Genomic DNA, 372,062 nt, shown 5'->3' with positions numbered 1-372,062 from the left:
TGGGTCTGCTCGATGGCCGCGAGCAGCTTGACGTCCTCTTGCTGCCTTGCCGAGGGTTCACGACGTTGCCAGTCGTAATATCCGCTGCGGCTGACGTGCAAGGCCCGGCATAACCGAGCGACCCGGAACTGCTGCTGATGAGCCTGCACAAAGGCGTACCTCACGGCAGTTCCCGCGCAAAGTACGCTGCCGCTTTTTTTAGGATATCGCGCTCTTCGGTGACCTCGGCCAACTGACGCTTGAGGCGCTGAATCTCGGTCTGCTCGTCGGTGCGAGCCTTGCCTTTACCGGGAAATGAGACGTCTGGGCCGTGTGTAGCCAGCTCTTTCTTCCATCGGTAAATAATCGACCGCTTCAGGCCCAGCATCAGCGATAGTTGCGTGCCGCTGACCTTGCCTTCCTCCAGTTGTCTGACCGCCTCGATCTTGAACTCTCGACTGTGATACTGGCGTTTGGCTTCAAGCGGCTTGCCTTCGGGTTTGGATTTATCCATGGGACACCTCCTTCAAGTATTGTCTACTTCTTCGGGTGTCCGGAAAACCCGGGTTAGCTCAGTCTGACACCTTTTCTTACTGAATCTGGTTGTGAGCCCTGCTACTAAGAGTGTGGCCAATAAACTTGCAACCCAGATACGAGAGACTGGTGGTGATGTTTATAGATATAATCCTGCAACTGGTGAATTAACGAAGTTCTAATATGAAAAAGCCATATGTTCAGGTGTCAATAAAGACAAGGGCAGAGACTATTGGGTGGGATGTCGGTAGTCGGTTTTTCGAGTCATTAAGTTTGAATAATGGAGTTCTTTCGCCAGAATTTGTTTCGAAATCCTGGGGAAGGACAACAACGCCTTTTGAGGGTAAGCCTCAAGCGGGAACGCTTTGGGCGGAAAAGGCGGAAATGCGCTCCAATGGAGGTTACTCAGAATTCTTCCTTGATTTTGTTTGGAAAAGGAAGAGAGCAGTTAAAAGTTCTGGATACGTACAGCATACGAAGAGAAATATCCGAAATCAGATTGTGCCCGGTGGTCCGTACCTGACCTCAGCCTTTAGCGAAAAGGTTGACTGGTATCAGCTCTTCAAAGTCTGGTGCGAAATCTTTCCGCCTCAGTTGGGCATGCTGCATTACTTCACCGAGCCTGAGCTTGCTCCGCATCAAGTGAACGATAGTTTCCAGATTGGCTCGTTCAATGCGGCACTGAACCCGAATATACCTAATGCCGGCTGGGCAATGTTCTATGGCAATGAATTCGCTGAGAAAGTCGATGCCGATCGAATCGCCAGGGCCGGTTTCCTAATCGAAAAGATCGGTGACGGATATTTGGTGAGAGTCACAGAAGAAATTCAAGAAATTGTTCGTGATTTTCCGCTGTTCGCACAGCGACGAACTGAGCTCAAAAGTCTATTCGCGGAAGGCTTCTTCGTAAATTAATACAGCAAATAAAAAAGGTGTCAGACTGCATTTTTCAAACAAAAAATATAGTCTGACACCTTTTTTATTTGTGGCGCAAAATTATCGAAAAATCCCAGTCATCTAGAAAAAGCGCGAATAATGGGTTGGGGGTGTGCGCATGAATTGTTTTTCTGAGTCTAGTTCCGAGCTTGGTCATTTTGTCTATTTTAATGAGTATGAAGAAGAAAGATTTGAGGAATTTGTTGGTGTTGTTTTGAAAAAACTAAACGCAGAGGAAATAATGCGTGAGCAAGGTCCTTACTCAATTCTAGTTGCTATTGAATATGCAGGGCATAGGCTTGTTTTGACAAGCGGCTCATTCGAAGGATGCTACATATCTATAGATAAAAGTGAGGCATGGTTAGCGAAAAAAATTATAGAGTTATTCTGACTTAACTAGTTGGTTCAAATGCGATAGGTGCTGCTGGAGACGTTGCTGGTACGGGTGCTCAAAAAAAGGTGTCCAAAAAAGATACCGTCTTGCCCGTCAAGAGATTAGGCGTAATCCGGGCGATAGGGTGAACGCGTTTTGAGCACGCCGAAGCACAGGTGAGCGTGATAAGAAAAGGTGTCAGACTACATTTTCCAAAGCTGAAAATGTAGTCTGACACTTTTTTGCGTGGTTTTGGCCAATGCTGCCAACTATGATGGCTTCTATAGCAAGGCTGGGTCAATAATAAGAGATATTGCTGGTGGGTACTTGTTCGATAATGGAAACAAGAGGACGGCAGTAGAGATTGTTGAGCAATTGATTGTTAGAAACGGCGTTGATGGTCCGGCAAAACAAGTCATATGGAATGTGGTGGACAAAGTGGCTACTGGTGAGCTGATTGATGTCAAAAATATTGCAAGAGCATTGAGAGGATTGGATTAATGTCCACTTTTATCCTGGCTGGAAAATATGCGGAACGATTTGGATTTTCTAGTGTCGAAGCTATTTCTTTGGAAGATTTTTTTCAAATCTTGATGTTGATATCAAAAAAAAATAAAGGGTTCTTTTTGCTGAAAGTCGACGGGGGCGGAGCGGAAATATCTATACGGTGGTGTTGAATGTTTCTGCGGTGGGGGTCATTTTGAGAAAGGATGTGGAATGCATTGAAGAGGGGGTAATGTACATTTTCTCAGAGCTGGAGGAGAAGGGGATATATCCATAATAAAAACGGTGCTAGCCTCTGAGACCTCCCCAAAATAAGGTGTCAGTCTGACACCTTTATCAAAACGAAAATTAAGAAACTCCATGCTCGGCCGTTATCAACTAGAAGAACCATAGCCAGGTTCTTGGCCGATTGGGATGCAAAGACCCTGGACAGGCCTGGTCTGCCACGACGCAACCCATGCGAAGCAGTGACGGCCAACGCACTTCATGGAGCAATAAATGCGGAAAAAACTCCCAATACTGCGGATCATCCGCCAGACGCTGGACTATCTGGGCGACCACGGCGGGCCATTGATCGGAGCATCGCCGCTATTGATCCTGATTCTGCTGGGGGGTGTGGTTTTGGGCATGCACCTGAACCACATGGCATATGTCGAGCAAAGCAAGCTGCTGGAGCTTGCCGGCTGGGTGGTGAGTACCGCCGCGCCAGTCCTGGCGGCGGTGGCTTGGCATCGGTGCATCCTTCTGGGCGAAACTCCTGCGCCTCGTCTTGTGGCAGGCAAGCCCGAACGCATGTATTTCATCGTACTGTTGGTGAGTGCCGCGTTAGCGTTCGCGGTTGCGCTTCTGGGCTACATCGTGATGCTGTTTTCCGAGGGATCAGCCGGCCCGCATTGGCTTGGCATGGTGTTGGTGCTGTTGTTGATATTGTCGCCATGCTTTTTCCTGGGGTATTTCTTTCTGGCGTTGCCGCACGCAGCCTTGACCGGCAGGATGGACATGTCGCGGATTGCGGGGCTGGTGAAGGGCAACCGGTTACGCCTGTTCGCGGTGGCCATGTTGCCCGTGCCGCTGTTGCTGCTGTTGGAGGCTGTTCGGATCTTTCTGCTGCAGGTGCCGCGGGCGCCGGGCATCTCGTTTTATCTGTATACGGCCATATCGACCTTTGCTTTCACTTTGGTTTCCGTGACGTCGATGTCTGTCAGCTATCGGACGCTGGCGTTGACGTCAACGGAAGAGCGCGCAGACTCCCCGCTCGTATCGTGATCGGTCGGCAATAGTGCCATGCCAGGCCACCTGGTAAGGCGTGAGACTACATTTTCCTCAGCTGAAACGGTGGTCTCCGCTTGATGCATATGTCGAAATTTATCTTGTGCCGAGGTTTTTGAAGTGTCGAATTTGGTGTTTCGAATATTGGTTCCCGTGTTAGTGCTATCTGGCGGACTCTCAGGTTGCTCAGCAACCAATCCTAATATTCTCAAGAGCTACGACGTGACCCAAGCTTCACGTGTCCGTGTTTTTGTCTACACCGCCGATCGAATTCGTCTGGACTTTGATCGTACCTGCTACACCAGTCCTGGCCTGTTGGGGCATGGGCAAGGGTTGGAGACCATTCAGCGGGGCCATTACCAGGGTAGTCGCAGTATTGGCATGCCTCCCACTTCAAAGCATGGCGACGCTGTCTTCGATGAATTCATCATAAAGGCCGGCATCCCCTTAACCATATATGGCCAGGTCGGCGGTACGTATCATTCGCCGGCAGTCTCCATTTATATGCGCGAAACGCGTGATGCAGGCTATTTCACCCCGAGAGCCGGCGCCGACTACGAGATATATGTGCGGGATCGCAAAGTGGTCGTCGAAGATCTGGGCGCAACTGGCACAGGCAAGGTTGGTCGAGTCGTTGAACTCACCCCCACGAAGGCTTGCGCTGCCAATGGAAGTTAAGGGGAATAGCCAAGACCCGGAGTCTGCCCGGCTTCAAAGAATGGAACATTGAGGAAGGCCATTCTTCGCCGTTAGTAGCTGGCAGAGGAAAGCCGGTCTGGCCCCGATCGGCATTGAGATGCGGACGAATCAAGACGCCGGTTGCATCTTCCACATTGAACGTTCACTCGGCTCTTTGGGCCGGCTGCCGGGCTTGCCCCCAAAGCCTGGGATGTTTGCGTTTCACAAGTCTTTGCGCACAGGCGCCTGCTGACGATTTCTTGCTTAGGCGGATGGATAGTTAGTGTTTCCCTTTCAACGGCCCCGTAGTCGTGATTTTTGCGCTTCCTGCGCCATCGTCTGCGAATTTTTCGTCAATTCCGTTCAACAATAGTCCTTTGTTGCGAATTTACAAAATGAAGTTTATTGTGATTTATTGTTGTTTAAGGCAAAATAGCCAAACAAATAGTTTCAATGTGAAACGCAAATCGCGACATGGCGAAGCTCCTCCGTAAGGCACCGGGCGACGGGTTTTCTGCCCTGGCGCATGGTTGCGGGGGGGCCTGCGCCAGGACTTTGGCCGCCTTTTACGAGTTGATATATGAAGAAGTTGCTTTGTATCGTTCTTATTTTCCTGAGCGGTTGCGCAGTCAAGCAGCCGCCGCCCAAGTACCAATTGGATAAACAGGCCAATCAAGCCTTCATCCAGTCCGGTAAATCGGTGGAAATTTTCTATCACGATGACAACTTCGTGGTCATGGATCTAGGCGGATCCCAAGCGGCCGGTTTGCTCGGCATTCTCGGCCCGGTAGGTCTCTTGGTCGGCCTTTCGGCACACGCGGCACACAAACTGGATTTCAGGGCGCGCACCGAACGGCGCTCCGAGGAGTTTTCCAAACTGGTCGGCGAGAACATTTCCGATCAGAGCATCAACCAGGCGTTCGCACGCCAGATTGGCGACTTGCTAGCCAAGGACGGCCGGGAAGTAAAGGTCACGAAGGTGACGCGTCCCTCGGGCAGTGACGACCTGGCGGCGAGTGTGTCCGAGGACCTGGTGCCCACCGAAGGGCATATGCAACTGCTCTTGCGATTGACCACGGGATACGCCGCTGCCTCCGCGACGGATAGCTACAAGCCCATGACCGTCATTGAATACGCGCTGAAAGACGAGCATGGCAAGCCGCTCATGGCACGATCCTTTAACCGCTTTTATGGCGACTCCGACAAGACCTTCCTTACCTTTGCAAGCTTGATTGAAGACTACAAGGGCGCGCATGGTGAGCTGGGCGCGAGGCTGAGCTATTGGAGCGAGCCGGTCTACACGGAGATCTTCCGTTTTCCAGATCAAGTCGCCGCGAAATAAGTAACGCTCGACGGTTCAACTTCCCGGTGCGCCGGCGATCACAGTCGCTGGCGCACCGGGCACAGGCTGGAGGGCCTATCCATGCAGAAGTTTTTTTTCGTGCGCAGCAGATACTGCGGCGTGGGTGCAGCGATCCTGACCTTGGCCATGTTGGTTGGATGTACGACGGCCGGGCAGAGTTCGGCGCGATACTCGGTCGCCGCGCTGGATCCGGCAAAAGGCGTCGTCGTCGGGACGGTATTCGAACGCGCGGTGTTCGTACCATATGGCGCCTATTTCTATCTGCAATCCTCCGACGGCAAGCGCATCATGCTTGAGAGCGGAGGGGGCGGCGGAAAGCCCGCCATCGTCAACAATCCGCCCAAAGTGCCTAAAGGGGTGGGAAGCACCTTCGCATTGCAGCTTGCGCCAGGGAAGTATCAGATTACCCGTTGGGCGCTGGATTACGGCCGTCGGATCAAGGTATCGGAGGGCTTCGCGCAGGCGATTGAATTCGAGGTCATTCCAGGGCAGATCGCGTATTTGGGACGGTTGGACGCCAGCCGTTTTCTGGAAGTTGCGTCCATACACGACAACTACGCGGAAGACCTTCCTTACTTGAAAACCAGGCACCCCAGCCTGGAATCGGTGGAAATCGTCAATCGATCGCTGCGCGTGCAAGGGTGGTGGCTGCCCGACCCCACCGGCAAAGCCATTCTTGAACGTACGGGCGGCGGGACTTGCGATCAATGCTAGCGCCTTGCGGCATGGCAAGGCGGGGCAGCGTCGCTACGTCATCCATCGCAAAAACGTAAGCATGGATGGCGAGATTGATGTGGTAGCGCACCGTTCCATCCCGCTGTTTCAAATCAAGAAAAAGCAAACACCAGTTCATAAAAACTCCGGTTAGAGAACCTCTCCCAAAAATAAAATCTGAAAGCGCGACGACTGGCCGGCAGGATGCCGCTAGCGGGCCTGGCGCTTTTCGGGTTTTTGAGATTTGGGGGATCATGAGGTTCGCTAAAAAAATAACTTACGTCCTGAAGCGCGCTGTTTTCCGGGTTTCTCCAGCTCTTTTGAGAATGTCAGGCGCCGATTTCCGGCTGCGGGTGCCCAGCCGGACGTTCATGGAGCAAGAGGTCTTTGCCTACATCAATGACCACTTCCGGCGTGCTGCGGCGGCGCCGGCGGCCAGGTGCCTTTTCATTGGCCTGGACAAGCACAACTGGCATTACGACCGGCTGCTGGATCTGGACTTCTATTCGATCGACCTGAATCCGCGCAACGCCGCCTACGGCCCGCCCAACAGGCATGTGGTGGGCTCGGCGACTGAGTTGTCCTCGTACTATCCGCCGCATAGCTTTGACGTGGTGTTCGCCAACGGACTGATCGGCTTCGGCCTGGATACGGAAGAAGCATTCAATCAGTTGATGTTTGAATGCCATCATGTGCTGGCCGACGATGGGATGCTGGTGCTTGGCTATAACGATAAGCCCGATCGCCTGAGCTTCAAGGTCGAGCAGGCCAAGGGATTTCAAGTCTTCAAGATATTCGAGCCCGGAATAGCGGGGATGACGGGCTCGCGCCACATCGTGGCGGACGGGTTCCAGCATTGTTATGTGTTCTTGAGACCGCGGCGCCTTGGACTGGCGCAGCAGGGCCTGGCTTGGTAGGGGCATCGCAAAGCGCGTAGTTGCGTCAGATCGGCCCGCCATTTCAAAAACGTAATCCCGCTATCCGCTTTCTGTCCGCATCGCTTTCCTAGAATTTGATCGTGCAGTCCCCTCCACGATACATAGGAAACAAGCATGCAGATCATCCGCAAAGCCGCATTCATCCTGGCACTGTCGGCCGCCGCTACCGGCGCGGCGCTGGCGCAGTCCGCGCCGCCGCCAGCTGGTTTGGCCAATCCTTATGGCCCCTCGTTGACGCGCGCCGAAGTGCTGGCCGACCTGGCGCTCTGGAAGCGCGCGGGGGTGGACCGGTTCTGGCGCGGCGAAGAGACGCCGGACATCTATAGCCCGGAGTACAAGGCGGCATTCACCGAATACTTCCGCCTGCGTTCGGGGCCGGAGTACCAGGCTGAAGTACAACGCCAGAACGCGTCGCGGCGATAGCCGTCCGCGGGGCAGGAGCGCCCGGCGTGGCCGAATCCTCCGTGATCAATCCCCCCGAGTCCAGCCCCAGGTTGCAGCTTGCCGACCTGGAGCTGGACTTGTTGCGTTGCCGCGCCTACCGCGACCGGCAGTTCCTGCCGCTCACGCCCAAGGAATTCGGCTTGCTGGCTTTTCTGATGCAGCGGCCTGGGGTCGTATGCGTGGGATGGGAGCTGGCCGAGCAGGTCTGGAAAATGAAGCTGCATATCCACGACAAGCGCAATTTCAAGTCGCATGCGGTTGCGGTCGCCATGCGCAGGCTGCGCAAGAAAGTGGACGCAGGCCCGGGGCCCAAGCTGCTGCATACGATACGGGGCGGCAGCTATATGCTGGCGGCGGGTCCTTTGTGATCGGCACAAGCCTTCATGCGCGGCGGGCAACTGCGCGGTGTCAAAAAAACGCGCGCCGGAAAGGCGCGCGGCGATCATCTGGCCTTCCCTTCGCGGAGGAGGGCGCGATCAAGGGACTCCCTGCATACAGCGTCTTGTGAAAGCTTGCGCTAGAACCGGTGGCGGATGCCCATGTTCACTTCGGTCGCCTTGACGTTGTCCAGGAACGCCCAGTTGGTGGTGTAGGACGCTACCGCATACAGATCGGTCCGCTTGGACAGGTTGTAGTTGTAGCCCAGGCTGTAGGTGTTGCTGGTGGCATCGCCGCCCGTGAGCTGCTTGTTGTTGGCGTCGGCGCGCTGCCACGATGCGAACGCGCCGCCGGATCTGCCGACCGGGGCGGCCAGCGCCAGCATGTAGGCGTTGGAGCGGAAGCCCTTGACGAATGCGTAGGACGGCGTGCCGGTGAAGCCGCCGATGCTGCCGCCATTGGGGAAGCCTTTGCCCGCGAACCAGCCGTCGCTCATGCGGTTGTAGGCCAGGGCGACCTTGACGACCTCGAAGTCGTAGGAGCCGCCGACAATGTAGGAGCGCGGCGTGGCGTCGGTCTGGCTTGGGCTCAGCTTGTTCGAGGCATTGAGCTGGTCATAGGTGGCAAAGCCCATCACGGGGCCGTTGTCGTAGCGCAGGCCGGCCGTGATGGCGCGGGTGTTGTCGGCGGTGGCGAAGCCGGTCTGGGCCAGGCGGCGGTCGTCGGCATTGAAGGCATAGCCGACGGCGCCCTTGAAGCCCCCCATCGACGGGGTTTCATAGACGACCAGGTTGTCGTAGCGCACGAAGTAGGCCGAGCTGAAGCCCAGGCCCGCGCCGGTGTTCAACTGATTGAAGCCGCCGCCGAACGACGAGCCGAACATGCCGGTGAAGTAGCGTGCGGCGACGTTATATTGCCGGCCCAGGCGGACTTCGCCCCAGTCGGCGCTGCCCAGGCCCACGGTGGCTTCGCGGCCGAACAGGCGGCCGCTTTGCAGCGAGTTGCCGTTGCGGCTGTCGTAGCCGGACTCCAGCTGGAAGAGCGCATACAGGCCGTCGCCCAGGTCTTCCTTGCCGCGCAGGCCCCAGCGCGAACCCGCTGTGGTGCCGGTGGTGGATCCGATGCGGCTGCTGTCGACGCGGGTGCGGCTGCCGGTGGCGGGATCGGTGTAGGCGCCATCGACGTTGGCGTAGCCGATGCCGGTGTCGATAAGGCCATAGAGCGTGACGGAAGAGGGCTGCGCATAGGCGGCGCCAGACAGTGCCGTGGCGGCCGCCGCGGCGTATAGCTTTTTCATGGGGACTCCGTGAGCGGGGAAGATCGATATGCGTCATACCGACCGGAAGCCACGGAAACCATGTCTTCTGGCGGATTGGCAGGGCCAGTGTGCAGGCCGTCGCCCGACAATCCGCAGTCATTGGAATTACAAATCCGATCGTCCCGGCGTCACGGTTCTGTCATGTCCGCATGGGTCGTACCCCGCCTGCCTTATCCCTCCAATCCCCCCAGATCCGGAGGCCGGTTCTCGATGATGGCCTCCATGCTGAAGAACCCGGTCACTGTGGAAAGCTCGAAATCCGTGATCAGCTTCTGGTAGAAGCGGTCGTACCCGGCCATGCCGCGGCAGACCACCTTGATCAGGTAATCCCAGTCCCCGCCGATGCGATAGAACTCCGTGACTTCGGGCAGGCGTTCCACATGTTGGCGAAAGCCGTCAGCCCAGGCCTTGGCGTGATGGCTGGTGCGGATCATCACGAAGACCGTCAGGTCCAGTCCCAGTTCGACCAGATTGACCTCGGCCCGGGTGCCGCGAATGATGCCGCAGGCGTTCAAGCGCTGCAGCCTGCGCCAGCAGGCGTTTTGCGACAGGCCGACGCGATCGGCCAGCTCGCGTTGCGACAGCGCGCCGTCCTTTTGCAGGCAGGAGATGATATTCAGATCAAATTTATCTATTTTTTCCATTTAAAAGATCAAATGACCCAATTTATGAGGTTTTTGGCAAAATTTAGGTGAGGTTTCAAATTTCTTTCCATCGTATGATATTTCGGTGTGCCCAGGAACATAGCCGACATGAATACGCCTACCAAAACGACCTCCGCCAAGATCACGCCGTTGCAGCAATTCCAAGAAAGCCTCAAGACGGACGACGTCGCCACGGCGCTGGCCGACGGGCTGATTGGCAAGGATGCAGTGGTCGATGGCCCCTATGGCGTCAAGCCGCTGGTGTACGCCGACTACGTGGCGTCCGGCCGGGCGTTGATGCAGGTCGAGCGTTTCATTCTTGAGCAGGTGCTGCCGTACTACGCCAACTCGCATACCGAGGCTTCCTACTGCGGCGGCTTCATTACCCGCTTGCGCCGCGAGGCGCGCGCGGCGATTGCGCGGTGCTGCGGCGCGAGCGATGAGCATGCCGTGATTTTTGCGGGGTCTGGCGCGACGGCGGGGATCAACCGGCTGGTGCATCTGTTCGGCGTGCGCGAGGCCATCGCCGCGGGCCGCAAGGTGCGCATCATCATCGGCCCCTACGAACACCATTCCAACATCCTGCCGTGGCGCGAATGCGGCGCTGAAGTCGTCGAGCTGGCGGAAAGCCCGGAAGGCGGCCCCGAGCTGGCCCAGCTGGACGCGGCGCTGCAAGCCGGGAAGGGCGCGCTGGTCGTCTGCGCGCTGTCGGCGGCTTCGAACGTGACGGGCATCGTGGCGGACGTGGCGGCAGTGACCCGGCGCGTCAAGGCCGCGGGCGCCAAGATGCTGTGGGACTACGCAGGCGGCGCGCCCTATCTGCCGATCCGGATGACGCCCGCCGCCGACGCGGCGATCGACGCGATTGTTTTTTCGCCGCACAAATTCATCGGCGGCCCGGGCGCGTCTGGGGTGCTGATCGTGCGCCGCGACGCGGTGCTGGACACCAAGCCCACCTGGCCCGGCGGCGGCACGGTGCGCTTCGTTTCGCCCGCGGGCCACGACTACAGCGGCAGCCTGGAAGCGCGCGAGGAAGCGGGCACGCCCAATGTGGTGGGCGATATCCGCGCCGCGCTGGTGCTGCTGGTGAAGGAAGCCCTGGGCGCCGCCTTCATGCGCCAGCGCAATCAACACTTCGTGGAGCGTGCGCTGGCCAGATGGCAAGGCGTCGCGCAGCTGGAGCTGCTGGGTTCGCTGACGGCGGCGCGCCTGCCGATTTTCTCGTTCCGGGTGCGCAATGGACGCGGCGGCTTCGTGCACCAGCAACTGGTGACGCGCATGCTGAGCGACCGCTTCGGCATCCAGGCGCGCGGCGGTTGCGCCTGCGCGGGACCCTACGTGCATCGCCTGCTGGATATCGACGCTGAAGAATCGCAGCAGATGCGCCAGGCCATCCTGGACGGCCGCGAGATGGAAAAGCCGGGCTTCATCCGGCTGAACTTCAGCGTGCTGCTGCCAGACGAGAAGGCCGATTTCATCCTGGATTCGGTGCTGGCGCTGGCCGCGGATGCGACCGAGTTCGAGCACCGCTACGGCTTCGATCCAAGCCGGGCCATCTTCTTCCCGCACAGCGCTGAGAAGCAGGCCGCCTGAGCCGCGCGCCCGCCGGCTGGCGGGCCGCTCAATCCTTCATCTGCAGGCCGCAGGTTCTGATCCATGCGGCCTTTTTGTCGGCCAGTTCCTCGGACGCGTCGCTCAGCGCGCGCGCCATCTTCGCCGGAAACTCGACCCCCTTGCGGCGGCAGGCCTCGAAGTCGTCGACCAGGGCGTAGCGCGCATCCAGCAGGTCCAGCCGGCCCTGGCACAGCTCGCGATTCAATTGCAGATCGTTGGATGCTTCGCGCGTGCGCTGCACGTCCTGCGCGCGGTCGATGCGCGCCTGCTCTGCCTGGACCTGCGCAACGCAGTCTTGCGCGACGGCGGGGGCGCTGGCGGCGCAGAGGAGCAGGACGGCGAGGGAGCGTCGGTCAAGAGCGGCCATGCGGGGATACCTTGGGAATGCGACTGAATGGGCAGCATCATAACTGCCGCGAGCATCAGTGCGCCGGATGGGCAGATCCGTCCGAACCCGCTGCCGCCAGATGCTTCCAGATCGCCTCGGCCACTGTCTGCGGCGCAATGCTGGCCATGTCGCCCTTTACGGCGGCTTCAATCGGATGCAGCCAGGGCACATACCGCAACGCAGGAGTGGCGCCGAACAGACCTATGGTCGGTATTCCGTGGGCCGCCGCAATGTGCATGCCCATGCTGTCGTTGGAAACAAACACCGAACAGCGCGCGATCAGCGCCTGGCTATCGCATATGTCCGTGGCCTGTTGCGTTGCGTCCAACAAAACAATGGACTCGGGCAGCAAGCTGCGAATTTCTTGGGCGATCTCCTGGACATCGCTGCCGCCCACCAATGCAAAACGCAGTCCGCTATCTTGCGCATGCAAGATGCGCGCGACCTCCGCAAAAGCTCTGCCGCTATAGCGTTTGCAGGGTATCGATCCATTCAAGCCGAAGCCAACCGTCCGCGATTGCGCTTGGCAGAACTGGATGGCCTTGCTGCTCGCCGAATCCGTACAGAATAGCGACGGATAACGTGGCTCATACTGATAGCCAGCCTTGGCATACAGCAACGGCAGCCATGTATAGATGTCGGGGTGCGGGGTTCCTTTGCGGCGTACCCAGAGACGATGCGTGAGCAGTGCCGCGAGATGCGGATGATGCATGCGTACGAAACCGATGCGCCGTGGAATTCCTGCCAAGCGGGCCGCCAGCGCAATGTGAGTACGGAAGGTAAAGAGAAACAGGCTGTCGTAGGCGCGATCCGCCAGGACCTGCTTCACCCGTGTGATTCGTTCCCAGCCTTGCAGCCGGTTTTCCGATCGCAGCGAGATGACTTCCCCTACATAGGGCTGAGCGCGGAACAGTTCTTGCGCGGACTCATTTTGAGTCATGAGCAATGAGACCGTCCCTCCGGTTTGTTCGGCCAATGCCCGGGCAAAAACCATGCTGAGCACTCCGTCGCCGATGCCGCCGGAAATATAAATCGCACAATTTCGCGCAGTGCTGCACGAGACGGAGGGGGCGGTCGACATGGCATCCAATAGATACGCTCACTGCCCTTTGAAAAGGAACTGAATTTCGGATCCATTAGTCTGGCGGAGGTATGTTTCCTGCGTGTGTAGTTTTTTGTATTGAATATATGGAAAGAGTGTTGTGCGATGGCCCTGGATCAGGTGATGGCAGGTGGGGGTGCAGCGGGCGCATGACGCATCCCATGCCTCTTAAGTTCTACTCCAATTTATCCCCTGGTTACTGGTCGAAAACCCAGTTTACGGTTGCCTGAAACTCGCCTACTGTTCTTTACATATCAACGACTTGCAACGCCGCCTGGCGCGCTCGCGAGACAGTCGGAGATAGAAATTTCTGTTTTATCAACAAGTTACGTTGGAGATGAAAGAGAATGACCGATACCCTCATCAAGGTCGACCTGGCCCAATCCCCCTACGAGAACGCACAGATCCACAATCGCTGGCATCCGGACATTCCGATGGCCGTGTGGGTCAAGCCCGGGGATGACTTCGTGCTGGAAACCTATGACTGGACCGGCGGCGCAATCAAGAACGACGACAGCGCCGACGACGTCCGCGACGTGGACCTGTCCACGGTGCACTTTCTCTCGGGGCCGGTGGGTGTGGAAGGGGCCGAGCCTGGCGACTTGCTGGTGGTGGACCTGCTGGACATCGGCGCCAAGCCGGACAGCCTGTGGGGGTTCAACGGCTTCTTCAGCCGCAATAACGGCGGCGGCTTCCTGACCGAGCATTTTCCGCACGCGCAGAAATCCATCTGGGATTTCCATGGCATGTTCACGTCGTCCCGCCATATCCCGGGCGTGAACTTCGCCGGGTTGATCCATCCCGGGCTGATCGGCTGCCTGCCGGACAAGAAGCTTCTGGATACCTGGAACCGGCGCGAGCAGGCGCTGATCGACACCAATCCCAACCGCGTGCCGCCGCTGGCCAATCCGCCCGCGCCGAAGACGGCGCACATGGGCGCCATGCAGGGAGCGGAGCGCGACAAGGCGGCGGGCGAAGGCGCGCGCACGGTGCCGCCGCGCGAGCACGGCGGCAACTGCGACATCAAGGACCTTTCGCGCGGCGCGCGCGTGTTCTTTCCGGTCTATGTGAAGGGCGGCGGCCTGTCGGTGGGCGACCTGCATTTTTCGCAGGGCGACGGCGAGATCACGTTCTGCGGCGCCATTGAAATGGCGGGCTGGGTGCACATGCGCGTGTCGCTGATCAAGGGCGGCATGGACAAGTACGCGATCAAGAATCCGATCTTCAAGCCCAGCCCGATCACGCCGGCCTACAAGGACTTCCTGATCTTCGAAGGCATTTCGGTGGACGAATCCGGCAAGCAGCACTACCTGGACGTGAACGTCGCGTACCGGCAGGCCTGCCTGAACGCCATCGAGTACCTGAAGAAGTTCGGCTATTCGGGCGCCCAGGCGTATTCGTTGCTGGGCTGCGCGCCGGTGCAGGGGCATATCAGCGGGGTGGTGGACATCCCTAACTCCTGCGCCACGCTGTGGCTGCCGACGGAGATTTTCGACTTCGACATCCAACCGTCGGCGTCCGGCCCCGTCAAGCACATCCAGGGCGGCGTGGACATGCCGCTGTCGCGCGACCGCTAGGAGCCATCCCATGCCCATGTATGACTATGCCTGCGGCGATTGCGGCGAGTTCGCGGCGCTGGTGCCTCTGGCCCAGTGGCGTGATCCCGCGGCCTGCCCGCAATGCGGCGCGATGTGCGGCCGCATCCTGGGCGGAGCGCCGGCGATCTCGGCGCTATCGTCCGCGGTGAACCGGGCGCGCGCGGTCAATGAACGCAGCGCCCACGAGCCGCGCAGTTCGCGTTCCGGCCACGGCATGAATTGCGGATGCTGCTCCGGCGGCAAGACGGCGGGCAAGACGCGCACCACGCCCGATGGGGCGAAGTCGTTCGCGGGCGCAAGGCCCTGGATGATCAGCCACTGAGGACGCGCCGATGGCGCATAAAACAAGGCCCCGCTCGAGCGGGGCCTTGTTCTTGCGAGGCGCGAGCAACGGGTTCAGGCCTCCAGTGGCGCCACCGCGGCGCCCTGGATCTTGTGGCGGGCCAGGGCTTCGGCGACGAAGCCCGATTTCTTCATGGCCTCGACGAAGGCGGCCAGGTAAGCGCTGGCCTTGTCGCCGCGGCTCTTGGGCACGCCCATGGCCTGCCGGATCAGCATGAAGTGGCCGTCCAGCAGGCGCAGGCCGCCCAGGCGCTGCGCGTCGGCTTCAAGCTGCTGCTTCACGCCTGCGGCGACTTCCATGTTTTCCTGCATGAAGGTGTCGACGACGGCGGGCGAGGTCGGCGCGCGGAAGATCTCCGCCTGCTTGAGTTCCCGCGTGAGGTGCAGGTCGTAGGCGCTGCCCTTGCCGACCACCACGCGCTGGCCCTTGCGGTCCACCTGGTCCATGCTGGCGATGGGCGAGTCCTGGCGCACCAGGTACGCGCCTTCGATGACCACGTAGGGCGCGGTGAATGCGATCTGCGCGCCGCGCAGCGGATCGATGGCGAAGAAGCCCACGTCGGCCTCTTCTGCGGCCACGGCATTGACGGATTCGCCGGCCGACTTGAAGACCACCAGTTCCAGCTGCACGTCCAGGCGCCGCGCCAGTTCAGTTGCCAGGTCGACCGAGACGCCGCCGGCCTGGCCGGTGACGGGATCGGCGTGGGCGAGGATGGGATTGCCCAGGTTGATGGACGCGCGCAACGCGCCGGTGGGGGCGAAGGCGGAAAGCAGCTCGTGGTCGGTCTTCATGGTTTCCTTGGGCGTAGGGGCGCGCGCTGGCGCGCACGATGCGGCAAGCATAGCCGCAAGCGCGCGCGTTGCGCGATGCCTTATTGTGCGCGGCGCAGTACGTAGTGCGGGGCCAGCGGACCTGTAGGTCGGGTGCCGTCGCGATACAGCATGGTCACCTGGTTTTCGCCCACGAAGTAGCGCTGGCTGTCGCCGGACGCGTCCAGGCGGATGGTGCTGCCGTCGGACTCCCAGCTGAATGTGCCGGTTACCACCTCGGGCTGCGGCTGGCGGTCCAGGTACTGGGTCTGTCTTTCGTAGCGGCCATCCTGTTCCAAGGTCAGGCGGGTTCGGATGCCCGGGCAGTCGGCGCAGGGCAGGGTGCCTTCGTAGCTGCCGGCCCAGTCCAGCGAATCGCGGGCGGTGTGGCTGTCGACGGGGGCGGAACCGCCGGCGCCGGGCCGGGAGGGCGCGCAGCCGGCGAGCAGGGCTAGCGTCAGGGCGCAGGTCAGGGTGGTTTTCATCATGGCGAGCTCCTGTTTGGCAAACCGGTCACGATACGGACAGTAACGGGGCGGTGCTGAAACGGGATGTAAAGCGCGGGGGCCGGCAGCGGCCGTGCATGCGCTACGCTACCTTATTTTCCAGGCGCACCGGCCCGGGCCTTCCCTCTTGAACAGGACGATTCCGATGAAAGGCGAACACCGTTACAACGTCACCGTCGACTGGACCGGCAACACCGGCTCCGGCACGTCCAGCTACGCGGCCTATTCCCGCGACCACGTGATCCGTGCGGCGGGCAAGCCCGACGTGCCGGGTTCGTCCGACCCGGCTTTTCGCGGCGATCCCGCGCGCTGGAATCCCGAAGACATGCTGGTGGCGTCGCTGTCCGCCTGCCACAAGCTCTGGTACCTGCACTTCTGCGCGGTCGAAGGGGTGACGGTGGAGGCCTACCGCGACGAGGCCGAAGGCGTCATGGTCGAGGACCGCGAGCGTGGCGGCTTCTTCAGCGCCGTCACCTTGCGCCCCGAAGTGACCATCCGCGCTGGCGACGACGCTGCGCTGGCGGCCGAACTGCACGAGCGCGCGCATCATTTCTGCTTCATCGCCAATTCGGTCAACTTCCCGGTGCGTTGCGAGCCGCGCATCGTGCAAGCTGCCTGAGGACCATCGCCATGCTGACCATTTGGGGACGCCGCAGTTCATTCAATGTGCAGAAGGTGCTGTGGCTGGCGGGAGAGCTGGGCCTGGAGTACGAACATGTGCTGGCTGGCGGCGAGCACGGGCTGCTGGACACGGCCGAGTTCCGCGCCATGAATCCGCACGGCAAGGTGCCGCTGCTGCGCGATGGCGCGACGACGGTCTGGGAGTCCCATGCCATCCTGCGCTATCTGGCCGCGCGCGACGGCGCCGGTCGATTCTGGGTGGACGACCCCGCGCAGCGGGCCGGCGCCGACGGCTGGATGGACTGGGCCCAGACCGCCTTGCAGCCAGCCTTTCTGATGGGCGTGTTCTGGGGCTGTTACCGCACCCCCGAGGCGCAGCGCGACACGGCGGCCATCGAGCGCTCCATCGCCGCCACGCATGCCTGCCTGCGGCAACTGGACCGCGCGCTGGCGGACCGTCCGTATCTGGGCGGCGAAACCCTGGGCCTGGCCGACATTCCGGCGGGCACCACGCTCTACCGCTACTTCGAACTGGACATCCCGCATCCGTCCATGCCCCATCTGCAGGCCTGGTACGAGCGCCTGCAGGCCCGTCCAGCCTATCGCGAACATGTGATGGTGCCGTTCGGGGAGCTGCGCGGGCGGCTGGCTTTCTAGCCGGATTTACAAATTTTCCGGCGGGCGATGTCACGTCATGGCAGGCTGTCTCGTCCTACGGGTAATGGCGCCGCATCCTGCGGCGCATGCCTACCTTGCCGGAGACCCGCCATGAGCACCGCCCGCCTGAACGCCTACACCGCCTCGCCCAAGGCCATGAAAGCCATGATCGCCCTGAACGACTTCGTCGAAAGCTGCGGCCTGGAACACAGCCTGCTCGAACTGGTGAAGATGCGCGCTTCGCAGATCAATGGTTGCGCCTACTGCCTGCACATGCATTCCACCGATGCCCGTAAACAGGGCGAAACCGAAATGCGCCTGTACCTGCTGGATGCCTGGCGCGAATCTTCGCTGTACAGCGAGCGTGAGCGCGCCGCGCTGGCGTGGACGGAGTCGTTGACCAGACTTGCAGATACTCGCGCGCCGGACGCGGACTACGCCGAAATGGCAAGGCATTTCAACGAGGAAGAGCAGGTCAACCTGACCGTCGCCATCAACATGATCAATAGCTGGAACCGCATCGCAGTCGGGTTCCGCTCGCAGCATCCCAAGCACTGAGGCCAGGCCGTATGAGCGCGTCCGCCATTCCCGATGCCGTTGCCGACTTCGAGCCCCATCGCAGGCATTTGCAGGGCCTGGCCTACCGCATGTTGGGGTCATGGGCGGAGGCCGAGGACATCGTGCAGGACGCGTGGCTGCGCTGGCGCGACGCGGACCGCGGCCGGGTCGAGACGCCTCGCGCCTTCCTGTCGCGGACGGTCACGCGGCTGTGCCTGGACCAGTTGAAATCGGCGCGCGCGCGGCGCGAGGAGTACGTGGGGCCATGGCTGCCCGAACCCTTGCCCGACGCGGGCAGCTATGAGGCGGCGGGTGCGGGGGAGATTGCGCACGATCTGTCGGTGGCGCTGATGCTGGCGCTGGAGCGCCTGTCCGCATTGGAACGGGCCGCTTTCCTGCTGCACGACGTGTTCGACATGCCGTTCGCGGAGATCGCGGCGACGCTGGGCCGGAACGAGGCAGCCTGCCGCCAGTTGGCCGCGCGGGCGCGCAGCCGCGTGCGCGACGCGCGTCCGCGGTTCGCAGTGACGGAGCAGGAAGGCGCGCGCATCGCCGATGCCTTCTGGCAGGCATCGCGCGCGGGCGATGTGGATGCCCTGCGCAGCCTGTTGGCGCATGACGCCGTGCTGCATGCGGACGGCGGCGGCAAAAAGCTGGCCGTGTTCAGGCCCATTCTGGGCAGCGACAAGATCGCGCGTTTTTTTGCCGGTCTGGCGAAAAAGCCCAGCGGCCAGTTCCTGGACGCCGTGGTGACGCAATTGAACGGCATGCCGGGGGTGCTGGCGACCGAACTGGACGGTTTGCCCCGGTCGACCACGCTGGAGGTGCGCGACGGCAGGATCGCCGCCATCTACATCGTGCGCAACCCTGATAAGCTGCGCCATGTCGCGGCGCTGCCGCCGCAGCCAACCGCGCCCCAGGATGATTCCGCAACTCACTGACTATCCGCAGGACCTGCCCGTACTGGGGCTGGAAGGCTTGCGGCTGCGTCCATTGCGGGAAGCAGACGCGGCCGATTGGCACGCATATCTGCGAGACGAGGCGGTCACGCGCCATACCAGCTGGCAGTTGGACGGACCGGATACGCTGGTGCGCCTGATCCGCGGTTATGGTCAGCCAGCGGTATCGCACAGCCTGCGCCTGGCCATCGTCACGCTGGACGGCGTCTTGGCGGGCACCATAGGCTTGAACGAGATCGCTGCGTCCGCGCGGCGCGCGGAGATCGCCTATGACGTCGCGCCGCCGTACTGGCGGCGTGGCATCGCCACGCGCGCCTGTGTGTCCGTGACCGAGTGGGCCTTGCGTGAGCTGGGCTTCGCACGCATCCAGGCTACCGTGCTGGATACCAACGTGGCGTCGGCCGGCGTGCTGGAACGCTGCGGATTTCAGCGCGAAGGACTGATGCGCCGCTACCGCCTGGTGCGCGGCGACCCTCGCGACTTCTGGATGTACGCGCGGGTCGCTGCCGCGCAGGACTGACGCCCAACCAATTTGAGAAAACCATGACCTCCGCTTTGATCGTGATAGACGTGCAGCGCGCGCTGTTCGAGACGAATCCCGCGCCAGCCGATGCCGAGGCCGAGGCCGTGCTGGCCCGCATCAATGCGCTGGCCGGGCGTGCGGCGGACATTGCCTTCGCCGCCGCGGCTGCCCGGTGACCGCCATGGATCCTGAACTGCTGTCCTTGCTGGTCACGCGCACCATGCCCTTTGGCAAGTACCAGGGACGCCTGATCGCGGATTTGCCCGGGCCCTACCTGGCCTGGTTCGCGCGCAAGGGCTTTCCGCCGGGTGAATTGGGGCGTCTGCTGGCCCTGATGCACGAGCTGGACCACAACGGCTTGTCTTCCTTGCTGGTGCCGCTGCGCCAGTCCGCGCCGAAGAAGTAGGGCGCGGCCCGCCAGAGAAACCCCGGGAAACAACTGTGGCGGATTGTGTAGCGTCTTGGCACGCCGCGCGCCAGCGGCCGGGGATACCATAGTGCGGCATGTCCAGGGGCCCCGGAGCGCGCCCTGGACGTCAGTCCATTGAAGAGAGGTCGTCATGAAGAAACTCCACATTTCCGCCTTCCTGCTTGCCGCCTTGTGCGCGGCCGGCGCCGTACAGGCGCAGAATGCGGCGCCCGTCACGCAGGAATACCAGTACCCCAGCGTGCGCTCCAAGGACGGCAGCCTGTCGCCGCCTTCCACGTTGCGCATGACGGTCACGCCCGAAGCCGGCTCCGCGCCCGCGGTCATCCGCGACACGCCGGAAAGCCAGGCCCAGTACGTGCGCTGCCGCGAAGTGTCGGACCGCGCCGCCGTGTCGAACGCGCAGATGCAGGCCGGCGTGGCGCAGTGCCTGAAAGAGCTGGAGCAGCGTCGCCAGCAATAAGGCGCGCGCCGCCGCCCAACGGGCGGCTTTCCGTTCTGGTCAAACGGTAATAATATTCAATCTCATCAACAGCGCTGCCCGCCGCGACGGAGCCGCCATCTTGACCGCCGCCCATCCCGAACCTGATTGGACCGTATCGGCCGCCACGCCCGCTATTTCGCTGGCGGGCGGCACGCTGCGCTTTGGCCGCGACGAGCGCGTGCAGGAGCGCCTGGAGCCGGGCCTGAAGCTGGTGCTCGTGCTGGACGGGGACCTGCGCTATAGCGTGCGCGGCGCCGCGTCCACCCGCGTGAGCGGGCCCGCGCTGCACCTGAGCGTGTGCCAGGACGCCATGGGCATGGAGCACGAGTTTGGCGCCCATCAGTCCTTGCGCTTCGTGTCCTTGCGCACGGGACTGGACCATCTGCGCGATGCCTTTGCCATGGACCCGGCCCAATTGGCGGGCCTGCTGCGCGCGCCGCGGGCCGTTGGCGCATACGCCGAGGCCAATATGCGGGCGGACCGCAAGCTGGAGGCCCTGGGCCACCAGATGCTGGCCTGCCCGGTGCAGGGCGCGCTCAGGCGCATGTACCTCTCGGCCAAGGCGCTGGAACTGACCGCGCTTGCCTTGGGCGCGCTGCAGCCGGCGGAGCAGGGCGCTCCCGTGCGCGGCCTGACGCGTGCCGACGTGGAACGCCTGCATCACGCGCGCGACCTGGTTGCGGCGAACCTGCAGGACCCGCCCTCGCTGCCCGAACTGGCGCGACGCGTGGGCGTGAACGTCAACAAGCTCACCACCGGCTTTCGCAAGCTGTTCGGCCAGAGCGTCTACGCCTACGTGCGCGAGCGGCGCATGGAGCAGGCCCAGGCGCTGCTGGCCGAAGGCGCCTATACCGTGTCCGAGGCGGCCTACGCCTGCGGCTATACCGATTCGCACTTCACCAAGGCGTTCCTGCGCCGCTACGGCGTGCTGCCCAGCAGTGTCGCGCCGGGCCGCTAAGGCGTCGAAACTTCCGCAATCGCCAGCAAGACTTCCGCAATCGCCAACGCGCGGCCGCTGTCGTTCCTAGAATTACTTGAGAATTATTCTCAATAAAATTCTAAGAGGACAGGCAGTGCGAAAACAGGTGAAAACGGGGGCGCCGCGCAGGAACGCGGCGCGGGCGCGGCATTGGCCGCTGTGGCTGGCGGTGGCGGCGGGGCCGGCGCTGGCGCAGGAGGCCGCGTCGCTGCCGGCGGTGACGGTCAGCGGCGAGGGCGTGGCGCAGGACATGGCGACCCTCGGCAAACTGCCGCTGACGCTGCGCGAGATTCCGCAGTCGGTGACGGTGATCGGGCAGGAGCGGATGCGCGAGCAGAACCTGCAAAGCCTGGATGAGGTGATGCAGCACGCCACCGGCATCACGGTGCAGCCCTATCAGCTGCTGACCACCGCGTACTACGCGCGCGGCTTCAAAGTAGATTCGTTCGAGCAGGACGGCGTGCCCGTGCTGATGGGCAACATGGCGGCATCGCCGCAGGACATGGCGGTGTACGAACGCGTGGAGATCCTGCGCGGCGCCAACGGCCTGATGCATGGCGCGGGCAATCCCGCCGCCACGGTGAACCTGGTGCGCAAGCGGCCGCAACGCGAGTTCTCGTTCAACGGCTCCCTCAGCGCCGGCAGCTGGGATCGCTACCGTGCGGAGGCCGACCTGGGCGGCCCCTTGAACGACAGCGGCGGCGTGCGCGGCCGCATCGTCGGCGCCGTGGAAGACCGTGGTTATTTCTATGACGTCGCGGATCAGCAATCGGCGCTGCTCTACGCGATAGGCGAGGTGGACCTGGGGCCGGACACGGTGCTGTCCGCCGGCCTGCAGACCCAACGCATCCGCTCCACCACCAACATGGCCGGCGTGCCGCGCTACAAGGACGGCGGCGATATCGGCCTGAAGCGCTCGACCTACCTGGACGTGGCCTGGGACCGCTTCAACTGGGATACGACGCGTGTGTTCGCGGACCTGGAGCATCGCTTCGGCCAAGGCTGGAGCGCCAAGATCAGCGCCAATTACCTGACCGCGGACAGCAACCTGAAGTACGCCGGCGCCTATGGCGCGATAGACCGCCAGACCGGGTTGGGTTCCTCCTTGATGGGCGCGGCCTACAAGTTCGACAACACCCAGGCCAGCGTGGACGCCTATGTCGGCGGCCCGGTGCAACTGTTCGGCCGGCGCCATGAACTGCTGCTGGGCGGCAATGCCCAACGCACCACGTCCGAGCAGTACAGCGCGGACCTGACGCCCTATCCGAACGTGCCGGTCAATGTCTTCGACTGGGATCCGCACAGCGTGCCCGAGCCTGGCGTGGGGCCGTACACCTCGCCCGGGGAGACCCGGCTCAAGCAGCAGGGCGTCTACGGCATGGGCCGCTTTTCGCTGGCCGATCCGGTGACGCTGGTGCTGGGCGGACGCATGAGCTGGTGGAACCAGAGCGCGCCCCGCGCGCGCCAGCGCATCGATCCGGAGTTCACGCCCTATGGCGGGCTGATCGTCGACCTCGACCGCCAATGGTCGCTGTATGGCAGCTATGCGCAGGTCTTCCAGCCGCAGGGCGAGCTGACGCGCGACGGCCAGCCGCTGGATCCCATTACCGGCACCAACTACGAGGCCGGCGTCAAAGGCGAACTGGCGGACGGCGCCTTGAACCTGTCGCTGGCCGTGTTCCAGATACAGCAGAAAAACCGCGCGCAGGAGGACCCGGCATGGCCATGCGTGGGCCGCAACTGCTACTACATCTCGGGTGGGGAAGTGCGCAGCCGTGGGATCGAGGCTGAAGCCTCCGGCAGCATCACGCCCTACTGGACGGTGGCCGCGGGCTACACCTTCAACACCAGCAAGTACCTGACGGATTCGGAATCCGGCGGACAGCCGTTCGCGCGCTTCACGCCCAAGCACATCTTCCGCCTGTGGACCAACTATGCCTTGCCCGGCATGGAGCGGCGGCTGAGCGTGGGCGGCGGGCTGCAGGTGCAGTCGGGCTATTCCACGGTGTCCGGTCCCGTCACGCTGCGCCAGGGCGGCTATGCGCTGGTGGACCTGCGCATGGCCTATCGCGTGGACAAGCACGTGACCGCGGCGCTCAACGTCAACAACCTGTTCGACCGCGGCTATTACCAGAGCCTGTCGGGCACGGCCTGGAACAACCGCTACGGCGAGCCCCGCAACGTCATGCTGACCCTGCGCGCCGAATACTGATGACCCGCGGCGGACGCCCACCGCGCGCGTCCGCCGGCAACCAGAAGGAGAGATCGATGAGTGCACCCGATACCGGGCCGGTGTTCGACTGGCTGGACCACTTCGTGGCGCTGGGGTGCGACGGCGCCATGCGCGACGTGGGCCGTCTGCGCCGCCTCGCGCCGCAGGACGAATGGCTGGTCGGCATCAAGGCCGTGGCCAGCGACGCCGACGTGCATGGCGATGTGTGGGAGCGCCACCCGGCCGGCGATGAAATGCTCTGCGTGCTGGAAGGGCGCGTGGTGGTCACGCTGATGGCGGAGGACGGCGTCCAGACCGACATGCTGCTGGATACCCGGCGCAGCGCCATCGTGCCGCGCGGCGTGTGGCACAGGCTGCACGTGGCCTGTCCCGGCAAGATCCTGTTCGTGACGCCGGGGCAGGGCAGCGAACACCGTCGCGCGGATGCGCCGCAATCCCGCAGCCCCTTGTTGAAGGAAATCTGAAGTGAACCGTATTGCAGACGCACGCATGTTCGTGATGATAGGCGCCTTGTATTTTTCCCAAGGCATACCGCTGGGCGTGGCCATGGAGGCTTTGCCCACGCTGCTGCGCCGCGACGGCGCGGACCTGCACGCGCTGGCCTGGCTGCCGCTGGTCGGCCTGCCTTGGGTGCTGAAGTTCCTGTGGGCGCCCGTGGTCGACAACCGCTGGACCCGCGCCATGGGCCGGCGGCGCAGCTGGATCCTGCCGATGCAGGCCGTGGTGCTGGCCTGCCTGCTGGCGCTGTCCTTGCTCGGCATCGATGCCGCGGGGGCGGCGTGGGTGGTCGCTTTGATGGCGCTGGCTTCGTTGGCCAGTGCGACGCAGGATATCGCCACCGACGGCCTGACGGCGGAGCGCTTCCAGGGGCAGGATCTGGCGCGCGCCAATGCCGTGCAGGTGGGCGGCACCATGGTGGGCTTCTTCTTCGGCGGACCGGGTTGCCTGGTACTGGCCGGCCATATCGGACAGACCGGGGCGTTGCTGACCCTGGCGGCCGTGGTGGCGTTCAGCCTGCTGCTGGCGGCCGCCTGGCGTGAAACCGAACTGGCCATGCCCGCGGCCAGGCGCCGCGCCACGCTGGGCGCCTTCGTGCGCCGCCCCGGCGCCTGGGCCCTGGCCGCGGCCGCCTTCCTGTCGGCCATGACGGCGGTGGCGGGCTATGGCCTGTCCAAGCTGTTCCTGGTGGATGCGGGCTGGGCGGTCGAGGCCGTGGGGCGCGTCGGCATGGCGGGGGGCGTGGTGACGGTGCTGCTGGGTTGCGGCGGTGGCGCATGGCTGATCGGCCGGCTGGGCGCGCGCGCGGTGCTGGCGCTGGGCCTGGCTGCCTCGGGCGCGGCCGCGCTGGCCTGGATGGCGCAGGCCCAGGGCTGGATGCCGTCGCAGGCGGGCAGCGCCCTGGGCGCGCAGGCGCTGGGCGCGTTCGGCGCGGGCGCCGCGTCCGTGGCCCTGATGACGCTGGCCATGCGCTTTGCCAGCCGCGGCGAGCAGGCCGGCACCGACATGACGGCGGTGCAGAGCGCGCGCGACCTGGGCGAGATCCTGACCTCGTCCCTCATGACCGGGCTGGCGGCCCAGGTCGGCTACGCGGGGGGCTTTGCCAGCGGCTTGCTGGTGGCGGCCGCGACGCTGGCGTTCACGGCCAGGGCGCTGGCGCGCGCGGGCTGATATGGCGATTCTGGCGGTTGCGGCTACACTTATGCGCCGTTTTGCTTTCAGCCCCAGAATTCCCCATGATTTCCACCGCATGCGGCGTCGACTTCGGCACGTCCAATTCCACCGTGGGCTGGAGCCGCCCCGATCAGCGCGCGCTCCTCGCCCTGGAAGACGGCAAGACCACCTTGCCCTCGGCCATTTTCTTCCATGACGAAGACGCCGAAGTCAGCTATGGCCGGGCCGCCATCTCCGACTACCTGGCGGGCTACGACGGGCGCCTGATGCGCTCGATGAAGAGCCTGCTGGGCAGCTCGCTGATCGACGGCTCGACGGAAGTGCAGGGCCGTTCGATTCCGTTCCGCGTCCTGCTCACGCGCTTCATCGCCGAACTCAAGCGCCGCGCGGAAACCGCAGCGGGGCGCGGCTTCACGCGCGCCGTGCTGGGCCGGCCGGTGTTCTTCGTGGATGACAATCCGGCCGCCGACCAGACCGCCCAGGACACGCTGGGCGAGATCGCGCGCAGCGTCGGCTTCACCGATATCGAGTTCCAGTTCGAGCCGCTGGCCGCCGCATTCGATTATGAATCGCAGATCGACCGCGAAGAACTGGTGCTGGTCATCGACATCGGCGGCGGTACTTCCGATTTCTCGCTGATCCGCCTGGGGCCCGGCCGCGCCACCAAGGCCGACCGCCGCGAAGACATCCTGGCCTACGGCGGCGTGCACATCGGCGGGGTGGACTTCGACAAGCAGCTCAGCCTGGCGCACGTGATGCCCATGCTGGGCCTGGGCAGCCAGCTGCGCAGCGGCAAGGATGTGCCCTCCACGCAATATGGCAACCTGGCCTGCTGGCACACCATCAACCAGGCCTATACGCGCAAGGCCGCCGAACATTTCGCCTACATCCGCGCCGAGGCTGGCGACCGCGAGAAGATCGACCTGCTGCTGAACCTGGTCAAGCAGCGCGCCGGCCACTGGGTGGCGGTGCAGGTCGAAGAGGCCAAGATCGCACTGTCGGAGACGCCCGCCGCGCGCATCGACCTGTCGCGCATCGCGCCGGAGCTGGGCGTGGACGTGACGCGCCCCTCGTTTGACGCCTGCGTGGGCCGCCTGATCGAAAAGGTCGAGACCACGGTGGGCGCGTTGCTGCGCGACGCCGGCGTATCGACCGCGGACGTGGATACGGTGTTCTTCACCGGCGGTTCCAGCCGCGTGCCGCGTTTGCGCGAATCGGTGTCAGCCCTGGTGCCGGGCGCGCGCAGCGTCGAAGGCGACCTGTTCGGCAGCATCGGCGCCGGCCTGGCGCTGGACGCCCGCCGCAAGTTCGGCTGAGCCGCTCAGGCGGCCAGCATCGAGGGTACGCGGGCCGCCAGCGCGTCGATGGCGGCGCGCGTCTTGGACGGCAGGTAGCGCGCTTGCGGCCAGACGGCGTGCACCTCTTGCGCGGCCAGGCGATCGCCGTGCATCAGCACGTCCAGCTCGCCGGTGCGCACATAGTGCGTCAGCATCCAGCAGGGCAGCCAGGCGAGCCCCGCGCCGGCGATGGCGGCGTCCGCGATGGCTTGCAGGTCGTCCAGGCGCAGGCACGGACGCGGGCGCAGCTGCAGTACCTGGCCGTCGGGCCCATGCAGCGCCCAGGCCTTGTCCACGCCGTTGCGCGTGTAGACGATGGCGGCATGCCGCTGCATCTCATCCACGGTGACCGGGCGGCCATGTGCCTGGATGTATGCGGGAGAAGCCCCGATGCCCATGGTCTGCATGCCCAGCCGCCGCGCGGCCAGGCTGGCGCTGTCGGGCAGCTCGCCCACGCGGATGCCCAGGTCGTAGCCTTCCTCGATCAGATCGACCACCCGGTCGTTGAATGAAACCTCCACCTGCAGTTGCGGATGCTGCTGTGCCAGTTCGCGCAGCACGGGCGCGACGCAATGGCGGCCGAACACCAACGGCGCGCTGACGCGCAAGCGACCCTGGGGCTCGCGCCGGCCGCTGTCCAGCTCGGCCTCGGCGGTCTGCAGTTCGGCCAGCGCGCGCACGCAACGGTCGTAATAGGCCTGGCCATCGTCGGTCAGGCTTTGCTGGCGGGTGGTGCGGTGGAACAGCCTGGCGCCCAGCCGCGCCTCCAGCCGCGCGATGGACTTGCCCACCGCGGAGCGCGTGAGGTTCAGGCGTTGCGCCGCGAGCGCGAAGCTGCCTGCTTCCACGGCCTGAACGAAGACTTCGATGCCGCTCAGCCGGTCATAGGTGATCGCTGTAGCCATCATGGACTCCCTGCATTTATTGGTTCCTAGTAGGATTCGATGAAATGAAAAACATTCGCCACCAGGGAAATTGGTTCCCATATATCTTATCGGTACTTGACCGTCACGGATAGCCGCCAATGGCGGGCGGCGGTCTTTTTTGCCGCCGGGCCGCCCCAAGGCAAAAAAAGCCCCCTTGAGGGCAGCAAGCCGAAGGCGCAGCGTGGGGGCCTTTTTTGAATCGATAGGAGAAACAACATGCAGGCATACACCGTCACCAGCGGCAAGGACATCGCTTCGCTGGAGCGCGTCACGCGCCAGCCTCGCAGCCTGGGGCCGTTGGAGCTGCGCGTGCGCATCAAGGCCGTGTCGCTGAACTACCGCGACCTGATGGTGGCGCGCGGCGAGTATCTGAAGGGTTCGGGCGATCCGGTCATACCCGCCTCCGACGCCGCGGGCGAGGTGATCGAGGTGGGTGCGGGCGTGAGCCGGTTCAAGGTCGGCGACCGCGTCATGGGCGCATTCATGCCGGACTGGATCGATGGCGAGCCCACGCCTGCCACGGTGGCGCTGGCGCCGGGCGCCGCCACCGACGGCCTGCTGTCCACCGAGAGCGTGTTTGCCGAGCACGCCCTGGTCGCAACGCCGGCATCCTTGAGCGACGAGCAGGCCTCGACCCTGCCTTGCGCCGCCGTCACCGCATGGAACGCGCTGTTCGTCGCCGGACGCGCCAAGGCGGGCCAGACGGCTTTGTTCCTGGGCACGGGCGGGGTTTCCATCTGGGGCCTGCAACTGGCCAAGGCAGCCGGCATGCGCACCATCATCACCTCGTCCAGCGCGGACAAGCTGGCCCGCGCGCGCGAGCTGGGCGCGGACCTTACGATCAACTACCGTGAAACGCCGCAATGGCAGGACGAAGTGCTGCGCCTGACCGGCGGCGAGGGCGCCCACGTGGTGGTGGAAGTCGGCGGCGAAGGCACGCTCGAACGTTCCGTCGCGGCCGCGCGCATGGGCGGCACCATTGCGGTCATCGGCGGCGTCAGCGGCTTCGCGGCCGTGCCGGTCGCGCCCCTGGCGTTGATCGCGGGCGTCAAGCGGCTGGAAGGCATCTTCGTCGGCAGCCGCAAGATGCTCGAGGACGTGGCGCGTTTCGTCGACGTGGCGCGCATCGCGCCGGTCATCGACCGCGTCTACTCGTTTGCCGAAGCGCGCGAGGCGTTCGAGCACCTGGCGTCGGGCCGGCACTTCGGCAAGCTCGTCATCCGCGTCGCGGAGTAGGCGTCATCGGGGAAGGCGGGCGGCGATGGTAAGCTCGTGCTGCCCGCGCGGACTGGCCATCATCCGCGCGTCCCTTGAGGTATCCGACCCGCCATGACCCGCAAGCCCGATTCCCATCTCGAAGAAAAACTCCTCGCCAGCGAGGCGCCATACAACGGCGCCTTCCTGAAGATCCGGCGCGACACGGTCAGCCTGCCCAACGGCAACACGGCCACGCGCGAGTACGTGGTGCATCCGGGCGCGGTGGTGGTGATCCCGCTGCTGGACGATGGCCGGGTCCTGCTGGAGCGTCAGTTCCGTTATCCCATCGGACGCGTGATGACCGAGTTCCCGGCCGGCAAGCTGGATCCGGGCGAGGATCCGCTGGCCTGCGGCAAGCGCGAGCTGCTGGAGGAAACCGGCTATACCGCGGATCAGTGGGCGCATGCGGGAGCGCTGCACCTGGCCATCGCGTATTCCACCGAGATCATCCATATCTACTTCGCCCGCGGCCTGCGCGCCGGGCCTCGCCAATTGGACCAGGACGAATTCCTGGATGTGATCAGCGCGGATCCCGCCGAGCTGATCGAGGCTTGCGCCAAGGGCGAGGTCACCGACGCCAAGACGCTGACCTGCGTGCTGTGGATGCAGAACGTGCTGTCCGGCGCCTGGCAGCTGGACTGGCAGGACAACGCGGGCTGAAGCCCGGTCCGGAATCTGTCCAGACATGTCCGCATTTCCCGTTCTGGTGCAGCCCGCCGGCCTGCGCTTTGACGCGCCGGCCGATACCTCCGTGCTGCTGGCGGCGCAGGCGGCCGGCATCAAGCTGCCCAGCTCGTGCCGTAACGGCACATGCCGCGCCTGCATGTGCCTGCTGCTGGAAGGCGAGATCTCGTACCGCATCGAGTGGCCGGGGCTGTCGCGCGACGAGAAGGAAGAAGGCTGGATCCTGCCCTGCGTGGCGCAGGCCGAGTCCGCCCTGGAAATCCAGGCGCCCCTGGCCGCGCCGATCGAGGCCGCGCCCGTTGCGCCACTGCGCCCGCTTACCGGGGCGCGGCGCTAGCGCCTGCAATCAGCGCCGCGGCGGCCATGGCGACGCCCATTCCCAGCGCCATGCCGGCCGCCATTCCGCCGAATGGCGCGACGCTCGCGGCCAGCGCCGCCGCCATGCCCCATTGAGCCCCTGCCAGCATGCCCAGCCCCATCGCCAGCGCGCAGGCCAGCCGCGCTGCCATGCGCGGCGCGCCCGGCAGCGGCAATAGCGCGGCAATCAGCATGGCTGCGCTGCTGGCGGGCATCAGGGCCGCATGGCGCCAGGCTTGGTCCAGCAGCCCGCCGGACGCCCCGCACAGGCTGGCCAGCAGCGCCGCCGGCGTGCGCAGTGTGTCTGCCCACAGCCCCGCGGCCATGGCTGCGGTGCAGGCCAGCCACAGGACGGCGGCGTCGGAGGCCACGCGGACTGCATCGCCGGGCTTGCGCCTAGCCGCAGGCGTGGCAGGCGTGCGGCCGCGCGTCGTCGTAGCGGTCATGATGGCGTACCCAGTCGCCCAGGTTGAAGTGCGGGCCGTTCTCGTTGCGGCCCAGGGGCGCCAATTCCAGGTAGTTGTAGGCCCCGGCCAGCCTTTCCACGCCGCGCGAGAAGCTTGAATAGGTATGAAAGATCTCGCCGTCCGGGTCGCGGAAGAACGCGCTGGCGCCGGAGTTTTCCTCCATGCTGCCGTCGGCCTTGGGCACGGAGGCCAGCAGGTCGAAATTGAAGTCGCAGCCTTCGGACGAGTACCAGGGGAACTGCCAGCCCATGCGGCGCTTGAAGGCCTCCAGCTTGGCGTAGGGGGCTCGCGACACGGCGACCACCGTCACGTCATGCTGGCGCAGGTGCATGAGCGCGCTGTCCATGTGGTCGGCCAGGAACGAGCAGCCCACGCAGCCTTCCTCCCAGTCCGGGCCGAACATGAAGTGGTAGACGATGAGCTGGCTCCTGCCCTGGAACAGCGCGGCCAGGTCCACGGAGCCGGCCGCGCCCTGGAAGCGATAGGGCTTGTCCACTTTGACCCAGGGCAGGGCCATGCGCTCGCGGGCCAGCGCGTCCTGGGCACGAGTCAGTTCTTTTTCGCGGCGCAGCAGCGCCTCGCGCGCGATGTCCCATTGCGCTCGGGATACGACGGGGTGATCGGTCTGCATCGTGTGTCTCCTTGGAACGGGCCGGCAGGCCCGGGTAGGGCGAACGGCGGGGATTCAGGCCGGCTTCGCCAGATGGGCCGCCAGCCGTTCCAGCGCGCCCAGCCAGCCATGCTGGTGGCTGTCGCGGGTGGCCTGGTCGACGAACGGGGTTTGCAGGAAGGCAAGCTCGGTGCCGCCGCCGGCAGGGGTGAATTCCAGGGTGATCAGCGAGACTTCCGCGGGCGTATCGCGCCAGGCCCAGGTAAACACCAGGCGGCGCTGCGGTTCGACTTCGCGGTAGTGGCCGCTGGCGTGGTGCTCCAGCCCGTCCTCGGTGGCGAATCCCACCTGATAGGCGCCGCCCACGCGCACGTCGGTTTCCGCCCGCAGCACCTTGCGGGTTTCGGCGGGACCGAACCAGCGCATCAGCGCTTGCGGGTCCGTCCAGGCGCGCCAGACGCGTTCGACGGGGGCGTCGAAGCGGCGTTTGAGGCGGAGTTCGATGGGGGCTGTTTCGCCTCGGGTGCTTCGTTTTTCCATGGATGGACCTCTTCCTCGTGGTACAGGTAGCGCGCCAGCGAATCCAGCTGCCCGTTCCAGAACTTCTCGTAGCGGGCCAGCCAGTCGGATGCCGCCCGCATGGGTTCGGGCGATAGCGTGCAGTTCACGACGCGGCCGTCCTTGGCGCGGGCGATCAGGCCGGCGTCTTCCAGCACGCGCAGATGCTTCATGAAAGCGGGCAGGGACATGGCGTGCGGCCGGGCCAGCTCGCTGACCGAGGCCGCGCCTTGTTCCAGGTCGGCCAGCACCCGGCGTCGCGTGCCGTCTGCCAGGGCCGAAAAGATGCTGTCCAGCGTGTCGTCTTTAAACTTAACCATAGGGTTAAGTATTAAGCCGAAGCCGCGGGACTGTCAAGCAACAAAGCTGGCGCGAAAGGAATCAGGCGTGCTGGTGCATGGCCGACCGGTGCTTGGTGTCGCGCATGGTGGCGTACACCAGCAGCGACAGGAAGATGATGCCGGCGAGGTAGTAGTAGAACCACTCCTCGTGTCCCTGCTGTTTGAAGAACAGGGCAATGGCCGGCGCCGTGCCGCCGAAGATCGACACCGTCACGGCGTAGGGCACGGCCACGCCGGTGGCGCGGATGTTGGTGGGGAAGAGTTCCGCCTTCACCACCGCGTTGATGGAGGTGTAGCCGGCCGTGAACACCCAGGCGCCGCAGATCAGCAGGAAGGCCATGAAGGGCGAATGCGTATGCGACAGCGTCATCAGGATGGGCACCGTGAGCGCCGCGCCTGCCACGCCGAAGAACACCAGCAGCGGCTTGCGCCCGATCTTGTCGGACAGCGCGCCATACACCGGCTGCAGGATCAGCGCGAAGATCAGCGACCCGGCGATGATGTAGGTCGTGACGATGTCGGAGAAGCCCGAGGTCTGCCGCACGAAGGTCTGCATGTAGGTGGTGAAGGTATAGAACGCCGCGGTGCCGCCCGCGGTCAGGCCCACCACGATCGCGACCTCGCGCGGATATTTCAGCAGGCCGCGCAGCGAACTGGTCTGCGGCTTGGGTGCTTTCTGCGCCTCCTTGTAGGAATCCGTCTCGGGCATGTCGCGCCGCATCAGGGCCGTGATGATGGCCAGCATGGCGCCGATCACGAAGGGGATGCGCCAGCCCCATTCCACCAACTGCTCGTGGGTCAGGAACACGTTCTGCAACAGCAGCAGCACCAGGATGGCGCAGAGCTGGCCGCCGATCAGCGTGACGTACTGGAAGCTGGAATAGAAGCCGCGATGCTCGGGGTCCGCGATCTCGGTCAGGTAGGTGGCGCTGGCGCCATACTCGCCGCCCAGGCTCAGCCCCTCGATCACGCGCGCCAGGGCCAGCAGCGCGGGCGCGGCCAGGCCGATGGTGGCATAGGTGGGCGTGACCGCGATGATCAGCGAGCCCACGCACATCATCCCCACCGACACCATCAGCGACAGGCGCCGCCCATGGCGGTCGGCCAGATGGCCGAACAGCCAGCCGCCGAGCGGGCGCACGATGAAGCCGGCCGCGAACAGCGTGGCCGCGTTCAATTGCTGGACGACGGGGTCGTGCGAGGGAAAGAAAGCGGGGGCGAAGTACAGGGCGAAAGCGGTATAGGCGTAGAAGTCATACCATTCCACCAGATTGCCCATGGAGCCGATGAAGATCGCCTTGATGCGGCGCTTCGCGTCGGGGATGTCGAGATACGCTTGTGTCATATCCATCCTTCGGGTGCGTTTGTCGGGGGACGCCGGACACGCGATCGCGGGTGGGCCGCGAATGGAACATGCATTGCGTTATGTTGCGCCTGCGCGCGCGGAAATGCACGCGTATCAATACCGCTTCTTGTTCAGCTTTTTGTCAGGTCTGGCCGCGCCGGCTCACTTGCCGCGTGGCTTGATGACTTCGCAAGGCGCGGCGCCGTCCGCCGCCTGGGCCTCGTCGCCCAGCAGCGCCTGCGTGCCGCAGACCGAGCCGAACATGCCTTTGCTGTTGTGGCCGATACCGGCCACTTCGAAGGCGCGCCGGTGCAGCGTCACGGGTTTGGCGCCGCGGGAGGCCAGCACGTGTTCGTATTGTGCGTAGCCTGTGCCGCGGGCCAGCCGGGTCGCGCCCTGGGCTTCCGCGCCGCAGGTCTTGTCCAGCAGGCGGTCTTCGGGATTGTTGTCGGCGCCGCCCAGCAGATAGGTGACGTCGCGCGCGGCGTAGCGCACAAAGAGCTTGGATTCGTCGGTCTCGCGCGAGTACGCGGGCAGCTTGTCCGGGCCGTACTTGTACTGGTTGTAGGTGGGGCAGATGCCGCGCTCGTAGGGCGCATAGCCCTTGCCGTCGGCGCGGGGGCGCTCGTTGCTCAGGTACAGGTAGGACGAAGGATTGGCGACGACGTAGCGCAGCGCCAGCCCGTCGCGCCGCAGCGGGCCGTCGATGTTGTTCAGCACCGCGTAGCGTTGTACCAACTGCCCGCCGGCCGAGTGGCCGGCCAGCACGATGCCGGCCAGCGAGGCCAGGCGCTTGCGGTCGTCCAGGCTGCGCAGCAGGTCGTCCAGCACCTGGAACGAGCTGACGGGCGCGGGGCGTCCCGCGGCCTGCACGCTGTCTTCCCCGTCTTCCCAGCTGGCCTTGCGCCAGGCCGCCATGCCGCCGAAACCCGAATCGATGGAGCCCGAGAAGCGCGGCGCCAGGATCAGGGTGTCGCGGGCCCGCTCGGGGTTGTGCGCCAGCAGCGCGGCGACAGATTCGTAATAGCGGTCGGCGTCGCGCTTGACGCCGTGGATCACGACCACGACCTGCTTGATGTTGCGCAGGTCGTCCTTGGCCAGGTCGCGGTTGGCGTAGACCGGCATCTTGTAGCGGTGGCCGGGCTTGCCCAGTTCCACGGACTGCCAGCGCAAGGGCGCCGTGCGCTTGGGCGCGGGCGCGGTTTCGCTGTAGTCGTAAGGGTCGGGCAGGGGCGTCTGCGCGCGCGCGGCCAGCGGCGCGAGCGCCGCCAGGGCGAACAGCGCGGCCAGGCCGCGCATGCGGTCCGGCCGCGCTACAAGCAAGGGGAGGATGGGTGCGCGGCGCATGGCGCGGCGGAAATTCAGCAGCTCTCTTGGCCCAGCAACTGCTTGAGCGCGGGCAGGTCCAGGATGCGGACCTCGCGCTGGTTGATCTTGATGAGGCCGTCGCGCGCAAAGCGCGAGAACAGCCGGCTGACCGTTTCCAGGGTCAGGCCGAGGTAGTTGCCGATTTCCTCGCGGCTCATGCGCAGCACGAATTCGGTGGAGGAATAGCCCAGCGAAGCGTAGCGCTGCGACAAGTTCAGCAGGAACGCGGCCAGGCGCTGCTCGGAGCGCATGGAGCCCAGCGATGCCAGCATCTGGTGCGAGCGGTTGATTTCGCGGCTCATCAGGCGGCGGAATTGCTGCTGCAGCGAGGGCAGGTGGGCCGCGACCCGGTCGATGTCGGCCAGGCGGATGACGCAGACCTCGGAATCTTCCAGCGCCACGGCGGTCGAGACGTGCTTGCCGTCCAGCATGCCGTCCATGCCGACGATTTCGCCGGGCAGATGAAAGCCGGTGACCTGGATCTGGCCGGTCGCGTCTTCCAGCTGCGTCTTGAGGCTGCCGAAGCGCACGCTGTAGACCGCGTCCAGCGGGTGATTCAGCGAATAGAGCGGCTTGCCTTTTTCAAGGCGCACGCGTTCCCTGACCAGTTCGTCCAGCTTTTCCACTTCCGCGGCTGCCATGCCCACGGGCACGCATACATGCCCCAGCATGCATGTGGAGCAATGGGCGGCATCAGGGGCAACGGGGACCCGTTTTTGCATACGATGACCTCTATAGTGCCCATTGCGCGGACGGATGCCGGCATGGGTATAAAGCTTAAGACAAGCTGTATTGTAGTCCGTTGTTACTACGGGCGTCTTACGGGGCGTCCGATAGGGGGCGCGCAAGGCGGTAAGCGACCCAGTCGTCGGCGGCTATATCGACCGCCGCGCCGCGCAGGGCCGGGTCTATCGGGTAGTACTGGCAGCGCAGTTCCGGGGCTTGCGCGGGCGGTTCCAGGCGCGCCACGACCTCGCGCCGCACGAAGCAGCAGGGCTTGCCGGATTCGTACTCCTCGATCTCGTCCATCAGCGCCACCAGGGCGGGCTCCACCTGGAAAACGTCGCCGCGCACGCGCCGGCCGTCGTCCACCGGGATCAGGCCGGGCCAGTCGCCGAAGTCCACCAGGCGGCCCGGCACGCTGGCCGGACCGACATGGCGGGCCGCCGGCAGGCCGCGCCGGGCGGCGGCTTGAGCCAGGTCATTGATTTCGCCCGCGCGTAGGGTGCCGTAGACAAAAACGTATATGCTCATAGGTCAGGTTGTTGCTGCACGTCGAAAAAACCATGGCGCGGGCAGGGTGTTGAAATTCTCGCATCTGGCCGCATATTCAGGATATCGAGCCAGCCGGCACGTATCGGTCAGGCTCCCCAACAAGCCAAACGACCATTATGCGATTCGACAAACTGACTACCAAGTTCCAGCAAGCCCTGGCCGACGCTCAGAGTCTGGCCGCCCGCAACGACCATCCCTACATCGAGCCCATCCACGTGCTCTCCGCCTTGCTGTCGGATTCCGACAGCGGCGCGGGCAGCCTGCTGGCGCGCGCCGGCGTGGCCGTCAACCGGGTGCAGTCGGCCATCGACAGCGCCCTGAAGTCCCTGCCGCAGGTGCAGGGCGACGACAACGTCCAGGTCGGCCGCGACCTGCAGGCGGTGCTGACCCGCACCGACAAGGAAGCCGCGCGCCGTGGCGACACCTATATTGCCAGCGAACTGTTCCTGCTGGCGCTGGCGGACGACAAGGGCGACGCCGGCCGCATCCTGCGCGACGCGGGCCTGCAGAAAAAGGCCCTGGAGGCCGCGATCGACGCCGTGCGCGGCGGCGAGAACGTCTCCGGCGCGGAAGGCGAATCCAACCGCGAAGCCCTGTCCAAGTACACCATGGACCTGACCGAGCGCGCCCGCCAAGGCAAGCTCGACCCGGTGATCGGCCGCGACGACGAAATCCGCCGCACCATCCAGATCCTGCAGCGCCGCACCAAGAACAACCCCGTGCTGATCGGCGAACCCGGCGTGGGCAAGACCGCCATCGTCGAAGGCCTGGCGCAGCGCATCGTCAATGACGAAGTTCCCGAAACGCTGCGCGGCAAGCGTGTGCTGTCGCTGGATCTGGCCGCGCTGCTGGCCGGCGCGAAGTTCCGCGGCGAATTCGAAGAACGCCTGAAGGCCGTGCTGAAAGAGCTGTCGCTGGACGACGGCAGCAACATCGTCTTCATCGACGAACTCCACACCATGGTGGGCGCGGGCAAGGCCGAAGGCGCGATGGACGCGGGCAACATGCTCAAGCCCGCGCTGGCGCGCGGCGAGCTGCACTGCATCGGCGCGACCACGCTGGACGAATACCGCAAGTACATCGAGAAGGACGCGGCGCTGGAGCGTCGCTTCCAGAAGGTGCTGGTCGACGAGCCCGACGTGGAATCCACCATCGCCATCCTGCGCGGTCTGCAGGAGCGCTATGAAATCCACCACGGCGTCGAGATCACCGACCCGGCCATCGTGGCCGCGGCCGAGCTCTCGCACCGCTACATCACCGACCGCTTCCTGCCTGACAAGGCCATCGACCTGATCGACGAGGCCGGCGCGCGCATCCGCATGGAAATCGATTCCAAGCCGGAAGTGATGGACAAGCTGGACCGCCGCATCATCCAGCTCAAGATCGAGCGCGAAGCCGTCAAGAAGGAATCCGACGACGCTTCCAAGCGCCGCCTGGGCGTGATCGAGGACGAACTCGAAAAGCTGCAACGCGAGTACAACGACTTCGAGGAAATCTGGAAGGCCGAGAAAGCGGCGGTGCAGGGCACGCAGGCCATCAAGGAAGAAATCGACAGCGTGCGCGCCGAAATGGCGGAACTGCAGCGCAAGGGCCAGTTCGACAAGCTGGCCGAGCTGCAGTACGGCAAGCTGCCGGACCTGGAAGCGCGCCTGAAGGCGGCCGAAGTGGGCGCCGCGGAAGCGGCCGAGGAAGCCGAGGGCGGCGAAGGGCGTCCGCGCCTGTTGCGCACCCGCGTCGGCGCCGAGGAAATCGCCGAGGTCGTGTCGCGCGCCACCGGCATTCCGGTGTCCAAGATGATGCAGGGCGAACGCGAGAAGCTGCTGCACATGGAGGAATACCTGCATAAGCGCGTGGTGGGCCAGGACGAGGCCGTACGCCTGGTGTCCGACGCCATCCGGCGTTCGCGCGCCGGCCTGGCGGACCCGTCGCGCCCCTACGGCTCCTTCCTGTTCCTGGGCCCCACGGGCGTGGGCAAGACCGAGCTGACGCGTGCGCTGGCCGAGTTCCTGTTCGATTCCGAAGAGCACATGATCCGCATCGACATGAGCGAATTCATGGAGAAGCACTCGGTGGCCCGCCTGATCGGCGCGCCGCCGGGATACGTGGGCTACGAAGAAGGCGGCTACCTGACCGAAGCCGTGCGCCGCAAGCCGTACAGCGTGGTGCTGCTGGATGAAGTCGAAAAGGCCCATCCGGACGTCTTCAACGTGTTGCTGCAGGTGCTGGACGACGGCCGCCTGACCGACGGCCAGGGCCGCACGGTGGACTTCCGCAACACGGTGATCGTGATGACGTCCAACCTGGGTTCGCACCATATCCAGAGCCTGGCCGGCAAGCCTTACGAAGTGGTCAAGGAAGTGGTGTGGGACGAGCTCAAGCAGACCCTGCGCCCCGAATTCCTGAACCGTATCGACGAAGTGGTCGTGTTCCATGGCCTGGAAGCGCAGCACATCGAGTCGATCGCCCGCATCCAGCTGCGCCGCCTGGGCGAGCGCCTGGAAAAGCAGGAGATGCGCCTCGAAGTGAGCGAACCCGCGTTGGCGGAACTGGCCCGCTCCGGCTTCGATCCGGTGTTCGGCGCGCGCCCCTTGAAGCGCGCGATCCAGCAGCAGATCGAAAACCCGGTGGCGCGCCTGATCCTGGAAGGCCGCTTCGGCCCGCGCGACGTGGTGCCGGTGGACTGGCAGGACGGGCAGTTCGTCTTTACGCGGACCTTGCAGTAAACGGGTCCGGCGCGGCGAGATCCCGGCCGCGCATGAAAACAACCCCCGGAAGCTGGACTGACATCCAGTTTCCGGGGGTTTTTACATGCGTCTTCAGCTTGCGTCGGCGTAGTCCTTGCGTTGCGCCGCCATCTGCCTGCCCAGCGTCTGCAGCGCCCGCAGCACCACGGCCATGCCGCGGCGGGTGTCCTCATCGCGCATCAGGCCGATGAGGCCGGTCAGGCTCGGAGGACGCGCTTCCTGCAATGTGCGCGTGTGGGCATCGCGCAGCGTATTGGCGGCGGTCCAGGCGGCGCTGCTGGCCTGTTCCGACAGCAGCGCCAGCTTTTCCACCATGGACTGATCCAGCAGATCCACCAGATCGGACGCCAGCGACAGCAGGTCGGCGATATTGTCCAGCCGTCCCGCTTCGGCCAGCAGGCCCAGCCTGTCGGCCAGCGCGCGTGCGCCCGGCCCGCCGCCCAGGAACGGAGCGGCCGCGTCGGCGGCCTGCGTGGCGCTTGCTTCGTGCGGCGCGTTCATAGCATTCCCCTTGCGACGGCCCAGTACAGGCCGCGGTTGAACCCGTGGCGCAGCAGGCCGCCGAGTTTGGTGGGCGGCGTGGGCAGCACGTCATGGGTGTAGTCGTACCAGAGCGGCATGCCGGCGTTCAGCCCCATCTGGGCCACCGCCTGCACCCGGCCGTCATAGGCGCTGCACGGTTGGCCCAGCCGGATCTCGCCGGCGATGTTGTTGGCGATGACCGGCGCCTGGTTATGGCAGGAGCCGCCCGCCTTGCTGACCGGCAGGTCGACGGTGTCGCCGATGACGTAGACATTCTGCAGCCCGTAGACCTGCAGCGTCTCGTGGTCGGTCGGCAGCCAGCCTTCGTTGTTTTCGGCTTGCGACACGCCGGACTCCAGCACGACATCCACCGCGCGTATCGGCGGCGTGGCCATGAGGATGTCGAAGGGCTGTTCGCCGCCTTCCTCCGAGTAGGCGATGCGCCGGTCGGGATCGACCCGCGACAAGGTGAAGCCGCGTTGAAACTGTATGCCCTTCTGCTCGAAGATGGCGGGTAGCACTTCGCAGGTTGGCCGCTGCAGGAACAGGCAATTGCGAAGCAGCTGCGAGGTGGTGGGGTAGGTGTAGATGATCTCCACCTTGTCGCGCACGCCGCGCCGCCGCAGGTAGTCGTCCAGCATCAGCGTGGTTTCGATCGGCGCGATGCCGCACTGGTGCGGGACGTTGGGCGTCTTGGGGAAGGTGACGCTGATGAATACCCGCCCGCGCTCGATGCGCGACAGGCGGTCCGCCAACTGCCTGGCGGGCGCGTATTGGTAGAAGTGGTCTCCGGCCTCCTTCAGGCCTTCGATGCGTTCGGGCGAGGGTACGCAGCCGGTGGCGATGACCAGATAGTCATAGCCGTAGCGCTTGCCGCCCTGCGTGGCGACCTCTTGGCGGTCGAAGTGGAACCGCGTGACCTTGTCGACGCGGAATTCGATCTCGGGGCGAAGCAGGGAACGTTCCGGCCGTTTCAGTTCCTCTTGGAAGAAGAGGTTGAAGGCCACGTACATGAACGCCGGTTTGTAGTAGTGATCCGGCGTGTCCGACAGCAGCGTGATGGAGACTTCACCGCGGCTGATTTCGGGGTACAGCTTTCCGGCGAGCTGATTGGCGAGCATGGTGCCGCCTACGCCGCCGCCTACGACAACAATACGCTTGTTCATAAACCACCTCTTATGGAGAGATTCTGAGGGCAAGTGCAATGCGTCTGTGTGTGTAACAACTGTTGTCGGCGGCGTCAACCTTTCAATCGATTTTCAGATTCGAATCGGCCGCGTAGACGCGTCCCGCGTCCACGCGCAGCGGTTGCGGATCGAGCGCCGCGCCCTGGCAGGGGCCTTCGATGCACAGCCCGTCCTCGAAGCGGAACAGGGCCGAATGATGCGCGCACATCAATACCTGGGCTTCGTAGGTCAGGACCGCGCCGTCGGCCGCGTTGAGCGTCACCGAGAAGTGGGGGCAGCGGTTGACGTAGCCCCAGACCGTCTGGCCCCGCCGCAGCAAGACCACCGGCTGCGCGCCCATCTCCGCCGTCAGCGAGCCGCCATCCGGAATGTCTTCGACCCGGCACAGCGCCGCCCCGGCGGCGTGCTCAAGCGCGGGGCAGCACGAAGTCATAACGTCCCTCGTGGAAGTCCGACCCGAAGCCGTAGCGCTTGCCCAGCGCGGAATCCGCAGCTTGCGGGCGGTATTGCAGCACCAGCGAGGGCTTCACGCCGAACACCGCGTCCGACGCGAGATACGGATCGCCGGCGTTGAACAGATGGGTTACCAGCCGCTGGTGCCCAGGCGCATCGATCATGAAGTGCAGATGCGCCGGCCGGAAGATGTGCCGGCCGGTCGCCGCCATCATGCGGCCGACGGGACCGTCGCCCGGGATCGGATAGGACACCGGCAGGATGGTGCGGATCGCGAAACTGCCGTCTTCGCCGCTGCGGTAGCGGCCGCGCAGATTGCCCTGCGGCTGGTCCAGGTCCTGGCCCGAATACATGCCGTTGGCGGCCGTCTGCCACACGTCGAGCACGGCGCCGGCCAGCGGCCGGCCTTCGGTGTCGCGCACATGACCATGCACCAGCGCGGGCTCGCCTGGCGTCTGCGCCATGTCCTCGCCCGCCGCGCGCTCGGGCATGCCGGCCATGTAGAAGGGGCCGAACACCGTGCTCTCGGTGGCCTGGCCCGGCTTGCGGTGGTTGATGGCGTCCACCAGCATCGATACGCCCAGCGTGTCGGACAGCAGGATGAATTCCTGCCGCACCGCGCCGTCACAGATCTGGCCGGTCTCGGTCAGGAACCGGATCGCGGCCATCCATTCGGCCTCGGTGGGCTCGACGTCGGCAACGAAGGCGTGCAGATGCCGCACCAGGGACTGCATCAGCTGACGCAGCCTGGGATCCGGCGTCTGGGCAAAGGCGGCGGCGACCGTGTCGGTCAGGGCGGTTTCGGCGTTCGGCATGGCAGGGTTCATGGCGGCTCCTCAGCGCTTGAAATGCGGCGGCACGGCGGCGTCCACATTGACCCACACGGACCTTGCCTCAGTGTAGTCATGCATGGCCTCGAAGCCCATTTCGCGTCCGTAGCCGGACTGGCCCACGCCGCCGAACGGACTGCCGGGATTGACCCGCTTGTAGCAGTTGATCCAGCACATGCCGGCGTGGATGGCGCCTGCCATTTTGTGGGCGCGGGCCAGGTCGCGCGTCCACAGGCCGCTGCCCAGGCCATAATCGGTGGCGTTGGCGATGGCCAGCGCTTCCTCGTCGCTGCCAAAGCGCAGCACGGTGACGAAAGGGCCGAAGACTTCTTCCTGCGCGACGCGGTCCTGGGGCTGGGCTTCGACGATGGTGGGCGCGACGTAGTAGCCGCGGGCCAGTTCGCCGCCGGGCGCCTGGCCGCCGGCCAGCAGGCGCGCGCCCTGTTCGGCGGCAATGCCCACGTAGGACAGGACCTTGTCGCGATGCTGCGCCGAGGTCAGCGGACCCATTTCGGTATCGGGCGAACGCGGGTCGCCCAGGCGGATGGAATTCGCCAGCGCCGTGAAGCGCTCCAGAAAGGCATCGGCGATCTTGTCGTGCAGCATCAGGCGCGAACCTGCGATGCAGGCCTGGCCCTGGTTGTGGAAGATGGCCCAGGCCGCGCCGTTGATGGCGGCGTCGAGGTTGGCGTCGTCGAACACGATATTGGCGCCCTTGCCGCCGAGTTCCAGCTGTACCCGCTTGAGGTTGCCCTGGGACGCCTGCACGATGCGGCGGCCGGTGGCAGTCGACCCCGTGAAGGCGATCTTGCCCACGCCGGGATGCTCGGCCAGGCGTTGGCCTGCGGTGTGGCCGTAGCCGGGGACCATGTTGACCACGCCTTCGGGAAAGCCCGCCTGGGCCATCAGTTCTGCGATGCGCAGGGTCGACAGCGGGGTGAGTTCGGACGGCTTGAGCACCACCGTATTGCCAGCGGCCAGCGCCGGGCCCAGCTTCCAGCTGGTGAACATCAGCGGGAAGTTCCACGGCACGATCTGGCCGACCACGCCGATGGGCGCGCGCTGCACGTAGTTGAGGAAGCCCGCTTCCACCGGAATGACGCTGCCTTGCAGTTTGTCGGCCATGCCTCCGAAGTAACGGAAGCAGCCGGCGGTGCGCGGCACGTCCAGGCCGCGCGTGTCGCGTATCGGATGGCCGGTGTCCAGCGTTTCCAGCTGCGCCAGTTCTTCCGCGTTGGCTTCGATCAGGTCGGCCAGCTTGAGCAGCAGGCGCCCGCGTTCGGCCGCCGCCATGCGCGACCAGGCGGGAAAGGCGCGTTGCGCGGCCGCGACCGCGCGGTCCACGTCTTCGGCTTCGGCCGCGGCGATGGCAGTGATGAGGGTTCCGTCGTGCGGGTTGAGCACGTCTATCGTGCCGCCGGCGGCTGCGTCCACGAAACGGCCGTCGATAAAGAGTTTGTTCTGCATGGCTCTGGATACGTGATGGGTGGAAGGAGGCGGATTCAGAACTCGACGGGGTAGGGCGCGAGTTCGCCGCTTTCGTAGCGCTGGGGCAGATCGGGGGTGGCGTTCTCCCAGACCAGCAGCATCGAGCGCTTGGTCGAATAACCCTGATGGCGGATGTCGGCGGGCATGGCGCAGATGTCTCCTGCGCGCATGGTGACGCGGGCGCGTGGCGCGCCGGTGTCCTTGTCGCCGATGTCCCAGACGATTTCGTCGGACAGTTGCAGGAACCATTCGACGCGGTCATTGCCATGGAACACCGGCAGGATGAACTCCTCGGTGGTGGGGCAGAACAGGCTGGCGCCGCAGACGGAGGTGACAGAGGGGTTCCAGGTCACGTCCGAGCGCGACAGGTACTTGAACAGGCTGAACGCGTGCAGCGCACCCTCGTAGCCCGGTTCGGCCTGGATCTGCGGCTCATCCTGGGTCACGTCGGCGAAGGCGCGGTTGACCGGCAGGTCGTCGCGCAGCGGCGAGTCTTCCGGCAGGCCGGGCATGCGGCGCGTGGCGATGCGCGAACGCTCGATGGCGGCGATGTTGTCGCCGTGCTTGCGGCCGAAGGCGGAGCCGGTTTCCTCGGGCGCGGCGAACGGATCGAAGCCTTCGTTGGTCCAGTCGTGCAGCATGGCCTTGAAGGTGGCCATGATGAGCGGCGTGTCGAAGGTTTCCGTGTAGTCCACGCCCGCGGCCTTCATGACGCCGTTGAACGAGCCGGCGTAGACGTCCACCTTGCCGTAGTGGTTGCGCGTGCCGAACACGTGGTCGAAGTTGACCCAGCCGTAGAAGAAGCCCCAGGCCACGTCGCGCATCAGCGCGCGCAGGAAAGCGTCGGCCGCGATGGCGTGGGTGCGCGTCTGGCCCTTGGAAGGCCAGTGCACCTTGACGAAGTATTCGTCACGGGTGAAGGTGAACGCGCCGAGATCGAAGCGCTTGTAGCCGGTGACGGCGTCGGCGGGCCCAGCCACGACTTTGCCGGCGGCGAAGGAAGAGGCGGGAGCGGGGGTGTCCAGCATGGCCATATCGGTACTCCAGAAAAGGAAAAAGGGGGGCGGCTTACTGCAGGCAGATGTCCGCCCACTTCTCGACGGACAATTCGCCGGCGCGGGTCTGGATCAGCAGCACGCCCGGATACGGTGCGGTGAAGCGGTAGGCGCAGCCGGCGGGCAATAGGCATTGGTGTCCGCGGCCCAGCAGCACGCGGCCCATGGGCTTGCCGGCGGGTGCCGTCCCCGCCAGCACCGTGCCGTCAGCGGCGGGGGGCGGCTGGTCCAGCGCCAGGAATTCGACCTGGGCCTGGCCGTCCATCAGGATCGCGAACTCGTCGTGGCTGCAGGCGTACCAAGGCGATACGCCTTCGGCGCGCAGCGTTTCGATGACGTATTCCAGGTTCTTGCCGACGACGACCTTTTCGTAGGGCGCCGAGTTCGCGGCCACCTCGAAAATGTTGGAAAAGACGTAATGGCGCGGCGAGCCTTGCGTGATCTCGATCGAGCCCTTGCGGTAATCCTTGAGCGAGCCGAAGACGGTGGTCGGTGTTGCGGTGTTCATGGTGCCTCCTGTGTCGGGTACTGCTGCCCGCGCGGCGGAAAGGGCGCGGACGGGGGAAAGGGGCGGGCGTCTCAGTCCACCTTGAGATTGATCTTGCGGATGACGCCGGTCCATTTGGCGGCGTCCTCGCGCAAGCGCAGCGCAGTGGCGTCGGGCGATTCGGGCTGCGGATCGAGGTCGTTGCCTTGCAGCTTCTGCTTCACCTCCGGAAGCGCCAGGGCGCGCGCCACCTCCGTATTCATGCGTTGCACGATGGCGGCCGGCGTGCCTTTGGGCGCGAACAGCATTTCGCGGAAGGTGGCGTCGTAGCCGGCCACGCCGGCCTGCTGCATGGTCGGCACGTCCGGCGCCTGGACCGAGCGCGCGCTGCCCGACACCGCCAGCCCGTAGAGCTTGCCGGCCGCAACGTAGGGCGCGACCACCGGCGAGGCCAGATAACCGCAGGGCACCTGGCCGGCCAGCACGTCCTGCGTGGCGGGCGACGGCCCCTTGTAGGGGACATGCAGGATGTCCAGGCCGGCGCCCGACAGATAGAGCTCCATCGCCAGATGGCCAGGCACGCCCTGGCCGCCGGAGGCATAGCTGAGGGCGCCGGGCGTCTTCTTGGCTTGCGCGTCCAGCTGCGCCAGCGTGCGCAGGCCCGAGGCGGCCGAGCACACCAGCATCTGGTTGAAGTTCGCCAGCGCGACCACCGGCGTCAGGTCGTCGGCCTTGAAATTCAGCTTGCGGTAGATGGCGGGGTTGATGGTGACGACGGTGTCGGGCGCTTCGAGGAAGGTGTAGCCGTCGGCAGGCGCACGGACCACCGCTTCGGCGCCGATGTTGCCGCCCGCGCCGGGGCGGTTCTCGACGATGACCGGCTGCTTGAGCGACTGCCCCACGGCGTCGGCCACGATGCGCGCGGCGGTGTCGCCCGGCGATCCCGCGGGGAAGGCGACCACGATGCGGATGGCGCGCGTGGGCCACTCCTCCTGCGCCTGGACGTGCGACGCCGTGCTGGCGGCCATACAGGCTGCCAGCGCAAGTAATTGCGATTTCATGCTGTCTCCTGAGTTTATTTTTTCAGGCGCCCTGGTCCGGGCGCGCTGCGCTACCACCTGCCGATATGGATGCCGACCGAGTCCTCCTTGCGTGTCCATCCCGTCATGGCGGCGTGGCTGACGGTGGGGTGGATCCTGCGGTTGCGCAGCCAGTCGAACAGCATGGCCTGGTAGCGTTCCCGCACGGACGCGTGCGCGGGATCCGCGCCCAGGTCGTCGTACTCGTCCGGGTCGGCGCGCAAATCGAACAGCTGCGGACGCAGGCCTTCGAAATGGACGTACTTCCAATCGTGGTCGCGCACCATGATGGTGTGGCAGCCGTCGGCGGGACGGCCCAGCGGTTCGCGCACGAAGTCGCGGAACGCGTAGTTGTTTTCCGAGAACACGGCGCGGCGCCAGTCGGAGGGTTCCTCGCCGCGCAGCAGCGGCAGCAGGGAACGGCCTTCGAGGATGTGGTCGGGGATCTCGGCGCCCAGCGCGTCCAGGATGGTGGGCACCAGGTCGATCGCTTCCACCAGCCGCGATTCCACCGCGCCGCGGCGCGCGCCGTCGCCGGGCAGGCGCACGATCAGCGGCACCTTGGCCACGCAATCGTGAAACAGTTCCTTCTCGCCCAGGTAGTGGTCGCCCAGGTAGTCGCCATGGTCGCTGCAGAAGATGACCATGGTGTCCTGGTCGCGGCCGCTGCGCCGCAGGTAGTCGAATAGCACGCCCAATTGGTCGTCGACCTGCTTGATGAGGCCCATGTAGGTGGGTATCACGGTCTCGCGCACCTGGTCGCAGGAAAAGTTCCTGCTGACCTCGGCCTGGCGAAAGCCCTGCAGCACGGGATGCGCGTTTTCGAGTTCGCGCGCCGCGCGTTTGGCGGGTTGCATGTCGTCGGCCGAGTACATGGCGTGGTACGGCGCGGGTGCGACATAGGGCCAGTGCGGCTTGATGTAGGACAGATGCAGCACCCAGGGCTGCTCGCCGCTTTGCTCCATGAATTCGATCGCGCGCCGCGTCATGTAGGGCGTTTCGGAGTCGGCTTGCGCGACGCGCGCCGGCAGGCCGGCATAGCGCATGTTCCAGCCGGACAGGATCTCGCCGTTGGCGCCCAGCGCCGAGTTGGCGTGGTCGTGCCAGGGATTGGCGCCGTCGTAGCCTTGCTTGCGCAGGTATTGCGTGTAGTGGTGCGATTCGTCGCTGAAGCCCGGCGGCCAGATGCCGTCGTCGCGGTCGTAGGGCTCGAAGCCGCCTTGCGCGGCCAGCAGGCCGCTGGCGCTTGCCGGATCTATGCCCAGGCGCCGCATGCCGGACCTGTCGGCCTCCACGTGGGTCTTGCCCGCCACCGCCACGCGCACGCCCAGGGGGCGCAGGTAGTCGCCCAGCGTCATTTCGCTGACAGGCATGGGGACGAAGTTCCACACCGCACCGTGGCTGGTGACATAGCGGCCGGTGTAATAGGACATGCGCGACGGCCCGCAGACCGGGCCCTGCACGAAGGCATTGTCGAAACGCATGCCTTCGGCGGCCAGACGATCGATATTGGGGGTGCGCAGGCGCGGGTGCCCATAGCAGGACAGGTAGTCCCAGCGCAGTTGGTCGCACATGATCCAGAGCACATTGCGTACAGCCTGTCCGCTCATTCCCGCCTCTCTTCCCGTTCCGCCAGCCACCGCGGCTTGCGTTAGACGCCACGATATTTCGCGGGGGGTGGGCGGCTCAAGCAGGTTTTGCTAGAGTTTCACTGAGTGAAATTTCCAGTTGTGCTGAAAGAGGGGGCGCAATGAGCCGTTGGACGCCGAAGGTAAAGACTATAGACGCGCTGGAGCGCGGCCTGATCGTGCTGGACGAGGTGCGCGCCACGCAGGGCGCAAGCCTGCAGGAGCTGCATGTGCGCACCGGCTACGCCAAGGCCACGCTGCTGCGCATCCTGGCGACGCTGCAACTGCGCGGACTGATCTGGCGGCGGATCGCGGACGACTATTTTTGCCCCGCCAGCTCGCTCAACGAGCCTAGCCGGCGCGCGCGCGTGCTGGATCTGCTGGGCCAGTGCGCGGCGCCGGAGCTGGACCGGCTGCAGGCGCAGGTGCTGTGGCCGTCGGACCTGACGGTGCGCCGCGGCACCGCCATGATCGTGCGCGAAACCAACCGCAGCCAGTCGTACTTCACCATCCGCCGCGACAACATCGGCTTCCAGATCAACATGCTGCGCTCCGCAGTGGGGCGCGCGTATCTGGCGTTCTGCGCCGACAAAGAGCGCGATTCGATCCTGGCCGCGCTGCGCCGCAGCCGCCGCGAGGGCGACGCGCTGGCCCACGATTGCGCCGCCGTGGAGAAAATGCTGGAGCAGACACGCCGCCAAGGCTACGGCCTGCGCGAGCAGCGCTTTGGCGGCGACTACGACAAGACCCGCAAGGACCAGAACGACAGGCTGGAGGCCATCGCCCTGCCTATCCTGGCCGCGCCGGGGCGGCTCTACGGCTGCGTCAACATCGTGTGGATCCAGGGCGTACGCACGGCCGAGCAGATGGTGGAGCAGTGCCTGGAGCCGCTGTGCCGCACGGCGCGGGCCATCTCCGCCGGGATGAACCGGCGCGATTGAAGCCGTTCAGGCTTTGGCGGCCTTCGCCTCTGCGCGCGCCTGCGCGATGATGGCGCGGGCGGTCCAGCGCGCTACGTCCGTGAGTTCGGCCAGCTCCAGTTTCCAGATGTCCTTCAACACCAGGAACACCTCCGTCCCATAGACCAGCGACAAGGCCTGGGCCACGCGGTCCAGCTGGGCCGGGGTCAGCTCGGGCGCCAGCGGCGCGATGGCGCGCCTGAGGATGTCGACGCGATGGCCGCGCACCAGCCGCGGTTCGGTTGCGGCGCGTCCGGCGCTGGCTTCGGCGTGCTGCTGCAGCGACACCATGATGGCGGCGCGCAGCGGCGCTTCGTGCGCTGCCAGCCGGGGGTAGGCGAAGCGCAGCAGTTCGTCGATGCGGTCGGCGGCGTCGGGCGCGGCAGAGTCCCAGGCCAGGATGGGCCCGAGGCTCTCGTCCACCACGGCTGCGATCAGCGCGCTCTGGCTGGGAAAGTAGCGATAGGCGGTGGCGCGCGATACCTGCGCGTGTTCGGCCAGTTCGGCCACCGACGGCGTGATGCCCTGGGCCATCAGCCGCTGCGCCGCATCCAGCAGGATCTTGCGCATGCGCGCGCGCGGCCCGTGCGGCGGTTCGCCGCTGGCGGCGGCTTGCGGACTGGCCGGCGCGATCAGGCGCGCCGTGCCGGCCGCGGAGGGGGCGGGAGTTTGACGTGAGACAGGTGTCTCAGTATGATTCTTTCGTCTCATTTCTAGATTCTACAGGCCTCGCGGCCTCACATATCGAGGCGCGCACCGAGTGTAGCCGCCCGCGGAGGAGTCATGACGCATACGAATCGGCGGGTCTACGTGGCCGCCACCTATGACACCAAGGGCCAAGAGGCTGAGTACGTGATGGACCTGCTGCGCCGGGACGGACTGGATCCGGTGTCGGTGGACGTGTCCACTTCCGGCGCCGCCAGCGCGGCACAGGTGCAGGCCAGCGAGGTGGCCGCCAGCCATCCGGGCGGCGCCGGCGCGGTCTTCACCGGCGACCGTGGCACGGCCATCGCGGCCATGGCGCTGGCGTTCGAACGCTACGCGGCCGGCAACGCCGGGATAGGCGCGCTGCTGGGCCTGGGCGGCTCGGGCGGCACCGCGCTGATCACGCCCGCCATGCGCGCGCTGCCGATCGGCACGCCCAAGCTGATGGTGTCGACGATGGCCTCGGGCAATGTCGCGCCCTATGTCGGGCCCTCGGACATTGCCATGATGTATTCCGTGACCGACGTCGCGGGCCTGAACCGCATTTCCCGCCGGGTGCTGGCCAATGCCGCCGGCGCGATCGGCGGCGCCTTCAAACAGGCGGCGAGCGCCACGGCCGATGACGGCCGGCCCGCCGTGGGCATCACCATGTTCGGCGTCACCACCGCCTGCGTGCAGCAGGTGACGCCGCTGCTGGAGTCCCGCTACGACTGCCTGGTGTTCCATGCCACCGGCACGGGCGGGCAGTCGATGGAAAAGCTGCTGGACAGCCATCTGCTGGGCGGCGTGCTGGACCTGACCACCACCGAAGTCTGCGACTTCCTGTTTGGCGGCGTGCTGGCCTGCACCGAAGACCGCTTCGGCGCAGTGGCCCGCACCGGGCTGCCTTACGTGGGCTCCTGCGGCGCGCTGGACATGGTGAATTTCGGCGCCATGGACACCGTTCCGGAACGCTACCGCGGCCGCAAGTTCTATCCGCACAATCCGCAGGTGACGCTGATGCGCACCACCGTGGAAGAAAACACCCGCCAGGGCGAATGGATCGCCGCCAGGCTGAATCAATGCCAGGGCCCGGTGCGCTTCCTGATCCCGGAGGGCGGCGTCTCTGCGCTGGACGCGCCGGGACAGGCGTTCTGGGATCCGGAAGCCGACGCCGCGCTGTACGCGGCGCTGGAGGCGAATCTGGTGCAGACCGCCGACCGCCGCCTGGTGCGCGTGCCGTGCCATATCAACGACCCGCTCTTCGCCCAGACCGCGGTCGACCAATTTCTTGAAATCGCTACACACTGAGGACCGCCGCCATGCCGCGCTTTGACCGCAACGAACTCCTGGACAAGTATCGCGCCATGGTGCGCTCGCGCACGCCCATCGTCGGCGGCGGCGCGGGCACCGGCTTGTCGGCCAAGTGCGAGGAAGCGGGCGGCATCGACCTGATCGTGATCTATAACTCGGGCCGCTACCGCATGGCGGGGCGCGGGTCGCTGGCGGGGCTTCTGGCTTATGGCAACGCCAACGAGATCGTGGTGGACATGGGGCGCGAAGTCCTGCCGGTGGTGAAGAAGACGCCGGTGCTGGCCGGCGTCAATGGCACCGATCCGTTCTGCGATTTCGACGTGTTCCTGGACGACCTCAAGCGCCAGGGCTTTGCCGGCGTGCAGAACTTTCCCACCGTGGGCCTCATCGACGGCACCTTCCGCGCCAACCTGGAAGAGACCGGCATGGGCTACGCGCTGGAAGTGGACATGATCCGCCTGGCCCACAAGAAGGGCATGCTGACCACGCCCTACGTGTTCAACGAGGACGACGCCGTCGCCATGACGAAGGCCGGCGCCGACATCATCGTGGCCCATATGGGCCTGACGACCGGCGGCTCGATCGGCGCCGAGACCGCGCAGACGCTGGACGGTTGCGTGGCGGCCATCGACCGCATCGCCGCTGCCGCGCTGGCGGTGCGCCCGGATATCATCGTGCTGTGCCACGGCGGTCCCATCGCCACGCCCGAAGACGCGGCCTACGTGCTGCGCGCGTGCAAGCATTGCCATGGCTTCTATGGCGCCAGCTCGATGGAGCGGCTGCCCACTGAACAGGCACTGACCGCGGCAACGCGCGAATTCAAGAGCCTGACGTTCTGATTCCGTCGCTTCCGACGTTTTCTCCATCCCTGGGCCGCGCGCCCGCAGGAGTCCGCATGCCGCATACCGTACACGTCAGCGCCATCATCCACGCGCCGCTTCAGAAAGTCTGGGCCAGTTTCCGCGACTTCAACGGCCTGGCCGCCTGGCATCCCGGCATCGCCGAAAGCCGCCTGGAAGAGGGCGGCCGCCATGACGCCGTAGGCAGCGTGCGGCACCTGTCGCTCAAGCCTTCCGGTTTCGTCCGCGAGCAGTTGCTGATGCTGGACGATCCGGGCACGGCGCTGCGCTACTCCATCATCGAGACCGACCTGCCCATGCGCGACTACATCGCCGGCGTGTCCCTGCATGCCGTCACCGAGGGCGGCCACACGCTGGTGGAGTGGTGGGCGGATTTCCGCGTCGAGGGCGCGGAGCTGAGCGACGTGGCCAACGCCGTGGGCCGCAACGTGTTCGCGGCGGGGCTGGCGGCGCTGGATGAGAAGCTGCGCGGAGCCTGATCGCGCCGAGCCTGTCTTTCAGGCTTTCAAAGCCTTGGCTGGCATGCGCTTGCAGCCGGCCGGCAGCGGCGCGCTGCGCAGGTAGTCGTGGATGGCGCGAATCAGCGCCTGCGCGGCGGGGCTCAAGGGGTATTCCTTGTGCCGGATGATGCAGACCGTGCGCACGACCGTGGGTCGCGCCAGCAGTGCGTAGGCCAGTCCCGGCTCCATTACCCGCTGCGCGGCCAGCGCAGGCAGTAGCGCCACGCCCAGGCCGGCCTGGACCAGCGCCGCCTGCGAGGTGGTGCTGGACGCTTCGTAGAATGGCGCGCCGGCTTCTATCGGCAGGTCGGCGCGGGCGCGCAACAGCGCCATGATGCCGGTCTCGTCCACCACCCCCACCAGTTTGCGGCCGGCCAGGTCCGACCAGCGCATCGTGCCGTCGCGCGCGGGGCGCAGGCTGGCGTCGTCTTCCCGGTACAACACGCCGAAACGATCTTCCAGCAGGGCGTCGAACTGCAGGCCGGGCGCGTCGGCCCAGCGGCTGGTCAGGCCGAAGTCGACCTCGCGCGTGGCGACCTTGCGCTGGATGCGGCCGGAGTTGTCGTCGCTGAGATACAGGCGCACCGCCGGGTAGCGGGCGGAAAACGCCGCGGCGGCGGGCGCGATGATCTGCGTGATGGCAGACGGCGCTGCCGCCACCCCGACCCGACCGCGCTCCAGCGCGCCATAGCGCTGCACGTCGTCTATCACCCCATCGAAATCCGCCAGCAGCCGCATGACGCGCGGCAGGAATTCCTCGCCGGCCGCCGTCAGCAGCACGCGCCGGCTGGTGCGCGCGAACAGTTGCGTGGCGAGCGCGTCTTCCAGCTGCCGCACCAGGCTGGTCACCGACGACTGCGTCTGGAAGAGGCGCTTGGCCGCGTGCGTGAAGCTGGATTCCTGGGCCACCGCGACGAAGGCGGTCAGGTGCTTCAGGGTGACGTGCTTGGGCAGACGATTCATTTCAAATAGCGATAGATGGATCAATAAAAACAATTTTCCCAGATTGATCGGGCCGACGATACTAGACCATTTCGGCGTCCGCTGGCCTGGCGTATCCGCCGGCGACACCCTCAAGGCGGGAGCACCATGCGGCAGGAACCTCTGGATCTGATCATTGAAGGCGGCTGGGTCATCGACGGCCTGGGCGGCCCACGTCGGCGCGCCGACGTGGGCGTGGCGGGCGAGCGCATCGCCGCCATCGGCGACCTGTCGGGCAGGACTGCCACGCGCCGGGTGGACGCGCGCGGCAAGATCGTGGCCCCCGGCTTCATCGATGTGCATGGCCACGACGACCTGATGTTCGTGGAGCGGCCCGGCCTGGAATGGAAGACCACCCAGGGCATCACCTCGGTGGTGGTGGGCAATTGCGGCGTGAGCGGCGCCCCGGCGCCCTTGCCGGGCAATACGGCCGCGGCGCTGGCCCTGCTGGGGGAGACGCCGCTGTTCGCCGACATGCAGGCCTATTTCGGCGAGTTGCGCGCGCAGCAACCCATGATCAATGTGGCGGCCCTGGTGGGGCACGCCAACCTGCGACTGGCCGCCATGCGCGACCCCGCGGCCCAGCCTACGGCCGAAGAGCAGGACAGCATGCAGCGCATGCTGGACGAAGCCCTGGCCGCGGGCGCGGTGGGCTTCAGCACGGGCCTGGCCTACCAGCCTGGCGGCGCGGCGCGTCCCGCTGAACTGGAGGGGTTTGCGCGGGTGGCGGCGGCGCGCGGCGCCATGCATACCAGCCATATCCGCAACGAAGGCGACGAGGTCGAGGCGGCCGTCGACGAGGTGCTCTCGGTTGGTCGTAACACGGGTTGCGCCACCGTGCTGTCGCACCACAAATGCATGATGCCGCAGAACTGGGGCAAGAGCCGCGCCACGCTGGCCAACATCGACCGCGCGCGTGGCGAGGGCGTCGAGGTGGCGCTGGACATCTACCCGTACCCCGGCAGCTCCACCATCCTGATTCCAGAGCGCGCCGAGACCATCGAGGACATACGCATCACCTGGTCCACGCCCCATCCCGAATGCGGCGGCCAGTTTCTCAGCGACATTGCGGCGCGCTGGGGCTGCGACAAGACCACCGCGGCGCAGCGGCTGTGTCCCGCGGGCGCGATCTACTTCGCCATGGACGAGGCCGAGGTCCAGCGCATCTTCCAGCACGAATGCTGCATGGTGGGCTCGGACGGCCTGCCCAACGACGCGCATCCGCATCCCCGGCTGTGGGGCAGCTTTACGCGCGTGCTGGGCCGATACGTGCGCGAGGCCGAGCTGATGACGCTGGAGACTGCGGTCGCCAAGATGACTTCCCTGCCGGCCCGCGTGTTCGGCCTGGCCGGGCGCGGCCAGCTGAGCGAGGGCGCCTGGGCCGACATCGTCGTGTTCGACGCCGACACGGTCGAGGACCGCGCCACCTGGGAGGCGCCGACGCTGGCTTCCGCGGGCGTGGAGCACGTGCTGGTCAACGGCCAGCAGGTCTTCCCGGCCGAAGCCGGCATGGCCCGCCCCGGGATGGCCCGCCCCGGCAAGATCCTGCGCCGTGAAGCAATGGCGCAAGCCGCCGCCGGCGCGGCCACATAAGAATTCCAACCATCCGTACAGGAGACATACCCATGATGCGCAAGACTTGCGTAGCCCTGGCGCTGGCCGCCATGCTGCCCGCCGCCCACGCGGCTTTTCCCGACCATCCCATCACGCTGATCGTGCCGTTCCCTGCGGGCGGCCCGACCGATATCGTGGGCCGGCTTGCGGCCGCCAAGGCGGGCGAGATCCTGGGCCAGCAGATCGTCGTGGAGAACCGCACGGGCGCGTCCGGCACCATAGGCATGACCGCCACCGCACGGGCCAAGCCGGACGGCTACACCGTGGGCCTGGCCACCGTCAGCACGCACGGCACCGCGCCGCACCTGTTCCCCAAGCTGGCTTACGATCCGGTGAAGGATTTCACGCCCGTCAGCAACCTGGTCACCAGCCCCAACATCCTCAGCGTGAATCCGCAGTTTCCAGCCAAGACGCTGGCCGAGTTCGTCGAGCACGTGCGCGCCAATCCCAGCAAGGACGGCTATGCCAATGCCGGCGCGGGCGGCGTGAACGACCTGGGCATGATCTGGTTCCTGCAGATCATCGGCGGCAAGATGAACAGCATTTCCTATCGCGGTTCGGCGCCCGCGCTGACCGATACGGTGGGCGGCGTGGTGCCGGTGATCTTCGACAATTTCCCGTCGTCGCTGCCCTATCTGAAGAGCAATCACCTGCGCGCCCTGGCCATCACCGGCGCCCAGCGCAACCCGCGTCTGCCGGACGTGCCGACGTTCGCGGAGCAGGGCTACAAGGATTACGACGTGACGGCCTGGTACGGCGTGGTGGGACCTGCCGGCATGCCTGACGACGTGCGCGACAAGCTGGCCGACGCCTTCGCCCGCGCCGTGCGCGATCCGGCGACCGCGGCCAAGATGGAAGAGACGGGCGCGTTCCCGCTGGGCAATACTCCGGCCGAGTTCGGCCAGCAGATCCGCGCCGAGCGCGACCGCTGGAAGACAGTGATCGAGAAGGCCGATATCAAGCTGCAGTAAACGCAGCTCAGTACACGTCGCGGCGGTAGCGGCCGTCGCGCTGCATGGCCTGCAGGCGCGCGGCGCCCAGTATGTCCTGCAGGGCGGCGTCCACGCCGCCGGCCATGCCTTGCAGGCTGCCGCAGACGTAGATCGCGGCGCCGGCATCGGCCCAGGCGCGCACGGCCTGGGCCTCATCGCGCAGATGGTGCTGCACGTAGCGGCGGTCGGCCTGGTCGCGCGAGAACACCGCGTCCACGCGTTCCAGCGTGCCGTCGGCGCGCCACGCGTCGATCTCTTCCCGGCAGAACCAGTCATGCGCCGCATTGCGTTCGCCGAACACCAGCCAGTTGCGACGGCGGCCCGCGGCGCGGCGCGCCTTGATCAGCGCGCGCAGGCCGGCCAGGCCGGTGCCGTTGCCCACCAGCAGCAGCGGACGGTCGTCGGCAGGGGCGTGGAAATTGCGGTTGACGCGCACGCGCAGGTCGATCGCGTCGCCGGGCTGGGCGATGTGGGTGAGCCAGCCGCTGCCCAGGCCCAGCGCGCCATCGGCGCCGCGCATCTGGCGCACCAGCAACTGGATCGAACCGTCTTCCGGCAGCGATGCGATCGAGTATTCGCGATGCGCGAGCAAGGGGCCGCCGGCTTCGCGCCGCGGGCCGATCTCGGCGATGTCGCCGGCCTGCCAGCCGCGCACGCCATCGGCTGGCGGCGTCAGCGTCAGCAGGTAGCAGGGGCCGCCCTGGCTATGTGGATTGAGCTGCTCGCGCGCGGCCAGGCGCCAGGATTCGTACACCGGCGCCTGCCAGTCGGGCAGGTCGCTGCGTCCGGCCAGCAGGCCCAGGTGGTGTTGCCAATGGCGCAGGGCGGCGGGGTCGCCGTTGTCGACTTCCACCAGGTCGAACAGCGGCGTCGCGCCCTGCGCGTGCAGCCAGTCGTCCAGGCGATGGCCGAAGCCGCAGAACTGGGCGTATTCGCTGTCGCCCAGCGCCAGCACCGCGTAATGCGCGCCGGCCAGCGCCGGGGCCGTCTGCTGCATCTGTTCGGCGAAGGCCGCGGCGGCATCGGGCGGATCGCCTTCGCCATAGGTGCTGACCACGAACAGCATGCGGCGATACGCCGCAAGACGCTTGGCATCCAACTGTTCCAGCGAGGCCACGCGCACGGCGAGGCCGCCCGCGCGCAGGGATTCGGCGGTCTGCGCCGCCAGCGATTCGGCATAGCCGGTCTGCGTGGCATAGGCGACCAGCAAGGTGTCTTCAGGGACGGGCGCCTGCAGGGCCTGCAAGGCCTGCTCCTGCTGCGCCTGATGGCGCTTGGCGCGGCGGCGGGCCCAGACGCACAGAAGCAGCCAGGCGCCCACCACGCATGCTGCCGCGATCAACCGGGTTGCTGGCATGTCGTCAGGCTATGGCGGCAAGCGCCTGGAATGCGGGCGTGGCGACGACGCGCCAGGCGTCGCGCTCGCGCAGGATGAACAAGGCCGCCAGATCGTGGCGGCGCGCATAGGCCAGGCCCTCGTCTTCGCCCAGCACGGTCAGGGCGGTGGCGAGCGCGTCGGCCTGCATGCATCCGGAATGCAGCACGGTGACCGAGGCCAGATTGTTGCGCACCGGCAGTCCGGTGCGCGGATCGATGGTGTGGGCGTAGCGCTCGTCGCCGTTGCCCGCGTGGCGGCGGTAATCGCCCGAGGTGGCGATGCTGCGGTCGGATAGCGGCAGGGCCAGCGCATGGTCGTCGCTCGCGTCCGGCACTTCGATCGCGACGCGCCAGGGCTGGCCGTCGGGCCGTTTGCCGCGCGCGCGCAATTCGCCGCCCACTTCGACCAGGTATTGGGTGATGCCCAGGGCATCGAGCGCCATCGCGGCGCGGTCCACGCCGTAACCCTTGGCGATGGAGGAAAGATCCAGATAGGCGCCGCCCGGCTGCAGCGCAGCGTGGCGTTCGGTGTCGAGCCGCACGCGGCGCCAGCCGCAGCGCGCGCGCGCCGCCTCGATGGCGGCAGGCGCGGGCGGCTCGAAGGCGCGCTGGTGCGGTCCGAATCCCCAGGCGTTCACCAGCGGTCCTACCGTGGGGTCATACGCGCCGCCAGTGTCCCCGGCCAGCGCCAGCGCGTGGCTCAGCACATGGAAGAATTCCGCCGGCAATTCCTGCCAGCCGGCCGCGGCCTGGTTGTAGCGCGTGATGTCGGAATCCGCCTCCCAGGTGCTCATCTGGGCGACCACTTCGTCCAGTGCCGCCTGGATGGCATGGCGCGCCGCGGCTTCCGTGCGTCCGGCCGGCAGCGCCATGCGCGCCGACCAGGTGGTTCCCATGGTGGCGCCGGCCAACGCCGCGGGCGCCGCCGGCATTGCCGGCATGGCGCCATAGGCGACGCGCACGGCAGCGGCCGGCGCGCCGCGCTGGGCGTAGGAAGGAGAGTTGGCCATGCGCCTGCGGCGGCTTAGGGCTGCAGCACTTCGACCGTGCCCGCGTAGGACAGGCGGCGCTTCTTGGCTTGCGGCACGCTGACCTTGGCGTCTTCCATGCCGGCCTCGATCCAGTACAGGCCGGGCTGCGGCCACTTCACGGAGAACTTGCCGTCCTTGTCCGTCTTCAGCTGGATTTCGCCGACCTTGTCGCGATAGCGGCTGCCGCCGGGCACCACGTTGACTTCCAGTTCGGCGGCGGGCTTGCCGTCCAGCAGCATCTGGAAGGTGGCGGGCTCGTCGGTGAACAGGTCGTTCGGGTGGGTCACGGGCGCCAGTTCCAGGCCGCGGCCGACCGGCTTGACGGCCGAAGGCTTGCCGGCGGTCACGAAGGTTTCGACGCGGCCCAGGCTTTGCGAGACTTCCAGTTCATCGGCCTTGGCCGGAACGGCCTGCGCTAGGCCTTCGGGCTTGCCGAAGTAGCGCTTGTTCTTGCCGTCTTCCTTCCAGCGCGCGAACACGCCGTCGTTGACCACGGCCACGCGGTAGGTACCGGCCTGCTTCAGTTGCAGGTCGAAGGTGCTGCGCAGCTTGCCCTTGTTGATGTTCTCGGCTTCGGCGGCGCTGCCGTCCGGGGCAGTCACGGCCAGGCCGTCCAGGCGCAGCGGGGCGTGGTTGAAATAGAACTTGTCGTTGCCGACGGCGGCGTCGACGGTGACCCAGCTGTCGGTGCCCGACAGCACCGTCGAGGACGGCACCATCCAGACGTCATGCGCCTGGGAGGCGAAGGGCAGGCACAGCGCCAGGGCGGCGGCCAGTTTGGCGGCGGATTTCATCGTTGCGCTCCTAGGGGATCTCAAGGTTTCAGGTCGAGCGCGATGGCGCCCAGTTCGTGTTCGCCGCGCGCGGTCAATTGCTCGGCTTTTTGCGGCGGCCATTGGAAGGGAATGCGCAGCAGCTCGCGGCCGCCGACTTCGCGTGCGGCTTCGACCACCACGGCGTACTGGCCGGGCTTCAGGCCCGACAGCGGCTTGCTGGCCGCGTCAAAGCTCAGCGCATGCTTGCCCACGGGCTTGGTCGCGCCGCTGACGCCGTCCACCGGGAACTGCTGGTTGCGGCCGCTGCGGCGCCACCATTGGCGCATGTCCTTGAGCCATTCCGTGCCTTCGTTGTTCTTCTTGGCCACGTCGTACCAGACGGCCAGGTCGCTCGCGACGCTCTGATCCGGGTTTTCGATCCAGATCGCGACGTAGGGGCGGTGGTACTCCGCCACGTCCAGGCGCGGGATCTCGATGGACAGGCCGATGTCGGCCGCTTGGGCCGTTCGGGCGATCAGGCCGGCCAGCAGGGCCGACAGCAACAGCTTGCGCATGGAAATCTCCAGGGGCGGATCGTTGGAATCAATGTATGAAAAGTAGGGCCAGCACCACCGGGATCACCACGCCCAGGCCGACCATGGGCCAGGTCGCGCTGCGGTTGCCGGCGTGCATCTTGAGCAGCACCAGTCCGGTCAGCGAAAAGACCAGACAGGCGACGGCGAAGATGTCCAGGAACCAGCTCCAGGCCAGGCCGGTGTTGCGCCCCTTGTGCAGGTCGTTCAGGTACGAGATCCAGCCGCGGTCGGTGCGTTCGTATTCCACGTCGCCGCTGGCCAGGTCGATGGACAGCCAGGCGTCGCCGCCGGCGCGCGGCAGCGACAGGTAGACCTCGTCGGCCGACCACTCGGCCGGTTTGCCGGCGGCGGAGGCATCCAGCGTCTGGTCCAGCCATTGCGCGACGGGCGCGGGCAGCGGCGCCTTTTTTTGGGCTGGCGGGGGGGACAGTTGCTGCAGCACGGCGTCCGGCATGCGGGCCTCGCGGCTGGTCACGACCGCCCGGGACTCGATATGCGAGGCATTGTTCAGGGTCAGGCCCGTCACCGCGAACAACAGCATGCCCAGCAGGCACAGCGCCGAGCTGATCCAATGCCATTGGTGCAGCGTCTTGAGCCAATAGGCCCGGCGGCGGGGAGTGGGTTGACTGTCCATGGGGTATAGGGTGAAAGCCCGCGGATTCTAACATTTAATGAGAATGACTCTTATAAATGCCTCCGTGGTCCGCCCAAGGAAATTTCAATTGGTTTCGGGGCAAGCGTCGGCAGAAAAGGGCGCGTCGTGGCGCCTGCCTGCCAGCGGCGATAAGATAGGCCACCCGTTACAAACACCGGAGGTCGTCATGCTTGAACAGCAAGTCGTGGATCAGATCGGTCGTCATTGGGGTTGGGTGGCGTTGCGCGGCGTCGTCGCCATCCTGTTCGGGCTCATGGCCTTGCTCATGCCTGCCATCACCTTGTCCGCGCTGGTGCTGGTGTGGGGCGCTTTCGCGCTGGTGGACGGCGTGCTGGCCCTGGTCGCCGGCGTGCGCATCCGCGACAACGGCAAACCCTTGTGGGCGCTCATCATCGTGGGCCTGCTGGGGATCGCGGCCGGCATCGTCACCTTCCTCTATCCAGGCCTGACCGCGCTCGTCCTGCTCTACATCATTGCGATCTGGGCGCTGGTGTCCGGCATATTCCAGGTTGTCGCAGCCATCCGTTTCCGCAAGGACATCCGCAACGAGTGGTTGCTCGGCCTCTCGGGCCTGGTGTCCATCCTGTTCGGCGGCATGCTGATCATGCAGCCGGGCGCGGGCGCGCTGGCGCTGGTCTGGGTCATCGGCGCCTACGCCGTGTTTTTCGGCATACTGCTGCTGGTCTTTTCCTTCCGCCTCAAACAGCACAAGGCGTCCTGAAATCCGATGTCCGCATACCAAACCCTGATTCCCCTGAATTTCCTGGCCGTGGGCCTGGGCGCCATGTTCGGCGCCTGGACCCGCTGGCTGGTCAGCATGTGGCTCAACGTGGAGTCCTGGCCCTGGGGCACCTTCGCGGTGAACCTGGCCGGCGGGTACCTGGTCGGATTGGTCCTGGCGCTGGTGGCCGGGCATCCCGAATGGCCGGCCTGGGTGCGGTTGGGCGCGATCACGGGTTTCATGGGAGGCTTGACCACGTTCTCGACCTTTTCGGCCGAGACGGTGGCGATGCTGGAGCGCGGCGCCTACGCCAGCGCGCTGGGCTATGCCGGGTTCAGCCTGATCGGGTCGCTGCTGCTGACGGCGGCCGGGCTGGCCACTGCCAGCCTGCTGCGCTAAGGCCTGCGGGCGGCGTTCAGGCTGCTGCCGGATTCAGCACGCGGGCGGCCTGCAGGCCGCTGCGCACCGCGCCTTCGAGCACGCCAGGGTAGCCCGTGTCGGTCCAGTCGCCGGCCAGCGCCAGCGTCGGCCAGGGCGTGGAATTCAATGGCCGGGTCAGGCCCGGCACCGCCGCGAAGGTGGCGCGTTTCTCGATGAACAGTTCCGCGGCCGTCACTTCCGGCATGGCCGGCAGGCGCGCGGGATGGCGCGCCGCCTGTTCGGCCACCTGGTCGATCAGCGCTTCGATGACCTGCCGGCGGTTGCGTTCCGCGATGCCGGTGGCCGCGCTGGTCACCACGGCCAGTTCGCCGGCCTTGGTGTCGCCGGCCAGCTGCGCGCGGTCGAACAGCCATTGGCCGTAGTGGTCGCGGGCGGATTCCTCGCGCAGCATCATCATGGGTTCGGGCAGGCGCCAGGGATCCTGCAGCCGCAGGTTCAGCGTGGCGATGGGCATGTACTCGAATGCCTTGAGCGCATCCAGCAGCCCGGTGGCGCCCGCTTCCCGCAGCGGGGCGTCGAGCAGCCGTGCGGCAAAGGCGGGCGGCACCGCCAGCACGGCCGCGTCGAACCGTTCCTGGTTGATGTCGATGCCTTCAGCGGACGGGCGGAGCTGGCGCACGGTGCTGCCGTAGCGCATGGTCACCTGGCGCGCGGCGGCGTCGGGCCAGAGCGCGGACAGGTCGGTGCAGGGCAGCAGCATGTCGCTGTTTTCGCGGCTGCCGGTCAGGCTGTCGCGCAGCACGCGCGCGAACAGCGCGGCGCTGGCCGTGGCGGTTGGCGTGTTCAGCGCGGCCAGGCATAGCGGTTCCCAGACCTGGCGGATCAGTGCATCCGATTGCGCGTGGTAGTGCAGCAGGTGCAGGACGGTCCATTCGCGCGGCGGCGTCCAGGCCATGGTCTTCAGGCCGCGCATCAGGCGCAGCGTCGCCAGGCGGTCCTTCCAGGCCAGGCCGCGCGCGCGCACGATCGCCGCCGCCATGTGCAATGGGGCCGGCAGCCGCGGCGCGGCCAGGCGGAAGCGGCCGTCCAGGCTGGCCAGCTGCAGCGGCCGGCGCATCAGCAAGGCGTCCGGGTTGCGGCCGACGCGGCGCATCAGCGCCAGCGTGTGCTTGTAGGCGCCCGACAGTAGGTGCTGGCCGTTGTCCAGCGGCGCGTCGAAATCGGTGTGGAAGACGCGCCGGGCGCGGCCGCCCGGCGTATGGCCGGCTTCGAAGACGGTGACTTTGGCGCCGGCTTCGCGCAGGGCGACGCTGGCTGCCAGGCCAGCCCAGCCAGCGCCGATGACCGCGGCCTTCACCGCGCCAACCGGCGGACCAGTCCGCGTCCGCCGCCCACCCAGGTCTTCCAGGCGAGCCACAGCTTGCGCAAAGGGGTGAGCGAGATGCGCTGATGCAGCACCTGCCAGTTGTCGCGCTCGATCTCGTCGAGCAGCGCGTGGTAGATGGCCGCCATCATCAGGCCCGGGCGCTGCGCGCGGCGGTCCGCCTCGGGCAGGTTGCTCATGGCCTCGCGGTACAGTCCGCGGGCGCGCTCGGCCTGGAACTTCATCAGCGCGCTGAAGCGGTCGGAGTACTCGCCGTTCAGGATGTCCGAGGCCTTGACCTCGAATTGCTGCATGTCGTTGACCGGCAGGTAGATGCGGCCGCGCCGGGCGTCGTCGCCCACGTCGCGGATGATGTTGGTCATCTGGAACGCCAGGCCCAGCTTTTCCGCGTAGACCAGGGTCTTGGGGTCGGAGTAGCCGAAGACGCCGGCCGACAGTTCGCCCACCACGCCGGCGGCGTGCCAGCAGTATTTGCGCAGGCCCGGCCAGTCCAGGTAACGGGTCTGGTCCAGATCCATTTCCATGCCGTCGATGACGGCCAGCAGGCGTTCGCGCGTGATCGAACAGCTTTGCAGGTGCGGCTGCAGCGCGCGCGTCACCGGGTGGTCCGGATTGCCGTTGTACATCTGGTCGACCTGCGTGCGCCACCAGGCCAGCTTGACGCGGGCCAGCGACGGGTCGGTGCATTCGTCGACCACGTCGTCCACTTCGCGGCAATACGCATACAGCGCCGTGATGGCGCGCCGCCGCTCGGGCGGCAGGAAGAGGAACGAGTAGTAGAAGCTGGAACCGCTCTTGGCGGCTTTCTCCTGGCAATATTCGTCAGGGGTCATATCAGGTAATTGCGCGCCACAACATGATGGCCCAATCTTTGGCGCCCAATTCGGGGCGATTCATGAATACATCGTAGCCGCCCGCCTCGATACGCTCCAGCACGCGCAGCCCGCCTTGCACCACCAGACGCAGCTCCAGGCCCATGCGGCCCGGCAGGCGGCGCGCCAGCGGAGCGCCGAAGTGTAGCAGTGCGCGGGCGCGTTCGACTTCGAAGGCCATCAGGTCGCGCCAGGCGGGCGTCAACCGGCAGGCGGCCAGGTCCTCGTCCGTCACGCCGTGGCGGCGCAGGTCTTCCTGCGGCAGGTAGACGCGCTGCTTGTGCCAGTCCACCCGTACATCCTGCCAGAAATTCACCAGCTGCAGGCCGGTGCAGATGGCGTCGGCCTCGGTCACGTTATGCGGATTGGTGGCTTCGAACAGGTGCAGCATCAGCCTGCCCACAGGGTTGGCGGAGCGGGTGCAGTAGTCCGCCAGCGTGGCGTAGTCTTCGTAGCGCTTGACGCTGATGTCTTGTTCGAAGGCGGACAAAAGGTCGTAGAACGGCGTGATGGGCAACTGGTGGCGCGCGATGGTGGCCGCGAGCGGCACGAAGATGCCGGCCAGTTCGGGCGAGCCGGGTTCGGGCGTGGCGCCTGGTTCGGCGCCGATGCGGTGCAGCTCGGCGCGGAACGCGGCCAGCTGGCTCAGCCGTTCCGCGTCGGTGGCGCTGCCTTCGTCGGCGATATCGTCCGCTGCGCGGGCGAAACGGTAGATATCGGTCACGGCGCCGCGCAGCCTGCGCGGCAGCAGCAGCGAGGCGACGGGAAAGTTCTCGTAGTGATCGATGGGCATATTTGGAATTGCGGATCTGGCCTGGGGGCCTGGACCGATCCATTTTAGAGTAGTCGCATTCCGGCGGCACGGCGCCATGCCGTGCGGGACGCGGATCAGTTAGACTTAAGCGCCACAGGATCCCACACCATGCCGCGTCCCATATCCGCCACCGTCTCCGTTTCCGCGCTTGCGCACAATCTTGCGGCCGTGCGCCGCCACCTGGACCAGACGGCCGCCGCGGCTTCCGGCCTGCCGCCCTCGATCTGGGCAGTGATCAAGGCCAATGCCTATGGACACGGCATCGAGCAGGCCGTGGCCGGCTTCTCCAAGGCCCAAGGCCTGGCGATGCTGGACCTGGACGAAGCGGTGCGCTGCCGCGAGGCGGGCTGGGGCGGCCCCATCCTGCTGCTGGAAGGCTTTTTCGAACCCTCCGACCTGGACATCGTCGACCGCTACCACCTGAGCACCACGGTGCACAACCGCGAGCAACTGGACATGCTGGCCCGCGCGCGCTTCTCGCGCCGCGTCGACATCATGCTCAAACTGAACAGCGGCATGAACCGCCTGGGCTTCAGCCCCGCCGCCTACGCCGCGGCGCATGAGCGCGCCATGCTGCTGCAACAGCAGGGCGTGCTGGGCTCGGTGGGCAAGATGACCCATTTCGCCTGCGCCGACGGCCCCCAGGGCGTGAACGAGCAACTGGCGGTATTCAATTCGGTGACGCATAAGATGCCGGGCGCCATCAGCGTCTGCAATTCGGCTGCCACGCTGCGCTTCGCGGAGATCGCGGTTGCCTCGGAAACCCAGGCGCACTGGGTGCGCCCGGGCATCTGCCTGTACGGCGCGTCGCCGTTCGCGGACGCCGAAGCATCTTCCTTCGGTCTGAAACCGGCCATGTCGCTGCGATCGGAAATCATTGCCGTGCAGGATTTGAAAGCCGGCGATTCGGTGGGCTATGGCGCCATCTTCCGCGCCGACCGCTCCATGCGCATCGGCATCGTGGCCTGCGGCTATGCCGACGGCTATCCGCGTCACGCCACCACCGGCACGCCGGTGGTGGTGGCCGGCATCCGCACCCAATTGGTGGGCCGTGTTTCCATGGACATGCTGATCGTCGATCTGGGGCCCGTCCCCGCCGCCGGCGTCGGCTCCCCCGTGTCGCTCTGGGGCGAGGAAGGCCCCTCCGTGGACGAGGTGGCCCTGGCCGCCGGGACCATCGGCTACGAGCTGCTGTGCGCCCTGGCGCCGCGCGTTCCGGTCACCCGGGACGTCTGAAAAGGGCCGGTCCCTTGCGGCCGGGCAGGCTGTCCGGCAGGCAAGAATTGCTACGCAATTTACAAGACAGGTGGCGCCGGATGGTGTCTACTTGGAAGACCGGGCGCCCAAGCGCCCGTTTTTTACCAAGAAAACAGAAGCGAGGTTTCAACCCATGAAGGACAAATGCGTGCTCGTCACGGGCGCCACCAAAGGCATAGGCTGGGCGCTTACTCAGCGGCTGTCCGACATGGGCTGTCATGTGGTGGGCATCGCGCGCAACACCACCGACGTGGACTTCCCGGGCTACCTCTATGCCTGTGACCTGGCGGACGCCGGCCGCACCGAAGAGGTGCTGCGCGAGATCCGCGAGAAATTCCCGGTCGACGCCGTGGTCAACAACGTCGGTATCGTCTCGCCCCAGCCGCTGGGCGAGATCGATCTGGCCACGCTGTACAACGTGCTCGACCTGAACGTGCGGGTGGCGGTGCAAGTCACCCAGGCCTTCATCGAATCCATGAAGGTGCGCCGCGCTGGGCGCATCGTCAACGTGGTCAGCCGCGCCATCCACGGCGGCCTGGAGCGCACCGCCTATTCGGCCGCCAAGAGCGCGCTGGTCGGCTGCACGCGCACCTGGGCGCTGGAACTGGCCGAATACGGCGTCACCGCCAACGCGGTGGCCCCCGGCCCGATCGAAACCGAGATGTTCCGCGCCACGCGGCCTGCCGGCAGCGACGCCGAAAAGCGCGCGCTGGCCTCCGTGCCCATGAAGCGTTTGGGCACGCCCGCCGAAGTGGCGGCCGCGATTGCATTCCTGCTGTCGGACGACGCCGGCTTCATCACCGGCCAGGTGCTGGGCGTGGATGGCGGCGGCAGCCTGGGCGGCCGTTCCTGACGTTTTCAGGCTTGTTTTCGGCCTTTCACTGCGCTGCGGAACGCCGCGCCCAGGGCCGTCAGCGCATCGCGCGCGCGGCCATCCCTGACCCTGGTGTGCAGTAAGACCGGCAGTTGCGGCAGGGCAGGCAGTCCCATCCTCGGGCCCGCGTCGACCGCGCCGAAGGGCAGCATGCGCGGAGACAGCGCCGCAACGCCGAGTCCCGCCATCACGGCGGACGCGACCGCCATTACGCCGCCGCCCACAAAAACTTCCGTCCACGGTATGCCCGATTCGTCGAGCAGTTGTTCGGCGATGGCGCGCACGCCGCAAGGTTGCGCCATGGTGGCCAGGGGCAGCGGTTCGCCTGCCCGGTGCTGCCAGTCGGGCGCCGCGTACCAACCGAATTTTTCCTTGGTCAGGACCTGGCCGTCATCGCGTCCCGCATGCAGGCGCACGATCACCGTATCGAGTTCGCGCCGGTCGTAGCTCTGGAGCAAATCGCCGGATGAGGCAATCCGGATTTCGATCAGCAACTGGGGATCCGCCGCGTTCATGCGCGCGATCAGCGCCGGCAGTTCCGGTCCCGCCACGTGTTCGCTGATGCCGACGGCAAGGCGCTGCCTGTCCTCGGCAGCCGCGGACAGCGCACGGTCATGCGCCGCCAGCAGTTCGCGCGCCTGTCCAAGAAAGGCGGCGCCCCTGGCCGAAAGCTCCACATACCGCGGCGTGCGTTCGATCAGGCGGAAACCGAGCCGGTCCTCGAGCCGCTTGAGTTTCAGGCTGATGGCGGCCTGCGTCGTCTGCAGGACTTCGGCGGCGCGCGTGAAGCTGCCCAGTTCGGCAATGCGGACAAAGGCCCTGACCGCGGCGATATCCAGTGGGCGTTCAGTCATTTCAGATGCTTATCATTGAAATATAGAGCCATAGCTTATCAGAATGGCTAACATGGAACGGCACAACAACGGAGAACCACCATGCCGCTAGTCCATGTCTCATTGCGCGCTGGCAAGCCGCAAGCCTATCGCCAGGCCATCTTCGACAACATCTATCTGGCCATGCGCGAAACGTTCAATGTTCCCGAAGACGACCAATTCATGACCATGACCGAGCATGAGGCGTCGAACTTCCGCTATAGCCCGACCTACATGGACGTGGCGCGCAGCGACGACCTCGTCTACATCCAGATCACGGCGAACAACACGCGCAGCCTGGAACAGAAGAAGGCGCTGTTCCAGCGGATCGCGCAGCGCCTGGGCGATGATCCCGGCCTGCGGCCCGAGGACGTGTTCGTGAACCTGGTGGAGGTGGCGAAAGAGAACTGGTCTTTCGGTTACGGTCTCGCGCAATACGCCTGAGACCGGGAGGCGGCTGCGGCGCTACGCGCCCAGCGCGCCAGCTTCCACCCGCAGCGCGTCCAGAAAGCGCTGCAGCGCCGGCGCCGCTTCAACCTGCGCGCGCTGCACCACGCCTACCGGCGGCAGGTTCCAGTCGGGGCGGAATCTCAGGATGGCCAGCACGCCCAGCGCGGCATAGTGCTGCGCCACCGCGCGCGGCATGGCCGAAAGCAGGTCGCTGCTGCGCAACAGCACCTCGTTGGCCAGCAGCGATACCGATTCGGCCATGGGCGCGCGCAGCGTCAGTCCCTGTTCGGCGAAGTAGGAGTCGATGCGCTGGCGCAGTGGCGCCTGGGGCGGCGGCAGGATCCAGTCCTGCCGCGCCAGCGCAGCGGCGGTGATACGGGTGGACTTGGCCAGCGGATGGCCGACGCGCGCCACCACGCAGATGGGCTCTTCGTACAGGACCTCGGTACGGAACACGGGCTGTGTCGCGTCCAGCATCAGGCGGCCCAGTACGCAATCGAGTTCGCCGCGCGCCAGGCCGGCCAGCAGCGCGTCGTGCGCGCCTTCCTGCAGCATGACGGTGACGCCGGCATGGTCGGCGCGCAGGCGCTGCAGGGCGCGCGGCACCAGCACGGGCAGGGCCACCTGCTGCACGCCGACGCGGATGCGGCCGCTGGCGCCGGCGGCCAGCGCGGCGATTTCATTGCGCGCGCCGGACAGGTCGGACCAGAGCACATCCGCCTTGCGCGCCAGCGCATGGCCGAAGCCCGTGGGCACGATGCCGCGGCGCGTGCGCTGGAACAGCGGCACGCCGAACATGTCTTCCAGTTCCAGCAGCTGCTTGCTGGCCGCGGGCTGCGTCATGCCGAGCTCGGCCGCGGCCTTGTGCACGCTGCCCAGGGCATAGAGGGCGCGCAGCAGGTCCAGGTGGCGCATGCGCAGGCGTCCGCCAATGTGGTGCAGTTCGGGAATGCGGGGCGTGGCAGGCATTTTTTGCAATTCCTGTTGGTTATCACAGCATTCTAATAATTGATTAGATTGTATGCACCCCATCCCTATACTGGATCGCAGTTCAACCGACCTGTGCAAAAGGGGAAAACATGAAGATCACGATGCTGGGAACCGGAGCCGCGCTGCCCGATCCCGACCGGGGCCAGTCCGCCATCCTGCTGACCCTGGATGACGATACCCACTACCTGTTTGACTGCGGCGAGGGCGCCACGCGCCAGATGGTGCGCGCCAACGTCGATCCGGCCAAGGTCGGCTTCGTGTTCCTGACGCACCTGCACCACGACCACATCTGCGACTATCCCTACTTCGTCATCTCCAGCTGGATGCTGAACAAGACCGGCGCGCCGCTGGTGCTGGGGCCGAAGGGCACCCGCCATTTCGTCGACCACCTGTTCGAGAACGGCGCCTACCACACCGACTACCAGGCGCGCAGCGCCTATCCGGTGCGCCAGGCCAATCTGGAAGCCATGCGGCCCGAGGTGCGGGAAGTCAGCCCCGGGCCGGTGTTCGACGACGGCAGGGTGCGCATTTCGGTCGATTGGGTGGAGCACATTCCGCGCGACGTCTGCGAATGCTTCGGCGTGCGGGTGGAGGCCGAAGGCAAGGTCATCGCGTTCAGCGGCGACACCGCGCCCTGTGAAGCCATGGTGCGCCTGGCACAGGACGCAGACCTGTTGATCCATGAATGCACCTTTCCAGAATCATTCATCGCGCACCGCGCCAAGACCGGCGTGGGCACCTATGCGCACACCAGCCCCACGGACCTTGGCATCATCGCCAGCCGCGCCGGCGTCAAGAGCCTGGTGGCGACGCACTTCGGCCATTTCGATTCGACCAGTCCGGTGATCAAGCGCGCCGCGGCCAAGCATCTGCCGGTGGAACTGATGGGACCGCACTTGATGGACGAGATCGTGGCCGACATCCGCAAGAACTATTCGGGCCCGCTGCGGCTGGCCCATGACCTGATGCGCATCGACTTGTAGCATCCGCGAGGAAAACCTGCCGGCCGCCGGGCCGGCGCGCGCGGGCACGGCCCGCCGGCCAGGGAGAACACCATGACGTACCGGACTTGCGCCGTATCCGTTTTGCTTGCCTGGGGCCTGGCGGCATCGCCGCTGGCCGCCCGGGCGCAGTATCCCGATCATCCCATCCGCGTCGTCCTGCCGTACGCGCCGGGCGCGGCGGGCGACGTGGCCATGCGCCAGATCCAGCCCCTGCTGGAAAAGCGTCTGGGCCAGCCTCTCGTCGTCGATTACAAGACGGGCGCCGGCGGCAACATCGGCGCGCTGGAGGTGGCGCGCGCCAAGCCCGACGGCTACACGCTGGTGCTGGGCGCGACCAACAACTTCGTCATCAACCAGTTCCTGTACCGCAAGCTGGGCTTCGATCCGCTGGCCGACCTGGAGCCGGTGGGCAAGCTGGCGGACGTGCCGGCCTTCGTCTACGTCAGCGCGCAAGTGCCGGCGCAGGACTACGCGCAGTTCGCGCAGTATGCGCGCGCGCAGGCCGGCAAACTGAACTACGGATCGCCGGGCATGGGTACTACGCCGCATCTTTCCGGCTACCGCCTGTCGCATGCCATGGGTGCGGGCATGACGCACATCGCCTACCGCGGTTCCTCGCCGGGGGTGCAGGCCTTGCTGGCCAACGAGATCCAGATGTACATCGGCGGCTACAGCATCGCCGCGGCCTACATGCCGCAGGGCAAGGTGCGGGCCTTGGCGGTGGCGGCTCCCGAGCGCTTTGCCGGCCTGCCCGACGTGCCTACCGCGGCCGAGGCTGGCATGCCGGACGTGGTGCAGGGCAACTGGTGGGGCTTTGCCGCGCCCAAGGGCACGCCGCCCGAGCGCGTGGCGCGCTTTGCCGACGTCCTGCACGAGGTGCTGGCCTTGCCGGAGGTGCGCCAGGCGTTCCTGGCGGGCGGCTTCGTACCGGGACAGGACACGCCCGCGTCGTTCGCCTCGGCCTGGCGCCGCGAAGCGCCGCAATGGCAGGCGGTGGTGCGCGAATCCGGCGTGGTGCTGGACAACTGAGGAGCGGGACATGAAGTACACGCGCCGCGGTTCAGGCCGCCCGCTGTTCCTGCTGCATGGTTTCTGTTCATCGTCCGCGATCTGGAGCGGCCTGTGGGGCGCGCTGGCCGATGAGCATGACGTGATCGCCGTGGATTGGCCGGGCTTCGGACGCGGCGCGCAAGCGGCTCCCTTGCAGGGTTTGCCGGCCTACGCGGACGCGCTCGTCGCGCTGGCGGATGAACTGGGCATCGCCAGCTTCGACGTATTGGGGCATTCGTTCAGCGGCTTCGTTGCGCAGCAGCTGCTGTGCGCGGTTCCGGGGCGCGTCGGCCGTGCCGTGCTGTACGGCGCGGGCTTGAGGGTAGATGGCGCCGCGCGCTTTGAGCCCATGGACCAGACCTTGGCGCGCCTGCGCGCGGACGGCCCGCGGGCCACCGCCAGGCGCGTGCTGGGCGCCTGGTTCCGGCAGGGGGAGCAGGCGCCGGCCTACGTGGGCTGCCTGGAAGACGGCATGACCATGAGCGCGGCCGGCGCGGCCTCGATGATCGCGGCGGTTGCGGGCGTGGACTACACGCAGGCGCTGGCGGCGGTGCGCGCGCCGGTGCTGGTCATATCGGGCGAGCTTGAACGCAGCCATCCGCTGCCCTCGGCGCTGGCCTTGCGCGCCGCCTTGACCCACGGCAGCCTGTGCGTGCTGCCGGACTGCGGGCATGCCGCGCACCTGGAGCGCCCGCTATTGTTCAATACTGCCGTGCGCGAGTTCCTGGCGGGCCGGGACGGTGCGCCCCGGCCTGCGGGTCAGTAGGGACCCTTGGCCGCCACGGGGGCGGCCGCGTTCTTGAATTGGCCCGCCAGCTGTTCGGCCGCGCGCGCCAGCAGGGTTGCGTCCACGCCCACGGCGACGAAGGTCGCGCCCAGCGACAGATAGTGCTTGGCGCGGTCCACGCCGCTATGCAGGATGCCGGCGGCCTTGCCGCTGCGCACGATGCGCAGGATGGCGTCGTCGATCGCCTTGACCACTTCCGGATGCTCCGGCTGGCCCAGGTAGCCCATGCTGGCCGAGAGGTCGGCCGGGCCGATGAAGGCGCCGTCCACGCCGTCCACCGCGAGGATCTCTTCCAGCGCGTCCACGCCGCGCGGCGTTTCGATCTGCACCAGCACGCACATCTCGTCATTGGCGCGGCGCAGGTAGTCGGGGATGCGGTTCCAGCGCGACGAACGGGCCAGCGCGCTGCCCACGCCGCGCACGCCTTGCGGCGGATAGCGCACCGCGGCCACGGCGGCCGCGGCTTCTTCCGCGGATTGCACCATGGGCACCAGCAGCGTCTGCGCGCCGGTGTCCAGGATCTGCTTGATCTGCACCGCGTCGTTCCAGGCCGGCCGCACCACCGGAGCGACCGGATAGGCGGCCATGGATTGCAGCTGTTGCAGCGTGGTCTGCAAGGTGTTGGGCGCGTGCTCGCCGTCGATCAGCAGCCAGTCGAAGCCCGCGCCGGCGATGATTTCGGTGGAGTAGGCGCTGGCCAGGCCCGCCCACAGGCCGATCTGGGGCTTGCCGCTGCGCAGGGCCTGCTTGAAGGTGTTGGTCAATATGTCCATGGATGGTGGCGTGGTCAGATGAAATGGCAGTTGACGGAACCCAGCACGCCGTAATCGACGTTGAAGGTATCGCCAGGGCGGGCCAGCACCGGCCGGGTGAAGGAGCCCGACAGGATGATCTCTCCCGCTTCCAGCGCCACGTCGTGGGCGGCCAGCTTGTTCGCCAGCCATACTACGCCATTGGCGGGATGGTTCAAGACGCCCGCGGCCACGCCGGTTTCCTCGATCACGGCGTTGCGCGACAGGATGGCGCCGATCCAGCGCAGGTCCAGCTCGCCGATCTTCACCGGCCGTCCGCCCATCACCACGCCGGCGTTGGCGGCGTTGTCGGCGATGGTGTCGAACACCTTGCGCGGGCGCTTGCTGTCGGGGTCGATGCTGTGCGAGCGCGCGTCGATGATTTCCAGCGCCGGGACCACGTAGTCGACCGCGTCATAGACCTGGAACAGTGTGACGTCGGGGCCTTGCAGGCGCTTGCCCAGCACGAAGGCGAGTTCGACTTCCAGCCGCGGCAGGATGAAGCGGCCCGCGGGTATGTCCGCGCCGTCATTGAAGAACATGTCGTCCAGCAGCATGCCGAAGTCGGGTTCGTCGATCTGCGAGGCCTGTTGCATGGCGCGCGAGGTCAGGCCGATCTTGTGGCCGCGCTTGATGCGGCCTTCGGCCAGCTTGATGTCCATCCAGGCGCGCTGGATGGCATAGGCGTCGGCAATGGTGATGTCGGGGTACTCGAGCGAAATCTGGCGGATCTGCTGGCGGGTGCGTTCGGCTTCGTGCAGGCGCGCGGCGATGGCGCGCACGGTATCTTTATCTAGCATCGGAGTTCCAGGTGTCATGGAGTTGGAGTGGAATCAATTGGGGAAGGGGACGAGCGTGTTGACCAGCCGTCCCACGCCTTCGATCTCGGTCACGACTTCGTCGCCGGGCTGCACGTTGACGATGCCGTCGGGCGTGCCGGTCAGGATCAGGTCGCCGGGCGAGAGCGTCATGAAGCTGCTGAAGTACTCGATCAGCGCGGGCACGTCGAACACCATGTCGCGGGTATTGCCGCGCTGCGTCTCCACGCCGTTGACGGTGGTGCGCAGGTTGAGGTTCATGGGGTCGGGCACGTCGTCGCGGTCCACCAGCCAGGGGCCTAGCGGTGTGCAGGTGTCGCGGCTTTTCACGCGCAGATTGGGGCGGTACCAGTTTTCCAGGTAGTCGCGCAGCGCATAGTCGTTGGCCACGGTGTAGCCGGCCACGCAGTCATAGGCCTGGGCGCGGCTGACCTTGCTGGCGGTCTTGCCTATCACCACCGCCAGTTCGCATTCGTAGTGCATGAAGGCGACGTCGGCGGGGCGCAAGGTCTGGGCGCGGTGCCCGACAAAGGTGTTGGCGGCCTTGAGGAAGCCCAGCGGCTCGTCCGGGGCCTTGAACGCCAGTTCCTTGGCGTGGTCGGCATAGTTGATGGCCAGCGTGAAGGTGGTGCGCGGCTCGAAGGGCGGCAGCCATTGCACCGCGTCTTCGGCATACACGCGTCCGTCGGCCAGGCGGACCTGGCCGGGGCCGGCTTCGGTGGCGGCATGGATGACGCCGTCCAGGGAAATACGGGCATGTTTCATGGCGGGCTCCTGGGCTATCGGGCGGCGGCCAGCGCATTGCCCAGCGTGCCAACCCGGGAAATGCTGATCTCGTAGCGCTGTCCGGCGCGCGCGCGCGGCGCGCCGTGAGGCGTGCCGGCCAGCAGGATGTCGCCCGCTTCCAGCGTCATGAACTGGGTCACGTCGGCGATCAGCCGCGCTACGGGACGGATCAGCTCGGCGGTGCTGGCGCGCTGCGCCACCTGGCCGTCGATGCGCACTTCGATGTCCAGGGCGTCCACGTCGCCGACCGCGGCCACGGGGGCGAGATCCTGGCCGATGGGGCAGAAGCCGTCGCGGCATTTTTGCTTGAGCGCGGGGCGGAAGTAGCTGGCGTGCGGCACGGACAGGTCCGCCACCACGCGGTACCCCGCCACATAGTCCAGCGCCTCGGCTTCGCTCACGCGGGTCGCACGGCGGGCGAACACCACGCCCAGGCAGGCGCCCACTTCGACCTCGTCCACGTCGGCGGGCAGGGCGATCACGTCGCCATTGCGGGCATAGGTATTGGCCGGCTTGATGTAGAGCACGGGCGCCTTGGGCGCGGCCTTGTAGGGGGGCGCGTCCACGGCCTCGCCCAGCGCGGCCAGCGCCTGGCGCGTGTTCAGCGCCGCGCCCACCACGGTCCGCGGCCACGGCGTCGCGGCCGCGGCTGCGCGCGCGGCCAGGTGTTCGCGGTAGTTGTTGAGCTTGTAGTTCAGCACCGGGTCGGCTTCCTCGACCTGCATCGAGATGCCGAGCGGGCGCGCCGCCATCTGCGGCGCGAGCGCGGCGGTCAGCGCCTGGAACACCCGCTCGCCCAGGGCGGCTTTCTGTTCGGCATTGCGGCCGTGGCCGATGCGCAGCACCACGTGGACGAAGGCGTTGTCGGGATGGCCGTCGACGACCAGGCAGTCATCCACGCGCAGCGCGCGGGTGCGCGCGCCGGCCAGCGGGAACAGGCTGCCGTCGCCCACGGCGGCGTCCTGCACGGTCCGCATCAGCGCCTGCGTATCCAGGGCCAGATTGCCGGAGTATTCGATCCAGATATGGGGCATGGCCTTGCTCCGCATGATGTAATTATCATGTTAACTAGTTTAATGAAAAACTGCGATGGCAACAATCGGCCATAGGGTTGCCGGGGCCTGTTCCGCCTGGGGGTTTCCCGACGTTGACAGCGCGTTCCGGCAAGCATAACGTTAACTTGTTAATTAAATTTGCGCCGGACGGTCCGGCGCGGACAGGACGAGGAGCCGCGCGTGAGCATCAAGCACTGGATCAACGGCAAGCAGGTCGACAGCCGCGACCGCTTCATCACCAGCAACCCGGCCACGGGCGAACCCATCGCCGAGGTGGCCGCGGGCGGGCAGGCCGAGATCGACGCGGCCGTCGCGGCAGCCGCCGAGGCCTTCCCCAAATGGGCCAACACGCCTGCCAAGGAACGCGCCCGCCTGATGCGCAGGCTGGGCGAACTGATAGACCAGAACGTGCCGCAGCTGGCCGAACTGGAAACCCGCGACACCGGGCTGCCGATCTCGCAGACCCGCAAGCAGCTGATCCCGCGCGCCTCGGAGAATTTCAATTTCTTCGCCGAGGTCTGCACGCGCATGAACGGCCACACCTATCCGGTGGACGACCAGATGCTGAACTACACGCTGTACCAGCCGGTGGGCGTGTGCGCGCTGGTGTCGCCCTGGAACGTGCCGTTCATGACCGCCACCTGGAAGACGGCGCCTTGCCTGGCGCTGGGCAATACGGCGGTGCTGAAGATGTCCGAGCTTTCGCCGCTGACGGCGGACCAGCTCGGGATGCTGGCGCTGGAGGCCGGCATTCCGGCCGGCGTGCTGAACGTGGTGCAGGGCTACGGCGCCACCGCTGGCGATGCACTGGTGCGGCATCCCGGCGTGCGCGCAATCTCGTTCACCGGCGGCACCGTGACCGGCAAGAAGATCCTGGCCAGCGCTGGCGGCGTCAAGAAGTATTCGATGGAACTGGGCGGCAAGTCGCCCGTGCTGATCTTCGACGACGCGGACGTGGAGCGCGCGCTGGACGCGGCGCTCTTCACCATCTTTTCGCTCAACGGCGAACGCTGCACCGCGGGTTCGCGCATCTTCATCCAGCAATCCATCTACGACGATTTCGTGCGCAGGTTTGCCGAACGCGCGCAGCGCCTGGCCGTGGGCGACCCCACCGATGACAATACCCACGTGGGCGCGATGATCACGCGCCAGCACTGGGAAAAGGTCACGGGCTACATCCGCCTGGCCGAGCAGGAAGGCGCGCGCATACTCGCGGGCGGCGCGGACCGGCCCGCAGGCTTGCCGGCCCATCTGGCGGGCGGCAATTTTGTCAGCCCGACGGTGCTGGCGGATGTCGACAACCGCATGCGTTGCGCGCAGGAAGAGATCTTCGGACCGGTCGCCTGCCTGCTGCCGTTCAAGGACGAGGCAGAGGGCCTGGCGCTGGCCAATGACGTGAAGTACGGTCTCGCGTCCTACATCTGGACCCGCGACATTGGGCGGGCGCACCGACTGGCCCGCGGCATCGAGGCGGGCATGGTATTCATCAACAGCCAGAATGTGCGCGACCTGCGCCAGCCCTTCGGCGGCACCAAGGAATCGGGCACGGGACGCGAAGGCGGCGAATACAGTTACGAGGTCTTTGCCGAGATCAAGAACGTGTGCGTGTCCATGGGCAGCCACCACATCCCCAGATGGGGCGTCTGAATCCGGCCCCGACCACAAGAACGAGGAGACTAGCATCATGGGCAAGCTCGCGCTGGCGGCCAAGGTAACGCATGTGCCGTCCATGTATCTTTCGGAACTGCCTGGCAAGCACCAGGGTTGCAGGGAGGCGGCGATCCAGGGACATCGCATCATCGGCCAGCGTTGCCGCGACCTGGATGTGGACAGCATCGTGGTGCTGGACGTGCACTGGCTGGTCAACGGCGGCTATCACGTGAACTGCAACAGCGGCTTCAAGGGCCGCTACACCAGCAACGAGCTGCCGCATTTCATCAAGGACATGGATTACGCCTACCGCGGCAATCCGCAACTGGGGCGCCGCATCGCTGAATGCGCCAACGCCGCGGGCGTGGGCACGCGTTCGCATGAAATCGACAGCCTGGAACTGGAGTACGGCACACTGGTGCCGATGCGCTACATGAATGGTGACGGGCGCTTCAACGTGGTGTCGGTAGCCGCCTGGTGCGCCTGGCACTCGCTGGACGAAAGCCGCCGCTTCGGCGCGGCGTTGCGCCAGGCCATCGAGGCCAGCGACAGCCGCGTGGCGGTGCTGGCCAGCGGTTCGCTGTCGCATCGCTTCAACGACAACGGCAGCCCCGAGGCCGCCATGCACCAGATCAGCCGCGAGTTCTTCCGGCAGGTGGACTTGCGGGTGGTGGAGTTGTGGCGCCAGGGCGACTGGAAGGCCTTCTGCGCCATGCTGCCCGAATACGCGGACCTGTGCGTGGGCGAGGGCGGCATGCACGATACCGCGATGCTGCTGGGCCTGTTGGGCTGGGACGGCTACGACCAGCCGGTGGAGATCGTGACGGATTACTTCGCCAGTTCCGGCACGGGGCAGATCAACGCGATCTTCCCGGTGCCGGCCTGATCATTCTTCTTCGGAGGCGCGCGCGTCGGCGGGCTCGCGCTTGATCAGTTCGACCATGGTGTCGACGTCGCGATACAGGCGGTCCAGCAATTCCTTGCCGATCCGGGCCTCGATTTCCTGGTACTTCGCGTCCACTTGCGGACGCATGCGGTCGATCAGCTTGTTGCTCTTGGGCGTCAGCGAAATTTCCTGGCGCCGCTGATCGGCGCTGGAGCGCGTGCGCTTGATCAGGCCCTGTTCCTGCATGCCCGCCAGCATGCGCGTGAGGCTGGGACTGAGAATCTGGCAGGTGCGGGCGATCTGGTTGGGTTCCATGGAGCCCACTTCGCTCAGCGTGCGCAGCACCCGCCATTGTTGTTCGGTGACGCCCGCGGCGTGCAGGATGGGGCGGAAGTGCGCCATCAGCGTTTCACGCGCGTAGAGCAGCAGATGGGGGAGATTGCGGTGGTGGAAGCTCGGACTCATGGCGGCTATGTTAGCAAGAAGCCGGGCCGCGCCGCAGCGAAATCGGACGCGCGCGCCCATCGGTCCGCGCCGGGCGCGGCGCCGATGGGTTGCGGTGATCAGGCGGGGTTCTGCTGGGCCAGTTCCTGCAGGTCGTCGGGCAGGGTCAGGTCGGGGGCGGCCTGCTGCAATTCGCGCAGCGCCTGTACGGCCTCTTCCTGCTGTTCCTCGCGCACCAGCGCCCGGATGTGGGTCACGCGGGCTTCGATGTCTTGATCGCTGAGGGCGGGTGTTTCCGGCGCGGCGGGCTCGGCGGCTGGTTGTTCCGCGGGCGAGGTTTCCTGAGCGACGGGGGCGGCTTCCTGGGCAGGAGCGGCTTGCGGCGCCGTTTCTTGCGGCGGCGCGGCCACGCGTTCGGTGACGGGCGCGGACTGTTCGGCGGGCGCTTGCGCAGGCGTGGACAGCAGCGCGGGCGCGCGTTCCGAGCTTGTCCCTATTTCGTGGGGGGTGATGACAGGCGTGTTCTGCTCGGGAAAGTCCTGGGCTTCGCGCATCTCGGTCCAGGCGAACAGGCCGAAGACCATGGCCGCGCAAGCGGCAGCGCCCCAGGCGGGGTGCCAGCTATGGCCGGGATGCCAACGGCGGCGCACTGCCGCGTCCAATTCGGGATTGGCGCCGGGACCGTGCCTGCGATACAAGGCGCGCAGATCCCGTTCATCGTCTTCGTCGAAAGGGGGGCGGTAGGTAATGCTCATGCGCGTACTCCTCGCACATGCGCCTGGTGGCAAGGCGCATCCGCGTCTGACCTCTGCGCACGCCGCGCCGGTGGTCCGGCGGTCTCGTCGTAGCTCGGGTCCTGTTCCGGTTTAGGCGGCTTCCTGGAAAGCCGCGGGTGATTGCGCCGCGATTCCCGCCGCCGCGCCCCGAGGGCGTCTGGCTGCAGGTATGCCGCCCTGGGCCGGGCGGTTCGTCAATGCGCTGCACCTGATGATTATGCGCGATTTGGAGAAATCCGCCAGAGAATTTCTTGAGTTTGCATCATGTAACTTCAGCACGTCCCTGTTTTTGAAAGCAGAATGACAGATACCGCCCCATCATGGGGCGTGCGAGGACGAAAGCGCGCGTGTGCGCGCGCATGCCGCCCTGGCTTGCCGGTACACTTTCGCGCATGGCCAAATCCCGAACCGTATATGTGTGCTCCGATTGCGGCGGCACCACCCCCAAGTGGCAGGGCAAATGCCCACATTGCAACGCCTGGAACACGCTGGAAGAAACCGTGGAATCGTCGGCGCCGGCCGCCGCCTCCCACCGTTATGCGCCGCTGGCGGCCGCCAGCCCCGTGCGCAGCCTGTCTGAAATCGAGGCCCGCGAAACGCCGCGCCAGCCTACCGGGCTGGAAGAATTCGACCGTGTGCTGGGCGGCGGCCTGGTGGCCGGCGCCGTGGTGCTGATCGGCGGCGACCCGGGCATAGGCAAGTCCACCTTGCTGCTGCAGGCGCTGGCCTCGCTGTCCGAAGTCACCAACGTGCTTTACGTGACGGGCGAGGAATCCGCCGAGCAGGTGGCGCTGCGCGCGCGCCGGCTGGGCCTGCAGACGGGCAACGTCAACCTGCTGGCCGAGATCCGGCTGGAGTCGATCCAGGCGGCGGTGTCGGAGCAGAAGCCCACTGTGGCGGTGATCGACTCGATCCAGACCCTGTACAGCGGCGAACTGACCGCGGCGCCGGGGTCGGTGTCGCAGGTGCGCGAATGCGCGGCGCAGCTCACGCGCCTGGCCAAGCAGACGGGCATCGCCATCGTCATGATCGGCCACGTCACCAAGGACGGCGCGCTGGCCGGGCCGCGGGTGCTGGAGCACATCGTGGACACCGTGCTGTATTTCGAGGGCGACACGCATTCCTCGTTCCGCCTGGTGCGCGCCTTCAAGAACCGCTTCGGCGCGGTCAATGAACTGGGTGTCTTCGCCATGACGGACCGCGGGCTGCGCGGCGTGGCCAACCCTTCCGCGCTGTTCCTGTCGCAGCATGAACAGCAGGTCGCGGGATCCTGCGTGATGGCCACGCAGGAAGGCACGCGCCCGCTGCTGGTGGAGATCCAGGCGCTGGTGGATAGTTCGCACGCGCCCAACCCGCGCCGGCTCACGGTCGGCCTGGAGGGCAACCGCCTGGCGATGCTGCTGGCGGTGCTGCACCGGCACGCCGGCGTGTCCACCTTTGACCAGGACGTGTTCGTCAACGCGGTGGGCGGCGTGCGCATCACGGAACCTGCGGCCGACCTGCCGGTGCTGCTGGCCATCATGTCCTCGCTGCGCGACAAGCCGCTGCCGCGCGGCCTGATCGCTTTCGGCGAGGTCGGCCTGGCGGGCGAGATCCGGCCCGCGCCGCGCGGACAGGAACGCTTGCGCGAAGCGGCCAAGCTGGGCTTTTCGATTGCGCTGATCCCCAAGGCCAACGCGCCGCGCCAGCCCATCGAAGGACTGGAGATCTGGGCGGTGGACCGGCTGGACGCCGCGCTGGACAAGCTGCGCTGACGCCGAGAGCGGCGGCCTGCGGCGGTTTCATATCGACATTCTGATTGCCCGGCCTGCACTGGCCGGGCCTGCTGGAGCAAGAAGTGAGTCTGTTAGTTATCGCCGCGTGCCTGGCTGCGGGCGGCCTGATCGGTTTCATGGGCGGCGTGCTGGGCATCGGGGGCGGCCTGATCGCGATTCCCGCGCTGGTGCTGTTGATGGGCATGTCGCAGCAGTTGGCGCAGGGCACGGCGCTCATCATGGTCCTGCCCACCATCATGATGGCGGTGCGCAAGTACAACCAGCAGACCCGCATCGACAAGCGCGTGGCGTTGGCGGGAGCGGCCGGGGCCGTGGTGTTCACCTGGGTCGGCGCGCAACTGGCGCTGGGCATAGATTCCGGCATCCTGCGCCGCAGCTTCGCCGTGTTCCTGTTCTTCATTGCGCTGTTCTATGTGTGGCAGACCTGGCGCGCCTCGCGTCCCGTTGCGGCGCGCAAGCCGGCGGCCAAGGGCGATGCCCCGGTCTTCACGCCGCGCCGCGCCAGCGTGCTGGGCATTTTGTGCGGCACGCTGGGCGGCTTCTTCGGCGTGGGCGGCGCGGTGCTGGCCGTGCCCATCATCACGTCCGTGTTCAGGTTGCCGCAGACCACGGCGCAGGCGCTGGCGCTGAGCATGGTGATTCCGGGATCTTTCATCGCGTTGATCACCTACTCCTGGGCGGGGCAGGCCGATTGGCTGGTCGGCGCGCCGCTGGCGATAGGCAGCCTGCTGTTCGTGCCGGTGGGCGTGAAGCTTGCGTACCGTCTGCCTGAACGCAAGCTGAGAGCCTGCTTCGCATTGATGCTATTCGCCACCGTGGCGCTGCTGGCGTTCGAGAGCTGAACCGTCCGCGCCATATTTCGAAGCGTTAGCGACCGAAATTTTCTGGTTCCGCGCTGAACCTTCTGGATGGGGCCGGTTCAAACGGGAACGGGTAAAGCGGCGATGTTGCCGCCCCGTGTCGAAAAAAGGACTTCGGTCCTTTTACATTCAGGAGTTCATGAAATGACGACTCACTCCCGTATTGCTGCGTTCCTATCCACCTCGGCCCTGTGCCTCGGTCTGGCTGCCGCGCCTTCGGCGTTTGCAGCGGGCGCCGATGCCACGTCCAAGACGGGTGAAACCAAGACCCAGGCGCAGCACAAGCATCACAAGTCCGACAAGACCTCCGCCAAACCGGCGGCGGCCAAATCGGGCGGGGCCGCGAAGACGGACCATTCCGGCGCAGCGGCGCCAGCGAAGTAAGCACTGAGGGCCTGAGCGCCCGGTAGTTCCTTTGCGCAAACGACTTCCGATTCCCGCGGGGGCCGGAAAGTCGAAAGCCTCTCGGTATGGGCGCCGAGAGGCTTTTTCATTTGGCGCGCCGCGGCTGCGGCGCAGGGCGGGCCTTACTCCGCAGGAGTGATCACGCGGCCGGTCTCGAAGAACGCCTGCAGGTTTTCCAGCATCAGGTTCTCCATGGCCACGCGGGTTTCCAGCGTGGCGCTGCCGATGTGCGGCAGCAGCACTGCGCGATCGGTCTTGAGCAACGCTTCGGGCACCTTGGGCTCGTGCTCGAACACGTCGAGCGCGGCGCAGCCCAGCTTGCCGGCTTCCAGCGCGGCGACCAGCGCGGTCTCGTCGATGACGGGGCCGCGCGCGATGTTGACGATGATGCCCGTGGGGCCCAGCGCTTCCAGCACTTCGCGGTTGACCAGATGGCGCGTGCTCGGACCGCCGACGGTGGCCACGATGAGGAAGTCGGCCCACTTGGCCAGGTCGGTGAGCGAGGCTTCGTAGCCGTATTCCACGTCATCGCGCTTGCGGCGGTTGTGGTAGCGCACGTCCATGTCGAAGCCCATGCCGCGGCGGGCGATGGCCTCGCCGATGCGGCCCAGGCCGACGATGCCCAGCTTCTTGCCGCTGACGCGCTGGCCCAGCGGGATGCCGCCATGCACCTGGCCCCACTGGCCCGCGCGCACGAAGCGTTCGCCCTGGCCCATGTGGCGCGCGCCCGCGATCAGGAGGCCCCAGGCCAGATCGGCGACGCAGTCGGTCAGCACGTCGGGGGTATTGCTGACCTGCACGCCGCGCTGCCTGGCGGCCTGGACGTCGATGGTCTCGTAGCCCACGCCCCAGCTGCAGATGGCCTTCAGGTCGGGCAGGGCGTTGATGAGTTCGGCGTTGGCGCCGTAGGTGGCGGACGTGACGACGGCGGTGACGCCCTTGCCATGCTCGGCCAGCGCCGCCTTGCGGTCCGGGTACTTCCATAGTTCGACGACGTCGTAGCGGTCCGCGAGCGTCTTGTTGGCGTAGGGGGAACCGGCCAGCGAGCCGACCTGGATGATGCGATGCTTGGTGGTCATGTTGTCGTACAGGTGGGTGGCAAAACGTTGATGCTACTTGATCCGGCCTTGATGCAGGCTGACAGGATGCCCGCCAGGGGCATCCCGGGTCCCGATCGCGACCTTACTCGAGCTGGATGTTGGCTTTCTGGATGACGTCCTTCCAGCGCTTGACCTCGGCCTGCTGGAATGCCGTGAACTGCTGCGGCGTGTTGGCCACGACCTCGAAGCCCAGGCCTTGCAGGGTCTTCTCGGTCTGGGGATCGCGCAGCGCGGTCTGCAAGGCCTTGGACAGTTGCTGGACGATGGGCGCGGGCGTGCCCTTGGGCACGGCAAAGCCTTGCCAGGAGTACACCACCATGTCCTTGATGCCGGCCTCGGCCAGCGTGGGCACGTCCGGCAGGTCGGCGGCGCGGGCGTCGCCCGTGATGGCCAGCGCCTTGAGCTTGCCGGCCTTGATGTGGGTCTGGACCGCGCCCAGGTTCTGGAATGACACGTTGACCTGCCCGCCGATCAGGTCGGCGATGGCCGCGCCGCCGCCGCGGTAGGGGACGTCCACGCCCGTGCTCTGGGTGCGCTGGCGGAACAGCACGGCGGACAGGTGGTCCGACGAACCCGTGCCCGACGAGGCATAGGACACCTTGCCCGGATTCTTCTTCGCGTATTCGACCAGCTCGGCGACGGTGCTGGCCGGAAACGTCGGCGCTGCCACCAGCACGTTGGGATTGCGCACCGCCTGCGTCAGGTATTCGAAGTCCTTGCTGGGGTTGTACGACAGGTTCTTGTAGAGCGCCTCGTTGATGGCGAAGGTGCCGATGGAGCCGACCATCATGGTGTACCCGTCAGGCGTGGAGCGGGCCAGCGCCTGCGCGCCGATGGCGCTGTTGGCGCCGGGCTTGTTTTCGACCACGAAGGTCTGCCCCAGGATTTTCGTCAGCCCCGGCGTGACCGAGCGCGCGGTAATGTCGGAAGAACCGCCCGGCACGAAAGGCACTATCATCGTCACGGGTTTGTCGGGATAGCCGGCGGCCTGCGCCGCGGGCATCCCGGGCAGCACGGCGCCTGCGGCGACGGCGGCTGCGACGGCCGCGGCGCTCATCAGTTTGTTCATGGTGTCTCCTGGTTCGCGTGCTGATGAAGAGCCCGCCGCCCACGCGTTGCGGACGGACCCGGATCGGCTTGGGGTCAGTCGACCTTGGCGCCGGATTTCTTCACGACCTCCGCCCATTTGGCGGATTCCTGCGCCATGAACTGTTTGAACTGGGCCGGCGTGTTGCCGGAGGGCGTGGCGCCTTGCGCCTGCAACTGCGTGCGCACGGATTCCTGCTTGAGGGCCGCGGCCACGTCGCGCTGGATCTTGTCGACCACCGCCTGCGGCGTGCCGGCGGGCGCCAGCAGGCCGAACCAGCTGGACGCGTCATAGCCCTGCACGCCGGCCTCGGCCATGGTGGGGACGTCGGGCAAGGCGGGTGAACGCTGGGCGCTGGTGACGGCCAGCGGGCGCAGCTTGCCGCTCTTGAGAAACCCCATGGAGGACGGCAGGTTGTCGAAGATCAGATCGGCGGAACCGGCCATCACATCGGTCAGCGCGGGGCTGCTTCCCTTGTACGGCACGTGGGTCATGCGCGTACCCGTCATGTTCTGGAAGAGCTCTCCCGACAGATGCGTGGAGGTGCCGTTGCCGGTGGACGCCATGTTGACGCTGCCCGGATTGGCCTTCAGGTACTTGATCAGGTCGGCCACCGTGCGGATGCCGTGCTTGTCGGCAAACGCGGGGTTGAGTTCCAGGATGTTGGGTACGGGGATCACCAGCGTCACCGGCACGAAGTCCTTGACCGGGTCGTAAGGCAGCTTGGCATAGACCGACTGGTTGATCGCATGGGTGCTGACGGTGCCCATCAGCAGCGTGTAGCCGTCCGGCGCGGCCCGGGCGGCTTCGGCCGTGCCGACGTTGCCGCCTGCGCCTGCCTTGTTGTCCACCACCACGGCCTTGTTCCAGGTCTTGCCGAGTTCGGCGGCGACGATGCGGGCCGCGATGTCGGTGGTGCCGCCGGCCGGGAAGGGCACGATGATCTTGACGTCCCGTTCCGGGTAGTCTGCCCGCGCCGGCGCGGCCGGCGACAGGAAGGCGGCCGCCGTCAGGGCGGCGCTGCAAAGAACGGCCAAGGCGGACCGGCCTCGCGCAGGGGCTGCATGCATGGAATTCGTCTCCTCGGTGTGCGCGTGGCCGCGCATCGTTTCTGGGGGTATTCCGCCCCTGGCATGGCCCGAGGCTTTGACGCCGCATGGCACCCCGCGGCGCCCTGCGTTTTGCTGCCGGACTACTTGTAAAACAAATATATGTATTGAGCTTGTGCTTGTCAACCAAGTATACTTTTTCGAACCCCCACACCCGATAGCAGGATCAGCCAGGAGCCCCGTCCATGAAAACCTCCCCGGTCACCGCGCAGGATTTGCAGCGTTCGGTCATCGCCGTGCCGCCGCTGGCACGCCACGACGATCTTTCCCTGAACGAGGCGGCCAACAAGGCCTTGCTCGGCCATCTGGAAGCGGGCGGCGTGCGCAACGTGATGTATGGCGGCAACGCCAACTTCTACAACGTGGGCGTGGGCGAGTACGCGCGCATCGTCGACATGCTGGCCGGACTGGCGGGCGCGGACACGTGGATCCTGCCTTCCGTGGGGCCCGACTACGGCAAGATGATGGACCAGGCGGCGATCCTGCGTACGCGTGCGTTTCCCACGGCCATGTTGCTGCCCATGTCCTTTCCCTACACGGACGCGGGCCTGGCCGAAGGCGTGCGCCGCTTCACGGACGCGCTGGGCAAGCCCGCGGTGATCTACATCAAGTCGTCCGGCTACCTGGCGCCGGAAAGCGCCGCGCGCCTGATCGAAGAGGGCCGCATCGTGGCCTTCAAGTACGCCGTCGTGCGCGATGATCCGTCGCAGGACGCCTACCTGTCATCGCTGCTGCAGGCGGTGGATGCGCGCTGGATCGTCAGCGGCATCGGCGAACGTCCGGCCATCGTGCACTACCGCGATTTCGGCCTGAAGAGCTTCACCTCCGGCTCGGTCTGCGTGGCGCCGCGCGGTTCGATGCGCCTGTTGCATCTGCTGCGCGACGGCCGCTATGACGAAGCCGAGGCTGTGCGCCAGCAGTACCTGGGCCTGGAAGACTGCCGCGACAGCATCAGTCCCATCCGCGTGCTGCACGATGCCGTGACGCTGTCGGGCGTGGCGGACATGGGGCCGATGCTGCCCCTGCTGACCGGCATCTCCGCCGCCGAGCGCGAGCGGGTGGCGCCGGTGGCGCGCGCCCTGGCGGCCTGGGACCGGGAGGCGGCTGCTGCGTGAGCGCACTGGCGCCGCGCATTGACGGTACGATGAGCGCTGTCCCGCCATCGCGGACAGCGCCATAGCATCGAGGAGGTTTCGTGGCCCGACCCAAAGCAACACCCGCGCCAGCGCCGCAGGCGCCCGCCGAACACGATGCCGCGGGCGCGCTGGTGCTCGAACGCGGGCACCGGGTGCGGCTGGCGGATCAGCTGTACGGCCAGATCTTCGAGCAGATCGTCTCCGGCGGGTTGAACGTGGGCGACAAGCTGCCTTCCGAGAACGAAATATCCGAACGCTTCGGCGTCTCGCGTCCGGTGGTGCGCGAAGCGCTGCTGCGGCTGCGCGCCGACGGCCTGATCACCGCGCACCAGGGGCTGGGCACCTTTGTCAGCCATGCGCCCGCGCCGCGCCTGAAGACCTTCAACGACGTGCAGAACGTCAGCGCCTACCTGCGGGCCCAGGAGGTCCGGGTGGCGCTGGAGGGCGACGCCGCGCGCCTGGCGGCGCTGCGCCGCACCGACGAGCAGCTCAGGAAGATCGCCGATGCGCATGCGGCCTTCGCCGACAGCCTGGCGCGCGGCCAGGTGTCGGCCGAGGCCGACCTGGCCTTCCATGCCAGCATCGCCGAAGCCAGCGGCAACGACTTCTATCTGGGCGTGCTGGAAAGCATCCACGAATCCATCAGCGGCTTCATGCGGCTGACCTTGAACCTGACCCGCACCGGTTCGCGCCAGCGTGCGCAGCGCGTGGTGGACGAGCATGCCGCGATCCTGGACGCCATCCGCGAACAGGACAGCGAGCGCGCCCGCGTGGCCATGCAGTTCCATCTGGGCCAGGCCCGTCACCGGCTGGTGGACCGCGAGCGCGATTGATCCCTTCCGTCCGCCCGCTGCGATCAAACCAAAACTACAGGAGACCAGAGTGCAAGGGAATATCGCGGCGGAAGTGCCGGTGGAGCAGGTCCGCGAGCAGATCCTGCAGGTGCTGATGGCCTGGGGCATGGCGCAGGACCTGGCGCACATTACCGCGGGCCTGATGGCGCGCACCGACCTGCTGGGCATCGACTCGCACGGCATCTCCATGCTGCCGGCATACGAGGACAAGCTGCGCGCCGGCGCCCTGCGGCTGGACGCCAGGCCGCGGATCCTGCGCGACGGCGGCGCCAGCGCGCTGATCGACGGCATGGGCGGCCTGGGCTATCCGGTGGCGGCGCAGGCCATGAACCTGGCGGTGGACAAGGCTTTGGAGCACGGCGTGGGCGCCGTGTCGGTCTGTAATTCGCATCACTTCGGCGCGGCCGGCGTCTATGCGCGCATCGCGGTCGAGCGCGGCGTGGTCGGGCTGGTGACCAGCAGCGCCAACGGCGTCATCATGGTGCCCACGCGCGGCGCCATGCCCATGCTGGGCACCAATCCCATCGCCTTTGGCGCGCCGGCCGCCTACAACGAACCCTTTGTGCTGGACATGGCGACCACCACCGTCGCCGCCAACAAGGTCAAGGTCTACGACTTCCTGGATCAGCCCTTGCCGCCAGGCTGGGCGGTGGACGGGCAGGGCGGCGCGGTTACCGATGCGGCGGCCGCCATGCAATTCATCTTCACGCATCCCGAGGGCGGCCTGACCCCGCTGGGCGGCACTGCCGCCATGAGCAGCCACAAGGGCTACGGCCTGGCGATGATGGCGCAGATCCTGGGCGGCACGCTCAGCGGCAGCGCCTTCGCCGCGCGCCGCGCCCCGACCCGCCGGCCGGGCGAACCCGACGATGTGGGCCATTTCTTCCTGGCCTTGAACCCCGACGCCTTCCGCGCGGCGGGCTCGTTCGAGTCCGACATGGACGACATGATCGACGCCATGCACGACACGCCGCCCGCCAACCCGGACGAGCCGGTGCTGGTGGCTGGCGAGCCCGAAGCCGCCGAGCGCGCGCGCCGGCTGCGCGCAGGCATACCCATTTCCGCCGCGCTGGCCGAACGCCTGCGCGCCATCTGCGAGCGCGCCGGCACGCCTTATCTGCTGGACCCGGCGTGATTCCGTTTTCCCTATAAACCCTTGCCCAAGAGCACAGGAACAGAGACATGAGCCATTCAACCAAGCGCAAGAAACCCGAAGAACTGCGCAGCCACCGCTGGTATGGCGTGCGCGACCTGCGCTCGTTCGGCCACCGTTCGCGCACCGCGCAGATGGGCTATCACCGCTCGGACTACGCCGGCAAGCCGGTGATCGCCATCATCAACACCTGGAGCGACATCAACCCCTGCCACAGCCACTTCAAGCAGCGCGTGGAAGAGGTCAAGCGCGGCATCTGGCAGGCGGGCGGCTTCCCGGTGGAAATGCCCGCCATGAGCCTGTCGGAACCCTTCCAGAAGCCGACCACCATGCTCTACCGCAACCTGCTGGCGATGGAGACCGAAGAGCTTCTGCGCTCCTATCCCGCTGACGGCTGTGTGCTGATGGGCGGCTGCGACAAGACCACGCCCGCGCTGCTGATGGGCGCGGTGTCCATGGACTTGCCCACCATCTTCATGCCGGCCGGCCCCATGCTCCGCGGCAACTGGAACGGCAACACGCTGGGCTCGGGCTCGGACACCTGGAAATACTGGGCCGAGCTGCGCGCCGGCAACATTACCGAGGAAGACTGGCAGGGCGTGGAGGACGGCATCGCCCGTTCGCCCGGCCACTGCATGACGATGGGCACCGCGTCCACCATGACGGGCGCGGTCGAGGCGCTGGGCCTGTGCCTGTCGGGCGCTTCGTCGATCCCCGCGCCGGATTCGCGTCACGCGCAGATGGCCAGCCTGACCGGCAAGCGCATCGTGGAGATGGTGTGGGAAGACCTGAAGCCGTCGGACCTGCTGACCGCCGCGTCGTTCGACAATGCCGTGCGCACGGTGCTGGCGCTGTCCGGCTCAACCAATTCCGTGGTGCACCTGATCGCCATGGCGCGGCGCAGCGGCTTCGGGCTGGACCTGGACCGCTTCGACCATCTGGCGCGCACCACGCCGGTGCTGGCCAATCTGCGGCCGGCCGGCAAGTACCTGATGGAAGACTTCTATTACGCCGGCGGCCTGCGCGCCATGCTGGTGCAGCTGGGCGACCTGCTGGACACGACGCAGCGCACCGTGGACGGCCGCACGCTGGGCGAGAACATCGCGGGCGCGCGGATCTTCAATGAAGACGTGATCCGGCCGCGTGCGCAGGCGCTGATCGAGCGCGACGGGCTGGCGGTGCTGCGCGGCAACCTGGCGCCCGACGGCGCGGTGATCAAGCCGCCCGCGATGGAGGCGCATCTGCAGGTGCACACGGGCCGCGCGGTGGTCTTCAAGGACTACAACGACATGGCGGCGCGCATCGACGACCCCGACCTGGACGTGGATGCCGACAGCGTCATCGTGCTGCAGAACGCGGGGCCGCAGGGCGCGCCCGGCATGCCCGAATGGGGGCAGTTGCCGATTCCGCAAAAGCTCCTGAAGCAGGGCGTGCGCGACATGGTGCGCATTTCGGATGCGCGCATGAGCGGCACCAGCTATGGCGCCTGTGTGCTGCACGTGGCGCCCGAGGCCTATGTGGGCGGCCCGTTGGCGCTGGTGCAGGACGGCGACCGCATCACGCTGGACGTGCCGGCGCGGCGCCTGGAACTGCTGGTGTCCGACGAGGAGCTTGCCGCGCGCCGCGCCGCCTGGCAGGCGCCGCCGCCGCGTTTCGAGCGCGGCTATGGCGTGCTGTACCTCAAGCATATCGGCCAGGCCGACACGGGCTGCGATTTTGATTTTCTTCAGACCGAAACGCGCGCTCCGGCCGCGGGCGAGCCTGAAATCCACTGACCCGGACACCGGGCGCACATACTAAAAAAACCATAGAGGAGACAACCATGCAACAGAAGAAACCGGCGGCGCGCGCGCGCCTGGCCATCCTGGCGGCGGCGGGGACACTGGCCATGCTGCCCGGCATGCTGATGGCGCAGGGCGCGGCCTGGCCCGCCAAGCAACTCAAGCTGGTGGTGCCGTTCCCCGCGGGCGGCAGCACCGATTCGGTGGGGCGCCTGCTGGCGGCCGAACTGTCCAAGGAGCTGGGCCAGACCGTGGTGGTGGAGAACAAGGGCGGCGCCAATGGCAATATCGGCTCCGACATGGTGGCCAAGGCCGAGCCCGACGGCTATACCCTGCTGCTGTCCGGCGTGGGGTCCAACGCCATCAGCTACGCGATCTACCAGAACATGCCATACCGCAACAGCGACTTCGCGCATATCTCGCTGCTGGCAACCGGCCCCAATGTGCTGGTGGCCAACAACGACTTCCCGGGCAAGACTTTCGCGGACTTCATCAAGCTGGCGCGGGAGAATCCGGGCAAGTACACGCATGCGAGTTCGGGCAGCGGCTCCTCCGGCCACCTGGCCATGGAGATGCTGAAACAGGACGCCAAGATCGACCTGGTGCACGTGCCCTACAAGGGCGGCGCCGCCGCCATCACCGACACCATCGGAGGCCGTGTCTCGGTATTGTTCCTGAACCAGGACGCGTTGCTGCCGCAGGTCACGTCGGGCAAGCTGCGCGCACTGGCCGTGGCCAGCGCCAAGCGCAATCCCGCCTATCCCGATACGCCGACGGTGGCGGAATCAGGCTATCCGGGTTTTTCGGCCGAGTCCTGGTTTGGCTTGTCGGCGCCAGCGAAGACGCCGCCCGCCGTGATCCAGCGCCTGAACCAGGCGACGGTGAAGGCGCTATCCTCGCCCGAGATCCGGCAGAAGCTGGAGAGCGTGGGGTTCGTGGTGGTGGCCGACGACCCGAAATCGTTCTCGGCGTTCGTGGATAACGAGATCACGAAATGGGGCAAGGCCGCCAAGGCCTCGGGCGCGAAAATGGATTGAATGCGTGGATTGAATGCGCGGCCGGGCTTGCTGGCCCGGCCTGACCTGTTTTTCTTGATGAAGTGAAAAGTGCAATGAACTCACCCCTACCCAACCGTTTCCGCCAACGCATCCTGGCGCGCGAACGGCTCATCGGATTCTGGATGTGCATGTCCAGCCACATCACGGCCGAGCTCGTGGGCCTGGCCGATTTCGACTGGCTGCTGCTGGACGGCGAGCACTCGCCCAACGAGGTGCCGATGTTCCTGCAGCAGCTGCAGGCCTTGCAGGGCAGCGCCAGCGCCGCTGTCGGGCGGCCGTCGTGGAACGATCCGGTGGAGATCAAGCGGCTGCTGGATATCGGCTTCTACAACCTGCTGATTCCGTTCATCGAATCCGAAGAGGACGCGCGCCGGGCCGTGGCCGCCACGCGCTACCCGCCGCAGGGCATGCGCGGCGTGGCGGGCGCCCAGCGCAGCAACCGCTATGGCACGGTGCCGGACTACCTGCACACCATCAACGACAACATCTGCGTGCTGCTGCAGATAGAAAGCCGCCCGGGCATCGCCGCGGTGGACGAGATCGCTTCGGTAGAAGGCGTGGACGGCGTGTTCATCGGGCCGTCCGACCTGGCCGCGGCGCTGGGACATATCGGCAATCCCGGCCATCCCGAAGTCCAGGAGGCCATCCGCCATCTGTACCAGCGGGTGTCCGCCCAAGGCAAGGCCGTGGGCATTCTTGCGCCGGTGCATGCGGATGCGCGGCGCTACCTGGACATGGGCATGCACTTCGTGGCGGTGGGCACCGACCTGGGCGTGTTCAAGCAGGCAACTTTCGCCTTGCGCGAGGCGTTCCCGACCTGATGGCGCTCAGGCGTCTTCCAGCGCCAGCAGTTCGCCTATCGTCTGGCGCCGGCGGATCAGCCGCGCCGCGCCGTTGTCCAGCAGCACTTCGGGCGCCAGCGGGCGGCTGTTGTAGTTCGAGGACATGGACGAGCCGTAGGCGCCCGCGTCGTGGAACACCAGGAAGTCGCCGATGCGCGGCTGCGGCAGCAACTGATCCGACACGACGCCGCCGGCGTCCTGGGTGAACACGTCGCCCGATTCGCACAGCGGGCCGGCCACGGCGATGCGGGTCTCCGCCGCGCCCTGCGGCTTGCCGCCATCGGGCGCATGCACCGAAATGCGGTGATAGCTGCCGTACATGGCCGGGCGCATCAGGTCGTTGAAGCCGGCATCGACCAGCGCGAAGTCGCGCTCCGGGCGGCGGTTGATCGAATGCACTTCCGACACCAGCGCGCCGGCCTCGGCGACCAGGAAGCGGCCCGGCTCGATCTCCAGGCGGATCTCGTGGCCCAGGCGTTCGGCGATGCGGCGGCGCGCCGCGTCCCATTGCTCGAAGTAGTGGTCGCAGTCGATACGGGCATCGCCTTCGCGGTACGGGATGGACAGGCCGCCGCCCGCCGAAATGGCTTCGATGTCATGGTCCAGCGAGGCGACCACGTCGACCATGGCGTCGCACACGCTGGACAGGTGGGCGTAGTCCACGCCCGAGCCGATATGCATGTGGATGCCGACCAGCTTCAGGCCGTGGCGGCGCACGATGGCCATGGCTTCGGCCACATCGCCGATCCAGATGCCGTGCTTGCTCTGCGGGCCGCCGGTATTGGTCTTGTTGCTGTGGCCGTGGCCGAAACCCGGGTTGATGCGCAGCCAGACGCGATGGCCGGGCGAGGCCTGGCCCACGCGGGCCAGCATGTCCAGGGAACCGGCGTTGACGGTGATGCCGTGCTTGAGCACCGCGGCCAGCGTGGCGTGGTCGATCAGGTCCGCGGTGAAGACGATGCCTTCCGGCTCGCCCTGGGGCTGGAAGCCGGCAGCCAGGCTGCGCTCGATCTCGCCCAGCGAGACGGCGTCCACCACGGCGCCTTCGGCGCGCATCAGGCGCAGGATGTGCAGGTTGGAGCAGGCCTTCTGCGCATAGCGGATGGTGTCGAAGCGGCGCAGTTGCGCAATGCGTTCACGGATGACGGCGGCGTCGTACACCCAGAGCGGCGTGCCGTGCTCGGCGGCGAGTTGGGTGAGTTGGCGCGGATCGAAGGCCATGGCGGGCGAAACCTTGTTGGTGGAAGTGAAAACAAGGCGGCATGATGCCCGGCTTCGGTCATCCAGTAAAATGCTTAAAATTCCTTGATCGATTCATTTTTGATATGGGTAGGCGATGCTGACGCACCGGCAAATCGAAGTCTTCCGTGCGGTCATGATCGCCGGCAGCGTGACCAAGGCGGCCGAGCTGCTGGGCTCTTCCCAGCCGACCGTCAGCCGCGAGCTGGCGCGCATGGAGCAGGGCATAGGCTTCACGCTGTTCGACCGGGTGGCAGGGCGGCTGCGGCCCACCATGCCGGGCCTGGCGCTGTTCGACGAGGTCCGCCAGTCCTACGCCGGCCTGGAACGGGTCGCTTCGGCCGCGGCCCGCCTGCGGGCCTACAAGGGCGGGCAACTGTCGGTGATCGCGCTGCCGGTCTTTTCCCATTCGATCCTGCCGGACGCGTTCCGGCGTTTCCATGAGCGCCATCCCGGGGTGAGCCTGGCGCTGGAAACCCAGGAATCGCCCTTCCTGGAGGAATGGCTGAGCGCCCAGCGCTACGACCTGGGCCTGACCGAGCACGACGCGGCGCCGGCCGGCACGCGCGTGGAGCTGCTGCTGGAAGTGGACGAAGTCTGCGTGCTGCCCGACGCCCACGAACTCCTGGGCAGGCAGCGCATCGAGCTGGCCGATTTCGAAGGCCATGCGTTCGTCAGCCTGTCCTCCAGCGATCCCTATCGTATCCAGATCGACGAAGCCTTTGCCGAAGCCGGCGTGCTGCGGCGGTCCATCGTCGAGACGACGACTGCCGTGTCTGTGTGTACTTTCGTGCGCCAGGGCCTGGGCCTGGCCATCGTGAACCCGCTGACTGCGCTGGATTTTGCCGGCCGGGGCCTGCATATCCGCCCCTTGGCGCGCTCGTTTCCGTTCCGGGTCAGCGTGGTGTTTCCGGAGCACCGGCCGGGCAATCCGCTGGTGGATGCATTGATGGCGTCGTTGCGCGAGGCGGCGCAGGCGGCCCGGAGCCGCCTGGCGTCTGGCCTGGATCAGGAAATGCCGCGCAGTCGTCGCTCTGCCGCCAGCCGGTAGGCCTGCAAGCGCGCCTTCAGCAGCGGGTCGCCCGCGAACGCGATGCCGGCAGGCAGGATGGAAGGGTCGAATACCAGGGTGCGCTGTGCGTCCTGATCTGGCGCAAGGCGTTCCAGCATCAGATATCCCAGGAGCATCGAGCCGCCATGTCCTGACCAGCCCGTGGACGGGTCGTCCGTCGTGCCTCGTTCCGGCTCCGGGGTAAACGCCAGTTCCAGCGCCACCGGGCCCGCCGCCATTGCATGGCGCAAGGCCTCGTCCATACAGTTCCGACCGGTCAGGGCCTTGTGAGCGCCATCGGCGTTCCTGCCCCGGATCGTCAACCTGCCAGTTCGCGTCCCGCCATCCGCGGCGGTCAGGCGGTAGGAATGAAGCATGTGATAGCTGCGGGAGGCGTAGCCCGTGGGCAGGGCGTCTTGCTGCAGTTGGCCGAAGCGTTGCGCCGGCGCATTGGCCGCCAGATGGGCTTGCAACGCCTCGGGGGCGGTGTGCTGCCTGTTCAGGGCCTGTATGAATGCAAGAAACGTCTGCGGGTCTTGCGCGGGAAAACCTTCGATCGAGTGGCCTACGAGCACCAACTGCGAATCCTGTCCGATACGCACGGCCAGGCCGCGCGGTTCGGCTTGCGGACTGTCCTGGCGAATCCGCGGGTCGGGGCCGGAGTCCGAGAATCGGGCGAGGAGCGGCTGCTCAGCGTCGTTGAACATGGGCGAAGCGCAGAATTGCGCTGCCCGGGGCACGCCAAGGAATCTGCCTTCCACAAGCAGTCCGCGCGCGTGATTGACGCGGCAGCCTGGCGGGACGTCCGCGCCCGCATGGAGCGCGTCAATCAGCTTTGCGGCGATGGAATCCGGCATGGGAGCCTCCTTTTTTCTAATGGATGTTCTGGCTGGTCGGCATTACCCGAGGCCGGATTTGAGCGCGATGTGCTTGTATTCGATGAAGTCCTCCAGCGCGGCCACGCCATTCAGGCGTCCCAGCCCGGATTGCTTGAAGCCGCCTTCCTCGGTGCTGTCGTAGACTTTGGCCCAGTCGTTGATCCATACCGAACCTGCGTCGATGGCTTGCGCGACACGCAGCGACCGCTCGACGTCGCGGGTCCAGACGCTGGCGGCCAGGCCGTATTCGCTGTCGTTGGCCAGGCGTATGGCTTCGGCCTCGTCGGCAAAGCGCTGGATCGTCAACACCGGGCCGAAAGTTTCTTGCTGGACGATGGCCAGGCTGTTTTCGGTCACCTCCAGGAGCGTGGGGCGGTAGAAGGCGCCGCCGACCAGCGGGCCTGTGTCCACCGGCCCGCCGCGCTCGACTGCGGTGGCGCCCGCCGCGATCGCAAGGACGACGGCATGGTCGACGCGTTCGACGCTGGCGCGGTCGATCAGCGGCCCCATGTCGCTGTCCGGATCGGCAGCCGGGCCGACCTTGACCTTGCGCAGCCGGCAGGCCAGTCCGTCGCGAACCTCGGCGTAGATGCCGTCCTGGACCAGCAAGCGGGAGCCGGTCATGCAGAACTGGCCGCTGAAGACAGTCAAGGCCTTTTCAAGCACGGGCAGCGCCGCGTCCACGTCCGCGTCATCGAACAGGATCATGGGAGTCTTGCCGCCGAGTTCCATGCCGAAGCGCTTCAAGTGCCTGGCGCCGGCGGCGCTGATCGCGCGGCCCGTGCGGGTGGAGCCGGTGAAGCTGATGACGGGAACCTCGGGCGAGTCCACCAGATAGGCGGAGCCATCGGGTCCGCTTTCGAAGAACAGATTGATCACGCCGTCCGGAAGGTCCTCCGCCTCGGCCATGATCTCGGCCATGAAGCTGGCTGTTTGCGCCACCTGGCCGGGCAGCTTGACGACCGCCGTGCAGCCGGCCGCCAGCGCCGGCGCCAGCGACCGTATCGTCAGCACGGCCGGTGAATTCCAGGGCGCGATCACCGCCGCTACGCCCATGGGTTGGCGCAGGACCATGGAAATGCTGCCGGGCCTGGGCGTCAGCGCCCGGCCGCTTTCGAGCAGGGCGGCGGCGGCCGCGTAGCGCAGCTTGCTTGGAATCATGTCGAGCTCGAAACCCGCTTCGCCCTTGATCTTGCCGTTTTCGAGGGAGAGGATGTCCAGCAGCCGGTCGCGGTTGCGCTCGAATGCCCGCGCCAACTGCTCCAGCACGCGGGCGCGCAGTTCGTGGTCATGGGCCCAAGGCGTCGTGCGGAAGGCGCGTACGGCTGCCGTGACGGCCGACTTTGCCGCCGCCAAGCCGTTGTCGGGGTAGTGGCCGATGATGTTGTAGGTGGCAGGGTCGATCGATTCCCTCAGGGCGCCTTCGGAGCGCTGGACGCCGCCGATCCAGTTGTAGGCCTTGCGGGTCCAGGCGGTGTTTGCGGCATCTTTCATGATCTGGCCTCCGTGTTCCTGATCCAGTGGCTGACGCGTTCGGCCAGCATGACTACGGTGGGATTGGTGGCGACGGAGGGGACGTCCGGGAAACAGGATGCGTCCGCGACTCGCAGTCTGGCGATGCCGCGCACGCGTCCCTGATAGTCCGTTACCGCGCCAGGATCGCCGTCGCCGCCCATGGGGGCGGTCGAGGTGGGGTGGTGATAGATGTCCAACGCTGTCGGCAGGGCCGCTTCCAGCGCCGCAGCGTCCGCTGCGGCGGGGCCCGGCACGAGCTCCTGAGCGATGATCTCGGACAGCGGGCCCTGGCTCGCGATCCGGCGGATCAATTGAATGCCTTCGACCATCAGTTTCCGATCGCGCGCAGTCCCCAGGATGTTGAGGTCGATGAGCGGCGCAGTGCGGGGATCGCGGTCTTGCAGCTTGAGGCTGCCGATGGAGCTGGGACGAGTCAGCGCCAGGGCCAGCATGAAGATTGCGCCGGTGGGCGAGTCGGCGGGGTCGCCATAATGCACTGCGCTGACATGCAGGTCGCCGTCGCCGGGCCCGGCCCGGGATGACCGGGTCCACAGGATGGCGCCAACCGGCGGGATGGGCAGCCCCAGCCGGTCGGGATGCGCGGCCCAGACCGTGAAGTAGAAGGGATGCTCCTGCAGTCGCAGGCCGACCGGAAGATCGGCGACCACGGGGATGTCCAGGGCCTTGAGGTCCGCCGCCGGCCCGATGCCGGAGCGAAGCAGGATGGCCGCCGATCCATACGTCCCAGCCGCGAGTACGACTTCGCCAGCTGCGATCCGCTCGCCATCGGCCAGGATCACGGCCTGCGCCCGGCCATTTTCAATCTCGACGCGGTCCGCCAGCGTCTCGCTGTAGATCGTCAGGTTGGGGCGGGCGCGCACGACGTCCGACAGGTAGGTCATACCCGTGTTCAGCCGTTGGCCCATGCGGTTGTTCATCGGGTAGGGACCGACGCCGAAAGGCGCGTCGCTGTTGAAGTCCTGCACGCGGGCATGGCCCGCCATCTGGGCCGAAACCAGGAACGCGCGCTGCATGTCGGAGATTTCGTCGTCCTGCAACTGGTGCACCGGCTCCGGGCCGGTGCGGCCATGGCATTGGTCCGCGCCCGAGGCGGTCCATTCACTGCCGCGGAAGAATGGCAGCGCGTCGGCGATGGACCAATGCGGCAGTCCTGCTCGGGTCCAGCGCTCGAAGTCGGCTGCGGGCGCGCGCATCCAGACGCCGGCATTCACGGCCGAGGAGCCGCCCAGCACCTTGCCCCGCGGAACCGGGAAGGACTTTCCGCCCCAGCCTGGCTGGGACACGTATCCCCAGTCGTGTTTGGCGTCGCCGCCGATGATGTTCTGGGCGCGGACGGCGTCCGGGTAGGCGTGGGGCGGATAGGCCTGGCCGGCCTCGAGCAGCAGTACCCGGCGGGCGGGATCCTCGCTCAGGCGGCTGGCCAGCACGGCGCCCGCCGAACCGCCTCCCACCACGATGATGTCGAAGGCAGCGTGCTGAAAGTCTGAATTTTCTGACGCCGAAGGGTGGCGTAGTCCTGTATTCATTGTGGTCTCCTCTAAAAATTCCAGCCTTGTGTCAGGATCGGAGGTTCAAGCGCATCGACGGCTGATCGAATCAGCTGTAGCCAGCGTTCAGCCCGGCATCCCATTGGGATGCATCATTCATCGGTACCGCCTCCGACAGAAGACGGGTGGCGGTCTTTAGAGTCGCGAACATATGTCCGGAACCTTTTCGATCGAATCGTTCAGTGGAATGGTGGCCTTCGCGGCCACGGTAGAGTCCGGCAGTTTCGCTGCGGCCGGGCGCAAGCTGGGCCTGTCCGCGTCCGCGGCGGGCAAGGCGGTTGAAAGGCTGGAGCTCAAGCTGGGCGTACGGCTGCTGCATCGCAGTACGCGCTCTCTGGGGCCGACCGGTGAAGGCGAGGTTCTGTACCGCTATGTCAGCAAGATCCTGAAGGATCTCCAGGAGGCGGAGCGCGAGTTGCAGCTGGTGCAGAACGCGCCCCGCGGCCGGCTCAAGATCAGTGTTCCCACGGTGATGGGCCGCAGGATCGTGTTGCCGGCGCTCAGCGACTTCCACGCGCGCTTTCCCGAGGTGATGGTCGACATCAACCTGGACGACCTGATCGTCGACGTGATCGAGGACGGATACGACCTCGTATTGCGCCTGGGCGAACTGGAGGATTCAGGGCTGCAGGCCCGCAACATCGGCCCGCACGCGTTCACGACTTGCGCCTCACCCGCTTATCTGGCCCAGCGCGGCACGCCGCGCACGCCTGCGGATCTCAGTGAGCATTGCTGTATCTACTATCGGTTTCCAACGACTGGCAGGACGGAAACCTGGGCTTTCAAGGGAGAGCCGTCGGGCAGGGTATTCAAACCCTCCAGCATATTGAATGATGGCGAGGCCCTGGCGTCCGCGGCGATCGGCGGCTTGGGGATCGTGCAGGCGCCCAGCTACCTGGTAAAGGAAGACGTGGCGGCGGGGCGGCTGCGGCCGGTACTCGAGGATTACACGGAAAACCGGGGCAGCGTTTCGCTGCTATGGCCGCCCCGATCGGCGGAGGTTGCCCGGGTGCGCGCGTTCATCGATTTCTTCGCCGAGCGGATCGCGGCGCAGTTATAGCCGCGGCGGGCGCAAGGGGCAAAGGGGAGTATATGGACGCCGCAAAATAGAGCCTTTGCGGCGGCCCGAAACGCAAAAAAGGATGCCCATGGGCATCCTTTTTCATTTGCCGTATTCGTGACGCCCTGAAAACAGGGCGGCAGAATGGCTTAGGCCAGCGCCTTGATGGCGGCAGCCAGGCGGCTCTTGTGGCGAGCGGCCTTGTTCTTGTGGATGATGTTCTTGTCGGCCACGCGATCGATCACGCTGGAGGCCTTCTGGAACACTTCGCCAGCCGCAGCCTTGTCGCCAGCGGCGATGGATTGGCGAACGCGCTTGATGGCGGTGCGCAGCATCGAGCGCAGGCTGGAATTGTGCTTGTTGCGCTCAACGGATTGGCGAGCGCGCTTGCGGGCTTGGGCGGTATTGGCCATGTTGCTATATAAGTTGAATTCGGCAAAGTCGAACATTGTAGCAAGTCCCTACGGGAATGCAAGCTTTTAATGTTTGATCAGCCGATGGAGCGCCCGTCAACCGGGCGGGGGGCGCTGCGGGAGGAATTCCCTGGGCTGGAGAGCCCTTGCGGATGGTCCTCATGCGTTTGAGGAAAACCCGTGGCGCCTACTGGATAAAAACACCGTGCTTAGTATACAACGAAGCCGCTCCGGCGGCACGGGGCGAATGCCGGCGTTGTCAGGTGGCGACGCTGATGGAGACGAACCAGGGCGTGAAACGGCGGACGTGGATGGGCATGATGTCGCGCAGCGTATCGAGCGCTGCGTCGGTGTCGTCCAGCGGGAAGTGGCCGGATACCGGCAGGCCGCCAGCGGCCATGGACACGCGCAGCGTGCCGCTGCGGTAGGGGCGCAGGGCGGCGATCACTTCGGCCAGGGGGCGGCCGCGGGCTTCGACCCAGCCGGCTTCCCAGGCGGCTTCGGCCATGAGTTCGGCGCGCGGGGTGTCCATGCGGGCCGCGTCGAACCGGGCGCCGGTGCCGGCGCGGACGGTGCCGTGGGCCCCGGACATGGTTTCGACCTCGACCTCATGCTCATGCACCACTACCAGGGTGCGCTGGGCTTGCTGGCGCACCATGTAACGGGTGCCCAGCGCGCGGACCGTGCCTTCTGCCGTCTGGACCAGGAAAGGGCGGCGCGCGTCAGGAGCCACCGACACCGTCACGGCGCCGTCCAGCAGACGGACCTGGCGATAAGCGGGAGTGAAGTCCAGGTTGACGCGGCTGCGCGCGTCCAGCAGCAGTTGGCTGCCGTCGGACAGCACGTAGCGGCGACGCTCGCCCGTGGCCGTGGCGGCATCCGCCGCGACATTGCCCAGGGGATAGAAGGCATTGCCCACGTAGGCGGCGCAGGCGCCGGTACCGGCGAGCGCCAGCGCGCCGGCCAGAAAACGGCGGCGAGGGGGCGCAATGGCGGGGCCGGGAGGGGCCGCGAGATGCGGGATGGCCGGGCCGGTGGTCGCGTAGCCGGCGGGATAGGCGTCGCCAAGCCGGCCGAACGTCGATCCTTCCAGCGAGCCGGTCAGCTGCTGCCAGGCGTTCTCGTGGGCTGGGTCGGCAGCGCGCCACGCCAGGAAGTCGTTATAGTCCTGGGCGGTCGCCTTGCCGGAGCGCAATAACAGCAGCCAATTGATTACCTGGTCCGCCATGGGTTGTCCTTGGGCGTACTTCACTTCATGTCCCCGCAGTGCTTCAAGGGGGATCCTTTCGATGGCAATTTGTAAATAATAAAGGTTTTTTACCAAAGATTACCGGCTGATTGTCAATTCTTGACGAATCTAATGCAAAAAAAGCCGGTACTAGACCGGCTTTTGACGTGTATATAGGCAGATTGTCCGAACTTAGCGCGCCGGACGTCGGCCGAAGTCCCTAGGGCGGAAGCCAAACAGTAACAACATTCCGAAGTAGACCGCGCCGCTGGCCGCCAGCACCCCAGCCAGCCAGGCCACCCGCTGACCGGAGTGGGCCTGCAGGGCGATCCAGTCGATGCGTCCGTCCGCATACCAGAGCAAGGCCGCCAGCGCCGCCAAGGCGGGCAAAAGGCGCAGCGCGAACGCCGCCCAGCCGGGGCCGGGCTGGTAGACGCCGCGGCGGCGCAGGCCGATCAGCAGCGCCAGCGCATTCAGGCAGGCGCCCAGGCCGATTGCCAGGGCCAGCCCGGCATGCGCCATCAGAGGCACCAGCACCAGGTTCATCAACTGCGTCATGATCAGCACCCCGATGGCGATCTTCACCGGCGTGCGGATGTCCTGCTTGGCGTAGAAGCCGGGCGCCAGGATCTTCACTGCCAGCAGACCGATCAGTCCGGCAGAATAGGAAATGACCGCCAGCCGGGTCTGGCTTACGTCCTGGGCGGCGAAGGCGCCGTAGTGGAACAGGGTGGCGACCAGGCCGTCGGACAGCAGCGCCATGCCCACCGCCGCCGGCAGGCCCAGCAGCAGCACCAGGCGCAGGCCCCAGTCCAGCAGTCCGCTGTAACCGCCGTGGTCGTCGCGGGCATGGGCGGCGGACAGGCTGGGCAGCAGCACCGTGCCCAGCGCCACGCCCAGCAGCGCCGTGGGGAATTCCATCAGGCGATCGGCGAATGACAGCCAGGTAACGCTGCCCGGCGTGAGCCAGGTGGCGATGTTGGTGTTGATCAAGAGCGAGATCTGCGCGACCGAGACGCCCAGGGTGGCGGGCGCCATCTGCTTGAGGATGCGCTGCACCGTGGGGTCGCCCCAGGCCTCGCGGAACCGCAGGGTGAAGCGTGGCGTCAGGCCGAGCCGGGCCAGGGCGATCCATTGCACAGCCAGTTGCGCAACGCCGCCGATCATGACGCCGATGGCCAGCGCGTAGACCGGCACGTCCATGCGCGGCGCGAGCCAGATGCAGGCCGCGATCATCGCCAGGTTGAGCAGCACCGGCGTGAAAGCCGGCACGGCAAAGCGCCGCCAGGTATTGAGCACGCCCGAGGCGAACGCGATCAGCGACATGCAGAAGATATAGGGGAACATCACCCGCGTCATCCATACCGCGGCGCCGAATTCGGTGTCGCGGGCGGCTCCGCGCAGGCCGCTGGCCATGGCCGATACCACCCAGGGCGCGGCGACGATGCCGATGAGGGTGATGAGCATCAGCGCCGCGGTCAGCAGCAGCGCCACGCGGTCCAGCAGGGTGCGGACTTCGGCTTCGGAACGGTTGTTGCGCGCGGCGCCCAGGATGGGCACGAAGGCCTGGGCGAAGGCTCCTTCGGCGAACAGGCGGCGCAGCAGGTTGGGAATGCGGAAAGCGACCCAGAAGGCGTCGGTGATGGGGCCGGCGCCGAAAGCGCGGGCCACCAGGATGTCGCGGATCAGGCCGGAAATGCGGGACAGCAGGGTGAAGCTGCTGACCGTGGCCGCCGAACGAAACAGGCTCATGGAAGACTACGTAAAAAGGGGGCCGGCAGGCCCCATAACCAACATTGCCCCTTGAATGGGGCAACACTTCGCCCTACGTTTTTTCTCTACGCCGGAGCGCCTTTTTCCCTTGGGCCGCCCCAAGGGAAAAAGAGCCCCCTCGGGGGGCAGAGAGCCCGCGCAGCGGGCGAAGCGTGGGGGCATTATTTCGGCGGCATGCGGATGGCGCCGTCGAGGCGGATGGTTTCGCCATTGAGCATGTCGTTGGTGATGATGCTGTGGACCAGCTTGGCGTAGTCTTCCGGGCGGCCCAGGCGGGCGGGGAAGGGAATGCTGGCGGCCAGCGAGTCCTGCACTTCCTGCGGCATGCCGAAGATCATGGGCGTGCCGAAGATGCCCGGGGCAATGGTCATGCAGCGGATGCCGGTCTTGGACAGGTCGCGCGCGATGGGCAGGGTCATGCCGGCCACGCCGGCCTTGGAGGCGGCGTAGGCGGCCTGGCCGATCTGGCCGTCGAAGGCCGCGACGGAGGCGGTGTTGATCATCACGCCGCGTTCGCCGGTGGGTTCGGGCGCGTTGGCGCTCATGGCCTCGGCGGCCAGGCGCATCATGTTGAAGCTGCCGATCAGGTTGATCGACACGACCTTCTGGAACAGTTCCAGCGGATGCGCGCCATTCTTGCCCACGATCTTGGCGGCGGGCGCGACGCCGGCGCAGTTCACCAGGCCAAAGAGCGAGCCCAGCTCGAGCGCGGCGGCTACGGCGTTCTTGCCGTCGGCTTCCTGGGTCACGTCGCAGTGGACGTAGCGCTGGCCCAGTTCCTTGGCCAGGGCCGAGCCCGGCTCGTCCTGCACGTCGGCGATGACGACCTTGGCGCCGTTTTCGACCAGCATGCGCACCGTGCCGGCGCCCAGTCCGGACGCGCCGCCCGTGACGATGAATACCTTGTTCGCGATTTCCATGTGTCTACCACCAGTAGTTCTAGGGATGAAAGCGGCGCGGCAGGCGCCGGATATGACTAGGCCTTCGGGGCCGGCCGGACGCGTTGCGTTCCGGTGCCAGCGCCGAAGGCCTGTGAGCCATCGAGGCGCCGATCAGCCTTGGACGGCTTCGAACAGGCGCGCCTTGATTTCTTCGACCGCGCCGACGCCGGAGATCTTGCGGTACTTCGGCGCGTCGGCGGGATTCTGCTGCGCCCAGGACGAGTAGTAGTCGACCAGGGGGCGGGTCTGGTCGCGGTACACGGCCAGGCGGTTGCGCACGGTTTCCTCGCGGTCGTCGTCGCGCTGGATCAGCTCTTCGCCGGTGACGTCGTCACGGCCTTCGACCTTGGGCGGGTTGAAGCGCACGTGGTAGCTGCGGCCGCTGGGCTGGTGCACGCGGCGGCCGCTCATGCGTTCGATGATGTCTTCTTCGGGGACTTCGATTTCCACCACGTAGTCCAGCTTGACGCCGGCGCTCTTGAGCGCGTCCGCCTGCGGGATGGTGCGGGGGAAACCGTCGAACAGGTAGCCGTTGGCGCAGTCGGGCTGCTTCAGACGGTCCTGTACCAGGCCGATGATGATCTCGTCGGAAACCAGACCGCCGGCATCCATGACCTTTTTGGCTTCAATGCCCAACGGCGTGCCCGCTTTGACCGCGGCGCGCAGCATGTCGCCGGTGGAAATCTGGGGAATGCCGAAGTGTTGGGTGAGAAACGCGGCCTGGGTGCCTTTGCCGGCGCCGGGAGGTCCGAGCAAGATGAGACGCATGAGTGCTCCTGAAGGGGTGTATTTTTTGTGATCCGGGGAATTATGCCGCAATGCAGCAGCCGATGCGGAGCCGCGCCATAGGAAATAACCCTTATATCTGCTTGCTGTAGACCAGTCGGACGCGTTCCAGATCTGCCGGGGTATCTACGCCTGCGGCAGGAGGGTTGGACGCCCGATGGACGACGATGACGTGGCCGTGTTCCATGGCGCGCAGCTGCTCCAGAGATTCGAAACGTTCCAGCGCGCCCTGCGGCAGGGACGGATAGCGGCGCAGGAACGACACCCGATACGCGTACAGGCCGATGTGGTGCCAGGCCGGCAGGCCGTCGGCCAGCACGCGTTCGCCCGAGGCCAGCGCATCGCGGGCCCAGGGGATCGGGGCGCGTGAAAAATACAGCGCGCGGTCGTTCGCGGCGCAGACCAGCTTCACCACGTTGGGGTTGAACAGGGCCTCGGCGTTGGCCAGGGGACAGGCGCAGGTCGCGATGTCGGCCTCGGGGCTGGCTTGCAGCTTGGCCGCGACCGCGTCGATGAGTTCGGGTTCGATCAGGGGCTCGTCGCCCTGCACATTGACCACGATGGCGTCGTCAGGCAGGCCCAGTTGCTCCACGGCTTCGGCCAGGCGGTCGGTGCCCGTCGGGTGGTCGGCGCGGGTCATCAGCGCCTGCAGCCCGTGCGCCTGCGCCGCCTGTTGCACGCGGACGTCGTCCGTGGCCACATAGACGCGGGAAGCGCCGGACAGCGCCGCGCGTTCGGCGGTGCGCACGACCATGGGCTTGCCGGCGATGTCGGCCAGCGGCTTGTCGGGCAACCGGGTCGAGGCGGTGCGCGCCGGGATCAGGGCGATGAAGCTCATGCTCGGCGGTTCAGTGGGAAGCGGGGGCGTCGTCCAGCGCGCGGGCTTCCGATTCCAGCATGACGGGGATGCCGTCGCGCACAGGGAAGGCCAGGCGGTCGGCGCGGCAAACCAGTTCGGCTTGCTGCCGGTCGTGTTCGAGGCGGCCCTTGCACAGCGGGCAGACGAGGATGTCGAGTAGGCGGGATTCCATGACCGGAATTCTAAAGCAGTTTGCCGGGGGCCGGGCCGCGCGGCGCTGCCAGGCGGACGGTTTGCTAGGTCCGGACTGGCTGGCGCAGCGCCTGCGCCAGCCAGTCGAACAGTTGCGGATCGGAGAAGCCGGCGCGCACGGGCACTTCCCACAGCCGCGGATCGTCCAGGGCGGCGCATTTGATCGCGTCCTTGGAGGTGATCAGGATGGCCTCGGCTGTCAGCGCCTGGAAGGGCGACTCGGCGTAATCGTGATGATCGGGCAGGGCGAGCGCGGTTTCCAGCTGGATGCCGGCGCCGCGCAGGGTGGTGAAAAAGCGTTCCGGATTGCCGATGCCGGCCGCCGCCGCGATGCGCGGCTGGCCGGCAAAGGCGGCCAGGGGGCGCGCGCCGCGGCCCGAGACCTGGCGCGTATCGCCCGGTTCCAGCCACATGCGGACTTGCCGCGGCCGGACGCTGCCCCCGGTTTGGGGCTGGCCGTCGGGGGTGCCGATGTTCGTCACGACCACGTCGACCTCCCGGAGCCGTTCGGCGGGCTCGCGCAGGGGGCCCGCCGGCAGCAGGCGGCCATTGCCCACGCCGCGCTCGTCCTGCACCACGATTTCGATGTCGCGCGCCAGCGCCAGATGCTGCAGGCCGTCGTCCGACACGATCACGTCCACCTTGGGGTGCGCCTGCAGCAGGGCCTGGGCCGCCAGGGCGCGCTTCGGGTGCACGGAAACCGGCGCCCCGGTGGCGCGGGCGATCAGCGCGGGTTCATCGCCAAAGCGGGCGGCTTCGAGTTGGCCCAGCCCGACGCGGGCGTGCGGCCCGACCTTGACGCCGTAGCCGCGGCTGACGACCCCGGGGGTGTAGCCGCGGGCCCGCAACGCCTCGACGGTGGCGATGACCATGGGGGTCTTGCCCGTGCCGCCGACGTAGACATTGCCGATCACCACGACGGGAACGGGGGCGCGGTACGAGCGGCGGGTGCCGTCCAGGTAGCGCTGGCGCTTGCGCGCCACTTCCCAGGCGGTCAGCCTGGACAGCGGCAGCAGCAGATTGGAGAGCCAGCCGCCGTGCTGCCATTGGCGCGCCAGCAGCGTCGAGGCGCGCTTGGCGGTCACCGGGTGGTCTGCGCGGCGAAGTTGACGCGGCCGATGCCAGCCAGCCGGGCGGCTTCCATGATGTTGATCACGGACTGGTGGGTGGCCTGGGCGTCGGCGTTGATGACGACCAGCGGTTCGGTCTTGCCGGCGGCGGCCTGGCGCAAGGCCTCGGCGATTTCGGGCGGCGTGGAGACGTCGATGAGCGTGCCGTTGAGCGCGTAGCGCCCGTCCTGGCTGACGGCGACTTCCAGCGCCGGAGGCGTGTCCTGTTCCATCGAGGCCTGGGGCAGCGTCACCTTCAGCTGGGTGAAGCGCGCGAAGGAGGTGGTTGCCGCCAGGAAGATCAGGATGACCAGCAGCACGTCGATGAGCGGAATCAGGTTGATATCCAGCTCATCGCGCTCGCCGCGGGGGCCGCGGAAATTCATGAACGGCCCTCGCGCATGGCGGATCCGGGGGAGACGGCGCGGACCAAGCGCGACGCGGTCTGTTCCATGGCGCTGAGGTAGCCGTCCACACGGCCGCGCAGATAGCGGTGCGCGATCATGGCGGGAATGGCGATGAGGATGCCGAAGCCGGTGTTGTACAGCGCCATCGAGATGCCGCGCGCCAGTTGCGCGGGATCGCCGCCGCCGGGGGTGTAGGAGCCGAAGATCTCGATCATGCCGACCACGGTGCCGAACAGGCCCATCAGGGGCGCGACCACGGCGATGGTGCCGATGGCGGAGATGTAGCGGCTGAGGTCGTGGGCGACGGCGCGGCCGGTATCCTCGACCACGTTGCGCAGTTCCTCGCGCGGCAGGTGGCGGTGACGCATTACCTCGGCCAGGATCCGGCCCAGCGGCGAGTTGCGCTCCAGGCGGTTGATCGCGTCGGGAGTGTCCTGGCGGTTGCGCAGCATTTCAGCCACTTGGTCGCTCAGGCCGCGCGGCATGACCAGGCCGCGGCGCAGGGAGAGGAAGCGCTCGAAGATCAGCGCCAGGCCCAGGACGGATGTCGCCAGCAGGGGCCATATCGGCCAGCCGGCCTCGCGCAGTATGGAAAGCAAAGCGTTCAACTCCCGGGGGACCGGTGCGCAAAGCGGCGCGAACCGGCATCTGATCAAGCCGAAACTGTAACGGTGCGGCGGGGGTGTGGCAAGTCGGTACGACCCCCAATCTATCCACAGATCTTGTGGATAATTCTGTGCAAAACTTCCCGGAAGTGCTTGTGGGCACAGGGCTTGCACTTGTTTGCTTCAATTTCGAGCAGCTTTGTTTTCAATAAAGTTATATAAAAATCAATGATTTAGTTCGAATTTGCTGGCTTTCGGGCCGGTTGGGGAAAATCTGCTGGGACGCGGTATGATTGCGGCCCGCTACGCGGCTCCTGTGGACAGGTACGCATCGGAAAGCCCCATGACAATTGAATCTACAGTCACAAACAACGTATTTGCGCGGGATATCCTGACGGTTGCCCAGCTGAATCAAGCTGTGGGGCAGTTGTTGGAGCGCAGCATCCCGGCGCTATGGGTGCGTGGAGAGATTTCCAACTTCACGGCGGCGGCTTCCGGGCATTGGTACTTCACGCTCAAGGACAGCCGGGCCTCCGTGCGGGCAGTCATGTTCAGAAGCCGCGCCAGTGCGGTGGGTTTCACGCCGCGGGCCGGTGATCAGGTCGAAATCCGGGCCCGCGTGTCCCTCTACGAGCCGCGCGGCGACTATCAGCTGCAGGCTGACGCCATGCGGAGGGCAGGACTAGGCAATCTGTACGAGGCGTTTCTGCGCCTGAAGGAGCAACTGGCTTCCGAAGGCCTGTTCGATCCCGCCGCCAAGCGCGAACCCGTGCGCCTGCCGCGGGCGATCGGCGTGGTGACGTCCCTGCATGCCGCGGCGTTGCGGGACGTGCTGTCGGCGCTGGCGCGCCGCGCACCCCAGGTGCCCGTGTTCATCTACCCCGCGCCGGTCCAGGGGGCGGACGCCGCCGGGCGGCTGGCCGCCCAGGTGCGCATGGCCAACCAGCGCGCCGAGGTCGATACGCTGCTGCTGGTGCGCGGCGGGGGCAGCATCGAGGATCTTTGGAGCTTCAACGACGAAGCCTTGGCCCGCGAGGTTGCGGCCAGCGCAATCCCCGTCATCAGCGGGGTGGGGCACGAGACGGATTTCACCATCGTCGATTTCGTGGCCGACGTGCGCGCGCCGACGCCGACCGCAGCCGCCGAACTGGCCTGCGTGCCGCGTTCGGAATTGCTGGGCCGGGTCATGCAGGCGGCAGAGGCCATGACGCGCGGTCAGCAGCGCCGCCTGGAACGCGCTGCCCAGCGGCTGGACCGCGCCGCCGCGCAACTGGTGTCTCCGGCCCAACGGCTCGAACATCAGCGGGAGCGCCTGAACAGCCTGCGTTTCCGCCTGGCCACCGCCTGGTCCGGTCCCCAGGAGCGCCGCGCCGCGCGCGTCAATCTGCTGACGCAGCGTCTGGCGCATCGCGTACCCGACACGGGCCGCGCGGCCGACCGGCTGGCCGGCGCGGCGCGGCAGCTCGGCCAGGCGCATGCGCGGCTGCTGGTGCAGCGGCGCAACCGGCTGGCCGCCGCCACGGCGCAATTGCGCGCGCTGGATCCGGGCAACACACTGGCCCGCGGCTACGCCATCGCGCGCGACGAACAGGGCCGCATCGTGCGGGACGGGACCGCGCTGACGGCGGGGCAGGCGCTGGACCTGAGCTTCGCGCAGGGCGGAGCCGAAGTCGCGGTCACGCGCAGCCGCGAGACGCGCGAGGCTTCCTGAAAGAGGGCGGTCGCGCGCGCTTGGGGCTGCTGTCATGAACACATGCTTCCAGTCATAAGCAGATGCGTCCCTTAACCCCGCGCGGGCGGGGGGTTAACGAGGTATCCTCAGTAGTTGCCGATACAATTGAACGGCTTGATCGTGCACTCAACAGAAGGAACCTCACATGGCACATACTCTTCCCCCCCTGCCTTACGAACTGGACGCGCTGGCTCCGCACATCTCCAAGGAAACGCTGGAGTTCCACTACGGCAAGCATCACCAGACCTACGTCACGAACCTGAACAACCTGATCCCGGGCACGGAATTCGAAACGCTGTCGCTGGAAGACATCGTCAAGAAGTCCTCGGGTGGCATTTTCAACAACGCCGCCCAGATCTGGAACCACACGTTCTACTGGAACAGCCTGGCTCCCAAGGCCGGCGGTGCGCCGACCGGCAAGCTGGCTGACGCCATCAACGCCAAGTGGGGCAGCTTCGACGCTTTCAAGGAAGCCTTCAACAAGTCGGCCGCCGGCAACTTCGGTTCGGGCTGGACCTGGCTGGTCAAGAAGGCCGACGGCTCGGTCGACATCGTCAACACCAGCAACGCCGCCACCCCGCTGACCACGGCCGACAAGCCGCTGCTCACCTGTGATGTGTGGGAACACGCCTACTACATCGACTACCGCAACGCCCGTCCCAAGTACCTGGAAAACTTCTGGGCGCTGGTGAACTGGGAATTCGCGGCCAAGAACTTCGCCTGATAGGCAAAGCCAGGCCCGCCGCGGCGTCAGCGTCGCGGCTCCTGCTGATCAACCCCTCGCGCAAGCGTGGGGTTTTCTTTTTTGTTCAGGAAAAATTCAGCCTGCGAAATCCCTGTCGATTGTCGAATTCATTGCGGGGAAATGAAGAACAAACCGGCTTTTCTTCCGGGTAATCCCTAGGTTTGCCAGCCACTATCGTTGGCCCCGGTCGGCGACTGAACCACGGGGTCCACGGCCGCGGCATGCCCGCCATAAACCGTGGTACTTACAGGGAAGGGAAGCATGTTGCGGTTATTTTCGGGTTTGCGCATCGGCGCGCGCCTGTCGGGCGCGTTTTTGCTGGTGGCGGTGATAGGCGGTGCGATTGGCGGCTTCGGGGTCTGGGGCTTGGCGCGCATCAATGAAATGAACGACCGGCTTTACGACACCGAGCTGCGCGGCATCTCGGACGTCAAGGAAGCCAACATCAATCTGATCTATGCGGGCCGCGCCCGCAACGGCTACCTGGCCGCGTCCACCGACCAGGAACGCCAGGCCTTGCGCAAGCAGTTCGACGACGCCGTCGCCAACATGGACGCGCTGCGTGAAAAGGCTGCGGCCAACTTCTATTCCGAAGAAGGCAAGCGCGCGCTGGCGCAGTTCACCGAGACCGAGCAGGTCTGGAAGCGCGAGTCCGCGGCCTTCTTCGCCGCCGCCCAGGCGCGGCCGCTGACCCAGGCCGATCCGCGCGTTGCCGAAATCGAGGCGCGCGTGATCGCTTCGTCGCAGAAGCTGGATGACCTCATGACGACCTTGGCGAAGACCAAGGAAAACGCCGCCGCCCAGACCGTGCAGAGCGGCACGGATCTGTATGAAACGTTGCGCGCCGTCATGGTCGCCCTGGCCGTGATCGGCGTGGCGGTCGGCATGTTGCTGGGCTGGCTGGTGACACGCGGCATCGTGCGTCCGCTGGAACAGGCCGTGACGGCGGCGCGCCAGGTTGCGGCCGGCGACCTGACGACCGACATCCAGGTCGCCACGCGCGACGAAACCGGCGACCTGATGGGCGCGCTCAAGACCATGAACGAAAGCCTGGCGCGCATCGTCAAGGACGTGCGCGACGGCTGTGAGAGCATCGCCTCGGCGTCCTCGCAGATCGCGCAGGGCAACGCAGACCTGTCGCAACGCACCGAGGAACAGGCCTCGTCGCTGGAGGAAACCGCGGCGTCGATGGAGCAGCTGACCAGCACCGTGCAGCAGAACGCCAACAACGCCAGCGAAGCCGACCGGCTGGTCAACCAGGCTTCCAGCGTGGCCGTGCGCGGCGGCGAAGTGGTGGAGGGCGTGGTCCAGACCATGAGCGCGATCTCCGACAGCTCGCGCCGCATTGCCGACATCACGGGCGTGATCGACGGCATCGCCTTCCAGACCAACATCCTGGCGCTCAACGCAGCCGTGGAAGCGGCGCGCGCCGGCGAGCAGGGCCGCGGCTTCGCCGTGGTGGCGGGCGAGGTGCGCACGCTGGCGCAGCGCTCCGCAGTGGCCGCGAAGGAGATCAAGGCCTTGATCGACGAGTCGGTCACGCGCGTCGAGGGCGGCACGCGCCAGGTCGACGAAGCCGGCCGCACCATGCGCGAAGTGGTGGACAGCGTGCGCCAGGTCGCCACGCTGGTGCGCGAAATCGCCAGCGCTTCGGAAGAGCAGTCCGCCGGCATCGGCCAGGTCAACCAGGCCGTGGCGCAGATGGACACCGTGACGCAGCAGAACGCCGCGCTGGTGGAAGAGGCGGCTGCGGCGGCGGCCAGCATGCAGGAACAGGCCACGCGCCTGGCGCAGGAAGTGCGCCGCTTCAAGGTCGAAGCCGGCAGCGGATCGGCCCGTGAAGCCCAGGTCCGTCTGGTGCAGGCGGTGCCTGCGGCGCCGCGCAAGCCGGCCGCGCCGGTGGCGCGTCCCGCGCTGGCGCAGGCCTCTGACGACGACTGGTCGACGTTCTGATCCTGCGCTGTGGGCTGGCGGTCAGGTGGGAGTGGTAAGGTTAGCCACTTTCAACCGCGCCGGCTTCTGCCCATGAACCTGCCCGACCCTCTACGCCGGCTGCTGGCCGGCCCGCGCCGATGGGCGCATCGCAAGGTGCGCCAGATCAACCGCCTGTCGCGCAAGAGCGTGCAGATGGGGCTGTTGCTGGGGGGCGCCGGCCTGGTGGCGCTGATGTCGCTGGGCTTTGCCTATCTGGCCGACAAGGCGCTGGAATGGAACCGCGAGTGGGTCGCCTACAACGGCTGGCTGGCCTTGCTGGTCCTGCCGCTGAGCCTGGCGGCCTTGCGCTGGCTGACTTTGCGCTTCGCGCCCAATGCGTCCGGCAGCGGCATTCCCCAGGTCATCGGCGCCTTGTCGCTGCCGCCGGGCGCCAGCCAGAACAGCCTGGTGGCGCTGGGGCAGACTCTCTGGAAAATTCCTCTTGCGTTCGGCGGCATGCTGGCCGGCGCCTCGATCGGCCGCGAAGGGCCGTCCGTGCAGGTGGGCGCGGCCTTGATGCTGGCCTGGGGCGACTTCTGGAAACGTCGCGGCGTGCAGCTGCGCGGCTTTCACGCCAACGAACTGATTGCCGCCGGCGCCGCGGGCGGCCTGGCGGCCGCCTTCAACGCGCCGTTGGCCGGCGTCATCTTCGCCATCGAGGAGCTTGGGCGCGGCACGGTGCTGCGCTGGCAGCGGCTGGTGTTGATCGGCGTGCTGGCCTCGGGCTTCCTGGTCGTGGCCGTGGTCGGCAACAATCCCTATTTCGGCGTGTTCGGCGGCGCGCCGCTGACGCATGGCATGGTGATGTGGGTGGCCATCTGCGCGGCGCTCAATGGCGCATTGGGCGGCATATTCGCCCGCCTGCTCGGCAAGGGGGCTGCTGGCAGCGCGCCACAGTCCTGGCGCGCCTGGATCCGCGCCCATCCAATCTGGACCGCCTTCATCATGGGCCTGATCCTGGCCATGATCGGGCTGGCTACCGCCGGCAGCGTCTACGGCACGGGATATGGCGTGGCCGCGGACCTGCTGTCGGGCAAGGACACTGCACCCGCGAGCTTCGGGCTGGCCAAGCTGGCCGCGACGGTCGCCTCCTATTGGGCGGGCATACCGGGCGGCATCTTCACGCCGGCCCTGACCACCGGTGCCGGCATCGGCCATCACATCTGGCAACTGGCGGGAGAGGGTGTCGACCATCGCGTGCTGGTGCTGATCTCGATGGCCGCGTTCCTGGCCGCCGCGACCCAGGCGCCGCTGACCGCCAGCGTGGTGGTGATGGAAATGACGGGCAGCCAGCCTATGCTGTTCTGGCTGCTGGTCGGCTCTCTGCTGGCTTCCGGCGTGTCGCGCCAATTCTGCCCGCAACCCTTCTACCACCTGGCTGCGGGGCGTTTCCGCCGGCAAGCCATCGTCGATGCCGGACGCGCCGCCAAGCCGCCGGCGTGAGTCCATAAGCCGCGCCCGCGCCCGCGCCCCGGCGCGGTGCACGGGGCGCGCACAGGCAGGGTGAACAGCCATTGGACACTGTCCGTGCAGCGGACATCCCGCAGGCGCACCAACTTGGCGCGAAAGCGCTGCGTTAAGATCGCCCGATCCGGATTTTTTCTCACTGACTTCGAGCCTCCCATGACCGTGCATGCTTTTATTTGTGATGCGATCCGCACCCCCTTCGGCCGCTACGGCGGCGCCCTGGCTTCCGTGCGCCCCGACGATCTCGCTGCCGTAGCCATCAAGGCGCTGGTGGCGCGCAATCCTGGCGTGCGCTGGGAAGAACTGGACGACGCCATCATGGGCTGCGCCAACCAGGCGGGCGAAGACAATCGCAACGTGGCCCGCATGGCCACGCTGCTGGCCGGCCTGCCGATCGAAGTGCCCGGCGCCACGGTCAACCGCCTGTGCGGTTCGGGCCTGGACGCCATCGGCGGCGCTGCCCGCGCCATCCGCGCTGGCGAAGCCGGCCTGATGCTGGCCGGCGGCGTGGAAAGCATGAGCCGCGCGCCCTTTGTCATGGGCAAGGCCGACAGCGCGTTCTCGCGCAATGCCGCGATTTACGACACTACCATCGGCTGGCGCTTCATCAACAAGCTGATGAAGGCGCAATACGGCGTGGACTCGATGCCCGAAACGGCCGAGAACGTCGCCGACGATTTCAAGATCAACCGCGAAGACCAGGATCTGTTCGCGCTGGCCAGCCAGCAGAAGACCGCGCGCGCGCAGAAGGAAGGTTTCTTCGACACCGAGATCGTGCCGGTGTCGATCGCCCAGAAAAAGGGCGACCCGATCATCGTCAGCAAGGACGAGCACCCGCGTGAAACCACGCTGGAAGCGCTGGCCAAGCTGAAGGGCGTGGTCCGCGAAGGCGGCACCGTCACCGCCGGCAACGCCTCGGGCGTCAACGACGGCGCGGCTGCGCTGCTGCTGGCCGACGAAAAGGGCGCCGCCCGCCATGGCCTGACCCCGCGCGCCCGCGTGGTCGGCATGGCCACGGCCGGCGTCGCGCCGCGCATCATGGGCATCGGCCCGGCGCCCGCCACGCTGAAGGTGCTGGCCCAGACCGGCCTTACGCTTGCGCAGATGGACGTCATCGAACTGAACGAGGCGTTTGCCGCCCAGGGCCTGGCCGTGCTGCGCCAGTTGGGCATCGCCGACAACGACCCGCGCGTGAACCCCAACGGCGGCGCGATCGCCCTGGGCCATCCGCTGGGCGCCAGCGGCGCACGCTTGGCCACCACCGCGATCAATCAGTTGCACCGCACCGGCGGCCGTTACGCGCTGTGCACCATGTGCATCGGCGTGGGCCAGGGCATCGCGCTGATCATCGAACGCGTGTAATCGGGCTGGCGCGCAGCGGCTTGCTGCGCGCAGGAACGAAAAGGGAGCCTGCAGGCTCCCTTTTCATATCCGCCGGCGGGCTCGCCTCAGGGCAGGCCGTCCAGCTTCTTGCCGGCCTTGATGCCGTGCTGTTCGAACCAGCCCTGGGCCATTTCCAGCGCGTAGCGCACCGGCTTCTTGGCGCAGTGCGGGTCTTCGGTCTGCGGCGCCATGTCTTCAATGTTGACGATCGTGCCATCGTCGGCGATAAAGGCAATCGAGAGCGGAAGGATGGTGTTGCGCATCCAGAAGCACTGCACGTCGGGCTGTTCGAAGACGAACAGCATGCCGTCGTTGGCGGGCAGCTCTTTGCGGAACATCAGGCCGTCGCGGCGGGTCGCTTCCGTGTTCGCGACTTCTGCGCGGATAATATGGATGCCGGCCGAAAGCTGGGTGGTGGGCAGCGGGGCTTGCGGTCCGGTTTGCTGTGCGCTGGCCGCCAGAGGCAGGGCCATGGCGATGGCTGCCAGGGCTTTGGGCAGGAAGTTTCTGAAGAACGCTGTCTTGAACAACGTGAGGCTGACAGGATTTAAAACGGCGTTCTTGGGCATGACCTGGCGCAATGAATGAAAAATAACAAGGCGGGGCTCGAAAGCCCCGCCTGAATAATGGCGCAACCTTACCGTTGCGCTTTAAGGGTAACTCAGGCAGCTGTGATATTAAGCGCCTGTTTGCCTTTGGGCCCCTGGATAATCTCGAAGGCCACTTTCTGGCCTTCCTTCAGGGTTTTAAAACCATTCATCTGGATGGACGAAAAATGGGCGAACAGATCTTCACCGCCGTCGTCGGGCGTAATGAAGCCGAACCCCTTTGCATCGTTGAACCATTTGACGGTGCCCGTCGATTTGGGATTGTCCCCTTGGACGGCGGTTGCGGTCGTATCAGACATGCGGACTGCCTCATTGAATCGTATGTTGACGAAGGGCATCGCGGCCTAGACCCCTGTCCCCCCTCCGGCTTCCTGGCAGATTTTCGGTGCTTTGAAAACCCCAGAATGCGTGGATAATGCGCCGCTTTTCTTTGCGGCGTCAAGTATGGAAACTACGCATTTCTACGTGTAATTTTCCGTAAGTTACACGCTAGCCGTCCCCCGTTTAAATAGAATAGCGGCCCTATGAGTTCTACCTTGGATACCCAGCATGATTTGGCCGTCGAGAAGGCTCCGGCGCGCGCCGCGCCGCCTCCGATGTACCAGGTCCTGCTGCTGAACGACGACTACACCCCGATGGAGTTCGTCGTGAAAGTACTGCAAAAGTTCTTCAATAAGAATCACGAAGAGGCTACGAGGATCATGTTGCAGGTGCATCACGAAGGGCGTGGTGTATGCGGGGTTTATCCCCGGGACCTCGCCGCCACGCGCATCGCGCAAGTGGCCCAATACGCACGGGCGCGCCAGCACCCCCTGCAATGCGTGATGGAACCCGTCTGAACCCCAGAATCAATGCGCCGCCTGTCATGGCGGCGTTGTGTTGTCCGGTTATTTTGTTTTGACAAGCAGTATCCGCGTACCCGAGAAGCGCGCGGAATGATCAGGTCGGCAGCTCCGCCGCTTAGGAGCGGTGCGTCTGCATTTGAGTAAGCGGGAGATTTACCGTGAGTGGAAAGATAAGCAAGGCCTGGCTGGCGACAGCCGGGGTCGTTGTATTGGCCGGCGCCATCGGCGTGGGCTGGTGGATGGGCAAGGAACGTCAGCCCGCCAATCCGGCGCCAGCCGTCGTGTCGCAGCCTGCTGCCCCGGCGGGTGGCGGAGATGCCAAGCCGGCATTGCCCGCCAGCGCGGTGGTCGGCGCGGCCGACCCGTTTGCCGCGCTTTCCTGCCAGCCGCGCCAGTACAACGATACGCTGGCGCTGGCCGTGACCTTCACGCAGCCGGTGGATGCCAAGTCCGACCTGGACAGCTTTCTGCAGGTGACGGACACGGGTTCGGCCTCCGACAAGGACAGCGAATCGGCCGCCAGCAACGGTGACCAGCCCGCCTCGGTCCGGCCGGGCGACTCGGCGCCCAAGGGCAAGATCCTGAAGGGCAACTGGGTGGTGGGCGACAACCCCCGCATGGTTTATTTCCCCTACGTGCAACCGCAGCGTTCCTACGCGATCTCCGTGCGTGCCGGGCTGCCCGGCGCGGGCGGCATCAAGCTGGCAGAAGCGTCGAATTGCGAGGTGAACACGCAGGCCATGCCGCCGTCGTTCTATTTCGCCAGCCGCGGCGTGGTGCTGCCGGCCGGCCAGAATGGCGGCCTGCCCGTGGCCACGGTGAACGTGTCCGAAGTGGACGTGCAGTTCCTGCGCGTATCGCCTGAGCGCGTGCCTGAACTGTTCGACACCGTGCTGGGCATCGGCCGCAGCACCGGCTCCGGCGAAGAAGAAGACAGCAGCGACGAAGATGACAACTGGCGCTATTCCGACAACCGCAGCCTGAAGGGCTCGGTCAGCAACTGGGACCTGGACCGCCTGAACTCGCTGACGACCAGCGTCTATCAAGGCCGCTTCGTCACCGACGACAAGCCCAACCGCCGCCATGTCACGTTCCTGCCGGTCGAAGGCATCAAGGAATTGCAGGAGCCCGGCATCTACATCGCGGTGATGAGCCAGCCCGGCCGTTTCCGCTACGAATACCAGGTGACGTATTTCTACGTCAGCGACATCGGCCTGCATGCGCGCCGCTACAGCGACCGCATCGAAGCCTATTCGGTATCCCTGAAGAGCGGCACCGCCATCTCGGGCGCCGTGTTCGAGCTGGTGGACGGCGCCGGCAAGTCGCTGGCCAAGGCCGCGGCCGATGGCCAGGGCCATGTCCGCTTTGACGGCAGCTTCGCCAATGCGCGCGTCATCCGCGCCTCGCGCGACAAGGAAATGACGGTGCTGGCCCTGGGCGAACCTGCCCTGGACCTGTCTGAATTCGACACGGGCGGCCATGTTTCCCGCCCCAACAACCTGTTCGTCTACGCTGGCCGCAATCTGTACCGCCCCGGCGAAACCTTCAACGTCTCGGTCCTGCCGCGCGATCTGGACGGCCGCATGCTGGCGCCGTCGCCCCTGACCGCGACCATCAAGCGCCCCGACGGCCGCACGGTGCTGAGCACCCTGTGGCAGCCCCAGAAGGATCTGCCCGGCTATATCGAGCGCAGCATCGACCTGCCGCTGGATGCGCAGACCGGCACGTGGCTGCTGGAACTGCGCGTGGATCCCGCGTCGCGCGCGCCGGACGCGTCCTGGAAGTTCCAGGTCGAGGAATTCCTGCCTGAACGCATGAAGATGGCGCTGACCTCCGACCAGGAGGTGCTGTCGCCGGAGGAAACGCTGACTGTCGACGTGCAGGGCGACTATCTCTACGGCGCGCCCGCCGCTGGCAACCGCCTGCTGTCCAGCTTCCAGGTCAAGCGCGACCGTTTTGCGCTGCCCCAGCAATGGCCTGGCTTCATCTTCGGCGACGTTGCCGACGATGCCCGCCGCCATTTCGAAGAGCTGCCCGAAACGGCCCTGGACGACAAGGGCCGCGGCCAGCTCGAGGTCGATCCGCGCACCGGCGGCACGCGTTCGCCGATGAAGGTGCGGGTGTCGGCCAGCCTGCTGGAATCCGGCGGCCGTCCGGTGGTGCGCTCGATCGAGCGCAGCGTCTGGCCCGCCGACCGCCTGATCGCCGTGCGTCCGCAATTCGACGGCGACGTAGCCCGCGAAGGCGCGCCTGCCGGGTTTGAAGTGCTGCGCGTGGATTCGCAGGGCAAGATTGCGCCGCTGGCGCAGGCGCAGATGCGCCTGTACCGCGAAGATCGCCAGTACTACTGGCGTTTCGACGACCAGCGCGGCTGGAACAGCGGCTACACCGAAACCGAGGAATTGCTGGATTCGCGCGAGATCGCGCTGAACGACCGCTCCCAGCTGACCGTGCCCGTGAAGTGGGGCCGCTACCGCCTGGAAATCGCCGATCCCGAAACCGGCCAGACCCTGCGCTACCGCTTCTACGCGGGCTGGAACGCGCAGGACTCCGACGCCATGGGCAATCGTCCCGACCGCGTGCAGATGAAGCTTGAAGGCGTGCCGGCCAAGCCGGGCGACACGGTCAAGCTGACCCTGACGCCGCCGCATGACGGCCAGGCGCTCATCACCGTGGAAGGCGACCGCATGCTGTGGTCTACCTGGGTGGCCGTGAAAGCGACGGGCACGCAGGTCGAGATTCCGGTCGACAAGAGCTGGAAGCGCCACGACCTGTACATCGCCGCCGCCGTGTTCCGTCCCGGCAGCGAAGGCGACCGCGTGACGCCGGCGCGCGCGCTGGGCCTGACCTTCCTGCCCATCGCCAGCGCTGACCGCAAGCTGGACGTGAAACTGACGGCGCCGCCCAAGGCGGTGCCAGAGACCAAGGCGACCGTGCGCGTCAAGGTGGACGGCGCCCAGGGCAAGCAGGCCACCGTGACCCTGTCGGCGGTCGATGTGGGCATCCTCAACATCAACCAGTACAAGACCCCCGATCCGCTGGACTACTTCTTCGGCAAGCACCGCTACGCGCCCGAATTGCTGGACATGTACGGCAAGCTGATCGAGAAAATGGACGGCACGAAGGGCAAGCTGAAGTGGGGCGGCGACGCCGCCATGCGCGGCGACAGCAAGAGCCTGCCCAAGAAGGTCAAGCTGGTGGACCTGTTCTCCGGTCCGGTCAAGCTGAACGAGCAGGGCGAGGCGGACATCCCGCTGGACCTGCCTGATTTCAACGGCACGCTGCGCCTGATGGCCGTGGCCTTCACGCCCGACAACTACGGCAGCACCGACACCGAAATGGTGGTGGCGGCGCCCATCGTGGCCGAGCTGAACACGCCGCGCTTCATCACCCCGGGCGACCAGGCCGCGATTGCGCTGGACGTGACCAACCTGAGCGGCGCCGAGCAGAAGGTGACGGTCAAGCTGGAAGCGCTGGACCCGCTGGCCATCGTCGACGGCGTCAAGACCGTGACTCTGAAGGACAAGCAGCGCACCACGCTGCGCTTCACCGCCACCACCACCGGTTCGTACGGCCTGGGCCTGATGCGCCTGACCGTCGACGGGCAGGGCGGCGGCAAGCCCTTGCGCATCGTGCGCGAATCGGTGCTGCAGGTGCAACCGGCCTACGCGGCCGAGCGCCAGGTGCGCCGCCTGCGCCTGAATCCGGGCGAAGCCAACGCGCCGCAGGCGTCGTGGGTGGCGTCCTACTACCCGGACTCGACCACGGTCAGCATGACGGTATCGAACCGTCCGCCGATCAACGTCAATCGCCTGGTCGAAGGGCTGCTCAACTATCCCTACGGCTGCACCGAGCAGACCATCAGCGCGACCCTGCCGTGGGTCATGCTGGATGAGGCCGCGGCCAAGCAGTTCGGCCTCAAGCCGCGCACCAAGGCCGAGCGCGACGCCAAGGTGGCCGGCGCGATCGGCCGCCTGGCGGGCATGCGCAACGCCGTCGGTTCGTACAACCTGTGGAGCAGCTCTTCCTCGCGCGATGTGTGGCTGACGGCCTACGCCGTCGGCTTCATGCAGGACGCCCGCGACAACGGCTTCGAAGTGCCCGAGGCATCGCTGGACCGTTCGCGCCAGTGGCTGCTGGAGCAGGTGCAGCAGAGTTCGGGCGCGTTCGGCACCTGGTCGGCCAACCTGAAGCGCGGCGTCGAATCCGGTCGCTACGACTCCAGCGACGCCAACATCCTGCGTGAGGACCATCGTCGCTTCGCCGGCCTGGCCACTGCCGCATTGGCGCTGGCGCGCGACAAGAAGGCGCCGCTGTCCACGGTGCGTCAGCTGTACGACAACTACCAGGAGCGCGCGCGCTCGCCGTTGCCGCTGATCCAGCTGGCGGCCGCGTTCAAGCTCATGGGCGACGAAGGGCGCATGAAGAGCGCGCTCGACCAGGCCGTGGCGCGCGAGTACGGTCTCAACAATCGTCGCAACTCCGGCTATTACGACGAATGGCTGGGCGACTACGGCAGCGGCGTGCGCGACTATGCGCTGGCCTTTGCGATCGCGGACAAGTACGAGCTGCGCCACGAGCGCCTGGACAACCTGCTGACGCAGCTGGCCAGCCGTCTGGGCAACCGTTCGTACCTGTCGACGCAGGAACAGATGTCGCTGTTGCTGGCGGCCCGCGCTATGGGCGGCGACAAGGCTACGCCCTGGTCCGCCACGTTGACCGTCAATGGTTCCACCAAGGCGCTCGCTGGCGGCACCAGCGACCAGACCGTGTCGCTGTCGGCGGCCGACCTGGCCGGCGTGCAGTTGCTGAACACCGGCAACCAGTCCCTGTTCGTCGAATACGACATCCAGGGCAGTCCGACCACCACGCCTGCGCCGCGCAATGACGTGATCCAGCTCAAGCGCGGCTGGTACCGTCCGGACGGCCGCCCGTGGGATGGCGGCAGCCTGCAGACCGGCGACATGCTGGTGGTGTGGGTGCAGGCCAGCGCCAACCAGAACATTCCGGATGGCTTGCTGGTGGACCGCGTGCCGGCGGGTTTTGAAGTCGAAAACCTGAACCTGTCGCAAAGCCCCGAGATGCAGGAATGGACGATCGGCGGACGCCGCGTGGCCGAAGCCATGTCCGATCCCAACATCAAGCACCGCGAGTTCCGCGACGACCGCTATGTGGCCGCGGTGTCGCTGGGTCGCGGCAAGGTGGACGTGTTCTATCTGGTGCGCGTGGTGACGCCGGGCCGCTATGCGGTGCCGTCGACGGTGGCCGAAGACATGTACCGGCCTGAAATCCGGGGCGTAGGCGAGCAATGGAGCACGGTAGAGATCCGCGACCGCGGCGCCAAGCGTCCTTGAACCCCGCCGCCACCCCGGTGGCGGGCGCCTCGCGCGCCCGCCGCTGGCGGCGGCGAGGAATCTTCGCGGCCAGCGCGTTGTTTGCGCTGGCCGCGTTGTTATTCACGCTCGACCGCCTCTATCCCTTGCCGCCCGTGGATTCGGGCGGCGCCGCCGTCGTCGTGGCCGCCGATGGTACGCCGCTGCGCAACTATCCCAGCCGCGACGGCATCTGGCGCTATCCGGTCAAGCCCGACCAGGTGTCCGAGCGCTATCTGGAAACGTTGCTGACCTACGAGGACCGCTGGTTCTACTGGCACCCGGGCGTCAACCCGGTGGCGATGGCGCGCGCCGGCTGGCAGTGGGCCACCAACCGCCGCATCGTGTCGGGCGGGTCCACCCTGACCATGCAGGTCGCGCGGCTGATCGATCCGGAACTGGCCGGCAAGCCCTCGCGCTCGATGTCGGCGAAGCTGCGGCAGGCCTGGCGCGCCATCCAGCTGGAAATGCACTACAGCAAGGACGAGATCCTGTCGCTGTATCTGACCCACGCACCCATGGGCGGCATCGTCGAGGGCGTGGAGATGGGCTCGCGCCTGTGGCTGGGCAAGCCCGCCCGCGATCTGAGCCCGGCCGAAGCGGCGATGCTGACCGCCTTGCCGCAGGCGCCATCGCGGCTGCGGCCGGATCGTCACCCCGAGGCCGCGCAGGCCGCGCGCGACAAGGTGCTGGACCGCATGGTCGAACTGGGCCGCTGGACCCCGGCCGAGGTGGCCGACGCCAAGATCGAGAACGTGGTTGCGCCGCCGCTGCGGGCGCGCTGGCTGGCGCCCCTGGCCGCGCAGCGGTTGCTGCAGGAGGCGGGCAGCCAGCGCAAGGCGGGCCGGCGTCCTGGCGAGCGGCCCGCGGTGGTCACGTCCACCCTGGACGCGGACATGCAGGCGGCGGTGGAGCGCATGCTGCAGGATCGGGTGGACGGCCTGCCGCCTAAAGTGTCGATGGCCGTGTTGGTGATGGACAACGATACGCTGGAGGTCAAGGCCTATGCCGGCTCCGCCGATTTCTCCGACGAAAGCCGGGCAGCCCACGTGGACATGGTGCGCGGCGTGCGTTCGCCGGGCTCCACGCTCAAGCCTTTTCTGTATGCGCAGGCGCTCGACGAAGGCCTGATCCATTCCGAAAGCCTGCTGATCGACGCGCCGATGTCGTTTGGCGGCTACGCGCCGGGCAACTTCCAGGCCGCGTTCGCCGGCCCGATCAGCGTCGCCCAGGCTCTGCAGCGTTCGCTCAACGTGCCGGCGGTGGATCTGCTGGACCGCGTCGGGCCCAGCAGTTTCGCCTCGGTCATGCTGGCCGGCGGGGTACGGTTACGTTTGCCCGCGGGCGCGGAACCGAATTTGAGCTTGATTTTGGGCGGGGGCGGCACCACATTGGAAGAACTGGTGGGCGCTTACCGGGCCTTGGCCCGCGGCGGCGTCTCAGGGCGGCCCCGGCTGCGGCCGGAGCAGCCGCGGGTCGAGTCCCGTATGATGAGCCCTGGGGCGGCCTGGATCGTCCGTGACATTCTGGAGAGCGGCGGCCATCCCGACCGGCCGTTCTACCAGTCGGGCAGTCCGGCGCGGCAGCTGGCCTGGAAAACCGGGACGAGTTTCGGATTCCGGGACGCCTGGGCCGTTGGAGTGACCGACAGGTGGACGATGGGCGTTTGGGTCGGCCGTCCGGACGGTACGCCCAACCCCGGATTTTTCGGGGCCAACGTGGCGGCGCCGCTACTGCAGGATATCGTGGCGGCCTTGCCCGAAGGCGCTCAGCAGGTCCGCGTCAGGCCCGAAACGGTGCAGGCCGCGGTGACATGCTGGCCCCTGGGTTACAAGCTCGGCAGCGTGCCGTCCGGCGAATGTCCGGAGCAGCGCGCGGCCTGGGTGCTGAATGAAACGGCGCCGCCGTCCTTTGCCGGCTACGCCGACGCCTCGCGCGGACCGTTGCGTCTGGGCGGCGTGGCCAGCGGCTCGGTGCTGCGGCCCGTGCCGGGCGGGCGCGAAGTGGCGCTGGATGTGGATGTGCAGGGAACTGAAGGCGAAGTATGGTGGATGCTGGACGGGCGCGTGGTTGGCCATGGCGCGTCGGGCCATCCGTTTAAATTAGTGTTGGCCATGGACGGCCGGTATACGCTTACCGTCATGGATGCGCAAGGCCGCCACGACAGAGTGGTTTTTGAAATCTCTGGCGTTACGCCATGATCGGCATAGAATATGAATCGTGTATTTGCCCGCTTCGATGCGTTACGGAGGAAGCGTGATTTCTCAAGAGCTTGAAGTCAGCCTGCATATGGCTTTCGTCGAGGCCCGTTCGGCCCGGCATGAATTTATTACCGTCGAGCATCTGCTGCTCGCGTTGCTCGACAACGCTTCGGCCGTTGAAGTGCTGCGCGCCTGCGCCGCGAACCTGGACGACCTGCGCCGCAATCTGCGCCAGTTCGTCTCGGAGAACACCCCGGTGATCCCGAGCGGCGCCGAGGTCGACACGCAGCCCACGCTGGGATTCCAGCGCGTGATCCAGCGCGCCATCATGCACGTATCCGCGGGAGGCACCGGCAAGAAGCCGGTTACCGGCGCCAATGTGCTCGTGGCCATTTTCGGCGAAAAGGATTCGCACGCTGTGTACTACCTGCAACAGCAGGGCGTGACGCGGCTGGACGTCGTCAATTTTCTGTCGCATGGCATTACCAAACAGCCCCAGGTGGAGTCCGCCGCCGTGCAGAAAGAGCAGCAGACCAATGGTGAAGAGCAGGGCGAATCGCGTCAGTCGCCGCTGGACCAGTACGCCACCGACCTGAACGCCGCCGCGCTGGCGGGTCGCATCGATCCCCTCATCGGGCGCGAGCACGAAGTCGAACGCGTGATCCAGGTGCTGTGCCGCCGCCGCAAGAACAACCCGCTGCTGGTCGGCGAGGCCGGCGTGGGCAAGACCGCGATCGCCGAAGGCCTGGCCTGGCGCATCACGCGCGGCGAAGTGCCCGAGATCCTGCAGGCCGCCCAGGTCTTTTCGCTGGACATGGGCGCCTTGCTGGCGGGCACCAAGTACCGGGGCGATTTCGAGCAGCGCCTGAAGGGCGTGCTCAAGCAGATCCGCGGCAACCCCGACGCCATCCTGTTCATCGACGAAATCCATACGCTGATCGGCGCCGGTTCGGCTTCGGGCGGCACGCTGGACGCGTCCAACCTCTTGAAGCCCGCCTTGTCTTCCGGGCAGCTCAAGTGCATCGGCGCGACCACCTACACCGAATACCGCGGCGTCTTTGAAAAAGACCACGCGCTGTCGCGCCGCTTCCAGAAGATCGACGTGGCCGAGCCCAGCGTCGAACAGACCGTGCAGATCCTGCGCGGCCTGAAGAGCCGCTTCGAAGAGCATCACAGCGTGCGCTACTCGTCCGCCGCCCTGTCGGCCGCGGCCGAACTGTCGGCGCGTTTCATCAATGACCGCCATCTGCCGGACAAGGCCATCGACGTGATCGACGAGGCCGGCGCCGCGCAGCGCCTGTTGCCGCGTTCGCGCCAAAAGAAGGTGATCGGCAAGGTGGACATCGAGAACATCGTGTCCAAGATCGCGCGCATCCCGCCGCAGTCCGTCTCCAACGACGACCGCAGCAAGCTCGCGACGCTGGACCGCGACCTGAAGACCGTGGTCTTCGGCCAGGACAACGCCATCGAAGCCCTGTCCGCCGCCATCAAGATGGCGCGCTCGGGCCTGGGCAAGCCGGAAAAGCCGATCGGCGCCTTCCTGTTCTCCGGCCCCACCGGCGTGGGCAAGACCGAGGTCGCGCGCCAGTTGGCGTTCACGCTGGGCGTGGAGCTGCTGCGTTTCGACATGTCCGAATACATGGAGCGGCATGCGGTGTCGCGCCTGATCGGCGCGCCTCCGGGCTACGTCGGTTTCGACCAGGGCGGCCTGCTGACCGAGGCCATCACCAAGCAGCCGCACTGCGTGCTGCTGCTCGATGAAATCGAAAAGGCGCACCCGGATGTGTTCAACATCCTGCTGCAGGTCATGGACCACGGCACGCTGACCGACAACAACGGCCGCAAGGCGGACTTCCGCAACGTCATCCTCATCATGACGACCAACGCGGGCGCTGAAACCTTGAACCGTCCGTCGATCGGCTTCGCGAATTCGCGCGTGGTGGGCGACGAAATGGCGGAAATCCGCCGCATGTTCACGCCCGAGTTCCGCAACCGCCTGGACGCGATCATCCCGTTCGCGCCGCTGGACCGCGAAATCATCCTGCGCGTGGTGGACAAGTTCCTCATGCAGCTGGAAGACCAACTGCACGAGCGTCGCGTGGAAGCCATCTTCACCACGGGGCTGCGCGAGCATCTCGCCAAGGAAGGGTTCGATCCGCTCATGGGCGCACGCCCCATGCAGCGTCTCATCCAGGACACCATCCGCCGCGCGCTGGCCGACGAGCTGCTGTTCGGCAAGCTGGTCGATGGCGGCACGGTTACGGTCGACCTGGACGAGGAGGGCAAAGTCAAGCTGGACTTCGACGACAACGGCAAGCCGCCCTCGTCGGATGCGCCTGACAAGCAGGAAGTCGAACTGGTCGATTAAGGCTCTCAATGACCGCGGACCGCCAGCCGCTGATCGAGTGCGAACACTGCGCGAGCATCTATCGCCGGCATCAGCTTGAACCTGGAGAGACCGCCAATTGCGCCCGCTGCGGCGCCACTCTGTGGCGTTACAGCGGGCTTACTTTGTCCAATTGGCTGGCGCTCGCCATTTCCGCCCTGATCGTGTTCGGGGTGGCCAATGCCTATCCCGTCGCTTCCATGTCCGTGCAGGGCATGGTGCAGCAGGCATCCTTGCTGGACGCTATTGCCATCACCTGGCGCCAGGACCATTGGGTCGTCGCCATCATGACCGGCATGGCCGGCTTTGCGCTGCCGATGCTGCAGCTGTCGGTGTTGCTGTGGGTGTTGGGGCCGCTGTCGCGCGGCCGGGAACCCCTGGGCTTTCGTACTGCGATGCGTTTGTTGGGCATTCTGCGGCCCTGGTGCATGGTTCCGGTGTTCCTCCTGGGCGTGCTGGTGGCGGTGGTGAAGCTGGCGGGCATGGCCGCCGTGACTCCGGGTATCGGGTTGGCGGCATTCGGCATCCTGACCATCCTGTTGACGATGCTGGGGCGGCTGTCGCCGCATGTGCTGTGGCGCTACGCCGAGAGCGTGGGCGTGGTGCCGGTGCATATCCCCCAGGCTGCGCCGGACACGGTTCTGACCGGATGCCATGTCTGTGGGCAGGTGCAGGCGTTGCCCCGCGCGGCCGATCCGGAAGAGCACCACCACTGTGTGCGTTGCGACGCCCTGGTGCATTTCCGCAAGCCCGATCATCTGGCGCGCACCTGGGCGCTGTTGCTGGCGGCCGTGGTGTTCTACATCCCCGCCAACGTGCTACCAGTGATGCAGGTCAGGTCGGTGCTGGGGGACAGCGCCCACACCATTCTGGGAGGCGTGGTCGAGCTCTGGGAAATGGGTTCCTGGGATATCGCGCTGATCGTCTTCATTGCCAGCGTGGCGGTGCCCTTGACCAAGCTGCTGGCGCTCATGCTGTTGCTGTTGACGGAACAATGGCGCAGCACCACCAACCTGCGTCCGCGCACGCGCCTGTATCAAATGGTCGAGTTCATCGGCCAATGGTCGATGCTGGATGTTTTTGTCGTTATATTGCTGGCGGCGTTGGCGGATTTCCAGGGCTTGATGGAAATCAGCGCCGGCGCGGGTGCGGCGGCGTTCGGGCTGACAGTGATCCTGACCATGTTGTCGGCCATGAGTTTCGACCTGCGCCGCAGTTGGGATCTGGAAGGACAAAGTGAAATAGAATCGCCGCCAGTGGGAGGCGGGCGCCAGCCGGCGTCTCTCGCCGGCAAGGAAATGGGCTAGGAAGCGCCGCGGCTTCCGTCCACGAACAAGGAAGAGTAGATGTCCGAGCAAGCACCCGGATCCGGTGAAGAGAAGTTTGCGTCACCCGCGATCTCGCGCAAGAAGAAGAGCCGGATTTCATGGATCTGGCTGGTGCCGATCGTGGCGGCCCTGATGGGCTTGTCGCTGGTCGTGCGAACCTGGATGCAGGCGGGGCCCGACATCTCCATTTCGTTCAATACCGCAGAAGGGCTGGAAGTCGGCAAGACCCAGCTGCGCTACAAGGACGTCAACATCGGCACCGTGAAGTCGATCGGCTTCAACGAAGACCGCACCAAGGTGGTGGTGCAGGCCGAACTGTCCAAGGATGTTTCCGATCTGGCGCGCGAAGGCACCAACTTCTGGGTGGTGCGCCCGCGTCTGGACGTGAGCGGCGTGTCCGGCCTGGGCACGCTGTTGTCGGGCGCCTATATCGGCGTGGACGCGGCCGAAGGCAAGGACGGTTCCAAGAAGGCCACCAAACTGCATTTCGAAGGGCTGGAAGTGCCGCCCGCGGTCACGCATGACCGCGCCGGCAAGCGCTTCAAGCTCAAGGCTTCCGACCTGGGTTCCCTGGATATCGGTTCTCCCGTGTACTTCCGCCGCATCAACGTGGGCCGCGTGATCGGCTACGCGCTTGATGAAACCGGCAAGGCCGTGAACGTCGAGGTGTTCGTGGACGCGCCCAACGACAAGTTCGTGACCCAGGGCACGCGCTTCTGGAATGCCAGCGGCGTCGACTTCAGCGTCAATGCGGACGGCCTCAAGGTGCGCACGCAATCGCTGGTGTCGATGGCGGTGGGCGGCGTGGCCTTCGAGCCGGTCATCAGCGCGCGCGATGCCGGCAAGCAGGCGCAGGCCGACGCGCAATTTGACTTGTACGCGACCGAGGCCGCAGCCAAGGCCAATCCGGACGGCGAGGCCTTCCCGATCCGCATGCGCTTTGACCAGTCGATCCGCGGCCTGACGGTGGGCGCGCCGATCGACTTCAGCGGCATCACGCTGGGCAACGTCACGCAGATCAACATGGACTTCGATCCGGTCGCCAAGCGTTTCTACTCGATGGTGGATGCAACCCTGTATCCGGAACGCCTGGGCCGCGTGTTCGACGAAGTGCGCGATCGCGCCACTAAGGACGGCGACGTTGCCGGCAACCGCTTGTTGGGCGGCATGATCAAGCACGGCCTGCGCGCGCAGCTGCGCACCGCCAACCTGCTGACCGGCCAGCTGTACGTGGCGCTGGACGACTTCCCGAACGCCAAGCCGGTTGAATTCAAACCCTCGGATCCGGCGCTGATCCCGACGGTGCCAGGCAACCTGGATCAGTTGCAGCAGCAGATCAGCAACATCGTCGCCAAGATCGAGAAGATTCCGTTCGACAAGATCGGCGAGGACCTGCGCACCACCTTGGCCAGCACCTCCAAGCTGATGAACCGCCTGGACAAGCAGGTCGCGCCTGAAGCGCAGAACATGCTCAAGCAGGCCAAGGAGTCCATGGCGCAGGTCAACGCGCTGCTGGCATCCGATGCTTCCTTGCCGGTCAATACGGAAAAGGCGATGCAAGAGCTGGGCCGCGCGGCCCGTTCGCTGCGCGCCCTGGCCGATTTCCTGCAAGCCAATCCCGAGGCCTTGTTGCGCGGCCGCGGCCCAGACCCGATCCCCGGCGCCGGTCCTGTCAGGAACTGAATCCCATGATGAATAGACGCCCGTCCCCCCACGCCCGCCAGGCGGCCCCGAGTTCCGAGCAGCCCCGATGCGCGGGCAGGCTGACGCCCCGTCTGCGCCCGGTCCTGTCCTTGCTGGCCTTGTCGGCGGCGCTGGCCGGCTGCGGGGCGTCCTCGCCCGTGCACTATCACACCTTGCAGTCGCCGGCGGCCCAGGCTCCGGGCGGTGCGGTGGCGCCGGCCAGCTTCCTGATCGAGGTGCAACCGGTCAATATCTCGACGCAGGCGGATCAGCCCCAGCTGATGGTGCGCACCGGCGAAGGCAGTCTGTCCGCGTTGTATTCCGAGCGTTGGAGCTCACCGCTGGGCGACGAGTTGCGGGGCGCGCTGTCGGACGCGCTGAAGCGGGAACTGGGCGCGCTGGATGTACAACTGGTCAAGCCAGGCCCCGGCGCTGCGGTCTGGCGGGTGCAGACCGACGTACAGCGTTTCGAGCTGGAGCCGGGCCGCATGGCCCAGCTGGATGCGACCTGGCGCGTGCGGCCGGTCAACATGAAGGGTTCCGGCCTGCTGTGCCGCAGCGTGGTGACGGAACCGGTGGCGGAAGAGGGCGTGCCCGCCATGATCGCTGCCCAGCAGCGCGCAGTGGTCAGTCTGGCCGGCGCCATGGCCTCGGCCATACGGGGGCAGACCCCGGCGGGATCGGCCTCGGTGCAGATGCTGGGCTGCGCGGCGCTCAAGGATTGATAGCCCTGGGCCAAAATTCCGCCTGATCTCAAATGGTTAACCTAGGGTTAACCATAGTGCAAACCAAGTTGCAACCTGTCTAGCATACGGTCCTACCCATGCCGGGTCCCGTCGGGGCTCGGTACTACCTTTGCCATGCGACAGGAAGCAATCTCTTATGGCCAGCACGACCCTAGGCGTTAAAGTCGACGACGCGCTCCGCGACCGGCTGAAGGCCGCCGCGCAAAAGCTCAACTGCACGCCGCACTGGCTGCACAAGCAAGCGATCCTTTCCTACCTGGACAAGATCGAGCGCGGCCACCTGCCCGCCGAGATGTCGCACCTGGGCATGGACGCGGGCGGCGAGGATGAGGCGGGCGAAGGCCATTCCGCGCCGACGCCGCCGTTCTACGAATTCGGTCAGGACGTGCAGCCGCAGTCGGTGCTGCGCGCGGCCATTACCGCCGCCTACCGCCGCCCCGAGCCCGAGTGCGTGCCGCTGCTGCTGGGCCAGGCCCGCATGCCCAATCTGGAAAAGATCCACGCCATGGCCGCCGACCTGGTCCGGAAGCTGCGCGGCAAGCGCAGCGGCGGCGGGGTGGAAGGGCTGATCCAGGAGTTCTCGCTGTCCAGCCAGGAAGGCGTGGCGCTGATGTGCCTGGCCGAAGCGCTGCTGCGCATTCCCGACCGCGCCACGCGCGACGCGCTGATCCGCGACAAGGTGGCCCGCGGCGACTGGAAGTCGCACATGGGCGGCTCGCAATCCCTGTTCGTCAACGCCGCCACCTGGGGGCTGATGATCACCGGCAAGCTGGTGGCCGTGAGCAGCGAGCAGTCGCTGTCCAAGGCGCTGACCCGCCTGATCGGCAAGGGTGGCGAACCTTTGGTGCGCAAGGGCGTGAACATGGCCATGCGCATGATGGGCGAACAGTTCGTGTCGGGCCAGACCATTTCCGAAGCCCTGGCCAACAACCGCAAGATGGAAGCACGGGGCTTCCGCTATTCCTACGACATGCTGGGCGAGGCCGCGACCACGGCCGAGGACGCCGACCGCTATTACGCCTCGTACGAGCAGGCCATCCACGCCATCGGCAAGGCCGCGGCCGGCCGCGGCATCTATGAGGGACCGGGCATCTCGATCAAGCTGTCGGCGCTGCATCCGCGTTATTCGCGCGCCCAGCGCGAACGCGTCATGGCCGAGCTGCTGCCGCGCGTGAAGGCGCTGACCGTGCTGGCGCGCAGCTACGACATCGGCCTGAACATCGACGCCGAGGAAGCCGACCGCCTGGAAATTTCGCTGGATTTGCTGGAAGCGCTCTGTTTCGAGCCCGAGCTGGACGGCTGGAACGGCATCGGCTTCGTCATCCAGGCGTACCAGAAGCGGGCTCCCTTCGTGATCGACTACGTGATCGACCTGGCCCGCCGCAGCCGCCATCGCGTGATGGTGCGCCTGGTCAAGGGCGCGTACTGGGACAGCGAGATCAAGCGCGCCCAGGTCGACGGCCTGGAAGGCTATCCGGTCTATACCCGCAAGGTCTACACGGACGTGGCCTACCTGGCCTGCGCCCGCAAGCTGCTGGGCGCGCCGGAAGCGGTGTTCCCGCAGTTTGCCACGCACAATGCCTACACCCTGTCCGCGATCTACCAGCTGGCGGGCCAGAACTACTACCCGGGCCAGTACGAATTCCAATGCCTGCACGGCATGGGCGAGCCGCTGTACGACGAAGTCGTGGGCGCGCTGTCGCAGGGCAAGCTCAACCGTCCGTGCCGCATCTACGCGCCGGTCGGCACGCATGAAACGCTGCTGGCCTACCTGGTGCGCCGCCTGCTGGAAAACGGCGCCAACACCTCGTTCGTGAACCTGATCGGCGACGACAGCATTCCGGTCGAGCAACTGGTGGCCGACCCGGTGGAAGCCGCTGCGCGCATCACGCCGCTGGGCGCGCCGCACGAGAAGATTCCGCTGCCGCGCGAACTTTATGGCGACCCGCAGGAGGGCGCCCGCGCCAACTCGGCGGGCCTGGACCTGAGCAACGAACATCGGCTGGGTTCGCTGTCCGCGGCCCTGCTGGCCAGCGCCGCCATGCCGTGGCGCGCCGGCCCCATGCTGGGCGAGGGCGACGGCGCCTGGGACGCCTCGCGCGCCATGGAAGTCCGCAACCCCGCCAATCTGCGCGACGTGGTGGGCCACGTGGTCGAAGCGCAGGCAGACGAGGCCGAGGCCGCGCTGCGCGCCGCCGCCAATGCCGCTCCCATCTGGCAATCCACGCCGGTGGCCGAACGCGCGCAGTGCCTGCGCCGCGCCGCGCAACTGCTGGAAGAGCAGATGCAGACCCTGCTGGGCCTGATCGTGCGCGAAGCCGGCAAGTCGCTGCCCAACGCCATCGCCGAGGTGCGCGAGGCCGTGGACTTCCTGCGCTATTACGCGGACCAGGCCGAAACGGAATTCAGCAACGACACGCATCGTCCGTTGGGCACGGTGCTGTGCATCAGCCCCTGGAACTTCCCGCTGGCCATCTTCACCGGCCAGGTCGCGGCCGCGCTGGCCGCCGGCAACACGGTGGTGGCCAAGCCCGCCGAACAGACGCCGCTGATCGCCGCGCAAGCCGTGGCCATCCTGCGCGCGGCCGGCGTGCCTGCCGGCGCCGTACAGCTGCTGCCGGGCCGCGGCGAAACCGTGGGCGCGCAACTGGTCGCAAGCCCTGGCGTGCGCGGAGTGATGTTCACCGGCTCCACCGACGTGGCGCGCATCATCGCGCGCACGCTGGCGGATCGCCTGGATGACGCCGGCCACACCATTCCGCTGATCGCCGAGACGGGCGGCCAGAACGCCATGGTGGTGGATTCCTCGGCCCTGTCCGAACAGGTCGTGTTCGACGTGCTGACCTCCGCCTTCGACTCGGCGGGCCAGCGCTGTTCGGCGCTGCGCGTGCTGTGCGTGCAGGAAGACAATGCCGACCACGTGCTGACCATGCTGCGCGGCGCGATGCGCGAACTGAGCGTGGGCAACCCCGACCGCCTGTCGGTGGACGTGGGCCCGGTGATCGATACGGAAGCGCGCAACGGCATCCAGCGGCACATCGAAACGATGCGCACGGCGGGCCATCGCGTGGACCAGGTGGAACTCAACGGCGAATGCCGCCACGGCACCTTCGTGCCGCCGACCATCATCGAAATCGACAACGTCAGCGAGCTGACGCGCGAAGTGTTCGGGCCCGTGCTGCACGTGGTGCGCTACCAGCGCGACGAACTGGACGCCTTGCTGGATGCCATCAACGGCACCGGCTACGGCCTGACTTTCGGCGTGCATACCCGCATCGACGAGACCATCGCGCACGTGACCGGCCAGGTCCATGCGGGCAACGTCTACGTCAACCGCAATATCGTGGGCGCGGTGGTGGGCGTGCAGCCCTTCGGCGGCGAAGGCTTGTCCGGTACCGGCCCCAAGGCCGGCGGTCCGCTCTACATGTATCGCCTGCTGGGCACGCGTCCGGCGGGCCTGCCGCCGGCGCTGGACGCGGCGGCGGCGCTGCCGCAGCGCATTGCGCTGCCGGGGCCGACCGGCGAGACCAATACCTATGTGGTCGAGCCGCGCGGCGCCGTGTATTGCGTGGCCGCCACCGAGGCCGGGGCGCGGGCGCAGTGGTCCGTCGCCAAGCTGACCGGCAACCACGCCTGGTTCGCGGACACGCCCGCGGCGCAGGCGCTGCTGGCCTCGCTGGACGCCGGCCAGCAGGAGCAGGCGGGCATCCTGGCCGACGGCGAGGTCGACCAGGCGGACTACCAGGCCGTGCTGTTCGAGGGTGATGGCGACGCGCTGCAGGCGCTGAACCAGCGCATCGCGCAGCGTCCGGGCGCCATCCTGTCGGTCCATGGGCTGACCCCCGACGCGATCGCGGCGGGCGCCGGCTACGTGCCGGAGCGCCTGTTGGCGGAGCGCTCCGTCAGCGTCAATACGGCGGCGGCGGGCGGCAACGCCAGTCTCATGACCATAGGTTGAGCCTGGTATAGGACAACCCTTGGGTATCCAAGGGTTATCTCCAATATCGGCAGAGGTTGCACTGGCACGAAAATTCGGTCGCACCTCAAATCCGGAAGTCGCAACCCGGCTTCCGGATTTTGCAGAACATGCACACGCAAGCTTCCGCCATATCGGACTTGCTAGTAGTGAAAAACCAAAAGCCTGGTTAAAAGCTCAGGTATAACAAGGTCTTAAGTCCGACACTCGGAGGATACCCATGAAGTTCCGCACCACTTTGAAGCTTCTCGCCGCCAGCATCGCCGCCGCCGGCATGGCCGCCTCCGCGCAGGCTGCCGACGTCAAGTTCGGTTTTGCCGCGCCGCTCACCGGTCCGCAATCGCACTATGGCGAGGACATGCAGAACGGCCTGAACCTGGCCCTGGAAGAAGCCAACAAGAAGGGCATCAAGGTCGACGGCGAAACCGCCAAGTTCGTGCTGGTGTCGCGCGATGACCAGGCCGATCCGCGCGTCGGCGTGCAGGTTGCCCAGCAGCTGGTCGACCAGGACGTGGTCGGCATCCTGGGCCACTTCAACTCGGGTACGACCATCCCCGCTTCGCGCGTCTACCATGAAGCCGGTCTGCCCCAGATCGCCATGGCGACCTCGCCGGAGTACACCAAGCAAGGCTACGAAACCACCTTCCGCATGATGACCAGCGACACCCAGCAGGGCGCCGCGGTCGGCAAGTTCATGGTGGAAAGCCTGAAGGCCAAGAAGGTCGCCATCATCGACGACCGCACCGCCTACGGCCAGGGCCTGGCCGACGAGGTCGAGAAGGCGGTCAAGGCCGCTGGCGGCCAGGTCGTGCGCCGCGAGTACACCACCGACAAGGCCAACGACTTCACCGCCATCCTGACCAACATCAAGGGTTCGGCGCCCGACGCCATCTTCTACGGCGGCCTGGACGCGCAATCCGGTCCGATGAAGCGCCAACTGGCTACCCTGGGCCTGAAGGCGCCGCTGGTTTCGGGCGAAATGACGCGCAGCGACACCTTCATCAAGCTGGCCGGCGACGCCGCCGACGGCACCTACGCCTCGCTGGCCGGCGTGCCGCTGGACAAGATGGCCGCGGGCAAGGACTTCGAGCAGCGCTACCAGGCCCGCTTCAAGAAGGCCCCCGGCGTCTATGCTCCCTACGCCTATGACGGCGCCTGGAACATGATCGCCGCCATCGAGCAGGCCGGCTCGGCCAAGCCCGAGAAGTACCTGCCGGCCCTGGCCAAGCTGAACCGCAAGGGCGCCACCAGCGAGCACATTTCCTACGACGCCAAAGGCGACCTGAAGGAAATCTCGGTCACCATCTACGAAGTCAAGAACGGCAAGTGGGAGATGGTTGAGACGATGGTCAGCCAAGCCAACTAAGGCGGCTGGACCGGGGCGGGGAGGCGGCTGAGCGCCGCGTCCCGCCCGTATTGCAGCGTGCGCGCCGTCAGGCGCGTGCCACGCGCGGCGCCGTGGCAGGCCCGAGGGCCGTCACCGCAAGGTCCGCGCGATTTTTCCAGGCTTATTCAGCGGCCCCTATGGATATCTTCATTCAACAACTGATTAACGGCGTCACGCTAGGCAGCGTGTACGCCCTGGTCGCCCTGGGCTACACCATGGTGTACGGCATCATCGGGCTGATCAACTTCGCCCATGGCGACGTCGTCATGATCGGCGCGATGGCGGCGACCACCATCGCCATCTCGCTGGTAGGCGGCGATCCTTCCACGTCCGCCTTCGTGGTGCTGGGCGTCGGCCTGCTGGTGTCCGTGCCGCTGTGCATGGCCGTGGGCTGGACCGCCGAGCGCGTGGCCTACCGGCCGTTGCGGCGCGCGCCGCGCCTGGCTGCCCTGATCACAGCCATCGGCGTGTCCATCATCCTGCAGAACGTGGCGATGATGGGCTGGGGCCGCAACTACCTGAACTTCCCGCAGGTGCTGTCGCCGCAGGTATTCGAGATTGCTGGCGCGCGCATGAGCTCGCTGCAGATTGCCATCGTGGTGATCGCGGCGCTGATCATGGGCGGACTGCTGGCCGTGGTGCACAAGACCCGTCTGGGCACGGCGATGCGCGCCACCGCGCAGAACCGCGAAGTCGCGGGGCTGATGGGCGTGAACATCAACACGGTCATTTCGGCGGCGTTCCTGATCGGCTCGGCGCTGGCCGCGGTGGCCGGCATGATGGTCGCCACCTACTACGGCGTGTCGCAATACACCATGGGCTTCATGCTGGGCCTGAAGGCCTTCACGGCCGCGGTGCTGGGCGGCATCGGCAACCTGGTCGGCGCCATGGCGGGCGGCCTGTTGCTGGGCATCATCGAATCGCTGGGCGCCGGGTACATCGGCGACCTGACCGGGGGCTTCCTCGGCAGCCACTATCAGGACGTGTTCGCGTTCTTCGTGCTGGTGCTGGTGCTGATCTTCCGTCCGTCCGGCCTGCTGGGCGAGCGTGTGGGAGACCGGGCATGAACGCAACCCTGAAAAGCAGCGGGTTCTCCACCCGCAACCTGATCGGCATCGCGCTGATCGGCGTGGTGCTGGCGGTGCTGCCCTTCGTGATCGGCATGGCTGGCCAGAGCTGGGTCCGCATCCTGAACTTCGCGCTGCTGTACGTGATGCTGTCGCTGGGCCTGAACATCGTGGTGGGCTTCGCGGGCCTGCTGGACCTGGGCTACATCGCGTTCTACGCGGTGGGCGCCTACACCTGGGCGTTGCTGGCATCGCCGCATTTCGGCCTGCACCTGCCGTTCTGGGCGATCCTGCCGATCGCGCTGGCGGTGGCCTGCCTGTTCGGCGTGCTGCTGGGCGCGCCCACGCTCAAGCTTCGAGGGGACTATCTGGCCATCGTGACGCTGGGCTTCGGCGAGATCATCCGCATCTTCCTGAACAACCTGAACGCGCCGGTCAACATCACCAACGGACCGCAGGGCATCAACCGCATCGACACCTTCAAGGTCGGCGAGTTCGCCTTCGGCCGCACGGAAAGCCTGCTGGGCCTGCGCGTGACGGGACCCGAAAAGTATTACTACCTGCTGCTCGCGGTGACGCTGATCATCATCGTGGTCTGCGTGCGCCTGCAGAATTCGCGCATCGGCCGCGCCTGGGAAGCGATCCGCGAAGACGAGATCGCGGCCAAGGCCATGGGCATCAATACCCGCAACATCAAGCTGCTGGCGTTCGCGATGGGCGCGTCCTTCGGCGGCGTGGCGGGCGCCTTGTTCGCCTCGATGCAGGGCTTCGTCAGCCCCGAGAGCTTTTCGCTGATGGAATCCATCTCGATCCTGTGCATGGTGGTGCTGGGCGGCATGGGCCACATCCCGGGCGTGATCCTGGGCGCGTTGATCCTGGCCGCGCTGCCCGAGTTCCTGCGCGCGGTGGTCGAACCGGTGCAGCACATGCTGTTCGGCGCCGTGGTGCTGGACCCCGAGGGCATACGCATGCTGCTGTTCGGCCTGGCCATGGTGTGCGTGATGCTGTTCCGTCCGGCCGGCCTGTGGCCGTCGGCGGTGCGCAAGCGTGAACTTGCAACCAAGACCCAGGGAGGCGGAGCATGAGCAAACTGCTGCAAGCCCAGGGACTGGGCAAGCGCTTCGGCGGCCTGCAGGCGCTGTCGGACGTCAGCTTCGACATCGAGCAAGGCGAGATCTACGGCCTGATCGGCCCGAACGGCGCGGGCAAGACCACGCTGTTCAATGTGCTCACCGGCCTGTACATCCCGGAAGAGGGCAGCTGCACGTTCAACGGCGAGTCCATGTCCGGCAAGAAGCCGCATGAAGTCGCCTATGCGGGCCTGGCGCGCACCTTCCAGAACATCCGCCTGTTCGCCAACCTGAGCGCGATCGAGAACGTGATGATCGGCCGCCACATGCGCACCAAGTCGGGCGTATTGGGCGCCGTGTTGCGCACGCGCGGCACGCGGGCCGAAGAGGCCGCCACCGAAGCGCGGGCGCAGGAACTGCTGGACTACGTAGGCATCGGCCATCGCGCCAACGACGTGGCGCGTTCGTTGCCCTACGGCGACCAGCGGCGCCTGGAGATCGCGCGGGCGCTGGCCACCGATCCCAAGCTGCTGGCGCTGGACGAACCGGCGGCCGGCATGAACGCATCGGAAACCGTGGTGCTGCGCAAATTGGTCGAGAAGATCCGCGCCGACGGCATCACCGTGCTGCTGATCGAGCACGACATGAAGCTCGTCATGGGCCTGTGCGACCGCGTGCTGGTGCTCGAATACGGCAAGGTGCTGGCCATGGGCAAACCCGCCCAGGTGCAGCGCGATCCCAAGGTCATTGAAGCGTATCTGGGCGCAGGCGCCGCGCAGGATCCGCAGATTCATCAGGAGCGCCCGGCATGACGGCAGCATCCCAACCCTTACTGGAATTGCGGGGCCTGCAGGTCTCTTATGGCGGCATCCGCGCGGTGCGCGGCATCGACCTGCGCGTGGACCAGGGCGAACTGGTTTGCCTGATCGGCGCCAATGGCGCCGGCAAGAGCACGACGCTGCGCGCCATCTGCGGACTGGTGCCGCTGGCGGGCGGTGAAGTGGTCTACGGCGGCCAGTCCGTCGGCGGCCAGAAGTCGCATGAGCTGGTGCGCCGCGGTCTGGTGATGGTGCCGGAAGGGCGCGGCATCTTCGGCCAGCTCACGATCGAGGAAAACCTGGCGATGGGGGCCTATATCCGTCGCGATGCGGCCCAGATCCGCCAGGACACCGACCGCGTCTTCACGCTGTTCCCGCGCCTGGCGGAGCGCCGCAAGCAGGCGGCCGGCACGCTGTCCGGGGGCGAGCAGCAGATGGTGGCGATGGGCCGCGCGATGATCGCGCGCCCCAAGCTGCTGTTGCTGGACGAGCCTTCGATGGGCTTGGCGCCGCTGATGGTGGAGAAGGTCTTCGAGGTGGTACGCACCATCGCCAGCGAAGGCGTCACCATCCTGCTGATCGAGCAGAATGCGCGCCTGGCGCTGGAAAACAGCCATCGCGGCTACGTGATGGAATCGGGCGAGATCATCCTGTCTGGTCCGGCCGGCGACATGCTGCACGATCCCAAGGTGCGGGCGGCCTATCTGGGCGAGTCCGAGTAGGGCGCGGCCGGGATCTTGGGGCGGGCGCGGCAGGGCTTCGAGCTTGCCGACGCCAGCGTTCTTGAGCCGCGGAGGCTGCCCTGCGTCATTCCGATGCTCGCCCCGGCGGGGCTGCGCTTCGGATGACTCCGGGGTCCTCGGCTGGCAGTCGCTTAATGCGCTGGCTTTGGACCCCGTTCATGGGCAGACATCGTGAGCCGGTGGCCGGACGGAGGGATCCGAAGCGCAGCCCCACAGGGGCGAGCATCGGAATCCCGCAGTCCGGACGCCGGCGGCTCAAGAGCTCAGCCTCATAAAACCGAAATGGCAGGGCTTCGAGCTTGCGGATGTCAGGGTTCTTTAGCCGCCGAGGCTGCCCTGCGCCATTCCGATGCTCGCCCCAATGGGGCTGCGCTTCGGATGACTCCGGGGTCCTCGGCTGGCAGTCGCTTAATGCGCTGGCTTTGGACCCCGTTCATGGGCAGACATCGTGAGCCGGTGACCGGACGGAGGGATCCGAAGCGCAGCCCCACCGGGGCGAGCATCGGAATTCCGCAGTCCGGACGCCGGCGACTCAAGAACCCCAGCCGTACAAAACCGAACGTCAGCAATTCAGCCAAAAACGTCCTAAGCCGGCGCGCGTTCACGGTCCACGGCCGCGACCACGCCCGCATCGATCAGCGCTTCGATTTCCTTGGCGTCGTAGCCGAACTCTCCCAGAATCGCGATGCTGTCCTCGCCCAGCCGCGGCGCCGCGCGGTGGTATTGCGCGGGCGTGGCCGACAGCTTCACCGGCATGCCTACCGTGCGCACCGTGCCCGCGACCGGGTGCTCCTGTTCCACCACCATGCCGCGCGCCAGCGTCTGCGGATGCGATAGCGCCTGGGCGATGGAGTGCACAGGGCCCGCAGGCACGCCGGCCGTGTCGAATACGTCCAGCCACTCCTCCGCGCTGCGCGTCTTGAGGATGGCGGACATATCCTCTACCAGTTGATCGCGGTTCTGCATGCGGTCGCGATTGCGGGCGTAGCGGGCATCCTCGGCCCATTCCGGCTTGCCCAGCGCCTGGGTGATGCGCTGCCAGTTCTTCTCGTTGGCGCCGCCGATGATGATCCAGTCGGTCGCGGTGGGGAAGGCCTGGTAGGGCGCGCTCAGCACGTGCGCCGAACCCGTGGGGCCGGGGGACACGCCGCTGCCGAAGTAGATGGCGGCGTGCCAGTACAGCTGCTGCAGGCTGGCTTCCAGCAAGGACGTTTCCACGATCTGGCCTTCGCCCGTGCGCTGCTTGTGCTGGTAGGCCGCCAGCACGCCGAAAGCCGCCAGCAAGCCGGCGTTGATGTCCGCGACGGAGTTGCCGGTGCGCAGCGGCGGCCCGCCCGGTTCCCCGGTGATCGCCATCAGGCCGGAGAAGCCCTGCGCCACCAGGTCGAAGCCGCCCTTGTCGGCATAGGGGCCGGTGGTGCCGTAGCCCGACACCGCGCAATAGATCAGGCCCGGGTTTTCCTGGCGCAGCCGGTCGTAGCCCAGGCCCAGCTTTTCCATCGTGCCCTTGCGGAAGTTCTCGGTCACCACGTCGGCGTCGCGGATCATGCGCAGCAGGACCTTCTTGCCCTCCGGATGCTTCAAGTCCAGCGCGATGGCGCGCTTGTTGCGGTTGAGCATGAGATAGGGCGCCGAGATGCCGTTGATCTGCGGGTCCCGGTACTGGCGCGAATCGTCGCCGCCGTCGATCTTCTCGACCTTGATGACGTCGGCGCCCATGTCGGCCAGCATCATGCCGCAGGTCGGGCCGGCCATGATCTGCGACAGCTCGATCACGCGCATGCCGGAAAGGGCGCCGGCGGGGCGCTGGGTATCGTTATGCATGAGTCCTCCTTGCATGGGGTTCAGCGGGCGTTGAATTGCGGCTTGGCTTTGGCCAGGAAGGCCTGGTAGCCCGTGCGGAAATCCTCGGTGTCGAAGCAGTCGAAGGCTTCGTCGCGGTCGGCGTCGGTCAGGGCTTTGCCCTGCACCAGATTGCGGATGAACTTCTTGTGCCAGCGCGCGACCAGCGGCGCGCCGTCGGCGATGCGGCGGGCGGCGGCCTGGGCTTCGGAGGCGACCTGATCGTCGGGCGCCACGCGCGTGACCACGCCCAGGCGCAGCGCTTCCTGCGCGTCGAAGATGGTGCCTTCCAGCAGCACCTGCAGCGCGGCGGTCGGGCCCACCAGGCGCACCAGCGGCGCCAGTTCCGAGTACGACATCACCAGCCCCAGGTTCTTGATGGGCACGCCGAAGCGCGAACTCTGGCCGCAGATGCGGATGTCGGCCAGGCTGGCGATCTCCAGCCCGCCGCCCACGCAGATGCCGTGTATCTGCGCTACCACCGGATGGCGGCAGTTGCCGATGGCTTCTATGGTCCGGCGCATCACGGCGCCGTACTCGATGGCCTGGCGCTTGTTGCTGCGCGCGGTCTCGAATTCGCTGATGTCATTGCCCGGGGAGAAGGCCTTTTCGCCCGCGCCGCGCAGCAGCACGCAGCGCACGCTGTCGTCGGCGTCCAGCTCCAGGAAGGCGTCGCCCAGCAGCCGCCAGCTGTCTATGGTGAAGGCGTTGAGCTTTTCCGGGCGGTTCAGCACCACGGTCGCGATGTCGCCGTCGCGCTGGCACAGGATGGGGGAGGTGTCGGAAGTGGGGGTAGCGCTCATGGTGTTCCTTTGCGTGGGCGGGGCGCACCCCCGCCGGGTTGCTGCGGGCTTACTGCTTGGTCAGGCCCAGGCTGGCGGTGAGCTTGCCGTACTTGCTCCATTCGTCCTGGACGTAGCTGGCGAAGGCCGCGGGGGTGGCCGGACCGCCGCCCAGTTCCATGCCCTGGTCGGCCAGCTTGGCCTTGATCTCGGGATCGGCCAGCGTCTGGCTGAGCGCTTGGTCGAGCTTGTCCAGCACCGGCTTGGGCAGCTTGGCCGGGGCCAGCACCGCATACCACTGCACGATGTCCAGACCCTTGATGCCGGACTCGGCCAGCGTCGGCACGTCGGGCAGGCGCTTGCTGCGTTCGGTGCTGGTCACAGCCAGCGGCCGCAACTTGCCGGCCTGGATCTGGTTGATGGCGCCGGGCAGGGTGTCGAAGTTCATGTCCACGCTGCCGCCCAGCAGGTCGGTCATGGCCTGGCCGCTGCCCTTGTACGGCACGTGCTCCATGCTGACGCCCGCGATCTGAGAGAAGCGCGCGGCGCTCAGGTGTTGCGGGCTGCCCATGCCGGAGGAGGCGTAGGTCAGCTGCTTGGGTTTGGCGCGGGCGTCGTCCACCAGGTTCTGCACGCTGGCGTAGCTGTGCTTGGCCGGATTGACCACCAGCACGTTGGGCACCGACCCGATGTAGCGCACCGGCGTGAAGTCTTTGATCGGGTCGACGCTGGACTGCACCACATAGGGCGCGGCGACGGTGGACTGCATATTGGCCAGCAGCAGCGTGTAGCCGTCCGGATCGGCCTTGGCCACGAAGTCGGCCGCGATCAGGCCGGAAGCGCCGGGCTTGTTCTCGACCACGACCTGCTGGCCCAGCAGCGCCGACAGGCGCGCGGACAGGATGCGCGCCGATACGTCGGTGCCGCCGCCGGGCACGAAACCGACGATCAGGCGTACCGGCCGTTCCGGCCATTTGGATGCGTCCTGCGCCAGGGCGGGACTGGCGGCGGCCAGGCCGGCGGTCAACGCCAGGGCGCCGGCCCAGGCGCGAGCGTGCTTGTGCATGTGGGTCTCCTTTGGTGGTTGTCAGCCTGCCCGCGTGTTGCTTGATCTATGATTGGGTCAGGTTGGTATGCCTTTGGTGTTTGGTATACCAGATACAAAAATAGTCGAAATAGCGAGTGGCAACAACTCATGGCTAACCCTGAAGTTATGGACCAGTCCGTCCCCGATTTGGCCATTCATCACCCCACCCTGCCGGCCGTGGTGGCGGAAAAATTGCGGCAGCTCATCATCGACGGCACCTTCAAGCCGGGCACCTGGCTGAACGAGCGGGACCTGTGCGACCAGTTGAAGATTTCACGCACGCCGCTGCGCGAGGCCTATCGCATGCTGGCTTCCGACGGCCTGGTGACTCTGCAGCCCAAGCGCGGCGCGATGGTGATCGAGTTGTCGGCCGACGATGTCGAGAACATCTTCGATGTGCTGTCGGTGCTGGAGGGGCTGGCGGTGCGCAGCGCCGCCGAGCGCGCCACGGACGCGGAACTGGCGCATATCGCACAATTGCACGCGCAGATGCTGCAAGGGTATGAACAGCGCGACATCCGCGCGTATTTCGCGGCCAGCATGGGCACGCATATCGCCATCAACCGGGCGGCCCACAACCCGGCGCTGACGCATTCGTATGACCGCTTGAACCTGCAGGTGCAGGCGTTGCGCTACAAGTCGAACTTCGATATCGACGAATGGACGGCGGCGGTGGCCGACCACGAGGCCTTCGTGCAGGCGCTGATGCAGCGCGACGGCGAGCTTGCGGAGTCGCTCATCCGCAGGCATGTGGGCAGCAAGAAGACCTACAACCTGCGCGGGCGCGGGGCCCAAGGCTTGAAGTGACCTGTCATCGCGCGGACGGCGCGGGCCCAGGGCTCGGCCGTCCGCCCGCTGGCGCGCTCAGGCCGGCTGCGCCACCACGCGCTTCCTGCCTATCATCAGCGCAATGACGGCGGCGATCAGGCCCGTCATGCCAGAGATGACGAAGGCCATCAGATAGCTGCCCTGGGCTTCGCGCACGGCGCCCGCCATCCAGGCGGCGCTGGCGGCGCCCAGTTGGTGGCCGGCGACGATCCAGCCGAACACGATGGACGCGTCGCGCTCGCCGAAGGCTTCGGTCGTCAGGCGCAGCGTGGGCGGCACCGTGGCGATCCAGTCCAGGCCGAAGAAGATGGCGAAGATCGACAGGCTGTAGAACGAGAAGTCGGAATAGGGCAGGTAGATCAGCGACAGTCCGCGCAGGCCGTAGTAGACGAACAGCAGCTTGCGTGGGTCGTAGCGGTCGGTGAGCCAGCCGGACGCCGTGGTGCCGATCAGGTCGAAGATGCCCATCAACGCCAGGAGGCCCGCGGCCTGCACCTCGGGCATGCCGTGGTCGCCGCAAAGCGCGATCAGGTGCGTGCCGATCAGGCCGTTGGTGGTGAATCCGCACACGAAGAAGGTCGCGAACAGGAACCAGAAGGTGCGGGTGCGCGAGGCCCGCGCCAGTGCGCCGAAGGTGGCGGCCAGCATGCCGGTGCGCGGCGCGGCGGGCGCGGGCGGCGCATGCGGATCGCTGCCGAAGGGGACCAGCCCGACGCTGGCAGGGCGGTCCGGCACCAGCCACCAGGCCAGCGGCACCAGGGCCGCCGCCGCCGCCGCCACGGTCCACACCACGCGCGTCCAGTCGCCCGACGAGGCCAGCGCGGCCAGCACCGGCAGGAACACCAGCGTGCCGGTGGCGGAACTGGCGGTCAGCAGGCCCATCATCACGCCGCGGTGCTTGGTGAACCAGCGGTTGACAACGGTGGCGCCCAGCACCACGGCGACCGCGCCGGACCCCAGGCCCGAGAACACCCCCCAGGTCAGCAGCAGATGCCAGGACTGGGTCATGAAGGCGCTGGCCGCGCTGGACGCAGCCATCAGCATCAGCGCGCCGATCAGCACGCGCCGCAAGCCAAAGCGCTCCATCGCGGCGGCCGCGAACGGTCCCACCATGCCATACAGGAAGATGCCGACCGCGGCGGCCAGCGAGATGGTGCTGCGGCTCCAGCCAAAGGTTTCTTCCAGAGGCACCAGCAACACGCTGGGCGAGGAACGCAGGCCGGCGGATACCAGCAGGGACAGGAAAATCACCGCGACGACGACAAAAGCGTACTTCTGGCCGGCGCGCCGGAAAGGGACGGGAGGGTGGGCTATACTCATGTTACTGACCGGTACGTATTGGGGTTTGCGAATAGTACGTACCGGTCAGTAACATCGTCAAGCGATTTTTAGTCGATCCGTCATCCGGAAAGGAGCCCATCCATGGCCAGTAAAACCTCGAGCGCCGATCGGCCCGCATCCAAGCCGCCGCTGGCGGCCGAGCGCATCCGCAAGACCGCGCGCGAAATGTTCTACCGGGACGGCATCCGGGCGGTGGGCGTGGACGCCATCGTCAGCGAAGCGGGCGTGACCAAACCCAGCCTGTACCGCAGCTTTTCGTCCAAGGACGAACTGGCGGCGGCCTATCTGCGCGACTATGACGCTGAATTCTGGGCGCGTTTCGACGCGGCCTGCGCGGCGCATCCGGGCGATCCCCGGGCCCAGATCCTGGCCTACCTGACCGGCCTGGGCGTGCGCGCGGTGCAGAGCGGCTACCGGGGCTGCGGACTGACGAACGCGGCGGTGGAATACCCCGAGGCCGGTCATCCCGCCCGCGCCGTGGCGGTGGAACACAAGGCCGAGCTGCGGCGGCGCCTGGCCGCCATGGCGGCGGAAATGGGGGCGGCCGATCCCGACGCGCTGGGCGATGGCCTGTTGCTGTTGTTCGAAGGGGCCTTCGTCTCCAGCCAGCTATTTGGCGAAGGCGGGCCAGCCGGCCGGGTCGCGCAGATGGCGGACATGCTGATCCAGGCGCATCTCGCACAGCCCTGACGGGCGCTTTCGGAAGGGGCAGCACAAGAAAGGTGCAGGCAGCAGTGCACATGTGCACCATTTTTGGTGTTTGTACCCATTGCGCAACGCACAAAAAAATGGTTAAGAAATTTATTGCGGCGCAGCAAGCACAGGTCTAAGATGGACTCGTGTTGTTCCACATCGCTTTCTCAAGGAGAGAACCATGAGCGATACCGCGCTGAAGAATGCCCGCATGTCGGATGAGCTGGAACGTACCCTGATCCATGACGCGATCATCGCGGAAAGCCTGTCCGGCCACGCGTCCGGCTCGCGCTGGCTGCGCCTGAAAGTGCGCCTGGCCGCCTTCGGCGGCGCCGTGGGCGAGGTGTTGCACGACATGGACGCCGGCCGCCGCCAGCACCCCGTGGTCTCCGCCTACCACTGAGCCCGACAGCGGGTACGAGAAAAACGCCAGCATCGCTGGCGTTTTTTTATGCCTGCCGATCCCCGGGGTTCAGACCAGCATGTCCGCCACCAGATAGCCATCCAGCAGCAGGATGCCGACCGTGGCCGCAACCGCGGCCCAGCCCCAGGCGCCGCGCAACACGTACTTGCCCATCAGGCTCTTGCGGCAAGCCAGCAGCACCAGCGGCCCCAGCGCGAAGGGCAGGGCCAGGCTCAGGATGACCTGGCTCAGCACCAGCAGGCCGTCCGGATCCTGGCCGCCGGTGAAGGCCAGCAGGCCGACCGCCGCGGCGCCCGCCACCAGCCGCGTCGCCAGTGCGCGGCGGCGGTCCGACCAGCCGCTGCCCACCTGGAAGCCTTGGGACAGGATGCGTCCGGCCAGCACGCCAGTGATGGTGGAGCTTTGGCCCGCGGCATACAGCGCCACGGCGAACACGATGGCCGCGCCGATGCCCAGGGTCTGGCCGATCACGGCATGCGCGTCGTCCAGGCTGGACACGATGATGCCCGAGCCCGACAGCGAGGCGGCGGCGACGATCATGATGGCGGCGTTGATCAGCATGGCCAGGCCCAGCGACACGACGGTGTCGTTGCGCGCCACGCGCATGGCCAGGTCGCGGGCGCTGGGCGGCAATTGCTGCGCACGCTGCGCGAGCGATCCGGAATGCAGGTACAGGTTGTGCGGCATCAGGGTCGCGCCAAGTATCCCCAGCGCGATCAGGAAGCCCTGCGGGTCGCGCAGCGCGCGGCCGGTCTGCGTGACGCCGTGCGCCACTTCCGTCCAGGTCGGGTTGGCCTTGAACAGCAGGAACACGAAGGACATGGCGACCACCGACAGCAGCAGGGCAATGAAGCGCTCGTGCTTGTCGGCGTTGCCGCGCGTCAGCGCCAGCACGGCAAACGTGCCGACGCCGGTCACCGCAACGCCCGCGATCAGCGGCAGCCCGAAGAGCAGGCGCAGCGCGATTGCGCCGCCGATGAGTTCGGCCAGGGCAGTCGCCAGGATCGCCGCCTCGCCGGCCAGCCAGGCGGCCTTGGCCAGGCGCGGCGACAGGTGGCGGGCCGTCAGCGTGGCCAGGTCCTGCCCCGTTGCCAGCGCCAGGCGCGACACCAGGATCTGGAAGCCCAGCGCCAGCAGCGCCGAGGTGATGACGACCAGCAGCAACCCGTAGCCGAAGCCGCTGCCGCCCGCGATGTCGGTGGCCCAGTTGCCCGGATCGATATAGCCCACGGCCACCAGGATGCCGGGGCCGGCGATGCGGCGCAGGCCCGCCGATACTTGGACGTCCTGCGCCAGCGCGGTCCTGCCGCCGGATATCGCGTAGATGAATTGGCCCATGCTCGCTCCTGAGAATGATTCTCATCATCCTCTTGGGGGACGGCATCGTCAAATTGATTTTTGGCAAGCAGGGGATAGGGCGGCCCAATGGCGCCATCCTTCTCGGACGGGCCATGGGCTGCACCGGGGATCAGGACTTGAGCTTGGCGTCCATGGAGATCTTGGCGTTCAGCACCTTGGACACGGGGCATCCTTTTTCCGCCTTGCGGGCCGCGTCCTCGAAGGCCTGGGCGCTGGCGCCGGGAATGACGGCTTCCACCGTCAGATGGACAGCGGTGATGGCAAAGCCGTCATCCACCTTGTCCAGCGTGACTTCGGCCTTGGTGTCCAGGCTTTGCGCGACCATGCCTGCTTCGGACAGGATGTTGGACAGGGCCATGGTGAAGCAGCCGGCGTGAGCCGCGCCCAGCAATTCCTCGGGATTGGTGCCCGGGGTGTCGCCGAAGCGGGTGTTGAAGCCGTAGGCCTGTTCCTTGAGCGCGCCGCTCTGCGTGGAGATCGTGCCCTTGCCGGTCTTCAGGTCGCCCGACCAGTGGGCGGTTGCGGTTTTCTTCATGCGTGACTCCTGTAGAAGGACCGCGCCCGTCGCGCGCGCGGCCGGTGTGGGAGGGCGCGGGCCGCCCGCTGGGGGCGGGGCGCGCTGCCTGGAATGGCATGAACGATGATAAGGCGGCTGCGGGCGCCAGGCGCGGAAAGCGTCTGCGCGCAACGGCAAGCCTATGTAACCGCAGACCGGCTTTCTTGATGCGCGTCGCAAGGCGGTACGCGGCCATCAGGCAAAATACAGGCATCTGCTCACACCTCGCCGAGAACTGCTGTCATGTCTTACAAGCTCGTCCGCTACGCCTGCGCCATTGCGCTGGCCGTTCCCGCCTTGTCCGCCCAGGCTGAAATCGTCATCGGCGTGGACGTGTCCACCACCGGTCCGGCCGCCGCCATCGGCATCCAGACCAATAACGCGATCCGCTTGTGGCCGGCCACGCTGGGCGGCGAGCCAGCCCGCTACGTGGTGCTGGACGACGGCACCGACGTCAGCCGCGCGGTGAAGAACATGCGCAAGCTGACCTCGGAAGACAAGGTCGACGCCATCGTCGGCCCCAACACCACGGCCGCCGCGCTGGCCGGCCTGGACGTGCTGGCCGAAACCGGCACGCCCATGATTGCGCTGGCCGCCTCCAGCGTCATCGTCGAGCCGCTGTCCGATCCGAAGCGCGCCTGGGCCTTCAAGATGCCGCAGAACGATTCGTTGATGGCCACCGCGCTGGTCGCGGACATGAAGAAGAAGGGTCTGAAGAACGTGGCTTTCATCGGCTTCGCGGATTCCTACGGCGACAGCTGGTGGAAGGAGTTCACCGCCGCTGCCGGGACCGACCTGAAGATCGTGGCGCAGGAGCGCTTCCAGCGCACCGACGCGTCGGTGGTCGGACAAGTCCTGAAGGTCATCGCCGCCAAGCCGGACGCCGTGCTGATCGCCGGCGCCGGCACCCCGTCTGCCTTGCCGCAGAAGACGCTGCTGGAACGTGGCTACACCGGCGCCATCTACCAGACGCACGGCATAGGCACGTTGGAATTCCTGCAGGTCGGCGGCGCGGACGTGGAGGGAACCCTGTTCCCCACCGGCCCTGGCGTGGTGGCGCGCGAGCTGCCCGACGACAACCCGGTCAAGAAGGTGGCGGTGGCCTTTGCCGACAAGTACGAAGCGCGCTACGGCGCCAACACGCTGACCCAGTTCGCGGGCGACGCCTATGGCGCCTGGATGCTGCTGGACTCGGCGGTGGCGCGGGCGCTCAAGACCGGGGCCAAGCCCGGCACGCCGGAATTCCGCGCGGCGCTGCGGGATGCCCTGGAAAACACGCGCGACCTGGTCGTGCCCAATGGCGTGCTCAACATCACCAAGGACAACCACCAGGGTTTCGACGAGCGCGCCCGCGTCATGGGCATCGTCCGGAACGGCCGTTTTTCCTACGCGGAATAAGTGGGGACATATAAGTCTACGATTCGTAACTTGTCCTGACGCCCATAGGGCGGCGAAGCAAAAAGCAGGCTGCGGCCTGCTTTTTTTCGGGCATATGATTCGTGTCGAAATCATTTAATAGCGTATTATTTTTAGTGAATCCATATACCTCGAAATAAATACAGGAGAAACTGCCATGAGCCTGATCCGATCCAGACGTATGCTGGCCGCCTTGAGCCTGGGGGTGCTGGCGGCATGTTCCGACTCGGGATCCGACAAGGCTGCTCCGGCAGCGAATGCGCCCGCCGCGGCGTCCACCCTGGAAGCCGCCAAGGCCGCCGGCAAGATACGCATCGGCTACGCCAACGAAGCGCCGTTCGCCTTCATGGACAGCAAGGAAGCCAAGGTCACGGGCGAATCCGTGGAGATCGCCCGGGTGGTGCTCAAACGCATGGGCATCAACGAAGTGGAGGGCGTCCTGACCGAGTTCGGCTCGCTCATTCCGGGCCTGCAGGCCAAGCGCTTCGACATCATCGCCGCGGGCATGTACGTCACGCCCGAACGCTGCCAGCAGGTGGCGTTCTCGGACCCCACTTATGGGGTGGGCCAGTCCTTCCTGGTCAAGCAAGGCAATCCCAAGAATCTGCACAGCTATGAAGACGTGATGAAGAATCCCGACGCCAAGCTCGGCGTGGTGGTCGGCGCGATCGAAGCGGAGTACGCCTCCAAGATCAAGGTGCCGCCCGCCCAGGTGGTGGTGTTCCCGGATGCGGTCAGCGCGCTGTCCGGCGTGCAGGCGGGCCGCGCCGACGCCTATGCGGCCACGGCGCTCACGGTCAACGACCTGATGGGCAAGACCAGCGCGGCCAGCGGCCTGGAGAAGGCCGATCCGTTCAAGGATCCCGTCATCGACGGCAAGGACGTGCGCGGCTACGGCGCCTATGCCTTCCGCAGCGACGACAAGGCCTTTGCCGACGCCTTCAACGCTGAGCTGGCAAAGTTCATCGGCACCGAAGAACACCAGAAACTCGTGGCGCCTTTTGGCTTCACAGCAGAGGAACTGCCCAAGGGGGTCACGGCCGCCAAGCTGTGCGCCGGCCAGTAAGGGGGCGCGCATGCGGCTGATATCCGAGCATTTCGCCGAGCTGGCGCCACCGCTCCTGCAGGGGCTGGCGGTGACCCTGGAGATCATGGCAGGCGCCGTGGTGCTGGCCGTGCCGCTGGCACTGACCGCGGGCATCGGGCGCCTGTCGTCCGTGCGCCCGCTGCGCTGGATCGCGGCGGTCTACGTCGAGGTGTTTCGCGGCACTTCGGCCCTGGTGCAGCTCTTCTGGTTCTACTTCGTGCTGCCGCTGTTCGGCGTGCAACTGCCGGCCATGCTGGTGGGCATCGTGGTGCTGGCGCTGAACGCCGGCGCCTATGGCGCGGAAGTGGTGCGCGGCGCGATCCGCGCGGTGCCGCCGGGCCAGCGCGAAGCCGGCATCGCGCTGAACCTGACGCGCGGCCAGATCATGCGCCGCATCGTGGTGCCGCAGGCCGTGCCGGCCATGCTGCCGCCTGCGGGCAACCTGTTGATCGAGCTGTTGAAGAACACCGCGCTGGTGTCCCTCATCACCATCACGGACCTGACCTTCCGCGGCCAGCTGCTGCGCAGCGAGACCCTGCGCACCACCGAGATCTTCACCCTGATGCTGCTGATGTACTTCGCCGTGGCGCTGCTGATCACGGCCGGCGTGCGTCTGCTGGAACGCAAGGTGCGCGTGCGATGAAGCCGGTATTCGATTGGTCCTTCGCCCTGGAGATCCTGCCCACGCTGGGCTCCGCGCTGGTCATCACGATCGAGGCCACGCTGCTGGGCATGCTGGTGGCTGTGACGCTGGGCCTGGTGTTGGCCTTGCTGCGGCGTTCGCGGCTGCGCATCGTGTCCCTGCCCACCGCCTTCGTGATCGAGTTCGTGCGCAGCACGCCTCTGCTGGTGCAGATGTACTTCTTGTTCTACGTGCTGCCGCTGACCGGCGTGCGGATGTCGCCGCTGGCCACCGGCATCACCGCGCTGGGCCTGCACTACGCGACCTATTGCGCCGAGGTCTACCGCGCCGGCATCGAAGCCGTGCCGCGCGGCCAATGGGAGGCCGCCACCGCGCTGAACATGTCGCGCTGGCGCACGGCCGTGGGCGTGGTGCTGCCGCAGGCGATTCCGCCTGTGGTGCCGGCGCTGGGCAATTACCTGGTGGCCATGTTCAAGGACACGCCGCTGCTGTCGGCGATCACCGTGGTGGAACTGCTGCAGCAGAGCAAGATGATCGGCTCTGCCACCTTCCGCTACACCGAGCCCCTGACCCTGGTGGGCCTGCTGTTCCTGGCGTTGAGCCTGGTGGCGGCCTGGGGCGTGCGCGGCCTGGAGGCCCGCCTGCAACGATATGGAGGAAAGCGATGAGCGCGAGCGTAAGCATCAAGAACCTGCGCAAGCAGTACGGAGAACTGGAGGTGCTGCGCGGCATCAACCTGGAGATACCGGCCGGCCAGACCGTGGCAGTGATCGGCCCCTCCGGCTCGGGCAAATCGACCTTGCTGCGCGTGCTGATGACGCTGGACCAGCCCACCAGCGGCGACATCGAGATCGACGGCGTGCCCATGTGGACCGACGCGCAGGGCCGCCCCGCCGGCCTCAATTCAGAGCATCTGCGCAAGGTGCGCGGCAAGATCGGCATGGTGTTCCAGCACTTCAACCTGTTCCCGCACATGACGGCGCTGGCCAATGCCATGGAGGCCCCGGTGCACGTGCTGGGCATGTCGCGCGACCAGGCGCGCGAGCGCGCCGTGGAATACCTGGAGATGGTCGGGCTGGGCGACAAGCTCGATGTCTATCCCGCGCAGTTGTCGGGCGGGCAGAAGCAGCGCGTGGGCATAGCGCGCGCGCTGGCCATGTGCCCCGACATCATGCTGTTCGACGAGGTGACCTCCGCGCTGGACCCGGAGCTGGTGGGCGGCATCCTGCAGATCCTGCGCGACCTGTCGGCCCGGCGCAGCATGACGATGATCATCGTCACCCACCAGATGAAGTTCGCAGAACGCAGCTCGGACCGGACCCTGTTCTTCGACGAGGGCAACATCGTCGAGGACGCCGAATCGGCGGTGCTGTTCAGCCAGCCCAAGGAAGCGCGCACGCGCCAGTTCCTGGATTCGGTGATCGAAGGGCAGTAGCGCGGCGCTTGCGTGCCAGCCTTGACCCCGCCCGGGGCTGCGGTATTCAGGTTCCCGGGCGGGTCGGGGCGCTATGCTGTCGCATCCCACGCCCCGGAGGCTCCAGCATGTCCCTGCTTTTCAGTCCCACGTCCATCGGCCAGCTGGAGCTGGCCAACCGCATCGTCATCGCGCCCATGTGCGAGTACTCGGCTGAGGAAGGCCTGGCGACCGACTGGCACATGATCCACCTGGGGCATCTGGCCTTGTCCGGCGCGGCGCTGCTGTTCGTGGAAGCCACCGCCGTGGAGCCCGACGGCCGCATCACCCCGGGAGACCTGGGCCTGTGGTCCGATGAAACCGAGGCGGCCATCGGCCGCGTCGTTGCAGCCATCCGCCGCTATGCGCCCATCAAGCTGGGCATACAGCTGGGCCACGCGGGCCGCAAGGCGTCCAGCGAAGCGCCCTGGAACGGCGGCCAACTGGTGCCGCCCGAGGCCGGCGGCTGGCAGGGCTGGGCGCCTTCGGCCGTGCCGCACAACGCGTCGGAACCGCCGCCCCACGCGCTGGACACGGCGGGTCTGGCCCGCGTGCGCGACGCCTTCGTGGCCAGCGCCAGGCGCGCCGTGCGGCTGGGCTTCGACGCGATCGAACTGCACGCCGCGCACGGCTATCTGCTGCATCAGTTCCTGTCGCCGCTGTCCAACCGACGCGACGACGCCTACGGCGGTTCGCTCGAGAACCGCATGCGCTTTCCGCTGGAAGTCTTCCAGGCGCTGCGCGAGGCCATTCCGCCGTCGGTGACGCTAGGTGTGCGCGTGTCGGCCACCGACTGGGTCGAAGGCGGCTGGGACCTGGAACAGACCTTGGTCCTGGCGCAAGCCTTGAAGGAACGCGGCTGTGAATTCATAGATGTGTCCAGCGGCGGCGTCTCGTCCCAGCAGAAGATACCCGTGGGGCCGAACTACCAGGTGCCGTTCGCCGACGAAATCAAGCGCAAGGTGGGCATGCCGACCATCACGGTGGGCCTGATCACCGAGGCGCAGCAGGCCGAAGACATCCTGCAGAACGGCCAGTCCGACATGGTCGCGCTGGCGCGCGGCATGTTGTACGACCCGCGCTGGCCGTGGCACGCCGCGGCGCAACTGGGCGGCCAGGTCAGCGCGCCGCGCCAGTACTGGCGTTCGCAGCCGCGTGACCAGAAGGCGCTGTTTGGCGATACGCGCTTCGGACAACGCTAGGCGCAACCGGCAGGCTGGCAGCCTGCCGGACTCTGTTTATTGAGGCCGCCTGCCTTCGTAGGCGTTTTGCAGCAGCGCCCGCAAGGCCTCGCGTTCCAGCGGCCGCGGATTGGGGTAGGGCGTCTGCATGGCGATGTCGCAGGCGCGGTCCAGGTCTTCCTGGCGCATGCCGATGTCGCGCAAAGCCGTGGGCGCGCCCAGCGTGCTGGCCAGATCGAACACGCCTGCCGCCGCAGCCGGCGCGCCCAGCGCTGCGGCGATGCGCTCCATGGCCCGCGGCGCGGCCGCGGCGTTGTAGGCCAAGGCTTGCGGCAGCACCACGGTGTGGACTTCCGCGTGCGGCAGGTTGAAGCTGCCGCCCAGCGTGTGGCAGAGCTTGTGATGCAGCGCCATGCCCACGCTGCCCAGCACCGTGCCGCACAGCCAGGCGCCGTAGAGCGCGTCGCTGCGCGCCTGCAGCAGTTCCGCGCCTTGGGAGCCTGCGTGGATGGCGGGCAGCGCCTGCGCCAGCGCGCGTATGCCTTCCTGCGCCATCAGGTCCATGATCGGATTGCCGTCGCGCGCGTACAGGCCTTCCGCCGCATGGGCAATGGCGTTGATGCCGCTGGTCACGCTCATCGACACCGGCAGCGACAGGCTCAGTTCTGGGTCGTACACCACGCTGCGCGGCAGCACCCGGTCATCCTTGCCGGTCTTCTTCAGGCCGCTCTCGGTGAGACCGTAGATCGGCGTCATCTCCGAGCCCGCATAGGTCGTGGGAACGGCAATGACCGGCAGGCCCGAGTCCAGCGCGATGGCCTTGCCCAGCCCGATGGTGGAGCCGCCGCCCACGGCCACCGCGCAATCGGCGCCCAGCTCGCGCGCCGCTTCCCGCGCCTGGCGCGCGATTTCCATCGGCACGTGCATCACGGCCTGGTCGAAGATCCCGGCAACCCGCGCTTCGCCCAGCAGCGCCGCGACCCGTTCGGCCTGCGCGCGCTGCGGCGGCGTGCAGAGCACCAGCGCGCGCTGCAGCCCCAGCGCATCGAGTTCGGCCGCCAGGCCGCCCAGGCTGCCCGGCCCGAAGACCACGCGCTGGGCGCGGCTGGCGTAGATGAAGGATTGCATGGCGTTCCCCGTCTGCATGTCGGTCATTGTGCAACGATTCCGCGGCTCTTGATGAGCTCGCCCCAGCGCTGGGACTCGGCCTGCACCAGCCGGTTCATGTCATCGCGGCCGCCGGCCACCACTTCGAATCCCGATTCGGTGATGCGTCCGGCCACGGCCGGGTCGCGCAGCGCGGCGATGGTGGCGTCGGCCAGCTTGTCCAGCGTCGCCGCCGGCGTCCTTGCGGGCGCCACCATGCCCACCCAGGAATAGATCTCGAAGCCCGGATAGCTCTCGGCGATGGCGGGCACGTCCGGCAGGGCCGCGACCCGCTTGGGCGCCGTCACCGCCAGCGCACGCAGCTTGCCGCTCTGGATGTGGGGCAGCACCAGCGGCAGGCTGGCGATGATGGACTCCACGTGTCCGCCCATCAGGTCCGATACCGCCGGGCCGCCGCCGCGGTAGGGCGTGTGGATGCCGCTGGTGCCGGCAGCCTGGTGGAACATTTCGGCCGCCAGATGGTTGGAGCTGCCCGCGCCGACCGAGGCGTAGGACACGCTGCCCTTCTTGCCGGCCGCGACGTAGTCCGCCAGCGTCTGGTACGGACCGCTGGCCGTCACCGCCAGCACCATGGGCGAGCGCACCATGTACGACACGCCCGTCAGGTCGCGCGCCGTGTCATAAGACAGCTTGGGGTAGATGTGCTGCTCGGTGGCGTAGGAATCGAACACCATTTCCACCGTGTAGCCGTCGGGCGCGGACTTGGCCACCAGCGCCGTGCCTATGGTGCCGCCGGCGCCGCCGCGGTTGTCGATGACCACCGTCTGGCCCAGCTTGTCCTGCAGCGCCTGCTGCACCTGGCGCGCCACCCGGTCCACGGTGCCGCCCGCAGCAAAGGGCACCACCACCGTTACCGGCTTGCTGGGATAGGAATCCGCCAGCGCGGGCAGGGCGGCAGCCCAGGCGCCTGCGGCGAGGGCGGCGCTGGCCAGCAGGGCGCGGGGCGAGCGGCGGGGGGCGTTGATCGGGGGCATGCGGGTCTCCTGGGCTTATCGTCGTTGTGTCCGGCCGTCTATCTTTGTCTAAATTGCCAAAGTGCGTCCATGCGCAGTATCGTAATTGCCAAATCTCCCAGGAAAGCTGGCGTGCCACGCCAAAGCCTTTTGCGCCACACGCACAAATGAAAACCGTCAAATTCGCGGAAAGCCTCTCCATCTTCGTCGACGTCGCCCGCGCCCAGAGCTTTTCCGAGGTGGCGCGCCGCCGGGGCATGGTGGCCTCGTCCGTGGCGCGGCAGATCGGCGCGCTGGAGTCCGAGCTCAAGGTGCCGCTGTTCGTGCGCTCGACCCGTGCATTGATGCCCACCGAGGCCGGCGAGGTGCTGTACGAGCGCGCCGTGAAGATCCTGCACGACATGACCGAGGCGCGTTCCGAGGTCATTTCGCTGGAGCAGACCGTGCAGGGCCTGTTGCGGGTCAGTTGCCTGCCGGCGTTCGCGCGGCGCTACGTGGTGCCCATGCTGCAACAGCTGGGTGAACGCCATCCGCAATTGCAGGTGGAGCTGGAACTGACCGAGCGCGTGGTGGATCCGGTGGTCGAACGCATGGACGTGGTGGTGCGGGTGGGGCAACAGCCAGACAGCAGCCTGATCGGGCAACGCATCGGCAGCCATCGCTACCTGATCTGCGCCGCGCCCTCATACCTGGAACGCCATGGCGTACCGCGCACGCTGGCGGACCTGTCGCGCCATCGCCTCATCGACCGGCGCCACAGCACCAGCGTGCGCGGCTGGCGCGAACTGGGCGACGGCCAATGGGCCCAGGACGCCAGGTTCGTCCTGGAGTGCGACGACTGCGACGCGCGCCGGTTCGCGGCGCTGGAAGGGCTGGGCATCGCGCTCATGCCCAACTGGTCCGCGGGCGCGGACCTGGGCGCCGGCCGGCTGGTGCAGCTGACCTTGCAGGACGCCAGCCCGCCGCCCGAAAGCGGCATCTACCTGCTGCGCGCCATGCCGCGCGCCAATGCGCGCATCCGCGCCTTCACCGAACAATTGCGGCGGCAGATCGGCTCGCCTTCCGTGTGGGATGCGGCCATCGAGGCTGCGCGCGCGGCCTGACGATCGCGCAGCCTTACGTGGCATCGTGGAAGATGATGCCCAGCGTGTGCCGCTCTCCGTTGCGCAGCCGGCCGACCCCATGCCGCAGATTCGCGCGGTAATAGCCGCGCGCCGACCGCACCGGCCTGTGATTGACGGCAAGCACCACGGCATCGCCTTGCCGCAACGGCACCACGTCGGCCCGTCCGGGTTGCTTGGGATTGCTTTCGGCCAGCAGCAGCTCTCCACCTTCGAAATCGCGTCCCGGCTCATTGAGCAGGAAGATGGCCTGGAACGGAAAGACATGGTCGCCGTACAGGTCCTGATGCAGGCAGCAGTAGTCGCCCGCCTGGTAGCGCAGCAGCAGCGGCGTGGGCCGGCGCTGTCCGGCGGCGTGGCAGATACTCCGGAATTCTTCATGCGTTGCGGGAAAGCGCGCTTCGAGGCGCATGGCCGCATGCCAGCGGTTGGCGATGGGCGCCAGGCGTGGATAAAGCGACTGCCGCAAGCTTGCGACGATATCCGGCAGCGGATAGCTGAAGTATTTGTACTCGCCGCGGCCGAACGCATAGCGTTCCATCACGATGCGGCTGCGAAAGCGCGTTTCGTCGCCGTAGCCGGCCGCAAGTTCCTCGCACTGGGCCTGCGTCAGCAGTCCCGGCAGCACGGCGTAGCCATCGCGGCCCAGATCGTCTTCGACGTCCTGCCAGTCCGTATCCGCAATCCGGGTTTCAGGCAGGCCGTGCAGCTTGGTTGATGTAGGCATGGCTGGGGCTGGCATCAGGGCGCATCGTGGAAAAACAGTTCAAGGCCGATGCGCGTGCCTTTGCGCACGCGGCTGACGGCATGCTTGAGGTTTACGCGGTAATAGCCCTTGGAACCGTGAAAGGGGCGTTCCCCCGTGGCGATGATGGCGACGTCGCCGAAACCGAGCGGCGCCACCAGCGGACGCGATTGCATGCGCGGGCGCTGCTCCGTCATCACGAACTCGCCGCCCTGGAAGCCGTCTCCCGGCTCGGACAGGAGCGCGACCGCCTGCATGGGGAAGACCTGTCCGCCTGTATTGCGCTGGTGCAGCGCGATGTAGTCTTCGACGCCGAGCCGGCTCAGGTGCGATTGCGCCCGGGTCTGGCCGGCGTCGCGGTTGCGCTGAAGAAAATCTTCCAGCTCATCGGGATAGCGCGCGCGCATGTCAAGAAGCTCGTTCCAGCGATTGGCGTGTACGACGAGCCGACGGTACAACGCCGAGCGCCATTGCTCCAGCGGCGGCGGGATGCCGGCATCGAAGTAATACAGGTCGCCGTGCCCCAGGCCGGCGGATGCCAGGCTCACCCGCCGGGCGTCTGGCGCGTCGGCTTGCCGCGCCAGACTGCGCGCCGGTTCCGCGCCCAGCAGTCCTGGCAGCACGGCATAGCCTTCGGCGTCGAGCTGCGATCCGATGTCCGGCCAATCCAGGCGGTCCAGGCTGGTTTCGAGGGCGGTCATGCCGCTGTGATGCATAGGGTCCTCATCGATGGTCGCAAGCGTGCGCGGCATCATGCCGCGTCATGAAAAATGATGCCCAAGGTGTGGCGCCGGCCGCTGCGCACGCGGCTCACGCCATGCCGCATGGCGACCTTGCGCGGCCCGCGGGCGCCCGCCGCGGGCCGTTGATTGACGGTGAACACCACCGCGTCGCCCTGGCCCAGCGTCACGACGTCGGCGCGCTGGCTTCTGGCCGCAAGCTCGGTCATGACGAATTCGCCGCCGGTGAAATCCTTGCCCGGCACGGCCAGCAGGATGGCGACCTGCAGCGGAAACACATGTTCGCCATAGAGATCCTGGTGCAGGCAGTTGTAGTCGCCCTCGCCGTACTGGAGCATCAATGGCGTGGGACGCGTCTGGCCCGCCCGGTGGCAGCGTTGCAGGTAGGCGTCCAGTTCGGGCGGGTATTGCGTATCCGCGCGCAGCCGCTGGTTCCAGCGGTTGGCGATCGGCGCCAGCCGGGCATAGAGCGCGTGGCGCAATTGATCGAGCAGCGGCGGCAAGGGGTAGGCGAAGTACTTGTATTCGCCGCGGCCGAAGCCATGCCGCGCCATGACGATGCGCGAGCGAAAGCGCGCTTCATCCGGGTAGAGGGCGGCGAGGGCGCGGCATTGTGCGGGCGTCAGCAGTCCGGGCAGCACGGCGTTGCCGTGGGCATCGAGCGCTTGCTCCACGTTCTGCCAGTCATAGTCGGCTGCTGCTGTCATGTCCTTGTCTCCGCTTGCCGCGGCGCGCATGCCCGGTCCTCCCCGTGATTACAGGCGAGGCCAGTGTAGAAATCCACCGCCTTTTTGAAACTCCGTTTGTTGCGCTTGCTTCCTCCAAAACAAAAAACGCCGCGGATGGCGGCGTCTTCAGGCGGGCAGGAACCGTCGCGGCTCAGAGGCGCGAATAAGCCTGCTCCAGTTCGCGGTGCAACTGGTCGGCGAAATCCTCGCGCGCGGGATCCAGCTGCGACAGCAGGCGGGCCAGCACGACGTTGTCTTCCTCGCCGTTCCAGATCTTGATGTAGGTGCCTTCCTTGTAGCCATGCTGCTGGCGGAAGATGTTCAGCACGTTCTTGGACACGTATTGCGTGTAGGCGTCGTTCCAGCTCATCTCGCAGGACGTCATGGTCTGTTCCAGGACCTTGAAGCTGGCGCGTCCGCACACGGCCAGGCCGCCGATCAGCTCCAGCAGTTCGGGCACGTTCAGCTGGTCTAGCGCATGGGTCTTGCCGTCCAGCGCGACCGAGGCCGGGCCGGACAGGTCCGCGACCAGCGCGTCGGCGGCGGCGCCGATGTCGCCGCGGGACTGGACGATGGTGTGCGACAGATAGAAGTGCAGGATGTCCACCAGCTCCATCTGCACTTGCGGCAGGTCGATGGTCTGCTTCTTCCACCATTTCCAGCCGTAGTGTTCCAGCGCTTCGGCGGATTCGACGAAGGCGGCGCGCAGGAAGCGGGCTCCGCCGTTGACCCAGTCCGGATTGATCATGCTGTTCAAGTGGCCCTGCAGCTTCAGCATCGTGGCCGCCTGGGCCTGGTTCAATCCGACTACGTTATTCACTTTCACTCCGTGGTTCATGGGTCTTTCGACAGCGGCGGAAATGTTAGCACCATTACCCGCGGGGGCCGCGCCGCCGTGATGGCGGAATCAGGCGTCGCCGTCCTTGCGGTAGGAAGAGCGCTTGAGCGGAGGCAGCGGCGTCTTGCCGCGCGGATTGCGCGCGTTGCGGGCCGCCTTGAACAGCATCATGGCAAAGAAGAACAGGAAGACGGCGGGCATGGCCTCGTCCAGGTCGAACCCGGGGCCGCGCAGGGCTTCGAAGATGATGCGCGCCCCGGCCCAGCCGGCCAGGATGCCGCCCACCGTCAGGATGACGCCGATCTTGCGCTGGGTGGCTTGGCGGGCCATCGATACCTCGGCGGCATCGGTCTGGCCCGGGGCCGCGGGCGGCGCTTGCCGCGATTGCAGGGGCGGCGGGGCCGCCTTGCCCCAGGGCGCGCCGGATAGCGTTTCAGACGGAGAAGCGGGGGGCGGGGGCGGCGGAGCTGCCGGGCGGGATTGCGCCCGCTTGTCGGGAACCTGTCCCGGCGATGCGCCGCCGGCGCGCGTCAGGTTTTCGACGTAGCGCGCGAAATCGCCATTCCTGGGTTCCCCATCTATGGCCATTGCCCCTCTCTCCGGTTCAGTTGCCGCGGCGTTGGCGTGCCGGGACCCGGCGCTTGCGCAGCATGGCTATCAACAGCCCGCATCCTAGCAGTACCGAGAGGCCCGCGCCGATCATCATGGCAATCTGTTGCGCATTGTCCGCCGTACCCAGGCTGCGCGCGGTGATATAGCCCGGGGCCAGCATCAGCGGCATCCAGAGGATGGCCGAGGCGACGTTGGCCATCTGGAAGCGGCTGTGCCCCATGCCCATCACGCCGGCGACGGTGGGAATGGTGGAGCGGATGGGGCCGAGAAAGCGGCCGATCAGCACGGAGGCGAAGCCGTAGCGGTAGAAGAACAGGCGTGCGCGCGCCACGCCGCTGCGCTGCTGCTTCAGCGGCCAGCGGCGCAGGATGCCAGGGCCGGCCCAGCGGCCCAGCCAGTAGGACAGGGCGTCGCCCACGATGGCGCCGGCGATGCCCCAGGCGATGATGGCCCAGGGATTCAGGGTGCCCGCGCCGATCAGGCCGCCGGTCAGCAGCATCAGGGCCGTGGCCGGGATGAACAGGCCCAGCAGCACCATGGATTCGCCCAGCGTGAGCAGAAAGGTGATCGGTCCCGCCCAGGCCTGGTTGGCCTCGATGAACATCGCGATCTGGTCGATGTATTGGTCCATATTTACGAAGTTGAAAATTAGCTGAACGCAATCAGGTATGTTAACGCCTGCGGAACTGCCGGTGCACCGTATAGTCCGTCTGGATGAAGCTAATTGTTGGAGAGTTATGGATTCGGTTACGCAGGCGGTACTGGGCGCGGGCATACAGGGCGCCCTCCTGGGGCGGGTGCAGGGGCGGCGGGCGTTGATCTACGGCGCGGCGCTGGCCACGGTGCCGGATCTGGATGTCCTGATGCGCTATCCGGACCCGGTGTCGCTCATGACCTACCACCGCGGCTTCTCGCACTCGGTCTTCGTGCTGACCGGCCTTGCGGTTTTCCTGACCTGGCTGATCCGCAAGTACTGGCCGCAGGCGCCATACAGCGGACGCCGGCTGTTCCTGACCTTATGGCTGGTGCTGGTGACCCATCCCGTGCTGGACTCCTTCACGGTCTACGGGACGCAGCTGTTCTGGCCGCTGGCGCTCATCCCCGAAAGCTGGGCCGCCGTGTTCATCATCGACCCGGTCTATACCGTGCCGTTGCTGCTGGCGGTGTTGTTCGCCATCGGCTTCGGCATGACGCTGACGGCGCGCCGGCTGCTGGCCGCGGCGCTGGTGTTCAGCACGGCCTACCTGGGATTCGGGCTGGCCGCGCGCATCGCCGCCGAGGACCGCGTGCGCGAGGCGATGCAGGCGCAGGGCATTGCGCTGAGCGAACTGCGCGCCGTGCCCATGCCCTTCAACACGCTGGTGTGGCGCGTCATCGCCAAGACGCCCGACGGCCACTATTACGAATCGGTCAGCAGCCTGTTCGACAGCGATCCGCCGGAATGGCTGCGCCAGCCGCTGAACCTGGATGTGGCGCGGGCGTTGGCGGACGTGCCGTTGCACCAGCGCCTGCGCTGGTTCACGGACGACTGGCTGCGCTACGACGTCATCGGCAATGCGTTGGTGGTGACGGACCTGCGCATGGGCATGGCGGGGCATTACACCTTCCGCTTCAAGATGGCCGAACGCGCGGCGGACGGCAACTGGCAGGCGGTGACGCCTTCCATCTGGCCCACCGAGCGCGGCGGTTGGGCCGAACTGAAGCTGGTGCTGGCGCGCATCCTGCATGCGCAGCCGCCCTTGCCGCTGGCGCAGTGGTCGGAGCTGTCGACCAGATAGGAACGTGATTCAGGTTACCGCCGGCGGCCGCGGCAGCGGAGTGCCGGCTTGCTCATAGGCTTCGGCCGCCTGCAGCAGCTGCAGGTCGGCGTGGCAAGGGGCAACCAGCTGCAAGCCTATCGGCAGGCCATCCTGGCCCAGACCGCAAGGCACGCTGACGGCGGGGTGCCCGGTCAGGTTGAACAGCATGGTCCACGGATACCAGTGCGCGCGGATGTCGCCGTACGAGCGGCCGTCGATGTCCATGGTGTCGAATATGTCCGTGCCCAGCGGCAAAGCGGTGCGTGACATGGTCGGCATGGCCAGCAGGTCGGCCTGGCCGAACAGCGCCTGCACCTTGCGGTAGAGCGCGGTGCGGGCAAACATGGCTTCCTGGTATTGCTGGGCGCTGAACGCCGCGGCGGTGGCGATCTGCCGCCGGAAGGTGGGGCTGTAGGCGTCGGGTTCGCGTTCTATCAGTGGCAGGAAGCGGGTGCGCCAGACCGTGTGGTTGATGACGCGCCAGATGGGCTCGACATCGAAGCCCTTGCCGTCGAACGGTTCTACTTCCGCGCCCAGGTCGGCCAGGCGCGCCAGCGCCGCTTCGAATGCGCGGCGCACGTCGGCGGCCACGGGGCGGCCGGGCGGGGCGGCGCAATAGCGGACGCGCTTGCCGCGCAGCATCTCGGGATTGGCCGCCGCGCCGGCGTAGTCGGTCCTGGGTACGCCCAGCGACCACGGATCGCAGTCATGCGGGCCGGCCATGGCCGCCATCATCAGGCGGGTATCGGCCACGGTGCGCGTGGTCGGCGTCACGTAGGTCTGGTTGCCGATGGCGTCCTGCGCCTGGCTGTGCGGTATCGCGCCCAGGCTTTGCTTGAATCCCACCACGCCGTTGCACGCCGCGGGGATGCGGGTGGATCCGCCGCCATCGCTGGCCACCGCAAGCGCCGTGATGCAGGCGGCCGTTGCCGCCGCGGCGCCGCCGCTGGAGCCGCCGCAGGTGCGTTCCAGGTTCCAGGCGTTGCGGGTGTGGCCGAACAGCGGCGAATCCGTCATGGACTTGGAGCCGAATTCCGGCGTCGTGGTCTTGCCGATCAGGACGGCGCCTTGCTGACGCAGCCGCGCCACGGCCACGGCGTCCTCGGCCGGCACGTTGGCGCTGAACGGCACGGCGCCGAAGGTGGTCCGCACGCCCGCGGTATTGACCAGATCCTTCACCGTGTAGGGCAGGCCATGCAAAAGGCCCGGCGCATCGCCGCGCATCAGCGCGGCCTCGGCAAGCCGGGCCTCGGCCATGGCCTCTTCGGCGCACAGCGTGATGAAACAGTTCAGGACGGGCTGCAGGCTTTCGGCCCGTTCCAGCGAGGCGCGCACCAGCTCGACCGGGGACACTGCCTTGGTCCGGATCAGGCTTGCGGCCTCTACCGCGCTCAAGTCGCAAAGGGAATCGCTCATCGAAGCCACGTTGCGCCTATTCGTCGAAGGAAATGCAGGCGGCCTTGACGATGGGGGCCCAGTGCGCGCGCTCGACGCCGATGCGGCGCTTGGCGCTCTGCGCGTCCTGGGGGTCGACCAGGAAGCCCGCGGTCTGCAGTTTTTCCACCAGCGCCGGCCGCTTGCCGGCGGCGACGAAAGCCTGTTCCAGCTGGGCGATCGTGGCGTCCGGCGTGGCCGCGGGAGCGTACACGCCATACCAGCTGGCGGCATGCTGGTACTGCGGGTAGCCCTGTTCCAGCAGCGTCGGCACATCGGGCAGGGAGGGCAGGCGGCGGCTGCCAGCCACGCCCAGGAATTTCACCTTGCCGGCGTTGTAGAGCGGCAGCATGCTGGCGACGGCGTCCCAGCCCATCGACACTTCACCGCCCGCCACGTCCACCAGCATCGGCGCCGCGCCGCGGTAGAGCACGGGCACGACCTCCAGGCCGTTCTGGCCGCCCATTTCTATCGTGCCCAACTGGCCGGGGCTGCCTTGCGTCGCCAGGCCCAGGGTCGCCTTGGCGCGCGCCTGTTTGGCCCATTGCACGTATTCGGCCATGTTGCCGTAGGGTTGGGCGGCGCCCGTGACGGCGCCGGTGGGCACGTCGGCGACCAGGGCCACCGGGCGCAGGTCATGGTCCGGGTCGTATCCCAGCTTCTTGTAGGTCAGCGGAAAGATCACGAACATCGGCGACGAGCCCAGGTACAGGGTGAGCCCGTCCGCCTTGGCGCGCTTCACCACGTCGAAACCCAGGCGTCCCGATGCGCCGGGACGGTTCTCGACGATGACATTGGCGTAGCCCGCCGTCTGCAACTGTTCGGCGTAGGCGCGGGCCACCGCGTCGGCGGCGCCGCCCGCGGCGTAGCCGACCACCAGGCGCACGAGCTTGTCGCCGCCGGCTGGCTCTTGGGCCATCGCGCAGGGTTGCAGGCCTGCCGTCGTCGCGGCGGCAAGGATGAAGGCGAGAAGTCGGGGGCGGGCTAGCAAGACGGTCTCCTGTTTGCGCTCTGTTGCTCCTGCGGCCTGGCCGGCCGCGGATCGGCTCATGGCCAATGCGCTATGCCGTTATCATCGGTCCGCCCGGGTTTACCGTATAGTGAATTATTCGACTAATGGATTGAGAAAATGGTCAAGTCGCAGCCCATCGAGTCGCTGGCTTCGCGCCTGAAGCTGCGGCATCTGCAGATCGCGCTGGCGTTGCGCGATGCGCCGTCGGCCAAGGAGGTGGCCGCGGCCGCGAACGTGAGCGAGTCCGCGGTCTCCAAAACCTTGGCGGAGCTGGAATCGCAGCTGGGTTTCAAGCTGTTCGAGCGCATCGGCAATGCCAAGCGCCCGACGAAAATGGGCCGCCAGATCCTGCCCATGATGGAGGCCGTGGTGGCGCAATCGCGCGGGCTGGCCCAAGCCGTAACGGACGTACGCAGCGGCCGCCTGGGCGAACTGCGCATCGGCGTGGCGACCGACATGGGCAAACTGACGCTTGCGCCCTTGATCCATGCCTTCAACCAAGCCCAGCCCGCCGTCGCGCTGGATGTGCAGGCTGGCGGATACCGCGCCATGGCGGACCTGTTGCTGGACGACAAGCTGGACGCGCTGGTGTGCTACGACGCGCCCGAGCTGACAGCGCCTGGCCTGGGGCGCTTGCGGCTGGTGCCGCCGCAGCCGCTGGTGGTCGTCGCCAATGCCCGGCTGTCGCCGCTGGCCGCCCGCCGCCGCCTTACGCTGCCGGAGTTGCACGCAGAACCCTGGTGCAAGCCGCGTCCGGGCACGATGATGCACGACAAGCTGACCGCGCTGTTCCTGGGATGCGACCTGGGACTGCCGCCGCGCGGCATTCAGGTAAGTGATCTTTTGCTGACCGATGAATTCGTGCGCACCACGGATTACCTGGTCATGCTGCCGCTGGCGGCGGCCGAGCGCCTGACCGTCGCGGCAGAGGCGGTCATCCTGCCGGTCGAGCTGCGTGAACAGAATCCGCCCACGGTCGTCGTATGGCAACGTGCCGCCGAACGGCAGACTCCGCTGCATCGATTCCTGCAGTTCTGCGAGACGCCGGTTGGCTGAGGCATTCCGTTGATCTACATCGGGGGCCGGCGGCTCCCGCGACCAGGCCCCGGGCGACCCCGGGGCTTTTTCATGCTGTTCCCATATTGACCGCCGTCGAGCCCCGCATTATTCTTGTTCAACTTATAGGAACATAAGTTCCGTTTTTTGGAACAAACATGAGTATTCTCGATGGCGTCCAGCGCGTGCTGGGGCTATACGCGGAAGGCGCGTCGGAGCTGAGCTTCACGGAAGTGGCGGCGCGCCTGTCCATGCCCAAGAGCAGCGCGTCGCGCCTGCTCAACCAGATGCAGCATTACGGCTTGCTCGACCAGGACGCCGCCACGCGCCGCTACCGCGCGGGGGCGATGCTGGCGCAGGCGGTGCGCGCCGGCATGGCGGCCACGCCGCTGGACGACGCCTGCCGCGCGGTGCTGGCCCGGCTCTCCGACGATAGTGGCCTGACCGCCTATCTCTCCACCCTGAACCAGCGCGAGACCGTGGTGCTGCAGCGCCTGAACGGCTCGCACCCGGTGCAGGTGCTGTCGCCGCCCGGTTCGCGCCGCGCCGCCTCGGGCACCGCCATGGGCCGGGCGCTGCTGTCGCGCCTGAGCGAAGCCGAGTTCCAGGCGCTCTACGGCGTCGACGCCGACCAGCCGCTGCCCACCGAAGGCCGCGACTGTCCCGCCACGGTCGGCGAACTGGCCCGCCTGGTCGCGCAGACCCGCGCGGACCATTGCGGCGTGGCCATCGACCAGGCCATGCCGGGCATAGGCGCGGTGGCGGCCGCCGTGCGCGACCCCACCACCGGCGAACTGCGCGGCCTGTGTTTGTCCTTCGTTTCCTTCCAGGCCGATGCCGCCCGCGTCGCGCGCTTGCGCGAGTCGGTGCTGCGGCAGGTGGGGGCGCTGGGCCGCGAACTGAACGATCCCTATTGGCTGGCCTGAACGCTTTCAGGCCCACAGATGCGTCCGCGCCGCCGGACACCCAGAAAATCCCCTTACGGAAATCCTCCACATGAACCTACTGCTCCTCAGCAATTCCAGCAGCGACGCCGGCTATCTGGTCCACGCGCTGCCCGACATCCGCGAACTGATCGCGTCGCTGCCGCAAGGCGCGCCGGCCGTCTTCGTGCCGTACGCTGGCGTCACGCGCGACTGGGACGACTACACCGCGCTGGTGGCGTCGGCCCTGGCGGATACCGGCCTGGACATCCAGGGGCTGCATCGCGCCGAGGATCCCGTGGCCGCGCTGGAAGGCGCCGCGATCATCATCGTGGGCGGCGGCAACACCTTCAACCTGCTGGGCCAGTTGCGCCGCCAGGGCCTGCTGGACGTCGTGGCGCGCCGCGTGCGCGAGGGCGCGGCCTATCTGGGCTGGAGCGCAGGCTCCAACCTGAGCTGCCCCAGCATCTGCACTACCAACGACATGCCCATCACGGACCCGCAAGGCTTCGACGCCCTGGGCTTGCTGTCGTTCCAGATCAATCCGCACTACACCAATGCCCATCCGCCCGGACACCGCGGCGAAACCCGCGCCCAGCGCCTGGCCGAGTTCTGCACGCTGAATCCGCAGATGCCCGTGCTGGGCTTGCCGGAAGGCTCCGCGCTGCGCGTGCGCGGCAATCGGATCGACCTGGTCGGCCCGCACGACGCGCCGCTGTTCCTCGGCAACGAAGAGCCGCGCGTGTTCCGTCCGGGTCCCGTGGAGATCCCGGCATGAAGCACGTCATCGACGCCATCGAACTGCTGTCCTCTGCGCACATCACGGGCGAGGCCGTGGCCGAGCAGCTGCGCGCGGCGGGCAACTGTGAAGTCGAAGTGACCCGGCTGGAGCGTGACGGCGCGGCCACCGAATTCCTGTCCATCGTCATTCCGGGCCTCGACGAAACCGCGCCGCAACTCGGCATCGTCGGCCGCCTTGGCGGCATCGGCGCGCGTCCGGCGGTCACCGGCCTGGTGTCCGACAGCGACGGCGCGGTGGTCGCGATTGCCGCGGCGTTCAAGCTGATGGCCATGGCGCGCCAAGGCGACGTCATGCCGGGCACCGTGCGCATCCGCACCCACATCTGCCCGCGCGCCGGCACGCGGCCGCACCATCCGGTGCCGATGATGCGTTCGCCATTCCCGATGCGCGAGATGATGTCGCATGAAGTCGACCCGCGCATGGACGCGATCCTGTCCGTCGACACCACGCGCGGCAACCGCCTGGTCAACAAGCGCGGCGTGGCGCTGACGCCGGTCGCGCGCCAGGGCTATCTGCTGCGCATTCCCGAGACCATGCTGGACGTCATGGGCTGGGTCAGCGGCGAACTGCCGGTGACCTTGCCGCTGACCACGCAGGACATCACGCCTTACGAAAACGGCCTGTGGCACGTGAACTCGTTGATGCAGCCCACGATCGTCACCGGCGCGCCGGTGGTGGGCGTGGCGCTGACCGCGCAGACCACTGTGCCGGGCTGCGCCACGGGCGTGACCAACGCCGTGGACGCCGACGTCGCCATGCGTTTCTGCATCGAGATCGCCAAGCTCTACGGGCAAGGCGCGATGAGCTTCGTCGACGAAACGGAATGGGCCGCCTTGCAGAGCCGCTACGGTTCGATGGCGCATCTGCAGACCGTGGGCCGCGAAAGCGCGGGCGAGGCATGAGCGCGCAGCCGCGCCGCGTGGCGTTCTTCACCATCGGCCAGTCGCCGCGCAGCGACGTGGTGCCCGAGATGGCCCCGCTTTTGGGCGCGCAGGTGCGCATCGACGAATTCGGCGCGCTCGACGGGCTGGACGCCGCGGGCCTGGCCGCGCTGGCGCCCAAGCCGGGCGAATACCGCTTCGCCACCCGCATGCGCGACGGCTCGCAGATCGAACTGGACGCGGCCGCCGCCGAGGCGCGCTTGGCCGAGGTCATGCGCCAGGCCGATGCCGCGGGCTACGACGTGCTGGTGCCGCTGTGCACCGGCACCGCGATCGCGCCGATGCGCACGCTGGTGGTGGAGCCGCAGCAGGTGGTGGACCACCTGGTCGCCGGCCTGGCCGAGCATTGCCGCAAGGTGGGCCTGGTGGTGCCGCTGGAGGCGCAGGTCGATGCCTTCCACATGGTCGTGCCGCTGTCCTGCGAGACCGTGGTCGTGCATGCCTCCCCCTACGAAGCCGACGCGGCCCAGGCCGCACTCAACTTCGAGCGGGCCGGCCGCGAACTCGCGTCCTGCGACCTGATCGTCATGCATTGCATGGGCTACGCCGAGCGCATGCGCCAGGCCGTGGCACAGGCCTCGGGCCGGCCGGTGCTGCTGTCCAACCGCATGGTGGCGCAGACGCTGGCGCAAATACTGGAATAACGCCGCGGGTACCGCTCCGCTACCGGGCCGCGCATGGATGCGCGGCGCGGCGTGGGACGGGCGAGCGGCGAGAGGAGACGAAGCGGGCTTCGTCAATCAATCGTTGGGAGTGTTTTTCATGTTCAGCCGTAATCTGCATCGCGCCGCTGGCGCACTGTTCGCCGTCACAGCCCTGACGGCCGCGCCGGCCTTCGCCGCCGACGCCTGGAAGCCCGCCAATCCGGTGCGCCTCCTGGTGGGCTTTGCGCCCGGCGGTTCCGCCGATACCCTGGCGCGCCTCCTGGCCGAGCCGCTGTCGCAGCGCCTGGGCCAACCCGTCGTGGTCGAAAACCTGGCCGGCGCAGGCGGCAACATCATGGCGTACCGCCTGGCCCAGTCGCCGGCCGACGGCTACACCATCGGCATCGCCGCCGCCGGGTCCATGGCCATCACCCATGTCCTGAACCCCAAGGGCACCAACTACAAGCCGGCGGATTTCACGCCTGTCACGCTGGCCGCGGTGCAGCCCAACGTGGTCATCGTCAACAAGGACGTGCCGGCCAACAACCTGGCCGAGCTGAAGGAATACTTCCAGAAGACGCCGACCGCCACCTACGGCACCGCCGGCGTGGGCATTTCCAACCACCTGATCGCCGAGACCATGCTCTACAAGCTGGGCGTGAAGGTGCCGCACGCCGCCTACCGCGGCGCCGCGCCCGTCATCACCGACCTGCTGGGCGGCCACATCGCCATGACGATGGACAACATCTCCACCGCCGCGCCGCTGGCCTCGCAAGGCAAGGTCAAGGCCATCGCCGTGGCCTCGATCAAGCGCGCGCCGCAGCTGCCCAACGTGCCGACGCTGGACGAGCAGGGCCTGAAGGGCTTCGACATGCCGACCTGGCAAGGCGTGTTCGCGCCCGCCGGGCTGCCCGCCGACGTGCTGGCCGCCTACTACGCGGCCATGCAGGACGTGCTGAAGCAGCCCGCGCTGGTCGAGAAGATGGCCGGCCTGGGTTCCGAGCCGGTCACCGGCATGACGCCCGAGCAGTTTGGCCAGTTCCTGGAGAAGGACCGCCAGCAATGGGCCGACATCGTCAAGGCGGCCAACATCAGCCTGGAACAGTAAGCCGGGTTGTCCAACAAAAACCCTCCGGTGGCACGGAGGGTTTTTTTCATGGCGCGAGCCGCCGCGCTTGACTCTGAAGCCGCTACAGGCTTTGTCATGGTGCCTTTCCCCGACCAGGACAGCCATGAGCGACAGCCATCAGCACGGCGACGTGCGCGCCTTGCCCGAATCCCGCCTCTGGATCGCCTTGGGCCTGACCGGCAGCTTCATGCTGGTCGAGATCGCGGGCGGCCTGATCACAGGCAGCCTGGCATTGATTTCCGATGCCATGCACATGATGACCGACGCCATGGCCTTGCTGCTGGCGCTGGTGGCGATACGCGCCGGTCGCAAGGCGGCGGACCTGATGCGTACCTATGGTTACGCCCGCTTCGAGATACTGGCGGCGGCGGTCAATGCGCTGGTGTTGTTGGGCGTCGCGTTCTACATCCTGTACGAGGCCTACCAGCGCCTGTCGGCGCCGCAGGAGATCCAGTCGCTGGGGATGCTGGCCGTCGCCGTGGTGGGGCTCATCGTCAACCTGATCTCGATGCGCATGCTGGCAGGCGCCAAGGACGAAAGCCTGAACGTGAAGGGCGCCTATCTGGAGGTATGGGCCGACATGCTGGGCTCGATCGGCGTGATCGTCGGCGCTGTGCTCATTTGGTTCACGGGCTGGCGCTGGGTGGATTCGGCGCTGGCGGTGGGCATAGGCTTCATGGTGTTCCCGCGCACCTGGGTGCTGCTGCGCGAGTGCGTGAATATCCTGCTGGAAGGCGTGCCGCCGGGCATGAACCTGCAGGCCGTGCGCGCCGCCATCGCCGGCACGGCCGGTGTGGCTTCCATCCATGACATACACCTGTGGGCGGTGACGCAGAGCAATCCCATGCTCACGGGGCACGTGGTGCTGGCGGCCGGGGCCGACGGCGAACAGGTACGCCGGGCCATCGAGGACAGGCTGCAGGCGGATTTCGACCTGCACCACACGACGCTGCAGATGGAGCGCGAGGATCGTTCCTCGCAGGAGCATATCCACTGACGACGGCCGCATGAGCGGCAAGCCCGCAAGCAAATAAAAACCCCTGTCCGCAGACAGGGGTTCATCGGCAGCCAGGCCAGGCCGCGAGGCCTGCTCTTTTTATTTGCCTGGCACTCTGGCCGCGATCTCGGCGATCAGTCGCCGCGCGGCGTCCAGCTTGTCGGCGGCGGGCAGGGGATGGGTGCCTTGCTCGTCGAACAGCACCAGTTCGGTGGTGTCCGCATCCATGACCTTGTGCGCCAGGTTGCCCACCAGCAGCGGAATGCCCTTGCGCGTGCGCTTGGCTTCGGCATGCTCGGCCAGCTTCTCGGTTTCGGCGGCGAAGCCGACGCACCAGGGGCCGTCGGGCAGCTTGGCCACTTCGGCCAGGATGTCCGGATTGGGTTCGAATTCCATCACGGGCGCGCCGCCGCCTTCGCTGGTCTTCTTCAGCTTCTGGTTGCTGACGTTCTTGACGCGCCAGTCGGCCACCGCGGCCACCGCGATGAAGATGTCCGCGTCGGCCGCGCTGGCCATCACGGCGTCGTGCATCTGGCGCGCGGTCGTGACCGACAGCGCGGTGACGCCGCGCGGCACCTGCAGGAAGGTGGCGCCGGTGATCAGCGTGACGCGGGCGCCGGCCTCGCGGGCGGCGCGAGCCAGCGCGTAGCCGGTCTTGCCCGACGAACGGTTGCTCAGCACGCGCACCGGGTCCACGGGTTCGGACGTGGGACCGGCGGTCAGCAGCACGTGGCGGCCGGCCAGCAGCTTGGGCTGGAAGAAGGCGATCAGGTCGGTCAGCAGCTCATGCGCTTCCAGCATGCGGCCATCGCCGGTTTCACCGCAGGCCTGTTCGCCGGCGGAGGGGCCCAGCACGCTGATGCCGTCGGCGCGCAGTTGTTCGACGTTGCGCTGCGTGGCCGGGTTGGCCCACATCTCGCGGTTCATGGCGGGCGCCACCAGCAGCGGACAGGCGCGCGCCAGGCACAGCGTGGACAGCAGGTCGTCGGCCATGCCGTGCGCCAGCTTGGCCATGAAGTCGGCGCTGGCCGGAGCGATCAGCACCGCGTCCGCGCCGCGCGTCAGGTCGATGTGCGCCATGTTGTTGGGCACGCGGGCATCCCAGGCATCCACGAACACCGGACGGCCCGACAGGGCCTGCATGGTGACCGGCGTGATGAAGTGCGTGGCCGCCTCAGTCATGACCACGTCGACGGTGGCGCCTTGTTCGGTCATGCGCCGCACCAGCTCGGCGATTTTGTAGCAGGCGATGCCGCCGGTCAGGCCGAGGACGATGCGTTTGCGGGCGAGGTCGAGCATGAGGGAGGCGGCGGGTTCAGCGCCGTGTAAACGAGGAACGGACAGTGATTTTATTCTGCATTGCGGCATTGCGCCTTTCGCGATGCGTTCAGGGGGCATCAAGCAGGACAAAAACCGTGGGAAATGCTGAAGGAAGCCGGGGCGTCGCGCCCCGGCCGGGCCATCTTCAGGCCTGGGTCTTGGCCTTGCGGCCGCGCAGGAGTTCGTCCAGCACCAGCAATATGGCGCCGCAGGTGATGCCCACGTCCGCCAGGTTGAAGGCGGGGAAGTAGGAGGTGTTCCAGTAGAACAGCAGGAAGTCCACCACGTGGCCATAGACCACGCGGTCGATGACGTTGCCGATGGCGCCGCCCAGGATCAGGGTCAGCGCCAGGCTGAAACGCGGCTGGCCATGGGTACGGCGCAGGATGATGGTGATGACCACCGCCGCCACGCAGCCCAGGCCGGTGAACAGCCAGCGCTGCCAGCCTTCTTCGGACGCCAGGAAACTGAAGGCGGCGCCGCGGTTGTACATCAGCGTGAAGTCGAAGACCGGCAGCACGTTGACGCGTTCGCCGTACTGGAACGAGGTGTTGAAGTAGACCTTGGTCAACTGGTCCAGCACGATGATGAGCAATGCCAGGGCCAGCCAGCCGCCCACGCGCGCCGGCGCGGCGCGGACGGGGGCGGCGCCCGTCACTCCGGGGTCGGAGGGGCGGGCCATGCTCAAGCCTTGTCGCGGGCTTCGCCCGTGCCGAACAGGTTGGACACGCAGCGGCCGCAGATCTCGGGATGATCCGCGTCCTGGCCCACGTCCAGGCGCCAGTGCCAGCAGCGTTCGCACTTCTTGTGCGTGGACGGCGTGACCTCGATGCGGGTCTCGCCTTCGCCCGCGTGCACCGTGGCGCGCGAGACGATCAGCACGAAGCGCAGGTCGTCGCCCAGGCTGGCCAGCAGTTCCTGGTCGGCACCGTTGGCGTACAGGTCCACTTCGGCCTGCAGCGAGGAGCCGATGTCGCCGGCCGTGCGCACTTCTTCCAGCTTGCGCTGGACTTCGGCGCGGATGGCGCGCAGACGCGCCCACTTGGCCGACAAGGCGTCGGCATCGGCGAACGGGGGCAGCGCGTGGTAGACCTCGGTGAAGATCGTGGTGCGGGCGGCGTCGGCCTGGTTCTTCAAGGCCGAGTTGACCAGTTCCTTCCAGGCTTCTTCAGCGGTGAAGGACAGGATCGGCGCCATCAGCTTGAGCAGCGTCTGCGTGATGTCCAGCAGGGCCGTCTGGGCCGAGCGGCGCGCGCGGCTGTCCTCGGCCGAGGTGTACAGGCGGTCTTTCAGGATGTCCAGATAGAACGCGCCCAGGTCTTCCGAGCAGAACGTCTGCAGGCGCGAGACGGCGGGGTGGAAGTCGTAGCGTTCGTAGTTGGCCTGGACCTCGGCCTGCATCTGCGCCGTCATGGCCAGCGCATAGCGGTCGATCTCGAACAGTTCGCCATAAGGAACGGACTGCGTCACCGCGTCGAAGTCGGCCAGGTTGGCCAGCAGGAAGCGCAGCGTGTTGCGGATGCGGCGGTAGCCTTCGACCACGCGCTTCAGGATCTCGTCCGAGATGGACAGTTCGCCCGAGTAATCGGTGGACGCCACCCACAGGCGCAGGATTTCCGCGCCCAGCGAGTCGGACACCTTTTGCGGGGCGATCACGTTGCCCACCGACTTGCTCATCTTGCGGCCCTGGCCGTCCACCACGAAGCCGTGCGTGAGCAGGGCCTTGTAGGGCGGTTGGCCGTAGAGCATGCAGCCAGTCAGCAGCGACGAATGGAACCAGCCGCGGTGCTGGTCCGAGCCTTCCAGGTACAGGTCGGCGGGCCAGGCGAGTTCAGCGCCATGCGAGCCGGCGAAGTCGCCGTCCTTGCCGCCCAGCACCGTGGCGTGCGTGCTGCCCGAGTCGAACCACACGTCCAGCGTGTCGCGGTTCTTTTCGTACTGGTCGGCTTCGTCGCCCAGCAATTCGCGCGGATCCAGCGTCTGCCAGGCTTCGATGCCGCCTTGTTCGACGCGCTGCGCCACCTGTTCCAGCAATTCAGAGGTGCGCGGGTGCAGTTCGCCGGTTTCCTTGTGCACGAAGAAGGCCATCGGCGTGCCCCATTGCCGCTGGCGCGACAGCGTCCAGTCGGGGCGGTTGGCGATCATGGCGTGCAGGCGGGCGCGGCCCCAGGCCGGATAGAAGGCGGTGGCGTCGATGCCGGCCAGCGCCGATTCGCGCAGGGTCGGGCCGCCGTCCTTGGGGGCCACGTCCATGCCGGCGAACCACTGGCTGGTGGCGCGGTAAATGATGGGGGTCTTGTGGCGCCAGCAGTGCATGTAGCTGTGCTTGTGCTTTTCCACGTGCATCAGCGCGCCGGCTTCCGTCAGCGCCTCGACGATCTTGGGGTTGGCGTCCCAGATGGACAGGCCGCCGAACAGCGCCAGGCTGTCCACATACTTGCCGTCGCCCATGACCGGGCTGATGAAGTCGGTGTCCTTCATGCCGTGCTCCTTGCACGAGATGAAGTCCTCGATGCCGTACGCCGGCGCCGAGTGCACCACGCCGGTGCCGGAGTCGGCCGTCACGTAGTCGCCCAGGTAGGCGGGCGACTTGCGGTCGTAGGCGGCGTTGAACTGCGCCAGCGGGTGGCGGAATTCGATGCCCGACAGCGCCGCGCCCGGTGCCGTGGCAATCACTTCGCCTTCCAGGTTCCAGGCTTTCAGGCAGGCTTCGACGCGTTCCTTGGCGATCAGCAGGAGCGGACCGAACTTGGGAACCGGCGTCACGCGCACCAGCGCGTATTCGATTTCGGGATGCAGGTTCAGCGCCTGGTTGGACGGGATGGTCCAGGGCGTGGTGGTCCAGATGACGATGGCGCCGTCTTCCACCGAGTCCAGGCCGAAGGCGCTGGCCAGCTTGGCGTGTTCGGCGAACGGGAAGGCCACGTCCACCGCCGGGTCGACGCGGTCGGCGTACTCGACCTCGGCTTCGGCCAGGGCCGAGCCGCAGTCGAAACACCAGTTCACGGGCTTCAGGCCGCGGAACACGTAGCCCTTGTCCAGGATGCGGCCCAGCGCGCGGATTTCGTCGGCTTCATTGCTGAAGTTCATCGTCATGTAGGGACGATCCCACTCGCCCAGCACGCCCAGGCGCTTGAAGTCCTTGCGCTGGCGGTCGATTTGTTCGAGGGCGTAGGCGCGGGCCTTGGACTGCACTTCCGCCACGGGCAGGTGCTTGCCGTATTTCTTTTCGATCTGGATTTCGATCGGCATGCCGTGACAGTCCCAGCCCGGCACGTAATGCGCGTCATAGCCGGCCATGTTGCGGCTCTTGACGATGATGTCCTTCAGGATCTTGTTGACCGCGTGGCCGATGTGGATGTCGCCGTTGGCGTAGGGCGGGCCGTCGTGCAGCACGAAGCGCGGCCGGCCGCGGCTGGCGGCGCGGATCGCCTGGTAGACGTGGTTTTCTTCCCACTGCGAAATCCAGGCGGGCTCGCGCTTGGCGAGGTCGCCCCGCATGGGGAAGGGGGTATCGGGCAGGTTGAGGGTCTTTTTATAGTCCATGAACGGCAAAATAGGCGCGCGCGTTTCGCGCGTCTTCGGCGATGGCGGCAGTCAGGGAAGGGAGGTCAGGAAATTTTTCTTCGTCCCGCAGCTTTTGCAGGAATTCGACGCGTACGAGTTTACCGTAAGCGTCGACGGTCTCGTCGAGCAGGTGCGACTCCAGCAGCACGCGGCCGCGGTCTTCGACCGTGGGGCGCACGCCCAGGCTGGCGACCGCCGGCAGCGGGCGGTCGGCCAGGCCGTAGACCTGCACCACATAAATGCCCGAGCGCGCGGCGCAGCGCTCGGCCACCCGCAGATTCATGGTGGGAAAGCCCAGCGTGCGGCCCAGCTTCTGGCCGTGGATCACGTGGCCGCTGATGTGGTACGGGTGGCCCAGCAGGTGGCGGGCGCGTTCCAGGTCGCCCACCGCCAGCGCGGTGCGCACCTCGGAACTGGAGATCCGGTGCCCTTGCTGGTCGGTCACGTCCGCCAGGGTCTGCACCTCGAAACCATGGCGCAGGCCGGCCTCGCGCAGCAGGTCGATGTCGCCGCTGCGCTTGTGGCCGAAGCGGAAGTCCTCGCCCACCAGCAGCCATTTGGCATGCAGGCCCTGGACCAGCAATTGTTCGATGAAGGCGTTGGCCGACATTTCGGCCAGGCGGGCGTTGAAGCGCTCCACCACGACCTGGCTGATGCCGTAACGCGCCAGCGCCGCCAGCTTGTCGCGCAAACCCGAAATACGGGTGGGCGCCAGCTCCGGGCGTTGATTCAGGGTGGCGAAATACTCCCGCGGATGCGGCTCGAAGGTCATCACGGCGGGCGTCAGGTTGCGGTCGCGAGCGACTTGGCAGACGCGCGCCAGCATGGCCTGGTGTCCGCGATGGACGCCGTCGAAATTGCCGATCGTCAGCGCGCAAGGGGCGCGCCGGTCGGGCGGGGGCAGGGATCGGTAGATGCGCAGCGATGGTTTCACGAGCGAGAGTTTACAATTTTGGATTCCGGGTTTGTTCCTGTCCTTACCTGCCGCGCGTCCAGGCTGTCGCCGCGCGCGGGATTGCGTAGGGCGGGCGGGCCCGATTTCCCTTGGAATTCCTTATCTTGCCGGAAATATCTACCACCAAGCGCCGCATCGTCATCCTGATTTCGGGACGCGGCAGCAATATGCAGGCCTTGGCCGAGGCCTGCCGCAATGAAGGCTGGCCGGCCGAAGTCGCCGCCGTCATCGCCAGCAAGCCCGATGCCGCCGGCCTGGAATGGGCGGCCCAGCAGGGCATCCCCACCGGCGCGCTGTATCACAAGGACTACGCCAGCCGTGAAGCCTTCGACGCCGCGCTGGCCGCCGAGATCGACCGCTACGAACCCGATTACGTCATTCTGGCGGGCTTCATGCGCGTGTTGACGCCGGGCTTCGTCAATCACTATGCCGGCCGGCTGGTGAACATCCACCCGTCGCTGCTGCCGGCGTTTCCCGGGCTGCACACGCACGCCCAGGCCCTGGCCACCGGGGTGCGCGTGCACGGCTGCACCGTGCACTTCGTCACGCCGGTGCTGGACCACGGTCCCATCATCGCCCAGGGCTGCGTGCCGGTCCTGGCGGGCGATACGCCCGAATCCCTGGCCGAGCGCGTGCTGGCGGTCGAACACCGGGCTTTCCCGGCGGCGGTGCGCTGGCTGGCCGAAGGCCGGGTTACCCTGACCAGCGACCACCGCGTCAACGTGCAAGGCGATCCCGATCGCCTTTTCGCCTGGTCGCCGGCCGCCTGAGCGGCCCCGAATCGAATTTTTCGGGCGGAAGCCCTCCGCCCCACTGGAATACACCATGACCAAACCCCAATCTCCGCGTTCCCGTCCGGCTGGCGCCGCCAGGGCCGCGTCCGAAGGCCGCGACGGTCGGTCCTTCTTCTCGCGCCCCAAGGGCGAGGCGCGCGCCCCGATCGCACGCGACAACGCCCGTGACGAGCGCTCCGGTGGCAGCCGCGACGAACGCTCGGCCGGCCGCCCGACGCCGCGCCCGTCCTACGACGCGCCGCACGGCGAAGGCCGCGGCGGTGAACGCGGTTCCTACGGTTCGGACCGTCGCGAGGGTCGACCGAGCCCGCGTCCGTCCTTCGATCCGGCGCGCGGCGAGGGCCGCGGCGAGCGCGGTTCTTATGGTTCCGAGCGCCGTGATGGCCGCCCGGGCCAGCGTCCATCCTACGATGCTCCACGCGGCGAAGGCCGTGGCGGCGAGCGCGCTTCCTATGGTTCGGAACGCCGCGAAGGCCGTCCGGGCCAGCGTCCGTCCTACGACGCCCCGCGCGGCGAAGGCCGTGGCGGCGAGCGCGCTTCCTATGGTTCGGAACGCCGCGAAGGCCGTCCGGGCCAACGTCCGTCCTACGACGCCCCGCGCGGCGAAGGTCGTGGCGGCGAGCGCGCTTCCTATGGTTCGGAACGCCGCGAAGGCCGTCCGGGCCAACGTCCGTCCTACGACGCTCCGCGCGGCGAAGGCCGTGGCGGCGAGCGCGCTTCCTATGGTTCGGAGCGCCGCGAAGGGCGTCCGGACTCGCGTCCGTCCTTTGACGCCCCGCGTGGCGAAGGCCGTGGCGGCGAACGCGCCTCCTATGGCCCGGATCGTCGCGAAGGCCGCGCGGACTCGCGTCCGTCCTATGGCTCGCCGCGAGGCGATGATCGCGGCGGCGAGCGCGGCGGCGAACGCGGCCAGTATGGCGGCCCGCGCGGCGGCGATGGCGGCCAGGACCGCCCGCCCAAACCCCAATTCAATCGCCCGCGCCAATCGCACGCGGCGATCCGCATCGACCAGGTCCAGCGCGTCCTGGGCGAAATCCTGCAATGGACCTATCCGGCCGACGCGGCCCTGTCGCACTGGCTGCGCAATCATCCGAATCTGGGCGCGCGCGATCGCTCCGAGGTCGCTGAAGCCGTCTACGACGTGCTGCGCCATCTGCGCCGCTACCGCCAGTTCGGAGAAAGCGGCGTCGGTCCTGCTTCGCGCCGCCTGGCAATCCTGGGCCTGGCCGCGACGCTGGGCGCCGAGGCGCTGGCCGAAGGCATGGACGCCGGCGAAGCCGAATGGCTGCAGCGCGTGTCGCAGATCGACCTGGCGACACTGCCGCGCGCCGTGCGCGGCAGCATCCCGGACTGGCTGGACGAACGCCTGGGCGCCATGGACAGCCCGGAAACGCTGATCGAGGCGCTGAACCGCCAGGCCAGCCTGGACCTGCGCGTCAACCCGCTGAAGGTCGAGCGCGACGCCATGCTGGCCGAATTGCAGCAGGGCGCCGGCCGCTACGAACCTGTCGCCATGCCTTATTCGCCCTGGGGCATCCGCATGGAAGGCCGTCCGGCCATCAACCGTTGGCCGCAGTTCGAGAACGGCAGCATCGAAGTCCAGGACGAGGGCAGCCAGTTGCTGGCGCTGCTGGTGGCGCCGCGCCGCGGCGAAATGATCATCGATTTCTGCGCCGGCGCGGGCGGCAAAACACTGCTGCTGGGCGCGCTGATGCGCTCCACCGGCCGCCTGTACGCGTTCGACGTGTCCGCGGCCCGCCTGCAGCGCGCCAAGCCGCGCTTTGCGCGCAGCGGCCTGTCCAACGTGGTGCCGGTGGTCATCGACAGCGAAAACGACGCCCGCGTCAAGCGCCTGGCCGGCAAGGCCCAGCGCGTGCTGGTCGATGCCCCGTGCAGCGGCATTGGCACCCTGCGCCGCAATCCGGACCTGAAATGGCGCCAGCACCCCGAGGCGCTGGCCGAACTGGGCCAGCTGCAGGAACGCATCCTCAACAGCGCGGCGCGCTGCGTCGCCCCGGGCGGCCGCCTGGTGTACGCCACCTGCAGCCTGCTGGCCGAGGAAAACGAGGTCCAGGCCGAGCGTTTCCTCGCCAGCCATCCGGATTTCGAGCGCCTGGACGCCGCCGAGATCCTGGCCGCGCGCTGTGAAAACCTGAAGCTGGACGGCCCCTACGTGCAGCTGCGCCCCGACGTGCACGGCACCGACGGCTTTTTCGCCGCGGTATTCGAGCGCAAGAAGAAGGGCGCGGCGACCGTGGCCGAAGAAGCTTCGGAAGCGGACGAGGTTTCGACTGAAGAAACGTCCGACGGGGACGCGGCCGGTCCGCAGGACCAGCCGGCCTGATCGGGAGCGCCGGGTCAGGGACCCGGCGTCACCACCACCGTGGCGCTGTAGCGGCGCGTGCCCAGGGTCTTGTTCTGGTACTTCACTTCCCAGGCCAGGCTGTCATTGCCTGGCTGGTCCGCCTGGTAGACCACCTGGGATACCGGCACGGTCTGGTAGGCGCAACGCCCGGAATCGCTGGACTGGCCCCGCGTCTGCATGATGTTGGCCTTGCCCAGGCGCGGCGTCATGGTGAGCGATACGCGCGGCGCGCGCAGCGCCAGGCAGTCCGATCCGCGGATCTCGTAGTACGAGGCCAGCACGGCGACGTCGCCCGATTTCAGCGTTTGCGCGGAAACGGTGGCGGGCAGGACGGTGCCCAGCGCGGCCAGGGCGTAAAAAAATTGGGGACGGATTTTTTTCAGCAACATCAGTGGGACAAAAGAGACAGTTTGGTCGGTAAAGCACCCGCAGTGTGCGCCAGCCGCAAGTCCGCTTCAAGACCGGACGCCAAGCTGACAGGAACTTTAACGGCGAAATCGAGCCCAAACCTTGCGCCTTCGCGTATGCCCCCCACCTACCCTGGGGAGGACGGCCCTAGCGCCGCGTGCCGCAAGGCTCGGCCTCGCAACCCGCATTTTTGGTGGCGAGAGTGGGTTTTTGCCCTGAAAAACCGGGGCTTAGTCCTTGATTTCGCTCAAAAACTATTTTGAAACTACCTTGTCATAAGTCAGCCAAGGTAAGCTAAACTCCAGGCACTTCTCTAGCGAGGCTCCTAACAGCTTTATGGATTACATCCTTTCCTTCATTGCCGGCGGTCTGACCCAAGCCACTTGGTGGCAGGTTGTCGTGTTCACTCTGGTTGTGACGCACATCACGATTGTGTCGGTCACGGTCTTTCTCCATCGCAGCCAAGCGCACCGTGGTCTGGATCTGCATCCGGCCGTCATGCACTTCTTCCGTTTCTGGCTCTGGATGACGACCGGCATGGTCACCAAGGAATGGGTGGCCATTCACCGCAAGCACCACGCCAAGTGCGAAAAGGAAGGCGATCCCCATTCGCCCATCCTGTTCGGCATCTGGAAGGTGCTGTTCCGCGGCGCGGAACTGTACCGCGAAGAATCGAACAACAAGGAAACCATGGCCAAGTTCGGCCACGGCACGCCTGACGACTGGCTCGAGCGCAACGTCTACAGCAAGCACAGCCTGTGGGGCGTGCTGTCCATGCTCGCCATCGACATCGCCCTGTTCGGCGCCATCGGCGTCACGGTATGGGCCGTGCAGATGGCCTGGATCCCCTTCTGGGCCGCCGGCGTCGTCAACGGCATCGGCCACTACTGGGGCTACCGCAACTACAACAGCCCGGACACCAGCACCAACGTGTTCCCCTGGGGCATCGTGATCGGCGGCGAAGAGCTGCACAACAACCACCACGCCCATGGCACGTCGGCCAAGTTCTCGGCCAAGTGGTACGAATTCGACATCGGCTGGTGCTACATCAACATCCTGAAGTTCTTCGGCCTGGCCAAGATCAAGAAGGTTGCGCCCAAGCTCAAGCTGGACGACAGCAAGACCGGCATCGACCTGCGCACCCTGCAGGGCGTGATCACGCACCGCTACGAAGTCATGGCCCGCTATGCGGACGTGATCAAGAGCGCCGCCCGTGAAGAGCTGGCCAAGCTGAAGGATTCGCGCAACAAGGACAGCGCCGAGTGCGACTGGACCAAGCTGCACAGCGTGCGCCGCGCCATCCACCGCAACGAGGACATCCTCCAGCCCGAACAGGTTGCCGCCGTGGATCAAGCCATCGCCCGCAACAAGTCGCTCGCCACGCTGGTACAGATGCGCCGTGAACTCGGCCGCATCTGGGAAAGCTCCAGCGCCAGCAGCGAACAGCTTCTTCATGACCTGCAGGCCTGGTGCCAGCGCGCCCAGCAAAGCGGCATCGCCGGGCTCGAGCAATTCGCTCAACGTCTGCGCCGCTACGCGGCATGATGCTAGAGAAGCTCAATCCTGAACAACGCGCCGCAGTAACGTTAGAACCGCAGCACGCCCTGGTCCTGGCCGGGGCGGGCAGCGGCAAGACCCGGGTGCTCACCACCCGCATGGCCTGGCTGATTCAAACCGGCCAGGCCTCGCCTTTTGGGCTGCTGGCGGTCACGTTCACCAACAAGGCGGCGCGCGAAATGCTCGCGCGCATGTCGGCCATCCTGCCGATCGATACGCGCGGCCTGTGGATCGGCACCTTCCATGGCCTGTGCAACCGCATGCTGCGCGCGCATCACCGCGATGCCGGCCTGCCGCAAAGCTTCCAGATCCTGGACGTCACCGACCAGCTCGCGGCGATCAAGCGCCTGATGAAGGCCAATGGCGTCGACGACGAAAAGTATCCTCCGCGCGACGTGCAGCGCTTCATCAACGGCGCCAAGGAAGAAGGCCTGCGTCCCGCCGACGTGGAAGCCTACGACGCCCATCGCCGTCGCCTGATCGAGATCTACCAGCTCTACGAGGCCCAGTGCCTGCGCGAAGGCGTGGTGGACTTTGCCGAACTGCTGCTGCGCGCCTACGAACTGCTGTCGCGCAATGCGCCGGTGCGCGAGCACTACCAGCGCCGTTTCCGCCACATCCTGGTCGACGAGTTCCAGGATACCAACACGCTGCAGTACAAGTGGCTGCGCCTGTTGGCCGGCGGCGGCGCCGCAATCTTCGCGGTGGGCGACGACGACCAGTCGATCTATGCCTTCCGCGGCGCCAACGTCGGCAACATGGCTGACTTTGAACGCGACTACGCGCGCGGCACCGTGATCCGCCTGGAGCAGAACTACCGCTCTTTTGGCCACATCCTGGATTCCGCCAACGCGCTGATCGGCCATAACACCGGCCGCCTGGGCAAGAACCTCTGGACCGAGCAGGGCGACGGCGAGCCGGTGCGCGTCATCGAGCAGCCGTCCGACGGCATGGAAGCGCAGTGGATCGTGGACGAGATCCGCTCCCTGATCCGCGAAGGCAGCCTGCGCCGCGAGATCGCCGTGCTCTACCGCAGCAACGCGCAGTCGCGCGTGCTGGAACACGCCATCTTTTCCGCCGGCATTCCCTATAAGGTGTACGGCGGCCTGCGTTTTTTCGAGCGCCAGGAAATCAAGCACGCGCTGGCCTACCTGCGCCTGATGGCCAATCCGCACGACGACACCTCGTGGATGCGGGTCGTCAATTTCCCCACGCGCGGCATCGGCGCGCGCACGCTGGAGCAATTGGGCGACGCCGCGCGCGCGCACGACACCAGCCTGTACGCGGCCGTGGCCCTGGTGCCCGGCAAGGGCGGCTCCAACCTGGCGCAATTCGCGCAGCTGATCCATCGCCTGATCGAAGAGACCCGCGACCTGCCGCTGCCGGAAATGGTCGAGCACATGCTCGAGGCCAGCGGCCTGAACGCGCACTACAAGGCCGAACGCGAAGGCGCGGAGCGCCTGGAAAACCTGAGCGAACTGGTCACCGCCGCAGCGGTGTTCGCGTCCGAGGAAAACTACGACGGCATGCCTGCCGGCGTGGTGCCCGAACAGGACACGGCCTCCACGCTGAACGCGGGCGTGGTCGACGCGCCGGTCGTGGCATCCGACGGTTTGACTCCGCTGGCGGCGTTCCTGTCGCATGCGGCGCTGGAAGCGGGCGACAACCAGGCCCAGCAGGGCCAGGACGCCGTCCAGCTAATGACCGTGCACGCCGCCAAGGGCCTGGAGTTCGACGCGGTGTTCATCACCGGCCTGGAAGAGGGGCTGTTCCCGCACGAGAACAGCGTCCTGGAAGCTTCCGGACTGGAAGAAGAACGCCGCCTCATGTACGTGGCCATCACGCGTGCGCGCCAGCGTCTGTACATCAGCCTGGCGCAAAGCCGGATGCTGCACGGCCAGACGCGCTACGCGATGCGGTCGCGCTTCCTGGAAGAAATTCCCGAACAGCACCTGAAGTGGCTGTCGCCCAAGGCCGGCCTGGCCCAGGTTGGCGGCACGGGCGCCGGCTGGGGCGGCGGCAACCGCGGCGACGCTTTTGGCCGCAAGCCCACCAATACCATTGCGCCGCGTCAAGCCCGCAGCGTTACCACCGGCGTCACGGTGGGCGACAAGCAGTATCGTGTAGGTCAGGGCGTGCACCACGCGCGGTTCGGCGAAGGCACGATCATCGGCTTGAGCGGAGCAGGGCAGGACGCCCAGGCTGAAATCCAGTTCCGCGACGTGGGCGCCAAGACCTTGGCGCTGGGCATCGCCAAACTTGACATTGTTCAGGGTTGATACTCATGGCCGACAACGATACTTCCAAAGCCGAGCTGGCGTCGCTGCGCGCCGAGGTCGATGAAATCGACCAGCAGATAATGCTGCTGCTGGGCGTGCGGTTCCGCTGCACGGACATGATCGGCGAGCTCAAGCGCGATCTGGGCATGGACCTGGTGGATCCCAAGCGCGAGGAGCAGCAGGTCGCGCGCATCCGCCGCCTGGCGCAAGAGGCGGGCGTGCCGCCCGCGCTTGCCGAAACCATCCTGCGCGAAGTGATCGACACCGTGGTCGACCACCACACCCGCCTGCGCGAGCGCCCGTACTCGTAATGCCAGGCCGGCGGCGCATGGAAGCCTGCATCATCTGCAAGCTGCCGGGCGCCGCCTCTCCCTTTCCTACAAGACCTGCATGAACGCCAGCAAGGCGTCGATCTCGTCCGCGCTCAACGCGAGCGGCCGGATGTGTTCGGACTTGCTGGGCGCATACGGGTCGGGCGGATCGCTGGGCACGGGATCGCGGCCCATGCCGGCGTTGTACATCCGCAGCAGGCCCTTCAGGTCGGGAAACAGTCCGTTGTGCATCCACGGTCCGGCGCGCGACACATTGCGCAGGCTGGGCGTGCGGAATTTGCCAAGATCGGCGGGATTGCGCGTCGCTTCGTAGCGCCCCAGATCCTGGTTGCGGCGGCCATAGAAGGACAGGCCGATGTTGTGGAACTGGTGATCCGTCAGCATCGCGCCGCTGTGGCAGTTCATGCAGCGCGCCTGGGTGCGGAACAGGTGCATGCCGATTAACTCGCTGTCGTCCAGCGCATTCGATTGTCCATCCAGGAACTTGTCGAAGCGCGTGGTTTCGGGCCGCAGCGTAGCGACATAGGCGGCCAGCGCGCGCGCCAGGCGGTCGGCGTCCACAGGCGGCTGCGCTGCCGGGGCGGCGCCGAATGCTTGCAGGAACTGCGCAGGGTAGGGATCGGCCGCCAACAGGCGCGCCACGGCGCCGTCGGCGTCATGGTTCATTTCGCGGGGATCGTGGATGGGGCCCAGCACCTGGTCCTTCAGGCTGGCGGCGCGTCCGTCCCAGAACAACCGGGGCGCGAACGGCGCCGCATACAGCGGCGTGGAGCGCCGCCTGCCCATCAGCTTGTCTTCGCCCACGGCCAGCGCGAGGCCGTCGGTGAAGGCGCGCTGCGGCAGATGACAGGAGGCGCAGGACACCTGCCCCTTGCGCGACAGCCGGGTATCGAAGAACAGCATCTGCCCCAGCGTCACCACCGCCGGGCGCGCGACGTCCGCAGCCAGTTCCTTTTGGCCGGCATTGGCGGCGGTCCAGGCGAGGGGCGGACTGGAAGCGGGCGGCACCGGGCCCCATTCGCGCCAGGCCACGCCGGGATCGATCGTGGGCGCTGGCCAGGTCCAGGGCGGCCCGGCGTACAGTGGCCGCAGGCAAGCGGCATTCCAGCCCGTGGGCGTACGGCAGGCGGCCTGATCGTCCTGGGCGTCTGCATCGGCGTGGGATAGGGACGCCGCCAGCGCCAGCGCCGCGCCCAAGATCAGAAGCGGTAACCGACTTGCAGCCATAGCTCCCGTCCCGTCTGATAGGTACTGCGGTTGGTCTTGACGTTGGGATTGCTGGCCGTCACGGCGGGCCTGCGGTCCAGCACGTTCAGGACTTCGACCGTGAATTCCAGACTGCGCGCAAACGTGGGATTCCAGGAAAGCTTGGTGTCCCAGGTCCAGTAGGACGGGATCTCGCCGGATTCGAATCGATCCAGGTAGTCGGGCCGCGGACCGCGCCCGACGTAGACGGTGGCGTCGCGCTTGCTGCGCCAGTTCACCATGTTGCTCCAGGTCAGGCCGGCGCGCGGCCACGCGCCGGTCAGGCTGAGGGTGGCGATCTGTGGCTGGTAGAAGGAGCTTGGAGGCAGGTCGATGGCGCGCAGGCGCGAGCCGTTGTAGATCACGTATTCGCCGGGGTCGCGCGCGTCGCCGTTGTAGCCTTCGACCAGGTCCGCGTTGGTCTTGCGCTTCTGCCAGCTCCAGCTTGCCTGCATGTTCCAGCGCGTCTCGCCCAGGCGCCAGGGCTCCAGCGTGCGCAGCGACAGGCTGACCCCGTCGGTGGTGGACAGGCCGTCGTTGGTGTAGCGGTAGCCGTCCTTGTCGTTGCCGGTCGTGGCCCACTGGTCGCGGCCGTTGCGGCGCACGTAGCTCAGCACGCCTTCCATGCCCGCCATGCGCTGGCGCAGCGAGACCGCCCATTCATCGTCATAGGGCATGCGCAGGCCCTTGTACTCCACGTAGTACTCCTTGCTGCCGTCCGCCACGGGCTTGCCGTTCTTGTCCAGCACCTGGCGCCGCAGGCGGCTGCGTTCTTCCTTGAGCGCCGTCTCCAGCACGCCGGCCCCGTAGTACCGCGACCAGCCGGCGCTGAGCAGGGTATCGCCCGAACCGAACATGTCCCAATCCAACCGCGTACGCGGCGACAGGTTGTTGTTGCCGAGGAACGTCTCGCGGTCGTAGCGCAGGCCGGCGTCCAGCGCCAGCCGTTGCCATTCGATGCGGTCCGACAGATAAAGGCTGGCCATGTTGTAGTTCACGTCCACGGTGCCGGGCAGGTAGCGGACCTTGCTGAAATCCCGATAGCTGCCGTCGCGGTTGTAAGCGCGCTGGTAGGAGTGGCTTTCCTGGAAACGCTCGAAGTTCGCCTGCACCTGGTTCAGTTCCGCGCCTGCATAGGGGATGTGCGTGAACACGCCCGTGCGCACCGGATCCAGGTCGACCCGGCCCTTCAGCGTCCAGGTGTCCTGCCGCGTCTGCTCCTTGCCGAAGCCGCCCGCCGTGTACCGCGGCAGCAGGTAGGGGCTGAATGTCACCAGCTCGTCGCCGACGGATTCGCGGTTGCTGAGCGACCGGTCCCAGCCCGCCTGCAGCGCAAGCCGGCCGCCCTGGAAGTAGTGGTCTACGTTGACGCCTATGCCGCGCGCCTCATGGTTGTTGTCCCAGCGCGTGTGCCGGAACAGGTCGCTGGCCAGGGTTTCGCTGCGGTCGCTGTATTTCAGCGTCAGGTCGGCCGTGGTATCGGCGCTGGCGCGCACGCTGAACTTGCCCAGGAAGTTGTCGATCCGGTCGCTATAGGCGGCCTGGCCCGGCGCCGGCTGTCCCTTGTCGTCCACGCCCATGTTCCAGCGCGCGATGTCCGATTCGCGGCGCGACATGGCCAGCACGGCGCCTGATTTTTCATTGAAGGCGAGGTCGCCCACGGCGGAGTAGAAGCGCTTTTTCCATTCCGGCGAATAGCCCGGCTTGCCCTGCGCCCAACTGTTTTGTTCGCCCTCGGCGACCTCCTGCCGCGTCATTTTGGAAGTGTTCCAGCGGTAGTCCAGATTCAAGCGGTTTTCGCCGGAAAAGCGGCGCAGCCTGGCGTCGACGACGCCGCCCGTGAAGCGGCCGTACTCCACCGGCACGAAGCTGTCGTGCACGCGCACTTCCTCCAGCAGGCTCGTGTCCACGAAGTACGACTGCGGGTTGCTGGGCACGTTGCCGACCTGCAGGTTCAGGTTCTTGCTGGCCGGGTCCACGCGGTTGGTCGCGTCCATGCCGTCGAGCTGGAACAAGTTCTGGTAGGGGCTGGAGCCGTGGAAGGAAATGTCCTCCACATTGAGCGAGCCGCGGTTCTGCGAGCCGGCGGCGCCCGGATTGGTGCGCACCGCCGGATGCGTCGCCACCAGCGTGCTGAGGTCGCGGTTGGAGCTGGGCGTTTCGGCGATGTCCTCGCGGGTATAGATGCGCTCGCCCACCTGCTCGCCGTAGACCCGCACGGCATCCAGGCGCAGGGCGGAAAACTGGTTGGTCTTGTCCACGTAGACGATGTAGCGGCCAGGTCCGTCCGCGCGCAGCGCCAGTCCGGACCCCGCCAGCAGGTGGTTCAGCGCGAGCAGCGGCGAATACTCTCCTTGCAGCGGGGGCGAAGTCTTGCCCGCCACCGCCGCCGGCGGAAACGAGATCTCCAGGCCCGCCTGTCGGCCCAGCGCGAGCAGTGCGTCGCCCAGGGGTTGGGCCGGCAGGTCATAGGCGACGGGCGCGGTCGACTGAGCGGGGGCCGGCGAAGCCGTTATCAACGCGGCGATGAGCAGCGCCGCCGAAGCGCCAGACCGGCGGGCGCGCCGGTTGAAGTGGGGAAACAGCATGAATGCGTCCAAGCGGGTGTTGATGTCAGCCGTAGGACGTGTGCAGGCACGGATTACCTCAGCGGATTGCCGATGAATAATTTATATCGATTCTCATTTACTGATTGGCAATCGGCTTCAACGCAGGATCAGCAGGCCTGGCAGCTCGGTAATGCCGACCTTGGCCTGCGCCAGCAGCAATTCCAGCGCTCGCTTGGGATCGTCGATACTGGCGATGCCCGAGACGCGCAAACGCCTGGCGGGTTCGCCCAGCACCAGGATGTGCTTGCCGCCATAGCGGGATAGCCGCGCAGCGGCCTCGGGCAATGCGACATCGTTGAAGGCCAGCAGGCCCTGGCTCCAGTCCGGCGCCGGTTCCTGCGGCGCGGCGAAGCGCGTGATGCCCGTCGCCGACACGGCAGCCTCCTGGCCCGCGTCCAGCGCCAAGGCGGCGTCATCCTGGCAGACCAGGCAATGGACTGCCACGCGATGTTCGTACACCGCCACGCGCGTGCCGCCGGCCTCGCGCGCCACGACATAGCGGGTGCCTAGTGCGGCTGCGGACGCGTCCGGCGTCACCACCGTGAAATCCGGACCACCAGGCGCGCGTGGTGCGGCCGTGAACAACGCTCGCCCGGCCAGGAGCCGTACTTCGCGCTTGCCCGGTGCGAAATCGATGGCGATGGCGGAGTCCGCATCCAGGGTGGCGCTGGAGCCGTCGGGCAGGGCCACGCGGCGCACTTCGGCGCCGGTCGTGTAGTCGGCGTCAGGATGGACCGTACGCAGCAATTGCCAGGCTGGCCAGGCGGCCAGCAATACAAGCGCGGCCGCCGCGCCGCGCTTATGCGCGCGCCGTGGCGCCAGCAGCTTGCCGCGTTCGATCTCGCCCATTCGCCGCCACAGGCGCGCCAGCCGTTCATAGGCGGCGGCGTGGCTGGCGTCAGCGCGGTACCAGGCTTCGAACTCCGCCTGGGCTTGCGCATCCATGCCCTGACCGCTGTGGCGCACGACCCAGCGCGACGCTTCTTCCTGGGCGCTGCCGGTCTTGGGGGCGGCCATGCTCAGGATGCCAGCGCCTGGTCGCAGGCCAGCAGGATGCGCATCATGTGTTTCTCCACCGCGCTGACCGAAATCGCGAAACGCTCGGCGATGGCGCGGTAACTCAGGCCCTCGTGCCGGTGCAGCACGAACACGTCCAGGCTGCGGCGCGGCTGGGCCAGCAGCGCGGTTTCCAGCCTGCGCAGCATTTGCCGCGCGGCAGCCACGTCCAGGGTGTCGGGTTCATGCAGGGTAGGGCGCGAAGCGGCGTAGTCGGCGGTGGCGGCCTGTTCGCGGCTGCGGCGCCGGTGCCAGTCGGTAGCGATGTTGGCGGCCACGCGGAAGACGTAGGCGCGGTCGTTGTCGGGACGCGTCCTGTCCTTGAATTCCGCCAGCTTGATCCAGGTGTCCTGGGCGCAGTCTTGCGCGACGTCGCGCGAGCCGGTGCGCAAAGAGAGAAAACCCAGCACCTCTCGGTAATGGCGGAGAAATACATCCGTGAGCGTAGACATGTCGCCGGCGCCGGGCGCCAGATAGAGTCAAATTCGCGCCAGAGTATAAATGATAACGATTTCTATTTCTAGATAAGGCGAGAGCGCAGGAAGCGGCGGCGGGCAGGGCGCCCGCCGCAGGCCGTCAGGCCTCGGACTGTTCGATCTCTTCCAGAGAGCCCTGGATTTCGAGCCACTGTTCTTCCAGCTCGTCCATGCGCTTGCCGTGTTCGCCATGCTCGGCCATGACCTTTTGGCGTTCGGCGCGGCGCGCATCCGAGTACAGGTCCGGATCGGCGATGACGGCGTCCAGCGCATGCAGCTTGGCGCGCAGCTTCTCCATCTCGGCCTCGACCTTGGCGAGCCTGGATTCGAGCGGCTTGCGCAGCGCGGACAGGCGCTGGCGCTGTTCGGCTTCGGCGCGGCGCTGGGCCTTGCGGTCCACCACCGGTTCGTTGCCTTCGGCGTTCTCGCGCGCGGCTTCCGCGCGTTCACCGGCGTTGCGGGCGGCGAGCCAGTCGCGGTAGTCCTCCAGGTCGCCGTCGAACTCGCGTACCGCGCCGTCGGCCACGATCCAGAAGCTGTCCACCGTGGTGCGCAGCAGGTGGCGGTCGTGGGATACCAGCAGCATGCTGCCGCCGAAGTCCGCCAGCGCGGCGGCCAGGGCCTCGCGCGTTTCCACGTCCAGGTGGTTGCTGGGTTCGTCCAGCAGCAGCAGGTTGGGCTTTTGCCAGACGATCAGGGACAGCGCCAGGCGCGCCTTTTCGCCGCCGGACATGGGGCCGACCTTGCTGGTCACCGTGTCGCCGGAAAAGCCGAAGCCGCCCAGATAGTTGCGCAGTTCCTGTTCACGGGTCTCGGGGGCCAGGCGCGCCAGATGGGCGATGGGCGTGCTGTCCACGTCCAGCATGTCCAGCTGGTGCTGGTGGAAATAGCCGATGGCCAAGCCGCGCGAGGCGCGGCGCGTACCCGCCTGCACCGGCAGTTCTTCGGCCAGGGTCTTGATCAGCGTGCTCTTGCCGGCGCCGTTGGCGCCCAGCACGCCGACGCGGCTGCCCGCGCGCACCATCAGCGTCACGTCGCGCAGGATGGGCACGGCGTTGCCGTCGGCGTCCGTGTAGCCGGCCGACAGGTGCTCCAGGGTCAGCAGGGGATCCGGCACCTGGTCGGGCGAGGGGATGCGGATGTCGATGCCGGCCTCGGCGTGCAAGGGCGCCAGCACCTGCATGCGCGCCAGCGCCTTGACGCGGCTCTGCGCCTGCTTGGCCTTGGAGGCTTTGGCCTTGAAGCGGTCGATGAAGCCTTGCAGCCGGGCCGCTTCGCGGGTCTGGCGTTCGTAGGCGATATTGGTCTGGCGCAGGCGCTCGGCGCGCTGCGTCAGGAAGTCGCCATAGCCGCCGCGGTAGCGCACCAACTTGGCGTGGTCGAAATGCAGGATGGACTTGGCGACCGCATCCAGGAACTCGGTATCGTGGGAAATCAGCATGACGGTGCCGGGGTAGGCGGCCAGCCATTTCTCCAGCCACAGCATGGCGTCGAGATCCAGGTGGTTGGTGGGCTCGTCCAGCAGCAGCAATTCGGACGGCGCCATCAGCGCGCGGGCCAGGGCCAGGCGCATGCGCCAGCCGCCGGAAAAGCTCGCCACCGGCTGCATCCACTCGGCGGGCTTGAAGCCCAGGCCGGCCAGCAGTTGCTCGGCGCGCGAGGCCGCGCTCCAGGCGCCGGCTTCCACCAGCGCCGCTTCCACTTCGGCGATCTGCGTGCCTTGTTCGTCCGTCAGTTCGGCGCGGCGCGCCTGCAGTTCGCGCAGATGCGTGTCGCCGTCGATGACGAACTCTCGCGCCGGACGCTCGTCAGCTTCGATTTCCTGCTTGACGCTGGCGATGCGCCAGCCGGCGGGCATGGCGAGGTTGCCCGCGTCCAGGTCCAGCGTGCCGGTCAAGAGCGCGAACAGCGAGGACTTGCCCGCGCCGTTCTTGCCGACGATGCCCACGCGCTCGCCCGGATGCACGACGAATTCAGCGCCGTCCAGCAGCACCTTGGTGCCGCGGCGCAGGGTCAATCCAGTAGCGCGTATCACAGGCTGAGTTGCTCGCGGGTAAGCAGCAGAAGCTGGTCGGAGGCTTCTTCGGTGTCCAGCCACACGGGCGAGAGCTGCGGGAAGGCGGCCTCGAAGAAGTCGCGTTCGTGGCCGATCTCCAGCACCAGCACGCCTTCCGGCGTGAGAAAGCGCGGCGCGGCTTCCAGGATGCGGCGCACCAGGTCCATGCCGTCGTCGCCGCCAGCCAGGGCCAACTGCGGTTCATGGCGGTACTCCTGGGGCAGGACGTCCATGGAGCCGCTGTTCACGTAGGGCGGATTGCAGATGATGACGTCGTACAGGCGCGGCGGCAGGCTGTCGAACAGATTGCTTTCGTGCAGGTCCAGCCGGTCCGCCAGGCCGTAGTCGTCGACGTTGCGGCGCGCCACTTCCAGCGCGTCCGGCGACACGTCGACCGCGTCCACATGGGCATAGGGGAAGGCCAGCGCCGACAGGATAGCCAGGCAGCCGGACCCCGTGCACATGTCCAGCACGTTCTCAACCGCCAGCGCATCCTGCACCCAGGGCGCAAGGCCCTGGTCCAGCAATTCAGCGATGGGCGAGCGCGGCACGATGACGCGCTGGTCCACGTAGAAGCGGTGGCCGCGCAGCCAGGCCTCGTTGGTGAGGTAGGCGGCGGGCAGGCGCTCGGTCACGCGGCGGTCGATCAATTCGAGCACGCGGTTGCGCTCTTCGCTGAGCACGCGGGCGTCCAGAAAGGGCTCCAGCGTGTCCAGCGGCAAATGCAAGGCGTGCAGCGTCAGGTAGACCGCCTCGTCCCAGGCGTTGTCGCTGCCGTGTCCCAGCGCCACCTGGGCGGCGTTCAGGCGCGATACGCCGTAGCGGATCAGGTCGCGCAGGGTCAGCAGTTCTTGGCGGGCGGATTGATACATGTGAGGCTTTTACTTGGGCGGCAGCAGGAGGTTTTCCAGCGTGCGCCGATAAATGTTCTTCAACGGATCCAGCGAGGCCAATTCGATGCGTTCGTTGACCTTGTGGATCGTGGCGTTGCAGGGACCGAATTCGATGACTTGCGGGCAGATCTTGGCGATGAAACGGCCATCGGACGTGCCGCCAGTGGTGGAGAGTTCTGCCGTCACGCCGGTTTCGTCGCGGATGGCCGAGACCAGCGCGTCCGTCAGCGAGCCGCGCGGCGTCAGGAAGGGCTCGCCGCCCAGCTCCCAGTCCAGCGTGTACTCCAGGCCATGGCGGTCCAGCACTTCATGTACTCGCGCCTGCAGGCTTTCCGGCGTGCTGGCGGTGGAGAAACGGAAGTTGAACAGCGCCACCGCCTCGCCCGGCACCACGTTGGTGGCGCCGGTGCCCGAGTTCAGGTTCGACACCTGGAACGTGGTGGGCGGAAAGTACTCGTTGCCCTGGTCCCATTCGATGCTGACGATGTCGGCCAGGGCCGGCGCCAGCTGGTGCACGGGGTTGCGCGCCAGGTGCGGGTAGGCCACATGGCCCTGGATGCCCTTGACCGTGAGCTTGCCCGACAGCGAGCCGCGGCGGCCGTTCTTGCAGGTGTCGCCCAGCACGTCGCCCGAAGTGGGCTCGCCGACGATGCAGTAGTCCATCTGTTCGCCGCGCGCCTTCAGCGCGTCGCAGACGATGGCGGTGCCGTCGATGGACGGGCCTTCTTCGTCAGAGGTGATCAGCAGGGCGATCGAGCCGCCATGCTGCGGGTGGGCCGCCACGAATTCCTCGGCCGCCACCACGAAGGCGGCGATCGAGCTTTTCATGTCGGCTGCCCCGCGGCCGTACAGGTAGCCATCGCGCTCGGTGGGAACGAAGGGATCGCTTTCCCACTTCTCGCGCGGACCCGGAGGCACCACGTCCGTGTGACCGGCGAACACGGTCAGCGGCGCCGCGTTGCCGCGGCGCGCCCACAGATTGGTGACACCGCCCTGTGCGATGGTCTCGCAGGCGAAGCCGATGCGCTCCAGGCGCGCGGCCAGCGTCGCCTGGCAGTCTTCATCGGCCGGCGTGACCGAAGGGCGGGCGATCAGGTCCTTGACCAGATCCAGTACAGCCGTCGTGCTCATTTAAGCCCTCAGCAGATCGTTGATGCTGGTCTTGGCGCGGGTCTGCGCGTCGACGCGCTTGACGATGACCGCGCAGGCCAGGCTGTGCGAACCGTCGGCCGAAGGCAGCGAACCCGGGACCACGACCGAGCCCGAGGGCACGCGGCCGTACGTGATCTTGCCGGTGGCGCGGTCATAGATCTTGGTGCTTTGCGACAGGAACACGCCCATGGCCAGCACCGAGTTCTCTTCGACGATCACGCCTTCCACGACTTCCGAGCGGGCGCCGATGAAGCAGTTGTCTTCGATGATGGTCGGGTTGGCTTGCAGCGGTTCCAGCACGCCGCCGATGCCCACGCCGCCGGACAGGTGAACGTTCTTGCCGATCTGGGCGCAGGAGCCGACGGTGGCCCAGGTGTCGACCATGGTGCCTTCGTCGACGTAGGCGCCGATATTCACGTAAGAGGGCATCAGCACCACGTTGCGGGCCAGGTAGGCGCCGCGGCGGGCAACGGCCGGCGGCACCACGCGGTAGCCGCCCTGCTTGAAGGCGTTGTCGCCGTATTCCGAGAACTTGAGCGGCACCTTGTCGTAGAACTGCAGCGGAGCCTGGCCCATGATGGCGTTGTCGTTCAGGCGGAACGACAGCAGCACGGCCTTCTTGATCCACTGATGCACGACCCAGTCGTCGTTGATTTTCTCGGCCACGCGCAGGCGGCCCAGGTCCAGGCCGTCGATGGTGCGCTCGACCGCTTCACGCACTTCGGCGCTGGCGTCGGTGGGCGACAGGTTGGCCCGGTCGTCCCAGGCTTTTTCGATGGTGGTCTGCAGGTCGAGAGTCATAGCGGCTCAGCTTTTAAAGGTTGATCAAACGGAAGTATGCACAAAATGGGCGATGCGCTCGGCTGCCTGTACGCAGTCAGCCAAGGGCGCCACCAGAGCAATGCGGATGCGGCCCTGGCCGGGATTCACGCCATGCGCCTCGCGTGCCAGGAAACTGCCCGGCAGCACGGTAACACCAGTACGGCCAAAAAGGTCGCGCGCGAACGCCGTATCCGAACCGGGCGTGGCAGCCCACAGGTAGAACGAAGCCTGCGGCCGGGACACGTCCAGCACCTTCTGGAGGATGGGCACCACGGCGTCGAATTTTTCGCGGTACAGGCGCCGGTTGTCCTTCACGTGCGCCTCGTCCGTCCAGGCGGCGATGCTGGCCGCCGACACGATGGGGCTCATGGCGCTGCCATGATACGTGCGATACAGCAGGAAGCGGCCGATCAGCGCGGCGTCGCCCGCCACGAAGCCCGAACGCAGGCCGGGCACGTTGGAACGCTTGGACAGGCTGGAGAACGCCACCAGGTTGCGGTAGGTGTCGCGGCCCAGGCGGCGCGCGGCCTGAAGGCCGCCCAGCGGCGGGTTGCCTTCGTCCAGGTAGATTTCCGAATAGCACTCGTCCGAGACGATCACGAAGCCGTGGCGGTCGGACAGTTCGAACAGCGTTTTCCATTCGTCCAGCGACATGACGTTGCCGGCCGGGTTGCCCGGCGAGCAGACGAACACCATGCGCGTCTTCTTCCAGATTTCGTCCGGCACCTGGTTCCAGTCGCTGGCGAAACTGCGCACCGGATCGGCGTTGACGAAGTAGGGCGTGGCGCCGGCCAGAAGCGCCGCGCCTTCGTAGATCTGGTAGAAGGGATTGGGGCAGATCACCACCGAGCCTGCGGCCGGGTCGATGACGGTCTGCGTGAACGCGAACAGCGCCTCGCGCGAGCCCAGCGCCGGCAGCACCTGCGTTTCCGGATCCGGGGCAGGGATGCTGTAGCGCCGCGCCAGCCACTCCGAGATCGCCCGGCGCAGCGCCGGGTCGCCCTTGGTGGACGGGTACACGGACAGGCCTGCGAGACTGTCGCGGATGGCCTGTTCGACGCACGCGGGTGCGGCGTGTTTGGGCTCGCCGATCGACAGATTGATGGGCGTCAGACCGTCCGGCTGCTGGCTGGCCGAAGCCAGCAAAGCGCGCAGTTTTTCGAACGGATAGGGGTGTAGGGCATCGAGGCGCGGATTCATGACGCAAGATTTTAACAAGCAAGCTACAATAGCGGGCTTGGCCTATAGCGAAGGTGGCGAAATTGGTAGACGCACCAGGTTTAGGTCCTGACGCCGTAACAGGTGTAGGGGTTCGAGTCCCCTCCTTCGCACCAACCTTATTCAGGCACTGATCCGGCTTCATGCCACCAGTGTCCCGCAAGCCCCAAGGCATTGAATGCCTTGGGGCTTTTCCTTTGCCGGCGCGCCCTTGCGCTTAGGGATAACCTCCCGTGCCGAAAGCGCATTTTTGATATATCTTCGCGCTCTTCGGTGGAGGCTTGCCGCTGGCCGGCATCGCAACAGCCTCTCAAACAGCCCCGTACACAGCACGATAAGGAGAGCCTTCCATGGCGCTCAAGCACGCTGCATTTCTGGATGTCATCGATATACGCACCCCGCATCGCGAACACGGGGAGGCCGTCAGCGTCAGCCTGATGAAGACGGCGCATATGCAACTGCTGCAATTGGCGCTGCCCGCCGGCAAGGGCCTGCCGCAACATGCCGTGGCGGGCGAAATCACCATTCATTGCATTGCCGGAGAGGTGAGCTTGGCATTGCGCGATGGCGTGCGCCAGTTGCGCGAAAACCAGCTCGTCGCGTTGGCCGCGCACGAACCGCACGCGCTGCAGGCCGTGCGCGACGCGACCGTGCTGGTGACGGTGCTGCACGCCCCCGCCTAGTACTCCGATTCCTGACGCAGACGTGTTCCCTGAGAGGTGAGCCGTGCATGAGCTGTTGGCCGACTGGTGCGAAATCCTGAACCGCTTGCTGCGGGACGTGGCCGATGCGCACGCCACGGCGCAGGCGCGCGACAGCGCGCTGCGCCATGCCCACCGGCATTCCTGCCAGGCGCCGATCTGCTTCCGGATGTCCGGGACCACGGTCAGCCATCTGGCGGAAACGCTGGATTGCGCCATCCGCGCGTCCTGCGCCCGCCACGACAACTCCGCCTGGGTGCAGGCGCTGGACGTGGCGTACACCAAGTTCCTGCTGTATCTGATCCGCGACGTGGACCGGTGGTCCAGCGGCGGGCTGCACCAAGAGGCGGCGTAGGAGAGGTTTGGTACTTCATAATTTACTGGATAAATAAACAGTAATTTGGTTCAATCCCATCATGCCTCCGGCGCATGCACCTGCAAAAGCGCCATTTCCCACGATCAGGACGAACCATGAAATTCGGATACACCATCATCTACGTACCGGACGTCGCCGCATCGCTGTCCTTTTTTGAACAGGCATTCGGTTTCGCCAGGCGTTTTCTGCACGAGTCCCAGACTTACGGCGAACTGGACACCGGCGAAACCACCTTGGCGTTCGCGGCACATGAACTGGCCGACGCCAATTTCGGCGGCGGCCATGTTGCGGCTTCGGCGTCGGCCGAGCCGTTGGGCATGGAAGTGGCTTTCGTGACGGACGATGTGGCTGCGGCGCACGCCCGCGCGCTTGCGGCGGGCGCCACGGAAATGAGCGCGCCTGTCTCCAAGCCTTGGGGGCAGGTCGTTTCCTATGTGCGCTGTCCGGACGGCACGTTGGTCGAGCTCTGCACGCCCGTGCACGGCTAGGCGGTCGCTGCGCGGCGCGGGCCAAGGCGCCGGATGCGTAACCCGCTGTGGCTTGCGTCGTCCGTGCCCGTGCGGCGTGCATCTTTCCGTCTAGCCGGTCCGGCCGATCCCCGAGTCCACCCGACGCCGTTACCGTGGTTGCGGCAGGGGTGCCCGCGTCCGGCTGCGCTCAAGAATTGTCAAGATTTACATTGCTTTAAAGTCGCCGTCGCCGCCCCGCGATACCGTGGCATTTTCGTTTTTCGGGAGTCGACATGTATCCGCTTTCCAAGCGTTGCGGCGCGGAGTTCTTTGGCACGTTCTGGCTGGTATTGGGGGGCTGCGGCGCCGCTGTGCTGGCCGCCGGTTTCCCGGAACTGGGCATCGGTTTCGCAGGCGTGGCGCTGGCCTTCGGCCTGACCGTGCTGACCATGGCGTTCGCGGTCGGCCATATTTCCGGCGGGCATTTCAACCCGGCCGTCACGGTGGGCCTGGTGGCGGGCGGCCGTTTTCCCGCCAAGGAAATCCTGCCTTACGTCATTGCCCAGGTCCTGGGCGCGATCGTGGCCGCTGCGGTGCTGGCCTGCATTGCCAGCGGCAAGCTGGGTTTCGATCTGAAGGGCAGCCATTTCGCGGCCAACGGCTACGGGGCCTATTCGCCGGGCAAGTACTCGATGGTCTCCGCGCTGGTGACGGAAGTCGTGCTGACCGCTGGCTTCATCTTCGTGATCCTGGGGGCGACCAGCAAGCGCGCGCCGGCCGGCTTCGCGGCGATTCCTATCGGACTGGCGCTGACGCTCATTCACCTGATCAGCATTCCGGTGACGAACACCTCGGTCAATCCGGCCCGTTCCACCGGCCCCGCGCTGTTCGTGGGCGGCTGGGCGTTGGAGCAGCTGTGGCTGTTCTGGGTCGCGCCCATCGTCGGGGCGATCGTCGGCGCCATCGCCTACCGGCTGGTCAGCGATCCCGCGCAGGAGCGTAGCTGAGCCAGGCGCTGCACCGGGCGATAATGGGGCCAAGTCTCTGATCCTGGTCCCATGAACGAATTTTCAATCGCCATCAATCTTGTGCTGGCCATGCTGCTTGGCGCCGCCATCGGCGCCGAGCGCCAATGGCGGCAGAACTATGCCGGCGTGGTCACGCATGCGCTGGTCTCGCTGGGCGCGGCCGCCTATACCGCCTTGCCGGCGCTGCTGGACGCCGGCAACGACATGCGCCTGGGCAGCCAGGTCGTGACCGGCATAGGCTTTCTGGGTGCGGGCCTGATCATGCGCGACGGCCTGACTATACGCGGCCTGAGCGCCGCGGCCACCATCTGGGCTACCGGCGCCGTAGGGGTACTTGCCGGCTATGGCTTCCAGGCCGAAGCCAGCGCGGTCACGGCGCTGATCCTGGTCACCAATGTGCTGCTGCGGCGCGGCGCCAGGCTGATGGACCGCTACGTGCCCGATGCGGAAACCGAAGAGCGTTACTACAACATCGCCTTGACCTGCGCCTCCACGGACGAAGCCATGGTGCGGGCGGAATTGCTGAACGCCCTGGGCAAGCACAGCCTGCGCCTGCGCGGCGTGGAAAGCCAGCAGCGCGACGGCGGCCGCTCCGAAGTGACCGCGGTGGTCTATTCCATGCGCCAGGAAGACGAGCGGGTGGAGCAACTGGTGGGCAGCCTCAGCCTGTTGCCGCAGACCTACTCGGCCAGGTGGACCTCCGACACCGGCAACGCCTGAAGCCGGCCCGAATCAGGACGCCGTAAGTCCGATCTCAATACGCTTGCACTCCGATTCCAAGAAGATGAGCGTATTCCGTGACGACAACGATTCCCCCTGCCGGGCCCGCCGGCGTGGCGCACTATGACCGCGTCAGCATCGCGTTTCACTGGCTGACGGCAGCGCTGGTGGTGGGCCTGTTCGCGCTGGCCGAAATCTGGGAATTCCTGCCGCGCGGCACGCCCACGCGGCGCCTGCTGCAGCACCTGCATATTTCGTTCGGCCTGCTGTTTGCCGCCGTGTTCGTGTTGCGCGCCATCTGGCGCGTGAGCGCGGGCAGGCGCCTGCCGCCGGCCGCCACGGGCTGGCTGCGCACGGCTAGTACGGGCGTACACGGATTGCTGTACCTGTTGATGGCGGCGCAGATCGTGCTGGGCTTTCTGTTCCGCTGGGCGCAGGGTGAGCCGTTCGCCTTCTTCGGCCTGTTCGACGTGCCCACGCTGATCGCCATCGACCACGAGCAGCGCCGCTTCATCGGCGGACTGCACAACACCGTGGCCTGGTGCATCATCGTGCTGGCGCTGCTCCATGCCCTGGCCGGCTTGTTCCACCACTATGTCCTGCGTGACGGCGTGCTGCGCCGCATGCTCTCCAGCCGCTGAGGAGCGCGCGGCAAGGGCGGGACGTGAAAGCCGGGCCGGGCAGGTTGTACATTACGCACTATCACTGCCTTACTTCCACAGGATGTACCCATCATGACCGCCCCTGAAGTGTTTATCTCCTCCTCGATCAGCTGCGCGAACGACCGCCCCTTCGTGCTGTTCGGCGGCATCAACGTGCTGGAATCCAAGGAACTGGCGCTGCGCGCCTGCGAGGAATACCAGCGCGTCACCCGCAAGCTGGGCATCCCGTATGTGTTCAAGGCTTCCTTCGACAAGGCCAACCGCTCGTCCATCCATTCCTATCGCGGTCCGGGCCTGGAAGAGGGGATGAAGATCTTCGAGGCGGTCAAGAAGGAATTCGGCGTGCCCGTCATCACCGACGTGCATGAACCCTGGCAGGCCGCGACCGTGGCCGAGGTCGTCGACATCCTGCAACTGCCGGCCTTCCTGGCGCGGCAAACGGACCTGGTGGTGGCGTTGGCCAAGACGCAGCGCATCATCAACATCAAGAAGCCGCAGTTCCTCAGCCCGACCCAGATGCTGAACATCGTCGAGAAGTTCACCGAGGCCGGCAACGACAAGCTCATCCTGTGCGACCGCGGTACCTGCTTCGGCTATGACAATCTGGTTGTAGACATGCTAGGGTTTGGCGTGATGAAGAAAGTGTCCGGCAACCGGCCGCTCATTTTCGACGTCACGCATGCCTTGCAGCAGCGCTCGGCGCTGGATGCGGCATCGGGCGGCCGCCGCGAGCAGGTGGCCGAACTGGCGCGCGCGGGCATGGCCGTGGGGTTGGCCGGCCTGTTCCTGGAAGCTCACCCCGATCCCAAGAACGCGAAGTGCGACGGTCCCAGCGCCTTGCCGCTGGACAAGCTGGAGCCCTTCCTGACCCAGTTGAAGATGCTGGACGACCTGGTGAAGTCCTTTGCCCCTATCGACATCGAACCCTGAATCCCGCGGTCATAACGGCTGCGCAAAGTTGTTATACGATCCGGGCCAAACATTGGGGAGGCCTGGATGTCTTTGTATGTGATCGTCGCCGTTCGAAAAGAGCCCGTCAGCGGGCACGTGGCCTATGTGCGCTGGGGCCAGGCAGAACGCGGCGTCCCCGGCTGGGTCACCGAGCCGGTGACGGCGGCGGCATCCGAGGTCATCGAGGCCATCAAGGACGGCGTGGAAGTCGAAACCGCCATCAGCCAGGACGGCATGAGCGTGGCGTTGCGGCCGGTGCGCGTGCTGGTGGATGACGACGGACGCGAACACCTCGCGTCCGCGCCGGTTCCCAGCTCGACCTTGTACACGCTCTTCGACCTGCCCGAATTCTGATGCGGGCAGCCCGGCAGGCGCCTAGCGCCGGCCCTGGGCGAAATTGAGCAGGGCGTCTCCGGCCATCCGGTAGCGCACCCATTCATCCTGCGGCAGCGCGCCGATCGACTTGTAGAAATCGATGGCGGGCGTGTTCCAGTCCAGCACGCTCCATTCCAGGCGGCCGCAGCCATTGGCCACCGCCTCTTGCGCCAGATGGCGCAACAGATCGCGGCCCGCGCCGATGCCGCGCTGCTCCGGCGTGACGTACAGGTCTTCCAGATAGATGCCGTTCTTGCCCAGCCAGGTCGAGTAGCTGTAGAAGTAGACGGCGTAGCCGATGGGTTTGCCGTCCAGCAGGCACATCAGGGCCTTGGCCGGCGCGTTCTCGGCGAACAGGGTGCGCTCGACGTCCGCGGGGCTGGCGATCACTTCATGGGCGGCGCGTTCGTACACGGCCAGCTCGGTGATGAAGGCATGGATCTGCGCCGCGTCCGAGGCGACGGCGGGGCGAATTTCGATAGTCACGGGTACTTCCTGCTGCTGCTTTTGGGGGCCTTATCCTACCCGTGAATCGGGCGGCGCGCATTTTTGGCCAGCGCGTCCATTCCGGGAATACCCTTACTTGCGCGCTGACCCTGCGGGCGCGATTCTTGAAAGCGTTCTGCCCTCGAGTCCAATGCGTACAACAGGGGACATCTCCCATGCCTGAATCTGGGTCCGCCGTTGCCAGCACGCCTGCCGCAAGCCGTAAAAGGCGTCGCCTGTCCTGGATCTGGCTGGTGCCTCTCATCGCAGCTGTGGGCGGACTGGCGCTGGTCGTACGCGTCTGGATGGAAGCCGGCCCCACCGCCACCATCAGCTTCCAGACCGCCGAAGGGCTGGAGGCCGGCAAGACCCAGGTCCGCTACAAGGAAGTCGTCGTCGGCGTGGTCGAACGCGTGGCCTTGAACTCCGACCGTTCCGGTATCGTCGCGACCGTGCGCATCAACAAGGACGCCGGCAGCCTGCTGCAGGAAGGGACGATGTTCTGGGTGGTCCGGCCCAGGCTGACCCTGAGCGGCGTATCGGGCCTGAGCACCCTGTTCTCCGGCGCCTACATAGGCGTGGACCCGTCCGACCAGTTCCGCCAGGAAACCGAAACCCGCGCCACCAAGTACAGCTTCGTCGGCCTGGAGACGCCGCCCGAGGTGCAGCAGGACCGCGCCGGCAAGCGCTTCACCCTCAAAGCCCACGACCTGGGTTCGCTGGACATAGGTTCACCCGTCTACTTCCGCCGCATCGCGGTGGGCGAGGTGGTCGCCTACCATCTGGACAGCAGCGGGGAAGGCGTCAACGTGCAGGTTTTCATCGACGCACCCAATGACGACTTCGTCAACAGCGCCACGCGCTTCTGGAATGCCAGCGGCGTGGATTTCAGCGTTGATGCGCGCGGCCTGCAGGTGCGCTCGCAGTCGCTGCTGTCCGTGATCGTGGGGGGCGTTGCGTTCGACACCGTCGAGCAGCATGCGCATGTGGCGGCCAAGGCCGATGCCGAGTTCACCATCTTCTCGTCTGAAGGCGCGGCCCGCGCACAACCCGATGGCACGCCGCTGCACATCCGCATGCGCTTTGACCAGTCGGTCCGGGGGCTGGTGGTCGGCGCACCCATCGACGCGTATGGCGCGTCCATCGGCCAGGTGGACTCGATCCGTCTGGAGTTCGATCCGGCGATCAAGCAGTTCTATGCGCTGGTCGGAGCCACCGTCTACCCCGAACGCCTGGGCGCGCAGACGGTCGAGGAAATCAAGGAATACTCGGGTTCGACGCTGCAGCATCCCAGCGGCAAGCTGCTGGCCGCTTTGATCCAGCAGGGCCTGCGCGCGCAACTGCGTATCGGCAATCTGCTGACCGGGCAGCTATATGTCGCCTTGGCGGTGTTCCCCGACGCCAAGCCGGTGACGTTCAAGATGGAAGAGGATCCCTTCATTCCTACCGTGCCGAACAACCTGGATCAGTTGCAGCAGCAGATCAACAGTATCCTCACCAAGCTGGACAGGGTGCCGTTCGAAGGCCTGGGCGCCGATCTGGGCCAATTGCTGCGCGCCACTTCCAGCCTGATGAAGCGGCTCGATACCCGCCTGGCGCCCGAGGCGCAAGCCATGCTGCGCCAGGCCAGCAAGTCCTTGGCTGCCGTGGGCGGGGTGTTGAATCCGGACGCCGGCCTGCCGGTCAATGCCAATGCAGTCTTGCAGGAACTGTCGCGGGCGGCCCGGTCGCTGCGGGAACTGTCGGACTATCTGCAAGCGCATCCGGAGTCGTTGCTGCGCGGCCGCGCTCCCGATGCCCAGTATCAGCGCCAGCCGGCGCGCTAGGCTAGGCCGCGAGCCACTGCGCGATCTGGCGGGCGCTGGTTTGCGCATCCGTGCCTGAAGTGTCCAGCACCAGGTCGCTGAACGGACGCGTGGCATAGCCTTCGCGGTACATCTGCGCGACGCGCTCCCGCTCCCAATCGGTCAATACCCGTCCGCCTCTGTCCGATTGCGCGGCCGCAAGCGTGGGGGCCAGGGTCACTACGCGCAAGCACGCGCCGCGTTGCCGGCACGCAGCCAGGATTTGCTCGTAGCTATCCTGCTCCAAAGGGTAGGCGATGACCAGATAACGCTCCTGCGCCTCGGCGATCAGCCTGGTGAGGCGGGCCAGCGCCAGCGCCCATTGCTCGGTGTATGGCAGATGGCTGGGGGCGTCGTGATCGTCGCCGTCGATGAAGCGTGCAGCGGGCAGCAGGCCGGCCAGCGCTGCGCCGACCGTGGATTTACCGCTGTTGATCGGGCCGTTGAGATGGATGACGGTGGTGTCGGGCGTTGAGATGGCTGTTCCTTTCAGTGCAGGCGGGCGCGCGAGGCGTCCGCGCCGGCCGAATCAGAACAGGCATTGTCGCAAAGCGAACTTGCGGCCGAAAGCCCGCACTTCGTCGCCGTCCACGGACGCCGCCAGGTCCCAGCGGTCGCCGCGCGTCACCAGGAAGGACCGGCCGGTCGCGGCATGCCGCAAGGCGAATTGCCAGAAGGCTGCCTCGGAGCCTACCGGTTCGAGGTCGTGCGGCCCGATCAGCAGCCGGCTGGGGCGGGGCGTTGCGCCCAGAGTCCAGCGCAGGGCGATACCCAGGAACGCGAAACGCGCCGAGAACGACGACGGCTGGACGGTCAGCACGCGGATTCTGTTGATCATGGCCAGGACCCCTTGCAGATAGCGTCCAGCGTAGCAAAAGCGGCCCGGGCCATCCATACCGCCTTTGGCGGAAATTGGCGGGCCCGGCTGGCTGCTATTGCTGGATGGCGTCCTGCGCATGGTTGCGCGTGATGCGCCCGAGCAGCAGCAGGGCGCCGGCCGGCGCCAGCGCGAATGCAGCAAACAGCCATTGCGCCGCATGCTGTGCGCCCGCGACGCCCCCGGGATCCGCCAGGCCTGCGCTATTGGTGATGACGCCGGCCAGCGCCGCCGTCAATGCCGTCGCGTAAAGCTGCACCGTCGTGATGGACGAAGATGTCAGGGTTTCTTCGCCGGCAGGCGCCGCGGTGAATATGCGCGTCAGCAGGTGCGGCCAGCTCAGGCCGATGCCGAAGCCCACGCCGGCCAGCGCCAGCACATAGAGCGCCAGCCCCGGGTAGGACTGCAGTTGCGCCGTGCGCGGCGTCATATAGGCCAGGGCGGCCAGCGCGGCCAGGATCACCATGGGACTCAGGCGCACCAGGAAATTCGCCGCCGGGCCGCTGCGGGTGGCGCTGGGCATGGCGGCCAAGGTCCAGCCCGCCGCCATGGCCGCCGTCATGTAGCCGGCCGCCAGCGGTGTCATGCCATGGATGACCTGCAGGAAATACGGCACGAAGATTTCGGTGGTGATAGCCGCTACCACCAGGCACATCACCGCGTACAGCGCGCCCAGCGGCGTGGCTATCGAGTAGGCGCCGGTCGGCAGCAGCCGCTTTGCGGCGCGCTGGTCCACCGCCGCGATCAGCGCGGCGATGGCCAGTCCGGCGGCGATGCCCGCCAGATTCCAGCGCAGGTCCGTCGACAGGCTGGCCAGCGTGATCGCCAGCACACTGGCCACCAGCAGGCCCAGCGTGGTCACGGGCAGCGGGCTTGGCCGCGAGGCCGGAACCGATTCCTTGCCGCCTACCTTGAGGGCCACGATCGCCGCCAGGGCGGCGGCCACGGGCAACAAGGCCCAGAACGCCAGCCGCCAGTGCCCGGTCTGGGCGAACACGCCGCCGATGGCGGGGCCGCACAGGGTGGCGACGCCCCACATGCCGGACACCAGGGCCATTGCGCGCGACCAGAGCGGCGCCTCGAATACCAGGCGGATCAGGGCATAGCTGAGCGCAAACAGGATGCCGCCACCCAAGCCCTGGATGCTGCGTCCGGCCAGCAGCGCCGGCATGCTCGGCGCCAGCGCGCACACCACGGAACCTGCGGTGAACACCGCGACGGCGAGCAGGTAGGCCGCGCGCGGCCCCAGCGTTTCGATCAGTCTGGCCGACAGCGCCGACCCGACGATGGAGGTCACGACGAACAGTGTGGTGTTCCAGGCGTAATACTCCAAGCCGCCGATGTCCTTGATGACGCTGGGCAGGATGGTGGTGACGATGTAGACGTTGATGGCGTGCAGCGCCACCCCGCCCGCCAGCGCGATCGAGCGCAGGGCATTGGTCCCATGCAGCAGATCTGCCCAGGACGCGCTTGAAACATGGGTTGTGCCGGTGCTCACGCGGTCTTCCGCCTTCGAGAAAAATTATTTAAACAAGATATTTATTGGATAATACGCATGCCGGCGCGCAACAGCAAACGCTGTGTACGAGCGCCGCAGTCCTCGCTGCGGCGGCGCGGCGGTCAGCGCTTGAGCAAGCCGCGCAACAGCAGGTCCAGCGCCTGCAAGGCCTGCGCCAGACGCGGGCCGTCCTCGGCGTCCTGCGCGATCCAGAAGGCACTTTCGACCAGGCTGCCGTTGATCAGCCGCGCCAGCGCCTGCGGCGCGGCGGCTTCGATCAGGTCCTGATCCATCATCGTCTGCAACAGCGCGGCGAGCGAAGCAATGCAGTGTTGCTGCGAGCCGTCCGCCGCCCCGCCCAGCACCGCCCGTGCATCTTGCAGCACGATGCGCCGGATCTCGGTTTCGGCCGCCATCTGCAGATACGCGCGGCAGCGTCCCTGCAAGGCGGACCAGGCATCGGGCGCCTGCGCTGCGATGGCCGCCAGGCGCTGGTCCATTTCGCCGTCGATCTGTTCGACCACGGCGGCGAGCAGGCCCTTCTTGTCGCCGAAGTGGTGGTACAGGGCGCCTCGGGTCAACCCCGCCGCCGCCGTGAAGTCGTCCATGGACGTGGCCGCATAGCCGACATCGCGGAAGGCTTGCCGGGCCGTGGCCAACAGTTTCGCGCGGGTGGCTTCGATCATCTCGGCGCGGGAACGCGTCATGCTCTCTCCATGCACATACGATACGTATGTAAATTGACATACGCATCGTATGTGAATACGATGCCGCTGTCCATGGCAATCAAAGGTTTCCGGTGTCGAATCCGTATCGCGAGTTGTTCCAGGCGCCCGGCGCACTGGGTTTTGTCCTGGCCGGCGCCATCGCCCGCCTGCCTTTGCCCATGATCGGCATCGGCCTCATCACCATGCTGTCCGAGGTTCGCGGGTCCTACGCGTTGGCGGGCGCCGTCGCCGCCACGTTTGCGCTGGCCACGGCCTTGCTGGCGCCGCGGATTTCCCGCCTGGTGGACCGCCATGGCCAGGGCAGGGTGCTGCCGGTAGCCGCGGGCCTGTGCGTCGCGGGGCTGGTTGGCCTGGCGGCCTGCGTGCAATGGAATGCGCCCGAGTGGACCCTGTTTGTCTTCGCCGCGCTGGCTGGCGCCTTGCCCAGCATGCCGGCGATGATACGCGCGCGCTGGACCGAGATATTCAGGGACCAGCCGCAGTTGCGCACTGCCTACGCGCTGGAGTCCGTGGCCGACGAGCTGAGCTTCATCGTCGGCCCGCCGCTGGCCGTCGGGCTGAGCGCGCTGTTCTTTCCGCAGGCTGGCCCCTTGTTCGCGGCGCTGCTGCTCGCGGTGGGCGTCACGGCCTTCGTGCTGCAGCGGGCCACGGCGCCTGCCGTGCGGTTTACGCAGGAAGGGCGTCAGGCGTCGGTGTTGCGCATGCCGCCGATGCGGTCCCTGCTGGCGATGATGGCCGCCATGGGCGTCATCGTCGGCACCATCGACGTCCTGAGCGTCGCCTTTGCCCGGCAGCAGGGCATGCCGGCCGGCGCCAGCCTGGTGCTTTCCGCCTATGCCCTGGGTTCCTGCGTGGCCGGCCTGGTGTTCGGCGTACTGAAGTTCCAGGTGCCGCTGGCCCGCCTGCTGGTGGTCGCGGCGGCGGTCACGGCGTTCACCACGGTTCCGCTGCTGCTGGTGAACGATCTGCCGACCCTGGTGCTGGGCGTGCTGCTGGCCGGCCTGTCGTTCGCGCCGACCATGATCATCGCGATGGCGCTGGTGGAAAGCAGCGTGCCTGGCCATCGCCTGACGGAAGGCCTGACGTGGCTGGTGACTGGCCTGGGTGCGGGCGTCGCGGCGGGCGCGGCGCTGGCGGGCTGGGTGGTCGACCACTACGGCGTGGGCGCGGGATTCTGGACGGCGGTAGGGGCGGGCGCCATCGTGCTGCTGGCCGCCATGCCGGTGGGACGCAGTCCCGTGGCCGGTCGCGCCGGCGCCTGACCAGGCCGGCCGATAGAATGGGGAGTCCGGCGCCCTCACCAGGCGCGCCGCAAGGAGAACCGCATGTCCAGAACAGTCGTCAATCCCGACACCGTGTTCAACACCGTCCAGTATGGATTCAGCCAGGCCGTCATCGTCACGGGGCAGCGCCGCATGCTGCTGTCCGGCCAGGTTGGCGTCGACATCAACGAGCGTACGGCGGGGCCGGGCCTGCAGGAGCAGACCGAAGCCGCGCTGGACAATGTCGAGCGCGTGCTGGCTGCGGCCGGCGGCACTTTGGCGCAGGTGATCATGCTGCGCATCTACATCTGCGAAACGGCCAGGGAGGATCAGGAAGTCATTGCGCAGGCGCTGCGCGACCGCTTCAAGAAAGATCCTCCGCCCTCATCGTGGATCATCGTCAGCGGCCTGTCGCTGCCGGAATGGCTGATCGAGATCGAGGCCGAGGCCATGCTCGACTAGGCGCGCCAGGGCGCCGTTGCAAAGGCGGCGCGCAGATGCGCCAGAAAGCCGGCCGTGCGCGCGGGCAGTTCCTGGCGCGATTTCACCAGGGCCACCACGTCGGCCGACGGCAAGGTCCAGCCGGGCAGCAGCGGCACCAGCGCGCGCGCCTGCAGATGCGTGGCCACATCCCATTCCGAGCGCACGATGATGCCGTGCCCGGCCAGGGCCCACTCCACGGCGGTTTCCCCGGCATTGCTGGACAGCACCGGCGCCACGCGCACCCCCACGGCCGGGCCGCGTCCATGCTTGAAGCGCCACAAGGTCACGTCTTCATCGTTCTCGCGCAGCGCGATGCAGTCGTGCCCGCGCAGGTCCTCGGGCTTGGCAGGAGCGCCGTGGCGCGCCAGGTAGGAGGGCGCCGCGCACAGGATCCGGCGATTGGGCGCCAGCGGGTACGCGACCAATGTCGAATCGCGCAGCTCGCCGATGTGAACCATCACATCCCAGTCATCGGAAGCCAGCCGCGGCGGCCCGTCGGATAGCGTCAGGCTGGCGGTCACGTCCGCGCTTTGGCTGCGGAACTCGGCGACCAGCCCAGCGATGTAGCGCTGCCCGAATCCCAGCGGCGCGACCACGCGCAGATGGCCTGCCACCACGCCCCTGCGGCCTGCCAGTTCGTCGGCCAGGTCGCCCAGTTCGCCGCAGATCTGTTCCGCCCGCAGCGCCAGCAGCCTGCCTTCGTCGGTCAGCGCGGTGCCGCGTCCCGAACGGTTGACCAGCCTGACCCCCAGCCGTTTTTCCAGCGTATGCAGTCTTTGGGTGACTGCGGGAGGCGTGACATCCAGCGCGCGCGCCGCTTCGGCCAGCGAGCGGGTGGCGGCCAGGCTAAGGAAGAAACGCAGGTCTTCGGTCGTAATCATGCAGGCATGGATTAATGGATGATTAAGTCTAGATTAAACACGCGGAACCGCCGCCGCGCCATACTTCAGCCATTCCCCGATACGCCATGCCGAGAACGCCATGAACCAGAACGCCACGCCTTCCTCCCTCGAGACCCTGGATACCCCGTGCCTGCTGCTCGACGAGACGCGCATGATGCGCAACATCGATCGTCTGAATGCGCTGATGGCCGGGCATGGGGTGCAACTGCGTCCGCACCTGAAGACGCCCAAATCGATCGACGTCGCGCGCCGGCTCATGTCTACACCCCAGGGGCCGGCCGCCGTGTCCACGCTGCAGGAGGCCGAACAGTTCGCGGCTGCCGGCGTCACCGACCTGCTGTACGCCGTGGGCGTGTCGCCAGCAAAGCTGGACCGCGTGCTGGCGCTGCGCCGCCGCGGCGTGGATCTCACCGTGGTGGTGGACAGCCTCGAAGCGGCGCGCGCCGTCGCCCAGCGGGGGAGGGATGCTGGCGACGCCATCCCGGCACTGATCGAGATCGACTGCGACGGCCATCGCGCCGGGGTGCAGCCGGGTAATACGGCACAGTTGCTGGCGATTGCGCGCGTCCTGCATGAGGACGGCGCGTGCCTGCGCGGCGTCATGACGCACGCCGGCGAGTCGTACGGCTGCGATAGCGTCGACGCCATTGCCGACATGGCCGAGCAGGAGCGCGTGGCGGCCGTGAGTTGCGCCGAGGCGATCCGCCAGGCTGGCCTGCCATGTCCCGTGGTCAGCGTGGGATCCACCCCCACCGCGCATTTCGCCCGCAAGCTCGATGGCGTGACCGAAGTGCGCGCGGGCGTATACGTATTCTTCGATCTGGTGATGGCCGGGCTGGGCGTGTGTACGGTCGACGACATCGCCGCCACGGTGTTGACGACCGTGATCGGCCATCAGCCGGACAAGGGCTGGATCCTGGTGGATGCCGGATGGATGGCCATGTCGCGCGACCGGGGCACGGCCAAGCAGCGGGTGGACCAACTGTACGGCCTGGTGTGCGACGCCAGCGGCACGGTCTATCCCGACTTGCTGCTGGCCGAGACCAACCAGGAGCAGGGCATCATCAAGGTGCGTCCTGGCAGCGGCGCCGCCTTGCCCGAGCTGCCGCTGGGGGCGAAGCTGCGCATCGTGCCCAATCACGCCTGCGCGACCTGCGCCCAGCATGATGCCTACGAGGTCGTGCGTCCGGATTCGTCCGGGGTGGTGGCGCATTGGGAACGCTTTCGCGGCTGGTAAGCCGCCTTTCACGAGGAGGCATGCATGGATCTCATCCATACGAATCGGGCCACGCCGCCCGCGGGCCATTATTCGCAGGCGGTCCGCGCCAACGGTTTCATATTCGTTTCGGGGCAATTGGGCTTCCTGCCGCCCGCTGCGCCGGGCGCGCGACCAGCGCTGGCCGATGGCGCCGCGGCCCAGACCCGGGAAGCGCTGCGCAGTGTTCGCGCCATACTCGAAGCGGCCGGCGCGTCGCTTGCCGCGGTCGCCAGCGTGACCGTGTACATCCCGGACGTGGCGCTTTGGGACGAGGTCAACCAAGTCTACGAGGAGTGCTTCGGCGCTCACCGGCCCGCGCGGGCCATTGTGCCCACCCGCGAGCTGCACTACGGCGCCCAGGTGGAGATCAGCGTGGTCGCCGTCGCCTAGCCCGCGGCGGACCGCGCAGGCGGACGCCTATAATGCCTGCGCCTCAATACCTTCGGGGGAGACCGTCCGCATGCAGTACGAATACCTGTTCTGGTCCATGGCCGCTATGGTGGCGGCGGCGCTGGCAGGCGGCTCGCTATGCGGGCGCCTGGGCTCCGTCAAGCGGGTGCTGCTGGGGGTTGTCGCGCTGGCCGCGGCGGTGGGCGTGGCGGTGTTCCTGCTGTCCCGCCACGGCGGCTTCAGCGAACTGTCGGCGATGCTGTCGATCGCCGCCTTCATGTTCAGCCTGGTGATCGGCGCCGCCGCATCGCTGCTCACGCGGCGCATACTCTTGCGCCGCTGAGCGCTTCGCGCCTTATTCTTCGGCGTCGAAATCTTCGTCGTCTTCGTCTTCTTCATCCTGTTCCAGGGCGTCGTAGCCCTTCCAGGTGATGCGCCAGCGCGTCGCGCCCGCAGTGGCCGCCGTCTCGCTGATCTGCTTGACCAGGCCCGCGTCTTCCAGCAGGTCGAGGTGATGCGCAATCAGTTGCAGGCCTTGCTCTTCGGGATGCGGCGCCAGGGCCACGTTCTTGATGTCGTGCGTGCTCAGGTTGGGGCCGGGGGCGTCGCGCAGGGCGCCCAGGATAGTGACGACCAGGTCGAAATCGCGTTGCATGTTGTCCACCATTCATTGGGGGTAAAAGACAGGCCGACGATAGCAGAGATCCATTGCCGCGACGCGACAGGGGCCGCAGCCGGGTTACAGTCCAGGGTTCTCGATAACCGATACATGCAGATTCCATGAAGAAACCCGCAGAGCGCGATTGCCTCGCGCTGATCCCCGGCTACACGGGCCAGGCCGCCAAGCTCTTTCTCACGCGCAGCGAGGACGGCCGCATCGAAGGCGTGACCGTGTTCGATCTGCTTGGCCATATCAAGCTGCAGGGCGATGCGGATGCGGCGGCGGCGTGGGTCGGCGACTGGCTGGCCCAGGAGGCCGGCAACCGCAAGGCCCGCCGTACACAGCTCCTGGCCCAGATGTTCGTCTGCAAGCTCGCCGGCGAGGAGAAGGACCGCTTCCTGGCGGCGCAGAAGCCGCTGGTCCGGGTTCTGGCCGATGCCGGGGTGCGGACTCGTTCCGTTGCCGCCACCTCCGGCGCCGCGCGGCAGTCGCTTGGTCCTACTGTCAAGAAGCATTAGCCCAAGGCTGTTATAGTCGCGCCTGGGCGTGCGAGTGCACCTGCAAGGTGCGTGCCCAGGCGGGCAGCGCCCGCAAGTCAAGGAAGAGTGATCATGGAAATAGTAAGTCGGCAGGTTGCCGACGTAGCGGGCGGCGTCGAGCTGCACACCACGCTGGATGGCGAGAGCATCAGCGTCTACGTCCTGGAAGGCGTGGCGGATCTCAATGCGATCGCAGACATCGTGCCGCGTGAAAAAGTCGAAGCAGGGGCTGACATACACGCCTCTAGTGTCGACAATGTTGATAATGCGCAAGAACAGATCGACCAAGTCCTGGAGAATATGAATCCCGGCGACGTGGCGGTTTTCCTTTGCTCGGGTCCCGATGCTTTCGGCGCGGCGCTCGATCTGCTGGGTTTACCTATCGACGAGTAAGCCTGGCGGCAAACCAAAGTGCTAGCCCGAACGGCGTATGAAGAAATCCTCGTACGCGGGCAGGCGGCATTTATATAAGCCTAGATTGTTTTTTTATGATGCGTGGGTGTAAACACCTATGCAGGACTTCTTATTGCCTATGAAAATGTGTGGAATCCGCGTGCAGTTTCTCTTTGTTGCATTATTGGCACGCATTTTTTAGGATTATGTTGACTTGTGAGGGGAACCTAACGATAGTGTCGGCACACGATCACAAGCGTTGCGATTTTCGTTCAGTGCCGTGCCTTTTCCGGCTCAGCGTTATTGTTCTACTGTCCCCTCCTTGATTGATTCGTGACCTCCGGGCATTTGCCCATTATCTCTAGGAAATACAGTATGGAAACCGGCGTCGTTAAGTGGTTCAACTCGGAAAAGGGCTATGGCTTCATCACTCCGGAAGCGGGTGGTAAGGATCTGTTCGCTCACTTCTCCGAAATTCAGGGCTCGGGCTTCAAGTCTCTGGAAGAGAACCAGCGCGTCAGCTTTGTGACGGCCAACGGCCCCAAGGGCCCGCAAGCTACGAAGATCCAGGTCCTGTAAGGGTCTGAGTTTTCGATAGAAGCCCCCTCGTGGGGCTTTTTTGTTTTCTGCCGCAGCGTTCCTAAACATGGAAAGTATCGCTGCGCTTGTAATCTCAGGGTAATCCCTAGAGTGCGTTATTCAGGTTTCCAAGTCACACCCGATTCATTCATTCGGTGTATGGATCCTAATATGGTGCGCGTCTCTGTTATTGTCGGCCTTGCTTTCGACTTCAGGATATGCGCGCTCATGACTTCTACCCCCGCCACGCAAATCGTTCCGCAACCCCACGAGGTGGTGGCGTTCTGGCGCGATGCCGGCCCGCAACAGTGGTTCAACAAGAGCGCGGACTTCGACGCAGCCTTCCGCGCCCGTTTCGAGGCCGCCCACATGGCTGCGGCCGCGCGCCAGTTGGATGCGTGGCTGGACGACGCCACCGGCGCCTTGGCCCTGATGGTCCTGTTGGACCAGTTTCCGCGCAACGCCTACCGGGGGACGGCGCACATGTTCGCCACGGACCCTTTGGCCCAGTACTTCGCCGACCGGGCCATCGCGGCCGGCCATGATCTGGGGGTGGACCCGCAACTGCGTCAGTTTTTCTACCTGCCCTTCGAGCACGCGGAGAACCTCGCCGCGCAAAACCGCGCCGTGGCCTTGATGGAACCATTGGACGCCGACTCGCTGCGCTGGGCGGTCCTGCATCGCGACATCATCAAGCGCTTCGGGCGCTTTCCCCATCGCAATGCCGCGTTGGGCCGGCAAACTACGCAGGCGGAGCAGGAGTTTCTCGATTCCGGCGGGTTTGCGGGGTAGGCGCACCGCGCGCGGCACGTGGGTCCAGGCGCCTTTCCGGCAGCAGGTATCCGCATGTGTCTACGCGTGCCAAGTTGAAAATTTCCGGGCTGCCTGGCGGTGTCAAACCCGCGCCGGCCTTGCTTCTCCGCTGCTTTGGCGGTGCTCCTGAATTTGCGGATGTTTGACGTTTTTCGGGGTTCGCCAATACACTGGGTTCAGCGAGATTTTCAAGCGACGCGGTCTGCGTTTCACTTGTCGCCGTCAGTGGTACTGCGGTTGCTTCCTCTCCCATCCTTGATGATCTGGCGCCCCGCGAGCAATCGCTTTTTCTAGGTTCAAGGACACTCCATGGCAACCGGCATCGTTAAGTGGTTCAACGCCGAAAAGGGTTATGGTTTCATCATGCCCGATGATGGCAGCAAGGATCTTTTCGCTCACTACTCGGAAATCCGCAGCGAAGGCTACAAGTCGCTGCAGGAAAACCAGCGCGTCACCTTTGAGGTCGGTACCGGCCCCAAGGGTCCCAGCGCAAAGAACATCAAGGTAGCGGCCTGACCTTCGCAGGGCAGCGCCCCGGGCCGGCCCGGCGCTCCGCCCAGAAAAAAGCCCCCGCACGCAATGTGCGGGGGCTTTTTTTGTTGCCGGGCGGGCGCGCCTCTGGGGCGCTTGCCGGCGTCAGTGCTTCGCGTGGTTGGCCGGTGGCGTGGCCAGCTTGTCCACCAGCGCAATTCCCAGCGCCGACAGGATGAAGAGGGCGTGGATGATGGTCTGCCACATCACGCCGGCCTCGGAGAAGCGCGCGTTGGGCGTGCCCAGCGTGCCGGCCTCGATGAAGGTGCGCAGCAGGTGGATCGAGGAGATGCCGATGATGGCCATGGCCAGCTTGACCTTGAGCACGCTGGCGTTCACGTGGCTGAGCCATTCCGGCTGGTCCGGGTGGCCTTGCAGGCGCAGGCGGGACACGAAGGTTTCGTAGCCGCCCACGATCACCATGACCAGCAGGTTCGAGATCATCACCACGTCGATCAGGCCCAGCACGATCAGCATGATCTCCATTTCGCCGAAGCTGCTGGCGTGCGTCACCAGGTGCCAGAGCTCTTTCAGGAACAGCATGACGTAGACGCCTTGCGCGACGATCAATCCCAGGTACAGGGGCAGTTGCAGCCAGCGCGAGCTGAAGATCAGGCTGGGCAGCAGGCCCAGGCGGGGAGGGGTGTTGGAGATCATTTGGGTGCGAGCCCTATGGTGTGTGCGAAAAAATGGCGGGCGCAATTCTATCAACGCCGCGTTGCCGCAGATATCAGTTTCTTTGAGAGGGTCTGATCCAAGGGAATACCCGCTAGCACGATTGCGCAAATCCTGTTCGGGTTTTATGTAAGGAAAACTGGCATTTGCGAAACTGTGTGGCGAAACGCTTGGTGCGCATTGGTCGTATATAGAATTGCGGCCTCGTTCGCATAGAGCCAGTAAAGAGGAGTTTGTTCCCATGAAGATCCGCTACACCGTCGCCGCCCTGGGCGTTGCGCTCGCCCCTTTCTCCGCCTCCCACGCTTTGGACATCGGCGGCCTGGTCGGCGCCGGCAGCAAGGTCGTTCAAGCTGCCACGCTGAGCGATGCCGAGATCAAGACCCTGTCGGACAAGGCTTGCGCCCAGAGCGATTCCCAGGAAAAGATCGCCGCTCCCGGCAGCAAGTACGACGCCCGCCTGCAGAAGATCGCCAAGCAACTGGGCGGCACGGTCAACGGCCAGAAGGCCAGCTACAAGGTCTACATCACCAAGGACGTCAACGCCTGGGCCATGGCCAACGGCTGCATCCGCGTCTACAGCGGCCTGATGGACATGATGACCGACGATGAGGTGATGGGCGTGGTGGGCCACGAAATCGGCCACGTCGCGCTGGGCCACAGCAAGAAGGCGATGCAGACCGCCTACACCGTTTCCGCCGCGCGCGATGCCGCCAATGCGGCAGGCGGCGCCACCGTGGCCGCGCTCAGCTCGTCGCAACTGGGCGACCTGACCGAGAAGTTCATCAACGCGCAGTTCTCGCAGTCGCAGGAAAGCGCCGCCGACGATTACTCGTTCGACCAGCTGCAGGCCAAGGGCTTGAACACCCGCGGCCTGGTGACCGCGTTCCAGAAGCTGGCTGAGCTGGACGGCGGCAAGAGCGACATGATGAGCTCGCATCCGTCCTCGGCCAAGCGCGCGCAGCACATCGAAGAGCGCATCGCCAAGGCCAAATAAGGCTTTCTGGCTGACGTATATTCTCCCGTCCCGGGTGGAAAACGGGGCGCGAGTATCCGGACTTATCCGGGTGCTCGCGCCCCTTTGCGTCAGGGGACCGGAAGTTTCCGGTAAAATGCCCCGTTTATCCGCCCGTCATCTCTTTATCTCTCGGAAAATAGGTCTTTTAATGCAGCCTGTGGTTGAAACCCTCTCCGGCCTGGAGCGCCGTGTTGATCTGGCCGTCTCGGTGGCCGACGTCGAAAAGGAAGTCCAGGCGCAATTGAAGCGCGTGGCCCGGACCGCCAAGGTCCCCGGCTTCCGTCCGGGCAAAGCTCCGCTCGCCATGCTCGAGCGCAGCCATGGCCCCGGCATCCGCTACGACGTGATCAATAGCCAAGTTGGCCGTGCCTTTGAACAAGCTGTCGATGGCGCCAAGCTGCGCGTCGCCGGCGCCCCGAACCTCGAGCCCAAGACTGAAGGCGTTGCCGACGACACGCTGGCGTTCACCGCCACGTTCGAGGTCTACCCCGAAGTCGCCGTGCCGGATCTGTCGGCCCTGGCCGTCACCCGCTACGAAACGGCCGTCACCGACGCCGAAGTGCAGCAGACCCTGGACGTCCTGCGCAAGCAGCGCGCCACGTTCGAAGCCCGTGAAGGCCGCGCCTCGCAAGACGGCGACCGCGTCACGCTGGACTTCGCCGGCACCATCGACGGCGTGCCGTTCGAAGGCGGCAAGGCCGAAGCCTTCCCGTTCGTGCTCGGCCAAGGCCGCATGCTGCCGGAATTCGAAGAAGCCGCCCGCGGCCTGAAGGCTGGCGAAAGCAAGGTCTTCCCGCTCAAGTTCCCCGATGACTACCAGGGCAAGGAAGTTGCCGGCAAGACCGCCGAATTCACCATTACCGTCAAGGAAGTGGCTGAAGGCGTGCTGCCCGAACTGAACGGCGAATTCGCCAAGTCCCTCGGCCAGGCCGAAGGCGACTTCGAAAAGCTGAAGGCCGACATCCGCAGCAACATCGAGCGCGAAGTCAAGGTCCGTTCGGCTGGCCGCACCAAGTCCAGCGTCATGGACGCCCTGGTCGAAGCCGGCAAGTTCGACGTGCCGAAGGCCCTGGTCGACAACGACGTGCAAGGCCGTGTCGCCGCCGCCCGCGAAGAGCTGAAGCAGCGCGGCATCCCCAACGCCGAATCCGTGCCGATCCCGGCCGAAGCCTTCGCCACCGAGTCCGAGCGCCGCGTGCGCCTGGGCCTGCTGGTGTCGGAACTGGTCAAGCAAGCCCAGCTGCAAGCCAAGCCCGAACAAGTCCGTGCGCGTATCGAAGAGTTCGCCGAGAACTACGAACAACCCGCACAGGTTGTCAGCTATTACCTGGCCGACCGCCAGCGTCGTGCTGAAATCGAGGCTATCGTGCTGGAAGACAATGTCGTCGCGCACGTGCTTGAAAAGGCCAAGGTCACCGAAGAGAAGGTGCCTTTCGATCAGTTGATGGGGATGGCGTAACACTATGCAGAGATTCACCGATTTCTATGCGGCAATGAATGGCGGGTCTTCGGTGACCCCCACCGGCCTGGGCTACATTCCCATGGTGATCGAGCAGTCGGGGCGCGGCGAACGCGCCTACGACATCTATTCGCGTCTGCTCCGCGAGCGGCTCATTTTCCTGGTGGGTCCGGTCAATGACGCAACGGCCAACCTGGTCGTGGCGCAGTTGCTGTTCCTGGAATCGGAGAATCCTGACAAGGACATTTCCCTGTACATCAACTCGCCCGGCGGGTCGGTGTATGCGGGAATGGCCATCTTTGACACCATGCAATTCGTCAAGCCGGACGTGTCCACCCTTTGCACCGGCCTGGCGGCCAGCATGGGCGCGTTCCTGCTGGCGGCAGGCAAGAAGGGCAAGCGCTTCACGCTGCCCAACTCGCGCATCATGATCCACCAGCCCTCGGGCGGCGCCCAGGGGCAGGCCTCGGACATCCAGATCCAGGCTCGCGAGATCCTGGACCTGCGTGAACGCCTGAACCGCATCCTGGCCGACAATACCGGCCAGACCATGGAACGCATCGGCATAGACACGGAGCGTGACAACTTCATGTCGGCCGAAGATGCGGTATCGTATGGACTGGTGGACAAGGTTATGACCTCCCGCTCGGAAGGCTGACTTCCCGGTTGACCCGAACCCGCTGCCACCACGTTTGAGTAAGCGCATGCGCTAGGCCTTTAGCCGGCCTGGCGCATCTTTACCTGAGATACGAACATATATGCCTGAAAAAAAGGGATCGGCAGACGCAAAAGTGCTGCATTGCTCGTTTTGCAATAAAAGCCAGCATGAAGTCCGCAAGCTGATCGCGGGTCCGTCGGTATTCATCTGCGATGAATGCATAGATCTTTGCAACGACATCATCCGCGAGGAGGCGCAAGCCACCGCGCGCGCGGCGATTCGTTCCGAACTGCCCACTCCGGCTGAAATCAAGACCTTCCTCGACCAGTACGTCATTGGGCAGAACTCGCCCAAGCGCATGCTGGCCGTGGCCGTCTACAACCATTACAAGCGCATCCGCCACGGCGAGATCAAGGGCGACGAAGTCGAGCTCTCCAAGAGCAACATCATGCTGATCGGCCCCACCGGGTCGGGCAAGACGCTCCTGGCCCAGACGCTGGCGCGCATGCTGAACGTGCCCTTCGTCATGGCCGACGCCACCACGCTGACCGAGGCCGGTTACGTGGGCGAAGACGTCGAGAACATCATTCAGAAGTTGCTGCAGAACTGCAACTACGAAGTGGAAAAGGCGCAGCGCGCCATCATCTACATCGACGAAATCGACAAGATTTCGCGCAAGTCCGACAACCCGTCCATTACGCGCGACGTATCGGGCGAGGGCGTGCAGCAGGCCTTGCTGAAACTGATCGAAGGCACGGTCGCCTCGGTGCCCCCGCAGGGCGGCCGCAAGCACCCGAACCAGGACTTCGTCCAGGTCGACACGACCAACATCCTGTTCATCGTGGGCGGCGCCTTCGACGGACTGGAAAAGGTCATCCGCGACCGCACCGAGAAATCGGGCATCGGCTTTTCGGCCTCGGTGCGCGCCAAGTCGGAGCGCGGCGTGGGCGAACTGTTCTCCGAAGTCGAACCCGAAGACCTGATCAAGTTCGGCCTGATCCCCGAACTGGTTGGCCGTCTGCCGGTGGTCGCAACCCTGGACGAGCTGGACGAAGCGGCCCTGGTGCAAATCCTGACCGAGCCCAAGAATGCCTTGCTCAAGCAGTTCCAGAAGCTGTTCGCCATGGAAGGCGCCGAGCTCGACGTGCGTCCCGCCGCCCTGAAGGCGATCGCCCGCAAGGCGCTGCGCCGCAAGACGGGCGCGCGCGGTCTGCGTTCCATCATCGAGCAGGCCCTGCTCGACACCATGTATGACCTGCCTTCCCAGGGCAACGTCAAGCGCGTGGTGCTGGACGAGAACGCGATCGAAGGCGAGGGCAAGCCATTGCTCATCTACGCCGACGAGGACGCGGCTTCAGACAAGCCAGAGCGCGGAGAAGTCCGCGACGCCGCAGCCTGATATTTCAAAAAAGCCCGTTCCTGTAACGGGTTTTTTTGCCTAAGGCGCATTCCCGGGTGCAAACACGCTTTTCCTGCAGGCGCGACGCTTGCATACTGAGGGTGCCGCCCCGCGGTTTTTTTCAGCCTTTGGGGGATCCAGGCGCCGAGATCTTGAATTTTCGGCTATTGTTCCCATAACAGACGTAACCGACGTGGATTGTCCGGGTATACCCAGGCCTCCCGTCCCCGATACGCCGAGTCATACCGAGGAACCTCCTATGTCTGCCAGCCAGACCCTGCCTTCCGACCCGATCGACCTGCCCCTGCTTCCACTGCGCGATGTCGTGGTGTTTCCGCACATGGTCATCCCGCTGTTCGTCGGCCGTCCGCGCTCTATCCGCGCGCTCGAGGTTGCGATGGAAGCGGGCAAGAGCATCATGCTGGTGGCCCAGAAATCCGCCGGCAAGGATGATCCCACCCCCGAAGACGTCTACGAGATCGGCTGCGTAGCCGGCATCCTGCAGATGCTCAAGCTGCCCGACGGCACCGTCAAGGTGCTGGTCGAAGGCACCCAGCGCGCCCGCATCAACAGCATCGAAGATGCCGATTCGCATTTCACCTGCCAGGTGTCGCCGATCGAACCGGACGCCATGCAAGGCTCCGAGACCGAAGCTTTGCGCCGCGCCATCGTCGCGCAGTTCGAGCAGTACGTAAAACTGAACAAGAAGATCCCCCCGGAGATCCTGACCTCGCTGGCTGGCATCGATGATGCCGGACGCCTGGCCGACACGATCGCCGCGCATCTTCCCTTGAAGCTCGAGCAGAAGCAGAAGATGCTCGAGATCGTTGGCACCTCCGAGCGCCTCGAAGGTCTGCTCACGCAACTCGAAACCGAAATCGACATCCTCCAGGTCGAAAAGCGGATTCGCGGCCGCGTGAAGAAGCAGATGGAAAAGAGCCAGCGCGACTACTACCTGAATGAGCAGGTCAAGGCCATTCAGAAGGAGTTGGGCGAAGGCGAAGAGGGCGCGGACATCGAAGAGCTCGAAAAGAAGATCATCGCTGCCCATATGCCCAAAGAGGCGCGCAAGAAGGCCGATGCCGAGCTCAAGAAGCTCAAGCTCATGTCGCCCATGTCGGCCGAAGCCACCGTGGTGCGCAACTACATCGATACGCTCATCAACCTCCCCTGGAGGAAGAAGAGCAAGATCAACAATTCCATCAGCAACGCCGAAACGGTGCTGGACAACGACCACTACGGTCTGGAAAAGGTCAAGGAACGGATCCTGGAATACCTTGCCGTGCAACAGCGCGTGGACAAGGTGAAGGCGCCGATCCTGTGCCTGGTCGGCCCTCCGGGCGTGGGCAAGACCTCGCTCGGCCAATCGATCGCCAAGGCGACGAACCGCAAGTTCGTGCGCATGGCGCTGGGCGGCGTGCGCGACGAAGCCGAAATCCGCGGCCACCGTCGTACGTACATCGGCTCCATGCCGGGCAAGATCGTCCAGAACATGTCGAAGGTCGGCGTGCGCAATCCCTTGTTCCTGCTCGATGAAATCGACAAGCTGGGCATGGATTTCCGCGGCGATCCCTCGTCGGCGCTGCTCGAGGTGCTGGACCCGGAACAGAACCACACGTTCCAGGACCACTACATCGAAGTCGACTTCGACCTGTCCGACGTCATGTTCGTGGCTACCAGCAACACGCTGAATATTCCGCCGGCGCTGCTGGACCGCATGGAAGTGATCCGCCTGTCGGGTTACACCGAGGAAGAGAAGATCCACATCGCCCGCGACCATCTGCTGCCCAAGCTGATGAAGAACAACGGCGTGAAGGATAGCGAACTCACGGTCGACGACAGCGCGCTGCGCGACATCGTGCGCTACTACACCCGCGAAGCCGGTGTGCGTGCGCTCGAACGCGAAGTGGGCAAGATCTGCCGCAAGGTCATCAAGCAGTTGCTGACCCAGAGCGACCGCGCCAAGGCCGAAGGCAAGACCGCCGAGGTCAAGCCGGTCAACGTCACGGGCGACAACCTGAGCGATTTCCTGGGCGTGCGCCGTTACGCCTTCGGCATGGCCGAAAAGGAAAACCAGATCGGTCAGGTGACGGGTCTGGCCTGGACGGAAGTTGGCGGCGACCTGCTGACGATCGAAGTCGCGGACATGCCGGGCAAGGGCGTCATCCAACGCACCGGTTCGCTGGGCGACGTGATGAAGGAGTCGGTCGAGGCGGCCCGCACCGTGGTGCGTTCCCGCGCCCGCCGTCTGGGCTTTGCCGACAGCGTCTTCGAAAAGCACGACATGCACGTGCACGTGCCGGAAGGCGCCACGCCCAAGGACGGTCCGTCCGCGGGTATCGCGATCACCACGGCCATGGTGTCGGCCTTGTCGCGCATCCCGGTGCGCGCCGATGTCGCCATGACCGGCGAGATCACGCTGCGCGGCGAAGTCCTGCCCATCGGCGGCCTGAAGGAAAAGCTGCTGGCGGCTCACCGTGGCGGTATCAAGACGGTCTTGATCCCGGAAGAAAACGTCAAGGATTTGGCGGAGATCCCGGACAACGTCAAGAACCACCTTGAGATCGTGCCGGTGCGCTGGATCGACAAGGTGCTGGAACTGGCGCTGGAGCGCCTGCCGGAGCCCCTGGCCGAGGAAGAAGCGGTCAAGGAACCCCTGGTGGCCAAGCCTGCCGAACCTGGTTCGACCGACCCGGTGCTCAAGCACTGATGGACACCGGGAGGGACGCCGCCGGTAAGCGGCGCCCCTTCTGGATCAAGCTTCCAACAAAAAACCCCGTCAATTTCTTGGCGGGGTTTTTTTCATGCCGCGCGCAAACGCGGGAGTAGTGGGGGCTAGTGCAGCGCGTGCGTGCGGATCAGGCCCACCGCGATGCCTTCCAACGCGAAATCCTGGCCGGCTTCGACCACGATGGGTTCGAAGTCGGGATTTTCGGGCAATAGTTCGATGTGGCCGTTCTGGCGCTGCAAGCGTTTGACCGTGACGTCGTCGCCCAGGCGGGCCACCACGATCTGGCCGTTGCGGGCTTCCGAGGCTTTCTTTACGGCGAGCAGGTCGCCTTCCAGGATGCCGGCGTCACGCATGCTCATGCCGCGCACCTTGAGCAGGTAGTCGGGCGTCTGGGCGAACAGATTGGGATCGACGCCAACCTCGCGTTCGACGTGCTCGGCAGCCAGGATGGGGCTGCCTGCGGCCACGCGGCCGACCAGCGGCAGCAGCAACTGCGCCAGGCCCGGCATGGGCAGCGAGCTTTGCGTGGGAGCAGGGGAGGTGTCTTTCAGGCGGATGCCGCGGGACGCGCCGGCCGTCAGTTCGATGGCGCCCTTGCGGGCAAGCGCCTTGAGATGATCTTCCGCCGCGTTGGGGGAGCGGAAACCCAGGGCCAGGGCAATTTCGGCACGCGTCGGCGGGAAGCCGGTGCGAGTGACGGTCTGCCTGATGAGATCCAGGATTTGTTGTTGGCGATCAGTGAGTTTGCTGGCCATGGCGATGATCCGGTGCTAGCGGACTGTACATATATACAGCGCCATTCTGGGGGACGCAGCGCAAAAAAGCAAGCCGGTCTGGACCAAAAGAAGAAGCCGGTCCGGACCAAAAGAAAAACGGGACCCGAAGGTCCCGTTCCTGACGGCAGGCCCGCGTGGGCCTGTGCGCTGCAAATGGCTTACAGCACGGCCGCGATGCCCTTGGCGACCTTGTCGATGTTGCCGCTGTTCAGCGCGGCCACGCAGATGCGGCCGCTGGAGACGGCATACACGCCATGCTCTTCGCGCAGGCGATCCACTTGCGCCGCGGTCAGGCCCGAGTACGAGAACATGCCGCGCTGCTGCAGCACGAAACTGAAGTCCTGCTTGCCGCCGTGTTCCTTGATCTTGTCGACCAGTTGCTTGCGCATCAGGCGGATGCGGTCGCGCATGCCGGCGAGTTCCTCTTCCCACATCGCGAAGAGTTCAGGCGTGTTCAGGACCGTCGACACCACCGTGCCGCCATGGGTGGGCGGGTTGGAGTAGTTGGTGCGGATCACGCGCTTGAGCTGGCTCAGCACGCGGGTGGCTTCGTCCTTGCTGCCGGCGACGACCGTCAGCGCGCCGACGCGCTCGCCGTACAGCGAGAACGACTTCGAGAACGAGGAGCTGATGAACATGGTCAGGTCCAGATCGGCAAACATGCGCACGACCGAAGCGTCTTCGGTCAGGCCGTCGCCGAAGCCCTGGTAGGCGATGTCCAGGAACGGGACCAGATTGTTTTCCTTCACGACGGCCGCGATCTGCTTCCACTGGTCGGCGGTGGGGTCCACGCCGGTCGGGTTGTGGCAGCAGGCATGCAGCACGACGACGGTCTTGGCCGGCGCGGCCTTCAGGTCGGCCAGCATGGCATCGAAGTTCAAACCGCGCGTGGCGGCGTCGTAGTACGAATAGGTACCGACTTCGAAACCGGCGCGCTCGAACAGGGCGCGGTGGTTTTCCCAGCTGGGGTCGCTGATCAGGACCTTGGAGGTCGGCAGCAGCTGGCGCAGGAAGTCAGCGCCGATCTTCAGCGCGCCGGTGCCGCCCAGGGCCTGAGTGGTCAGCACGCGGCCGGCGGCGGCCAGCGCGGAATCCTTGCCCAGCAGCAGGGCTTGCGCGCCGTTGTTGTAACCGGCGATGCCTTCGATCGGCAGGTAGCCGCGGGCGGCGGCGGCTTCGATGCGGGCGGCTTCGGCCTTGCGGACCGCGCCCAGCAGGGGGATGCGACCCTGATCGTCGTAGTACACGCCCACGCCCAGATTGACTTTACCGGGACGCGTATCAGCGTTGTATTGTTCGTTCAGGCCAAGAATGGGGTCGCGCGGGGCGAGTTCGACGGAATCGAAAAGGGTGCTCATGGGAGTCTGATGAGGTGGGTGGACGCAGTACAGGCTGCTGTGGATAATGAGGGGTTTACCCTGGAAGAGTCTAGCATGCCTAAGAGCGCAATAGACCCGATTACGGCGGGGGCCGCAGCGAACCTGGCGGCCGATCCCGCGGCGGCATCGGCCGTGGCGGATCCGTCCGCGCCAGGCCCTGGATTCATCGATTTCCCGGGCAGCCCGTTCCATCTGTACCAACCCTATCCGCCGGCGGGCGATCAGCCCACCGCCATCGAGGGGTTGACCCAAGGGGTCGAAGACGGCCTGATGTTCCAGACGCTGTTGGGCGTGACGGGCTCCGGCAAGACCTACACCATGGCCAACGTCATCGCCCGCATGGGGCGCCCGGCGCTGGTACTGGCCCCCAATAAGACCCTGGCCGCCCAGCTGTACGCCGAAATGCGGGAGTTCTTCCCGAAGAACGCCGTCGAGTACTTCGTTTCGTACTACGACTACTACCAGCCCGAGGCGTACGTCCCCACGCGCGACCTGTTCATTGAAAAGGATTCGTCCATCAATGAGCACATCGAACAGATGCGGTTGTCGGCGACCAAGAGCCTGCTGGAACGCCGCGACACCATCATCGTGGGCACCGTGTCCTGCATCTACGGTATCGGCAACCCCGGCGACTACCACGCCATGGTGCTGATCCTGCGCGCCGGCGACCAGATCTCGCGCCGCGAGATCCTGGCCCGCCTGGTCGCCATGCAGTACACCCGCAATGACGCCGAGTTCACCCGCGGCGTTTTCCGGGTGCGTGGCGAGACCATCGACATCTTTCCGGCGGAAAGCCCGGAACTGGCGCTGCGCCTGACGCTGTTCGACGACGAGATCGAAAGCCTGGAGCTGTTCGATCCGCTGACCGGCCGCATCCGCCAGAAGCTGCCGCGTTTCACTGTCTACCCCGGTTCGCACTACGTCACGCCGCGCGACACCGTGCTGCGCGCCATCGAGACCATCAAGGAAGAGCTGCGCGAACGGGTCAAGCGCTTCGTCGACGACGGTCATCTGGTCGAAGCCCAGCGGCTGGAGCAGCGCACCCGTTTCGACCTGGAAATGCTGCAGGAGCTGGGCTTCTGCAAAGGCATCGAAAACTATTCCCGCCACCTGTCGGGCGCGGCGCCGGGCGAACCGCCGCCCACCCTCATCGACTACCTGCCGTCCGATGCGCTCATGTTCATCGACGAAAGCCACGTCACCATCGGCCAGTTGGGCGGCATGTACCGGGGCGACCGGGCGCGCAAGGAAACGCTGGTGCAGTACGGTTTCCGCCTGCCGTCGGCCCTGGACAACCGGCCGCTGAAGCTCGAGGAATTCGAGGCCCGGATGCGCCAGTGCGTGTTCGTGTCGGCTACGCCGGCCGCCTACGAGAAAGAGCACACCGACAATGTGGTGGAGCAGGTGGTCCGGCCTACGGGCCTGGTGGACCCGCTGGTCCAGGTCTTGCCCGCCCGCACCCAGGTCGACGATCTGCTCGGGCAGATCAAGGCGCGCGTGGCGCAAGCGGAGCGCGTGCTGGTCACCACCCTGACCAAGCGCATGGCGGAGGATCTCACCGACTTCCTCAGCGAGCATGGCGTGCGCGTGCGCTACCTGCATTCGGATATCGACACTGTCGAACGTGTCGAAATCATCCGCGACCTGCGTCTGGGCACCTTTGACGTGCTGGTGGGGATCAACCTGCTGCGCGAAGGGCTGGATATTCCCGAAGTGTCGCTGGTGGCGATCCTGGACGCCGACAAGGAAGGCTTCCTGCGTTCGGAGCGCAGCCTGATCCAGACCATCGGGCGCGCGGCGCGCAACCTCAATGGCCACGCCATCCTCTATGCGGACCGCATCACCGATTCAATGCAACGCGCCATGGAGGAAACCGAGAGGCGGCGTGCCAAGCAGCTGAAATTCAATGCCGACCATGGCATTACCGCCCGGGGCGTGCAAAAGGCCGTGCGGGAACTGATCGATGGCGTTGTCGCTCCAACCCAGCACGATGCGCTCGAGGCCGCGGTTCCGGCCGAGTTCCTGAAGGACGAAAAGGCCCTGGCTCGCGAGATCAAGCGCCTGGAAAAGCTGATGATGGATCATGCCCGAAACCTGGAGTTCGAACAGGCTGCCGCGGCGCGCGATGCGCTGACCGCGCTGAAGCAGCGCGTGCTGCTGGATGGGGCGGTGTAGCGGCGAAATCATGTCTGAATGTTTCTATATGCTGACAGGCGGCTGAATATGCCGGAAATCTGCTGCGTTGCAATCAGGCTGCCACGATTCGTCCGAATATCCGGATTCAGTGTTCACAGGCTGGATCCGGATTTCTTCCTAAGTAATTGATTTCATTGAATAAATATTGGGGTCATATTCGCCCGATCAGAATCCCGCAGACGCAAAAAAAGCTTGCCTTATCTCGGGTTTTCCCGCACACTTACTTCCATGATGACCAAGGTACTTTTCGTTTGCATGGGCAATATCTGTCGCTCGCCGAGCGCAGAGGGCGTGTTTCGCCATTTGGTGAACGACGCGGGTTTGGGCGATGTGGTTCGCATCGACTCCGCGGGCACGCACGCGTTTCACATCGGCGAGGCGCCTGATGCCCGGGCGCAGGCCGCAGCGCGCAAGCGCGGCTACGAGATCACGCACTGCGAAGCGCGTCAGGTCACCGCGGAAGATTTCCGCGATTTCGACCTGATCCTCGCCATGGACTGGGACAATCTGTCCGCCATGCAGCAGCAGTGCCCCAAGGCCTACCAGCACAAGCTGATGCTGCTGATGCGCTTTGCCAATGAGTTCGAAGAGGCCACCGTGCCCGATCCGTACTATGGCGGCGCCGATGGCTTCGGCAAGGTCCTGGACTACCTGGAAGACGCCTGTCAGGGCGTCCTCGAGCTGGTGCGCAAGCGCGCTACCCAGTACCAGGCGGCTTGATCCGCTTTTGCCGCAGGGCTGCCCGCCGGGCGGTTCTCGGAGGTGCTTGGCAGTAAAAGACCGCGCGAATGCGCGGTTTTTTCTAGCCGGGAGCCATACCAAATTAGTCGGGAATAGGCTATACTTGAGGCAATTACTCGGGTATTGACCGCTGGATTCGCCTGCGGCCATTGCCGAATCACTGGGAACCTACCATGCGGCTAACTACCAAGGGGCGTTTCGCCGTGACTGCCATGATCGATCTGGCTATGCGGCAGCATAGCGGTCCGGTCACTCTTGCGGCCATCAGCCAGCGTCAGAACATTTCGCTGTCCTATCTGGAACAGCTGTTCGGGAAACTGCGTCGCCACGAACTCGTGGACAGCGTGCGCGGCCCCGGGGGCGGCTACTCGCTCGCGCGCCTCGCCCGCAACGTTACCGTTGCCGACATCATCTTCGCCGTCGATGAACCCCTGGACGCCACTAGCTGCGGCGGCAAGCGGGACTGTACGAGCGGCAACGACGGCAAGCCGGGCAAGTGCATGACGCACGAACTCTGGGCTACGTTGAATCGCAAGATGGTGGATTACCTGGATTCGGTGTCCCTGCAGGATCTCGTCGATCAGCAGCGCGTGCGCCAATTGCAGGAAGCCAACAATCAAGCGCAGGCTTGCGCGGTGCGCGTGAACCGGGTGGGGGGCGCCAACAACGCCGCCAACGCCCCGGCCGCGACCGTCGCCGCCAACGCCACCGTATAAGCAGTATCAGGAGTTGTAGAAATGACCACCCGCCCGATCTATCTGGATTATTCCGCCACGACGCCCGTCGACCCCCGCGTCGTGGACAAGATGGTGCCCTGGCTGTACGACAACTTCGGCAACCCGGCATCCCGCAGCCATGCGTTTGGTTGGGAATCCGAAGAAGCCGTTGAACGCGCCCGCGAAGAAGTCGCCAAGCTGGTGAACGCCGATCCGCGCGAAATCGTCTGGACCTCCGGCGCCACCGAATCCAACAACCTGGCGATCAAGGGCGCTGCCAACTTCTACCAGGAACGCGGCAAGCACATCGTCACCGTCAAGACCGAGCACAAAGCCGTGCTGGACACCTGTCGCGAACTCGAGCGCCAGGGCTTCGAAGTGACCTACCTGGACGTCAAGGACAACGGCCTGATCGACCTGGACACCTTCAAGGCCGCGCTGCGCCCCGATACCGTGCTGGTATCCGTGATGATGGTGAACAACGAAATCGGCGTGATCCAGGACGTGGCAACGCTGGGCGAGATCTGCCGCGAAAAGGGCATCATCTTCCACGTGGACGCCGCCCAGGCAACCGGCAAGGTGGAAATCGACCTGCAAAAGCTCAAGGTCGACCTGATGTCGTTCTCGGCTCACAAGACTTACGGCCCCAAGGGCATCGGCGCGCTGTATGTGCGCCGCAAGCCGCGCATCCGCATCGAAGCGCAGATGCACGGCGGCGGCCATGAGCGCGGTTTCCGCTCGGGCACGCTGGCCACGCACCAGATCGTCGGCATGGGCGAAGCTTTCCGCCTGGCCCGCGAAGAAATGGGCACCGAGAACGAGCGCATCCGCATGCTGCGCGACCGCCTGTGGGCTGGCCTGTCGCAGATCGAAGAGGTCTACCTCAACGGCGACATGGACCAACGCGTTCCGCACAACCTGAATGTCAGCTTCAATTATGTCGAAGGCGAGTCCCTGATCATGGCGATCAAGGAACTTGCCGTCTCCAGCGGCTCGGCCTGCACCTCGGCCAGCCTGGAACCGTCCTACGTGTTGCGCGCCCTGGGCCGCAACGACGAACTGGCGCACAGCTCGATCCGCTTCACGCTGGGCCGTTTCACGACCGAAAAGGAAGTGGACTACGCCATCGAGTTGCTCAAGAGCCGCGTCGGCAAGCTGCGCGATATGTCGCCGCTGTGGGAAATGGCCAAGGAAGGCATCGACCTGAACACCGTGCAGTGGGCTGCGCACTAAGCGCCCGCGCCTTGAAATTCGTGGAGAATTAACATGTCTTACAGCACCAAAGTCCTGGATCACTACGAAAACCCGCGCAACGTCGGTTCGTTCGACAAGTCGGACGAGTCGGTCGGCACCGGCATGGTCGGCGCACCCGCCTGTGGCGACGTGATGAAGCTGCAGATCAAGGTGAACGAAGCCGGCGTGATCGAAGACGCGCGCTTCAAGACCTACGGCTGCGGTTCGGCCATCGCTTCCAGCTCGCTCGTGACCGAATGGGTCAAGGGCAAGACGCTGGACGAGGCGATGAACATCCGCAACACGCAGATCGCCGAAGAACTGGCCCTGCCGCCCGTGAAGGTGCACTGTTCCATCCTGGCCGAAGACGCGATCAAGGCCGCGGTGCAGAACTACAAAGAAAAGCATTCGGCCCCGGCTGAAGCTGCTGTGGCGGGCTGAACATGTCCGTTACCCTGACCCAACAGGCTGCCACCCATATCGGCCGCTACTTGCAGAAGCGCGGAAAGGGTATCGGCTTGCGGCTCGGCGTTAGGACGACGGGCTGCTCCGGCATGGCCTACAAGCTCGAATACGTGGACGACGCGGCAGCGGAAGACGTGGTGTTCGAAAGCTTCGGCGTGAAGGTCTTCATTGACCCGAAAAGCCTGGCCTACCTGGACGGCACCGAACTCGACTACGCCCGCGAAGGCCTGAACGAAGGCTTCAAGTTCCGCAACCCCAACGAAAAGGCGACCTGCGGCTGCGGCGAGTCGTTCACGGTGTAAGTCTTGGCTGGAGACGATCACTTCGGCCTGTTCGGCTTGCCGGCGCGTTTCGATCTGGACGCCCAGGCGCTTGAGTCCGCGTGGCGCACCGTCGCCGCGCAGGTGCATCCCGACCGCTACGCCACTGCCAGCCCCGCGGAACGCCGCGTGGCCATGCAGTGGGCGGCTCGCGCCAACGAGGCCTACCGCCTGTTGCGCGATCCCTTGCTGCGGGCGCGCTACCTTTGCGAGCAGGCCGGCGTGGATCTGCAGACCGAGAGCAACACGGCCATGGACCCCGAGTTCCTGATGCAGCAGATGACGTGGCGCGAGATGCTGGACGACGCGCGCGACGACGCCGACGCTCTGGCGGCCTTGCAGGCGGAATTGCAGCAGGCGCGCGCTGCCATGCGCGCCACGCTGGCCCGTCTGCTGGACCAGGACCGCGACTACGCCGCGGCGGGGCTCAAGGTGCGGGAGTGGATGTTCGTGGAGAAGTTGGCGGAAGAACTGGCGCACGCCCAGCCCGCCGCATAGCCCAGGCCGCGCCGGGGCGTCCGCGAGACGGGCGCCGGCACAGCGCCGCCTACTGACCAAAAAAACAGAATCATGGCCTTATTGCAGATATCAGAGCCTGGCGAATCGCCCGCGCCTCACCAGCGCAAGCTGGCGGTCGGGATCGACCTGGGCACCACCAATTCCCTGGTCGCGGCCGTGCGCAGCAGCGTCGCCGAAGTGCTGAGGGACGAGCAAGGCCACGCCTTGCTGCCTTCCGCCGTGCGCTATTTCGCCGGCGGCAAGGTCACCACGGGGCGGGAACCGCTCGCGCAGCAGGCCGAAGATCCTCTGAATACCGTTGTGTCGGTCAAGCGTTTCATGGGCCGTTCGCTGGAAGAGGCGCGCGCCAGCCGCGCACCGTACGAATTCGTGGACGCGCCTGGCATGGTGCGCATCCGCACCGTCCAGGGCGACCTGAGCCCGGTTGAAGTGTCGGCGCAGATCCTGGCCGTCCTGCGCCAGCGCGCCGAGGACGTGCTGGGCGATGACCTGGTCGGCGCGGTCATCACGGTGCCTGCTTACTTCGATGACGCCCAGCGCCAGGCGACGCGAGACGCCGCGCGTCTGGCCGGCCTGAACGTGCTGCGCCTGCTGAACGAACCCACGGCGGCGGCCATTGCCTACGGCCTGGATAATGCCGCCGAAGGCGTGTATGCGGTGTACGACCTGGGCGGCGGAACGTTCGACGTTTCCATCTTGCGCCTGACCCAGGGCGTGTTCGAAGTCATCGCCACGGGCGGCGATACCGCCTTGGGCGGCGACGACTTCGATGCCTTGATCGTCGATCACGTGGTGGCCGGACTCGCTGCTGGCGAGTTTTCGCCGGCGGACCGCCGCCGCCTGCTGATGGCGGCGCGCGCTGCGCGCGAAGCCTTGTCGGACGCCGATGCGGCCAGCCTGAAGCTGGAATTGTCCGATGGCCGGACCGTGGACACGAACCTGACGCGGGCGGCATTTGAAGAACTGGCGCAGCCCCTGATCGTGCGCACGCTGGACTGCGCGCGCCGCGCCTTGCGCGACGCCTCGCTGACGCCAGCCGATGTGCGCGGCGTGGTGATGGTCGGCGGCGCCACGCGCATGCCGGTCGTGCGCGCTGCCGTGGGCAAGCTGTTCGGCACGCAACCGCTGACCGACCTCGATCCGGACCAGGTGGTGGCGCTGGGCGCCGCCTTGCAGGCCAATCTGCTGGCGGGCAACCGCGCTCCCGGCGAAGACTGGCTGTTGCTGGATGTGATCCCGCTGTCGCTGGGGCTGGAAACCATGGGCGGCCTGGTGGAGCGCATCATCCCGCGCAACAGCACGATTCCCGTGGCGCGCGCCCAGGAATTCACGACCTTCAAGGATGGCCAGACGGCCATGAGCATCCACGTGGTGCAAGGCGAACGCGACCTGGTCTCCGATTCGCGCTCGCTGGCGCGCTTTGAGCTGCGCGGCATTCCGCCCATGGTGGCCGGCGCAGCACGCATCCGCGTGACCTTCCAGGTGGACGCCGACGGCCTGCTGAGCGTGACCGCGCGCGAGCAGAGCAAGGGCGTCGAGGCCATGGTGTCGGTCAAGCCGTCCTATGGCCTGACCGACGACGAGATCGCGCAGATGCTGGCAGACAGCGTGGCGCAAGCCGACACCGATGCCCGCGCCCGCATGTTGCGCGAGCAACAGGTGGACGCGCGCCAGTTGGTCGAGTCGGTGCAGGCCGCGCTGGCCGTCGATGGCGATCTGCTGGACGCCGAAGAACGCAAGCGCGTGGACGAATGCCTGCAGGCTGCCATCGCCGCCCAGGATGCTCAGGACGTGGACACAGTGAAGGACGCGGTCCAGGCCCTGTCGGCCGCGACCGATGATTTCGCTGCGCGCCGCATGGATCGCAGCATCCGCGCCGCGCTGGCGGGCCGCAAACTTGATGAGATTGCCTGATAACACGCTATGCCGAAACTGACTGTATTGCCTCATCCCGACTACTGCCCGGAAGGCGCCGTGATCGAAGACGCGCCCAAGGGCGTGTCGATCTGCCGCGTGCTGCTGGATAACCACATCGACATCGAGCACGCATGCGAACTGTCGTGCGCCTGCACGACCTGTCACGTGGTGGTCAAGCAGGGCTATTCTTCGCTGGAAGACGCGACCGATGACGAAGAGGATCTGCTGGATAAGGCCTGGGGCTTGACCCCGACCTCGCGCCTGTCCTGCCAGGCGCTGGTGACGGACGCCGACCTGACGGTCGAGATCCCCAAATACACCATCAACCACGCCAAAGAGGGCCATTGATGAAGTGGACCGACACCTACCAGATCGCCGAGGCTCTGCTCGACGCGCATCCTGACGCGGACCCCAAGACGCTGCGCTTCGTGCAGCTGCGCGAATGGGTCCTGGCCTTGCCGGGCTTCAACGACGACCCCGCGCATTGCGGCGAGAAGATCCTGGAGGCCATCCAGATGGCCTGGATCGACGAGGCGGACTGATCGCCAAACCAGAAACGCTCCCTGCGGGGAGCGTTTTTGTTTTTGAGCGCGGCGGATCGGGGCCAAAGCTGCCGCGGCCATGCCCGCCACGGTATCATCAAGGATCTTCTTGTTGTCCCTACTTGCCTGAGTCCACCGATGCCCGCTGCCCAATTGCGCTTTGGCCTGGCCGCCAACCGGCTGCACCACGAAACTCCCGATGCCGCGCTGTTTACCTGGCTGCGCGCCTGTTCGGGCACGATACGCGAGCTGGGCGTGCAGTTGCACACCGTCGGCCGCACGCACGACGCGATCGTGCGCGAGGGCATGCTGCAGGGCTACGGCGGGTTGATCCGCTATCCGTACGGCCGCGAGGGCGGCCTGATGAAGCTGGTGGCCCGGGTGACGGAAGGGCGTGACGGGCAGGCGCCGTTCGACGGCGCGATCTATCTGATCGATCCCGTCGACCCGTCGTCGATTTTCCCGGAGGCGCTGGCGCTCAAGCGCCAGTGCATCACGCACGGCCGCCCGTTCATCTCGACGCTTGCCGGCGCCATCGAATGGATGGAAGTCGAACGGGTCCACGCCGGCTTGGCGCCGGACGTCTCGGCTTCGCGCCATTTCAACTTCACTGGCCAGACGGTGGCGCTGATTGCGCACGATGCGCTCAAGGACGAGATGGTGGCATTCGCCAGCGAGCATTTCGACGTGCTGTCGCAGTTTGCGCGGCGCGTCGCCACGGGCACCACCGGCGGCCGCTTGAACGAGCTGGCCTGGTCGCGCGGCTGGCCCAAGGATACGCCCTGGGTGCACCGCTACCTGAGCGGGCCGCTGGGCGGCGACGCCCAGATCGCGGAGCTGGTGCTGGAACACCAATGCCAGCGTGTGATCTTCTTCGAGGATCCGCATGTGGCGCGCCAGCACGAGGCCGACATCCAGCTGCTGGAACGCGCGGTGCGGGTGGTGACCGAGTCCGCGACCTGCGCGACTTCGCCGGTAGTGGCGCGGCGCTGGGCGCAGGCGGTGGAAAAGCGCGTCATCTAAGCCTGGCCCGGGTGGGCGGGTCGCCAGGCCGGGAGTCCGTGATGATGCGGCTGACCCGGTCGGCAACGGCGGACGCGGCCATGGACAATGGCAGGACATCGGACCTGCACAGGAACACAGGCCGCGCCAGGCGCGGCTTGACGATGCGATGCAGGAGGACCTCGCCGCGCGCGGCTTCCTGGTGCACCGCCGCGTAAGACAGGATGGTGTGCGCGATGCCAGCCTGCGCCAGTTCGATCAGTTGCGGAATGGCGTTGGCCTCGGCAATGACGCGGAATTCGGCGCGCTCCTGTTGCTGATAGTGGTCCAGCAGGCGGCGCAGGCTGTGCTGGCTGCCGGGCAATACCAGCGGCAATTCGGCGAGCGCGTGCAGATCCATGGCCGGCAGCGCATGTAGCGCGGCTGGGGCCGGCTTTTTGCGCGACTTGGCCGGCGGCGGCGAAACCACGACCAGTTCTTCATCTATCAGGTGCTGGAAGCGCAGGTCGACCGAGGCGTCGTCGCTGAACGTCAGTCCCAGGTCGGCATGGCCGGAACTGACGAAGCCCGGGATGTACCCGGTGCTGGATTCGATGATCTTCAGGTAGACGCCGGGCCAGTGTTCCAGGGAAAAGCGCAGGAGCGGCACAGTGAGCAGCTTGGCCATGGACATGGACATGGCCAGCGAGACGGTCCCGCGCGGTGCGCTGATGTCTTCGCGCACGTCGGCGCGCGCCGCGTCGATGCGGCCGAGAATCTCGCGTGCGTGCGCCAGCATGCGCGATCCCGCGGCCGTTGGCGTGACCCCGCGAGCGCTGCGATGCAACAGCACCACGCCCAGATCCTCTTCCAGATTGCGTATCAGCAGGCTTAGCGCGGGCTGCGCGACGTGCAGCGCGGCCGCGGCGCGGCTGATCGATCCGGTGGAGACCACGGCGACAAAGCATTGCATCGCGCGGATTGACATCGACATGCGTAAACCTCGTGCAGGCAGGCCATCACAAATTTATTATGGCCTGCATATTTAAACGGTATTTCTAATATATCAAGACGCTTCGCATAATGGACGCCATCCCTCTAAGAACACAACGGAGACATCATGGCGTTCCAAAGAATTCTTGCCGCTTGTGCGACTGCGGCGGCGCTGTCCGGCCCGGCGTGGGCCGATACCTGGCCTGCCAAGCCCATTACGTTGGTCGTGCCGTTTTCGGCCGGCGGTCCGACTGATTTCATCGCGCGTCTGGTGGCCGAGCCTCTGGCGCGCGAGTTGGGACAGCAGGTCATCGTGCAGAACAAACCGGGCGCCAGCGGCAATGTCGGCTACCAAAGCGTGCTGAACGGTCCCGCGGATGGCTACACGCTGATGCACAACACGGTGGCCATGCAGGCCATCAATCCGCTGATGTACCCGAGCGCGAAGATGGCTCCGCTGCAGGACTATGTGCCGGTCGGCACGACGGGCGCCATGCCCAATCTGCTGGTGGTCAATCCCGAGCGCACGCCGGTCAAGACCCTGGCCGAGCTGGTCCAGCGCGGCCGCGACATGAAGAACGGGCTCAGCTATGCCACCTTCGGTCCGGGCAGTTCGCCGCATGTCTATGGCGCGTCGTTGCAGCAGCTTGCGGGCTTTCAGGCCGTGGGCGTGGCTTACAAGGGCAGCGCGAACGCAGTGACCGACGTTATCGGCGGACAGGTCGATTTCCTGTTCGACAGCATGTCGACCAGCCTCGGCCAGGTGCAAGGCGGCAGGCTGAGGGCCCTGGCGATTACCGCCGCCGAGCGTTCGCCCTTGCTGCCGGACGTGCCCACGCTGAAGGAAGCGGGCTATCCCAGCCTGGATCTCAAGTTCTGGTTCTCCCTGCAGACTCCCGCGGGCACTCCGCCGGACGTGGTACGGAAGCTGCGCGAGGCCGTGGCCCGCGTGGTCGCGAGCGATGCCTACCGCAAGGCGATGCAGGAGCGCGGCGCAGAGGCTTTCCAGGTCGCCCCCGCCGAACTGGATGCGTTCTTCAAGCGTGAAACCGCGCAATGGACCCAGGCCGCGCAAACCATCGGCCTGAAGGGCGAGCAGTAATCATGTCGACTGAAGCACGCATGACGCCGTTGAAGAACATCACCGTCCTGGACCTGAGCAAGGTGCTGGCCGGGCCGCTATGCGGCCAGTATCTGGGCGAGTTGGGCGCGCGGGTGATCAAGGTCGAACCCGTGGGCAAGGGCGACGATACGCGCGCCTGGCTGCCGCAGGATGCCGGCCAATCCGCGACTTTCCTGGCTGTGAACCACAACAAGCGCAGCCTGGCCGTGGATCTCAAGACGCCGGCAGGGCGCGCCGTGGTGCACCGCCTCGCGCAACAGTCGGATGTGGTGTTGCAGGGTTTTGGCGGCAAGACCGCCGCGCGCCTGGGGGTGGATTACGAGACGCTCAGCGGGCTCAATCCCCGTCTGGTGTACTGCGAGATATCGGGCTATGGTCGCGAGGGCCCGATGGGCGAGGAGCCGGGCTACGACGTCATGCTGCAGGCCTTCAGCGGCATGATCAGCACCATGGGCGAGCCGGACGGAAATTTCGCGCGCGCCAGCTTCTCGCCTGTGGACCTGGGCACGGGCTCGTTCGCGCTGAGCGGGATCCTGGCCGCGCTGCTGGAGCGCAGCCAGACCGGCAAGGGCCAGTATCTGGACGTTTCCCTATTGGACACCTCGCTCGGCCTGATGTCGTACATGGCGCAGAACTACTGGCGCACCGGCCAGATTCCGCGCCGCATGGGCACGGGCCATCCGGCCATGTGTCCTTATCAGGCATTTCGCGCGGCCGATGGCGACATCATGCTGGGCGTGGGGAACGATGCGCAATGGCAGCGTTTCTGCGCGGTCGCGGGACTGCAGGACCATGTCGATGCGCCCCAATTCGCGACCAACGCCGACCGGGTCCGCCATTTCGCCCAGACGGTCGCGCTGGTCCAGGCGCGCATGCAGACGCGCAGCGTGGCGCAATGGCTGGATGCGCTCAAGCCCGCGGGCATCGCTTGTTCCGCCATCCACACGCTGGACGAGGCGCTGGCGCATCCGCAGGTCGCTGCGCGCGAACTGATCGTCAAGAGTGAGCACAAGGTGCTGGGCGAGGTCCGCAACGTCGGCCTGCCGATACGGTTTGGCCGCCAGCCTCGCCAGGCTGCGCTGCCGGCGCCGGTGCTGGGTGAGCACACTCGCGAAGTCCTGGCCGAGCTGGGCTACGCGCAAGCTGAAATCGAAGCGCTGCTGGCGTCGGGCAGCGTGCAAACCCATTCCTGAATGCGAGAAGACAGATGACATTCCTGCGCTATGAAGTCCGCGATCGTATTGCGGAAATCCATATGTGCCATGCGCCCGTCAATGCTCTGGACGAGGACATGCTGGACGCGCTGATCGCCGCGCTGGAACGGGCCAATGCCGATCCCGCGGTGCGCGCCGTGCTGTTGGCCAGCGATTTGCCTGGGCGCTTCTGCGCCGGGCTGGATATGAAGAAGTTGCTGGACAGCACGCCGGCGCGGATCCACGCGCTGTTGTCCAAGCTGTATATCAAGCTCTACGACACGCAGTTCAACCTGACGAAGCCTTCAATCTCGGTGGTGTCGGGCGCAGTGCGCGGCGGCGGCATGACGGTGGCCATTTCCAGCGACCTGGTGGTGGCCGCGGACACCGCCACTTTCGGCTATCCGGAAATCGATGTCGGCGTCTTGCCGGCGATACATTACGTGCATTTGCCGGGCGTCGTGGGCAAGCACCGGGCGTTCGACCTGCTGTTCACCGGGCGCATCTTCGATGCGCAGGAGGCGCACGGGCTGGGGCTGGTGGCGCGCGTTGCGCCCACGGCGGAATTGCTGGAGCAGGCCCGCCTGCTGGCGCGCTCGCTGGCGGACAAGCCGCCGCAAGCCCTGGCCTTGGGGCGGCGCGCTTTCGTCTACAGCAATGACAACGAGTACCGGCGCAGGGTTGCAACGGCGGTAGAGGTGTTCTGCAACTCAGCCGCGACGTCCGAGGCGCGCGAGGGCCTGAGCGCCTTCGTGCAAAAGCGCGCGCCCGACTGGAGCGGGCTGCGGTGAGGCGGGGTGGAGCCGCCGCCAGACGTACCTTTGGGCCTATTCACCCTTGAACTGCGGCGTCCGCTTCTCGCGGAATGCCCGCACGCCTTCCGCGAAGTCCGTGCGCGAGGCGCTGTCCAGAAAGCGCGCGGTTTCCTCGGCCAGTTGGGTTTCCAGCGTGGCGTGTTCGGCCGAGCGCAGCAGGTCCTTGGCCCCCGCGATGCCGTGCGGCGCGTGGCGGGCAATCTCTTGCGCGTAGGTTTGCGCGGCTTGCGCGAGTTCTCCGGTTGGGGCGGTGCGGGTGACGATGCCCCAGGCCAGCGCGTCGCTGGCGGGGAACGGGTCATGGCGCAATAGCAAGTCCAGCGCGCGACGGGCGCCCAGCACCCGCGTTAGACCGTGGGTCATGCCGGCGTCGGGAGTCGCTCCAAGCTTGAGGTAGGCCGTCATGAAGCGGGCGTCGGCGTCGGCGATGGCCAGGTCGCAGGCCAGGACCAGCGACAGGCCCGCACCCGCGGCAATGCCGTGGACCTGGGCAATCCAGATCTTGTCCATGCGGGCGACGCGCGCAATGAAGTCGTTCAATGGCGTGAACAGGTCCAGCAGCGTGGCGCGCACCAACGCGGGTTCGCCCGTGAACATGCTGATGTCGCCGCCCGCGCAGAAAGTCTTGCCCGTCGCGCGCAGCAGCACGGCGCGGATTTCATTGCGCGCTTCCAGCCATTGCGCGGCCCGTTGCAGGTCCTGCGCCATCGCCACGTCGATGGCGTTCAGCGCGTCGGGGCGGTTCAGCGTCACGGTCGCGATCGCGCCGTCGGTTTCCAGAAACAGCGTCTGGAAGGCGGGGTGTTCTTGGGTCATGGCGAGTCTCCGTTATCGGGTAAGTACCAACTGTCGATCCAAAAACCGCGATGCTATGGTCTGAACCGAGCGCTTGCTTGGTTTTCTTTTAAGCACGCTTAGCGTAACGCATAGAACGATTTTCCGGCGCTGTACTGGCGTAGGTAAAGACAGGTTCGTTGCATCTCCTGCCTCGCGGGTTCGCCAGACCAACGTCGATAAAAACTTCGCATGTAAAGGCGAGGAGACAAATGGTGGATCAGTCCGACAGCCCTCCCTTGCTGGAGGTGGATGGGGTCACGCTGGCGTTCGGCGGGGTCAAGGCGCTTACCGGTGTGGGCTTTCGCGTGGAGTCCGGGTCCATCACCACGGTCATCGGCCCCAATGGCGCGGGCAAGACCTCGCTGTTCAACACCATTTCCGGCTTCTACCGCCCCGCATCCGGGCAGATCCGCTTCCAGGGTCGCGACATCACGCGCGTGGCGGCGCCCGAACGCGCCCGGCTGGGCCTGGCGCGCAGCTTCCAGAACATTGCGCTGTTCCGCGGCATGACGGTGCTGGACAACATCAAGCTGGGCCGCCACGCCCACCTGCGGACCAATGTGTTGGATGCCTTGCTGTATTTCGGGCGGGCGCGCCGCGAAGAGATGGCGCTGCGCGCCGACATCGAAGAACGCATCATCGACTTTCTGGAGATCGACCACATCCGCCACGCGCCGGTGGCCGCGCTGTCCTACGGCCTGCAAAAGCGGGTGGAGCTGGCGCGGGCGCTGGCCATGAATCCCAAGGTGCTGATGCTGGACGAACCGGTGGCGGGCATGAACCGCGAAGAGACCGATGACATGGCGCGCTTCATTCTGGACGCGCGCTCAGAATGGGGCGTGACGGTGCTGATGGTCGAGCATGACATGGGCATGGTGATGGACCTGTCGGACCACGTGGTGGTGCTGAACTTCGGCCAAGTCATTGCCGATGGCACGCCGGCGCAGGTGCAGGCAGACCCGCAGGTCATCCAGGCTTATCTGGGCGCGGGCGACGTCGGCGATCTGCGGCGGCGCCTGCGGGAGGCGGCTTGATGGACATGCTGTTCTTCCTGGAAGTCACGCTGGCCGGGCTGGGCAGCGGTGGGCTTTATGCGCTGGCGGCGCTGGCCTTCGTCATCGTCTACAAGGCGACCCGGGTGGTGAACATCGCCATCGGCGAATTCCTGATGCTGGGCGCCTACGTGTTCTATGCCTTTGCCACCGGCATGGAATGGCCGATCTGGCTGGCCATCGTGGGAGCGGTGGTGGTGTCGGGCGCGCTGGGGGCGCTGGTCGAGCGGCTGACCATCCGTCCCATGCTGGGCGAAGCGCCGATCTCGGTATTCATGATCACGGTGGGGCTGGCGTCGATCCTGGTGGGCGTGGTCGAACTGATCTGGACGGCGGACCAGCGCCGCTTGCCGGAATTCATGCCGCGCTCGCCGGTGATGATAGGCGAGGCCTTCGTCGCGCCCAAGGTGTTCTACGGCTTCTGGGTGGCGGTAGTGCTGGCGCTGCTGGTGCTGGTGGTGTTCCGCTATTGGCGCGGCGGGGTGGCGCTGCGCGCAACGGCTTCGGACCAGGGCGCGGCTTACGCCATGGGCATCAACGTGCCGCGCGTGTTTTCGCTGGCCTGGGTGGCGGCGGGCGCGCTGGCCGCGGTGTCGGGCGTGATCGTGGGCGCGATCGGCGGCATCTCCTCGTCGATGGGCGTGTTCGGCCTGTCGGTGCTGGTGGTGGTCATCGTGGGCGGGCTGGACAGCGTGGCGGGCGCCCTGGTGGGCGGCGTGTTCATCGGCCTGCTGGAAGCCTGGGCCGGCGCCTACATGGGCGGCGAATACAAATTGCTGGCCACTTTCATCGTGCTGGTGGTGGTGCTGATGGTCAGGCCCTATGGCCTGTTCGGCACCCGTGAAATCGAGAGGCTCTGACCGATGCGCATCGCGACTGCCAAGCAGACTTATCTTGCGGACGAAGCGCTGTTCGACACCCGTACGCAGAAGGCGTGGCTGGTATTGCTGGCTGCGTCCCTGGTCATGTTTCCCTTCGTGGCGGATGCCTACTGGCTGTACCTGGCCTGCCTGGTGGCGATCAACGTCGCCAGCGCCACGGGACTGAATATCCTCACGGGCTATACCGGCCTGGTCAGCCTGGGGCAGGCCGCCTTCATGGGACTGGGGGCGTACACGGTCGCGGTGCTGGAGCAGCGGCTGGGCACGCCGGTGCTGCTCAATCTGGTGGCCGGCGGGCTGGTGGCGATGCTGGGCGGCCTGCTGGTCGGCATTCCGTCCTTGCGAGTGAAGGGCCTGTACCTGGCCATCGCCACGATCGCCGCGTCGTTCATCGCGCATTTCATCTTCGCCAACTGGCAGTTCACGGGCGGCACGACGGGAATGCAGGTGCCGCCGGCGCGGGTGCTGGGCGTGGACCTGGATACCTCGTTCAAGATCTACTGGCTGATCGTGCCGGTGACGGCGCTGATGGTGCTGGGGGCGGCCAACCTGTTCCGCACGCGCATCGGGCGCGCCTTCATCGCCATACGCGACCGCGACATTTCGGCCGAGGTGCTGGGCATACGCCTGCTGCGCTACAAGCTGCTGTCGTTCGGCCTGTCCTCGTTCTACGCCGGCGTGGCGGGCGGCATGTGGGCCTATTTCTTCCGGGTGGTCACGCCCGAGAGCTTCCCGCTGATCATGTCGATTTTCTTCCTGGCGGCCATCATCGTGGGCGGCATGGGCACGATCCTGGGGTCCATCCTGGGCGCCATCTTCATGACCATGGTGCCGGAACTGCTCAAGCTGATCGTGGGCTGGCTGCCGGTGGGCGGCGACGCGCTGCGCCTGATCTCGCCGGTGCGCACCATTGTTTTCGGCCTGCTGATCGTGGGCTTTCTGATCTTCGAGCCGCACGGGCTCGCGGAAATCTGGCGGCGCGTGCGCCGCTACTTCCACCTCTGGCCATTCCGTACCTAGCCATGGCGGCGGCCATCCATAAGACCCTCAGGAGACTAACCATGAAGCGCATCCGGATCGGCAGCGGTTTATCGAGGTTGTTGGCCCCGCTGGGCCTGGCGGCGGCCCTGTCGGCGGCGCCCGCCGCGCAGGCGGCCGAGGACCTGGTGCTGGGCGGCTCCATCCCGCTGAGCGGGGTGTTCGCCTTCGCCGGGCAGGGCATCCACGCCGGCATCACCGACTACGTGAAGATCGTCAACGACCAGGGCGGGGTAAAGGGCCGCAAGCTGCGCTACGTGCCGGAAGACACCGCCTACAAGGTGGACGCGTCGGTGGCGGCCTTCAAGAAGATCACCAGCCAGAACAAGGTGAACTTCTACTACGGCGACTCGACAGGCTTCTCCAAGACCATCAACGCCGAGCTGAACCGCACGGGCGACATCCTGATGACAGGCGCGTCCTTTGCCACGGAACTCAACGATCCGGCCAAGTACCCGGCCCAGTTCATGCTGGGACCTGACTACACGGAAATGTTCGGCATACTGCTGCGCTATATCGCCAAGGAACAGCCGGGCGCCAAGGTGGCTTTCGTGTATTCGGACACGGAGTTCGGCCGCGATCCCATCGCCAGCTCGCGCGCGGTGGCGGAAAAGCTGGGCCTGAAGGTCGCGACCGAGATCATGACGCCGCCGGGCAGCGTGGACGTGTCGACCGAGGTCATCAAGCTGCGCCGCGCCGATCCGGACTACACCATCTTCCACGGCTACGTGCTGGCGCCGATTCCCGAATTCGTGGGGCAGGGCAAGCGCATGGGCCTGAAGACGCGCTACATGGGCACGTTCTGGACCATGGACAACTCCACCGTGATGCAGATGGGAGAGGATGCCGAAGGCTTCATGGGCGTGATGCCGTACCGCTACTACTACGACACGGCGACCGACGCGCCGATGCTGAAGAAGATCCGCGAAATGCGCCCGCAGTACCAGAGCACCGGCTACATGCAGGGCTTCCTGGCCGCCATGCTGTTCACCGAGGTCGCCAAGCGCACGCTGGACGCCGGCAAGGAACTGACCAGCGCCAACATGAAGGCGGCGCTGGACGGCATCAAGGACTTCGACACGGGCGGCCTGATCGGCGTGCCGATCTCGATCAAGGGCAACTCCATCCCGGTGGGCCGGATCTATCGCGCCGATGTGAAGCAGAAGCAGATGGTGCCGGCATCCGACTGGATCGTGCTGAAGTGAGGCGGCTGTGAACCCTGGACATGACGCGCATGCCGCAGCGCCCGCAGCGGCAGTGCTCGATATCAACAATATCGAAGTCGTCTACAACAAGGCGGTGCAGGTGCTGCGCGGCTTGTCCCTGTCGGTGCCCGCCGGCAGCATCGTGGCTCTCCTGGGCAGCAATGGCGCCGGCAAGTCCACCACCCTGAAGGCCGTGTCCGGCCTGCTGGATCTGGAGGACGGTGCGCTGGTGCGCGGGCAGATCGTCTTCAACGGCGGCGACACCGCGGGCGCCAGGCCGCAGAACCTGGTGCGCGCGGGGTTGGCGCATGTGATGGAGGGACGCCGGGTGTTCGAGGACCTGACGGTCGAGGAAAACCTGGTGGCCGCGACCTATGCCTTGACGGGCAGGCCGGGGGCGAAGGTCGACTTCGACTTGGTCTACGGCTACTTTCCGCGCCTGTTCGAGCGGCGCCGCGGCCTGGCAGGCTACCTGTCGGGCGGCGAGCAGCAGATGCTGGCCATCGGCCGCGCGCTGATCGCGCAGCCCAGGCTGATGCTGCTGGACGAACCGTCGCTGGGCCTGTCGCCGATGCTGGTCGAGAACATCTTCTCCATCATCGCCCGCATCAACCACGAACAAGGCGTGTCGATGCTGTTGGTGGAGCAGAACGCCTCGGTGGCGTTGGCGGTGGCGCATTACGGCTACATCATGGAGACCGGCAAGGTGGTGATCGACGGCAGCGCCGAAAAGCTGGCGGCGGATCCCGACGTGCGGGAGTTCTACCTGGGCGTGGGCGGCACGGGCGAGGCCCGTGGCTTTCGCGACATCAAGCACTACAAGCGCCGCAAGCGCTGGCTGTCATGATGGACAAGCATATGGATACCTCCGGCGCATCGGCGCAGGCGTGGCCGGCCTTGACGCTGCCGCAGATGCTGCGCGAACAGGCCCGGCGCCAACCCGCGGCCATCGCCATCCGGCAAAAGGATTTCGGCATCTGGAAGCCCATGACCTGGGCGGAATACTGGAGCCGGGCCTGCCGCGTGGGGTTGGGCCTGCGCGCCCTCGGGCTGAGCGCGGGCGGGCGGGTCGCCATCGTGTCCGAGAACCGCGTCGAATGGCTGCTGACGCAGATGGGCGCGGGCGCGGTCGGCGCTGTGGCGGTGGGCGTGTACTCCACCAGCCCGGCCGAGGAGATGGGCTACGTGCTGGAACACGCGGACGTGGAACTGGTGGTGTGCGAGGACCAGGAGCAGACCGACAAGGTGCTGCAGGTGGCGGACCGGCTGCCCCTTTTGCGCCGCATCGTCATGATGGAGACCAAGGGCCTGCGCTCCTATGCGCCGGCCGAGCGCGAGCGCATCGTGACCTACGCCGAGATCGAGGCCGAGGGCGCGCGGCGCGAGGCGGCGGAACTCGCCGCGTTGAACGCGGCGCTGGACGGCCAGCGGCTGGACGATACCGGCCTCATGATCTACACGTCCGGTTCCACCGGCAAGCCCAAGGGCGCGATGCTGAGCTACGGCAATATGCGCGGCGTGGCGCCGGGCATTGCCGACCGCCTGGCGATGGACGGCGGCAGCGTGCACCTGTCCTACCTGCCGCTATGTCACGTGGCCGAACAGATGCTGTCCACCTTCGTGCCCATCTATCTGGGCGCGCAGGTGAACTTTGGCGAATCGATACGCACGGTGCAGGAAGATTTGCGCGAAGTCGCGCCGACGATCTTCCTGGGCGTGCCGCGCATCTGGGAAAAACTGCACGCCGCCATTTCGATCAAGATGCAGGAGGCCGGGCGTTTGCAGCAATGGCTTTACGGACGCGCGTTGGCCGCCTGCACGCCGTTCCTGGAAAAGTCCCCCGCGCAGTACACGTTGCGCGAGCGCTGGACGCGCTGGCTCTGGTACTGGCTGGTGCTGCGCGCCCTGCAGAACTTCATCGGGCTGCGGCGGGTGCGCGTGGCCATGACCGGCGCGGCGCCGATCTCGCCGGACGTTGTGCGCTACTTCCGCACGCTGGGCGTGCCGCTGATCGAGGTCTATGGGCTGACGGAGTCCGCCGGCATGATCTTCGGCCAGCATCCGGACCGCGTAAAGGTGGGCACCGTGGGCGAACCCATCCTGGGCGTGGAATGGCGCATGGGCGAGGCCGGCGAGCTGCTGGTGCGCGGCGATATGGTGTTCCAGGGCTATTACAAGAATCCGGAAGCCACCGCCAGCACCGTGCGCGACGGCTGGCTGTATACGGGCGATGTGGTGGCCGAAGACGCGGGGCGCGTGCGCATCGTGGACCGCCTGAAGGACATCATGATCACGGCGGGCGGCAAGAACCTGACGCCCTCCGAGATCGAGAACGCGGTCAAGGGCAGCCCTTACGTCAAGGAATGCATCGTGATCGCGGACGGCAGGAAGTACGTGTCCGCGCTGATCCAGCTGGAGTTCGACACGGTGGGCAAATGGGCCGAGTCGCGCCGCATCGCCTTCACGCATTTCCGCTCGCTGGCCGAATGCGCGCAGGTGCGCGAACTGGTGCAGCAGGAAGTCGCGCGCGCCAACGCCGGCCTGGCGCCGGTGGCGCAGATCAAGCGCTTCCATCTGCTGACCAAGGAGCTGGATCACGACGATGGCGAAGTGACCGCGACCATGAAGGTCAGGCGCGCCAGCATCTACCGCAGCTACGCGGATGAGATCGAAGCGCTCTACGTTGAGGAGACGACGGCATGAACGAAGCCGTGATCGTGGAGGCCGTGCGCACCCCTTTCGGGCGGCGCGGCGGATGGTGGGCGGATACCAGGCCGGATACGCTGCTGGCCGAGACGGTGTCCGGCCTGCTGGCGCGGGCCGGACTGCCAGGGGCCCAGGTCGAGGACCTGATCGCGGGCTGCGTCAGCCAGGCGGGCGAGCAGGGCGCCAACATCGGCAGGCTGGCCGCCATGCTTGCTGGCCTGCCTGAGAGCGTGCCGGGCGTGGCCCTGAACCGCATGTGCGGATCCAGCCAGCAGGCGGTGCATTTCGGCGCGCAAGCCATCGCCGCGGGCGACATGCGCTACGTGGTCGCGGGCGGCGTGGAGAGCATGAGCCGGGTGCCGATGTTCCTGGACGTGACGCTGGGCCAGGGCGAGTTCCGCGGCTTCGAAGGCTTGAACCCGGCCCTGCTGGAGCGCTATCCGTTGATCCACCAGATCGAGAGCGCGGAGCGGATCGCAGAACGTTGGCAGCTGTCCCAGGCAGAGATGGACGAATGGGCAAGGGAAAGCCACGCGCGCGCCTGGAGCGCCGCGCAGGCCGGCCGCCACGCCGAGCTGCTGCCGGGGCCGCGGGCCGATGCCGGGCGTGACGAAGGCATACGCGAGAAAACCGACCCCGCCCGCATGGCCGCCATGGCGCCTGCCTTGCGGCCGCCGGGCCAGGGTGGCGTCACGGCCGCCAACGCCAGCCAGTTGGCGGACGGGGCGTCCGCGGTGCTGCTGGCCGACCGAGATGCGGCGCTGGCCGATGGCTTGCGACCCCGCGCGCGCTTCCTGGCGCGGGTGGTGGTGGGATCGGATCCGGTGCTGCAATTGACGGGCGTGATCCCGGCGGCGCGGCAGGCGCTGGCGCGCGCCGGCCTGAGCCTGGAAGACATCGACTGGATCGAGATCAACGAAGCCTTCGCCAGCGTGGTGCTGGCCTGGCAGCGTGAACTGGGCGCCAATCTGTCGCGCGTCAATCCCTGGGGCGGGGCGATCGCGCATGGGCATCCGCTGGGGGCGACGGGAGCCGGCCTGATGGCCAAGATGCTGACGGGCTTGGAAGTCACCGAAGGCGAGCTGGGCATGCAGCTGATGTGCATCGGCCACGGCATGGCCACGGCGACCATCATCCAGAGGCTGTGACCGGACATGGAGAAACTGCGGGAGGCCGCGCAAGGGCGGGACGAGGGTTCGGAGTCCGAACGCCGGCGCGAGGTGATCCTGACGGCCGGGCAGCTGTTCTGCAAGCATGGCTATGAACGCACCACCGTGCGCGAGCTGGCGCGGGCGGTGGGTCTGCAGTCCGGCAGCCTGTTCCATCATTTCCGCAGCAAGGAGGAGATCCTGGTGGCGGTGATGAACAACGGCATCCAGGAAGTGATAGACGACGGCGAACGGGCGCTGGCGCGCTACCGGGCGCCAGCTGACCGGCTGGCGGCGCTGTTCCGCGTGCACATGTGGAGCATGCTGCACGGCGCGGGCGGCGACGCAATGAACGCGCTGGTCTATGAATGGCGCAGCCTGTCCGCACCCAGCCGCGCGGCCGTGAAATCGCTAAGCGACCACTATGAGGAGATGTGGCAGGACGCGGTGGCGGCAGCGGTCGCGGCGGGGCTGCTGCAAGGCGATGCGCGCGTCATCAAGCGCTGCGTGCTGGGCGCCATGAACCTGACGGTGCAGTGGTACAAGCCGGACGGCCGCTTGCCGCCCGCCGAATTCATCGATGCGATGTTGCAGGCCTCGCTGCCGTCGTTGCCGGCGGGCGCCGGCAAGTGGCCCGAATAGGCGCGCGGCAGGGGCGGGCGTTCAGCCCCGGCGCTTGAGGAACGCGCCTGCGGCGCAGACGACGGCCAGCGCCAGCAGCGTGCCCGCCACGGGCAGCAGGAAATCCACCTGCCCGTGATAGCCGCCGCCGGTTACGCCGCCGGCCACGCCGCCCGCCCACAACAGGAAGGTCATGAGCGAAGCCGCCACCGACAGCGCCGCGGCGATACACAGCGCGATGAACGCCGGCCGACGCGGCCGCGCCGCCGGATAGGGGGAATAGGGCGAGCCGCTGCGGGGCTGTTTGATCCAGTAGACCAGCCCCGCCACGACCAGCAGCAGCATCAGGATCTTGAAGATCATGATGCCAGCGCCCGTTTAGTCTTCACGGCGCAGGTGCGGGAAGAGGATGACGTCGCGGATGCTGGGGCTGTCGGTCAGCAGCATGACCAGGCGGTCGATGCCGATACCGCAGCCGCCCGTCGGAGGCATGCCGTATTCCAGGGCGCGGATGTAGTCCGCGTCGTAGAACATGGCTTCCTCGTCGCCCGCGTCCTTGGCTTCGACCTGCGAGCGGAAACGCTCGGCCTGGTCTTCGGGATCGTTCAGCTCCGAGAAGCCGTTGGCGATTTCGCGGCCCGTCATGAAGAGCTCGAAGCGCTCGGTGATGCCCTCGCGGGTATCGGAGGCGCGCGCCAGCGGCGAGACTTCCACCGGGTAGTCGATGATGTAGGTGGGGTTCCAGAGCTTGGCTTCGGCGGTCTCTTCGAACAGCGCCAGCTGCAGCGCGCCCAGGCCGGCGCGCGACAGCACCGGGCCGTCGGCGTCGGCGCCCAGCTTCTTGAGTTCCGCGCGCACGAAGGCCGGATCGTCCAGTTGCGCCTGGGTGTAGCCCGGCGCGTACTTGAGGATGGCTTCGCAGATGGTCAGGCGGTCGAACGGCTTGGACAGGTCCAGTTCGCGTTCCTGGTAGGTCAGCACGGCGCTGCCGGTGGCCGAGATGGCGGCCTGGCGGATCAGCTCTTCGGTGAAGTCCATGAGCCAGCGGTATTCCGCGAAGGCCGCATAGAACTCCATCATGGTGAATTCAGGGTTGTGGCGCGGGCTCACGCCCTCGTTGCGGAAGTTGCGGTTGACTTCGAACACGCGTTCGAAGCCGCCCACGATCAGGCGCTTGAGGTAGAGCTCGGGCGCGATGCGCAGGTACATTTCCATGTCCAGCGCATTGTGGTGCGTGACGAAGGGCTTGGCCGCCGCGCCGCCCGGGATCGGGTGCAGCATCGGGGTTTCCACTTCAAGAAAGCCCGCGTTCAGCATGAACTGGCGGATGCTGCCCACGGCCTTGCTGCGCGCCTCGAACGTGCGGCGCGTGGCGTCCGTCATGATGAGGTCGACGTAGCGCTGGCGGTAGCGCAGTTCCTGGTCGGCCACGCCGTGGAACTTGTCCGGCAGCGGGCGCAGCGACTTGGAGAGCAGGCGCGCGCTGGCGGCGTGCACCGACAGTTCGCCCTTGTTGGTCTTGAAGACCGACCCTTCGATCGCGATGATGTCGCCGATGTCCCATTGCTTGAACGCGGCGTAGCTGTCTTCGCCCAGGGTGCCGCGGTCCAGGTAGATCTGGATGCGGCCGGTGCTGTCCTGCAGCGTGGCGAAGCTGGCCTTGCCCATGACGCGCTTGAGCATCATGCGGCCCGCGACCTTGACGGTGACGGGGTTGGCGGCCAGGGCTTCCTGCTCCTGGCCGTCGTACTTGTCGTGCAAGGCGGCGGCGCGGGCGTCGGGAACGAAATCGTTGGGGTACGCGACCCCGGCTTCACGCAGTTTGGCCAGCTTGGCGCGCCGTTCGGCGATCAAGCGGTTTTCATCCTGGGCGGGCGCCGGAGTGGTCGAGTGGTCGGTCATGGTCGGGGAATCAGTCGTAATTGCGGATGTCGTCGATCTCGGTCGTGCCGAAATCTTCGCGATCCAGGTAGGCGAGGATGCGGGAGGCCACGTTGGCGGGCGAGGACAGCTTGCCGGTCGCGTGGAACTCCTGGAACTTGGCCAGCGCCGGGAAGCTTTCCGGATCGCTGGAACGGATGGCGACCTGCATGTCGGTGTCGACGATGCCGGGGGCCAGCGCGACGATGCGCGCGCCGTCGGCGCCTTGCTCGGCCTTGACCACGCGCGAGTACATGTCGAGCGCGGCCTTGGTGGCGCAGTAGACGCCCCAGCCGGCGTTCGGGTTGCGGCCCGCGCCGGAGGAGATGTTGAGCACGCGGCGGTCGGCCTTGAGGTCTTCGACCGCGGCCAGGAAGCGTGCGGTGAGCAGCATGACGGCGCTGACGTTCAGGTTGAAGGCGGCGGTGATGGCCGCGCCGTCGACCAGCGCGTCGGTGCCGGCGATGGGGTGCACCGTGCCGGCGTTGTTGATCAGCAGATAGCGGCTGGCATCGCGCGGCAGCGACGCGCAGATGCGCTGCGCCGCCGCTTCAACGGCGTTCAGGTCCGAGAGGTCCACGGACAGCTGTTCCAGCTGCGCATCCTGCGAACGCGCATAGGCGGCCAGCTCGGGATCTTCCCGGCGCGCCAGGGTGATCAGGCGGGTGCCCGGTTTGGCCAGGCCGCGCGCCATGGCGGCGCCGATGCCGCGCGATGCGCCGGTGAGAATTGCAATGGTGTCGGACATTCGTGAACCTCTGGATGCGTTGAGGGGGAGTATCGCGAAACTTAGATGCCTTGCTTCAGGCTGGCCTGGATGAAGGGATCCAGGTCGCCGTCCAGCACTTTCTGCGTGTTGGAAATTTCAACGTTGGTGCGCAGGTCCTTGATGCGGCTCTGGTCCAGCACATAGGAACGGATCTGATGGCCCCAGCCCACGTCGGTCTTGGAGTCTTCCAGCTTCTGCTGCTCGGCCATGCGGTTGCGCATCTCGAGTTCGTAGAGCTTGGACTTCAGCATCTGCATGGCTTCGGCGCGGTTGCGGTGCTGCGAACGGTCGTTCTGGCACTGCACCACGATGCCGGTGGGCATGTGGGTCAGACGCACCGCCGAGTCGGTCTTGTTGATGTGCTGGCCGCCCGCGCCGGACGCGCGGTAGGTGTCCACGCGCAGGTCGGCGGGGTTCACTTCGACTTCGAAGGATTCGTCGACTTCCGGGTAGACGAAGACGCTGGCGAACGAGGTGTGGCGGCCGCCCGAGGAGTCGAACGGGCTCTTGCGCACCAGGCGGTGCACGCCGGTTTCGGTGCGCAGGTAGCCGAAGGCGTACTCGCCTTCGATCTTGATGGTGGCGGACTTCAGGCCCGCCACGTCGCCTTCGGATTCTTCCAGCACTTCGGCCTTGAAGCCCTTGCGCTCGGCGTACTTCAGGTACTGGCGCAGCAGCATGGACGCCCAGTCCTGCGCTTCCGTGCCGCCGGCGCCCGCCTGGATGTCCAGGAAGCAATTCAGCGGATCGGCCGGATTGGAGAACATGCGGCGGAATTCCAGCGCTTCCAGCTTTTCCTGGAAGGCGTCGGCGTCCTGCTCGATGGATTCGAGGGTGGCGTCGTCGTCGTCGGAGGCGGCCATTTCGAACAGTTCGTTCGAGTCGGACAGGCCCGTACCCAGCGCCGTGAGCGTTTCCACCACGTCTTCGAGGGCTTTCTTTTCACGGCCCAGGTCCTGGGCGTGCTTGGGGTCGTTCCAGACCGCCGGATCTTCGAGCTCGGCGTTTACGACTTGCAGGCGTTCAGCTTTGGCATCGTAGTCAAAGATACCTCCGTAGAGCCTGTTCGCGCTCCGCGTAATCGGCGAGGCGGGCTGCGAGCTGGTTCTGACGTTCGGCTTCCATGATGATCCTGTCCTGATGACTTTTGTGCGAAACCAAACATTTTACCGTGCTTGGGCCAAGTGCGCGGCCGCGTTGGCGGGAAGGGGGACGGATCGCGAGCAGGCGGTTTCCCGGCGTGGACCCCAAGTTGTTCAGTTTTTTGTCAAGTCAGGGGTTCTAGGCTGCGTATAAGCGGTCCAGCCGTTCCTGATCGGGATGACCGGGCCGTAAAGGCGCCGGCGCAGCCGGCCTATCCCGACAGAGGAATGGAGACATAGATGGAAAATGCGATGGCCCCCGGGGTTTCGCCGGCGATCCCGGCGTCTGAGGAAGACCGGATCTACCGCAAGGTAGGCTGGCGGCTGGTGCCGCTGCTGGTGGTTTGCTACGTCGTGGCCTACCTGGACCGCGTGAACGTGGGTTTTGCCAAGCTGCAGATGCTGCAGGAGCTTCAGTTCAGCGAGACCGTGTACGGGCTGGGCGCGGGCATCTTCTTCATCGGCTACTTCATTTTCGAAATTCCCAGCAACATCATCCTGCACAAGGTGGGGGCGCGGATCTGGATCGCGCGCATCATGATCACCTGGGGGATCATCTCCGCCTGCATGATGTTCGTGACCAGCGTGCACATGTTCTACATCCTGCGCTTCCTGCTGGGCGCGGCCGAGGCCGGATTCTTTCCGGGCATCATCCTGTACCTGACCTACTGGTACCCCGCGGCGCGGCGCGGCCGCATCACGACCTTCTTCATGACCGCGGTGCCCATGTCCGGGCTGATCGGCGGGCCGATCTCCGGCTGGATCATGAGCACGTTCCATGGCGACCATGGCCTGTCGGGCTGGCAATGGCTGTTCCTGCTGGAGGGCATACCGTCGGTGCTGATCGGCGTGCTGGTGCTGATTTATCTGGATGACCGCATCAATAAGGCCAAATGGCTGACCGCCACGGAAAAGGCGGTGCTGATCCGCAATATCGCGGCCGAGGAACAGCAGAAGGAAGACCCGCCGATCCGCGCCGCGCTGGCCAAGCCGCGCGTCTGGGCGATGTCGCTGATCTACTTCTCGTTCGTGATGGGGCTTTACGGCGTGGGCTTCTGGATGCCGACCCTGATCAAGGGCACAGGGGTGCAGAGCCCGCTGGCCATCGGTCTGCTGACGGCGGTTCCCAACCTGTTCGCCGTGATCGGCATGATCCTGATTTCGCGCAACTCGGACCGCCACCGCGAACGCCGCTGGCACGTCGCGCTGCCCGCGCTGTTTGGCGCGCTGGGCCTGCTGTTGTCGGCGGTCTGGAGCGGCAATACCGTGCTGGCGATCGCTGCGCTGACGGTGGCGAACATCGGCATCTGCACGGTGCTGCCGCTGTTCTGGAGCCTGCCCACCGCCTTGCTCGGCGGCACGGCGGCCGCGGCTGGCATCGCGCTCATCAATTCGGTGGGTAATCTGGCGGGTTTCGTCAGCCCGTACCTGGTGGGTTGGCTGAAGGACATGACCGGCACCACCAACACCGGCCTTTACATGCTGTCGGGCTGCCTGGTGGTGGGGGCGCTGGTGGCCCTGGCGCAGCCGGCGAAGCTGGTGAACAAGTAGGAGGGAGCGCGCGGCCTGAGACGAGAGTTCAGGCGCCCGCCGCGCGCAACCCTACGCCGGTCGCGGCGGGCCCGCCTACATGGCGGGCCTTGTTAGCCCGCGTGCTCGATCACCAACTGCACCGACACCATCCCGTTCCACACGTTCTGCTCCAGCCGGTATGCCGCCTGGATGTGTTCGGGCAGCGACTGGTCGTGGCCGAACCAGATCGCGTCGAAGCGCTGGTGGCCGCGCTCCAGCGATAGTTTCAGGTGCTTTTCCCCAACCAGGCGCTGGTTGCGCACCACGAACTCGTCCAGGAACAGCGGCGCGGCGAAGCCGGCGCCCCAGACCTGCTGCTGCAGCATGCCGGCCACGTCGGCGTTGGCGTAGCCGGTGTCCAGCGAGCCGTCGGTCTCGATCACCGGCTCGAAGGTGTCGCGGCCCGTCAGCTCGCGCACGGCGGCGTCGAACGCGGGGGCGAAGGCCGCGAAGTCGTTGCGGCCCAGCGTCAGGCCGGCCGCCATGGCGTGGCCGCCGAACTTGCGGATCAGGTTGGGATGGCGCTTGGACACCAGGTCCAGCGCGTCGCGCAGGTGCACGTCGGGAATGGAGCGGCCGGAGCCGCGGATTTCATCGTCGCCGGCGGGCGCGAAGGCCAGCGTGGGGCGCCAGAATTTTTCCTTCAGGCGCGAGGCCACCAGGCCTACCACGCCTTGGTGCCAGCCCGGGTCGAACACGCAGACCGTAGCGCCGGCGGCAGCGTTCGGCTCTTCCATGGCGGCCAGCGCCTGTTCGCGCATTTCGGCTTCGATGGTGCGGCGCTCGCGGTTGATGTTGTCGAGCTCGCGGGCCATTTCCAGCGCCTGCGCCTCGTCGTCGGTGGTCAGGCAGGCGATGCCCAGGCTCATGTCGGCCAGGCGGCCGGCCGCATTGATGCGCGGGCCGAGCGCAAAGCCCAGGTCGAAGCCATTGGCTGCGCGCGGCTCGCGTCCGGCCACGGCGAACAGCGCGCGCAGCCCGGGTTGCAGGCGGCCTGCGCGCATGCGTTGCAGCCCTTGGGTGACCAGCAGGCGGTTGTTCGCGTCCAGCTTGACCACGTCGGCCACGGTGCCCAGGGCCACCAGGTCGGACAGCGCGTCCAGGCGCGGGCCGCCATCGGCCGCGTAGACGCCGCGGCGGCGCAGCTCGGCGCGCAGCGCCAGCATCATGTAGAAAATGACGCCCACGCCCGCCAGGTTCTTGGACGGAAAGCCGCAGCCCGGCTGGTTCGGGTTGACGATGGCCAGGGCCGCCGGCAGCGTGTCGCCCGGCAAGTGGTGGTCGGTGATCACCACGCCGATGCCGGCCTCATTGGCCGCGGCCACGCCGTCCACGCTGGCGATGCCGTTGTCCACGGTGATGATGATGTCGGGCTTGCCGGCGCGGTGCCGGACCGCCAGCTCGACCACGGCCGGCGACAGGCCGTACCCGGTTTCGAAGCGGTTGGGCACCAGGAAGTCCACGTCGGCGCCCATGGCGGACAGCGCGCGCAGTCCGACCGCGCAGGCGGTGGCGCCGTCGCAATCGTAGTCGGCCACGATCAGCAGCTTCTTGCCTGTCTGGATGGCGTCGGCCAGCACGCCGGCGGCGTGGTCCGAATGCGTCAGGCCGTTGGGCGGCAGCAGCGACTTCCAGGCGAGCTGGGTCTGATCGGGATGGGTGACGCCGCGGGCGGCCCACAGACGGGCCAGCAGCGGGTGGATGCCCGAGGCTTCCAGGATGCGGCAGGCTTGCAGGTCGGGCGTGCGGACGGTTAAGCGGGGTGAGACCACCAGGCGCTCCAGTTTTTCTTGGGCGCGGGCAGCAAGCCGAGCAGGCCCCCGCGCGGTTTCAGGGTGAGGGCGACCTTGCGGTCGTCGCCCAGCAGCAGCAGTTCGGCGGGCGCGGCCGGCAGGCCTTGCTTGCCGGCCAGCGGGCGCAGATGCTGTGCGTCCAGCGCGGCCAGGGCGTCCAGCCAGGCGGCCCAGTCGCCGGCCCGCTGGGGGGCGTCCAGGTTGCTGTAAACCTGCGCCGGGGCCGGCTGGGACTGCGTCCAAGGTTTGCCGCCGCCATACAGCCACAGCGCATTGACCGGAGGCAGGCCGCGCGCCGCGCGGGCGTCGTTGACCGGGTGTTCGTGCCAGGCCATCTGTATTTCATTGAGCAGCCGGCGCCAAGGGCGCGCTTCCGCGTCCTGGCGCCACCAGTCGTTCAGGCGCTGTCCGGCCACGGCCAGCGGGCTGGCGGTCTGCGGCCGCAGGCCCTCCGGCAGGCGCAGGCGCCAGCGTTCGGGCGAGAGCGCTTGGACCTCGAAGCCCGTGTCTTCGAACAGGGGGCGGGCGGTGTCCAGCAGAGCAGCCGTTTCCTCGGCGCGCAGTTCCATCAGGCCGGGGTCCAGCAAGGCGGCCTGGTCCGTGCCCAGCGCCAGGTGGACCAGTTCGGCCAGCCAGACGGGGCCATCGCCGCCGGTTTGGGCGCCGGCCAGCAGCGGACCCAGTCCGGCGCCGGGCGGCAGGCCCGCTTCGGGGACGTAGCCGGCGCGGGCCAACTGCCAGGCTTCGTAGGGCGTACAGCCTTGGGCGCGCACGTCATGGGCCTGGGGCCGGGCGGCGCCGGCCTGGAGCCAGCCGTGCAGCGTGGGCGCGCGTTCGGGCAAGAGCTTGGCCAGTTCGGCGGCGACGGGAAGGGCGGGCAGGGCGCCCGGAATGACGATCAGCATGGGCGCGATTGTAGTCCGCGCGGGCCGCGGGAACTAAGCGGCGTCCGCCACTGCCATAGCTTGAAACGCCTGGTCTCGGAACCGCACATCCGCGGGGCGGAATCCAGGCGGTTAATGCCATAATGCGCTCGTGCTGAAAATACCCTACGAACTATGGATAGGCGCCCGCTATGCCGGGTTGGCCCGAATCCGCCAGCGACGCGGCCGCCGCGATCGCTTCATCTCCTTCATCGCCGCCAGTTCCATGGCGGGCATCGCGCTGGGCGTTGCCGCCCTGATCGTGGTGCTGTCCGTGATGAACGGCTTCCAGAAGGAAGTGCGCGACCGCATGTTGTCGGTGCTGCCGCACATCGAACTCTACATCCCCGGCGCGGCGCCGGAGCGGGTGCTGGAGAGATGGCAGGAATTCGCTTCCGCCGCCGAGAAGAATCCTGCCGTCAAGGCCGGCGCTCCGTTCGTGGCGGCGCAGGGCATGCTGGTGCGCGGGCAGGCCTTGCGCGGCGTGCAGGTGCGCGGCATCGATCCGCAGACCGAAGGCAATGTGTCGGACCTGCCGCGCCAGATGGTGTCGGGCAAGCTCGCCGACCTGAAGCCCGGCAGCTTCGGCGTGGTGCTGGGCAATGAACTGGCCGACGGCATGGGCGTGAAGCTGGGCGACACGCTCCTGATGATGGCGCCGCAAGGTTCGATCAGCCCGGCGGGCTTCACGCCGCGCATGCGCCAGTTCACCGTGGTGGGCGTGTTCTCGTCCGGCCACTACGAATACGATTCTTCGCTGGCCTTCGTCGACGACGAGGACGCCGCCCGCGTGTTCCGCGACAGCGGCACCGCCGGCGTGCGCCTGCGCATCGCCGACATGCAGCGCGCGCCGGAAGTGGCGGCCGAATTGCAGAAGGTGCTGCCGCCCTACATGATGGCCAGCGACTGGTCGCGCAACAACCGCACCTGGTTCGCGGCGGTGAAGACCGAAAAGCGCATGATGTTCCTGATCCTGGCGCTGATCGTGGCCGTGGCCGCGTTCAACCTGCTGTCGTCCCTGGTCATGGCCGTGAAGGACAAGCAGTCCGACATCGCCATCCTGCGCACGCTGGGTGCGGGACCGCGAGAAATCGCCCGCATCTTCCTGGTGCAAGGGGCGCTGATCGGCGTGATCGGGACGCTGCTGGGGGTCGCGGGCGGCATCCTCATTGCCTATAACGTGGACGTGATCGTGCCGTTCATCGAAGGGCTGCTGGGCGTGCATTTCCTGCCGCGCGAAATCTATTTCATCAGCGCCTTGCCGTCGGATCCGCAGATGGGCGACATCGTCACCATCGGCGTGACCTCCCTGGTGCTGTCGCTGCTGGCGACCCTGTACCCCAGCTGGCGCGCCTCGCGCCTGCAACCCGCACAGGTGCTGCGCCATGACTGACATGCTGACTCCCGCACTGCAGGCCGACAACATCGTCAAGGTCTACGACGAAGGCCCTGCGCGCATCGAAGTGCTGAGCAACGTCAGCCTGACCGTGGCGCGCGGCGAAATGGTCGCCATCGTCGGCGCCTCCGGCTCCGGCAAGAGCACGCTGCTGCATATCCTGGGCCTGCTGGACGTGCCCACCAGCGGCTCGGTTTCGGTGGACGGCCAGCTTGCCGTCGGGCTGTCCGAGGCCCGCAAGAGCGCCGTGCGCAACCGCAGCCTGGGTTTCGTCTACCAGTTCCACCACCTGCTGCCGGAGTTCTCGGCGCTGGACAACGTGGCGATGCCGCTGATCGTGCGCCGCGAGAACCGCGACAAGGCGCGGCAAGCCGCGCACGAGGTCCTGGGCATGGTGGGCCTGGCCGCGCGCGAAGGTCACTTCCCGGGCCAGCTGTCCGGCGGCGAACGGCAGCGCGTGGCGCTGGCGCGCGCCCTGGTTACGCGGCCCGTCTGCGTGCTGGCCGACGAGCCCACCGGCAACCTGGACCGCCACACGGCGCACAATATGTTCGAACTGCTGACGCGGGTGAACCAGGAGTCCGGCACGGCGTTCGCCATCGTCACGCACGACCCGGAACTGGCCGCCCGCGCCGACCGCCAGCTGCTCATGGAAAACGGCCGCCTGGTTTCGGGTTAAGGCGCGCCGGGGGGATAATCCGGGCAAGGAGGTCGCGCCCATGCTGATCGATACCCATTGCCACCTGGATGCCGCCGAGTTCGACGCCGACCGCGAGCAAGTCGCCGACGACGCCTGCCAGGCAGGCGTGCAGTCCATTGTGATTCCAGCGGTCGAACGCGCCAATTTTTCCGTGGTGCGCGAGCTGGCCGGCAAGACGGCCGGCGGCGCCTATGCGCTGGGCATCCATCCGCTATACGTCCAGCGCGCCAGCGACGCCGATCTGGAAGCGCTGCGCGCTGCCGTCAAGGATGCGCTGGGCGATCCTCGCTTCGTCGCCATCGGCGAGATCGGCCTGGATTTCTTCGTTCCCGAAATAGCCTCCGGCGAACCGCGCGAGCGCCAGGAGCGCTTCTACGCCGCGCAACTGGCGCTGGCTGCCGAGTTCGGCCTGCCGGTGCTGCTGCATGTGCGCAAGTCGCAGGACATCCTCTTGAAGTACCTGCGCCGCCATCCGCGCATCGGCGGCATTGCGCACGCCTTCAACGGCAGCGCGCAGCAGGCGCAGGCATTCATAGACCAGGGATTCGCGCTGGGCCTGGGCGGCGCCATGACCTATGAGCGCGCCTTGCAGATACGCCGCCATGCGGTGGACGTGGACCTGGCCCACCTGGTGCTGGAAACCGATGCGCCGGACATCCCTCCGGCCTGGCTGCATCCGCCGCATCGGCGCAATGCGCCTGCCGAACTGGTCCGCATCGCGGCCACGTTGGCGGAATTGCGTGGCATCACGCCGGCGCAGGTGGCCCATGCCACCACCGCCAACGCCATGCGTGTATTGCCGCGGCTGCCGGCCGCGATCCTGGCCGACGCCGACTGATCGACCCTGGCTTCAGCCGTTCAGGCGCGGCAGTTCCAGCCGCACGCTTAGCCCCTGTGGCGAAATATTGCGGGCCGACATCCTGCCCTTGTGCGCGGCCACGGCGGCCTGGGCAATCGACAGGCCCAGTCCGGCGCCGCTGCCCGGCTTGCGCGCGCCCGAGGCGGTGCGATAGAAGGGCTCGAACAGCGATTGCAGCTCTTCGGCGGCCACGCCGGGCCCATGATCCTCGATCTCCAGGCAGGCTTCGTGCGCGTTCGACAGCAGGCGCACGCGGATCGCGCTGTGCGCGGGCGCAAAGCGCAGGGCGTTGCGCAGTACGTTCTCGATGGCGCTGGCCAGGCTGCAACGGTCGCCGACCAGGGGCACGGGCGCATGTTGGCTCCACTCTATGCGGATCTGCCGGCCGCCAGCCTCAAAGCGTGCATCCTCGACGACGTCCGACACGAGTTCGGCCAGGTCCAGGGTGTCAGTAGGCACGGGCAGGGCGCCCAGGCGCGCCAGCCGCAAGGTGTTGCCGACCAGCGCGTCCAGGCGTTCGCATTCGAGTTCGATGCGGTCCAGCTGCAGATCCTGGCGCTCGTCCTTGCGCCGCGCGAGCTCCGCCGCCAGCCGCAGCCGTGCAAGCGGCGAACGCAGTTCGTGTGCGATGTTGTGCAGCAGCTGTTCGCGCGTGTCGACCAGCGCCTTCAGCCGGTCGGCCATGGCGTCGAAGTCGCGCGCAAGCTGGCCCAGTTCGTCCTTGCGTCGGGCCAGCTTGGCGGGCGTGTGCGCATCCAGCCGCCCGGCGGACAGGGCATGCGTGGTCTGGCGCAACTGCGCCAAGGGCGCCGTCACGTGGCGGCTCAGGGCCCAGCAGAACGGTGCGGTCACCGCCAGCGCGAACAGCACCAGGGCCAGCGCCACGGGCGACAGGGCCAGCACTTCCCAATGCGATGAATCGAACGGCAGGAACAGCAGCAACAGCTGCGAACCATCGGGCAAGACCAGCTTTTGCGGTTCCCACCAGGAAACGCGCTCGCCGGTGGGGTCGGCGGGAAGGTAGTCGGCTTTCGGCGAACGGTCCGGCCCGGCGCGGAAATCGCTCAGCCAGTCTTCCATGCGGGCGGGCAGCCGCCGGCCCAGGATGTCCTTGTCCTGGGCGTCCATGACGTAGATCTTCAGCGCCGAGTAGCGCCGGTCCATGGCTTCGACCCAGCGTTCCAGGCCATCCACGCCCTCGCTGCGGGCGATCTGCGCAGCATCGCGCGTGAGATTGCCGGGATTCAGGCCATCCAGGGAATTGAAGCGGTACCAGGCGACCGCGGCCGTCAGCACCATGCCGCAGACCAGGATGACGGCCATCGCACCCCAGAAGGTCAGGAAGGCGCGTCCGAATAGCGAGCGGGTGGGCAGCCAGGCCATCAGTCAGCGCCCGCCAGCACGTAACCCAGGCCGCGCAGGTTGCGGATCGCCAAGGTCTCGGCGCCGGCGTCGCTGCGCAGCTTCTTGCGCAGCGAGCTGATGTGGGTGTCGATGCTGCGGTCGTAGCGGTCCGGCTTGCGGCCCAGCGCGTACAGGCCGATCTGGTCGCGCGCGACCACTTGGCCGGGCGTGCGCATGAGGATTTCCAGGATGCGCTGTTCGGCGCCGGTCAGCGGGATTTCGCTATCGCCCATCCGCAGCACGCCGGTGGCGGCGTCCAGCGACACTGCGCCCAGCGCCAGGGCGGGGCGGGCCGTGTCCGGCACTTCCTCGAAACGGCGCAGCACGGCCGTGATGCGGGCCTTGAGTTCGCGCGGACTGAAGGGCTTGGCCAGGTAATCGTCGGCGCCGAACTCCAGGCCCAGCACGCGGTCCGTCTCGCCGCCGTGGGCGGTGAACATGATGACCGGCCGGCGCGAGCGTTGGCGGTATTGCTTCAGCAGATCCAGCCCGTTGCCGTCGGGCAGCATCAGGTCCAGCAGCACCAGGTCGTAGTCGTCCTGAGCCAACAGGGCCAGGCCCTGCGTGCCGCTATGCGCCAGGGTGAGCTGGCAGTGACCGGGTTCCAGGTACTCGCGCAGCATCTGCGCAAGCTCGACATCGTCGTCAATCAGCAGGATGCGGCGAGTCGCCGGTGCGTGGGAAAAAGGCATGCGTGTCGTCGGTTCTGCATCCGGCAGTTTGGCTTATGGCCGCGGGCCGGAGTGTCAAGAAGTTCAAAGAAGATAAAAGTTGCGGAAAGCGTGTTGCTGGCTCCCGGCAGGTCCAATTCTAATATGAGAATGGTTTTCATTAATAAATACGGGAAAGGACGGACGCCGCACGCGGGGTGGGGCGCGGGCCTGGGACGGGAGAAACTGGAATCATGAGCAGCAAAGAATTGGTCGCCGGCCGGCGCGGTCCGGGTTCGCGCACGCAGTTGGCGGCAGCCCTGTGCGCAGCGGGTTTCGGCGTGGCGCAGCCCGCGTGGGCGCAGAGCGCCGACACCGCAAAGACGCTGGATACCGTGGTGGTGACGGCCTCGGGTTATGAACAGCAGATCCAGGATGCGCCGGCATCGATCAGCGTGATCACCCGCGAGGACCTGGACAAGAAGTTCTACCGCGACATCAACGACGCGCTGGTGGACGTGCCAGGCGTGATCGTCACCGGCGGCGGCGATCGCCAGGACATCAGCCTGCGTGGCATGGGCCCCAAGTACACGCTGATACTGATCGACGGCAAGCGCCAGAACTCGCGCGAGACCCGCACCAACTCGGACTCCACGGGCGTCGAAGGCGGCTGGACCCCGCCGCTTTCCGCCATCGAGCGCATCGAGGTGGTGCGCGGCCCCATGTCCTCGCTGTACGGCTCGGACGCCATGGGCGGGGTGATCAACATCATCACGCGCAAGGTGCCTTCGGAGTGGGGCGGCGAGATCCGCCTGGACACCACCATCCAGGAAAGCAACAAGTCGGGCGACATCTACCAGGGCAACTTCTACCTGTCCGGCCCGATCAAGACGGACCTGCTGGGCCTGCAGATCTACGGCCAGGCCACGCAGCGCGACGAAGACGACATCGTCGACGGCTTCCGCAAGCGCAACTCGGAAAGCGTCACGGCCAAGCTGGCGCTGACGCCCAACCGCGACCACGACATCGTGCTGGAAGCGACCACCATGCGCCAGAAGCTGCACGAAACGCTGGGCAAGACGGTCGAGCCGCTGCCGCCCGGCCAGGCTTGCGGGCGCAATGGTTGCCCGGCCTCGTCCGATACCGACTACCGCAGCAACAAGTGGGCGCTGTCGCATACCGGACGCTGGGGCTGGGGCGTGTCGGACAGCTATGTGCAGCAGGAAGAGTTCGACAACCGCTCGCGCCAGATGAAGATCAAGAACCTGGACATCCAGACGAGCTGGACCTTGCCCCTGGGTTCGCACATGCTGACCCTGGGCGGCAGCTACCTGAGCCAGCGCCTGAATGACCAGACCGGCAACCAGCTGGCCAACGGCCCCAGCAAGGTGGACCGCTACCAGTGGGCCTTGTTCGCCGAAGACGAATGGCGCCTGACCGAGACCTTCGCCGTCACCACCGGCCTGCGCATGGACGAAGACGAGAACTTCGGCACGCACTTCAGCCCGCGCCTGTACGGCGTCTGGCACATGGCCGACCGCTGGACCCTGAAGGGCGGCGTGTCCACCGGTTTCCGCGCGCCCGACCTGCGCCAGACGGTGGCGGGCTGGGGCCAGGTCAGCCGCGGCGGCAATATGTACGGCAACCCGGACCTGACGCCCGAGAAGTCGGTGACCGAGGAAATCGGCATCCTGTATGACGACGGCGAAGGCTTCAACGCCGGCCTGACGATCTTCAACAACGACTTCAAGGACAAGATCACCCGCGTGGCTTGCCCGGCGACCCAGTGCACGGACGGCCCGAACCAGTTCGGCTCGGACCCGACCACCTACATGAACGTGGACAAGGCCAATTCGCGCGGCGTGGAAGCCAACCTGAAGCTGCCGCTGTCGCGCGACTGGTCCCTGACCAGCAGCTACACCTTCACCAAGTCGGAGCAGAAGTCGGGCCAGTACAAGGGCCAGCCGCTGAACCAGCTGCCCAAGCACCTGTTCACCACCACGGTGAACTGGCAGGCCTCGGACGCGCTGCAGGCATGGGCGCGCCTGAACTACCGCGGCAAGGAAAGCCAGCCCATCACCGGCCCCTCGTCCTCGTCGGTGGTCGCGCCTTCCTACACGTTCGTGGACCTGGGCGGTTCGTACCAGGTGAACAAGACGGTGGCGGTGTACGCCGGCATCTACAACCTGTTCGACAAGCAGGTCACGTACGACGACTACGGCTACGTCGAGGACGGCCGCCGCTACTGGCTGGGCGTGGGCGTCAAGTTCTGAGTTTGAAAGGGCGCCTGGCGCCCGCAACATGAAGAGGTACGCATGAAGAAGCAAATGCAGGCAGGCCGCGTCCGGCGTTGGGCGATGCAGGCCGGGGCCGCGCTGGTCCTGGGCGCCGCCACGGCGGTATGCGCCGCGCAGGCGACGGTGCCGGTGAAGCACGCGCGCGGCGAAACCGCCGTGCCGGCCAACCCGGCGAAGACAGTGGTGATGGACCTGGCCGTGCTGGACACCCTGCATGCGCTGGACGTAAACGTGGCGGGCGTGCCGACGGTGGCCAAGTGGCCGCCGCAGCTCAGCCAGTATGCCGATCAGCGCTACCTGAAGGTGGGATCGATGTTCGAGCCCAACTACGAGGTGATCCACGCCGCCGCGCCGCAACTCATCTTCGTCGCGGGCCGCTCCGCGCCCAAGTACGACGAGCTCGCCAAGCTGGCGCCCACCGTGGACCTGACGGTCAACGCGAAGGACCTGGTCGGCAGCGTGACGCGCAACACCGAAACGCTGGCCGCCATCTACGGCAAGCAGGATGTCGCCAAGACCAAGCTCGACGCCCTGCGCGCTTCGATCGCGGACCTGAACGGCAAGGCGGCCAACGCCGGCACCGCGCTGATCGTGCTGACCACTGGCGGCAAGATGAGCGCCTACGGTCCGGGTTCGCGCTTCGGCGTGATCCACGACGCCTTCGGCATCAAGCCGGCGACGACGGGGCTGAGCGTGTCGAACCACGGCCAGGCGATCTCGTTCGAGTTCATCGCCCAGACCGACCCCGACTGGCTGTTCGTGATCGACCGCGACGCCGCCATCGGCCGTGAAGGCGTGTCGGCCCAGCGCATGCTGGACAACGAGCTGGTGCGTCCGACCAAGGCCTGGAAGAACAAGCGCGTGGTTTACCTGAACGGCTACAACTGGTACCTGCTGGGCAGCGCGGGCCTGACCGCCATGCAGCAGAACGTGGACGAGATCGCGGCCGCGCTGGCCGCGGGCAAGTAAAGCCTGATGCGTGAGCGGCGGGAGTAATCGCGGGTGAGTTGGCGGCAGTCGATAGGCGGTTGGGGCGGGCTGGCGGCGGCAGTGGGCTTGCTGCTGGCCCTGTGCGCGGCCAGCGTCAGCCTGGGCGCGGGGCAGCTCAGCCTGTCCGCGCTGTGGGGCAATGGCGACGAGGCCGAGCGCGCCTGGCGCCTGCTGATGGTCAGCCGCATTCCCCGCACGCTGGCCTTGCTGCTGGCCGGCATGTCGCTGGCGGTGGCGGGGCTCATCATGCAGATGCTGGTGCGCAACCGCTACGTCGAACCCACCACGGCCGGCACCGTGGAGTCCGCCACACTGGGCATACTCGTGGTCACGCTGCTGGCGCCGGATACGCCCGTGATCGGCAAGATGCTGACGGCCACGGGCTTTGCGCTGGCGGGCACCCTGCTGTTCCTGGCGCTGCTCAAGCGCGTACCGCTGCGCACGCCCTTCATCGTGCCGCTGATCGGCCTGATCCTGGGCGGGGTGATCCACGCCGCCACCACCTTCGTCGCCTACCGCTACGACCTGCTGCAGTCGCTGCACGCCTGGACCACGGGCGATTTTTCCGGCGTGCTGCGGGGACGTTATGAACTGCTATGGATAGGCTTCGGCCTGGCCTGCGCGGCTTACGCGGCGGCCGATCGCTACACCGTGGCCGGCATGGGCCGCGAGTTCGCCGCCAACCTGGGCTTGAACCATGCGCGGCTGACGCTGGCCGGACTGCTGATCGTGTCGGCGATTTCGGCCGTGGTGGTGGTGACGGCGGGCGGCATACCCTTTCTGGGCCTGATCGTGCCCAACGCCGTCAGCCTGGTGCTGGGCGACAACATGCGTCGCTCCATTCCCTGGGTGGCGGTGCTGGGCGGCGTGTTCGTGCTGGCCTGCGACGTCATCGGCAGGCTGGTGATCCATCCCTACGAGATTCCCATCGGCACTGTGGTCGGCGTGCTGGGCAGCATCCTGTTCCTGTGGCTGTTGCGCACGCGGAGGAACCGGCTTGGCTGAACTCGCCATCTCCGCGCCGGCGCCGGTCCGTGCGCCGCAAACCTGGCGTCTGTGGCTGCTGGGCGCTCTTGCGCTGACCTGCGCCATCGCCTTCATGACGCTGGGCGCCAACGGCCAGTGGTCCTTCGTGATTCCGTTCCGCGGCGCCAAGCTGGCGGCGATGCTGCTGGTCGCCTATGCCGTGGCGGTGTCGTCGGTGCTGTTCCAGACGATCACCCACAACCGCATCCTGACGCCGGCCATCATGGGCTTTGACGCCCTGTACCTGCTGATACAGGCCGTGGTGGTGTTCGGCTTCGGCCAGGCGGCCACGGCCGCCAGCCATCCGGTGGCCGCCTTCCTGCTGGAGGTCGGCGCCATGACGGCGTTCGCCTGCCTGCTGTTCCGCTGGCTGTTTTCGGACGCGGTGCGCAGCCTGCACCTGATGATGCTGGTGGGCATCATCTTCGGCCTGTTGTTTCGCAGCCTGTCCAACTTCGTGGTGCGGCTGATCGACCCCAATGAATTCCTGGTGTTGCAGGACCGCATGTTCGCCAGCTTCAATACCGTGCGTGTGGGCCTGTTGCCGATCGCGCTGGCCGCGGTGTGCGCGGCGTCGCTGCTGGTGTGGCGCATGCGGCGGCGCTACGACGTGCTGGCGCTGGGCCGCGACATTGCGGTGAACCTGGGCGTGGACTATCGCCGCACGCTGATGCTGACGCTGGCCGCCATCGCGGTGCTGGTGTCGGTGTCCACCGCGCTGGTGGGGCCGGTGACATTCTTCGGCCTGCTGGTCAGCAACCTGGCCTATCAGGCCATGGGGTCCGACCGGCACCGCCACACGGTTCCAGCGGCCGTGCTGCTGAGCGTGATCTTCCTGGTGGGCGGCCAGACGCTGCTTGAACGCGTGCTGGGCCTGAATACCACCGTCAGCGTGGTGATCGAATTCCTGGGCGGGCTGATGTTCCTCGTCCTGATCCTGCGCAGGGGGCGCCGATGATAGAGATCCAGCAAGTCAGCAAGCAGTACGGCGACAGCGTGGTGGTCGACGACGTCAGCCTGTCGCTGCCCGCGGGGGGCGTGACGGCCATCATCGGTCCCAATGGCGCGGGCAAGTCCACGCTGCTGTCCATGGTCAGCCGGCTGCTGCCGATGTCGGCGGGCCGTGTGCTGGTCGAGGGCCTGGACGTGACCCGGGCCGACAGCCGCGAACTGGCCCGCCGCCTGGCCATCCTGCGGCAGGATAATCACTTGCCGCTGCGGCTGACGGCGAGGGACCTGGTCGCGTTCGGCCGCTATCCGCACACGGGCGGCCGCCTGACGCTGGACGACAAGGCCCACATCGACCGCGCCATCGCCTACCTGAACCTGGAGCCGCTGGCCGACCGCTACCTGGACGAGATGTCGGGCGGGCAGCGCCAGCGCGCCTTCGTGGCGATGGTGCTGTGTCAGGACACGCGCTACGTCCTGCTGGACGAACCCCTGAACAGCCTGGACATGAAGCACGCCGTCGCCATGATGGGCACCTTGCGGCGCGCGGCGGACGAGCTGGGCAAGACGGTGGTGCTGGTGCTGCACGACATCAACTTCGCGTCCACATACGCGGACCGCATCGTGGCGATGCGGGCGGGGCGCATCGCGCATCAGGGGACTCCGGCCGAACTGGTCCGGCCGGAGGTCCTGAGCGAACTTTACGAGCTGCCGATCGAGGTGCACGAGATCGGCGGCCGGCGCATCTGCGTGTACTACCGCCAGCCTTAGCGGCTGAGGTCCACCGCGTAGCGCGACAACTGGGTCACGGAGTCGGGCGTGGCGTCGTGCACCGTGACGTTGTCCACGCCATGCGCCGCGGCCATGGCCTGGGTGCCCGGCACCGACGAAAACACCACCGGACCGGCCAGGGCGCCCACCCGCGCAAAGCGCCAGCTGCGGTCCAGGCCGTAGGTCGCCAGATCCAGGTCCGGGTGCTTCCTGATGTAGCTGATCAGCACGTCGCGGCTGGCGTCCGGGGCTTGCAGCACGATGTCTCCCTTGCCGCCGGCCAGGCCGGGGAAGTCGCCGCCGCCGCTGGCGCGGTAGTTGTTCGTGACCACCAGGAACTGCGCGGCGGGGTCTAGCGGCGCGCCCTGGTACGTCAACTTCGTGATGCGCGAGCCCTTGGGGCGGGTGACGTCGATTTCATACCGCAGGGCATTGCCCGCGGCATACAGCACGTCGAAGTTGAAGGTCGGGAAGCCCGTGTCGATCAGGTCCTGCGGCGCGACCTGGCCCGGGTCGATCTGCCTGAACTGCTCGGCAGTCTTCTCCAGCCACTGGCGTACGATGTCGCCGCTGACCCGCACCACTTGCAAGGTGTTCGGGTACAGGTAGAGATCTGCGGCGTTGTTGATGGCGATGTTGCCCTGCTTTACGTAGGTGAAGTCGCCCGGACCGTTGCGTCCGCCCTTGAAGGGCGCAGCCGCCGACAGGATGGGCAGGGCGGCGTATGACGGCTTGTTCTTGGCGATGTAGTCCGTCAGATAATCGATCTGCGCCATGTTGACGATCTGCAGCGCCGACACGTCGCCCGCCAGCGCGTAATAGGTCGCCATGTCGAACCGGCTTTGGCCGATGGGCGTTTTGACATAGGAAATGGTGGCGGCGTGTTCAGCCTGCACCAACTGTTGCACGGCGGCATCGGGTTCGACGTAGGTCGCGGGCGTGGCGCCGTTCTGCGCGGTCAGGCGCGTGGAGATGCGCTGCACGCGCGTGGCGTCCTTCTGCACCTGCCAGCCTTTGTCATAGGCAAGCTTGAGCGTGATCTGGCCGAGGTTGTTGCCCCATTGGCCGGCCTGCACCGCCGGCACGCCGTTGATCAGGCCTTTCTCCAGATTTATGCCGGGCTGGCCCGCGAATTGCGACTTGGCATTGGTGTCGGGGAACAGCAGGTGCTGGTGGCCGGTGATTAGCGCGTCGATACCGGCCACCTGGCTCAGGTAGCCGGCGCCGTTCTCCATGGCCGGGCTGTACTCGGTGAGCATGTCGATGCCGCCATGCGCCAATGCCACCACCAGGTCCGCGCCGGCCGCGCGCATTTCCGGCACGTAGCGCTGCGCCGATTCCTTCCAGCCGGCGACTTCCACGTGGCCTTCCAGATTGGCCTTGTCCCATTGCAGGATGGGCGGGGGCGCAAAGCCGATCACGCCGACTTTCAGCGCGACCTCGATCTGCTTGCCGTTGGGGTCGGTGGCCTTGAAGGTCTTGTTCAGCAGGACCCAGGGCTTGAAGATGGGCTGTTTGCTGGCGGCAGACACCACGTTGGCGGAGACGAAGGGAAAGCCCGGCGCTGCGCAGTCCTTGGCGCCGGCGGAATTGGTCTGCGCCGTGCCCTTGCCGATGCCGGCCAGCCCGAAGTCCGTATTCGTGACTTGCGACAGGAAGGGCAGGCCGTAGTTGAACTCGTGGTTGCCCAGCGTGGCCGCGTCATAGGCCAGCAGCTTCATCTGCTTGTAAATCGCCAGCATGTCGCTGCATTGCACCGGCGCCACCAGCGCCTGGTAATCGGACAGGGCCGTGCCCTGGATGGTGTCGCCGTTGTCGAACAGCAGGGTGTTGGCGTTCTCTTTGCGGGCATTGGCGATCAGCGTGGCCGTGCGGTCCACGCCGTAGCTTTTGTCCTCGGCCAGCTTGTAGTAGTCGTAGCCCAGCACGTTGGCATGCAGGTCGGTGGTGCCGAGGATGGCCACGTCCAGCGTGGAACCCTGGGGCACGCTCGCCTGCGGCGGCGTCTGCGGCGCGTCATCGTCGTCATCATCGCCGCCACAGGCGGCCAGGCCCGCCAGCAGCGCGGCGCTGGCGGACATCGCAAGGATCTTTCCTAGATTCGGCTTCACCGTCTTTCCTCCGGGTTTGAAGGAAAGAAATTCTGGGGACAGTGTGTGACCCGCCCGTGACATGAGCGGATGCCGCGGTGTCCCGCCTAGCGCAGCGGCGATTCGCCGCCGAGGTCGTCCGCATCCAAAGCCGCCAGCGCATCCAGGAAGCGCCACGCGAAAGATCCGGGTCCTTCCGCCTGTGCGCCGGCGCGCCGCCCGGCGATGGCGAAGCACGACAGGGCGGCGACTGCCGCGGAAAACGGGTCAGTCCTGGATACTGCGGCGCAGGCGCCTACGGCCGCCGTCAGCGCGCAGCCGGTGGCTGTGACGCGCGGCATCAAGGGCGAGCCGCCCACGATGCGGACGGCGCGCGTGCCGTCCGTGACGTAGTCGGTCTCGCCCGTCACTGCCACAACGGTTCCGCGGTGGGCGGCGATGGCATGCGCGGACTGCTCCGCCTGCGAGACCGCGTCGCGCGAGTCCACGCCCTTGCTGGCGCTTTGGCCGCCGGCCAGCGCGATGATCTCCGAGGCATTGCCGCGAATGATGGCGGGCCGCAAGTCCAGCAGGCGCTGCACAGCGTCGCGGCGGAATGCGGTGGCATGGTGCGCCACCGGATCCAGCACCCAAGGTATGCCGGCTTCGTTGGCCGAGGCGGCGGTCAGCAGCATGCTGTCCAGCCAGGGCGAGGACAGGGTGCCGATGTTGATCACGACCGCGCCGCAGACGCGCGCGAACTCGGGCGCTTCCTCTTGCGCGTGCACCATGGCGGGCGAGGCGCCCATGGCCAGCAGCACGTTGGCCGCGGTGTTCATGGAAACGAAATTGGTCAGGCACTGCACCAGCGGCGCGTCGCGGCGCAGGGCGGCGACCAGGTCGCGCGAGATCAGCGCCTGGGTGGAAAGGTCACGAATGGATTGCATGCCGTAGGGTCCTGTTTATGCGCTGACGTCCGACAGCCCGGGCTGCGCGGGCAGGGCGCCGCGCAGCGATTCCAGCAGCACGCGCTTGTTTTCGCGGCTGCGGTAGGCGTGTTCGCGCATCAGGTTTTCGGCGCGCACGGCCTCGCGGCGCGTGATTGCGCGCAGCAGGTCTTCGTGGTCCGCCTGCGCGCGCAGCACGAAGGGCGTTTCAAGCAACGACGGCGTGGACGGCAGGGTCAGCGCGGCCGGGCCGGCCAGGGGCGTCTTGTTGTTGTGTTCCAGCGCCGACAGGAGCGCGCGGTTGCCCGCGGCTTCGCACAGGATCTCGTGAAAGCGCCGATTGATTTGGCCCCAGGCGCGCGCATCCACCGTGGTATTGGGATCGCGGCGGGCGGGCGCCAGCAGCGCGCGTCCTTCTTCCACCGCTTGCGACAGGCGGTCCAGCACGTCCTGCGAGGCGCCGCGCTCGGCCAGCAGGCGGGCGGCCATGCCCTCGAGCACGCCGCGCACGTCCACCGCGTCGCCGATTTCATCCACCGTAAACGCCCGTACCCGGAAACCGCGCGAAGGCAGCCGTTCCAGCAGGCCCTCTTTTTCCAGCTCGGTCAGGGCAATGCGCAACGGGGTGCGCGACACGCCCAGGCGCGCTGAAAACTGCAACTCGACCACGCGTTCTCCGGGTTGCAGGACGCCCGAAAGCACCATGTCCCGGAGTTCGGAAATGACTTTATCGATTTGTGCGGCCATAGAGAGGAGGGGGCTGGTTCCGGTCTGTGAGGGCTTTCAGTGTACCGTCAAAATTGCATGCAATAGTCAAGAAAAAAACCTTTATGACCTTGCGATTTATCAAAATTGCATGCAATAATTCGGAAAAACAGCGATTCAAGTGCGGTTAAGGCGACAAATGCATGCAAAGAAATCCGTCAATGCATGCCATAAGCCGCCGCAAGCACAGGAGACAACATGAAGCTCGTCAGCTTCGTTCAGGCAGGCCGTAGCGCCTGGGGCGTGGTGCGCGGCGCCGAAGTCGTGGCGTTGACCCAGGTCTGGCCCGACATGGTCGCGGCGCTGGAGGCAGGGGTGGAACAGATTGCGCGCGCCGCAGAGACGGCCGGCCAGCCCTGTATGCCCTTGGCCGGGCTGCGCCTGCTGCCGCCGGTCGTGGCGCCGCGCAAGATTCTCTGCGTGGGCCTGAACTACGGCCGCCATGTGGCCGAGGCCGGACGCGAACTACCGGCGCACCCCTCGCTGTTCGCGCGCTTTGCAGACAGCTTCGTCGGCCACGGCGAGGCGGTGTGGAAGCCGCAAGCCTCCGATCGCTTCGATTACGAGGCCGAACTGGCCGTGGTGATCGGCAAAGGCGGCCGCCATATCTCCACCAAGGACGCCCTGGCGCACGTGGCTGGCTACACCTGCATGGCCGAGAACTCCGTGCGCGATTTCCAGAAGCACAACGCGCAGGTGACGCCGGGCAAGAATTTCGAGCGCAGCGGCGCGCTGGGTCCCTGCCTGGTCACCGCCGACGAGATCGGCGACCCGGCCGGCCTGGAAGTCATTTCCCGCCTCAATGGCGAGGTCATGCAGCACGGCCAGGTGTCCGACCTGATCTTCCCCATCCCCGAGCTGATCGCCTACATCAGCAGCTTCACCCGCCTGTCGCCGGGCGACGTGATCGCTACCGGCACGCCCGAAGGTGTGGGCTCCAGCCGCAAGCCGCCACGCTTCATGAGCGCCGGCGACACGCTGGAAGTCGAGATTCCCGGCATCGGGACGCTGGTCAACACGGTGGCGGACGAGCCCGCCGCCGACGAACAAGGAGACGCGCATGTCTGATGCGCTGCGGTACCTGACGGAACGGGACGTGGTCTCGGTCCTGGATATTCCCAAGGCGATCGAAGCCCTGCATGCCATGCTGGTCGCGCAAGGGCGCGAACAGGCGCGCAACCTGCCCAAGGCGCTGGCGACCTGGGGCGACGGCAGCTCGATGCATGCATTGGGTTCGGTGCAGACCGGCGCCGGCGGCTACGCGGGTTTCAAGACCTGGGTCCATACCAAGAGCGGCGGAGGCTCGCTGTTCAGCCTGTTCGACGCCGAGTCGGGATTCCTGCGCGCCGTAATCGAGGCGCGCGCGCTGGGCATGCTGCGCACCGCGGCGATCAGCGGAGTCGCCACGCGCGCGCTGGCGCCGGCCGACGCCGCCTGTGCCGCGCTGATCGGCACTGGTCCGCAGGCCGTCACCCAATTGGCCGCGCTGGCCGCCGTGCGCGACCTGCGCCGCGTGCGCGTCTACAGCCCCACGCCGGAGAAGCGCCGCGCCTTTGTCGCCAGCGTGCAAGGCAAGTATCGATTCGAAGTCGAGGAAGCGGCCAGCCTGGAACAGGCGCTGGCCGGCGCGGAGATCGTCACCTTGATCACGCGCGCCGTCGAGCCTTTCGTGGATGCGGCCATGCTGGCCGACTGCAGGCACCTGAACGCCGTCGGCGCGATCCTGCCGGCCAAGGCCGAATTCGCGCAGGACGTGTTCGAACGCGCGGACCGCGTGGTGGTGGACGACCTGGAGAACGCCCGCCGCGGTTCGCGTGAACTGCGCGAACGCTTTGGCGCCGACGGCGCGCCGTGGCAGGGCGTGGCGGTGCTGAGCGACTTGCTCGCCGCCGGCGAGGGCCGCCCGCAAGGCGCGCGGCTGACGATCTTCAAGGGCATGGGCATGGGCCTGTCCGACCTGGCGATGGCGCGCGTCGTGTACGAGCACGCCCGCGACCACGGCCTGGGCGTGGCGCTGCCGCCCCAGACCCGCGAGAACCTGCTGCTGGCGCAGCCCTGATACCGAATTCGCATAACCGTACAGCCGGCGCAGGGCGCCGGCGGCAAGAGGAGACATACATGTTCGTAGACGTCAGCGGCGCCAGTCCGCGGGAACAAAACAAATGGCCGTCCATCGTCATCCCCAAGGAGGATATCGATCTCGAGATTGCGCGCCTGACCGACGCGCCCCGGCCGGACAACGGCCGCCGCGCCTCCCTCATCGTGCACCCGGAAGCCACGGCGCCGGGCCTGGGCCTGGCCCCGGGAACGGACGTCACCATCAACGTGGTCAATCCGGGCGAAAGCACCTTCAACCTGCGCAAGAACTCCAACATGCTGGAGATCTGTATCAGCGGCGAGGGCGTGGCCACGGTGGCCGGGCGTGACATCCGCGTCGGGCATTGGGACGTCTGGAACACCCCCGCCATGCAGGTGCATTCCTATCGCAACGAGGGCAAGACGCCCTGGGTGCGCCTGTCGTATTCCAACGCGCCGCTCTTGGAAAAGCTGGAGATCCACTACGTCGAGGAGTTCGAGGGCAGCGTGCCGCCGGCCGACGCCAACACCAAGCCGGTGCCGCCGCGCGCGCCCGACGCGGCCCGTTCGCGCGACCTGGCGCTGCGCGAGCAGATCACGCCCGAAGGCGCCTGGCTGCTGGGCTATGAATGGCTGATCGACATCGACGTGCTGGAATCCAAGGCGCTGCATTGGCCCTGGGCTGCGGTGTCGCGCCAATTGCCCAGCGTCGAGGACATGGCGCGCGGCTACAACGGCCGTCGCCTGTTCGTGCTGTACAACCCGGCGACCGAACGCCGCATCGGCACCACGCACAGCTTCTTCGCGACGATTTCCTCGTCGCCGCCGGACAACCACCATGTGCCGCACCGCCACAGCTCGTCGGCCATCAACTACTACCTGCGCGGCAACGGCTACAGCAAGGTCAACGGCACGCGGCTGGACTGGAAGGCGGGCGACCTGATCCTGTCGGCGCCGGGCTGGGCCATGCACTCGCATCACTCGGGCACGGAAACTACCTCCGCGCTGACGGTGCAGGACCATCCGCTGCAGATCGCCATGGAGTCGCTTATCTGGCAGGAGCGCATGCAGGAACCCATCCTGGCGCTGGGCAGCCAGAGCGGCTTCGAGAGCAACCGCGCGCAGCTGGCCGCGGCCCGATAGGACGCGATTTCCTAGAACCGATACCTGGATCCGCAATGACCATGACCGAGCTTTCCGATACCCCGTCGCTGCGCGCGCGCCTGCGGGACTTCTATGACGATTACGCCTACTGCCTGGACGAAGACCGGCTGGAGGACTGGCCAGCATTTTTCACCGAAGACTGCCATTACCGGGTGCTGTCGCGGGAGAACCATGACGCCGGCCTGCCCCTGGGCCTGATCTATTGCATGAACAAGAACATGGTGCGTGACCGCGTTACGGCCTTGCGCGAAACCACCATGTTCGAGCCGCGTTCGCTGCGTCACTTCATCAGCGGCGTGCGCGTGCTGGAAGTGCAGGGCGACCACATTGTGGCGCAGGCCAACTTCGCCGTGATGGAGTCGCTGTCCGACCGCGAGCCCACCTTGAACATGGTGGGCCGCTATCTGGACGTGGTGCGCGTAACGCCCGAGGGCCTGGCCTTCAGCCGCCGCGATTGCGTGTACGACAACTACCGTGTGCGCACTTCGCTCATCGTTCCCATCTGAATCCGCCCCGAGGATATCCATCATGACCTGTACCCACACCACCGCGCCAGAGGCTCCGGCGGCGGCTCCCATCCATATCGAGCGCCGCTGGCCCAAGGAAGGCTATACGCGCATCCCCAACTGGGTCTACACCGATCCCGCCATCTTCAAGAAGGAGATGGACGTTTTCTTCGGAGGCAAGACCTGGAACTACGTGGGCCTGGAATGCGAAGTGCCCGAGGTCGGCTGCTACAAGCGCAACTGGATCGGCGACCGCCCCGTGGTCATGGTCCGCAACGCGGAAGGCGAGATCAACGTGTTGGAAAACCGCTGCGCGCACCGCGGCGCGCAGATCTGCTGGCAGAACACCGGCAAGGTCGAGGACTTCACCTGCCCGTACCACCAGTGGAACTATGACCTGAACGGCAATCTGCAGGGCGTGCCGTTTCGCCGGGGCGCCATGGGCAAGGGCGGCATGCCGCGCGACTTCGATCCCAAGCAGAACGGCATCCGCAAGCTGCGCAGCGTGAATCGCGGCGGCTCGATCTGGGCCACCTTCGCCGAGGACGCGCCCAGCTTCGAGGACTATTGCGGTCCGGAAGTGCTGGCGGAAATCGACCACATGCTGCCGGGCAAGCCGCTCAAGCTGCTGGGCTACAGCCGCCAGCTGATTCCCAGCAACTGGAAGATGTACCTGGAGAACCTGAAGGATCCGTACCACGCCACGCTGCTGCACACCTTCTACATCACCTTCGGCCTGTGGCGCGCGGACTCCAAGTCCGAATGCATCCCCACCGGCGGCGGCGCGCACAGCGTGATGGTGTCGCACAACGAGGGCAAGAAGAAGACCGAGGCCACCACGGAAATGAGCCGTTTCCGCGACGACCTCGAACTGCTAGACCTCGAAACCGTGACGCCGCGCGCCGAGTTCAACCGCGGCCGCGTCGGCGGCGCGTGGGTGTTCCCGGCCGCGCAGTTCGGCATCCAGGCCAACTCGCTCAAGACCCGCCACGTCATTCCGCGCAGCCCGACCGAGCACGAACTGGTGTTCACCTATTACGGCTACGAAGACGACGACGAGGAGATGACCCGCCTGCGCCTGAAGCACGCCAACCTGCTGGGTCCGGCCGGCTTCGTGTCGATGGACGACAGCGAAATGCTGAACCAGGTGCAGATCGGCGTCACCGGCTATCCGGAAGAGCGCGGCATCATCGAGATGGGCGGCCGCGATACCGAGCCCGCCGACTACATGGTGACCGAGGTGCTGATCCGCTCCTTCTACGATTACTACCGCAAGGCGATGGGGCTGTGAGCATGGATACCTGGAAACCCGTGGCGATGGTGTCGGACATTTCCCCCGACACCGGCACCCTGCGCGTGGTGCATGAAGGCGAGGGCGTCTGCCTCTACAACCTGCAGGGCGATATCTGCGCCACGCAGGACCGCTGTCCGCACGGCAACGCCAGCCTGGCCGACGGCTACCTGGAAGACGGCACCATCGAGTGTCCGCTGCACCAGGGCGTCTTCGACATCCGCACCGGCAAGCCGCAATGCCCGCCGGTCACGACGGACCTGCGCCGCTACGAGGTGCGGGTGGAGTCGGGCACGGTCTACCTGAAGGCGGAAGCCGCATGAACTCCGGCGCCATCGTGGTGGTCGGCGCGGGTCAGGCCGGCGGCTGGGCCGCGACGACCTTGCGCGAACGCGGCTACGAAGGCCGCATCGTGCTGCTGGGCGATGAGCCCCACGCGCCTTACGAACGCCCGCCTTTGAGCAAGGCGGTGCTGGGCGGCCAGGCCGTGCCCGAAAGCACCGAGCTGTTTTCGGCCGAGCGGCTGGCGGCGCTGCGCATCGAGTTCCAGCCGGGCGTGTCGGCGACGCGCCTGCGCGTGGCCGACAGGCAGGTGGATACCTCGGACGGCGGCAGCATCGCCTACGACAAGCTGATCCTGTGCATGGGGGGCAGGCCGGTAGTCCCCGCGCTGCCCGGCGTAAACGGTCCCGGCGTGCATGTGCTGCGCACCCGCGACGACGCGCTGCGCCTGCGCGCCAGCCTCGGCCCGGGCAGCCGCCTGGTCGTGGTCGGGGGCGGCTGGATCGGGCTGGAAGTGGCGGCGACGGCGCGCCAGTCCGGCAGCGCCGTCACCGTGCTGGAGCAGGGGGCGCGGTTGTGCGCCCGCAGCGTGCAGCCTGCGGTGTCGGCGCACCTGGCCGCGCTGCATGCCGCCCATGGCGTGGACTTGCGCTTGAACACCGGCCTGCGCGCGGTGCTGGCGCAGGCGGACGGCCGCCCCGTGGCGGAACTTGCCGACGGCACGCGTCTGGATGCGGACGCCATCGTGCTGGGCGTGGGCCTGCGGGCCAATGACGAACTGGCGCGTGATGCCGGCCTGGCCTGCGAACGCGGCGTGCTGGTCGACGAGTATTGCAGGACCTCTGCCCCGGACGTCTATGCGGCAGGGGACGTCGCGGTGCTGACGGCCGAGGACGGCCATGCGCGCATGGAATCGTGGCAGAACGCGCAGGACCAGGGCACGGCAGCCGCGCTGTCGGCCTTGGGCCTGGGCGAACCTTATGCGCCGACCGGCGCCGTCTGGTCGGAGCAATACGACGCCATGGTGCAGATCGTCGGATTCCCGGGCCTGGCCCGCAGCGAAGTGCTGCGGCCGCAGGCAGGGGAGCGCGCCTTGCTGTCGGTGGCGCTGGACGCCAGCGGCCGCGCCGTGGCTGGCGTATCGGTGGATGCGGCGCGCGATTTCCGCCAGCTGCGCAAATGGATCGCGCAGCGCGCGGCCCTGGACCCGGCGTTGCTCGAGCGGCCTGACGTGCCGCTGGCCAGCGCCCAGATCGGATGAGGATTGCAATGGAAAACCCGATTTTGCCCATGCTGGCCAAGACGGCCTGCGAATCCGTGGTGCTGGAGTTCTTCCACGCCCTGGACACGCGGCGTCACGAGGCCGCGGCCGCGCTGATGGCCGAGGACGGCGTCTGGCAACGGCAGGGCCGCCGGCTTGCCGGCCGCCAGGAAGTCCTGCAAGCCCTGAATGCCCGCGCGCCCGAGCGCAGCACCTGCCATGTCATCACCAATCTGCGGCTGGTCGAGCTGGCCGGCGCGCGCGCCACCGTCGGCTACTTCCTGACCGCCTACGAAAGCGTGCCCCATGAACAGGGTGGCGCGCCGCGCCTGGTGGCCATCCGCGAATGCCAGGACGTGCTGGTGGAGACGGACGGCGGCTGGCGGCTGGCCGACAAGAGCAGCCGCCGCCATCTTCCGCCCGAATGACGGGCCTCGAATCGATACCAACCCGCGCGTCCGGACCATTCAAAAAGCAGCGGACGCGTACCGTAAATACCTCAGGAGACAAACCGTGAAACCCTCAAGAATCTTGCATTGCATGCTGGCGGCCGCCTGTGCCGCCGTCGTGTCCGGCGCCCAGGCGCAGCAGGCCGACTGGCCGAACCATCCGATCACGCTGGTGGTGCCGTTCGCGGCCGGCGGCGGCGGCGACACGCTGGCGCGCCTGGTCGCGGAGCCGCTGTCGCGCGAACTCGGGCAGTCCATCATCGTCGAGAACCGCCCCGGCGCGGGCGGCAATATCGGCACCTCGATCGCGGCGCGCGCCAAGCCCGACGGCTATACGCTGTCATACGGCACCAACGGCACCCAGGCCACCAATCACTGGCTGTACAAGTCGCCGGGCTATGCGCCGTCGGACTTCGAGCCGATTTCGCGCTTTACCGTCATTGCGGCGGCGCTGGTGGTCAATGCCACGGACGAGCGCTTCAAGACCCTGCCGCAGCTGCTGGCCTACGCCAAGGCTAATCCGGGCGAACTGACCTGCGGTTCCGCCGGCAATGGCACGTCCTCGCACCTGGCCTGTGAATTGTTGAACCAGATGGCCGGCACCAAGGTCATGCACATTCCCTACAAGGGCGGCGGCGCGGCCATGACCGATCTGCTGGGCGGGCGTATCTCGTTCATGATCGACGTGATGCCCAACGTGTCGGGCCAGATCGCGGCGGGCAAGCTGCGGGCGCTGGGCGTGACGACGCCGGACCGCGTGGCCTCCAATCCGGACATTCCCACGATCAGCGAAGCGGGCCTGAAGGGCTATGAGTTCTTTGCCTGGGACGGCCTGTACGCCCCCAAGGGCACGCCGGCCGCCGTGCTGGACAAGCTCAACGCCGCGGTCAACCGCGCGCTGCAACAGCCGGAAGTCCGCAAGATGCTGGAGTCTCGGGGCGCGATTCCTGCGCCCACGTCGCGCCAGGCGCTGGCGGAGTTCGGCGCGGAAGAGTATGCGCGGCTGGGGAAGGTCGTGAAGGTGGCGGGCGCGTCGATCGATTGAGCGGCTGACGCCTGAACCAACCAAGCCGGCGGCGCGTGCCGCCGGCTTGCTTTTGTGCGCAAGGAGCTACCAGGCCATGCGCAAGCGTCCCAACGCGGGCAATGCTCCCACTGTCGCCGCCAGGCCGCCAGGCGGCGGCTGTTCTTCATGGCGGGTCACGCGCCCGTCCGGATCGAGAAAATCGCTCAGCACGTCGTCGCGCAGGCGGATGAAGCGCGGATCGCTGCGGTTGCGCGGATGCGGCAGATCGACGTCGACGATGCGGCGGATGCGCCCCGGGCGCGGCTGCATCACCACCACGCGGTCGCCCAGGAACACGGCTTCCTCCACATCGTGGGTGACCAGCACCATGGTGATCTGCTCCTGCTGCCAGATGCGCTGCAACTCGTTCTGCAGGCGGGACCGCGTCAACGCGTCCAGGGCGCCCAGCGGCTCATCCAGCAGCAGCACGCGCGGACGGTTGACCAGGCCGCGCGCGATCGCCACGCGCTGCGCCATGCCGCCCGAGATCTGATGCGGGTAGGACTTCTCGAAACCCTGCAAGCCGACCAGCGCGATGTGCTCGGCCACCAGCTCGCGCTTTTCTGCCTTCGAAAGCGGCGCGTTGCGCAGCGCCGCCGCGATGTTGCGTTCCACGTTCAGCCACGGAAACAGGCGATGGTCCTGGAATACGATGCCGCGGTCCAGGCCTGCGCCGCGCACCGGGGCGCCGTCCAGCAGGATCTGGCCGGAGTACTCGCCGTCCAGCCCCAGGATCAGGCGCAGCAGCGTGGACTTGCCGCAGCCGCTGGCGCCCACGATGCTGACGAAATGCCCGGCGGGCACGTCGAGGTTGATGTCCTGCAGGACCTGCAGCGCTTCTGCGCCGTCGCCCGGGCCGGCATAGCGCTTGCCCACGCCGCGAATGTTCAATTCCTTGCCGAAGATGCTCGTCATTCCTTTCCTACTCCATCAGGCGGCGCCGTAGCGGTGCCGCGCCAGCCTGCGCTCCAGCGCGCGGGCCAAGGCGTTCATGGACCAGCCCACCAGGCCGATCACGAACATGCCGAAGATCACCAGGTCCATCTGGAAGTGTTCGCTGCCTTCGATCAAGGTGTTGCCGATGCCGTGGCCGGCCACCAGCAGATACTCCGCGCCTATCGTCGCCAGCCAGGAGTAGATCAGCGCCAGGTATACCCCGGTGAAGATCGAAGGCGCGGCCGCTGGCAGGACCACATGCAGCAGCGTCTGCCAGCGCGAATAGCCGAACACGCGGGCCACTTCCAGCAGCGCAGTGGGGGTGCTGCGTATGCCGTCGCAGGTATTGACGACCACGGGCACCAGGGCGGCAAGCGACAGGAACGTCACTTTGGCGACGTCGCCCAGGCCGAACCAGACCGAGATCAGCGGGATCCAGGCAAACAGCGAGATCTGCTTGAAAGTGTTGAAGCTGGGACCCACGATGCGGTTGAACAAGGGCAGCAGGCCCAGCAGCGCACCCAGTATCAGGCCGAGCGCGGTGCCTATCGCGAATCCGGTGAATTCCCGAGCCAGGCTGGCGCTCAGCGCGCGCCATAGACGGCCTGAGGAGATCTGGCTGGCCGCCGTCTCCAGCACCTTGCCCGGCGACACCAGCAGCGGCGTGGATACCCAGTCCAGCCGCGCCAGCGCCCACCAGGCCAGGATGGCGGCGGCGGGCAGCACCAGGCCGCGCCAGCGCGCGCGCAACCAGGCGCCTCCGCGTCGGACCACGGGAAGCGTGGAGATGGACGCCGCGCTCATGCCCGCGCTCCCGTGGATGCCGCGCCCAGGCGGGTGGCAGCCTGGCCGCCGCCCGCGCGGGCTTCGGCCAGGTCCAGCAGCTTGTCGATGGCGTAGCCGATGGCGCCCACCACGATCACCGCCGCCATCACCAGGTCCAGCTGGAACAGCTGCCGGCCGTAGACAATCAGGTAGCCCAGACCTTCGCTGGACGCGACCAGCTCCACCACCACCAGCGACAGCCAGGCCTTGGTGAAGCCCAGCCGCAGGCCGGTGAAGAGCGTGGGCAGGGCGTGGGGCAGCACGACTTCCAGCACCTGCTGACGGCGCGTGTAGCCGTAGACGCGGGCCACTTCCAGCAGGCTGGCGGGCGTTTGCCGGAATCCCTGCAAGGTGTTCAGCGTTACCGGCACCAGCGCGGCCTTGGCGATCAGGATGTACTTCAATGGCTCGCCTATGCCCACCAGCAGCAGCACGAAGGGCAGCCACGCCAGGACCGGGATCTGCACCAGCGCGTTGAAGGTGGGCAGGATGTAGGCTTCCAGCGGACGCCACAATCCCATCGCGGCGCCCAGCGCCAGGCCCAGCACGCTGCCGGCTGCGAAACCCACCAGCACGCGCTGCATGCTGGCCTGCACATTCAGCCAGAGGTCGCCGCTGCTGTAGAGGTCCTGCAAGGTAAGCCAGACGAAGTGGGGCGAGGGCAGCACCTGCGGCGAGATCCAACCCTGCGACGCGCCCAGCTGCCAAAGCGCGAGCAGCGCCAGCGGCAGCAGCCAGGGCAGCAAGCGGCTGCCGGCGTTGCGCAGCAGCGCGGCAGGCGCCAGGCGAGCGCCGCGGTGCGCGGACGCAAGCGGGGCGCTCAGTGTGTTCCCGGACATGGCGGCTCCTTATCGCGCGGCGGCGGCGCTGGCCTGGCGCTCGCTGGCGGCAGGCTGGCCTTGCGCATTGAACGCGGTCCAGCGGGCGGCAAGATTTGCCTTTTGCAGCGCGGCATTGAGGTAGCGGGGTTCGAACCAGCCATCTACGCTCACGGGACGGCGGATCAGCTTCAGTTTCAGCGCGTCGTCCGCCACGGCTTGGTAGCGCGCGGCGAGAAACTCGTCCAGCAGCGGCGAATTGCGCACGGCCAGCACTTCGCCGTCGAACTCCGCCTGCCAGGACGCGTAAGGCGTGCCGCTGCGCGCCCAGATCTTGAAGAGCGCGTCCCGGTTCTGCTCGTCCGAAGACCATTGCGCCGCACGCACGAACACGTCGACCACGCGTTGCACGGCTTCGGGGTTCTCCTTTTCGAAATCCTCGCGCACCAGCAGGGATGCCTGGCGCGTGAACGAGGGGTCCTGACCCTTGGTTGAGTAGATGATGCGCGCCAGCCCTTGGTCGCGCAGCTTGAAGTACTCATAGCCGCCGAACGCCGCATCCACGCCGTTGGAGACCAGCGCCGCCTGCGCGCTGCCGGTGTCGAGGTTTACACCCTTGATGTCGCGTTCGGTCAGCTGGCGCGAGGCCAGCACGTTGATGGCGACCAGATGGCCGTTGGTGCCGCGGAAGATCGAGACCTTGCGGTCCTTCAGGTCTTCCAGCGATTGCAGCGCGGAGTCCTTGGGCGTGGAGACGTACAGGTTGTTGCGCACGCCGCTGCCCAGCAGGATGCGGGTCTTCAGCCCGTTGGAGCGGCCTACCACCGACGGCAGGTCGCCCTGGTAGGCGAAATCGATCTGCTTGTTCGAGAGCGCTTCGTTGACCGCGGGGCCCGCGCCCTTGAAGAACAACCATTGCACTTCGGTGCCGGTGCCTTTGAAGGCCTCTTCCAGCCAGTTGTTGGCGCGCGCCACGCCGCCTGGCGAGCCGCCCCAGGTGATGGGGTCGCCGCCGCCGGCGGTCGCCACGCCGATGCGGACCACGTCGGGCGCGGCCAGGGAGGCGAGGCTGACAGCGCACAAGGCAGCGCCCAGCATCAGGCGTGAGATCAGGCTGAGGGGGGATGGCAGGGTGCGCATGGTTGTTCCGTATATCGATGATGAAAGACAGGTCCGGGCGGGCAAGCGCCGGCCGCGGACAGGGCCAGGCGCCCGCCGGCATGTGCCGGCGGGCGGGATTGCAGGTATGCGATAAGGTCAGGCCGCGCGCTTTTCTGCGTGCGCCTGCAGCTTCTGCTCGATGCGCGTGCCCTTGAAGAACTCGGGGTTCGCCTGGGTGTAGAAGCGGTAGGGGTTGTCGAACACCAGGGCCTTGAAATCGGCCGCGGAGATCACGCCGTCTTCCACCAGGTCCCAGCTTTCGGCCAGCGGCTCGGTCAGGTCCGGCACATCCCAATGGCCGACGTCGGATGACCAGATCGCGTTGAGCTTGGTGTTCAGGGGATTGGCGCGGTCGTTGAAGGCCGCGCCTATGGTCCGGTCGTCGGCCTCCGATCCGAAGTAGAAGCTGTCGACCCAGCGTTTGCGGATATCCTCGACGCTCTCGATGCCGGCCGCGGCGAAGTCGTCGAGTTCATCGCCTTGCGGTTCGCGGCTGTGGTGCAGCGCCGAGATGCCCAGGCTGTCGCGCAGCAAGGTGTCCTTGTTGAGCTCGCGTCCGTTGAGCAGGCTGGCGCCATAGCGTTCGAACAGGTCGGCCAGCAGCTCCACGTCCGCGTTGGCCGGGTTGTACTGCTGCACGGCGTTGCGATTGCGCTTTTCCCAGCGGTCCACCAAGTGCGCGTACACGTGCGCGCCCCAGTCCGCGCCGCCTTCAAGCAAGGCCACGCGCAGGTTCGGAAAGCGCCGCGTCACGCCGCCGAAGAAGAGCGCCTTGGCGAAGGCCTGGGAACCGTCGGCGAAGTGGCCGATATGGTTGAACATGTAGTTGCTGATGGAGTGGCGCCCGGTCCAGCCCTGGCTGCCGTAGTGGGTGGCCAGCGGCACGCCCAGCTCCACCGCCTTGGCCCAGAACGGATCGTAGTCGTACTCGCTGTCCAGGCCGAAGAAATCCACGTAGGACGCATGGCGCGCGATCTCCGGGAATTCAGCGGGCGGATACTTGTCGGCGATGGCCTTGATCGGCCGCCGCACGCCGCCGGGGATATTGGCCACCTTCAATCCCAGCGTCTTGACCGCGAATTCGAGTTCCTCGATGGCCTCCTGCGGCGTATTCAGCGGAATGCCCGCCACGGGCGTCAGGCGGTCGCTGTACTTGCGGTACTGGTCAGCATGGAAGTGGTTGATGGCGCGATGCAGCGGCTGACGGTACTCGTCGCCAGCGCCCAGCGGGGCCAGCACGTCGTTGGGAAACAGGATGGAGTAGTCCGAACCCTGTTCCTCCAGGCGCTCGTACAGCAGCTCGGGCAGCGTGACGGTCGCCAGGTCCAGGGTATTGCGCGTGACGCGCGCCCACCAGGGCGAGCGCAGCGTGCGGTTGCGCTGCCGTTCTTCCGGGGTCTGCTGGTACCAGTCCTTGCCCTGGGACTTGGTGGCAAAGCGCGAGCCCTGCGTCTTGCGCAGCACGTCCACCAGCTTGGAACCGCCATAGTGCTGGATGTAGTCCTCCAGCACGGGCGCGTAGTCGTTGACGTGTACGTCGGTATCGATCACGGGATAGTCCAGCTTCGCCTTGATTGCGGCGGAGCGGGAAGCCTGGGTACGGTGCAGCCGGTCGTTCATGCGGGTCTCCGAGAGTGAAACGGACGCGGCGCCTTGCGGATTCGGCAAGGCCGGCGCGGACAGGTCACAGTACGGGAGATGACCGCCCGGCCAAACGACCGATTCGCAATTTCCAACTAAGTGATGTGCTTATGGCATTTGGGGAGACTCTCGGAATTCCGGCATCCCCATATCTTGTGCGGATGGTATCTGCGGCTGCGCCTCTCGTGCGACCGGAGGAGGGCTTGTCGGAACGTTATCGCGTACTGTCGGGTCACGCAGCCAATGTCCGAGCAGATCGGGGAGCGTCTCATGAAGCGTTTCGTCAGTGTCGAAGCCGTCAACCTGCGGTCCATTCCCAGTACCGAGAACAACACGCCTATCGGTAGCCTGACCCTGGGCCAGGAGGTGGACGATCTGGGAGGCGCACCCGCGGGGTGGCACCATGTTCGGACGAAAATGGGCGGCCTGACCGTCGAAGGCTATTCGGTCGATGGCCTGGCGGATTCGAAATTCAAGTGGGCCCCCACTGCCAAGCAGCCAACGCTGCGGCCACTCGATACTCCGGCTCGCGAGGCGCTCGTGGCAGCGGCAGTGGAACAGTGGCTACGATTCGACAAAGGGCGGGGAAAGGAGACCGTCGAACCCTATAGCACTTACATCCACGAGATGTGGAAGGCGCTGAAAAGGAATCTGACCGGAAAGGACACCGGCTATCCCTGGTCGGCCGCCGCCATTTCCCTCATGGTGAGCAATGCGGCGAAGACCGTCCCTGAATTCCAGGCATTCAAGCGGTCCGTCGGTCACGCGGCCTATATGTGGGATGCCATCAAGAAGCGGGCGAGCGAGGACCGGTCCGCGCCGTTTTGGGGCGTACGCATAACGGAAGAAAAGCCGCAGGTCGGCGACATCGTCGGCAGTTGGCGGGACAAGCCCTACACGTTCGATCAATATCTCGCAGCCTCAAAAAATCCGGAAGCTCCCAGCCATTCCGACATCATCGTGGCGGTAGGCACCGAGGTTGCGTTGGCCATAGGCGGCAACGTCAGCGGATCGGTCTTCGTCACCGGGTATCAGCTGACGGCCGATGGCAACATCGCGAAGAACCAACGTTTCTTCAAGGGAAAACTGGTCGGAGAAGCCATCGTCCTGATGAAGAACCGAATTGATTGAGGGGCGCTGTTGCGCAGGCGATCTCAAGCCGCCGACTGCTTCGCAAAGTCCCCGCGCTCCAGGATGAAGCTGGTCGCCACGCCGAACACCACGCCCCAGAAGGGCGCGCCGATGCCCAGCAGCGGAAGGCCGCCCAGCGTCACCAGGAAGGCAACCAGGGCGCCCAGCGTGAAGTGCTGGCGGAACGCGGTGTGGAATGCGCCTTGCAGGATGCGCAAGAGCGCCAGTCCCGCCAGCGTGGCGACGAAGGCCGCGGGCGTGGCCAGCAGCGCCTGCGTGACCAGCGGGGAGAACAGCCCGAACACGATCACCATCACCCCGAGAAAGACCGCGGCCAGCCAGTGCCGCGACGCGTTGGCGCCGGAGGCGATGATGGCATTCGACGGCCCGGCCAGACAGGTGGAGACGCAGCCCAGGCAGGCGGTCAGCGCCGAGAACACGCCACAGGCATTGGTGATGGCGTTGACCGGCGGGCGGTGCAGCGAGTTGCGCAGCACGGCAATGCCTTGCGCGTTCTGCACCGCGATCACGGTCACGGCCAGCGGCAACACCAGTTCGAACGCGGCGCCCCAAGAGAATACCGGGGCGTAGAACTGCGGGCTTGCCAGCGAGGTCGCGAACGTCACATGTTCCAGCGCGGGCGTCCTGCCCGTGAACGCCAGCGTGCATACGCCGGCGATGAGCGCGCCGATGATGGGCGAGAGCCGCTTTTGCACCGCGGGGAACAACGAGACCGCGAAGAAGGTCGCGGTCATGGCGCCAGCCAGCCACGGATCGGAGGCGAATGATCGGATCCAGTCCAGCGCGAAGCTCAGAAAAACGCCCGCGACCATCCCCATGACGATGGGCATGGGGATGCGGTCCATGATGGCGCCGACCCAGCCGGTCAGCCCCAGTACCAGCATCAGCGCGGCGGTCAGCAAATAGGCACCGACGACCTCGGCAAAGGGCAGGTGTTGCAGGGCGCTGGCGACCAGCACCGCGCCCGGGATGGTCCACAGGAAGGCGAGCGGCTGCCGGTAAATGGCGGACATCACGATGGTAAGGATGCCGTTGAGCACGAAGGCCGCAAAGATCCAGGAGGCGAGGGTGGCCTGGCTGAGTCCCCCTTTCACGCCCGCGCTCAGGATGATCGCTACCGGCGCGGACGCGGAAAACAGGAAAGCGACGAAAGCGTTGGTCAGCTCAGTCGCCGGGAACGAGGACGAGGCGGCTGGGATCGTTTCTGAAGGGGCCATGGACTTATCTCATTAATGAGTGAAGCATTTTGCCGAGCACCGAAACAATACAGGAAATATCGCGTGCGGCGGCACCCTGGCTGCGATTGCGCCCAGCCGAGGTGGGCAAATCCGGTCACTCCCATGCCCGTGCGGCAATGCATGCGCCTACGCTCCCCGGTTTTGGGAGATCGCTATCACTGGCCGAATTTTCTGCGTCGCGTTCGTGGCTGGCGCGGGACTGGTCCAGGTGTCCCCGCGGCTGCCCGGCGCAGGCGCCGCATGGTGGCTGGCAGGGGCTTGCCTGCTTGGGCTGGTTGCCTGCCTGCGCTCGCGGCCTGGTCCGGCGCGCCAGCTTGCCGCCTTGATGCTGGGCGTGTGTGCGGGTTCGCTGAACGCCAGTCTGCAAGCCCAAGCCAGGTTGGACGATGCGCTGTCGGATGAGCATCAGGACGCCGTGTCGCGCCTGGCGCTGCGCGTGGCCAGCCTGCCGGATGGCGACGAGCGCGGCCAACGCTTTCTGGCCGAACTGGATGAGCCTGCGCCACCCGGCATTCCCTCGCGCATTCAGGTCTCGTGGCAGGCGCCGCCCGGCCCGCAGGCGCTGATTCCCGAAATCAAGCCCGGCCAGGTCTGGCGCATGGCGCTGGTGTTGCGGCGTCCGCACGGCTTGTTGAATCCAGCGGGGCCGGATGTGGAAGGGCGCCTGTTCGCGCAAGGGATACGGGCGGTGGCTACGGTGCGCGGACAGCCCAGGCTGCTGGCGGACAGGCCCTGGGCGACGCCGGGCATCGCGATAGAGCGGGCGCGCCACAGCGTGCGGGAGGGTTTGCGCGCGGCCTTGGGGGAACATCGCTATGCGCCAGTGATGGTCGCCCTGGCCATCGGCGATCAGGCCGGCGTCGCGCGCGAGGACTGGCTGCTGTTCAACCGCAGCGGCATCACGCATCTGGTGTCGATCAGCGGCATGCATGTGACCTCGATAGCGGGCATCGCCGGGCTGTTGGTGGCAGCGTTCTGGCGGCGAGGGCGCTGGCGCGGCGCGGGGCTGGCCGAGCACGTGCCCGCGCGCGTGGCGGGCGGGGCGGCGGCCGCGCTGGTCGCACTGCTGTATTGCCTGCTGGCGGGCTGGGGCGTGCCGGCGCGCCGCACGTTCTTCATGCTGTCGGTGGTGCTGGCGGCCGCGGTGTCGCGTCTGCCGCTGTCGGGCGGCCGGGTGCTGGCATGCGCGGCTGCGGGGGTCGTGGCGTTGGATCCATGGGCGCCGGTGTCGCCGGGATTCTGGCTGTCGTTCGGCGCGGTGGCGGTGCTGTTGCGCATCGCAGATGCGCCGGTCGACCGCGAAGCCGGCTGGCGCCCGCGCTGCTCGGCCAGGCTGGCGCAAGCGGTGCGCCTGCAGCTGATGGTGACCGTGGGCCTGACGCCCTTGCTGGCCTACCTGGTGCATCAGGTGTCGTTGGGATCGCCGTTTGCCAATGCGGTGGCAATTCCCGTCGTGACCTTCGTCGTGACGCCGCTGGCTTTGGCGTGTGCCGCCTTGTCGGTCTTGCCGGGCGCGCAGGGGCTGGCCGAGTTGGCCGGGCTATGGGGCCTGCAGGCGTTCGACCTGATCATGGCGCCGGTGTCCTGGGTGGGCAACGCGTCCTGGGCCAGCGTGCCGGTTGCGGCGGCGTCGTGGCCCTGGCTGCTGATGGCCTTGGCGGGCATGGTCTGGGCGCTGCAGGTGCGCGGATGGCCGGGCAGGCATCTGGGATGGCTCTGCATGCTGCCGTTGCTGTTTTGGCGGCCCGACCGGCCCGAGCAAGGATATTGGCGCATGAGCGCGATGGATGTGGGGCAGGGTAGCGCCATCCTGGTAGAGACGGCCAGCCAGGCCTTGCTGTTTGACGCGGGGCCGCGCCATTACGGCGGCAGCGACGCGGGCGAACGCGTCGTCGCGCCGTTCCTGCTGGCGCGGGGTATCCGGCGGTTGGACGTGTTGGTCCTGTCGCATGCCGACCTGGACCACGTGGGCGGATTGCGCGCGGTGCTGGCGGCGGTTCCGGCAGGGCGCAGCTACGCATCGTTCGATCTCGCTGCGTTCCTGCGCCGCGATATCCGGATGTGGCCGCAGGCCGGCAGCGCCGCGCCGCCGTTGCCCGCCGATGTGGGGCGTTGCCGGCGCGGCATGAGCTGGGAGGTGGACGGCGTGACATTCACCTTCCTGAACCCCGCGGATGCCGGCGGCAGGAACGGGCAGGGCCGCAATGCCGATAGCTGCGTGCTGCTGGTGCAGGGGACATCGCATGCGCTGCTGCTGACGGGCGATGTGGGCGTGGCTCAGGAAAATGCGCTGGCCCGGGTATTGCCCCGAGTCGACGTGGTGATGGCGCCGCATCACGGTTCGGCATCGTCCTCGGGCAGGGACTTGGTGGACGCGTCCGCAGCCGGCCATGCGATCGCACAGGTGGGCCATTTGAACCGTTTTCGCCATCCGGCCCGCGCGGTGGAACTGCGGTGGACGCGCGCGGGCGCGGCGTTTTGGCGCAGCGACCGCGATGGCGCGGTGATGGCGACTTCAGGCGCTGGGGGTCTGCATGTGTGGGCTGAGCGTGAACGCGGGCGGCGGTATTGGCATGGGCGCTGACTGAGGCCGCCCGCGGCGTTCAATTGGCGCCGAGCAGGTTCGCGCTCTTGACCAGCGACGATACGCGTTGCGAGTCGCGCTTGAGCAGATCGGAGAATGCGATGGGGCCGCGTTCCTGTGCGGCAGGCGCTTGCGCCGCCAATTGTTCCAGACGAGTCTTGAACTCTGGGGTGTCTATTGCCTGCGACAGGGCGGCGGCCAGTTTTTCGACCACAGGCTGCGGCGTGCCAGCCGGCGCCACCAGGCCATTCCAGATGGCCAGATCGAACTCAGGCAGTCCGCCCTCGGCAAAGGTGGGGATGTCCGGACTTTGCGCCAGGCGCGCGGTTCCGGTCACGGCAATGGCTTTGACGCGCTTGTCCTGATGCAGGGGCAGCATGGTCACGGTCTGGTCGATGACCCCGTCGATCATGCCGCTCATCAGGTCGGTCAGCGCGGGACCTGTGCCGCGATAGGGAATGAGTTCGCCGCGTGCGTCGGCGAAGTGCAGAAACATGGCCTCGGCCAGGTGCGCCGTGCTGCCCGGCCCGCTTGAGCCCAGGTTGAGCTTGACGGCGTTCACGTCACGGATGCGCTTGAGCATGGCGGGCAGATCCTGGATGCCGCTCTTGTTGCTGACCGACAGCACCATGGGCACGGTCGCGACGATGCCGATGGGCGCCAATTCTTTTTGCGGATCGTAGTTGGCCTTGGGATGCAGATGCGGCAGGATCGCCAGCGACATGTTGTTGAAGGCCAGGGTGTAGCCGTCCGGTGCGCTCTTCTGCAGCTTCTGCATGCCGATGAGACCGCCGGCCCCGCCTGAGTTTTCGACGACCACCGTCTGGCCCAATTGCTTGGACAGCGACGTGGCCACCAGGCGGCCCAGCGTGTCGCTGGTGCCGCCGGGCGCGAAGGGCACGATGACCGTGATGGCGCGGCTGGGATAGTCCTGGGCGGCGGCCGGAGCGGCAAAGGCTGCCGCGGTCAGGGCGGCGCACAGGAAGGGGGTGATGCGTAGCATGGGGTGTCTCCTCGTATTTTCTTTTCTTGGTGGGGGCCTTGCCGTCAGCGCGACAACGCGCGGCAGACGGCCTGGGTCATGTCGGTGCAGCTTGCCGTGCCGCCCAGGTCGCGTGGCACGTGGTCGCCTTTGGCGAGCACCTGTTCGACCGCGCGCTCGATGCGTTGCGCGGAATCGGAGAGCGCGGCATCGGCATGCTTGTCGCCCAGCCAGCGCAGCATGAGCGCGCCCGACAGAATGGTGGCCAGCGGACTGGCGGCGTTCTGGCCGGCTATGTCGGGCGCGGATCCGTGCGCGCCCTGGAAGAGCCCGTGGGTGTCGCCCAGTTCTGCAGACGCCGACAGGCCCATGCCGCCTATCGTGGCGGCGCCCAGGTCGGAAATGATGTCGCCAAACATGTTTTCCGCCACGATCACGTCATAGAAATTCGGCCGCTTGAGCATGTGCACTGTGATGGCGTCGGCATAGGCGTAATCGATTTCGACGTCGGGATAGCTGGCGGCCACGTCATCGCAGACCGCGCGGAAGAAGGCGTAGGTGCGCAGGATGTTGGCCTTGTCGCACACCGTGACGCGGCGCTTGCCGTCACGCGGCGCGCCGTTGCGCTGGCGCGCCAGCTCAAAGGAAAAGCGGGCGACGCGTTCGATGCCCTTGCGGGTGACGACGATGGTGTCGGTCGCCACTTCATCGCGCAGCACGATTCCGCCGCCGCGGCTGGCGTACAGGCCTTCGGTGTTTTCGCGCACGATGACGTAGTCGATCTGTCCCGGCTTGAAATTCTTGAGCGGCGAATCGACGCCCTGGTACAAGCGGATCGGGCGCACGTTGGCGTACAGGTCCAGCCGGAAACGCAGGCGCAGATGCAGGTCGTTTCCGACTTCGGTGCCGTCGGGGTAGGTCACGCCCGGCATGCCGGCCGCGCCGTGCAGGATGGCGTCAGCCGCCTTGCAGGCTGCGTAGGTGTCGTCGGGCAAAACCTGGCCCGACCTGACGTAGTGGTCGGCGCCGCCGTCGTAGCTGCTGAATGAGAGCAGGTCGGCGCCGCAGGCTTCCTTCAGTACGGTGATCGCCGATTGGCAGACCTCCGGACCGATGCCATCGCCGTCGATGGTCGCAATTTCATACTTAGCCATGTGTGGCTGTCTCCTCGTGAGGGTTTTGCAATCAGAGGGACGGCCGCGCCCGGGACGCGGCCGTCAGGGCTTACCAATTGGTGGATATGTACTTGGCTTCCATGAACTCAAGCAGCCCATGGTGCGCGCCTTCGCGGCCCAGGCCGCTTTGCTTGACGCCGCCGAAAGGCGCCGCGGGATCGGATACCAGGCCGCGGTTCAGGGCGATCATGCCGCTTTCGATGCGTTCGGATACGCGCAGTCCGCGCGCCAGGTCGCGGGTATAGACGTATGCGACCAGCCCATACTCCGTGGCGTTGGCCAAGGCCACGGCTTCGTCCTCGGTATCGAACGCCACGATGGGCGCCACGGGACCGAAGATTTCCTCGGCAAGCAGGTCGGCGTCGGCGGGCACATCCACCAGCACGGTGGGCTCGTAGAAGTGCCCGGCGCGGTCCAGCCGCTTGCCGCCGGCCTTGATCCGCGCACCCTTGGCGACGGCGTCGGCCACCAGCGATGCCACCTTGTCCACCGCGCCCGCATTGACCAAGGGGCCGCATTGGGTGCCGGGATCGACGCCGTCGCCGGTCTTCAGCGCGGCCATGCGCGCGGCGAAGCGGGCGCTGAATTCCTCGACTGCGCCGCGCTGCACGTAGAAGCGATTGGCCGCCGTGCAGGCTTCGCCGCCGTTGCGCATCTTGGCGATCATGGCGCCTTCGACGGCGGCATCGATGTCCGCGTCGTCGAAGACCAGGAACGGCGCATTGCCGCCCAGCTCCATCGAGCAGCTGATGACGGAATCCGCCGCCTTGCGCAGCAGCACGCGGCCCACTTCCGTTGAACCGGTGAAGGAGAGCTTGCGCACGCGCGGATCATCCAGCACCGCGTTGGCGAACTTGCCAGCCGAGGAGGTCGTCAGTACGTTGACCACGCCCGCAGGCACGCCGGCTTCTTCCAGCAGGCGCATGACGGCGTAAGCGGTCAAGGGGGTCTCGGTCGCGGGTTTGAGGATGCAGGTGCAGCCGGCGGCCAGCGCGGGCGCGATCTTGCGGGTTGCCATGGCCGCGGGGAAGTTCCACGGGGTGACCAGCAGGGCGATGCCTATGGGCTGGTACTGCACGATGATGCGGCTGGCGCCGCCGGGCGATACGCTGATGTCGCCATTGATGCGCACCGCCTCCTCGGAAAACCATCGGAAGAACTCGGCGGCGTAGGCGACCTCGCCGCGCGCGTCCGTCAACGCCTTGCCGTTCTCCTGGGAAATCAGATGTGCCAGATGGTCGGCGTCGCGGACCATCAGTTCATAGCACTTGCGCAGGATTTCGCCGCGCTGGCGCGCGGGTGTAGCTGCCCAGCCTGCGGCAGCGCGCGCCGCTGCGTCCACGGCCGCCGCGGCGTCTTCGAGCGTGGCGTCGGCCACGCTGGCGATTACCTGTTCGGTCGACGGGTCGTACACGTCGATGCGACGGCCCGAGGTGGAGGCGCGCCAGGCGCCGTCGATGTAAAGGTCTGTAGACAGCTTGTTGGCCTCGATGGTCATGCGTCAGCTCCGGATGTGGGTGGAAGGCGGGTTATCAAGATGCGCGAAACGAGCCGCGTCCCGCGTAGGCGGCGGCCACGATGGCGGCGATGCCGTCCTGGTCCAGCGGTCGCGGATTGTTCGTGACCAGGCGCGCGGCCAGCATGGACTGCGCGGCGATCCATTCGAGCTGGTCGGCGCGCACGCCCAGTCCAGCCAGCGTTGCAGGGATGCCGATGCGCGAGAACAGGTCGTAGACATGGCGCGGCGCGCGGGCGGCGAGGCGCGCGGGATCGGTTTCCGTGTCCCCCATCGCCATAGAGATGGCCGCATAGTCCGCGCTGCAGGCCGTTGCGTTGAAATCCATGACATAGGGCATCAGGGTCGCCACGCCTGCGCCGTGCGCCGTGTGCGTCAGCGCGCCGATCGGGTACTGGATGGCGTGGGCCGCCGCGGTGCCCGCCACGCCGAAGGCCAGGCCAGCGGCAAGCGCCGCGGCCATGACCTGACCCCTGGCATGAAGGTCGGAGCCGTCGTCGACGGCGCGGGGCAGATAGGACGCGAGCGCGCGGATGGCAATCAGCGCCTGCTGGTCGCTGAAGGCGTTCTTGCCAACGAATACGCGGGTCTGCGCGATGTCGGCATCCGGACTGCGACGGACCGCGGTCAGGGCCTCGATGGCATGGGTCAAGGCGTCGGCGCCGGCGATGGCGGTCAGTCCCTTGGGGCAGGTCAGCGTCAGTTCAGGATCGCAGATGGCGGTGTGGGGAATCAGGTGCGGACTGGAGACGCCTACTTTCAGATCGCGGGCGCTATCGGCCAGCACGGCGACTGGCGTGACCTCGGAGCCCGTGCCCGATGTGGTGGGCAGCGCGATCACGGGTAGCACCGGGCCGGGCACCTTGTATTCACCGTAGTAATCGGAGGCCTTCCCGCCATGCGTCAGCAGCAGGCTGACGAGCTTGGCCATGTCCAGGCAACTGCCGCCACCCAGTCCGACGATTACCTCTGGCTGGAACGCGCCGTGCGCTGCCACGCATTCGTAGACGCCCTCGACGGGCAGGTCCGGCTGGGTGCGGTCGTACACCTGGACGCGCACGCCGGCGCTTTCCAGCGTGGCCAGCAGTTCGGACATTTCCGCCGTGGCGGCGAAGCGCTCGTCGGTGCAGATCAGCGCGCGCTGGCCCAGGGCGGCTGCGACGCGGCCCAGCGCAAGGCGCTGGCCGTTGCCGAACAGCACGGCGCGCGGTGCGCGCATGATTCCAAACAATTCATTCATTGTGGATCCTTGAAAGGGTGTCTGGGGAAATTCAGGCGGCGCATTGCGCCAGGTCGAGGATGCGGCGCCAGACCTCGTCGGCCAGTTCGATGCCTGCATCCAGCCGCAGGCGGCGTTCGGTGCGCGCCCGATCGCCTGGCACCGCGACGGGCCGCCCGGGCAGCAGGGCAGGGCAGGCGCGGATGTCATCCAGGTAGCTCGTGACGCGGCTGGCAATCCCGCCCGACCCGGCCTCGATCGCGATGAAGACGTCGCCCTTGTTGCATATCTCGCGGGAATCCAGCGTGCCCCTGACGGCATTGCCCAGCGCGGATGCCGTCAGGCTGGCGACCAGCACTTCGAACGCCAGGCCCAGCGCGTATCCCTTGGCTTCACCGAAGGGGGCCAGTGCGCCCGCTTTGGCAGCTTCGGCATCCGTGGTGGGGTTGCCGGCGCCGTCGAGCGCCCAGCCCGGCTCGAGTGGCCGGCCATGGTTGGCGTAGTCGTGGATCTTGCCCATGGCGACCTGGCTGGTGGCCATGTCCAGCACGAACGGTTCGTCCGTGGTGGGTACGCCGATAGCGATCGGGTTGGTGCCGATCAGAGCTTGACGGCCGCCCCAGGGATGGACCAGGGCTTCGCTGGTCGACAGGGCCAAAAGGATCTGGCCTTCGCGCGCCACGCTTTCCGCGTAGAGCGCCAGCATGCCGATATGGTTGTTGTTGCTGACCGCGGCGATGGCGATTCCGGTCTCGCGGGCGCGTTCGCGGATCTGCTCCAGGGCCGCCAGCGCGATCACCGGCCCCAGGCCGCGTTCGCCATCCATGTCCAGGAAAGCTGGGGAGCGCCAGACGGCCGTGCCGCGGGTTTTCGGGTCGGCCACGCCGTTGTGGATGCGTTCGATGATGCGCGGCAGGCGTAGCAGGCCGTGGGACGCGCGCCCGCGCAATTCGGCTTCAAGCAGCAGGTCGGTCTGCGTCGCAGCGTGGTCGGTCGGGGCTCCGGCCAGTTCCAGCGCGCGGATGCAAACCTGCCTTGCCTCCCCCATTTTTATCGTTGTCGTCATAGTGTCGTTAAGTTGTTAAATCCGATCGGATCTGAAATACGATCTGATTTATGCTAACCTCGTAACAAATTGGACGTCAACACATAGTTGGCAAATCGGGTGAAACAACCATGACGACACTCTCTCGCGGTTCCGCAGCCGTACCCTCGACCATGCCCGCGGCCGGCCAGCGCCTGGGCGAGCGCGTGCGGTCGTTGGGCGACGAGGTCTATGAAACGCTGCTGTCGCAGCTCATTTCCCTGAAGATCGCGCCCGGCATGCGCATCGCGGTCGATGCGCTGGTGCGTGAGCTAGGCGTATCGCAAACGCCGATACGCGCCGCGCTGATCCGGCTTGAAACCGAAGGGCTGGTCGTCAAGACGCATCACGTGGGATACAGCGCGGCGCCCATGCCTACGCGCAGGCGTTTCGAGCAGATGTACGAACTGCGCTTGCAGCTGGAGCCATTCGGTGCCGGGCTGGCGGCGCAACGCATGACGGACGCGTCACTGCAGGAACTGGCGGCGCTGTCTGCGGCAATGAGCGCCCCGAGCGCCGATGATGCGCGCGTGGCCTATGGCAAATTCGCCGTGCTGGACGCGCAGTTCCACTCCTGGATCGCGGAGCAGAGCGGCAATGAACTGCTTGCCGAAGCGCTGGCCCGGCTGTACGCGCATACCCATCTGTTCCGGCTGCGCTTCCACTCGAGGGTCACGGAAGAAGCCGTGACCGAGCATGCACGCATCGTGCGGGCGCTGAGCGAGCGTGATGCCGATGGCGCTCAGGATGCCATGCGCGACCACATTCTCAGGTCGCGCGAGCGCATGGCGCCGTACTTCGAAATGTTGGATTAGCGCGCGGCCGGTGCAGCCGTATGCCCGCCCAGGCTGATGCCGTCCCGTATCTTGCGGAACGCGGGCAGGGCTGCCGGCATGTCCTCGGCAGTCGCGGTGCAGCGCATCGCGACGCGCAGCGTCGCGGTATCCAGCAAGGCGTTGTATTCCAGCAGGCGCGTGCCATCCGGTCCTGCGCCCGCGGGCGCGACATAGTCGATGCCCTTGGCGCCCTGCAACTCGAAGCCGCTGCGCTGCTCGGGCGATTCGCCCTGCGCGGCCAGGATCGCTTCGGCCGCAGCCATGCGCTCGGCGGCAGAGAGCGGCGCTTCGGCGCCGGGATGCGTCTTCAGCGATTTGCGCGGCGTGCTGAAGCCGACGCCGCACAGGTAGCCGGCCGCGCCCGCGGCTTGCGGCGCGCCGTTGGCGCGGACGATCTCGACCAGCACGTCGAATTCGTCGGATTTGCCGCTCTTCGCGATCCGATAGGCAGCGGGCACGGTGACGCCGAATCCGCGCGTCCGGTCGGCGTAGCGGCGCTCGGCGTCGCTGACGGGCTCCTCGATCATCTGGAACCGCACCGGCAGCATCAGGATTTCCCTGTCGGCCTGCATGTCGCTGGTGAAGGCGGGCAGCGGGCTGGCGCGCCGGACCATGCGGACCGCGGCCTTGTCGATGGCGACATACCCCGAGGAACTGGCGAGGTCCACCGCGTCGATCTTGCCGTCCCGCAGAACAGTGAGGCGCAGGCGCAGGCTTAGGGGACCGTCAAGTTCGTACGCTTCCCTGGGCATTTCCAGATGGCTTTGCAGTTTGCGCATTGCGCCAGTGGTCCATTCGGCCTGATTCGCAGGGGCGGCGGCGGAAACAGCCGCGGACGCGCAGAGGGCGATCGCTGCCATGGTGCAAGCGCGTATCGGCCAGTTCATGTGGGCAAGTCTCCTGATCGTAGGAACCCGCAAAGGCGGGCGCGTCGGCAGCATAACCCGCTGCTAGCGTGAGCAAGCAGCACCCAGGTCCAGGCTGCTGGCCAACAGATTGATGAACTCGCGCACCTTGGGCGATGAGCGCCGCGGCTGCGGGTACACGGCATACAGGTTTCGCTCCGCGGGCTGCCATTCCGGCAGCAGGGACATGAGACGGCCGTCGGCCAGGTCCTGCGCGACCAGATAAGCGGGCAGCAGTCCGATACCGGCGCCGTTCAGCGTTGCGTCGCGCAGGGTCAGGCTGTTGTTGCTGCGCAGGGGGCCGCTGACATGCACGGTTTGCTTCAGGTCGTCTCGCGTAAAGCGCCATTCGTTGTGGTTGGCGCCGCGCTTATAGATCAGGCACTGATGGCTGGCGAGATCCCGGACGTCCTTTGGGGTGCCCTGGCGTTTTAGATAGGTCGGCGCGGCGACCAGCGCCCTGGGCAGGGTGGCGATGGTCTGGGCGCCCGCCGCGAAATGCTTGGGGGTTGCGCCGATATACAGCGCGACGTCGATGTCTTCGTCCGCCGGGTCGAGATACTTGTCGTTGAGTGTCATTTCAACGGTGACCTCGGGAAAGATCGCGGTGAATTCCGTGATCAGGCGGCCCAGATCCGCTGCGCCGAAGGCGATCGGCGCGCGCACCTTCAGGATGCCCCGTGGCGTGGTCTGTACCTGCCCCGCGGTGCGTTCGGCTTCTTCCACATCTTCGAGGATGCGGGTGCATTTTTCGTAGTAGGTCTTGCCTGCATCGGTGAGCACGATGCGGCGAGTGGTGCGCGCAAGCAGCGGCGTGCCTATGTGGTCTTCCAGCGCAGAAACGTTCTTGCTCACCGAGGCGGTGGACATGTTCAAGCGTGTTGCAGCGATCGTAAAGCTTCCATGTTCGACGACCTTGCAGAAGACATTCATTGCGACCAGGCGATTCATATTCTTTCCCGCAACGAAACCGTTTATTTCCGGCGCGACCCTTTAATTGCGGGGTTTGGCGATGTCAATATCGCGGCTGATTATAGCGACGGAGACAGGCGTGGAACAGAAAAGAACAGACGCTTTGGTGCAGTCGCGAGGGGCGGGAAGGATGAGCAGGAATGCCTTCCTCCAATACGCGGGAATCAGTCCGATATCGACGCGGGAGTAGTAGGCATAAGCGGGGAATCCTGGCATTGGCGACGCAGGATCAGGATCTGCATGGCACCGAAGAAAACTATCTGGCAAAGCTGACCAACCTGTAGTCCGAGGCCGTTCGAACACCGGTTCGCGTGGCGCCGAGAGTTGCAGTGTCCTGGGGCTGGCCTATTGCCGACCACGGCAAACATAACGATTTTCAAAGGGGGTGGTTCATGAAGTATGGAAAGCAATACAGGAAGTGTGGCAAGCAATTCAGGGTCCCGGCGATGTGCGCGGCATTGGCTGTCTATGCCGCGCACTCGCCTGCGGTGTTCGCGCAGTCCAGTCTCAAGTTTTACGGAATAGCGGACACGTATATCGAGTACAAGAGCAACAACATCGATAACAAGAAGCGCGGCGCGTCGGCGGGGCGATCCTCTTCGTCCGGCGGATCCTCGATGCGGATGGGCTCCGGCGGGTTGTCGGGTTCCCGTTGGGGTATGCAGGGAGTGGAGGACCTGGGTGGCGGGATGCAGGCTGTTTTCACGCTTGAAGGCGGCTTGAATACGCATACGGGAACCATGGCCGAGGAGGGACGTCCGTTCAACCGCCAGGCCTTCCTGGGTCTGAACAGCCCCTACGGCATGGTGACTTTGGGAAGGCAATACACCAGCATGTTCAGCCTGTTGTTCCCGATGGTGCCTCAGGCCTACGCGCCGGCCTACGAGCCTTCGGGGGCTCTCTTGGGTGGTGTGCGTCACGACAACTTGGTCAAGTATCGCGTCGGGACGGGGGCGCTGTCGGCGCAGGCGCATTACCAGCTCGATGATGCGGCGGGCACGCGTTATCAGCGGTCGGCCTGGGGCGGGGGAGCGAGCTACCTGTCCGGCCTGTTTGGCCTGGCGGCAGTCTACGACGAGGCCGGCGGCGCAAAGCCGACAACCGCGTCGAACCGGCTGCGCAAGCTGGCCTTGAGCGCTTCCTACGCGCCGGATCCTTGGCACCTGACGGCGGGCTACCGCTGGGCGCAGGACAAGACGGCCCGAGGCAGCTTGAACCAGCGCGACGACATGTGGTGGATCGGAGTCGGGTACCGCCTTTCGCGGGTCCTGCAGGTCACTGCCGCGTTTTACTACGACGACGTGAAGGCCGATGCAGGGGGCGGAAATCCGCCGAATCCTAAACAGCATGTCTTGCAGCTGCTTTACAGCGGGCTGTCCAAGCGCACAGACCTGTATGCGGTCGGCGCCTATGCGCGTAACTCCGCGCTGAACTTTGCGCCGCTTGCCACGCTGCCCCCGGGCAAGGACAGCCAGGCCGCCCTGGCGCTAGGCATCCGGCACAAGTTCTGAGGGCATGGCGCGCCGTGGCGCGTCATGCCGGCTCAGGCCGCTCCCGACGCCAACTCATCGAACAGCAGATCGCCGCCCATCTGTCCGCCCTTGAGCATCAGTTCAATGCCGTCGGTCACAGGGTCATCGCTGCGCGTCAGGCTGACCGTCACGCCGGGCGCCAGCACGCAGCGGAACGCCAGGCCCCAGACGCCCAGGGCCAACGTCGCCTGGCTGGAGGTGTCGCCGCCGGCGATGCCGATGCGCGACAGGGGCGCGCCGGTTTGCGCGCTGGCGCGCACGATATCCGCCACCAGTTGACCGGTGGCGCGGGCGGTCGCGGCGGTCTGATGGGGTGCAAGGGGCTGGGCGGGCCGGTCGGTGTGCGCCAGCACGTTACGCCCCTGGGCCAGCGTGGCGGCGGCCAACTGGGCTTGTTGGGCGGCGTAGGCTGGGTCTTGCAAGAGCCGTTGCGCCTGCAGCGGCTGGAGCTGGTATTGCCGGCACGCGGCGATCTGCCTGGCCGTGACCGGAGACAGGCTGCCGGCGACCGCCAGCACGGGGCCCGAGGCCGGTTGCAGCGGCGCGGCAGCGGCGCTGCCGCCGCCGGCTGGCGTGGCACGGGCCAGCGCCTGCTGCACGCTGCTGGGGCCGACCGCCAGTAACGGCAGGCAGGACGCCGCGCGCCAGATGAGCCGACCGATGATGGCCAGCTGTTCTTCGTCGACCAGGTCCAGCAGCAGCGGTCCGTCGGTGCTTTCGATGACCTGGTCGATCCAGTCGTCCAGCAGCGGCGCATCCGCCGCCCGCCGCAGCCGCGGGTAGGCCGTGTGCGGCAAGGAGCGGATGTCCGCCAAGCCTTGCGCCGCCAGGTGCAGGCGCAGGTCGGCTTCGTGCATGGGAGTGACGGGATGCGCGCTCATGACCGGATGGCGGTCGATGCGGTGGATCTCGGGCGCGGAGCCCGCGCGCGCGAACAGCTGGGCGAAGCTGCAATAGCGGCCGATGCTGGGCTGCCCGCCCACGATAGGCACCAGCGGGTTGGGCATGTGGCGGTGCAGTTCGCGCACGGCGGCGCCGATGCTGCCCACGTGCGGCGCGCTGTCGAAGGTGGAGCAGCATTTGTAATGCAGCACGCGCACGCCCGCACCCGCCATGTAGCGGCCCACGGCCTGCAGTTCGGCCTGCATTTCGGCTGGCGCCATGCCGCGCGCCGCGCCGGCGATGCCAATGGCGTCCAGCGGTCCGGCGCGGCGCAGCTGGTCCGGCGTCGGCACGCCCAGGAACAGCAGGCTGCGCAGGCCGGCGCGCGCGGTTTCGGCCAGCGTATCCGTGGCGCCGGTGAAGTCGTCGCCGTACCAGCCCAGCCGCGGCCGCGTTGCGTCTTGCGCCGCTGAACTCATGCGCGGCTGCCGAAGAACTCGATGGCGCGCCGCAGTTCCGGGGCGTTGCGCGCGTAGTCTTCCAGGCGCTCGCCGTCGCGCATGGCCTGCCAGGCCTGGCGGATGCTGAGCACGCCTGCGGCGGGTCCGTCCGGGTGGGCGAGGATGCCGCCGCCGGACATGAACAGCAGATCGTCGCTGCGCACGGCGGCCCAGGTGGCGGGCACGGTGCCAGCCCATTGGCCGGACGAAAACGCCGGCATGACGGGGTCATCGATCCCGGGAGTCAGCGAGGCCAGGCAGTCGCGCGCGGACTCGACGACTTCGGCGTCTTCCTGGGCGAACTTGCCTTGCAGGCCGTGCACGTGCATATGGTCCACGCCGGCCAGCCGCCATAGCGTCTGGTAAGCCTGGAAGCCCACGCCCAGCATGGGGTGGCGCGACAGCGCGCCGTAACCGTTGCGGTGGCCGTGCAGCGCCAGCGGGGTGCTGCGGCGCAAGGTCTGGATGGCCGAGTAGCCGCAATGGTTCAGGCTGGCCATGACGCAGGAGCCGCCTTCGCGTTCGATCAGGTCGGCGTGGCGGCGCATGGCGTCGGTCTCGTCGCTGATGTTGAACGCCACCATGACCTGCCGTCCGGTGCGCTCGCGGTGCGCGCGCACCACCGCCATGACGGCGGCGACGCGTTGCGCCAGCGGCGCGTGAGCGGGGTTGGCGCAGACCTCGTCGTCCTTGATGAAGTCCACGCCTGCATTGCACAGCTGCGCCGCCAGATGCGCGGTCTGCTCGGGCGACAGGCCGACGTTGGGCTTGATGATGGTGCCTACCAGCGGACCATGCGCCACGCCGGTCAGTTGCCGCGTGCCGGCAATGCCCGCGCGCGGCATGTCGAACTGGGCGCGGTAGTTGGCCGGCAGTTCCATGCTTTCCAGGCGCAGCCCCGTGACTTCGCCCAGGTCGTACAGGTTGCCGCCTACCGTGGCCGCCAGCGTCGGCAGGTTGGCGCCGACGTTGGCGACGGGAAAGGCGATGCGCACGCGGGCGCGCTGGTAGCGGCCAGGCATGCCGCCCGGCTGCCGCGCCAGCCAGGCGTTGGGCAGGCTGGGCGCGGATGCGGACTCCAGGGGTTCGATGGACTCGATCCGCGCCCGGGCGCGGGCGCGCAGTTCGTCGGTTTCGCCCTGCACCCGCGTGAAGGTGCCGCAGGATTGCTCGCCAGCCATGATCTCCGCGACCTTGCCGGGGTCCAGCGGGGTTTCGATCAGGTAGGTGGCGGTAAACGATTGGGAATTCATGGCGGAGGTGGCAGGTAAGGGGATCAGATCCGGTTCAGATCGGGGAAGGGGCGCACGGGGTCCTTGCCGTCCCAATCCCGGGCGCTGTCGCGGATCAGGTCGAACAGGCGGCCCTTGGGACCGGCCACTTCGGACAGCTCGATCACGGTGCCGGGGTGGTACTCGGTGTCGAAGTAGATGAAGCGGCCTTTCTCGCCCACTTCGCCGCTCATCTTGGGCTTGAAGCCCTGCGCCAGCAGGCGCTCCAGGTCGGCGTCGTAGCTTTCGGTCCAATAGGCCACGTGCTGCAGCCCGGTGCGGCCGGCCTGCAGGAAGTCGCGGTACATGGAGGGCACGTCGTTGCGGGTCTGGATCAGCTCGACCTGCACGAAGCCGGAATTCGCCAGCGCCACCGAGTTGTGCGGTTCGTGGCGCTCGCCGTCGTACTGGTAGTTCACGATGGGCACGCGCGGGTTGTAGTACCAGGGCCCCACGCCCAGCGTGCTGCTCCAGTAGTCCATGGCGGCTTCGATGTCGTGCACCACATAACCGAGTTGGCGGATTTCGCCCAGGAAACGACTCATGATGGATTCTTTGCGGGAGAGGTTTGAGGATGTCGGGAGGATGCGGCCCGCTGCGGGCCGCGGACCTCACAGGAAACCGATGGAGAACCAGGGGAAGGCCGCGACGATCACCAGGCCCACCAGCAGCGCGGCGACGTAGCCCCAGATCGGGCCTATGCCTTCGTTGGGATCGACCCGGCTGATGGCGCAGGCGCCGTAGTAGCCCACGCCGAAGGGCGGCGCGAACAGGCCTATGCCCATGGCGAAGATCACGACCATGGCGTAGTGCACTTCGTGCACGCCGGCCTGCGCCGCGATCGGGAACAGCAGCGGGCCGAACAGCACGATGGCGGGTATGCCTTCCAGCACGCTGCCCAGGATGATGAAGGCTACGATGGAGACGGCCAGGAAGCCGTAGCTGCCGCCGGGCATGCCGGCCATCAGCTTGGCCAGGTCGCCGGAGAAGCCGGACTGCGTCAGCGCCCAGGCCATGGCGGTGGCGCAGCCCACGATCAGCATGATGGCGCCCGACAACGAGGCGGTCTCGATCAGCATGGGCTTCAAGCGGGCCCAGTCGAAGCGCCGGTAGATCAGCAGGCCGACCACGGCCGAATACACGATGCCGATGGTCGAGACCTCGGTGGCGGTGGCCACGCCTTCGACGACCGCGGCGCGGATCACGAAGGGCAGGGCCACGGCGGGCAGGGCGATGACGAAGAAGCGTCCGATCTCGCGGGCGCTGAAGCGCTGCGCCAGGCTCAGGTCTTCCTTGCGGTAGCGCCACCACACCACCGAGCACAAGGCCAGGCCCAGCACCACGGCCGGCAGCAGCCCGCCCGTGAAGAGCGCGGCGATGGACACGCCGGTCACCGAGCCGATGGTGATGAGCACGATGGACGGCGGAATGGTCTCGGTCTGCGCGCCGGTGGCCGACAGCAGCGCCACCAGGTCGCCGGGTTTGGCGCCGCGCTTCTGCATTTCCGGGAACAGCACGGGCGCGATGGCTGCCATGTCGGCGATCTTGGATCCCGAGATGCCGGACACCAGGTACATGGCGCCGATCAGCACATAGGACAGTCCGCCGCGCACGTGGCCCAGCAGGCTGGCGAGGAACTGGATCATGGCGCGCGCCATGCCGGTCATCTCGATCAGCGAACCCAGGAAGATGAAGAGCGGCACCGCCAGCAGCATCAAATGCGACATGCCCTCGTCCAGCCGGCCCACCATCACCACCATGGGCGTGTTGGTGGTCAGGGCCAGGTAGGAGAACGTGGCCAGCGCGAACGAAAAGGCAATGGGCACGCCCGAGAACACCGTGGCGGCGACGATGCCCACGAAGAAGATCAGCAGGTTCAGCTTGCCCAGCGTGGCGAAGAGGGGCTGCGCCACCCAGAACAGCGCGACCACCGCCGCGGCTCCCGCCAGCGCCGCCAGCATTTGCGGCGCGGTCTGGGTGCGCAGGAGGCGCAGCAGCGCCACCACCGCCATCAGTCCCATGCCCACCGGAATCGCGGCGGCGCGCCAGGCGTTGCTCAGCTCCAGCGCGGGCGTGATGATGAAGTGTTCTTCATGCGCGTACTCCACGGCGGGCGCCAGGATCAGCGCCAGGAAGGCCAGCGATGCGGCCAGCGCCAGCGTTTCCAGCTGGGCGCGGCGCGCGGGGCTGACGTTGTTGACCAGCGCCGTCATCCGCATGTGTTCGCCGCGCCGCAGGGCGACCACCGCGCCCAGCATCGACAGCCACAGGAACAGGATGGACGCCAGCTCGTCGGACCAGACCAGCGGACTGTGGAAGGCGTAGCGCGCGACGACGCCCGCGAACAACACGGCGATCTCGATCAGCACGATGGCCGCGGCCACGTGTTCGACCACGCTGCCCAGCAGCGCGTCTAGGGCGCCGGCGGCGCGGCGCAGCGGATGGGCCGGCAGCGCCTGCGGCGCGGCGTGGGGAGCGGACAGGGAGGACATGGCGCGTCCTCAGGCCAGCTTGCCGACGGCCTGCTCCAGCAGGGTCCAGGCTTCGTCGCCGAAGCGGCCCTGCCATTCCTTGTAGAAGCCGGCCGCGCGCAATTGCTCGCGGAAGCTGTCGGCCGACGGCTGGTTGAACAGCAGGCCCTTGCCCTCCAGGTCCGACTGCACCGAGGCGTTGAGCTTCTTGATGTCTTCGCGCTGGGCCAGGCCCGCCTCGTTGATGCCGCGCGCCACCACCGTCTTCAGGTCCTGCGGCAGGCCTTCCCACATGCGGCCGTTGGCGATGAACCAGTAGCCGTCCCAGATGTGGTTGGTGAGCGAGCAGTATTTCTGCACTTCGTACAGCTTGGCCACCTGGATGATGGGCAAGGGGTTCTCCTGCGCGTCCACCACCTTGGTCTGCAGCGAGGAATAGACCTCGCTGAACTGCAGGCTGGCGGGGGCGGCGCCCAGGCCCTTGAACATGGAGATCGGCAGCGAGCTGACCGGCACGCGGATCTTCAGCCCTTCCATGTCGGCGGCGGACTTGACCGGCGCCTTGCTGCTGGTGGTCTGGCGAAAGCCGTTGTCCCACATCTTTTCGAAGGCGTAGAGGCGGCGCTGTGCGATGGCGGCGCGCACGTGGGCGCCCAGCGCGCCGTCCATGGCGCTCCAGACCTGGTTGTAGTCCTTGAAGGCGAAGCCCACGGCATTGATCGCCGCCACCGGCACCAGGGTCGCGATGACCAGTGCGGAAGGGGTGAAGAAGTCGATGCCGCCCGAGCGCACCTGGGCCAGCATGTCGGTGTCCCCGCCCAACTGGTTGTTCGGGAAGATCTTGATGTCCACGCGGCCGTTGCTTTCCTTGAGGATGCGTTCGGCGGCTTCCTGGGCGCGGATGTTCAGCGGGTGCGTGACCGGCAGGTTGTTGCCGTACTTGAGCGTGTAGTCGGCGGCGCGGGCGATCAGCGGGAAGCCCGAGGTCAGGGCGACGGCGGGAACCGCGCAAAGGCGGCGCAGGGCGCTACGGCGTGTCAGCAGCTTCATGGTTGTCTCCATAATCTTGGTTATGATGTTTTTTGATGTGCCACAACAGCGCCAGTACCATGCGGCAGAGTGGACAATAGTGAATCGTTGCCAATATCGTCAAACCTGATTAATGATGGATTTTGATGTGAATCGCATGCCTCCCGAACGCAAGCTCGCGCGTCTGGCCGATGTGGCGGAGCGCGCAGGAGTGTCCACCGCCACGGCCGACCGGGTCCTGAACCGCAGGCCCGGCGTGCGCGCCAGTACCGCCCAGAAAGTCTTCAAGGCGGCCATCGAACTGGACTATCTGCCGGAACAGGAGGTCCGTGCGGCCGCGGCGCCGGAACCCTTGCGGCTGGTGTTCCTGCTGCCGCGCGGCAGCAACCGCTACCTGCGCATGCTGGGCGATACCGTGAGCTATGCGCAGGAGCACTTCGGGCCGCTCAACGCCAGGTGCCAGGTCGAGTACGTGGAGAGCTTCAATCCGGATGCGCTGGCGCAGGCCCTGGCCAAGCACGGCAAGCGCGCCGACGGCATCGCCTTCATGGCGCTGGAGCATCCGGCGGTGCGCGAGGCCGTCAACCTGCTGGCGCAGCAGGGCGTGCCGGCGGTGACGCTGATCTCCGATCTGGCCAACAGCGCCCGCGTGGCCTATGTGGGCCTGGACAACCGCGCGGCCGGGCGCACCGCGGGCTACCTGATCGCACGCTTTATCGGGTCGCGCGCGGCGCACGTGGCGCTGATCGCCGGGTCGCGCCACTACCGCGCCCACGAAGAGCGGGAAGGCGGCTTCCTGCAGCTGTACGCCGAACAGTTCCAGGCCATGCAGGTGGTGGACCTGCGCGAAGGCTACGACGACGCGCAGCGCAACTACGAGCAGACCCGCCAGCTGCTGGAGCAGTATCCGCAGCTGGCCGGCATCTACAACATCGGCGGAGCCTCGGATGGCGTGGCGCGCGCGCTGAAGGAAGCCGGGCAGCAACACCGGGTGGTCTTCATCGGTCACGGCCTCACGCCCGACACCCGCGCGCTGCTGATCGACGGCACCATGGACGCCGTCATCACGCAAAGCCCGATGGAGGCGCTGATGAGCTGCGTGCGCATCTTCTGCAACCTGCGCGACAAGCGCAGTCCGATGAACGGGGTGGAGCTGGCGCGCAGCCAGGTGATCTTCCGGGAAAACCTGCCCTAGACGGAAAAGTCGGGAGTAACCCTGACTGCGGGGGCGTTATGCAAACTATGCATAAGCCCGCCGGGCGCGGTCCCTATACTGCCTCGCATTCACTCTGACGGCGCGGCGGTTGCAATGGATCTACGTTGGTTCCAGGATTTCCTGACCTTGGCGGAATGCGGACAGTTCACCACGGCGGCTGAGCTGCGGCATGTATCGCAGTCGGCATTCAGCCGCCGCATCCAGTCCCTGGAAACCTGGGCGGGCGCCGCGCTGATAGACCGCGGCTGCTTTCCCTTGCGTCTGACGGCGGCGGGCGAACAGTTCCGTTCCAACGCCGCCGAAATCGTGCGCAAGGTGGTGGATGCGCGCGGCGAGGCCGGCGTCACCGGCCATGACGGCGCAGTCCTCAGGGTCGCCATGCCGCATTGCCTGGCGACCTCGCACTTCCCGGGCTGGTGCGTCCGCTGGAAGGAAGCGAGCGGGGTCGAGTCGCTGCGCCTGCATGTGGGCAATGTGCATGATTCGGTGGAGTGGCTGGCGGCCGGCGTGGTGGACCTGCTGGTGTGCTTTCGCCACGCCGCGGAAGACATACAGCTGGATCCGCAAGCCTATATGCGGACCGGCATGGAGCCCGACTTCCTGCGGCTGTTCCGCCCCGCCACGATGCCGGTGGACGAGACCGCACTGTACGACGCCGATTCTGCCGCGCGTTACCCCTATGTGTCGCACGCCCAGGGCGCCTATTTCCGGCGGCTGGTCGACCTGTCTTGCGGCGACCTCTTGCAACGCCCCGTCCTGCAGCGCGTCTGCGAAACCGATTTCGTGGACGGCGCCCGCACGCTGGTCAGCGCCGGCGTGGGTTTGGCGTGGCTGCCCGAGTCCAGCGCCCGGGTGTCGGTGGACGCGGGAGAGATCGTGGCGATCAAGGACAGGCGCTGCGCCGTCCCGATGCAGATCTGCATGTATGCGCGCCGCCAGGGACCAGCCCAAGAGCCGGTGGAGCGCGTGTTCAACCTCTATACCCAACGTTGACTGGCCGCGCCCGAAGCTCCCGCCACGGCCGGGAGACGGGCGCGCTCGGCGGCGAGTCCTGCGCAGCACCCCACAAGTACATGAATCCCAAGGAGAAAAGCATGGCACTTTCCATCAAGGCATTGATCGCGGCATTGACGGTTGCAATGGCAGGCCCCGTCGCGGCCCAGCAGCTGGACGGCACGCTGAAGAAGGTCGCGGACACCGGCGCGATCACCATCGGCCATCGCGAGACCTCGATTCCGTTTTCCTATTACGACGGCAACCAGAAGCCTGTCGGCTACTCGATCGACATCTGCAATCGCATCGTCAGCGCGGTGCAGGCCCGTCTGAAGCGCAGCGACATCCAGGTGAAGTATCTGCCCGTCACCTCCGCCACGCGCATTCCGCTGATGGGCAACGGCACCATAGACCTGGAATGCGCCTCGACTTCCAACACCCTGGACCGCCAGCAGCAGGTGGCGTTCTCGGTCACGACCTTCGTCACCGGCAACCGGTTCCTCAGCCAGAAGTCTTCCAAGTTGCGCAGCGTCGACGATCTGAAGGGCAAGGTCGTGGCCTCGACCTCCGGGACCGCGAACATCCGCCAGATCAACGAGCTGAACGAAAAGCGCGGGCTGGGCATGAGGATCGTGCCCGTGAAGGAACACGCGGAAGGCTTTCTGATGGTCGAGACCGGCCGCGCCGCCGCTTTCGTCATGGACGACATCCTGCTCTACGGCCTGATCGCCAACGCCAAGCAGCCGGACCGCTACGAGGTGTCCGACGAGTCTCTGTCGATCGAACCCTACGCCATCATGCTGCGCCGCGACGATCCGCAGTTCAAGGCGCTGGTGGACGACACCATCAAGACGCTCTATGCCAGCGGCGAGTTCCAGGCGCTGTATGACCGCTGGTACCGCAGCCCGCTGCCGCCCAAGGGCATCAACCTGAACGTGGCGATGAGCGAGGCGCTCAAGCGCGTGGTCGCCACGCCCACCGATTCGGGCGATCCCGCCGCCTACCGCTAGGCCCGGAACCTGCCGCAATACGCCGATGCGCGGCCCCGCCCCGGGGGCCGGGACCGCGCGCGGCCTGATCATCGAGAAAAGCATGGCATATCAATGGAATTGGGGCGTGCTGCTGGCCCCGTCGCCCGATGGCGGGCAAACCTATCTGCAAACCCTGCTGGACGGGTTGAGCGTGACGGTCAAGACCGCGGCGCTGGCGTGGCTGATCGCGCTGGCGCTGGGCCTGGCGGTTGGCGTCGCGCGCACGCTGCCCTACCGCGGGGTGCGCGCGGCGGGGGCCGTCTATGTGGAAGTGTTCCGGAACATCCCGCTGATCGTGCAGATGTTCCTGTGGTACTTCGTCTTGCCGGAGCTGCTGCCTGCCGCGGCCGGAGACTGGATCAAGCAGTTGCCCGACGCGTCCTTCTACACGGCGGCGCTGGCCATCGGCATGTACATGTCGGCGCGCATCGGCGAACAGCTGCGCGCCGGGATCGAGGCCCTGCCCAAAGGGCAGCGCAACGCGGGCCTGGCGCTGGGACTGACCTTGCCCCAGCTGTACTGGCACGTGCTGTTGCCGAATGCGCTGCGCACGGTCCTGCCCACCATGACTTCGGATTGCCTGAACACCATCAAGAACACTTCGGTGGCGCTGACCATCGGGCTGGCGGAACTGACCGCCCAGGCCCATGCGATGCAGGAGTTTTCGTTCCAGGTGTTCGAGGCGTTCCTGACCGCGACCATGGCCTATCTGGCGCTCAACCTGATTGTGATCGTGGTGATGCGGGCGCTCGAATACAAGTTGCGCATTCCGGGGCGCGCAGTCGGCGGGCGTGCGGCGAAAGGGGGCAGGGCATGACGGATTTCGACCTTCAAGCCATCGTCGACGCGCTGCCGTACCTGATCCTGTCGGGCCTGCGCTTTACCCTGCTGCTGACCTTCACGTCGACCGTGGGCGGCCTGCTGCTGGGCACCTTGCTGGCGATTGCGCGGCTGTACGGCGGCCGTCTGCTGGCCTGGCCCGCCACGGTGTATGTGAACCTGTTCCGCTCGCTGCCGCTGGTGCTGGTGATCTTCCTGATCTATTTCATCCTGCCTTACGCATTGCAGGCGGTTACGGGGGCTGAGCGGCCCATCGTGCTGGGCGCCATGGGGTCGGCCTTCATTACCTTCATCCTGTTCGAGGCCGCGTATTTCTCCGAGATCATCCGGGCAGGCGTGGGCAGCGTGGGGCACGGCCAGTATGCGGCGGGCAGCGCCCTGGGCCTCACCCACGGACAGGTGCTGCGCAAGGTGATCCTGCCGCAGGCGTTCCGCAACATGCTGCCGGTGCTGCTGACGCAGGTGATCGTCATCTTCCAGGAAACGGCGCTGGTCTATGTCCTGTCGCTCACGGATTTCCTTGGGGCCGCGACCAAGATCGCGCAGCGCGACAACCGCCTGGTGGAGATGTACATGCTGGTGGCGCTGGTGTTTTTCGTGATCTCGTTCACCGCTTCGCGCGGCGTGCGGGCGCTGCGCGCCCGGATCGGGGCCTGAAGCTGTTTCCATGAGGAGTCTACATACATGATCGAGATCGAACAGGTCGGCAAGCGCTACGGCGATCTGCCGGTGCTCAAGCAATGTTCGCTGCGCGTGCGGCGCGGCGAGGTCGTGGTGGTCTGCGGGCCGTCCGGGTCGGGCAAGTCCACGCTGATCAAATGCGTGAACCGGCTGGAACCCTTCGATGCGGGCCGCATCGTGGTCGACGGCACCGACGTCGGCGCGCCCGGCACGGACCTGCCCAAGCTGCGCGCCCGCGTCGGCATGGTGTTCCAGCATTTCGAACTGTTCCCGCATCTGACGGTGCTGGAGAACGTCTGCCTGGGGCAGGTCAGCGTGCTGGGCCGCAGCCGCGCGCAGGCTTTGGAGAAGGCGGCCGCGCTATTGGAGCGCGTCGGCGTGGCGGCGCATGGCGGCAAGCATCCGGGACAGCTTTCGGGCGGCCAGCAGCAGCGGGTCGCGATTGCGCGGGCGCTGGCCATGGACCCGGTGGTGATGCTGTTCGACGAGCCGACTTCGGCGCTGGATCCGGAAATGATCGGCGAAGTGCTGGATGTGATGACGGGGCTGGCGCGCGACGGCATGACCATGATGGTCGTCACGCACGAAATGGGATTCGCGCGCCGCGTCGCCGACCGCGTCGTGTTCATGGAGTCCGGAGAGATCGTCGACGACGCCAGCGCCGAGGCGTTCTTCGGCAACGCCGCGTCGGCGCGCTCGCGCGCCTTCCTGTCCCGCATCATCAGCCACTGATTTCCCTTACCCACAAGAACTTCCATGTCCTCCATTTTCCATATCAACGGCAGTCTTGTTCCGGCCGAGCAGGCCGTCATCCCGGCGCTGGACCGGGGCTTTCTTTTTGGCGACGGCGTCTATGAGGTGATCGCGGTGATCGACGGCCTGCTGCTGGAGTTCGAGCGGCACGCCGCCCGCCTGGCGCGCAGCCTGGCCGAAGTCGGCATCCGCAATCCGCTGCCGCGCGACACGCTGCTGGCGCGTTGCCGCGAACTGGTGCTGCGCAACGGCTTGCGCGAAGGGTCCGTCTATGTGCAGGTGACGCGCGGCGCGGACAGCAAGCGCGACTTCGCTTTTCCCGCCGACGTCGAGCCCACCGTGATGATGTACGTCAGCGAGAAGTCCTTGCGCGTGAATCCGCTGGCGGAATCTGGCGTGCGGGTGGCAAGCGTGCCGGACATGCGCTGGCAGCGGCGCGACATCAAGAGCGTGTCGCTGATCGCCCAGGTGCTGGCCAAGCAGGCCGCGCAGGGCGCGGGCGCGTTCGAGGCGTTGATGGTCGATGCCGACGGCGTGGTGACGGAAGGCTCGTCGTCGAGCGCGCTGCTGGTGGATGCGCAAGGACGGATCGTGGTGCGGCCCTTGTCGCGCGAGATACTGCCGGGCTGCACGCGCGCCGCGGTGCTGGCGTTGGCCGCCAAGCGCGGGGTGGCGGTGGAAGAACGCAAGTTCACGCTGGACGAATGCCGGCGGGCGACGGAGCTGGTGTTGACGTCGGCATTGCACTTCGTGCTGCCGGTCATCGAGCTGGACGGCCAGCCCATCGGCACGGGCCGGCCCGGACCCGTGTGCCGCGAGCTGCGGCAGCTGTATATGGAGTACGCGCTGGCCTCGGCGCTATAGCGGCGCGCGAGCCATGGCGGGCGTATGATTCCGCATAAGGGCTCGCACCCCGTCCGGCAATGGCCGGCACGCCATTGCCTACCTCATCGTATGGTTGCTCTACATCGGCCGCCCGGGCCATTCCGCGGGCGGCCGTGAAGGCGTTGCGCCATGGATCGCTTCCCGTCCGCTGTCCGCGTGGATGGCCCGGACCGGCCCAAGCCAGGCATCAAGGTCCGGTCACCGGCGCGTCACCACGATCTCCAGGTATTCGCTGGGTACGACCATCGTGCCATCGCCAGAGCGGTTATACCGGTCTATTTGCACCATGAGGTCGCTGGTCAGCGTGGCTTGCGCCGCCGGGTCCAATGCGCCGAACGCCTTGAGCAGGGGGCCGTAGTAGGTCTTGAAGACCTGCAGCCAGTGTTCCGGGGAGCGGTAGCGGAACACGAAGTGGCGGGGCTCGGCCTGGATCGACGAGGCATGCGGACCGAACATTTCGTCGATGCGCGCCCGGGTGCCCCACAGCGCCGGCGACTTGACCCCGGCGGGCGGCGGCAGATGCTTGCCGATGGTCTTGAAGACCTGGCCGATGAAACCGTCAGGCGTCCAGTTGGCCAGGCCGATCTTGCCGCCAGCGCGGCAGACGCGGACCATTTCGGCGGCCGCCTGGTCCTGGTCGGGGGTGAACATCACCCCGAAGGTCGAGACGACCGCGTCGAATCCGCCATCCGGGAACGGCAGGGCCTCGGCGTCGGCTTCCTGGAATTCGATCTTCAAGTGCTCGGCGGCGGCGCGTTCGCGGCCGCGTCCCAGCAGCGCTGGCACATAGTCGGTCGAAACGACATCGCACCAGCGGCGGGCGGCGGCCAGCGAGGCATTGCCGTTGCCGGCGGCGACATCAAGCACCTTCTGTCCGGCGCGGACGTCCAGCGATTCGCACAGCTGTTCTCCTACGATCTGCAGCGTGGTGCCGACTACGGCATAGTCCCCGGAAGCCCAGGTGCCCTGCTGGCGTGTCTTCAAGGCGGCCAGGTCGGGCTGCGCGGAATCGCGCACGGGGCTGGTGGCGAGGGAGGAAATGGACATGGTCTGTCTCCGTTAAGGCTCTGTGTATGCGGCAGTGCGCGATGCGGGCCTGCCGGGGAACCGCAACCGGCGCCGCGCGGGTTTGCGTGTGCCGTGCTTCCCGGAATCCAAGTTAAGAGCGGGCCATGGAGGCGGGCGTGGTAGCCGGCGTGGAATCGGCCGAGGGTTCGGCCGGCCCCGCGCAGCCGTCCGGTTCCGTCCCCGGCGGCGAGGTCCGGTTGCGCCTGCTCGGACCCATGGCGATCAGCCGGGCGGGCACGGCCCTGGCGCTGCCGCCGTCGCGCAAGCTGCGCGCGCTCATTGCCTATCTGGCGTTGGCCCCGCATCCCGTGCAACGCGCGCATCTGTGCGAACTGCTGTGGGACGTTCCGAACGATCCGCGCGGCGAGCTGCGCTGGTGTCTCAGCAAGGCCAGGACTCTGCTGGACGAGCCCGGCCGGCGCAGGGTGGAGACCGTGCAGGACACGGTGAGGCTGGACCTCGTCGACTGCCACGTCGACGCCATCGAAATCGGCAGCGCGATGCAGCAGGGCATCGCCCAGCTGGACTGCGGGCGGCTGCAAGCGCTGGCCGCGCTGTTTTCGGGCGATTTCCTCGAGGGGCTGGAGATCGACCGCAACCCCTTTTTCAACAACTGGCTGACCGCGCAGCGCCGGCGTTTGAGGGCCTGCCATGCCGCGGTCCTGGAACATCTGGCGGCCAGCCTTCCGGCAGGGTCGGGCGATACCTTCGCCTGCCTGGATAAGTGGCTGCAGCTCGCGCCCTTCGACCGGCGTGCGCATGAGCTGCTGCTGGGCTTGCTGGCGCAGCGCGGTCAATGGCGCGAAGGCGAGGAGCATCTGGCTGCGGCGGTCCGCGCCTTCGAGGCGGACGGGCTGGACTGGCGGCCCTTGCGCGATACGTGGCGGAATCTGAGGGGGCGGGCAAGCGAGACGCTGCGGCTCGAGGCGGCGCCAGGAGCGGCGTCAGAGGCGGCGTCCGCGGAGCGCGCGGGCCGCGCGTCGATCGCGGTGATGCCCTTCGTGGACCGCTCGGCGCAGGCCGGCGTGCGCGGCGGGCTGGCCGATGGCCTGGCCTATGACATCATCACCCGGCTGGCCAAGCTGCGCAGCCTGTTCGTCATAGCGCAAGGCACAGTGTTCGCGCTGGACCAGCGCAACGTGGGACCCGACGAGGCCGGCCGCACGCTCAATGTGGACTATGTCGTGAGCGGGTGGCTGCAGCGTCGGCAAGACCGCATCGCCGTAGCCGTTGAACTCATAGAAGCCCGGACCGCGCGCATCGTGTGGGCGGACGTCTACGACCGGCAGCTGGACGATGCCCTGTTGGCCCTGGACGAAATCGGCAACCGGATCGTGGCCGCCATCGACATCGAAATCGAGGCCGCCGAGCGCAACCGGGCCATTCTGAAGCCGCCGAACTCCCTGGACGCCTGGCAGGCCCATCACCGCGGCCTGTGGCATATGTACCGCTTCAACCGCGCCGACAACGAGCAGGCGCGGCACTTTTTCGAGATGGCCTTGAGGCTCGATCCGACGTTCTCGCGGGCCTACGCGGGCTTGTCATTCACCCATTGGCAGGACGCGTTCCAGCGTTGGGGCGAGCAGGCGCCGGCCATCGACATGGCGTTCGAAGCCGCCGGCCAGGGCCTGATCGCCGATGACCGCGACCCGGCGGCGCATTGGGCCATGGGCCGGGCGCTATGGCTGCGCGGCAGCCAGGATCAATCGCTGGCCGAGTTGACGCGCGCCGTGGATTTGAGCCCGAATTTCGCCCTGGCGCACTACACCCTGGGCTTCGTCCATTGCCAGTCGGGCGACGCCGAGGCCGCGATAGGCTCGTCCGACCATTCGCGCGACCTGAGCCCGTACGACCCGCTGCTGTTCGGCATGCTGGCCGTGCGCGCATTGGCGTTGGTACGCCTGGGCCGGTTCGAGGAAGCCGCCGGCTGGGCGCTGAAGGCGGCGGCCCGCCCCAACGCCCATGTGCACATCCTGGCGATCGCGGCCTGCTGCCTGGCGATAGCCGGCAAGGACGATGAGACCTCCGGCCTGCTGGCCGCGATCCGCAAGACGCATCCCTCATACTGCGTGGACGACTTCCTGGCGGCCTTCCGCCTGGCCGGAGATGCCGAGGCGCTGTTCAGGACGGGCGCCCGGCGCATCGGGCTGGGCTGAGCCGGCGGCGTTGCGTTTCAGGCGATCTCCACCGCATCGCCGTTCAAGCGCGCCCGCCAGGTCCGCAGCCGTTGCTCCGGGTACTGCACGCACGCGCCGTCGGCGAGCCGGAAGTGTTGCTTGTAGAGCGGCGAGGCCACGACGAGTTCGCCGCCTACGTGGCCGACGATGCCGCGGCCGATGACGTTGGCGCCGGACTTGGGGTCGCGGTTATCGATCGCATAAACGCCGTCGCCCGCGGCTTGCGGCACGTAAAACAAGGCAATCTGCGCGCCATCCACCAGCGCCACCACGCCGGAATTTGGCACCAGATCCTGGCGCCGGCAAACCGGTCGCCAGTCTTGGGGTTTGTGGATCAGGGCGTCCATCAGGCAATCTCCTCGGTAATGGCGATGACGCGCGCGGGAGCGGGTCGGGGCTGGCCGCGTTCCTGCACGAACCGGATGCCGGGGTCGGCGCTGGCGTCGTTGACGAAGGTGCGGAAGCGCTTGAGCTTTTCCGGATCGTTCAGCGCGTTGGCCCATTCGCATTCGTAGCGGTCGACCACCAGCTGCATCTGCGCTTCCAGCTCCGCGCACAGGCCCAGGCTGTCCTCCAGCACCACCTGCTTCAGGTAGTCCAGGCCGCCCTCCAGCGATTCGCGCCAGACCGAGGTGCGCTGCAGCTTGTCGGCGGTGCGGATGTAGAACATCAAGAGGCGGTCTATGGTGCGGATGAGGGCGGCGTCGTCCAGGTCGGTGGCGAACAGCTCCGCGTGCCGCGGGCGCATGCCGCCGTTGCCGCAGACGTAGAGGTTCCAGCCGTTTTCGGTGGCGATGACGCCGATGTCCTTGCTTTGCGCCTCGGCGCATTCGCGGGTGCAGCCGGATACTGCGAACTTCAGCTTGTGCGGCGAGCGCAGGCCCTTGTAGCGGTGTTCGATGTCCAGCGCCATCTTGACGCTGTCCTGCACGCCATAGCGGCACCAGGTGCTGCCCACGCAGGACTTCACCGTGCGGGTGGACTTGCCGTAGGCATGGCCGGTCTCGAACCCGGCGGCGATCAGTTCCGCCCAGATTTCCGGCAGCTCGTGCAGTTGCGCGCCGAACAGGTCGATGCGCTGGCCGCCGGTGATCTTGGTGTACAGCTGGTACTTCTTGGCGACCGCGCCGATGGCGATCAGGCCGTCGGGCGTGATCTCGCCCGCGGGTATGCGCGGCACCACCGAATAGGTGCCGTTCTTCTGCATGTTGGCCATGAAGGTGTCGTTGGTGTCCTGCAGCGGCACCAGATGGGGATCCTGGATCGGGCGGTTCCAGCACGAGGCCAGGATGGAGCCCACCGCGGGTTTGCAGATGTCGCAACCCTGCTGGCCGCGCCCGTGGCTGGCCAGGAGCTCGTCGAAGGATTCGATGCCGTTGACGCGCACGATGGCGTACAGCTCCTGGCGCGTGTGGGGAAAGTGTTCGCACAGGCTCTTGTCCACGGCCACGCCGCGGCTGGCCAGTTCGTGTTCGACCACCTGCTTGAGCAGGCTGGCGCAGCCGCCGCAGCCGGAAGCCGCCTTGGTGCAGCCCTTGACCGCGGCCAGGTCGGCACAGCCGCCGTCGATCGCGGCGCAGACCGCGCCCTTGCTCACGTTATGGCAGGAACAGATGGTGGCGGCGGCGGGCAGCGCATCCACGCCCAGGAGCGGCGCACCCTGGCCCTGCGGCAGGATCAGGCTGGCCGGGTCCGCGGGCGGCGCGATGCCGTTCTGCACGTATTGCAGCAGCGTGTCGTAGTAGCTGTTGTCGCCCACCAGCACCGCGCCCAGCACGCGCTTGCCGTCGGCGGACACCACCAGGCGGCGGTAGCCGGCGCCGGCTTCGTCGATGTAGCGGTAGCTGCGCGCGCCGGGCGTGGCGCCGTGGGCGTCGCCGATCGAGCCCACGTCCACGCCCAGCAGCTTGAGCTTGGTGGACATGTCGGCGCCGCTGAATGTCTGCTGGCCGCTGCCGCACAGCGCCGCCGCCACCGTGCGCGCCATCTGGTAGCCGGGCGCCACCAGGCCGAACACGTTGCCGTTCCAGGCCGCGCATTCGCCGATGGCGTAGATGTGCTCATCGCTGCTGCGGCACTGATCGTCGATGGCCACGCCGCCGCGCTCGGCTAGCGTCAGCCCGGCCTTGCGCGCCAGCGTCACCTGCGGCCGGATGCCGGCCGAAAACACGATCAGGTCGGTTTCCAGCGGCGCGCCTTCGGCAAAGCGCATGCGGTAGCGGTACTGCGTGCCGGGCTTGATGTCCTGGGTGGCGCGCGACAGGTGCACGCCCACGCCCAGCGCCTCGATGCGCGCCTTGAGCGCCGCGCCGCCTTGCTCGTCCAGCTGCACCGGCATCAGGCGCGGCGCGAATTCGACCACGTGCGCCTCCAGCTTCAGCGACTTCAGCGCATGGGCGGCTTCCAGCCCCAGCAGGCCGCCGCCCACCACCACGCCGCGGCGCGCGCCGTGCGCAGCCGCGCGGATCAGGTCCAGGTCGTCGAGCGTGCGGTACACCAGGCGCGATGCGCCTTCCGCGCCCGTGATCGGCGGCACGAAGGGGTAGGAGCCCGTCGCAAGTATCAGTTTGTCGTAGGCGCCGCGGCCGCGCGCGGTCACGATCTCGCGCCGGCGGCGGTCGATCTCCAGCACCGGCGTGCCCAGGTGCAGGGTCACGCCTTCCTGTTCATACAGCGCCGCGTCGCCCAGCGCCATCGATTCGGCGTCGCGTCCGTTCAGGTATTCGGACAGGTGCACGCGGTCGTAGGCGCGGCGGCTTTCTTCGCCGTAGACGTGGATGCGGTAGCGCGCAAGCGCGCCGCCGGCGATGAGTTGTTCGACGCAATGGTGGCCCACCATGCCGTTGCCGATGACGACGAGGGTCTGCAGAGAATCGGATGAGGCCGCTACTTTCATGGGATGTCCCCGTGGGCTTGGGTATTCGGGTTTCAGAAAACGCAAAGGCGCCCTGGACCTTGCGGTCGGGGCGCCATTGCCGTTACTGCTCTAGTTGTCTCGCCGGCCTTGCGGCCCGCGCATGAATCATCAAGCAAAGTCCATGCCAGGGATGCCGGCGGTCAGCGGCGCGAGTGGGCGCGCCGGGCGCTTCATAGGGAAAGCGGCCTCAGGATCGCTTTTGCGGCCGCGTCGCGCGTCGCACCGCCTCGGCCGGCGTGCATCAAGGCGGTGCATATTCCTGTGCGGCGCCGCACCCGTTTGGCGCAGCGCAGCGGTCTAGGCAAACGCCGCCTGGACGGCGGCGAAGGCAGCGGCGACCAGGGGATCGCTGCGGCGGGAGGCCTGGGTGATGAAGGCGAGTTCGGCCTGGATCGCCAGGCCCTTGACCAGCACCAGCCCGCTGGCCTGGGATTCGCGCAGCGCGACGGAGTCGCGCGCCAGCGACAGGCCCACGCCCGAGCGCACCAGGTCCAGCATCGACGCTTCCTGGTCCACTTCGGCCACGGCGTTGGGCGCGACGCCCAGCGCGTCGAACTTGTCGGACAGCAGCCGGTGGTGCACCGAATCCGGCGGCGTCCAGATCCAGGGCAGGGCGGCGATCGCGGCCCAGTCGCGGCCGGCCACCTGCGCGCCCCAGCCCTTGGGAGCCACGACGAAATAGGCGAAGGAGGCGAGCGGCATTGCTTCAAGCCCGGCGGGCGCCGCGTCACGTCCTTGCGGGCCGAGGGAAAAACCCACGTCCAGTTCGCCCGCCCGTACCTGTTTCGCCACCGATCCGGACATGCCGTGGCGCAGGGTGGGGCGGATCTTGGGATAGTGCTCCACCAGGTATTGCAGCGTGGCGCCCAGGCGCAGGAATTCCGGATCGAGGATGGTGCCAATGCGCAGATCGCCCTGGACGGTGTCGCGCAGGGCGCCCAGGGCGCGCTGGAAGTCGTCCAGCGCGTCCAGGATGCGCTGCGCGGAAGGCAGCAGCGCGCGGCCGTCGGCGTTGGGCGCCAAGCCTTGGGCGGTGCGCGAGAACAAGGTCAGGTCCAGCGATTCCTGGAAGTTCTTCAACTGCAGGCTGAGCGCGGGCTGGGTCAGGTGCAGATGCTCGGCCGCGCGCGTCAGGTTGCCCTCGCGGGCCACGGCGGCAAAAGTGCGGATGTGCTTCAGGTCCATGGGGCGATTCCCGGAGTAGGCGGCGAGCAAAAGGGGCTGAGCATTATTTAAGTTGCTTATAAACCGTTTTTCAACAATTCATTGGACAGTTCCACCCGGCTGCGCGAGAGTCACGGTAGATGCCCGGCGCGCGCAAGGTCGCCAGAGCCGGGTCGGCTCACCCAGTCCGCAGGCGTACCGCCCCGGCAAGAAGATAAGAAGAGCTTATGGAGACATACGACTACATCATCGTTGGCGCGGGCTCGGCCGGCTGCGTGCTGGCCAACCGCCTGAGCCGCGACCCTGCCGTGCAGGTGCTGCTGCTGGAAGCCGGTGGCCGCGACAACTACCACTGGATCCATATCCCCGTGGGCTACCTGCATTGCATCGGCAATCCCAGGACGGACTGGATGTACCGCACCGCGGCGGAAGCCGGTCTGGGCGGCCGTTCCCTGATCTACCCGCGCGGCCGCGTGCTGGGCGGCAGTTCATCGATCAACGGCATGATCTACATGCGCGGCCAGCGCCAGGACTACGAGGACTGGGCCGAACTGTCCGGCGACCCCGCCTGGGGCTGGGACCAGGTGCTGCCGGTGTTCAAGCGCAGCGAGGACTATCACCGCGGCGCGGACGAATTCCATGGCGCAGGCGGCGAATGGCGCGTGGAATCGCAGCGCCTGCGCTGGGACATCCTGGAAGCCTTTGCCGGCGCGGCCGAGCAAGAGGGCATTCCGCGCGTGCAGGACTTCAACCGCGGCGACAATTTCGGCTGCGGCTATTTCGAAGTGAACCAGCGCGGCGGCTGGCGCTGGAATACCGCCAAGGCATTCCTGCGGCCGGTGCAAAAGCGTCCGAACCTGCGCGTGATGACGGGCGCCCATGCCGAGCAACTGGTGTTCGAGGGCAAGCGCTGCGTCGGCGTGCAGCTGCGCCGCAACGGCCAGAGCGCTACCGTACGCGCGCGCCGCGAGGTGGTGCTGGCGGCTGGCGCGGTCAACACGCCGCACCTGCTGGAACTCTCCGGCGTGGGCGAGCCCGCACGCCTGCGCGAAAGCGGCATCGCCTTGCAGCACGCCTTGCCGGGCGTGGGCGAGAACCTGCAGGACCATCTGCAACTGCGCGTCATCATCCAGGTGCAGGGCGTGAAGACGCTGAACCGCATCGCCTCCACCTGGTTGGGCAAGGCCGGCATCGGCCTGGAGTACCTGCTCAAGCGCAGCGGCCCGATGAGCATGGCGCCGTCGCAGCTGGGCGCGTTTGCCAAGTCGGATCCGAACCAGGCGCGCGCCAACGTCGAATTCCACGTGCAGCCGCTGTCGCTGGGCGCGTTTGGCGAACCGCTGCATGGCTTTGACGCCTTCACCGCCAGCGTGTGCAATCTGCGGCCGACCTCGCGCGGCAGCGTGCATGCGCAGGGGCCGCAGGGCGCGCCGGCCATCACGCCCAGGTATCTGAGCACCGAGGAAGACCTGCGCGTGGCGGCGGACTCGATCCGCCTGGTGCGGCGGATCGCGGCGGCGCCGGCCTTGCAGCGCTACCAGCCGCAGGAGTGGCTGCCGGGACCTGCGTTCCAGACGGACACCGAGTTGCGGGAAGCTGCCGGCAAGATCGGCACCACCATCTTCCATCCGGTAGGGACCTGCGCGATGGGACGCGACGCGGACGGCGGGGCGGTGGTGGACGCGCGGCTGCGCGTCCATGGCCTGGAGGGCCTGCGTGTGGCCGACGCCTCGGTGATGCCTTTGATCACGTCGGGCAACACCAATTCGCCGACCATCATGATCGCGGAGCGGGCCGCCGACATGATCCGCGAGGACGCTGCAGGGCGCTGAATCTACCGTGGGCGCGGCAGAAAAGAAAGCCGCCCTTAAAGGGCGGCTTTCTGGCGATGGCGTCGCCGTGTTCAGCGCAGCGAACGGTACATTTCCTGGCGTTGCGGGTGGGTCAGCATCACTTGCCAGAGCTGGCCCTCGCGCGAGCGGAAAAAGCCCGCGCAGCACATCAGGTAGTACTTCCACATGCGGTAGAAGCGGTTGCCGTAGCGCGATTCCAGTCCGGGCCAGGCGCGTTCGAAGTTGTCCCACCACGCCATCAGGGTACGGTCGTAATCGGCGCCGAAGTTGTGCCAGTCTTCAATGATGAAGCGGCCTTCCACGGCGGCGGCGATCTCGCGCGCGGACGGCAGCTTGCCGTTGGGGAAGACGTAGCGGTCGATCCAGGGATCGGTGCTCTGGCTGGTGGAGGCGATGCCGATGGTGTGCAGCAGGAACACGCCGTCCGGCGCCATCAGGCGCTGCACGTTGCTGAAGTAGGTGTCGTAGTTCTTGGGGCCGACATGCTCGAACATGCCCACCGATACCACCTTGTCGAAACTACCCTGCAGGTCGCGGTAATCCTGCAGCAGCAGTTGCACGGGCAGGCCCTGGACCCTTTCCTGCGCCAGGGCCAGTTGCTCCTTGGACACGGTCACGCCGGTGACCTTGACGCCATAGCGTTCGGCGGCAAAGCGCGCCAGTCCGCCCCAGCCGCAGCCGATGTCCAGCAGCGTCTCGCCTTCGCGCAGCTGCAGCTTGCGGCAGATCATCTCCAGCTTGGCCAGTTGCGCTTCTTCCAGCGTCTGGGCGTTTTCCCAGTAGGCGCAGGAGTAGATCATGCGGCTGTCCAGCATGGCCTCGAACACGTCGTTGCCCGCGTCGTAATGCTGTTCGCCGACCTCGAACGCGCGGTTCTTGGACTGCAGGTTGAACAGCTTGTGGCGCAGGTGCTCGGCGATCAGCTTGACGCGCGCCAGGCCCAGCGCCGCCGACCCCATGTCGGCGCGCAGCAGGCGGGTGAACAGTTCGTCGAGCTGGTCGCAGTCCCATTCGCCGTCCATGTAGGATTCGCCCAGGCCCAGCGACCAGCTGGCGAAGACGCGCTCGTACATGTGCTTGTCATGAACCTGTATGTCCCAGGGGCGGTTGCCGTTGATGCGGACATCGGCGCGGGCCAGGACGTCCTGGAGCACTTTGGGAGGTTCGGGGGGAGGGGAACTGGCGGATTGATGGCCGGCGGCCAACGGCGAGGAAGGACTGCTCTGCTGCATACGGACTCCATATCAATTTTGGGATGACTGATCTGGCAATGCTTGAAACTTCCGAGTCTGATCCTAACAGGTCCGCAACTCCAATTTAATGATTGGATCGCCTCGATAGGCAAAGGCACCCCGCGGTGCGTGGAGGTGGGGGCGGCGATCCGGATGCAAGGATCGTAGCGACGACCGGGCCGATAGTCCAGAACCCCACCGCCGGGTGTTGCGGCGGCGCAGCCTGCCGTCCTATAAGATACCGGCCTGGCGCGCCTTCGCCATGGCGCGCAACGACTCGTGGAGTGTATCGATGGTGGACGCCAGCCTGGAACCCCGTTTGGATTTCGTCACATGCGCCAGCCCGGCGGGCCTGCACCGCATGGCCTACTGGGAATGGGGCGACCCGGGCAACGACCAGGTGCTGGTCTGCGTACATGGCCTGACCCGCAGCGGGCGGGACTTCGATACGCTGGCGCGGCGGCTGGCGGGGCGCTATCGCGTGGTCTGCCCGGACGTGGTGGGACGCGGCCGTTCCGACTGGCTGGCCAATCCCGCGTTTTACACGGTGCCGCAGTACGTCTCGGACATGGTGACCCTGCTGGCGCGCCTGAAGCCGGCGCGGCTGGCCTGGGTCGGTACGTCCATGGGCGGGCTCATCGGCCTGGCGTTGTCGGGCGCGGCGGTGTTCGCGCGCGCCATGCTGGCCATGCGCCCGCACGCGGGCATGCTGCCGCCCGAGCAAGGCTTCCACCTGGACAAACTGGTGCTCAACGACGTCGGGCCTCGTCTGGAGACGGGCGCCCTGGCGCGCATCGGCCAGTATGTGGGCGAGCCGGGCGAGTTCGCGAGCTTCGAAGAGGCCGTGGCCACCATGCGCGCCAACTCCGTCACGTTCGGCCCGCATACCGACGCGCAGTGGGCGGACCTGGCGCGCTATCTGTATCCCCAGCAGGGCGACAAATGGGTCAAGCATTACGACCTGGCGCTGTCGCAGGCCCTGGCCGCGCAGACTCCCGAGGAACTGGCGGCCGGCGAACAGATCCTGTGGCGTTCGTATGATTCCCTGCCGTGTCCCGTGCTGATCGTGCGCGGCGCGGAATCCGACTTGCTGACGCGCGCCACCGTCGAGGAAATGCTCAAGCGCAATCCGCGGGCGCAGGCCCATGAAGTGGCCGGCGTGGGCCATGCGCCCACCTTGATCTCGGACGAGCAGGTGGATCCGGTCGCGTCCTTTCTGCTGTCCTGACCGCGCCGTAAACAAGGGACGGCTCGGCGCTATCCACGCTGCCGGGCCTTCTCTACAATAGCTGGATGAACGCGCGCACATTGAATATCGACCTGCACTGCCATTCCACCGTCTCGGACGGCGCCCTCGCGCCGCGCGACGTGGCGCAGCGCGCGCATGCCAACGGCGTGGACGTCTGGGCCCTGACCGACCACGACGAAATCGGCGGCCTGGCCGAAGCGGCCCGCGCGGCGCGCGAGCTGGACATGGACTTCGCCACCGGCGTCGAGATCTCCGTGACCTGGGCGGGCGTCACCGTGCACATCGTGGGCCTGCGCTTCGACCCCGAGAACGCCGCGCTGGCCGAAGGCCTGCGCAAGACCCGCTCCGGCCGCGCCGAACGCGCCAAGCGCATCGGCGAACGCCTGGCGGAAATGGGCATGCCCGGCGCCTACGAAGGCGCGCTGCCGTTCGCAGGCAACCCCGAACTCATCAGCCGCACGCACTTCGCGCGCTATCTGGTCGAAGCCGGCTATTGCCCCGACGTGCAGACCGTGTTCACCAAGCACCTGGGCGACGACCGCCCGGGCCACGTACCCATGCAGTGGGCCACGCTGGCGGAAGCCGTGGGCTGGATCCGCGGCGCGGGCGGCATCGCCGTCATCGCGCATCCCGGCCGCTACAAGTACACGCCGCTACAGTTCGCCGCGCTGTTCGACGAATTCCTGCAGCTGGGCGGCCTCGGCATCGAGGTCAACACCGGCAGCCATACCCCGGAAGAGGCCCGCTATTATGCGGATGTGGCGCGCCGCTATGGATTCCTGGCGTCGCGCGGTTCGGACTTCCATAGTCCGAAGGAAAGCCGGGTGGACCTGGGCCGCTTGCCGGCGCTGCCGCCCGACCTCAAACCGGTCTGGCACGACTGGTTCTGACGCAGGCGGCGGCCATGTCGCCAGCCCTTGCACACAATCGACTGTAATCGCGCCCGACCGGCGCAACCGCCATGAACAAAGCCTTTGTCAAAGAGTCGGACAACGAGGACGACGACGATCTGCCGCAAGCCCAGGCGCTGCCTGCCGGCACCAAGAACTACATGACGCCCGGCGGCTACGAGCGCCTGCGCAGCGAGCTCACGCACCTGATGAACGTGGAGCGCCCCTCTGTCGTGCAGGTGGTGTCGTGGGCCGCGTCCAACGGCGACCGTTCCGAGAACGGCGACTATCTGTACGGCAAGAAGCGCCTGCGCGAGATCGACCGCCGCATGCGCTTCTTGACCAAACGGCTGGATATCGCCGAAGTGGTCGATCCGGCCGCGCAACCCAACCGCGACCAGGTGTTCTTCGGCGCCACGGTGCTGTATTCGGACAAGGCTGGCGAGGAACACAACGTGACCATCGTGGGCGTCGACGAGGCCGAGCCGCTGGCGGGCAAGATCAGCTGGATCTCGCCGGTGGCGCGCGCGCTGATCAAGGCCAAGGAGGGCGACACCGTGGTGCTGCGCACGCCCGGCGGTATCGAAGAGCTGGACATCCTGGAAGTCAGCTATCCCGCATGAAAGAAAACGGGCGCCAGCTTGTGGCTGGCGCCCGTTGGTGGGCGGGATCTGACGTCCCTGCCTCGGTTGGCGGCTTGCGCCGCCGTTCCCCTGGGGCTTGCTGCTTGTTCTGGCGGGCTTACTTCTTGCGGCTGGCGATCGACTTTTCAGCCAGGTTCACCAGGTCTTCGCCGATCTGCTTCTTCCACTTGTCATAGACCGGCTTGGTCACCTTGACGAAGGCCTCGTGGTCCGCCTGCGACAGCGAGGTCACGGTCACGCCGTGGCCGGCGATTTCCTTCAGCAGCGACGGGTCTTCAGGCGTCACGCCCTTGCGCGCGATCACGATCTGCTGCTTGCCGGCGTCCAGCGCGGCCTGGCGCACGATGTCGCGGTCCTTCTCGGACCAGGAATTCCACACCTCGCGGTTGACCACGAAGATCAGCGGGTCGGCCACATAGTTCCACAGCGTCAGGTACTTCTGGCCGACGGTGTAGAGCTTGGAACCGGTGTAGATCGACAGGGGATTTTCCTGGCCGTCCACTGCGCCGCTGGCCAGCGCCGGCTGGGCATCGGCCCAGCTCATCTGCGTGGGGTTGGCGCCCAGCGCGGTGAAGGTGTCGATGTACAGCGGCGAGCCCACCACGCGCAGCTTCAGGCCCTTCATGTCTTCGGGCTTCTTGATCTCGTGCTTGGAATTGCTGAGCTGGCGATAGCCGTTTTCACCCCAGGCCAGCGGCACCACGCCGGCTTTCTCGATGAGCTTGAACATCTCCTTGCCCACGTCGCCCTGCACCAGCGCATCGATGGCGGCATAGTCGGGCATCAGGAAGGGCAGGGAGAACAGGTTCAACTGCTTGACCTGCGGCGACCAGTTGATGGTGGAGCCCACGGCCATGTCGATCACGCCCTGGCGGATGGCGGTGAACTCGCGCGTCTGGTCGCCCTGGACCAGCGACGTGCCGGGATAGACCTTGATGTTGATGCGGCCCTGGGTGCGCTCGCGCACCAGGTTGGACCAGATCTCGGCGCCCTGGCCCCAGGGGAAGGTGGTGCCGACCACGATGGAGAGCTTGTACTCGGACTTGTAGTTCTGCGCATGCGCGGGCGCCATGCCGACGACGGCAGCCGCGCACAGGGCTGCTCCGATCAGGTTGCGGAATTTCATGTTGCGTCTCCTCTCTTTGCGTGTCTGTTGTTGTAATGAATACCGGTACCGCCGGCCTTGGGGGCGCCCCTTGAGGTCGCCCCGTTCGGCCCTTTCAATAACCCAGCTTCTTGGGCAGCCACAGCGCCAGCTGCGGGAACACCAGCACCGCGACCAGCACCAGGAACATCGCGCCCAGCAGCCACACCACCCAGCGCACCGTGGACTCCATCGGCACGCGCGCGATGCGGCACGACACCATCAGGTTCACGGCCAGCGGCGGAGTGAACTGGCCCAGGGCGACCTTCAAGGTCAGGATCACGCCGAACCACACCGGATCCCAGCCATAGGCGTTGGCGATGGGCATGAGCAGCGGCACGAAGATCAGGAAGATGGAAATGCCGTCCAGGAACATGCCCACCGTCATCAGCAGCAGGATCAGCAGCGCCAGCACGCCCCATTCGCCCAGGCCGGAGTTGACGATGGCGTGGGTGATGGGATCGATCACGCTCAGCGTGGACAGGGCCCAGGCGAAGATGCCGGCCAGCGTCACCACCAGCATGATGACGGCGGAAAGCTCGGCGGCTTCGCGCAGGATGGTGTACAGGTCGCGCAGCTTGATGGTGCGGTGGATGAACATGCCCACGAACAGGCCGTAGAACACCGCGACCACGGCCGCTTCGGTGGGCGTGAACCAGCCCATGCGCATGCCGCCCAGGATCAGGACGGGTGCGGCCAGGCCCCATGAGGCTTCGCGCAGGCTGGCCCAGAAGGGCGGGCGGGGCAGGTGGGCTTCGAGCGCGCCCATCTTGTGCTTGCGCGCCAGCCACACCGCCGGAACGATAAGGGCGATGCCGGCCAGGATGCCGGGGATCATGCCGGCGGCGAACAGCGCCGGCACCGAGGCGCCGGGCACCAGCACCGAGTAGATGATGAAGGCCACCGAGGGCGGGATCAGGATGTCCGTGGCGGCGCCGGCCGCGACCACGGCGGCCGAGAACGAGCCCGGATAGCCGGCGCGCGACATGGCGGTGATCATCACCGCGCCCACCGCTGCGGCACAGGCCGGGCCGGAGCCGGAGATGCCGCCCAGGAACATGGCCACCGCGATCGACACCAGCGGCAGCATGCCCGGGCCGCGGCCGACGATGGCAATGGCGAAATCCACCAGCCGCTTGGCCACACCGGAGCGGTCGAAGATCGAGCCCACCAGCACGAACATGGGGATGGCCAGCAGCGGATACTTGGCCAGGCCGGCGTAGAAGTTCTGCGGCACGGTCAACAGGCCATACCAGGGCGTGTCGAGGTTGGACAGCACGATGGCCACGGTCCCGCCCAGGCCCAGGGCCACGCCGACCGGCACGCCGATCAGCATCAGGACGATGAAGACGATGAAGAGGATGGCGGCGATCATTGCTGATCCTGCCCGGCGGCGCGTCCGCTCTTGGCGATGCGGCGCAGCGTGCCGATGGTGCGCAGCGAGATCGCCGCGGCCATCACGGGCAGCCAGATCGAATACCACCAGGTCGGCACGCCGATGGCGGGCGAGGTCTCTTCGTAGATATATTCGTCGGCAACCAGCTTCACCGACAGCACGGTCAGCAGCAGGAAGAAGGCCAGCACGCAGCCGTTGGAGATCAGCGCCATGATGCGCTGGCGGCGCGGGGAGCCGGAGTCCGCCAGGATCTCGATACGTATGTGGTGGTTGCGCACGAAGGCGACGCTGCCGCCCGCCATGGTCAGCACGATCAGCAGGAACACCGAGATTTCTTCCGTCCAGGCGAAGGACTGGTCGGTGAAATAGCGCACCAGCACGTTCAGGAAGGTGATGATGGCCAGGGTCGCCAGCAGGATCACGGCCAGCCAGTCCTCGATGGCCAGCGGTACTTTGACTGCGGGATCTGTTTCTGCGGGAATGATCGGTTCGACAGGCTCGGCGGGGGCTTCGGGGCGGGACATGTGAGGCAGCGGCCGGCGCGCGGGTAGGCGCCATGCGTTAATGGGGGTCGCTGCATCCTACCGTCGCGCCGTGGGACCGGAAGTTCGTGTTTTCCCGCGGTGCGGGATGATCGCAACATGTTGCGACGCAATATAAAACCGCAGGCAGGGCGCCGGGCGGTATTAGGAAAGATTCGCAGCGGCGCGGAGTTGGCGCGGATGCTGCTTCGCACCATCCCGGTGCGCGGCCTTCGGAATTCTTTTGTAACAATGGCCGAAACAGGGGCGTTCGGGATCGATTGAACAACGGCTCCGGGAAAACCCCCTAAACAGGTAAAATCTCTTTTTGCTCTCCTCTCTTTATACGGCGCCCGCATCGTGTCCCTAGTTCAGCATCTGCCTGGTTCCTCCGTCCTGTCCTCCTTCCGTCGCGATCGCCTCCTGGCGCAATTGAAGGAAGCCGGCTTGCCGGTGGCCGACATATCCGCCCGCTACGAGCACTTCGTCAGCACCGACGCGGCCCTGACGGCCGAACAGCAGCAACATCTGACCCAATTGCTGGACTACGGCACTCCCGCCACCGGCGACGCGCCGGCCAAGAGCCTGTCCCTGCTGGTGATTCCGCGCCTGGGCACGATTTCGCCCTGGGCCAGCAAGGCCACCGACATCGCCCACAACTGTGGCCTGGCGTCGGTGCACCGCATCGAACGCGGCGTGCGCTACGTGATCACTCCCGAGCGCGGCCTGCTGGGTACCAAGTCCTTCGACGACGCCATGCTGGCGCGCGCGGCCGACTGCCTGCACGACCGCATGACGGAAACCGTGGTGGACGCCAGCTTCGACGGCCAGGCGCTGTTCCAGCCGCTGGCCGGCAAGCCCATGCGCACGGTCGACGTGCAGGCGCGCGGCGCCGAAGCCCTGGCCGAGGCGAACATCTCGCTGGGCCTGGCGCTGTCGGACGACGAAATCGAATACCTGGCGAAGTCCTTCACCGACCTGGGCCGCGATCCGACCGACGTGGAACTGATGATGTTCGCCCAGGCCAACAGCGAACACTGCCGCCACAAGATCTTCAACGCCCAGTGGGTGATCGACGGCCAGGAACAGCCCAACACGCTGTTCGGCATGATCCGCGCCACCCACAAGGCGCAGCCCGAAGGCACCGTGGTCGCCTATTCGGACAACGCCGCCATCATGGAAGGCGGCCCCGCCCAGCGCTTCCAGGCAGGCGTGCCCGGCGTGACGGGCGAGGGCGTCGAAGGCGCCAGGTACATCCGCCGCGACACCACCGTGCACACGCTGATGAAGGTGGAAACCCACAACCACCCGACCGCGATCGCGCCGTTCCCCGGCGCCTCGACGGGCGCGGGCGGCGAGATCCGCGACGAAGGCGCGACCGGCCGCGGCTCCAAGCCCAAGGCCGGCCTGACCGGCTTCACCGTGTCGCACCTGCGCTTTGACGACGCGCTGCAACCCTGGGAAACCGACCATCATGGCCTGCCCGAGCGCATCGCCTCGCCGCTGTCCATCATGATCGACGGCCCTATCGGCGGTGCGGCGTTCAACAACGAATTCGGCCGTCCCAACCTGCTGGGCTATTTCCGTTCGTTCGAGCAGACCGCCGGCGGCACGCGCTGGGGCTACCACAAGCCCATCATGATCGCGGGCGGCCTGGGCAGCATCGACGCAGGCCTGACGCACAAGGACGTGATTCCTCCGGGCGCGCTGCTGATCCAGCTGGGCGGTCCGGGCTTCCGCATCGGCATGGGCGGCGGCGCCGCCTCCAGCATCAGCATGGGCAGCAACTCGGCCGAGCTGGACTTCGATTCCGTCCAGCGCGGCAACCCTGAACTCGAGCGCCGCGCCCAGGAGGTCATCGACCGCTGCTGGCAGCAGGCCGAGAACAACCCCATCATTGCGATCCACGACGTGGGCGCGGGCGGCCTGTCCAACGCCTTCCCGGAACTCGTCAACGACGCCGGCCGCGGCGCCATCTTCGACCTGAAGCGCGTGCCGCTGGAAGAATCGGGCCTGTCGCCCGCCGAAATCTGGAGCAACGAATCGCAGGAACGCTACGTCCTGTCGATCCTGCCCAAGGACCTGGAACGCTTTGACGCCATCGCCCGCCGCGAACGCTGCCCCTACGCGGTGGTGGGCGTGGCCACCGAGGAGCGCCAATTGCGCGTGGTGGACGGCGAGGGACTGCCTGGCCTGGACACGATCCGTCCGCAGGGCGAAGCCGAAGTGCGTCCGGTGGACGTGCCGATCGACGTCATCCTGGGCAAGCCGCCGCGCATGACCCGCGACGTCACGCGCCTGCCCGGCGTGTCCGCGCCGCTGGACCTGGCCGGCATCGACCTGACCGAAGCCGCCTACCGCGTGCTGCGCCACCCCACGGTGGCCAACAAATCCTTCCTCATCACCATCGGCGACCGCACCGTGGGCGGGCTGTCCAGCCGCGACCAGATGGTCGGTCCCTGGCAGGTGCCGGTGGCCGATTGCGCCGTGACGCTGGCGGACTATGAGGGCTTCCGCGGCGAAGCCATGTCCATGGGCGAACGCACCCCGATCGCCATGCTGGACGCGCCGGCCTCCGGCCGCATGGCCGTGGCCGAGGCCCTGACCAACCTGGCCGCCGCCGACGTGGCGCGCCTGGAAGACATCAAGCTGTCGGCCAACTGGATGGCCGCCTGCGGCGTTGCCGGCCAGGACGCCGCGCTGTACGACACCGTGTCGGCCGTCAGCGAACTTTGCCAGGCCACCGGCCTGTCGATCCCGGTGGGCAAGGATTCCCTGTCCATGAAGACGTCCTGGGAACAGGACGGCGAACAGCGCCAGGTGGTGGCGCCGGTGTCGCTGATCGTCACGGCATTCGCGCCCGTGGCCGACGTGCGCGCCAGCCTGACCCCGCAGCTGCGCACCGACGCTGGCGACAGCGTGCTGATCCTGATCGACCTGGGCCGCGGCCGCCATCGCATGGGCGGCTCGATCCTGGCGCAGGCCTATAACCAGGTCGGCGAAACCGTGCCGGACATCGACGCGCCGCAAGACCTGCGCGCCTTCTTCGTCACCATCCGCACCCTGGCCGAGGCCGGCACCATCCTGGCCTACCACGACCGTTCCGACGGCGGCCTGTTCGCGACCCTGACCGAAATGGCCTTCGCCGGCCGCACCGGCATCTCGGTCAACCTGGACATGCTGACCTTCGATCCGCAATCGGCGGATTGGGGCGACTACAAGATCCGCCCCGAGCAGGTGGCGGTGCAGCGCGAGGAACTGACGCTCAAGGCGCTGTTCTCCGAAGAAGCCGGCGCCGTCATCCAGGTGCCGGCCGCCCAGCGCGACGCCGTCATGCAGGTGCTGCGCGGCGCGGGCCTGTCGGCGCACTCGCATGTCATCGGCGGCCTGAACGGCGCCGACGAAGTCGAGTTCTACCGCGACGGCAAGAAGGTCTGGGGCCAGCCGCGCGCCGAACTCGGCCGCGCCTGGAGCGAAGTGTCCTACCGCATCATGTCGCGCCGCGACAACCCGGCCTGCGCCCAGGCCGAACTCGACGTCTGGAACGACGCCACGGACCCGGGCATGAGCCCCAACGTGGATTTCGATCCCCAGGAAGACGTGGCTGCGCCCTTCATCAACACCGGCAAGCGTCCGCGCGTGGCGATCCTGCGCGAGCAGGGCTGCAACAGCCAGGTGGAAATGGGCTGGGCCTTCGACACCGCCGGCTTTGAAGCCGTCGACGTGCACATGACCGACCTGTTGTCCGGCCGCGTGGATCTTGCTCAGGTGCAAGGCCTGGTGGCCGTGGGCGGCTTCAGCTACGGCGACGTGCTGGGCGCCGGCGAAGGCTGGGCACGCACCATCCGCTTCAACAGCAAGCTGTCGGACCAGTTCGCCGCCTACTTCGCGCGTCCCGACACCTTCGCGCTGGGCGTTTGCAACGGCTGCCAGATGATGGCTGCGCTGGCGCCGATGATCCCGGGCGCAGAGTTCTGGCCGCGTTTCACGCGCAACCTGTCGGAAAAGTACGAAGCCCGCCTGGCGATGGTCGAAGTGGCCAAGTCGCCGTCGATCTTCTTCGCCGGCATGGAAGGCGCGCGCATTCCGGTGGCCGTGGCGCACGGCGAAGGCTATGCGGACTTCTCGCAGCAGGGCGACGCCAGCCGCCTGCTGGCTGCCGCACGCTACATCGACAACCGCGGCCAGGCCACCGAAGCCTACCCGTTCAACCCGAACGGCAGCCCGGGCGGCCTGACCTCGGTCACCACCGCCGACGGCCGCTTCACGGTCATGATGCCGCACCCGGAACGCGTGACGCGCAACGTCATGATGTCGTGGGCGCCCGAGAAATGGGGCAAGGCGGACAAGGGCGGCGCGTTCAGCCCCTGGATGCGCATCTTCCGCAACGCGCGCGTCTGGCTGAAGTAAGCCGTGCGCTGGCGCCGGGGCTCGTTACCCGGCGCCTGCGCGAAACGCCCCGCTATTTGGCGGGGCGTTTTCATTGCGGAGTTCAGAACTGGTACTTCAGAACTGGTACTTCACCCGGCCGATGACGCTGCGCCGGCTTCCCGGATAGCAATCGCTCAGGTCGGAGCAGGTCGCCAGGTATTCCTTGTCGAACAGGTTGGTGGCGTTGACCGACAGCGTCAGGTGCTTGTCCACCGCATAGGACACGCCCGCGTCCACCAGCGTGCGCCCGGCGATCTTCAGCGTGTTGGCGTTGTCGCCGTAGGTCGAGCCCACGTAGCGCAGGCCGGCGCCCAGGCTCAAGCCGGCCAGCGCGCTGTTGCGCACCGTGTAGTTGAGCCAGCCGGAGGCGCTGTGCTCGGGCACCAGGGCCGGACGGTTGCCTTCGGTACCGTTGTTGGCGCGCGTGATGCGGGCACGCACATAGGTATAGGAACCGGTGAAGTCCCAGCCATCGCCCAGGCTGAACTTGCCTTCCAGTTCCACGCCGCGCGATTGCACCTCGCCCGAGGCGACCTGGAAGCCGGGGTTCTGCAGGTCATTGGTCAGCACGTTGCTCTTCTTGATGTCGAAGACCGCCAGCGTGTAGAGCGCATTCGACCCGGGCGGCTGGAACTTGATGCCGCCTTCCCATTGGCGTCCGCGCGAGGGCGCGAACGGAGAACTGCCATTGGCCGGCGCAGAGGTTCCGGTATTGGGCAGGAAGGACTGGGCGAAGCTGACGTAGGGCGCGATGCCGTTGGGCATGACGTAGTTCAGGCCGGCGCGGCCGCTGAAGCGGCTGCCGCTTTGATCGGTGTCGTTGTTCAGGATCCGGTTTTCGGTCTTCTGGCTGTACCAGTCGTAGCGGCCGCCCAGGGTCAGCACCCAGCGTTCATCGAAGCGGACCTGGTCCTGCAGATACAGGCCGGTCTGGTGCGTGCGCTCCAGGTAGTTGGCCAGCGGTATGGTTGGCGTGGGCACGTCCACGCCATAGACCGGGTCAAACGGGTTCAGGCTGGGCGCCGGCCCCATGGTGCGCGACACGTCGGCGCTGCTGCGGTTGAAGTCCAGGCCCAGCAGCAGCGTATGGGCCAGCGGGCCGGTGCGCAGGTCGAACTGAGCCTGGTTGTCCAACGCCAGCGCGGTCATGCTTTCGTCGTAGCGCCGGGCTGTGCGGGCGATGCCGGTGGGCGTCAGGCCGGCCAGGAACATGTTGTCCAGGATCGAATCGACCCGCCCGTAGCGCAGGTTCTGCCGTACCTGCAGCGTGTCGTTGAAGCGGTGCTCGAACAGGTAGCCGATGCTCTTCTGGTCCTGGTCGTAGCGGTTGAAATTGGGATCGCCGTTGCGCAGATTGGTGGGCTTGCCGTTGACCGTGACCGTGCCGATGGTGCCGCCGGAGCGGTCGCGCAGGTACTCCGTCAGCAGCGTGAAGCGGGTCGCGGCGGAAGGGGCCCAGGTCAGCGAAGGCGCTAGGAACAGGCGGTCGTCGGAGATCCGGTCGCCGTTCGGATAGGTGAATTGCGTGTTGGCGTCGCGCGCCACGCCGATGACGCGGTACATCAGCGTGCCGTCTTCGGTCGCCGGGCCGGTCAGGTCGACCGCCGCCTGCTTGCGCTGGAAGCTGCCGTACTCCAGCTCGGCCTCGTAGTGCGGCGTGGCCGAGGGCAGTTTGCTCACGCGGTTGATGACCCCGCCCGCGTCGCCCTGGCCGTACAGCACGGAAGAGGGGCCGCGCAGCACCTCGATGCGATCCAGCGCATAGGGTTCGCTGCGGAACAGGGTGTAGCCGGAGGTCGCCTGGCGCAGGCCGTCCTTATAGTCGCTGGTGGCCTGGGCGTTGAAGCCGCGCAGCATGACCCAATCGAAACCCTTGGGGTCCACGCCGTAGGTTTCCACCGTTACGCCGGGCACGTAGCGCAGCACTTCGGTCACGCTTTGCGCGTTCTGCGCTTCCATCTGCGCGCGCGTTACCACCGAGATCGACTGCGGCACTTCCAGGATGGGCGTGTCGGTCTTGGTGCCGGCCCGGGTTTCCTCGGCCACGTAGCTGTCGGGCGCTACGCTTGAGGCCCGCACGGTGACCGGCTCCAGCGTGGAGACGCCGGCCGCGCCGGGCGGCAGCGGACGCAGCACGTAGCCGCCGCCTTCCAGGCGCGCCGCCAGGCCGCTGCCGGCCAGGATCGCGGCATAGCCCGCGTTCAGGCCATAGGCGCCGCGCAGGCCGGGACTGCGCCGGCCCGCGGTCAGGGCGCCGTCGATGGTGATGGTCACGCCCGCCTGCTGCGAATAGGCGTTAAGCACCTGGTCCAACGGGCCGGCGGGAATGTCGTAGCTTCTGGCGGCCCGCTCCTGGGGCGAGGGGGCGCCCGGTTCCGCGGCCATGGCGGCGGGGGGCGCGGCCAGCGCCAAAGCGGTCAGGGCCAGCGCCAGCGTGCTGCGGGCGGGCTTGGGAGTGGAGCGGGCTTGCATGTAGTGGGTTCCTCGTTGCGGACGTGAATGCTGCGGATATGCAGGTATCCCGAACGAGAAATAAAAAGTGCTACGGTTTTCGCGAAATTTTTTTGTGGAGGGCTATCTGGGTTCCACCACCACCCAGTAGCTCGTGTAGCGCGACACGCGCAGCGGCAGGGCTCTTGCAAGCGAGGCCAGGATCCGGTCCGTGTCGTCCAGGGCGTACACGCCCGACACGATCAGGTCGGCCACGCGCGGGTCGCAGCGGATCACGCCGCGCCGGTAGCGTCCGACCTGCTCCAGGAAATCGGCCAGGCGCAGGCGTTCGGCCACCAGTTGGCCGCGCAGCCAGGCTGGCGCCTGCTGCAAGGCGTCCGGCATCGGCTCGGCCGCCAGCGGCGTGAACGCGGCGGATTGGCCCGCGTCCAGGCGCAGGGGGCGGCCCCGGAACGGCTGGATCTCCACCGCGCCTTCATAGACGCCGACCCGTATCCGGTCGCGCTGCTGCTCCACCGTGAACCGGGTGCCCAGCGCCTGCACGTCGCCAAAGGCGGTGGCGACGAAAAAGGGGCGGCCCGCGGCGGCCGGGCCGTGGCCGGTTTGCACGTAGATCTCGCCGCGGCGCAGGACCAGCCGGCGTGTGTCGGCGGTGTATTCCATGTCCACGGCGCTGTCGCCGTTGAGTACGAGCCGGGTGCCGTCGGCCAGCGTGATTTCGCGCCGTTCGCCTACGGCGCTGCGGTAGTCGGCGGCGTAGGCCTGCCAAGGCAGGCGTTGGGCCGCCAGGCCCGCGGCGCCGGCGCCCAGCACCGCCCAGCCCATCAAGCGCAGGGCCTTGCGGCGTCCCGCCTGCCGGCCCGAGCGGGCCAGAGCCTGGGCCGATGCCTCGGACGACACGTCCATCAGCCGCGTATCGATCCGCTGCACTTGCTGCCAGGCGCGCTCATGGTCCGGATGGGCGGCGCGCCAGCGCTGCCAGGCCGCGCGTTCGTCGGCGCTGGCTTCGCCGGACCACAGGATGACCAGCCATTCCAGCCCTTGAGCCAGTATCGGTTCCGGGATGTCCCCGTGCCGGGCGCTCACAGCGCGGCCAGGCAGGCTTGGGCGGCGCGCAGCATGTGCTTGCGCACCAGCGCCACCGACACGCCCAGGCTTTGCGCGATGTCGGAATAGGTCCGGCCCTCGAACCGGGACAGGATGAAGACCTGGCGGGCGCGGGCGGGCAGGGCGTCCAGCGCGGCGTCCACCGCCATCAGCGTTTCCAGCGCCAGCGCGCGCGCCTCGGCCGATGGCATGTGCGCTTCGGGCAAGCTGGCCAGGGCGTCCAGGTAGGCGCTTTCCAGGGCGCGGCGGCGGTACAGGTCCACCACCAGGCCCCGGGCGATCTGGGTGAGAAAGGCGCGCGCCTGGCCGGCTTCGGGCAGCCGGCCCGAGTTCAGCAGCCGTTCGTAGGTGTCGTGCGACAGGTCCGCGGCATCGTGGGCGCAACCCAGCCGCCGCCGCAGCCAGCCCGCCAGCCATCCGTGATGGTCGCGGTAGAGCAGGTTCAAGGCATGGTGCGCCGTGGGCTGGGTGGCCGCCGTCACGATGGGTTCCCGTCAGGTCCAAAACTGCAAATGATAATCGTTGTTAATTGTGTTGGACAAGCGCGGCGCGGAACGAAATGCCTCATGCAATCAAATGAGATGTTTAACTTTTCATTGCAACCTGTCGTAAAGCATAGGTAGCCGCTACACGCAACCCGGAGTGACCCCAATGTTCAAGAATCTCAGTATTCGCGCGGTCTTGACGACCGCTTTAGCCGTTTTCTTCGCGCTTTTCCTGCTAACCGGCATCGCCGTCCACCAGCAGTTGACCTCCAACCGCAATTCCATCGAAGTGCTGCTGGACACCAACCTGGTCCGCGCCAATGCGGTGAACGGCGCTGGCGCCGAACTGTTGCGCGCCCGCCTGGTGCTGCTGGCCGCGCAGACCGCGCTGATGGAAGGCAAAAGCCTGGACAACCTGGCCAGCATGCAGCGCCTGGACGGCTACACCAAGAAGGCCGGCGAGCTGATCGACCTAGCGCGCAAGACACCCGAAACCTCGCCCCAGGGCAAGCCGCTGCTGGACGCGGCGCTGGCGGCCTACGACGTCTATCACCGCGACGCCATCGTGCCCATGATCGCGGCCATCCGTGCCGGCAACGCACAGGATTCCAACCGCCTCAACCTGGAAAAAGTCACGCCGCTGGGCCTGACCTTTACCGCCGCCATCCAGAAGTACGTGGATTACGCCGACGAAGTCGGCCAGCGCGTGGCGCGCGACGCCTCCACTCGCATCAATGGCGCGATCGCCGTCCTGATCGGCCTGCTGGTCGTGGTGGCCGCGCTGGTGGTGGGCCTGTACGCGGTGTTCGGCCGCGCGGTGTTCCGTCCGCTGCATGAAGCCGGACGCCTGTTCGACCGCATCGCCGGCGGCGACCTGACCAACCGCATCGAGCAACGCGGCAACAACGAAATCGGCGTGCTCTACGCCGCCGTCAAGCGTATGCAGGATAGCCTGGCGCGTACCGTGTCGGCCGTGAGGCTGGGCGTGGAAGAGATCCACACCGGCGCGCGCGAGATCGCCGCGGGCAACATCGACCTGTCTTCGCGCACCGAGCAGCAGGCCGCCTCGCTGGAAGAAACCGCCGCCAGCATGGATGAACTGTCTTCCACCGTGCGCAACAACGCGGAAAGCTCCCGCAGCGCCTCGGAACTGGCCGTGGCGGCGTCCGAAGTGGCCACGCGCGGCGGCCAGGCCGTGGGCGACGTGGTCGGCACCATGCGCGGCATTGCCGACAGCTCCAACCGCATCGCCGACATCGTCGGCGTGATCGACGGCATCGCCTTCCAGACCAACATCCTGGCGCTGAACGCCGCAGTGGAAGCGGCGCGCGCCGGCGAGCAGGGCAAGGGCTTCGCCGTCGTGGCCAGCGAAGTGCGCGCCCTGGCGCAGCGCAGCGCCGCCGCCGCCAAGGAAATCAAGGGCCTGATCGACGACTCCGTGCAGAAGGTATCTGTCGGTTCGGACCAGGTGGAAGCCGCCGGCGCCACGATGCAGGAAATCGTGGTCTCGGTACGTCGCGTGACGGACATCATCAACGAAATTTCCAGCGCATCTGAAGAACAGTCGCAGGGCATCCAGCAGGTCAACCAGGCCGTGTCGCAGATGGACAGCGTGACGCAGCAGAACGCCGCGCTGGTCGAAGAGGCCGCGGCGTCCGCAGCCTCGCTGGAAACCCAGGCGCAGCGCCTGCGCGAAGCCGTGGCCGTGTTCAAGCTGCAGACCGGCCGCGTGATCGACGCCGACGCGCCGGCCGTGGGCCGCAACGGCGAACCGGCTTTGCTCGGCGCCTGATTGCGTCGCTGACCTTGGCCCATAAGGCGGCCGGCCCGGAGGGCTGGCCGTGAACTGAACCAAAGCCCCCTGCGTGTTTGCGCCTTGGGGGCTTTGTTCATGGGCCAGATCTGCGGCCCACAGGGCGGCACCACATGGCGGCACCATTTCCCGGCGCCGACGACAACCAGGGACAAAAGGTGCCAGCCGCGCCACACAGGCATAAAATAGCGGATTGCCTACCCCCTCCCGCACACAGGATCCCGCGCCATGAACGCACGCATCCCCGAAGACGCTCTTCCTCCCACCCTGGACCCGAAGGCCCTGCAGGCTTTCGTCGACGAGAAATGGGACAACGAGATCATCCCGGCGCTGACCGACTACATCGCCATCCCGGCCAAGAGCCCGGCGTTCGACGCGGACTGGGAAAAGAACGCTTTCATCGAGCGCGTGGTGCGCGACGCCGCGCAGTGGGTCGAGGCGCAGAAGGTCTCCGGCCTGAAGCTGGAAGTGGTGCGCCTGCCGGGCCGCACGCCCGTCATCTTCTTTGACGCGCCCGCCACCCGCAGCGACAACGGCGACACCGTGCTGCTGTACGGTCACCTGGACAAGCAGCCCGAATTCTCCGGCTGGCGCGCAGGCCTCGGCCCCTGGACCCCCAAGCTCGAAGACGGCAAGCTCTACGGCCGCGGGGGCGCCGATGACGGCTACGCCGTGTATGCCTCGCTGACCGCCATCATGGCGCTGGACAAGCAGGGCATTCCGCGTCCGCGTTGCGTGGGCATCGTCGAAACCTGTGAAGAATCCGGCAGCTACGACCTGCTGCCCTATGTGGACGCGCTGCGCGACCGTCTGGGCAACGTGGCCCTGGTGGTGTGCCTGGACTCCGGCGCCGGCAACTACGACCAGCTCTGGATGACGACCTCGCTGCGCGGCATGGTGTCGGGCACGCTGGAAGTCCAGGTGCTGGACGAAGGCGTGCACTCGGGCGACTCCAGCGGCGTGGTGCCGTCCTCGTTCCGCATCCTGCGCCATCTGCTGGACCGCCTGGAAGACAGCAGCACCGGCCGCCTGCTGCCGCAGAGCCTGCATTGCGAGATCCCCGCCGAACGCGTGGAACAAGTGCACGCCACCGCGCGCATCCTGGGCGACGAAGTCTGGCGCCGTTTCCCCTGGAGCTGCGGCGCCGACGGCGGCTTTGTGCTGCCCATGACGACCGAACCCGAGCAGGCGCTGCTGAACCGCACCTGGCGTCCGACGCTGTCGGTGACCGGCGCCGAAGGCCTGCCGCCGCTGTCCAGCGCCGGCAACGTGCTGCGCCCCCGCACCGCCTTCAAGCTGTCGCTGCGCCTGCCGCCGCTGATCGACGCCGTGGCCGCCTCGCAAGAGATCAAGGCCCTGCTGGAAGCCGACGCGCCCTATAACGCCAAGGTGATCTTCAAGGCCAACGAAGGCGCCGCCACCGGCTGGAACGCCCCGGCCTCGGCGCCCTGGCTGACCCAGGCGCTGGATGCGGCCTCGCAGCAATACTACGGCGCGTCCTGCGGCTACATTGGCCAGGGCGGCACCATTCCGCTGATGAGCATCCTGCAGAAGGGCTTTCCCAAGGCCCAGTTCATGGTCTGCGGCGTGTTGGGCCCCAAGTCCAACGCCCACGGCCCCAATGAATTCCTGCACGTGCCCTACGGCAAGAAACTGACCGCAGCCGTGGCCCAGACCATGGCCGCCATGCCCACCGCGTAAGCGGCGGCGACGCTCTTCAAAGCGCGGGCCGCAACGCCCGCGCTTTTCTTTTTTCCAGGACGGACACCCATGATTTCCACTTCCGACGCCTACGCCAACGTGGTCGCTGAGACCAAGCACTGGCTGAACCAGGCCGTGATCGGCCTGAACCTCTGTCCCTTCGCCAAGGCGGTGCAGGTCAAGGACCAGATCCGCTTTGCCGTCAGCGATGCCACCGACGCCGAAGGCGTTCTGACCGACCTGCAGGACGAACTGGCGCTGCTGGCCGAAGCCGATCCGGAAAAGATCGACACCACGCTGCTGATCATTCCCGACGCGCTGGACGATTTCATTGATTTCAATGACTTCGAAGACCTGTCCGACCGTCTGCTCAAGCGCATGCGTCTGGTGGGCGAGCTGCAGGTGGCCACCTTCCATCCGCAGTTCCAGTTTGCCGACACGCAGCCGGACGACATCGAGAACTACACCAACCGGTCGCCGTACCCGATCCTGCACCTGTTGCGCGAAGACAGCATCGACCGCGCGGTGGAGTCCTTCCCGGACGCCGCCGAAATCTACGAGAAGAACATCGATACGATGAAGCGGCTGGGGCTGGAAGGTTGGAAGAAGCTGATGACCAAGGCCTAGCGCCCTCAGATCGCATACCAAATACCGCTGTTCGGAATAAAGCGCTCGCTTGCTCCACGGAGAGCCTCGGGATATCCCTAGATAGCCCGTCCGCGGTATTGCATACAACATACTGACGCCGTGACAGCTCGCCGTAAGGTGAGCGGCCCGCGCGTCCTTTCCCTTCGATTGCTTTGCCCCGCGGCCTCTCCCGGGCGCGGGGGCGTTGTCCTTGCCTGGAGAGTTGTATGCGATTTACCCGCCGCCATGCCCTGGGCGCGCTCGCCGCGTTGCCCCTGATCTCGCGCCCCGCCTGGGCCCAGAATACCTTTCCGACCCGTCCCGTGCGCCTGCTGGTGGGCTTTGCCCCTGGCGGGCTGACCGATATCGCGGCGCGCGCCCTGGCCGAGCGCATGGGCAAGACCTTGAAGCAGAGCGTAGTGGTGGAAAACCGTCCCGGCGGCCAGGCCATCATCGCCACGGTGGCGGTGGCGCGCGCCGAGCCCGATGGCTACACGCTGGGTTTCGCCGGCACCAACGGCATGATCCTGAATCCCTTGCTCTACAACAACCTGCCTTACCAGCAATCGGATTTCAAGCAGCTGGGCTCCATGGGCAAGTCGCCGATGCTGCTGATCGTGCATCCCGACCTGGGCGTGAAGAACGTGCAGGAATTCATTGCGCTGGCCAAGAAGAAGCCCGGCGACATCACTTGCGCGCATGCGGGCCGGGGCGTGATCAACCACCTGGCGCTGCTGCATTTCCAGTCCAAGACCGGCACGCAGTTCCAGGACGTGCCCTACAAGGGCAGCGGCCCCGCGCTGCTGGACCTGATGGCAGGCACGGTGCAGAGCACCTTCGACTTCCCGACCTCGGCGCTGCCCAACATCAAGTCTGGCAAGCTGCAGGTGCTGGCGGTCACCTCCGACAAGCGCCTGTCCAGCTTGCCCGACGTTCCCACCATGAAGGAAGCGGGCGTGGACGGCTTCGAGCTCTATACCCGCATGATGATCTCGGGTCCGGCCGCCATGCCGGCGCCCGTGGTCGCGGCGCTGGAGAACGCCGTGCGCGAAGGCACGCGCGATCCCAGCCTGGTGCAGCAGTTCGCGGACCAGGGCGTGACCGTGGAGTTCACCTCGTCGGCCGACCTGGACAAGGTCATCGCCGATGAATCCGCCATGTGGGCCCAGGTCATCAAGGCCAATGGCGTGCCCAAGACCGACCTGAAGAGCTAAGGAGCCACCGTGGCAGAACAACCCAGCATCACCGTCACCCCGGAACGCGCCCTGATCGACGTGACGCGCGAGATCCGCGTGAGCGGCTTTCCGGCCTACGCCTTCATCACGGTCACGGCCAGCATGACGATGTGCGGCGCGCCATGGCGCTCGCAAGCGGTATTCGTGGCGGGCCATGACGGCACCCTGGACCTGTCCCGCGATTGCCCCGTGTCCGGCAGCTACGCCGAACCCGCGGCCATGGGCATCGTCTGGTCCATGGCCTGCGAGGACGTGGCCAGCGTGGTGTTCCCGCCGGACCGGACCGAGCCGCTCGTCATCCGCATCGAAGCCAGCGACGGACGCCAGTCCGCCGCGGCGACCCTGGTGCAGGAATTCCAGGCCGAAGGCGTCACGCACCGCAGCGTGCGCGAGCAAGTCGGCGGCATGACGCTGTCGGGCGAGCTTTACACCCCCGCCGGACCGGGCCCGCATCCGCTGGTGATCTACATGAACGGCTCGTCCGGCGGCGTCAACGCGCCGCGCGCGGCGCTGTTCGCGTCCCGCGGCTACCAGTGCCTGGCGCTGGCCATCTTCAACTACGAAGGCCGCCCCAAGTATCTGAACGACATGCCGCTGGAGTATTTCGAGCATGCGCTGCGCTGGGCACGCGCGGAGCTCAACCCGCGCGACGGCTTCGTGGCCCTGTCCGGCATCAGCCGCGGCGGCGAGACCTCGCTGCTGGTGGCCTCGCAATACCCGGACCTGGTAAGCGCAGTGGTGGCCTATGTGCCTTCGCCCGTGATGCACGGCGTGGTCAGCGCTGGCGCGCCCGGCACCGGCCGCGACGCGCAGGTCTGGACCAAGGGCGGCGAGCCGCTGCCGCACCTGTGGCAGGACAACGCCAGCGCCAACTGGGACGCCGCCTACGCGTCCCAGCCGCCGTACCGCCAGACGCACGCCTTTCTCAGCGCCACGCGCGACAGCGCGGCGTTCGAGCGCGCCCGCATTCCGGTCGAGAACTATCCTGGTCCGGTGCTGCTGGTCAGCGCGTCGGACGACGGCTTCTGGCCCAGCACCGCGTACTCTGAAATCGTCATGCGGCGGCGCCAGGAACATGGCTTGCCCACCTTCCACCATGTCTGCATGGGCGCCGGCCATCACGTGCACTATCCCTGCCTGCCCGCGACCCTGATCAGCAAGCCGCACGCCATGTCCGGCCTGCTGCTGGACGCGGGCGGCACGCCCAGCGCCAACGCGGCGGGCAACGAAGGCTCCTATCTGGCGGTGCTGGAGTTCCTGGGCAGGGTGGGGGGCGTGGCGAAGTAGGCGGCCGGGCTTGGCCGCCCGCCCGTCATCCGTTGCGCAGCTTCTGTTCCGACACGAACGCCGACCAGCGTTGCAGCTCGCCGCGTATCAGCCCGGTGAACTCGGCCGGCGTGTTGGCCTGGGCGGCTTCCATGCCCAGGCCGGCGAGTTTGTCGCGCACCTCGGCGTCGGCCAGGATGGTCTGCATGGCGCCGTTCCATTTGGCGATCAGGTCCGGCGGCGTACCTGCGGGCGCGACGATTCCCTCCCATTCTTTCAGGTTGAACGCAGGCACGCCGGCCTCGGCCAGCGTGGGCACGCCGGGCAAGGCGGCCATGCCGCCATCACGCGTGACGGCGAGCGCGCGCAGCTTGCCGGACTGCGCCAGCGGCACTGCGACGGAAGCGGTGGCGAACATGGTCTGCACGTAGCCGCCCATCAGCGCCTGCGCCGCTTCCGCAGGACCCTTGAACGGCACGTGCAGCATGTCTATGCCGGCCGCCTGGCAGAAGGCCGCGCCCAGCAGATGGGCGGGCGAGCCGTTGCCGCCGGAACCGTAGCTGAGCTTGCCGGGCTGGCGCTTCGCCTGTTCGACCAGGCCGCGGACGTCGGCGTATTCGCTGCCTGGCGCCACCAGCAGGGCGTTATACAGCCAGACCAGGTTCGCGATCGGCGCGAAGTCGCCATCCGTGCGGTACGACACCTTGCCGAACAGCGCCGGCAGCACGGTATGCGTCAGGAACATGATGCCCACGGTGTAGCCGTCGGGGGCGCTGCGGGCGACGGCGTCCAGCCCTATCATGCCGGTCGCGCCGGGCCGGTTCTCCACCACCACCGGCTGCCCCCAAAGGCGCTGCAGCCTTTCGCCGATCACGCGCGCCAGCACGTCGGGCGGGCTGGCCGCCGGCAGCGGCACGATGATGCGTACGGGCTTGTCCGGGTACGCGGCGCGGGCGGCCCAGGGCAGGGTACAGGCCAGGGCGCCGGACAGGCCCTTCAGTAGCGTGCGGCGGCGCATGGTTCAGGCCGCTGACGAGACAGGCGGCATGAAGATCACGTCGTACTCCGGCGCCACCGCAACGACCTCCGCCGGACTCGACATGTTGTGGATGCGCCGGTAAAGCTCCAGCAGCTTGCCCGCGGGCGCGGCCCAGAACAGCGCGGTGGCGGCGACGCCGGAATTGTTGAAGAAGGCATGCGGCACGCCACGAGGCATGCGCACGAGGTCGCCGGGGCCGGCCGAGGTCTTCTTGCCGTCCAGCAGCAGGTCGATGCGGCCGTCCAGCACGAAGATGTACTCGTCCTGGTTGGGGTGCACGTGCGGCGGCACGAAGCTCTCTTCCGGAAACGTGGCGTGCCAGGAAATGCTGTCCAGGCTGACCTGCTTGGGCACGTACACCTGGCCCAGGATGTTCCAGGAGACGCCGTCCAGGCCGGCCTGGGCGCGGGTGATGTCGGGGGTTTCGAGAATCATGCTGCACTCCTCAGGATTGCGACAGCCGATCCAGCGTCGGCTTCACGAGCGGGTTGGATGATGCGAAACGGGGCTTGAACGTCTGCCTGGCGCGGGCCAGGTCGGCTTCGTCCCAATAGCCGATCAGGATGCCGCCCTCGGAAATGCGCGGCTGGACTTCGATCGATTCGATGGTGCCGTCGGCCACCGTGGCGCGTTGGCGCGGCTGGCGCGCCCAGCGGAACAGCAATTCCTCCATGCGCTTGCGCACCGCCTCATGCGCGGGCGAGGCGCCCAGGTCGACGAATTCGTTCGGGTCTTCCTGCAGGTCGTACAGCATCGGCCGGTAGCCTTCGGCCAGCACGTACTTCCAGCGTTCATCGCGCACCATGCGCAGCCAGGCCTGGCGCGCGGGCGTACCCAGCGCGATGCGCGAATCCTGGAAGGCATAGTCGTACTCGCAGATGACGTGGTCGCGCCAATCCGGCGGCGTCTGGCCGAACAGCAGGGGCCGCAGCGAACGCCCGTCCATGATGTGCGGCACCGGCACGCCGCCACAGGCCTCCAGGAAGGTCGGCGCCAGGTCTATTGCTTCGACCATGGCCGCGCAGCGCGTGCCGCGGGCGGCGTCGGCGCGCGGATCCGGGTCGTAGACGATCAGCGGCGCGCGGATGACGGGTTCATGGAACAGGTCCTTTTCCCCCATCCAGTGGTCGCCCAGATAGTCGCCGTGATCGGACGTGAACACGATCATGGTGTTGTCGAACAGTCCGCGCGCCTCCATGAAGCGGAACAGCGCGCCGAGCTGGTCGTCGATCTGCTTGATCAATCCCATGTAGCCCGGCATGACGGCTTCGCGCACGCCGGGCTCGGAAAAGGTCGCCGACACGCGATGCTGCATCATCGCGGCGTACACCGGATGCGGGTCGGCGCGTTCGGCCTCCGATCGCACCACAGGCAGCGCGTCCTGCGCGTTGTACATGGCGGCGTAGGGCGCAGGCGCCAGATAGGGCCAGTGCGGCTTGATGTAGGACAGGTGCAGGCACCAGGGCTGCTCGCCCGCCTCGCTGATGAAGTCCATCGCGCGGCGCGTGATGTACGGCGTCTCCGAATGCTCGTCGGGCACGCGCGCGGGCAGGTTGGAGTACTTCAGGAACCAGCCCGAGCGCACCGTGCCGTCCGCGTCCACGGCGGAATTGGCCCAGCTTTCCCAGGGATTGTCGCCGCCGTAGCCCTGCGCGCGCAGATAGTCGTTGTAGCGCGGGTCCGGGTCGTGGCCAGAATACGGATGGATGCCATCGTCGCGCTCGTAGGCGTCGAAGCCGCATTCGGCAATGCGGCGGCCGATGACGGAGGCCGGGTCTATACCCAGCCGTGACATGCCGGCCATGTCGGCGCGCATGTGGGTCTTGCCCACCAGCACGGAACGCACGCCCAGCGGCCGCAGATGGTCGCCGATGGTCATCTCGCCGGCCTTCAGCGGCACGAAGTTCCAGCTGGCCCCGTGCGCATGCACGTAGCGTCCGGTGTAGTAGCTCATGCGCGACGGGCCGCAAACGGGCGACTGCACGAAGGCGCGGTCAAAGATCACGCCGCGCGCGGCCAGCGCGTCCAGATTCGGGGTCTTCAGCCTGGGGTGGCCGAAACAGGAAAGATGGTCGTAGCGCAGCTGGTCGCACATGATGAAGAGAATGTTCTTCACGCCTCGGGTCATGCTAGGCTCCTGTCTCCGATTGGGGCATGCAGGAATTCTATCGACGGCCTGCGCGCGCATCCCTTGAATTGTTTTGATGTCGATTACCCCAGGTAATCGGCCGGAGAGGCGGCTTGCGACTCCAGCATCTGAACCTGTTGCTCACCCTGGCCCGGACTGGCAGCATGCGCGCCGCCGCGCAGGTCCTGAACGTGTCGCAGCCGGCGCTGACCAAGTCGCTGCGCCAGCTGGAAGAAGAGGTCGGCGCCGAACTCGTGGTGCGCACGCCCAAGGGCGTGCGGCTGGCGCAGGCCGGCGAGATCCTCGCGGCGCGCGCCGCGGTCGTCATGCGAGAAATCGAGAAGGCTCATGAAGACCTGGCTTGGCACCTGCGCGGCGCCGAAGCCCAGGTGACCCTGGGCGTATCGCCCGCCGCCGCCATCCTGCTGGCGCCGGGCGCGGTGGCGCGCTACGGCGCGCGCTGGCCGCAGGTGCGGCTGCGGGTGCGCGACACGCTGTATCCGCAGGCGCTGGAGCGCATCCGTTCGGGCGAACTTGACATGGCGCTGGGGCCGCTGCCCGAAGCGGGCGGGGGAGGCGACCTGGCCGTGCAGCCGCTGTTCGAAAGCCAGTCGGTCATCGTTGCGCGGGCGTCGCATCCGCTGGCCGGCGCCCGGCGCCTGAGCGAACTGGCCGAAGCCGCCTGGGTGCTGACCGGGCCGGCGCAGGGGCCCGGCGATCCCAGGGCGCTGTACAGCGACGAAACGCAGGCACGCGCGCTGCACCTGCAGCTGGAATGCGAGTCCTTTTCCACGTTGCTGGCGCTGATGCCGCAGCTGGACCTGATCGGCATCATGCCGCAAGGGTTCCTGGACCGTTACGGGCCGGCGTTGGGGCTGGTGCGGCTGGACATCATCGATCCCTTGCCCAAGACCGTCATCTACGTGACGCACCGCGCCGATGCGCCGCTGACGGTGCCGGCGCGCCGCCTCCTGGACGCGCTGCTGGGCGAGGCCGCGCAGCTGGCCGGCCACCGCTGAGTCGCCAGGGATCGGTCCAAAAGGTTGAGGTCCGTCCGCGGCGTCATGCCAGCGGCGTAAGCCTCAATATCTTTGACGGCCAGCGATGCGCGGCCTTACTTTTTTTGGTTCGTGCCGAGGCGCAATCCAGGTCGCCTCGAAATTTCTCGAGGCGACATCATGGTGATTGCAACGACAGTCCTGGTGGTGGGCGCCGGTCCGGCGGGCCTGCTCACCGCCGCCGAGCTGCAACGGCGCGGCGTGCAGTGCCTGTTGATCGATGCGCACGAGCGGCCGCTGGAATGGGACCGCGCAACGGTGGTCCACCCCCGCTCGCTGGAGATCTTCGATTCGCTGGGCATCGTCGAGCCGCTGCTGGCCGCGGGCGTGAAGCAGCGCGGCGCGCGCATCCATGCCGACGGCAAGGTGCTGGGCGAGATCGATCTGGACCTTTGCGGCAGCCGCTACCCCTACAACATCGGGATTTCGGAAGAGGTCACGGAGTCCATCCTCGCCGACTATCTGTCCAGCCACGGCGGCGCCGTCCAGCGGGCCAGCAAGCTGGTGGATCTGCAGGAACGGCCGGACGGCATGCTGGCCAGGATCGAGCAGCCGGGCGGCGCAATCGAAGTGCTGGCCGAGTGGGTGATAGGCTGCGACGGCCACCACAGCACGGTGCGCGAGCTGACAGGCATCGAGCAGGACGGCCACGACATCAGCCAGCCTTGGGCGGTGTTCGACGCCGCGATCAGCGGCTGGCCCGAGATCTTCGAGGCCAATTACGCCTACCTGGACAGGATCCCGGTGATCCTGACGGCGCTGCCGGGCCAGCGCTGGCGCGTGTATCTGCGGCCTACTGCCGAAGACTCCGATCTGGTGGCCGATGCCTTGTCCACGCTGCGGCGCTATCTGCCCGAGGCGAATTTCGAGGACGTGGCCCATCCGGCGCGCTTCCGTTGCTACACCAAAGTCGCGCGGCAATTCCGGGCCGGTCGCATCCTGCTGGCCGGAGACGCCGCGCACACCTGCAGTCCGGCCCAAGGCCATGGCATGAATAGCGGCCTGCACGACGCCGTCAACCTGGCCTGGAAGCTTGCGCTGGTCTGCGGCGGCCAGTGCTCGGACAGTCTGCTGGACAGCTACCAGGCGGAGCGTCGGCCGGCCGCGCAGCGTGTGCTGGCGTCGGGCGACGAGGCCGAGAGCGCCCAGCTGGCCACTGATCCGGACGTGCTGCGCGAGCGCAATGCCGCCATCCGCAAAGCCTTCGAGGATGGCGCCTCGCAGCATCACGAGGCCGTTGCCGAGGCGGAGCTGGACATCGATTACCGCGATTCGCCCATCGTCATGGGAGACCGGCACGACCCGGTTTCGCCGGGCCAGCGGCTGCCCGACCAGATCCCGATACGCCTTGCGGCGGGCGGCGCGGGGATGTTGCATGAGCGCGCCCACCGCAAGGGCCATACAGTCTTCATCCTGGGCGGCCCGCGGACGTCTGCGGACGCGCTTGCCCAGGTTCGCGCCGCGATCGAGCCGCTATCGGACGGCGCCATCATCGAGGCCGTGGTCGCGCTGACGGCGAATGCGGATGTCGATGGCGTGGACGGCTATGTTGATCCCTCGGTGGTCGGAAGGCTCGGCGTGCGGCATATCCTCGTGCTGGCCGTCAGGGCGGACGGCCATGTCGGGCTGCGCTCGGAAGAAAGCCACCTGGAGACACTGGGCGCCTACTTGGCGCGGCTGCGCGCGCCGGCGCCGGGCACGGCCGCGCCATCCTGAGCGGGGGCGGGCGCCTGTGGCACGCCTGGCACGCCGCGCCGGATGTTGCGCGAGAATTCGGCCGCGTCCGCGGTGGCGCGGGCACGCTGCGTGTAATGGCCGGCCTGCCGATACGCCAACGGACTATCCGCTCCTTCCAGAGCATCCAGGCGGTACAGGTACTCGGGTAGATAACCCGAGAACAGCACGCGGTAATCCAGCGGCAACCCCGGCACGATCTGGTCGGCCAGCCGGTACACGATGGTGGTGCAGTTGCCCGTCAGCGTGTTGTAGAAACGCGGCTTGTCCGCCAGCCGGGTAGCGGTCTCCACATAGGCCAGGAACAGCTTGCGGGCCGCGCCGTCCGGCATGTGCACGCGGTACAGATAGCCTTCTTCGCCGCGCACATTGGTGCGCACGCGCAGGCTGTCTTCCTCGGTCGAGGCCAGCACCGACAACTCGTACTGGCGGAAGAAACCGCCAATTTCCGAGAACATGTCGTGCAGCTTGCGGCGTATCTCCACCGAGAACACCACGTACTGGCCATCCGCAAAGCCGAACGACACCAAGGCGTGCGCGATGGCGGGCCGGCCCCAGTAGGACAACGCCAGGTCTACCGATTCCAGGCGTGACAGGTCGTAGCTGTGGGTCTCCCAGCGTATGTCGTAATCGGTGCGCGACCGCCAGTCGAAGTTGCGCACGTTGCGCAGGGTGACGATGTCGCCCTCGACCGTTCCTTGCGTCTGGCGCGCCACCTCGGGCATCCACTGGCGCTCGTTGGACGGCCGCACACCCAGCCACCACCAGGCCAAGAGCGCCAGCAGCAGGGCGCCGAACAGCCAGGCAATCAAGGGCTGTCCGATAGACAGGCCGATCAGCGCGCCGGCCGCGAGCGCGAGCCAGGCCGCCGGCAGGACGGCGCGCGCGCGGCCGGGGAACGGCGATTGGAACCAGAGCGCCGCCGCGCCCCAGGCCGCGCCGGCCACGATGGCCACGCCGCTCACGATCTGCGCAATCATGGCGTCTTCACGCGCGTTGCGGGGCCGTCATTGCGCCCCTTGCGAGGACTCGGCCTGCTCCGCATTGCGGGCCTGAGCCTTGCGGTCCTGCTTGCGCCAGCCGGCGCGCATGCGCGCGATCTGGCGCAGCGCGTCCTGCGACATCTTCCACCAGCCGAACGGGCGCGGGTCGGCCAGCATGCTGAGCGCACGGGCATAGTCCAGCGTCAGGCCCGGGGTCCAGGCCATGGTCAGCGCGCGCTTGCGGATCTGCGCCGCCACCCACAGTTCCGGCGTCAGCAAAAGGCGCAGCAGCACGCGCCATCCGGCATCCGGGCCGTGCAAGCGGCCAACCACGCCGTCCAGCGCCGCCTCCAGCGCGCTGGACACGGAGCTGGAGCAGTTGCGGTGCGTCAGGTTGTAGATCTTGGTCTTGCGGTATTCGTCCCAGAAGGCCTGCAGCTTGGCTGCGTCGTAGTTGCGGATGCGCACCCGCATCGTGGACGGGGTCCAGGCCTTGGATTCGGTCGCGTAGTCGGGCTGGTACACGCCGGGCACGTTGTTTTCGGCCGTGGCGCGCAGCAGGGTGCCGAACTGTTCCGGAGAGTGGTCGATCTCCTGGGCCGGATACAGGCTGATGTACACGCCTTCCGGTGATTCCAGCGCGGCGTGGCCGGTCGACACCACGCCGTTGATGTCGACGGCGGCGATGTAGCGGTTCACCACGGGATAGTTGCGCGTCTCGGTCTTGGCCGAACCCGACGGCGTCCAGACGTGCACGGTCAGCGCGCGCTCCGATTCCAGCGGCGGGCCGTCGAACACCTTTTGCGCATGGGCGTCGGCGCGCGTGGGCATGAAGTCCGGATGCGGATTGACGTCCAGCGCCGGGTTGGAGTCCAGGTGGCGGACGCGGCGCGCCAGCGACAGCAGCCGCAGCCCTGTAAACGCCAGGAACAGGCCCAGGCAGTACGGCACCGTGCCGACGTAATGGGTCGGGTAGGGCTGGAAAAAGAAGATGGCCAACAGTATTTCGGCCACGCCCGAGGCAAAGACATAGCGCCAGCGGTCATAGCGCACCACGTAGGCGGCGGTGCACTGGATCAGGCCGTCCACCAGGAACATGAGGCCGAACAGCATGGACAGCGCGAAATGCCCGTGATGGTGGCCGATCAGGACCAGGATGCCCGCCGTCAGCACGATGGCGCCCTTGGCATAGCGCAGCACCCGCTGCCCCCCCACGCCGGACTTGGCGATCACCAGCGTGGCCAGGCCTTCGAGGACCAGCAGCGCCGCGAAGAAATTCAGCGGGAAATAGACGGCATTATCGAGCGCGTCGATGAACAGCGTGACGCCTGTAATGAAAAGCAGGCCGCCGATGACATACAGCCCGCGGGCGCGCTTGCGCAGGTAGTCCACGCCCAGCAGCAGCAAAACCAGATTGGCCATTGCGCTTGATTCTCCTCTTCCGTGACCCCGTTACGGTGCTAGCTATTTTGGTTTGCTAACCAAGTTAACAAATTTTCCGGGATCGATGCAGGTATTCTTTCTGACGCATCCGTCTGCGATCTTTCCCGGGACATGGCATGAACACCAAGACGAGCAACGCAACCAAAGAGGCAACGCAAGAGACGGCCTCCACCTTGATAGACGCCAGGATACGAGAATTGGACGACTGGCGCGGCCAGACGCTCGCGCGGGTCAGGGCCATCATCAGGCAGGCCGATCCCGGCGTAGTCGAGGAATGGAAATGGCGGGTGCCGGTGTGGTCGCACGACGGCATCATCTGTACCGGCGAAGCCTACAAAAGCGCCGTGAAACTGACCTTCGCCAAGGGTGCGGCGCTGGAGGATCCCTCCGGGCTCTTCAACGCCAGCCTGGACGGCAACACGCGGCGCGCCATCGATATCCGCGAGGGGGAAACGCTGGACGAAACGGCCCTGGCGGCGCTGATCCGAGCGGCCGCGGCCCTGAACGCGGCGGGGAAGTCCGGCGCCCGCTAGTCGGATTCCCCGCCGCGCAGGTCCGGTTCAAGGCGACGCCGGCTTGATGTTCTGGTTATGCCGGAACAGGTTCTGCGGGTCGTAGCGGGTCTTGGCCTGGACCAGCCGGTCGAAGTTAGGGCCGTAGGCCGCGCCCAGCCGCTCCGGTTCGTCCTGCGTCAGGAAGTTCACGTACACCCCTCCTTGCGCATAGGGCTCCGTGGTCCGGAACAGCGTCCGGGCCCACGCGATGCAGCGCTCGTCTTCTTCCGGAAAGTCCCAGCGGCCGTGCACGTTCATGGCGAACTGCGCCGAGCGGTGCGGATAGGCCATGGCGGACACCGGCACCTGCGCCGCTACGCCGCCGATGTAGCCCAGGAAGATCTCGCATTGCGGCGAAGGCAGGTTTTCCACCGCCGCCACTATGGCGTCGATCAGCCCGTCTTCCAGCCCGCCCAGATTGTGCGACTTCCAGTAATTGCGGGCGCCGGGTGTAAGCAGCGGGTCGAAGGCCTTTTGCCAGGCGGCGTAGGGCATGGGGCCCAGGTGCTCGCCATAAGGCGTGCCGAAGCCGCGCACCACTTCCACCGCGGCTGGGCCATTGGCCGGATCGCCCGAATAACACATGGCGAAGGCAACCATGGGCTTGCCGTGCACCGCTTGCGGCAGGAACGGCAGCGGCGGAGCCAGGCGCAGCACGGCCCAGACCGTCAGTTCCTGGGGCAGGGTCGCCAGCGCATCGCGGTACTTCGACAGCGCTTCTTTGCCCTGTTCCAGCGGCAGCACGACCAGGCCGCCATAAACCTCGGGTCCGACCGGATGCAGCTGGAATTCGAACATGGTGACCACGCCGAAATTGCCGCCGCCGCCCCGGATTGCCCAGAACAGATCCGGGTTGTCCTGTTCGCTGGCGTGCAGCAGCTTGCCATCCGCGGTGACGACATCGGCTGAGAGCAGGTTGTCGATGGTCATGCCGAACCTGCGGGTCAGCCAGCCGAAACCGCCGCCCAGCGTCAACCCGGCAACGCCGGTGGTGGAATTCACGCCCAGCGGCGTCGCCAAGCCGTAAGCCTGGGCCTCGTGGTCGAAATCGGCCAGCGTCGCGCCGGTCTCCACATAGGCCCGGGCGCGCACGGGATCGACGCGCACCGACTTCATCGGCGACAGGTCGATCATCATGCCGCCTTCGCAGACCGCGGTGCCCGCGATGTTGTGGCCTGCGCCGCGCACGGACAGGACCAGGCCGTTGTCGCGCGCGAAATCCACGGCGCGGCGCACGTCGGCGGCGCCGGCGCATCGGAAGATCACCGCCGGCCGGCGGTCTATCATCGCATTCCAGATCTTGCGGGCGTCGTCGTAACCGGGGTCGCCCGGGCAGAGGACCTGGCCTCGGGCTGAGGCTCTCAGATCATCCAGGGCGCTATCGGAAAGTTGGCTCATCACACACCTCCTTGAAGGTGCTGCTTCGTGAACAACCTTTGAAACTGGGGCCTGCGAAGCAGGCCCTGGCCGCCTATGGGTTCGGACGCGGCATGGAGTACGCCTCCTGCGTGAGAGGCCATGACCTAAGGAGGGCGGCGCGCCGCGCCGGGAGCCGGTCGGCCCGCTCCCGTTATGCGCGCCGTGGCGTGCGTATCTGGAAAGCTTACTCCTCGCTGGTCCATTCCACCTGCACGCCGAGGCTGCGCAGGTTTTCGACGAAGCGGGGATGCGCGCGGCGGATCGGCGTGGCGTTGCGGATTTCCGAGCGGCCGTCGATGCTGCTGGCGATCATGAAGAGCGCGATGGCGACGCGGATGATGTAGGGGCTTTCGACCACCGCGGGCGTCAGCGGCCGGCCGCCAAACGTGATCAGCCGGTGCGGATCGGACGAAAACACGTGCGCGCCGAACTTGGACAGCTCACCGGTCCAGCCCAGCGCGCCGTCGTAGACCTTGTTCCAGAACATGGCGTTGCCCTCGGCGCACACGCCCAGCGCGATGAAGATGGGCAGCAGGTCCACCGGGAAATAGGGCCATGGCGCCGCTTCGACCTTGGTCAGCACATTGCTGGTGAAGGGCGTCTGTACCTTCAAGGGGCCCGAGCGAAGCGCGCGCGACCAGCCGTTCTCGTGCACGATCTGCACGCCGAACTTGGCGAAGGTGCGGTCGATCAGCGGGAAGTTCGCGGGCGTGCTGTTGCGCACCACCACGTCGCCGCCCGTGATCGCGCCCAGCGCGAGAAAGGTGGTGATCTCGTGGAAGTCTTCCTCGAAGGTGAATTCGCCGCCTCCCAGGCTGACGCCGCCGCGCACCGTCAGCCGCGAGGTGCCGATGCCGTCGATGTCCGCGCCCATCATCGCCATGAAGCGGCAGAACTCCTGCACGTGCGGCTCGGAGGCGGCGTTGGTCAGCGTCGACTCGCCTTGCGCGGCGGCGGCGCACAGCACGAAGTTCTCGGTGGTCGTCACCGAGGCGTAGTCCAGCCAGTGGTGGGTCGGCTTCAACGGGCCGCTGCTGCGGACCAGCAGCGAGCCGCTGGCTCGTTCCACCTCGCCGCCGAAGGAGCGGAAGATGTCCACGTGCGGATCGATCTCGCGCACGCCCAGGGTGCAGCCCTTGACGTTGTCTTCCAGGCGCGCGACCCCGAAGCGCGCCAGCAGCGGCGGCACCAGCATGATGGAAGAGCGCATTTCCTCGGGCAGCCGGTGGCGGGCGGCGTCGAAGGCGGTGTCGCGGTGATGCAGGTCCAGGGTGCGGGTGGACTCGTCCAGCCGCACCTCGCTGCCCAGCGTGCGGAAGATGTCCAGGATCTTGCGCACGTCCGTGATGTCGGGCACGCCGTGCAGCCGCAGCGGCTGGTCCGTCAGCAGGGTGGCGCACAGCACAGGCAGGACCGCGTTCTTGTTGGCCGAAGGGATGACGCGGCCGCGCAAAGGGGTGCCGCCGTGGACGATGAGGTTGGACATGGAGCGAGTAGGGCCAGAAAAAACAGGGAGATGGGAGCTTGCGGAGCTCCGGTTAATTTCACACTTTAAGGGCGCACGGCGGCCGTGTCATGCCGGCCTGGCCGCGCCCGGGCCGGGATTCTTGCGGATCAGGACCCAGCCGCCTATGGTCAGCGCCAGGCCGGCCCCCAGATAAGGCAGGCCGAAAATCAGCGCCCAGAAAAACAGCGCCGTATAGGCGTCGTTGGCCGCCTGCTTGCCGCCGCTGGCCGGATTGAAGATGCCGGGTTCCATTGCAAGCACGGCGCCGAGCAGGTTCAGCAGGACGGCCAGGCCGAGCATGGCGCAGCCCCAGCCGATCAGGCGGCGAAAATTTGGAATGCGGACCAGCGCTGCGACTAGCGCCACGCCTATCAGCAGCGACACGACGCCCGTCGTGATCAGCATTCTGTCCAGCGCCGCCATATAGGCAAGCCCAGTCAAGTCCGCCAGCCCGAGCGCCTGCTGCATGACCGGATTGACGACGCCGCCGCTGGCCCAGGCGACTAGCAGGCCGAACGCGATGCTGGTGAGCCATTTGGTCAGGGCAGAGGGCATGCGGGAGTCCTGTTCATAGTGCGGTGCAGCGAGAATACTGCGGATTGCTGCTGACGATTGAGACGGGCGGTAACGGCGAACCGTGCAGGGCGCCGCCTAGCCGCGGCGGCGCATTCTTTCCTGGTGCAGCAGTTTGATCTGTTCGGCGAACTCCGGCACGGGACCTTCCACCGGTATGCCGTCCACGACTTCGGCAATGGCCAGCGGCCGCACCTTGGTCGTGGGGGCGACGCCCCATTCCCGCAGCCATTCCCGGTACTGGGCAGAAGAACTAGCATAGACGATCCGGCCCAGGCCCACCCAGCCATGCGCGGAGGCGCACATGGAGCAGTGCTCGCCCGAGGTATAGACGGTGCAGGCCGAGCGCTCGGCCGGCGGCAGATTGCTGGCGGCCCAGCGCGCGATCTCGAATTCCGGATGCCGCGTGCGGTCGCCGCTGGAGACATGGTTGTGGTCTTCGAACAGGACCACGCCGTCGGGTGAAACCAGCACCGAGCCGAAGGGTTCGTCGCCCGCTTCCAGCGCCTGTTTCGCCAGCTCGACGCAGCGCGCCAGGTGCTTCTTGTCCACTTCGGTGATCATGTAAACCTCCTCAGATATGCCGCGCGCCGTGGCGCCGGCGGACTGCGGCATGAGGAGGCCGCCGGCATCGATGCGCAAGCATAGCCTTCTTGCAGGCTGGGCTCAGTAGTACACGTCCACGTAGTCCGTCAGCCCGCCGCAGGCTTCCATCTGCTGCAGGCGCCAGTACTTGCGCTTGCCGGTCGCGCGGAACTCGAACTCGCCATTGCGTTCGCAGCGGCGGCCTTTGTCCGGCGCGTCCAGGATCAGGATCGTGCCGCGGAAGATAAAGCGGTCGCTGGCGATGGAGACGATATCGCCCTTGATCTTCAGCGTGCCTTCGTGGTTGGCCTGCGTGCCCTCGATGCGCACCACGTCGTTTTCATCCGTCGCGGTCAGGTGGCCGCGCTGCGCGGACCAGAGCCATTGCAGGGTGATGCCGCTGTTGTTCATCAGGCGCTCATAGGCGGCCTGGTTCTGGATGTCGGTCTTCTGCACTGAACCCGAGGGCGCTGCCGTGGCGGGTGCAGCGGCAGGCGCGCCGTGCGCCTTGATCGGCGGTACGGCCATGGCCGGCGCGGTTGCCGCAAGCGCCAGGCCCGCCGCCAGCAGCAGGCCGGACATCCGCTTTTTTCCCTGGGCGATGATCGTGTCGCTCTCGAGGTTCTTGTGCATGGGTTCTCGTCAAATAGGGGTAGGAGGGCGCAGCGGCCCGGCAACAGCCGCCTGACGGGGACGCTGGGGATGCGCCTGGGCCGAAGGTCGGCGGGCGCATAAATTAGCACGGTCATCGGACCCCGATAATTGCTGTTGTTTGAGCTTGTGTATCTATTGGTTATTTTAATTACCAATGAATACGGCAAGCGGCCGCGCCCGGCCAGCCGCCCGCCCGCTCACCGTTTGGTGGCTGCGCTCTGCGCCCGGAATGCGGCCTCGCCCGCATCGGAAATCTCGACCCATTTTCTGTCCGGCGGCGCGTCCGGCACATAGCTGTCGTGCCAGTTCCACCACTTGTAGGTCGGGGTCTGCGGATAGCCTTCGGGAGAATCCTCCCAGACTTCCTGGCGGCCCAGCGGCGTGATGTCCAGGTAGTTCCAGGTGCCGCCCATCTGCTCGTCGCCGCGGTTGTTGAGGAAATAGGTGCGGAAGATGCGGTCTCCGTCGCGGTAGAACACATTGGTGCCATGCCACTCGTCCACGCCGAAGTCGGTATCGAAGCCATCGGTCAGCGTGTACCAGGGCATCTTCCAATCCATCTGCGCTTTCAGCCGCGCAATGTCCGCCTGCGGCGCCCGGGACAGGAAGACCAGCGTGGTGTCGCGGGCGTTCAGATGCGCCAGATGCGCGACCTGGTCGGCCACCATGGAGCAGCCGCGGCAGGCGTGCTCCGGCCAGCCATACACGCCCGGCTCGAAGAAGGCGCGGTAGACGATCAGTTGGCGGCGGCCGTCGAACAGGTCGGGCAGGGCGAGCATGCCCGACGGGCCTTCGAACGCATAGGCCTTGGTCACTGGCGTCCAGGGCATGCGCCGGCGTTCGGCGGCCAGCGCATCGCGGGCGCGGGTGTGGGCTTTTTCCTTGACCAGCAGTTGCTGGCGGGCGGTTTCCCAGTCCTGGGGCGAGACGACCGGGGGCGTGCGCATGGGCGCGCCATTGCTTGATGCAGTCATGATTTCCTACCTCCTTATCGCGGGCCGAGGCCCTGGCGCAAGGGTCTGCGCGCAGACTGGCTGCTCGGCGGCCTGGAAACAGTCTGGCATCGCCGGGCGGAGAGGGGGGAGTAACAAATCCGGCGCAATTCCGCCGGCGGCCGGTTCAGAAGCTCACTGCCAGCCCGACGGAGAAGCCCGACACATTGGTGCCGAACACATAGCGGCCCACCAGCCGGGTGCGGGTGATGATCACGTCATAGGCGCTGGAATCCAGCTCCAGGCCGGCGCCCACGGAGGTCAGCCGGTCGAATCCCAGGATGCCGCGCTGGTCGCCCAGGAACTCAGAGTGCGTCAGCTCCAGCACGTAGCGCAGCGGCCGTTGCAGCATGACGAATCCCGTTGGCGCACGGTAGCGCGCCCACAGATTGGCCGATTGCGCCGTGGCGTGGCCCTCGACGGCGGCAGAACTGTTGAAGCTCTGCAGGCGCATGTCGGAATAGCGCAGCTCCACGTCGACCTCGTAACCGGGGCGGTAATGCTCATAGTCCAGCATCAGCGAGCCGCCCAGGCCATAGGCGTTGAGCGAACCCTTGTCCAGGAAGCTGATGTCCTTGCCAGTCTGGCGGCCCACATACCAGCTGGCGGCGCGCAGGTCGCTGGTGACGTTGCCCAGCGCAAAATTGAAGATGGGCCGCAGCTTCAGTTCGTCGGTCAGCTTGAAGTCCCAGCCTATGCCGCCGGTGGCCGAAAAGCTGTTCCACTTGGTGGGGATGCTGCGGGATTCGGCGCCCTGCGTGGCGACGAAGGTCGGATCGTAGCGGCTGGCGGCCAGCACGCCTTCCAGGTAGATGGGGACCGATTTGGAGATGGTGTCGCCGCCGCCCAGCTGCGTCATGGCGAATTCGCTGGACCCCGAGACCGATCCGCTGCCTCCGCCTATGTTCAGGGAACTGGTCGTGATGTCGGGCACGATGGAGAACGACATGATCGCGAGCACCCCGTTGGCGCGCTTTTGCAGGTCGTCCTGGCTTAGCCGCAGGCCCTGGGCCATGGCAGGAGCAAAGATTGCGCTGCCAAGCAGCGCGAGCAACCAGCCTGAACGCCGTATCACCATCATCACGGGCGGGGGCATGTCATCTCCGGAATGAATGCGTGTCCAACAGCAGCCGGCCTTGCGGCGTCAGCGAATCTACTTGGCCGCGGCAGGCGGGTCAACCATGGCCTGCCGCTGGGCGGCCAGCAGCGCATCGCTCTGGTCGATCCGAATCGTGCCTATGCGTGGAAACTCGAAGTCCACGATGATGTATATCGCAGCGGTCATGACCACGGCATAGACCAGTTGATGCAGCAGGCTGTCGCGTTGGGACAAGGCCAGTTTCGATCCGATGAGGCAGGCGCACACCAGGGCCAGAAAGACCAGAAAGGCATAGGTCGCGACGGGCGGGTGAACCTTCTGCGCCACGGTCTGCGCGGTGGACACGTCGAACATGTCGTTGACTGCGCCCACATACGACGCGGCAAAGGGCGGCACGGCATGGCGGGCCGCGCTCATGGAGGTGGTCCAGATTTCTTTCTGCAGGGCCCCCACGCGGGCCGCAATCGCTTCGCGTTGATCCAGCGCGGCGACGTGGCTGTAATACTCGATGCGGCTGTCGACATAGCGGCGGAACTGCTCGCGCAGCTTGGGCTGGTCGGCGGCATCGAGCATGTCGATGCGCAGCCACGCCGTCCCGATGGCATTGACCTCCTGGACCAGCAGGTCGCGGCGCTCGGCCATGCGCTGGGCCGCGCCCGAAAACGTGAAGGCCACCAACAGGCCCAGCAGCGCGAACACGGATGCCTCGATGGCGGCGGTCCCCGCGCCGCTTTTGTCGTCCGCGCCATGTCCGAGCCGTCTTCCGATTCTCATGGCAAGCAGCAGCAGCGCGAAGAACAGGACAGCCAAACCCGCCAGCAAGAGGGAATAGTTCATTTGGTCACCGTGTGTTCAATTGCGCTTGTTCGGAGGGGACTGTTCGGTGGCGGCGCGGTCGCGCCATAGCGTCACGCGGTTGCGGCCTAGCTGCTTGGATTCGTAGAGCGCTTCGTCCGCCCGCCGTATGACGTCGGCGGCGGATTCCCCGTCCTGCGGCCAGAGCGCGACGCCGATCGACACGGTTACACGGCCCACGCTGTCCGGCATAAGGCGTCGGGCTACGGCGGTGCGCAGGCGCTCGGCGATCTCGCACGCCTTTTCGGCCGAGCCGGTAGGCAACAGGGCGATGAACTCTTCTCCGCCCACCCTGAAGGCGCGATCCTGGTCGCGCAGGCCGGCGCGGATTACCTCGGCCAGTGCGATCAGCACTTTGTCGCCCGTCATGTGGCCGAAGCTGTCATTGATGCGCTTGAAGTGGTCCAGATCCATGGCGATGACGGCCACGGATGCGCCATCGGCCGCGTAGGCGTCCAGCACGTCGGTCATGGCGCGGCGGTTCAATAGTCCGGTCATGGGATCCGTCAGCGCCTGGGTATTCAGGCGACCCACCTCGTCCTGATGCTGGTTTAGCGTCAGCTCCACCGCGTCGCGCAAGGTGTCGGCCTCGGCATACCATGCGTTGAGCCGCCCGAGGTCCACGCCAGGCGATTTGCCCGCGCTCATGGCGCGCGTCAGACGCGACAGCGGCGAGGCGATGGCATAGGCCAGGCCGCATACCAGTAACAGCGTGAGCACGATGGCCGGGATGGCCGAGCGCAGGGCATCCCCGAGCAATTCGCGCAGCGGCGACAGCACCTGATCCAGCGAACGTTGAGCCACCACGGCCCAATTGCCCTTGGCCAAAGGCGCGTAGCCGATCAATACGGCGCCGCCGTCCGCCTTCGGATAAAGGGCGGCGCCGCCGTGCCGTGCAGGCTCCAGGCTGGCCAGATCGAACGTCCCGGCAGGGGCATGCCTGCGGTACAGCACGTCGCCGTTGCTGCCGACCAGGAACACCGACATGCCGGCGATTTCGTCGCGGTCGCCGATGATGCGGTCCATGCCGCTGCCGGCGTCCAGCGTGATGGCGATGGCCAGGTAGGCCAGGGGCGCGCCGGCCGCGTCTTCCACGGGTTCGGCCACGGTAAGCACCGCGGCTTGCGCCCCGGGTATTGTCGTCACCCAGGACGCTGGGCCCTGGGCGCTTATGCCCAGGTCGGCAAGACGCAGGACCTTGGCATCCGCGAGCTGTCCCATGGGGGAACGGGCGACGATACGGCCCTCGGCGTCGGCCAGCATGACCGCGTGCAGCGAATCGATCTGGCCGGCCAGGCGCTGCAACTCATCCTGCAGCGCTTGGGGCTTGCCCAGGGACCCCGGAAGCCGGTCGGCGGCGCTCCGGGCTTGGCGGTGCAACGCGGCGACATAGACGTCGATGACCTCGGCCAGTTTTTCGGCGCGCGCGTGGTTGGCGGCCAGCGCGTTCTTGATGATCTGCGCCTTCTGTACCTGGTAGCTCGAGTACATGGCGTTGGAAAAGCCGACGGCAACGCTCAGCACGGCCAGGGCGACCAGTACCGCAAGCAGGCCGATTTTGCGCTTGCGCATGCCTGCGTGGCTAGACCGGGGGCTCATCGAAGCTCCATGCAATATGCCATGCCTGGGGTGGGTATCGACCGCGTTCAGTCTGACAAAGATAAATGGAGGCGCCGCCGTTCGCAATGCGAAACGTGATTAATTGCAATCCACGATTGATTTAGAAGGAAAAATGTGTAGGCTTTGTTCGATACAGCCAACACCCCGTCGCATGCGATCGCTCATCCGGGCTGATTCCTTTCTCCTCCGGCGCGTCGGCCTCACGCTTCGTCCCCTGCAAGTTTGATCTTGTCCTCTGCATTCGCCTGACTCAGTTGCTTGCCGGACCGCCATATTCAGGGTGGTTTGTCCTCTACCCGTCTGGAGAAAATGATCATGAAGCTGCTTCGCCGCGCGACCGATTTCCATGCACAGCAACGCCTGCCGTCCAGGCGCCGTCGTTGCTCGGCGCCAGCCGCATTGACGGCCCTGGCGTTCGCGCTTGCAGCGCCGGCATGGGCGGCTAATGGACCCAAGCCCGCCGAGGCCTCCACCAAGGAGGCCAACGCGGCCCTTCTGAAGGAATTGCCGTTCTCGGACAAGACCGCTTTCGAATTGGCCCATAAAGGCTTCATCGCGCCGCTGCCCGCCGGCATGATCAAGGGCGCCGAGGGCAACCTGGTCTGGGATTCGGACAAGTACGGCTTCATCAAGGAAGGCTCGGATGCGCCCGACACCGTCAATCCCAGTCTGTGGCGCCAGGCGCAACTGATCAATATTTCGGGCCTGTTCCAGGTGATGGACGGGATCTACCAGGTCCGCAATCAGGACCTGTCGAACATGACCATCGTCGAAGGCAAGGAAGGCCTGACGATCATGGATCCGCTGATCTCCACCGAAACGGCCAAGGCCGCGCTGGACCTCTACTATCAGCACCGTCCCAAGAAGCCTGTCGTGGCCGTCATCTACACCCATAGCCACGTGGACCACTACGGCGGCGTGCGCGGCGTGGTCGACGAGGCCGAGGTGAAGGCGGGCAAGGTCAAGATCTATGCCCCGCTGGGATTCCTGGAACACGCCGTGGCCGAAAACGTGATGGCCGGCACGGCCATGAGCCGCCGCGCCAGCTATATGTACGGCAACCTGCTGCCGCCCAGCGCGACGGGCCAGGTGGGCGCGGGCCTGGGCACGACGACCTCGGCGGGCACGGTCACGCTGATTCCGCCCACCGACATCATCGAGAAGACCGGCGAAAAGCGCACCATCGACGGCCTGACCTATGAATTCCTGTACGCGCCCGGCAGCGAAGCGCCTGCCGAGATGCTGTACTACATCAGGGAAAAGAAGGCGCTCAACACGGCCGAGGACTCCACCCACACGCTGCACAACACCTATTCCCTGCGCGGCGCCAAGATCCGCGATCCGCTGGCCTGGTCGAAGTACCTGAACGAGGCCCTGAACCTGTGGGGCGACGATGTCGAAGTGATGTACGCCATGCACCACTGGCCGGTCTGGAACAACAAGGACGTGCGCGAACAGCTGAGCCTGCAGCGTGACATGTACCGCTACATCAACGACGAGACCTTGCGCCTGGCCAACATGGGCTACAACAAGGAAGAGATCGCCGAACAGGTCAAGCTGCCCAAGTCCATTGCCAGCAAGTTCTCCAACCGCGGCTATTACGGCTCCGTCAACCACAACGTCCGCGCGACCTACGTGCTCTACCTGGGCTGGTTCAACGGCAACCCCGCCACCTTGCACACCCTGCCCATCGAAGAGGGCGCCAAGCGCTACGTCGACATGATGGGCGGCGTGGACGCCGTGGTGAAAAAGGCGCGCGAATACTATGCCAAGGGCGACTATCGCTGGGTGGCCGAGGTGGTCAACTACGCGGTGTTCGCCGATCCGAAGAACCAGGAGGCGCGCAACCTGCAGGCCGATGCGCTGGAGCAGTTGGGCTACCAGGCCGAAAGCGGCCCGTGGCGCAACTTCTACCTGACCGGCGCGAAGGAACTGCGTGAAGGCGTGCAGAAGCTGCCGGTGCCGGACACCGCCAGCCCGGACACCGTGCGCGCCATGACGCTGGACATGCTGTTCGACTACTTCGCGGTGCGGCTGAACCGCGAGAAGACCGAGGGCAAGCACGTCGTGCTGAACGTGGATTTCACCGACACGAAGCAGAAGTACATGCTGGAAATGGCCAACAGCGTGCTGAACCATTCCGAAGGCAAGGCGGCCAAGGATCCCAGCGCCAGCGTGTCGCTTAGCCGCGAGACGCTCAACAACATCATGCTGAAGCAGACCACGCTGAAGGACGCCATGGCCAAGGGCGACGTCAAGGTCAGCGGCGATCAGGCCAAGCTGGCCGAAGTGTTTGGGGCGCTGGATGATTTCCCGTTCTGGTTCAACATCGTGACGCCGTAAGGCGGGATGCGAGAGGCCGATCCAGGCCTCTCGCCACATGCGCCGAAGTCTCGCTCGCCGTCGTGCTTGCAAGGCTATCGGCAGGAGTATGAATATGACCAGCAAAAATACCGTCTGCCTCTGGTACGACCAGGATGCCCTGGAAGCCGCGCAGTTCTACGCCCGGACTTTTCCGGACAGCGCTGTGCGAAAGATTCTGCGCGCGCCGGGGGACTATCCTTCGGGCAAGCAGGGCGATGTGCTGACCGTCGAGTTCACGGTCGCGGGCATACCCTGCGTGGGCCTGAACGGCGGCCCGGCCTTCAAGCACAGCGAGGCCTTTTCCTTCCAGATTTCGACCGAAGACCAGGCCGAGACCGACCGCCTCTGGGACGCCATCATCGGCAACGGCGGCCAGGCCAGCGAATGCGGCTGGTGCCGGGACAAGTGGGGCCTGTCATGGCAGATCACGCCGCGCGTGCTGATCGAAGCGATCTCGGACCCCGATCCCGCCACAGCCAAGCGCGCGTTCGACGCGATGATGACGATGGGCAAGATCGATATCGCGGCCATTGAGGCGGCGCGGCGGGGGTAGGGGAGGATTCCTCCTTTTGGCTGATTCCCGCGGCAATGGCGCGATCTATCATGGATACACCGCACGCGGGCCGGCCATCTGCACGGCCAGTCCCTGGAGGCGGCGGCGTTTGCGCGATCATCCTCGGGGAGCTTTCCTATGGCCACGCTTGCGGTCCGCCTTATGGCGGCCATCGTGTCGGCCGGCATCGGCCACGCGGCGTTCGCGGGACCGGGGCAGGCCATTGAGGCCACCGGGAAGTCGCGTTCCTCGACTTCCTCGCGCGGCAATGCCGACGCCGCCATCGATGCGGCGCAACGCGCCCTGAGCGATTACCTGCGAGACTCCAGCCAGCAGGATGATGCGCTGCTGAACCAGGAGACGCAGGACCGGCTGCGGCAGCAATATGAAGATGCGCAGAACGCGGCGGCCAGGGCCCGGGCGAAACAGCAGGAAGCCGACTACCTGCGCAACCGCGACCGGATCAAGGAGCGCTATAGCACCGATCCCGCCCTGAACCCCTGGGGCAACAACGCCGCCAGCCGCGACAAGCCGCGCAATGCCCCCGCCGGCGCGCCGGATCCATCCCCTTCATCCAAGACCGCCGCCAAGGATCCTGGGCTCGATTACGCCGGCCAGGCCTGCGAGTATTTCACCCGCCCCTCGGATGCCGCGCATCTGAACTACTACAGCGAAGGTTCGACCGTCGTCTATGGCGGGCGGGTCTATCAATGCAAGGACGGACGTTGGGCGTACCGCTATCCCGATACGGTGCTGAGCGCGCGCGACCGCAGCCGGCTGTCGGCCACCCAACTGGAGAAGTGATATGGCATTGTTTGGTTCGGTGGCGGCGGCCGTGCTGGCCTCTTCGACCCTCGGCGCCCCGCTGGGCTTGGGTGACGGGAGAAGCGAAGCCTTGTTCAAGGCATATTCGGCTGCCCTGGACTTGGGGTTCCAGGCGATGGGACCCAGCATGAAGCGCGCGCTGGCGACGTATTGCCAGGACGGGCTGACCGTCGAGGGCTACTGCGTCTGGGTGGTGCAAGGGGTAATCATAGGCAGCCATCTCAATGGCAATTACGAGGACGTGCTGCGCTATGGAGACCGCTACGCCGCCGCAAGGCTGGCGGATCTGCGGTCCAGGCGTGAGCCACTGGGCGCCTGCCTGCCCGCGTACGTGAGCACGGTGAAGCCGGGCACGACCAGCACCTTGATCTCCTGGAGTTCCCCCGTGCCTTCCTTGGTCTACCTGGCCCAAGCCCGCCTCAAACGGCCTGCGACGGGCTCGTACTATCAGGCGTTCTATTGCGCGCGCCGCGCTCCGAACGAGCTGCTGGACGCTTATGATCCCCAGCATTCCAGCGTGCCGGCGAGCGAAGCCGAAGCAACCGTAGCCCGCAAGTTCGAATCAGAAATCCTGCGGCCGATGCGCGCGGCGAGCGAGCAGCTGCAAGCCGAACTCACGCGCTCCATCCACTCCGACAGCACGGCGCTTAGCCGCAATTTCCTGCAGACCGCGGTGCTGTACGGAAACGCCTACACCGCGTGCAGCCGAGCCCGCTTTCCGGCCAATCTTTGCGGCTATCTGAGCGCGGACCGCATCGAAGTCGAGTTCTACGAGTCCAAACTATGAGCGGGCCCGTCAGTCCGCGCATCAGCTGCCTGCCGGCAGCACCCGGATGCCCGTGCGCTTGACGAATTCCTCGTAACTGATCGGCGGCCCGGCCTTGGTGCTGGCGGCGTTGGCCTGCCAATGCACCCACGAGCGCCCGGTGGTCGCGTCATACACGACCTTGTAGATGTACGTGGGCACGGCCACGCCCGCGCCTATGGTCTTGGGCTTGTCGGCATAGATGGGACCGGTGAAAACGTAGACGTCGCCGGCGGCGCGCATCACGTACTTGCGCGTGTCCTGCTCGATGCTGCTCCAGGCGCCGCCGTTGTGAATCTGATCCTGCGGCACCATGTTGGCCAGCGAGAAGCTCTGCGCCATGGCTTCGGGCGTGGACATGTCGCCCGCCGGCGCCATGTGGCCGCGCGAATAACCGGAGCCGCGGTAGTCGTCCAGCTCGGCCCGTTCGGCGCGCGGCAGCCGCGCTTCGGCGTAGAACTTGTCGGTGCGGCGCTGCCCCTGGGCCTGGGTCAGCATCTGGCGATTCAGGCGTTCCGCCACGAACACCGGCGTCTTGGTCTGCCCGTCGTGCAGGATGGCGAAGGCCGAGAAGCACACCTCCCGCAGCTTCTGGCCGCCCGGGACTTCCGGCGGGCGCGAATGCGGAAAGAACTGCCGGCATTCGGCAAACATTGTTTGAACAGGCGCCCCTGTCCGCGCTGCGGTCGGCACCGCCGCGGGCGCCGCGGTCTGGCGCTGCTGCGGCCATCCCAGGCGCGTGATGACTTCCTGCACCGGCGCCGGGATCCGCCACTGCGGATTCAGCATATAGGTCGCCGCGCCGAAACTCGCCAGCGACGAGAACAGCAGGGCCTTCAGGAATCGGGGGAAGCGGCCGCTGGATCGGGAACCGGCCCGGGCCTTGGATCTGCTTGGGGGACTTCTCTTCTTGGAAGCGGGTGTCTTCGCGCGCGTCATTACTACCTGTGAGCTACTGCCCGATTGCAGTTGGCAATCGGCACCGCCACGAATTGTAGATGAGTGGCAAATTTGCCACTTGCACGGGATTCTTTCGTTTGAAGAGACGGCTGCGCGGTCCGGTGTTGCATGACGCGCAACCAAGTTGTGACAGGGGTTACGCTATGTTTCCATGACGCATTTCCCACGTAGAATCCTTGCTGGCTGCGGCGATTGCTGCGGCGCGATATCCACGCGTTGAAGATGTACGTCGATCTCCTCACCCTTTACTTCATCATCATCGGAACGCTGCTAGCCAGTGCAGGCCTGACGTTCTGGGAGCATCGGACCCACCCCAGCCGCAGCGGATCATTGCGCATCCTGGCGGCGGGCTTCGCCACGCTGGCCGTGGGCTGCACTGTCGCGCTGTTTCGCGCGAGGCTTCCCAGCCCGTTGGGCTCGGCCGTCGCCAATCTCATCGTCCTCAGCGGCTATCTCCTCATCATGAACGGCGCGGCCTCGTTGAGCGGCAGGCGCCATCGGGGCGCTTCCATCGGCTTGCTGGTCGTCATGGCGCTGATCTGGCTGGCGGCCGGCGCACAGTGGGAGGATCTCGTCTGGAAGTACATCAGCGCATTCCCGATCGCATTGGTCAGCGGCGTGACCGCTTGGGAACTGCTGCGGTGCCAGTCGCTCAGGTCGTTGACGCCGCTGCGCATTGCAACGGCGGCGGTAACCCTCCACGCACTGGTCTACGCCGCGCGCGCCTTCATCCTGCCCTGGTGGGTGGCGGAGCACGGGCCGGCCATACACCTGACCGCCAGCACCCTTACCATGTACGAAGGCGTGCTGTATTCCATCGTGCTGCCGATGACGCTGCTCAAGCTGATCCGCGAAGAGACCCACGGCCAGCTGTTGCGAGAGTCGCAGACGGACTATCTGACCCGCCTGGGCAACCGCCGCTGGTTCTTCGAGCAGGGCGCACGCATCATCGAGGGTGGAGCAGGGCGCGGGCCGGTTGCGGTGCTGGCCTTCGATCTGGACCAGTTCAAGGCCATCAACGACAGGTACGGCCATCAGACGGGCGATCAGGTGTTGAAATTTTTCGCCGACAGCGCGCGTTGCGTGTTGGGCGACGACGTGTTGCTTGCGCGCATCGGTGGCGAAGAGTTCGCCGCCCTTTTGGCCGGTCCCGACGCGCGCCGCGCAACGGTGCTGGGCGCGGCCGTGGCTCAACGCTTTTCCGTAACGGTGTCCGGCCGGGACGACAGTCTGGGCATACCGGCCACGGTCAGCGTCGGGTTGGCGCAATTCGAGGACAAGGTTCCGCCCTTGGCCGACGCGCTGGCCGCGGCCGACCGGGCGCTGTATCAGGCCAAGGCGCTGGGCGGGAATAGGGTGGAGCTGGCGGGTGCCGCCGCAAGCGCGGTGAACTGCTGACCGCAACTGGCCCGGATCAGGTCCGGCGTCGCGACCGCGGCCTGGGCGCCACCCCCATCCGCGAATCCCGCGCCAGCGCAAGCTGCGCCAACCGCGCCGCGATTGTCTCGAAGTCCTCGTCGGTCTGGGGCAGGTACAGCCATTTCCCCAGCACGGGGTGCGGGCGCAGGGCGGGGAACTCCGCCAACAGCGCCTCGTGGCGTTCCTGCGAGGTGCAGACGAGCAGGCCGCTCCAGGGATCCTCGCGATCGGCGGCGACCAGGTACAGCAGGCCGTCCAGGTACGCCGCGTCGCAGCCAAACATCTTGCGGCGCAGGTAGCCGGCATCGCGCTCCAGGGGTTCCAGGATCCAGAGCAGCGAATTGAGGCGGACGTTCCGTTGTTTTGGGGGCGGGGCGAATGGGTCTGATCGGTTGGGCATGAGGTGACGCCAGGCGGGACGGGTTGCGGCGGGAATCCAAGAATAATGGTAATAATGGTGCCGGATTAAAGTTTCCACTCCAAGGGGATAGCGTGCATTGCTCTAGATGCGGAGCCGCCCACAAGGGCAAAAATAGCGTATGCGACGAATGCGCAAGAGTGCTGGGCAACATGCCCAGCAAGAGCATCTTCGCACGGGACACCGGCAGTTTTGCGGCGGACGAGACGCCGCCCGCTGCGACGAGCCCGCAGCCCGCCGCCAGTGCGCCAGCTGCCGCGGCCTCTCGCGGCAGCTGGGCTGAAGCATTCCAGCGTTACCACGTTGCGCCCCTGCGGCTGCGCGGCAAGCCCGTCAAGACGGTCTGGCTGTTGGCAGCCGGCGCGGCAGGCTTGACGCTCACCGCCCTGGGCGTCTATGCCTGGGGGATGTCGGCGTGGTGGTTCATCCTGATTTTCCTGAGCCTCGTCAGCCTGGAGACGGGGCGTGATCTGAAACGCAAGCGTTATTCGCGGTTTTTAATGATGTGCAACCTGGAAGCCAATCGCGCCGGCGAGGTTTTCTACACCGAGATTGGCGGCCAGTGCCCGGCATGCAATGGCGAATTGAAGCTCCGGGAGATCGGTCCGAAGCGCGACAAGAAGACGACGGCGGTGTGCAGCGTGAATGGCAGCCACCGCTGGCAATTCGATCCCCGCGTGCTCGGCGATCTTTGACGCCTGCGTCCGGCGCAACCCGGCGGTCGTTCCCTGACAGCCGGGTCCGGTTCCGCCGCGCTGCCTATAATGGCCCCGATCCCCGCTTTGACGGCAATCTTGCCGTGCTTCATGTCCTCTCTGCCTTTACGCGTGCTGTCGGTCATCCCGCCGATGACGCAGCTCAATACTCCGTATCCGTCCACCGCCTACCTGACCGGCTTTCTGCGGTCGCGCGAGGTGACCTCGTTCCAGGAAGATCTGGCGCTGGCCCTGGTGCTGCGCCTGCTGTCGGCCGACGGCCTGCGCGCCGTGGCGGAAGGCGTTGCTGCCTTGCCGGCGAACAAGCACAGTCCCGCGGTCCAGTCCTTCGTGGCGCAGCAGGCGCGCTATCTGGCGACCATCGGGCCTGTGATCGCCTTCCTGCAGGGCCGCGATTCGACGTTGGCGCACCGCATCGTCGGCCGCCATTTCCTGCCCGAGGGGCCGCGCTTCAGTTCGCTGGACGTGTATCTGGACGAAGACGGCGGCGATCCGCTGGGCTGGGCCTTCGGCGCCCTGGGCCTGCATGACCGCGCCAAGCACCTGGCGACGCTGTACCTGAACGACCTGGCCGATGTGCTGCGGGACGCGGTGGATCCGCGTTTCGAGTTCGTGCGCTACGCCGAATCGCTGGCGGGCAGCCAGCCCACCTTCGATCCGCTGGCCCAGGCGCTGGCGGCGCCGCCCACGCTGGTGGACGACATGCTGCGCAGCCTGACTTCGGAAGCGCTGGCCCGCCACACGCCCACCGTGGTGCTCCTGTCCGTGCCGTTCCCCGGCGCGGTCTATGCCGCATTCCGCATCGCCCAGACCATCAAGGCGCACGATCCCGGCATCGTCACCGTGCTGGGCGGCGGCTTCGTCAATACCGAACTGCGCGAACTGAAAGACCCGCGGGTCTTCGATTATTTCGACTACGTGACCCTGGACGCGGGCGAGCGTCCCTTGCTGTCGCTCCTGGAGCATCTGCAGGGCAAGCGCTCGCGCCAGCGCCTGGTGCGCACCTTCCTGCGCGACGCGGATACGGGCGCGGTGCGCTACGTCAACATGGTCGAACCCGACATCGCCTTTGCCGAGGTGGGTACGCCCACCTGGGATGGGCTGCCGCTGGACCGCTACCTGTCGCTGCTGGACATGCTGAATCCCATGAACCGGCTGTGGAGCGACGGGCGCTGGAACAAGCTGACCGTGGCGCATGGCTGTTATTGGAAGAAATGCAGCTTCTGCGACGTCAGCCTGGACTACATCGGCCGCTACGAAGGCGCATCCGCCGCGGTGCTGGCCGACCGCATCGAGGCCATCGTGCGCGAAACCGGGCAGACCGGTTTCCACTTTGTCGACGAGGCCGCGCCGCCCAAGTCGCTCAAGGCGCTTGCGACCGAACTGATCGCGCGCGATACCGGTATTTCGTGGTGGGGCAACATCCGTTTCGAAAAGACCTTCAGCCCCGAGCTTTGCGAACTGCTGGCCGACAGCGGCTGCATTGCGGTGTCGGGCGGCCTTGAGGTCGCCTCGGACCGCCTGCTGAACCTGATGAAGAAGGGCGTCTCGGTCGACCAGGTGGCACGGGTCACGCGCGCCTTCACGGACGCCGGCATCCTGGTGCATGCCTACCTGATGTACGGCTTTCCCACGCAGACCGTGCAGGACACCGTGGACGCGCTGGAGTACGTGCGGCAACTGTTCGACAACGGCTGCATCCAGAGCGGCTTTTTCCACCGGTTCGCCTGTACGGTGCATTCACCGGTGGGACAGAACCCCGAGGAATACGGCGTTACCCTCAAGCCCCTGCCGCCGATCACCTTCGCCAAGAACGACGTCGGCTTCCATGACCCTACCGGCGTGGATCACGATGCGCTCGGCCGTGCGCTGAAGAAGGCCATCTACAACTACATGCACGGCATCGGGCTGGACGAGGACGTGCGCAGCTGGTTCCCGTTCCATGTGCCGAAGACCACCGTGTCGAAGCACCGGATCAGCCGGGCACTGAGCCAGCGGGGGTAAGGCGCGGGCTTCGCGCCCGCCGCGCTAGCGCAGCAACACGTCCTCGTAGAACGCGCCCATCGGCCGCTCTGCATCCCGCACCTGGATCTCCAGTACCCAGATG

Annotated in this window: 356 protein-coding genes and 1 tRNA gene (1 of these 357 only partly in view); 196 read left to right on the top strand and 161 right to left on the bottom strand. The window is 66.5% G+C overall.

The features are described from left to right. Window positions 1-160: 160 nt before the first annotated feature. Entirely contained in the window at window positions 161-493 is a 333-nt protein-coding gene (locus HV793_RS19020) for a transposase (protein WP_175213741.1), read from the bottom strand. 203 nt (window positions 494-696) lie between these two features. Between HV793_RS19020 and HV793_RS19015 the strand changes: the two genes are divergently transcribed. The 10 genes from HV793_RS19015 (at window position 697) to HV793_RS18970 (ending at window position 8,100) form a co-directional block, all read left to right on the top strand. Continuing rightward, window positions 697-1,428, top strand: coding sequence for a hypothetical protein (locus HV793_RS19015; protein ID WP_175164254.1), 732 nt, complete (start codon window positions 697-699; stop codon window positions 1,426-1,428). A gap of 139 nt (window positions 1,429-1,567) precedes the next feature. Then, window positions 1,568-1,840, top strand: a complete 273-nt coding sequence (locus HV793_RS19010; RefSeq protein ID WP_175164256.1) for a hypothetical protein — start codon at window positions 1,568-1,570, stop codon at window positions 1,838-1,840. A gap of 228 nt (window positions 1,841-2,068) precedes the next feature. Beyond that, window positions 2,069-2,323 (top strand): hypothetical protein, encoded by a 255-nt coding sequence (locus HV793_RS19005; RefSeq protein WP_175213740.1) that lies wholly within the window; start codon window positions 2,069-2,071, stop codon window positions 2,321-2,323. Between the two features lie 501 nt (window positions 2,324-2,824). Beyond that, a complete protein-coding gene (locus HV793_RS19000) occupies window positions 2,825-3,592 on the top strand; it encodes a hypothetical protein (protein ID WP_175164260.1) in 768 nt (255 codons plus the stop codon). Between the two features lie 225 nt (window positions 3,593-3,817). Next, window positions 3,818-4,273 carry a hypothetical protein gene (locus HV793_RS18995; protein ID WP_244958670.1) on the top strand — a complete coding sequence of 152 codons (456 nt, stop codon included), beginning with the start codon at window positions 3,818-3,820 and terminating at the stop codon, window positions 4,271-4,273. Window positions 4,274-4,853: 580 nt separating this feature from the next. Continuing rightward, complete coding sequence (locus tag HV793_RS18990) at window positions 4,854-5,615, top strand: hypothetical protein (RefSeq protein ID WP_175164262.1); 762 nt, start codon at window positions 4,854-4,856, stop codon at window positions 5,613-5,615. An 81-nt stretch (window positions 5,616-5,696) separates the two neighbouring features. Further along, a complete protein-coding gene (locus HV793_RS18985; protein WP_175164263.1) occupies window positions 5,697-6,350 on the top strand; it encodes a hypothetical protein in 654 nt (217 codons plus the stop codon). A 254-nt stretch (window positions 6,351-6,604) separates the two neighbouring features. Further along, complete coding sequence (locus tag HV793_RS18980) at window positions 6,605-7,267, top strand: class I SAM-dependent methyltransferase (RefSeq protein WP_175213739.1); 663 nt, start codon at window positions 6,605-6,607, stop codon at window positions 7,265-7,267. Between the two features lie 135 nt (window positions 7,268-7,402). After that, window positions 7,403-7,711 carry a DUF4148 domain-containing protein gene (locus tag HV793_RS18975; RefSeq protein ID WP_119449262.1) on the top strand — a complete coding sequence of 103 codons (309 nt, stop codon included), beginning with the start codon at window positions 7,403-7,405 and terminating at the stop codon, window positions 7,709-7,711. Between the two features lie 26 nt (window positions 7,712-7,737). Beyond that, on the top strand, window positions 7,738-8,100 hold the full coding sequence (locus HV793_RS18970; RefSeq protein ID WP_088141465.1) for a winged helix-turn-helix domain-containing protein: 363 nt from the start codon (window positions 7,738-7,740) through the stop codon (window positions 8,098-8,100). 149 nt (window positions 8,101-8,249) lie between these two features. Here HV793_RS18970 and HV793_RS18965 read toward each other — a convergent pair whose 3' ends face one another. Next, window positions 8,250-9,407, bottom strand: a complete 1,158-nt coding sequence (locus HV793_RS18965) for a porin (RefSeq protein WP_175213738.1) — start codon at window positions 9,405-9,407, stop codon at window positions 8,250-8,252. A 191-nt stretch (window positions 9,408-9,598) separates the two neighbouring features. After that, window positions 9,599-10,072: an Lrp/AsnC family transcriptional regulator gene (locus HV793_RS18960; protein ID WP_054452588.1), complete on the bottom strand. Its 474-nt coding sequence runs from the start codon at window positions 10,070-10,072 to the stop codon at window positions 9,599-9,601. Between the two features lie 108 nt (window positions 10,073-10,180). On the opposite strand from HV793_RS18960, the gene HV793_RS18955 reads away from it, so the two are divergent. Next, complete coding sequence (locus HV793_RS18955) at window positions 10,181-11,665, top strand: aminotransferase class V-fold PLP-dependent enzyme (RefSeq protein WP_175213737.1); 1,485 nt, start codon at window positions 10,181-10,183, stop codon at window positions 11,663-11,665. Between the two features lie 28 nt (window positions 11,666-11,693). On the opposite strand, the gene HV793_RS18950 is transcribed toward HV793_RS18955, so the two are convergent. Next, window positions 11,694-12,053 carry a hypothetical protein gene (locus tag HV793_RS18950; protein WP_054452577.1) on the bottom strand — a complete coding sequence of 120 codons (360 nt, stop codon included), beginning with the start codon at window positions 12,051-12,053 and terminating at the stop codon, window positions 11,694-11,696. Window positions 12,054-12,108: 55 nt separating this feature from the next. Then, window positions 12,109-13,155: a glycosyltransferase family 9 protein gene (locus HV793_RS18945; protein ID WP_054452574.1), complete on the bottom strand. Its 1,047-nt coding sequence runs from the start codon at window positions 13,153-13,155 to the stop codon at window positions 12,109-12,111. A gap of 368 nt (window positions 13,156-13,523) precedes the next feature. Between HV793_RS18945 and fmdA the strand changes: the two genes are divergently transcribed. Together fmdA and HV793_RS18935 are read left to right on the top strand one after the other, a co-directional pair. After that, a complete protein-coding gene (gene fmdA, locus HV793_RS18940; protein WP_175213736.1) occupies window positions 13,524-14,753 on the top strand; it encodes a formamidase in 1,230 nt (409 codons plus the stop codon). A gap of 10 nt (window positions 14,754-14,763) precedes the next feature. Further along, window positions 14,764-15,096, top strand: coding sequence for an FmdB family zinc ribbon protein (locus tag HV793_RS18935; RefSeq protein WP_125472600.1), 333 nt, complete (start codon window positions 14,764-14,766; stop codon window positions 15,094-15,096). Between the two features lie 74 nt (window positions 15,097-15,170). Here HV793_RS18935 and HV793_RS18930 read toward each other — a convergent pair whose 3' ends face one another. Further along, window positions 15,171-15,908 carry an ABC transporter substrate-binding protein gene (locus HV793_RS18930; protein ID WP_119449266.1) on the bottom strand — a complete coding sequence of 246 codons (738 nt, stop codon included), beginning with the start codon at window positions 15,906-15,908 and terminating at the stop codon, window positions 15,171-15,173. 80 nt (window positions 15,909-15,988) lie between these two features. Further along, window positions 15,989-16,414 carry a copper resistance protein NlpE gene (locus HV793_RS18925; protein ID WP_054452565.1) on the bottom strand — a complete coding sequence of 142 codons (426 nt, stop codon included), beginning with the start codon at window positions 16,412-16,414 and terminating at the stop codon, window positions 15,989-15,991. A gap of 163 nt (window positions 16,415-16,577) precedes the next feature. On the opposite strand from HV793_RS18925, the gene HV793_RS18920 reads away from it, so the two are divergent. The 13 genes from HV793_RS18920 to HV793_RS18860 all read left to right on the top strand — a co-directional run bounded on the left by HV793_RS18920 (window position 16,578) and on the right by HV793_RS18860 (window position 26,860). After that, on the top strand, window positions 16,578-17,051 hold the full coding sequence (locus HV793_RS18920) for an OsmC family protein (RefSeq protein ID WP_054452562.1): 474 nt from the start codon (window positions 16,578-16,580) through the stop codon (window positions 17,049-17,051). A gap of 11 nt (window positions 17,052-17,062) precedes the next feature. Continuing rightward, entirely contained in the window at window positions 17,063-17,710 is a 648-nt protein-coding gene (locus HV793_RS18915; protein ID WP_175213735.1) for a glutathione S-transferase family protein, read from the top strand. Window positions 17,711-17,821: 111 nt separating this feature from the next. Further along, entirely contained in the window at window positions 17,822-18,268 is a 447-nt protein-coding gene (locus HV793_RS18910) for a carboxymuconolactone decarboxylase family protein (RefSeq protein ID WP_054452557.1), read from the top strand. 11 nt (window positions 18,269-18,279) lie between these two features. Continuing rightward, window positions 18,280-19,209 (top strand): sigma-70 family RNA polymerase sigma factor, encoded by a 930-nt coding sequence (locus tag HV793_RS18905; protein WP_175213734.1) that lies wholly within the window; start codon window positions 18,280-18,282, stop codon window positions 19,207-19,209. After that, window positions 19,190-19,747 (top strand): GNAT family N-acetyltransferase, encoded by a 558-nt coding sequence (locus tag HV793_RS18900; protein ID WP_175181456.1) that lies wholly within the window; start codon window positions 19,190-19,192, stop codon window positions 19,745-19,747. Before HV793_RS18905 ends, HV793_RS18900 begins: the two co-directional genes overlap by 20 nt. Before the next feature lie 23 nt (window positions 19,748-19,770). Continuing rightward, complete coding sequence (locus HV793_RS18895) at window positions 19,771-19,926, top strand: hypothetical protein (protein WP_244958669.1); 156 nt, start codon at window positions 19,771-19,773, stop codon at window positions 19,924-19,926. 5 nt (window positions 19,927-19,931) lie between these two features. Next, window positions 19,932-20,156: a DUF3820 family protein gene (locus tag HV793_RS18890; protein WP_125473764.1), complete on the top strand. Its 225-nt coding sequence runs from the start codon at window positions 19,932-19,934 to the stop codon at window positions 20,154-20,156. A 154-nt stretch (window positions 20,157-20,310) separates the two neighbouring features. Then, window positions 20,311-20,640, top strand: coding sequence for a hypothetical protein (locus HV793_RS18885; protein ID WP_054452546.1), 330 nt, complete (start codon window positions 20,311-20,313; stop codon window positions 20,638-20,640). Between the two features lie 100 nt (window positions 20,641-20,740). After that, window positions 20,741-21,619, top strand: coding sequence for a helix-turn-helix transcriptional regulator (locus HV793_RS18880; protein ID WP_175164269.1), 879 nt, complete (start codon window positions 20,741-20,743; stop codon window positions 21,617-21,619). A gap of 115 nt (window positions 21,620-21,734) precedes the next feature. After that, a complete protein-coding gene (locus tag HV793_RS18875) occupies window positions 21,735-23,852 on the top strand; it encodes a TonB-dependent siderophore receptor (RefSeq protein WP_280528342.1) in 2,118 nt (705 codons plus the stop codon). A gap of 56 nt (window positions 23,853-23,908) precedes the next feature. Continuing rightward, entirely contained in the window at window positions 23,909-24,337 is a 429-nt protein-coding gene (locus tag HV793_RS18870) for a cupin domain-containing protein (RefSeq protein WP_175213733.1), read from the top strand. A gap of 25 nt (window positions 24,338-24,362) precedes the next feature. After that, complete coding sequence (locus HV793_RS18865; RefSeq protein WP_425321808.1) at window positions 24,363-25,541, top strand: RhtX/FptX family siderophore transporter; 1,179 nt, start codon at window positions 24,363-24,365, stop codon at window positions 25,539-25,541. Between the two features lie 65 nt (window positions 25,542-25,606). After that, window positions 25,607-26,860, top strand: a complete 1,254-nt coding sequence (locus HV793_RS18860; RefSeq protein ID WP_054452538.1) for an Hsp70 family protein — start codon at window positions 25,607-25,609, stop codon at window positions 26,858-26,860. Window positions 26,861-26,865: 5 nt separating this feature from the next. Here the strand turns inward: HV793_RS18860 and HV793_RS18855 are convergent, their stop codons facing one another. After that, window positions 26,866-27,786 carry a LysR family transcriptional regulator gene (locus tag HV793_RS18855; RefSeq protein WP_119449362.1) on the bottom strand — a complete coding sequence of 307 codons (921 nt, stop codon included), beginning with the start codon at window positions 27,784-27,786 and terminating at the stop codon, window positions 26,866-26,868. A 237-nt stretch (window positions 27,787-28,023) separates the two neighbouring features. Between HV793_RS18855 and HV793_RS18850 the strand changes: the two genes are divergently transcribed. From HV793_RS18850 to HV793_RS18840, 3 genes are all read left to right on the top strand, one after another. Next, window positions 28,024-29,043, top strand: a complete 1,020-nt coding sequence (locus HV793_RS18850; RefSeq protein ID WP_119449272.1) for a zinc-dependent alcohol dehydrogenase family protein — start codon at window positions 28,024-28,026, stop codon at window positions 29,041-29,043. 93 nt (window positions 29,044-29,136) lie between these two features. Further along, window positions 29,137-29,724 (top strand): NUDIX domain-containing protein, encoded by a 588-nt coding sequence (locus HV793_RS18845; protein ID WP_175213731.1) that lies wholly within the window; start codon window positions 29,137-29,139, stop codon window positions 29,722-29,724. 25 nt (window positions 29,725-29,749) lie between these two features. Next, complete coding sequence (locus HV793_RS18840) at window positions 29,750-30,085, top strand: 2Fe-2S iron-sulfur cluster-binding protein (protein WP_175213730.1); 336 nt, start codon at window positions 29,750-29,752, stop codon at window positions 30,083-30,085. On the opposite strand, the gene HV793_RS18835 is transcribed toward HV793_RS18840, so the two are convergent. The 8 genes from HV793_RS18835 to HV793_RS18800 form a co-directional block, all read right to left on the bottom strand. Beyond that, window positions 30,066-30,551, bottom strand: coding sequence for a hypothetical protein (locus HV793_RS18835; protein ID WP_225590300.1), 486 nt, complete (start codon window positions 30,549-30,551; stop codon window positions 30,066-30,068). The two genes, HV793_RS18840 and HV793_RS18835, sit on opposite strands and share 20 nt — an antisense overlap. After that, the gene (locus tag HV793_RS18830) at window positions 30,502-31,203 is read right to left on the bottom strand and encodes a DUF899 domain-containing protein (RefSeq protein WP_119449273.1); all 702 of its coding nucleotides are present in this window, start codon (window positions 31,201-31,203) and stop codon (window positions 30,502-30,504) included. The genes HV793_RS18835 and HV793_RS18830 overlap by 50 nt, the downstream gene beginning before the upstream one ends. 54 nt (window positions 31,204-31,257) lie before the next feature. Then, window positions 31,258-31,722: an SRPBCC family protein gene (locus tag HV793_RS18825; RefSeq protein ID WP_119449274.1), complete on the bottom strand. Its 465-nt coding sequence runs from the start codon at window positions 31,720-31,722 to the stop codon at window positions 31,258-31,260. Continuing rightward, window positions 31,608-32,060, bottom strand: coding sequence for an ArsR/SmtB family transcription factor (locus HV793_RS18820; protein ID WP_119449275.1), 453 nt, complete (start codon window positions 32,058-32,060; stop codon window positions 31,608-31,610). Before HV793_RS18820 ends, HV793_RS18825 begins: the two co-directional genes overlap by 115 nt. Before the next feature lie 61 nt (window positions 32,061-32,121). After that, window positions 32,122-33,426 carry an MFS transporter gene (locus tag HV793_RS18815; protein WP_054452516.1) on the bottom strand — a complete coding sequence of 435 codons (1,305 nt, stop codon included), beginning with the start codon at window positions 33,424-33,426 and terminating at the stop codon, window positions 32,122-32,124. 162 nt (window positions 33,427-33,588) lie between these two features. Next, entirely contained in the window at window positions 33,589-34,773 is a 1,185-nt protein-coding gene (locus HV793_RS18810) for a hypothetical protein (protein ID WP_244958668.1), read from the bottom strand. 14 nt (window positions 34,774-34,787) lie between these two features. After that, window positions 34,788-35,516: a helix-turn-helix domain-containing protein gene (locus tag HV793_RS18805; protein ID WP_013394848.1), complete on the bottom strand. Its 729-nt coding sequence runs from the start codon at window positions 35,514-35,516 to the stop codon at window positions 34,788-34,790. A gap of 97 nt (window positions 35,517-35,613) precedes the next feature. Continuing rightward, a complete protein-coding gene (locus tag HV793_RS18800) occupies window positions 35,614-36,048 on the bottom strand; it encodes a gamma-glutamylcyclotransferase family protein (protein WP_054452511.1) in 435 nt (144 codons plus the stop codon). A gap of 137 nt (window positions 36,049-36,185) precedes the next feature. Here HV793_RS18800 and clpB point away from each other — a divergent pair, with 137 nt between their 5' ends. Then, window positions 36,186-38,792 (top strand): ATP-dependent chaperone ClpB, encoded by a 2,607-nt coding sequence (gene clpB / locus HV793_RS18795; RefSeq protein ID WP_054452508.1) that lies wholly within the window; start codon window positions 36,186-36,188, stop codon window positions 38,790-38,792. A gap of 93 nt (window positions 38,793-38,885) precedes the next feature. Here clpB and HV793_RS18790 read toward each other — a convergent pair whose 3' ends face one another. From HV793_RS18790 to HV793_RS18750, 9 genes are all read right to left on the bottom strand, one after another. Beyond that, complete coding sequence (locus HV793_RS18790) at window positions 38,886-39,314, bottom strand: DUF1641 domain-containing protein (protein WP_175164159.1); 429 nt, start codon at window positions 39,312-39,314, stop codon at window positions 38,886-38,888. Next, entirely contained in the window at window positions 39,311-40,501 is a 1,191-nt protein-coding gene (locus tag HV793_RS18785) for an NAD(P)/FAD-dependent oxidoreductase (RefSeq protein ID WP_119449280.1), read from the bottom strand. Before HV793_RS18785 ends, HV793_RS18790 begins: the two co-directional genes overlap by 4 nt. Window positions 40,502-40,583: 82 nt before the next feature. Next, complete coding sequence (locus HV793_RS18780; RefSeq protein WP_054452499.1) at window positions 40,584-40,955, bottom strand: Rieske (2Fe-2S) protein; 372 nt, start codon at window positions 40,953-40,955, stop codon at window positions 40,584-40,586. Next, window positions 40,930-41,802: an intradiol ring-cleavage dioxygenase gene (locus HV793_RS18775; protein ID WP_175164162.1), complete on the bottom strand. Its 873-nt coding sequence runs from the start codon at window positions 41,800-41,802 to the stop codon at window positions 40,930-40,932. The genes HV793_RS18780 and HV793_RS18775 overlap by 26 nt, the downstream gene beginning before the upstream one ends. 9 nt (window positions 41,803-41,811) lie before the next feature. After that, window positions 41,812-43,272, bottom strand: coding sequence for an aldehyde dehydrogenase family protein (locus HV793_RS18770; RefSeq protein WP_175213729.1), 1,461 nt, complete (start codon window positions 43,270-43,272; stop codon window positions 41,812-41,814). A gap of 35 nt (window positions 43,273-43,307) precedes the next feature. Beyond that, window positions 43,308-44,327 carry a hydroxyquinol 1,2-dioxygenase gene (locus HV793_RS18765; protein WP_054452490.1) on the bottom strand — a complete coding sequence of 340 codons (1,020 nt, stop codon included), beginning with the start codon at window positions 44,325-44,327 and terminating at the stop codon, window positions 43,308-43,310. Window positions 44,328-44,361: 34 nt separating this feature from the next. After that, window positions 44,362-44,856 carry a cupin domain-containing protein gene (locus HV793_RS18760; RefSeq protein ID WP_119449283.1) on the bottom strand — a complete coding sequence of 165 codons (495 nt, stop codon included), beginning with the start codon at window positions 44,854-44,856 and terminating at the stop codon, window positions 44,362-44,364. 71 nt (window positions 44,857-44,927) lie between these two features. After that, window positions 44,928-45,896 (bottom strand): Bug family tripartite tricarboxylate transporter substrate binding protein, encoded by a 969-nt coding sequence (locus tag HV793_RS18755; RefSeq protein WP_054452486.1) that lies wholly within the window; start codon window positions 45,894-45,896, stop codon window positions 44,928-44,930. Window positions 45,897-45,946: 50 nt separating this feature from the next. Continuing rightward, window positions 45,947-47,524, bottom strand: a complete 1,578-nt coding sequence (locus HV793_RS18750; RefSeq protein WP_175213728.1) for an alkaline phosphatase family protein — start codon at window positions 47,522-47,524, stop codon at window positions 45,947-45,949. Between the two features lie 140 nt (window positions 47,525-47,664). Between HV793_RS18750 and HV793_RS18745 the strand changes: the two genes are divergently transcribed. Next, window positions 47,665-48,483 (top strand): IclR family transcriptional regulator domain-containing protein, encoded by an 819-nt coding sequence (locus HV793_RS18745; protein WP_156337347.1) that lies wholly within the window; start codon window positions 47,665-47,667, stop codon window positions 48,481-48,483. A gap of 6 nt (window positions 48,484-48,489) precedes the next feature. Here the strand turns inward: HV793_RS18745 and HV793_RS18740 are convergent, their stop codons facing one another. After that, the gene (locus tag HV793_RS18740) at window positions 48,490-49,137 is read right to left on the bottom strand and encodes a TetR/AcrR family transcriptional regulator (protein ID WP_054453648.1); all 648 of its coding nucleotides are present in this window, start codon (window positions 49,135-49,137) and stop codon (window positions 48,490-48,492) included. Window positions 49,138-49,284: 147 nt separating this feature from the next. On the opposite strand from HV793_RS18740, the gene HV793_RS18735 reads away from it, so the two are divergent. Genes HV793_RS18735 through HV793_RS18725 form a run of 3 tightly spaced genes read left to right on the top strand, consistent with a single transcriptional unit; the run spans window position 49,285 to window position 51,838 of the window. After that, window positions 49,285-50,496 (top strand): Tm-1-like ATP-binding domain-containing protein, encoded by a 1,212-nt coding sequence (locus HV793_RS18735; RefSeq protein ID WP_054452480.1) that lies wholly within the window; start codon window positions 49,285-49,287, stop codon window positions 50,494-50,496. A gap of 11 nt (window positions 50,497-50,507) precedes the next feature. Then, window positions 50,508-51,338: a phosphoenolpyruvate hydrolase family protein gene (locus tag HV793_RS18730; RefSeq protein ID WP_175164168.1), complete on the top strand. Its 831-nt coding sequence runs from the start codon at window positions 50,508-50,510 to the stop codon at window positions 51,336-51,338. Window positions 51,339-51,394: 56 nt separating this feature from the next. Then, window positions 51,395-51,838 carry an SRPBCC family protein gene (locus HV793_RS18725; RefSeq protein ID WP_054452474.1) on the top strand — a complete coding sequence of 148 codons (444 nt, stop codon included), beginning with the start codon at window positions 51,395-51,397 and terminating at the stop codon, window positions 51,836-51,838. 18 nt (window positions 51,839-51,856) lie between these two features. Here the strand turns inward: HV793_RS18725 and HV793_RS18720 are convergent, their stop codons facing one another. Next, the gene (locus HV793_RS18720; RefSeq protein WP_175213727.1) at window positions 51,857-52,822 is read right to left on the bottom strand and encodes a LysR family transcriptional regulator; all 966 of its coding nucleotides are present in this window, start codon (window positions 52,820-52,822) and stop codon (window positions 51,857-51,859) included. A gap of 126 nt (window positions 52,823-52,948) precedes the next feature. Here HV793_RS18720 and HV793_RS18715 point away from each other — a divergent pair, with 126 nt between their 5' ends. Further along, the gene (locus HV793_RS18715) at window positions 52,949-54,433 is read left to right on the top strand and encodes an N-acyl-D-amino-acid deacylase family protein (RefSeq protein WP_175213726.1); all 1,485 of its coding nucleotides are present in this window, start codon (window positions 52,949-52,951) and stop codon (window positions 54,431-54,433) included. Window positions 54,434-54,465: 32 nt separating this feature from the next. Continuing rightward, window positions 54,466-55,425, top strand: a complete 960-nt coding sequence (locus tag HV793_RS18710; protein ID WP_175164170.1) for a tripartite tricarboxylate transporter substrate binding protein BugE — start codon at window positions 54,466-54,468, stop codon at window positions 55,423-55,425. Window positions 55,426-55,432: 7 nt separating this feature from the next. Here HV793_RS18710 and HV793_RS18705 read toward each other — a convergent pair whose 3' ends face one another. The 5 genes from HV793_RS18705 to HV793_RS18685 are packed head-to-tail and all read right to left on the bottom strand — an operon-like array spanning window position 55,433 to window position 59,839. Continuing rightward, entirely contained in the window at window positions 55,433-56,803 is a 1,371-nt protein-coding gene (locus HV793_RS18705; protein WP_175213725.1) for a sulfite reductase subunit alpha, read from the bottom strand. Window positions 56,804-56,807: 4 nt separating this feature from the next. Beyond that, window positions 56,808-57,833, bottom strand: a complete 1,026-nt coding sequence (locus HV793_RS18700) for an FAD:protein FMN transferase (RefSeq protein ID WP_082400854.1) — start codon at window positions 57,831-57,833, stop codon at window positions 56,808-56,810. Window positions 57,834-57,847: 14 nt separating this feature from the next. Further along, window positions 57,848-58,648: a DUF4198 domain-containing protein gene (locus tag HV793_RS18695; protein ID WP_054452460.1), complete on the bottom strand. Its 801-nt coding sequence runs from the start codon at window positions 58,646-58,648 to the stop codon at window positions 57,848-57,850. Window positions 58,649-58,668: 20 nt separating this feature from the next. After that, window positions 58,669-59,184 carry a DUF2271 domain-containing protein gene (locus tag HV793_RS18690; RefSeq protein WP_054452457.1) on the bottom strand — a complete coding sequence of 172 codons (516 nt, stop codon included), beginning with the start codon at window positions 59,182-59,184 and terminating at the stop codon, window positions 58,669-58,671. Between the two features lie 28 nt (window positions 59,185-59,212). Then, window positions 59,213-59,839 carry a PepSY-associated TM helix domain-containing protein gene (locus tag HV793_RS18685; RefSeq protein WP_054452454.1) on the bottom strand — a complete coding sequence of 209 codons (627 nt, stop codon included), beginning with the start codon at window positions 59,837-59,839 and terminating at the stop codon, window positions 59,213-59,215. Between the two features lie 187 nt (window positions 59,840-60,026). Here HV793_RS18685 and HV793_RS18680 point away from each other — a divergent pair, with 187 nt between their 5' ends. Further along, window positions 60,027-60,581, top strand: coding sequence for an HdeD family acid-resistance protein (locus tag HV793_RS18680; protein WP_054452451.1), 555 nt, complete (start codon window positions 60,027-60,029; stop codon window positions 60,579-60,581). A gap of 6 nt (window positions 60,582-60,587) precedes the next feature. Beyond that, complete coding sequence (gene crcB / locus HV793_RS18675) at window positions 60,588-60,980, top strand: fluoride efflux transporter CrcB (protein WP_054452448.1); 393 nt, start codon at window positions 60,588-60,590, stop codon at window positions 60,978-60,980. Window positions 60,981-60,996: 16 nt separating this feature from the next. Here the strand turns inward: crcB and hpnE are convergent, their stop codons facing one another. Genes hpnE through hpnC form a run of 3 tightly spaced genes read right to left on the bottom strand, consistent with a single transcriptional unit; the run spans window position 60,997 to window position 64,011 of the window. Continuing rightward, on the bottom strand, window positions 60,997-62,319 hold the full coding sequence (gene hpnE, locus HV793_RS18670; RefSeq protein WP_175213724.1) for a hydroxysqualene dehydroxylase HpnE: 1,323 nt from the start codon (window positions 62,317-62,319) through the stop codon (window positions 60,997-60,999). Further along, a complete protein-coding gene (hpnD, locus tag HV793_RS18665) occupies window positions 62,316-63,179 on the bottom strand; it encodes a presqualene diphosphate synthase HpnD (RefSeq protein ID WP_054452444.1) in 864 nt (287 codons plus the stop codon). Before hpnD ends, hpnE begins: the two co-directional genes overlap by 4 nt. Before the next feature lies 1 nt (window position 63,180). After that, a complete protein-coding gene (gene hpnC, locus HV793_RS18660; protein ID WP_054452442.1) occupies window positions 63,181-64,011 on the bottom strand; it encodes a squalene synthase HpnC in 831 nt (276 codons plus the stop codon). Between the two features lie 129 nt (window positions 64,012-64,140). Between hpnC and alr the strand changes: the two genes are divergently transcribed. Both alr and HV793_RS18650 read left to right on the top strand, forming a co-directional pair. Then, on the top strand, window positions 64,141-65,268 hold the full coding sequence (alr, locus tag HV793_RS18655; protein ID WP_054452440.1) for an alanine racemase: 1,128 nt from the start codon (window positions 64,141-64,143) through the stop codon (window positions 65,266-65,268). A gap of 154 nt (window positions 65,269-65,422) precedes the next feature. Continuing rightward, the gene (locus HV793_RS18650) at window positions 65,423-66,142 is read left to right on the top strand and encodes an SDR family oxidoreductase (RefSeq protein WP_042794220.1); all 720 of its coding nucleotides are present in this window, start codon (window positions 65,423-65,425) and stop codon (window positions 66,140-66,142) included. A gap of 5 nt (window positions 66,143-66,147) precedes the next feature. Here HV793_RS18650 and HV793_RS18645 read toward each other — a convergent pair whose 3' ends face one another. Beyond that, a complete protein-coding gene (locus tag HV793_RS18645) occupies window positions 66,148-67,017 on the bottom strand; it encodes a LysR substrate-binding domain-containing protein (protein WP_175213723.1) in 870 nt (289 codons plus the stop codon). Between the two features lie 81 nt (window positions 67,018-67,098). Between HV793_RS18645 and HV793_RS18640 the strand changes: the two genes are divergently transcribed. Continuing rightward, window positions 67,099-67,479: a tautomerase family protein gene (locus HV793_RS18640; protein ID WP_175213722.1), complete on the top strand. Its 381-nt coding sequence runs from the start codon at window positions 67,099-67,101 to the stop codon at window positions 67,477-67,479. 21 nt (window positions 67,480-67,500) lie between these two features. Here HV793_RS18640 and HV793_RS18635 read toward each other — a convergent pair whose 3' ends face one another. Continuing rightward, window positions 67,501-68,454 (bottom strand): LysR substrate-binding domain-containing protein, encoded by a 954-nt coding sequence (locus tag HV793_RS18635; protein WP_054452434.1) that lies wholly within the window; start codon window positions 68,452-68,454, stop codon window positions 67,501-67,503. Between the two features lie 110 nt (window positions 68,455-68,564). On the opposite strand from HV793_RS18635, the gene HV793_RS18630 reads away from it, so the two are divergent. From HV793_RS18630 to HV793_RS18620, 3 genes are all read left to right on the top strand, one after another. Beyond that, window positions 68,565-69,458, top strand: coding sequence for an MBL fold metallo-hydrolase (locus HV793_RS18630; RefSeq protein ID WP_013394808.1), 894 nt, complete (start codon window positions 68,565-68,567; stop codon window positions 69,456-69,458). A gap of 72 nt (window positions 69,459-69,530) precedes the next feature. Further along, entirely contained in the window at window positions 69,531-70,508 is a 978-nt protein-coding gene (locus HV793_RS18625; RefSeq protein ID WP_119449292.1) for a Bug family tripartite tricarboxylate transporter substrate binding protein, read from the top strand. A gap of 10 nt (window positions 70,509-70,518) precedes the next feature. After that, a complete protein-coding gene (locus HV793_RS18620; RefSeq protein WP_175213721.1) occupies window positions 70,519-71,295 on the top strand; it encodes an alpha/beta fold hydrolase in 777 nt (258 codons plus the stop codon). Here HV793_RS18620 and hpaI read toward each other — a convergent pair. From hpaI to HV793_RS18600, 4 genes are read right to left on the bottom strand one after another with little or no spacing between them, the layout of a single operon-like run. Continuing rightward, the gene (hpaI, locus tag HV793_RS18615; RefSeq protein ID WP_054452428.1) at window positions 71,289-72,089 is read right to left on the bottom strand and encodes a 4-hydroxy-2-oxoheptanedioate aldolase; all 801 of its coding nucleotides are present in this window, start codon (window positions 72,087-72,089) and stop codon (window positions 71,289-71,291) included. The two genes, HV793_RS18620 and hpaI, sit on opposite strands and share 7 nt — an antisense overlap. A 14-nt stretch (window positions 72,090-72,103) precedes the next feature. Continuing rightward, entirely contained in the window at window positions 72,104-72,907 is an 804-nt protein-coding gene (hpaH, locus tag HV793_RS18610) for a 2-oxo-hept-4-ene-1,7-dioate hydratase (protein ID WP_175213720.1), read from the bottom strand. A 33-nt stretch (window positions 72,908-72,940) separates the two neighbouring features. Next, window positions 72,941-73,690: a fumarylacetoacetate hydrolase family protein gene (locus HV793_RS18605; protein ID WP_054452424.1), complete on the bottom strand. Its 750-nt coding sequence runs from the start codon at window positions 73,688-73,690 to the stop codon at window positions 72,941-72,943. 14 nt (window positions 73,691-73,704) lie between these two features. Then, a complete protein-coding gene (locus HV793_RS18600; protein WP_175213719.1) occupies window positions 73,705-74,745 on the bottom strand; it encodes a fumarylacetoacetate hydrolase family protein in 1,041 nt (346 codons plus the stop codon). 201 nt (window positions 74,746-74,946) lie between these two features. On the opposite strand from HV793_RS18600, the gene hpaE reads away from it, so the two are divergent. Together hpaE and hpaD are read left to right on the top strand one after the other, a co-directional pair. Continuing rightward, on the top strand, window positions 74,947-76,413 hold the full coding sequence (gene hpaE / locus HV793_RS18595; RefSeq protein WP_175163550.1) for a 5-carboxymethyl-2-hydroxymuconate semialdehyde dehydrogenase: 1,467 nt from the start codon (window positions 74,947-74,949) through the stop codon (window positions 76,411-76,413). 37 nt (window positions 76,414-76,450) lie between these two features. Next, a complete protein-coding gene (hpaD, locus tag HV793_RS18590; RefSeq protein WP_054452420.1) occupies window positions 76,451-77,302 on the top strand; it encodes a 3,4-dihydroxyphenylacetate 2,3-dioxygenase in 852 nt (283 codons plus the stop codon). Here the strand turns inward: hpaD and hpaR are convergent, their stop codons facing one another. Both hpaR and HV793_RS18580 read right to left on the bottom strand, forming a co-directional pair. Beyond that, window positions 77,303-77,767 carry a homoprotocatechuate degradation operon regulator HpaR gene (gene hpaR, locus HV793_RS18585; protein WP_054452418.1) on the bottom strand — a complete coding sequence of 155 codons (465 nt, stop codon included), beginning with the start codon at window positions 77,765-77,767 and terminating at the stop codon, window positions 77,303-77,305. A 98-nt stretch (window positions 77,768-77,865) separates the two neighbouring features. Continuing rightward, complete coding sequence (locus HV793_RS18580) at window positions 77,866-78,501, bottom strand: hypothetical protein (protein WP_175213718.1); 636 nt, start codon at window positions 78,499-78,501, stop codon at window positions 77,866-77,868. Window positions 78,502-78,914: 413 nt separating this feature from the next. On the opposite strand from HV793_RS18580, the gene radA reads away from it, so the two are divergent. The 3 genes from radA (at window position 78,915) to HV793_RS18565 (ending at window position 81,541) form a co-directional block, all read left to right on the top strand. Next, complete coding sequence (gene radA, locus HV793_RS18575) at window positions 78,915-80,276, top strand: DNA repair protein RadA (RefSeq protein ID WP_059379903.1); 1,362 nt, start codon at window positions 78,915-78,917, stop codon at window positions 80,274-80,276. Between the two features lie 83 nt (window positions 80,277-80,359). Continuing rightward, window positions 80,360-81,139, top strand: coding sequence for a sulfite exporter TauE/SafE family protein (locus HV793_RS18570; RefSeq protein ID WP_054453641.1), 780 nt, complete (start codon window positions 80,360-80,362; stop codon window positions 81,137-81,139). A gap of 162 nt (window positions 81,140-81,301) precedes the next feature. Next, window positions 81,302-81,541 (top strand): hypothetical protein, encoded by a 240-nt coding sequence (locus HV793_RS18565; RefSeq protein WP_054452411.1) that lies wholly within the window; start codon window positions 81,302-81,304, stop codon window positions 81,539-81,541. 143 nt (window positions 81,542-81,684) lie between these two features. On the opposite strand, the gene HV793_RS18560 is transcribed toward HV793_RS18565, so the two are convergent. The 3 genes from HV793_RS18560 to HV793_RS18550 form a co-directional block, all read right to left on the bottom strand. Then, window positions 81,685-82,641, bottom strand: a complete 957-nt coding sequence (locus tag HV793_RS18560) for a 2-hydroxyacid dehydrogenase (RefSeq protein WP_175213717.1) — start codon at window positions 82,639-82,641, stop codon at window positions 81,685-81,687. Between the two features lie 103 nt (window positions 82,642-82,744). After that, on the bottom strand, window positions 82,745-83,731 hold the full coding sequence (locus HV793_RS18555) for a Bug family tripartite tricarboxylate transporter substrate binding protein (protein WP_054452407.1): 987 nt from the start codon (window positions 83,729-83,731) through the stop codon (window positions 82,745-82,747). A gap of 74 nt (window positions 83,732-83,805) precedes the next feature. Beyond that, a complete protein-coding gene (locus tag HV793_RS18550; RefSeq protein WP_175213716.1) occupies window positions 83,806-84,819 on the bottom strand; it encodes a Bug family tripartite tricarboxylate transporter substrate binding protein in 1,014 nt (337 codons plus the stop codon). Between the two features lie 224 nt (window positions 84,820-85,043). Here HV793_RS18550 and HV793_RS18545 point away from each other — a divergent pair, with 224 nt between their 5' ends. The 6 genes from HV793_RS18545 (at window position 85,044) to garL (ending at window position 91,661) form a co-directional block, all read left to right on the top strand. Then, entirely contained in the window at window positions 85,044-85,973 is a 930-nt protein-coding gene (locus HV793_RS18545; protein ID WP_059379899.1) for a dihydrodipicolinate synthase family protein, read from the top strand. An 80-nt stretch (window positions 85,974-86,053) separates the two neighbouring features. Next, complete coding sequence (locus HV793_RS18540; RefSeq protein ID WP_118932816.1) at window positions 86,054-86,827, top strand: FadR/GntR family transcriptional regulator; 774 nt, start codon at window positions 86,054-86,056, stop codon at window positions 86,825-86,827. A 49-nt stretch (window positions 86,828-86,876) separates the two neighbouring features. After that, window positions 86,877-87,983 (top strand): Ldh family oxidoreductase, encoded by a 1,107-nt coding sequence (locus HV793_RS18535; protein WP_054452404.1) that lies wholly within the window; start codon window positions 86,877-86,879, stop codon window positions 87,981-87,983. A gap of 47 nt (window positions 87,984-88,030) precedes the next feature. Next, complete coding sequence (gene araD / locus HV793_RS18530; protein WP_175213715.1) at window positions 88,031-89,776, top strand: L-arabinonate dehydratase; 1,746 nt, start codon at window positions 88,031-88,033, stop codon at window positions 89,774-89,776. 47 nt (window positions 89,777-89,823) lie between these two features. After that, the gene (locus HV793_RS18525) at window positions 89,824-90,819 is read left to right on the top strand and encodes a Bug family tripartite tricarboxylate transporter substrate binding protein (RefSeq protein ID WP_175181439.1); all 996 of its coding nucleotides are present in this window, start codon (window positions 89,824-89,826) and stop codon (window positions 90,817-90,819) included. Window positions 90,820-90,893: 74 nt separating this feature from the next. Beyond that, window positions 90,894-91,661, top strand: a complete 768-nt coding sequence (gene garL / locus HV793_RS18520; RefSeq protein WP_054452400.1) for a 2-dehydro-3-deoxyglucarate aldolase — start codon at window positions 90,894-90,896, stop codon at window positions 91,659-91,661. 6 nt (window positions 91,662-91,667) lie between these two features. Here garL and lysA read toward each other — a convergent pair whose 3' ends face one another. After that, the gene (gene lysA / locus HV793_RS18515; RefSeq protein WP_054452398.1) at window positions 91,668-92,903 is read right to left on the bottom strand and encodes a diaminopimelate decarboxylase; all 1,236 of its coding nucleotides are present in this window, start codon (window positions 92,901-92,903) and stop codon (window positions 91,668-91,670) included. A 115-nt stretch (window positions 92,904-93,018) separates the two neighbouring features. On the opposite strand from lysA, the gene HV793_RS18510 reads away from it, so the two are divergent. Continuing rightward, window positions 93,019-93,972 carry a LysR family transcriptional regulator gene (locus tag HV793_RS18510; RefSeq protein WP_119449301.1) on the top strand — a complete coding sequence of 318 codons (954 nt, stop codon included), beginning with the start codon at window positions 93,019-93,021 and terminating at the stop codon, window positions 93,970-93,972. Here the strand turns inward: HV793_RS18510 and HV793_RS18505 are convergent. The 3 genes from HV793_RS18505 to HV793_RS18495 are packed head-to-tail and all read right to left on the bottom strand — an operon-like array spanning window position 93,930 to window position 97,912. Continuing rightward, window positions 93,930-94,829 (bottom strand): catalase, encoded by a 900-nt coding sequence (locus HV793_RS18505; protein WP_119449302.1) that lies wholly within the window; start codon window positions 94,827-94,829, stop codon window positions 93,930-93,932. The genes HV793_RS18510 and HV793_RS18505 overlap by 43 nt on opposite strands. 42 nt (window positions 94,830-94,871) lie before the next feature. Further along, a complete protein-coding gene (locus HV793_RS18500) occupies window positions 94,872-96,344 on the bottom strand; it encodes an aldehyde dehydrogenase family protein (RefSeq protein ID WP_225596788.1) in 1,473 nt (490 codons plus the stop codon). Continuing rightward, window positions 96,341-97,912, bottom strand: coding sequence for a GMC family oxidoreductase (locus tag HV793_RS18495; RefSeq protein WP_175213714.1), 1,572 nt, complete (start codon window positions 97,910-97,912; stop codon window positions 96,341-96,343). The genes HV793_RS18500 and HV793_RS18495 overlap by 4 nt, the downstream gene beginning before the upstream one ends. Window positions 97,913-98,084: 172 nt before the next feature. Between HV793_RS18495 and HV793_RS18490 the strand changes: the two genes are divergently transcribed. Next, the gene (locus HV793_RS18490) at window positions 98,085-98,993 is read left to right on the top strand and encodes a LysR family transcriptional regulator (RefSeq protein ID WP_119449304.1); all 909 of its coding nucleotides are present in this window, start codon (window positions 98,085-98,087) and stop codon (window positions 98,991-98,993) included. Window positions 98,994-99,142: 149 nt separating this feature from the next. Here HV793_RS18490 and rpsT read toward each other — a convergent pair whose 3' ends face one another. The 10 genes from rpsT to HV793_RS18440 all read right to left on the bottom strand — a co-directional run bounded on the left by rpsT (window position 99,143) and on the right by HV793_RS18440 (window position 107,300). After that, window positions 99,143-99,406 (bottom strand): 30S ribosomal protein S20, encoded by a 264-nt coding sequence (rpsT, locus tag HV793_RS18485; RefSeq protein ID WP_006396042.1) that lies wholly within the window; start codon window positions 99,404-99,406, stop codon window positions 99,143-99,145. A 259-nt stretch (window positions 99,407-99,665) separates the two neighbouring features. After that, complete coding sequence (locus HV793_RS18480) at window positions 99,666-100,634, bottom strand: FecR domain-containing protein (RefSeq protein ID WP_175163563.1); 969 nt, start codon at window positions 100,632-100,634, stop codon at window positions 99,666-99,668. 192 nt (window positions 100,635-100,826) lie between these two features. Continuing rightward, window positions 100,827-102,386 (bottom strand): murein biosynthesis integral membrane protein MurJ, encoded by a 1,560-nt coding sequence (gene murJ / locus HV793_RS18475; RefSeq protein ID WP_054452384.1) that lies wholly within the window; start codon window positions 102,384-102,386, stop codon window positions 100,827-100,829. Between the two features lie 182 nt (window positions 102,387-102,568). After that, window positions 102,569-103,327: a 3-hydroxyacyl-CoA dehydrogenase gene (locus HV793_RS18470; protein WP_054452382.1), complete on the bottom strand. Its 759-nt coding sequence runs from the start codon at window positions 103,325-103,327 to the stop codon at window positions 102,569-102,571. Window positions 103,328-103,459: 132 nt separating this feature from the next. Then, complete coding sequence (gene adk, locus HV793_RS18465; RefSeq protein ID WP_054452380.1) at window positions 103,460-104,116, bottom strand: adenylate kinase; 657 nt, start codon at window positions 104,114-104,116, stop codon at window positions 103,460-103,462. A gap of 91 nt (window positions 104,117-104,207) precedes the next feature. Beyond that, window positions 104,208-104,972 carry a 3-deoxy-manno-octulosonate cytidylyltransferase gene (gene kdsB, locus HV793_RS18460; RefSeq protein ID WP_054452378.1) on the bottom strand — a complete coding sequence of 255 codons (765 nt, stop codon included), beginning with the start codon at window positions 104,970-104,972 and terminating at the stop codon, window positions 104,208-104,210. A 10-nt stretch (window positions 104,973-104,982) separates the two neighbouring features. Next, window positions 104,983-105,165: a Trm112 family protein gene (locus HV793_RS18455; RefSeq protein ID WP_054452377.1), complete on the bottom strand. Its 183-nt coding sequence runs from the start codon at window positions 105,163-105,165 to the stop codon at window positions 104,983-104,985. A gap of 64 nt (window positions 105,166-105,229) precedes the next feature. Beyond that, window positions 105,230-106,270, bottom strand: coding sequence for a tetraacyldisaccharide 4'-kinase (gene lpxK, locus HV793_RS18450; protein ID WP_175213713.1), 1,041 nt, complete (start codon window positions 106,268-106,270; stop codon window positions 105,230-105,232). Then, window positions 106,267-106,680: an ExbD/TolR family protein gene (locus HV793_RS18445; protein ID WP_054452373.1), complete on the bottom strand. Its 414-nt coding sequence runs from the start codon at window positions 106,678-106,680 to the stop codon at window positions 106,267-106,269. Before HV793_RS18445 ends, lpxK begins: the two co-directional genes overlap by 4 nt. Continuing rightward, window positions 106,677-107,300 (bottom strand): MotA/TolQ/ExbB proton channel family protein, encoded by a 624-nt coding sequence (locus HV793_RS18440; protein WP_054452372.1) that lies wholly within the window; start codon window positions 107,298-107,300, stop codon window positions 106,677-106,679. The genes HV793_RS18445 and HV793_RS18440 overlap by 4 nt, the downstream gene beginning before the upstream one ends. Window positions 107,301-107,649: 349 nt before the next feature. Here HV793_RS18440 and xseA point away from each other — a divergent pair, with 349 nt between their 5' ends. The 5 genes from xseA (at window position 107,650) to pcaF (ending at window position 114,586) form a co-directional block, all read left to right on the top strand. Next, on the top strand, window positions 107,650-109,017 hold the full coding sequence (xseA, locus tag HV793_RS18435) for an exodeoxyribonuclease VII large subunit (protein ID WP_054452371.1): 1,368 nt from the start codon (window positions 107,650-107,652) through the stop codon (window positions 109,015-109,017). Window positions 109,018-109,183: 166 nt separating this feature from the next. After that, window positions 109,184-109,762: a superoxide dismutase [Fe] gene (gene sodB / locus HV793_RS18430; RefSeq protein WP_013394768.1), complete on the top strand. Its 579-nt coding sequence runs from the start codon at window positions 109,184-109,186 to the stop codon at window positions 109,760-109,762. A 282-nt stretch (window positions 109,763-110,044) separates the two neighbouring features. After that, the gene (locus HV793_RS18425) at window positions 110,045-111,736 is read left to right on the top strand and encodes a methyl-accepting chemotaxis protein (RefSeq protein ID WP_175162969.1); all 1,692 of its coding nucleotides are present in this window, start codon (window positions 110,045-110,047) and stop codon (window positions 111,734-111,736) included. 72 nt (window positions 111,737-111,808) lie between these two features. After that, entirely contained in the window at window positions 111,809-113,200 is a 1,392-nt protein-coding gene (locus tag HV793_RS18420) for a chloride channel protein (RefSeq protein ID WP_054452367.1), read from the top strand. 180 nt (window positions 113,201-113,380) lie between these two features. Then, window positions 113,381-114,586, top strand: coding sequence for a 3-oxoadipyl-CoA thiolase (gene pcaF, locus HV793_RS18415; protein ID WP_054452365.1), 1,206 nt, complete (start codon window positions 113,381-113,383; stop codon window positions 114,584-114,586). Window positions 114,587-114,672: 86 nt separating this feature from the next. Here the strand turns inward: pcaF and HV793_RS18410 are convergent, their stop codons facing one another. Further along, a complete protein-coding gene (locus HV793_RS18410; protein ID WP_244958680.1) occupies window positions 114,673-115,080 on the bottom strand; it encodes a DUF192 domain-containing protein in 408 nt (135 codons plus the stop codon). 188 nt (window positions 115,081-115,268) lie between these two features. Continuing rightward, window positions 115,269-115,514 (bottom strand): cold-shock protein, encoded by a 246-nt coding sequence (locus HV793_RS18405; RefSeq protein ID WP_006220277.1) that lies wholly within the window; start codon window positions 115,512-115,514, stop codon window positions 115,269-115,271. Between the two features lie 225 nt (window positions 115,515-115,739). Here HV793_RS18405 and clpS point away from each other — a divergent pair, with 225 nt between their 5' ends. From clpS to HV793_RS18340, 13 genes are all read left to right on the top strand, one after another. Then, a complete protein-coding gene (gene clpS, locus HV793_RS18400; protein ID WP_006383989.1) occupies window positions 115,740-116,054 on the top strand; it encodes an ATP-dependent Clp protease adapter ClpS in 315 nt (104 codons plus the stop codon). A gap of 164 nt (window positions 116,055-116,218) precedes the next feature. Then, a complete protein-coding gene (locus HV793_RS18395; protein ID WP_376784802.1) occupies window positions 116,219-121,414 on the top strand; it encodes an alpha-2-macroglobulin family protein in 5,196 nt (1,731 codons plus the stop codon). Further along, window positions 121,411-123,633: a penicillin-binding protein 1C gene (gene pbpC / locus HV793_RS18390; RefSeq protein ID WP_119449311.1), complete on the top strand. Its 2,223-nt coding sequence runs from the start codon at window positions 121,411-121,413 to the stop codon at window positions 123,631-123,633. The genes HV793_RS18395 and pbpC overlap by 4 nt, the downstream gene beginning before the upstream one ends. 55 nt (window positions 123,634-123,688) lie before the next feature. Beyond that, on the top strand, window positions 123,689-126,001 hold the full coding sequence (gene clpA / locus HV793_RS18385; RefSeq protein ID WP_054453626.1) for an ATP-dependent Clp protease ATP-binding subunit ClpA: 2,313 nt from the start codon (window positions 123,689-123,691) through the stop codon (window positions 125,999-126,001). A gap of 8 nt (window positions 126,002-126,009) precedes the next feature. Beyond that, a complete protein-coding gene (locus HV793_RS18380) occupies window positions 126,010-127,326 on the top strand; it encodes a paraquat-inducible protein A (RefSeq protein ID WP_054452361.1) in 1,317 nt (438 codons plus the stop codon). Window positions 127,327-127,365: 39 nt separating this feature from the next. Then, complete coding sequence (locus HV793_RS18375) at window positions 127,366-129,030, top strand: PqiB family protein (RefSeq protein ID WP_119449314.1); 1,665 nt, start codon at window positions 127,366-127,368, stop codon at window positions 129,028-129,030. 8 nt (window positions 129,031-129,038) lie between these two features. Next, window positions 129,039-129,755 carry a PqiC family protein gene (locus HV793_RS18370; RefSeq protein WP_225591480.1) on the top strand — a complete coding sequence of 239 codons (717 nt, stop codon included), beginning with the start codon at window positions 129,039-129,041 and terminating at the stop codon, window positions 129,753-129,755. Window positions 129,756-129,912: 157 nt separating this feature from the next. Continuing rightward, window positions 129,913-133,734 (top strand): trifunctional transcriptional regulator/proline dehydrogenase/L-glutamate gamma-semialdehyde dehydrogenase, encoded by a 3,822-nt coding sequence (gene putA / locus HV793_RS18365; RefSeq protein WP_175181436.1) that lies wholly within the window; start codon window positions 129,913-129,915, stop codon window positions 133,732-133,734. 238 nt (window positions 133,735-133,972) lie between these two features. After that, window positions 133,973-135,118 (top strand): branched-chain amino acid ABC transporter substrate-binding protein, encoded by a 1,146-nt coding sequence (locus HV793_RS18360; protein ID WP_013394755.1) that lies wholly within the window; start codon window positions 133,973-133,975, stop codon window positions 135,116-135,118. A gap of 158 nt (window positions 135,119-135,276) precedes the next feature. Then, entirely contained in the window at window positions 135,277-136,206 is a 930-nt protein-coding gene (locus HV793_RS18355; RefSeq protein WP_013394754.1) for a branched-chain amino acid ABC transporter permease, read from the top strand. Next, the gene (locus tag HV793_RS18350; RefSeq protein WP_054452355.1) at window positions 136,203-137,291 is read left to right on the top strand and encodes an ABC transporter permease subunit; all 1,089 of its coding nucleotides are present in this window, start codon (window positions 136,203-136,205) and stop codon (window positions 137,289-137,291) included. Before HV793_RS18355 ends, HV793_RS18350 begins: the two co-directional genes overlap by 4 nt. Then, window positions 137,288-138,088, top strand: coding sequence for an ABC transporter ATP-binding protein (locus HV793_RS18345; protein WP_054452353.1), 801 nt, complete (start codon window positions 137,288-137,290; stop codon window positions 138,086-138,088). The genes HV793_RS18350 and HV793_RS18345 overlap by 4 nt, the downstream gene beginning before the upstream one ends. Further along, on the top strand, window positions 138,085-138,816 hold the full coding sequence (locus HV793_RS18340) for an ABC transporter ATP-binding protein (protein WP_054452351.1): 732 nt from the start codon (window positions 138,085-138,087) through the stop codon (window positions 138,814-138,816). The genes HV793_RS18345 and HV793_RS18340 overlap by 4 nt, the downstream gene beginning before the upstream one ends. Window positions 138,817-139,422: 606 nt before the next feature. Here the strand turns inward: HV793_RS18340 and HV793_RS18335 are convergent. From HV793_RS18335 to HV793_RS18325, 3 genes are read right to left on the bottom strand one after another with little or no spacing between them, the layout of a single operon-like run. After that, on the bottom strand, window positions 139,423-140,661 hold the full coding sequence (locus tag HV793_RS18335) for a CaiB/BaiF CoA transferase family protein (RefSeq protein ID WP_175213711.1): 1,239 nt from the start codon (window positions 140,659-140,661) through the stop codon (window positions 139,423-139,425). Between the two features lie 20 nt (window positions 140,662-140,681). Continuing rightward, window positions 140,682-141,482, bottom strand: a complete 801-nt coding sequence (locus tag HV793_RS18330; protein ID WP_125470024.1) for an enoyl-CoA hydratase/isomerase family protein — start codon at window positions 141,480-141,482, stop codon at window positions 140,682-140,684. 49 nt (window positions 141,483-141,531) lie between these two features. Continuing rightward, the gene (locus tag HV793_RS18325; protein ID WP_054455963.1) at window positions 141,532-142,527 is read right to left on the bottom strand and encodes a Bug family tripartite tricarboxylate transporter substrate binding protein; all 996 of its coding nucleotides are present in this window, start codon (window positions 142,525-142,527) and stop codon (window positions 141,532-141,534) included. 129 nt (window positions 142,528-142,656) lie between these two features. Between HV793_RS18325 and HV793_RS18320 the strand changes: the two genes are divergently transcribed. Beyond that, a complete protein-coding gene (locus tag HV793_RS18320; RefSeq protein WP_225588757.1) occupies window positions 142,657-143,355 on the top strand; it encodes a GntR family transcriptional regulator in 699 nt (232 codons plus the stop codon). Between the two features lie 57 nt (window positions 143,356-143,412). Here the strand turns inward: HV793_RS18320 and HV793_RS18315 are convergent, their stop codons facing one another. Next, window positions 143,413-144,696 carry an MFS transporter gene (locus tag HV793_RS18315; protein WP_175213710.1) on the bottom strand — a complete coding sequence of 428 codons (1,284 nt, stop codon included), beginning with the start codon at window positions 144,694-144,696 and terminating at the stop codon, window positions 143,413-143,415. 102 nt (window positions 144,697-144,798) lie between these two features. Here HV793_RS18315 and HV793_RS18310 point away from each other — a divergent pair, with 102 nt between their 5' ends. Beyond that, window positions 144,799-145,407, top strand: coding sequence for a TetR/AcrR family transcriptional regulator (locus HV793_RS18310; RefSeq protein ID WP_054455971.1), 609 nt, complete (start codon window positions 144,799-144,801; stop codon window positions 145,405-145,407). Window positions 145,408-145,591: 184 nt separating this feature from the next. Beyond that, entirely contained in the window at window positions 145,592-145,813 is a 222-nt protein-coding gene (locus tag HV793_RS18305; protein WP_054455972.1) for a hypothetical protein, read from the top strand. Window positions 145,814-145,882: 69 nt separating this feature from the next. Here HV793_RS18305 and HV793_RS18300 read toward each other — a convergent pair whose 3' ends face one another. Together HV793_RS18300 and HV793_RS18295 are read right to left on the bottom strand one after the other, a co-directional pair. Continuing rightward, window positions 145,883-147,172 carry an Nramp family divalent metal transporter gene (locus tag HV793_RS18300; RefSeq protein ID WP_175213709.1) on the bottom strand — a complete coding sequence of 430 codons (1,290 nt, stop codon included), beginning with the start codon at window positions 147,170-147,172 and terminating at the stop codon, window positions 145,883-145,885. 130 nt (window positions 147,173-147,302) lie between these two features. Next, a complete protein-coding gene (locus tag HV793_RS18295) occupies window positions 147,303-147,728 on the bottom strand; it encodes an OsmC family protein (protein WP_054455974.1) in 426 nt (141 codons plus the stop codon). Window positions 147,729-147,992: 264 nt separating this feature from the next. Between HV793_RS18295 and HV793_RS18290 the strand changes: the two genes are divergently transcribed. The 6 genes from HV793_RS18290 to HV793_RS18265 all read left to right on the top strand — a co-directional run bounded on the left by HV793_RS18290 (window position 147,993) and on the right by HV793_RS18265 (window position 153,550). Then, complete coding sequence (locus tag HV793_RS18290; RefSeq protein ID WP_119449321.1) at window positions 147,993-149,147, top strand: ABC transporter substrate-binding protein; 1,155 nt, start codon at window positions 147,993-147,995, stop codon at window positions 149,145-149,147. A gap of 175 nt (window positions 149,148-149,322) precedes the next feature. After that, window positions 149,323-150,231, top strand: a complete 909-nt coding sequence (ehuB, locus tag HV793_RS18285; RefSeq protein ID WP_156337399.1) for an ectoine/hydroxyectoine ABC transporter substrate-binding protein EhuB — start codon at window positions 149,323-149,325, stop codon at window positions 150,229-150,231. 10 nt (window positions 150,232-150,241) lie between these two features. Further along, window positions 150,242-150,895, top strand: a complete 654-nt coding sequence (gene ehuC / locus HV793_RS18280) for an ectoine/hydroxyectoine ABC transporter permease subunit EhuC (protein ID WP_175213708.1) — start codon at window positions 150,242-150,244, stop codon at window positions 150,893-150,895. Then, window positions 150,892-151,563 carry an ectoine/hydroxyectoine ABC transporter permease subunit EhuD gene (gene ehuD, locus HV793_RS18275; RefSeq protein ID WP_054455981.1) on the top strand — a complete coding sequence of 224 codons (672 nt, stop codon included), beginning with the start codon at window positions 150,892-150,894 and terminating at the stop codon, window positions 151,561-151,563. The genes ehuC and ehuD overlap by 4 nt, the downstream gene beginning before the upstream one ends. Next, complete coding sequence (gene ehuA / locus HV793_RS18270) at window positions 151,560-152,330, top strand: ectoine/hydroxyectoine ABC transporter ATP-binding protein EhuA (protein WP_054455983.1); 771 nt, start codon at window positions 151,560-151,562, stop codon at window positions 152,328-152,330. Before ehuD ends, ehuA begins: the two co-directional genes overlap by 4 nt. 107 nt (window positions 152,331-152,437) lie before the next feature. Further along, window positions 152,438-153,550: an NADH:flavin oxidoreductase/NADH oxidase gene (locus tag HV793_RS18265; protein ID WP_175213707.1), complete on the top strand. Its 1,113-nt coding sequence runs from the start codon at window positions 152,438-152,440 to the stop codon at window positions 153,548-153,550. 36 nt (window positions 153,551-153,586) lie between these two features. On the opposite strand, the gene HV793_RS18260 is transcribed toward HV793_RS18265, so the two are convergent. Both HV793_RS18260 and HV793_RS18255 read right to left on the bottom strand, forming a co-directional pair. Then, complete coding sequence (locus HV793_RS18260) at window positions 153,587-154,684, bottom strand: maleylacetate reductase (RefSeq protein ID WP_233564495.1); 1,098 nt, start codon at window positions 154,682-154,684, stop codon at window positions 153,587-153,589. Next, window positions 154,681-155,670, bottom strand: coding sequence for a tripartite tricarboxylate transporter substrate binding protein (locus tag HV793_RS18255; RefSeq protein ID WP_119449326.1), 990 nt, complete (start codon window positions 155,668-155,670; stop codon window positions 154,681-154,683). The genes HV793_RS18260 and HV793_RS18255 overlap by 4 nt, the downstream gene beginning before the upstream one ends. Window positions 155,671-155,816: 146 nt before the next feature. On the opposite strand from HV793_RS18255, the gene HV793_RS18250 reads away from it, so the two are divergent. Further along, window positions 155,817-156,752, top strand: coding sequence for a LysR family transcriptional regulator (locus HV793_RS18250; protein ID WP_054455989.1), 936 nt, complete (start codon window positions 155,817-155,819; stop codon window positions 156,750-156,752). 13 nt (window positions 156,753-156,765) lie between these two features. Here the strand turns inward: HV793_RS18250 and HV793_RS18245 are convergent, their stop codons facing one another. The 6 genes from HV793_RS18245 to HV793_RS18220 form a co-directional block, all read right to left on the bottom strand. Then, complete coding sequence (locus HV793_RS18245) at window positions 156,766-157,497, bottom strand: 2OG-Fe(II) oxygenase (protein WP_244958667.1); 732 nt, start codon at window positions 157,495-157,497, stop codon at window positions 156,766-156,768. 14 nt (window positions 157,498-157,511) lie between these two features. Next, window positions 157,512-158,216: a 2OG-Fe(II) oxygenase gene (locus HV793_RS18240; RefSeq protein WP_175213705.1), complete on the bottom strand. Its 705-nt coding sequence runs from the start codon at window positions 158,214-158,216 to the stop codon at window positions 157,512-157,514. A gap of 50 nt (window positions 158,217-158,266) precedes the next feature. After that, window positions 158,267-158,962: a 2OG-Fe(II) oxygenase gene (locus tag HV793_RS18235; protein ID WP_175181429.1), complete on the bottom strand. Its 696-nt coding sequence runs from the start codon at window positions 158,960-158,962 to the stop codon at window positions 158,267-158,269. A 172-nt stretch (window positions 158,963-159,134) separates the two neighbouring features. Then, the gene (locus HV793_RS18230) at window positions 159,135-159,821 is read right to left on the bottom strand and encodes a dUTPase (RefSeq protein WP_175162993.1); all 687 of its coding nucleotides are present in this window, start codon (window positions 159,819-159,821) and stop codon (window positions 159,135-159,137) included. A gap of 69 nt (window positions 159,822-159,890) precedes the next feature. Continuing rightward, window positions 159,891-160,409 carry a hypothetical protein gene (locus HV793_RS18225; RefSeq protein WP_175213704.1) on the bottom strand — a complete coding sequence of 173 codons (519 nt, stop codon included), beginning with the start codon at window positions 160,407-160,409 and terminating at the stop codon, window positions 159,891-159,893. Between the two features lie 16 nt (window positions 160,410-160,425). Further along, window positions 160,426-161,064 (bottom strand): DedA family protein, encoded by a 639-nt coding sequence (locus tag HV793_RS18220; RefSeq protein ID WP_054455998.1) that lies wholly within the window; start codon window positions 161,062-161,064, stop codon window positions 160,426-160,428. A gap of 106 nt (window positions 161,065-161,170) precedes the next feature. On the opposite strand from HV793_RS18220, the gene HV793_RS18215 reads away from it, so the two are divergent. Next, window positions 161,171-162,211, top strand: a complete 1,041-nt coding sequence (locus HV793_RS18215) for a metal-dependent hydrolase (RefSeq protein ID WP_054456000.1) — start codon at window positions 161,171-161,173, stop codon at window positions 162,209-162,211. A gap of 9 nt (window positions 162,212-162,220) precedes the next feature. On the opposite strand, the gene HV793_RS18210 is transcribed toward HV793_RS18215, so the two are convergent. Together HV793_RS18210 and HV793_RS18205 are read right to left on the bottom strand one after the other, a co-directional pair. Then, entirely contained in the window at window positions 162,221-163,648 is a 1,428-nt protein-coding gene (locus HV793_RS18210; protein WP_175213703.1) for an amidase, read from the bottom strand. A gap of 16 nt (window positions 163,649-163,664) precedes the next feature. Continuing rightward, a complete protein-coding gene (locus HV793_RS18205) occupies window positions 163,665-164,657 on the bottom strand; it encodes a Bug family tripartite tricarboxylate transporter substrate binding protein (RefSeq protein WP_175213702.1) in 993 nt (330 codons plus the stop codon). A 138-nt stretch (window positions 164,658-164,795) separates the two neighbouring features. Between HV793_RS18205 and HV793_RS18200 the strand changes: the two genes are divergently transcribed. The 7 genes from HV793_RS18200 to HV793_RS18170 all read left to right on the top strand — a co-directional run bounded on the left by HV793_RS18200 (window position 164,796) and on the right by HV793_RS18170 (window position 171,170). Beyond that, complete coding sequence (locus HV793_RS18200; protein WP_175213701.1) at window positions 164,796-165,734, top strand: LysR family transcriptional regulator; 939 nt, start codon at window positions 164,796-164,798, stop codon at window positions 165,732-165,734. Window positions 165,735-165,892: 158 nt separating this feature from the next. After that, on the top strand, window positions 165,893-166,660 hold the full coding sequence (locus HV793_RS18195; RefSeq protein WP_175213700.1) for an IclR family transcriptional regulator: 768 nt from the start codon (window positions 165,893-165,895) through the stop codon (window positions 166,658-166,660). A gap of 70 nt (window positions 166,661-166,730) precedes the next feature. After that, window positions 166,731-167,435 (top strand): dipeptidase PepE, encoded by a 705-nt coding sequence (gene pepE, locus HV793_RS18190; protein WP_054456008.1) that lies wholly within the window; start codon window positions 166,731-166,733, stop codon window positions 167,433-167,435. Next, complete coding sequence (locus tag HV793_RS18185; RefSeq protein ID WP_175181426.1) at window positions 167,432-168,361, top strand: DUF1177 domain-containing protein; 930 nt, start codon at window positions 167,432-167,434, stop codon at window positions 168,359-168,361. Before pepE ends, HV793_RS18185 begins: the two co-directional genes overlap by 4 nt. Next, entirely contained in the window at window positions 168,358-169,044 is a 687-nt protein-coding gene (locus tag HV793_RS18180) for an AroM family protein (protein WP_054456010.1), read from the top strand. Before HV793_RS18185 ends, HV793_RS18180 begins: the two co-directional genes overlap by 4 nt. Before the next feature lie 118 nt (window positions 169,045-169,162). After that, the gene (locus HV793_RS18175) at window positions 169,163-170,152 is read left to right on the top strand and encodes a Bug family tripartite tricarboxylate transporter substrate binding protein (protein WP_175213699.1); all 990 of its coding nucleotides are present in this window, start codon (window positions 169,163-169,165) and stop codon (window positions 170,150-170,152) included. Between the two features lie 124 nt (window positions 170,153-170,276). Beyond that, complete coding sequence (locus HV793_RS18170; RefSeq protein WP_054456011.1) at window positions 170,277-171,170, top strand: cation diffusion facilitator family transporter; 894 nt, start codon at window positions 170,277-170,279, stop codon at window positions 171,168-171,170. A 99-nt stretch (window positions 171,171-171,269) separates the two neighbouring features. Here the strand turns inward: HV793_RS18170 and coaBC are convergent, their stop codons facing one another. From coaBC to HV793_RS18150, 4 genes are all read right to left on the bottom strand, one after another. Then, window positions 171,270-172,469: a bifunctional phosphopantothenoylcysteine decarboxylase/phosphopantothenate--cysteine ligase CoaBC gene (gene coaBC / locus HV793_RS18165; protein WP_054456013.1), complete on the bottom strand. Its 1,200-nt coding sequence runs from the start codon at window positions 172,467-172,469 to the stop codon at window positions 171,270-171,272. A gap of 166 nt (window positions 172,470-172,635) precedes the next feature. After that, window positions 172,636-173,172: a signal peptidase II gene (gene lspA, locus HV793_RS18160; protein ID WP_054456015.1), complete on the bottom strand. Its 537-nt coding sequence runs from the start codon at window positions 173,170-173,172 to the stop codon at window positions 172,636-172,638. 2 nt (window positions 173,173-173,174) lie between these two features. Next, complete coding sequence (gene ileS, locus HV793_RS18155) at window positions 173,175-176,036, bottom strand: isoleucine--tRNA ligase (RefSeq protein ID WP_119449335.1); 2,862 nt, start codon at window positions 176,034-176,036, stop codon at window positions 173,175-173,177. Next, entirely contained in the window at window positions 176,026-176,991 is a 966-nt protein-coding gene (locus HV793_RS18150; RefSeq protein WP_054456020.1) for a bifunctional riboflavin kinase/FAD synthetase, read from the bottom strand. Before HV793_RS18150 ends, ileS begins: the two co-directional genes overlap by 11 nt. Before the next feature lie 134 nt (window positions 176,992-177,125). Here HV793_RS18150 and purN point away from each other — a divergent pair, with 134 nt between their 5' ends. Next, window positions 177,126-177,782, top strand: a complete 657-nt coding sequence (gene purN, locus HV793_RS18145) for a phosphoribosylglycinamide formyltransferase (protein ID WP_088159649.1) — start codon at window positions 177,126-177,128, stop codon at window positions 177,780-177,782. Window positions 177,783-178,809: 1,027 nt separating this feature from the next. Beyond that, entirely contained in the window at window positions 178,810-180,150 is a 1,341-nt protein-coding gene (locus tag HV793_RS31265; RefSeq protein ID WP_088159695.1) for an RsmB/NOP family class I SAM-dependent RNA methyltransferase, read from the top strand. A gap of 14 nt (window positions 180,151-180,164) precedes the next feature. On the opposite strand, the gene HV793_RS18135 is transcribed toward HV793_RS31265, so the two are convergent. Next, complete coding sequence (locus tag HV793_RS18135) at window positions 180,165-180,560, bottom strand: hypothetical protein (RefSeq protein ID WP_119449336.1); 396 nt, start codon at window positions 180,558-180,560, stop codon at window positions 180,165-180,167. Between the two features lie 355 nt (window positions 180,561-180,915). Between HV793_RS18135 and HV793_RS18130 the strand changes: the two genes are divergently transcribed. The 3 genes from HV793_RS18130 to HV793_RS18120 are packed head-to-tail and all read left to right on the top strand — an operon-like array spanning window position 180,916 to window position 184,726. Beyond that, window positions 180,916-182,124 carry a DesA family fatty acid desaturase gene (locus HV793_RS18130; protein ID WP_175213697.1) on the top strand — a complete coding sequence of 403 codons (1,209 nt, stop codon included), beginning with the start codon at window positions 180,916-180,918 and terminating at the stop codon, window positions 182,122-182,124. After that, complete coding sequence (locus HV793_RS18125) at window positions 182,121-184,415, top strand: UvrD-helicase domain-containing protein (protein ID WP_059373632.1); 2,295 nt, start codon at window positions 182,121-182,123, stop codon at window positions 184,413-184,415. Before HV793_RS18130 ends, HV793_RS18125 begins: the two co-directional genes overlap by 4 nt. A gap of 5 nt (window positions 184,416-184,420) precedes the next feature. Beyond that, on the top strand, window positions 184,421-184,726 hold the full coding sequence (locus HV793_RS18120) for a chorismate mutase (RefSeq protein ID WP_054456030.1): 306 nt from the start codon (window positions 184,421-184,423) through the stop codon (window positions 184,724-184,726). 66 nt (window positions 184,727-184,792) lie between these two features. On the opposite strand, the gene HV793_RS18115 is transcribed toward HV793_RS18120, so the two are convergent. The 9 genes from HV793_RS18115 to dapC form a co-directional block, all read right to left on the bottom strand. Next, window positions 184,793-185,974 (bottom strand): cytochrome-c peroxidase, encoded by a 1,182-nt coding sequence (locus HV793_RS18115; RefSeq protein WP_175213696.1) that lies wholly within the window; start codon window positions 185,972-185,974, stop codon window positions 184,793-184,795. After that, on the bottom strand, window positions 185,947-188,580 hold the full coding sequence (locus tag HV793_RS18110) for a TonB-dependent receptor (RefSeq protein WP_175213695.1): 2,634 nt from the start codon (window positions 188,578-188,580) through the stop codon (window positions 185,947-185,949). Before HV793_RS18110 ends, HV793_RS18115 begins: the two co-directional genes overlap by 28 nt. 117 nt (window positions 188,581-188,697) lie before the next feature. After that, on the bottom strand, window positions 188,698-189,618 hold the full coding sequence (locus HV793_RS18105; protein ID WP_175213694.1) for a FecR family protein: 921 nt from the start codon (window positions 189,616-189,618) through the stop codon (window positions 188,698-188,700). Window positions 189,619-189,620: 2 nt separating this feature from the next. Further along, the gene (locus tag HV793_RS18100; RefSeq protein WP_054456036.1) at window positions 189,621-190,109 is read right to left on the bottom strand and encodes an RNA polymerase sigma factor; all 489 of its coding nucleotides are present in this window, start codon (window positions 190,107-190,109) and stop codon (window positions 189,621-189,623) included. Window positions 190,110-190,233: 124 nt separating this feature from the next. Then, window positions 190,234-192,168 carry an ABC-F family ATP-binding cassette domain-containing protein gene (locus HV793_RS18095; protein ID WP_119449339.1) on the bottom strand — a complete coding sequence of 645 codons (1,935 nt, stop codon included), beginning with the start codon at window positions 192,166-192,168 and terminating at the stop codon, window positions 190,234-190,236. Further along, on the bottom strand, window positions 192,165-193,061 hold the full coding sequence (gene prmB / locus HV793_RS18090) for a 50S ribosomal protein L3 N(5)-glutamine methyltransferase (protein WP_054456040.1): 897 nt from the start codon (window positions 193,059-193,061) through the stop codon (window positions 192,165-192,167). The genes HV793_RS18095 and prmB overlap by 4 nt, the downstream gene beginning before the upstream one ends. Window positions 193,062-193,070: 9 nt before the next feature. Continuing rightward, window positions 193,071-194,213, bottom strand: coding sequence for a succinyl-diaminopimelate desuccinylase (gene dapE / locus HV793_RS18085; RefSeq protein WP_175213693.1), 1,143 nt, complete (start codon window positions 194,211-194,213; stop codon window positions 193,071-193,073). Then, entirely contained in the window at window positions 194,214-195,035 is an 822-nt protein-coding gene (gene dapD, locus HV793_RS18080; protein WP_013394697.1) for a 2,3,4,5-tetrahydropyridine-2,6-dicarboxylate N-succinyltransferase, read from the bottom strand. 24 nt (window positions 195,036-195,059) lie between these two features. Beyond that, the gene (gene dapC, locus HV793_RS18075; protein ID WP_175162147.1) at window positions 195,060-196,256 is read right to left on the bottom strand and encodes a succinyldiaminopimelate transaminase; all 1,197 of its coding nucleotides are present in this window, start codon (window positions 196,254-196,256) and stop codon (window positions 195,060-195,062) included. 47 nt (window positions 196,257-196,303) lie between these two features. Here dapC and HV793_RS18070 point away from each other — a divergent pair. The 9 genes from HV793_RS18070 to HV793_RS18030 all read left to right on the top strand — a co-directional run bounded on the left by HV793_RS18070 (window position 196,304) and on the right by HV793_RS18030 (window position 201,515). Beyond that, window positions 196,304-196,390, top strand: a tRNA-Leu gene (locus HV793_RS18070). Between the two features lie 234 nt (window positions 196,391-196,624). Further along, window positions 196,625-196,957 carry a cupin domain-containing protein gene (locus tag HV793_RS18065; protein WP_054456045.1) on the top strand — a complete coding sequence of 111 codons (333 nt, stop codon included), beginning with the start codon at window positions 196,625-196,627 and terminating at the stop codon, window positions 196,955-196,957. A 43-nt stretch (window positions 196,958-197,000) separates the two neighbouring features. Beyond that, window positions 197,001-197,330: a hypothetical protein gene (locus HV793_RS18060; RefSeq protein WP_054456047.1), complete on the top strand. Its 330-nt coding sequence runs from the start codon at window positions 197,001-197,003 to the stop codon at window positions 197,328-197,330. 116 nt (window positions 197,331-197,446) lie between these two features. Beyond that, window positions 197,447-197,839, top strand: coding sequence for a VOC family protein (locus tag HV793_RS18055; RefSeq protein ID WP_175213692.1), 393 nt, complete (start codon window positions 197,447-197,449; stop codon window positions 197,837-197,839). Window positions 197,840-198,093: 254 nt separating this feature from the next. Further along, the gene (aqpZ, locus tag HV793_RS18050; RefSeq protein WP_054456051.1) at window positions 198,094-198,807 is read left to right on the top strand and encodes an aquaporin Z; all 714 of its coding nucleotides are present in this window, start codon (window positions 198,094-198,096) and stop codon (window positions 198,805-198,807) included. Between the two features lie 51 nt (window positions 198,808-198,858). Beyond that, entirely contained in the window at window positions 198,859-199,548 is a 690-nt protein-coding gene (locus tag HV793_RS18045) for an MgtC/SapB family protein (protein ID WP_054456053.1), read from the top strand. Window positions 199,549-199,625: 77 nt separating this feature from the next. Further along, window positions 199,626-200,189, top strand: coding sequence for a cytochrome b (locus HV793_RS18040; protein ID WP_119449343.1), 564 nt, complete (start codon window positions 199,626-199,628; stop codon window positions 200,187-200,189). A gap of 93 nt (window positions 200,190-200,282) precedes the next feature. Then, window positions 200,283-201,140, top strand: coding sequence for a 3-deoxy-8-phosphooctulonate synthase (kdsA, locus tag HV793_RS18035; protein ID WP_054456057.1), 858 nt, complete (start codon window positions 200,283-200,285; stop codon window positions 201,138-201,140). A gap of 66 nt (window positions 201,141-201,206) precedes the next feature. Then, window positions 201,207-201,515, top strand: coding sequence for a hypothetical protein (locus HV793_RS18030; protein ID WP_054456059.1), 309 nt, complete (start codon window positions 201,207-201,209; stop codon window positions 201,513-201,515). Window positions 201,516-201,536: 21 nt separating this feature from the next. Here the strand turns inward: HV793_RS18030 and HV793_RS18025 are convergent, their stop codons facing one another. Beyond that, window positions 201,537-202,022 (bottom strand): GNAT family N-acetyltransferase, encoded by a 486-nt coding sequence (locus HV793_RS18025; RefSeq protein ID WP_054456062.1) that lies wholly within the window; start codon window positions 202,020-202,022, stop codon window positions 201,537-201,539. Window positions 202,023-202,198: 176 nt separating this feature from the next. Between HV793_RS18025 and HV793_RS18020 the strand changes: the two genes are divergently transcribed. Further along, window positions 202,199-203,848, top strand: a complete 1,650-nt coding sequence (locus HV793_RS18020; RefSeq protein WP_054456064.1) for a PqiB family protein — start codon at window positions 202,199-202,201, stop codon at window positions 203,846-203,848. A 1-nt stretch (window position 203,849) separates the two neighbouring features. On the opposite strand, the gene HV793_RS31155 is transcribed toward HV793_RS18020, so the two are convergent. The 4 genes from HV793_RS31155 to HV793_RS18000 form a co-directional block, all read right to left on the bottom strand. Continuing rightward, on the bottom strand, window positions 203,850-204,056 hold the full coding sequence (locus tag HV793_RS31155) for a hypothetical protein (RefSeq protein WP_225590306.1): 207 nt from the start codon (window positions 204,054-204,056) through the stop codon (window positions 203,850-203,852). 339 nt (window positions 204,057-204,395) lie between these two features. Then, window positions 204,396-204,704 (bottom strand): hypothetical protein, encoded by a 309-nt coding sequence (locus tag HV793_RS18010; protein ID WP_059373681.1) that lies wholly within the window; start codon window positions 204,702-204,704, stop codon window positions 204,396-204,398. A 94-nt stretch (window positions 204,705-204,798) separates the two neighbouring features. After that, window positions 204,799-206,241 (bottom strand): MFS transporter, encoded by a 1,443-nt coding sequence (locus HV793_RS18005; RefSeq protein WP_175213691.1) that lies wholly within the window; start codon window positions 206,239-206,241, stop codon window positions 204,799-204,801. A 122-nt stretch (window positions 206,242-206,363) separates the two neighbouring features. After that, a complete protein-coding gene (locus tag HV793_RS18000; RefSeq protein ID WP_175181416.1) occupies window positions 206,364-206,948 on the bottom strand; it encodes a TetR/AcrR family transcriptional regulator in 585 nt (194 codons plus the stop codon). A 92-nt stretch (window positions 206,949-207,040) separates the two neighbouring features. On the opposite strand from HV793_RS18000, the gene HV793_RS17995 reads away from it, so the two are divergent. Together HV793_RS17995 and HV793_RS17990 are read left to right on the top strand one after the other, a co-directional pair. Next, complete coding sequence (locus HV793_RS17995; RefSeq protein WP_175213690.1) at window positions 207,041-208,231, top strand: MFS transporter; 1,191 nt, start codon at window positions 207,041-207,043, stop codon at window positions 208,229-208,231. Window positions 208,232-208,294: 63 nt separating this feature from the next. After that, window positions 208,295-208,693, top strand: coding sequence for a RidA family protein (locus tag HV793_RS17990; RefSeq protein ID WP_054456073.1), 399 nt, complete (start codon window positions 208,295-208,297; stop codon window positions 208,691-208,693). Here HV793_RS17990 and HV793_RS17985 read toward each other — a convergent pair. Beyond that, on the bottom strand, window positions 208,690-209,595 hold the full coding sequence (locus HV793_RS17985) for a LysR family transcriptional regulator (protein ID WP_054456075.1): 906 nt from the start codon (window positions 209,593-209,595) through the stop codon (window positions 208,690-208,692). The genes HV793_RS17990 and HV793_RS17985 overlap by 4 nt on opposite strands. A gap of 100 nt (window positions 209,596-209,695) precedes the next feature. Here HV793_RS17985 and HV793_RS17980 point away from each other — a divergent pair, with 100 nt between their 5' ends. The 3 genes from HV793_RS17980 (at window position 209,696) to HV793_RS17970 (ending at window position 211,607) form a co-directional block, all read left to right on the top strand. Next, window positions 209,696-210,853 carry a DSD1 family PLP-dependent enzyme gene (locus tag HV793_RS17980; RefSeq protein ID WP_054456077.1) on the top strand — a complete coding sequence of 386 codons (1,158 nt, stop codon included), beginning with the start codon at window positions 209,696-209,698 and terminating at the stop codon, window positions 210,851-210,853. Between the two features lie 24 nt (window positions 210,854-210,877). Beyond that, window positions 210,878-211,264: a RidA family protein gene (locus HV793_RS17975; RefSeq protein ID WP_054456078.1), complete on the top strand. Its 387-nt coding sequence runs from the start codon at window positions 210,878-210,880 to the stop codon at window positions 211,262-211,264. 70 nt (window positions 211,265-211,334) lie between these two features. Continuing rightward, window positions 211,335-211,607 carry a hypothetical protein gene (locus tag HV793_RS17970; RefSeq protein WP_054456080.1) on the top strand — a complete coding sequence of 91 codons (273 nt, stop codon included), beginning with the start codon at window positions 211,335-211,337 and terminating at the stop codon, window positions 211,605-211,607. Window positions 211,608-211,619: 12 nt separating this feature from the next. On the opposite strand, the gene HV793_RS17965 is transcribed toward HV793_RS17970, so the two are convergent. Further along, window positions 211,620-211,919: a DUF2513 domain-containing protein gene (locus HV793_RS17965; RefSeq protein WP_054456477.1), complete on the bottom strand. Its 300-nt coding sequence runs from the start codon at window positions 211,917-211,919 to the stop codon at window positions 211,620-211,622. 125 nt (window positions 211,920-212,044) lie between these two features. Between HV793_RS17965 and HV793_RS17960 the strand changes: the two genes are divergently transcribed. The 5 genes from HV793_RS17960 (at window position 212,045) to HV793_RS17940 (ending at window position 214,765) form a co-directional block, all read left to right on the top strand. Then, window positions 212,045-212,443 carry a hypothetical protein gene (locus tag HV793_RS17960; RefSeq protein ID WP_054456082.1) on the top strand — a complete coding sequence of 133 codons (399 nt, stop codon included), beginning with the start codon at window positions 212,045-212,047 and terminating at the stop codon, window positions 212,441-212,443. Between the two features lie 93 nt (window positions 212,444-212,536). Next, on the top strand, window positions 212,537-212,857 hold the full coding sequence (locus tag HV793_RS17955) for a hypothetical protein (RefSeq protein ID WP_054456085.1): 321 nt from the start codon (window positions 212,537-212,539) through the stop codon (window positions 212,855-212,857). A 375-nt stretch (window positions 212,858-213,232) separates the two neighbouring features. Continuing rightward, window positions 213,233-213,436 (top strand): cold-shock protein, encoded by a 204-nt coding sequence (locus tag HV793_RS17950; RefSeq protein ID WP_006220190.1) that lies wholly within the window; start codon window positions 213,233-213,235, stop codon window positions 213,434-213,436. Between the two features lie 228 nt (window positions 213,437-213,664). After that, entirely contained in the window at window positions 213,665-214,228 is a 564-nt protein-coding gene (locus tag HV793_RS17945) for a DUF924 family protein (protein ID WP_054456086.1), read from the top strand. 330 nt (window positions 214,229-214,558) lie between these two features. Further along, on the top strand, window positions 214,559-214,765 hold the full coding sequence (locus tag HV793_RS17940; RefSeq protein WP_006225311.1) for a cold-shock protein: 207 nt from the start codon (window positions 214,559-214,561) through the stop codon (window positions 214,763-214,765). Between the two features lie 120 nt (window positions 214,766-214,885). Here HV793_RS17940 and HV793_RS17935 read toward each other — a convergent pair whose 3' ends face one another. After that, on the bottom strand, window positions 214,886-215,437 hold the full coding sequence (locus tag HV793_RS17935) for a TIGR00645 family protein (RefSeq protein WP_054456088.1): 552 nt from the start codon (window positions 215,435-215,437) through the stop codon (window positions 214,886-214,888). 259 nt (window positions 215,438-215,696) lie between these two features. Between HV793_RS17935 and loiP the strand changes: the two genes are divergently transcribed. The 5 genes from loiP to lon all read left to right on the top strand — a co-directional run bounded on the left by loiP (window position 215,697) and on the right by lon (window position 222,699). Next, complete coding sequence (gene loiP / locus HV793_RS17930) at window positions 215,697-216,452, top strand: metalloprotease LoiP (RefSeq protein ID WP_119449349.1); 756 nt, start codon at window positions 215,697-215,699, stop codon at window positions 216,450-216,452. Between the two features lie 169 nt (window positions 216,453-216,621). Continuing rightward, window positions 216,622-217,932, top strand: a complete 1,311-nt coding sequence (tig, locus tag HV793_RS17925; protein ID WP_175213689.1) for a trigger factor — start codon at window positions 216,622-216,624, stop codon at window positions 217,930-217,932. Between the two features lie 4 nt (window positions 217,933-217,936). Beyond that, on the top strand, window positions 217,937-218,590 hold the full coding sequence (gene clpP / locus HV793_RS17920) for an ATP-dependent Clp endopeptidase proteolytic subunit ClpP (protein ID WP_054456095.1): 654 nt from the start codon (window positions 217,937-217,939) through the stop codon (window positions 218,588-218,590). 100 nt (window positions 218,591-218,690) lie between these two features. Next, a complete protein-coding gene (gene clpX, locus HV793_RS17915) occupies window positions 218,691-219,989 on the top strand; it encodes an ATP-dependent Clp protease ATP-binding subunit ClpX (protein ID WP_054456097.1) in 1,299 nt (432 codons plus the stop codon). A 259-nt stretch (window positions 219,990-220,248) separates the two neighbouring features. Beyond that, window positions 220,249-222,699 (top strand): endopeptidase La, encoded by a 2,451-nt coding sequence (gene lon / locus HV793_RS17910; RefSeq protein ID WP_054456099.1) that lies wholly within the window; start codon window positions 220,249-220,251, stop codon window positions 222,697-222,699. 125 nt (window positions 222,700-222,824) lie between these two features. On the opposite strand, the gene lexA is transcribed toward lon, so the two are convergent. Next, window positions 222,825-223,475, bottom strand: coding sequence for a transcriptional repressor LexA (gene lexA / locus HV793_RS17905; protein WP_054456101.1), 651 nt, complete (start codon window positions 223,473-223,475; stop codon window positions 222,825-222,827). A 179-nt stretch (window positions 223,476-223,654) separates the two neighbouring features. Continuing rightward, window positions 223,655-224,854, bottom strand: coding sequence for an amino acid aminotransferase (locus HV793_RS17900; protein ID WP_054456103.1), 1,200 nt, complete (start codon window positions 224,852-224,854; stop codon window positions 223,655-223,657). Window positions 224,855-224,929: 75 nt separating this feature from the next. Here HV793_RS17900 and uvrB point away from each other — a divergent pair, with 75 nt between their 5' ends. The 11 genes from uvrB to HV793_RS17845 all read left to right on the top strand — a co-directional run bounded on the left by uvrB (window position 224,930) and on the right by HV793_RS17845 (window position 234,547). Next, window positions 224,930-227,050 (top strand): excinuclease ABC subunit UvrB, encoded by a 2,121-nt coding sequence (gene uvrB / locus HV793_RS17895; protein ID WP_225588755.1) that lies wholly within the window; start codon window positions 224,930-224,932, stop codon window positions 227,048-227,050. A 249-nt stretch (window positions 227,051-227,299) separates the two neighbouring features. Beyond that, the gene (locus tag HV793_RS17890; protein ID WP_006386176.1) at window positions 227,300-227,791 is read left to right on the top strand and encodes a low molecular weight protein-tyrosine-phosphatase; all 492 of its coding nucleotides are present in this window, start codon (window positions 227,300-227,302) and stop codon (window positions 227,789-227,791) included. 194 nt (window positions 227,792-227,985) lie between these two features. Then, entirely contained in the window at window positions 227,986-228,528 is a 543-nt protein-coding gene (iscR, locus tag HV793_RS17885) for a Fe-S cluster assembly transcriptional regulator IscR (protein ID WP_054456107.1), read from the top strand. A 21-nt stretch (window positions 228,529-228,549) separates the two neighbouring features. Beyond that, the gene (locus HV793_RS17880) at window positions 228,550-229,761 is read left to right on the top strand and encodes an IscS subfamily cysteine desulfurase (RefSeq protein WP_054456109.1); all 1,212 of its coding nucleotides are present in this window, start codon (window positions 228,550-228,552) and stop codon (window positions 229,759-229,761) included. A gap of 33 nt (window positions 229,762-229,794) precedes the next feature. Next, complete coding sequence (gene iscU, locus HV793_RS17875; RefSeq protein WP_054456111.1) at window positions 229,795-230,202, top strand: Fe-S cluster assembly scaffold IscU; 408 nt, start codon at window positions 229,795-229,797, stop codon at window positions 230,200-230,202. Between the two features lie 2 nt (window positions 230,203-230,204). Continuing rightward, entirely contained in the window at window positions 230,205-230,528 is a 324-nt protein-coding gene (gene iscA, locus HV793_RS17870; protein ID WP_042794073.1) for an iron-sulfur cluster assembly protein IscA, read from the top strand. Window positions 230,529-230,531: 3 nt separating this feature from the next. Then, window positions 230,532-231,044 carry a Fe-S protein assembly co-chaperone HscB gene (hscB, locus tag HV793_RS17865; RefSeq protein ID WP_054456112.1) on the top strand — a complete coding sequence of 171 codons (513 nt, stop codon included), beginning with the start codon at window positions 230,532-230,534 and terminating at the stop codon, window positions 231,042-231,044. A gap of 72 nt (window positions 231,045-231,116) precedes the next feature. Further along, on the top strand, window positions 231,117-232,979 hold the full coding sequence (gene hscA / locus HV793_RS17860; RefSeq protein ID WP_175181413.1) for a Fe-S protein assembly chaperone HscA: 1,863 nt from the start codon (window positions 231,117-231,119) through the stop codon (window positions 232,977-232,979). 9 nt (window positions 232,980-232,988) lie between these two features. Further along, window positions 232,989-233,330 carry an ISC system 2Fe-2S type ferredoxin gene (gene fdx, locus HV793_RS17855; RefSeq protein ID WP_013394592.1) on the top strand — a complete coding sequence of 114 codons (342 nt, stop codon included), beginning with the start codon at window positions 232,989-232,991 and terminating at the stop codon, window positions 233,328-233,330. Continuing rightward, window positions 233,330-233,524 (top strand): Fe-S cluster assembly protein IscX, encoded by a 195-nt coding sequence (gene iscX / locus HV793_RS17850; RefSeq protein ID WP_054456117.1) that lies wholly within the window; start codon window positions 233,330-233,332, stop codon window positions 233,522-233,524. The genes fdx and iscX overlap by 1 nt, the downstream gene beginning before the upstream one ends. Before the next feature lie 138 nt (window positions 233,525-233,662). After that, window positions 233,663-234,547 (top strand): methylglyoxal synthase, encoded by an 885-nt coding sequence (locus HV793_RS17845; RefSeq protein ID WP_054456119.1) that lies wholly within the window; start codon window positions 233,663-233,665, stop codon window positions 234,545-234,547. Here HV793_RS17845 and HV793_RS17840 read toward each other — a convergent pair. Next, window positions 234,540-235,499, bottom strand: coding sequence for a LysR family transcriptional regulator (locus tag HV793_RS17840; protein ID WP_054456121.1), 960 nt, complete (start codon window positions 235,497-235,499; stop codon window positions 234,540-234,542). The two genes, HV793_RS17845 and HV793_RS17840, sit on opposite strands and share 8 nt — an antisense overlap. A 126-nt stretch (window positions 235,500-235,625) precedes the next feature. Between HV793_RS17840 and HV793_RS17835 the strand changes: the two genes are divergently transcribed. Genes HV793_RS17835 through HV793_RS17825 form a run of 3 tightly spaced genes read left to right on the top strand, consistent with a single transcriptional unit; the run spans window position 235,626 to window position 238,605 of the window. Then, on the top strand, window positions 235,626-236,600 hold the full coding sequence (locus HV793_RS17835; protein WP_054456123.1) for a Bug family tripartite tricarboxylate transporter substrate binding protein: 975 nt from the start codon (window positions 235,626-235,628) through the stop codon (window positions 236,598-236,600). 2 nt (window positions 236,601-236,602) lie between these two features. Then, the gene (locus HV793_RS17830; RefSeq protein ID WP_225591464.1) at window positions 236,603-237,814 is read left to right on the top strand and encodes a CaiB/BaiF CoA transferase family protein; all 1,212 of its coding nucleotides are present in this window, start codon (window positions 236,603-236,605) and stop codon (window positions 237,812-237,814) included. 14 nt (window positions 237,815-237,828) lie between these two features. Continuing rightward, window positions 237,829-238,605 carry an enoyl-CoA hydratase/isomerase family protein gene (locus HV793_RS17825; RefSeq protein WP_175213688.1) on the top strand — a complete coding sequence of 259 codons (777 nt, stop codon included), beginning with the start codon at window positions 237,829-237,831 and terminating at the stop codon, window positions 238,603-238,605. 36 nt (window positions 238,606-238,641) lie between these two features. Here HV793_RS17825 and HV793_RS17820 read toward each other — a convergent pair whose 3' ends face one another. Next, window positions 238,642-239,445: an enoyl-CoA hydratase/isomerase family protein gene (locus tag HV793_RS17820; protein WP_175213687.1), complete on the bottom strand. Its 804-nt coding sequence runs from the start codon at window positions 239,443-239,445 to the stop codon at window positions 238,642-238,644. A 230-nt stretch (window positions 239,446-239,675) separates the two neighbouring features. On the opposite strand from HV793_RS17820, the gene HV793_RS17815 reads away from it, so the two are divergent. Genes HV793_RS17815 through HV793_RS17780 form a run of 8 tightly spaced genes read left to right on the top strand, consistent with a single transcriptional unit; the run spans window position 239,676 to window position 248,138 of the window. Beyond that, the gene (locus HV793_RS17815; protein ID WP_054456127.1) at window positions 239,676-240,500 is read left to right on the top strand and encodes an ABC transporter ATP-binding protein; all 825 of its coding nucleotides are present in this window, start codon (window positions 239,676-239,678) and stop codon (window positions 240,498-240,500) included. Further along, window positions 240,500-241,378 (top strand): branched-chain amino acid ABC transporter permease, encoded by an 879-nt coding sequence (locus tag HV793_RS17810; protein ID WP_054456130.1) that lies wholly within the window; start codon window positions 240,500-240,502, stop codon window positions 241,376-241,378. Before HV793_RS17815 ends, HV793_RS17810 begins: the two co-directional genes overlap by 1 nt. Window positions 241,379-241,381: 3 nt before the next feature. After that, window positions 241,382-242,419: a branched-chain amino acid ABC transporter permease gene (locus tag HV793_RS17805; protein WP_013394582.1), complete on the top strand. Its 1,038-nt coding sequence runs from the start codon at window positions 241,382-241,384 to the stop codon at window positions 242,417-242,419. 41 nt (window positions 242,420-242,460) lie between these two features. Beyond that, the gene (locus HV793_RS17800) at window positions 242,461-243,642 is read left to right on the top strand and encodes an ABC transporter substrate-binding protein (protein WP_175181408.1); all 1,182 of its coding nucleotides are present in this window, start codon (window positions 242,461-242,463) and stop codon (window positions 243,640-243,642) included. Between the two features lie 52 nt (window positions 243,643-243,694). Further along, window positions 243,695-244,489 carry an ABC transporter ATP-binding protein gene (locus HV793_RS17795; protein WP_054456135.1) on the top strand — a complete coding sequence of 265 codons (795 nt, stop codon included), beginning with the start codon at window positions 243,695-243,697 and terminating at the stop codon, window positions 244,487-244,489. Then, window positions 244,486-246,345 (top strand): AMP-dependent synthetase/ligase, encoded by a 1,860-nt coding sequence (locus HV793_RS17790; protein WP_175162169.1) that lies wholly within the window; start codon window positions 244,486-244,488, stop codon window positions 246,343-246,345. Before HV793_RS17795 ends, HV793_RS17790 begins: the two co-directional genes overlap by 4 nt. After that, window positions 246,342-247,496 carry a thiolase family protein gene (locus HV793_RS17785; RefSeq protein WP_175213686.1) on the top strand — a complete coding sequence of 385 codons (1,155 nt, stop codon included), beginning with the start codon at window positions 246,342-246,344 and terminating at the stop codon, window positions 247,494-247,496. The genes HV793_RS17790 and HV793_RS17785 overlap by 4 nt, the downstream gene beginning before the upstream one ends. Window positions 247,497-247,502: 6 nt before the next feature. Further along, window positions 247,503-248,138 (top strand): TetR/AcrR family transcriptional regulator, encoded by a 636-nt coding sequence (locus HV793_RS17780; RefSeq protein WP_054456141.1) that lies wholly within the window; start codon window positions 247,503-247,505, stop codon window positions 248,136-248,138. Between the two features lie 21 nt (window positions 248,139-248,159). Here HV793_RS17780 and HV793_RS17775 read toward each other — a convergent pair whose 3' ends face one another. From HV793_RS17775 to prfB, 4 genes are all read right to left on the bottom strand, one after another. After that, on the bottom strand, window positions 248,160-248,480 hold the full coding sequence (locus tag HV793_RS17775) for a preprotein translocase subunit TatB (protein ID WP_175213685.1): 321 nt from the start codon (window positions 248,478-248,480) through the stop codon (window positions 248,160-248,162). A 15-nt stretch (window positions 248,481-248,495) separates the two neighbouring features. Beyond that, complete coding sequence (gene lysS / locus HV793_RS17770; RefSeq protein ID WP_054456145.1) at window positions 248,496-250,019, bottom strand: lysine--tRNA ligase; 1,524 nt, start codon at window positions 250,017-250,019, stop codon at window positions 248,496-248,498. A gap of 10 nt (window positions 250,020-250,029) precedes the next feature. After that, the gene (locus tag HV793_RS17765; RefSeq protein WP_119451232.1) at window positions 250,030-250,785 is read right to left on the bottom strand and encodes an SDR family oxidoreductase; all 756 of its coding nucleotides are present in this window, start codon (window positions 250,783-250,785) and stop codon (window positions 250,030-250,032) included. Between the two features lie 41 nt (window positions 250,786-250,826). After that, window positions 250,827-251,931, bottom strand: a protein-coding gene (gene prfB, locus HV793_RS17760) for a peptide chain release factor 2 (protein ID WP_119451233.1) whose coding sequence is annotated in 2 segments (ribosomal slippage) — window positions 250,827-251,849 and window positions 251,851-251,931 — 1,104 coding nt in all. Because the reading frame shifts where the segments join, the coding sequence is not laid out codon by codon here. A 257-nt stretch (window positions 251,932-252,188) separates the two neighbouring features. Here prfB and HV793_RS17755 point away from each other — a divergent pair. Next, window positions 252,189-253,499: an MFS transporter gene (locus HV793_RS17755; RefSeq protein ID WP_125470689.1), complete on the top strand. Its 1,311-nt coding sequence runs from the start codon at window positions 252,189-252,191 to the stop codon at window positions 253,497-253,499. A gap of 92 nt (window positions 253,500-253,591) precedes the next feature. On the opposite strand, the gene recJ is transcribed toward HV793_RS17755, so the two are convergent. Together recJ and HV793_RS17745 are read right to left on the bottom strand one after the other, a co-directional pair. Continuing rightward, a complete protein-coding gene (recJ, locus tag HV793_RS17750) occupies window positions 253,592-255,292 on the bottom strand; it encodes a single-stranded-DNA-specific exonuclease RecJ (RefSeq protein WP_119451235.1) in 1,701 nt (566 codons plus the stop codon). Beyond that, entirely contained in the window at window positions 255,274-256,218 is a 945-nt protein-coding gene (locus tag HV793_RS17745; protein ID WP_175213684.1) for a hypothetical protein, read from the bottom strand. Before HV793_RS17745 ends, recJ begins: the two co-directional genes overlap by 19 nt. A 178-nt stretch (window positions 256,219-256,396) precedes the next feature. On the opposite strand from HV793_RS17745, the gene HV793_RS17740 reads away from it, so the two are divergent. The 3 genes from HV793_RS17740 to HV793_RS17730 are packed head-to-tail and all read left to right on the top strand — an operon-like array spanning window position 256,397 to window position 259,170. After that, a complete protein-coding gene (locus HV793_RS17740) occupies window positions 256,397-257,629 on the top strand; it encodes a lipoprotein-releasing ABC transporter permease subunit (RefSeq protein WP_233564600.1) in 1,233 nt (410 codons plus the stop codon). Next, window positions 257,622-258,311: an ABC transporter ATP-binding protein gene (locus tag HV793_RS17735; protein WP_054456159.1), complete on the top strand. Its 690-nt coding sequence runs from the start codon at window positions 257,622-257,624 to the stop codon at window positions 258,309-258,311. The genes HV793_RS17740 and HV793_RS17735 overlap by 8 nt, the downstream gene beginning before the upstream one ends. Window positions 258,312-258,351: 40 nt before the next feature. After that, window positions 258,352-259,170, top strand: a complete 819-nt coding sequence (locus HV793_RS17730) for a TatD family hydrolase (protein ID WP_175213683.1) — start codon at window positions 258,352-258,354, stop codon at window positions 259,168-259,170. A gap of 12 nt (window positions 259,171-259,182) precedes the next feature. Here HV793_RS17730 and HV793_RS17725 read toward each other — a convergent pair whose 3' ends face one another. Beyond that, window positions 259,183-260,574, bottom strand: a complete 1,392-nt coding sequence (locus HV793_RS17725; protein ID WP_054456162.1) for a sensor histidine kinase — start codon at window positions 260,572-260,574, stop codon at window positions 259,183-259,185. After that, window positions 260,574-261,287, bottom strand: a complete 714-nt coding sequence (locus HV793_RS17720; protein WP_175213682.1) for a response regulator transcription factor — start codon at window positions 261,285-261,287, stop codon at window positions 260,574-260,576. The genes HV793_RS17725 and HV793_RS17720 overlap by 1 nt, the downstream gene beginning before the upstream one ends. Before the next feature lie 212 nt (window positions 261,288-261,499). Between HV793_RS17720 and HV793_RS17715 the strand changes: the two genes are divergently transcribed. From HV793_RS17715 to HV793_RS17695, 5 genes are read left to right on the top strand one after another with little or no spacing between them, the layout of a single operon-like run. Beyond that, entirely contained in the window at window positions 261,500-263,518 is a 2,019-nt protein-coding gene (locus HV793_RS17715) for a ligand-gated channel protein (protein WP_119451239.1), read from the top strand. Between the two features lie 42 nt (window positions 263,519-263,560). Further along, window positions 263,561-264,511: a siderophore ABC transporter substrate-binding protein gene (locus HV793_RS17710; protein WP_082401124.1), complete on the top strand. Its 951-nt coding sequence runs from the start codon at window positions 263,561-263,563 to the stop codon at window positions 264,509-264,511. Between the two features lie 33 nt (window positions 264,512-264,544). Next, on the top strand, window positions 264,545-265,537 hold the full coding sequence (locus HV793_RS17705; RefSeq protein ID WP_054456168.1) for an ABC transporter permease: 993 nt from the start codon (window positions 264,545-264,547) through the stop codon (window positions 265,535-265,537). Further along, on the top strand, window positions 265,530-266,516 hold the full coding sequence (locus tag HV793_RS17700; protein ID WP_175162182.1) for an iron chelate uptake ABC transporter family permease subunit: 987 nt from the start codon (window positions 265,530-265,532) through the stop codon (window positions 266,514-266,516). The genes HV793_RS17705 and HV793_RS17700 overlap by 8 nt, the downstream gene beginning before the upstream one ends. Continuing rightward, window positions 266,513-267,277: an iron ABC transporter ATP-binding protein gene (locus HV793_RS17695; RefSeq protein ID WP_119451240.1), complete on the top strand. Its 765-nt coding sequence runs from the start codon at window positions 266,513-266,515 to the stop codon at window positions 267,275-267,277. Before HV793_RS17700 ends, HV793_RS17695 begins: the two co-directional genes overlap by 4 nt. Here the strand turns inward: HV793_RS17695 and HV793_RS17690 are convergent. The 3 genes from HV793_RS17690 to HV793_RS17680 all read right to left on the bottom strand — a co-directional run bounded on the left by HV793_RS17690 (window position 267,274) and on the right by HV793_RS17680 (window position 271,040). After that, on the bottom strand, window positions 267,274-269,388 hold the full coding sequence (locus tag HV793_RS17690; RefSeq protein ID WP_483396368.1) for a 5'-nucleotidase C-terminal domain-containing protein: 2,115 nt from the start codon (window positions 269,386-269,388) through the stop codon (window positions 267,274-267,276). The genes HV793_RS17695 and HV793_RS17690 overlap by 4 nt on opposite strands. An 86-nt stretch (window positions 269,389-269,474) precedes the next feature. Next, window positions 269,475-270,293, bottom strand: a complete 819-nt coding sequence (gene thiM, locus HV793_RS17685; protein WP_175213680.1) for a hydroxyethylthiazole kinase — start codon at window positions 270,291-270,293, stop codon at window positions 269,475-269,477. A gap of 15 nt (window positions 270,294-270,308) precedes the next feature. Next, complete coding sequence (locus HV793_RS17680) at window positions 270,309-271,040, bottom strand: GntR family transcriptional regulator (RefSeq protein ID WP_088141226.1); 732 nt, start codon at window positions 271,038-271,040, stop codon at window positions 270,309-270,311. A gap of 216 nt (window positions 271,041-271,256) precedes the next feature. On the opposite strand from HV793_RS17680, the gene HV793_RS17675 reads away from it, so the two are divergent. The 9 genes from HV793_RS17675 (at window position 271,257) to HV793_RS17635 (ending at window position 279,132) form a co-directional block, all read left to right on the top strand. Next, on the top strand, window positions 271,257-272,126 hold the full coding sequence (locus HV793_RS17675; protein ID WP_175213679.1) for a fumarylacetoacetate hydrolase family protein: 870 nt from the start codon (window positions 271,257-271,259) through the stop codon (window positions 272,124-272,126). Next, complete coding sequence (locus HV793_RS17670; protein ID WP_054456180.1) at window positions 272,119-273,117, top strand: ornithine cyclodeaminase family protein; 999 nt, start codon at window positions 272,119-272,121, stop codon at window positions 273,115-273,117. The genes HV793_RS17675 and HV793_RS17670 overlap by 8 nt, the downstream gene beginning before the upstream one ends. Window positions 273,118-273,176: 59 nt before the next feature. Beyond that, window positions 273,177-274,277 carry a cupin domain-containing protein gene (locus HV793_RS17665; protein ID WP_054456182.1) on the top strand — a complete coding sequence of 367 codons (1,101 nt, stop codon included), beginning with the start codon at window positions 273,177-273,179 and terminating at the stop codon, window positions 274,275-274,277. Between the two features lie 35 nt (window positions 274,278-274,312). Next, on the top strand, window positions 274,313-274,804 hold the full coding sequence (locus HV793_RS17660) for an aromatic-ring-hydroxylating dioxygenase subunit beta (RefSeq protein WP_054456184.1): 492 nt from the start codon (window positions 274,313-274,315) through the stop codon (window positions 274,802-274,804). 22 nt (window positions 274,805-274,826) lie between these two features. After that, on the top strand, window positions 274,827-276,095 hold the full coding sequence (locus tag HV793_RS17655) for an aromatic ring-hydroxylating dioxygenase subunit alpha (protein WP_175162201.1): 1,269 nt from the start codon (window positions 274,827-274,829) through the stop codon (window positions 276,093-276,095). A gap of 2 nt (window positions 276,096-276,097) precedes the next feature. Next, window positions 276,098-276,418, top strand: coding sequence for a non-heme iron oxygenase ferredoxin subunit (locus HV793_RS17650; protein WP_054456189.1), 321 nt, complete (start codon window positions 276,098-276,100; stop codon window positions 276,416-276,418). Further along, entirely contained in the window at window positions 276,415-277,638 is a 1,224-nt protein-coding gene (locus HV793_RS17645) for an NAD(P)/FAD-dependent oxidoreductase (RefSeq protein ID WP_175213678.1), read from the top strand. The genes HV793_RS17650 and HV793_RS17645 overlap by 4 nt, the downstream gene beginning before the upstream one ends. An 8-nt stretch (window positions 277,639-277,646) precedes the next feature. After that, on the top strand, window positions 277,647-278,066 hold the full coding sequence (locus tag HV793_RS17640) for a nuclear transport factor 2 family protein (RefSeq protein WP_175213677.1): 420 nt from the start codon (window positions 277,647-277,649) through the stop codon (window positions 278,064-278,066). Between the two features lie 112 nt (window positions 278,067-278,178). After that, the gene (locus HV793_RS17635; RefSeq protein ID WP_119451245.1) at window positions 278,179-279,132 is read left to right on the top strand and encodes a Bug family tripartite tricarboxylate transporter substrate binding protein; all 954 of its coding nucleotides are present in this window, start codon (window positions 278,179-278,181) and stop codon (window positions 279,130-279,132) included. A gap of 66 nt (window positions 279,133-279,198) precedes the next feature. Here HV793_RS17635 and HV793_RS17630 read toward each other — a convergent pair whose 3' ends face one another. The 5 genes from HV793_RS17630 to HV793_RS17610 form a co-directional block, all read right to left on the bottom strand. Further along, on the bottom strand, window positions 279,199-280,068 hold the full coding sequence (locus HV793_RS17630; protein WP_125470670.1) for an ABC transporter ATP-binding protein: 870 nt from the start codon (window positions 280,066-280,068) through the stop codon (window positions 279,199-279,201). Window positions 280,069-280,083: 15 nt separating this feature from the next. Continuing rightward, window positions 280,084-280,893 (bottom strand): ABC transporter permease, encoded by an 810-nt coding sequence (locus HV793_RS17625; RefSeq protein WP_054456200.1) that lies wholly within the window; start codon window positions 280,891-280,893, stop codon window positions 280,084-280,086. Continuing rightward, window positions 280,890-281,753, bottom strand: a complete 864-nt coding sequence (locus HV793_RS17620; protein ID WP_119451246.1) for an ABC transporter permease — start codon at window positions 281,751-281,753, stop codon at window positions 280,890-280,892. Before HV793_RS17620 ends, HV793_RS17625 begins: the two co-directional genes overlap by 4 nt. A 9-nt stretch (window positions 281,754-281,762) precedes the next feature. Next, the gene (locus HV793_RS17615; protein ID WP_119451247.1) at window positions 281,763-282,872 is read right to left on the bottom strand and encodes an ABC transporter substrate-binding protein; all 1,110 of its coding nucleotides are present in this window, start codon (window positions 282,870-282,872) and stop codon (window positions 281,763-281,765) included. A 117-nt stretch (window positions 282,873-282,989) separates the two neighbouring features. Beyond that, window positions 282,990-284,513, bottom strand: coding sequence for an amidohydrolase family protein (locus HV793_RS17610; RefSeq protein ID WP_054456203.1), 1,524 nt, complete (start codon window positions 284,511-284,513; stop codon window positions 282,990-282,992). Between the two features lie 291 nt (window positions 284,514-284,804). Between HV793_RS17610 and HV793_RS17605 the strand changes: the two genes are divergently transcribed. Beyond that, entirely contained in the window at window positions 284,805-285,665 is an 861-nt protein-coding gene (locus HV793_RS17605; RefSeq protein ID WP_175213676.1) for a DUF2272 domain-containing protein, read from the top strand. Between the two features lie 23 nt (window positions 285,666-285,688). On the opposite strand, the gene HV793_RS17600 is transcribed toward HV793_RS17605, so the two are convergent. Continuing rightward, window positions 285,689-286,903: a benzoate/H(+) symporter BenE family transporter gene (locus HV793_RS17600; RefSeq protein WP_175213675.1), complete on the bottom strand. Its 1,215-nt coding sequence runs from the start codon at window positions 286,901-286,903 to the stop codon at window positions 285,689-285,691. 229 nt (window positions 286,904-287,132) lie between these two features. Here HV793_RS17600 and HV793_RS17595 point away from each other — a divergent pair, with 229 nt between their 5' ends. Beyond that, the gene (locus HV793_RS17595) at window positions 287,133-289,508 is read left to right on the top strand and encodes a DNA internalization-related competence protein ComEC/Rec2 (protein WP_244958666.1); all 2,376 of its coding nucleotides are present in this window, start codon (window positions 287,133-287,135) and stop codon (window positions 289,506-289,508) included. Between the two features lie 19 nt (window positions 289,509-289,527). Here HV793_RS17595 and HV793_RS17590 read toward each other — a convergent pair whose 3' ends face one another. From HV793_RS17590 to HV793_RS17570, 5 genes are all read right to left on the bottom strand, one after another. Beyond that, on the bottom strand, window positions 289,528-290,511 hold the full coding sequence (locus tag HV793_RS17590; RefSeq protein ID WP_119451250.1) for a Bug family tripartite tricarboxylate transporter substrate binding protein: 984 nt from the start codon (window positions 290,509-290,511) through the stop codon (window positions 289,528-289,530). Window positions 290,512-290,555: 44 nt separating this feature from the next. Continuing rightward, on the bottom strand, window positions 290,556-291,644 hold the full coding sequence (locus HV793_RS17585; RefSeq protein ID WP_175213674.1) for an isocitrate/isopropylmalate dehydrogenase family protein: 1,089 nt from the start codon (window positions 291,642-291,644) through the stop codon (window positions 290,556-290,558). Window positions 291,645-291,714: 70 nt separating this feature from the next. Continuing rightward, window positions 291,715-293,163, bottom strand: coding sequence for an NAD-dependent succinate-semialdehyde dehydrogenase (locus HV793_RS17580; protein WP_054456212.1), 1,449 nt, complete (start codon window positions 293,161-293,163; stop codon window positions 291,715-291,717). Window positions 293,164-293,197: 34 nt separating this feature from the next. After that, window positions 293,198-294,421 carry an iron-containing alcohol dehydrogenase gene (locus tag HV793_RS17575; protein ID WP_119451252.1) on the bottom strand — a complete coding sequence of 408 codons (1,224 nt, stop codon included), beginning with the start codon at window positions 294,419-294,421 and terminating at the stop codon, window positions 293,198-293,200. Between the two features lie 31 nt (window positions 294,422-294,452). Further along, complete coding sequence (locus HV793_RS17570) at window positions 294,453-295,466, bottom strand: Ldh family oxidoreductase (RefSeq protein ID WP_244958665.1); 1,014 nt, start codon at window positions 295,464-295,466, stop codon at window positions 294,453-294,455. Between the two features lie 110 nt (window positions 295,467-295,576). Here HV793_RS17570 and HV793_RS17565 point away from each other — a divergent pair, with 110 nt between their 5' ends. Then, on the top strand, window positions 295,577-296,299 hold the full coding sequence (locus HV793_RS17565) for a GntR family transcriptional regulator (RefSeq protein WP_119451254.1): 723 nt from the start codon (window positions 295,577-295,579) through the stop codon (window positions 296,297-296,299). Here the strand turns inward: HV793_RS17565 and HV793_RS17560 are convergent. Both HV793_RS17560 and HV793_RS17555 read right to left on the bottom strand, forming a co-directional pair. Next, window positions 296,296-297,207, bottom strand: coding sequence for a TonB family protein (locus tag HV793_RS17560; RefSeq protein ID WP_175213673.1), 912 nt, complete (start codon window positions 297,205-297,207; stop codon window positions 296,296-296,298). The genes HV793_RS17565 and HV793_RS17560 overlap by 4 nt on opposite strands. Before the next feature lie 63 nt (window positions 297,208-297,270). After that, window positions 297,271-298,101, bottom strand: a complete 831-nt coding sequence (locus HV793_RS17555) for a LysR family transcriptional regulator (protein ID WP_244958664.1) — start codon at window positions 298,099-298,101, stop codon at window positions 297,271-297,273. Window positions 298,102-298,128: 27 nt separating this feature from the next. On the opposite strand from HV793_RS17555, the gene HV793_RS17550 reads away from it, so the two are divergent. Both HV793_RS17550 and HV793_RS17545 read left to right on the top strand, forming a co-directional pair. Beyond that, window positions 298,129-298,470 (top strand): hypothetical protein, encoded by a 342-nt coding sequence (locus tag HV793_RS17550; protein WP_166738284.1) that lies wholly within the window; start codon window positions 298,129-298,131, stop codon window positions 298,468-298,470. Window positions 298,471-298,589: 119 nt separating this feature from the next. Next, the gene (locus HV793_RS17545) at window positions 298,590-299,708 is read left to right on the top strand and encodes a porin (RefSeq protein ID WP_175181393.1); all 1,119 of its coding nucleotides are present in this window, start codon (window positions 298,590-298,592) and stop codon (window positions 299,706-299,708) included. A 32-nt stretch (window positions 299,709-299,740) separates the two neighbouring features. On the opposite strand, the gene HV793_RS17540 is transcribed toward HV793_RS17545, so the two are convergent. The 5 genes from HV793_RS17540 to HV793_RS17520 form a co-directional block, all read right to left on the bottom strand. Beyond that, window positions 299,741-301,090: a four-carbon acid sugar kinase family protein gene (locus tag HV793_RS17540; protein ID WP_175213671.1), complete on the bottom strand. Its 1,350-nt coding sequence runs from the start codon at window positions 301,088-301,090 to the stop codon at window positions 299,741-299,743. Next, window positions 301,087-302,364 (bottom strand): ribulose-bisphosphate carboxylase large subunit family protein, encoded by a 1,278-nt coding sequence (locus HV793_RS17535; RefSeq protein ID WP_054456223.1) that lies wholly within the window; start codon window positions 302,362-302,364, stop codon window positions 301,087-301,089. The genes HV793_RS17540 and HV793_RS17535 overlap by 4 nt, the downstream gene beginning before the upstream one ends. Before the next feature lie 23 nt (window positions 302,365-302,387). Next, window positions 302,388-302,927, bottom strand: a complete 540-nt coding sequence (locus HV793_RS17530) for a VOC family protein (RefSeq protein WP_175162222.1) — start codon at window positions 302,925-302,927, stop codon at window positions 302,388-302,390. 66 nt (window positions 302,928-302,993) lie between these two features. Continuing rightward, a complete protein-coding gene (locus tag HV793_RS17525) occupies window positions 302,994-304,874 on the bottom strand; it encodes a TRAP transporter large permease (RefSeq protein WP_054456225.1) in 1,881 nt (626 codons plus the stop codon). Between the two features lie 9 nt (window positions 304,875-304,883). Beyond that, a complete protein-coding gene (locus tag HV793_RS17520; protein ID WP_175213670.1) occupies window positions 304,884-305,903 on the bottom strand; it encodes a TRAP transporter substrate-binding protein in 1,020 nt (339 codons plus the stop codon). Window positions 305,904-306,015: 112 nt separating this feature from the next. Between HV793_RS17520 and HV793_RS17515 the strand changes: the two genes are divergently transcribed. From HV793_RS17515 to HV793_RS17485, 7 genes are all read left to right on the top strand, one after another. After that, a complete protein-coding gene (locus tag HV793_RS17515) occupies window positions 306,016-307,077 on the top strand; it encodes a LacI family DNA-binding transcriptional regulator (protein ID WP_054456227.1) in 1,062 nt (353 codons plus the stop codon). Between the two features lie 114 nt (window positions 307,078-307,191). Then, a complete protein-coding gene (locus HV793_RS17510) occupies window positions 307,192-308,091 on the top strand; it encodes a LysR family transcriptional regulator (protein WP_175213669.1) in 900 nt (299 codons plus the stop codon). Between the two features lie 101 nt (window positions 308,092-308,192). Next, the gene (locus HV793_RS17505) at window positions 308,193-309,101 is read left to right on the top strand and encodes a transporter substrate-binding domain-containing protein (protein WP_119451261.1); all 909 of its coding nucleotides are present in this window, start codon (window positions 308,193-308,195) and stop codon (window positions 309,099-309,101) included. Window positions 309,102-309,183: 82 nt separating this feature from the next. Beyond that, window positions 309,184-309,939, top strand: coding sequence for an amino acid ABC transporter permease (locus HV793_RS17500; RefSeq protein ID WP_054456483.1), 756 nt, complete (start codon window positions 309,184-309,186; stop codon window positions 309,937-309,939). Continuing rightward, a complete protein-coding gene (locus tag HV793_RS17495; protein WP_054456230.1) occupies window positions 309,936-310,619 on the top strand; it encodes an amino acid ABC transporter permease in 684 nt (227 codons plus the stop codon). Before HV793_RS17500 ends, HV793_RS17495 begins: the two co-directional genes overlap by 4 nt. A gap of 27 nt (window positions 310,620-310,646) precedes the next feature. Continuing rightward, window positions 310,647-311,375 carry an amino acid ABC transporter ATP-binding protein gene (locus HV793_RS17490; protein ID WP_054456231.1) on the top strand — a complete coding sequence of 243 codons (729 nt, stop codon included), beginning with the start codon at window positions 310,647-310,649 and terminating at the stop codon, window positions 311,373-311,375. A gap of 24 nt (window positions 311,376-311,399) precedes the next feature. Then, window positions 311,400-312,260, top strand: a complete 861-nt coding sequence (locus HV793_RS17485; protein WP_175213668.1) for a D-amino acid aminotransferase — start codon at window positions 311,400-311,402, stop codon at window positions 312,258-312,260. A 219-nt stretch (window positions 312,261-312,479) separates the two neighbouring features. On the opposite strand, the gene HV793_RS17480 is transcribed toward HV793_RS17485, so the two are convergent. Next, the gene (locus tag HV793_RS17480; protein ID WP_054456233.1) at window positions 312,480-313,328 is read right to left on the bottom strand and encodes a class I SAM-dependent methyltransferase; all 849 of its coding nucleotides are present in this window, start codon (window positions 313,326-313,328) and stop codon (window positions 312,480-312,482) included. Window positions 313,329-313,453: 125 nt separating this feature from the next. On the opposite strand from HV793_RS17480, the gene HV793_RS17475 reads away from it, so the two are divergent. Next, window positions 313,454-315,505, top strand: a complete 2,052-nt coding sequence (locus HV793_RS17475) for a transcriptional regulator (protein ID WP_175213667.1) — start codon at window positions 313,454-313,456, stop codon at window positions 315,503-315,505. Between the two features lie 17 nt (window positions 315,506-315,522). Here HV793_RS17475 and nirD read toward each other — a convergent pair whose 3' ends face one another. The 3 genes from nirD to HV793_RS17460 form a co-directional block, all read right to left on the bottom strand. Beyond that, entirely contained in the window at window positions 315,523-315,873 is a 351-nt protein-coding gene (nirD, locus tag HV793_RS17470; protein WP_175213666.1) for a nitrite reductase small subunit NirD, read from the bottom strand. Next, on the bottom strand, window positions 315,873-318,422 hold the full coding sequence (gene nirB / locus HV793_RS17465; RefSeq protein WP_175213665.1) for a nitrite reductase large subunit NirB: 2,550 nt from the start codon (window positions 318,420-318,422) through the stop codon (window positions 315,873-315,875). Before nirB ends, nirD begins: the two co-directional genes overlap by 1 nt. Before the next feature lie 318 nt (window positions 318,423-318,740). Continuing rightward, window positions 318,741-319,628 (bottom strand): LysR family transcriptional regulator, encoded by an 888-nt coding sequence (locus HV793_RS17460; RefSeq protein WP_054456237.1) that lies wholly within the window; start codon window positions 319,626-319,628, stop codon window positions 318,741-318,743. A 206-nt stretch (window positions 319,629-319,834) separates the two neighbouring features. Between HV793_RS17460 and HV793_RS17455 the strand changes: the two genes are divergently transcribed. After that, complete coding sequence (locus tag HV793_RS17455) at window positions 319,835-321,439, top strand: GMC family oxidoreductase (protein WP_175213664.1); 1,605 nt, start codon at window positions 319,835-319,837, stop codon at window positions 321,437-321,439. A 71-nt stretch (window positions 321,440-321,510) separates the two neighbouring features. Here HV793_RS17455 and cfa read toward each other — a convergent pair whose 3' ends face one another. Further along, window positions 321,511-322,692, bottom strand: coding sequence for a cyclopropane fatty acyl phospholipid synthase (gene cfa, locus HV793_RS17450; protein WP_119451265.1), 1,182 nt, complete (start codon window positions 322,690-322,692; stop codon window positions 321,511-321,513). A gap of 292 nt (window positions 322,693-322,984) precedes the next feature. Here cfa and HV793_RS17445 point away from each other — a divergent pair, with 292 nt between their 5' ends. The 3 genes from HV793_RS17445 to greB all read left to right on the top strand — a co-directional run bounded on the left by HV793_RS17445 (window position 322,985) and on the right by greB (window position 325,454). Then, on the top strand, window positions 322,985-323,920 hold the full coding sequence (locus HV793_RS17445) for an alpha/beta fold hydrolase (protein ID WP_119451266.1): 936 nt from the start codon (window positions 322,985-322,987) through the stop codon (window positions 323,918-323,920). Window positions 323,921-323,985: 65 nt separating this feature from the next. Continuing rightward, window positions 323,986-324,831, top strand: coding sequence for a 3',5'-nucleoside bisphosphate phosphatase (locus HV793_RS17440; protein ID WP_175162247.1), 846 nt, complete (start codon window positions 323,986-323,988; stop codon window positions 324,829-324,831). Between the two features lie 71 nt (window positions 324,832-324,902). Continuing rightward, window positions 324,903-325,454: a transcription elongation factor GreB gene (gene greB, locus HV793_RS17435; protein ID WP_119451267.1), complete on the top strand. Its 552-nt coding sequence runs from the start codon at window positions 324,903-324,905 to the stop codon at window positions 325,452-325,454. A 118-nt stretch (window positions 325,455-325,572) separates the two neighbouring features. On the opposite strand, the gene HV793_RS17430 is transcribed toward greB, so the two are convergent. The 3 genes from HV793_RS17430 to HV793_RS17420 all read right to left on the bottom strand — a co-directional run bounded on the left by HV793_RS17430 (window position 325,573) and on the right by HV793_RS17420 (window position 328,539). Continuing rightward, the gene (locus tag HV793_RS17430) at window positions 325,573-326,601 is read right to left on the bottom strand and encodes a DctP family TRAP transporter solute-binding subunit (RefSeq protein WP_119451268.1); all 1,029 of its coding nucleotides are present in this window, start codon (window positions 326,599-326,601) and stop codon (window positions 325,573-325,575) included. Window positions 326,602-326,695: 94 nt separating this feature from the next. Then, window positions 326,696-327,994, bottom strand: coding sequence for a TRAP transporter large permease (locus HV793_RS17425; RefSeq protein WP_054456243.1), 1,299 nt, complete (start codon window positions 327,992-327,994; stop codon window positions 326,696-326,698). After that, window positions 327,991-328,539, bottom strand: a complete 549-nt coding sequence (locus HV793_RS17420; RefSeq protein WP_175213663.1) for a TRAP transporter small permease — start codon at window positions 328,537-328,539, stop codon at window positions 327,991-327,993. The genes HV793_RS17425 and HV793_RS17420 overlap by 4 nt, the downstream gene beginning before the upstream one ends. A 357-nt stretch (window positions 328,540-328,896) precedes the next feature. On the opposite strand from HV793_RS17420, the gene purL reads away from it, so the two are divergent. Beyond that, window positions 328,897-332,946 carry a phosphoribosylformylglycinamidine synthase gene (purL, locus tag HV793_RS17415; protein ID WP_175213662.1) on the top strand — a complete coding sequence of 1,350 codons (4,050 nt, stop codon included), beginning with the start codon at window positions 328,897-328,899 and terminating at the stop codon, window positions 332,944-332,946. Window positions 332,947-333,042: 96 nt separating this feature from the next. On the opposite strand, the gene HV793_RS17410 is transcribed toward purL, so the two are convergent. The 3 genes from HV793_RS17410 to HV793_RS17400 all read right to left on the bottom strand — a co-directional run bounded on the left by HV793_RS17410 (window position 333,043) and on the right by HV793_RS17400 (window position 337,007). After that, the gene (locus HV793_RS17410) at window positions 333,043-335,439 is read right to left on the bottom strand and encodes a TonB-dependent siderophore receptor (RefSeq protein ID WP_175181383.1); all 2,397 of its coding nucleotides are present in this window, start codon (window positions 335,437-335,439) and stop codon (window positions 333,043-333,045) included. Between the two features lie 102 nt (window positions 335,440-335,541). Beyond that, the gene (locus tag HV793_RS17405; protein WP_175162253.1) at window positions 335,542-336,504 is read right to left on the bottom strand and encodes a FecR domain-containing protein; all 963 of its coding nucleotides are present in this window, start codon (window positions 336,502-336,504) and stop codon (window positions 335,542-335,544) included. Continuing rightward, entirely contained in the window at window positions 336,501-337,007 is a 507-nt protein-coding gene (locus tag HV793_RS17400) for a sigma-70 family RNA polymerase sigma factor (RefSeq protein ID WP_054456247.1), read from the bottom strand. Before HV793_RS17400 ends, HV793_RS17405 begins: the two co-directional genes overlap by 4 nt. A gap of 169 nt (window positions 337,008-337,176) precedes the next feature. On the opposite strand from HV793_RS17400, the gene HV793_RS17395 reads away from it, so the two are divergent. The 5 genes from HV793_RS17395 to HV793_RS17375 all read left to right on the top strand — a co-directional run bounded on the left by HV793_RS17395 (window position 337,177) and on the right by HV793_RS17375 (window position 343,673). After that, window positions 337,177-338,802: a methyl-accepting chemotaxis protein gene (locus HV793_RS17395; protein ID WP_054456248.1), complete on the top strand. Its 1,626-nt coding sequence runs from the start codon at window positions 337,177-337,179 to the stop codon at window positions 338,800-338,802. Window positions 338,803-339,051: 249 nt separating this feature from the next. Further along, the gene (locus HV793_RS17390) at window positions 339,052-340,524 is read left to right on the top strand and encodes a M20 family metallopeptidase (protein ID WP_054456249.1); all 1,473 of its coding nucleotides are present in this window, start codon (window positions 339,052-339,054) and stop codon (window positions 340,522-340,524) included. A gap of 69 nt (window positions 340,525-340,593) precedes the next feature. After that, on the top strand, window positions 340,594-341,151 hold the full coding sequence (locus HV793_RS17385; RefSeq protein WP_054456250.1) for a DUF1415 domain-containing protein: 558 nt from the start codon (window positions 340,594-340,596) through the stop codon (window positions 341,149-341,151). A gap of 227 nt (window positions 341,152-341,378) precedes the next feature. Beyond that, the gene (locus tag HV793_RS17380; RefSeq protein ID WP_054456251.1) at window positions 341,379-342,365 is read left to right on the top strand and encodes a Bug family tripartite tricarboxylate transporter substrate binding protein; all 987 of its coding nucleotides are present in this window, start codon (window positions 341,379-341,381) and stop codon (window positions 342,363-342,365) included. Between the two features lie 9 nt (window positions 342,366-342,374). Then, complete coding sequence (locus HV793_RS17375; protein ID WP_175213661.1) at window positions 342,375-343,673, top strand: alpha/beta fold hydrolase; 1,299 nt, start codon at window positions 342,375-342,377, stop codon at window positions 343,671-343,673. Window positions 343,674-343,698: 25 nt separating this feature from the next. Here the strand turns inward: HV793_RS17375 and HV793_RS17370 are convergent, their stop codons facing one another. From HV793_RS17370 to HV793_RS17360, 3 genes are read right to left on the bottom strand one after another with little or no spacing between them, the layout of a single operon-like run. Then, window positions 343,699-344,670 carry a Bug family tripartite tricarboxylate transporter substrate binding protein gene (locus tag HV793_RS17370; protein WP_175181380.1) on the bottom strand — a complete coding sequence of 324 codons (972 nt, stop codon included), beginning with the start codon at window positions 344,668-344,670 and terminating at the stop codon, window positions 343,699-343,701. 3 nt (window positions 344,671-344,673) lie between these two features. Then, on the bottom strand, window positions 344,674-345,126 hold the full coding sequence (locus HV793_RS17365) for a cupin domain-containing protein (RefSeq protein ID WP_054456254.1): 453 nt from the start codon (window positions 345,124-345,126) through the stop codon (window positions 344,674-344,676). 10 nt (window positions 345,127-345,136) lie between these two features. Further along, window positions 345,137-346,819 (bottom strand): alkaline phosphatase family protein, encoded by a 1,683-nt coding sequence (locus tag HV793_RS17360; RefSeq protein ID WP_175213660.1) that lies wholly within the window; start codon window positions 346,817-346,819, stop codon window positions 345,137-345,139. A gap of 113 nt (window positions 346,820-346,932) precedes the next feature. Here HV793_RS17360 and HV793_RS17355 point away from each other — a divergent pair, with 113 nt between their 5' ends. Beyond that, window positions 346,933-347,838 carry a LysR substrate-binding domain-containing protein gene (locus HV793_RS17355; protein ID WP_054456256.1) on the top strand — a complete coding sequence of 302 codons (906 nt, stop codon included), beginning with the start codon at window positions 346,933-346,935 and terminating at the stop codon, window positions 347,836-347,838. A 159-nt stretch (window positions 347,839-347,997) separates the two neighbouring features. Beyond that, on the top strand, window positions 347,998-349,593 hold the full coding sequence (locus tag HV793_RS17350) for an FAD-dependent monooxygenase (protein WP_175213659.1): 1,596 nt from the start codon (window positions 347,998-348,000) through the stop codon (window positions 349,591-349,593). Here the strand turns inward: HV793_RS17350 and HV793_RS17345 are convergent. After that, window positions 349,542-350,591, bottom strand: a complete 1,050-nt coding sequence (locus HV793_RS17345) for an Lnb N-terminal periplasmic domain-containing protein (RefSeq protein ID WP_175213658.1) — start codon at window positions 350,589-350,591, stop codon at window positions 349,542-349,544. The genes HV793_RS17350 and HV793_RS17345 overlap by 52 nt on opposite strands. 27 nt (window positions 350,592-350,618) lie before the next feature. Continuing rightward, the gene (locus HV793_RS17340) at window positions 350,619-352,016 is read right to left on the bottom strand and encodes an HdeD family acid-resistance protein (protein WP_175213657.1); all 1,398 of its coding nucleotides are present in this window, start codon (window positions 352,014-352,016) and stop codon (window positions 350,619-350,621) included. 137 nt (window positions 352,017-352,153) lie between these two features. Here HV793_RS17340 and HV793_RS17335 point away from each other — a divergent pair, with 137 nt between their 5' ends. Next, entirely contained in the window at window positions 352,154-352,570 is a 417-nt protein-coding gene (locus tag HV793_RS17335; RefSeq protein ID WP_175162265.1) for a DUF1801 domain-containing protein, read from the top strand. Window positions 352,571-352,597: 27 nt separating this feature from the next. Here HV793_RS17335 and HV793_RS17330 read toward each other — a convergent pair whose 3' ends face one another. The 9 genes from HV793_RS17330 to HV793_RS17290 all read right to left on the bottom strand — a co-directional run bounded on the left by HV793_RS17330 (window position 352,598) and on the right by HV793_RS17290 (window position 361,847). Further along, window positions 352,598-353,989, bottom strand: coding sequence for an FAD-binding oxidoreductase (locus HV793_RS17330; RefSeq protein ID WP_175213656.1), 1,392 nt, complete (start codon window positions 353,987-353,989; stop codon window positions 352,598-352,600). Window positions 353,990-354,194: 205 nt separating this feature from the next. After that, on the bottom strand, window positions 354,195-355,496 hold the full coding sequence (locus tag HV793_RS17325) for a UDP-N-acetylglucosamine 1-carboxyvinyltransferase (protein WP_054456262.1): 1,302 nt from the start codon (window positions 355,494-355,496) through the stop codon (window positions 354,195-354,197). Between the two features lie 87 nt (window positions 355,497-355,583). Next, a complete protein-coding gene (locus HV793_RS17320) occupies window positions 355,584-356,072 on the bottom strand; it encodes a hypothetical protein (protein ID WP_119451277.1) in 489 nt (162 codons plus the stop codon). Window positions 356,073-356,168: 96 nt separating this feature from the next. After that, window positions 356,169-356,654: a nucleoside deaminase gene (locus HV793_RS17315; RefSeq protein ID WP_054456486.1), complete on the bottom strand. Its 486-nt coding sequence runs from the start codon at window positions 356,652-356,654 to the stop codon at window positions 356,169-356,171. 102 nt (window positions 356,655-356,756) lie between these two features. Further along, the gene (locus tag HV793_RS17310) at window positions 356,757-357,308 is read right to left on the bottom strand and encodes a hypothetical protein (protein WP_119451278.1); all 552 of its coding nucleotides are present in this window, start codon (window positions 357,306-357,308) and stop codon (window positions 356,757-356,759) included. A gap of 218 nt (window positions 357,309-357,526) precedes the next feature. Next, a complete protein-coding gene (locus tag HV793_RS17305; RefSeq protein ID WP_199728328.1) occupies window positions 357,527-358,276 on the bottom strand; it encodes a DUF899 domain-containing protein in 750 nt (249 codons plus the stop codon). A gap of 172 nt (window positions 358,277-358,448) precedes the next feature. Then, complete coding sequence (locus HV793_RS17300) at window positions 358,449-359,417, bottom strand: hypothetical protein (RefSeq protein WP_175213655.1); 969 nt, start codon at window positions 359,415-359,417, stop codon at window positions 358,449-358,451. A gap of 57 nt (window positions 359,418-359,474) precedes the next feature. Beyond that, window positions 359,475-360,257, bottom strand: a complete 783-nt coding sequence (locus tag HV793_RS17295) for a bestrophin-like domain (protein ID WP_054456266.1) — start codon at window positions 360,255-360,257, stop codon at window positions 359,475-359,477. Between the two features lie 15 nt (window positions 360,258-360,272). Beyond that, on the bottom strand, window positions 360,273-361,847 hold the full coding sequence (locus HV793_RS17290) for a GGDEF domain-containing protein (protein WP_175213654.1): 1,575 nt from the start codon (window positions 361,845-361,847) through the stop codon (window positions 360,273-360,275). A 363-nt stretch (window positions 361,848-362,210) separates the two neighbouring features. On the opposite strand from HV793_RS17290, the gene HV793_RS17285 reads away from it, so the two are divergent. The 4 genes from HV793_RS17285 (at window position 362,211) to HV793_RS17270 (ending at window position 366,424) form a co-directional block, all read left to right on the top strand. Then, window positions 362,211-364,238 carry an alkyl/aryl-sulfatase gene (locus HV793_RS17285; RefSeq protein WP_244958663.1) on the top strand — a complete coding sequence of 676 codons (2,028 nt, stop codon included), beginning with the start codon at window positions 362,211-362,213 and terminating at the stop codon, window positions 364,236-364,238. 94 nt (window positions 364,239-364,332) lie between these two features. Then, window positions 364,333-364,812: a VOC family protein gene (locus HV793_RS17280; protein ID WP_054456268.1), complete on the top strand. Its 480-nt coding sequence runs from the start codon at window positions 364,333-364,335 to the stop codon at window positions 364,810-364,812. Between the two features lie 138 nt (window positions 364,813-364,950). After that, a complete protein-coding gene (locus HV793_RS17275; RefSeq protein ID WP_125472362.1) occupies window positions 364,951-365,616 on the top strand; it encodes a hypothetical protein in 666 nt (221 codons plus the stop codon). A gap of 1 nt (window position 365,617) precedes the next feature. Then, window positions 365,618-366,424 carry a hypothetical protein gene (locus tag HV793_RS17270; protein WP_175213653.1) on the top strand — a complete coding sequence of 269 codons (807 nt, stop codon included), beginning with the start codon at window positions 365,618-365,620 and terminating at the stop codon, window positions 366,422-366,424. Between the two features lie 21 nt (window positions 366,425-366,445). On the opposite strand, the gene HV793_RS17265 is transcribed toward HV793_RS17270, so the two are convergent. Then, window positions 366,446-367,381 (bottom strand): DNA/RNA non-specific endonuclease, encoded by a 936-nt coding sequence (locus HV793_RS17265; protein ID WP_175213652.1) that lies wholly within the window; start codon window positions 367,379-367,381, stop codon window positions 366,446-366,448. A gap of 243 nt (window positions 367,382-367,624) precedes the next feature. Between HV793_RS17265 and HV793_RS17260 the strand changes: the two genes are divergently transcribed. Next, on the top strand, window positions 367,625-368,800 hold the full coding sequence (locus tag HV793_RS17260; RefSeq protein ID WP_054456489.1) for a GGDEF domain-containing protein: 1,176 nt from the start codon (window positions 367,625-367,627) through the stop codon (window positions 368,798-368,800). A 16-nt stretch (window positions 368,801-368,816) separates the two neighbouring features. Here the strand turns inward: HV793_RS17260 and HV793_RS17255 are convergent, their stop codons facing one another. Continuing rightward, the gene (locus HV793_RS17255) at window positions 368,817-369,221 is read right to left on the bottom strand and encodes a hypothetical protein (protein ID WP_175213651.1); all 405 of its coding nucleotides are present in this window, start codon (window positions 369,219-369,221) and stop codon (window positions 368,817-368,819) included. 170 nt (window positions 369,222-369,391) lie between these two features. Here HV793_RS17255 and HV793_RS17250 point away from each other — a divergent pair, with 170 nt between their 5' ends. Together HV793_RS17250 and HV793_RS17245 are read left to right on the top strand one after the other, a co-directional pair. After that, window positions 369,392-369,934, top strand: a complete 543-nt coding sequence (locus HV793_RS17250) for a hypothetical protein (protein WP_175213650.1) — start codon at window positions 369,392-369,394, stop codon at window positions 369,932-369,934. 111 nt (window positions 369,935-370,045) lie between these two features. Further along, window positions 370,046-371,959: a B12-binding domain-containing radical SAM protein gene (locus tag HV793_RS17245; RefSeq protein WP_175213649.1), complete on the top strand. Its 1,914-nt coding sequence runs from the start codon at window positions 370,046-370,048 to the stop codon at window positions 371,957-371,959. A gap of 24 nt (window positions 371,960-371,983) precedes the next feature. Here HV793_RS17245 and HV793_RS17240 read toward each other — a convergent pair whose 3' ends face one another. Continuing rightward, window positions 371,984-372,062: the end of an NAD(P)H dependent flavin oxidoreductase family protein gene (locus tag HV793_RS17240; RefSeq protein WP_175213648.1), read on the bottom strand. 1,622 nt of this gene lie beyond the right edge of the window; only the last 79 of its 1,701 coding nucleotides appear in the window; the start codon falls outside the window, past its right edge — the gene reads right to left on this strand; it ends in the stop codon at window positions 371,984-371,986.

Source organism: Achromobacter aegrifaciens, from assembly GCF_902859965.1.
Taxonomy (GTDB): Bacteria; Pseudomonadota; Gammaproteobacteria; order Burkholderiales; family Burkholderiaceae_B; genus Achromobacter; species Achromobacter aegrifaciens.
Note: the sequence above shows the minus strand (reverse complement) of the source record. Positions and strands in the feature narration are given on the sequence as shown.

What these genes read in the sequence shown, in the direction of transcription:
- HV793_RS18110 (WP_175213695.1), bottom strand. Translation starts at nt 188,580, where the DNA reads ATGCTGTTTCCCCACTTCAACCGGCGCGCCCGCCGGTCTGGCGCTTCG.
- HV793_RS17935 (WP_054456088.1), bottom strand. Translation starts at nt 215,437, where the DNA reads ATGATCTCCAACACCCCTCCCCGCCTGGGCCTGCTGCCCAGCCTGATC.
- HV793_RS18645 (WP_175213723.1), bottom strand. Translation starts at nt 67,017, where the DNA reads ATGACTGAACGCCCACTGGATATCGCCGCGGTCAGGGCCTTTGTCCGC.
- dapD (WP_013394697.1), bottom strand. Translation starts at nt 195,035, where the DNA reads ATGACTCTCGACCTGCAGACCACCATCGAAAAAGCCTGGGACGACCGG.
- HV793_RS18930 (WP_119449266.1), bottom strand. Translation starts at nt 15,908, where the DNA reads ATGAAGACCGACCACGAGCTGCTTTCCGCCTTCGCCCCCACCGGCGCG.
- HV793_RS17260 (WP_054456489.1), top strand. Translation starts at nt 367,625, where the DNA reads ATGTACGTCGATCTCCTCACCCTTTACTTCATCATCATCGGAACGCTG.
- HV793_RS17725 (WP_054456162.1), bottom strand. Translation starts at nt 260,574, where the DNA reads ATGGCCTGGCTGCCCACCCGCTCGCTATTCGGACGCGCCTTCCTGACC.
- clpP (WP_054456095.1), top strand. Translation starts at nt 217,937, where the DNA reads ATGCAGAGATTCACCGATTTCTATGCGGCAATGAATGGCGGGTCTTCG.
- HV793_RS18565 (WP_054452411.1), top strand. Translation starts at nt 81,302, where the DNA reads ATGACGACTCACTCCCGTATTGCTGCGTTCCTATCCACCTCGGCCCTG.
- HV793_RS18870 (WP_175213733.1), top strand. Translation starts at nt 23,909, where the DNA reads ATGAGTGCACCCGATACCGGGCCGGTGTTCGACTGGCTGGACCACTTC.
- lspA (WP_054456015.1), bottom strand. Translation starts at nt 173,172, where the DNA reads ATGGCCCGCCCCTCCGACCCCGGAGTGACGGGCGCCGCCCCCGTCCGC.
- HV793_RS17710 (WP_082401124.1), top strand. Translation starts at nt 263,561, where the DNA reads ATGAAGAAGCAAATGCAGGCAGGCCGCGTCCGGCGTTGGGCGATGCAG.
- kdsB (WP_054452378.1), bottom strand. Translation starts at nt 104,972, where the DNA reads ATGAGCTTCATCGCCCTGATCCCGGCGCGCACCGCCTCGACCCGGTTG.
- clpB (WP_054452508.1), top strand. Translation starts at nt 36,186, where the DNA reads ATGCGATTCGACAAACTGACTACCAAGTTCCAGCAAGCCCTGGCCGAC.
- clpX (WP_054456097.1), top strand. Translation starts at nt 218,691, where the DNA reads ATGCCTGAAAAAAAGGGATCGGCAGACGCAAAAGTGCTGCATTGCTCG.
- prmB (WP_054456040.1), bottom strand. Translation starts at nt 193,061, where the DNA reads ATGTATCAATCCGCCCGCCAAGAACTGCTGACCCTGCGCGACCTGATC.
- HV793_RS18810 (WP_244958668.1), bottom strand. Translation starts at nt 34,773, where the DNA reads ATGCGCCGCGCACCCATCCTCCCCTTGCTTGTAGCGCGGCCGGACCGC.
- HV793_RS17505 (WP_119451261.1), top strand. Translation starts at nt 308,193, where the DNA reads ATGGCACTTTCCATCAAGGCATTGATCGCGGCATTGACGGTTGCAATG.
- HV793_RS17550 (WP_166738284.1), top strand. Translation starts at nt 298,129, where the DNA reads ATGTTCGACGACCTTGCAGAAGACATTCATTGCGACCAGGCGATTCAT.
- HV793_RS18200 (WP_175213701.1), top strand. Translation starts at nt 164,796, where the DNA reads ATGGTCAAGTCGCAGCCCATCGAGTCGCTGGCTTCGCGCCTGAAGCTG.
- ehuC (WP_175213708.1), top strand. Translation starts at nt 150,242, where the DNA reads ATGCGGCTGATATCCGAGCATTTCGCCGAGCTGGCGCCACCGCTCCTG.
- HV793_RS18345 (WP_054452353.1), top strand. Translation starts at nt 137,288, where the DNA reads ATGAGCAAACTGCTGCAAGCCCAGGGACTGGGCAAGCGCTTCGGCGGC.
- HV793_RS17245 (WP_175213649.1), top strand. Translation starts at nt 370,046, where the DNA reads ATGTCCTCTCTGCCTTTACGCGTGCTGTCGGTCATCCCGCCGATGACG.
- HV793_RS18125 (WP_059373632.1), top strand. Translation starts at nt 182,121, where the DNA reads ATGATGCTAGAGAAGCTCAATCCTGAACAACGCGCCGCAGTAACGTTA.
- HV793_RS18505 (WP_119449302.1), bottom strand. Translation starts at nt 94,829, where the DNA reads ATGCCGGATTCCATCGCCGCAAAGCTGATTGACGCGCTCCATGCGGGC.
- HV793_RS18835 (WP_225590300.1), bottom strand. Translation starts at nt 30,551, where the DNA reads ATGACCGCTACGACGACGCGCGGCCGCACGCCTGCCACGCCTGCGGCT.
- HV793_RS18130 (WP_175213697.1), top strand. Translation starts at nt 180,916, where the DNA reads ATGGATTACATCCTTTCCTTCATTGCCGGCGGTCTGACCCAAGCCACT.
- hpnC (WP_054452442.1), bottom strand. Translation starts at nt 64,011, where the DNA reads ATGCCCATCGATCACTACGAGAACTTTCCCGTCGCCTCGCTGCTGCTG.
- HV793_RS18105 (WP_175213694.1), bottom strand. Translation starts at nt 189,618, where the DNA reads ATGGCCGCCCCCAAGACCGGCAGCGCCCAGGAAGAAGCGTCGCGCTGG.
- HV793_RS17335 (WP_175162265.1), top strand. Translation starts at nt 352,154, where the DNA reads ATGAACACCAAGACGAGCAACGCAACCAAAGAGGCAACGCAAGAGACG.
- HV793_RS17250 (WP_175213650.1), top strand. Translation starts at nt 369,392, where the DNA reads ATGCCCAGCAAGAGCATCTTCGCACGGGACACCGGCAGTTTTGCGGCG.
- HV793_RS18260 (WP_233564495.1), bottom strand. Translation starts at nt 154,684, where the DNA reads ATGACCGACATGCAGACGGGGAACGCCATGCAATCCTTCATCTACGCC.
- adk (WP_054452380.1), bottom strand. Translation starts at nt 104,116, where the DNA reads ATGCGTCTCATCTTGCTCGGACCTCCCGGCGCCGGCAAAGGCACCCAG.
- HV793_RS18605 (WP_054452424.1), bottom strand. Translation starts at nt 73,690, where the DNA reads ATGAAACATGCCCGTATTTCCCTGGACGGCGTCATCCATGCCGCCACC.
- murJ (WP_054452384.1), bottom strand. Translation starts at nt 102,386, where the DNA reads ATGAGCCTGTTTCGTTCGGCGGCCACGGTCAGCAGCTTCACCCTGCTG.
- HV793_RS18805 (WP_013394848.1), bottom strand. Translation starts at nt 35,516, where the DNA reads ATGCAAAAACGGGTCCCCGTTGCCCCTGATGCCGCCCATTGCTCCACA.
- HV793_RS17300 (WP_175213655.1), bottom strand. Translation starts at nt 359,417, where the DNA reads ATGCCCCCGCCCGTGATGATGGTGATACGGCGTTCAGGCTGGTTGCTC.
- HV793_RS18295 (WP_054455974.1), bottom strand. Translation starts at nt 147,728, where the DNA reads ATGAAGAAAACCGCAACCGCCCACTGGTCGGGCGACCTGAAGACCGGC.
- lysA (WP_054452398.1), bottom strand. Translation starts at nt 92,903, where the DNA reads ATGGCCTTCGATCCGCGCCAACTCACCCAACTCGCCGCCGAGCACGGC.
- HV793_RS17775 (WP_175213685.1), bottom strand. Translation starts at nt 248,480, where the DNA reads ATGATCTTCAAGATCCTGATGCTGCTGCTGGTCGTGGCGGGGCTGGTC.
- HV793_RS18650 (WP_042794220.1), top strand. Translation starts at nt 65,423, where the DNA reads ATGAAGGACAAATGCGTGCTCGTCACGGGCGCCACCAAAGGCATAGGC.
- HV793_RS19000 (WP_175164260.1), top strand. Translation starts at nt 2,825, where the DNA reads ATGCGGAAAAAACTCCCAATACTGCGGATCATCCGCCAGACGCTGGAC.
- HV793_RS17780 (WP_054456141.1), top strand. Translation starts at nt 247,503, where the DNA reads ATGGAGAAACTGCGGGAGGCCGCGCAAGGGCGGGACGAGGGTTCGGAG.
- HV793_RS18925 (WP_054452565.1), bottom strand. Translation starts at nt 16,414, where the DNA reads ATGATGAAAACCACCCTGACCTGCGCCCTGACGCTAGCCCTGCTCGCC.
- HV793_RS18420 (WP_054452367.1), top strand. Translation starts at nt 111,809, where the DNA reads ATGAACCTGCCCGACCCTCTACGCCGGCTGCTGGCCGGCCCGCGCCGA.
- HV793_RS17380 (WP_054456251.1), top strand. Translation starts at nt 341,379, where the DNA reads ATGCGATTTACCCGCCGCCATGCCCTGGGCGCGCTCGCCGCGTTGCCC.
- HV793_RS17970 (WP_054456080.1), top strand. Translation starts at nt 211,335, where the DNA reads ATGCAGTACGAATACCTGTTCTGGTCCATGGCCGCTATGGTGGCGGCG.
- HV793_RS17630 (WP_125470670.1), bottom strand. Translation starts at nt 280,068, where the DNA reads ATGACGAGCATCTTCGGCAAGGAATTGAACATTCGCGGCGTGGGCAAG.
- HV793_RS17480 (WP_054456233.1), bottom strand. Translation starts at nt 313,328, where the DNA reads ATGTCCATTTCCTCCCTCGCCACCAGCCCCGTGCGCGATTCCGCGCAG.
- HV793_RS18950 (WP_054452577.1), bottom strand. Translation starts at nt 12,053, where the DNA reads ATGGCCGCTCTTGACCGACGCTCCCTCGCCGTCCTGCTCCTCTGCGCC.
- HV793_RS17395 (WP_054456248.1), top strand. Translation starts at nt 337,177, where the DNA reads ATGTTCAAGAATCTCAGTATTCGCGCGGTCTTGACGACCGCTTTAGCC.
- HV793_RS18830 (WP_119449273.1), bottom strand. Translation starts at nt 31,203, where the DNA reads ATGCAGACCGATCACCCCGTCGTATCCCGAGCGCAATGGGACATCGCG.
- HV793_RS18630 (WP_013394808.1), top strand. Translation starts at nt 68,565, where the DNA reads ATGAAGATCACGATGCTGGGAACCGGAGCCGCGCTGCCCGATCCCGAC.
- HV793_RS18220 (WP_054455998.1), bottom strand. Translation starts at nt 161,064, where the DNA reads ATGGACCAATACATCGACCAGATCGCGATGTTCATCGAGGCCAACCAG.
- HV793_RS17330 (WP_175213656.1), bottom strand. Translation starts at nt 353,989, where the DNA reads ATGAGCCAACTTTCCGATAGCGCCCTGGATGATCTGAGAGCCTCAGCC.
- HV793_RS17655 (WP_175162201.1), top strand. Translation starts at nt 274,827, where the DNA reads ATGACCTGTACCCACACCACCGCGCCAGAGGCTCCGGCGGCGGCTCCC.
- HV793_RS18030 (WP_054456059.1), top strand. Translation starts at nt 201,207, where the DNA reads ATGTCTTTGTATGTGATCGTCGCCGTTCGAAAAGAGCCCGTCAGCGGG.
- HV793_RS18000 (WP_175181416.1), bottom strand. Translation starts at nt 206,948, where the DNA reads ATGACGCGTTCCCGCGCCGAGATGATCGAAGCCACCCGCGCGAAACTG.
- HV793_RS18705 (WP_175213725.1), bottom strand. Translation starts at nt 56,803, where the DNA reads ATGCCAGCAACCCGGTTGATCGCGGCAGCATGCGTGGTGGGCGCCTGG.
- dapE (WP_175213693.1), bottom strand. Translation starts at nt 194,213, where the DNA reads ATGAGCACGACGGCTGTACTGGATCTGGTCAAGGACCTGATCGCCCGC.
- HV793_RS17255 (WP_175213651.1), bottom strand. Translation starts at nt 369,221, where the DNA reads ATGCCCAACCGATCAGACCCATTCGCCCCGCCCCCAAAACAACGGAAC.
- HV793_RS18900 (WP_175181456.1), top strand. Translation starts at nt 19,190, where the DNA reads ATGATTCCGCAACTCACTGACTATCCGCAGGACCTGCCCGTACTGGGG.
- HV793_RS17425 (WP_054456243.1), bottom strand. Translation starts at nt 327,994, where the DNA reads ATGATCGCCGCCATCCTCTTCATCGTCTTCATCGTCCTGATGCTGATC.
- nirD (WP_175213666.1), bottom strand. Translation starts at nt 315,873, where the DNA reads ATGGACGCCCTGATCCACAAACCCCAAGACTGGCGACCGGTTTGCCGG.
- HV793_RS18115 (WP_175213696.1), bottom strand. Translation starts at nt 185,974, where the DNA reads ATGGCTGCAAGTCGGTTACCGCTTCTGATCTTGGGCGCGGCGCTGGCG.
- HV793_RS18755 (WP_054452486.1), bottom strand. Translation starts at nt 45,896, where the DNA reads ATGAAATCGCAATTACTTGCGCTGGCAGCCTGTATGGCCGCCAGCACG.
- HV793_RS18960 (WP_054452588.1), bottom strand. Translation starts at nt 10,072, where the DNA reads ATGGAAAAAATAGATAAATTTGATCTGAATATCATCTCCTGCCTGCAA.
- loiP (WP_119449349.1), top strand. Translation starts at nt 215,697, where the DNA reads ATGAAGATCCGCTACACCGTCGCCGCCCTGGGCGTTGCGCTCGCCCCT.
- HV793_RS18985 (WP_175164263.1), top strand. Translation starts at nt 5,697, where the DNA reads ATGCAGAAGTTTTTTTTCGTGCGCAGCAGATACTGCGGCGTGGGTGCA.
- HV793_RS17590 (WP_119451250.1), bottom strand. Translation starts at nt 290,511, where the DNA reads ATGCTACGCATCACCCCCTTCCTGTGCGCCGCCCTGACCGCGGCAGCC.
- HV793_RS18980 (WP_175213739.1), top strand. Translation starts at nt 6,605, where the DNA reads ATGAGGTTCGCTAAAAAAATAACTTACGTCCTGAAGCGCGCTGTTTTC.
- HV793_RS18735 (WP_054452480.1), top strand. Translation starts at nt 49,285, where the DNA reads ATGACGCATACGAATCGGCGGGTCTACGTGGCCGCCACCTATGACACC.
- HV793_RS17540 (WP_175213671.1), bottom strand. Translation starts at nt 301,090, where the DNA reads ATGAGTTCAGCGGCGCAAGACGCAACGCGGCCGCGGCTGGGCTGGTAC.
- HV793_RS17365 (WP_054456254.1), bottom strand. Translation starts at nt 345,126, where the DNA reads ATGATTCTCGAAACCCCCGACATCACCCGCGCCCAGGCCGGCCTGGAC.
- HV793_RS17790 (WP_175162169.1), top strand. Translation starts at nt 244,486, where the DNA reads ATGATGGACAAGCATATGGATACCTCCGGCGCATCGGCGCAGGCGTGG.
- HV793_RS18255 (WP_119449326.1), bottom strand. Translation starts at nt 155,670, where the DNA reads ATGCCCCCGATCAACGCCCCCCGCCGCTCGCCCCGCGCCCTGCTGGCC.
- HV793_RS18905 (WP_175213734.1), top strand. Translation starts at nt 18,280, where the DNA reads ATGAGCGCGTCCGCCATTCCCGATGCCGTTGCCGACTTCGAGCCCCAT.
- HV793_RS18885 (WP_054452546.1), top strand. Translation starts at nt 20,311, where the DNA reads ATGAAGAAACTCCACATTTCCGCCTTCCTGCTTGCCGCCTTGTGCGCG.
- HV793_RS18890 (WP_125473764.1), top strand. Translation starts at nt 19,932, where the DNA reads ATGGATCCTGAACTGCTGTCCTTGCTGGTCACGCGCACCATGCCCTTT.
- HV793_RS17310 (WP_119451278.1), bottom strand. Translation starts at nt 357,308, where the DNA reads ATGCACAAGAACCTCGAGAGCGACACGATCATCGCCCAGGGAAAAAAG.
- HV793_RS17845 (WP_054456119.1), top strand. Translation starts at nt 233,663, where the DNA reads ATGCCCGCTGCCCAATTGCGCTTTGGCCTGGCCGCCAACCGGCTGCAC.
- HV793_RS18020 (WP_054456064.1), top strand. Translation starts at nt 202,199, where the DNA reads ATGCCTGAATCTGGGTCCGCCGTTGCCAGCACGCCTGCCGCAAGCCGT.
- HV793_RS18045 (WP_054456053.1), top strand. Translation starts at nt 198,859, where the DNA reads ATGAACGAATTTTCAATCGCCATCAATCTTGTGCTGGCCATGCTGCTT.
- HV793_RS18425 (WP_175162969.1), top strand. Translation starts at nt 110,045, where the DNA reads ATGTTGCGGTTATTTTCGGGTTTGCGCATCGGCGCGCGCCTGTCGGGC.
- HV793_RS18840 (WP_175213730.1), top strand. Translation starts at nt 29,750, where the DNA reads ATGTCCGCATTTCCCGTTCTGGTGCAGCCCGCCGGCCTGCGCTTTGAC.
- HV793_RS17585 (WP_175213674.1), bottom strand. Translation starts at nt 291,644, where the DNA reads ATGGCTAAGTATGAAATTGCGACCATCGACGGCGATGGCATCGGTCCG.
- HV793_RS17620 (WP_119451246.1), bottom strand. Translation starts at nt 281,753, where the DNA reads ATGTCCGGGAACACACTGAGCGCCCCGCTTGCGTCCGCGCACCGCGGC.
- putA (WP_175181436.1), top strand. Translation starts at nt 129,913, where the DNA reads ATGGCCAGCACGACCCTAGGCGTTAAAGTCGACGACGCGCTCCGCGAC.
- HV793_RS18170 (WP_054456011.1), top strand. Translation starts at nt 170,277, where the DNA reads ATGAGCGACAGCCATCAGCACGGCGACGTGCGCGCCTTGCCCGAATCC.
- HV793_RS18625 (WP_119449292.1), top strand. Translation starts at nt 69,531, where the DNA reads ATGACGTACCGGACTTGCGCCGTATCCGTTTTGCTTGCCTGGGGCCTG.
- HV793_RS17940 (WP_006225311.1), top strand. Translation starts at nt 214,559, where the DNA reads ATGGCAACCGGCATCGTTAAGTGGTTCAACGCCGAAAAGGGTTATGGT.
- rpsT (WP_006396042.1), bottom strand. Translation starts at nt 99,406, where the DNA reads ATGGCCAATACCGCCCAAGCCCGCAAGCGCGCTCGCCAATCCGTTGAG.
- HV793_RS18975 (WP_119449262.1), top strand. Translation starts at nt 7,403, where the DNA reads ATGCAGATCATCCGCAAAGCCGCATTCATCCTGGCACTGTCGGCCGCC.
- HV793_RS18300 (WP_175213709.1), bottom strand. Translation starts at nt 147,172, where the DNA reads ATGGGCCAATTCATCTACGCGATATCCGGCGGCAGGACCGCGCTGGCG.
- HV793_RS17605 (WP_175213676.1), top strand. Translation starts at nt 284,805, where the DNA reads ATGAAGCGTTTCGTCAGTGTCGAAGCCGTCAACCTGCGGTCCATTCCC.
- HV793_RS17640 (WP_175213677.1), top strand. Translation starts at nt 277,647, where the DNA reads ATGGAAAACCCGATTTTGCCCATGCTGGCCAAGACGGCCTGCGAATCC.
- HV793_RS17805 (WP_013394582.1), top strand. Translation starts at nt 241,382, where the DNA reads ATGCGCATCGCGACTGCCAAGCAGACTTATCTTGCGGACGAAGCGCTG.
- HV793_RS17815 (WP_054456127.1), top strand. Translation starts at nt 239,676, where the DNA reads ATGGTGGATCAGTCCGACAGCCCTCCCTTGCTGGAGGTGGATGGGGTC.
- HV793_RS17990 (WP_054456073.1), top strand. Translation starts at nt 208,295, where the DNA reads ATGTCCAGAACAGTCGTCAATCCCGACACCGTGTTCAACACCGTCCAG.
- HV793_RS18580 (WP_175213718.1), bottom strand. Translation starts at nt 78,501, where the DNA reads ATGAGCATTACCTACCGCCCCCCTTTCGACGAAGACGATGAACGGGAT.
- HV793_RS18310 (WP_054455971.1), top strand. Translation starts at nt 144,799, where the DNA reads ATGGCCAGTAAAACCTCGAGCGCCGATCGGCCCGCATCCAAGCCGCCG.
- iscX (WP_054456117.1), top strand. Translation starts at nt 233,330, where the DNA reads ATGAAGTGGACCGACACCTACCAGATCGCCGAGGCTCTGCTCGACGCG.
- HV793_RS18790 (WP_175164159.1), bottom strand. Translation starts at nt 39,314, where the DNA reads ATGAACGCGCCGCACGAAGCAAGCGCCACGCAGGCCGCCGACGCGGCC.
- thiM (WP_175213680.1), bottom strand. Translation starts at nt 270,293, where the DNA reads ATGCAATCCATTCGTGACCTTTCCACCCAGGCGCTGATCTCGCGCGAC.
- HV793_RS17950 (WP_006220190.1), top strand. Translation starts at nt 213,233, where the DNA reads ATGGAAACCGGCGTCGTTAAGTGGTTCAACTCGGAAAAGGGCTATGGC.
- HV793_RS18180 (WP_054456010.1), top strand. Translation starts at nt 168,358, where the DNA reads ATGAGCGCGCAGCCGCGCCGCGTGGCGTTCTTCACCATCGGCCAGTCG.
- HV793_RS19010 (WP_175164256.1), top strand. Translation starts at nt 1,568, where the DNA reads ATGAATTGTTTTTCTGAGTCTAGTTCCGAGCTTGGTCATTTTGTCTAT.
- ileS (WP_119449335.1), bottom strand. Translation starts at nt 176,036, where the DNA reads ATGGACTATAAAAAGACCCTCAACCTGCCCGATACCCCCTTCCCCATG.
- HV793_RS17810 (WP_054456130.1), top strand. Translation starts at nt 240,500, where the DNA reads ATGGACATGCTGTTCTTCCTGGAAGTCACGCTGGCCGGGCTGGGCAGC.
- HV793_RS17675 (WP_175213679.1), top strand. Translation starts at nt 271,257, where the DNA reads ATGAAGCTCGTCAGCTTCGTTCAGGCAGGCCGTAGCGCCTGGGGCGTG.
- HV793_RS18175 (WP_175213699.1), top strand. Translation starts at nt 169,163, where the DNA reads ATGTTCAGCCGTAATCTGCATCGCGCCGCTGGCGCACTGTTCGCCGTC.
- HV793_RS18545 (WP_059379899.1), top strand. Translation starts at nt 85,044, where the DNA reads ATGAAAACCTCCCCGGTCACCGCGCAGGATTTGCAGCGTTCGGTCATC.
- HV793_RS17735 (WP_054456159.1), top strand. Translation starts at nt 257,622, where the DNA reads ATGACTGACATGCTGACTCCCGCACTGCAGGCCGACAACATCGTCAAG.
- greB (WP_119451267.1), top strand. Translation starts at nt 324,903, where the DNA reads ATGAACAAAGCCTTTGTCAAAGAGTCGGACAACGAGGACGACGACGAT.
- HV793_RS18405 (WP_006220277.1), bottom strand. Translation starts at nt 115,514, where the DNA reads ATGTCTGATACGACCGCAACCGCCGTCCAAGGGGACAATCCCAAATCG.
- HV793_RS17965 (WP_054456477.1), bottom strand. Translation starts at nt 211,919, where the DNA reads ATGCAACGCGATTTCGACCTGGTCGTCACTATCCTGGGCGCCCTGCGC.
- HV793_RS17720 (WP_175213682.1), bottom strand. Translation starts at nt 261,287, where the DNA reads ATGCCTTTTTCCCACGCACCGGCGACTCGCCGCATCCTGCTGATTGAC.
- pcaF (WP_054452365.1), top strand. Translation starts at nt 113,381, where the DNA reads ATGACCGTGCATGCTTTTATTTGTGATGCGATCCGCACCCCCTTCGGC.
- HV793_RS18600 (WP_175213719.1), bottom strand. Translation starts at nt 74,745, where the DNA reads ATGCCCCATATCTGGATCGAATACTCCGGCAATCTGGCCCTGGATACG.
- HV793_RS17975 (WP_054456078.1), top strand. Translation starts at nt 210,878, where the DNA reads ATGGATCTCATCCATACGAATCGGGCCACGCCGCCCGCGGGCCATTAT.
- HV793_RS17420 (WP_175213663.1), bottom strand. Translation starts at nt 328,539, where the DNA reads ATGTCCCGCCCCGAAGCCCCCGCCGAGCCTGTCGAACCGATCATTCCC.
- HV793_RS17530 (WP_175162222.1), bottom strand. Translation starts at nt 302,927, where the DNA reads ATGAGTCGTTTCCTGGGCGAAATCCGCCAACTCGGTTATGTGGTGCAC.
- HV793_RS18780 (WP_054452499.1), bottom strand. Translation starts at nt 40,955, where the DNA reads ATGACTTCGTGCTGCCCCGCGCTTGAGCACGCCGCCGGGGCGGCGCTG.
- kdsA (WP_054456057.1), top strand. Translation starts at nt 200,283, where the DNA reads ATGACCGCCCCTGAAGTGTTTATCTCCTCCTCGATCAGCTGCGCGAAC.
- HV793_RS17545 (WP_175181393.1), top strand. Translation starts at nt 298,590, where the DNA reads ATGAAGTATGGAAAGCAATACAGGAAGTGTGGCAAGCAATTCAGGGTC.
- HV793_RS18320 (WP_225588757.1), top strand. Translation starts at nt 142,657, where the DNA reads ATGGCTAACCCTGAAGTTATGGACCAGTCCGTCCCCGATTTGGCCATT.
- HV793_RS17820 (WP_175213687.1), bottom strand. Translation starts at nt 239,445, where the DNA reads ATGACCCAAGAACACCCCGCCTTCCAGACGCTGTTTCTGGAAACCGAC.
- HV793_RS17625 (WP_054456200.1), bottom strand. Translation starts at nt 280,893, where the DNA reads ATGAGCGCGGCGTCCATCTCCACGCTTCCCGTGGTCCGACGCGGAGGC.
- lysS (WP_054456145.1), bottom strand. Translation starts at nt 250,019, where the DNA reads ATGACCGACCACTCGACCACTCCGGCGCCCGCCCAGGATGAAAACCGC.
- hpaI (WP_054452428.1), bottom strand. Translation starts at nt 72,089, where the DNA reads ATGGACATATTGACCAACACCTTCAAGCAGGCCCTGCGCAGCGGCAAG.
- HV793_RS18690 (WP_054452457.1), bottom strand. Translation starts at nt 59,184, where the DNA reads ATGCGCAAGCTGTTGCTGTCGGCCCTGCTGGCCGGCCTGATCGCCCGA.
- HV793_RS17695 (WP_119451240.1), top strand. Translation starts at nt 266,513, where the DNA reads ATGATAGAGATCCAGCAAGTCAGCAAGCAGTACGGCGACAGCGTGGTG.
- HV793_RS17290 (WP_175213654.1), bottom strand. Translation starts at nt 361,847, where the DNA reads ATGCGCAAGCGCAAAATCGGCCTGCTTGCGGTACTGGTCGCCCTGGCC.
- HV793_RS18500 (WP_225596788.1), bottom strand. Translation starts at nt 96,344, where the DNA reads ATGAAAGATGCCGCAAACACCGCCTGGACCCGCAAGGCCTACAACTGG.
- HV793_RS18230 (WP_175162993.1), bottom strand. Translation starts at nt 159,821, where the DNA reads ATGAACCACGGAGTGAAAGTGAATAACGTAGTCGGATTGAACCAGGCC.
- HV793_RS18215 (WP_054456000.1), top strand. Translation starts at nt 161,171, where the DNA reads ATGGATTCGGTTACGCAGGCGGTACTGGGCGCGGGCATACAGGGCGCC.
- xseA (WP_054452371.1), top strand. Translation starts at nt 107,650, where the DNA reads ATGACAATTGAATCTACAGTCACAAACAACGTATTTGCGCGGGATATC.
- HV793_RS18560 (WP_175213717.1), bottom strand. Translation starts at nt 82,641, where the DNA reads ATGACCACCAAGCATCGCATCATCCAGGTCGGCTCGCTGGCCGGTTCC.
- HV793_RS18640 (WP_175213722.1), top strand. Translation starts at nt 67,099, where the DNA reads ATGCCGCTAGTCCATGTCTCATTGCGCGCTGGCAAGCCGCAAGCCTAT.
- garL (WP_054452400.1), top strand. Translation starts at nt 90,894, where the DNA reads ATGAACTCACCCCTACCCAACCGTTTCCGCCAACGCATCCTGGCGCGC.
- HV793_RS17955 (WP_054456085.1), top strand. Translation starts at nt 212,537, where the DNA reads ATGGAAATAGTAAGTCGGCAGGTTGCCGACGTAGCGGGCGGCGTCGAG.
- HV793_RS17390 (WP_054456249.1), top strand. Translation starts at nt 339,052, where the DNA reads ATGAACGCACGCATCCCCGAAGACGCTCTTCCTCCCACCCTGGACCCG.
- HV793_RS18825 (WP_119449274.1), bottom strand. Translation starts at nt 31,722, where the DNA reads ATGGAAAAACGAAGCACCCGAGGCGAAACAGCCCCCATCGAACTCCGC.
- ehuD (WP_054455981.1), top strand. Translation starts at nt 150,892, where the DNA reads ATGAAGCCGGTATTCGATTGGTCCTTCGCCCTGGAGATCCTGCCCACG.
- HV793_RS18250 (WP_054455989.1), top strand. Translation starts at nt 155,817, where the DNA reads ATGAAAACCGTCAAATTCGCGGAAAGCCTCTCCATCTTCGTCGACGTC.
- HV793_RS19020 (WP_175213741.1), bottom strand. Translation starts at nt 493, where the DNA reads ATGGATAAATCCAAACCCGAAGGCAAGCCGCTTGAAGCCAAACGCCAG.
- dapC (WP_175162147.1), bottom strand. Translation starts at nt 196,256, where the DNA reads ATGAATCCGCGCCTCGATGCCCTACACCCCTATCCGTTCGAAAAACTG.
- HV793_RS18945 (WP_054452574.1), bottom strand. Translation starts at nt 13,155, where the DNA reads ATGTCGACCGCCCCCTCCGTCTCGTGCAGCACTGCGCGAAATTGTGCG.
- HV793_RS18860 (WP_054452538.1), top strand. Translation starts at nt 25,607, where the DNA reads ATGATTTCCACCGCATGCGGCGTCGACTTCGGCACGTCCAATTCCACC.
- HV793_RS17305 (WP_199728328.1), bottom strand. Translation starts at nt 358,276, where the DNA reads ATGCGCACGCCCCCGGTCGTCTCGCCCCAGGACTGGGAAACCGCCCGC.
- HV793_RS18350 (WP_054452355.1), top strand. Translation starts at nt 136,203, where the DNA reads ATGAACGCAACCCTGAAAAGCAGCGGGTTCTCCACCCGCAACCTGATC.
- alr (WP_054452440.1), top strand. Translation starts at nt 64,141, where the DNA reads ATGCCGCGTCCCATATCCGCCACCGTCTCCGTTTCCGCGCTTGCGCAC.
- HV793_RS18815 (WP_054452516.1), bottom strand. Translation starts at nt 33,426, where the DNA reads ATGACACAAGCGTATCTCGACATCCCCGACGCGAAGCGCCGCATCAAG.
- HV793_RS18920 (WP_054452562.1), top strand. Translation starts at nt 16,578, where the DNA reads ATGAAAGGCGAACACCGTTACAACGTCACCGTCGACTGGACCGGCAAC.
- HV793_RS18550 (WP_175213716.1), bottom strand. Translation starts at nt 84,819, where the DNA reads ATGCATGCAGCCCCTGCGCGAGGCCGGTCCGCCTTGGCCGTTCTTTGC.
- nirB (WP_175213665.1), bottom strand. Translation starts at nt 318,422, where the DNA reads ATGAAAGTAGCGGCCTCATCCGATTCTCTGCAGACCCTCGTCGTCATC.
- HV793_RS18845 (WP_175213731.1), top strand. Translation starts at nt 29,137, where the DNA reads ATGACCCGCAAGCCCGATTCCCATCTCGAAGAAAAACTCCTCGCCAGC.
- HV793_RS18850 (WP_119449272.1), top strand. Translation starts at nt 28,024, where the DNA reads ATGCAGGCATACACCGTCACCAGCGGCAAGGACATCGCTTCGCTGGAG.
- HV793_RS17825 (WP_175213688.1), top strand. Translation starts at nt 237,829, where the DNA reads ATGACATTCCTGCGCTATGAAGTCCGCGATCGTATTGCGGAAATCCAT.
- HV793_RS18965 (WP_175213738.1), bottom strand. Translation starts at nt 9,407, where the DNA reads ATGAAAAAGCTATACGCCGCGGCGGCCGCCACGGCACTGTCTGGCGCC.
- tig (WP_175213689.1), top strand. Translation starts at nt 216,622, where the DNA reads ATGCAGCCTGTGGTTGAAACCCTCTCCGGCCTGGAGCGCCGTGTTGAT.
- HV793_RS17765 (WP_119451232.1), bottom strand. Translation starts at nt 250,785, where the DNA reads ATGTCCGACACCATTGCAATTCTCACCGGCGCATCGCGCGGCATCGGC.
- HV793_RS17485 (WP_175213668.1), top strand. Translation starts at nt 311,400, where the DNA reads ATGTCCTCCATTTTCCATATCAACGGCAGTCTTGTTCCGGCCGAGCAG.
- HV793_RS18355 (WP_013394754.1), top strand. Translation starts at nt 135,277, where the DNA reads ATGGATATCTTCATTCAACAACTGATTAACGGCGTCACGCTAGGCAGC.
- HV793_RS18490 (WP_119449304.1), top strand. Translation starts at nt 98,085, where the DNA reads ATGTCCGGAACCTTTTCGATCGAATCGTTCAGTGGAATGGTGGCCTTC.
- HV793_RS17490 (WP_054456231.1), top strand. Translation starts at nt 310,647, where the DNA reads ATGATCGAGATCGAACAGGTCGGCAAGCGCTACGGCGATCTGCCGGTG.
- HV793_RS17340 (WP_175213657.1), bottom strand. Translation starts at nt 352,016, where the DNA reads ATGGCCAATCTGGTTTTGCTGCTGCTGGGCGTGGACTACCTGCGCAAG.
- HV793_RS17385 (WP_054456250.1), top strand. Translation starts at nt 340,594, where the DNA reads ATGATTTCCACTTCCGACGCCTACGCCAACGTGGTCGCTGAGACCAAG.
- HV793_RS17785 (WP_175213686.1), top strand. Translation starts at nt 246,342, where the DNA reads ATGAACGAAGCCGTGATCGTGGAGGCCGTGCGCACCCCTTTCGGGCGG.
- cfa (WP_119451265.1), bottom strand. Translation starts at nt 322,692, where the DNA reads ATGCAGCAGAGCAGTCCTTCCTCGCCGTTGGCCGCCGGCCATCAATCC.
- HV793_RS17515 (WP_054456227.1), top strand. Translation starts at nt 306,016, where the DNA reads ATGATGGATTTTGATGTGAATCGCATGCCTCCCGAACGCAAGCTCGCG.
- HV793_RS18380 (WP_054452361.1), top strand. Translation starts at nt 126,010, where the DNA reads ATGACCGCGGACCGCCAGCCGCTGATCGAGTGCGAACACTGCGCGAGC.
- HV793_RS18855 (WP_119449362.1), bottom strand. Translation starts at nt 27,786, where the DNA reads ATGGCTACAGCGATCACCTATGACCGGCTGAGCGGCATCGAAGTCTTC.
- lon (WP_054456099.1), top strand. Translation starts at nt 220,249, where the DNA reads ATGTCTGCCAGCCAGACCCTGCCTTCCGACCCGATCGACCTGCCCCTG.
- HV793_RS17960 (WP_054456082.1), top strand. Translation starts at nt 212,045, where the DNA reads ATGAAGAAACCCGCAGAGCGCGATTGCCTCGCGCTGATCCCCGGCTAC.
- HV793_RS18210 (WP_175213703.1), bottom strand. Translation starts at nt 163,648, where the DNA reads ATGAGCGATTCCCTTTGCGACTTGAGCGCGGTAGAGGCCGCAAGCCTG.
- HV793_RS17565 (WP_119451254.1), top strand. Translation starts at nt 295,577, where the DNA reads ATGACGACACTCTCTCGCGGTTCCGCAGCCGTACCCTCGACCATGCCC.
- HV793_RS18685 (WP_054452454.1), bottom strand. Translation starts at nt 59,839, where the DNA reads ATGGACAGTCAACCCACTCCCCGCCGCCGGGCCTATTGGCTCAAGACG.
- HV793_RS17560 (WP_175213673.1), bottom strand. Translation starts at nt 297,207, where the DNA reads ATGAACTGGCCGATACGCGCTTGCACCATGGCAGCGATCGCCCTCTGC.
- HV793_RS18765 (WP_054452490.1), bottom strand. Translation starts at nt 44,327, where the DNA reads ATGGCCATGCTGGACACCCCCGCTCCCGCCTCTTCCTTCGCCGCCGGC.
- HV793_RS17510 (WP_175213669.1), top strand. Translation starts at nt 307,192, where the DNA reads ATGGATCTACGTTGGTTCCAGGATTTCCTGACCTTGGCGGAATGCGGA.
- HV793_RS17880 (WP_054456109.1), top strand. Translation starts at nt 228,550, where the DNA reads ATGACCACCCGCCCGATCTATCTGGATTATTCCGCCACGACGCCCGTC.
- hscA (WP_175181413.1), top strand. Translation starts at nt 231,117, where the DNA reads ATGGCCTTATTGCAGATATCAGAGCCTGGCGAATCGCCCGCGCCTCAC.
- HV793_RS18375 (WP_119449314.1), top strand. Translation starts at nt 127,366, where the DNA reads ATGTCCGAGCAAGCACCCGGATCCGGTGAAGAGAAGTTTGCGTCACCC.
- HV793_RS17670 (WP_054456180.1), top strand. Translation starts at nt 272,119, where the DNA reads ATGTCTGATGCGCTGCGGTACCTGACGGAACGGGACGTGGTCTCGGTC.
- HV793_RS18865 (WP_425321808.1), top strand. Translation starts at nt 24,363, where the DNA reads ATGTTCGTGATGATAGGCGCCTTGTATTTTTCCCAAGGCATACCGCTG.
- HV793_RS17275 (WP_125472362.1), top strand. Translation starts at nt 364,951, where the DNA reads ATGGCCACGCTTGCGGTCCGCCTTATGGCGGCCATCGTGTCGGCCGGC.
- aqpZ (WP_054456051.1), top strand. Translation starts at nt 198,094, where the DNA reads ATGTATCCGCTTTCCAAGCGTTGCGGCGCGGAGTTCTTTGGCACGTTC.
- HV793_RS18700 (WP_082400854.1), bottom strand. Translation starts at nt 57,833, where the DNA reads ATGGCCAACTCTCCTTCCTACGCCCAGCGCGGCGCGCCGGCCGCTGCC.
- pepE (WP_054456008.1), top strand. Translation starts at nt 166,731, where the DNA reads ATGAACCTACTGCTCCTCAGCAATTCCAGCAGCGACGCCGGCTATCTG.
- HV793_RS17730 (WP_175213683.1), top strand. Translation starts at nt 258,352, where the DNA reads ATGCTGATCGATACCCATTGCCACCTGGATGCCGCCGAGTTCGACGCC.
- HV793_RS17665 (WP_054456182.1), top strand. Translation starts at nt 273,177, where the DNA reads ATGTTCGTAGACGTCAGCGGCGCCAGTCCGCGGGAACAAAACAAATGG.
- HV793_RS17265 (WP_175213652.1), bottom strand. Translation starts at nt 367,381, where the DNA reads ATGACGCGCGCGAAGACACCCGCTTCCAAGAAGAGAAGTCCCCCAAGC.
- HV793_RS18525 (WP_175181439.1), top strand. Translation starts at nt 89,824, where the DNA reads ATGCAACAGAAGAAACCGGCGGCGCGCGCGCGCCTGGCCATCCTGGCG.
- HV793_RS17350 (WP_175213659.1), top strand. Translation starts at nt 347,998, where the DNA reads ATGGTGATTGCAACGACAGTCCTGGTGGTGGGCGCCGGTCCGGCGGGC.
- hpaD (WP_054452420.1), top strand. Translation starts at nt 76,451, where the DNA reads ATGGGCAAGCTCGCGCTGGCGGCCAAGGTAACGCATGTGCCGTCCATG.
- coaBC (WP_054456013.1), bottom strand. Translation starts at nt 172,469, where the DNA reads ATGCTCGACCTCGCCCGCAAACGCATCGTCCTCGGCCTGACCGGCGGC.
- HV793_RS18195 (WP_175213700.1), top strand. Translation starts at nt 165,893, where the DNA reads ATGAGTATTCTCGATGGCGTCCAGCGCGTGCTGGGGCTATACGCGGAA.
- fmdA (WP_175213736.1), top strand. Translation starts at nt 13,524, where the DNA reads ATGACCGATACCCTCATCAAGGTCGACCTGGCCCAATCCCCCTACGAG.
- HV793_RS18785 (WP_119449280.1), bottom strand. Translation starts at nt 40,501, where the DNA reads ATGAACAAGCGTATTGTTGTCGTAGGCGGCGGCGTAGGCGGCACCATG.
- HV793_RS17325 (WP_054456262.1), bottom strand. Translation starts at nt 355,496, where the DNA reads ATGTCCAACCTCATCGTCCACGGCGGCACCCCTTTGCGCGGCCGCGTC.
- iscR (WP_054456107.1), top strand. Translation starts at nt 227,986, where the DNA reads ATGCGGCTAACTACCAAGGGGCGTTTCGCCGTGACTGCCATGATCGAT.
- HV793_RS17500 (WP_054456483.1), top strand. Translation starts at nt 309,184, where the DNA reads ATGGCATATCAATGGAATTGGGGCGTGCTGCTGGCCCCGTCGCCCGAT.
- HV793_RS17570 (WP_244958665.1), bottom strand. Translation starts at nt 295,466, where the DNA reads ATGACGACAACGATAAAAATGGGGGAGGCAAGGCAGGTTTGCATCCGC.
- HV793_RS18325 (WP_054455963.1), bottom strand. Translation starts at nt 142,527, where the DNA reads ATGCACAAGCACGCTCGCGCCTGGGCCGGCGCCCTGGCGTTGACCGCC.
- HV793_RS18065 (WP_054456045.1), top strand. Translation starts at nt 196,625, where the DNA reads ATGGCGCTCAAGCACGCTGCATTTCTGGATGTCATCGATATACGCACC.
- HV793_RS18265 (WP_175213707.1), top strand. Translation starts at nt 152,438, where the DNA reads ATGTCCCTGCTTTTCAGTCCCACGTCCATCGGCCAGCTGGAGCTGGCC.
- HV793_RS18315 (WP_175213710.1), bottom strand. Translation starts at nt 144,696, where the DNA reads ATGAGTATAGCCCACCCTCCCGTCCCTTTCCGGCGCGCCGGCCAGAAG.
- iscU (WP_054456111.1), top strand. Translation starts at nt 229,795, where the DNA reads ATGTCTTACAGCACCAAAGTCCTGGATCACTACGAAAACCCGCGCAAC.
- HV793_RS18055 (WP_175213692.1), top strand. Translation starts at nt 197,447, where the DNA reads ATGAAATTCGGATACACCATCATCTACGTACCGGACGTCGCCGCATCG.
- HV793_RS17345 (WP_175213658.1), bottom strand. Translation starts at nt 350,591, where the DNA reads ATGATTGCGCAGATCGTGAGCGGCGTGGCCATCGTGGCCGGCGCGGCC.
- HV793_RS18290 (WP_119449321.1), top strand. Translation starts at nt 147,993, where the DNA reads ATGTCTTACAAGCTCGTCCGCTACGCCTGCGCCATTGCGCTGGCCGTT.
- HV793_RS18335 (WP_175213711.1), bottom strand. Translation starts at nt 140,661, where the DNA reads ATGCATAACGATACCCAGCGCCCCGCCGGCGCCCTTTCCGGCATGCGC.
- HV793_RS17645 (WP_175213678.1), top strand. Translation starts at nt 276,415, where the DNA reads ATGAACTCCGGCGCCATCGTGGTGGTCGGCGCGGGTCAGGCCGGCGGC.
- HV793_RS18620 (WP_175213721.1), top strand. Translation starts at nt 70,519, where the DNA reads ATGAAGTACACGCGCCGCGGTTCAGGCCGCCCGCTGTTCCTGCTGCAT.
- HV793_RS18895 (WP_244958669.1), top strand. Translation starts at nt 19,771, where the DNA reads ATGACCTCCGCTTTGATCGTGATAGACGTGCAGCGCGCGCTGTTCGAG.
- HV793_RS18775 (WP_175164162.1), bottom strand. Translation starts at nt 41,802, where the DNA reads ATGAACCCTGCCATGCCGAACGCCGAAACCGCCCTGACCGACACGGTC.
- radA (WP_059379903.1), top strand. Translation starts at nt 78,915, where the DNA reads ATGGCCAAATCCCGAACCGTATATGTGTGCTCCGATTGCGGCGGCACC.
- HV793_RS18340 (WP_054452351.1), top strand. Translation starts at nt 138,085, where the DNA reads ATGACGGCAGCATCCCAACCCTTACTGGAATTGCGGGGCCTGCAGGTC.
- HV793_RS17475 (WP_175213667.1), top strand. Translation starts at nt 313,454, where the DNA reads ATGGAGGCGGGCGTGGTAGCCGGCGTGGAATCGGCCGAGGGTTCGGCC.
- HV793_RS17430 (WP_119451268.1), bottom strand. Translation starts at nt 326,601, where the DNA reads ATGAAATTCCGCAACCTGATCGGAGCAGCCCTGTGCGCGGCTGCCGTC.
- HV793_RS17650 (WP_054456189.1), top strand. Translation starts at nt 276,098, where the DNA reads ATGGATACCTGGAAACCCGTGGCGATGGTGTCGGACATTTCCCCCGAC.
- iscA (WP_042794073.1), top strand. Translation starts at nt 230,205, where the DNA reads ATGTCCGTTACCCTGACCCAACAGGCTGCCACCCATATCGGCCGCTAC.
- clpS (WP_006383989.1), top strand. Translation starts at nt 115,740, where the DNA reads ATGAGTTCTACCTTGGATACCCAGCATGATTTGGCCGTCGAGAAGGCT.
- HV793_RS18235 (WP_175181429.1), bottom strand. Translation starts at nt 158,962, where the DNA reads ATGACAGCAGCAGCCGACTATGACTGGCAGAACGTGGAGCAAGCGCTC.
- HV793_RS18955 (WP_175213737.1), top strand. Translation starts at nt 10,181, where the DNA reads ATGAATACGCCTACCAAAACGACCTCCGCCAAGATCACGCCGTTGCAG.
- sodB (WP_013394768.1), top strand. Translation starts at nt 109,184, where the DNA reads ATGGCACATACTCTTCCCCCCCTGCCTTACGAACTGGACGCGCTGGCT.
- HV793_RS17440 (WP_175162247.1), top strand. Translation starts at nt 323,986, where the DNA reads ATGAACGCGCGCACATTGAATATCGACCTGCACTGCCATTCCACCGTC.
- crcB (WP_054452448.1), top strand. Translation starts at nt 60,588, where the DNA reads ATGTCCGCATACCAAACCCTGATTCCCCTGAATTTCCTGGCCGTGGGC.
- HV793_RS18480 (WP_175163563.1), bottom strand. Translation starts at nt 100,634, where the DNA reads ATGGCGGACCAGGTAATCAATTGGCTGCTGTTATTGCGCTCCGGCAAG.
- HV793_RS17985 (WP_054456075.1), bottom strand. Translation starts at nt 209,595, where the DNA reads ATGATTACGACCGAAGACCTGCGTTTCTTCCTTAGCCTGGCCGCCACC.
- HV793_RS18800 (WP_054452511.1), bottom strand. Translation starts at nt 36,048, where the DNA reads ATGAGCATATACGTTTTTGTCTACGGCACCCTACGCGCGGGCGAAATC.
- HV793_RS18555 (WP_054452407.1), bottom strand. Translation starts at nt 83,731, where the DNA reads ATGAACAAACTGATGAGCGCCGCGGCCGTCGCAGCCGCCGTCGCCGCA.
- HV793_RS17315 (WP_054456486.1), bottom strand. Translation starts at nt 356,654, where the DNA reads ATGATCACCGAAGTGGACAAGAAGCACCTGGCGCGCTGCGTCGAGCTG.
- HV793_RS18770 (WP_175213729.1), bottom strand. Translation starts at nt 43,272, where the DNA reads ATGCAGAACAAACTCTTTATCGACGGCCGTTTCGTGGACGCAGCCGCC.
- hpaH (WP_175213720.1), bottom strand. Translation starts at nt 72,907, where the DNA reads ATGCTAGATAAAGATACCGTGCGCGCCATCGCCGCGCGCCTGCACGAA.
- HV793_RS18745 (WP_156337347.1), top strand. Translation starts at nt 47,665, where the DNA reads ATGAGCCGTTGGACGCCGAAGGTAAAGACTATAGACGCGCTGGAGCGC.
- HV793_RS18750 (WP_175213728.1), bottom strand. Translation starts at nt 47,524, where the DNA reads ATGAGCGGACAGGCTGTACGCAATGTGCTCTGGATCATGTGCGACCAA.
- ehuA (WP_054455983.1), top strand. Translation starts at nt 151,560, where the DNA reads ATGAGCGCGAGCGTAAGCATCAAGAACCTGCGCAAGCAGTACGGAGAA.
- HV793_RS17285 (WP_244958663.1), top strand. Translation starts at nt 362,211, where the DNA reads ATGAAGCTGCTTCGCCGCGCGACCGATTTCCATGCACAGCAACGCCTG.
- HV793_RS18715 (WP_175213726.1), top strand. Translation starts at nt 52,949, where the DNA reads ATGCGGCAGGAACCTCTGGATCTGATCATTGAAGGCGGCTGGGTCATC.
- HV793_RS18725 (WP_054452474.1), top strand. Translation starts at nt 51,395, where the DNA reads ATGCCGCATACCGTACACGTCAGCGCCATCATCCACGCGCCGCTTCAG.
- HV793_RS18990 (WP_175164262.1), top strand. Translation starts at nt 4,854, where the DNA reads ATGAAGAAGTTGCTTTGTATCGTTCTTATTTTCCTGAGCGGTTGCGCA.
- fdx (WP_013394592.1), top strand. Translation starts at nt 232,989, where the DNA reads ATGCCGAAACTGACTGTATTGCCTCATCCCGACTACTGCCCGGAAGGC.
- HV793_RS18240 (WP_175213705.1), bottom strand. Translation starts at nt 158,216, where the DNA reads ATGACCGCCCTCGAAACCAGCCTGGACCGCCTGGATTGGCCGGACATC.
- HV793_RS17745 (WP_175213684.1), bottom strand. Translation starts at nt 256,218, where the DNA reads ATGCTGATCGTCATTCCGGGCGCCCTGCCCGCCCTTCCCGTCGCCGCC.
- HV793_RS17830 (WP_225591464.1), top strand. Translation starts at nt 236,603, where the DNA reads ATGTCGACTGAAGCACGCATGACGCCGTTGAAGAACATCACCGTCCTG.
- HV793_RS17575 (WP_119451252.1), bottom strand. Translation starts at nt 294,421, where the DNA reads ATGAATGAATTGTTTGGAATCATGCGCGCACCGCGCGCCGTGCTGTTC.
- HV793_RS17270 (WP_175213653.1), top strand. Translation starts at nt 365,618, where the DNA reads ATGGCATTGTTTGGTTCGGTGGCGGCGGCCGTGCTGGCCTCTTCGACC.
- HV793_RS18495 (WP_175213714.1), bottom strand. Translation starts at nt 97,912, where the DNA reads ATGAATACAGGACTACGCCACCCTTCGGCGTCAGAAAATTCAGACTTT.
- HV793_RS18470 (WP_054452382.1), bottom strand. Translation starts at nt 103,327, where the DNA reads ATGGAAATCGCGAACAAGGTATTCATCGTCACGGGCGGCGCGTCCGGA.
- HV793_RS18915 (WP_175213735.1), top strand. Translation starts at nt 17,063, where the DNA reads ATGCTGACCATTTGGGGACGCCGCAGTTCATTCAATGTGCAGAAGGTG.
- HV793_RS18360 (WP_013394755.1), top strand. Translation starts at nt 133,973, where the DNA reads ATGAAGTTCCGCACCACTTTGAAGCTTCTCGCCGCCAGCATCGCCGCC.
- HV793_RS18710 (WP_175164170.1), top strand. Translation starts at nt 54,466, where the DNA reads ATGATGCGCAAGACTTGCGTAGCCCTGGCGCTGGCCGCCATGCTGCCC.
- HV793_RS18305 (WP_054455972.1), top strand. Translation starts at nt 145,592, where the DNA reads ATGAGCGATACCGCGCTGAAGAATGCCCGCATGTCGGATGAGCTGGAA.
- HV793_RS18135 (WP_119449336.1), bottom strand. Translation starts at nt 180,560, where the DNA reads ATGTTGCTGAAAAAAATCCGTCCCCAATTTTTTTACGCCCTGGCCGCG.
- HV793_RS18330 (WP_125470024.1), bottom strand. Translation starts at nt 141,482, where the DNA reads ATGAGCGCTACCCCCACTTCCGACACCTCCCCCATCCTGTGCCAGCGC.
- HV793_RS17835 (WP_054456123.1), top strand. Translation starts at nt 235,626, where the DNA reads ATGGCGTTCCAAAGAATTCTTGCCGCTTGTGCGACTGCGGCGGCGCTG.
- HV793_RS18720 (WP_175213727.1), bottom strand. Translation starts at nt 52,822, where the DNA reads ATGAATCGTCTGCCCAAGCACGTCACCCTGAAGCACCTGACCGCCTTC.
- HV793_RS17520 (WP_175213670.1), bottom strand. Translation starts at nt 305,903, where the DNA reads ATGAAGCTGCTGACACGCCGTAGCGCCCTGCGCCGCCTTTGCGCGGTT.
- HV793_RS17715 (WP_119451239.1), top strand. Translation starts at nt 261,500, where the DNA reads ATGAGCAGCAAAGAATTGGTCGCCGGCCGGCGCGGTCCGGGTTCGCGC.
- HV793_RS18100 (WP_054456036.1), bottom strand. Translation starts at nt 190,109, where the DNA reads ATGTCTACGCTCACGGATGTATTTCTCCGCCATTACCGAGAGGTGCTG.
- HV793_RS17535 (WP_054456223.1), bottom strand. Translation starts at nt 302,364, where the DNA reads ATGAATTCCCAATCGTTTACCGCCACCTACCTGATCGAAACCCCGCTG.
- HV793_RS18760 (WP_119449283.1), bottom strand. Translation starts at nt 44,856, where the DNA reads ATGAACACCGCAACACCGACCACCGTCTTCGGCTCGCTCAAGGATTAC.
- HV793_RS17980 (WP_054456077.1), top strand. Translation starts at nt 209,696, where the DNA reads ATGAACCAGAACGCCACGCCTTCCTCCCTCGAGACCCTGGATACCCCG.
- HV793_RS17890 (WP_006386176.1), top strand. Translation starts at nt 227,300, where the DNA reads ATGATGACCAAGGTACTTTTCGTTTGCATGGGCAATATCTGTCGCTCG.
- HV793_RS18730 (WP_175164168.1), top strand. Translation starts at nt 50,508, where the DNA reads ATGCCGCGCTTTGACCGCAACGAACTCCTGGACAAGTATCGCGCCATG.
- HV793_RS18010 (WP_059373681.1), bottom strand. Translation starts at nt 204,704, where the DNA reads ATGATCAACAGAATCCGCGTGCTGACCGTCCAGCCGTCGTCGTTCTCG.
- HV793_RS17610 (WP_054456203.1), bottom strand. Translation starts at nt 284,513, where the DNA reads ATGAACGACCGGCTGCACCGTACCCAGGCTTCCCGCTCCGCCGCAATC.
- HV793_RS17410 (WP_175181383.1), bottom strand. Translation starts at nt 335,439, where the DNA reads ATGCAAGCCCGCTCCACTCCCAAGCCCGCCCGCAGCACGCTGGCGCTG.
- HV793_RS18935 (WP_125472600.1), top strand. Translation starts at nt 14,764, where the DNA reads ATGCCCATGTATGACTATGCCTGCGGCGATTGCGGCGAGTTCGCGGCG.
- HV793_RS18635 (WP_054452434.1), bottom strand. Translation starts at nt 68,454, where the DNA reads ATGCCTGCCACGCCCCGCATTCCCGAACTGCACCACATTGGCGGACGC.
- HV793_RS17370 (WP_175181380.1), bottom strand. Translation starts at nt 344,670, where the DNA reads ATGCGCCGCCGCACGCTACTGAAGGGCCTGTCCGGCGCCCTGGCCTGT.
- HV793_RS17800 (WP_175181408.1), top strand. Translation starts at nt 242,461, where the DNA reads ATGAAGCGCATCCGGATCGGCAGCGGTTTATCGAGGTTGTTGGCCCCG.
- HV793_RS18445 (WP_054452373.1), bottom strand. Translation starts at nt 106,680, where the DNA reads ATGAATTTCCGCGGCCCCCGCGGCGAGCGCGATGAGCTGGATATCAAC.
- HV793_RS17680 (WP_088141226.1), bottom strand. Translation starts at nt 271,040, where the DNA reads ATGGCCGCACAAATCGATAAAGTCATTTCCGAACTCCGGGACATGGTG.
- HV793_RS17445 (WP_119451266.1), top strand. Translation starts at nt 322,985, where the DNA reads ATGGTGGACGCCAGCCTGGAACCCCGTTTGGATTTCGTCACATGCGCC.
- HV793_RS17615 (WP_119451247.1), bottom strand. Translation starts at nt 282,872, where the DNA reads ATGCGCACCCTGCCATCCCCCCTCAGCCTGATCTCACGCCTGATGCTG.
- HV793_RS17295 (WP_054456266.1), bottom strand. Translation starts at nt 360,257, where the DNA reads ATGAACTATTCCCTCTTGCTGGCGGGTTTGGCTGTCCTGTTCTTCGCG.
- HV793_RS18680 (WP_054452451.1), top strand. Translation starts at nt 60,027, where the DNA reads ATGCTTGAACAGCAAGTCGTGGATCAGATCGGTCGTCATTGGGGTTGG.
- HV793_RS17495 (WP_054456230.1), top strand. Translation starts at nt 309,936, where the DNA reads ATGACGGATTTCGACCTTCAAGCCATCGTCGACGCGCTGCCGTACCTG.
- HV793_RS17580 (WP_054456212.1), bottom strand. Translation starts at nt 293,163, where the DNA reads ATGACCATCGAGGCCAACAAGCTGTCTACAGACCTTTACATCGACGGC.
- HV793_RS18245 (WP_244958667.1), bottom strand. Translation starts at nt 157,497, where the DNA reads ATGCCTACATCAACCAAGCTGCACGGCCTGCCTGAAACCCGGATTGCG.
- HV793_RS17840 (WP_054456121.1), bottom strand. Translation starts at nt 235,499, where the DNA reads ATGTCGATGTCAATCCGCGCGATGCAATGCTTTGTCGCCGTGGTCTCC.
- HV793_RS17360 (WP_175213660.1), bottom strand. Translation starts at nt 346,819, where the DNA reads ATGACCCGAGGCGTGAAGAACATTCTCTTCATCATGTGCGACCAGCTG.
- HV793_RS17600 (WP_175213675.1), bottom strand. Translation starts at nt 286,903, where the DNA reads ATGGCCCCTTCAGAAACGATCCCAGCCGCCTCGTCCTCGTTCCCGGCG.
- HV793_RS18410 (WP_244958680.1), bottom strand. Translation starts at nt 115,080, where the DNA reads ATGGCCCTGCCTCTGGCGGCCAGCGCACAGCAAACCGGACCGCAAGCC.
- ehuB (WP_156337399.1), top strand. Translation starts at nt 149,323, where the DNA reads ATGAGCCTGATCCGATCCAGACGTATGCTGGCCGCCTTGAGCCTGGGG.
- HV793_RS18370 (WP_225591480.1), top strand. Translation starts at nt 129,039, where the DNA reads ATGAATAGACGCCCGTCCCCCCACGCCCGCCAGGCGGCCCCGAGTTCC.
- HV793_RS17525 (WP_054456225.1), bottom strand. Translation starts at nt 304,874, where the DNA reads ATGTCCTCCCTGTCCGCTCCCCACGCCGCGCCGCAGGCGCTGCCGGCC.
- HV793_RS17455 (WP_175213664.1), top strand. Translation starts at nt 319,835, where the DNA reads ATGGAGACATACGACTACATCATCGTTGGCGCGGGCTCGGCCGGCTGC.
- HV793_RS18910 (WP_054452557.1), top strand. Translation starts at nt 17,822, where the DNA reads ATGAGCACCGCCCGCCTGAACGCCTACACCGCCTCGCCCAAGGCCATG.
- HV793_RS17280 (WP_054456268.1), top strand. Translation starts at nt 364,333, where the DNA reads ATGACCAGCAAAAATACCGTCTGCCTCTGGTACGACCAGGATGCCCTG.
- HV793_RS17945 (WP_054456086.1), top strand. Translation starts at nt 213,665, where the DNA reads ATGACTTCTACCCCCGCCACGCAAATCGTTCCGCAACCCCACGAGGTG.
- HV793_RS17460 (WP_054456237.1), bottom strand. Translation starts at nt 319,628, where the DNA reads ATGGACCTGAAGCACATCCGCACTTTTGCCGCCGTGGCCCGCGAGGGC.
- hpnD (WP_054452444.1), bottom strand. Translation starts at nt 63,179, where the DNA reads ATGACCCCTGACGAATATTGCCAGGAGAAAGCCGCCAAGAGCGGTTCC.
- HV793_RS17755 (WP_125470689.1), top strand. Translation starts at nt 252,189, where the DNA reads ATGGAAAATGCGATGGCCCCCGGGGTTTCGCCGGCGATCCCGGCGTCT.
- HV793_RS18120 (WP_054456030.1), top strand. Translation starts at nt 184,421, where the DNA reads ATGGCCGACAACGATACTTCCAAAGCCGAGCTGGCGTCGCTGCGCGCC.
- HV793_RS18455 (WP_054452377.1), bottom strand. Translation starts at nt 105,165, where the DNA reads ATGGAATCCCGCCTACTCGACATCCTCGTCTGCCCGCTGTGCAAGGGC.
- araD (WP_175213715.1), top strand. Translation starts at nt 88,031, where the DNA reads ATGAGCCATTCAACCAAGCGCAAGAAACCCGAAGAACTGCGCAGCCAC.
- HV793_RS17635 (WP_119451245.1), top strand. Translation starts at nt 278,179, where the DNA reads ATGCTGGCGGCCGCCTGTGCCGCCGTCGTGTCCGGCGCCCAGGCGCAG.
- HV793_RS18695 (WP_054452460.1), bottom strand. Translation starts at nt 58,648, where the DNA reads ATGAAATCCGCCGCCAAACTGGCCGCCGCCCTGGCGCTGTGCCTGCCC.
- hpaR (WP_054452418.1), bottom strand. Translation starts at nt 77,767, where the DNA reads ATGAGTCCGAGCTTCCACCACCGCAATCTCCCCCATCTGCTGCTCTAC.
- HV793_RS17900 (WP_054456103.1), bottom strand. Translation starts at nt 224,854, where the DNA reads ATGAGCACCCTTTTCGATTCCGTCGAACTCGCCCCGCGCGACCCCATT.
- HV793_RS17320 (WP_119451277.1), bottom strand. Translation starts at nt 356,072, where the DNA reads ATGCCCTCTGCCCTGACCAAATGGCTCACCAGCATCGCGTTCGGCCTG.
- HV793_RS19015 (WP_175164254.1), top strand. Translation starts at nt 697, where the DNA reads ATGAAAAAGCCATATGTTCAGGTGTCAATAAAGACAAGGGCAGAGACT.
- HV793_RS18225 (WP_175213704.1), bottom strand. Translation starts at nt 160,409, where the DNA reads ATGGCCATAGATGGGGAACCCAGGAATGGCGATTTCGCGCGCTACGTC.
- HV793_RS18185 (WP_175181426.1), top strand. Translation starts at nt 167,432, where the DNA reads ATGAAGCACGTCATCGACGCCATCGAACTGCTGTCCTCTGCGCACATC.
- lexA (WP_054456101.1), bottom strand. Translation starts at nt 223,475, where the DNA reads ATGGCCAGCAAACTCACTGATCGCCAACAACAAATCCTGGATCTCATC.
- uvrB (WP_225588755.1), top strand. Translation starts at nt 224,930, where the DNA reads ATGCCTAAGAGCGCAATAGACCCGATTACGGCGGGGGCCGCAGCGAAC.
- HV793_RS17660 (WP_054456184.1), top strand. Translation starts at nt 274,313, where the DNA reads ATGACCATGACCGAGCTTTCCGATACCCCGTCGCTGCGCGCGCGCCTG.
- HV793_RS18820 (WP_119449275.1), bottom strand. Translation starts at nt 32,060, where the DNA reads ATGGTTAAGTTTAAAGACGACACGCTGGACAGCATCTTTTCGGCCCTG.
- HV793_RS18510 (WP_119449301.1), top strand. Translation starts at nt 93,019, where the DNA reads ATGCTGACGCACCGGCAAATCGAAGTCTTCCGTGCGGTCATGATCGCC.